Raw genomic sequence first — 449,722 nt, 5'->3', positions numbered from 1 at the left:
AAGCGCAGGCACAGGTTGGTGAGCGAAGCGAACAGATCCACATCGCATGGTGTCATCTGGTTGGCTTTGCCATAGCCGGTCATGGTGTGGAACCGGCCATGGTTGATGGTCTTGCTGTCCGGCTCGTCATATTCCACGTCGCGAACGTAATCGAACGGGTGGCGATTGAAGAACTGCGACCAATAGCTGTGGGTGACGGCGCCTGTCACTCCCCCGGCCTCACGCACCTGGCTGAACACATCCTTATGGCTCAGACGGAAAACGTTGCCGTTGCCGGTACAACCATGCTCTTGCGGTGTCACGCCGGTGTGGATCGACGCATAGCAACTGGCCGAGGTAGAGGGCAGGACGGCGCGCAGCTTCCACACGCGCGCTTCACCGGTGTCGACCCAGCCTTCGAGGTTGCCAAAGAGGCGGCGGAAATTGCGCCATGGGACGCCGTCAAGAATGATCAAAAGCAGTTTGCGATCCATGTTTCAGCCTTCTTTTTGCTCTTTCCAGTGACCCTATTGGATTCGCGATTCCAAGGGCGTCCGTTCGCGCCTCCAATAGCAAAATCCCGACACCTGTCATCGGACAAGATGTCGGGATTATGAGATTTCATGGAACTGTTACGATGTGATCAGTTGCCAGCGCTCTCCATCTTGCGATGTGCGACAACCTCTTCCAGCCAACCCAGATGCATTTCTGGCACCGAGCTGAGCAGAAGGTCGGTATAATCATCGAATGGCGGGCTGAGCACCTGGCTTTTCGAGCCGTAGCGCGCGACGCGTCCTTGGTACATCACCGCAATACTGTCGCTGATCGCACGCACCGTCGCCAGATCGTGGGTGATGAACAGATAGGCCACATCCTCGATCTTCTGCAGGTCCAGCAGCAGTTTCAGGATGCCATCCGCCACCAGTGGATCGAGCGCCGAGGTGACTTCATCGCAGATGATCATCTTCGGTTTGGCCGCCAGCGACCGCGCGATGCAGACACGCTGTTTCTGACCACCCGACAGTTCCGCCGGATACCGGTCGATGAACTTTTCGCCCAGTTCGATTTCATCCAGCAGTTCGATGATCCGCTTGCGTTTCTCGGCACCGCGCATGTTGAAGTAGAACTCCAACGGGCGACCGATGATAGTCCCGACGGTTTGGCGTGGGTTCATCGCGACGTCAGCCATTTGGTAGATCATCTGCAATTCGCGCAGGTCCTCGCGTGAGCGGCCAGCCAGATCAGGGCTGAGCTTGCGCCCTGCAAAGGTGATCTCTCCATCACGCGGCGGCAGCAGGCCAGTAATCACCCGCGCCAGTGTGGACTTACCTGAGCCGGATTCGCCCACGACCGCCAAAGTCTGCCCCGGATGAAGCTCAACATTGACGTTGTGCAGGACGTCGAAATTCAGACCCTTGTAGCGCGCAGTGATACCCTCGACGGTCAGCACAGGTTCTGGCGTGGGTTTCTTTTCTTCGTGCTCGATGGACCGGACCGAGACCAACGCCTGAGTGTATTCCTCCTGCGGGTTGTTGATGATCTGATCGGTTGTGCCGTATTCAACGGTATTACCCATCTTCAGAACCATGATGTCATCGCTTACCTGCGCAACAACAGCAAGGTCGTGGGTGATATAGAGAGCGGCGACACCGGTATCCGCAATGGCCTCTTTGATGGCCATCAGAACGTCGATCTGCGTGGTTACGTCCAGCGCTGTGGTGGGCTCGTCGAACACCACCAGATCCGGTTCCGGACATAGGGCAAGTGCAGTCATGCAGCGTTGCAGCTGGCCGCCCGAGACCTGGTGCGGATAGCGATTGCCGATATTGTCGGGGTCAGGCAGACCCAGCTTGGCAAACAGCTCGCGCGCGCGGGCCTCGGCCTCTTTGCGGGTGAACTTCTTCTGTTCGACCGCGGCCTCGACCACCTGATCCATGATCTTCTTGGCCGGATTGAACGACGCCGCAGCGGATTGGGACACATAGGTGACCTCACCCCCGCGCAGTTTGCGGATATCACGCAAGGATGTCTTGAGGATATCGCGCCCGTTGACCCAAACCTCGCCACCGGTGATTTTCACACCTCCGCGGCCATAGGCCATCGAGGCCAGACCGATGGTAGACTTGCCCGCCCCGGATTCACCGATCAGCCCCAGCACCTTGCCGCGCTCAAGGTCAAAGCTGACCCCGTGCACGATTTCGATGTCATGGGGTTTCTCACCCGGCGGATAGACGGTCGCGCCGATTTTGAGGTCGCGGACCTTGAGAAGGGTATCACTCATCCCCGGCCTCCTTTCAGCGATGTGGTACGGTTCAGAACCCAGTCAGCCACAAGATTGACCGAGATTGCCAACGTCGCGATGGCGACAGCGGGCAGCAGGGCGGCGGGAATGCCGTAGACGATGCCTTCCTTGTTCTCTTTCACGATGCCACCCCAGTCAGCCTCGGGCGGTTGCACGCCGAGACCCAGGAATGACAGAGTCGAGACGAACAGCACGGCGAAGATGAAGCGCAGGCCCATCTCGGCCACCAGCGGTGACAGCGCGTTGGGTAGGATTTCGCGGAAGATGATCCAAGCGATCTTTTCGCCCCGCAGACGCGCGGCTTCGACATAGTCCATGACGGTGATGTCGACGGCAACAGCACGGGCCAGACGATAGACACGGGTCGAATCCAGCAGACCCATGACGACGATCAGGATCGGGACGGTCACCGGCATCACCGAGAGGACCACGAGGGCGAAGATCAGTGTCGGGATCGACATGATCAGATCGACAAAGCGCGACAGCACCTGATCGACCCAGCCGCCCATCACCGCCGCAAAGAAGCCCAGGACCGAACCGGTCACGAAGGACAGTATCGTTGCAGCCGTCGCGATGAAGATGGTGGTACGCCCGCCATAGATCATCCGGCTCAGCAGATCGCGGCCGATATTGTCGGTGCCCAGCCAGAAATTCGACTCGGTGAAACCTTCGGGAGCGATCCCAAGCATGATCTCGATCTTCGAGGGTTCCCACACACCGCCGACAATTTCAGCCATGCCGTAAGGCGCGATGAGCGGCGCGAACAGCGCCACGAGAAAGTAGAGGGCCGTCAGGAACAGCCCGATCAGTGCAGAAATAGGGATGTTCTTCATTTCGGATGCCTCAGACGCGGGTTGGCCAGGATCGAGACGATGTCTGCAATCATGTTGAGGCCGATATAGACGGCGGCGAAGATCAGACCGCAGGCCTGTACCACCGGAACGTCACGTTTCGCCACGTGGTCAACAAGGTACTGTCCCATGCCGGGATAGACGAACACCACCTCGATCACCACGACGCCGACCACCAGATAGGCCAGGTTCAGCATCACCACGTTGACGATCGGAGCGATGGCGTTCGGGAAGGCGTGGCGCGCGATAACCTGAAACCCGGTCAATCCCTTGAGCTCGGCCGTCTCGATATAGGCCGATTGCATCACGTTCAGAATTGCCGCGCGGGTCATGCGCATCATATGTGCCAGTACCACAAGCGTCAGAACCATCACGGGCAATGCAATCGCCTGAAGCTTCTGCAGCAGGCTCATGTGGTCACCGATCATCGCAACGGATGGGAACCAGCCCAGCTTCACCGCGACGAAATACATCAGCAGATAACCGATCAGGAATTCCGGGATCGAGATTGATGCCAGCGTAACGGCCGAGATCAGCTTGTCGGGCCAGCGGTCCTTATAGCGCACCGCGATCAGACCCAGAAGGATTGCCAGAGGTACCGAAATCAGGGCGGCCCAAAAGGCAAGAAACAGAGTGTTGGACATGCGTTGACCGATACTCTCGGCAATGTCACGACCATTGGTCAGCGCAGTACCTAAATCACCCTGCAACGCGGCAAATAGCCAGTCGAAATAGCGGGTGATGGCGGGTTCATTCAATCCCAGCTCTTCGCGCAGGTTGGCGAGGGCTTCGGGCGTAGCGGACTGACCGAGGATGGATTGGGCCACGTCACCGGGCAGGATGAGCGTGCCCACGAAAATCAGCACAGATACAGCTAATAGCAGCAAAAGGCCCAGCGCAATGCGCTGGACCACAAGTTTCATCGCGATTCCCATATCAGGCAGCAACCCACATGGTCATCGGAGCGTAGAAGTTGTTCAGATCGAATCCGTTCTCGGAATCGATCCAGCCATCCACGTCCGAAGTCGTCGCGTCGATGAACTGGTTGAACATCGGACAGATCAGGCCGCCTTCATCACGCAGAATGGTGGACATGTCGGCATACATCTGGATCCGCTTTGTTTCGTCCAGCTCGCCGCGGGCTGCGAACAACAGCTGGTCGAACTGTTCGTTATTGAACCGCGTGTCATTCCAGTCGGCGGTCGACAGATAAGCGGTTGAGAACATGAAATCCTGCGTCGAGCGACCACCCCAGTAGCTGGTGCAGAAAGGCTGTTTGTTCCAGACCTCAGACCAATAGCCGTCATTGGGCTCGCGCTTAATCTCGATATTGATACCGGCAGCGCCACAGGATTGCTGGAACAGAGCTGCTGCGTCTGGCGCACCCGGGAACGAGTTGTCAGATGTGCGTAGCAATACCGCTCCGTCAAAGCCTGACTGCTCCAGATGGAACTTGGCCTTGTCCGGATCGTATTCGCGCTGCTCCAACTCGGTAAACAGCGGGTATGAGCTGTTGATTGGTGTGTCGTTGCCAATCGAGCCAAAGCCGAACAGGATTTTATCGACCATTTCTTGGCGGTTGATGCCGTACTTCAGCGCCATCCGCAGGTCTTTGTTGTCGAAGGGGGCGGTGTTGGCGTGCATGATGAACACATAGTGACCCGGACCAGACGTAGTGCGCAGGTTGATGTTTGGCGCGCGGCCAACCAAGTTTGCCGTGCGCGGCGGAACGCGGTTGATCATATGCACCTGACCCGACTGCAGCGCCGCGACACGCGCGGTGTCGTCGTTGATGACGATCAGTTCGATCGTGTCGGCATGGCCAACATTATCATCCCAATAGTCGGGGTTCTTTTCACCAACGAAGCGCACGCCAGGTTCGACATCGCTCAGGACATAGGGCCCGGTTCCGATTGCCGCGGTTGGATCGTCTTTACCACCATTGGGTTGAATGAGCAGGTGATAGTCGGTCAGCAGATAGGGCAGGTCGGCGTTGGGTTTGTCCAGTTCGACAATGAATTTATCACCCTCGACGCTCATGGCCTTGATGCCGCGTAGCAGTCCAAGCGCACCTGACTGCGATTCTTCGCCGGCGTGGCGCTCCATTGTGGCCAGCACGTCGTCGGCGGTCATGGTCTTACCGTTCGAGAAGTTCACACCCGAGCGAATCTTGAAGGTCCAGACGCGCGCATCGGCGGATGCCTCGAAGCTTTCGGCCAAACGCGGCCACAGACCGCCTTTGGGGTCCAGTTCCAGCAGCGGTTCGCCCCACAGACGCAGCACCTGCGTTGCAGTCGCGTTTGCGGCCAGCGCCGGATCGAGGCTGTCAGAGGAGCCGCCGCCCTGAATACCAACGCGGATGGTACCGCCTTTGACCGGTCCTGCCGCCCGTGCCGCGGTTGCGAATACGCTGCCCGCCATTGCGACGGATACACCCAGAGCAGCTGCCCGGCCCATGAATTCACGGCGCGACATTCTGCCTGCCGCCACGAGTTTAGACATGTGAGTGAGTTGATCGTTCATCCAGAAATCTCCCAATTGGTTGGATGGTCAGCCCGTTTTCGGGCTTTTTATTGACGCATGAGTCAAACTAGGCGCATTTCAGGCCGACGGGCAAGCAATAATCTGTCACTCAATGGGCCTGAAAGTCATATAAGCTTGCGTGGTATGGTATCCTCTAGCTTTTTCGAAAAAACCAAAACCTCGTTTTCATAGGCGTTTATCTGTGCGCGCAGGAAAAAATGCTCGGAATCCGACCACATTTCACACTCGGTTTCGGTTCTGAGTTGGATATCATCCCGTTCCAGCTCTTGCGTCCAGCGGCATTCGCCGCGGGCCGACAGGGGATCGTCTGGATGGATTGACCATTTTTCATATGCAGTGCTGCCGTTGATCAGGCCATGCATCTCGTCGCGGATTTTCCCGAAGTCATCCTCAATGATCATATGCGTTTGACCCGTGTTCATGTCGATCTCAACCCTACGCGCGTTGTGCGATTCGCGCACTGTCGAGACTGGACGGGGGGATTCTGCATCTGGCGGAGCAAAGCCGCACTCGTCCCTGTGACCCGGCTCACGCGTTGGCACGACGATTTCACCGCTGGTCAGGTGCAGCTCTGCCGTTTCGGGTGAGGGCCAAATCAATGGCCAATAGGAACTTGAGATTGAGACCCGCAAGCGATGCCCCTTGGGTATGCGATAGGCAATATGATCAAGGTCCAGTTCGATGTCATAGCTCTCACCAGGGGTCAGAGCGGTTGGCTCGGCGTGGCCTTCGCGATGCGTCAGGTTCAGTACACCATAGGTGATCCGGGTCGAGGCCCCGTCAGGGTGCAGATGGTTCAGCCGAACGGCAATCTGAGCCTGCGGCTTGTCGGCACTCAGGCGCAGCCGGATTTTGGGCGCGCCGACGATCTCGATATCATCGCCCAATGGGGTGCTGTCGAAACAGGCCGACAGCGCATCGTCGCTCCGCTGGTCACCCGGCATGTCGGGACCAAGCCAGATCGCGCAATATTCTCCGCCTTCCATCCCGCATGTGTGCGGTGACCGGATGCGCGCATCCAGCGGGCCATCGCAGCCTAGCCCGTCATCCGCGAGGCGCATCGCAACTGTAGGAAGATGCGAGGTCGCCCCCTCGGTCTCGGCAATCCATCGTCCCGGTCTTTCACTGTACCAGCGCGCCGGTCGGACGCCGTTCATCACATAGGCACGATAATCGGGATCATCGGCAACCCCGGTGTCTTCGCCCTTAAGCCAATGATCCCACCAGCGCAGCGCCTCTTGCAAAAACCCGATGCGAGGCTCGGGGATCGCAAAATGCGGATATTTGTGAACCCAAGGGCCGACGATTCCTTTCGCTGGCGCGTCGAGCGCTTCGACCAGCCATGGCACAGTGTTTTTGTAGGCGTCGCCCCAGCCGCCTACAGCAAGAGTGGCCGCGCGAATTGCGCTGAAATCTTCGCAGACCGAACCATGCTGCCAATAGGCATCGCGCGCCTGATGGCGCAGCCAGACCGATGGCAGGAAAGGTTCAGCTTCAAGCCGTTTCAGCCAGAGATCACGCCAGTCTTCCCGCAGTGCCGGGTCCGGCGCGCGCGACGAATAAGACCACATCGTCGCCCCCCAACCCAGATTTTCGTTCAGCAGACACCCGCCTTTATAATGGATGTCATCGGCATAACGATCCGCTGTCGAGCAGAGCGTGATGATCGCTTTCAAAGCCTCGGGCTGCATCGCGGCAACCTGCAGGGAGTTGAAGCCGCCCCAGCTGATCCCCATCATCCCGACCGAACCGTTGCACCAGGGCTGATCTGCTAGCCACCGGATCACCTCAACGGCGTCATCCAGCTCCTGTTGCGTGTATTCATCCTCCATCAGCCCTTCGCTATCGCCATTGCCGCGCATATCGACCCGGATGCAGGCGTAGCCACGCTTGGCAAACCACGGATGGGTCAGCGCATCGCGCGTCGTCGTTCCGTCACGTTTGCGGTAGGGCAAGTGCTCCAGAATAGCCGGAACAGGATTGTCGAGCGCATCAATGGGCCGCCAGACGCGTGCCGACAGGCGGCAGCCATCGGGCATGACGATACCCATGTCGGCGATGTCTTCGATTTCACGAAGTGTATTGGGGGGCTGAGCCATGGGTCTGATCTCCGGGCCGAAACTGACCCGGCCAAGATGTCAGATCAGTCCCGGATTGCAATCACCAGATCCATGACATTTGTGCCCGTGGGACCCGTAATCAGTAAAGCCCCGGCCTTATCAAGGAAACTGCCGCTGTCTGCACGGTCAAGATAACCCTTGGCCTCGTCCGCCCATGTCTCACCTGTCACGATCGCTCCGGCCGCATCTGTTGGTCCGTCGGTGCCATCGGTGCCCCCCACGATGACCGTCAGCCCAGGTTGTCCAGCGATCTCACGCGCCAGGGCGAGAGCCAGCCCCTGATTGCGTCCTCCGCGCCCCGGGGTGTCGGGCAGGACAACTGTTGGTTCGCCTCCGAACACCATCACACCGTTTGGCATATCGCGCAGCTGCGCGCCGATCCGGGTTGCGACGGTTAAATAATCGTCATGCATCGCTTCTTCATCGGCCAGAACCTGAAACCCGGCCTGTTGCGCGGCCAGCGCCGCCGCATGGCGGGCATGGGCATTGGATGCGATGATCGAGGTTTGTGCCTCAAATTCCGGGGTATCGGGCAACGAACCGATGCCCGATCCGATCACTCCCAGGTCGTCGCCGGGTACATCTGAAATCGCCAAAACCGTTGCGCGCGCGCCGTGAAAATGAGACAGCAAACCACCGCCCTTGATCCGGGACAGTTTGCGCCGTTCTGCATTCATCGTACCGATATCCAGACCATCTGCCAGCAGTTGGCGATTCAACGCTTCGAGATCGTCCAGTGTTTTGCCCGGCACGAGGTCCTCGGCCAGCGACGAAGCGCCGCCCGACACCAGCAACAGCAGATGGCTACTGGCGGGCAGCCCCTCAACGGTTTCGCGCAGGGCGCGCCCTCCGGCCAGGCTGCGGGCATCGGGAACCGGGTGCGAGGCTTCAAGAACCTGGATATGCGCGGGTAGCCCCTCACCATGGCCATCCTTGGTTACTACCAGTACGGGCACATCGCCAAACCGCTCTGCCGCCGCACGCGCCATCGCGCCTGCAGCTTTTCCAACGGCCAGTATCTGGTCGGGGCGGTCCATGCCTTGCGTCGCATCCAGAGTCGACCGATAGCCATCAACGGCTGCGACGCCCGCGTGCCAGAACTCTAGTGCCTGTTGAGAAGTCTGCATCAGCTTTCCATCCAAATCGTGACTGGCCCATCATTGACCAGTTCCACCGCCATGTCGGCCCCGAACGCCCCGGTCTCGACCGGAATGCCCAAAGCTGCCAATTTGCGCGCGAACGCTTCATACAGTTGCTCACCTTCGGCCGCGGGCGCTGCCGCTGAAAAGCCGGGCCGGTTTCCCCGCGAGGTATCCGCTGCAAGTGTGAATTGGCTGACCACCAGCGCCGAGCCCTGAACATCCAGGATCGAGCGGTTCATCTTCCCTGCTTCATCCTTAAATATTCGCAGCTTCGCAATCTTTTCCGCCAGTTGCACGACCTGAGCCTCACCATCCCCTTGCATCGCGCAAACCAGGATCATCAATCCCGGCCCAGATTGACCGATCACGGCGCCATCGACGCGAACCGAAGCTCGGGAAATTCGTTGAAGCAATGCGCGCATGTTCTTGTATTCTCGTTCAGTCAGGTTTCGGGCTCAACCGCGCCACTCGATAATCTGCTCAACCTCGGCGCGTTCTGTCCGAAACGCATTGGCCGGGTGATCAGGGTCGGGATAGCCGAAAGAGATCGCGCAAAGGATGAGGCGATCTTCCGGGATGTCGAAATAGCGATGCAGAAACGGGCCATATGATGCGACCGCTGCTTGCGGAATGGTGGCCACGCCTAAGGCTTGAGCCGCCAGAGCGAACCCTGTTACGAACCCGCCGCAATCCATCGCGCCGTATGCGCCCAGCTCTGCCGGGCTCGACAGGATCGCACAGTGCGGCGCACCGAATAGAGAAAAATTTTCCATCATCTGCCGGGCCGAGGCAGCGCGGTCGCCTTTCTCAACCCCCACGGCGTCATAAAGTGCCCAACCGCAGGCGCGTCGGCGCTCTTGATAGACGCCGGAATATCGAGTGGGGAAGGGCAGGTCAGGGGACGGTGTGCCGCTTGTTGCCTCTTGCAGGAGAGCCGCGCGGAACGCGTCGGTCTCAGGCCCGCCGATGATCGTCAGCTGCCATGGTTGTGCGTTGCACCAGCTGGGCACGCGGCTGGCACTGGCCACGATCTGTTCGATCTGATCGCGGGGCACAGGATCAGCCTTGAACGCGCGGCAGGAATGGCGCGCTTGCAGCAACTGTTTCAATGTTGAAAAGGTCACTTGGCCCTCCGATCCGGTCGGCGCGAAGATGACCTGATGGTGTGCGATGCGCAAGGCCGCTATTGCTGACCGGTGGCCACCAGATAGCCAACTCCTGCCGCTATCAGCAGACCCAGAACGACAGCGATGGTGATCTTGATTGCGGACCATGGCCTCTCACCCTGAACGCGTCCGGTCCGGCCATTGACCACAAAGCGATAAGTCTGGCCGCGATACTTGTACGCGGCCATCCACACCGGCAGGAGGATGTGCTTGAACGTGACATCACGCACGTCCGTGTCGATCGCATGAATGCGCTGCCGGTCCCCACCTATGTCAAACCGGACATCGCGTTCGATCACGCGGGCCATGTGCGCACGCGCCTCGGCATAACCGTCCTGCAATTCAACGGTATAGGCTTCGGCCCGGAACCCGGCCAGATACTCTGGCTGATAGGGCTCAAGCGCGGGCAGGTCCCATGGCTCCAGCGCATCGGTATAGGACTTTGGCAGGGACCGAGAGGCAAGCACCAGAACATCATCAAAGAACCGCGCCACGCGTCCCGATTTCGGCGTCCAGCGCACCTTTGGCACCTGCTGCTGCACACGTTTGCCGTCCCGCATCACGGTGCGGGTTTCGTAGTATACGACCCCGCGTTCGCCCCGATAGCTCGATTTGGTGTCGGCGTCGAAGGTCCAGTAGGGCACATAAATGCCCTGCATTTTTCGCCCTTTGCGCGCATACTCCTTAAGGCCGTTCGGCGCGAACCAAAGCCGCCCCAACCAGTCGCCCATCGCTTTGTGGGCACTGCGTTCATCCAAGGCGAACGGCAACACGCCGCGTGGTTTGATGTGACGGCTCACGCCCGTATCCGTAACCACCGGAGTGGCGCAGAACGGACATTCAGCCGCATGGGTGTTCGGGTCGAACTCGACCTGCGCGGCGCAGTTCGGGCAGGTCAGTACGCGGGTTTCTTCGATCTCGCTGTCTGGTAACCGCTCCGCGATGGCTGCGTCGAAATCCAGTTCGCGCAAGCTGGCACCGCCCCACGGACCCGATCCAATGGGTTCGGAATTGCCACAATGATCACAGGTGAGCGTGCCATCACCCGGGTTGAACCGGTAATCCGCCCCGCACTGATCGCAGGGAAAACGGTGTTCGTCTTTGGCCATTCCAGATTCCGATCTCAGGTTGCCAATGGCCAGATCACGCGCCCGGCGGCGGAGGGGGCAGGATCGTGAACAACTGCGCCAGCTCCTGCACGTCGCCCGCCTTTTTCCACCCGTCCTGACCGGCGGTCCAGACATGGGTGTCGCGCGTCAGTTCTTCTTCAGCGGCCATACGCCCCATCTTGGCCTTCGAAAACGGCCCGCTGGTTTGTCCGTCAACCGCGATATGCCACACATGTTCGACGGGTGGCGGAGGCGGCGGCGCCGCATGCGCCGAGGGTTGCGGGGCAGCGGGGGCGGAACCGCCCCAAGGGCCGCTTGGCTGACCCGCTGCCATATTCGACATCTGCTGCGCCATCGCCATGCCCATTCCCATGCCGAGCCCTGCGCCCATGCCGCCGCCCTGACCGGGGTTGTTGGCCGCCGCCGTCATCGCTTCGGCTGCCGAATATTGTGTGAATTTGCCCAGATCACCGGCAAGACCCATCGAGGTGCGCTTATCGAGCGCAGCCTCAACCGCAGGCGGCAGCGAAATATTCTCGATGTAGAACTCGGGCATCTCCAACCCGTAACCGTCGAGAACGGGCGAGACTTCCGCAGCGATCAACTTGCCCAGATCGGCGGTGTTGGCCGCCATGTCCAGAACCGGGATGCCGGAACCGGCGATAACGCGACTGAATTCCTGCACGATGATGTTGCGGATCTGAAAGCTGATCTCGTCCATGGTGAATTCACCATCGGTACCGACGATCTCGATCAAAAACTTGGCCGCATCTTTCACGCGCACTGTGTAGGTGCCGAACGCCCGAATGCGGGTGGGCCCGAACTCGGGGTCGCGCAGCATGATCGGATTCTTGGTGCCCCATTTCAGGTCATTGAACCGGGTCGTGTTGACGAAATAGATCTCGGACTTGAAGGGCGACTGGAACCCGTGATCCCAATGCTGCAGCGTCGTTAGGATCGGCATATTGTTGGTTTCGAGCATATAGAGACCGGGCGTGAACACATCCGCCAACTGCCCCTCATGCACAAAGACCGCCGCCTGACCTTCGCGCACGGTCAGCTTGGCCCCGTATTTGATCTCGTGCCCCTCACGTTCGAACCGCCAAACCATGGTGTCGCGGGTATCATCGACCCAGTGAATGACGTCGATGAATTCGCCGGTCAGAAAATCAAAAATTCCCATTGGATTACTCCTGTCTTCGGGGTCAGAGCGACTGCCCCATCAATTCGCGTGCAATGATACGGACCACCGGGCGCGCCTCTTCAGCGGTCATGCCAGAGCTCAGGCGTGGGTCGTAGAGGATGGTCAGCAGCTTTTCATCATGGCTGGTGAGCAAGGCAAACTCGTCATCATCATTGAAGATCGACGGTCGGGCCTGAGGGCTATCGTTTGGCAGACCCAGCCCCTGCGCAAGCTCTTCGTGAATGCAGCTGAGGCGCACAAGGTCGGGGTGCTCGGACCGGATCAGGGCGACCGCTCTTGTATAAGTCTGCGGTGATCCGCTCGAGGCTGAGGCAAAGACGAAACAATAGAATGACCGTGGCAGCTTATCAAAAAGATCAAGTTGCGCCTGTCCGATGCCGGGAATCAACTGCCGCAACCGCGCTTGTACATAAGCCGTGTCATCTTCACCCGCCACAAAGACGTGGAAATTTGCGTTGCGGCTTACGGTTGAGACCGGATGGCCCGTCAGCCGGGATAAGCGATCCGCATAGGCATTGATCTGAGCCGCGTCCAGCTGCCGGACCTCAGGCGCGACCGAAGGGCCGAACTCAGGTTTGATGCGAACTGCGGCTGACCAGCGGCTCAACTGCCTGCGTGTCCGGCCTGCGCCGTTTGACACGCCCTGACCGGGATATTCGTTGTAGAAGGCGATCGTCTCGAAATTGCGGGCCAGATCATCCGCGTCGTATGGCGTATCCGGACCCCCTCCATCCGTGCGCAGCAAGCCGCGGGTCAACAGATTGTTCTCTACACTCTGATAATACCGTGCTAGATCGAGGCTTGCGGCAGAGGGTTCAACATAGGCGTTGCTGGGCTCCTGCGGCTGAACCGGGCGCGGCTCGGGTACGACCGAGGTGGTCAGTACCTCGTCACAGCTGGCCAGAGCTAGCAGTGACAGGCCAAGCACAGCAGCGTTGATCCTTGGAAACGGCCACACGCGCGTTGTTCCCCTTACCCGGGAACGGCGGTTCCGGCATTGTCGCCAATGCCATCCTGTCGCGCCTTTGCCGCAGCTAGCGTATCGCGCAGCTCCGCTTCCATCTTCTGCAACTCCTCTTCGGCTGCGGCGCGTTTGGCTTTGCCTTCATCCGCAATCGCAAGGCTTTCGTTGATCGTGCCGATCAGGTCTGCATTGGCCTGCTTGACCGCTTCTATGTCGAACACGCCGCGCTCCATCTCTTCGCGGATCATCTTGTTGGATTCGCGCAAATTAGCCGCGTTTGAGGTCAGCAATTCATTAGTCAGGTCATTGGCATCGCGAACCGCTGCGGCCGCTTCGGCGCTGCGCTGAATGGTGACCGCTTGTGCCAGCTGCGTCTCCCACAGTGGCACGGTGTTGACCAAAGTCGAGTTGATCTTGGTCACCAGCGATTTGTCATTCTCCTGTACCAACCGGATCGAGGGCAGCGACTGCATCGTCACCTGGCGCGTCAGTTTCAGATCATGCACCCGGCGTTCAAGATCATCTCGCGCGGCGCGCAGATCGCGAAGTTCCTGCGCTTTCATCACCTGCTGGTCCTCGGGCGCGGCCTGAACCTCGGCCTCTTTCTCAGGAATGTCGTGGCTGTCCAATTCGGTCAGCTTTTCTTCTCCAGCCGCGATGTAAAGCGCCAGTTCGTCATAGAAATCCAGCGTCTTTTCATAGAGCAGATCAAGGGATTTGATGTCTTTCAGCAGCGTATGCTCATGCCCCAGCAGGTTGTCCGTGATCCGGTCGATCTGGCTCTGAACCTCTTCGTACTTCGCGGTGAATTTAGCGAAGGGTGCGGCCTTGCCCAGCAGTTTTTCCCACCAGCTGCGTTCACGCCGAACGTCCAGCTCGCTGACCGAAAAGCCACGGATCGTTGTGACGATGTTGCGCAGGCTGTCGCCCGCTGGCCCCACATCCTTGTTTCGTACATCGGCCAGCATCGCCTGGCTGATCTCTTGCAATTCTGCCTGAGCAGAGGAGCCGAATGACACGATCGAATTGGTGTCGTCCATGTCGATCTCTCCCATCCGTTTGCGGATCTCGGCGCTCACGGGCTCGTCCGCCTCTTCCAGCGGGATAATGTCGGTCCGCGGTTCGGGCAGCGTTACTGCAGTCACTTCCTGCACCAGCGTTTCCGCTTCGACCGCTTTATTCTTGATATCATCGGACATGGGGATAATCCTCGTTCAAATAGTGGCCGGTCAATCCAACCGGACGCCTTCGCGCTGCAACCGATCGCGCAGCACATCAATTTCAACCGTCAGATCACTACGGTCATCCAATAGCATTTTTCGCGTCCGCGCCGCGAAATTCTGTTCCAGATCGTCCAGAAGTGCCGAGTAATCCTCAAGCGCTTGCACATCGCGGGTGCGGGCGTAGACGTCCGAGAACTTCACGGTCGCATCGCGCGCACCCTGCAAGTAGACCGTCAGATACTTCCTGGCACCCGCCAGATCACGCGGATCTTCCTCGACCGTGCGAAACAGATCGCGGGCGGTGTCCTGAAAGCGTTCGACACGCGCTTCGATACGGCGGTCACCGGCGCGTTTGATTGCATCGGTCATCTCGGTCAGGTGGGTCTCGGCATCTTCAACCACGCGCGCCACGCGGTCTTGCTGGAAGGTATCGATCCCCTCCATCCCTTTGTCTTTCATCGGGTCGAGGCCGAATGCGACCGAATGCAAAACAGTTGCAGAGACGCCAAACAACACTGGGGCCAGCAAGCTCACTTGTGAGGCTGTTTCAGCGCCCAGAAACTCGGTTCGGTACGAGGCCAGAGCAGCGCCCAAGCCAGTCAGAACGCTGGAGAAAATCTTGCGCGGAAAGGCAGGTCTGCGTGCGGTGCGGCGTGCGTTGTACGCGGCCTCGGCCCGCAATCCTTCGCGCAGCAGGAAGGCGGCCGCAGTCAGCAGCCCCGCCGCGACCAAGCCGATGGTCATGCCGATGGCGCCGTCGTTCAGCGACAGGAATACCAGCGGAATGGCGGGAACAAACAGCACATTCGCGCGCGCGCCTGCGGGTTCGACACGGGCGCCATCAAACTGACCGCGTCCAGACTGATCCTGTGCAGAAGCATCGCCTTGCGGGCTGAATTTGCCGCCGTATCGTTTGGCCATATCCCTACAGGCCCCCCAGCAGACCGGTGCAAACGCCGAACAGCAGCACCAACAGGGCCGCATAGGCCAATTTTTGTACTCCGGTGCCGGACATGGTGCCCCCCAACTATGGCTGTCACAGAAAAGTTAGGCGATACGCGGGCTTGGCGCTAGGGGGAAGGTTGAATAACCCGCGTCACTTGCGAGGTTTCTTGCCGACCGCCGGTCTTTTGCGTTGTGGTCGTGCGGGTCGCTTTGCCGGAGCTTTACCGCCATCCTCAGCGCCGAGCCCCAGTTGGTCGCGCATGACACGGCGGCGGATTTCCTCAACCTCGCCGGATTTCAGATCGCCCAGCTGGAATGGGCCGTAAGAAACCCGCAAAAGTCGGTTCACCACATAGCCGATATCTTCGATGGCGCGACGGATCTCGCGGTTCTTGCCTTCGCGCAACCCGATGGTCAGCCAGGCGTTCGCACCTTGCTGACGGTCCAGTGTGACTGTCATGGGTTGAAACCGCTCTCCGTCAATCACCAGACCCTTGCGCAGCGGTGCGAAGTCTTCATCCTTGGGCCGCCCGTTCACCCGCACCCGGTATTTGCGCAGCCATCCGGTCGAGGGCAGTTCCAGCTTGCGCTTGATGCCGCCATCATTGGTCAGCAGCAGCAACCCTTCTGAGTTCAGATCGAGTCGCCCAACGCTCATGACCCGCGGCATATCCTCGGGCAGGTCGTCAAAGATTGTCTTGCGGCCCTTTTCATCGCGCGCTGTGGTCACCAGACCCGGCGGCTTGTGATACAGCCACAGGCGCGAGGGTTCGGGTTCCGATACCGGCCTACCATCGACAGTAATTTTGTCCTTTGAGGTGACGTTAAGGGCAGGGCTGCTAATCGCCTTGCCGTTCACCGTCACACGACCGGCTTCGATCATGCGCTCAGCCTCGCGGCGCGAGGCGACGCCGGCGCGGGCCAGCACTTTGGCGATCCGGTCGCCGGGAGGAGGGGTGTTGGTCATCCCCCGGCCATAGCCTATCCCGGCGGCTTGCGAAAGGCAGGTTTCTGAGGCAGTCAGAGGTATGGAGTTCAGATCGCACATGAAACTGGCGCTAGAGCAGGCGCAAGCTGCAGCGGATCGCGGTGAAGTGCCTGTGGGTGCGGCCATCATTGGGCCAGATGGGCAGGTCGTTGCGGTAGATGGCAACCGAACCCGCGAATTGAACGATCCCACTGCCCATGCCGAGATATTGGCGCTGCGTGCCGCCTGCGCTGCGGCCGAGTCAGAACGGCTGCCAGATCACGATCTATACGTGACGCTGGAACCTTGCGCCATGTGTGCGGCGGCACTGGCTGCGGCGCGTATCCGGCGTGTGTATTACGGTGCATCCGATCCGAAATCGGGCGGCGTCGCCCATGGCGCGCGGGTATTTTCGCATCCGCAGTCACATCATACACCTGAAATCTATGATGGGATCGGTGCCGAAGAGGCTGAGCTATTGCTCAAGGATTTCTTCGCAAGGCGACGTTAGCACGCTACCATCTCAGGCTGTAAACCGTGTGATTACCCGGCAGACCTTTCAGGGAAACCGATCTAGGTGCACCAAAGGTCAGCGCCTCATGCCCGTCCACCAAAAGCTGGGTTGCGTCAGACAAACAGACCTCTCCCGGTGCGGCAGAGGCCGCAACTCGGGCGGCTTTGTTCACCACCGTTCCAAAGAAATCGTCATCGGTCTGGATTACATCCCCCGTATGTACACCTACGCGAATCTGCAGGGGCGGCTCGCCCTTCTCTGTCGCGTTGCGTCGTTGCAGGTCGGCGGCGGCCATCAACGCCGCCCGCGCCGAGGAGAAGCTGGACATAGTTCCATCCCCCAGCGATTTCACCAGCGTTCCACTTTGCGCTTCGATGACTTCACGAGCCAATTCAAAGTGTTTTTGAATTGCGTCGGTCCACACCCGGTCTCCGAGCTTTTCGGCGATAGCAGAGGAATTGACGATGTCAGTGAACATGACCGATGCCATTCCCTCGGGCTGAGCCTGACGAAACCCGTCACGCGCGGCTGCAACCAACGCGTCCAACGCTTTGTGCTCGATACCGAGTTTCTCCATGTTCGGGATCGGGTTTGACACGTGGCAGTGCACCATCTTCCACACACCGTCTTCCAGATGCAGGATAAAGGTAAAGCGGTGCACCATCGCCCTCTGGTTGCTGGCAAAGCGCAACGTGGCCACGCAGTTGGCCCAGCCAACCGGGCCGCATTCAAACGCCTCCAGACTGTGTTCCTGCCAGTCGTAATCCGGAATTTCGGCCACGTGATCGGGAAAGCCTTTGCGAAACAAGGAGCCAGACCAGAACTCGCCGTGAGCTGAGCCCTGATATCTCAGATGTTCTGAAGTCGAAAGCATATTGAACAGTGCCGCACCGTCCTTGTCACGAACCGCTTGGTTCCACCGCCGCACCACCGCGATCAATTCTGGCGAAGGGCGGATTGGCTGGTTCATACCCCTTTCACCACCATTTCGCGTGGGATATCAGCCAGAGGCTGGCCGCCATCGCCTGTCACCACAAAACTCTCGGTAATTGCCAACCCCCAATCCGGGGTCCAGAGGCCGGGCATCAGGTGAAATGTCATGTTTTCCTGAAGTTCTGTCGTATCTCCGGGCCGCAGGCTCATGGTGCGTTCGCCCCAATCGGGTGGATAGCTGAGCCCGATGGGATAGCCGGTTCTGTTGGCTTTGACATATCCGGCGCGGGCGAAGCTATCATAGACGCAGGCCGCCACCTCTTCGCACGTCGTACCCGGGCGGGCAGCGGCCAAGGCATCGTCGATGGCCGCCAGAACCGCAGCTTCGGCCCGGCGGATATCGCTGGGGGGATCGCCGAGATAAAGGCTGCGACTGGCCGGGCAGTGGTACCGGCGATAGCAGCCTGAAATCTCGAAATAGGTTGCCTCTCCGCGCGCCAGAGGCCGGTCGTTCCAGGTAATGTGCGAGGCGGAAGCTTCACGGCCCGAAGGGGCAATCGGCACGATTGCCGGGTAATCCCCCGCAAGACCGGGCAGTCCGGCGATACCGGCGGCCTGCACTTCGGCAACCAGTTGGTTTTTGGGCAGACCTTCCCGAAACGCGTCGCGCAGAACGCCGTGCATATGCGCTGTCAGTTGGCCCGCTTTGCGCATCATCCCGATCTCGGCGTCGCTTTTGACGGCGCGCTGCCAGTTCACGAGGCCGGTGGCGTCAACCAGTGTCCCGAAAGCGGTTTCAAGAATGCGGTGGCTGGCGGCTGAGTAGTAATAGTTGTCCATCTCAACCCCCAACCCTGTGGTCCAACCGCTTTCGCGCAATGCGAGGACAAGAGCATCGACCGGGTGGTGATCAGGGTGCTGCACATGCTCTTCGGGCCAGTCCAGCAGGTCCGATGGTTCCAGCCATGTGGTCTGCGCCGCACCGGCCTTATCCTGCGTCCGGCCCCACCAGAGCGGTGAGCCTTGCGCGGGCAGGATCACCATCTGCGGGACATAGAAACTCCACCCGTCATAGCCTGTGAGCCAGGCCATGTTAGAGGGATCGGTGATCAGCAGGGTCTCAATCCCGCGTTGCGCCATAGCTGTGCGGGTTTTGCTGAGGCGAGTCGCGTATTCCTGCGCGCTGAAATCAGAAGCTGGCATCAGAGTGTGATCGCCTGCATGATTTCAGGTTCGATCACATCGACCCCCGGCAGACCTTCTTTCAAAGCCTCAGCCGACTGCTCAAGGATCGGGAAGGTTTTGTAGTGGCAGGGTATCACCGTCTTGAAGTTGAAATAGCGCTTGGCCGCATAGGCCGTGCCTTTCATGTCCATGGTGAAATGGCCGCCTGCCGACAGAATGCCGATATCGGGTTTATAGTAATCCCCCATCCAGTCCATATCCGCCATGATGTCGGTATCGCCTGAGACATAGACCATGTGACCTTCGGCGGCGATCATGTATCCAACCTCGGTCCCACCTGTGCGCAGTCCGTCGGGTGTAGAAAAGGTCGAGCTGTGAGACGCCGGAACCATCGAGACCTTCACGCCGTTCAGATCCACCGTGCCGCCTTTATTGAAGCCAACGGTCTCGATCCCTTCGGCTTCGGCCCAATAGCCCATCAGATCATATTGCCCGACAACGGGAACTTTCAGGTGCTTTGCAAGCGGCAATACATCAACAACGTGGTCGAAATGAGTATGGGTCAGCAGTATGTGGGTCGCGCCAGCGACCGCCGCGTCATGCTGATCCTCAGACAGCACCGGGTTGCCCGTCAGCCACGGATCGATCAGCAGAACCTGTCCTGCGGTTTCAATGCGAAAGCTGCCATGCCCCAGCCAGATGATATTCATAAAGATTCCTCCCACTTTGTGCTTGGAGCCAGCCTAGCATCGGCTATGTAAAAATCCATGGATTGGACGCAGGAAATCGATGGTTATTGTGAGCGGCTTTCGCCCGCTTATTGGGCCGAGCCAATTAACGCCGTGACCAATGCCGCATTCCTGATCGCGGCGTTCATCATGTGGCGGCGCGTGCATGGGCAGGGGATGCCGTTGGCAATGGCTTTGGTGGCAGTGCTGGCGCTGATCGGAATTGGAAGCTACCTGTTTCACACCCATGCGCAGGTCTGGGCGGCGCTGGCCGATGTCACTCCGATCCTGCTGTACATCCTTGTTTACATATTTGCGGTTAATCGTGATGTCTGGGGAATGCGGACGCTCTATGCGCTTGGGCTAACGGCACTGTTCTTTCCATATGCAGCCCTGACCGTTCCCATCTTTCAGCTGTTGCCCGGGCTTGGGGGCTCGGCGGTCTATGCACCAGTTCCTCTGTTGATTCTCGTCTATGCTTTTCTACTGCGTCAGAGAGAGCCGGAAACCGCACGTGGTCTGGCAATAGGGGCGGTGATCCTGATCGCCTCAATCACGTTCCGAGCGTTGGATGAGCCCATTTGTATACGCCTGCCGATGGGAACGCATTTCATGTGGCACATCCTGAACGCGACGATGCTGGGCTGGATGATCGAAGTCTATCGTAGAGCCGTTATCGCAAAACGCTTTGCGTCAGTCTCGAAACGCGGCGGCTAGCGCGTCAGGCAGATCGAACTCTTCCAAAACCTGCGCGCGGCCTTCGGCAGACATCTTGAGAGCCGTTTTCTCAACGATACGCTGGATTTTCTCGGCTGAATGCTTGGCTGCGAACGGCGCGAAATACCATTTCAGGAACACAAAGCAGATTACGTCCTCAAGAGCCTGAACTTCGGCATCACGCTTGATTCCCTGTTTGCGCAGCATCTTCTCGGCGGCCTCGATCTGATCCGCGCCGTATTCTGCCTGCTCCATCAGGCCGCGCACGACATCGGCGTGGTACACGCCCTGCGCCTTGCGCCAGGCCAGATAGCCCGCGCGGCCTTCGGGATACTCGGTACGCTTCAGCTTCCAGCGCTCGACATGCTGTCCGCGCGCAGCAATCTGCAGGGCATCTGATGAGTCGGGGAATAAGCGATCCAGTTCGGAGCTCATGCGTTGGCCATAAAGCAGCGCTTCGGGCTGGCCATCCTCAAGGTTGGGGTCCTCTGCGTTGGCCGCATCGATTGCGTTCAGAACTGCTTGCTTGCGAGTGCTCATCTTCCGCTCCGTTAGCTTGCCTGCACATCGCCCATCAAGGCGGGAGGCTGGGTTTTCTACACCATGCTAACGGCTTATCGCCGCGTGTACAGCGGACAAATACACATGCGCCGGATCAGGAGGGGGAGGACTGATCCGGCGCTTCAGGCAAGGTTATTTACCCGCCTCGGACTGGCCCTTGGTTACGGGTTCTGACACCGGCTCGGGGAAGCTGAGGTTTCGGGTCAGGTTGTTCATGTCGATCCCCAGCGCCATGGCCGGAGCGCTCAGGACGGATGCAGACAGGACAAGGGCGGTGACGAAGGTTTTCATGGGGTTTCTCCGATTTGCGTTTGTCACATCCCTGAGATGAACCGTTCAGTTCACTTTTTCAAGGCGCAAAATGAACTATTCGGTTTACTTATGTGCATATGGGTCATTCAAAAATGCATGGGGTGAATTACGCCAAGTGGGCCAGCAGCGGTCTTGCGGGTGCTGCGGCAGACAGGTAAACGCCCTCCTTAAGCGTATATGAGGGTTTCCGATGTCGATTGACCAAAGCACAGCCGCCAAGGTGGCCAAACTGGCCAGGATCAAGGTCGAGGATGACGCGCTGCCTGCGCTGGCGTCCGAGTTCAACAATATCCTTGGGTTTATCGAGCAACTGAACGAAGTGGATGTCGAAGGTGTCGAGCCTATGGTTTCAGTTGAGCCAATGCGCCTGAAGCGCCGTCAGGATGTGGTCACTGACGGAAACCAGCAGGACAAGGTCCTGTCCAACGCCCCCGATGCGCGCGAAGGGTTCTTCGCTGTTCCCAAAGTTGTGGAGTAAGTCATGAGCGATCTGAACAAACTGGGCCTGGCCGAGGCCCGCGACGCGCTTCGCAAGGGTGATGTGACCTCGGTTGAGCTGACCGAATCCTGCCTCAAGGCGATTGACGAGGCCGATGCGCTGAACGCGTTTGTCCACAAAACCCCCGAGATCGCTCTGGAGCGCGCTAAAGCAGCGGATGAGCGGATCAAGGCGGGCGATGCGCCGTCGATGTGTGGTCTGCCCATCGGTATCAAGGATCTGTTCTGTACCAAGGGCGTGCCCTCGCAGGCGGCTTCGAAAATTCTCGAAGGCTTCAAGCCCGAATACGAATCCACCGTGTCTCAGCAACTGGCCGATACCGGTGCCGTGATGCTGGGCAAGCTGAACATGGACGAATTCGCCATGGGCTCTTCCAACGAGACCTCGGTCTATGGCAACGTCGTCAGCCCTTGGCGACGCGGCAATGACGATGCTCAGCTGACACCCGGCGGTTCATCGGGCGGCTCGGCCTCGGCAGTGTCCGCCGATTTGTGCCTGGCTGCAACCGGTACCGATACTGGTGGCTCGATCCGTCAGCCTGCTGCGTTCACGGGCATCACCGGCATCAAACCGACTTATGGCCGTTGCTCTCGCTGGGGCATCGTGGCCTTTGCGTCTTCGCTGGATCAGGCTGGGCCGATGACCAAGAACGTGCGCGATGCGGCGATCATGCTGGAAACCATGTGCGGCCACGACCCCAAGGATTCGACCAGTGCTGAACTGGCCGTCCCGAATTTCGAGGCGATGCTGACCGGCGACATCAAGGGCAAGAAGATCGGTATCCCGAAAGAATACCGCATGGACGGAATGCCCGCTGAGATTGAAAAACTGTGGGCCGATGGCGCCGCTATGCTGAAAGACGCAGGTGCCGAGATCGTCGATATCTCGCTGCCGCACACAAAGTACGCTTTGCCTGCCTACTATGTGATCGCCCCGGCCGAGGCGTCCTCGAACCTCGCCCGTTACGACGGTGTCCGCTATGGCCGCCGCGCGCAGCTGGCGCAGGGCGATGGCATCACCGAGATGTACGAAAAGACTCGCGCGGAAGGGTTCGGCCACGAGGTTCAGCGCCGTGTGATGATTGGCACCTACGTGCTCTCGGCAGGTTTCTACGATGCCTACTATAACCGGGCGCGCAAAGTTCGCACCCTGATCAAGAAAGATTTCGAAGATGTCTTTGCCGCAGGCGTCGATGCGATCCTGACCCCGGCGACACCATCGGCGTCGTTCGGACTGGGTGAGATGACTGAGGCGGATCCAGTGCAGATGTACCTGAACGACGTGTTCACCGTGACCGTGAACCTCGCTGGTCTCCCCGGTATTTCGGTGCCTGCAGGTCTGGACAAACAGGGGTTGCCACTGGGTCTTCAGCTGATCGGTCGTCCATGGGACGAGGGCGATCTGCTCAACACCGCCTACGCGCTTGAGAATGCTGCCGGGTTTGTGGCCAAGCCTGGAAAATGGTGGTAATCCTCAAGCCAGATACGGCACTACACAACCGGAGCAGCCAAATGCGCCAATTGCTTCTGATCCCGGCCTTGGGGCTGATTGCGGCTTGTAACACCGTGGCACCGGTCTCGGGTACGGGTTTCAATACGCCGGAATATCAGGCGCAACGCGAGGCTGAATTGGCCGGGCAGGGCCTGGGGGGCAACCCTCTTGCACCGCCCGAGGCGATCTCGGAACAACCGCTTTCGGCGCAGGGGACGGTTGGATCTGATGCCCCGGTGGGTGACGCGTCAGATATTGCAAACCAAACGGCCATTGCCCTGGCGAATACATCCGGTCAGGAAGCGAACGCCGCGCCTCTGACTGCAACAAACAACAACAGTATCTCCGACGAACAGGATTTCGAGGCCGTCTCGAACCGGCGAACCATCGACGATGACGCCGCCCGGATCGAACAGAACCGACAGACCTACGAGGTCGTCGCGCCCACCGTTGTGCCCCAGCGCGGCTCTGACGGTCAGCCCAATATCGTACAATATGCGCTGAGCACCTCAAACCCTGTCGGCACCCAGCTCTACAGCCGTGCCGGATTCAACCTGCAGGCCAAGGCAGAACGCAATTGCGCACAATTCGCTTCGCCCGATCAGGCCCAGATCGAGTTCCTGTCTAACGGCGGTCCTCAGCGTGATCGTAAAGGGCTGGATCCGGACGGTGACGGCTATGCCTGCGGCTGGGATCCCAGCCCGTTCCGCAGTGCTGTCAACAACTGAACTCTCTCCCATCTGGCAGCCATCGCCTAATTTCGGCCCTCGAATGGATGGGCTGAAGCCCACGCTGATCGTACTGCACTATACTGCTATGGAGAGCGCCGCGGCCGCACTCGAACGCCTCTGCGATCCCGGTCCGGAAGTCTCTGCGCACTACCTGATCGGCGGCGATGGCACACTCTGGCAGCTTGTCCGCGAGGAAGATCGCGCCTGGCACGCCGGGGCAGGGGAGTGGCACGGGCAGACAGACATAAACTCCCGCTCTATTGGTATCGAACTGGATAACCGAGGCGACCATCCATTTGCCGATCCCCAAATGCGAGTGCTCGAACAGCTTCTGCCGCAGATTATGCAACGCTGGGCCATTTCCTCAGAGGGCGTGATCGGCCATTCGGACATGGCACCGGGACGCAAAACCGACCCCGGCCCCCGATTTGACTGGCAACGACTGGAGCGCCAGAGCCTGGCCGCCCAACGCGGCAGCACCGCTCCGGAGGGCACCACACTCCGTGCCCTTGCCCAAACCCGTGGTTATACTGCCCCGATCGACGACGCCACGCTCCTCGCCGCCACCCGCTTGCGCTTTCGTCCCTGGGCCACTGGCCCCGCACAACCCGACGATCTCAAGGCTCTCGGCTCATCCCGGGTGATAACCTGATCCGCCCTTCATCTGGCCAAAAATATCCCGGGGATGAATTGGCCGCAGGCCAAGAAGGGGCTGGCCCCTTCTCCTCTTGACGTCCCCGATCCCAAAGCATACCCAACCCACTGCGCGGAGGGCCGGATGGCCGCTGGGGCCGCAAAGCCCGAGAGGAAAGTCCGGACTCCACAAGGCAACGGTGCCGGGTAACGCCCGGGCGGGGAAACCCGACGGAAAGCGCCACAGAAATCAGACCGCCACACACGTGTGGCAAGGGTGAAACGGTGGGGTAAGAGCCCACCGCGCCGCTGGCAACAGCGGCGGCACGGCAAGCCCCACCGGGAGCAATGCCGAATAGGGTCCCCGCGCGGGCCGGTCGGTGCAAACCGATACCGCCGCTAGGCTCGCCTTGGCCGAGAGGGACCGGGTTGGCAGCTCGAGCCGCGTAGCAATGCACGGCCTAGAGGAATGGTCATCGAAGGGGGCAACCCCGGAACAGGATCCGGCTTACAGGCCCTCCGCGCGTATCTTCTCAGCCTGTTGGTGGGGTGTAAGCTCCGGTCAGTGTCGCAGCCTTTTGGGCCACCGCGACAAAATCTTCGGCAGGCCATGCGCGTACGGTTTCGATCCTCGAGACCGCACCGGTGCTGGCAACCGCCATCCCGATTGCAACCGCATCTGTGCCGTCAGGAACTTCACTGATGACAACAACATCGTTGCCGCCTGTGGTGAAGTAGAAGGAGATCAGCCTTCCGCCCGCCTTCTCAAGCAGCGCTCTGACCGGGCCGGTACGATCCTGAGGCTTTGCCACCATCGCCTTGACGGCCTCGGACGAATAGGATGCGTAAGTAATGAAAACAGGCATGGGTCTCTCCTTTGGACTTGAGTTTTGTGGAACCTTTATGCCGACCGGTTCCGTGGCCTCTCGCACGCACCAGCGCGCGAAACCGAACTGGCCCGGTCGAAAAGGCGACCAAGCCAAAGCAATTGCGTGAGTGGTGCGGGTGGTCCGCGCCCCGCTCCGGTGGTTGGGAGCAGATTTGGCGCAGGGTATGGCGCACCCTATCACAAACTCGTGAACACGCCAAACCGGGGCACCAGGTCACCTCTGATGAATTGTTCCCCAAACCCGCCGAATCCGGTTGACTCGGGCGCGCGAGCAGGTAAAAGCGCACGCTCATAAGGATTTCAACCGAAAGGCCCCTGCCTTTTCGGACGCAGGAGATAACCATGGCGAAGCCGACGACAATCAAGATCCGTCTGAACTCGACCGCGGGCACGGGCCACTTCTACGTGACCAAGAAAAACGCGCGCACCATGACCGAGAAAATGACCATTCGTAAGTACGACCCGGTCGCTCGGAAGCATGTCGAGTATAAAGAAGGCAAGATCAAGTAATCTGCCCTCTGACGTGAATTTCTGAAAAGGACCCTGTCTGGCAGGGTCCTTTTTTTGTTGTAGGCGCTCAGAAAGGGCGTTGCAGGGGCGCATCAGCATTTTCAGTGTTCTGATCCGCAGCGGCTTGCTTTTTCGCACTCGCTGCCACTAGGCTTTAGCAACCCTTTCCAAAATGTTGACCGCCATGAAAAAAATCTTGTTGCCCGCCCTTGCCGTTCTGACCCTGTCAGCCTGCGAAGACCCATTCAACCGTGAAGGCGTAGGGTTCACCGGTATTGATGGCGAGCCGCGCACGATCTCTGAGGTCGAAGGCGCGGCGGCTTTTGTGCCTCAAGCGACCAATATCCCCGCGGAACTGGCCGAACTGCCGACCGTTCGCGTGGCCTCGAATGAAACAGACCCGAACAAACTGGCGCGTGTCGCGATCGACAACGGTGGCCGGACTGACACGACCGCAGTTCCGCTTTCGGGTCAAAGCACCAATCTGTTGCTCAGCACCGTCGAAGTGAACAGCACCCTCTATGCCGTATTGCGCACGACCCAAGGCGACACGCGGGTCGACAATTCTATTGGTGCAGCATTCGGCGAACAAACCGAACGCTTTACCGGCTGCTTGCCCGCTGGCGACGTTTTCCGCAAAGGCTCTTCCGAGCGTAGTTCGGGCTTTGCGGTGCCGCTGAATTGCAGCTAAATCAGAAAGACCCCAATCAAGCTAAACCCCCGCCAGTACGGCGGGGGTTTTTCGTTATACACCACTGTTCCGCCATTCAGCAAAGGTCATGACCGTGCGCAAACCTGCGCTGGTCATGAGCGCTGCAAATGCAGTGTTGAAGGTGCTTTAGAGGTGTCCGACGTTAGTCGGCAGAAGACGTTGACGCCTGAGAACGCCAAGCTGAAAGGTTCGAAGCGACCGGCGCCCAAATGGGTAGTGCAACTGTTCGCAATGGGAATGAACTCCATCAGAACCTCTACTCGTTATGAATGAGGGGGCATCAGGGGACAGGCGTCAGTTTAGGTGCCCTTTTTCCGAGGCTAATACAAAACACCTGTGTTTTGTTGTTGCATGCTGAGCGGTCGTTTGTCCTTATTTCTCTGCAACCTGTTCGCACTCAATCTCAGTAGATGAACCCTATTAGTATCATTTAGCGGAATTAGTAGTGTATTGGTGCGATTTGGTTTGTTCCGTTGGGATTCTGTCTGATGGGAAATTGCACAGGTTGATATCCGCACGTTTCGCTATGCCTTCGTATGGTAGGCTTGATTTATTGGAAATTCCATGTTTGACGGCCCCTAAGCACCGAGCGCCAGTGTAGTCGATCAAAATGAACCTGCAGTACGTGGTGTGGAAGCAGTAGACGGGATACGAACAAACTCTTCGAGAGGGTTAGATCGCGCTGATAGGCAGGTACGACGACAGCCACCTGTTCTTGGGGTACGCTTCGGAGTATTAGAAAATGCAACTCAAAATGCTCATGAACTTCGATCCGCCCAAACATGATGGCGATAGACCGGATAGGCAAAATGACACATGGCTGATCACACTTCAAAGTTGATAGCTGGCGAACAACAAGATCCTGCAAATAGAACTGAAAACTATAAAATGAAAACCTTGGATTTACCTGCGCACTATATTGCACTTGATGATTTTGGAGGATTGCAGACCCTATACGCAGGTTTTGCAGAAGCGGTCGCTGCTAGAGGGCATCAAATATGCACCGTCAACAGAGCAAAAACGCGACCCCTTGCTCATTTCGCCACATCGCTGGAGCAGATTGGCGTAGAAGTGCAGTCTCCGCAAACCTATCGCGTTGCTAACATTCTGCCAACCTCGATGCCAAGGACACGTAATCGCGTTCAGCGGACGCTGTTGAATAAACTGATCGGTCGCTCAAATCTCGATCACGTAGTGTGTTGGAACGCCCCGCCCGATCCATATATGAGGTCGAGAAACCGAAAGTTCGCTTTTTATGATCACGGCTTCTCTTCGATAAGAATAGTGAACACATGGCGACAGCAACAGCTGGCTAGAATGAATGGAATCATCAGCGTTTCTGAAGCCAATAAGTATCTACTCGAAAATTTATGGCAGTATGAAGGCAGGATTCATGTGGTTTGTAACCCTGTGCGTCAGGCGATCGCCGATCGCATCCTGAACAAAAAGAAGACGCCAATAAATGATATTCGAATTACATGCGCAGCGCGTCTGGTCTCTTTCAAAGGGTTCGCGAGCTTGGTCCACGCGACGGCCGATCTGTTAGATCAAGGTTATCCTGTTAAACTCACGATCGCTGGTGATGGGCCCGAAACTTCAATACTCAAAAAAACGGCGCAAAGATTGTTGCCAGATGACAAGGTAATATTTCTTGGTCTGGTGAAGGATATGGGCGCATTGCTCGATGAGACCGATATTTTCGTCGCACCGTCGCTCCGTGAGCCTTTTGGCCTTTCTCCTCTTGAGGCGTTGGCCTCGGGCATCCCGACGGTTCTATCGAACATTGATGGTCATCCGGAGATTTTGCCTTTTGACGGTGCGGCAACGCTTGTAGAGCCAACATTGTCGCTCAGTGAATATGCTCAACTCGGATCGACAAACGCGAAAATGCCGAAATACGTCTATTTTCCATCAAGTCGATCAATCGCAGAACCAAAGGCGCTTGCGCCAGATTTACTTGCAGCGGCGTTGGCGCAAGTGATTGAATCGTACCCGGATCACGCCAATACTGCATTCGAAGCAGCACGACAGATACGTCATGACTGCAGCATCGAGAAGTATACGGATAAACTTTTGCGGATTTTTAAAGAGATCTTTTAAGATTTGTATCAAGGTGACACGCTCTATTTGTAAGAGCGCTGAAAACGATTTGCATCACGTTTCCAATCTGTCTCAATGTGCTTCGGAAGATTGTTAGGGGTTAGGGGCAAATTTTCGTTGCAGATGGATATAGTAGCCGCACATTTGATGACAGCAGACGCACGATTGCTCTTCATCTTGTGCGTAACCAGAGAGTGCCAAGTCTATTGAGTCAGCAACTACGGAAGTCTCTTAGGGCCCGAATTCTATCGGTAAAAAAAGGGAGCCCTTGGGGCGCAGCTTGGGGCGTAGGACAACGAGTGGTGACAGGAATTCGTATAGGCCTCTTATCAGACTGGATGAGTATCGCCCGATCTATGAGGAGGTACCGCGGGCATCGGTCTGACTTGCAGGACCCGGTCTAGAATTGTAGAGAGACAGATTGTGAGCTTGCAAATTTCTTTCTAGCAGTTTTTCATTCTAATGCTCCTGAGAAGATTGGCCATTTCTCAGAAAGATGAAATTATTTAGCTCAGGCTTGAAGATATCGAGCCCATCTTCTGGGATTCGTGTGCTCAGCAGAAAGTGTTTCCGGAACGAAAGAGCCTGCCGAGACTGGGTCTCGGCAGGCTCCGCCAGTCCTGAATGGGCGTGAGAGAGCTTTACTCTCTGTTCCCCAAAAGCTGCAGCAGGAACATGAACATGTTGATGAAGTCCAGATACAGGTTCAGCGCTCCCATGATGGCAGCTTTGCCCAGCCATTCCTGATCGCCCGCATGGGCCATCTGCAGGTAGGTGTTCTTGATGTTCTGCGTGTCATAGGCGGTCAGACCGGCGAAGATCAGAACACCCAGGATCGACACGGCAAACATGATGGCCGGCGATTGCAGGAACAGGTTGATGATCATTGCGACCACCAGACCAATCACGCCCATCATCAAGAATGTACCCATGCCGGACAGGTCTTTCTTGGTGACATAGCCGTAGAGTGACAGGCCTGCGAAGGCGATCGAAGTCACCAGGAAGACCTGTGCTATCGAAATGCCGGTGAAGGCAACGAAGATCCAGCTCATCGACAGGCCCATGACGGCCGCGAAAGCGTAGAAGAACAGCTGTGCGCCGGCTGCGGACAGGCGGTTGATGGCAGCGCCAAACGCAAACACCATGCCCAAGGGCGCAAACATCACGATCCAGCCCAGGATGTTCGGGCTCAACGTTACCGGATCGCGGAATACCGACAGCAATTGCGGGCTGGTGCCGACGGCCCAGGCCACTGCAAATGTGATCAGCATGCCTACGGACATGGTGCCGTAGACTTTGTTCATATGGGCGCGCAGGCCCTCATCGATCTCGGCAGCGCGCGCGCCGGACGCCGTCCGGATCGTGTCGAATTGTGCCATAAAGGGTCTCCCTCTGATATTCTGCTCTCAGCCTGCGATTGCAGGCCGGTTTCCCAGCAAATATCGGAGAGTGTGGCCCGCGTTTCAAGGGTTTTAGGCCTAAAACTCAGCAAAACTGTCAGCAAATTTGGCGGCAGTGTTAAAAACGCCGCCAAATACCTGGCATTTCCGTATTAATACAGGTGCTTGTGCCAATTGTCCGGGGCATCCCAGACAGGGCGTTTCGCTTCAACCTCGGCCTGGGACCGGGTGACACCGATATCCTCGAGTGCACGATCATCCAGCTGTGCAAGCGCTCTCCGCTGTCGGGCGAGGCTGAGCAGGCTCAGTATCCGCGTACCAAACGCCGCATTCCGAACGGGGCGACGGGTTGAGATAGCTATATGGGTCATGATCTTTGCCCTTTCGTGGTTGCTTGATGAAACACTGCGCTTCAATCAATTTCCTTGATCTATATGGATCAATCTGACATATTTTGAAAATGAATGTTTATGAACTGTCACATAAGGAATCGTGAAGATGCGAAATCTGGACATCACCACCTTGCGCTCTTTCGTGGCCGTTGCTGACTACGGCGGCGTGACGCGGGCCGCCGGTTTTCTTCATCTGACGCAATCCGCCGTTTCGATGCAGCTCAAGCGTCTGGAAGAGCTGCTGGGATTAGAGCTTCTGGACCGTTCAGGCCGAACCATTGCCCTGACAGCCTCGGGTGAGCAGTTGCTGGCCTATGCCCGACGCATGATCGCATTGAATGATGAGGTGATTGGACGCCTGACGGATCAGGCCTTTGAAGGAGAGGTCACCTTGGGCGTGCCGCATGACGTCGTGCATCCATTCATTCCAAGGGTGCTGCAGCGCTTCAACGCGAGTTTTCCGCGGGTCAGCGTAAATCTCGTCACGTCGAATACGCGCCAATTGAAGGATGAGTTCGCGCGTGGGGCCTTCGATCTGATTGTCACGACCGAATCCGGGGCAGGTGAGGGGGCTGAAACGCTGCACCACATGCCGTTGCGTTGGGTCGGAGCATTGAACGGATCGGCCTGGCGGCAAAAGCCGCTGCGATTGGGGTTCTGCCGGAACTGCATTTTCCGTCCTGTCGCGACCTCGGCACTGGATGATGCCGGGATCAACTGGGATATGAGCATCGACAGCGATTCGGACCGTACGGTTGAGGCCACTGTCAGCGCCGATCTGGCCGTCGGTGTGCTGCTGGAAGGCACGCAACCCAACCATCAGGAACTGATCGACCATGGCGGCGCACTGCCGGACCTGCCGGTACAGTTCATCAACCTCTACGGGGCCGAGCGGGTGCGTGAGGAATATGTGGCCGAGCTTGCCAACCTGCTGCGCCAGAACTTCACACGCCCGAGTGCACATCCACTCAAGGCGGTTAGTTGATCCGGATCACCACTTTTCCAGTGGATTTGCGCGCGCGCAGCAACTCAAGGCCCTGTGCTGCCTCCTGCAGGGGCAGCACATGGCTGATATGAGGTTTGATCCTACCCTCTGAATGCCAGCGGAACAGCGTGTTGAAGCTGTTATGGACAACCTCGGGCCGGAAGGTCAGATACCCTCCGATATAGACACCGATCACGCTGAGGTTCTTGACCAGCAGATGGTTGGCGGGAATTTGCGGAACATCACCCCCGGCAAACCCGATCGGCAGCAGACGACCCTCGGGGTTTGTGGCGCGAAAGGCGGACTTGAACACATCTCCTCCGATCGCGTCGTAGACGACATCCGCGCCGCCAAGCGCCAGAACCCTTTCACGCAAATCTTCACCCGCGTCGATCAGATGGTCTGCTCCAGCCCGCTGTGCCACGGCCAGCTTGTCTGCGCCACGTGCCTGCGCAATCACTGTTGCCCCCATCAGCTTGCCGATCTCGACAGCGGTCAGCCCGACACCGCCCGCAGCGCCCGTCACCAACAGCGTTTCGCCCGGTTGCAGGCGTGCCCGATGATCGAGGGCAATGTGGCTTGTGCCATAAGCGATCTGTATCGCTGCGGCGTCTTCGAAACTCATGGAATCGGGGATGGGGACCGCTCTCGCGGCCTCGAATATACCTGATTCGGCAAGACCGCCCTGGCCGGAATAGACCGCAACGCGATCTCCGGGCTTCAGATTCGTCACATTGTTTCCGATTTCGTCGACAATCCCGGCGATTTCCATGCCAAGCGTAAACGGCGCATCCGGCGTGTCCTGATATGTTCCCTTTTGCATCAGCAGGTCCGCAAAGTTCAACGCGCAAGCACGGATCGAAACGCGAATATGACCCTCGGAGGGTGAGGGCAGTTCGACCTTGCACAACTGTGCAGGGGCTCCCTGGGTCTTGATATGGTATGCCAGCATCAACGCTCTCCGGGTTTTGACCGCTATAGGCGTGGGGTCGGGGCGTTTTGTCAATTCCTATCCGAAAAGCTGCGGAGATCGGAAGGCACTGTTTCTTAATTGGAAACGCATTGATCTCAAAAAACCCTACAACCACAAACCACTGTGTGCATTCCGCGACTCAACCCGCTTGAAAAAATATTCTATTGCGGCAATATTACCCTATGGTGCTGTTCGGGGGGCACGATCCGGATTAGGGAGTTCTTAAGCAGCGACCCGCTAACTTAGCGGAGACGGCTGCTGTCGCGTTTTCCCGGACAGGTGTTTGTGTAAAGGAGACTACCAATGACCCATCACGTCGATGTCCATGTGGGCAAACGCGTCCGGCATCGCCGCTGGCTGATTGGCATGACCCAGCAGCAGTTGGCGCAGCAAGTTGGTATTAAGTTTCAGCAGATCCAAAAATATGAAACAGGTGCCAACCGGATTAGCGCGTCTCGCCTTTGGGATATCGCTGAGGCATTGGATGTACCTGTCGCCTTCTTCTTTGAAGGACTGGAAGAGACTCAAAAATCGGACGCTGACAAGAAATCTGTCCCGGCTGACCTGATGGGCGATAAGGAAGCGCTCGATCTGGTGCGTTCATACTACGCCATTCCGGAAAACCAGCGCCGCCGCCTGTTTGAATTGGCCCGTGTGCTAAGCGACGTCGCCTGACACAATCGACTTGACTTCGGGGGGCTTCGGTCGCACGGGTAAACCATGCAACACACCCTACTGAGTGATCTTGATATTGCAGAAGAAATGGCCGACGCGGCGCGGACGGCCATCCTTCCTTATTTCCGCCAGACAAATCTGGAAACCGACAACAAACTCGCAGACGGGTTTGATCCGGTCACGATCGCCGATCGTGAGGCCGAGAAAGCCATGCGCGCCGTATTGGCGCGGCATTGCCCGGACGACGGTATATTCGGAGAAGAGTTTGGCCAGAGCGCCGGAACAAGCGGGCGCGTCTGGGTTCTGGACCCAATCGACGGCACGCGTGGTTTCATCAGCGGTACACCGACGTGGGGGGTATTGATCGCGCTGAGCACGGATACCGGCCCGGTCATGGGTGTGATTGATCAACCCTATATCGGCGAGCGTTTTGTCGGCGGCAACGGACATGCCTTTGTCAAAGGCCCCCTTGGCCAGACCAAACTTGGCACGCGCCCGACGCGTTCACTGGATCAGGCGATCGTTTTCACCACCTTCCCCGAAGTCGGTACTGAGGCCGAGGGCGCTGGTTTTCACGCAGTCGCCTCGCAGTCAAAACTGACGCGCTATGGCATGGATTGTTATGCTTATGCGCTTCTGGCGGCCGGGCAGATTGATCTGGTGATCGAGGCCGGATTGAACGCCTATGACATTCAGGCACCGATCGCGGTGATCGAGGCGGCAGGAGGTGTCGTCACCGACTGGCAAGGTAATCCGGCCCATGAAGGTGGGCGTGCGCTGGCTGCGGCCACCCCCGAACTCCATGCCGTTGCTCTGGATATCTTGCGCAACCACTGAAACGGGTTGCCGCATGATCGCGGCGACCGTATGCTAAACACGGCTGGTTCTTGCGCCCGTTTTCCACCAGCCCGGCACTTCACGCATGAGACGGGCTTATGCGGGAGTGCAAAAAATGACCGAATTCCTGATCCGAAACGCCGATGTCATCGTGACGATGGATGATACGCGGCAAGAGCTCGCGAACGCCGATCTGTTGGTCCGAGACGGGCAGATTGCCGACATCGGCCATGGGTTGACCACCAGCGGAGAGATCCACGAAGGGTCCGGCTGCGTGGTGACACCCGGCTTGGTGAACACTCACCACCATCTCTATCAAACTCTCACGCGCGCGGTGCCGGGCGGGCAGGATGCGCTGTTGTTCGGCTGGCTGCAAACGCTCTACCCGATCTGGTCTCGGTTTGGCCCGGAAGAGATGTTCGTCTCCACCCAGATCGGCCTCGCAGAGCTCGCGTTGTCGGGCTGCACGCTCAGCTCTGACCACCTCTACCTCTATCCGAACGGCGCGCGGCTTGAAGACACGATTCACGCCGCAGCTGAACTGGGCCTGCGCTTCCACCCGACGCGTGGCGCGATGAGTATCGGTGAAAGCGATGGGGGCCTGCCGCCCGATGCCCTGGTCGAGGCGGAAACAGCCATCCTCGACGACATGACCCGTGTCGTGGATGCCTTTCATGACCCTTCCGAGGGATCAATGTGCCGTGTCGGCCTCGCCCCATGCTCTCCATTCTCAGTCAGTCGCGAACTGATGCGCGATGCGGCTCTGCTGGCCCGAGACAAGGGCGTGATGTTGCACACGCATCTGGCCGAAAACGACGAAGATATTGCCTATTCGCAAGCCCAATTTGGCTGCCGCCCCGGCCAGTATGCCGAAGACCTCGGCTGGACGGGTTCGGACGTGTGGCATGCCCATTGCGTCAAATTGGACAAGGCCGAGATCGATCTCTTCGCCCGCACCAGAACTGGGATCGCTCACTGCCCGTGTTCAAACTGCCGCCTTGGTTCAGGCATTGCCCCGGTTCGTGCTATGCGTGATCGTGGCGTTCCGGTCGGCCTCGGGGTCGATGGATCAGCCAGCAATGACAGCAGTAATCTGGTTTCTGAGGCGCGTCTGGCCATGTTGCTGCAACGGGTCGCGAATGGGGCTGATGCAATGTCTGCGCGCGAAGCGCTTGAGATTGCCACGCGTGGTGGGGCGGATGTGCTGAATCGTACGGATTGCGGTCGCCTTATGCAGGGCAAACGGGCCGATATCGCCATCTGGGATGTCTCCGGCATCGAAAGCGCCGGCAACTGGGATCCTGCTGCCTTGCTGCTTGCAGGACCAACGCGCGTCAAACACCTCTTCGTCGAAGGCCGGCAGATTGTCCGGGACAGTCAGATCATCACCATCGATCTGCCCAAAGCCATTGAAACCCAAAACCGCCTCGCCCGCGCTCTGATCGACTAGCGGATCCGCCCTACATCTGGCCAAAAAATATCCCCGCCGGAGGCATGCGCCACAGGCGCATCCCTCTCACGCTTGCACCTTTGAGCCACCGATCCAGACATCCGCCACCGCCCGATCATCGCCCATCATGATCGTGGGAAACACCGCCTCCCACAGATCATCTGCGTGTGCTTCACGCTGCGCAATCGCCGGGGTCGAGGCAAGGTCGAGGATAACCAGATCCGCCTCCATTCCGGTTGCAACGTTGCCGATACAATCGTCCATATGCAATGTCCGCGCCGACCCCACGGTTCCCAACCACAACAGTTGCGCCGGATGCAGCGGAGCGCCCCGCAGCTGTCCGATCTCGTAGGCGGCTGCCATGGTCCGCAACATCGAAAAGCTGGACCCGCCACCGGTATCCGTGGCCAGTCCCACACGATGTCCTTCACGCATCAGGCCCTCCATATCGAACAGCCCGGAGCCAATAAACGTGTTCGAGGTCGGGCAATGAATTAGCGCCGCTTCCATTTCGTGCAGCCGATCCCGCTCTCGTTGTTCCAGGTGGATGACATGGCCATAAAGGCCATTTTTCCGCAGCAGACCAAACTGCTCATAGGTATCCAGATAATCCCGCGCGTCGGGGAAGAGGGATCGGACCCACTCGATCTCATCTGTCTGTTCACACAAATGGGTCTGCATCAGACAATGCGGATATTCACCCCACAGCGCCCCCATGGCCTCAAGCTGTTCCGGTGTCGACGTGGGTGAAAAGCGCGGCGTGATGGCGTAAGAAAGCCGATCGATCCCGTGCCATTTCTCCAACAAGGCTTGCGACTGATCATAGGCTGTCTGGGCCGTGTCGCGCAGACGCTCGGGGGCATTGCGGTCCATGCAGGTCTTGCCTGCCACAACCCGCTGACCGCGCGCCTGAGCTGCCGTGAAGAACGCATCGACGCTTTCAGGGTGAATCGTGCAGAAGCTGCACATCGTCGTTGTGCCATGCGCGGTTGTCAGGTCCAGATATCGGTTGGCAATCTCCGATGCATAGGCCAGGTCACCAAACTTCATCTCCTCGGGGAAGGTATAGCTGTTCAGCCAATCGATCAGGCGCTTACCCCAACTGGCGATCATCGCGGTCTGAGGGTAATGCACATGCGGATCGACGAATCCTGCCATGATCAGATGGCGGCCATAGTCCTTGATCGCCGCCTCAGGATGCGCTCGCGTCAGGTCCGACGCCGTGCCAAGCGCTGCGATGCGCCCGTCTTCGATCACCAAGGCCTCGTGTATTACCGCCGCCTCGGTAGGCTCGCCTTCGAATGGCGATCCATTGAAGCTGAGTACGCGCCCTTTCAAAAGCGTCTTTTGCGCCATTTTCCCTGTTCTCCGCCCGTTTGGGATCGCTCGGCAGCATAGGGGTGCAAAAGATGTGGGTAAATCCAAGCATTGTCATTGTTTTCCGGTAGCTGCTTCTTCTATCTAGAAGCAATCGCGCGGAATGAGGGGCAGAGCATGACCACAGGCATTGACGAAGCCGGACAAGATCAGCCGCGGGATGAGGATGCCTATGCGCTGGACAGGCGAACTGTCGCGGCCATTCTTTATGCCGTGGATGTCGAGGATCGCGACAAGCTGATCGAGCTGATGGAGCCGCTGCACCCGGCTGACATTGCTGACCTTCTTGAGCAGATCAACCCCTATGACCGGACCCGGCTAATCCGTCTTTATGATAAGGAATTCGACGGCGATATCCTGTCAGAACTGGATGAATCTGTTCGGGAGGAGGTCATTGCCGTTCTAAAGCCGGACGTGCTGGCCGAAGCCGTGCGGGACATGGAAAGCGACGATGTCGTCGATCTGCTGGAGGATCTCGAAGAGCCGCAGCAGGAAACCATTCTGGATGCGCTGGAGGATTCCGAGCGGATCGCGGCCGAGCAGGCACTCTCTTACCCGGAAAACTCGGCGGGCCGCCTCATGCAGCGCGAGGTCGTCATGGCCCCCGAACATTGGACGGTAGGGCAGGCGATCGATTTCATGCGTGCAAACGACGATCTGCCTGAGCAGTTCTATTACGTGATCCTGGTCGACCCGCGCCTCAAACCCGTTGCGCAGGTGTCTCTTGGCAAACTGATGGCAACCCGGCGCGAAATTCCTCTGCATGATATCGCCGACGAGGAACTGCATGCGATCCCTGTCGATCAGGATGAAGAAGATGTCGCCTATGCCTTTAATCAATACCACCTGATCTCGGCCCCGGTGGTGGATGCCGACGGGCGTTTGGTCGGGGTGATCACCATCGATGACGCGATGGTGGTTCTGGATGAGGAATACGAAGAAGACATGTTGCGCCTCGCCGGTGTGTCTGACGAAAGCTCGATCTCGGATAGTGTTGCCGCAACCAGTAGGCGGCGGTTGCCATGGCTGGGTGTCAATCTGGTCACTGCGATCTGCGGATCTCTGGTGATTTCACAGTTCGAGGCGGCGATTGACCAGTTGGTGGCGCTGGCGATTCTGATGCCCATCGTGGCGTCGATGGGCGGGAACGCGGGCACGCAATCGCTGACGGTCGCGGTGCGCGCGCTGGCAACACGCGACCTGACGGGCTCGAACGTGGGCCGGGTTATCCGGAGGGAACTGCTGGTCGGAATGCTGAACGGGCTGTGCTTTGCCATTGTACTGGGCACGGTAGGGATGATGTGGTTCGATTCTCCATTGCTGGGTGTCGTGATCGGGTCGGCCTTGGTCGTGAACATGATCATCGCAGGCTTAGCGGGTACGGTAGTACCGGTGGTGCTGGATCGTCTGGGCGTTGACCCGGCGCTGGCGTCCGGGACCTTTGTGACCACCACAACGGATGTCATGGGGTTCTTCATCTTCCTGGGGCTGGCCAGCATGGTGCTACTGTGACCGAAACGACCGATCTGACCGAAATCAAAGCTGCCGCCCGGAAAGCGGCCTTTGCCCGCCGCAAGGCTGCTTTTAACGCGCGGCCTCCCGGCGCAGCGGGCCGCCTGTCCGAGGTTCTGGCCGGGCACCGTGGCGTTCCCATTTCCGGCTACATGCCCATCCGCACCGAGATTGATCCGCTACCCGCCATGGCCGAAGCCGCTGCTTATGGCCCGGTTGGTGTGCCGGTTATTCAGGCCGCAGGCCAACCGCTGCGTTTTTCGCGCTGGACGCCTGAAGGGGCTTTGAAAGACGGACCGTTCGGCGCCAAGGTGCCCGAGATCGACGATTATTTCGACCCCGAGATCCTGATCGTGCCGCTGGTGGCCTTCGACGCAAAGGGTGGTCGACTGGGCTATGGCGGAGGGTTCTATGATCGTACACTGGAAGGCCTGCGCGCTATACGCCCGACGCTGGCCATCGGGTTCGCCTTCGACGCGCAGGAAGACGACGGTCTGCCGCTGGAGCCGACAGATCAGCCGCTTGACATGGTGATCACGGAAAGTCGTGTGCTGAGCTTTCGCTCTTAGAACCCAAGTTTATAAAGTCGTCCGGCTACTTTCCGGTGAATGACCGGTGGCAGAATATCTTCTAGCAGAGCACGCCGCGCGACTTGCCGGTCTGGCTTGTCGGCGGTGCCGGGGCGCGGCTTGAACAGCGTCGTATGAGACTTGCGAGAACTGTCCCAGGTCGCGGTGTAGTAGTACAGCGCGATGGACTTGCGGGGCTCGCCATCCGGGTGGTTCACGGTTTCAGGGTTGCCGTGCCAGCTGGTCGAACTGGTGTTGAAAATGCACATACGGTTGAACTGCGGCACAAACCCCGCGACTTTCGCTGACATGTCCTCGTTCCAGACCTCGAACGAGCCGCCATATTCCTCGCGCCAATCCTTGTTCAGATAGATCAGCATGTTCACACGGCGCTCAAGGTTCAGTCCGGCATGGTGGTTGAAATCCGCGTGAATATCGAGGTGCCCGCCATTCGACACGACGTGGATACCGCCGCCTGCAAAATAGGGGTCCGGGATCAGCCCTTTGATGCCAGTCAACTCTTCAAGGAACGCAAGAACGGGGCGTGAGTTCAACGCATAGAACAGCTGCCGCGTATAGGGCGGCAAGCGGTTGGGCTGATAGCTGGTTTTCAGTTTCTCCTGCGCGCGGTCAAAGCTGGTTTCGGCCTCGGGCAATTGCTCAAGATCCTCAAGCACACGCTCCAGAATGGCAGGGTCGAGGAAATTGTCGTAACCGCCATAGGGAAACGGCGTCTTCGACTGATAATCTTCAGAGATACTCTGCGCTGCAGCCCGTGCGTCTTTAGTGGGCAGCAGGAGGGTTTCAGGATCAAGGGCAAGGACAGGAGAAGACATAACACGAGACCTAACAATAAATTAAAACACCGCTTTCTCCGCGAATTTTGCCGTCGACACAAGTCGAGTGTCAACCGTTTCAGCTGCGTCGAACTGTTCCAACCAGTGGTCAGCGGATAATAGTGAACAATTCCAGCTTCCAAGGCGCCATTGTTCGCTCGGATTTTGATGGGTGCCGGAACTAAGTGCCTCAGGCTCGGGGTCGTGTGGGAACCGCTTGCGCTTGCAGGATGCCGGACTTAGGACAGTCTGCATGAAGATACTCTTTTTGGGCGACGTGATGGGGCGCGCGGGACGCGCCGCCATACAGCAGCATCTGCCACGTCTGCGAGACGAATGGCGGCTGGATTTCGTTGTGGTCAATGGCGAGAACGCCTCGAACGGGATGGGGCTGACCGGCGATCACGCCAAATTGTTGCTGGATGCGGGGGCAGACTGTATTACGCTGGGCGATCACGCGTTTGATCAGAAAGATATGCTGCAGTTCATCGAGAAAGAATCGCGCATCGTGCGGCCGGTGAATTTTGCCAAAGGTGCACCGGGGCGGGGGCATCGGTTGTATACGGCACCGGGCGGACGCAAGGTGTTGGTGGTTCAGGTGCTGGGTCAGGTTTTCATGAAACGACCCTTTGACGATCCGTTTTCGGGGGTTGAGCCGATCCTGAAGTCGCACCCGCGCGGCGGGCAGGCCGATGCCATCATCGTGGATATGCATTGCGAGGCGACATCCGAGAAGATGGCGATGGGCCATTATTGCGACGGGCGGGTCAGCCTGGTGGTGGGGACGCATACACATGTGCCCACAGCGGACGCTCAGATCCTGCCGGGCGGCACCGCGTATCTCACCGACGCGGGGATGTGTGGGGATTATGACTCGGTGATCGGAATGGACAAGCAAGAACCGATGCGCCGTTTCATCACCGGAATGCCCAAAGCCCGGTTCACGCCTGCGAATGGCGAGGCGACGCTGAGCGGTGTATTTGTCGAAACCGACGATCGCGACGGGCGCGCAAAATCTGTGCAGATGGTCCGCGTGGGCGGGCGGTTGCAGCAGGCGGGCCTCTGAGAACCATGTCAGGCTTGCTCTGACGCACGCAATGCGTGAAACTGGCTGTCAGGCGCGTATGCCAGGCCAGGGTTCGGACAGAATACCAAGAATGCAATTCCTTCAACTGACAGAAACAGGCAGCGCGGTCTTGGCGCTGATAATCGTTGCGGGCATGTTCGTCATGTTCCTGCGCGAGATCTATCCGACCGAAGTCGTCGCTATCGGCGGAGCTGCGTTAATGCTGGCCACCGGCATTCTGCCCTATCAAAGTGCCTTGGCGGTGCTGTCCAACCCTGCGCCGTGGACGATTGCGGCGATGTTCATCATCATGGGTGCCTTGGTGCGTACCGGTGCCCTCGATGCTTTCACTTCGGTCGCCCAGAAGCAGGCACAGGTCAATCCGCGTATCGCCATCGGTTTGCTGATGGGCTTTGTCGTCGTCGCTTCGGCTGTGGTGTCGAACACGCCTGTTGTTGTGGTGATGATTCCGGTCTTCATTCAGATCGCACGGACCTTGGATGTTCCGGCGTCCAAGCTGCTGATCCCGCTCAGCTATGCGGCGATTCTTGGCGGCACACTGACGCTGATCGGTACCTCGACCAATCTACTGGTCGATGGTGTGGCCCGCGCGCAGGGCATGACCGCCTTCACCATCTTCGAGGTGACGCCGCTGGGCATTGCCCTCGTCATCTATGGCATGATCTACCTGCGTTTCATCGCGCCGCGACTGCTGCCCGACCGCGACAGCATGGCCGAGATGCTGAGCGACCGGTCCAAGATGAAGTTCTTCACCGAGGCCGTGATCCCCCCCGAAAGTAACCTGATCGGACGCGAGGTTACCGGGGTGCAATTGTTCAAGCGTCCCGGCGTGCGCCTGATCGACGTGATCCGAGGCGACGAGTCGCTGCGGCGCAACCTCAAGGGGGTTGAGTTGCGGGTGGGCGACCGGGTGGTTCTGCGCACCGAAATGACCGAGCTTCTGAGCTTGCAGACCAATAAGGAACTCAAACGGGTCGATCAGGTTTCGGCGGTTGAAACCAAGACGGTTGAGGTGCTGATCACGCCCGGATGCCGGATGGTCGGGCGCACGCTGGGTGCCATGCGGCTGCGCCGTCGCTATGGCGTTTATGTGCTGGCGGTGCATCGCAGGAACCAGAATATCGGGCGTCAGTTGGATGATCTGACCGTGCGCGTCGGCGATACACTTCTGCTTGAAGGCTCGCCCGCCGATATCCAGAAACTGGCCGCCGATATGGATATGGTCGACGTCACCCAACCGTCGGCGCGCGCGTTCCGGCGCAGTCATGCCCCGATTGCCATCGGAGCACTTGTCGGGATCGTCGCGCTGGCTGGGCTGGGGATTGCGCCGATCCTGGCCTTGTCAATAATCGCGGTTGCCGTTGTTCTGCTGACCCGGTGTATCGATGCCGACGAGGCGTTTTCATTTGTCGAAGGCCGCCTGCTGGCGCTGATCTTTGCGATGCTGGCCATTGGCGCTGCGCTGGATAAGTCGGGCGCGGTATCGCTGATTGTCGAAGCCATCGCCCCGGCCTTGGGCATGCTGCCGCCTTTCCTGATCATCTGGGCGGTGTATTTGCTGACTTCGGTCCTGACCGAGCTGGTGTCGAACAACGCGGTCGCTGTGGTCGTCACTCCCATCGCGATCTCTCTGGCGCAGGCCGTGGGGATCGATCCACGCCCGCTTGTTGTGGCGGTGATGGTCGCGGCTTCGGCCTCGTTTGCGACGCCCATCGGCTACCAGACCAACATGATGGTGTATGGTCCCGGCGGGTACCGGTTTACCGACTTCCTCAAGGTTGGTGTACCACTGAACCTGACGGTGGGCCTGCTGGCTTCGCTGCTGATTCCGTTCATCTGGCCGCTATAAGACCGGCGCGGAATCGCCGACCTGGATGCGCCGGGTCTTGTAAATGACGATCCGGTCACAATCTTTTCGATAACGACCTACGCGAAAGGATGGGATCATGCCTTTTCCAAAACTCGGACAAGCCATCGTGGTTGGTGCAGTCCTATTGGCCCTGCTGGGCAGTCAAAGCCATGCCGGAACGGTGACCGGTTCCGCTACATATCGCGAACGGATCGCCGTGCCGGAAGATGCGACGCTGTATGTGGAGTTGCAGGATATCTCGTTGGCGGATGCGCCGGCGGTCACTCTGGCGGCACAACGTTATGCTTTGACCGGGGTGCCGACCGAGTTTGAGCTGAGTTTCGATGACGCGCTGATCCGGGATGGCATGACCTATGCGGTGAGCGGGTCGATTTATCGGGGCGATGAGTTGTTGTTTATCACCGATACGGTCCACCCGGTGTTGACCAACGGGGCCGGGGACGAGACCGATCTTGTATTGGTGCAGGTCGGCGGTCTGGGCGCGGCGGCTTTGGAAGATACGAGCTGGACCGCAATCGGCATCAACGGTGCCACTATTGATGTCGAGCGCCCGCCGCAGCTGTCATTCGGGCAAGGTGGCTCATTCAGCGGTTTCGGAGGTTGCAATCGATTTACGGGGCAAGCTGAGATATCCGGGGAGCATCTGGAGTTTCCAGACAACATTGCGGCAACCCTGATGGCTTGCCCGCCCGCGCTGGAAGAGGTCGAGGATCAGTTTTTTGCCGCGTTGCAGGGTGTCACGACCTATGCCGTTGCGGGCAACAGCCTTGTCCTGCTCGATGCCGCGGGTGAGCCGGTTTTGAAGTTCTTCCACACACCGTAATCAGGCAACGGCGCGGGATCGTCCTGCATTGCGGCCCGAGAAGATGCAGCCACCAAGGAACGTGCCCTCCAGCGCGTTGTATCCGTGATAGCCTCCGCCGCCGAAGCCTGCGACTTCTCCCGCCGCGAACAGGCCGGGGACAACTTGACCGTCTGCACCGATCATCTGACTGTCTAGGTTGGTCTGCAACCCACCGAGCGTTTTGCGGGTCAGCACGTGCAGTTTGACCGCGATCAATGGGCCGTTTGACGGATCAAGGAATTTATGCGGTTTGGCTGTGCGGATCAGCTTGTCGCCCCGATAGTTCCGCGCCGCGAGGATCGCCATCATCTGAGCGTCCTTCGAGAACGGGTTGTCGACCTGAGAATCCCGCGCCTCGATCTGGGCCCGCAGATGGGTCTCGTCAATCAGACCTCCGCCAAGCTGGTTCATGCCGGTGACCAATTCGGTCAGCGTGTTGGCAACGATGAAATCCTCGCCTTTTTCCTTGAACGCCTCGACCGGAGCTGTGGCCTTTGAACCAGACAGGATGCGCTGACGGATTACCTCTTTCCAGCTGCCCGAAGTGAAATCGGGATTCTGCTCGGACCCTGACAGTGCGAATTCCTTCTTGATGATCTTTTGCGTCAGGATAAACCAGCTGTATTCATAACCAGTTTTCAGGATTTCACGCAGCGTCCCGAGCGTATCGAACCCCGGCAGACAGGGCGGTTGCAGGCGATTGCCGCGCGCGTCGAACCACATGGAGCTTGGGCCAGGCAGGATGCGAATGCCATGCGCGGGCCAGATCGGATCCCAATTGCGCACGCCTTCGGTGTAGTGCCACATCCGGTCGCCGTTGATGACGTGCCCGCCAGCCTTTTCGGTGATCGGGATCATCCGACCATCCACGTGGAACGGAACGCCCGCCACCATATCCTTCGGTGGTTCCCCCAGTCGGTCGCGCGGCCAGTTCTTGCGCACCATCTCAAAGTTACCGCCAATGCCGCCCGAGGTGACGATGACCGAGGGGGCATAGACCTCGAACTCGCCCACCTCATCGCGGTTGGTTTTACCGCCGCGCTGGGCGGAGTCGTTGGCCAGAACTTCTCCGGACACGCCTTTGGCACAGCCGTTCTGCATGATGATGTGGCTGACCTGATGGCGGAATTTCATCTGGATCAGCCCGGCGCTGACATGCTCCTGCACACGACGAATGAAATGCTCCAGCACGCCCGGCCCGGTGCCCCACGTGATGTGAAAGCGCGGAACCGAGTTGCCATGCCCGTCGGCATAAGACCCGCCGCGTTCGGCCCAGCCAACGACAGGAAACCAACGCAAGCCCATCTCATGCAGCCACGGGCGCATCTCTCCGGCGGCAAACTCGACATAGGCCCGCGCCCATTTGCGCGGCCAGGCGTCCTCATCCCGGTCAAATTGCGCGCTGCCCATCCAGTCACGCAGCGCCAGATCGTGGCTGTCGCGGATGCCCATACGGCGTTGTTCAGGGGTGTCGACCATGAACAGGCCACCGAGGCTCCAGAACGCTTGCCCGCCGAGGAAATGTTCGGGCTCCTGATCCACGATGATCACGCGCTTGCCACGATCCCCCAGTTCCGCCGCGGCTGCCAGACCGGCAAGGCCGGCTCCGACCACAATCGCGTCTGCTGTGTTGTTGGTCATCGGATCTCCTTTCAGCGGTTGCGGAACCAGAGGATGAAGGGGGTTACCACCACGTACATGGTGATTCCGTAGACGGCCGCAGGCACGGCCAGAGGGCTGAATCCCGTTGTGGTGCCTGTGATCAGTGCCGCCAAAGTAATCCCCATAGCCGAATTCTGAATGCCTGTTTCGACCGAGATGGTTTTCGCCTCATCCCATGTCAGCTTGGCGATCCGCGCCAGCCCAAGTCCAATAAGCAACAGCGTGATATTCAGCGCGATCAACGCAGTTCCGATAGAGCTGAGGTTCTCAATGAAGAACTGCCAATTCCCGGCCAGCGCAGCCAAAACGATCAGCACGAACAGGATCGAGGCAAGCGTCGAAAGAGGGTTGTCGATCCGAACTGCGAACGCTCTGGCAAAGTGGCGAATGCTGACGCCTATCGCGACAGGCAACGTTGTGATCAGGAACAATGCGGTAGCAAGGGCGCCAATGGATACTTCCGGGGCTGTCTCACCCATGAAGTAATCGATGGACCATGCGGCCAGGATAGGAACTGTCAGGATCGACAACAGACTGATCACAGCTGTCAGGCTGACAGATAGCGCAACGTCGCCTTTGGCAAACTTTGTGAGGATGTTACTGGTTACGCCGCCGGGGCAAAAGCTTAGAAGCATCACGCCCACGGCGATCTCAGCGGGTAGCCCGAACATCGTGACAGTTGTGAAGGCAGCCAGTGGTATCAATACAACCTGACTGATCGCACCGATGGCGAATGGGTATCCGCGGGTGAGAACGCGTCGGAAATCGGCGGCCTCAAGCCCGATCCCCAGCGACAACATGATAATGGCCAGCGAAAGCGGCAGGCCAACATTTATTAGCAAGTCCAAGAACAACTCCTCCCAAAGCCGTTCGGGCCAGCCTATGCGAGGGGGCATGAATCAGGCAACCACGCCGTTAAGTCACCCGTAGCGTTGAGCGAACCGGCGCAGGATTTCACCCGGCTGAGTCACGTCAGCGGCATGGCACATATCGATCAGACCCTGCGCATCTTCAGGCGGGAAATAGCCATGATCTTTGTAGATATGGATGCGCTGTTCAAAATCCCTGGCATCCGCTTCGGGGTGGAACTGGGTGGCATAGACATTCTGACCCCATCGGATCATCTGAATCGGGCAAGGGTCCGAGGCCACAAGATGCACGCAACCGTCCGGCAGGGATTGCACCGCCTCTTTATGACCAACAAATGCTTCGAATTCCGACTGCAGGCCTGCGGTCAGGGGGTCCTGCGCACCATCGTCGGTCAGGCGGCAATCCGATGGTCCGACCGGTTCGCCATATTGCCGTTTGCTGACATCGCCTCCCAGATGCGCAGCGAGGATGCCCAGACCATAACAGCAGCCCATGAACGGATGATCCTGCGTGGTGATCTGCGGCATTAACCCCATGATCGCACCCTCGATCTTTGCATCCAGTGCGGATTTGCTGGCCGGATCGTCGCTGACACAGCCCGGACCACCGCCCACGATAACACCGGCGTAGTCGGTGACATCCAACCCCTCGGGCAGATCTTCGCAATCCAGCCGGATGCGGTGGGTTTGCGCGGGCTGAAGGCCAGTTTTGTCCAGAATCGAGGCATATTCGGCATCCGACGCATCGGTTTCCGGGCGCAGTTGCAGGATCAGAAAGCGTTTCATACGCAGCCTTTAGCCATCAAAGCGGCCAGAACACAAGGATCGCGGGGATTGAAACGGCTATGATCAGAATCTCCAACGGCAGACCCATGCGCCAGTAGTCTCCGAAGTGATAGCCTCCGGGGCCCAAAACCAGCGTGTTGTTCTTGTGCCCGATCGGGGTCAGGAACGCAGCCGAAGCGGCTACGGCGACTGTCATCAGGAACGGATCGGGTGAGACATCAAGCGTGCGCGCCATCTGTATCCCGACAGGCGCCGCGACAATGGCCGTAGCGGTGTTGTTCAGCACATCCGATAAGGTCATCGTAACAACCATCAGCACTGTGAGGATCGCCCAAGCGGGCAGGCCATTGGTTAGCTGGATCAGGGCGTTGGCGATTAACTCGGTCCCGCCCGAGGTTTCCAGCGCGCTGCCCAGCGGGATCATCGAGCCCAGTAGGACAACCACAGGCCATTCGATGTGATTATAGATATCCGCAATCGGCATGATCTTGGTCAGCACATAGGCGACCACGACGAGACCCAGTGCGATGGGCAGATAGATCAACCCGATGCTGGCGGCCAGCACGGCGGCCGCAAACAGGCCAATGGCCAGCCACGCCTTGTCATTGGCTGTCACATTCAGTCCGCGTTCAGCCAATGGGAGACAGCCCAGCCATTCCGTCACATCCGCGCTGCGGTCACGGGGGCACAGCAGCAACAGGATGTCCCCGGCCTCAACCTCGGTCTTGCGCACCTGTTTGGTGATCCGACGCCCTTGACGCGAAATCCCCATCAGCACCGTACTTTGCCGCCACGCCAACCCCAGTGCCTGCGCGGTGCGCCCGGTGATGCGGGCGCTTTCGGGGGCGACGACCTCGATCACTTCCAGCCCGTCACCCTCGGCGGTCAGCACCTCTTGCCGCCGCGTATCCGAGAAATCCAGATTGAGCGCGGCGCGGAATTCGTCGAGCGCTTCGGGCCGTGCCTCAAGCACGAGCGCATCGCCTTCATGCAGCGTGGCATGGGTCGAGCGGCCATAGCGGCGCTTACCGTCCCGGATCAGGCCGATAATGGCCACATCGGATTTCTCGGCGGCCTCATACAGTTCACTGACCCGCTTGCCGATATGCGGCGACTCTGGCGGGATGGTCAGCTCGGCGATGTATTCGGCCAGCGCTTCGGTGCTTTCCTGTTGCACGCCCCGATTTGGGATCAGACGCCAGCCGATCAATGCGACGAAGGCTAGTCCGGCAATTGCGGCAATCCCGCCGACTGGGGCGAAATCGAACATTTGAAACGGCTCACCCAGCGTTTCAGCCCGGATCGAAGCGATGATGATGTTCGGGGGCGTCCCGATCAGCGTGGCCATACCACCGAGGATGGTGGCAAAGCTGAGCGGCATCAGCGACAGACCCACTGGGCGCGCCGCCTTGCGGGCCGTCTGAATGTCGACCGGCATCAACAGTGCCAGCGCTGCGACGTTGTTCATGAAAGCAGACAGAACCGCGCCGATCCCGCCCATCAGGGCGATATGCGCGCCAAGCCCGCGCGAAGCATCGACCAATGTTCGTGTGATCATGAACACAGCACCCGACCGCACCAGACCGGCAGAAACCACGAGCACCAAAGCGACAATGATTGTGGCGGGGTGTCCAAACCCGGCGAAGGCATTGTCGACTGGGACAACTCCCAATGTGACTGCAATCATCAAGGCGGTGAAGGCCACAAGGTCATAGCGGAACCTCCCCCACAGCAGCATTCCGAACACGGCGATGAAAAGGGAAAAAAGAATGATCTGATCTGTCGTCATACCGTCACCATAGCCACAGGCGAGGACGGGGCAAGCCGATCCCTTGATCCTGCCCCCCGCAAACGTCTATATGAGCGCCGAACACGCAATCACGAATAACGAGGACGCACCATGGCAGGCCATTCCAAATGGGCCAACATCCAGCACCGCAAGGGACGTCAGGACGCCGCGCGGTCCAAACTGTTTTCCAAACTGTCGAAAGAGATCACCGTCGCGGCGAAGATGGGCGATCCCGATCCCGACAAGAACCCACGCCTGCGTCTGGCGGTGAAAGAGGCCAAGTCGAACTCGGTCCCCAAGGACGTGATCGACCGCGCGATCAAGAAATCGGTGGCCGGTGAAGGCGACGATTACGAAGAAATCCGGTATGAGGGTTATGGCCCCAATGGCGTGGCCGTGATCGTCGAGACGATGACGGATAACCGCAATCGGACCGCCTCGACCGTGCGTTCGACCTTCTCGAAGAATGGTGGGAACCTGGGCGAAACCGGCTCGGTCGGGTTCATGTTCGACCGCAAGGGTGAGGTGGTCTATCAGGCGGACGCAGGCGACTCGGATACCGTTTTCGAAGCTGCGATTGAGGCCGGCGCCGAGGATGTCGAAAGCTCGGAAGACGGTCACATCATCTGGTGTGCTGATACCGATCTGAACGATGTGTCGAACGCGCTGGAAGAGGCGTTGGGCGAATCCGAATCCACCAAGCTGGTCTGGAAGCCCACCACCACGACCGAGCTGGGTCTGGAAGACATGCAAAAGCTGATGAAGCTGGTGGATGCATTGGAAGATGACGATGACGTTCAGCGCGTGACCACCAATTTCGAAGCAACCGATGAGGTTATGGCGCAGCTTTGATGCATCGCGGCAATCGAACAAAGAACCCGGCCATGTGCCGGGTTTTTGCGTTTTGAGGGGCCTTGGCCCATAAGGCCTGCCCTTATACAGTCATTCCGGAGAAGTAAGAACACCGCGAAAGGCGCGACGTAAGGCAAGCGCAAATGGCAGCAAAAACCACTGATCCGGGGCGGCGAAATCTGCCGGTTCTGGCTGGGCAAAGCATCCTGTCGCAGGTGGCATGGACGCTGGGCAGCCCGTCCGTCGTTCTGCCGTTTCTGGCGGTATCGCTTGAGCTGCCCATGTTTCTGGCCGGAGCTTTGGTGTCGATCCGCATGGCTGGCAACATGATCTCGGACGTATTTTTTGCCCGGCCAATTGCGGCGCAGGCCCGCAAGAAGCGCGGGATTGCCCTGACCGAGATCGGCATCGGCGGTTGCCTTCTTATGGCCTTGTTGATTGCGGCCACGGGCAGCGTCTCTCTGACTGCGATTGCTTTTATTATGGCGTTCTTCCTGATCGGGATGATCGAAGAAAGTCAGTCGCTGATGCTTTCAGATCTGTTGGGGGATCATCTGAAATCGAAATCACGGATGATCATCCATTATTTGCAGCTGGGGGCGGGCGGCCTCGGCGCGATCGGCCTGGCGCTGTTGCTGCATGAGATCACCAAAGAGAACCCGCCATTCTCGCGACACTCTGCCGTGATCATCGCATCAGTGGTGTTCTTTCTGTTTTCAGCGCTGTGCATTCTGGGGATGGCCGAATCTGCGCCTGACGACGAATCTGACCAATCGCCCAAAGGACAACATCAATCGCTGAGCGATATCATCTCTGGCATCGTGCGCATGTTCGAACAGGAATGGTTCCGCCGCTATATGACGATGCGCCTGCCGCTGGTCGTCGTTACGTTGTCTGTTCCGTTCTTCGCTCTGATCGCGGCTGAGGCGCATCATTCGTCGGCCAAAGGTTTGACCGCAATGATCATCTCATCCGCGTCCGGCTATCTGGTCTCTGCCCCTTTGTGGCAGCTGGTGAACATGAAATCGCACCGCGCGGTTATGGTGACCGGAAATCTGATGGTTTCGGTGACCGGAATCGTGCTTCTGGCGTTTCACTATCTGCATATCGATCATGCGGTTCATCTGCATGCGGTCGCGTTGTTCATCGTCTCGATCGCGGCCACGGGGATTGCCAGTGCGCGCAAGCTGTATTTTCTGGACGTGGCCCCGAAGGATCAGCGTGTGCAGGGGGCCGCGGCAATCAAGGCGATCTGTCGGCTGGCTGGCGTGATCCTGTCCTCGGCAATGGCGGGCGTGGCACATATGCATGAGGTCGCCTCGGCGATTGTCTTCATCGTGCTGGTCAGTCTTTGGGCGGCGTTTGCCTGTTACCGTATCGTGCAGCCGCAAAAGGCCGAGGCGCCGCAGGTCTAATTCTGTGGGATCAGTGCCTGAGCCGCCGCGCGCCGGACCGCTTGGGTCAGTGGGGTCAGGGCGGGGGCCAGAACCCGTCCGATCTGCCATGTCAGCGCGATATCCAGCGGGGCGTTGGGCAGGACTTCTACCAGTCGCCCCTCCGATATCGCCGCGCGCACCAGCCCTTCGGGGTTCATGCCCCATCCCAGCCCGGCGATGGCTGCTTCGACGAACCCCTGTGAGGAAGGCAGAAAATGCGATGGCGGTGAAATCCGGCTGCTGGTGTGCGCAGCGAGCCAGGTTTTTTGCAAATTGTCCTTGCGATTGAAGATCAGGCAGGGCGCGCGGGACAAGGATTTGTCCGAAACACCATCGGCAAACCATTTGCGCATGAAGGCCGGGTTTGCGGTCGGCAAATAGCGCAGCGTTCCCAGTGACAGTGCCTCGCATCCCGGAACGTGCTGACCACCCACCGTGATCGCGGCGCTGACCTCACCCCGTCGCAACCAGTCAGCTGAATGATCCTGATCATCAATGACCAGATCGAACAATAGGTCGTTTGCCTGCGCCATCGCTTCAATGAACCAGGTGGCAAGGATATCGGCAGGAACAGCAACCCGCACGCGGGCCGGGCCATCGCGTTGATCCAGCGTGATCTCGCGCGCAAGCTGCGCCTCCAGCAGGCCGATATCTTCGGCATGCCGGGCGATGCGCAAACCCGTCGGCGTTCCGGTGCAAGGTGTGCCGCGATTGATCAAAGCTGCACCCACCCGATCCTCCAGCGCCTTGATCCGCTGCGAGATGGCCGAGGGGGTGACCGCCAGCTCTGCCGCGGCTGCATCAAAGCTACCATGGCGCAGGATCGCCGAGAGGGCGGACAGGTGATGGGGGTCGAGCAGCATTAGCCGAGCTTAATACAGGTAAACATCTTTAATTTGATAGGCGGATGCGTAACCGATAGTCAACGGCTCAGATATTAGGAGGTCGCATGTTTTCAGCCCCAATCGCCGGGTTCGCCCTGGGTTTCAGCCTCATACTCGCCATCGGTGCGCAGAACGCCTTTGTCCTGCGGCAGGGTCTGCGGCGTGAGCATGTCTTTGTGCTGTGCCTGACCTGCGCGGTGTCCGACGCGATTCTGATTGCGGCAGGGGTCGCCGGGTTTGGTTCGCTGGCGCAGGCTGTACCGTGGTTTGAAACCGTGATGCGGTACGGGGGTGCCGCGTTTCTGATCTGGTACGCGCTGCGCAGTTTCCAGTCTGCACTGAAGGGGGGCGCCGCGATCGAATTGGACGAGACGCGACGTTCCAGCCTGCGCGTCACGCTGCTGACCGTCTTGGCCTTCACCTGGCTGAACCCGCATGTGTACCTGGATACGGTCGTGCTGATCGGGTCGATTTCGGCCCAATATGATGATCGTTTGGGATTTGCGCTGGGCGCGATGACCTCGAGCTTCGTGTTCTTCTTCACGCTGGGATATGGTGCGCGCATTCTGACGCCCGTCTTTACCCGCTCACGTGCCTGGCAGGTGCTGGATGTGGGGATCGGCGTGGTCATGATGATGATCGCTCTGAAACTTGTTATCATGTGAAGGGTTGTCCCCGGCGGGATTCCGGTGTTCAACCGTCTGCATGACCTCTCGCCCTGACACCTACCGCCCGCTGATTGGCATGTTCTGGATGCTTGCCGCCGGGTTGTCTTTCGTTGGCATGAATGCGCTGGTGAAAATCCTTGGTACCAGCATGAACCCGATTCAGGCGGCGTTCCTGCGATATGTATTGGGGCTGGTTTTTCTGCTGCCGGCCTTGCGAGCGATCTTTGGCACCCCTTTGACGCGCAGAAATCTGACCTTGTTCGGAGTGCGCGGCGTGGTCCATGCGATTGCGGTCATGTTGTGGTTCTTCGCGATGACCCGCATCCCGCTGGCCGAGGTAACGGCGATGAACTACCTCACGCCGGTTTACGTGACCTTGGGTGCGGCACTGTTCCTTGGGGAAAAGCTGGCCTTCCGTCGCATTGCGGCTATCGCTGTGGCACTGATCGGCGTCGTGATCATCCTGCGGCCCGGATTTCGGGAAGTGCTGCCGGGCCATCTGGCCATGCTGGGCACCACGCTCGCACTCGGAGGGTCTTATCTGCTGGCCAAGCTGCTGGTGCGCGATGTCCGGCCCTCGGTCGTGGTCGCGCATCTGTCGATCTGGGTCACCATTGCCCTGATCCCCTTTGCCTTGGCGGTGTGGGAGACGCCCAGCCTGCGCGATTTGGGGATCTTGTTCGTCATCGCCAGTTTCGCAACCGCCGGGCACTATTTCATGACACTTGCACTGCAAGCCGCGCCCGTTGCGGTCACGCAGCCCGTTACCTTCCTGCAGTTGATTTGGGCGACATTACTGGGCACATTGGTCTTTCATGAGCACATCGATTTTTGGGTTATCGCCGGAGGCACGCTGATCCTGACCGCCGTCAGCTTCATCACCTGGCGCGAAGCCAAGATCGCGCGGAGAGGGTCCACGCCACCAACACCTGCGCAAGGGTCAGAGAACCCGGCGGAAGGCCGAAAAATGGTTATTGATTGACGAGTCAATAAAAACGCCTTAGCCTCCACTCATCAGCAGATGGTGCAGAGGGGCGGAGATGCCGAAACTCGGAATGGAGCCGATCCGGCGGGAAGCGATCGTCAAGGCGACGATTGCCGAGCTTGGCGTCCAGAAATCCCTTGATGTTACGGTTAGTCAAATCGCCAAACGGGCTGGCATGTCCAGCGCGCTCGCCCATCACTATTTCGGCGGTAAAGAACAGATCTTTCTGGCCGCCATGCGCCGTATTCTGTCAGATTTCGGCGCCGAGGCGCGTACCCAGCTTGACACTGCCGCCCCTGATGAGCGCGCACAAGCCATTATTCGCGCCTGCTTTGCACCATCCTGTTTCACCCCCGATGTGATTGCAGCATGGATGACATTCTATGTGCTGGCACAAACCAATGACGATGCGCTGCGTCTTTGGCAAATCTATCAGGCTCGCATCCGGTCGAACCTGATCCACGCGCTGCGCCCGCTGATGCGGGACCCGATTGAAGCAGCGGAAGATATGATCGCGTTGATCGACGGGTTGTATATCCACGCCGCCCTCAATGCACCGCAAAAACCGCAGCTCGCGGTAAATCACGCCCTGCGTGTTCTAGAGACCTTTCTCGAGGCCGAAAAATGACAAAACCAAACATTCTGATCCTGATGGTGGATCAGCTCAACGGAACCCTCTTTCCCGACGGTCCCGCTGACTGGCTTCATGCACCGAACCTGAAGAAACTGGCCGAGCGCTCAACCCGGTTTGCCAATGCATACACTGCGTCGCCTTTGTGCGCGCCCGGGCGGGCCAGCTTCATGTCCGGTCAGTTGCCCTCGCGCACCGGGGTTTATGACAACGCCGCCGAGTTCCGCAGCGATATCCCGACATATGCGCATCACCTGCGCCGCGCGGGTTATTACACCTGTCTGTCAGGCAAGATGCATTTTGTTGGCCCTGATCAGTTGCACGGGTTCGAAGACCGTCTGACCACCGATATCTACCCCGCCGATTTCGGCTGGACGCCCGATTACCGCAAACCCGGTGAGCGGATTGACTGGTGGTATCACAACATGGGCTCGGTCACTGGCGCAGGTGTCGCCGAAATCTCGAACCAGATGGAATATGATGACGAGGTCGCCTACAACGCCACGGCCAAGCTCTATGATCTGGCGCGTGGCAAGGATGACCGTCCGTGGTGCGTGACCGTCAGCTTTACTCATCCACATGATCCCTATGTGGCACGTCGCAAATACTGGGATCTCTATGAGGATTGCGAGCACCTGCTGCCCGAGGTTGCGGATATCGGCTACGACAATCAGGACCCGCATTCCAAACGCATCTTCGACGCCAATGACTGGCGCAGCTTTGACATCACGGAAGAAGACGTTCGGAAATCCCGGCGCGCATATTTCGCCAATATCTCCTATCTCGACGACAAGATCGGAGAGATCCTGGAAGTGCTGGAAACCACACGGCAAGAGGCGATTATCCTCTTTGTTTCCGATCACGGCGACATGCTGGGTGAGCGCGGATTGTGGTTCAAAATGAACTTCTACGAAGGTTCAGCGCGGGTGCCTCTGATGATCTCGGCGCCGGACCTGCCTGCGGGCCGCATTGATGCGCCAGTGTCCACGATTGATGTGACCCCCACGCTCGGGTCATTGGCCGGCGTGGACATGGCCGAGATTGCGCCCTGGACAGATGGTGAGGACCTCGTGCCGTTGGCGCAGGGTGTCGAACGCACCGCGCCGGTGGCGATGGAATACGCGGCTGAGGCGTCATATGCGCCGCTGGTTTCGCTGCGCTATGGCAAGTGGAAATACAACCGTTGCGCGCTGGATCCTGATCAGCTGTTCGACCTTGAGGCTGATCCGCATGAGCTCACCAATCTGGCGGGTAACCCCGAGCATGCGGGTACGCTGCAAACCCTGCGCGCCAAGTCCGAAGCCCGCTGGGATCTGGACCGTTTCGATGCCGATGTTCGCGCCAGCCAGGCCCGACGCTGGGTCGTTTACGAGGCTTTGCGGCAGGGTGGCTATTACCCGTGGGACTACCAGCCGCTGCAGAAAGCGTCCGAACGCTACATGCGCAACCACATGGACCTGAACATTGTCGAGGAAAGCCAGCGTTTCCCGCGTGGCGAATGACCTGACCCCGAAGACCGGAATACCAACAAATGACCTACCCAACCCAACCCACCGCCAGCCACTTCATCGGTGGTGAATATGTTGAAGACACTTCTGGCACAGCGATTGAGGTGATCTATCCGGCGACGGGCGAGGTGATCGCGACCGTGCATTCGGCCACGCCGGCAATTGTCGAACGTGCCATCGAAAGCGCCCGTGCGGCCCAGAAACAATGGGCAGCCACCAGCGGAACCGAGCGTGGCCGTATCCTGCGTCGGGCCGCCGACATGATACGCGAACGCAATCATGACCTGAGCGTGCTGGAAACCTTCGACACCGGTAAACCCTATCAGGAAACCTCGGTCGCCGACGCGACCAGCGGTGCCGATGCGCTGGAGTATTTCGGTGGCATGGCCGCGACACTGACCGGCTCACATATCCCGCTTGCCGATGGTGACTGGGCGTACACACGGCGTGAACCGCTGGGGGTATGTGTCGGGATTGGAGCGTGGAACTACCCCACTCAAATCGCATGCTGGAAGGGCGCCCCTGCGCTGGCCTCCGGCAATGCGATGATCTTCAAGCCGTCCGAGACCACACCGCTTTGCGCGTTGAAGGTGGCGGAAATCCTGCATGAGGCCGGGCTGCCAGCCGGGCTTTACAATGTGGTGCAGGGTTTGGGTGAGGTTGGTGCAGCGCTGGTGAGCGATCCGCGCGTCGATAAGGTGTCGCTGACCGGCTCCGTGCCGACCGGCAAAAAGGTTTATGCGGCTGCGGCCGCCGGGTTGAAGCATGTCACGATGGAGTTGGGTGGCAAATCCCCGATGATCGTGTTCGACGATGCCGATCTGGAAAACGCGGTATCGGGCGCCATTCTGGGGAACTTCTATTCCTCCGGTCAGGTCTGCTCGAACGGGACCCGCGTGTTTGTGCAGAACGGTATCAAAGAGGCGTTTCTGGCACGGCTCAGCGAACGACTGCAGCAGGCGAAAATCGGTGACCCGATGGATACGGACACCAGTTTCGGCCCGATGGTCAGTCAACGGCAAATGGAGATCGTACAGGGCTACATCGCCAAGGGCGTCGAGGAAGGCGCACGTCTGGCCACCGGAGGCGCGCGTCTGGATCGCGACGGCTTCTATCTGCAGCCCACGGTCTTTGCCGATGTCACCGATGAGATGACCATCGCCCGCGAAGAGATTTTTGGCCCCGTCATGGCGGTTCTCGACTTTGTGGAAGAAGACGAGGTTATGGCCCGTGCCAACGATACGGAATTCGGACTGGCTGCGGGCGTGTTCACTCGTGATCTGACCCGTGCCCATCGCGTCGCAGCCGGGTTTGAGGCCGGAACATGCTTTATCAACAGCTACAACGACGCCCCGGTCGAAGTGCCCTTTGGCGGCTCAAAACAGTCGGGTGTCGGGCGCGAGAATTCAGCTGCGGCGATCGAGCACTATTCGCAGCTCAAGTCGGTCTATGTCCGGATGGGCGATCTGGAAGCGCCTTTCTGACGTCAGGGGCGCGTAATACGAATTTCCGGGTGTGCCCAGTGCCGCCCGTTGCAGGGTCAAGGGCCCAGGGGACTTAAATGGAAGCAGATTTTGTCATCGTAGGCGCCGGATCCGCCGGATGCGCAATGGCCTATCGGCTGAGTGAAGCCGGAGCTTCAGTTCTGGTGATCGAACATGGCGGTACCGATGCGGGTCCGTTCATTCAGATGCCGGCGGCACTCAGCTATCCAATGAATATGTCGCGTTATGATTGGGGTTACAGGTCCGAACCCGAGCCGCATCTGAACAACCGCCGCCTGGCATGTCCGCGCGGTAAGGTGATCGGCGGTTCTTCATCGATCAACGGGATGGTCTATGTGCGCGGCCATGCACGCGATTTCGACACCTGGGCTAAGATGGGCGCGGATGGCTGGTCGTACGCTGACGTGCTGCCCTATTACAAACGGATGGAGACGTGGCATGACGGTGGCCATGGTGGAGACGCCACGTGGCGTGGAACCGATGGCCCCCTGCATGTATCGCGCGGCCCTCGTCAGAACCCGTTGTTCAAGGCCTTCGTCGACGCCGGGCAGCAGGCCGGATATGAGGTGACCGGCGACTATAACGGCGAAAAACAGGAAGGCTTCGGCCCAATGGAGCAAACCGTCTGGAAAGGACGGCGCTGGTCGGCGGCCAATGCCTATCTGAGGCCCGCCCTCAAGCGGGACAATTGCGAGGTTGTGCGCGGGTTGGCGTCTCGAATCGTGATGGAAAACGGGCGTGCCACAGGCGTTGAGCTGATCCGTGGCGGCAAGCCTGAGGTCGTCCGTGCGCGGCGCGAGGTGGTGCTGGCGGCCTCGTCGATCAACTCGCCCAAGTTGCTGATGTTATCGGGCATTGGCCCGGCAGCGCATCTGGCTGAACATGGTATCGAGGTGGTCGCGGATCGGCCCGGTGTGGGTGCCAACCTGCAGGACCATCTGGAGCTTTACATCCAGCAGGCCTCATTGCAGCCGATCACGCTCTATAAGCACTGGAATCTGATCAGCAAGGGGGTGATCGGGGCGCAGTGGTTGTTTACCAAAACAGGTCTGGGGGCGTCGAACCAGTTCGAAAGTGCAGCCTTCGTCCGCTCCAAACCTGGCGTCGAATATCCGGATATTCAGTATCACTTCCTGCCCATGGCGGTGCGCTATGATGGTCAGGCTGCTGCCGAAGGGCACGGTTTTCAGGCGCATGTCGGGCCGATGCGATCCCCGTCGCGCGGGGCGGTGACTTTGCGTTCGGCGAAGGCCGAAGATGCGCCGGTGATACGGTTCAACTACATGAGCCATGAGGAAGACTGGGAGGACTTCCGCACCTGCATTCGACTGACCCGCGAGATATTCGGGCAAGACGCGTTCAAGCCCTTTGCCGGAAAAGAAATCCAGCCCGGCGCTGATGTTCAGACCGATGACGAACTGAATGCCTTTATCGCCGAACATGCCGAAAGTGCGTATCACCCCTGCGGCACCTGCCGTATGGGGCGCGCGGATGACAAAAACGCAGTCGTCGATCCGCAGGGTCGCGTGATTGGGGTCGACGGGCTGCGCGTGGCTGATAGTTCGATCTTTCCGCAGATCACCAACGGTAACCTCAATGCGCCCTCGATCATGGTGGGGGAAAAGGTCTCGGACCATCTGCTTGGCAAGGAGGCGCTGCCGAAGGCCAATGACCGGCCGTGGATCCATCCGGAATGGACGATTGCGCAGCGATAAATACCGGTATTCTTTGGCGCGGATTTGATCCGCGTCAAAGCAACACTTGCCGGGTATCTTTAGCCTTGGGACGTAATGCAGATATAGGAGCGCACAGAATGTCCCACACCCCGCATGAACTGGCCGAGGAATTCCCCGAAAAGGTCGAATTGATGAGCCAGCTCAAGCAAACGGACGCGCATTTCGCGCGCCTTGCGGATGAATATCACGAGGTCAATCGCGTCGTGCATCGTGCTGAAACCAATGTCGAGCCGATGGAAGAGCTGGCCGAGGTTAATCTTCGTAAGAAGCGCGCGGCGCTCAAGGACGAAATCTGGGCGATTTTGTCGAAAAGCTGAACGCAAGTCGGGGGCTCTGCCCCCGTCTTATTTGAGTTACTTCCAACACAAGAAAATCAGGTGACCTCGTAGGGCAGCGTGCCGCGGGTATGAGCGTCGATTGTCAGGCGGCGTTCCAACGGTGGGACCGAGCGCTGGTGGCAGGTTTGGCGTTCGCAGATGCGACAGGAAATGCCGATGGGCTCGAACGCGCTGGCGTTGTTGATGTCGAGATTATCGGCATAGACCAGCGCCTCGGCGTGACGGATTTCACAACCCAGAGCAATAGCATAGCGGCGCACCGGCGCACCGAAGGAACCGCCGGATTTCGAGACATCGCGGGCGAGCGAAATATACCGGACGCCATCAGGTGTTTCTGCCAGCTGCTGCAGGAAATGGCCGGGCGTTTCGAAAGCGCGATGGACATTCCACAACGGGCAGGCCCCGCCGAAGCGCGCAAATTGCAGCCGCGTGGCCGAGTGGCGTTTGGTGATCGTTCCGGCCTGATCGACGCGGACAAAGAAGAACGGAATGCCCTTGGCGCCGGGTCGCTGCAAGGTGGATAGGCGATGGGCGACCTGTTCGATGGATGCCCCGAACCGATTGCTCAGCAACTCCAAATCATGCCGGTAATCCTGCGCTGCCGCGAGAAAGGCGCTGTAGGGCATCTGCGAGGCACCGGCGAAATAATTGGCCAGACCAATCTTGGCAATCGCGCGGGCCTCTTCGCTCTGGAAGCGGGCGAAGTCCAGCGTCGCCTCGAGCAGTTTGTCCTGACTGATCAAAGCCACCTGCAGCAACAACTGGAACACCTGCGTCTGAGGGGCCGCGCGTGAGGACAGGCGCAGGGTTTTGTCTTCGGCGCTGTAGCTGCGCAAGGTTTCGGTATCGGTAAATGTGACGTGTATGCCGCGTTCGGACAAGCTGTTCAGGGCGGCTTGTCGAATACCTCCGGCCTCCTCTGCGCGGGCGGCAAACCGTTCAGCTGCGCGATCCACGGCGTCGATATAGTTGTCGCAATAATGGAAGAAGTCGCGGACCTCTTCCCATGGGCTGGCCTGAATGCGGGCGTCTTCGCGTCCCAATGCCTCGTCCAGAGAGGCGAGGCGTTCATGCGTTTGCCGATACGTGCGATGCAGTTCGATAAACGCCCGCGCCAGAGCAGGGGCATTGGATGCGGTCAGTCGCAGGTCGGCCAAAGGCGGCATGGTGTCGGCAAAGACCGGATCGGCCAGCGCTTCGCGCATGTCTGAAACAAGGCGCTCGCTGTCACCGGTGCTGAGTTCGGTGACGTCCATGCCGAACTCCTGCGCCAGAGCCAGAACAACCGTCGTCGAGATCGGGCGGTTGTTGTTCTCCATCTGGTTGAGGTACGGCAGAGAAACGCCCAGTTTTGTAGCGAATTCTTTTTGCGTCAGAGTCAGGCGCGTGCGCATTTCGCGCAGTTTTGCGCCGGCATAGAGTTTCTGGGTGGCCATAGTGGTTCTTTGCAGCTTTCCTGAAACTGCAAGCTAACTTTGCAAACCCTTGCGCGCAAGCGTCTATAGGCCCAATTGCTTCTCACGCCAGATGACGCTGCTGATCGCGAAGATTGCAAGGATCGAAGTTGCCAGCATCAGCCACAGCAAAGGCATGGCACCGGTTTCGCGCGTCAGCAACGCACCTGCCCAGGCGCTGAGGCCAGCGCCGCCGCCCAACATGATCGCCCCGCTGAGGCCCGAGGCGGTAGCGGCCAGATGCGGGCGTACGGACAAGGCCCCTGCGGTGGCATTGGGGATCGACATACCGTTGCCCAAACCGACAAAGGTCATCAGCCCGAAGAAGCTGATTGCGGTGCCCATATCCATCAGGAACAGGGTGGCTGAAATCATGACGCCGGTGGCGTTTAGCCAGCAGCCCCAAAGCACCATACGGTTGACTCCGAAACGCACGGAGTAGCGCCCGCTGATGAAATTCCCGAAGAAATAGCCCAGTGCCGGGGCGCCGAAATACACACCGACCTCAGCCGCAGTCATACCGAAGACTTCGGTTCCGATGAATGGCGCCCCGCCCAAATAGGCGAAGAAGGCCCCAGACGACAGCGCCGAAGACAGCGAATAGCCCCAGAAGCGCGGAGAGGTTAGCAACTCGGGGTATTCGCGGAACTGCTGCACCAATGTTTTACCGCTTGATGCGGCCGTTTCTCCGAAATCCTGAAAGGTCAGCCAAAGGGTGAGGGCGGCCAATCCGAAAGGTAGCCAGAAATTGGCTTTCCACCCGAACGCTTCCTCAAGCAGGCCGCCAACCGCAGGGCCGATCATCGGGACTACGGCCATCCCCATCGTGACATAGCCGAGCATCGATGCGGCCTTGTCCTGAGCATACATGTCCCGTACCGCGGCACGGCTGAGGACGATGCCCACAACGATCACGGCCTGGCTCATCCGAAAGGCCAAGAATATTTCGATCGTCGGTGCGTAGATGCAACCTAGCGTGGCCAGCAGAAACAGCGCGAGCCCCCAAAGCAGAACCGGCCTGCGCCCGGCCTTGTCAGCCAACGGGCCAATCAGGATTTGCAGAACAGCATTGACAAGCAGATAGAGTGCGATCGACAGCTGCATCGTCTTGTAATCGGTCTGGAAATAGGTCGCCATAAAGGGCAGGCTGGGCAGGTACAGATTCATGCTCAGCGCGGACAGGCCTGACAACAAGACGAGCGTTGCAAGCGAAGGTGGCGTACGGCTGACTGAGGGTGAGCTGAACTGCATGGTTCACCTTTAGTGCCTGCGCGTATGAATTACCATCGGCAGTTGTGGCTTGATGTGTTAATTAGCAAATTTGCATTTACTTCACGAGATATTGCTATAGATTTGCAAATTTGCCGAAAATGTCTTTGGGGTTCAGATCAGGCCCGTTATGGTCCCGCAAAATTTCACAGGGGACTACCGTCATGAAAGACATCCTTTCCGAGCTTGAAGATCGCCGCACCAACGCCCGGCTTGGCGGTGGGCAGAAACGGATCGACGCGCAGCATGCGCGCGGCAAGCTGACCGCACGCGAGCGGATCGAATTGCTGGTCGATGAGGGCAGCTTTGAAGAGTTTGACATGTTCGTCAGCCATCGCTGCACCGATTTCGGGATGGAAAAACAAAAACCTGCGGGGGATGGGGTCGTAACCGGGTGGGGCACGATCAATGGCCGTATGGTTTATGTGTTCAGTCAGGATTTCACCGTGTTTGGTGGCTCGCTGTCGGAAACCCACGCACAGAAGATTTGCAAGATCATGGATATGGCGGTGCAGAACGGCGCGCCGGTGATCGGGATCAACGACTCGGGTGGGGCGCGGATTCAGGAAGGTGTCGCTTCGCTTGCCGGTTACGCCGAGGTGTTCCAGCGCAACATCATGGCCTCGGGCGTGGTGCCGCAGATCAGCGTGATCATGGGCCCCTGCGCCGGTGGCGCAGTTTATAGCCCTGCCATGACCGACTTTATCTTCATGGTCAAAGACACATCTTATATGTTCGTCACCGGCCCCGACGTCGTGAAGACGGTCACAAACGAGGTCGTCACCGCCGAAGAGCTGGGCGGGGCCTCGACCCATACCAAGAAATCCTCGGTTGCGGACGGCGCGTTTGAAAACGATGTCGAAGCCTTGGCCGAAGTGCGCCGCTTGGTCGATTTCCTGCCGCTCAACAACCGGGAAAAGCCTCCTGTGCGCCCGTTCTTTGATGAGCCTGACCGGGTCGAAACCTCGCTGGATACATTGATCCCGGACAATCCGAATACGCCCTATGACATGAAAGAGCTCATCACCAAGATCGCGGATGAGGGTGATTTCTACGAGATTCAGGAAGACTACGCCAAGAACATCATCACCGGTTTCATCCGGCTGGAAGGGCAGACCGTTGGCATCGTAGCAAACCAGCCGATGGTTTTGGCAGGCTGTCTGGACATCGACAGTTCGCGCAAGGCGGCGCGGTTTGTACGCTTCTGTGATTGTTTTGAAATCCCGATCCTGACCCTCGTGGATGTACCGGGCTTCCTGCCGGGGACCAGCCAGGAATATGGCGGAGTGATCAAGCACGGCGCCAAGCTGCTGTTTGCTTATGGTGAGGCAACCGTGCCGAAGGTCACCGTCATCACTCGCAAAGCTTACGGCGGGGCTTATGACGTGATGGCCTCGAAACACCTGCGCGGCGATTTCAACTATGCCTGGCCCACCGCTGAGATTGCGGTGATGGGGGCCAAAGGCGCGACCGAGATCATCCATCGCGCCGATCTGGGCGATGCGGAGAAGATCGCGCAGCACACGCAGGACTATGAAGACAGGTTCGCTAATCCCTTCGTCGCCGCCGAGCGGGGCTTCATCGATGAGGTGATCATGCCGCAATCCACCCGCCGCCGCGTGTCGCGCGCGTTTGCAAGCCTGCGCGGCAAGCAGCTGAAGAACCCGTGGAAGAAGCACGACAATATTCCGCTGTAAGTGAACTGAGCAATCCTGAGCCGTTGTTGCATGACACACTTTGCCAGACATAAGACCGCACCGCCCCCCAGGTCAGTGCGGCTGACCCCGGAGGGAGGAGCCCGCCATCGGCGGGTCCGGGGTTTGGTCTTTGCAGCCTTGATGGCGCATCTGGTCAGCCTGGCACATGCGGGTAACACCCTGCCGGTGCCTTCGGGCCAGCCGGTCGAACTCAACAATGTTCTGTTGGATAACAATCCCGGCGAGCTCTGGGTGCGGTTCCGGTTCATTGCGCCCAAGATCGGGTCAACGGCAGGGCACATCACCTATGATATCGCCGTGATCGACATGGAGCACCTGTGTCAGACGCTGGCCGTTCCATATGTCGCCAAACATGGGCTAGAGCCCGCCCGCGTGGTGATCTCATTCTCGGATCGACCTGTTGAATTCGGTACCTCAGAACCGGATGCAACTCAGTTCTTTGAGGCCTACCGGCTGGAGCAATCCAAGTGTATCTGGGAGGGGCTCTGAGCATGATCAGTGACAATCATACACTCAGGGCAGCTCATTCCAATACTGCGGCTTCGGAGGTGCGCATGATCGCTCTATCCCTGCAACAAGGCGGGTTTTCCTGCCTTTTCAAAGTTCTAACCCCGATGGTGTCGACATGTTGAAACATCGTGGATTCCCCGGCCGGCTTACCGGCACAGACTTTCAGTTCACCATTCGGCGTGCCAACCCCAAGGGTGTAACGCCGTTGACCCGACGTGAGCGGTTTCGGGATCGCAAACCCGCCGACAAACGCGCTGATGCAGCTTTCATCGAGGCGCTTTGGGCGCATTTCGGCGATCAGCCGTTTGAGCGCGGAAATCTGGACGCCGGACGCCTCAGCTGGCTGTTCGGACGCGAAGTAGTGGCGGCGGAAGATCCGTTCGACCCAGCCAGCTACGAAGCATTGCTGGTGATCGATCTGGATATCGCACGTCAGTCGTTTCCCGAAATTTTCGATGGGGCAAACTAATCGTGTATGGGGGCGTCGCGCATAACCTGAACTCGGGTCATGACGGTGTGACCCTGCCCGCGAACGGGCAGGGTGCGCTGTTTGGATCAGAAGTTCAACTGCGCGGCAAACTGAACGCGGCTGGCATCGAAGTCGTCGCCAGAAATCGTATCGTTCCGCTCACCATAAATGTACTCGGCGCTGAGCGTCAGGTTGTCAGTTGCCTGATAGAAGGCGTTGACGTGGATAGTTTCGAGTTCGGTGAACGACAATGTCCCAGTCGAAGTCGGCAGGTCATAGTCCTCGTAGCCATACGAGACACCCACATTCCATTTGGGGGTCAACTGCTGTCGGAGTTCGACAGTGAAACCGTCAACATCGTTGGCTTCACCACCAACGATGGGATCACCCAGGCCAATCAACCAGGGGCCAAGGGCTTCACCGGTGACATAGTTGGCCTGGATCAGGCCACCTTCCCAAAGACGCGCCGAGGCGGACAGAGTCAGACCTGTCTGGTCAACCTCAGTGCCGCCATCTTCGGCTTTACCGTAAAGAAGGGCACCGCGGGCAATGTACTTGCCGTCATTATATTCGGCCGAAGCAGTGAAGACCGGATCATCCGAGTTCGAGCCTCCAACATTCTCTTCGATCGAGACGGCGAAGCTGGTGTTTTTCACCGATGTGTTGGTGTAACGCACCTGCGGAACCCGCGCGAAAGCAATACCAACAGGGCCATTGAATTCGACCGAAGTCGGATAAGTGTCCAGTGGCTGGAAGTTGGTCCAATATTGACCGATCAGCCATTGGTCGCCAATCCGGATGTTGGCGTGACGGATCCGGAATTCTGCGGTGCCGCCCGAGCCAAACGCATCAACTTCGATCTGGCCCTGAATGTCACCGATTCCCGAAGGGGTGTTGGTGCGCAGTCCGATCCGCGATTGACGGACCGTGGCACCAAAGGTACCGCTGGTGGCAGCCGAGGGCTCTCCGACCACGTTCACGAACGCGGTGTCGCCCTGATCGAAATCGAAGTCATAGAAGAAGTCGGCCTTGACGTAACCATAGACGTCCAGCGTGGTGTTTCCGATCTGCAGATCGCCGGTGCCCGACCCGGCTTTGCCAGCCTCAAGTGCTTCGACCCGGGCGCGCAGCGCGTCCAGTTCGGCCTGAGTTTGTGCATCTTGCGCCAAGGCTTGCATTCCAGTCATGGAAAGCGCGCTGGCAGCAAGCAGGCTTGCGGTTTTACCCTTAAATATCATGGGGATACTTCCTTGTGTGCGAGTGTGCAACGACACCGTTTCACGCAAGTGTGTGTGAGGGAAATCACCAAATTGAGAGAGAATCAGCGCGAATTCTCAAACAAAAGTGTTAACGAATGTTCATCGTTTCACAGCTCAGTGAGACCAATTTGTAAATCGCTGTTTCTATGGGTGAATTCTACTCACAGCCTGGATATTCGACGTGAATTGCGAGGCGCAGCATTCATCCGCCCGGGTGTGATTTGTAACGGGAACGTGACAACGGCGGCGGGTAAATCGTCTGTGCGCCCCAAACCACGCATAGGCACAAATCTGCGCGGGATTTCGCCGGATGGGCAGATTTCAGCCGGATTTTCCATTGGAAACAATGAGTCTGTTGCGCCCCGGATTGTACAATGCAAGCTGAACGGGCCGTGCGGCTCTACTTTGCCTGCGTCGCACAAGCACCTACTATTCCGTACCCCTTCCTTCCGCGGGCAGGCTTGTGTTCCCCACATGGTCCTGCCCGCGTTTTTCTTTTCTGCGCAAGCACGAAAAGAACGGCAAAAAGCTGCGCATAACGCCGATTTGTCGGCTTTGATATTGCATAACAATGCTGGGTTTCGGCATCTGGCGACAAAGACGTCAAGAAACCTGAAAGGGCAGTATCTATGCGAACCTCACGAATTTTCCTTGTACTCGCGACCTGCGCGGGCCTTGCGGCCTGCGGTGACACAGTGGGCGAACAGGCCATCCTTGGCGGCGGTGCCGGGGCGGTCGGTGCAGCGGTCCTCAGTGCGGACCCGCTGTTCGGCGCTGCGGTCGGTGCCGCGGGCAACGTGCTGTATTGCAAGACGCAGAACAACTGCAACTAACTCTGAATTGATCGGGGCGGTCCAAGTCCCGTCCGTCATCGCGCATCACGCCGTCGTGGGGTTCACGCCCCACGGCGGCGTTTTGCGTTTCCAGAACACCAAGACAAAGGACGTTCCATGTTCAACAAGATCCTGATCGCCAACCGGGGCGAGATCGCCTGCCGGGTCATCAAGACCGCGCGCAAGATGGGAATCGGCACCGTTGCCATTTACTCGGACGCGGACAAGAACGCGCTGCATGTGTCGATGGCGGATGAGTCGGTGCATATCGGCCCGCCGCCTGCCAACCAGTCTTATATCGTGATCGACAAAGTCATGGATGCGATCCGCCAAAGCGGCGCGCAGGCGGTGCATCCCGGTTATGGCTTCCTGTCCGAGAACTCTAAATTCGCTGAGGCGCTGGACGCTGTAGGCGTGGCTTTTGTCGGCCCTCCGGTGGGCGCGATCGAAAGCATGGGGGACAAGATCACATCGAAGAAGATCGCACAGGATGCGGGTGTTTCGACGGTGCCCGGCTATATGGGCCTGATTGAGGATGCGGATGAAGCCGTCAAGATCTCCAACGACATTGGCTATCCGGTCATGATCAAGGCCAGCGCCGGTGGTGGCGGTAAAGGCATGCGGATCGCCTGGAACGATGAGGAAGCGCGCGAAGGATTCCAGTCGTCCAAGAACGAGGCTGCGAACTCGTTCGGTGATGACCGTATTTTCATCGAGAAGTTCGTGACCCAACCGCGCCACATCGAAATTCAGGTTCTGTGCGACAGCCACGGCAACGGCATCTATTTGGGCGAACGCGAATGCTCGATCCAGCGCCGCAACCAGAAAGTGGTGGAAGAGGCACCATCGCCTTTCCTTGACCCTGAGACCCGCAAGGCGATGGGCGAGCAGGCGGTGGCCCTTGCCAAGGCTGTGAACTACGCCAGTGCCGGCACTGTTGAGTTCATCGTAGACGGAGAAAAGAATTTCTACTTCCTCGAAATGAACACCCGCCTGCAGGTGGAACACCCGGTGACCGAACTGATCACCGGCGTGGACTTGGTGGAGCAGATGATCCGCGTGGCCGCCGGCGAGGAACTGTCGATCAACCAGGATGACGTTACGCTGACCGGCTGGGCCATTGAAAACCGCCTTTATGCCGAAGACCCCTATCGCGGCTTCCTGCCCTCGATCGGTCGTCTGACCCGTTATCGCCCGCCACAGGAAACTGCGGCTGGTCCGATGCTGGTGAATGGCAAATGGCAGGGTGATGCCCCCGAAGGGCCGTCAGCTGTGCGCAACGATACCGGCGTCTATGAGGGCGGCGAGATCAGCATGTATTACGACCCGATGATCGCAAAGCTCTGCACATGGGCACCGACTCGTGAGCAGGCGATTGAGGCCATGCGCGTGGCGCTGGATAGTTTTGAGGTTGAAGGCATCGGCCACAACCTGCCGTTCCTGTCGGCGGTGATGGATCATCCGAAATTCATCAGCGGCGACATGACCACGGCCTTTATCGCCGAAGAATATCCGGAAGGTTTCGAGGGCGTAGAACTGCCCGAGGCCGATCTGCGCCGGATCGCAGCCTCTTGTGCTGCAATGCATCGGGTGGCCGAGATTCGCCGCACTCGCGTGTCGGGCAGGATGGACAACCATGAGCGCAAAGTTGGTTCTGATTGGGTTGTCACCCTGCAGGGTCAGGAATTTGCCGTTGCCATCGATGCAGACAAGGATGGCTCGACCGTGACTTTCGCAGATGGCACCACTTCACGTGTTGCATCGGACTGGACGCCTGGCGACCAACTGGCCGTGCTGGACGTGGACGGCAGCCCGCTGGTTCTGAAGGTTGGCAAGGTTTCGGGCGGTTTCCGCATCCGCAATCGCGGCGCGGACCTCAAGGTGCATGTGCGTACTCCGCGTCAGGCCGAACTGGCTCACCTTATGCCCGAAAAGCTGCCGCCAGATACGTCCAAGATGCTGCTCTGCCCGATGCCCGGTCTGATCGTGAAGATCGATGTCGAATTGGGACAGGAAGTACAGGAGGGGCAGGCGCTCTGCACTGTCGAGGCGATGAAGATGGAAAACATCCTGCGCGCCGAGAAGAAGGGTGTGGTTGCCAAGATCAACGCAGGCCCCGGCGACAGCCTGGCCGTCGACGATGTGATCATCGAGTTCGAATGATCATGTTCGCGCTTTCGCAATATCACACCGGGTCTCCGGCGTTCCGCGCCGGGGTCTTCGGGCGTGGCGAAAGCGCTCAGCCGCCCTCGCGCCGTTCGCGGATTTCGCGTTCGCGCAGAGGGGTTTTGTCGATGGACCGACCGATCTCGCGCACGCTCCAGGGGCTGGGCTTGCGCAGCTTGACCACGCCGTCCTTGTCGACAAACACCATCTGGAACCCGCGCGGTCGCAGCTGCGAGCGGATTGGTGACCGCGCCTTTGGATCGGTATCGGTCAATACGATCACGTCGCGATCCCGCATCGCCTCTTCTCCCTCCAGCAGCATGTCGATCTGCTGTTGGAAACGCGGGTCAGCGGGCGTGTCGGCGAAGACGACGATTGGGCGATTGACCCAGAGGAACTCATCCAGCGTGCTATCGCCGGCGGGCCGGACAAAAGCGTCATCCGCAGGTGCGGACCCGTCGGCTGCCATGGCGGCCAGCGGGAATAGTGCCGAGAAAACAAGGGCAAGCGTGCGTGTCATGTGGCCTCCTGTTGTGATGAATATAGCCTCTGCTTGGGCGAATGCGACTGGCGAAATGTCCATAAGCATCAAAAATATGTTCATCAGACGCGGTTCTATCCATCAAGTAGCCACCAGAGGGTACAGAAAACCCGCCATTCCTTCGATCTTTCGGACAGGAGTGTAAGCGGATGGAAATTATACTGCATTGCGGCGCACATCGGTGTGCAAGCACCAGTTTCCAGAACTATCTAAGCCGGAATACTCAGATACTCGCCAATCAAGGATTGGCATATTGGGGGCCGGAACGAACACGTTCCAATGGCCTCAACAGCCTGAACAAGCTAACGCCCGAGGTCTGTGACAGGATACGTCGCGAGTTGGATGCATGTCAGCAAGATGGTGCGATGCAGCTTTTGGTCAGCCAAGAAAACTTTGTGGGCTCGATGTCGCGCAATATTGCCTTCGCGTCACTTTATCCCGGACTGCAGAAGCGCGGGCGTCTCTTGGCGCAGGCCTTTGGTGGCAGAGAGACCAAAATCGCTCTGAATATCCGAGCGTTGGACATGTATTGGTCTTCCGTGGCCGCCTACAAGTTCAAACGTGGCGGTGACCCTATCGAGCCGGCAAAATGGAAACGCATCGTGCAAAGCAAGCGGAGCTGGCGCGATGTCATCACCGACTTAAATCACGCCTTCCCGAACGTCCCATTGCTCGTTCTGCCTTTCGAGGATTTCGCGGGCTGTCAGCAGGCGCAGCTTGCGGCGCTGATGACTGGCCCCGCGCCCGCATTCAGCGACGGCCTTGCGCTGAATGCTGCACCCATGCCCGCGCCCTATGGACTGAGCGCTGAACAGGCGATGAAGCTTTGGGCCGACTACGCCGATGATTTGGAATGGCTGGCCTCAGGTGCTGATGGGCGGGCCGAACTGATCTGCCGGACAGATGAAAATATGTGCGGGGCCACCCCCGCCGAAACCGGAATTGAACAGAGGAAACCGACATGACCGACACGAAAGACTGGCAGGCGCTGGCCGAGAAAGAGCTGCGCGGACGCCCGTTGAACGATCTGACCAAGGAAACATTGGAAGGCATCGACGTCAAACCGCTCTATACGCAGGCAGATACCGCTGATCTGCCGCATATGGATTCTTTGCCCGGTTTTGGTCCGTTTACACGGGGCGTGAAGGCGACGATGTATACGGGCCGCCCGTGGACCATTCGCCAATATGCCGGTTTCTCGACCGCCGAGGAATCGAACGCCTTTTACCGGCGCAATCTGGCCGCGGGTCAGCAAGGTGTTTCCGTCGCCTTCGACCTAGCGACGCACCGCGGCTATGACAGCGACCACCCGCGCGTGGTGGGCGATGTCGGCAAGGCAGGTGTGGCCATCGACAGTGTCGAGGACATGAAAATCCTGTTCGACGGTATCCCGCTGGACAAGGTCTCAGTCTCGATGACGATGAACGGCGCGGTGATCCCGGTTCTGGCCAGCTTCATTGTTGCGGGTGAAGAGCAAGGGCATGACAAATCCGTGCTGTCGGGCACCATTCAGAACGACATTCTGAAAGAGTTCATGGTGCGCAACACCTATATCTATCCGCCTGAGCCGTCGATGAAGATCATCTCGGACATCATCGACTACACCTCGAACGAGATGCCCAAATTCAACTCGATCTCGATCTCGGGCTATCACATGCAGGAAGCCGGGGCGAACCTGGTGCAGGAACTGGCCTATACGCTGGCGGACGGGCGCGAATATGTCCGCGCCGCAACCGAGGCCGGGATGGACGTGGACAAGTTCGCAGGCCGTCTGTCCTTCTTCTTTGCCATCGGCATGAACTTCTTCATGGAGATCGCCAAACTGCGCGCCGCGCGGACCCTGTGGCATCGCGTGATGACCGAGTTTGGTGCGAAATCCGAACGCTCGAAGATGCTGCGCACCCACTGCCAGACTTCGGGCGTGTCGTTGCAGGAACAGGACCCCTATAACAACGTGATCCGTACTGCTTATGAGGCCATGAGCGCGGTTCTGGGCGGCACGCAGTCGCTGCACACCAACGCTCTGGACGAGGCTATTGCGCTGCCCACTGATTTCTCGGCCCGCATCGCGCGGAACACGCAGCTGGTGCTGCAGGAAGAGACCGGCGTGACCGATGTGGTCGATCCTCTGGCGGGTTCCTATTATGTCGAAAGCCTGACCAACGAGCTGGTCGAAAAAGCCTGGGCCCTGATGGAAGAGGTCGAGGAAATGGGCGGTATGACCAAGGCCGTCGCCAGCGGCATGCCCAAGCTGCGGATCGAGGAAAGCGCGGCGCGCCGTCAGGCCATGATCGACCGGGGTGAAGAAGTCATCGTCGGCGTCAACAAATACCGCAAGGAACAGGAAGACCCGATCGACATTCTGGACGTCGACAACGTGGCCGTGCGCGAAGCACAGGTCGCCCGTCTGGAACGCATCCGCGCCACTCGAGACGAGCCCGCCTGCCAAGCGGCGCTGGACGCCCTGACCAACACCGCCAAAGAAGGCGGCAACCTGCTGGCCGCCGCCGTCGAGGCCGCCCGTGCCCGCGCATCCGTAGGAGAGATCAGCATGGCAATGGAAAAGGAATTTGGCCGCCACCGCGCCGAAGTGAAAACCCTGGCCGGTGTCTATGGTGCCGCTTACGAAGGTGACGAAGGTTTTGCCGCGATCCAGAAATCCATTGAAGATTTTGCCGAGGCCGAGGGTCGTCGTCCGCGTCTGCTGGTGGTCAAGATGGGGCAGGATGGTCACGACCGCGGTGCCAAGGTGATCGCGACGGCGTTCGCGGATATCGGGTTTGACGTGGACGTTGGCCCTCTGTTCCAGACCCCTGCAGAAGCGGCACAGGACGCGGTGGACAACGATGTGCACGTGGTTGGGATCTCATCACAGGCTGCCGGGCACAAGACATTGGCGCCACAGCTGGTCGAGGAGCTGAAAAAGGCCGGGGCCGAGGATATCATCGTCATCTGTGGTGGTGTCATCCCGCAGCAGGACTACCAGTTCCTTTATGACCACGGCGTCAAGGCAATCTTCGGTCCCGGAACCAATATCCCCGATGCTGCGCAAGATATCCTGCGTTTGATCGGCGAAGCCAAAACCTGACGCGGGCCAAGATTTTTCGTACGAAAAATCTTGTGATCCTGCGCCTTTGCGGAAAACATGCGACCAGACCCATGCGGTCTGGTCGTTTGTCTTTGGGAGGCGTCTTCATGTTACTGGATCATCTGGCCGTTGCAGGCGAAACGCTGGAAGAGGCCTCTGCCCATATCGAACAGGCGCTGGGCGTGCGGTTGCAGGCGGGCGGCAAGCACGAAAAATTCGGAACGTATAACCGGCTACTGGGTCTTCGCGACGGGCTTTATCTGGAAGCTATTGCAATCGACCCCGAAGCCCCCAACCCTCAAAGGACCCGTTGGTTCGATCTGGATCGGTTCGCCGGATCACCCCGCCTGACAAACTGGATTTGTCGGGTTCCGGATATTGAGGCATCGCTGACCGTCTTTCCCGATGGTGTCGGCCAGCCTATCGATCTGGCCCGGGGGGCTCTACGCTGGCGGATGGCGGTCCCACCAAACGGACGTCTGCCGTTCGACAATCTCTTTCCCGCGCTCATCCAATGGGAGGGTGATCTGCATCCGGCGCAAATGCTGCAAGACAGCGGCTGCCGGTTGCGCCGCCTGATCGTGTGCCACCCGGATGCTCTGGATCTGGCCAAGAGCTTGGGTGCGCTGGATCATGTCGTGTTTGACAGCGGCCCCGCTGCATTGTGCGCCGAAATTGAGACACCCCACGGGCTGCGCGTGCTGGAATGAATATCCGTCAAGCGGTAGCCGAAGACGCACCCGAAATTGCGGCGATTGCGAATGCGATCATCCGTGACACGCTGATAACCTTCACCACCGATGAGCGTAGCGTCGAAAGTGTGGCCGCAGAGATCGAAACCCGAGGCCCTGCCTTTCTGGTGGCCGAGCGCAATGGCGAGGTTCAGGGTTTTGCGACCTACGGGACCTTCCGCGCGGGTCCCGGATACGCGCAATGCTGCGAACATTCGATCCAGTTGGTGCAGCAAGCCAGAGGGCAGGGTATGGGCCGGGCGTTAATGCAGGCATTGGAGGACATCGCAGCCGTAAGCAAAGTACATGTTCTTGTCGCGGGTATTTCATCGGCTAACCCTGCAGCGATCGCCTTCCATTCGGCGATTGGCTTCGAACAGGTGGGCCGTATGCCCGAAGTGGGGTTCAAATGGGGGCAACGGTTGGATCTTGTTCTAATGCAAAAAATACTCGGCCCGCAGTCATCTGTCGCACCTGACAGTCGCGTCAAGTCACGCTAGGGTGCGCCCATGTCAATCTGGAGCAGAATAGCCGACGCGCTGAACGCGCTGGCCCAAGGCGAAAGCCTGACCGCAGTTTTCGAAAAACTGCGCACGCCGCCCGAGCGCTCGGTGGCCTTTGCGATTGCCGTCGTGGCACTTGGGGCCAAGATGGCAAAGGCCGATGGTCAGGTGACACGGGATGAGGTGACGGCATTCCGCGAAGTGTTTCAGATCGCGCCCGAGGATGAAGACGGCGCGGCCAAGGTCTTTGACATGGCCCGAACCGACGTTGCGGGCTACGAGGACTATGCCCGCAAGATTGCCGGCATGTTTGCCGAAGACAGCACGACGCTCTGCGATTTGATGGAGGGGCTGTTTCACATCGCCATGGCGGATGGGTTTTATCACCCCAACGAAAACCAGTTTCTGGAGGATGTCAGCCGCATCTTCGGCCAGACCGACGCGCAGTTTATGGCGTTGCGGGCGCGTTTCGTGCCGGATGCCCCGAAGGACCCTTATACCGTTCTGGGCGTGGCGCGCGATGCTCCACTGTCGGAAATTCGCAAGGTCTGGCGACAGCTCGTGCGGGAAACGCATCCCGATGCAATGATAGCCCGTGGCGTTCCGGAAGAGGCCGTGCGTTTGGCCGAGAAAAAGATGATCGACATCAACCGCGCCTGGGATGAGATCAACGGCGCCCGGGTCTGAGCCGTGCGTCTGGCGACCTACAATATCGAATGGTTCGCCAACCTGTTTGATCGTAAGGATAATCTCGTGGTCGACGACAGCTGGTCGGGTCGCCACGATGTGACCAAGGCCCAGCAGATCGAAGCAATTGCCAAGGTTCTGACGGCGATTGACGCCGATGCCGTGCTGATCGTCGAGGCCCCGAATACAGGTAAAACCCAGAATACGGTGCGCGCCCTGCAGGGTTTTGCTGCGGCCTTCGATCTGCGCACAAACCATGCGATCATGGGATTTGCCAACAACACCCATCAGGAACTGGCATTGCTCTATGACCCGGAAGTGCTGAAGGCCCGTCACGACCCGATGGAGACCGACGATGCCCCACGGTTTGACCAAGAGTTTCGCATCGATCTGGATGTGGATGCGACCGAGGATCAGGTACAGTTCTCGAAACCGCCGATGGAGATGGCGATTGAGACAACCTCGGGGCAGGTGTTCCGTCTGATCGGGGCGCATCTGAAATCCAAAGCCCCGCATGGGGCCGGGTCGCGCGACGAGATGATCCGTATCTCGATTGCCAACCGTCGCAAGCAGCTGGCCCAGGCGGTTTGGCTGGCCCGGCGAGTCAAGCACCATTTGGCAGAGCAGGAACCGGTTATCCTGTTGGGGGATCTGAATGACGGGCCGGGGTTGGACGAGTTTGAACATCTCTTTGGCCGCTCATCGGTCGAGATTCTGCTGCAGGCGGGATTGTACGACCCCCATGCTGCGCAAGCATTGGAACTGCGCCCCGGTCCGGTTCCGGCAACAGCGCGCTTTGCCCGCCCGAAAGAAGGGCGGTATCTCGAAGCACTTCTGGATTACATCATGATCAGCGATGACCTGCGCGCCTATGAGCCGGACTGGCGCATCTGGCATCCGTTTCGTGACGCTGCCTGTTGGGCCAATCCCGAGCTGCGCGAAGCCTTGCTCACCGCGTCAGACCACTTCCCGGTGACGCTGGATATCAAGCTCTGACCTTTCAACCTTCGCTGCAGCTGCTTATATTCACGATATGAGACATCTTATGCTGATCTCTGCGGCATGCACCGCACTGGCTCTGCCTGCTCAGGCGCAGGAAGATTCGGACAAATCTCTTATGGAGCGGGGCGCCGAGTTGTTCCTGGAAGGCCTGCGCCAGGAAATGGAACCCACGCTCGAAGACCTGTGGGGGCTTGCAGATCAGTTCGGCCCGGCCTTGCAGTCTTTCATGCAGGAAATGGGTCCGGCACTGGCTGAACTGGCCGCTCAGGTGCGGGATTGGAGCGCTTATGAAGCGCCCGAGATGCTGCCGAATGGTGATATTATCATCCGCAAGAAATCCGAAGAAAAACCTGAGGAGCGCGCTCCGCAAGAAGAACCTTCGGACGGCTTCACTGATATCTGATCATCCCCGCAGGATCACGCGCGGTTCGGATTTCAGCGCCGATGCCAGAGAGCTAAATCGTGCCTCGGCCACCTCGTTGAACAACGGGCCAGCTGCTTTGGGCAGGCGCAGCTCAAGCACTTGTTTCTTAGGGTAAAAGCGTAGTTTGCCCATGGTCGCGTCACTCTGCATCCACAACATTGCTCCAAAGCGGAGCGCCTTACCCAGAATCTCGGCCTGCTCCTGCCCGCGCTCGTCGAGCAGTTCATAGAGGTCGATGAAGCGGCTACCCTCGCGCTTGTTGCGATATCTGTGTTGTAGTGCCAGCCCGATGAACACCCGCTCGGAGTGCTTGATCCCGCTCATGTTGGCGCGGGTGACGTATTCGAAACAGGCTTCGGCCCGGTAATCCGGGTGGGCACGCCAGCTTACGTCATGCAAAAGACAGGCGGCCTTGATCAGCCGTATCTTTTGATCGGGGGCCGAACGGAACAGAGGCGTGACAAAATCGAACAGGTGTTTCCCAAAGCCGGGCAGGCGCGCATCCTTGGCCTCGGCAAAACGGCAGGCTTCGATCAGCGGATCACGGTCGCGCAGACGTTGAGGCATCTGCTCATACAGCAAACCCTCGCGAATCCCATAGCTTGAGATCGCGATATCCTTGGGTTTGAACGTGCGAATCAACCGTGTCAGCACATCCATCGCATACGGGATCAACGCCATACGTGATCCCGAAACGCCGGCCTGCGCGCGCAGCGTATCCGGGTCGTTATTTTCGATGAACTTTATGGTTTCACGCACTTGACCTTGAGTCATGCGGTATTCGTGCAGAACGTTTAGCGGATAACCCCGGCGCAGCATGTCCAGCCGGGCAAAGGCGCGCCAGCTGCCGCCGACCAGAAACAGACGGTCGCGCTGGGGGCCCATCCGGTCGCGCATCTCTTCCAGAGTTTTCTTGATATAGGCCTTGCGCGCACGTCGTCCGCCCTTGATATCGCGCAGCTTCAGCGGCCCCAGAGGGGATGTCATGCGCCGCCCGACCTTGCCGCCGCCAATCTCGGCCAGCTCGACCGAAGATCCGCCGATATCACAGATAAGCCCATAAGCGCCCGGCCAACCCAACAACACGCCCTGCGCTGACAGCCGGGCCTCTTCCTCGCCATCGACTACGTTGATGATCAGACCGGTTTCAGCTTCGACTTGGGCGCAGAATTCCGGCCCGTCGCTGGCCTCGCGCACCGCGGCCGTCGCAACCGCATGCAGGGCAGGCAAACCCAGATCGTTGGCGAGAAACTGAAATCTCCGCAAGGCGGCCAATGCCCGTTTGCGGCCTGCCGGGTTCAGCCGGCCCGTTTCAGACAGGCCCGCACCAAGTTCGCACATCACCTTTTCGTTGTAGAAATAGGCGGGCGAACGTGCTGCACCGTCAAAGATCACCATCCGGACCGAGTTCGACCCGATATCGACGACCCCGACCCGAGACAGCGCGCGGGCACCCGGGTCTTCGAACAGAGGCTTTCCGAAAAGCCCGTGATCCGGGAAATCAGTCTCGGCGGTCTTGGTCATGGTGTCCCCAGGTCTTTTGCGCGACAGGATGCGAGATCACCCCGCACCGGTCAATTGTCGACATCCGATTGTTCGGCTTCTGTGTTCAATAGACGCACCGCCAGCGTACGGGTGATGTCACGCTTTTCAGTCAGCGCAATGTCATCGAGTTGCTCGACCATCCGCGCGGCGGCTTCAAAACTGCGATCCATGTGTTTGACGAGATAGGCGATCACATCCGGCCCGGGATTGAGCTGTCGGTCGGTAAAAAGCTTGGCCAGCACCGCGCCCAACAGCGCATCGTCGGGCGCCTCAAGCGCGACGTGATGCGCGCCCTCGACCCGGCTTTGCAGATCGGCCAGGGGCAATTGCCAATGCTTCGGGGCGGCGCGTCCGGTCATCAGCAGGGCGTGCCCTTCTGCGAGCACCAGGTTGTGCAGGTGAAACAGGGTTTTCTGTTGCTCTGCATCAGCCGCGATCACCGGAACATCCTCAACCGCAACGGGCGCGCGGGCCAGATCGGGTACGTCGTCATAGCGCAGGGCGGCTGCCTGCACGATCCGCCCGCCGGTCTCGGCTGCCCAGACATGGGCCAGATGGGTTTTGCCAGATCCAGCAGGGCCGCTTAGCACCAGCTTGTTGCCGGGCCAGGACGTGGCCGAGATCATCGCAACCGCCAGCGCATTGGCAGGCGAGACAAAAAAATCCTCGCGGCCCAAGGCGGTCTTGGACGGCAGATCAAAGCTCAGCTGGGTGGCCATTATTCGTCTTCCTGCGGCAGCCCTTCAAGCCCGGTATAGAGGCGGCTGCCCATATATTGCTGGGTTGCGAACCGCGCCAGCACGCCTAGGGCCGCAGCGACTGGCACCGCAACCAGCATGCCCACAAAGCCAAACAGGGCGCCGAAGACAGACAACGCCAGCAGCAACCAGACGGGATGCAGGCCGACCGAACTGCCAACCAATTTCGGGGTCAGAAAGTTGCCTTCGGTCACCTGCCCGATGGCAAAGATACCCGCGACCATGCCGACATGTGCCCAGTCACCCCAGAACTGAAACAACGCCAGACCGATGGCCAGGGTGCCTCCGATCAATGCGCCCAGATAGGGAATGAACGTCACCAGACCGGCGATGAAACCAACGATCAGGCCAAACTGCAGGCCGACCAACATCAGCGCCACCGCATAGTAGGTGCCAAGGATCAGGCAGACGGTTCCCATTCCGCGCACGAACGAGGCCAGAACCGCATCGATTTCACCCGCCAAACGCTTGATCGTGGGCGCGTGATCGCGGGGCAGCAGCTCTCCGATCCGGGCGATCATGCGATCCCAATCCATCAGCAGATAGACGGCCACGACGGGGACGATAACCAGCAGTACAACAACGTTGATCGCGGATCCCAGCGAGGTAAGGACGGTCTGCAGCACATCCCCGGTCTTGGATTTCAACGTCTCTCCGAACGAGACCAGCATCTGGTGCGTGTTAGATTCGCGGTCCAGCAGGGCCGGGAACTGTTTCTCGATAAAGGCGCGCAGCTGTTTGAAAAGACTTGGTAACGTATCGACAAGATCCAGCAACTGGGTGATCAGCGCGGGAACCACCATCAGGATCATCAGGACAAAGCCAAGCACGCCGACAACTGTAATGATGCCTGTCGCGGCCATCCGTGACAGACCCAGCTTTTCCAGCCGGTCGGCCACGGGGTCGAGGAAATAGGCAATTGCTCCGCCGATCACGAAAGGCAGCAGCACGTCACCCAGAAGGTATAGAATCACCACAAAGATCGCGGTGGCGAAGCCCCAGTATCTGAGCTGATCCTTCACCGGCAAGGCCATGGCGCATTCCCTCGTTGCACAGCGTTGCCGTGTTCTTGGCCCATGACGCCCCATGATGCAAGCGGTTCATCGGGCGCGGTTTTCGTGCGTCAGTCGGTCAGAGTGCCCAGTTCCGGAGTATCCCCCGTGGCCGTTTCGTCAGGCCAGTTGGTGCGCCAGATTTCCGCCGACCAATGTCCGCAATGTACCGAAGGCCGGTCAAAGCCTGGCAGGGCGGATAGCAGCGGTGCGACCACCACATCGTGGCGTGGAACAGCGAAATAGGGGAAGGAATAGCGTTCACGCCCGGATCGATTGACGACCCGGTGCGGGGTCGATTTCAACCGCCCGCCTGACCACAGCTCCAGCATGTCGCCGATATTGACCACGAAACCGCCGGGTGGACAGTCTGGCGTAATCCAGCCTCCGGTGCGGGTTTGCACTTCAAGTCCACCGACCGGATCGGGTGCGATGATCGTCAGCGCGTCGGTATCCTTGTGCGGGTGGATGCCATAGCCGCCTTCATCCGGGGCCTGCGGCGGATAATGCAGCAGGGTCATGTTGGTCATCGGATCGCGAAATGCCGCGCGCAGGGTATCTGGCGGTACCGCAAGCCCCACCTCCAACGCGCCCAGCAGCAGATCGGTCACGCCATCCAACTGTCGCCAGTAACTCAGGATCACATCGCAAGCCTGCGGCACTTCGCGAGGCCAGATGTTGGGGCCGTAAAGCGGGCAATCCGCTCGGATCGGAGCATTCTCAGCCGCTTCGAAATGCAGCTTGTATCCTTCGTACTTGTCCGCCGCGCCCGAACCATCATTGGGCGTAAAGAACCCCATCGGGATATACCCGCGATAATTTTCGCGGGTGATGGCCTGATCCCATTTGCTGGTCTCTTCGATATCAAAGATCGATCGCACGCAGTCGCGTACCTGATCAATGCTTTCAGGTTCAATGCCTGTTCCGGTGATCGACAGAAACCCGATGCTTGTGCACGCGTCCATGATCTGCGCGACTGTGGCCTGAAACTGCGGATCAGCAGGATTGGCGAGCGGAGCGATGTCGATGGTTGGGATATGGTCCATCAGGTGATCCTCACGCCTTGTCGCTCCAGTTCTCGATGCACGGGGGTCAGGTTCATATTGTCGAGTTCCTGATTGCTTTTCAAAGAAATAGCCGAGGCAATACCCGCGCCCTGACCCATGACCGCGCAGCAGGCCATATTGCGCGTCGCTGCGTGGGCGACCCGATCCGCTCCATGCGACCGCCCGGCGACCAGAAGGCCCTTGATGCCTTTCGGCAGCATCGAGCGATAAGGGACCTGCATGTAGCGCCCCGTCGTCGGCAGGATCAGAATGCCATAGCCGTCGATGAATTCCGGATAGATACCGATTGTATCCTCGAACCGACCCTGATGGCGAGCATCATCCTCGGTCATGTTGTAAACCGCGTCGATCTTGCGGGTATCGCGAATGCCGATAGTCATTCCGAAATTCCGCAAACGGGCGTTTTCGCAACCGGGCATGAAACGGCGCAGCGCGTCGATGGCCAGCATCGTTTGTCGGCGCCCCTCGATCTCGCCCCGTGTCAGGCTGTCGGGGTCGGTGCCGTCGACCTGATCCAGATGGATCAGGTTCATATAGGTCAGCTCTCCGGTGTCGTGCATCGCGCCCCAGGTGCCCGCGATGGTGTTCAGATGCGCTGGGATCAGACCCTCTTCGATGGCCTGCTGGAAAGGTTTTTTTACAAACGGAGAGAACATGTCGTCCTCTTTGCCCGAGGTTTCGATATTCCACTCACCGCCACCACCCCAATCCTTGTAGGTTTGCGGGTCGGCCTTGATGCCTTCCATAAAGGCGCGTTTGTCCACGCCTGCCAGATGGAACATGACCGATGCGGCCATCATGTCTTCACGCGGGGTCTTATGCGTCGGGGCACCCGCACGATGGGCCACATCGGCATCGCCGGTGGCGTCAATCACGACACGGGCCAAAATCGCTTCGCGCCCGGCCTTGGATTCGGTGATCACGCCGATGATCCGGTCGCCCTCCATAATCGGAGCTACGAACTGCCGATGCAGCATGGGATGCACGCCCGCCTCTTCGATCAAGCGATCTGCGACCAGTTTGAAACCTTCGCTGTCCAACTCATAACTCAGTGACTGGCTCTCGGGCACGGCAGCGCCCATATCCTTGGCGCGGGTCTCGAACTCCATCCCGATACCGCCGGCTTCAACGGTTTGTTCATGGCGATACCAGGCAAACCCCTCGACGCCGACCGCGGTGATGTTGCCGCCCATGCAGCCAAAGCGATCCATGATGGTAACCTCTGCTCCGGCCCGTGCGGCGGCCAGCGCGGCGGCCAACCCGGCAGGGCCTGAGCCGACCACCAGAATGTCGGTTTGGTGGATCACGGGGATTTGGCGGGCGGGTTCCTGGATGGTTTGCATGGGCGCCTCATGAATTTGCGGTCTTGTCAGAATTCAGAACCCTGACTGGCGGGTCAATCAAAAAACCGACTGACCTTGGGTCGCAAAATCGCCAATGCGCGATTGCCCCCGGCGAGGCTTTGGCATAATCACCTTTTGATGTCGAAATTCACCTTTAAAGGTTAAACAATGCGCCTCAGCCGTTACTTTCTGCCCGTTCTCAAGGAAAACCCCTCCGAGGCTCAGATCGTCAGCCACCGGCTGATGCTGCGCGCAGGAATGATCAAGCAGGCTGCGGCCGGGATTTATTCCTGGTTACCGCTGGGCTTCAAAGTCCTGCGCAAGCTGGAAAACATCGTGCACGAGGAACAGGCGCGGGCAGGGCACATTGCGATCCAGATGCCGATCCTGCAATCGGCAGACCTGTGGCGCGAATCCGGTCGTTATGATGATTACGGTCAGGAAATGCTGCGGATGAAAGACCGGCATGACCGCGACATGCTCTATACGCCCACGGCCGAAGAACTGGTGACCGATATCTTCCGCGGTCATGTCAGCAGCTACAAAGATCTGCCGCTGACGCTCTACCAGATCCAGTGGAAGTTCCGCGACGAAATCCGCCCGCGTTTCGGCGTGATGCGGGGGCGCGAGTTCTATATGAAGGACGGCTACAATTTCGACCTGACCAAAGAGGACGCGCTGCACGCCTATAACCGCCATCTGGTCAGCTATCTGCGCACCTATGAACGCATGGGTCTGCAGGCCATCCCGATGCGTGCTGACTCTGGTCCGATCGGCGGAGACGACACCCACGAATTCCTCGTGCTGGCCGATACTGGTGAATCCGAAGTGTTCTATGACAGCGCTGTCACTGACCTGACGTTTGGTGATCGCGAGATCGACTATGACAGCCGCGAGCAGTGTCAGGCGATCCTCGAAGAATTCACCTCGAAATACGCGCGCACCGACGAAACTCATGACGAAGCGCTGTTCAACCAGATCCCGGAAGAGCGTCGCCGCGTGGCGCGCGGGATCGAAGTTGGTCAGATCTTCTATTTCGGCACCAAGTATTCCGAACCTTTGGGCGCAACCGTCCAAGGGCCGGATGGCAAGCCGGTTCCCGTTCACATGGGCAGCCACGGTATCGGCGTCAGCCGCCTGATCGGCGCAATCATCGAGGCCAGCCATGACGACAAGGGCATCATCTGGCCCGAAGGCGTGACTCCGTTCCATTGTGGCATCGTGAACCTGAAGCAAGGTGATGAAGAGGCGGATGCGGCTTGCGAGAAAATCTACGGCGCGCTGACGGCGCTGGGCTTGGAACCGCTTTATGATGATCGGAATGAACGGGCGGGGGGCAAGTTTGCCACCATGGACCTGATCGGTCTGCCGTGGCGGATCACCGTGGGTCCGCGTGGTCTGAAGAATGGTGTGGTTGAACTGACCTGCCGCCGCACGGGTGAAAGCGAAGAACTCAGCCCCGAGGCAGCCGTGACCAAAGTCGCGGAAATCTATCAGGGCATCGCCTGACCAAGGCGATGTAAATCTGATTGCGTGCGTTCAGGGTGCTGGACGCACCGACACGATGTCCCCATCCGCGTCGCTGCCGCGCGCGATGACGATGGGGCGGCCCATGCGTCGGACCAGATCGCGCAATTCGAAACCAAGGAACCGCAGGCCGCAAATGCGATCTCCGGTCTTTCGGTCCGTGATGCACAGACGTCCCTGACGAAATGCCAGATGATATCCCTTGTCTTTGAGAATATCTGCCAGGCTGGACCAGCTTGCTGCGCTGCTGAACAAGGGGCGGATCGCGGCCCTTAACAATGCGGCGCTTTCACAATCCAATTCCGTTGCTGCTGGCCGGGCTATAAACGGGCCCGATCCTTCTATGTGTTCCTGAATACTCATTGAGCGTACCTCCGCTCTTAACTCTTTAAAATGTGTCCCCCAAATATAGGGTACAAAGTTTCTCACAATAATCAATTTGTGAAATAAAATTGCGCGTCCAATGTTGCGATTGTGACTCAGTTGACCCGCTAACGTTTCACATTGACTTCATAGCTGAAACAATAAGCGCTTGTCTGTGAAGGTGTTCACAACCACCGGTATAATTGAAATTCGAACCTTTCCCGCAAGGACAGAGCAGTCAGGCATGATCTCATATCGATTCGGGTTCCGAGCTGCGCCCAGTGAGCCGCAGATTTGCCGACCCGGGTTCACGAGGTGAGAACCGGCTTGACCATTGGACGAAATGCCGAGAGGGTCGCGCCAAACCGATCACCGAGGCAGCATGGCCAAGACACCACCGCCCTTCGCCCCATTCGAATGGAAAATCGCCTGGCGCTATCTGCGTGCCCGCCGCGCCGAGGGCGGCGTCAGCGTGATGACGTGGATTTCGCTGATCGGGATCACGCTGGCGGTGTTTGCGCTGATCGCGACGCTGGCGGTGCGGTCCGGGTTCCGGTCAGAATTCGTGGGCACCATTCTGGGGGCCAACGCGCATGTCACCGTTTTCTCAGCAGGTGAGGTCAATTCACAGGGCCGGCTGGATCGCACCATCACTGATTTCGACGGTATGGCGGATCGGGTCGCACAGGTGCCGGGGGTCGAGCGTGCCGCCCCGCTTGTCAAAGGACAGGTATTGATCACCAACGCCGACCGCAGCGCAGGCGTGCAGGTCTTTGGCATCCGCCCCGACGATCTGGCCGACTTGCCGGGTATCGCCGAAAGCGAACAGGCCTATGGTGACCTGTCCCGGTTCGCCGAAGGTATCGCCATCGGTTCGGGCGTGGCTCGGTCCATCGGGGCAACGGTGGGGGATCGGGTGAAGCTGACCTCGCCCAATGGGGTGAAAACCGCTTTTGGGACGTCTCCACGCGTGAACGCTTATGAGGTGGTCTATGTCTTCTCCGCCGGGCGCTACGACATCGACCGCACCCGGGTCTACATGCCGTTTGCCGAGGCGCAGAGTTTCTTCAACCGAGAAGGTGTGGCGGACGAGATCGAGGTGATGGTCGAACGCCCCGAAGAGCTGACCCCGATCCTGATCCCGATCCTCGAAGCCGCTGGAGAGCGCAGCCAGATCTGGACTTGGCAGGACGCCTCGGGCGGGTTCCTGCGCGCGTTGGAGGTCGAGGACAATGTGATGTTCATCATCCTGTCGATCCTCGTGCTGATCGCGGCGATGAACATCGTGTCGGGCCTGATCATGCTGGTGAAGAACAAGGGCCGCGACATTGGCATCCTGCGCACAATCGGACTCAGCGAAGGCTCGGTGTTGCGGGTGTTCTTCATTTGCGGGGCCTTTACCGGCATCATCGGCACCGCGATGGGGGTTATTCTGGGGTGTCTCTTCGCGATCTATATCGACCCGATTTTCTCGTTCGTGAACTACGTCATGGGCGGCGGCGTCTGGGACCCGTCCATTCGCGGCATCTATGCCTTGCCCGCCGAATTGCATCTGAGCGATGTTCTGAAGGCCATCGGCCTGTCGCTGGGTCTGTCCTTCCTTGTCACTTATTTTCCGGCCCGCCGCGCGGCGCGGCTGAACCCGGTTGAGGCGCTGCGCTATGAATGATGTGACGCTGAGGCTGAACAGCCTGACCAAAACCTATCTTCCGGGAACGCCCGGCGAGGTTCAGGTGCTGCGCGGTGCCGATCTGGAGCTTCACGCGGGTGAGGCCGTGGCGCTGGTTGCGCCATCGGGCGCGGGCAAATCGACCCTGCTGCATATCGCGGGCCTGCTGGACACGCCGGATACCGGCGAGGTCGAGATCGCAGGGCAGGGAGCAACGGGCAAAGGAGACCGCACACGCACAGCGATCCGGCGGCGCGATGTGGGTTTTGTCTACCAGTTCCACCACCTGCTGCCCGAGTTTACGGCGCTGGAGAATATCGTGCTGCCGCAACTGGCCAACGGCGCATCAGAAAAAGCGGCACAGACGCGGGCGATGCAGTTGCTTGACCGTGTTGGCGTCGCGGCGCGGGCTGATCATCGACCAGCGGCCTTGTCGGGCGGGGAACAGCAGCGCGTGGCTTTCTGCCGGGCGCTGGCCAATCAGCCGCGCGTGCTGCTGGCGGATGAGCCAACCGGCAATCTGGACCCCGAAACCTCGGATCAGGTGTTTGCGGCGCTCATGGCGCTGGTACGGGACGAGGGGCTCTCGGCGCTGATCGCCACGCATAACCTCGATCTGGCGGCGCGGATGGACCGCGTGTTGCGGCTGGAGGGGGGCGTGCTCAGGCCAGCTGCGTGATTGCGACACCGATCGCCATGACCGCAATGCCGCCCGCCCGCATCAGGGTCAGCGGTGTGACCTGAGCGCCGAACAGGCCGAAATGGTCAATCGCTGCCGTGCTGATCAACTGGCCCAGCAGCACAAAAAACACCGCATTGCCCACCCCGAAATGCGGAGCGACATGGGTGATCGACAGCACGTAAAACGCGATCAGAACACCGCCCAACAGCAGATGTCGCGGGGCTTGCGCGATCTTGGCGAAGGCTTCACCGCCACCGAGCACCAGCAGCGCCAGGGCCGAGGCCACAAAAGCGATGGCAAACAGGACCACCGCCGCCGCATTGGGTGATCCGATCAGCCTGCCCAAGGCAGCGTTCAGGGCGGCAAGGATGGGAACGCCGATCCCTGCGGCCAGCATGATGGCTGCGTATTGTGTCATTGCCTTTGATCCCTGCTCCGGTTTCGTTGATCTGGATCATTGCGCCCGCAAGGCTGTCGGGCAAGTCTCGATTTGCAAGGCAGAAGGAAGAAAAGCATGATCCGGTCGACACTTGGCGCAGCTTCGCTGGCTGTGCTCTTCACGATACCGCAATCCGCATTGGCGCAGGACGTCGAAGCGGGGGCTGAGCTTTATCAGCACTATTGCGCTACCTGTCACGGGTTGGACGCAACAGGACACGGGCCGATGGCCGGGGTGCTGGTAATCCAGCCAACGAATCTGAAGGTTCTGGCCGATGCGGATGGTGTCTTCCCAACCGCCCGCGTGGTGGCGCGGATCGACGGACGCGATCCTTTGGTCAGCCACGGCAGCCCCATGCCTGTCTACGGCCCCTTTTTTGAAGGCAATGACACCGCGATCAAAACCCCGGCCGGACAGCCCATCCTGACTAGCAAGCCCATCGCCGATCTGGTCGCCTTTCTGAAAACCCTGCAAGAGGGCTGAGCCTCAGCGGCAGATGCCCTCAACCTCTGCCTCCGCCCAAGGCAACTCCACGGCGCTTTCGCGCCTGTTGCCGGGCAAAGTCGAAACATCGAAATGCGCGCTCAGCATATCGTGCAGCCGTTTGGTGCGCGGGGCATCCGGGTCCAGCGCACGGCAGCAGACATATTCCTCGACAATGGCACCCTGCTGTTCGAAGCCGTAGGACAGGAAGTCGGGCGAGGTCTCCAGATCGAACAGGTAGGGGTCGTCGTTGCGCCCGTGCTCAGCCGCGGCGCGCAAGGGGTGATAGCCTGTGACCTCGCGGTTCTGCCATTGCCATACGTGGGTTAACTCATGCGCCAGCAACATCGCGGCGATCAAGTTCACCCGCTCGGGGTATTGCGACATGTAATCGTCCAGATACCAGTCGCGGGTGAAATACACCCGATTGAACAGTGCAACGGCTGCGGGCCTCCCGGTGACGACTTCCTCTTTCACCGGCGGCAGAATCCGCTCGCGACAAGCCAACCGGGGGCGGGCCTTGCGTTTATATGAGATCGCCGCGACCGGAGCGCCCTCGACCAGACGCACCCGATCAAGGTTCAGCGTATCGCCCTGAATGTTCGCGGCAAATGCGCGTTCATGCTCGGTCAGGGGGCGACCGCAGGATGCAAATAGCAACATGATCAAAATCAGCAGGGGGCGGGCCATATTACAAAGCCTAATACGCCCGCCCGTCTCTGCAAGCCGTTTTCACAGGCTCATCGCCAGAACCCGGCTGATTTCGGTCAGTGAGCGCCCGGATTGGTCCATCCAGGTGTTGAATGCTTCCTGAACTGCCGCCATGGCCTTTTTCGATGTGGCAGGTTTATCGATGACCCCTTCGGCGATCAGCCGCGCAGTCACATCGCGGGACAGCATGAAACCGTCCCGTCCGGCAAAGCGCATCGCGAATTGAGCGGTTGTACCGCCCAGTCGAGAGCCGCGTTTGCCCAGCATTGCCAACAGGCCGATGAAATCCGTTGAAGGCCACCCGCCCAGCACCTGCCCAGCACCGCCTTCTTCTCTCAGTTCCAGCAAAAAGGCCGCGTTGTCGCGCACGGCGGCAATCTTGGTTCCGTTGCGCACAATCCGCGTGTCCTGCAGCAAGGCGTCGAATTTCTCGTCATCCATAAAGGCGCAACGCCCGACATCGAATCCGTCGAAGGCGGTCTCAAAGCCCTCCCATTTCGACTCGATGACCTTCCAGTTGAATCCGGCCTGAAACACGGTCTTGGTGATGATGGACAGCCACCGATCCTCAGGCAGTGCTGCAAACTCGGCAGGGGTTTTCGGTTTGCTCAGCTTGGCCTCCAATGCATCGGGCCCGCCATGACGGTTGGCCGCCATATCAAAGATATCGTCAAAATGATGCATTGCCTGATCTCCCTTCGCTCGAAGTTGGTCTTATTTGAGTTCGCGTGACAAGGGTGATTGTGGCGTCGCAGCTGCAGAGTCTTTTTATAATTGACTAGTCAATCAATATCCCTAACCTAGCGACATGAACGGTACCTTGCTTATGCATGAGAAAGCGGTCGGGACTGGATAAGTGGGCTGACTTTGAGCCCGGCGCGGAAACTTGCGGCGGGTTTTACTGTTCCCTTTCCTTTTCCGGTCGAATTTGTGCATGTTGCGTCAGGTGCTATTACCATTGAATTCCCCAGCGTACTTTGGTGCGATGAAGGGCAAGTAGAATAAAACAGGGAGTAAAATCATGAAAAAGCTTAGCGTAAGCCTTTTGGCCCTCGCCGTTGCCGGGTCGGCCCAGGCCGCCGACATGGGCGCGGTGGACGAGCCGATCAAGCTGGCGATCAACGAGTGGACCGGTCAGCATGTCACCACACATGTGGCGGGTGAGATGCTGAAGGCCGCAGGCTACAACGTGGAGTACGTGACCGCCGGTATGATGAATCAGTTCCAGGCGCTGGCGGATGGTGACATCGACGCGACGCTGGAAATCTGGTCCTCCAACGTGTCCGACGAATATGCCAAGAAGATCGACGAGGGCACTGTTGTCGAAATCGGTGATCTGGGCCTGAATGCCAAGGAAGGTATTGCCTATCCCGCACACGTGGCTGAACTGTGCCCGGGCCTGCCCGCCTGGGAAGCGCTGAAAGAGTGTGCTCAGGTCTTTGCAACGGCTGAAACTCTGCCCGGTGGCCGTCTTGTCGACTACCCCGCCGATTGGGGTACACCGGGTGCTGATCGTATGACCGGTCTTGAGCTTCCCTTCAAAGCCGTTCCTGCCGGTTCCGAAGGCGCGCTGATCGCTGAACTGCGTGCGTCGACCGAGCGTAAGTCGCCGCTGCTCATCACCTTCTGGCAGCCGCATTGGGCGATGTCGGCCTACGACGTGCAGTTCGTTGAACTGCCTGCGGGCGAAGAGGCGTGCTTTAACGATCCCGCATGGGGCCCGAACCCCAACGCGGTAAACGATTGCGACTTCTCGCCTTCGCGCATCTTCAAAGCGGGCTGGAGCGGCATGGCAGACAAATGGCCCGCCGCCTATGAGATCCTGACCAACTATCAGCTGTCGGTCGAAGATCAGCAACCGATGATGGGCGCAATTGACGTGGACGGCGGCGCGGTCGAAGAAGTCGTTGCGGCATGGATGGCCGAAAACGAAGACAAGTGGCGTCCGGTCGTTGACGCGGCAACGCAGTGAGCTTGCCTAAGTGACTGACGCTACGACGCCAGCCATCGCCTGCCAGAACCTCTGGCAGGTGTTTGGCACCGGTGCTGACAAAGCCTTGACCGACGCGCTGTCTCGGTCAGGGAATGACGCCGACAAAGCCGCCACCGATCTGCGTGAACAGGGTTTCATACCCGCCGTTCAGGACGCCAATTTCGAAGTCAAAGAGGGCGAGCTTTTCGTCATCATGGGCCTGTCGGGTTCAGGTAAATCGACGCTGATCCGATGCATCTCGCAATTGCTGCCCGGTACGGGTGGTGAAATCCGTGTGGATGGCGAGAACGTCATCGGCGCGTCCAAGAAGGTGCTGACCGATCTGCGGCGCAAGAAGCTGGGCATGGTATTCCAGCATTTCGGCTTGTTCCCGCATATGACCGTGGCTGAAAACGTGGCCTATCCGCTGCGGGTGCAGGGCGTAGGTAAAAAGGAACGTCTGGCCCGCGCGCAGGAAGTGATTTCTCTGGTCGGTCTGGAAGGCCGCGAAGACAGCTTCCCCCGGCAGCTTTCAGGCGGCCAGCGCCAGCGCGTGGGGATCGCGCGCAGCCTTGCGGTGAACCCGGACATCTGGTTCCTGGACGAGCCGTTCTCGGCCCTCGATCCGCTGATCCGCCGCCAACTGCAGGATGAATTCCTGCGCATTCAGGCGACGCTGAAGAAATCCATCGTCTTCATCACCCACGACATTCAAGAGGCGCTGAAGCTGGCCGACCGCATCGCCATTATGCGCGACGGCAAGATCGTTCAGATCGGCACGCCGACGGATATCGTACTGCGTCCGGTGGACGACTATGTGCGCGAATTCTCGAAGGACGTGGCCAAAGGTCAGCACGCCAAGGTTGCCTCGGTTATGCGGGACGAGACCGGCTGCGGCCCCGATGATCCCGGCCTGACCACTTCGATGACGCTGGATGCGGCACTTGCGCATTGCATGGAACTTTATGAGCCCGTGCCCGTGCGTGATGCAGACGGCAATGTTGTCGGCACGGTTCATCCGTCCGACCTCGCCGCCGCGTTGCAGGTGGATGAAGCATGACCGCCGTGACGGACATCCCCGCGCAGCAAGCGCGCCTGACCGCAGGGGCGCAGGCTGCACTGATCACCGTGATCGTTGGCGCGGTTTGTCTCGCGCTGGAGGGCGTGGCCCCGTGGCTGGTCAAATGGCCCGCCGCGTGGGAACTGCCTGCAACTCAATGGGTTGGGGCGTTTCTCGACTGGTTTCTGAACGGCATCAAACCGGCCATGCGGCTGTTTTCGGACCTGATGACCTATCCGATGGATGCTGCCAATTATGTGCTGGGCAACACCCCTTGGCCGATCCTGATCGGTATCGTGACCGCCCTCGGCTGGTATCTGGGTGGTTTGCCGATGGCGGCACTGGGCTTTGTCGGTCTCAGCTTCGTGCTGGCCTCGGGTTATTGGGCCGAGAGCATGAATACGCTCGCCCTCGTCGCCGTGTCCGTGCCCGTGGCGCTGATCATGGGCGGCGCGATCGGTATCCTCGCCAACGAAGTCCCGCGCGTGAAGGTGTTCGTGCAGGCGGTACTGGATATCATGCAAACCGTGCCGACCTTTGCCTACCTGACGCCATTGCTGCTGCTCTTTGGCTTTGGTCCGGTGGTCGGCCTGATCGCCTCGGCCATCTATGCGGCGCCGCCTATGGCGCGTAACGTGATGCTAGGGTTGGAACGGGTCGAATCCGAGATCAAGGAAGCCGCCATCATGTCCGGCGGCACTCGGATCCAACAACTGTTTCAGGTCGAAATACCCGCCGCCACAACACAGATCATGGTCGGCGTAAACCAATGCCTGATGGCCGCCCTGTCGATGGTCATCATTGCCGCCGTCATCGGCGGTTTCAACGACATCGGCTGGGAAGTTCTGCTGACCATGCGCAAGGCGCAGTTCGGCGAATCCCTGATGGCTGGTCTCGTTATCGTCGTCTTCGCTGTTGTTATCGACCGGATGAGCGGCACGCTGGCGACCGAGCGCAAACGCTATGACAGCCGCGTCGTCTGGGCGATGCTGGGCTTTGCTGTGCTGTTCACCGCTGCCTTCTGGGCGTGGCTGCCGAACCCGTCCGATCTTACCGTGCTGGACCCAATGGCCGGGGCTATCGACAGCGGCCTGACCGCGTTCACGCAAGCCAACGGGCCGTGGCTGGATGCGCTCAAGAATAACTCGCTGTTCTATGTGCTCCTGCCGCTGCGGATCGGGCTGGACCAGGCAGTGCTGCCCTTCACCTGGGGCTTCGCATGGACACCCTCGATGAGCTACGGCCTCTTTGCCGTTGGTGCCGCAATCGCACTGCTGATGGCATGGCGTGGGCACCTGACTGGAGGGCTGGTGGTTCTGATCCTGATCGGCATGCTGGAAACCGGCATCGCCAACCTGCCATGGCCCTTTGTTCTGACTGGGGCTGCCGCACTGGGCTGGGTCGCAGGCGGCTGGCGTCTGGCGGCGCTTTCGGTGGGTCTGCTCTGCACCATCCTTGTCTCAGGCCTGTGGGAACGCGCCTTGCTGTCGCTCTACCTCAGCGGCGCTGCGGTGTTCTTCTGTGCCGTGCTTGGCGGTCTGATCGGTCTGGCCAGCGCGGTCTGGTCGCCGGTCTGGACCATCGTGCGCCCGATCTGCGACATGCTACAGACGATCCCGCTGTTCGTGTTCCTGATCCCGGTTCTGATGGTGTTTCAGATCGGAGAGTTCTCGGCTTTCCTCGCCATCTGCGCCTACGCCATCGTCCCGATGATCCGCTACACGCGGCATGGGCTGGTCAACACGCCTGAGGAAATGATGGAGGCCGCCATCTCCAGCGGCGCGACCGAGTGGCAGATCATGCGTGATGTCCGCGCGCCTTATGCTGCGCCGACCATCCTGCTGGGTCTGAACCAGACCATCCTTTACGCCTTTGCGATGCTTGTGATCGCGGCACTGATCGGTACCACCGGTCTGGGTCAGTCGATCTATCTGGCGCTGGGACAGGCGGATGTGGGGCTCGGCATCTCCGCCGGGGCAGCGATGGCCATTCTGGCCCTGATCGCCGATCGCATGGTGCAGGGCTTTGCCGAGGAGCGCCGCAAGGCGCTGGGCCTGTAAAATAGGGCAGGGGCGGGCAACCGCCCCAGGCCTCACTTGATTTTGGATAAAGACCAGCGCGCATCCATCCCCTAAACCGGGCGCGACACGTTCGGAGATGACCATGACCGGTTGGGGCTTTTTCCTCGCAGCGCTTGCCACCTTTCTTCTCAGCCACATGATCCCGGCGCGCCCGGCAGTACGTGGCTGGCTGATAGGCACGCTGGGCCGTACCGGGTATTTCGCGACCTATTCACTGGTCTCGTTGGCTGTTCTGGGCTGGCTGGTCATCGCCGCCGCCAACGCACCTTATGTCGAGGTCATCCCGCCATTCCCGCTTCTCCGCTGGATACCACTGCTGGCCATGCCCATCGTTTGCTGGTTGGCCATTGTAGGGCTGTCGATCCAGAACCCGTTCTCGTTCGGCGGGCTGGGGCATCGCCCGTTCGATCCCGAAAACCCCGGTATCCTGCGGACCACGCGCCACCCGATCCTTGTGGCGCTGATGCTCTGGGCGGTTGCGCACTTGCTGGCCAATGGCAGCCTGTCGCATGTCATCCTGTTTGGCCTGTTCGCCGGATTTGCCGCGATGGGCATGGGGCTGATCGACCGGCGCACCGCCCGCAACATGGGGCCAGACTGGCCTCGCCTGTCCCGCAACACTGCACGCCTGTCCCTGCGCGCGCCCCGGCCATGGCCACGTCTTTGGGTCTGGCTGACAGCCTTCGCGACTTATGCGGCCCTCCTGTATCTGCACGAAGCTGTGATCGGGCTTTCTCCGCTGCCCTGATGCCTTAGAGTGGCCGAACCACCTTATGCGTGCTATCTGATCTGTCACCATCCGAAGTCTTGAGGTCCCAAAATGCATCTGGCCTATGTCACAACCACCGATCGCGGTGCCACCGACCGCCTGCTCAGCGCCTTTGCCGAGGCTTTGACAGATACGGGCACTGCGCTGGCCGGAGTGGTGCAAACCAACACCGAATGCGCCGAAGGTTACAAATGCGATATGGACCTGAAGGTACTGCCCACCGGCGAGATCATCCGCATCTCGCAGTCCTTGGGCAAGAACGCGCGCGGCTGCCGTCTGGACCCGGCCGAACTTGAGCGTGCAGTCGGTCTGGTCACGCAATCGCTGGACAACGCACCGCAGCTTCTGATCATCAACAAATTCGGCAAGCACGAGGCGGACGGTCGCGGATTCCGCCCGCTTATTGCCGACGCGTTGGAACGCGGGATTCCGGTGCTGGTGGGCCTCAATCAGCTCAACATCGAACGGTTTCAGGAATTCGCAGGCGGCATGGCGGATGCGCTTGATCCCGATCTGGGCAGCCTGACCGACTGGCTCGACAATATCACCCAGACCGGCGCGCAGCGGACGGCCTGAACGCACCGATTGTGCAATTCCGCGCTGCGCTTGACTGTCACGGTTACGGAAGCGTGAAAAAACTGGACTTGTGTCCTTGCTTCAGGTCTAGCTTCGGCAAGCGAAGCACCCGGTGACCTGCAAGTTGCAGACGCGCCGGGCAAGTCGGGGCGCGCCATGACCAATTTTCAGTCGGGCTCTTATCATCCGCTATCTGTCGATGGTGGTTTGAAGCCGCGATTATGGGCAACAGATCGCTTCTGGCTCGGGCTTTTCACCAGCTACTTTCTTCTGCACGTTGTCCTGCGGCTTGCCACCGGCGGTGCGCTTGGGTTGGACGAGGCCGAAATCCTGCTGGACGCCCGTCAGCTGGATTGGGGCTACGGCCCGCAACTGCCGCTTTATGCCTGGCTGCAATGGGCGGTGTTTCAGATCACCGGCCCCGGCCTTCTTGGTCTGTCACTGCTGAAAAACGGAATATTGCTGGCCACGGTGGCCACGCTCTACCTGACCATCCGCACCCGGCAAACGCCACCGATCGCGGGGCTGGCTGTGCTGTCATTACTGATGCTCTATCAGGTCAGTTGGGAATCGCAGCGCGCGCTGACACATACCGTTCTGGCCAATCTCTGTTCGGTACTCAGCATTGCGGCGATTTGGCACCTGATCCGCAACCCTTCGACCAAGGGCTACGTTCTGCTGGGCGTGGTGATCGCGGCGGGTGGGTTGTCGAAATACAATTACGCCATCGCGCTGCTGGCCATGCTGCTGGCCGCGCTCAGCCATTCTGAGACACGTAAACCGTTCCTGTCGGTCCGCATACTGCTGTCGTTTGGTATCGCGGGTCTGCTGCTGACACCACCGATGCTGTGGATTCTCAACAACCCGGAGCTTGCTTTTGCAAGTTCGCATAAGCTCGACATGACCAGCACCGGGCCTGTCGCCCTGATCGCGGTGCAAGGCGTGGCCGAGCTTCTGCTGGCCGCGCTGAGCTTTGTGGCGCTTCTTCTGGTCGTCCTTGGCGCGCTTTGGCTGATCTACCGCGAACAGGGTGCGGCGGTTCCCGCGGATGACCTGTTGCGCTTGATGGTGCGAACTCTGGTCTGGGCGCTGGCCCTCATGGCGCTGATTGTGGTGTTCAGCGGCAGTACCAATGTGAAGGACCGCTGGCTGCAACCGTTTCTGATTTTTGCGGGCCCTGCCATCGCACTATGGCTCCTGCCGCGGATCGGAGCACCCGGTACCCGCAAATTCGCTCAGTTGATCGCGTGTCTGGCAGGGCTGATCTGCCTCGCGATTCTGCACTATAACCTGGCCGGAGACGCCAAACGCGCAGCACCCTTTGCTGAGCTGACATCGCAGATACTCGCGCAATCTCCGCCCGATGCGTCCATTGTCGCGCAGAATTGGCTGGCGGGTAACATCGCCTATCTAAACCCCGGGCAAGCGATCTATAGCGAGCGCGGCATGCAGCCGTCGGGCCCGGTCCTGCGGGTGTGGGAGGCGGATAGGAAAGCTCCGGAAGATATCGATCCGGCGCGCGTTGTCACGGTGACGGCCCCATATCGTTTTGACGATGGTGAAGACATGTCGCTGTCTTTCGCGCCGGTCGCGGAATAACCCGGTCCATGGGCCGAAGGTGCGCAAATTTATTGAGGAAGAAGATGGTGGGCGACCCTGGAATCGAACCAGGCGTGCGTCTCCGCGAGGGAGTTACAGTCCCCTGCCACACCTTGCGGCCTGTCGCCCACTGTCAGGCGTTGCACCTGACGTGGAGGCGTGATTACTAGCGCGTCTAAAGGGCGTCAACAGGAAAATACCGCTTTGACGCAGGAAACCGAATTCCCGGCCCGGAGGCCCGTGACATGAAGAAACCAAAGTGGGTCGTTGAGAAGGAACAGGCACGCAAAGCAGCGGCCTCGGAGACCGTCTGGCTGTTCGGCCTGCATGCAGTTCGCGATGCATTGATGAACCCGAAACGGCAAAAACTGCGCCTGATCGTCACCCGGAACGCGCGTGATAAACTGGCGGAAGCCATTGATTTTGCTGGGATCGAGGCCGAAATGGTCGATCCGCGCAAATTTACAGCTCCGATTGATCCCGGTTCGGTCCACCAAGGGGCGGCGCTTGAGGTGAAACCGCTGGATTGGGGCGGGCTTGCGGAAAACTGTATCGGGCGGGAAAACCCGCGCGTGCTGCTTCTGGACCGCGTCACCGATCCGCATAACGTTGGGGCGATTCTGCGCTCGGCCGAGGTGCTGGGCGCCAGCGCCGTAATCGGTACGCGGCACCATTCGGCGCCCGAGACCGGCGCGCTGGCTAAAACCGCCAGCGGCGCGCTGGAACGCCAACCCTATCTGAGGGTGCGTAATCTGGCCGATGCAATCGTGGAGTTGCAGAATATGGGCTTTCTGGTGCTCGGGCTCGACGGCGAGGCGGAGGAAACCATCGAGACCGCTCTGCACAACAAACGCAAGCAGCCGGTCGCGCTGGTTTTGGGGGCCGAGGGACCGGGCCTGCGGCAAAAGACCAAAGAGACGGTGGATCAACTGGTCAAGATTGACGCGGCGGGGGGATTTGGGTCACTCAACGTCTCAAATGCCGCGGCGATTGCCCTATATGCGTCACAGCACAGATGACAGGAGGCCCCAATTTCCACCTCGCATAAAATCGCTACCTGCTGCTATTGCGGCACCCGCGCTGCACTGGTTCTGAGGGGCAAGCAGCAGCATGAGCTGAGCTGCTCGAGCTGTGGTGCGCCGCTGCACAACCTCAAGATGGTGCCCAAGGCCAAGCTGGTTGATCGGCCTGATGGAAAATACAAACCCGTACGTAAATCCCAGAAGTATAAGAAAAAGAAGAAGAAAAGCCTGTTTTCACGCGTGCTGGACGAAGCCTGGGATGTGATCGAGGATGTGTTCGACTAGCGAATGTTCACATCGGCGTCATAGGGGTTTCGAAGCAACCAGGAAATATGCATTTTAGAATCTTCGAAGATCAAGCCCATGAATCACCTGATGTTGTCCCGACGTTCCTTTGTAACCAGTTTGACCTGCCTTGCAGCCGCGCCAATGGCTCTGGCGCAGGAAAAACCTATGTTTTACGTCGACAAAGGCGCGGCGGTCTCGGGTTACGACGCGGTCTCTTACTTTCAGGTCGGATCTCCGGTGCCGGGCGATCCGGATATCGCTCTGATCTGGAAAGGTGCCCGCTGGCAGTTCGCCTCCGAAGACAATCGCGATCGGTTTGAACGAAACCCGCGCGCCTTTGCACCGCAGTTTGGTGGCTACTGTGCCTATGCGATGATCAAGGGTTGGCTCAGCAGTACTGACCCGAAGGCGTGGCAGATTGTTCAGGGCAAGCTCTACCTCACGCATTCCGTAGAGATTGAGCGTATCTGGAAGCAAAACGTATCACAGAATATCAGAAAGGCCGAGGTCCACTGGCCGTCAGCGCTTTACCAGTGACGGGCAGTTTTCCGCATTTCGTGATCTGTCATCACAAAAATGAGCGTGCCCTCTTTTTTTTACCGAACTCGTGCTTAAATGTCACAGTGACCGCGGAATGGAACTGCCGCGGGTCATTTCACTGTCCCTCGTTCCAACAACTGGCGCTCAGGTTCTTACCTGGGCGCTTTTTTCTTTCGGCGCTCCTGCTTATGGTGCGGTCATGGCTGACTATTCCGACGAGTTCCTGACCCATATTCTGAAGCGCACCAAGGTGGTGGCCGTGGTTGGCGTATCGATGAACCCGGTGCGGCCCAGCTATTACGTCGCCCGTTATCTGTCGCTCAAAGGCTACACGGTGATTCCGGTCAATCCGGGTCATGCGGGCAAGCTGCTGTTTGGCCAGACGGTGCGGGCCTCATTGTCCGAGATAACCGAGCCCGTCGATATGGTCGATATCTTCCGCCGCTCCGAGGCCGTGCCGCCCATCGTTGATGAGGCGCTGGCCGCATTTCCCGATTTGTGTACCATCTGGATGCAGATTGGTGTTGAACATGACGAGGCCGCAGCCAAGGCACAGGCGCGCGGGGTTGACGTGGTGATGAACCGCTGCCCCAAGATCGAATATCAGCGCCTGTTTGGGGAACTGCGGATGGGTGGGTTTGCCACCGGGGTGATCTCGTCTAAGCTGTAAGCATCCGGCGGTCCGCGCATCTTTGGCCTGACCGCGGTGCGCGGTCCGATCCGCGAACAAATTCCCCGCAAGCGTAGAAACAAACAGAAAATGAGTGATCACCTATGGCATTTCCCCAACCTCCCTACGAGGGTGCCTGCCTGTGTGGGGCCGTGCAGGTCCGTGTAGCTGCGCTACCCCTTCTGACCGTGGCCTGTCATTGTCGCGACTGTCAGAAGCTCAGCGCAAGTGCATATACCTTGACCACCATGTTCCCGGCCGATGCAGTTTCCTGTACCGGCGCATTGGTTCGGGGCGGGCTCCGCTCTGATGGGCGGGCGCATTATTTCTGCAAGTCCTGCCTGAACATCGTCTATTCCCGGCTCGGCCACGCCCCCGAACGCATCAACCTGCGCACATCGATCCTGAACCAGGCCGCGCTATTCGAGCCGTTTGTCGAGGTCATGACCGATGAAAAGATGCCGTGGGCGCAGGTTCCCGCCGTTCACAGCTATGCGCAGGCCCCTGCAAGCCGCGACGAGTTGCAATCCCTCATGGAGGCGTATTCCGAACGCGGGCGTTAGATTGTGGCTCAGTTCGCTGGCCTCAGCTGCGCCGCCTGTTCCTGACGCCGCTTCTCCAGTACTACCTCACGCGGGACCCAGTCATAGCGCGTGTCTTCGACCAACGGTCCCCAATACAGCACGCCGCCATATCGCCACGGGTCCAGTACGATGCCATCATACATGCTCTCACCCTTGCGGCTGATGATGGCGGTGCTGTGGTCGATGCGGAACGGATTGTCCGCGTTGGCGATGGCGCGGTGCATCTCCAGCGTGCTGAACTGTTCCTGATCCAACCGGCGCTCAATATCCTCGGCCCAATGCCAGCACAGGCCACGCGGGCGCAGGCCCTTGTTGACCTTGGCGTTGTGGATCAAGGGCGGGTCGGTGATTTCGTATTCCTGCACCAGCTGAGCGGTATAGGCATAGGTGATACGGGCGGCTCGGGTGGCCTCTTCCGGGTCAACATCGGAGCCGAGGCTTTGGATTTCCGCAGCCAGGCGCTGCACCTCGTCCCCTGTCGACGGCGGAGGCATGGCGCAGGCGGCGAGGGTGGCAAGCACAGTTGCAAACGCCAATATTCTGATCATTCACGCGCCCTTCGCCTCGCTATACTCCGACGTCAGAGTATAACGGGCTGAGCTTGCGCACGGAACCCGGATGATCAGCTCTGAGGGCGGGCCGCTTTTTCAGCAATGCCGCTGGTGCCCTGTCGACGGGCCAGTTCTGTCAGCACATCGTCCAGCGCCACTTCGCGCGCGGCCAGCATGACCAGCAGGTGATAGAGCACATCTGCCGCTTCGGAGGTTAGCTTCTCCCTGTCCCCCTTGGCCGCTTCGATGATTGCCTCGATCGCTTCTTCGCCGAACTTCTCGGCGCATTTCTCAGGACCCTTGGCCAGCAGCTTGGCGGTCCAGCTGCTGTCAGGGTCTGCCCCTTTGCGGGCCTCGATCGTGGCGGCCAGATCGTGAAGGATACTCATGTCAGCCTCATCGGAATGCCAGCGGCGGCCATGTGCTCCTTGGCCTCGCGGATGGTGTATTCGCCGAAATGGAAGATCGAGGCGGCAAGAACCGCGCTGGCCCCGCCCTTGGTAACGCCTTCGACCAGATGATCCAGATTGCCGACGCCTCCGCTGGCGATCACCGGCACATCCACCGCGTCACTGATCGCGCGGGTCAGGGGCAGGTTGAACCCGGCTTTGGTGCCATCGCGATCCATCGAGGTCAGCAGGATTTCCCCCGCACCTTTGGCAACTACGGTTTTGGCGAACTCAACCGCGTCGATGCCGGTGGGTTTGCGACCGCCATGGGTGAAAATCTCCCACTTGCCGGGGCTGACCGTCTTGGCGTCGATGGCGCAGACGATGCACTGGCTGCCGAACTGGTCTGCCGCCTCGGCGATGACGTCCGGATTCGCGACGGCGGCCGAGTTGAAGCTGACCTTATCGGCCCCCGCCAGCAACAGGGCCCGCACGTCATCTTTGGTGCGCACGCCACCACCTACGGTCAGGGGCACAAAGCACTGCTCTGCCGTGCGTTGGACCACATCGAACATGGTGCCGCGATTCTCATGCGTCGCATGGATGTCCAGAAAACAGATCTCATCCGCTCCGGCAGCGTCATAGGCCTTGGCCGATTCCACCGGGTCGCCCGCATCGCGCAGACCAACGAAATTCACACCTTTGACCACGCGGCCATCGGCGACATCCAGACAGGGAATGATGCGGGTTTTCAGCATGGGGTGTCCTCTATTGCGGGCACCCTTACCGGCAAAGCCCTGCCGATGCCAGACTTGTGATTGTGATCTGACGTGAAGCCATGGAAATTAGAGGTGAAATTCATGAAAAGGATTATCGAGATGCGACATCTTATTCTGGCTTCAATACTCACATTCGGAGGCGCACTTTCCGCCATGGCTGAAGACATCATCAAAGTAGAGACCAACAAATCCGTGGCCGAAGCGCTGGACGCGCTCGAAGCTGCCGTTGGCAACGCGGGCGCGACTGTGTTTGCGCGTGTGGACCATGCCGCAGGGGCGGAAAAGGTCGGCACGCCGATCCCGCCCAATCAGGTGCTGATCTTTGGCAACCCAGCTTTGGGTACCCCCGCCATGCAGATCGACCCGCGCGCGGGGCTTTTCCTGCCGCTGAAGGTGCAGGCCTATGAGGACGCGAACGGGCAAGTCTGGCTGGCCTATGAGGACCCGAAAGAGACAATGGACGAGCTTGATGACGTCGAAAACTCACCCGTTGTCGAGAAAATGCGTGGTGCGCTGGCGAAACTGACCGCCGCTGCCGCCCAGTAACTCAGCTCAGGGCGCGAATGGCCTCTTTCAGGTCAATCGCGCCATCATAAAGCGCGCGGCCCGAGATCGCACCGTTCAACTCGACACCGCAATCGCGCAGGGCGATCAGATCGTCCAGAGAACTGACGCCACCCGAAGCAATCACCGGAATCGACACCGCCTGCGCCAGGGCCGCTGTGGCCTCGATATTCGGGCCTTGCATCGCTCCGTCGCGGTTGATGTCGGTGTAGATGATCGCGGCGACGCCTGCGTCCTCAAAGCTGCGGGCCAGATCGGTGACCTGCACGTCGGTCTCTTCAGCCCAGCCCTTGGTGGCGACCATGCCGTTGCGCGCGTCGATGCCCACGGCAACCTTGCCAGGGAAGGCTTTGGCCGCTTCGCGCACCAGATCGGGGTTCTCGACCGCAACGGTGCCCAGAATCACCCGTGCCAGACCTTTCTCGATCCAGGTTTCGATCGTGGCCATATCGCGGATCCCACCACCCAGCTGCGCGGGCACGTCACAGGCTTTCAGAATGGCCTCAACGGGTGCTGCATTGACGGGCTCCCCAGCAAAAGCGCCGTTCAGGTCCACCAGATGCAGCCATTCACATCCCGCCTCGACAAAGGCGCGGGCCTGCGCCGCTGGGTCTTCGTTAAAGACCGTCGCTTTATCCATTTCACCACGCAGCAGGCGCACGGCATTGCCGTCTTTAAGGTCGATAGCGGGGTAGAGGATCATGTCGGGCGGCCCTATATCTCTGTTACACGCGCGGGATATCGCACAGGCAGGGCAGGGGCGCAACGCGACGCTAAGTCAATCTTGCCCGGTGCCGAACGGCAGGTCAGACTGACCGGAAAGACAGGGAGACAACCATGAAGACATATACTCTTGCGGCGGTATTCACCGCGATGGCGACAAGCGCCTTTGCCGCCGATCCGGTGGACGGCCTCTGGAAGACTGCTCCGGGGGATACGGGTGGCTATCTGCATGTGTCGATTTCCGAATGCGGCAGCGCCATCTGCGGCACCATCGACAGCGCCTTTGATGCTGACGGCAACCAGCAGCTGGAATATGAGAACCTCGGCAAGCAGATCATCTGGGACATGATCCCCGAAGGCGGTGGCAATTATGACGACGGCAAGATCTGGGCCCCGGATCGCGACAAGACCTACAGCTCGAAAATGTCGCTGGACGGCCAAAACAAGCTGACCGTCAAAGGATGCGTCGCCGGTGGTCTGGTGTGCCGCGGGCAGGTTTGGACCCGCGTGCAATAGCGCTTAGGGCGCCCAGGTCAGGAAGTTGCCGATCATGCGCAGGCCGACATCCTGGCTTTTCTCAGGGTGGAACTGCATCCCAACCATCGTGTCGCGGCCAATCACGGCCGTGACCTCTTGCCCATAGTCCACATAAGCCAACCGTTGTGCCGGATCGGTCACCCGGAAATGGTAGGAGTGGACAAAATAGGCGTGATCACCTGATTTCACCCCATCAAAGACCGGGTGATCGCTTTCCAGCACCAGATTGTTCCAGCCCATATGCGGCACCTTGAGGGCGCTGTCCGAGGGCTCGATCCTCACGACGTCACCGGCAACCCAGTCCAGACCGTCGGTCTCGGTATATTCGTGGCCTTTGGACGCCATCAGTTGCATGCCGACGCAGATGCCCAGAAACGGGCGGCCTTTCTGCTCGACGGCTTCAACCATCGCGTCATAGATGCCTTTATGGCCGCGCAATTCGGCGGCACAGGCCGGAAAAGCACCGTCACCGGGCAGCACCAAACGATCCGCCCGCACCACAACATCCGCGTCCGAGGTCACAACAACCTCACCTGCACCCACCTCGCGCGCCATGCGCTGAAACGCCTTCTCTGCCGAGTGCAAGTTGCCGCTCTCGTAGTCGATAATGGCGGTGAGCATTTACAGCGCGCCTTTGGTGGACGGAATCGCATCCGCCTTACGCGGATCGGTCTCGACCGCATCGCGCAATGCGCGAGCGGCGGCCTTGAAGGCAGCCTCGGCAATGTGGTGGCTGTTGAAGCCGTGCAACTGGTCGATATGCAGCGTGATACCGCCATGGGTGCTCAGCGCCTGAAAAAACTCGCGCACCAGCTCGGTGTCGAACGTGCCGATCTTTTGCGTCGGCAAATCTACGTTCCAGATCAGGAACGGGCGGCCCGACAGGTCCAGCGCACAGCGCACCTGCGCGTCATCCATGGGCAGATGGCATTCGCCATAGCGCCGGATGCCCTTCTTGTCGCCCAGAGCCTGTGTCAGCGCCTGACCCAGCGCGATTCCGGTATCCTCGACTGTGTGGTGATCATCGATGTGATAATCGCCCTTGGTCCGGATCGTCATGTCGATCAGCGAATGGCGCGCCAACTGGTCCAGCATATGGTCGAAAAACCCAACGCCGGTCTGATTGTCATACTGGCCGGTGCCGTCCAGATTGACCTGAACCGAGATCTCGGTCTCGGCGGTCTGACGGTTGATCTTAGCGCTGCGCATGGGCGAATTCCTTTTGCTACAGGGGCGCTTATAGACGCGGACGGGCGGCCTATCCAGACCGCTTTGAGCCTTCATCGCAAACTGTTGCAGGGGATTGCACCCGGGCGCGGCCCGTGCCAGCCTGCGGTCAACACGAACCAACAAGGCCCGGCCCATGTCCACCTGCGTCTTCATCCAGATCCGCTGTAAACCCGGCTCCACCTACAAGGTGGCCGAAGAGATCGCCCTGCGTGAAATCCATTCCGAACTGTATTCCACTAGCGGCGAATATGACCTGCTGCTGAAGCTCTACATCCCCGAAACCGAGGATGTAGGCCATTTCATCAATGAAAACCTGCTGGTGATTCCCAATATCGAACGCTCGCTGACCACGATGACGTTCAAGGCGTTCTAACCCAGCTCAAACGTCGTCACGCCGAAGATTCGGCTCAGATCAATATCCGGTTCGTGATCGGAGTACATCCGCGCGGTTTCAAAGACCTTGTCCAGCCCAAGCTCGTCGGCCAGCGCAAAGGCCGAGGGGTTGGGTTGAGGCATGTCGACGAATACCTCATGCGCGTTGTGGTCCTCGGGAATCGTCGAAAGGACAGCGGCCAGCAACGCCCTCGCTATTTCTGTCGTGTCCGCAAACAGGGGGCCGACCTTGTAACCCGTCAGACAGGGGCGCAGCGTAGCATAGCCCCTGATCCTGCCATTCTCGGTATAGAGTTTTGAAACGTGGCTGTAAGCGCTCAGCCAGCTTTCCAGAAACAGGTCGCGAGGTGCGGGGAACAGCGCGCGATCATATGCCTTCAATTCATCTGACGCGCGGTTCAGATCAACAATATGATCGTTCGGCCCGGTTTCTAGCTTGGCCAGTATCAGGTGTTTCGTCCCGGCGAAACGATAGTTGTTATAAGCAAAGGTGAAGCCGGACTTGCGATAATTGTCCTGCTGTTCGACCACGCCGTCCAGCCCCATGTTGCGCCCCGTGCAATGGGCCAACGCGTGCTGCGCGATTTCAAGCCCATGGCCATGGTGCCGGAACTCGGGCTTCACGATATAGAATCCCAAAAAGGAAAACCGGTCGTCGTAATTCACGGCTGAAACGGATGAGATCATCTCATCATCCAGAAACCCGCCCAGAAACCCGTCGGGGTCTGTCGGGCGAAAGCACTTCGCATCGTGCACGCCGGGGTTCCAGCCCTCGCGACCGGCCCAATCCACAGCATGTTCGACTTCATCAGCGGTAAGGGGGCGAATGACATAGTCCGACATAGGCGAATTCCGTGCATGATTGAAATCATGGCCAGAATGGCGCATTGCCTGCCAAAGAACCAGCATGTTCGGAGAGTTTGGTATCTGGAGCGGGCGAGGCGATTCGAACGCCCGACCCTAACCTTGGCAAGGTTATGCTCTACCCCTGAGCTACGCCCGCATCAGATACTTATGTGGTCCGAAGACCTCTCAATGGAGCGGGCGAGGCGATTCGAACGCCCGACCCTAACCTTGGCAAGGTTATGCTCTACCCCTGAGCTACGCCCGCGCCGTTGAGTGAGGAGGGATGTATAAATTCCCACACGAGGCTGCAAGCGGAAAAACACAAAAAACGGCAAAAATCTTTCGACGGAAATCAGAGGCTGGCGTGTTTAAGAACTATGGCAGTGAACGAAACGAGGGGTTGGGCACAGGAAATGACAGATATTGCAGACATAAAAATGGCAGCGCTGGCTGCATTGATTGTTCTGACCACCCTGATCTGCGGTCAAAGCGATGAAACACTGGCAGAGGTGCAGCCCAACCTCCCGCATGCTCCTTTGATCGAGGTGCAGGTTCTGACGGGCTAAATCACGCGCTCAAACAGCCAATACGAGATTCGCGATCGCGGCAATCAGAATTGCGGTGAATGTCAGACCCATGCCGATCTGGCGCAAGATGATGATCTGTGGTGTCTTGCCAAAGCCATAAGCGTGCAGCAACCGCCCCGCCAACAGTGACAGCCCCAGCAGGTTCACAAGCCAGCCGCCAGCACCCTGCAATTCGACCATTGCAATGAGCAGCAAAGCAAAAGGGGCGTATTCGGCGCAGTTCGCGTGGGTTCGCATCGCCTTGATCATGGCCTTGTCGCCATGATCCCCGACCGAGATTTTGCCCGCCCGACGTTGCCGGATGACATTCACGCTGAGCGCGACGTACAGAAATGCGATCAACGCGGCGTAGATCGGGGTGATGGTCAGCATGGGGCCTCCTGATGTTGAAAGGGCCGCCCGGTTCCCCGAACGGCCCTTAACAGTTTAGAAGGCTAAACTGGTTATTCCAGTTCGACCAGCAGGTCCTTTGCGTCAATCTGACCGCCGGGCTGGACGTGGACGGCTTTGACCACCGCGTCGCGTTCGGCGTGGATTCCGGTTTCCATCTTCATTGCCTCGATGGTCAGCAGCAGATCGCCTTCCTTGACGTCCTGGCCCGCGACAGCGGCCACGGTGGCGACGACACCCGGCATCGGTGCGCCAATATGGCCGGGGTTGCCGACCTCGGCTTTCGGGCGTTGTATCGTCGAAGCTTTCACCAGACGGTTCGGTACCCGGATCACGCGGGGCTGGCCGTTGAGTTCGAAGAACACCCGGACCTCGCCATTCTCATCCGTCTCGCCGATCGCCTGACAGCGGATTTCCAGCGTCTTGCCCGGATCGATCTCGGCGGTGATCTCCTCACCCGGCTCCATGCCGTAGAAGAACGTGCGCGTGGGCAGGGTGCGGACCGGACCATAGGTGCGGTGGCGACCCATGTAATCCAGGAACACCTTGGGATACATCAGGTATCCGTTCAGGTCCTCGTCATCGATCTCTTTCCCGTCGAGCTGTTTGGACAGATCGGCGCGGGTGGCCTCCAGATCGACCGCTTCGACATGTTTGCCGGGGCGTTCGGTGTTGGGCGCTTCATCCTTAAGAACCTTCTGGATGATAGTATCCGGGAACCCGCCCGGAGGCTGGCCCAGATTGCCGCGCATCATATCGATGACCGAGTCGGGGAAGGCCACGTCTGTTCCGGGATTTTCCACGTCATCGCGGGTCAGGCCCTGGCTGACCATCATCAGCGCCATGTCACCGACCACTTTCGACGACGGCGTCACCTTGACGATATCGCCGAACATCTGGTTCACATCCGCATACATCTGGGCGACCTCATGCCAGCGCTCCTCCAGGCCGAGGCTACGTGCCTGTGCTTTGAGGTTGGTGAACTGACCGCCCGGCATCTCGTGCAGATAGACCTCGGAGGCCGGAGCCTGCAGGCCCGACTCAAAGGCCGCGTACTGACCGCGCACGGCCTCGAAATAATCGCTGATCTCGCGGATCGCCTTGATGTCCAGCCCGGTGTCACGCTCGGTGTGGCGCAGCGCCTCGACCACAGTGCCCAGCGTCGCCTGAGACGTGTTACCCGAGAACGCATCCATCGCGCAGTCCACCGCATCCACGCCCGCCTCGGACGCGGCCAGAATGGTGGCGCTGGCGATGCCGGCCGTGTCATGGGTGTGGAAGTGGATCGGCAAGCCGACCTCTTCCTTGAGCGCGCGGATCAGGATGCGGGCCGAGGCCGGTTTCAGCAGCCCCGCCATGTCCTTCAAGCCCAGCACATGCGCGCCTGCGTCGCGCAGCTCTTTCGCCATGCCGACATAGTATTTCAGATCATACTTGGCGCGATCCGGGTCCAGAATGTCACCGGTGTAACAAACCGTGCCCTCACAGATCTTGCCATTCTCAACGACTGCATCCATGGCGACCCGCATATTCTCAACCCAGTTCAGCGAGTCGAAGACACGGAACACATCGATATTCGTCGACGCCTGACGCACGAATTCCTGCACCACGTTGTCGGGGTAGTTGGTATAGCCAACCCCGTTTGCCCCGCGTAGCAGCATCTGGGTCATCAGGTTCGGCATCGCCTCGCGCAGGTCGCGCAGACGCTGCCACGGGCATTCCTGCAGGAAGCGATAGGCCACATCAAAGGTCGCACCGCCCCAGCATTCGACACTGAACAGCTGCGGCAGGTTGGCCGCGTAGGTCGGCGCCACCTTGATCATGTCGATCGAACGCATCCGGGTTGCCAGCAGCGACTGATGCCCATCGCGCATGGTGGTGTCGGTGATCAGCAGCTGACGCTGTGCCTTCATCCAGTCGGCAACCGCCTGCGGGCCTTTCTGCTCCAGCAGGTTGCGCGTTCCCATTTGCGGCTCAGCCTTCAGCGCGGGCGCTTTGGCTTCTTTCAGATCGGCACGGGGCTCAGGGCGGTCCTTGGTTTCCGGATGGCCGTTCACGGTGATGTCCGCGATATAGTTCAGAACCTTGGTGCCCCGGTCGCGGCGCTTCTTGAACAGGAACAGGTCCGGCGTCTCGTCAATGAACTTGGTGGTGTATTCATTCGACAAGAAGGTCGGGTGTTTCAGCAGATTCTCGACAAAGGCGATGTTGGTGGAAACACCGCGCACGCGGAACTCCCTCAGCGCGCGATCCATCCGCGCAATCGCCTTCTCGGGCGTCGGTGCCCAGGCGGTGACCTTGGTCAGCAGTGAATCGTAGAACCGCGTGATCACCCCGCCCGCATACGCGGTGCCGCCATCCAGACGAATGCCCATGCCGGTGGCCGAGCGATAGGCGGTGATGCGGCCATAGTCCGGGATGAAGTTGTTCAGCGGGTCTTCGGTGGTCACTCGGGTCTGCAGCGCGTGGCCGTTCAGGCGCACCTCGTCCTGGCTGGCTTTTCCGGTGGCCTCGGCCAGAGTCTTGCCCTCGGCAATCAGGATCTGAGCCTGCACGATGTCGATACCGGTGACTTCCTCGGTGACGGTGTGTTCCACCTGCACGCGCGGGTTGACCTCGATGAAGTAGAACTTGCCCGTGTTCATATCCATCAGGAATTCGACCGTGCCCGCGCATTCATAGTTCACATGGGCACAGATGCGGCGGCCCAGCTCGCAAATCTCGGCGCGCTGCTCTTCGGTCAGATAGGGGGCAGGCGCGCGCTCCACGACCTTCTGATTGCGCCGCTGGACAGAGCAATCGCGTTCATACAGGTGGTAGATCTCACCATGCTTGTCGCCAAGGATCTGCACCTCGACATGGCGGGCGCGGGTGATCATCTTTTCCAGGTAGCCTTCGCCGTTGCCGAAGGCTGCTTCGGCCTCGCGACGGCCTTCCAGCACTTTCTCTTCCAGCTCATCCTCGGACAGGATCGGGCGCATCCCGCGCCCGCCGCCGCCCCAGCTGGCTTTCAGCATCAGCGGATAGCCAATCTCGGCCGCTTCGGCCTTGATGGCCTTCATATCGTCGCCCAGAACCTCGGTCGCCGGGATGACCGGTACGTCTGCCGCGATGGCGACTTTGCGGGCGCTGGCCTTGTCTCCCAACGCACGCATGGTCTCGGCCTTGGGGCCGATGAAGGTAATGCCGTTCTGCACACAGGCATCCACGAAATCCGGGTTCTCGGACAGCAGGCCGTAACCGGGGTGGATGGCATCTGCACCGCTTTCCTTGGCAACGCGGATGATCTCATCAATGCTCAGATAAGCCGCGACCGGACCCAATCCTTCACCAATGCGATAGGCCTCATCCGCCTTGAACCGGTGCAGGCCCAGCTTGTCTTCCTCGGCAAAGACCGCGACGGTGCGTTTGCCCATCTCGTTCGCGGCCCGCATCACGCGGATCGCAATCTCGCCGCGGTTGGCGATCAGGATTTTCTTGAAGTCTGTCATTTCAGGTCCCGGTCATTATAGGTGTGGCCTTGTGATTAGGCGGACAATACGGCCACGTACATCTGTAGTTCTGGGTAGAACCGGCATGTTATCGCTCGCAAACGCCGCCTTTTGGCGCTTTTCTTTTACACATGCTGCGGCGCAGCACCAAATATTGTTTTATTGGCAAAGAAAATGACCAGTTTTCAGCGGTGCTAAGCGCTACCATCCTTCCAGCCGCCCGAAGGAGCGAATACGGCCTGGCCGAATCAAGCGCTACGCAAGTGCAGAGACACGAATCGGCGAGCTTCGGGCTCAAGGCCAGCTCGGGGCCTCGCAATGACGTCGAGCTGACTGCGCAATACGTCCTGCCCGGCCGGGATCAGGCTGCTGGACGCTTGGATGCCCCTTTGGCGGGCCGCGCGGTAGCACCACCCGCCACAGCCGAGGTCTCGGCGATAGCCCCGGATCGCGCGACCTGTACTTGATTGCGACCCTTGTCTTTGGCCGCGTAAAGCGCATCGTCGGCGGCCCGCATCAGATCCTGCGGCATCACGCCATGCATCGGATAATGCGCAACTCCGACCGAGATGGTGATGCGGGGCAGCGATTTCTCTCCATAGCGAACCGAGACCGCCTCGACCGCCTGCCGCACCTGTTCGGCGCGGGTCATGGCGTCATCCGGGGTGTTGTCGGGCAGGATCAGCATGAACTCCTCGCCCCCGATCCGGCAGGCGATCTCATCACGGTCGCATCCCTGTTCGAGCGCCGCGCCAACCGCGCGCAACACCATGTCGCCAGCGTCATGCCCATGGGTGTCGTTGAACTTTTTGAAATGATCGACATCCACCGCGATCATGCTGAGCGGAGCACCCGTCTGCTGGCTACGGCTGATCGACTTGCGCAGGGTTTCAGTCATATGGCGACGATTGAACAGCCCGGTCAAAGGGTCACGCACCGACTGGTCGTGCAACTGATCGCGCATCCGAACATTGGCAATCGCCATGCTGATCTGTTCCGCGCAGAGCTGCGCCAGCTTCTTGCTGTCGTGAAATTCCTCACCGCTGCCCTCGTGCGCGCGCAGATGCAGCAGACCCACCGTCTCGCCATGGGCGAGAATGGGGAAGCAGAAATAAGGCCGCCCGTCATGCGGTTCGGCATGTTCGCAGACGAAATCGATCTCGGAGGCTCCGAATTCATATGTTCGCCCACGCCGCAGCCCCCAACAGCCTTCGGGATGAATATGCGCCTTGTGCGAGCCGCCATTCCAACTGGCGCATCCATCCAGCACGTCGCGTGAATTGGAATAGACATACACGCTGCCTTCAGCCTCGGGCAGGATATGGGTCATGAAGCGTGACACCATTTCAAAAAGCTCGTCCAGAGAACGGCTGGATTGCAGCCACTCATTCAGCTCGCCCAGCAGGCGCACTTCGCGCGCCAGGCGCAGCTGGTCATCCATCAATTCACGCTCCTTAGCGGCGCGCACCCGGAGATCGCGGACCTGCCTGCGATTCGTGCGATAGATCACCAGAATCACTGCCGTCAGCGCCAGAAGGGCCACACTGCAGAGCACGGCCAACGACCAGCGGACGCGGGTGATGAACAGATCGCGCTGCGGCGTGATGTCGGAATAGAATTCAATGGCGCCCAGAAACTGGCCATCTTTGATGACAGGCGTATAGATTTCGGCCACATGACAGGTTTTCTTGCCCGACCCGGCCATCGCTTCATGGTCAAGGGAATTGACCTCGGAGATCGGTTTTTCCTCGTGTTTATAATAGGATCCTCCCGCTGCAACGATTTCCTGAAAGTAGGAATCGGAGTTCACGGCCCCGACATCGCCTGGACGGGTTGACCAGAACACGCGCCCTTCGCTATCGAACAGCTTGAAGCGATAAATGTCCGAGGTTTCGGGCAAAAGCTCCAGAAACTCCTCATCATGTTCATCAAGAACGCCGTCTTGGAACGTTGCCTCGACATCGAACAGGTGCGAGGCGACCTGTTGGTTCAGTTGCGCCGCGCGGTGTCGCAGATCTGATTCCAGCATTCGGTCCACGACCGGGGCCGGAATTGCGTAAATCCCCCAGCCCGCCAGCGCAGTCAGCGCCATCAGCATCAGCGAGATGCCCGCAATTTTCAGGCCCGAGGTTCGGCCTGTCTGATCCATCTGTTTCATAACCCGCGCTCCCACAGCAATGGGGGCAGGATGTTTGGCAAGGTTTGACAAGGGGTTAATGACGTCGGATGTTTGTTTAGAATTGATCGGATCGACTGGCAAATTCCTTGTGAACAAGCCGTGAACAAACCCTTTCCCTTCGCGCCCATCCGGCGTAGTTTGGAGCCATGAGCAGTTTTGACGAAATGGACGCCTTCGAAGGCGCATCGCTGTCGGCGCGGGCGATGCCTGCGGCCTCGGCAGAATACCTCAACGACCTAAATCCGGCGCAGCGCGAAGCGGTTGAGCGGCTGGATGGTCCGGTGCTGATGCTGGCCGGAGCCGGGACGGGCAAGACCAAGGCACTGACGGCGCGGATCACCCATCTGCTCAGAACCCATCGGGTGCGCGAGAATGAGATTCTGGCGGTGACCTTCACCAACAAGGCCGCGCGTGAGATGAAAGAGCGCGTTGGCCGCATGCTGGGCCGACCCGCCGAGGGGATGCCGTGGCTGGGCACCTTCCATGCGATCTGCGTCAAGCTGCTGCGCCGCCATGCGGAATTGGTCGATCTGAAATCGAACTTCACCATTCTGGATACGGACGATCAGAAGCGGCTGCTGAAACAGCTGACGCAGGCGGCCAATATCGATGACAAACGCTGGCCCGCGCGGATGCTGGCCGGGATCATCGATGACTGGAAGAACCGAGCGCTGACGCCCGACAAGGTGCCTGCTGCGGATGCCGGTGCCTATAACCACAAGGGCATCGAACTCTATGCCCAATACCAGACCCGCCTGCGCGAGCTGAACGCAGTGGATTTTGGCGACCTGCTGCTGCACATGGTGACGATCTTTCAGACGCATCCGGATGTGCTGGAGCAATATCAACGCTGGTTCCGCTACATCCTCGTGGACGAGTATCAGGATACCAACGTTGCCCAATATCTCTGGCTGCGCCTGTTGGCTGGGGGGCACAAGAACATCTGCTGTGTCGGTGACGATGATCAGTCGATCTATGGCTGGCGTGGAGCCGAGGTGGGCAACATCCTGCGGTTCGAGAAGGATTTCCCCGGAGCCTTCGTGGTGCGGCTGGAGCAGAACTACCGCTCGACCCCGCATATTCTGGCCGCCGCCTCGAACGTCATTCGCGGCAATGAAAGCCGCCTGGGTAAAGAGCTTTGGACCGACCGCGAAGAGGGCGAAAAGGTCCGCTTGATCGGTCATTGGGACGGCGAGGAAGAAGCGCGCTGGATCGGCGAGGAAATCGATGCGATGCAGGGTGGTACGCGCGGCGTGCGGCCGATGAACCTCGATGAGATTGCCATCCTCGTGCGCGCCTCGCACCAGATGCGCGCGTTTGAAGATCGGTTTCTGACCATTGGGCTGCCTTACAAGGTGATCGGAGGGCCGCGATTCTACGAGCGGATGGAGATTCGCGATGCCATGGCCTATTTCCGGCTGGTGGTCAGCCCCGAGGACGATCTGGCCTTCGAGCGGATCGTGAACACACCCAAACGTGGCCTCGGCGACAAGGCGCAGCAGACGATTCAGGTGGTGGCGCGCGAGAACGGGGTCTCTCTGGTCGAAGGCGCGCGGATTGCGGTCGACAATGGTCTGATCAAGGGCAAGGGAGGCAAAGCGCTGCGCGAGCTGATCGACGGGCTGGCGCGGTGGAATGGGATGACGCGCGGGCCGCGGATCGAGATGGACGATGACACGGTGATCGATGATGGCGTCTCGCCGATCCGTTATGGCGCGCCAGAGCATACGCATATCGAACTGGCGCAGATCGTCTTGGACGAATCCGGCTATACCGCGCATTGGCAGAACGAAAAGACCCCCGAAGCGCCGGGGCGGCTGGAAAACCTCAAGGAACTGGTCAACCAGTTGGATAATTTCGAGAACCTGCAGGGGTTCCTCGAACATGTCAGTCTGGTGATGGACAATGAAAAGGACTCGGACGGGGCCAAGGTCTCGATCATGACCCTGCACGCGGCCAAGGGGCTGGAGTTTCCCGCCGTGTTCCTGCCGGGGTGGGAGGATGGCTTGTTCCCCTCGCAACGCTCGATGGACGAATCCGGGCTCAAGGGCCTCGAGGAAGAACGGCGGCTGGCTTATGTCGGCATTACCCGCGCTGAAGAGGTTTGCACGATTTCCTTCGCGGCCAACCGACGCGTGTTCGGGCAGTGGCAGAACTCCATGCCCTCGCGGTTTATCGACGAACTGCCCGAGGAGCATGTTGAGGTGCTGACGCCGCCGGGGCTCTATGGTGGCGGTCAGACAACGGCTGGGATCGAAACCCGCGCGGCCGAGGCGAATGTCTATAACTCTCCGGGCTGGAAACGTCTGCAGGCGCGGCAAGGACAATATGGCATGTCTCAGCCGAAAGAAAGCCGGAACACGGTGATCGACGCTACTGCGGTGGCAAGCTTCACGTTGGGCGAGCGGGTGTTTCACCAGAAATTCGGTTATGGCGCGGTGATCGGTATCGAGGGCGACAAGGTCGAGGTCGATTTCGACAAGGCGGGGGTGAAGAAAGTGGTCTCGCGCTTTCTGACCGCGAAGGACGACGTGCCGTTCTGACTATTTGCGAGGCTCTGCCTCGCGCTCCGGGATATTTTTAGCCAGGTGAAGCAGGGGGCGTTCGCGCCCCTTTTTTTTGTTGTCGGAAAGAAAAACGGCGGTTCCCAGGGAGGAGGAAGGGGAACCGCCGTTCTTATCAACTCCGAGGCAGGGAGGAGGAGAGCCCCGAAGTATCCGAACCCGGGTCTGATCCCGGTATGAGGAAGACGCGGCGACGTCTGGGAGGAGGGTGACGTCGCCGCGCGCTTTCAACATCGAGGCAGGGAGGAGGAGAGCCCCGATGTATCAGGTTCCGGCGGTCAGGGCCGGTATAAGGTGCGGCAACGTCAGGGAGGAGGAGAGACGTTGCCGCTGATTACAGACCCAAAAGGGAGGAGGATGGGCCTGATCTCAGTATCTGTGTCGCGCTTACTGCGCGGTTTGCTCTTCGGTGGCCTGCTGGGCCAGTCGGCGGATCATCGAACGGTGCAGGCCCAGATCGGCCAGCTCGCGGTCCGACAGTGCCGACAGTTCGTTTACCGTCTGGCGGTACAGGCGGTAGCGCGCAACGCGGGTCTTTACGGTTTCAACCAGTGCTGCGACTCCAAATACCGGAGCGCCTTTCAGACCTGTTTGTGTGCTTGCGACTGCCATCTTCATCATCCGTTCATTCTTGTTGCTGCCGGCATCGTCCGGCGCTTGCTTGAGACTGAAGATAGGCAAATGCTGCGATTGCACAATAGCTCGCGTCGTCAATGCTGCTATGCAGCAAATGCATGGATTGTCGGGATAATCCGGGCTGCCCCAATAATTGCCTTTAAAATATAGGTTTTCGTATGCGGTTGGCTTTTTGCCAGTTCAGGTGCCGTGATTAAAGGTGCTTATCCCTTAAGCAGAATTGGCGTTTGTTTGGGCATGTTATGTCAGATCAAGAGGGGCAGAGCGGTTCGCCTCTGATCCAGCCCGTGGTGTGACGGTCCCATGGGAAAGTTTGGGTCGCCTATGGGAATGGCCCTCTGAGGGATCGCGATTCGTCCTGGTCGGCTGGGTTTCATGGGTGTTTGCATCAGATTTACCTCCATTCAGGAAAATTATTGGGAAATCATGGGAAGAAATTTTTCAACGCCGAGTTGCGCATATGTGGTGTTGATAGGTGTCAGAATCACAATCTATGGTGTAATTAGTCCGGATTTCGATTGCTTTAATCTTATTTTGAAGCCAGAATCGGTTCTCTTCTTACAAAATTCCTGTTGATTTCCATGATTTCCCATGGCATCCCTTGTTTACCCGATGAGGGCGAGGACAGTTAAGGGGCACCAAACGACCCCGAACCAAAAAATACAAAAACAGGTTTCATACAGGCATCTCGCTTTCATCACTTAACAGATCCGGCGCGCGGGCGAGCAGACATCCCCCCAGGTGGCGCGCGCAGCTGGACATCCCGCTCAGCGGGTCAATGCGGCGGGTTGATCAGTGGCAGCAGATCAACCCGCCGTTTTTCATCCGGGGGGGACGTGAATTTTGAGGTGGGGCGCAAGCGAAAGGGACAGTCGTCTTGGCGCGCAGGTTTAGAGGTGAAAGCCACCATAAGGTGGACACGAAGGGCAGGGTCTCGATCCCGGCCTCGTTTCGCCGTGTGCTTGAAGCCTCCGATCCCAACTGGCAGCCCGGTGACAATCCTGAACTGGTGATTGTCTATGGCGACCACCGCCGCAAATACCTTGAATGCTATACGATGGAAGCGATCGACGAGGTGGACGCCAAGATTGATGCGTTACCGCGTGGCTCGATGCAGCGGCGGATGTTGCAGCGCATGTTCCACGGTCAGTCCTTCCCGACCAATGTGGACGAAACCGGCCGTTTAGTGCTGCCCGCCAAGCTGCGCAGCAAGATTGACCTTGAGAATGAGGCGTTCTTTATCGCCGCCGGTGATACCTTCCAGATCTGGAAACCCGAGACATACGAGGCCGAGGAACTGGCCACGACCGAGGAATGGCTGGACGATCTGCCGGATGATTTCGATCCGATGCAGTATCTCGACGGCATCGGGGATGGGTGACGGCATGGCCGGCGCTCAGACCTCATCGGACAAACCTCACATCCCCGTTCTGCTGCGCCCGTTGTTGGCTGCCGTGGCACCGGTATCCGGTGTCTGGCTGGATGGCACATTCGGCGCAGGCGGTTATACCCGTGGTCTGCTCGAGGCCGGGGCCGAGAAAGTCATTGGCGTGGATCGTGATCCGCTGGCCTTTGAAATGGCTGCCAATTGGGCCGGGGAATACGGTGATCGGCTGGTGATGCAGCAGGGCGTGTTCTCTCGCATGGATGAATATGCACAAGGTCTCGACGGTGTGGTGCTGGACCTTGGGGTTTCTTCCATGCAGCTGGATCAGGCCGAACGCGGCTTTTCCTTCATGAAAGACGGCCCGCTGGACATGCGCATGAGCCAGGAGGGCGAAAGCGCAGCCGATCTTGTCAACACGGCGACCGAGGCGCAACTGGCCGATATCCTGTTCCATTTCGGCGAGGAACGCGCCAGCCGCCGCATCGCAAAGGCCATCATTAAGGCGCGCGCTGGCGAACCGATCACCACGACTCTGCGTCTGGCCGAGATCATCGAATCCTGCCTGCCGCGCCCGAAACCCGGCCAGTCGCACCCGGCGACGCGCAGCTTTCAGGGCCTGCGCATCGCGGTAAATGCAGAATATGAAGAGCTGTTTCAGGGCCTCATGGCTGCCGAACGCGCTCTGAAACCCGGCGGGCAACTGGCGGTCGTCACCTTCCATTCCATCGAGGATCGGATGGTGAAGCGGTTCTTCCAATCGCGCGCCGGAAAAACCGGGCGCGCCAACCGCTACGCGCCCGAGATGGCGCAGGATCAGCCGCAATTCACGCTCAAGACTCGCAAGGCTGTGGGGCCGGATGAGCAGGAACTACAGGAAAATCCGCGCGCGCGCTCGGCCAAGCTGCGCGTCGCGGTCCGGACGGACGCTCCGGCGGGGGAAATTGAGGCCCGCGCCATCGGCATGCCGCAACTGGGGGGAAGAGCAAGATGAAGAGCATTCTGTATGTGTTGACGGCCCTTTCCGTGTTCGGGCTGGCGCTCTGGGCCTATCAGGAAAACTACCGCACCCAGCAGGTGGTGAAAGAAACGCAATCGCTGCAGCGCCAGATCGGGATGGCGCAGGCGCGGTTGGCCGTGCTGAACGCTGAATGGGCCTATCTCAACCGTCCTGACCGGCTGCGCGAACTGGCAGACCTGAATTTCGAACGTCTCGGCCTGCTGCCCCTGCGGGCCGAACAGTTTGGCCGTGCGGATCAGATCAGCTATGGCGAGGACCCGGACCTGCCCATCGTCGACCCGCTTGAACTCGAAGACATCACCGATGTCCAGGCGTTGATCGAGGTGCAGATCCCATGACCCGTACACCGCTCCGCCCTCTGGCCCGTATTCTCGACGCCCGTGCCAAGGGTGAAAACCCCAAGGCGATTGAGCGTGAGAACATCCGCAAACGCCACGAAGACATGAAAGACCGCGCCCGCGCGCGCGCCGAAGGCCGCCTGCTGGTGCTAGGCCTGTTCTTCTTCTGCGCCTTCTCGGTCGTGGGCTTCCGCATGGGCGTTCTGGCGACGTCCGAAGCACAGGAACCTCTGGCCAGCGCGCCGGGCGCCTCCATTGCCATGCAGCGCGCCAATATCGTCGACCGCGAGGGGCGCATTCTGGCGACCAATCTGGACACCTATTCGGTCTATGCGCAGCCGCCCCTGATGATCGATCCTATCGCAGCGGCTGATCAGCTGGTTGCGATCTTTCCCGATTTGGAAAAAGAGCGTCTGGTCAAAGACTTCACCGGCAATCGCAAGTTCCTGTGGATCAAGAAACGTATCTCGCCCGAGCAGAAGCAGGCCGTGCATGACATCGGTGATCCCGGCATCCTGTTCGGTCCGCGTGAGATGCGCCTGTACCCGAACGGCAAGCTGGGCGCACATATTCTGGGCGGCTCGGGCTTTGGCCGCGAGGGCGTAAGTGCTGCCGAGGTGATCGGCGTGGCAGGTGTCGAGAAACAGTTCGACGACTACCTGCGTGACCCGGCCAACGGCAACAAACCCCTTCAACTGTCGCTGGACCTGACCGTTCAGGCGGCTGTTGAACAGGTGCTTTATGGCGGCATGAAGATCATGAACGCCAAGGGCGCTTCAGCAGTTCTGATGAACGCCCATACGGGCGAGGTCGTCTCGGCCGCGTCGCTGCCATCCTTCGACCCCAATGATCGCCCACGCCCGCCGACCTCGGGCTTTGACCCCTCGGACAGCCCTCTGTTCAACCGCTATGTGCAGGGCGTGTATGAGCTGGGCTCGGTGTTCAAAATTTTCACCGCTGCGCAAGCGGTGCAGCTAGGTCTGGTCAACTCCAACACGATCATCGACACCTCGGGCCCGATGAAAATCGGCCGTTTCCCGATTGGGGAATTCAACGGCAAGAACTATGGCGAGATCAGCGTCGCCGATGTGATCGTGCACAGCTCGAACCGGGGCACCGGGCGGCTGGCATTGCAGATCGGTGCGCAGCGGCAGCAGGATTTCCTGAACGCTCTGGGTATGTTCGACCCGACCCCGTTTGAGATTGTCGAGGCCAAGGGTGGGCAACCGCTCAAGCCCAAGAAATGGGGTGAGCTGAGCACTGTGACCATCTCCTATGGTCACGGCCTCTCGACCAGCCCGATGCATCTGGCCGCCGGTTACGCAGCGATTGCCAATGGTGGGCACTATGTCAGCCCCACCATCCTGCGCCGCAACGGTCCACAATACGGCCCCCGCGTGATGTCCGAAAATACCGCCAAGCAGGCGCAGAATATGTTGCGCAAAGTCGTGACCGACGGCACCGCCAGCTTTGGCGATGTCAAAGGTTATGACGTGGCAGGCAAGACCGGCACCGCCGACAAACCCAAGCCGCGCGGTGGCTATTATGAGGACAAGGTGATCGCCACCTTTGCCACCATTTTCCCGGCCTACGATCCGAAATATGTGCTGATTGTTACGCTCGATGAGCCGTCTATCGTCGCCTACGGTGAAAAGCGCCGTACCGCTGGCTGGACCGCCGTCCCCGTTGCCGCCGAACTGATCGGACGCGTGGCACCCTTGCTGGGCCTCAGACCCCGGCTTGAGCCTGAGGCGCGCGCTGCTATAACGCTGACCTCAAATTAGGCTGTCCGGCGAAAGGTGGGTCATGGGCAATCAGTCAAAGAAACTCAGCGAACTGGCCCTGACCGCACGGGGCGGGGCCAATCCTGACATCACCGGTCTGGCTGTCGACAGCCGTGAGGTCAAAGACGGTTTCCTCTTCGCAGCCCTTCCCGGCACCCGCGTCCACGGCGGTGAATTCATCCAGTTCGCCCTACGCATGGGCGCTGCCGCCATCCTGACGGATGCCGAAGGGGCGGAGATTGCCGCTGAAGAACTGGCCGCGTCCGACGCTGCCCTGATCATGACCGAAGACCCCCGTCAAGCGTTGGCCGGAGCCGCGGCGCTGTGGTTCGGCGCGCAGCCGAAAACCATCGTTGCTGTCACCGGCACCAATGGTAAAACATCCGTGGCCAGCTTTGTCCGCCAGATCTGGACCGAGCTGGAACTGGCCGCCGTCAACCTCGGCACAACCGGCGTTGAAGGCGCCTGGACCGCACCGCTGGCCCATACCACGCCCGAGCCGATCACGCTGCACCGCTGTCTGGCCGAGGCTGCCGACAATGGTGTGACCCATGCAGCGATGGAGGCCTCGTCCCATGGCCTAGAACAACGCCGTCTGGACGGGGTGCATCTGACCGCCGCCGGGTTCTCGAACTTCACGCAGGACCATCTGGATTACCACGACACGTTCGAGGCCTATTTCGCCGCCAAGGCGGGGCTGTTTGACCGGGTACTGCCAGAAGACGGGGTCGCGGTGATCAACCTTAGCGACCCGAAGGGCGCCGAGATGCGCAAGATTGCCGAGGCGCGGGGTCAGAGCATCATCACCGTGGGGCCTGAAGGTTCCGATCTTTGCCTGCTGAATCAACGCTTTGACGCCACCGGACAGGACTTGCGCTTTTCGTGGAAGGGCAAGGTGTATCAGACCCGCCTGAACCTGATCGGCGGATTTCAGGCTGAAAACGTCCTGCTCGCCTGTGGCCTTGTCATCGCGGCGGGAGAGGACCCCGACCGCGTGTTCGAATCCCTGCCGCACCTGACAACCGTTCGGGGCCGGATGCAGCTGGCCGCCACCCGCGACAACGGCGCGGCGGTGTTTGTCGACTATGCCCACACACCGGACGCCGTGGCCACCGCGCTGAAAGCGATGCGTCCCCATGTCATGGGCCGCCTGATTGCTATCGTCGGTGCAGGCGGTGACCGCGACGCTACCAAACGCCCGTTGATGGGACAGGCGGCAGCGGAAAATGCCGATCTGGTCTTTGTCACCGATGACAACCCGCGCAGCGAAGACCCGGCCACCATCCGCGCGGCCGTCATGCTGGGTGCACCGGAGGCCACCGAAGTCGGTGACCGGGCCGAAGCCATCCTGCGCGGCATCGACGCTCTGCAACCCGGCGACGCGCTGCTGATCGCGGGCAAGGGCCATGAAACCGGCCAGATCGTCGGCGATCAGGTTCTGCCCTTCGATGATGTGGAACAGGCCAGTATCTCGGTCGCAGCATTGGACGGGAGGGTCGCATGACGCTCTGGACCGCAGCCGAAGCCGCCGCAGCCACCAAGGGCCGGGCCACCACCGATTGGCAGGTGAACGGCGTCTCGATTGACACCCGCACCTTGCAACCCGGAGACCTATTTGTCGCGCTCAAAGCTGCCCGCGACGGGCATGATTTCGTAGCGCAAGCGCTGGAAAAAGGCGCAGGCGCGGCGTTGGTGTCGCATATCCCCGAAGGCGTGCCTGAGGATGCGCCGCTGTTGATCGTCGATGACGTACAGACGGGTCTTGAGGCGCTGGGGCAGGCGGCCCGCGCTCGAACCAAGGCGCGCGTTGTGGGGGTGACCGGCAGTGTCGGCAAAACCTCGACCAAGGAAATGCTGGCCAGCATTCTGGAAACGCAAGGAAAAACCCATGCCAGCGTCGCCAGCTACAACAACCATTGGGGGGTGCCGCTGACGCTGGCACGGATGCCACGCGACACCGAATTCGCCGTTATCGAGATCGGCATGAATCATCCGGGCGAAATCGCCCCTCTGGCCCAGCAGGCGCAACCGCATGTGGGGCTGGTGACCACCGTGGCTGCCGTCCATCTGGAAGCCTTCGACTCGGTTGCGGGCATCGCCCATGAGAAGGCCGCGATCTTCGACGGGCTAACCGAGGGCGGAACCGCCATCGTCAATGCCGATATCGAATACGCGGGCATTCTGCGCGACTGCGCCGCTGCGCAAGATGCAAAGATTGTCGAATTCGGCCACAAGGCGCGGGATTTTGTCCTGACCAACGTGCTCCAGGGCCCCGACTCAGTGCAGGGGCACGGACTTGTTGGCGGCGCAGACATTACCTTTGATGTTCAATCCGCGGGAACCCACTTTGCCATGAACGCGCTGGGCGCTCTGGCCGCTTGCGTCGAACTGGGCGTCGATCTGGATCAGGCGATTGCAGGCCTGCGCGGGTGGTCGCCGGTCAAAGGGCGCGGCGTGCGCGACCTCATAAACCTGCCGGACGGCGGCACGATCAAACTGCTGGACGAAAGCTACAACGCCAACCCCACCTCGATGGAGGCGGCGCTGGACGTGTTGGGAGCCCTTCAGGGCGACCGCCGGATTGCCTTTCTGGGCGACATGAAAGAGCTGGGTGCTGAAGAACGCGCCATGCACGCTGCCATGGCTGATGTGCCTGCGATGGCGCATGTCGATCAGGTGCACTGCATCGGCCCGCTGATGCAGGCGCTGCATCAGGCCCTGCCCGAGGGCAAGCGCGGGCTGTGGACGGAAACCAGCGATGAGATGGCCGCCCATCTGCCGGAACTGATCCGCAGCGGCGACGTCGTGATGGCCAAGGGGTCGCTGAGTATGGCATTGGCGCGGATCGTTGACGGTCTGCGGCAAATGGGGCATGGCAGCGCGCCAGAGAGCCGTCATTTTGTGAGAAAGGTTTTGTAATGCTCTATTGGTTAACCGCCCTGTCGGACGGAGGGGATTTCTGGAACCTCTTCCGCTATATCACGTTCCGGGCAGGCGGAGCCTTTCTGACCGCGCTGATCTTTGGCTTCCTGTTCGGCAAGCCCCTGATCAACGTGCTGCGCCGCAAGCAGGGCAAAGGCCAACCGATCCGCGACGACGGCCCCGAGGCGCATCTGTCCAAGGCCGGAACCCCCACCATGGGCGGGCTTCTGATCGTGGGTGCGCTGGTGACCTCGACCCTGATCTGGGCGCGCTGGGACAACCCATATGTCTGGATGTTGCTGTTCGTAACGCTGGCCTATGCGACCATCGGTTTTGCCGACGACTATGCCAAGGTGTCGAAGCAGAACACCAAGGGTGTCTCCAGCAAGATGCGGCTGGCGCTGGGGATTATCATTGCTGTGCTGGCCTCGCTCTGGGCTTCGCTGCATCACCCCGCCGATTTGCAGAACCAGCTGGCGCTGCCGGTGTTCAAGGATACTCTGATCAATCTGGGCCTGTTGTACATCCCGTTCGCGGTGATCGTGATCGTGGGGGCCGCCAATGCGGTGAACCTGACAGACGGTCTGGACGGCCTGGCCATCATGCCCGCGATGATCGCCGCCTCGACCCTCGGCGTGATCGCCTATGCAGTGGGGCGGGTCGACTTCACCGAATATCTCGATGTGCATTATGTGCCCGGTACGGGTGAGATCTTCATCTTCACCTCAGCGCTTTTCGGCGCGGGGCTTGGGTTTCTGTGGTACAACGCCCCTCCGGCGGCGGTGTTCATGGGCGACACCGGATCTCTGGCCCTGGGCGGCGCACTGGGCGCAATTGCCGTGGCCACCAAGCACGAGCTGGTGCTGGCCATCGTAGGCGGGCTGTTCGTGGTCGAGGCGCTGAGCGTGATCATCCAGGTGCTTTACTTCAAACGCACCGGCAAGCGCGTGTTCTTGATGGCCCCGATCCATCATCACTATGAGAAAAAAGGCTGGGCCGAACCCACCATCGTGATCCGCTTCTGGATCATCTCGCTGATCCTGGCGATGATCGGTCTGGCGACGCTGAAAGTGCGGTAACGAGCGGTTCTTTCTATATTTCTTGCGGGATTGCAAAAAAATCCAACCTTCCAAATGAGCCGCCGTTAGCTAAGGTGGCGCAAATGGAAGGTATTTGGATATGTGGGAACAGGCTCAATTTTGGGTTTCAGTTGTCAGCGCAACTGCTGCGGTTATTGCAGCTTTGGCCGCTGTTGGATTTCTTCGCAAAGAAAAGATCGTCAAGGGCGAGCTTTATACCACACAACAAGAGCGTGATGATCTGAGAAAGCGTCTTGCTCAGGCTGATGCTAGATTGATGTTTGTCGACCCCGAACGATTTCTGGATCAGGCCGATGAACTTGCTGCATCAGGGAAATACGCAGAATTGGATACGCTTGCGACGCGGTTCACAGAACGACAGTCCGAAGCTTTTGGACGGGCCGCTGAAATCCTCACTGAACAGCGCATCTTGGATAGTGAATCGGATCCGCTCGCGATTGAGGACGCGCGGCGGTTTGCGCAAATTGGTCTGGCGGCTGATCCACAGAATAAACGTCTGGCGGAAATGCAGGACCTTGCAACCACCAGAGCGCAAGACATTGCCCGGGGCGATCCTATCGAGGCACTGAACTGGGAGGGGATGTCGGATGTCGAGCTAAATTCCCTTTCCTTGGCTTTGGAAAAGGATGGACACTATGTTCTTGCAGAAGTCGCCGCCAGAAGAAGTGTGCCGCTTGCGTTGTTGCGTACCGGAGAAATGTCGCAAAACTATTCGAGAGCGCTTGGTCATCACGCGAATTGCATCAGGGTTCTTGGGCAAAGTGAACTGGCTGAGCAGATGCATCGCGAGGCGCTGAGGATTGACAAGGAAACACTTGGCACGTCGCATCCAGGCTATGCGATGGAACTCAACAACCTCGCCTCTGCAATCAGGGAGCAAGGGCGATACGAAGAAGCCGAACGTTTGTATCGCGAGGCTTTGGAAATAATAGATGCGCAAAATGACAAAATACGGCCAATCCGCGCCACCTACCTTAGCAACCTCGCAGCAGTAATAGAATTGCAACAGCGTTTCGAGGAGGCTGAAAAGCTGTACCGCGAGGCTTTAGCGATTGATGAAGCTACTATAGGTATCGAGCATCCAGACTATGCGGGGCACCTCAACAATCTTGCCTTGCTGCTGAAAGAGCAGGGTAGGCATCAAGAGGCTAGCGATTTGTTTCAATCGGCGCTGAAGATACATCAAGATCAGATGAGGGAGGAGCACCCCACGACCACCATTATCCAGAACAACCTCGATGCGCTGACAGCAAAGCACGAACCCGAACCGGAGGCCTGAAGTGATTGTCTGGTCAATCCGGGCGTGATCCGTTAGCCATGAAATTCGACGAAACGGATTGGAAACTAAAGGGCGGCAGATGATCCCGGTCAAAGGATTTTCAGGACAGAAAGTTGCGGTTCTGGGACTGGGCCGGTCGGGTTTGACCACGGCGCGGGCGTTGCGGGCTGGCGGGGCCGAGCCGATTTGCTGGGATGACAACCCTGCCGCGCGTGAGGCCGCTGAGGGTGAAGGCTTTGCCTGCGCCGATCTGCGCCGTCACGGGGCGTTTGATGACATAGCCTCGCTGATCGTCTCACCGGGCATTCCGCATCTCTACCCCACGCCTAACCCGGTCGTGGCCGCTGCTTTGGACGCCGGTGTGCCGGTCGACAATGATATCGGCCTGTTCTTCCGCTCTTTCGCGGGGTCGGAATGGCATAACTATGACACCCCGCCTCGGGTGATCGCGGTGACGGGCTCGAACGGCAAATCGACGACTGCCGCTTTGATCCACCATATCCTGACAGAGGCCGGGCGCGACTCGCAGTTGGCGGGCAATATCGGGCGCGGTGTGCTGGATATCGATCCGGGCGGCGATGGATCGGTCGTGGTGCTGGAGCTTTCCAGCTATCAGACCGAACTGGCCCGTGCGCTGACCCCGGATGTGGCGGTGTTCACCAATCTTTCACCCGATCATCTGGATCGGCATGGGGGCATGGGCGGTTATTTTGCAGCCAAGCGTCGTCTCTTTGCCGAAGGTGGCCCGGACCGGGCCGTGATCGGGATAGATGAGGCCGAGGGCGCATTTCTCGCGGGCCAACTGGTCGAGGGGCCATCGGATGACCGAGTGATCCGCATCTCAGTTGCCCGCAAGTTGACCGGGCCAGGCTGGCAGGTCTTTGCCCGCAAAGGCTTCCTGTCGGAATACCGCAAGGGCCGCCAGGCCGGATCGATCGACCTGCGAGCGATCAAGGGCCTGCCCGGTGCGCATAATCACCAGAACGCCTGCGCCGCTTATGCCGCCTGCCGCTCTCTGGGCCTTGCCCCGCGCGTGATCGAGGACGCGCTGCACAGCTTCCCGGGCCTGCCGCACCGCAGTCAGATCATCGCTGAGGCGGGTGGGGTAACCTATGTGAACGACTCGAAAGCCACCAATGTGGACAGCGCCCTGAAAGCGCTGAGCGCGTTCAAGAAGATACGTTGGATCTGCGGCGGGCTTGAGAAGGAAGGCGGGCTTGAGGCGCTGAACGGGGCAGGGGATCAGGTGATCAAGGCCTATGTCATCGGGCGCGAGGCGGCGGGCTTTGCCATGCAACTGACCGCCGAGGCGCAGGTTTGCACCACCATGGCCGCTGCCGTCGAACAGGCCATGGCTGACGCGCAATCGGGTGAAGTGGTCCTGCTGGCCCCGGCCGCGGCCAGTTTTGACCAGTATGACAACTTTGAACAGCGCGGCGATGATTTCGTGGCTGAGGTCAAAAAACGCCTCTGAAAGCGGGGCATTTGCAATAGATTGCCGGTTCGGCGAAGCTGTGGCCTATCTGCTTGACGCGCCATGCGCATTGGTTTTTGCCTTCAGGAAATTCAACACGAGGTCATGAATATGCCAAATCGTAAACTTTTTCTGGTCGTTCCCGCTCTGCTGGCTGTAGCGGCCTGCACCAATACTGGCGCCAGCTATCAGCCGGTGATCGACGGTCCGGTGGGCCCGAACTACAACTCTGATCTGGCGCAGTGCCAGCAACTGGCCGCCTCGCAGCCCGGTGTTGACGGATCGACCGCAGGGAACGCGGCCATCGGCGCGGCAGGTGCTGCTGCCGTCACCGGCATCGTTCAGGACAGCAGCGACAATCTGGGTCGCGCAGCCGTTGCCGGTGCTCTGGTCGGGGCTGGTGCCGATGTGATCAACAAGAACCAGAACAAGGAAGTCATCGTGCGCAACTGCATGCGCGGACGTGGCTACAACGTTGTCGGCTAACGACCTGCGATGGCGCTTCCCGCGGCGTGGCCCGAGGACCACGCCCACTGGAAGTTGTAGCCACCCAGCCAGCCGGTGACATCCACCGCTTCACCAATCGCATAGAGGCCGGGGACATCCCTGGCCTCCATCGTTTTCGACGACAGGCCCTCGGTGTCGATCCCGCCCAGAGTCACCTCGGCCGTGCGATAGCCCTCGGTGCCTGACGGCGTAAGCCGCCAGTCGGACAGCGCAGCGATCAGATCGGACAGCGCCGCGTCGGACTGATCCGCAAGATTGCCCTTCATCGGTATATGATGCTTGAGATGGTCCACCAGCCGCGTGGGCAGGTGGCGCGCCAACTCGGTGGTCAGCGCTTTGCGCCCACCGGCCTGCCGCTGATCGCGCAGCAGATCGAACAGCGGCAGATCGGGGATCAGGTTAACCCTGACCTCCTCCCCCTCGTGCCAATAGGAAGACAGTTGCAGCACCGAAGGTCCGCTCAGCCCGCGATGGGTGAACAACAGAGCTTCGTCAAAGCTGGTGCGCGCATTGGACAGACGCGCGGCCAGAGAGACGCCGGACAGGTCCTTGAAACGCCCGTCCGAGAAGGTGAACGGCACCAGCGCCGCCCGCGTTTCGGTCACCTGCAGCCCGAATTGCTGCGCGATGTCATAGGCCAGCCCGGTCGCGCCCATCTTGGGGATCGACTTGCCGCCGGTGGCCAGCACCAGATTGCGGCAGGTCAGGGGGATGCGCTTGCCCTCGCGTTCGACGTCCAGGGCAAAGCCATTCTCGGTCTTGCGCAGATCGCGCAAACTGGTCTGAACCCAAAGCGTGGCCGCGGCGCGCTCCATCTCGTCCAGCAGCATCTGGATGATCTGCTTCGACGACCCGTCGCAGAACAGCTGCCCCAGCGTTTTCTCATGCCATGCAATGCCATGGCGACCGACCAGATCGATGAAATCCCACTGCGTATACCGCGCCAGCGCGGATTTGCAGAAATGCGGATTGTTCGACAGGAAATTGCCCGGCCCCGCATACATATTTGTGAAATTGCATCGTCCACCGCCCGAAATTCGGATCTTTTCACCCGGCGCTTTTGCATGATCAATCACCAGCACCCGCCCGCCGCAATGGACGGCGCACATCATGCCGGCAGCCCCGGCGCCAAGGATGATCGTGTCATAATTCATGCCTCCGCCCTTGGCCTGTAATCGGCGCGAAGGCAAGGGGCTGACGTGCTCAAGCCCCGGCGAATTCGGATCTCTGAACAGCCAGTGTTGGTTCGTGGTCGCCCGGAAGGATGTGCATCGGTCACAAGATCTGACGAATTGGTTAGACTCACTTGACCGGTGTGCAAGCTGTCCTTAGCAAAACCTTAGTGCTTTTGGTTAAGAAACAGAGCGCGTGTTTTTCAGTTCTGGTGGAGTTGCCCCCAATGCCGACAACAATCTTTGGTGCGTTTCGCACCGATTCCACGCTGTCTGCTGCAGATGTCACGTTCGACGCGACGGGCACGACCTTCCAGATTTCGAGCTACAGTCAGATCACGATCGAGGATGGGGCGGACGGGACCATTTTCGACGGCGACGACCAGAGCAACGAAACCCCCAACGATCCGACGCAAACCCTTGCGGGAAATGCCATCTATTGGGACTTCACGATTGAGGTGACGGACGGAACCAACACCTATGAGATCGGCGTCTTCGACTACGACATCAACGGTGATGGAAACTCCCTCACGATCAACGAAGAAGCAGGCTTTTTCCTGGCCTTTATCGGGGGCTCTGTTCCGCCTCTGAACACAACGCTCACGATCAATGGCGTTGTTGATAACGGCCCGAACATCGATGTCGATACGGTTGTGCCATGCTTTGTCACGGGCACCCGGATCGAAACCCCGGATGGGCCTCGCGCGATCGAAACGCTCAAGGCCGGGGATGCGGTGCTGACCCTTGACCATGGCCCACAGATCATTCGCTGGATCGGTTCACGCGATCTGGATCGCGTTGATTTAGCAGCCAAACCCAAGCTGCGCCCGATCCGGATTGCCAAAGGTGCGCTGGGCGAGGGCCTGCCAGCACGCGACCTGCGTGTATCGCCGCAGCATCGCATGCTTGTGCGGTCTCCGATTGCGGTGCGCATGTTCGAGACGGGCGAAGTTCTGATCCCGGCAGGGAAGCTTCTGGATCTGCCAGGCGTATCTGTTGACGAAGACGCAACCTCGATCACTTATGTTCACATGCTGTTCGACCGGCACGAGGTGGTCTTCGCCGAAGGCGCCCCATCCGAGAGCCTGTTCACAGGACCCGAAGCCCTGAAAGGCGTCGGCAAAGACGCTCTGGCCGAAATCGAGGCGCTGTTCCCCGAGGTCGCGACTGGTGTTCATGCACCGCAACTTGCGCGTCTGACACCGGCGCGGGGCGGGCAGGTTCGCTCGCTGATCCGGCGTCATGTGAAGAACCGCAAACCGCTGCTGGCCGGGTAGAACATCCTGAACGTCACCTCATCGCCTTGCCGTGAAAGCACCGTGGCGCCCGCATTTCGCAACGAAAATGGGCCTTTATAAAGCGAAGTTAATCACCGCGTTTGGGTCGGTTTCGACGCTTCGACTGACATCTGCAATCTTCAGCCGGAAAGACGGTCGCCTGTGATTGAAACAGTGCCGCTCAGAAATCGCTCAAACGCCGTCATTCCACTGGCCTGAATGCAAAAATCGCTGTAGACTCTCAATCAGATCCCGAAAACGGGACGTGTACGAGGCAGATAGTGGCGGTATCTCATGACTGAGATGGTGTATGGCGCGGTCCAGGACCAGCGCGGCGAACCGATTCTTCCAAAGTGGTGGCGGACAATTGACCGCTGGACGATGTCCTGCGTTCTGATCCTGTTTGTCATCGGGCTTCTGCTGGGGCTGGCCTCATCGCCGCCGCTCGCGGGGCGCAACGGGTTCGATCCGTTCCACTATGTCGAACGTCAGGCGCTGTTTGGCGGGCTGGCACTGGTTGCGATGCTGCTGACCTCGATGATGTCACCCACGCTGGTGCGACGTCTGGCGATCTTGGGCTTTCTGGCCTCCTTCGTAGCGCTGGCTTTCCTGCCGATCTTCGGCACCGATTTCGGCAAGGGCGCGGTGCGCTGGTATTCGCTGGGCTTCGCCTCGCTGCAGCCATCGGAATTCCTCAAACCCGGTTTCGTCGTCGTCGCCGCATGGCTTCTGGCTGCCTCGCAAGAGATCAACGGCCCGCCGGGGCGGCTCTGGTCGTTCGCGCTGTGTATGTCCATCGTCGCGATGCTGGTGATGCAGCCCGATTTCGGGCAGGCCTGCCTGATTCTTTTTGGCTGGGGCGTGATGTATTTCGTGGCCGGCGCACCGATGTTGCTGCTGCTGGGCATGGCCGGGGCGGTCGTGTTGGGGGGCATGTTCGCCTATTCCAATTCCGAGCACTTCGCCCGCCGCATTGACGGGTTCCTGAACCAAGAGGTCGATCCGACCACCCAGCTGGGCTATGCCACCAACGCCATCCGCGAGGGCGGCTTGTTTGGTGTCGGCGTCGGTGAGGGGCAGGTGAAATGGTCGCTGCCCGATGCGCATACGGATTTCATCATCGCGGTGGCGGCCGAGGAATACGGCCTGATCCTCGTACTGATCATCATCGCGCTTTATTCACTGATCGTGGTGCGCTCGCTGCTGCGGTTGATGCGCGAACGCGACATGTTCATCCGTCTGGCCGGCACCGGTCTGGCCTGCATGTTCGGCGTTCAGGCGATGATCAACATGGGCGTCGCCGTGCGCCTGCTGCCCGCCAAGGGCATGACGCTGCCCTTCGTCAGCTATGGCGGCTCGTCCCTGATCGCAGGCGGCATCGCGGTCGGCATGTTGCTGGCCTTCACCCGAACCCGCCCACAAGGCGAGCTTGGCGACATTCTGCGCGGACGAGGCTGATGGGCAAACCTTACCTTCTGATTGCGGCGGGCGGTACCGGGGGGCACATGTTCCCCGCGCAGGCGTTGGCCGAGGCGATGCTGCTCAAGGACTGGCGCGTGCGCCTGTCCACCGATCCCCGTGGCGCACGTTATACCGGCGCGTTTCCCAAAGGCGTCGAAATCGTCGAGGCCTCCTCCGCCACTTTCGCCCGTGGCGGCCTGGCCGCCAAGGTGATGGTCGGGCCGAAGATTGCTGCGGGCGTGACCGGCATGGCAGCAGGGATGATGCGTGACAAGCCGGACGTGGTGGTGGGCTTTGGCGGCTATCCGTCGATCCCGGCGCTGGGCGCGGCGACGCTGCTGAAAATCCCCCGCATGATCCACGAACAGAACGGAGTGCTGGGACGCGTGAACCAGCTCTTTGCCACCCGCGTGGCACAGGTGGCCTGCGGCGTCTGGCCCACAGACCTGCCCGAAGGCGCGAAGGGTCTGCACACCGGCAACCCGGTACGCGCCGCCGTACTGGAGCGCGCCGCTGCTCCCTATATCCCGCCGGGCGATTATCCGATGTCGGTGCTGGTCATGGGTGGCTCGCAGGGCGCACGCATCCTCAGCGACGTGGTGCCCGACGCGATTGCGGCGCTGCCAGAGTATCTGCGCGGCTTCATCCGGGTTTCGCATCAGGCGCGCGCGGAAGATCAGGCGCGTGTGGCCGCGTTCTATGCCGAACATGGCATCCTTGCCGATGTACAACCCTTCTTCGAAGACGTCCCTCGGCGGATGTCCGAGGCGCAGCTGGTCATCTCGCGCTCGGGCGCGTCCAGCGTTGCTGATATCTCGGTGATTGGGCGACCCTCGATCCTGATCCCCTTCGCCGCAGCCGCCGGAGATCACCAGACCGCCAACGCGCGTGGGCTGGTTCAGGCGGGCGGGGCGATCATGATCCCCGAAAACGCCCTTGACGTTGCCGCGCTGACACAGCAAATGACCACGGTTTTCACCAACCCCGAAGCCGCACAGCAAATGGCCCATGCCGCGCTATCGGTTGGGGCTCCGGACGCGACCGAGCGTCTGGTCGCCCTTGTCGAACAACTGGCGCAGAAGGAGACCTCATGAATCCAGCAACCAAACTGCCGCAGGACGTTGGGCCGATCCACTTTGTGGGCATCGGCGGGATCGGGATGTCGGGTATTGCCGAGGTGCTTCTGAACCTTGGCTACCGGGTTCAGGGGTCGGACCTCAAGGCGTCGAAAATCACCGACCGTCTGGCCTCGCTGGGGGCTGAGATCTTTGTCGGCCAGCGCGCCGAAAACCTGCAGAACGCCGCCGTGGTCGTGGTCTCGACCGCGATCAAGCCGGGCAATCCGGAACTGGACGAGGCGCGCGCGCAAGGTCTTCCGGTGGTCCGCCGTGCCGATATGCTGGCCGAACTGATGCGCTTGCGCTCGAACATCGCAATCGCCGGAACCCACGGCAAGACCACCACGACCACGATGATGGCCGAGCTTATGGTCGCGGGCGATTTCGACCCCACCGTCATCAATGGCGGCATCATCCACGCCTATGGCTCGAACGCGCGGATGGGGCAGGGCGAATGGATGGTGGTCGAGGCGGATGAGAGCGATGGCTCCTTCAACCGCCTACCTGCAACCATCGCCATCGTCACCAATATCGACCCCGAGCATATGGAGCATTGGGGCGATTTCGACCAACTGCGCGACGGTTTCCACGAGTTCGTCTCAAACCTGCCCTTCTACGGTCTGGCCGTCTGCTGCACGGATCATGCCGAGGTGCAGGCTCTGGTCGGGCGCATCACCGACCGCCGTGTGCGCACCTATGGCTTCAACGCGCAGGCCGATGTGCGGGCCGAGAACCTGACCTACAAAGGCGGCGTCGCCCATTTCGACATCCACCTGCAATACGAAGACAAGGTGATCGAGGGCTGTACCCTGCCGATGCCGGGGGACCACAACGTCTCGAACGCTCTATCCGCCGTGGCCGTGGCCCGCCATCTAGGCATGAAGGCCAGCGAAATTCGCGAGGCGCTGGCCAATTTCGGCGGCGTCAACCGCCGCTTTACCAAGGTCGGGGAAATCAACGGCGTCACCATCATCGACGATTACGGCCATCACCCGGTCGAGATTGCAGCCGTTCTCAAGGCTTCACGTCAGGCCACCGAGGGCCGCGTCATCGCCGTCCACCAGCCGCACCGTTATTCGCGCCTCTCCAACCTGTTCGACGATTTCTGCACCTGCTTCAACGACGCCGATGTGGTCGCCATTGCCGAGGTCTTTGCTGCGGGCGAAGACCCGATTGAGGGCGCATCCCGCGACGATCTGGTCGAAGGTCTGATCCGCCACGGCCACCGTCATGCGCGGGCCATATTGGATGAAAGTGACCTCGAACGCCTCGTGCGCGAACAGGCCCGTCCCGGCGATATGGTCGTCTGCCTCGGTGCAGGTACGATCAGCGCCTGGGCCAACGGATTGCCCGACCGGTTGATCGCCAAAGCGAGCTGATACTATGGCGTGGTCGCTCATAATCGCCTGCGGCTGGGTGCTCGCCTCGACCATCGTGGCGATGCTGCCCATGCGCCTGCAATTCCCGCCGGGCCTGGTGCTGTTTGTCAGCGCGCCCGCACTGATCCTGTGGCTGAGCTACGATTATGGCTGGTTCATCGGAGTGCTGGCCATTGCCGGCTTTGCCTCGATGTACCGCAACCCGATCCGCTATTACTGGCGCAAATGGACGGGCAGAGAGGTGTCTGAGTGAACTGGTCAATCGCGCTTGCCGGTCTTTGGGGGCTGACCGCCAATATTCTGGCCATGCTGCCCAGCAAGGACAACCACTGGCGTCGCGCCTATTTCCTGATCGCTGTGGGCGTTCCCATTCTGGGCTATGTCACCTATGAAAACGGCCCATGGGTTGGGTTACTTGTCCTCGCCGCAGGCATGTCCGTGCTGCGCTGGCCGGTGATTTACCTCACCCGTTGGACAAAGGCGAAAATGCAGGGCATGAAGGCGGCCAACAAGTAACCGACCGTTTCAGGAGGTCCCAATGGTCAACGTCGCCACCTTCGCCTATCTGCCACTCATCTGTCTCGTCTTCGGCACCGTTGCGGGCTTTGTCGCCGGGCGCTGGATCGGCACCAAAGGGTTGCTGTGGCTGATCGGGCTGACCTCGGCCGTGGCGTTGGCGCTGATCGTGATGCTTGCGGGCGTCGAAACCGGCGAAGAAGAACAAGCCTTTGGCCCCTTTGTCTGGCTGACGGGCGGTGTTCTGCCCTTCCTGTTCGCAGTGATCATGGGCGGTGTCGGAGGGCGCAGCCTGGCGGCAAGGGCAAACACATGATGAATCTGCCCGATGTTCGGGGCCGCCTGACTCAGGCCCGTCCATTGAATGACCTGACCTGGCTGCGCGTCGGCGGACCAGCCGACTATCTGTTCCAACCCGCAGATATCGAGGACCTGCATGCCTTTCTGCGCGATCTGCCCGCCGATGTGCCGGTCTTTCCGATGGGCGTCGGCTCGAACCTCATTGTCCGTGATGGCGGTCTGCGGGCCGTGGTGATCCGGCTCGGGCGCGGGTTCAACGGCATTTCGGTCGACGGCAACACTGTCACTGCAGGCGCTGCGGCGCTGGATGCGCATGTGGCGCGCAAAGCGGCAGATGCGGGTGTGGACCTGACTTTCCTGCGCACGATCCCCGGCTCTATCGGCGGGGCCGTGCGCATGAACGCGGGCTGTTACGGCAGCTACACCGCGGATGTGCTGCAAAAGGCCACCATCGTCACCCGGACCGGAGAGGTCATGGACCTTACCCCACAGGACCTGAATTTCCGCTACCGCCAGTCCGACCTGCCCGAAGGCGCGGTGCTGGTCTCGGCGACGTTCCAAGGCCCCTCGGGCGATCCTGCTGAGCTACACGCCCGCATGGCAGCGCAGCTGCAAAAGCGCGACGAAACCCAACCCACCAAGGATCGTAGCGCCGGATCGACCTTCCGCAATCCCGCCGGGTTCTCCTCGACCGGGCGCGCGGATGATGTGCATGACCTCAAGGCGTGGAAGGTGATCGACAACGCAGGCATGCGTGGCGCCATCAAAGGTGGCGCGCAGATGAGCCCCAAGCACTCGAATTTCCTGATCAACACCGGCACAGCCACCGCCGCTGACCTCGAAGGTCTGGGCGAAGAGGTGCGAAAAAAGGTTTACGAAACAAGCGGCATCACGCTAGAGTGGGAAATCATGCGGGTCGGTGATCCGCTGAATGAATAAAGCCCCAACCGTCAGACCAAAACAGGCAATTAACGGCGACGGATCAAAGGCATAAACGCAGTACGGACCACCACATAAGGTCCGGGGACATTGAGGCGCACATTGGGTATGTCGAGCAGGACAAACCCCAAAGTGGCGGTATTGATGGGTGGCCCCTCGGCGGAACGCGAGGTGTCTCTCAGCTCTGGGCGCGAATGCGCAGCCGCCCTTGTGGGAGAAGGCTTTGAAGTGGTCGAACTGGACGCAGGTCCCGACCTCTACGCGCGCCTTTCAGAGATCAAGCCGGATGTGGTTTTCAACGCCCTGCATGGCCGCTGGGGCGAGGATGGCTGTGTGCAGGGCCTGCTGGAATGGATGCGCATTCCCTATACGCATTCCGGCGTGCTGGCCTCGGCCCTTGCGATGGACAAGCAGCGCAGCAAAGAGGTCTACGCCGCCGAGGGCCTGCCCGTCGTGCCCAGCGTGATCGTGCCCAAGGTCGAGGTGATCGAGGTCCATGTGATGGAACCTCCCTACGTAGCCAAGCCCAACAACGAGGGCTCCAGCGTCGGCATCTATATCGTGCATGAAAACGCCAACGGCCCGCCTCAGCTGGACGAGGCGATGCCCGATCAGGTGATGGTCGAGAAATATGTCGCAGGCCGGGAACTGACCGTGACCGTGATGGGCGACCGCGCGCTGACAGTGACCGAGATCATGACTGATGGCGGCTGGTACGATTATGACGCCAAGTACAAGCCCGGCGGATCGTGGCATGTGCTGCCCGCCGACATCCCGCAGGACATCTTTGATCGCTGCATGGACTATGCGGTGAAGGCGCATAAAGCGCTGGGATGTCGCGGCGTGTCACGGACCGACTATCGCTGGGATGACAGCATGGGGGTCGACGGGTTGTTCCTGCTCGAAACCAACACCCAGCCCGGTATGACGCCGACCTCGCTGGTGCCTGAACAGGCCGAGTATTGCGGCATGACGTTCGGCCAGCTCTGCGCCTGGATGGTGGAGGACGCCTCATGCGACCGCTGATCGCCACCCGCGCGCCGGTGATCCACCGGACCAAACCGCTGGCCGGGCCGGATGCCGACTTTAATACCGCACCAAGGCCCGAACCCAAGGCGGAGCCCAGGCTGCGCCTGCGTGGAATGCGTCTGTTTGGCCGGTCGGGCCGGTTTGTTGATCCGGCCCCGTCAAAGCTCAGCTACCGGCTGCAGCGCTGGATGCTGACGCCCGGGATTCGCCGGGGCCTGAAGATCGGCCTGCCAATTCTGGCCGTCGTGACAGCCATTGGTCTGTATTTCGCCTCGGAAGATCGCCGCATGGCGCTCGAGACGTATATTGCTGACATCAAGACCTCGATCCAGGAACGCCCCGAATTCATGGTCAACCTGATGGCCATCGATGGGGCAGGGACCACATTGTCCGAGGATATCCGCGAGGTCGTGCCGCTCGACTTTCCGCTCAGCTCCTGGGATCTGGATGTCGAACAGATCCGCGACACGATCACCGGGCTGGACCCGGTGAAATCGGCCACCGTACGCATTCGCCCCGGCGGAATCCTGCAGGTCAACGTGATCGAACGTCAGCCGGTGATCGTCTGGCGCACCCGTGACGGGATCGAGCTATTGGATGAGACCGGTGCCCATGTGGACATGATCGCAGCGCGCGCCGATCACGCGAACCTTCCGCTGATCGCAGGGAAGGGCGCGGATAAACACGTACCGGAAGCGCTGCAAATCCTCTCTACCGCCCGCAGTTTGGGCGAGCGGGTCCGCGGCCTTGTCCGCGTTGGCGAGCGGCGCTGGGATCTGGTGTTGGATCGCAAGCAGCGCATCATGCTGCCGACCGAACGCCCTGCGCGCGCCTTGGAACGCGTGCTGGCGGTGAACGAAGTGCAGGACCTTCTGGAACGTGATGTGGCCGTGGTCGATATGCGCCTCGGTCAGCGGCCAACCATCCGAATGAACGAAACAGCCAGCGCAGACTGGTGGAACACAAAAGTAGATGTGAGTAGCGGGCAGTAACGACCATGATGACCGATCTTTATCAGTCCCAACGCGCCATGCGGCAGATGCGCCGCCAAGCGATGCAACGCGGCGTCGTCGCCATTCTGGATGTGGGCAGCTCCAAAATCGCCTGCCTCGTCCTGCGTTTCGACGGGACCGGGCGGCTGTCCGAGGATAACTCGATCGGCTCCATGGCCGGTCAGACCGGGTTCCGCGTCATCGGTGCTGCGACCACACGCTCGCGCGGGGTGCAATTCGGTGAAGTCACCGCGATGCAGGAAACCGAGCGCGCCATCCGCACCGCGTTGCAGGCGGCGCAGAAGATGGCCGATATCCGCGTCGATCACGTTATCGCGTCGTTTTCGGGGGCCAATCCGCGCTCTTACGGGCTAGACGCGCAGGTTGATCTGGAAGGCCAACTGGTCACCGAAGCCGAGGTCGGTCGTGTCCTGAACGCCTGCGACGTGCCCGATTACGGCGAAGGGCGCGAGGTGCTGCATGCCCAACCGGTGAATTTCGCGCTCGACAACCGCTCGGGCCTGATCGACCCGCGCGGTCAGCTGGGGCAGAGCCTCGCTGTGGATATGCACATGCTTACCGTCGACGCGGTGGCAATCCAGAACATCGTGCGCTGTATCAAGCGCTGCGATCTGGAATTGGCCGGGATTGCGAACTCGGCCTATGTCTCGGGCATCTCTGCGCTTGTTGAGGACGAGCAAGAACTGGGCGCAGCCTGCATCGACATGGGCGGCGGCACCACCAGCGTGTCGATCTTCATGAAGAAACACATGATCTATGCCGATTGCGTCCGCATGGGCGGCGATCACGTGACCAGCGACATCTCGATGGGCCTCGGCGTGCCTGCTGCGGTGGCCGAACGGATCAAGACCTTCAACGGCGGTGTCCACGCAACCGGGGCCGATGACCGCGACCTGATCGATATCGGCGGAGATACTGGCGACTGGGAACATGACCGCCGCACCGTCAGCCGCGCCGAGCTGATCGGCATCATGCGCCCCCGCGTCGAAGAAATCCTCGAAGAGGTCCGCACCCGTCTGGACGCCGCAGGTTTTGACCACCTGCCCAGCCAACAGATCGTTCTGACTGGCGGGGGCAGCCAGATCATGGGGCTCGACGGGCTGGCCAGCCGCATTCTGGGTCAACGTGTTCGTTTGGGTCGCCCGCTGCGCGTGCATGGCCTGCCGCAATCGGCAACCGGGCCTGGGTTCTCGTCAGCGGTGGGCCTCAGCCTGTTTGCGGCGCACCCGCAGGACGAATGGTGGGATTTCGAAATCCCTGTCGACACCTACGCCGCACGCCCCTTCAAACGCGCCGTGCGCTGGTTCCGTGACAATTGGTAAACGTCTGCGCCGGGCAACCCTCAGCGCGGCCTTCTTGCCCGCTGCGGCTGCGGCCCAGACCCTGATCTCGCCCGAGGCGTTTCTGAACGCCGTCGTCGGCAAGACAATCACTTTCCACGAAATCCGCAGCGGCATGCTGGTCGGGGCCGAGGAATTCCTCAGCCCGACTCTCTCAGTCTGGCGGATGGAGGGGCGGGGTTGCGTCTATGGTCAGATCACCACGCCGAACGGCCAGATCTGCTTTCTCTATGACGATGCGCCCGACGGCCTGCCGGTCTGCTGGTGGCCCTTTTTGCATGACGACCGGCTGATGGTCCGTCTGGCGCGCTTCGTTGGCAGTGAAACCCAAGAGGTCCGCAGCATTTCCGAGGACAGCCTGAACTGCCCAAGTGTCCCGATAAGCTAAAGAAATCGGTTGCGGCGACCGCCAATTTCCCGCAAAATACTATCTAAGGCCCGATAGAGGCCCAGCGGTAGGACATTGAGCAGTTTTCCGCGATTAAAACGAGTGATCAATGAGTTTTCGCACCCCCGCAGGGCGGGTGGGGTTTTTCCGTGTGTAGTGGTGCATGAGCCTTTCGCCGCAACATGTCGCGGTAACAGCGAAATGCCGTTGTTCGATGCCTTATTTCCTCCATATTTTGTGGATTCTGGCGATTTTTCTGGTGACGTTTCCGAAATGACACAGTAAAATAATCTGTGGATAGGTCAGAAAAAACCGCATTTTGCGGCAACATATAAACAGGCGGACAGAGCATGACATTGAATCTTTCGATGCCCGGGCACGACGAACTCAAGCCTCGGATTACCGTATTTGGCGTTGGCGGCGCTGGGGGCAACGCTGTCGACAACATGATCGAAAAACAGCTGGATGGCGTTGAATTTGTCGTCGCCAACACCGACGCACAGGCGCTGCAGCAAAGCCGTTCGTCGGCGCGGGTTCAGCTGGGTGTCAAGGTTACCGAAGGGCTGGGCGCAGGCGCGCGTCCGACCGTAGGGGCCGCAGCTGCCGAAGAAAGTATCGAACAGATCGTCGATCATCTGGCGGGCGCGCATATGTGCTTTATCACCGCCGGTATGGGCGGTGGCACCGGCACCGGGGCGGCTCCGATCATCGCGCAGGCGGCGCGGGAACTGGGCGTGCTGACCGTTGGTGTTGTCACCAAGCCTTTCCAGTTTGAAGGCGCCAAGCGCATGCGTCAGGCCGAAGACGGCGTGGATGCCCTGCAAAAGGTCGTCGACACGTTGATCATCATCCCGAACCAGAACCTGTTCCGTCTGGCCAATGAAAAGACCACGTTCACCGAGGCCTTCTCGATGGCCGACGACGTTCTGTATCAGGGCGTCAAGGGCGTGACGGACCTGATGGTGCGTCCGGGCCTGATCAACCTCGACTTCGCGGACGTTCGTGCCGTGATGGACGAGATGGGCAAGGCTATGATGGGCACCGGAGAAGCAACCGGCGAAGACCGCGCCATTCAGGCGGCTGAGAAGGCCATCGCCAACCCGCTGCTGGACGAAATCAGTCTCAAGGGTGCCAAGGGTGTGCTGATCAACATCACCGGTGCACACGACTTGACCCTGTTTGAACTGGACGAAGCCGCCAACCGCATCCGCGAGGAAGTGGACCCCGAGGCGAACATCATCGTCGGCTCGACCCTCGACACTGAGATGGAAGGCGGAATGCGCGTTTCGGTCGTTGCCACCGGTATCGACGCCAGCGAGAAAACCGACGATGTGCCGGTCGCGCGCCGCTCGATGTCGGCACCGCTGACCCGGACGGTATCCGCGGAAGAGCCCGCACAGGAACACGTAGCCGCGGATGAGGCCCCCGCCGCAGAGGATGCAAACATCGCCCCCACGCTGTTTGAATCGATCGAAGATGTTGAGCTGAACGAAGGCTGGCATGAAGAACAACCCGCCGCGCAAGAGGATGACGGCCTGCCGCCGCCAGCCTACCAGCCGCAGGTGGCGCAGTTCGAGCCCCAGCCCGAGCCGGAAGACATCGCAGACTCCTATGCCGCCCCGCGTGCCCAGACCCCCGGCACCCCGTCGCCCGAGGCGATGCAGCGGTTGCAGGCAGCTGTGCAGAAGGTCCCGCAGAACCGTCTGCGGCAGGCCGAAGCACCGCGCGAAGCGGCCCCCGAGCCGCAGCAATCGGCCGAGGAGCGCCCCCGTTTCGGGTTCAATCGTCTGATCGACCGGATGACCGGCCACGCCGCCGATACACCGGCCCAACCCGTACGCCAACAGCCCTCAATGCGGGCAACTGACGCAACGGCACCGGCCCGCGAAGAGGCTGACCCAGAGCAGGATCGCATCGAAATTCCGGCCTTCCTGCGCCGTCAGGCCAACTGATCGCGGTAACAAAATCGTTGGAAAGGGTTGCCATTTGGCGGCCCTTTTCTTTTTAATTACAGGGTTTTGACAAGGGCTAAGCAGGGTTTTGCCGATCTGTCACAATCATGTTTCAATCGGTTGCAAAGAGTGAGTTGAGCCTTAGCGCCCGCTTCCTTAGTTGGGGGATCAACACAGCCGACCCTAGGCTGGACACCACGCGCTGAGGTTCATTTTGCAACATACGCTCAAATCTTCGGTCACGTTTACAGGCGTCGGCCTGCATGGCGGCAAGCCTGCAACGATGGTCCTGAAGCCAGCCGCAGCCGGTCACGGCATCTGGTTCAAGCGCACCGATATCGAATTGGGCAATGCACTGATCCCGGCGATCTATGACGTGGTCGAGCGCACACCGCTCTGCACCCGTCTGGTGAATGACGCAGGCGTATCCGTTTCAACCATCGAACACATCATGGCTGCGCTGGCCGGATGCGGTATCCACAACGCACTGATCGAGATCGATGGCCCCGAAGTTCCGATCATGGATGGCTCGTCCGTTGAATTCGTGCGCGGCATCATGGCCAAAGGCGTGCGCCGTCAGGCCAGCCCGGTTCTGGCTTATGAAGTGCTCAAGCCGATCACCGTTTCGCGCGAAGGCGCAAGCGCGTCGATTGCCCCGGCCGAAGGGCTCGAGATCGAATTCCACATCGATTTCGAAGACGACGCCATTGGCAGCCAGACCAAGGTTCTGGACATGCGCAACGGATCTTTCGCCCGCGAACTCTGCGACAGCCGCACTTTCTGCCGCCGCACCGATGTCGAGGCGATGCGCGAAAACGGGCTGGCATTGGGCGGTACGCTGGAAAACGCTGTGGTCGTGCAGGGCGACGAAGTGCTGACACCCGGTGGCTTCCGCCACGCGGACGAAGCCGTACGCCACAAGATGCTGGACGCTCTGGGCGATCTCTATCTGGCAGGTGGCCCGATTCTGGGACGGTTCACCGGTGAAAAGTCGGGCCATTCCATGACCAACACCCTGCTGCGCAAGCTGTTCGAAACACCCGGCGCGGTGCGTCCGGTGCTGTGCACGCCGGAACAGGCTGCGCGTCTGCCCGGTCAAGGCCTTGTCCGCAGCGAAATTCCTCAGGTGGCGTAAGCCGATCAACTCTGGCGACAATTGCGTCACGAGGGTGCATAAGGCGTTTTGCCCCGGAATTTTATGTGCTAGACCGAGGTCCGATCAGGGACAAATCCCGCTAAGTAAGACGACAAGGATGGGCGGAATGGTTGGCACCAAGGCGGCAGTCAGAATCGCAGGCGCGCTTCTCGTGGCAGCAGTTTTGACCGCGTGCGGCGACAATGGCCTGTTCGGCAGCCGCGGCGCAGACCGTAATCAGAACCTCGAAGGGTATACGCCCGAACAGATTTTCACCCGTGGTGAATACGAACTGTCGCAGAATCGCTCGGATGATGCGGCGTGGTATTTCTCGGAAGTCGAACGCCTGTACCCCTATTCCGACTGGGCCAAGCGCGCGCTGATCATGCAGGCGTTTTCGTTCCACTCCGACAAGAACTATGCCGAAAGCCGTGCCGCCGCGCAGCGGTATATCGATTTCTACCCGACTGACGAAGACGCGGCCTATGCGCAGTATCTTCTGGCGCTCAGCTATTATGACCAGATCGACGAAGTGGGCCGCGACCAGGGCCTGACCTTTCAGGCGCTGCAATCCCTGCGCACGGTGATCGAAGTTTATCCCGACAGCGAATACGCCACCTCGGCGATCCTGAAATTCGACCTGGCCTTCGACCATCTGGCCGGCAAGGAAATGGAGATCGGGCGCTATTATCTGCGTCAGGATCACTTCACCGCCGCGATCAACCGCTTCCGCGTTGTGGTCGAGGATTTCCAGACCACATCCCACACCGCCGAAGCGCTTTATCGCCTGATCGAGGCTTATCTGGCGCTGGGTCTGGTGGATGAGGCGCAATCCGCCGGCGCGATTCTGGGTTACAACTACCAGTCCTCGGAATGGTACGAAGCAGGGTACGCGCTGCTGACCTCGCGTGGGCTTGATCTCAAGAGCCGTGGCAACAACTGGCTCAGCCAGATTTATCGCCAGACCATCAAGGGTGAGTGGTTGTAACGGCCATGGCTACAGGCGTGGGATGCTAAAGACCCGATGCTGCGCGCCCTTGATATCCGCGACATGCTGATCATCGACCGGTTGGAACTGACCTTCCAGCCGGGTCTGAACGCTTTGACCGGTGAAACCGGCGCGGGCAAATCGATCCTGCTGGATTCTCTGGGTTTTGTGCTGGGCTGGCGCGGGCGCGCCGAACTGGTCCGTCAGGGCGCGGCGCAGGGCGAGGTTGTGGCCGAATTTGAACTGCCCGACGATCACCCCGCTCATGCGGTTCTGGCCGAGGCCGGTTTGCCCGGTGGAGAGGAACTGATCCTGCGCCGTGTCAACACTGCCGAGGGTCGCAAGACCGCCTGGGTCAACGATCGCCGCTGCTCGGGCGAGGTGCTGCGTGCCTTATCGGAAACCCTGATCGAGCTGCACGGCCAGCATGATGACCGGGGCCTGCTGAACCCGCGCGGCCACCGCGCGATGCTTGATGCTTATGCCGGGACAGGGGATCGGCTTGCCGCCGTGCGCGCCGCGTGGTCCGAAACGTCTCGTGCCCGCAAGGCACTGGCCCAGACCGAAGCGACGCTGGAAGCCATGCGCGCCGAAGAGGAATTCCTGCGCCATTCCGTGGCTGAGCTGGATCAGCTTGACCCGCAGCCGGGTGAGGATGCCGAGCTCGACGCCCGTCGTCGCATGATGCAGGGGGCGGAACGCATCCGCGATGACGTGGCCCGCGCCTTCGCGCTGCTGGGCGGCGACGGGGCCGAGGGCGCGATGGCCGACGCCGTCCGCTGGCTCGAAGGCGTATCCGACAGTGCAGGCGGTCAGTTGGAAGAGCCTATCGCCGCCCTGGGCCGCGCCCTGATCGAGCTGGGTGAGGCGCAGGACGGCGTGAATACCTGCCTGCAGGCGCTCGACTTTAACCCGGCGGAGCTGGAACAGACCGAAGAACGCCTGTTCGCCATCCGCGCGCTGGCGCGCAAACATGACGTGGCCGCGGATGATCTGGGGACCTTCGCCGACACGTTGCGCGACCGGCTGAACCGGCTCGATGCGGGCGATGCCGACCTCAGCGACAAGCGCGCCGCCGTCGCTGAGGCGCAAGCAGCTTATGACGCTGCCGCCAACGCGCTCAGCGAAGCGCGTAATAAGGCGGCCCAGGCGCTGGACAGCGCCGTAATGGCCGAACTCGCGCCGCTGAAAATGGAACGCGCCGTGTTCCGGACCGAAATCACCGCGACCGATCCCGGCCCCGAAGGCACCGACGCGGTCGCCTTCACCGTGGCTACCAATCCCGGCGCGCCGTCTGGCCCGTTGAACAAGATCGCCTCGGGCGGTGAACTCAGCCGTTTCCTGCTGGCGCTCAAGGTTTGCCTGACCGGAGATGACAGCGCCCGCACCATGATCTTTGACGAGATCGACCGCGGCGTTGGCGGCGCCACAGCCGATGCAGTTGGCCGCCGTCTGGCGTCATTGGCGCAGGGGGGGCAGGTTCTGGTGGTGACGCACTCACCGCAGGTTGCCGCCCGCGCGGCGCATCACTGGCGGGTGCAGAAACAGGTGACAGGGGATCAGACGCTCTCGACCGTGATCCCGCTGGCTGAGCCCGACCGGGTGGATGAAATCGCCCGCATGGTCGCAGGCGACACCATCACGGACGAGGCGCGCGCCGCCGCCCGTGCCCTGTTGGATGCATAACGCGCATTCTGTGAACATCTTGTCGTGAACCGACTTTTCTCAGGCCCCCGAGTGGCTTACTAAGGGTCAGGCGACCACGCTAACCGAGGGCCAATGACCCAATCGACCCGCACCGTGCTGCGCAATCAGCTCAACCAGGCCCTCTCGGCGCTGCGGGATGCATGGCGGGTGATGCGCCACCGTGGCCCCAGCCAGATACAATTCTGGTTCATCGCCCTGATTATCGGCGTCGCCGCAGGCTTCATGGCGCTTGGGTTCCGCATGGCCATCGCCGCGTTGCAGGCCTATCTCTACAACACCGACGATATCCTGTACCTCCACAGCCATGCCGAAAAGCTGCACTGGCTCTGGATCTTCCTTACCCCTGTGGTCGGCGGGTTGGTCGTCGGGATCATCCTGAACAGGTACACCGATGATGGCCGCGTGCGTTCGGTCGCCGATGTGATCGAAGGCTCTGCCATCAGCGATGGCCGGGTCGAGAAAAAGGCCGGTATTGCGTCCTTCATCGCCTCGCTGATCACGCTCAGCTCCGGCGGGTCCACGGGGCGGGAAGGGCCGGTTGTGCACATGGCTGGCGTCATTTCGACCTGGGTTAGCGACCGTATCCACGCCGACGGCATCACCGGGCGTGACCTGCTTGGCTGTGCCGTGGCCGCTGCCGTCTCGGCCAGCTTCAACGCCCCTATCGCCGGTGCCTTGTTCGCGCTTGAGGTCGTGTTGCGCCATTTCGCCGTGCACGCCTTTGCTCCCATCGTAATCGCCTCGGTCGCGGGCACGGTGATCAACCGGCTCGCTTATGGTGATGTCACCGAATTCACGCTCGAAACCCCCGGGTCGCTGCAATTTTATGTCGAACTACCCGCCTTCCTGATCCTTGGCCTGATCTGCGGGTTGGTGTCACTGGTGCTGATGCGCTCGATCTTCTTTGCTGAAGATATTGGTACTCATATCCAGAACCGTCTGTCTCTGCCGGGGTGGCTGCGCCCCGGAGTGTCCGGTGCCATGCTGGGCCTGCTTGCTGTCTGGTTCCCGCATATCATCGGTGTAGGTTACGAGACCACGATCCGCGCCCTGACCGGAGATCTGGTGCTGACCACGGCGATTCTGTTTGCGGTCATGAAAACCGTTGCCGTCGCGATCACCATGGGTGGGCGAATGGGCGGTGGTGTGTTTTCCCCGTCATTAATGATCGGAGCGCTGACCGGGCTGGCTTTTGGCCTGATTGCCACCGGCCTGCTGCCCGACGTTTCTGGCACCCATACGCTCTATGCCTTTGCCGGGATGGGCGCGGTGGCGGCGGCAGTGCTGGGCGCGCCGATCTCGACTACGCTGATCGTTTTTGAACTGACCGGAGACTGGCAGATCGGTCTCGCCGTGATGGTCTCGGTCTCGATGTCCACTGCGTTGGCCTCGCGCCTCGTGGACCGATCGTTCTTCCTGACCCAGCTTGAACGCCGCAACGTGCATCTGGCTGCGGGTCCACAGGCTTACCTGCTTGCCATGCTGCGCGCGGGCGCCGTGATGCGGCCCATCGGCGATCCGCGCTCGATCACCAAAGAAGAGGCGCTGGCGCTGATCGAACAGGGCCTCTGCGTCAAGGCCAGTGCTACGCTTGAAGCCGCGATGCCCTATTTCGACCGCGACGATATTCCCTGTATCCCGGTGGTGATCATCGACAAGGAAGGTTGCGAAGAGCCGGTCGGCGCGCTGTACCACATCGACGCGCTCAAGGCCTATAACCGTGCGCTGGCCGCAACCGCGGCCGAGGAACACTCCTGATCAGCCGTCATAAACGCTGGCTACGTCACCCAGATAATTGTCCCAGGCAAACCAGTAAGAGATATGACCCGCCACCCGCGGCAGCTGTGTGCCATCCGGTGCCACAAGAGCCTCTTCGGCGACGGTCCATTTGTTGCCCGCCTCGTCCAGTAACCCGCCATCGGTGGTCGCGCGGAACTGATGCGCGCCGCGCTCATAGGCGCGCACACTGCGTTTCTTGGGATCACCTATCAGCATCAAAGCGCGCCCGCCAATCGCATCATTGATCACCGGCTTGCCCCTGAACGCATCCAACGGCCAGGCCCGGGCCGCCCCGAACTGACGCACCGCGAACACATAATCCTTCTGCCGATGCTGCCTTTGATCGACCAGCGCCGGGAACATCAAATCGGGTGAGGCGAAATACTCGCGATATACCACGCCTGAGCCATAGTTGCGCCGGTGCCCGGTGCTGAGCGACAGCACCTGCGTATCGGGATGCGAAGCCTTCCAGCTGTCCCAGCGGGTGATCACCACCGGACGCTGCTTCAACTCGATCCCGCTGTTCACCAGCGGTCCGACCACCGGCTTGCCCGTGTATTGGTTCCACAGCGAATGCGTCTCACGGTCGAACATCAGCTTGTTCGAGCGATATAGGAACCCCGACGAGCCAAAGACAAACGGCTTGCGCCGCCCCTCGACTTGCGTTTCGAACAAAATCCCCGATCCGCAGAGTGTGCAATAGGCCAATGCGACCGGAACTCCTCCGATCACCTCGTTGAACATCTCGTGCCAACCCATGATCCGCAGCGGATAAGCGCGCACATCGCCATTGATCGAGACACCAAAGACCAGATCGTCGTCTTTCATGTAGTCCGCCCGCGCCGCCGAGATCAGCTTGGGATTGTCCAGCGACGGGATGCCGTCCTTGACCACACCGCCCCACGTGATTTCTTCCAGCCGGATCTTCATCTTGTCGCGCTGCAGGTATTCAGGCCGCAGGAACAGGTCAAAGTTCTCGTCGATCCCCAGCAGCACTTCGCGCTTGAACGGCGCCAATGAGGCATGCGGTACGATCTGGGGATTCTTCTCCTGCCACAGCATCCACCCGAACCAATCGGTGCCGAGCGTTTCTCCGGTCAGTGCTTCCATCACTTCGGCAATATCGACCTCGCGCCGTCGCCCGAACCGCATCGCGGTCAGCAGGGCGGGCACGACATCCGGATTGCCACGGTCCCTGAGAAAGGCCATCCCAGCCTCAAAATCTGTGCGTCCGGCATAGAGCGTGGACCGCACCGCCTCCAGCACCGGATCTTCCTGCTGCGCCCAGAGCTCCGAGGGCGCGACGGCACCGGCCCCCAACAAAGCGGTGAAACTGCGACGTGTGATCGACATGGCATCCTCCGATTGGCTGCAACCCCAATCTGCCCGCAATCGCGCTCACATACACGAAACACCCGCGTGAGCAGGGTGTAATATCAAATCCTGGTTTCGAAGGATTGCCCCGCGTCAGGCCTTGTCTTTAACCTCGTCCTCCGCGACGGGCTCGATCTCTTCCGACGCTTTCAGCGTCAGCGGCGGGTCCTGCGGCTCTTCCGGGATTGGGGCCGGGGCGGCAGGTGGCGTGGTCAGAACCTCATCAGGGCCGGGAACCGCACGCGGCGTGACGGTGCTGTCCTCAGGCTCAGGCTGCGCCGCGTTTTCAACGGCAACCGCCCGACGAAACACCAGCACATTGCGCCAGTTGGTGGTCGATCCGGTCAGCCCCGAGCGTTCTTCGCTAGGCAGCAACTCGGCGCGCTGATACTCCCAGCCATCCTGTCCCAACTGGTTCAGCAATTGCTCGATCGAGGTGGCAAACCGGCCTTCGGGCGTCTTCACGCCTTTCGCCTTGGTGCCCTTTTGCGGAGCGGGGACAACTTTGTATTCGTAGCGCTGCATCAACTGGTCCTGATTGCCGTGTCGGGGCAAGTTAACATTTTGACAGACGGGTGAAAGCCAAGATCACGCCCAGGTGAAATTTGTGGGCGAATTTCGGCCCGCACTGTGGCTTTAGCCTCGCGCTGCCTTGCCGACCAGCGACAGACACAGTTCGGTCGCGACCGCCATATCCTGAACCGAGATCCACTCCAGCGGGCCGTGAATGCATTGCATTCCGGTGAAGATATTGGGGCAGGGCGTCCCGAATTCGGTTAACCGAGAGCCATCAGTGCCACCCCGGATCGGGACAGAAACCGGCTCGATCCCCTGTTCCCGACACGCCTCACGCGCCAGATCGACCGGGGTCATGTCCTTTTCCAGCCAATAACGCATGTTGCGATACTGGTGAGAGATGTCGCAAGTGATGGTCGCGCGCGGCTCGGTCGCCTGCACGGCGGCGCAGACTTGACGGACCAGATCGCCCTGCGCCTCCAGCGCGTCCATTTCGAAATCGCGCAGGATCAGCTTGATCTCCATCTCGGACGAGCCGCCATTCATGTCGGTGACATGGATGAAGCCCTGACGTCCGTCAGTGACTTCGGGCGTCATCGTCGCCTGCGGCAGCGTCTGCACGATCTTCGCCGCCAGATGCGCCGCATTCACCATCTTGTCTTTGGCCAGACCCGGATGGATCGACACGCCGGTGATCTTGATCACCGCGCGGTCGGCCGAGAAGCTTTCGTATTCGATCTCCCCCAGTTCCTGACCGTCCAGCGTATAGGCGAAATCGGCGTTCATATCCTTCGGCAGTTGTTCGGTAACACCGCGCCCGATCTCTTCATCCGGGGTAAAGGCGATGCGAATCGGACCGTGGGGCACATCCTTGTTCTCCAGCAGATGCCGCGCCAGCGTCATCAGGATCGAGACACCCGCCTTGTCATCCGCACCCAGCAGGGTGGTGCCCGACGCGGTGATAAGATCATGCCCGATCTTCTCGGCCAGATAGGGGTGCTCTTCCGGCGACAACACCAGATCGGGATCATCGGGGAAGGTGATTTCACCGCCATTATACCCCTTGATCACCCGCGGCTTGACGCCGGTCGCGTTGAACTGCGGTGCCGTGTCCACATGCGCCAGAAACCCGATGGTCGGCCCCTCAGCCGTGCCGGGAATCGTCGCCATGACCACGCTGTCGCCAGTCATCTGCACGTCTTGCGCACCGATTTCGGTCAGCTCCTGCTGCAGCAGGTTCAGCATGTCGAACTGGATTTCGGTGCTAGGGGTCGAGGGCGAGGTCTCATCGCTCTGACTGTCGATGGCGGCATAGCGCACCAACCGGGTTTCCAGTTCCTGATCGAAACGATTTTTCATGACTGCTCACCTCTCTGACTTGGCGAGATGAGAATGCGCATTCGGGCGAGGAGTCAAGCCGATGGCTCGCCCCTTTTCAGGTGCCTGAAATTAAGTTTTTGTTATGTACAAGTCGAACAAACCCCTGTCTGGGGTTTGTACAACTCGGAAGATTTATGAACCGAGCTTCTTGCTGACCAATTCGTTAACGGCCTTCGGATTGGCCTTGCCGCCGGTGGCTTTCATCACCTGACCGACGAACCAACCCGCCAGTTTCGGGTTCACCTTGGCCTTCTCAACCTGCGCCGGATTGGCGGCGATGATCTCATCCAAAGCAGCCTCGATGGCACCGGTATCGGTCACCTGTTTCATGCCGCGCTCTTCGACGATCTGCGCCGGGTCACCGCCTTCGGTATAGACGATTTCGAACAGGTCTTTGGCGATCTTGCCCGAGATCGCATCCGACGAAATCAGATCAATGATGCCCGCCAACTGAGCAGGAGAGACCGGAGACTCGGTGATATCGTGATCTTCTTTCTTCAGGCGGCCAAACAGCTCGTTGATGACCCAGTTTGCAGCCAGCTTGCCGCTGCGCCCCTTGGCGACTTCTTCGAAATAGGCTGCTGATTCCACCTCGGCGGTCAGCACCGAAGCGTCATAGTCGGTCAGCCCGAACTCGCTGATAAAACGCGCCTTTTTGTCGTCCGGCAGCTCTGGAAGCTTGGCGGCGATGTCATCGACCCATGCCTGCTCGATCTCCAGCGGCAGCAGATCGGGGTCAGGGAAGTAGCGATAGTCATGCGCCTCTTCTTTAGACCGCATCGAGCGTGTCTCGCCCTTGTCCGGATCATACAGACGGGTTTCCTGATCGACGGTGCCGCCACCTTCAACGATGGCGATCTGACGACGGGCCTCGACCTCAATCGCTTGCTGGATAAAGCGCATCGAGTTCATGTTCTTGATCTCGCAGCGGGTGCCCAGATGCGAAAAGTCCTGTGTTTCCTGATACTTCTCATAGGCACCCGGCAAACAGATCGAGACGTTCACGTCCGCCCGCAGGTTGCCGTTCTGCATGTTGCCGTCGCAGGTGCCCAGATACCGCATGATCTGGCGCAGCTTGGCAATGTATGCAGCGGCCTCTTCAGGCCCGCGAATATCAGGGCGCGAAACGATCTCCATCAGGCAGACACCGGTCCGGTTCAGGTCGACAAAGGACATATGCGGGTCCATGTCGTGGATGGATTTGCCCGCGTCCTGTTCCATGTGGATACGCTCGATCCGAACCATGCGTGCGGTGCCGTCGCCCATCTCGACCAGAACCTCGCCTTCGCCCACAATAGGCTGATAAAGCTGGGAAATCTGGTAGCCTTGCGGCAGGTCAGGGTAGAAATAGTTCTTGCGGTCAAAGGCCGATTTCAGGTTGATATCCGCCTTCAAACCCAGCCCGGTGCGCACGGCTTGCTCAACGCAGTATTCGTTGATCACCGGCAGCATGCCGGGCATCGCCGCATCCACGAAAGCCACGTTCGCGTTCGGCTCGGCCCCGAATTGGGTCGACGCACCCGAGAACAGCTTGGCATTGGATGAGACCTGAGCGTGCACCTCCATCCCGATCACCAGTTCCCAATCGTGCTTGGCCCCGGCAATGGTTTTGGGTTTGGGCATTTCGTATGTCAGGTCGAGCATGGCGCGCCTCATTTCCGCAGAAGTCTAAGCCTGCGTATTAGGCCCGGCGCGCCAAAGGGGCAAGGGGCAATGGCGCTTTAGCTCTCTGAGAATTGCAGACCTGTTGGTGTGAAGGTGACGCTCTGCCCGTTGCGCAACTCGTCCCGCAGCAGATTGGCGATGGCTTTCAGCGCGTCGCGGCGGCCACGGGCGGCAAACCGCTCAGCCGAGTTAACACACAGGCTGTTATTGAACCCGTTCGCCGCATGGGCCCAGATCAGCGGATGCAGCTCGGTCAGGTGATCGCGGATCAGCCAGTTCGCGGCCTCGCAGATCTGTTTGCGGGCGATATCGGCCTGCGGGTTCTGGCCCATGCCTTTCTGCAACGTGATTGAGCAATAAGCGGCCAGCAGGTTGATCGTCTCCTGATCCGGACGGCGCGCAACAATATCGCGCAGACCTTCGAGGAAATACTCGACATCGACACGCGCGCAGGCCTCGTCATCCAGCGCGATTGCATCGAACTGAGCCCAGGTATAGCCGCCTGCGCCCCAAATTTTCTGAGTGCGCGCGGCATTGCGCAGGGCCTGAACCTCAAGCTGCGCATAGCTGCCGAACCAGCGTGGCAGCAGATGATTACCCATCGCGCGCATATGGCGGTGGTTCTGCGGGTCCAGTGTGATCAGCGCTTCATACTTGTCAGCCACACGGGTGCGGGGGTCAATGTGTCCGGCCAGCAGGGCGCAGTCCGCAGCAGCGATTGCCGGGCTGTTGGGCAGAGCCTCGCGGCATTGCGGCAGCAGGGCGGCGGCGCGGTCGAAATGTGCCGCGCAGCGCGATTGGTGCAGCGCCGGCAGGGCCTCGGGGTGCGCCGTCCCGCGCCATGCCCAGGCCAGATCGATATGAGCCAACGCCACGACCAGTGGAATCATTGGATCATCGGGGTGGTTCTGAATTTCACCTTCCAGCTCAGAGATCCCGCCCAACAGATCATAATCCGACAGTGCTTTGCCGTCAGACAAGGCGTGCTCGGCTGCCAACACCACATCCGAGCGCGCACCAAATGCCAGCAGATCCGTGATCGGCTGTCCGCAGGGTGTGGCTTTGCGCTCGGCATCCGCTTCGCGCATCTCTTGCGACAACTCGGCCCACATATCCTGTCGCGCAAGATAGCGGCCACGCTCGATCACCTGATGCGCGATCACATCATTGGCATTCGGTTCTGCGATGGGAATATTCAGTTGCCCCGAGGCGACAAGCCATGCGGTGGCATCGGCGACTGACGCAGGCAAAGGCGTTGGGGTGGGGGTAGAAGAACCTAATATACGGGCGAAAACTGCCCTGACAGACCAAAACATGGCGAAACTCGAACTGGAACAAACATTTAACACTCTCAGTTTTGCCAAAAATTAAGCGCAAATCAAGGAAACAAAGCGGTGATATGGAGATTCGGTAATCAATCCCGGTCGAGGCGGCGGTATCGTTTCAAAATACTCTAAAATGATGACGTTCAACCTTAAAACCAGCACGTTGCAGGACGTCTTCGAACTGTTTGTGCGGGGGCAATGATTCATCCGGCAGGCGCAGACGTTTGTCAGATTTCAGCATTGCTGACACGCGCACCGAGAAATCCCAGCGGGTGTCGAACCGGAAATGGTCGACCTCGGACAGCAGGAGTTCACCCTGCCTCTGGCCTGTGTGCCAGCGCAGGGTGTCATCAGTCAGCTCCATTCCTGCGCTGGTATCATTGATGACATCCCACAGCGCGGGCAGGGTGGTCAGGGCCAGCAACGCCACCAGCCACCAGACCGCGTCCAACAAGATCATCAGGCCAATCAGCACGGCATAGATGCCGATCAGGATCAGAGCCGTGCGATGGTTGCGGTTCTGGCGAGTGAACGTAAATACGGTCATGCGCCAAGGATGCGTGAGACCATTTCGGTCGTGTCCCGCGACAGGTCCGGCGTCTCAGAAATGCGGCTCAGCTGCGCACGCATCAGGGCCTGACGGTCCGTATCGTAGCGTTTCCAGGTCTGGAAGGCGCTGCACATCCGGGCGGTGGTCTGCGGGTTCACCGGATCAAGCCGGATCAGCCAATCCGCGAGCAGTTCATATCCCGCTCCGTCCGGCTGGTGGAAGCCCGCATGGCTGCCGGCCAGCGATCCCATCAACGCGCGGAAGCGGTTGGGGTTTTTCCAATTGAAATCAGCATGTTTGGTCAACCTGCGTGCCATCTCGACGGTTTTGTCTGGCCCGGTCATCGAGACCTGCAGGGCGAACCATTTATCCATGACCAGCCGGTCATGCTGCCACTGTTCATAGAAGGCCGCCAACTCGGCTTCACCTTTGCTGGCGCGCAGCAGGCAGGACAGCGCGGTCAGCTGGAGGGTCATGTTGTCGGCGCGCGCGTATTCCTCTGTCGCCTTGATGCCTCCATCCAGCCGTGAAGTCAGTGCCAGCGCCGCACCACCCAGCGCACGCTTTCCGGATTGCTCGGCGTCTGGTTGGTAGGGCTCATCTACCAGTGTTTCACTGTGCAGCCGTGGTAAAAGGTCTTGAACGTGTTGGGCGGTGGCCCGGCGCAAGGTCTCAACCGCGTTCCAGATCGCCGTCGGATCAGGGGTGATGCCCTTGTCGTGCAACGCTGCAGCCAGTTCCGATTGCGTTGGCAGGCCCAGCATCAACGCCCGATAGGCCGGGTCCAGTGCTTCATCGCGCAACACCGCTAGTAGGCCGTCGAGATAGTCGGCATTCGGTGTTGCCTCATCGGTGATCATGCGCAGCAGAGTGTCTTCGGCCAGCGATCGGCCTGCCTGCCAGCGGTTGAACGGATCGGTGTCATGGGCCAGCAGGAACGCACGCTCGGCATTCGAATGATCATGTTCGAGGATCACAGGGGCCGAAAAATCACGCAGGATCGAAGGCACGGGTTTGGCGGCGAGACCAGTGAAGGTAAAGCTTTGCTCGGCTTCGGTCAGTTCGAGCAACTCGGTCGCGTGCACTTCATCTCCGTTCGGGCCCAGCAGGCCCACGGCGACGGGTATGACCTGAGGCTGCTTGTCTGCCTGACCCGGCGTCGGATCGGTCCGCTGGCTGAGCGTCAGGGTATAGGTGCCCTCGGCCCAGTCCTCAGTAACCGAGACGCGTGGCGTGCCCGATTGGCTGTACCAGCGTTTGAATTGGCTCAGATCACGGCTTGTGGTGTCTTCGAACACTTTCAGCCAGTCCTCAATGGTGCAGGCCTGACCATCATGGCGCTCGAAATAGAGGTCCAGCGCCTGTGCATAGGCCTCATCCCCCACCAGACGTTTCAGCATCCCGATCACCTCGGCGCCTTTCTCATAGACGGTCGAAGTGTAGAAGTTGTTGATTTCCTGAAATCTTTCTGGCCGGACCGGGTGCGACAGCGGCCCGTTATCTTCGGGGAACTGCCGCGCGCGAAGGTCGATGGCGTCATGGATGCGCTTAACGGGGGCCGAGCGCATGTCGGACGTGAACTGTGCGTCACGGAACACGGTCAGCCCCTCTTTCAGGCACAGCTGGAACCAGTCACGGCAGGTGATGCGGTTGCCGGTCCAATTGTGAAAATACTCATGCGCGATGATCGCCTCGATCCGTTCGAAATTCATATCGGTCGAAGTTTCGGGGCTGGCCAGAACGGCGGAGGAGTTGAAGATGTTCAACCCCTTATTCTCCATCGCGCCCATGTTGAAATCGTCCACGGCGACGATGTTGAACACGTCCAGATCGTATTCGCGGCCATAGACGTCTTCGTCCCATTTCATCGACTTTTTCAGGGCCCCCATGCCGAACGCACATTTGCCCTCATCTCCGGGGCGGACCCAGAGGTTCAGTTCGACGTCGCGACCCGACTTAGTGGTGAACTGACCTGGATGGGCGATCAGTTCCCCGGCGACCAAGGCAAACAGATAGGCAGGTTTGGGCCATGGATCGACCCATTCGGCCCAACCATCGCCCTTGCCCGTAGGGTTGCCGTTCGACAGCAGCACGGGAAGGTCTCCGTTGATGCGCACGGTAAAAGTGGACATCACATCGGGGCGGTCGGGGTAATAAGTGATCTTGCGAAAACCTTCGGCCTCACACTGGGTGCAATACATGCCATTGGACATATAAAGCCCTTCGAGCGCGGTGTTGTTGCCCGGATCGATCTCGACCTCGGCTTCCCAGACGAAAGGTGCGTCCGGAACCGTCGCGGTCAGACCTTCGGAGGTCACATCAGGCGTGATCTCGACACCGTCAATCGCGGCACGGATCAGTTTCAGGTCTTCCCCGTGCAGGAAAAAGGTCCGGTCTTTGGCCTCCGGATTCGGGCTGAATGCGATGCGAGAGGTAACGCGCGTCGCATGTTGGGCGAGATCGAAGGTAAAATGCACGCTCTCCACCACATAACCGAACGGCGTGTAGTCTTTTAGGTAGATCGTGGTGGGGGCGGCGTCGCGCATCTGGAGACCTCATCGGCTAGAATTCTGGCGCGACGTTATGGTCTTCACCGCGCGGCTGCAACCGACAGGCCGCTTTCTTTGCTGGCTTGAACCGGCCTATGGCGGAACCCAAAGCCGGTAATGGCGATGCAAAAGTTGCCTATCGGAAACGAACGCCCTAATTGAAGAGCGCATACAACGGCACACAATCTGAGGGGATTCGGAACATGAGCAGTAGAGAGACCCGAAACGGGCTGCAACTCGACCCGGTTTTCGTGGACTTCATCGAACAGAAGGCGCTACCGGGAACACAGGTATCGGCTGAGCAATTCTGGTCGGGGCTTGCGCGTTTGGTTGATGAATTAGGGCCGAAGAACCGCACACTGCTCGAGAAACGCGCCGATATTCAGGGCCGGATTGATGGCTGGCACGCCGCGCGGCGAGGTTTGCCTATCGATGCTGTCGAGTATCAATCTTTTCTGCGTGAGATTGGCTATCTGGTAGATGAGGGCGGCGATTTCGAGATCGAGACCGCCAATGTCGACCCTGAAATCGCCCTGACCCCGGGTCCACAGCTGGTCGTGCCGATCACCAATGCACGCTTTGCGCTGAATGCGGCGAATGCCCGCTGGGGCAGTCTTTATGATGCGCTTTACGGAACGGATGCGTTGGGCGATTTGCCGACGGGTAAAGTCTATGACGCTGGACGCGGTGCCCGGGTCGTCGCGTGGTCCAAGGCGTTTCTGGATCAGGCCGTGCCGCTGGCTTTCGGGTCCTGGGCGGATGTGTCCGGGTTGAGCGTTCAGGACGGGGCATTGATGCCGACCCTGGCCGATGCGTCTCAGTTCGCAGGCTACGGTGGCGCGGCTGACAAGCCGGAATTCGTGCTGCTTCGCAACAACGGGTTGCACATCCAGATCAGGGTTGATGCACATAGCGCAATCGGTGCAACCGATCCTGCGGGCATTGCAGATGTACGTCTGGAATCCGCGCTCTCCACCATCATGGATTGTGAGGACTCAGTTGCCTGTGTCGACGCCTCTGACAAAGTGTTGGCCTATGGAAACTGGCTGGGTCTGATGACCGGTGATCTGACCGAAGAAGTCGCAAAGGGTGGCACAACATTTACCCGCAAGCTTGCAAAGGATTTGGCTTTCACAGCGCCGGATGGCGCTTCGGCCACGCTCAAAGGGCGATCGCTCATGCTGGTGCGCAATGTGGGTCACCTTATGACGAACCCAGCTGTTCTGGACGCTGAAGGTCGTGAGATTGGCGAGGGGCTGATGGATGCGCTCTGCACCACTCTGATCGCCATGCATGACCTTCAGCGCGAGGGCGGAAACTCGGTCGAAGGATCGGTCTATGTCGTCAAACCCAAGATGCACGGACCCGAAGAGGTTGCGTTCTCGGTCGAGATTTTCGACATGGTCGAGGACATATTGGGCCTGCCACGCAACACCGTGAAATTGGGCATCATGGATGAGGAACGTCGCACCTCGGCCAACCTCAAGGAATGTATCCGCGCGGCGAAATCGCGTGTGGCCTTTATCAACACTGGGTTCCTGGATCGCACCGGGGACGAGATACATACCTCGATGGAGGCTGGTCCTATGCTGCCCAAGGGCGACATCAAGGACACGCCGTGGATTGCGTCTTACGAGGATCGGAACGTTGATATCGGATTGGCCTGTGGCCTGAAGGGTAAGGCGCAGATCGGTAAAGGCATGTGGGCGATGCCTGATCGGATGGAGGATATGCTGGCGGCCAAGATCGGCCACCCTCAGGCGGGCGCGACCTGTGCTTGGGTGCCGTCGCCCACCGCCGCAACCCTGCACGCAACGCATTACCACAAGATCGATGTATTGGCGCGTCAGGACGAGTTGGCCGCTGACGGTGCCCGGGGTACGCTGGATGATCTGCTGACCGTGCCGTTGCTGGGCGGGCGTAACCTCAGCGCCAATGAGATCACCCGTGAGATCGAGAACAACGCGCAGGGTATTCTCGGCTATGTGGTGCGCTGGGTTGATCAGGGCGTTGGTTGTTCGAAAGTGCCGGATATCAACGATATCGGCCTGATGGAGGATCGTGCGACCTGCCGGATTTCGTCACAGGCGCTGGCCAACTGGCTGCATCACGATCTGATCAGTCAGGAACAGGTGATGGCGGCGATGCAGAAAATGGCCGCTGTGGTCGATCGACAGAATGAGGGCGACCCGGCTTACCAACCTATGGCACCCGGTTTTGATGGGATCGCCTTTCAGGCGGCCTGCGATCTGGTGTTCCGCGGGCGGGTGCAGCCTTCGGGCTATACGGAACCGGTATTGCATGCGCGTCGGCTGGAACTGAAGGCCAGCCACGGCTAAGACATCTTGCAGCGGCAGAGCCGTCCGGCTCTGCCGCAAATTCATAACAAAGGACACCCTCATGCTGGTAACGTTGCGCAAAGCCCGAACAATCATTCGACGCACCCTGGAAAAAGGGCGCGAGATGGAGTTGAAGCCTCTCTCGGTCGTGGTTCTGGACGCGGGCGGTCATGTTATCGCGTTCGAGCGTGAAGACAGCGCGGCACCCGGCCGTTTTGCCATCGCTCATGGCAAGGCTTATGGCGCGGTGATGTTGGGCATGGCGGGCACTGCGCAGATGGCACGCGCCGAGGGGCAGGCCTATTTCATGGCTGCGGTGAATGGCGTCTATGGCGGGCAAGTCATCCCCGTACCCGGTGGCGTCCTGCTGCGCGACCGCAAGGGCGTGGTGATCGGCGCGGTTGGAGTGACAGGCGACACCTCGGACAACGATGCGCAGGCGGCGCTGGCCGGCATCGAGGCAGCGGGTTTAACTGGCGAGATTTGATCTGAGGCCGGGTATGCCCCGATTGTGCGTCGTTGAACACGCGCTTGCGCTGACATGCAGGTCCTGTGCCGTTGCGCGGGGCCAAACCTGCCGATAGGTTTTTCCGAATACCACTGAAACAAAGGAAAACGCATGGCGCGCCCTGTCGTCGGAATAATCGGCAACTCTTATCTGATGAACGATCAGTATCCGACGCATGCAGGCGGCACGATGAACTCGGACGCCGTGTCCAACGTGTCGGACTGCCTTCCGCTGCTCATCCCTGCAGACCCGCGTTATGTCTCGGTCGAGGAACTGCTTGAGGTTTGCGACGGCTTTCTGCTCACAGGCGGCCGTCCGAACGTTCACCCCGAGGAATATGGCGAGCCCGCAACCGAGGCGCATGGCGAGTTTGATCGCGCGCGCGATGCGATCACGCTTCCTCTGGTACGAGCCTGTGCTGAGCGCGGCCAGCCGTTTTTCGGTATCTGTCGAGGGTTTCAGGAGGTGAACGTTGCCATGGGCGGTACCCTGTATCCTGAAATCCGCGATCTGCCGGGGCGTTTGAACCACCGGATGCCGCCAGATGGCACTTTGGAAGAGAAATTTGCCCTGCGCCATGTGGTGACGCTGACCGAAGGGGGCGTGTTCCACCAGTTGCTGGGGGCCGCTGAGGTAATGACCAACACGCTGCACGGGCAGGGGATCAAGACGCTGGGCGAGAACGTGGTGATCGACGGCCACGCCCCCGATGGCACGCCCGAAGCAATCTATGTGAAGGATGCGCCCGGATTTACCCTGTCGGTCCAATGGCATCCCGAATGGGACGCGGCCAATGATCCGGTTTCGCGCCCCTTGTTCGAAGAATTCGGCCGCGCCGTTCACGGTTGGGCCGCAGGCAAAGACGCCACGCGATTGCAGCGCTCTGCCTGACGGACGCTGGCGAGGGGGTCAGACCAGCAGGTCGAACTGCTTGTTCAGCGGCAGGCTGCGGGCCCGCTCTCCGGTCAGATCAAACAGTGCATTTCCCAAAGCGGGCATGGATGGAGGCGTTCCGGGTTCACCCACCCCGCCCAAATGCTTGTTGGTCTCCAGCACGCGAACCTCGGTCACCGGGGTCGTGTGCATCCGCAGGGCATCGTAGTCGGGGAAGTTGAATTGCTCGACTTCACCGTCAGAGAAGGTGATCTCGCCGTACGCCGCGGCCGAAAGCCCATAGATCATACCGCCGATCATCTGCGCCTCGACTGTCGCCGCATCCAGCGCCAGACCGACATCGCAGGCGATCCACGCCTTGGAGATGCGGATGGTGCCGTCTTCGTCCACCACCTCGATCACCTGTGCAACCGGCGTGCCGAAGCTGTAGGTCAGCGCCACGCCACGCCCCACACCTTCGGGGGTCTTGCCGGCCCAGCCAGACATCTCTTTGACCGCTTCCAGACACCCGGCTGAGGGTGCGTGTTCGTTTCTGGCCAGCTCCAGCCGGAACTCCAGCGGATCGCGGCCTGCGGCGTGGGCCATCTCATCCATGAAGGTTTCATGGAAGAAACCGTTGTGGCTGTTACCGACCGAGCGCCAGAAGCCCACGGGGACAGCGAGATCGGCAATATGTCCGGCCATGCGATAGTTTGGCACGGCGTAGGGCTGATTGAAGAAGCCTTCGACCAGAACCTTATCAGGACCGCCGCCGGGGAAGCCGGTGTAGCGTTCGACCGCCTGTTGCGTCGGAGATTGCGAGGCGACCTTGCCGTCGATCAAAACGGCCTTGCCATCCTTGACCGCTCCACGCATCCGAGCCATCGCGCCGGGGCGGTAATAGTCGTGGCGCATATCCTCTTCGCGGCTCCATGTGGTCTGGACCGGCGTGCCGGGCACGGCCATGGCAACTCTGGTGGCGATTTCTCCGAAATCCAGCTCACCCCGGCGCCCGAAGCCGCCACCCAGATAGGTGGTGTGGATCTCTACCGCTTCGGTATCCAGACCGGCGGTGTTAGCCACACGCATCTGAATCAGCGTCGGAGCCTGATTGCCGCACCACAGGTCCAGCTTACTGCCGGTATAAAGCGCGGTTGCGTTCATCGGCTCCATCGTGGCGTGGGCCAGATAGGGCACGGTGTAGTCCGCCGTGATTTCGGTTGCACCATCGGGCACGGTATCGACATCGCCGTCGTCCCGCATGGTCGAGTTCGGGGCCTCATCAAACGCTTTGGCGATCTGATCGAATATTGCGGCGGTCTCGGGTGGATAAGGGGTTTCACCCCAGTCCACGTCGATGGCCTCGACCGCTTGCATCGCGAGCCATGTGTTGTTGGCGATCACCGCGACGCCGGTGCCTAGATCAACGATCTTTTCAACGCCTAGCATGGCTTCAGCCGCGCTGGCGTCAAAGCCATTCATCGCGCCGCCCAGCTTGGGGTTCATGCGGACCGAGGCGAATTTCAGTCCCTCGGGCCGTGCGTCGATGCCGAAGGTTGCGGTGCCTGTGGACTTGTCCGGAATATCAACCCGGGGCAGGGACTTGCCGATCAGGCGCCACTCGGTGGGGTCGCGCAGGATGACCTCGGGCGGTTCGATCTGGCCTGCGGCCTCGGCCAGTTCGGTATAGGGAATGCGCGTGCCGTCCGGGGCAACCACCGCGCCGCTCTCAGTTTTGAGTTGATCGCGGTTCACACCCAACTGATCCGCCGCAGCCTGCTTCAATGTCTCGCGCGCGGTGGCACCGGCCATCCGCATCCGCTCGAACCCGTCCTTCATCGAGGTCGATCCACCGGTGACCTGCAGACTGAGCGTGCGGCCCAGAACACCCAGAGCCTCACCCAGATTGTGCTGAAAGTCCGAGATGTCATAGCCTTTGTTCGGCAGACCCTCTCCAACCAGCGCATGGTTGTAATAGGCCGCTGCCGCCGGGCCGTGCAGCACGCGGATATCGTCTAGCTCGACATCCAGTTCTTCGGCAATCAGGGCTGCCCACGTAGTCATGACGCCTTGACCCATTTCGGCACGGGGGGCGAACAGGGTGACGCCCTGCTGGTCGATCAGAACAAAGGGGCTGAGCGCGGTTTCTCCGTCTCGCGGTTTCAGCGGGTTCGCAGCAGGGCGGGTGACGTAGTAGGCGCCGAATGCCACACCGCCCACGATAGCGGCTGATCCGATCAGGAAGGTACGGCGCAGGATTTTTCCGATGCGTGCCATGGATCAGGCCTCCTTCAGCTTGGATGCGGCGTCGTGGATGGCGGCGCGGATGCGGGGATAAGTGCCACAGCGGCAGAGGTTGCCTTGCATCGCCTCGTCGATATCCGCGTTGGTAGGGGTGGGGTTTTCGGCCAGAAGGGCTGCGGCCTGCATGATCTGGCCGGACTGGCAATAGCCACATTGCGCAACCTGATGATCGACCCAGGCCTGCTGGATGGTGGCCATGCTGTCGGGCGTGCCAAGACCCTCAATCGTGGTCACATCGCCCCAGACATCGGACAGCGCGACCTGACAGGATCGCACGGCCTCACCATCGATATGGACGGTGCAAGACCCGCAAGCGGCTACGCCGCAACCGAATTTGGTTCCGGTCAAGCCGATCTCATCGCGCAGAACCCACAAAAGGGGAACATCATCGGGAAGGTCGACCTGATGAGTCTGACCATTGATCTTAAGGGCGGTCGCCATGGCGCACCTCATTTGGCTGTGGCTGGTTCCTGACATAATTGCCGGAAAGTGTCAGTGTGTCAATTGACAAAACTTACAAAAAATGTCAAAGCAGATTTATGAAAGACAAACTGGACGATCCCAAGCAACAAGCGATCCTCGCATCGGCGTTGGAGGCCTTTGCAATCTATGGATTTCGCAAGACATCGATGGATGACATCGCCAAAGGTGCGGGCATGTCGCGCCCGGCGGTCTATCTGCATTACAAGAACAAAGAGGCGATCGTTCGCAGCCTGACACAGGCGCATTATGCCGACAAAATCGACAACGTCGCGCGCGCGCTGTCCGGTGATGGCAGCGTTTCCGAAAGGCTGTCGCGTGCGATTGATGGTCAGATCAAGGGGTTGGCCGAGATCCTCACTTCGCCCCACGGCAGGGAGATGCTGGATACCAGCAAATCAACCGCAGCAGACATACTGGCAGAAGGTGAGGCAGAGATGACCGCCCTCTATGCCGATTGGTTGCGGCGCGAAGACAACGCTGGACGCGTCCGTCTGCCCAACGGGCCGGAGGAGACAGCCAAGACCATCACTGCGACCCTGATGGGCGTTAAGATGACGGCCTCCAGCGCCGAAGAATTCGAACAGCGCACCTCACAACTGGCTGAATTGCTGGGTGCTGGGCTTGAGGTCAGGTGACGCGCTGACGGATCATGTATTCCGGTTTGTCCCAGAGCTTGTTGGCGATGATATCCGCCAGAATCTCGACCGCCTGCTCAACGTCGGTTTCATCGATATAGAGCGGCGTGAACCCGAATCGCATAACATCAGGTGCCCGGAAATCTCCGATGACACCCCGCGCAATCAGCGCCTGCATGGCGGCATAGCCTTCTTCAAACCGGAACGAGACTTGACTGCCGCGCTGCTGCGGATCGCGGGGACTGGCCAGTGTCAGGCCGGGGCAAGTGGCCTCGACCCGGGTGATGAACAACTCCGTCAATTCGATGGACTTGGCGCGGACATCCGCCATGTCGGCCATGTCCCAGATATCCATGGCGGCCGACAGCGCTGCCATCTGAATGACCGGAGGGGTTCCGACCCGCATCCTTTCGATACCGGCGCCGGGGCGATAGTCGAGATCGAAGGCAAAAGGGGCCTCGTGCCCTAGCCATCCCGACAGCGCAGGGCGTACCTTGTCCGACAGCCGCGGGGCGACATAGACGAAGGCGGGCGCACCGGGGCCGCCATTGAGGTACTTGTAAGTGCAGCCCACAGCGAAATCGGCATTGCAGCCGGCCAGATCGACGGGGATGGCCCCGGCTGAATGCGCAAGATCCCAAACTGTAACGACACCGTTTGCGTGGGCCAGTTCCGTCAGCGCCCTCATGTCATGCATGCGGCCCGTGCGATAGTCGACCTCGGTCAGCATTAGCACTGCGACCTCTTCGGTGATATGAGCGGCAACGTCTTCGGGGTCGACCACGCGCAACTCATAGTCCGGGCCAAGCGACCGCAGCAGGCCATCCGCCATGTAGAGATCAGACGGAAAGTTGCCGTTGTCAGATAGAACCACCTTGCGGGTCGGGTTTAGCTCTAGCGCTGAGGCGACCGCCTGATAGACCTTGATCGACAAAGTGTCACCCACCACGACACAGCCAGGCTCAGCCCCGATCAGGCGTCCGATCCGATCTCCAAGCGCCGTAGGCATACCCATCCACCCGGCTTTGTTCCAGCCGGTAATCAGCATCTGCCCCCATTCGTTCTGCATCATGCCCTCTACACGGTTGCTGGCCGATTTCGGAAGCGGACCCAGAGAGTTACCGTCTAGATACAAAACGCCTTCAGGCAGGTGGAACATGGATTTGGTCTTGGCAAAGTCAGTCATAACAGGGCTTTGTCCTTCGGAAGCGGTCAGGTCGTAACCGGCCTATCTGATCCCGCCTGCGCTGTCTATTGCTGTGGATTGTGATGCACCTTTGACCGATGCGACACCCTGCGCTTTTGCCATTGAAGTCAGAAAGCGGTAGGACGTCGATCAGAAGCGACATGTGTCACCGTGTGTCGCCGCACTGGGGGACGGCCATGCGCCTGATCGATATACCGCCTGTCTGGCTTGTGGGCTTCGCCGTGCTTGCGTGGGTACAAGCGCGCATGCTCCCTTTGGGATTGTCGTTGGACGGCGCGGTGACCGATCTTTTCAGCGGCATCCTGATCGGCGGCGGTATCATTCTAGCCATCATGGCCGTCATTGAGTTTCGGCGTCACAAGACGACGGTGATTCCGCACGAAACACCCTCGTCCATGGTGCAAACCGGGATTTACAAGCGCAGTCGCAATCCAATCTACCTGGGCGACGTCCTGATCCTGGCTGGGCTGATCCTGCGGTTTGACGCGGTGTTGTCTCTGGTGTTGATCCCGGTCTTCGTCTGGCTGCTTGAACGGCGCTTTATCATACCGGAAGAGAACCGCCTGCGACGCACCTTCCGCACCGATTTTGCGCGATATGAACGTAAAACCAGAAGGTGGATCTGAGGGTGTGGGCCTCATGACACAACGTAATAATTGCTGCGCTTGCGAAACAATCTTGCGCAAGATAAATGTCTGCTTGTCAATCAATGCCGGATACCCACCTGGCCTGAACCAAAAATTAGGGGGAACCGACTGGTGAAAATTGGAACGCCAAAGGAAATATTCAAAGGCGAGAACCGGGTCGCGATGACTCCGGACTCGGCGGCTCAGCTACAGAAGCTGGGGTATGAGTGCCTGATCGAGAAAGGCGCCGGTGCTGCTGCGGGATTCTCGGACGCGGCCTACGAGGCTGCCGGTGTCGAGGTCGTAAAGACCGCTGCCGCGCTGTGGAAAGCGGCAGACATAATCGCCAAGGTGCGCCAGCCGAACGAGACCGAGCTGAAGCGCCTGACTAAGGACAAGACCCTGATTTCGTTCTTCAATCCTGCCGGGAATGAAGAGGGGATGGAGCTGGCCAAATCCAAGGGCGCGACCGTGATCGCGATGGAGATGGTGCCGCGTATTTCGCGGGCGCAGAAGATGGACGCTTTGTCGTCGATGGCCAACATCGCAGGCTACCGCGCGGTGATCGAGGCCGGTAACAACTTCGGCCGGTTCTTCACCGGTCAGGTGACGGCGGCTGGTAAAGTGCCGCCCGCGAAAGTTCTGATTGTTGGCGCTGGCGTCGCTGGTCTGGCAGCTATTGGCACCTCGACCTCGCTGGGGGCGATCACTTATGCGTTCGACGTGCGCCCGGAAGTGGCCGAACAGGTCGAATCCATGGGGGCAGAATTCGTCTATCTGGACTTCGAGGAAGAACAGCAGGACGGCGCGGCCACCGGTGGTTATGCCTCGGTTCAGTCCGAGGAGTTCCGTGAGGCACAGCTTGCCAAGTTCCGCGAACTGGCACCCGAGATGGACATCGTCATCACCACCGCGCTGATCCCCAACCGCCCGGCGCCGAAGCTGTGGCTGGAGGACATGGTCAAGGCGATGAAGCCGGGCTCGGTCATTGTTGACCTTGCTGCGGAACGCGGCGGTAACGTCGAAGGTACAGTGCCGGATGAGAAGGTCGTCACTGACAACGGCGTGACCATCATCGGTTATACCGACTTCCCAAGCCGGATGGCAGCGCAGTCGTCGTCGCTGTACGCGACCAACATCCGTCACATGATGACCGACCTGACGCCCGAGAAGGACGGTCAGGTCAACCATGACATGGAAGATGACGTGATCCGCGGCTCGACCGTGACCCATGAGGGTGAGATCACCTTCCCGCCGCCGCCGCCCAAAGTACAGGCGATCGCGGCGCAGAAGAAGCCCGAGGTCAAGGAACTGACCCCGGAAGAGAAAAAGGTACAGGAGATTGCAGCCTTCAAGGCTCAGACGAAGCAGCAATTCACTTTGCTGGGTATCGGTGGTGCGCTGATGTTGTTGGTGGGGCTGGTCGCTCCGGCCAGCTTCATGCAGCACTTTATCGTCTTTGTGCTGGCGATCTTTGTGGGTTTCCAGGTGATCTGGAACGTCTCGCACAGCCTGCACACTCCGCTGATGGCGATCACCAACGCGATCTCGTCGATCATTATCGTCGGGGCCTTGATGCAGATCGGGTCGGGGTCTTTCCTCGTTATTCTGCTGGCGGCGCTATCCGTCTTCATGGCCGGGATCAACATCTTCGGCGGCTTCCTCGTAACCCGGCGCATGCTTGCCATGTTCCAGAAATCTTAAGGAGGCCGGGTAGATGGATTTTGGCTTCACCACTGCCGCCTACGTCGTTGCGGCTGTCCTTTTCATCCTTTCGCTCGGCGGTCTGTCAAACCAGGAAAGCGCCAAGCGCGCGGTCTGGTATGGCATCGTCGGTATGGCGCTGGCGGTCTTCGCCACGCTAGTTGGTCCGGGTTCGGGCCTGTGGCTGCTGTCGCTGCTGCTGATCGCCGGCGGTGGCCTGATCGGTCAGTACGTGGCGCAGCGCGTGCAGATGACCGAGATGCCGCAGCTTGTGGCCGCGATGCACTCGCTGGTCGGTCTGGCGGCTGTATTTGTGGGCTTCAACGCGCATTTTGAGATCGGCAATGTGGCGCAGGTCATGGCGATTGCCGACAGCGCGTCTCAGGCGGATCTGTCCGATCTGGGCGCGTTTGCCAAGCTGATCGCGAAGAAAACCGCTGCTGAACTGGCGATCCTGCATGTCGAACTGTTCCTGGGTATCTTCATCGGTGCGATCACCTTTACCGGCTCGGTTGTGGCTTATGGCAAGCTGGCGGGCAAAGTGACTTCGGCGGCGACCAAGCTGCCCGGTGGTCATGCGCTGAACGCGGCGGCGGCGGGTCTCTCGCTGATCTGTCTGATCTGGTACACTTCGACCGGTGGTCTGTTCCCGCTGTTCCTGATGACGCTGGCGGCGCTGTTCATTGGCTATCATCTGATCATGGGCATCGGCGGCGCCGACATGCCGGTGGTTGTGTCGATGCTGAACAGCTACTCGGGCTGGGCCGCTGCGGCGATTGGTTTCTCGCTGGGCAACGACCTGCTGATCGTGGTGGGTGCGCTGGTGGGTTCGTCGGGTGCGATCCTGTCCTACATCATGTGTAAGGCCATGAACCGTCACTTTGTCAGCGTGATCCTGGGTGGCTTTGGTGGTCCGCAGGGTGAGCAGATGGCTGTCGAAGGCGAACAGATCGCGATTGAGGCCGACGGCGTGGCCGCTGCGCTGAACGACGCGGATAGCATTGTCATCATCCCCGGCTACGGTATGGCCGTGGCGCAGGCGCAGCAGTCGGTTTCGGAACTGGTTCGTAAGCTGCGCGCCAAGGGCAAAGAGGTGCGCTTTGCGATCCACCCCGTTGCCGGCCGTCTGCCGGGCCACATGAACGTGCTGCTGGCCGAGGCGAAAGTGCCGTATGATATCGTTCTGGAGATGGACGAGATCAACGACGATTTCCCGGATACGGACGTGGCGATCGTGATCGGCTCGAACGACATCGTGAACCCTGCGGCACAGGAAGACCCGAACAGCCCCATCGCGGGAATGCCGGTTCTGGAATGCTGGAAGGCCAAGCAGGTGTTTGTGTCCAAACGCGGTCAGGGGACGGGTTATTCGGGCATCGAAAACCCGCTGTTCTTCAAAGAGAACACACGCATGTTCTATGGCGACGCCAAGCAGTCGCTGGACAAGCTGCTGCCGATGATCGACTGATCCGAGTGCACAATCAAATTGCAAAGGGCGCCTGCGGGCGCCCTTTTCTTGTTTTGTTTGCAGGAGGCTTTGCCTCCTGACCTCCAGGATATTTGTGGCCAGATGAAGCAGGCGGACTGTGCTACACTGGGTCGCGCGAAGGTGCGCAGGAGGTGAACGATGCAGAAAGTGAACGGCATAGGAGGAGTGTTCTTTCGGGCGCGAGATCCGCAAGCCCTGAGCGCGTGGTATGAGACGCATCTGGGCGTCAATCACTATGATCCGGAGCCCTGGAGGCAACAGGAAGGGTATACGGTTTTTGCTCCGTTCGCGCAGGATACGGAGTATTTTGGCCGGGCCGAACAGCAATGGATGATCAATTTTCGCGTCGATGATCTGGCCGCGCTGATTAGCCAGCTTGGAGCTGCCGGAATTGTGGTCGAGACGAACCCGGATTGGGATAGCGAGGTGGGAAAATTTGCACGCATTCACGATCCGGAGGGCAATCCCATAGAGCTGTGGGAGCCAAATCAATGAGATAGCGGGCTTGTATACCGATGTATTCCTGTAAGTATATGAAATAAAAGATAATTGATGTATTTCACGCGTGCCGTATAGTGCGCCGGACGAAGCGGAGCACTGAATGACGCCAATAGACGACCATCCCCTGCGCTATGCGCTGGCCAATGAACTGCATGCACGCCCTTTTCCGGTGGCGACAGTGCCGTGCACGGTGGTCTTTCTGGCGATCAAGAAACCGGAAGCTGCTGCTGCGCGTGATCGTAGCGAGGATATGGCGCATCTGATCAATCTGCTGGACCGCCACGGGGCATCGCATCCGCAGCCCGAGGCCACGCATTACGCGGGTCAGATCGGCCGACATTGGTTGAAATGGGAACAGCATACCGAATTTGTCACTTACACTGCGATCACTCCCAACGTCAGTGACCGCGCCTTCAATCCGGCTGATTTCGAAGTCTTTCCACAAGACTGGCTGATGGCGAGCCCCGGCCAGCGGGTGACGTCGGCGATGATCCGTGTCGTCGAACGTCAGGAGGACGACGTGGTGCAGGCGTCTTTGGCCGACTGGTTCGAACCTGAAAGTCTGGCGGTGGCGCGCGTCCTGGACGATTCCGCCATCTGTGCCTGCGACTTCCGCATCGACCCGGCGGGGCATATGCGGTTCGCGATGTTCGTCGACAAAGGCACCGGGCAACGTCGGACCGGGCGGGTTATTCAACGACTGTGTGAGATCGAGACTTACAAGGCGATGTCCATGTTGGGTTTCGCGCGTGTCAAACAACTTATGCCCCGGATCGGAGAACTGGATGGGCAATTGTCCCGGCTGATGGAGCAAATGACCAACAATTCGGTGCACCCTAATGAGCTGCTTCCCGATCTGCTGTCCACTTCCATTGAACTGGAAACGCTTTCGGCGCGCTGTTCGTTCCGGTTTGGCGCGACGGGTGCTTATGAGGCCATCGTCAACCAGCGCATCGAAGTTTTGCGCGAGGAACGGTTCGACGGCCGTCAGAGCTTTGCTGATTTCATGATGCGTCGGTATGATCCTGCGATCCGCACCGTCAAATCGACCGAGCGTCGGTTGCAGGCCCTGTCCGACAGGGCGATCAGGGCCGGGGAATTGCTGCGGACTCGCGTGGACGTAGAACGCAGCGCGCAGAATCAGGCATTGCTGGAAAGCATGGACCGCCGCGCCGATCTGGCCTTGCGGTTGCAGCACACTGTCGAAGGGCTGTCGGTGGTGGCGATCAGCTATTATGCAGTGTCGTTGGTCAGCTACTTGCTCTATCCGCTAACGCAGGCCGGACTCAGTAAGGGAATGTTGACGGCGGTGGTGACCTTGCCCGTTGTTCTGGCTGTCTGGTTCAGTATCCGCAAAATCCGAAAGCGTCTGGAATAAGCAGCCTTTGCCAATCGACGAATGATCTGTAAAACGGGCAGCGTTTGACTGAATGCGCGAGGGCTGCCTGTGATCGGTATTGTGGCTGCATGGCGGGCTGTCGCCGCCATGTTCATCCTGAACGGTGCGCTATTCGGTATTTGGGCCTCGCGTATCCCGGCTGTTCGGGACAAGCTGGATTTGACGCATGAGGCTTTGGGGCTTGGCTTGCTGTTCATGGCGGCGGGGGCTGTGTGCTCGTTTCCGATCACGGGTCGTCTGACGGATAAGTTCGGAGCGGTGGCGATCACACGGGTCATCGCTGTTCTTTACACGTTTTCGCTCGTTTTGTTGGCCTTTGCGGGGGATTTCTGGTGGCTCGCGGCATTCCTGTTCGTGTTCGGAGCCTTCCATGGCTCGATGGATGTCGCGATGAATGCGTGGGCTGCAGAGGTCGAGCAAGCTTATGACAAGCCGGTCATGTCGTCGTTTCACGCGATGTGGAGCCTTGGGGCTGGGTTGGGGGCGCTTAGCGGATATGCGGCGGTTCAGATGGGCCTGACGGTCCTGCAGCATTTTCTGCTTGCCGGTGGCGTTGTCGTTGCATTTGCTCTCATTTTGTCCTGGGTGCGCTGGACTTCCAAGCGAACGACCTCGAAGCCGGGGTCGGTGTTTGCGTTGCCGTCGGGCGCATTGATCCTTGTGGGGTTCACGGCGCTTTGCGGAGCGCTTGGTGAAGGGGCCGTCGCGGATTGGAGCGCGATATTCCTTCGCGATGTAACAGGCGCGGCTGAAAGCATTGCCGCGCTAGGTTACGCGGTCTTCTCGGTCACAATGGTCGTGTTCCGGTTGGCAGGTGGGGTAGTCATCGCCCGGTTTGGTCCTGTTGCGACCGCACGGTTTGGCGGTGTCAGTGCGGCTTTGGGTGTTTTTGCGGTGGTGTCAGCAGGCGAACCCGTATTGGCGTTGGCAGGCTTTGCCCTGATGGGCGTGGGCTATGCGGTGATCATGCCTTTGGCCTTCAGTCGCGCGGCGACTGATCCGCATGTGCCGCCCGGGCAGGCGATCGCCAGCGTGGCGACTCTGGGTTACGGAGGCTTGTTGATCGGGCCGCCCCTGATCGGTTTTCTCGCTGAGCTGATGACCCTGAGGCTGGCTTTTGCCGTTCTGTTGCCGCTGTCGGTCCTGATCGTCGTGTTGGCCGGCGCGCTGAAGCGCGCCGACTGAATCTGCTTAGCGTCCGCGAATACGCGGATCCAGCGCGTCGCGCAGGCCGTCACCCAGATAGTTGACGCTGAGAACCGTTAGTGAGATCGCCAGTCCGGGCCAGAACACACGCTCAGGGTATTGCTGCAGATAGTCCACACCATCGAACAGCAGGCGACCCCAAGTCGGGAAATCCGGCGGGAACCCGAGACCGAGGAAGGACAGCGCGCTTTCGGTGATGATCGCGGTCGCGATGCCCAGCGTCGCCGACACCATGATCGGGGACAGCACGTTCGGCAGGATGTGCCGCGTGATGATCTGGCTGTTGCTAGTGCCGATGGATCGGGCGGCGAGAACGAATTCACGCTCTTTGATGGCCAACACGTCTCCGCGTACGATCCGAGCTGTGGGCATCCACGAGGTGATGCCGATGGCGCAGACGATCAGGATGAAGATCCCGCGCTCCAGCCCGAAGGCGGCTGACAGAGGTTCGCGGAACAGCAGCATCATAACCAGCAGCAACGGCAGCAGGGGCAGGGCCAGGAACAGGTCGGTCAGGCGCATTAGCGGGCCGTCCAGCCGTTTGAAAAACCCGGCCAGAACGCCGATGAACGAGCCCAGGAACAGGGCCAGCAGCATGGCGGTGATGCCCACCGAGACCGAGGTCTGACCGCCGGACATCATCCGCGCCATGATATCGCGGCCCAGCTGATCGGTGCCGAAGGGATGCGCAAGGCTCGGCCCTTGGTTACGTGACCGGATGTCGATCTGTGTCGGGTCGATGGTCCAAATGTACGGCCCGAGATACACCGCAGCGACGATGAAGATGAAAAGGATGGCTCCGATCATCGCGCCTTTGTGGGTTTTGAACTGATCCCAAACATCGCGCCATTGACTGCGGGGTGGGGTGGTCAGTTCCTCCATCACATCGGCCGTGGGCAATGCGGTCGAAGCAGGCGCAAGACCTTCGTCGGGGATCAGAGTATCGGTACGATCATGATCAGTCATAGCGAATCCTCGGGTCCAGAATGCCGTAGAGCACATCGGCGATCAGGTTGAACAGCACGATCAGCACGGCAAAGATGAAGGTCAGGGTTTGAACCATTGGCAGGTCATTGGCCTGAATGGCGCCGATCAGCAATTGGCCGATACCGTTCACCTTAAAGACCTGCTCGGTAATGATGGCACCACCGAAGATGGCCGGGATACCCAGTGCGATCACGGTGACCACAGGGATCATCGAGTTGCGCAGAACGTGGACCATAACCACGGTATATTCGCTGAGACCCTTGGCGCGGGCAGTGCGGACGTAATCCTGATTGAGGTTGTCCAGCATCGAGGCGCGCATGAAGCGGCTCAGCTGTGCGGTGATCTGCAACGCCAAAACCATGACCGGCATGATCATCTGTTTGAGCTGCACGACAAAGCTGTCCCAGCTGTTGACCGCATGGGTGGTGTCATAGATCGACGGGAACCAGCCCAGCTGGACCGAGAAGATCACGATCACCAATACGCCCGAGAAGAACGGCGGTACCGAGAAGCCGACCATCGACACGAATGTGCCCATTTGGTCGAACCAGGAATACTGGCGATAGGCCGAATAGATGCCGATGGGCAGGGCGATCAGGATGGCGACCACATAAGCGGTGCCGACAACCCACAGGGTCTGCGGGATGCGCTGAACGACGATGTCCATGACGGGTGAGCGGGTCTGCCACGAAATCACGCGCAGGTCACCTTCGGAGAAGGTTGTACCAAAGATCGAGTCGACCAGAACCTGCGGTTCGATCCAGAAGAACTGCACGATCCATTTCCAGAATCGGATATGCATCGGCTGGCCGAGGCCAAGCGCCTCGCGCATCTTCTCTTTGACTTCGGGCGGAACGGTAAGCGGAACCTGCGCCATCGGGTCGCCTGGGGCGAGTTCGAGAAGCAGGAATATGACGAGGCTGATGAACAGCAGCGTGGGTACGGCCAGGATCAGTCGTCTGATGGTAAAGTTGAGCATTAAGAGGCGCCTTTATATGCGTCTTCTTGTTGGAGTGGCGTGCAAATGACCGCGCCCCGATACGGGTCGGGGCGCGGCTTTGCAAGATTAACGCTTAGGAACCGGTTTTGCGGTACCAGTCCGCAATGTTCCACAGCTCGCTGTCCCAAACGTTCAGGACAACACCACCCAGAGTGTTGGCGTGCGCCGACAGACGACCACGGTGTACCAGCGGGATCATACCGCCTTCCTGTACGATGATGTCGTTCAGCTGTTTCGCAATTTCCGCGCGTTGTTCCAGACCGGCCGTTTCGGCAAGTTTTGCGTGCAGCGCGTCAAACTCGTCGCTGCAGAAGCGGCTGATGTTCTCACCCTGCCACTGCGATTCCGGCTTGGGTGCCTTGTCGCACAGACCGTTGCCCAGATAGGACTGCGGGTCGGTGCCGTTGAAGGTGTTCGCATACATTTCAACGTCGGCATAGAACTTCTGGAACGTGTCGGGCGAGCCCGGGTCACCGCCGAAGAAGACCGATGCGTTGATGTTGCGCAGTTCGGTTTCGATACCGATCTGGCTCCACCATTCCTTGATCAGCGCCTGGAAGTCCTGACGGACGGCGTTGGTCGAGGTCTGATAGACGATTTTCAGCGGTACACCGTCTTTTTCACGGACGCCGTCACCATTGGTATCAACGATGCCAGCTTCGTCCAGCAGCGCGTTCGCGCCATCGATATCCTGCGTGTCACAGGTCATCGAGGTCGAGTTGAACGCAGCAGGTGCCGGAACCCAGTTACAGGTCACTTTACCCGCCTGACCATAGCCGATCTCGACCAGCAGCGGGCGGTCGATTGCCATGGACATCGCCTGATAGACAGCCGGATCCTGCAGGAACGGGTGCGGATGCGTGGCTGTCGAACGCTCGCCTTCCGGCAGATCGGGCGATGGGTTGGTCTGGTTCAGCATGATACGCTCGACCAGCGGACCGAAGCCTGCGACTGGAGTACCTTTGCCGCCTTCCTGCATCTGCGCGATGACTTCGGGTGCCAGCTGCAGGTTCCAAGCATAGTCGAACTCGCCAGTTTCCATAACCGCACGACCCGCCGCCGTTGCATCGCCGCCGCCTTTGAAGGTCACGGTGGCAAAGGCCGGTTTCGCTGGATCACGATAGTTTTCGTTCGCAGCGAACGTGATCACGTCGTTCGGTTTGAACTCGGTCACGACAAACGGGCCGGTGCCGATGGGGTTGAAGTTTTGCTCGGTGCACTCGGGGGCTTTTGCGCCCAGGCAATCCGCAAACTGTGCTGCCTGAATGATCGGACTTTCGCCGCCCACGAACGGGCCGTAGGGGAACGGTGTCGGCGCGTCGAATGTGACTTTTACGGTCAAGTCATCCACTGCTTCGACATTGGTGACGCCTTCAAACTTGGTCACCTGCGCACAACCGCCTTCAGGGTCCATGCAGTAGTTCGCAGTGAAAACCACGTCTGCCGATGTGAACGCTGTGCCGTCGGACCAGGTAATGCCGGGCGCGATTTTCCACGTGATCGAGGTCAGATCTTCGCTGACGCCACCATTTTCGACGGTCGGAATCTCAGACGCCAGATAAGGCACCATGTTGCCGTCCTGGTCGTAGCGTGCCAGCGGTTCAATCACCAGCGAGGCAGATTCCACATCCTTGGTGCCACCCGACAGAAACGGGTTCAGGATTGACGGAGCCTGCCAGTAAATAATGCTGACATTGCCGTCCGATCCACGCTCGGCCATGGCCATCGGGGCCATTGCCGTGCTTGCAATCGCACCTAGCAAAAGGGTTTTGATCTTCATCATACACTCCATGTTGGACACTTACGTGTCTCGATTTTCTCCGCGATGCCCGCGGATTGGGCGTTGCCGTTTGGTGAGTTAACGTTTTGATTTAAAACGATAAGAATTTTCACGCGAACGTGTATTCCGTCCTCTCCCAAAAACGGTTACGCGGCGTATCGAAACAGAGTTTTAAAAAATTGCAAGCCTTGGCTTGCGAAATTTGACCAATCGGTTTGACTTTTCCCGTCCTGCCGCCTTAGCGTTTGGCATTCGTTTAGATTTGCCGCGAAGGGGAGTGCACGCGTGCTGGATCAGCCAATTGCCCAGATCAGAAAACTGCGTGTCGAGTTTCAGACCAAGGACGGCCCCGTCGTGGGAGTCGAGGATGTCTCGTTCGAGGTCAACCCGGGCGAAACCGTATGTATCGTTGGGGAATCGGGATCGGGCAAGTCGGTTTCTTCGCTGTCTTTGATGCGGCTGGTGGAGTTCGGCGGCGGTGAGATCGCGGGCGGCCAGTTGCTGTTCGACCGGCGTGACGGGGATGAGTTGAATCTGGCAGGTGCCGACCAGGATCTGATGAAACAGATTCGCGGCAATGAGATCGGGATGATCTTTCAGGAGCCGATGACGGCGCTGAATCCTGTGTTCACCGTTGGTCGTCAACTGACTGAAGGGCTGCGTATTCACAAGAACATGTCCAAGACGCAGGCCGAGGAACGGGCACTGGAGCTGCTGCGCCAGGTTCGAATCCCCGAACCCGAACGCCGCCTGAAGCAATATCCGCACGAACTCTCCGGCGGGATGCGCCAGCGTGTTGTCATCGCAATGGCCATGGCCTGCGAACCGCGCCTGCTGATCGCGGATGAACCCACAACCGCGCTGGACGTGACCATTCAGGCCGAGATCCTGGCTCTGATGGACCGGCTCAAGCGAGAAACCGGCACGGCGGTGATGTTCATCACTCATGACATGGCAGTGGTGGCCCAGATGGCCGACCGCGTTGTGGTCATGTTCCGGGGCAACAAGGTCGAAGAGGGCACGGTCAACGAAATCTTCGAGAACCCGCAGCATGATTATACCAAGGCTCTGCTGGCGGCGGTTCCGAAGCTGGGCGAAATGCGGGGCAAAGCCGCGCCCGAACCGATGAAACTGCTGGGTGTCGAAGGCCAGAACATCGCGCCCATTCCCGGCACCGAAGAGGTCTTGCTGACGGTCAATAATCTGACCACGCGATTCCCCGTCAAAGGTGGTCTGCTGCGGCGGACGATTTCCAACGTTCACGCGGTCGAAGATGTCTCGTTCACCATCAATCGGGGTCAAACGCTCAGCCTCGTAGGGGAGTCAGGCTGCGGAAAGTCCTCAGCCGGGCGGTCAATCCTGCGGCTGGTCGAGCCGATGGCAGGTGAGGTCAATCTGGACGGTGTCGATATCATGGGTCTGGACCCGGCGGGTCTGCGTAAGGCGCGGCTGGACATGCAGATGATCTTTCAGGATCCGTTTGCCTCGCTGAATCCGCAAATGCAGTTGGTTGATCAGGTGGCGGAACCGATGCGCAACTATGGTGTTGCTTCTGGTTCTGAGCTGCAGGATCGGGTCGCGCAACTCTTCGACAAGGTGCAATTGCCGCGCAGCTTCATGCGCCGCTTCCCGCACGAGATGTCGGGTGGTCAGCGTCAACGGATTGCGATTGCCCGCGCGTTGGCGCTGAACCCCAAGCTGATCGTGGCGGACGAGGCGGTCTCGGCCCTGGATGTTTCGGTGCAAGCACAGGTTCTGAACCTGATGATGGAGCTGCAATCGGAACTGAACCTCAGCTACCTGTTCATCAGCCATGACATGGCCGTGGTCGAACGGGTCAGCCACCATGTCGGCGTGATGTATCTGGGTCGGATCGTTGAACTCGGACCGCGCGCACGGGTGTTTGAGAATCCACAGCATCCCTACACGCAGGCTTTGATGAAAGCGGTTCCGATTGCTGACCCGAACCAGAGAAAGTCGGAAAAGGATCTGAACTTCAAGCCGATCCCATCGCCGATTCATCCAATCGGCTATGCGCCGGAACCCTCGAATTACAACGAGGTTGAGCCGGGACATTTCGTCCTGACGACCGACAGCGGATACTGAGCTTTATGTCACATCGTTTGACCCCGCTTGAGATCATGACCAAGCTGATCTCTTTCCCAACGGTAAGTCGTGAAACCAATCTGCCATTGGTTGACTGGGTCGAGGGATATCTGAACAGCCATGGGATCGACTCTCATCGCTGGCCGGATCCGGATCAGCCGCATAAGGCGGCTTTGTTCGCGCATGTCGGCCCGTGGGAAGACGGCGCGGTCGTTTTGTCAGGTCACACGGATGTTGTGCCCGTCGATGGCCAGCCATGGGATACCGACCCGTTCACCGTCACCGAGAAAGACGGCAAGTATTTCGGGCGCGGCACTTGCGATATGAAAGGCTTCGACGCGTTGGCCATCTGGGCACTGGTCGAGGCGCATCACGCCGATGTCAAACGCCCCCTGCAGCTGGCGCTGAGCTTTGACGAAGAGGTTGGATGCACCGGCGCACCACCGATGATCGAGGCGATGCAGGCGACGCTGCCCAAAGGCTCGGCAGTGATCGTGGGGGAACCATCTGTGATGCAGGCGGTCACCGGCCATAAAGGCGGCTTCGGCTTTGACACGCATATGGTTGGATTCGAGGTTCACAGCTCGATCATGCATACGGGCGTCAACGCGATCATGGAGGCCGCACCGCTGATCGACTGGGCCAACGAGCGCAATGTCGAGAGCAGGGCAGCGCAGCCCTCGGACATAGCCGCCGTGTTCGATCCGCCGTGGACAACCTGCCATGTGGGTATGATCGAAGGCGGCACTGCGCATAACATCACGGCTAAAGACTGCCGCTTCATGATGGATTTCCGCACCGTCCCGGATGAGAAAAAAGCGATCTGGCAAAAGGCCTATTTCGATAAGGTCCGAGAGGTCGAGGCACGGATGCAGGCGGTTCATCCTGAAGCGCGGATTGAACTGTCCGAGCATTTTTCGATCCCCGGTCTTGTGCCCGAAGAAGATGGCGAGGCGGAGACACTGGTGCGCTCGCTCACCGGCGACAACGCATCACATGTGGTCAGCTATGGCACTGAGGCTGGGCAATTTCAGGAAGCGGGCTATTCCGCTGTCATCTGTGGCCCCGGCGATATTGCGCAGGCCCATCAGCCAAATGAGTTCATTACGATTTCTCAATTCAACGCAGGCCAAAAATTTATGGAACGTTTGGTAGAACGGCTCTGCGAATAGCACCTCGAAGGGGAGGTTAAAGATGCCCGTCAAGAACCGGCTCGCCGAGATGCATGGCGAGATCACCAAATGGCGACGTCACCTGCATATGCATCCCGAGCTGATGTATGATGTTGAAGCAACAGCAGGGTTTGTGGTCGATCGTCTGAAGGAGTTCGGCGTTGATGAGATCACGCCGGGGATCGGCAAAACCGGAGTGGTTGCCGTCATCAAAGGGCGTCAGGATACGCAGGGCCGGGTGATCGGGCTGCGCGCTGACATGGATGCTCTGCCGATTGAGGAGGCAACGGGGCTGGACTACGCCTCGACCGTTTCTGGCAAGATGCACGCCTGTGGCCATGATGGGCATACCTCGATGTTGCTCGGGGCGGCTCAGTATTTAGCCGAGACTCGGAACTTTGACGGCACCGTTGTGTTAATTTTCCAGCCTGCCGAAGAGGGTGGTGCAGGTGGCTTGGCTATGTGTCAGGACGGGCTGATGGACCGCTGGGGCATTCAGGAAGTCTATGGCATGCACAACATGCCGGGGATGCCGGTTGGTGAGTTTGCCATTCGGCCGGGCGCGTTATTGGCTTCTTCGGATGAGTTCGAAATTGTTGTGACGGGCAAGGGTGGTCATGCCGCCGCCCCGCATGAGGCGGTGGATACAACGCTCGTGGCATCTCATATTGTTGTGGCTTTGCAATCGGTTGTGTCGCGTACTGTGGACCCGATCAAACGGGTGGTGCTGACGGTCGGGACCTTTGAAACCGATAGTGTGGCCTCGAATGTGATTGCCCATACGGTGCGGTTGCGGGGCACCGTTCGCACGCTTGATCCCGAATACCGAAAGATCGCCGAAGATCGCGTGCGCCGGATCGCGGAAGACACGGCCTCGGCCTTCGACGCGTCTGCCGAAATGACGTGGACGCCGGGCTATCCGGTGACGGTAAACTCCGAGGTCGAAACCGGATATGCGGCTGAGGCGGCCGAGGCGGTGTCGGGCAAGGTCAATGACAGCACTGATCCGATCATGCCGTCAGAAGATTTCGCCTACATGCTTGAAGAACGGCCTGGGGCCTACATCTTTATCGGAAACGGGGACACGGCCATGTGCCACCACCCGGAATACAACTTCGACGACGACGCCATTCCCGCCGGGTGCAGCTGGTTTGCTGAACTGGTGGAGCGACGATTGCCCGTCGCCTGATTTGGGAGGATCAGATGCCAATCAAGAACCGACTCGCCGAAATGCACGCAGAGATCACCGGTTGGCGGCGGGACATCCATCAACACCCCGAGATCCTGTATGACACCCACCGCACCAGCGCTTTGGTGGCCGAAAAACTGAAGGAGTTCGGTTGCGATGAGGTCGTGACCGGCATTGGCCGGACCGGTGTTGTTGGCGTGATCAAAGGTAAAACCGACACGCAGGGCCGCGTGATCGGGCTGCGCGCCGATATGGACGCGCTGCCGATGCAGGAGCAGACGGGCCTCGACTATGCCTCAAAAACCGAAGGTGCCATGCATGCCTGTGGCCATGATGGCCATACGGCAATGGTTCTGGGCGCGGCGAAATACCTGTCTGAGACGCGCAATTTTGATGGTACGGCCATTGTGATTTTTCAACCAGCGGAAGAGGGCGGCAACGGGGCCGAGGCGATGTGCAAGGACGGTCTGATGGATCGGTTCGGCATTCAGGAAGTCTATGCCATGCACAATGTGCCCGGTGTGCCGACGGGTCAGTTCGCCATCCGGTCCGGACCACTGCTGGCGGCTGCGGATGAGTTCGATATACATCTGGAAGGTCGAGGCGGTCACGCGGCCAAACCGCATGAAACAATTGATACGACTGTGATGTTGTCGCAACTGATCGTAGCCTTGCAGACCATTGTGTCGCGCAATGCGGACCCGATCTTGCAGGCGGTTTTGTCTGTGACCTCGGTCGAGACCTCGTCCAAGGCGTTCAACGTGATCCCGCAATCGGCGCAGGTGAAGGGCACGGTGCGGACGCATTCGAACGAAATGCGTGACCTGATCGAGGCGCGGCTGACCGAAGTGGCTGAGGGCATCGCCGAGACCTTTGGCGGCACCGTCAAAGTCACCTACACGCGCGGGGTGCCGGTGACGATCAACGCTGAAGAACAGACGGGATATGCCGCCGAGGCCGCCATTTCCGTGGGCGGCAGCTGCGGCGAGGCGCCGATGGTAATGGGGGGCGAGGATTTCTCGTTCATGCTGGAGGAACGCCCCGGGGCCTTCATCGTGCTGGGCAATGGCGACAGCGCCGGGTTGCACCACCCCGAATACAATTTCAACGACGAGATCATCCCGATGGGGTGTTCATGGTTTGCCGAAATGGTCGAGCGCCGGATGCCGGCGGCTTGAATTAGGAGAGAGAAGAGATGCCAGTTAAGAACCGCTTTGCCGAATTGCAGGATGAAATCACCGAATGGCGACGGGATATTCACGAAAATCCTGAGATCCTGTTTGAAACCCATCGCACCAGCGCTTTGGTCGCTGACAAGCTGAAAGAGTTCGGCTGTGACGAGGTTGTTACCGGGATCGGTCGTACTGGCGTTGTTGGTGTGATCAAGGGCAAGTCCGACTCGAAAGGGAATGTCATTGGTCTGAGGGCTGACATGGACGCACTGCCGATCCATGAGGCGACGGGGCTGGATTACGCCTCGAAAACCGATGGGGCGATGCATGCCTGTGGCCATGATGGCCATACCGCGATGCTGCTCGGTGCGGCGAAATACCTGTCGGAAACGCGCAATTTCGACGGCACCGTGGTGGTGATCTTCCAGCCCGCCGAAGAAGGCGGCGGTGGCGGTCGCGAGATGTGCGAAGACGGCATGATGGAGCGTTGGAACATTCAAGAAGTCTACGGCATGCATAACTGGCCGGGACGTCCGGTGGGCAGTTTTGCGATCCGTCCGGGCTCGTTCTTTGCAGCGACCGATCAGTTCGACATTACCTTTGAAGGCCGTGGTGGTCACGCTGCGAAGCCGCAGGAGACCGTAGACACGACCGTGATGACGGCGCAGGCGGTTCTGGCGTTGCAGACGATTGCCTCGCGCAATGCCGACCCGATTGATCAGGTCGTGGTGTCGGTGACCTCGTTTGAGACCTCGTCCAAGGCGTTCAATGTCATTCCGCAAACGGTCCAGATCAAAGGCACCGTGCGTACGATGAGCAAAGAGATGCGCGATCTGGCAGAGAAGCGGATTAACGAGATTTGCGCAGGAGTGGCGGCGACCTTTGGTGGCACAGCGGATGTGACCTATATTCGCGGCTATCCGGTCATGGTGAACAGCGACGAGCAGACGGATTTTGCAGCCGAGGTAGCGAAGTCGGTTTCTGGCAGCTGTGATGAGGCACCTCTGGTCATGGGAGGTGAGGATTTTGCCTTCATGCTGGAGGAACGTCCGGGCGCCTATATCCTGGTCGGCAATGGCGATACGGCTATGGTTCACCACCCTGAGTATAACTTCAACGACGAGGCCATTCCCGCCGGATGCAGCTGGTGGGCCGAGATTGTTGAACAACGGATGCCCGCCGCTTGACGGAGTGAAGCGAGGGGCCAGCCCCTCGTGCTCCCCGAGATATTTTTAGCCAGATGAAGAGGGATCCCGTGCGCTCAGGTTGAGTTGGGTGCACAGGGTTCCGATGACGGAATTCAGGGCGTTGGACTGTGTGTTGACGCAGGATTTTGCTGCATCGCGCGCGCTTTGAAGTGCTTGTGGGTCTGAGAGCCAGTGGGCAACAGCTGCTGAGAGCTCGGACGCGGTTTCGACCTGCACTGCACCGCCGGTTTCGATCAGGGGGGCGAAGGTTTCGGCGAAATTGAAATATCCGGGGCCGGTGAGGACGGCGGCACCGGCTTGGGCAGGTTCAAAGGGGTTGTGGCCTCCGATCTCTTTCAGAGAGCCGCCGAGGAATACGATGGGACAGAGCGCATACCAAGTGCCCAATTCGCCTAGCGTGTCTGCCATATAGACCTGTGTCTGTGCAGCGATCGACTGGTTTGTACTGCGCTGTGCATGGGTGAGCCCCTCAGTACCGATCAGCTTGCTTAGCTCATCTCGACGCTCGGGGTGGCGCGGGATCAGCAGCAGCAACAAGTCGGGCCAACGGCTGAGCAGGGCTTTGTGCGCTGCGAGCACGGTTTCTTCTTCGCCTTGATGTGTAGAACTGGCGATCCAGATTGGGCGGTCGCCGATCTGGTTTTTGATCCAAGACAGGGCCTCAGTATCTATGGGTAGCGGATCGGACATGGCCTTGAGATTGGTGCCGGGTCTTACTTTATCTGGCGACGCGCCCATAGCGATCAGATTGCTGGCGGTCCTGTCGTTCTGGGTCAGGAACAGGTTGAAATGGCTCAGGATGAAGCGCGCAGTTTTGGGTCGTTTGATCCAACCGGCCACAGATTTCTCGGACAATCGGGCGTTCAATAAGGCCAGTGGGGTTCCGCGCTTTGCCGTCTCAACGATCAGGCGGGGCCAAATCTCGCTTTCGACGAAGATTGCCGCATCCGGTTTCCAGTGGTCCAGAAACCGGCGCACCGGGCCTTCGCTGTCGAGCGGCGAATATTGATGACGCGTACGCGGGGGCATGCGTTTGGCGATCAGTTCGGCCGAGGTTGGCGTGCCCGAAGTGATAAGGAATTCGACGTCGGGCAAGCGCTCCGCCAATCGCTTGATCAGGCTAAGGACAGACAAGCTTTCGCCAACGCTGGCGGCGTGAAACCAAATCAGGCGGGTGTTGGGGCAGGGTAGGCTGGCGTGGCCCAGCCGCTCTTGTTGGCGGGTTTCGGGGACGTCGGCAGCCTGCAACTTGGTGCGTACTTTGCGCCAGATCAGTGGTCCGACAAACGAGGTCAGGCCGCAGTACAGGTTGTACAACAGTGTTGGCTGTTCGTCGGGGCCAGGCAAGTCAGCCGCCTGTGTGGCTCATGTGGCGGCTCATCTGGCCATCGACGGCTTGCCGGGAATAGTCGAAATCATGGCCTTTGGGCTTGAGATTGATCGCCGCGCGGATCGCGTCTTCGAGCGGTTTCTCGGTATCGGGGTGGTCGCGTAGCGGCGCGCGCAAGTCAGCCATATCTTCCTGTCCGAGACACATATACAACTCGCCGGTGCAGGTCAGGCGTACGCGGTTACAGCTTTCGCAGAAATTATGGCTCAGCGGCGTGATGAAGCCGATTTTCTGACCCGTTTCCTCAAGCCGGACATAGCGGGCCGGGCCGCCAGTGCGTTCGGCCAGATCGGTGACCGAATAGTGGTTCTCATATTCCTTGCGCACGTCTTTAAGCGACCAATATTGATCCAACCGGTCTTCGTTGCCGATATCCCCCATGGGCATGACTTCGATCCAGGTCAGATCCATGTCACGTTCGGCGCACCATTCGGTGATGCGGGGCAGTTCAGGCTCGTTGAAGCCTTTTAGCGCCACCGCGTTGATCTTGATCCGTAGCCCGGCCTTTTGGGCGGCATCAATGCCGTTCAAAACTTGCTTCAAGCGTCCCCAGCGGGTGACCTTGGCAAACTTGTCATCGTCCAGCGTATCGAGCGAGATGTTCACACGACGTACACCGGCCGCATAAAGATCATCTGCAAAGCGGTGCAGTTGTGAGCCATTGGTGGTCAGTGTCAGTTCTTTCAACGCACCGCTGTCCAGATGCCGCGTCATGCTTTTTAAGAAAGACATAATATTCCGTCGCACCAGCGGTTCCCCCCCGGTGATGCGCAGTTTCTGCACCCCGAGGTTCACGAAGGTCGTGCACATGCGGTCCAGTTCTTCCAGCGTCAGCAGGTCTTTTTTGGGCAGGAACTTCATGTCTTCCGACATGCAGTAGACACAGCGAAAATCACAGCGGTCCGTGACAGAAACGCGGAGATAAGTGATGGCGCGGGCAAACGGATCGATAAGCGGAGCAGTCATGCTGGTATAGGTAAAGCGCGGGTGGCCTACCGGCAAGGGCGATTTGTGTTTTTGGCTGGCACAGATCGGTGCGGCGCTCTAGATGTTTGAGCATGAGATATGCGTTGCTATTGGTTTGTGGCCTTGTCGCGGGCTGTGATGCGGTTCGGTCCACGACCGACCGGGTTTTTGGAGGTGCGCCGACAGAGCCGGAGCCTGCACCCGCCGTTGCTGAACCTGTAGAAGCGGCACCCACCGAGGTGGTTGCCAATGCGGGCTGGGCTGGTGCGAAACGTACCATCGCAGGTTTGGGTGACCCAAACACACCGGGACGCTGGCTGCAGACACCTTTGGTTGAAACCGAGATTAATGGTCGCGTTGTTGTGCCTCGGACAGGTGCGCAGGCCTATGTGACGCTTGTACCCGCGCCCGGGCCTGAGGGGGGCGGCGGACGATTGTCGCTTGAAGCGATGCGCGCCCTGCTGATCCCGTTTGATGAGCTGGTTGAGCTGGACGTTTATTCAGACTGAAGGTATTTCCCGGCCTCTTTGCGGGCGAAAGGTTTCATCGCTGCGCCGTGCTGATCGAGGAAATCTGTCACGCGTTTGGGGTCATGCTTGGAAAGCTCGCGCAGCCACCAGGCTATGGCTTTCTGAATGAACCAGTCCCGGTCAGGCACATATCTCGCGGCCCAGCTCAGCACGCGGTCTCGGCACGCCAGCTCCTCGGGCTTCGGGTGGTTTTGCTTGGTCCAGGGCAAGGTGGCGACCAGCGCCGCGCGCCGGGTCCACATGTGGTCGGACTGGGTCCAGTTTTCAACTTGATCCAGCCGCGAAGGATCGGCAGCGAGCCGCTTTTGCATTGCCATGCAGGCATGGTCCGCTATGGCCCATGCGTCAAAATCGGGTAGCCAGCTTTGTAACAGATCCCATACGACATCATCCGGGCGGATGCGTGCTTGCGTCAGCAGCTTTGCAGCGGCTACGCGGGCCTCGTGTATGTTGGTTTGCCAAAGGGCCGATGCCAGCTCGACCCGTCCGGGCACGTCGAGTTCGCGCCGCCAACCTTTGGTCAGATCATTCAGGATCGGGTTAGCGACGCCAAGATAGGTGCGGTCGGCCTTGTGATAGTCCGCCACCTGTGCCGCCCGCATTGGGTCGCTATGGATTTTGATCTGATCCAGATGAGTCTTTAGCAGAGCGTCGCTCATTCGACAGTCACGGATTTCGCCAGATTGCGCGGCTGATCCACATCCGTCCCCTTGGCGACGGCAGTATGATAAGCGAGCAACTGCGCGGGAACCGAATAGAGGATCGGCGTGAGGCTCGGGTGCACATGCGGCATGCGGATCGTGCTCCAGGCTTCATCTCCGGCTTCGGCGATACCGTCATCGTCGGACACAAGAATGACTTTGCCTTTGCGTGCCATGACCTCTTGCATGTTGGACACGGTTTTGTCGAACACCGTGTCGCGTGGGGCCATGACCACCACCGGCATGTGTTTGTCGATCAGGGCGATGGGTCCATGCTTGAGTTCACCTGACGCATAACCTTCAGCGTGTATGTAACTGATTTCCTTCAATTTCAGCGCACCTTCCATGGCGAGCGGATACATCAGGCCACGCCCCAGAAACAACACATCACGCGCCTCGGACAGGCGTTGGGCTGATTTGCGGATGGCGCTATTTTCGTCCAGTGCGGTATTCAGAACCGAAGGCAGCCCGCGCAGCGCCGCTGCGTGGTCTGCCAGTTCTTCGTCGCTCAGAGTACCACGATCCGCCGCGGCTTTGAGCGCCAGCATCAGCAAAATGCTCAGCTGACAGGTAAAGGCCTTTGTCGAGGCCACGCCGATCTCGACACCGGCGTGAATCGGTAGAGTAATATCGCTTTCCCGCGCAATCGAGCTTTCAGGAACGTTGACGACAGAAACGATCTTGTCTGCCTTGCCTTCGCAATACCGCAACGCGGCGAGCGTATCTGCGGTCTCACCCGACTGGCTGACAAACAGCGCCAATGTGCGGTCGGTGATCGGAGGTTCGCGATACCGAAACTCGCTGGCGATATCGACCTCCACGGGCATTTTGGCCAGTTGTTCGAACCAGTACTTGGCGGTCAGGCAGGCATAGAAAGCGGTGCCACAGGCCACCATGGTCAGGCGGTCGAGCTTGGTGAAGTTCAATTCTTCGGGCAGAACCACCTGGTCGCCGCCAGTTGGCAGATACGACCGGATCGCCTCGGCTACCACAACCGGCTGCTCGGCGATTTCCTTGGCCATATAGTGCTTGTGCCCGGCCTTGTCAGCGCGCGACTGATCCACTTTGATTTGGCGCATCTCGCGATTGGCGATCTCACCAGCTTCGTTGCGGATTTCAAGCGATGTGCGGGTTAGCACCGCCCGGTCGCCTTCTTCCAGATAGGTGATGCGATCAGTCAGCGGCGCCAGGGCAATCGCGTCCGAGCCCACATACATCTCACCATCGCCATGCCCGATGGCCAAAGGCGATCCCTTTCGGGCAGCAACAATCAGGTCGTCCTGTCCGTTGAACAGGAAGGCGAGCGCAAATGCGCCCTCAAGCCGATCAATCGTTTTGTAAGCAGCGTCAACCGGGTTCAAACCTTGTGACATGTAGTGCTCGGTCATCAAGGCGACGGTTTCCGTGTCGGTTTCCGTTTGAAAGCCGATGCTGTGTTCGGCCAATTCTGCGCGCAGTTCGCGATAATTCTCGACAATGCCATTATGCACAACAGCGACAGGTCCGGCCTGATGCGGATGCGCGTTGCTGATCGAAGGCGCACCATGCGTAGCCCAGCGGGTATGACCGATGCCGGATTTGCCGGGTAGGGGATCGTGAACCAAAAGGTCGCTTAGATTGACGAGTTTACCTACAGCTCTGCGCCGTCCAAGCGTTCCATCATTGACCGTTGCAATCCCGGCGCTGTCATAGCCGCGATATTCCAGCCGTTTCAGCGCCTCGACCAGAATGGGGGCTGCTTCGTGACTGCCCAGAACACCAACAATTCCACACATAAATCAGGCTCCTTTGTCGCGGCGCGCTTTCTTCGCCCTCAACATATCAAACAATTTACGGGCATAGCCGGGCTTGTTTTCCTGCTTGGCGCGCGCAACGGCCAGTGCGTCCGGTTCGACATCCTTGGTCACCACGGTTCCCGTTGCGGTCATCGCTCCGTCGCCCAGCGACACCGGAGCGATCAGCATCGTGTTTGAGCCGATGAACACATTCTCGCCAATCGTGGTTTTGTGTTTCATCACGCCGTCATAGTTGCAGGTGATCGTACCGGCCCCGATATTTGTTGCCGCCCCGACCGTGGCATCGCCGATATAGCTGAGGTGATTGACCTTCGCGCCCTCGGCGATCTCGGCATTCTTGATCTCGACGAAATTGCCGATGCGGGTGTTTTCGGCCAACTCGGTTCCCGGGCGCAAGCGCGCATATGGGCCAACAGTGGCACCTCGGCTGACGTGGCAGCCCTCCAGATGCGAAAACGCGCGGATCGTGGCACCGCTTTCGACGGTGACACCTGGGCCGAAGACAACATGTGGTTCAATCACGGCATCGCGCCCGATGACGGTATCTGCGGCAAGATATACGGTCTCGGGGGCCATCAGCGTGACGCCAAGATCCAACAGATCGGCCCGCGCCTGCACCTGAAAGATTGCATCCGCCGCCGCCAGGTCGGCACGAGAGTTCACGCCCAGCGTTTGTGCCTCATCGCAGGCGATTGCGGTCACGCGCAAGCCGCGGTCGCCCGCGATTTCTACCACGTCGGTCAGGTAGTATTCGCTTGAAGCATTATCGTTGCCCACCGCATCGATCAACGAAAACAGCGTTGGCGCATCACACGCCATAAGACCCGAGTTACAAAAGGTTATGGTGCGCTCTTCATCTGTCGCGTCCTTGAACTCGACGATCCGCTCTAGCGTATCGCCCTGCATCACCAAACGACCATACCGTGCGGGATCGGCAGCCTCAAAGCCGAGAATGACCAGATCATTCTCAGCCCTCGCAGCGATCATCCGCTCCAGCGTCTCGGGTTGCAGAAAAGGCGTATCACCGAACAACACGACCGCATCACCCTCGAACCCGTCCAACGCATTGCGCGCCTGCGCCACTGCATGTGCGGTTCCAAGCTGTTCTTCCTGCACAGCGATCTGTGCAGTCTCGTCTTCGGCCTTCGCAACCTTCGAGACAGCCTCGGCCCCGTGGCCCGTGACGATCACGGTGTGTTCGGGCGACAGGACGGCTCCGGCGCGCATGGCGTGGATCAGCATCGGTACCTGTGCAATCGGGTGCAGGACTTTGGGAATGTCAGAGTTCATTCTTGTGCCTTTCCCGGCGGCAAGAATGACAAGGGCGGTGGTCATGAAATCGTTTTCTCTTTGTGTTTTGTTGCGCCCCGTTTTATCCGCTGAGGTCAAAGGCGCAAGCGGTTCAGCCATCAAACAAGATTGCCGTTTGCAACATGGGGCGGCGAAAAACCGCTGAGGCAGGAGGCAACATGCGTACGGTGATCTTCGATCTGGACGGGACTTTGGCGGATACCTCCGGTGATCTGCTAGCAGCGGCCAACCACTGTTTCCGGCAGATGGGGCATGGGGATGTGCTGGTTCACGAGCAGGATGCCGGGGTCGCCCTGCGGGGCGGGCGGATGATGCTGACGCATGGGCTCAGGCGCGTCGGAGCCTATGCCGACGATACAGTTCTGGCTTACTATCCGGTCTTGCTTGAAGCTTATGCTGAAGCGATTGACACGCACACCCGGTTCTATCCTGGTGCTTTGGATGCTGTCGAGCGTCTGTCGCAAGCGGGGTATGGCGTAGGTATCTGCACCAACAAGCCCGAGGGTCTCGCAGATCTCTTGCTGACTCGAATGGGCGTGCGGGACAAATTCGCCTCGCTGGTGGGGGCAGACACACTGCCCGTGCGCAAACCCGATCCCGAGCCGCTGCGCGAAGCGGCACGGCGCGCAGGGGGGCATCCGGACCATTGCGTTCTGATCGGCGATTCAGATACGGACCGAAATACCGCACGCGCTGCAGGTGTGCCCTCGGTGCTGGTCACTTTTGGCCCTTCCGGGGAGGATATGGCCACGCTGGAGCCCGAGGCGCTGCTGCATCATTTTGATGATTTGCCGAAACTGGTTTCCGATTTGATCGGAGCGGCGGCGTGATCTCTTGACCCTTGATCATTTCGGCCTCAGAACCAATCCATGACCGAGATTTTCACTGGCAGTTTCACCCAACAGGAACCTATCCCCGATGAAGCGATCGAGGCCGCATTGGCCGTGATGCGCCATGGGCGCTTGCATCGCTATAACGTCGCGCCTGATGAATTAAGCGAGACGGCATTGCTGGAACAGGAATTTGCCGCTCAGATGGGGGCGAAATATTGTTTGGCCGTCTCATCGGGCGGTTACGCTTTGGCCACCGCGTTGCGGGCCGTGGGGATCGGGCCGGGTGATCCGGTTTTGACAAACGCGTTTACGCTGGCCCCTGTGCCGGGGGCTATTGCGTCGGTCGGGGCGAAACCAATTTTTGTCGGCGTGACTGAGGCACTGACCATTGATCTCGATGATCTTGAGGCCAAGCTGGATCAGGCCAGGGTGCTGATGCTCAGCCATATGCGTGGGCATCTGTGCGATATGGATCGGTTGATGCAGATGTGTAACGCGGCCGGGGTGATTGTGATCGAGGATTGCGCGCATACGATGGGGGCGGCCTGGCAGGGTCAGCTCTCCGGGCGACAAGGGGCAATCGGCTGTTATTCGTGCCAGACCTATAAGCATGTGAACTCGGGCGAGGGCGGATTGTTGGTTACGGATGACCCGGAGCTGGCTGCAAAAGCTACCATGTTGTCCGGGTCATATATGCTCTATGAGCGCCATCTGGCCGTGCCTGGTCCGGAGGTGTTTGAGCAGATCAAATACACCACACCCAACGTTTCGGGCCGTATGGACAATCTGCGTGCTGCAATCCTGCGTCCTCAATTGCGGGTGCTGGATCGCCAGGTTGCACGCTGGAACGAACGGTATGATGAGATCGAGCGTGGGTTGCGCGAAACACCGGGTCTTACGGTTGTCGAGCGTCCTGCCGGGGAAACTTATGTCGGCTCGTCTATCCAGTTTCTGTTGTTGGATTGGACTCCGGAGCGCATTGCCGAAGTCACCCGCCGCTGCGCCGCACGCGGGGTCGAATTGAAGTGGTTTGGCGGGGCAGAACCTTCGGGCTTTACCTCGCGCTATGACAGCTGGCGGTATGCGGACAGTGCGCCGATGCCCAAGAGCGACAGGATTCTGGCCGGGATCATGGATATGCGTGTTCCGTTGACGTTCTCGCTGGAGGATTGTCGCCTGATCGCGCGGATCATTCGGGCCGAGGTGGGCGCGGTTTATCAATCGTAATCCAGCGGAGCGCGCTTTCAGCGCACGCTCGGTTTTTTATGAAAACGCCGCCCTTGCTGGGCGGCGTTTTGCGTTGATCCGCGCGGCGTCGTTGACCGGACGTGGAATCGCTGCTATCTGTTTATTGAACACTTGTTCATTAACGCTGCTAGAGGAGCCCCGCATGTTTATGGCCACTATGCAATTCGATCTGGGTGAGGATGTGAATGCCCTGCGTGAGATGGTCCACCGCTGGGCGCAGGAACGCGTGAAGCCGATGGCGGCTGAGATTGACGCCTCGAACGCCTTTCCGAATGAGCTGTGGAAAGAGATGGGAGAGCTTGGGCTGCTGGGCGTCACTGTGCCCGAAGAGTATGGCGGGGCGGGGATGTCCTATCTGGCGCATACCATCGCGGTGGAAGAAGTGGCGCGGGCCTCGGCCTCGGTGTCTCTGTCTTATGGGGCGCATTCGAACCTCTGCGTGAATCAGATTAAGCTGAATGGGAACGACGAGCAGAAACAGAAATATCTGCCGCGTCTGATCTCGGGCGATCATGTAGGGGCGCTTGCCATGTCTGAGTCCTCAGCCGGGTCGGATGTGGTGTCGATGAAGCTGCGTGCCGAGAAGCGCAACGATCACTACCGACTGAATGGCAACAAATACTGGATCACCAACGGGCCGGATGCGGACACGCTGGTTGTTTATGCCAAGACGGATCCGGAGGCAGGATCCAAGGGGATTACCGCCTTTCTGATCGAGAAAGAGATGAAGGGATTCTCGACCTCGCCCCATTTTGACAAATTGGGGATGCGAGGGTCGAATACGGCAGAGCTGATCTTTGAAGATGTCGAAGTGCCGTTTGAAAACGTGCTGGGCGAAGAAGGCAAAGGTGTCGCGGTTCTGATGTCCGGGCTTGATTACGAGCGCGTCGTTCTGGCCGGGATTGGTACGGGCATAATGGCGGCTTGCCTGGATGAGGTCATGCCTTACCTGGCCGAACGCAAGCAGTTTGGTAAGCCTATCGGATCATTCCAGCTGATGCAGGGTAAGATTGCGGATATGTATACCGCAATGAACTCGGCGCGCGCCTATGTCTACGAGGTCGCCAAGGCTTGCGACCGAGGGGATGTGACCCGTCAGGATGCGGCGGCGTGCTGTCTTTATGCCTCGGAGCAGGCGATGGTGCAGGCGCATCAGGCCGTGCAGGCGCTGGGTGGGGCCGGGTTCCTGTCGGATGCGCCGGTCAGCCGGATTTTCCGCGACGCAAAGCTGATGGAGATTGGCGCAGGTACCAGCGAAATCCGCCGGATGCTGATCGGTCGCGAAATGATGAACGAAATGCTGTGACGGAAAACCCCGCGATTCAATGAGCCGCGGGGCTTTTTACGATTGGATCAGAAGCGATGGACGTAGGAAACGCCGATCAGCCAGGGATCAATTTCTGCGGTGCCGATATCGGCTCCGTCAAGTTTGACGTCCGAGTCGATGTCGAACCAGCGCACGTTCAGGCGAATGGCACCTTTTTCGGTGACCATGTAATCCAGACCGGCCTGCAGCGAGACGCCGAAGGAATTGTCCAGGTCCAGATCGCCCAAGGGCGAATCTTCTTCGAAGAAGATGGTGTAGTTCAGACCGGCGCCGACATAAGGCTTCCACGCGCTGTTGGTCGGGAAGTGATAGTTCAGCGACAGGGTGGGCGGCAGGTGTTTGACGCTGCCCGCATCGACGCTGCCGCCGAGGGTGACGTCATGCTTGTAGGGGGTCGAGGCCAGCAGCTCGATCCCGAGGTTGTCCTGAATGAAATACTCGACAGTGAAGATCGGGCGGGTGTCCGAGTCGACATCGGCGTCAAATCCGGCCAGAGAGCCGTTGTTGGACTTGGGGTCCAGATAGCCGACACCGACACCAACGGTCCAGTCGCCCTGGGATTGGGCGAAGGCCGGGGCAGCCAGCGCAACAAGTGCGGTAGAAAGGGTCAAAGCGGCGAGTTTCTTTGTCATATTCATGCCTTTGGTTCTGTTGATGCACGTGTTGTGATGACTCCGCGGACGCAGAACTCTGATCTGCATCAAGTTTCTGTGATTTATGAGTCGGCCGATGGGGCGCTAAATCGCTGCAAAACAAAGAGAAATATGCATGTGTCCCACTGAGATCATACCGGGCCTGCGCTCTGATCAAAGCTGGGAGCTACCCGACCGGCTGAACATGGCGCGCCAATGCTTGTCCCAGCCCGCTGACCAGGTCGCCATCCTTGATCTGACTGCATCCGAAAGTCGCGCGATCCGTGTCGCCGATCTGCATGAGATGGTCGATGGCATTGCACGGGTGTTACTAGACCGTGTTCAACCGGGCGAACGGGTGGGCGTGCTGCTTAGCCAATCGTCCTGGTGCGCCGCAGCGCATCTTGCGATCTGGAAGATCGGCGCGATTTCGGTGCCGCTGTTCACACTGTTCAAACGCGATGCTTTGGCCTCTCGTGTCGGCGATGCAGGCGTGCGGCTTGTCCTGACGGACGCCGAAGGTGCCGCGTTGCTGGGCGATCTGGCACAGCCGCTGCTGGCCGATCAGATTGGGCAACAGGGCGAGGCAGTTCTCTTCGCTGATACCGGGCCCGAGGATCCGGCGGTGCTGATCTATACGTCCGGTACCACCGGCAGCCCCAAAGGCGCATTGCACGGGCACCGGGTGCTAACGGGCCACCTGCCGGGCGTCTCGATCAGTCACAACCATCTGCGAGACGGTGATTGTCTGTGGACACCCGCTGACTGGGCCTGGATCGGAGGGCTGTTCGACGTGCTGATGCCAGGGCTTGCGCTAGGAGTTCCTGTGGTAGCTGCACGCTTGGACAAATTCACCCCCGAAGCCTGCGCCGAGGTCATCGCACGAGGCGGGGTGCGCAATGTGTTCTTTCCCCCAACCGCGCTGCGCATGCTGAAGGCTGTGGATCAGAGCGTCCCCGGCTTGCGCTCCGTCGCCTCGGGCGGAGAGCCTTTGGGGGCCGAGATGCTGGCTTGGGGGCAGCGGGCGTTTGGCCTGACGATCAACGAGTTTTATGGCCAGACCGAGTGCAATATGGTCGTGTCTTCTTGCGCCGAGGACTTCCCGGTGCAGCCCGGCTGTATCGGCAAGCCGGTGCCGGGGCATGATGTGGCGGTGATCGACTCTAACGGCAATCCGACGACTGAGGAAGGCGATGTTGCCATCCGGCGCGGCTCGGCCTCGATGCTTCTGGAATACTGGAACCGGCCTGAGGCCACCGCAGAAAAGTTTCGCGACGACTGGCTGATCACCGGAGACCGCGGCAAGTGGGAGGGCAACTATCTGCGCTTCGTGGGCCGCGATGACGACGTGATTACTTCGTCGGGCTACCGCATCGGCCCCGCCGAGATCGAGGATTGTCTGCTGACCCACCCGGCTGTGGCTACAGTGGGCGTGGTCGGCAAACCTGACCCGCTGCGAACCGAGATCGTGAAGGCGTATGTGGTGTTGAAGCCGGGCGTCGAGGCTGCGGAGCAGGAGTTGCAGGATTGGGTCAAGGACCGTCTGGCGCAGTATTCCTATCCGCGTGAGGTCGCGTTTTTGGAGGAGCTGCCGATGACAGTGACGGGGAAGGTGATCCGCAAGGACTTGAAGGCGCGGGCTGCTAATGAGGGGGCGCTACGATGAACAGCCTGTACTTCGCAGCTCTGTTCGTCGTTGCCTGCATTGCAACGCCAGTCAAGAGCTTGGCCGACGAAAAGAATCCCTATGCTTGGACAGAACGTTGCCTGGCGAGCGCTGGTGGTAAACTGGATCGGGCTGGAAAAACGCAAGAGTGTATAGCGGTGATCCTCGGCTATTGCCGGTTCTCCATGGACAGTCATTCTTGCTTTAGCAACTTGGCGACAAATTTCTCAGACCGGTCCAAGGCAGTTGTGGAAGGGCTTCCAGAAAATCTGGATGCTCTGTCTCCTCAAAAACACTTCTATGAAAAGCGATTGGAACTTTTGAATGAAACAAGCGTTGCCAGTCGTTGTGAAACACCAAGCTTTGACACGGAATGCGCTGCACTAGTGTCCTTCGGACGATATTTAGGAGCAGTGTCTTTGGCCAATTGGGTAGAACAGAGGGAGGAGAGCCAGTGAAGCTCACTAGTAAGGCAATAACAACCTCTGCGGAGTTCCAGAACAACCGCACCTCCCATCTCGGGGCACTGTCACAAATCTCCGTCGCCGCCGAAGCAGCGCGCATGGGCGGCGGTGAGAAATCCCGCGCGCGGCATGAATCTCGGGGCAAGATGCTGCCTCGGCGTAGGGTGGCGAACCTGCTCGATCCGGGGTCTCCGTTCCTCGAAATCGGCGCGACGGCGGCGCATGGGATGTATGGCGATGCTGCGCCCTCTGCCGGTGTGATTGCCGGGATTGGTCGGGTACAGGGGCGTGAGGTCATGGTGGTGTGTAACGACGCCACCGTGAAGGGCGGCACGTATTACCCGATGACCGTCAAAAAACACCTCCGCGCGCAGGAGATTGCCGAGGAAAACCATCTGCCTTGCATCTATCTGGTCGATAGCGGCGGCGCGAACCTGCCCAATCAGGACGAGGTTTTTCCCGACCGCGACCATTTTGGCCGCATCTTCTACAATCAAGCGCGGATGAGCGCGAAGGGCATCCCTCAGATCGCCGTGGTGATGGGATCCTGTACGGCGGGCGGGGCCTATGTACCCGCGATGTCGGATGTGACGATCATCGTGAAAGAGCAAGGCACGATCTTTCTGGCCGGCCCGCCTCTGGTCAAGGCCGCAACCGGAGAAGTTGTCAGCGCCGAGGATCTGGGCGGAGGTGACGTCCACACCCGCCTGTCCGGGGTGGCGGATTATCTGGCCGAGGATGACGCCCACGCGCTGGCCTTGGCCCGCCGTGCGGTCGGGTCGCTGAACCTGCGCAAGCCACAGACGGTGGATTGGGCCAGCCCCGAGGACCCGGCCTATGACCCCGAGGAAATCCTTGGCGTCGTCCCCGCCGATCTGCGCACGCCCTATGACATCCGTGAAGTGATTGCGCGTCTGGTTGATGGCTCTCGGTTCGATGAATTCAAGCCGCGCTTTGGCGAGACGCTTGTCACGGGCTTTGCCCATGTCAAAGGCTGTCCAGTCGGAATCATCGCCAACAACGGCGTGCTGTTTTCCGAGGCCGCGCAGAAGGGCGCGCATTTTGTTGAGCTGTGCTCGCAGCGTCGCACACCGCTGGTATTCCTGCAAAACATCACCGGCTTTATGGTCGGCCGCAAATACGAAAACGAAGGTATCGCGCGGCATGGGGCCAAGATGGTGACGGCGGTGGCGACGACCTCGGTTCCCAAGATCACGATGCTTGTCGGTGGTTCATTCGGGGCCGGGAATTACGGAATGGCAGGTCGCGCCTATCAGCCGCGGTTCCTGTGGACCTGGCCGAATTCTCGGATATCGGTGATGGGCGGCGAGCAGGCGGCGGGCGTTCTGGCCACCGTCAAACGCGACGGGATCGAGCGGCAGGGCGGTACTTGGTCAGCCGAGGAAGAGGCCGAGTTCAAACGCCCGACGCTGGATATGTTCGAGGAGCAGTCGCATCCGCTCTATGCCTCGGCCCGTCTCTGGGACGATGGCATTATCGACCCCCGTAAATCGCGCGACGTGCTGGCCCTGTCACTCAACGCCGCGCTTAACGCCCCTATCGAGGAGACACGTTTCGGCGTGTTCAGGATGTAAGATGAGCGTTTCATTGAATGATGTCATGGTCCGCTATCCAGGCGCGCAAACCTTCAAGTTTGGAGACAGCGCAACGCTGAGTGCAGAGTTGTTGTCGTTGGTGCGTTCAGGTCGGAAAACGGCAACCTGTGGTGCTTTGCGCGACTACCCAGAGGGCAGCGCTGACACTCCGGTCGTTGGGCGACGGGATATTGCATTGGAATGGGATGATCGTCCGGCTTTGGTGATCGAAACGGTCGAGGTGTCGACCTGTCGATACTGCGATGTGACCGAAGATTTCGCATTGGCGGAGGGTGAAAACGAAACGCTTGAGGGATGGCGCGAAGATCACCGCCGGTATTTTGAGCGCAATGGCGGGTTCGATCCTGAGATGGAATTGCTGTGCGAACGGTTCCGCCTTGTCGAAGATCTGGCGGCTGAGGGGTAAGCTATGTTCAACAAAATCCTGATTGCCAACCGGGGCGAGATTGCTTGTCGTGTGATGGAAACTGCTCAGAAGATGGGCGTATCCTGCGTGGCTGTTTATTCCGATGCGGACGCTTCGGCCAAGCATGTGCAGATGGCGGATGAGGCTGTACATATTGGCGGTGCGGCCCCGGCTGAGAGTTATCTGAAGGGCGATGTGCTCATTCAGGTGGCGCTCGATACGGGGGCACAGGCGATCCATCCGGGCTATGGCTTTCTGTCCGAGAATCCTGACTTTGTGGACGCTGTTGAAGCAGCCGGTCTGACCTTCATCGGGCCATCGGCAGGAGCGATCCGCAAGATGGGCTTGAAGGATGCGGCCAAGGTACTGATGGAGGAAGCGGGGGTACCTGTGGTGCCCGGTTATCATGGCGACAATCAGGACCCCGAACATCTGGCCGGGGCGGCGGATACCATTGGTTATCCCGTCCTGATCAAGGCCGTTGCAGGTGGCGGCGGCAAGGGGATGCGGCTGGTCGAGAAGCCCGAGGATTTCTCGGCTGCTTTGGACAGCGCGCGCGGTGAGGCGAAGACGGCGTTCGGTAATGATGCTGTGTTGGTCGAGAAATTTGTCGCCAAGCCCCGCCATATCGAAGTGCAGGTGTTCGGCGACGGCAGTCATGCAGTGCATTTGTTTGAACGCGATTGTTCGTTGCAACGGCGGCATCAGAAGGTGATCGAAGAGGCCCCGGCCCCCGGCATGACCGTTGAGATGCGCGAGGCGATGGGGCAGGCGGGCGTGCGTGCGGCTGAGGCGATTGGCTATAAGGGCGCGGGCACGGTTGAGTTCATAGTCGATGCCTCGGACGGGCTGCGGCCTGATCGGTTCTGGTTCATGGAGATGAACACGCGCCTGCAGGTGGAACATCCGGTGACTGAGGCGATCACCGGCATTGATCTGGTCGAGTGGCAGTTGCGCGTGGCGGCGGGGGAGAGCCTGCCGAAACAGCAGAATGATCTATCGATCAATGGTCATGCCTTTGAAGCACGGCTTTATGCCGAGGACGTGCCTAAGGGCTTTCTGCCAGCGACGGGTACTCTGACCCATCTGCGCTTCCCGGAAGGCTGCCGCGCCGATAGTGGCGTGCGGGCCGGGGATACGATCAGCCCTTGGTACGATCCGATGATTGCCAAGGTCGTGGTGCATGGCCCGACCCGCGCGGTTGCTTTAGAAAGCCTGCATCGCGTCCTGCGCCGGACCGAGGTTGCCGGGACAGTGACCAACCTTGCATTTCTTGGTGCTCTGACGCGTCACAGTGGGTTTGCATCTGGTGACGTGGATACGGGTCTCATCGGTAGAGACCTTGATGAACTGGTGAAAGAAGCCGGCACGAATAACGTTTCGACAGTAGCTGCCGCGATGACGGCGCTTGGTCTGGTCGAGACGGATCCAGAGACGGGCTTTACCCTGTGGGGGGCACTGCATCGAGCGGTGCAGTTGTTGCGGAATGGAGAGGTCGTTGATCTGGATGTGCAGGTCGAAAGTCAGGACCGGCAGATTTGGCAGGTCGAGGGCGCGCAGCTGATCGCGCAGCGCCGAAACGGCTGGGTCCTTGATGGGACACCCATGCCCAAGGTCGCTATTGCCGGGTCCCAGATCACCGTGTTCGACGATTACGGGCAGGTGTTCGAGATTGTTGACCCTCTGGACCGCGATGCAAGTGCCGCGGGCGATACAAATGTAATCGAAGCGCCGATGCCCGGTTTGGTCAAGGCCGTCTTTGCCTCCGCAGGGCAGGCGGTGAAGGAAGGCGATCGTCTGGCCATTCTGGAGGCCATGAAGATGGAGCATTCTCTGTTGGCTGCTCGAGATGGGGTGGTGGCCGAGGTGCTGGCCGAGGCGGGTGCTCAGGTCGAGGCCGGCGCGGCGCTGGTTCGCTTGGCCGAGGATTGATCTGTTCGGCCCGTGCATTGCGTGGCACAGTCGGGTCATATCCTACTTTGAAACAAGAATAAGCCGGGGAGGGACGCGCTGATGAAGGAACGGGTCGAGATATTCGAGGTCGGGCCGAGGGATGGGCTTCAGAACGAGAAGCGCGAGATCCCGGTGGCCGAGAAGGTGGCTTTGGTCGATTGCCTCAGCCGCGCCGGGTTTAACCGGATTGAAGTCGCAAGCTTTGTCTCACCGAAATGGGTGCCACAGATGGCAGGCAGCGGTGCGGTTCTGGCCGGGATCACGCGGGCCGAGGGCGTACGCTATGCAGCGCTGACGCCGAATATGCGTGGATATGAGGATGCTTTGGCAGCCAAGGCAGATGAGATTGCGGTGTTTGCATCAGCGTCCGAAGGGTTCTCGAAAGCCAACATCAATGCGACCATTGCTGAGTCCATCGAACGCTTCGTCCCGATCCTTGAGGCTGCGCGCCACATCGATCTGCCGGTTCGAGGGTATGTTTCTTGCGTGACCGATTGCCCGTATGACGGCCCAACCCCTCCCGAGAAGGTGGCCGAGGTGGCAGACGCCTTGTTTGCCCACGGCTGCTATGAGATTTCGCTGGGCGATACGATTGGACAGGGAACCCCGGACAAGATCGCGCATATGTTGCTGGCAGTTCGTGAACGGGTGCCGGTGACTCGGCTTGCGGGTCATTTCCACGACACCAACGGGCGTGCGATTGATAATATCGACGCCTCGCTGGCGCTGGGCGTGCGGGTGTTTGACGCCGCCGTGGGCGGGTTGGGGGGGTGCCCCTACGCGCCCGGAGCGGCAGGCAATGTCGCGACCGAAGCGGTGGCTGCGCATCTGGAACGGCTGGGATATGAGACGGGTCTGGATGCGTCTGTTCTGGAACAGGCGGCGGACATGGCGCGGGCAATGCGGACGGAATAAGATATGTTCGAGACTATAACTCTGAAAACAGACGAACGCGGCGTGGCCACTCTGACGCTGGATCGTCCGGAGAAGCATAACGCGTTGTCGGCGCAGATGATTGCAGAACTGACACAGGCCACCGGGCAATTGGCCAGTGATGACTCGGTGCGGGTGGTCGTTCTGGCCGCATCGGGCAAGAGCTTTTGCGCCGGCGGTGATCTTGGCTGGATGCAGGCACAAATGGCGGCCGATCCCGAGACGCGCTTTGTTGAGGCGCGCAAGCTGGCCGAGATGCTGAACGCCCTGAACACGCTGCCCAAACCCCTGATCGGCGCGTTGCAGGGTAATGCGTTTGGTGGCGGCGTGGGGATGGCCTCGGTCTGTGATGTGGCAATTGGAGTGGACGGCCTGAAGATGGGTTTGACCGAGACCCGTCTGGGCCTGATCCCAGCCACGATCGGCCCCTATGTCATTGCCCGCATGGGAGAAGCGCGGGCGCGGCGTGTCTTTATGTCCGCTCGCCTGTTCGACGCCGCAGAAGCAGTGGAACTGGGCCTGCTGGCCCGCGCCGTGCCCGCCGACTCGCTAACAGACGCGGTTGAGGCGGAAATCCAACCTTATTTGTCCTGCGCGCCGGGCGCAGTCGCTTCGGCCAAGCAGATGATCCAGTCGCTTGGGCCGCGCATTGACGATGCTGTGATTGATCACACCATTCAACAGCTTGTCGCGCGCTGGGAAACCGACGAAGCAAAAGAGGGAATCGCGGCCTTCTTCGACAAGCGAAAACCTGTATGGAATAGACAGGTTTAACCGGTCAGGCGGATCGAAGAGCCTTCGTAGCCATAGCCGGTTGAGGAATGGTAATATTGCCTGCCTGCGCGTTTCTGTTCGGTTGACCCTCTGACCCCACAGGGATAGAGAATGTCCAGTCAAATCGCCAATTGACGGCGCACCCTTCCGGGACATGCGCAGGAAAGGAGCTATACGTGGAAGACCTGCTGCGGGAGTACCTCCCGATTCTGGTGTTTCTGGCCGTTGCCGTGGGCCTTGGAATCGTGCTGATTCTGGCTGCTGTGGTCCTGGCTGTCCGCAATCCAGACCCCGAAAAGGTCAGCGCATATGAATGTGGCTTCAACGCCTTCGACGATGCGCGGATGAAATTCGATGTCCGATTCTATCTGGTCTCGATTCTTTTCATCATCTTCGATCTGGAAATCGCCTTCCTGTTTCCCTGGGCCGTTGGCTTCAAGGACATCAGCGATGTTGGGTTCTGGTCGATGATGGTGTTCCTGGCGGTGCTGACCATCGGCTTTGCCTATGAATGGAAGAAGGGGGCCCTGGAATGGGAGTGATGACGGGTGCAAACACCGCAGGCGTCGACAAGGAAGTCGCCACCCAGGCCCTGAATGCTGAGTTGCAGGACAAAGGGTTCCTGCTGACCTCGACCGAGGACATCATCAATTGGGCCCGGACAGGGTCATTGCACTGGATGACCTTTGGTTTGGCCTGCTGCGCGGTTGAGATGATGCACACTTCGATGCCGCGTTACGATGCGGAACGGTTTGGCATCGCGCCGCGCGCCTCCCCACGTCAGTCGGACGTGATGATCGTGGCCGGAACCCTGACCAACAAGATGGCCCCTGCGCTGCGCAAGGTCTACGATCAGATGCCCGAGCCGCGCTATGTGATCTCGATGGGGTCCTGCGCCAATGGCGGTGGCTACTACCACTATTCCTATTCTGTTGTGCGTGGGTGCGACCGCGTTGTGCCCGTCGACATATACGTACCCGGCTGCCCTCCAACCGCTGAGGCGCTGCTTTATGGTCTGATGCAGCTGCAACGCAAAATCCGCCGCACCGGCACCATCGTACGCTGAGGAGAGGGCAGATGAGCGAAGCACTCAAGGAACTCGGCGCGCAGTTGGAACTGAAGCGGGCAGATTGCGTTCTGTCCTGGGACGTGACCTATGACGAGTTGAACGTGGATGTTGCCCCGTCGAATCTGGTGGAATTTGTCGAATTTCTGAAATCCGACCAGAACTGCAAGTTCTCGTCTCTGGTCGATATCACCGGAGTTGATTATCCCGAGCGCGCCAAACGGTTCGACGTGGTCTATCACTTCCTGTCGATGTACCAGAATCAGCGTATCCGCTTGCGGGTCTCGATCCGCGAGGATGACATGGTGCCTTCAATTGTCGACATCCATCCTTCGGCCAACTGGTTCGAGCGTGAGGTGTTCGATATGTTCGGCATCCTGTTCTCGGGCCACCCGGACCTGCGGCGTATCCTTACGGATTATGGCTTCAGGGGTTACCCGCTGCGCAAGGATTTTCCGACCACCGGCTATACCGAGGTTCGCTATGACGAGGCGCAAAAGCGCGTGGTCTATGAGCCTGTCTCGCTGGTGCAGGAATACCGTCAATTCGATTTCATGTCCCCGTGGGAAGGTGCGAACTACATTCTTCCGGGGGATGAGAAGCAGGAGTCGTAAGTCATGGAGTTCCTGATCTGGATTGCCGTCACGGTTGCCACGATTATCCCGATGCTGAAACTGCTACCGCATTTCGGGATCGAGAAATACTGGGTCGTCGCCTGCGTCATACCGATCGGAACGCTGATCCTGATCTGGATCATGGCCATGAAACTACAAGAGATGGAGCGCCGTTGATGGGGCTTGGGGAACTGATCGCGCTTGGGGCGCTGGGTGTTCTGCTGGCCGGTGCCGCTGCCAAGGCGGCTGAAGCGGAAAAGGTCCGGGTTCGGGCCGAAGCGAAAAAGAAACGAGGGCGTTGATGGACGGCTCAAGATATGATGACGGCAGCACGGATGCGCTGAGCGGAGAACAGAAGATCCGCAACTTCAACATCAACTTCGGCCCGCAACACCCTGCGGCGCACGGGGTTTTGCGTTTGGTACTCGAACTGGACGGCGAGATCGTCGAGCGTTGCGACCCGCATATCGGCCTGCTGCACCGTGGCACCGAAAAGCTGATGGAAAGCCGGACGTATCTGCAGAACCTGCCGTATTTCGACCGTCTGGATTATGTGGCGCCGATGAACCAGGAACATGCCTGGTGTCTGGCCATCGAAAAACTGACCGGAGTGGAAGTGCCGCGCCGGGGCTCTCTGATCCGCGTTTTGTATTCCGAGATTGGCCGCATTCTGAACCATCTGCTGAACGTGACGACTCAGGCAATGGATGTGGGCGCGCTGACACCTCCTTTGTGGGGTTTCGAGGAACGCGAAAAGCTGATGGTGTTCTATGAGCGTGCCTGTGGTGCCCGCCTGCACGCCGCCTATTTCCGCCCCGGTGGCGTTCATCAGGACCTGCCGCCGGAACTGCTGGACGATATCGAGGCGTGGAGCCACGAATTCCCCGCCGTTCTGGACGACATCGACGGTCTGCTGACCGAAAACCGCATCTTCAAACAGCGTAACGCCGATATCGGGGTCGTGACCGAGGATGACATTCAGAAATACGGCTTCTCGGGCGTCATGGTGCGTGGGTCAGGCCTGGCATGGGACTTGCGCCGCGCGCAGCCCTATGAATGCTATGACGAGTTCGAATTCCAGATCCCCGTTGGTAAAAACGGCGACTGCTATGATCGCTACCTCGTACGCATGGAAGAGATGCGCCAGTCGCTGCTGATCATCCGTCAGGCCATCACCAAAATCCGCGAATGTCCCGGAGACGTTCTGGCGCGCGGCAAGATCACCCCGCCGAAACGCTCGGACATGAAGACCTCGATGGAAAGCCTGATCCATCACTTCAAGCTCTACACCGAAGGCTTCCACGTCCCCGCAGGCGAGGTCTACGCCGCCGTCGAAGCCCCCAAGGGCGAGTTCGGCGTTTATCTGGTCGCCGACGGAACCAACAAACCCTACCGCGCCAAATTGCGCGCGCCGGGCTTCCTGCACCTGCAAGCCATGGACCACGTCGCCGGAGGGCACCAACTGGCCGACGTCGCCGCCATCATCGGCACCATGGACGTCGTATTTGGAGAGATTGACCGCTAATGCTCCGCCGTCTTCATCCCGAACAACCCGATAGTTTCGCCTTCACCGCTGCAAACCAGCAATGGGCCGAAGCGCAGCTCACCAAATACCCCGAAGGCCGTCAGGCCAGCGCGGTGATCCCGCTGCTGTGGCGCGCGCAGGAGCAGGAGGGCTGGCTGAGCCGTCCGGCGATTGAATCTGTGGCTGATATGCTGGGCATGGCTTACATTCGCGTGCTTGAGGTGGCCTCGTTCTACTTCATGTTCCAGCTACAACCGGTTGGGTCTGTGGCGCATATTCAGGTCTGTGGGACGACCTCCTGCATGATCTGTGGGGCCGAGGATCTGATTGCGGTCTGCAAAGAAAAGATTGCCGCCAAGCCGCATCAACTTTCTGCTGATGGCAAGCTGAGTTGGGAAGAGGTGGAATGCCTTGGATCCTGCACCAATGCGCCTATGGCTCAGATCGGCAAGGATTACTACGAGGACCTGACTGCCGAGAGTTTTGGTAAGGTCATCGATGATCTGGTCGCTGGCAAAGTACCGACCCCGGGTCCGCAAAACGGGCGCTATGCGGCTGAGCCCCTGAAAGGGCTGACCAGTCTGACGAATTATGACAGTGGCAGAACGCAGTATAACGCTAGTGTTCAACTCGCTTCCGATCTGGGCGATACGGTCAAGCGCATCGACGGCACCGAGGTACCAATCCTGACACCTTGGCTGGGCAAAGACGGCAAGGCGGCGTCAACCAAAGCTGCACCGAAACCGCCTAAGGCTCCGGCCCCGGCGAAACCTGCGGTGAAACAGGCCGCCGAGGCGAAGGCGGCTAAGGAAGATCAGCCCGAGACCCTGACCGATGCGCGCGATGGTAAGCCGGATGATCTGAAGATGCTGAAAGGCGTTGGGCCGAAACTGGAAGAAACGCTGAACGGCTTGGGCTTTTTCCACTACGATCAGATCGCTAAATGGACGCCCGAGCAGGTGGCCTGGGTTGATGCTCGGCTGAAATTCAAAGGCCGGATCGAACGCGACGGTTGGATCGAACAAGCGGCCAAGCTGGCAGCGGGTGAAGAGACAGAATTTGCCAAACGTGCCAAGGAAGATGGCACATACGACGACTAGAACAGGTGCCCCTTTAGGGCATCGGGATGAGATGGATAAGGACAAGGAACAGGCCATAGCCCGCAAGGGCCGCCATATCGGCATCGTCATCGCGGTGACGATGATCCTTTGGCTTGCCATGTCCTTTGTCGGTCCGCAACTGGGATTGCCGGGCCGCTATGCGCTGCTTTTTGATTTTGCCGCTCTGGCAGGGTTCATTTATGCGGGCGTCAACATTTTTCAACTCTGGCGCATGCGTCAGGACAGCTGAAGGTAACACGCGATGCTGAAGGATCAGGACCGGATCTTTACCAACATCTACGGGATGCATGAGCGCACGCTGAAAGGCGCGCAGGCCCGCGGGCATTGGGACGGCACCGCTGGCCTGATCGGCAACGGGCGGGACTGGATCATCCAGACGATGAAGGATTCAGGTCTGCGTGGCCGCGGCGGTGCGGGCTTCCCGACTGGTCTGAAATGGTCGTTCATGCCCAAGGAAAGTGACGGACGTCCGGCCTATCTGGTTGTGAATGCGGATGAATCCGAGCCCGGCACCTGCAAAGACCGCGAGATCATGCGCCATGATCCGCATACGCTGATCGAAGGGTGCCTGATTGCGTCCTTCGCGATGAATGCGCACACTTGCTACATCTACCTGCGCGGTGAATACATCCGCGAGCGCGAAGCGCTGCAGGCCGCAATTGACGAAGCTTATGACGCTGGTTTGCTGGGCAAGAATGCGGCTGGCTCTGGATGGGATTTCGACCTGTTTCTGCATCACGGGGCTGGGGCCTATATCTGCGGCGAAGAAACCGCCCTGATCGAAAGCCTTGAGGGCAAGAAGGGGATGCCGAGGATGAAGCCGCCGTTCCCGGCAGGGGCAGGTCTTTATGGCTGCCCGACCACCGTGAACAATGTGGAATCCATTGCCGTTGTTCCTACCATCTTGCGCCGTGGCGCGGACTGGTTTGCGGGTTTTGGCCGTCAGAACAACGCAGGCACCAAGCTGTTTGCGATCTCAGGTCATGTGAACAACCCGTGCGTCGTCGAAGAGGCGATGTCGATATCCTTCGAAGAACTGATCGAAACCCATTGTGGCGGTATTCGCGGCGGTTGGGATAATCTGCTGGCCGTGATCCCGGGCGGTTCGTCCGTGCCGTGTGTGCGTGGAGAAAACATGCGCGACGCGATCATGGATTTCGACTATTTGCGCGGTGAGCTGGGCTCGGGTCTTGGCACGGCTGCGGTCATCGTGATGGACAAATCCACCGATATCATCAAAGCGATCTGGCGACTGTCCAAGTTCTACAAGCACGAAAGCTGCGGTCAGTGTACACCGTGCCGCGAAGGCACCGGCTGGATGATGCGTGTGATGGACCGATTGGTGCGCGGCGAGGCCGAACTCGAAGAGATCGACATGCTGTTCGACGTAACCAAACAGGTCGAAGGGCATACGATCTGTGCGCTGGGTGACGCGGCGGCGTGGCCGATCCAGGGCCTGATCCGCAACTTCCGGGAAGAGATCGAAGATCGCATCAAAGCCCAGAAGTCGGGCCGTATGGGCGCGATGGCGGCGGAGTGATCATAATGGGGCAGGCTGTCGAATACTTGCACGCTGTCACGTTTGTGATGACGTATTGATGGGGGAAAAGATGCGCGTGAAACGATCCCTGATCTTTTTTTTGGCTGCAGCGACGGTTGTGTCGGCTTGCGGTGAGGCTCCTTCTCGGGCCAATCGAGTGGCCTTTGACGGACAGTTCTTTAACGCCAAGGCCAAGCCGGTCAACAAACGCGTGTCTCCGACCGATTTCACGGTCACGGTGAATGGCGTCTCTGCTTCTGTGGACGGCGCGCGCGAGGCTGGGCGATTTGAGGGCACCAAATACTGCGTGCAGAATTTCGGGTCGTCGCGCATCGACTGGGCGGTAGGCCCGGATACAGAGCCGCAGAAGCTGCGGATCGAGAAGGACAAGCTGACTTTTGCAGGAACGTGTCAGCGTCCATGATTCGTGTTATCGGATATCACGACGCGGGTCGCGTGGCGTTATTGACTAGCGCATCAGACGGGGTGCGTCTTGGGAAACCCAAGACGAAAGGAAAATCCATGTCTGTTCTGAAGAAGCTTGCGCTGGCCACAGCACTGGTTGTCCCTATTGCCGCCGAGGCGAAGCCGCCTTTGCGCGAAGTCAAAGAGATCGACAACGAACTCTACTACATCGCAATCGCAAACGAGATTTCCGAATATTGCTCGTCGATCAGCGGGCGCCGGATGAAGGCGATCGGGGTGATGTGGGGCTTGAGGTCCAAAGCAAACAAACTGGGATATTCGGACGGTGAAATCCGCGCCTACGTGGATTCGGATGCCGAAAAGGACCGGATGCGCGCCAAGGGCGAAGCGTATCTGGCGCAGAACGGCGTATCCTATGAAAATCCCAATTCTTTCTGCACGTTGGGCAAGAAAGAAATCGAAAGAAACAGCGCCATTGGCGTGTATTTGAGGGCGAACTAGACCATGTCTGACCTCCGCAAGATCAATATCGACGGGCAAGAAATTGAAGTCGATGGGGCGATGACCCTGATCCAGGCTTGTGAACAGGCCGGGGTCGAGGTGCCGCGCTTCTGCTATCATGAGCGTTTGTCGATTGCCGGGAACTGCCGGATGTGTCTGGTGGAGGTCGTTGGTGGCCCGCCGAAACCGGCGGCCTCTTGCGCGATGCAGGTGCGTGATCTGCGCCCAGGGCCTGAGGGCCAACCTCCGGTGGTCAAGACGAACTCTCCCATGGTCAAGAAGGCCCGCGAAGGGGTGATGGAATTTCTGTTGATCAACCACCCGCTGGACTGCCCGATCTGCGATCAGGGCGGTGAATGCGACCTGCAGGATCAGGCGATGGCCTATGGCCTGTCCGGCACGCGCTTCAAGGAAGCCAAGCGCGCGGTCGATGATCTGGATCTGGGGCCGTTGGTCGGTACTGCGATGACCCGTTGTATCTCCTGCACCCGCTGCGTGCGGTTTACCACCGAGGTGGCCGGGATCACCCAAATGGGTCAGACCGGTCGTGGTGAGGATGCTGAGATCACGTCGTATCTGAACCAGACGCTCGATTCGAACCTGCAAGGCAACATTATCGACTTGTGTCCGGTTGGGGCGCTGACGTCCAAGCCCTACGCCTTTACCGCCCGTCCATGGGAGCTGACCAAGACTGAGTCCATCGATGTGATGGACGCATTGGGCTCGAACATCCGCGTGGATACCAAGGGGCGTGAAGTTATGCGCTTTTTGCCGCGTAACCATGACGGTGTGAACGAGGAATGGATCAGCGACAAGACCCGCTTTGTCTGGGATGGGCTGCGTCGTCAGCGACTGGATCGGCCCTACGTCCGCGAGAACGGCAAGTTGCGGCCCGCGACTTGGCCTGAGGCGCTGACCAAAGCCGCGGAGGCGCTGAAAGGTGCCGAGAAACTCGCCGGTATCGTGGGTGACCTGGCTCCGGTTGAGGCTGCCTTTGCGCTGAAACAGATGATCGAAGGGCAGGGCGGTGTTGTTGAATGCCGGACTGATGGTGCCAAGCTGCCTGCTGGTAATCGCGGGGCCTATGCCGGGACTGCTGCTATCGAGGACATTGATAGCGCCGAGCGTATTCTGCTGATCGGCACCAACCCGCGTGATGAGGCTCCGGTTCTGAACGCGCGTATCCGTAAGGCATGGGCGCATGGGGCCGAAGTGGCTTTGGTTGGGCCTCCCGTCGATTTGACCTATGCGTATCATCATATGGGTGACGATCGCGCTGCGCTGCAAAAAGTCGTCGACATGGGGGGCGATGATGAGATCAAAGGCAAGTCGTCGTTGGTCATCGTTGGTCAGGGCGCGCTGCAAGAGGCCGATGGCGCTGCGGTTCTGGCCGCCGCGCAAACCATCGCAACGAATACAGATAGTGGTCTGATCATCCTGCACACTGCCGCTTCGCGTGTCGGTGCGATGGAGGTAGATGCGACAAACGAAGGCGGTATGGACGCCGTGAGTGCGGCTGATGTGATCTACAACCTTGGTGCGGATGAGGTTGAGATCGGCGAGAGTGCCTTCGTGATCTATCAAGGCAGCCACGGTGATCGGGGTGCCCACCGCGCTGACGTGATCCTGCCGGGCGCCGCCTATACCGAGGAAAACGGCCTGTTCGTGAACACCGAAGGTCGTCCGCAACTGGCCATGCGTGCAGGCTTCGCACCGGGTGAAGCCAAGGAAAACTGGGCGATCCTGCGGGCCTTGTCTGCTGAATTGGGCGCGACGCTGCCCTATGACTCACTGGCACAACTGCGCACGGCTCTGATTGAGGCGGTTCCGCACCTGGCCCAGATTGATGAAGTGATCGAGAACGAAGTTCAGGCGCTGGAGGCTGGCCCGTTGGGCAAGGCCACTTTCCGCTATGCGATTAAGGATTTCTACCTGACCAATCCGATCGCGCGCGCCTCGCAACTGATGGCCGAGCTTTCGGCGCAGGCGCAGTCCCGCAAATCCGAGAAGATTGCGGCAGAATGAACCCAACCTGTTTCATATCACAGACAAACGCGGCGGCTGGGTGGCAGTTCGCCGCGCCTGATTTGTGTGTGAAACCCAAGATTAAGGGTGGCGCAATGGCGGCAGATGCTGTTTACACCAACGCGCCGACCCAGCCGCAGATTGCGCAGGCATCTGGCCTTTGCATCGCACGCGGAAAACGGAATACCCACGGTGTGAGGACCAATGGCAGATTTCTTTAACACCCCAGGCGGAATAGCCATCATCATTCTGGCGCAAGTGCTTGCTGTTGTGGCCTTCGTTATGATCTCGCTGTTGTTCCTCGTGTACGGAGACCGCAAGATCTGGGCCGCTGTCCAGATGCGCCGCGGCCCCAATGTGGTGGGCGTCTACGGTCTGCTGCAATCGGTGGCGGACGCGCTGAAATATGTGGTGAAAGAGGTCGTTATCCCTGCTGGTGCGGATCGGACAGTTTTCATCCTCGCGCCGCTGACGTCCTTTGTTCTGGCGATGATCGCTTGGGCGGTGATCCCCTTCAACGACGGTTGGGTTCTGTCGGATATCAACGTCGCAATTCTCTATGTCTTCGCCGTATCCTCGCTGGAAGTTTATGGAGTGATTATGGGCGGTTGGGCGTCGAACTCAAAGTATCCGTTTCTGGGTTCGTTGCGCTCGGCCGCGCAGATGATTTCCTATGAGGTTTCCATTGGTTTGATCATCATCGGTGTGATCATCTCGACGGGTTCGATGAATTTTGGCCACATTGTCGAGGCTCAGGACGGTCGTTTCGGCTTCTTCAGCTGGTACTGGCTACCGCATTTTCCGATGGTTTTCCTGTTCTTCATCTCGGCTTTGGCGGAAACGAACCGCCCGCCGTTTGATCTGCCCGAGGCGGAATCGGAACTGGTCGCAGGCTATCAGGTCGAATACTCGGCCACACCCTTCCTGCTGTTCATGGCCGGTGAATACATCGCCATCTTCCTGATGTGCGCGCTGACCACGCTGCTGTTCTTCGGCGGCTGGCTGTCGCCAATCCCCGGTCTGCCCGATGGCGTGCTGTGGATGGTCGCCAAGATGGCGTTCTTCTTCTTCCTCTTCGCGATGGTCAAGGCGATCACGCCCCGCTACCGCTATGACCAACTGATGCGGCTGGGTTGGAAAGTGTTCCTGCCGTTCTCGCTGGTATGGGTGGTGTTCGTGGCCTTTGCGGCGAAATTCGACTGGTTCTGGGGCGCGTTCGCCCGTTGGAGCGTAGGAGGCTGATTATGACCCAAATCGACTACACCCGCGCCGCCAAATACTTCCTACTGCAGGACTTCTGGGTCGGTATGAAACTGGGGCTTAAGTATTTCTTCGCCCCCAAAGCCACCGTGAACTACCCACACGAAAAGGGGCCCCTGTCTCCGCGCTTTCGTGGCGAACATGCCCTGCGCCGGTATCCCAATGGCGAAGAACGCTGCATCGCTTGTAAACTGTGCGAAGCGATCTGCCCGGCCCAAGCGATCACCATCGACGCCGAACCGCGCGAAGACGGCAGTCGCCGCACTACGCGCTATGACATCGACATGACCAAGTGCATCTATTGCGGTTTCTGCCAAGAGGCCTGTCCGGTCGATGCGATTGTCGAAGGCCCGAACTTCGAATTCGCGACTGAGACCCGCGAAGAGCTGTTCTACGACAAGCAAAAACTTCTGGATAACGGCGAACGCTGGGAAGCAGAGATCGCCCGCAATCTGGAAATGGACGCGCCGTACAGATGAGTGACAGCCCGACAAATCCGTTCGAGCTGATGATGAAGCAGGCTCAGGACATGGCCAAGGCGATGAACCCGGCGATGGAGAATTTCTCGCCCAAGGGGTTCGAGGCGCTGTGGCCGACCATGCCCAAAGAGGTCATGGAGATGATGTTTGGCAATACCGTCAACAAAGATGGTCTGGATGCCAAAACGCGCCTGCTACTGACGCTGGCTGGGTTGACCTGTCAGGGCGCGCAGGCCGATAGCGCCGTGCGCCAGACGGTGCGCCATGCGCTGGAAGCAGGTGCGAAGAAACAAGAGATCGTGGAAACGATCGGTCAGATGTCGGTCTTTGCCGGCATCCCGGCCATGACCCGCGCGCTGGATCTGGCGCAAGAGGTCATGGGCGATAACGAGGATGAGGATCAATGACCGTCTTTGCCTTCTACCTGTTTGCCATCAGCGCCATCACCGGCGGGCTGTTTACGGTGATCAGCCGCCAACCGGTGCACTCGGTGCTATGGCTGATCCTGTCGTTTCTGTCTTCGGCGGGGCTGTTCGTTCTGCTGGGGGCCGAGTTTGTGGCGATGTTGCTGATCATCGTCTATGTCGGCGCGGTCGCGGTCCTGTTCCTGTTTGTTGTTATGATGCTGGACGTGGACTTTGCCGAGCTCAAGGCCGAGATGGCGCGCTATATGCCGCTTGCCCTGCTGATCGGTCTGGTGATCCTGATGCAGTTTGTCATGGCCTTCGGGGCCTGGGACAGCGCGCAAGGAGCCGCGGCCAATCTGGCCCAGCCGGTCCCGACGGACCGTCATAACACCGAGGCGCTCGGCGTTATCCTTTACGATCAATACTTCCTTCTGTTCCAGCTGGCAGGCCTGATCCTGCTGGTGGCCATGATTGGCGCCATCGTGCTGACTTTGCGCCACCGTCAGGACATCAAGCGTCAGGACATCATCGGCCAGATGATGCGCGACCCGGCCAAAGCGATGGAGTTGAAGGACGTGAAACCGGGGCAGGGGCTATAAGACGATGATCGGACTTGAACACTATCTTACGGTCGCGGCGACGCTGTTTGTCATCGGCATCTTCGGTCTCTTCCTGAACCGCAAGAACGTCATCATCCTGCTGATGAGCATCGAACTGATGCTGCTGGCGGTGAATATCAACCTCGTGGCATTCTCCAGTTTCCTCGGCGATCTGGTCGGGCAGGTGTTTACGCTGTTCGTGCTGACCGTTGCGGCGGCTGAGGCGGCGATTGGTCTGGCCATTCTGGTCTGCTTCTTCCGCAACCGCGGCTCCATCGCGGTTGAAGACGTCAATATGATGAAGGGCTAAGAGAACTATGGAAACCACCATCCTCTTTGCCCCGCTTGTGGGCGCGCTGCTCTGCGGATTTGGCTGGCGCTTTATTGGCGAGAAGGCGGCCATGTGGACTGCGACGGGCCTGCTGTTTCTGGCCTGTCTGCTGTCATGGATCGTGTTCTTCACTTTTGACGGCCACACCCAGCAGATTGAAATCATGCGCTGGATCGAGAGCGGATCGCTGTCGACAAGCTGGGCCATTCGTCTGGACCGTCTGACGACGATCATGCTGATCGTGGTGACGACCGTTTCGGCGCTCGTGCACCTTTACTCCTTCGGATACATGGATCACGACCCGCAATGGCGTGAGGGCGAAAGCTATAAGCCGCGTTTCTTTGCGTATCTGTCCTTCTTTACTTTCGCCATGCTGATGCTGGTGACTGCGGACAATCTGGTTCAGATGTTCTTTGGCTGGGAAGGCGTGGGTGTCGCATCCTACCTGCTGATCGGGTTCTACTATCGCAAGCCAAGCGCCAATGCCGCGGCGATGAAAGCGTTCATCGTAAACCGCGTGGGTGACTTCGGCTTCGCGTTGGGGATCTTCGCGCTGTTCTTCCTGACTGACAGCATCAATTTCTCGGATATTTTCGCGTCGGCTCCGGCATTGGCGGAAGAAAAGCTACACTTCCTCTGGGGTGAGTGGACCGCAATCGAAGTGATCTGTGTTCTGCTGTTCATCGGCGCCATGGGCAAATCGGCTCAGCTGATCCTGCACACCTGGCTACCGGACGCGATGGAAGGTCCGACCCCGGTGTCGGCGTTGATCCACGCCGCAACCATGGTGACCGCAGGTGTGTTCCTCGTCTGCCGCATGTCGCCGCTGATGGAGTTCGCACCGGGTGCGACCGGGTTCATCGCCTTCCTTGGGGCCTCGACTGCGTTCTTCGCGGCTACTGTGGGTCTGGTGCAGACCGATATCAAACGCGTGATTGCCTATTCGACCTGTTCTCAGCTGGGCTACATGTTCGTGGCGGCTGGTGTCGGCATGTATTCGGCGGCGATGTTCCATCTGCTGACGCACGCGTTCTTCAAGGCGCTGTTGTTCCTTGGTGCCGGTTCGGTGATCCATGCGATGCATCATGAGCAGGAGATGACCGAATACGGCGGCCTGCGGAAGAAAATCCCCTATACCTTCTGGGCGATGATGATCGGGACGTTGGCCATCACCGGTGTGGGTATCCCGTTGACCACGTTCGGCTTTGCCGGGTTCCTGTCCAAGGACGCAATCATCGAAAGCGCTTTTGTGGGCGGCACGGGCTATACCTTCTGGATGCTGGTGATCGCGGCGATGTTCACCTCGTTCTATAGCTGGCGTCTGATCTTCTTGACCTTCTACGGCGAGCCGCGTGGCGACAAGCATACGCATGAGCACGCGCATGAAAGCCCGATGAGCATGCTGATCCCGCTGGGTGTGCTGTCACTGGGCGCGGTGTTCTCGGGGATGCTGTGGTACAACCAGTTCTTCGGCTATACCGATAAAGTGGCCAAGTTCTATGGCATTCCGCTGGCGGAGGAGACCGGCGGTCATGGTGAGGTCGCCGCGGACGCAGGCCATGGCGAGGCCAAGACAGATGACGGCCACGGTGAACCCAAAGCCGACAAAGGCGAGGGCGACTACAAGGCCGACAAAAAGCACGCCAGCTTCGGTGGTGAACCGGGTGATGGTGCGCTGTACATGGCACCCGACAACAACGTGCTCAACGATGCGCACGAGGCTCCGAAATGGGTCAAAGTATCGCCCTTCGTCGCGATGCTGCTTGGGTTCATCGTGGCCTATTGGTTCTACATCGTGAACACCTCGCTGCCCGCACGTCTGGCGGCGAACCAGCGACCGCTGTACCTGTTCCTCAAGAACAAGTGGTACTTTGACGAGATATACGATGCGATCTTTGTTAAACCTACCGTTGCACTCGGTCGGTTCCTGTGGAAGCGCGGTGACGGCAACACGATTGATGGCTTCCTGAACGGGGTTTCGATGGGCGTGGTGCCGTTCTTCACTCGGCTCGCAGGCAAAGCTCAAACGGGTTACATCTTTACTTACGCCTTCTGGATGGTTTTGGGCATCGCCGCTCTTGTCACCTGGATGTCGATCGGCGGAGGCGCACACTAATGGACAATATCCTATCTATTGTCACCTTCATCCCCGCCATCGCCGCAGGCATTCTGGCCCTGTTCCTGCATGGTGAGGACGTAGCCGCGCAGCGCAATGCGAAATGGGTCGCGCTGGTTGCAACAACTGTAACCTTCCTTGTCTCGATCGGCATCTACACAGGGTTTGACCCGTCCAATACCGGCTTCCAGATGGTGGAAGAGGGTGAGTGGCTGCTTGGTCTGAAATACAAGATGGGTGTCGACGGCATCAGCGTTCTGTTCGTACTGCTGACCACCTTCATCATGCCGCTGACCATTCTTGCCAGCTGGAACGTGACGGACCGCGTCAAGGAATACATGATCGCCTTCCTGCTGCTGGAAACGCTGATGCTGGGCGTGTTCATGGCGCTGGATCTGGTGCTGTTCTACCTGTTCTTCGAGGCCGGTCTGATCCCGATGTTCCTGATCATCGGTATATGGGGCGGGGCGAACCGGATTTACGCGAGCTTCAAGTTCTTCCTGTATACCTTCCTCGGCTCGGTTCTGATGCTGGTGGCGATGGTGGCAATGTACGCCGACGCGGGCACCACGGATATCGAGGCGCTGATGAGCCATCAGTTCTCGTCGGATGGGTTCAGCGTGCTGGGCATCTATATCGTCGGCGGCATGCAGACGCTAATGTTTCTGGCCTTCTTCGCGTCCTTCGCGGTGAAGATGCCGATGTGGCCGGTCCACACTTGGTTGCCGGATGCGCACGTTCAGGCTCCGACGGCGGGCTCGGTCGTTTTGGCAGCGATCCTGTTGAAGATGGGCGGCTATGGCTTCCTGCGGTTCAGCTTGCCGATGTTCCCTGTGGGCTCAGCCGTAATGACCGATCTGGTGCTGTGGATGTCGGCGATTGCGGTGGTCTACACCTCGCTGGTAGCGCTGGTGCAGGAGGATATGAAGAAGCTGATCGCTTACTCCTCGGTCGCGCATATGGGCTTTGTGACCATGGGGATATTCGCGGCAAACCAGCAGGGCATTGATGGGGCAATTTTCCAGATGCTCAGCCACGGGTTCATCTCGGCGGCGCTCTTCCTCTGCGTCGGCGTGATCTACGACCGGATGCACACCCGTGATATCGAGGCCTATGGTGGCTTGGTCATCCGGATGCCGGCTTATGCGTTGGTCTTCATGCTGTTCACCATGGCCAATGTGGGCCTGCCGGGTACGTCCGGTTTCATCGGAGAATTCCTGACCCTGATGGGTGCCTTCCAGGTTAACACTTGGGTTACGGCGGTGGCCGCGACCGGTGTGATCTTCTCGGCAGGTTATGCGCTGTGGCTGTATCGCCGCGTGGTATTCGGTGACCTGATCAAGGAAAGCCTGAAAGCCATCACCGACATGAGCTCGCGCGAGCGGCTGATCTTCGCGCCGCTGATCGTGATGACCATTCTGCTTGGGGTTTATCCCTCGCTGGTGACCGACGTGATCGGGCAATCCACCGCTGCGCTAATCTCGAACTATGACACGGCTCTGGCCGCGGCTGAGGCCGCGACCCAGACGGCCGCCTCGCATTAAGGGAGCTTTGGAGACATGATCCAGGCTGATCTGACAATCATCCTGCCGGAAATCGTTCTGGCAATCTATGCGATGGCGGCGCTGATTGGGGCTGTCTACACCACCAAGGACGCGCTGGCGCCGGTTCTGGTCTGGGCCACTTCGGGGCTGATGGCGGTCCTGGCGATCTGGATTGCGATGAATGGCGACGGGACCAACGTGGCCTTTAATGGCATGTTCGTGGATGACGGCTTTGCCCGGTTCGCGAAAGTGGCAATCCTGCTGTCTGCTGCAGCCGTATTGCTGATGAGCCAGGAATACATGGCGCGCCGTGATCTGCTGCGCTTTGAATATCCGCTGCTCGTCGCGCTTGCAGCTGTGGGCATGATGATGATGGTCAGCGCGGGCGATCTGATGTCGCTTTATATGGGGCTCGAACTGCAATCGCTGTCACTTTACGTTGTGGCCGCCCTGCGGCGCGATAGCGCCAAATCCACCGAGGCCGGTCTGAAATACTTCGTGCTGGGCGCGCTGAGTTCGGGTCTTCTGCTTTACGGTGCGTCGCTGGTTTACGGCTTTACGGGAACCACTTTGTTCTCTGGCATCATTCAGACCGTACAACACGGGGAAATATCGGTTGGCCTGCTGTTTGGTCTGGTCTTCATGATCTCTGGTCTGGCCTTCAAGGTCTCGGCTGTGCCGTTCCATATGTGGACGCCGGACGTGTACGAGGGCTCTCCGACCCCGATCACGGCGTTCTTTGCTACGGCGCCGAAAGTGGCAGCTATGGCCCTGTTCGCGCGCTTGATGCATGACGCGTTCGGAGGCGTGATCAAGGATTGGCAGCAAGTGATCGTGCTGCTCTCGGTCCTGTCGATGTTGCTGGGTGCGGTCGCGGCCATTGGGCAGCGCGACATCAAACGGCTGATGGCGTTTTCCTCAATTGCCCATATGGGCTATGCGCTGATTGGTCTGGCCGCCGGTACCGAGATGGGTATCAAGGCGATGCTGATGTATCTGGCCATCTATGTGACGATGAATATCGGCACCTTCGCCTTCATCCTGATGATGGAGCGTGACGGCAAACCGGTAACAGATATCGACGCACTACGGCAGTTCTCGAAACGGGATCCGGGCAAGGCGCTGGCTGTCCTGATCCTGATGTTCAGCCTTGCGGGTGTACCGCCGATGCTGGGTTTCTTTGCCAAGTTCGGCGTTTGGCAGGCGGGTATTGACGCTGACCTGTTCGGGCTGGTGATCGTGTCGGCTATCGCTTCGGTCATCGGTGCATTCTATTATCTGCGGATCGTGTTCTACATGTATTTCGGCGCCGAGAATGAAGACCCGATTGAAACCCGTTCGACACCTGTTCTTTGGGCGGCGCTGATGGGATCTGCGGCCCTGATGCTGATCGGCGTGTTCTACCAATTCGGCGTGGAAGGTGCAGCAGCAGCTGCGGCGGCGACGCTTGTCAACTGATCTTGTCGCACCCCAATCACCTGAGGCTCGGTCGCTTGACCGGGCCTTTTTGACATGAGCGACTGGCCGCAGGGATATGGCCTGCACGTTCTGCAAGAGGTCGACAGCACGCTGAATGAGGCGGCGCGACTGGCACCGACTGCGACAGGCCCCGTCTGGATCATGGCACATCACCAGACCGCAGCACGCGGACGACGTGGCAGAGTTTGGGCCAATCCGAAAGGAAATCTGGCGGCGACGCTTCTGATGCGACCAGATGGAAACCCTGAACAAGCGGCGCTGCGCAGCTTCGTGGCTGCGTTGGCGTTGTTTGATGCCTGTGTGGCGGTGACCGGGCGTGCGCAGGGGTTGTCTCTGAAGTGGCCGAACGATGTTTTGCTGAATGGCGGCAAACTCGCAGGTATATTGCTGGAAAGCACCGGGCAAGGCAGGGGTGTCGCGCATCTGTCTATCGGCATCGGTGTCAACCTGTCCGAAGCACCCACGGCGGATAAGGTCGAACCGGGTGCGGTGCGCCCAGTTTCATTGATGTCCGAGACCGGCGCTCAGGTCACGCCCGAGGATTTCCTGACCGAACTGGCCGCATCTTATGCGCGGTATGAGGCGCAGTTCACCACCTATGGGTTTGAGCCCATTCGCACCGCCTGGTTGTCCCGCGCCGCCAAGTTGGGAGAGGTCATAACCGCCCGTACCGCAACGTCGGAAACGGTCGGAACCTTTGAAACGGTGGACGCGGCCGGCAACCTTGTCCTAAACACCGCCAAAGGTCGCGTCAGCATACCTGCCGCGGATGTCTATTTCTGAAGGGGGCGCCTATGCTTCTGGCTATTGATTGCGGCAACACGAACACCGTTTTCTCGATCTGGGATGGCGAGAGATTTCTGTGCACCCTTCGTACTTCGACCCACCATGCGCGCACAGCGGATGCGTATTTCACATGGTACTCGACTTTGGTGAAACACTACGGGATCGAGGCTGACATCTCGGATGTGATCATTGCCTCGACCGTGCCGCGTGTGGTGTTCAACTTGCGGGTTTTTGCAGACCGGTTTTTCGGATGTAGGCCACTTGTTGTCGGCAAACCCGATTGCCTACTGCCCGTGAACCCGCGCGTGGATGAAGGAACCGTGCCCGGCCCGGACCGTCTGGCCAACGCGGCGGCTGCGTTTGATCGCCATGGCGGAAACGTGGTGGTGGTTGATTTTGGTACGGCAACAAATTTCGACGTGGTCGCGGCGGATGGTGCCTATGTCGGTGGTATCATTGCTCCCGGCGTGAACTTGAGCCTTGAGGCATTGCATCAGGGTGCAGCGGCGCTGCCGCATATCGACATTACAAGACCCGAAAAAGTGATCGGAACAAACACGGTTGGCTGTATCCAGTCTGGCGTGTATTGGGGATATTCCGGTCTGATCGAAGGGCTGATCTCGCGCGTGAAGGCCGAATACGGAATGGCGATGAAGGTCGTCGGCACCGGGGGGCTGGCGCCTCTGTTCGATCAGGCAGATGTGGGCTTTGACGCTATCGAGGATGATCTGACGATGCACGGGCTGACCGTGATCCATCGCTATAACAAGGAAAATGGCTCAACATGAGCAGTGAACGACTGATCTATCTGCCGCTGGGCGGTGCAGGCGAAATCGGTATGAATGCCTATGTCTACGGCTATGGCGCGCCGGGAAAAGAACGACTGATCCTCGTCGATCTGGGCGTGGCGTTTCCGGACATGGATACCTCGCCCGGCGTCGATCTGATCTTTGCCGATATCAGCTGGTTGAAAGAGCGTGCCGACCAGCTTGAGGCCGTCTTTGTCACCCACGCGCATGAGGATCACATCGGAGCCGTGGCCCACTGTTATGAAGCATTGGGCGCACCGATTTATGCCCGTGCCTTCACAGCCAATATTGCGCGGCGCAAGATGGATGAACATGGCCACCCGACCGAGGCGGTGCGGACGGCTTCGGCCTGGCCCGAACAGATCAAGGCGGGTCCGTTTACGGTAGGTTTCCTGCCCGTGTCACACTCGATCCCCGAAAGTGCAGGGCTGGTGATCGATACGCCTGAAGGCCGTGTTGTGCATTCTGGAGACTTCAAGCTGGATGCAGACCCGGTTGTGGGCGAGCCCTTTGACCCTGATCTGTGGGCTGAGGTTGCCAAGCCGGGCGTCAAGGCGTTGGTCTGTGACAGCACCAACGTGTTCTCGTCTCATCCCGGACGTTCGGAATCCGAAGTGGGTCCCGAGATCACGCGTCTTGTGCAGGGCGCAAGCGGTATGGTGATCGCGACGACCTTTGCATCGAATGTGGCGCGCGTAAAAACACTGGCCGAGGCCGGGCAGAAAGCCGGACGCTCGGTTGTCTTGCTGGGTCGCGCGATGCGGCGGATGATCGAGGCTGCGACTGAGACCGGTATCCTGACCGATTTCCCCAAGGTTATCAGCGCTGAAGAGGCCGTCGATGTGCCGCGCCAGAACCTGATGCTGATCGTCACCGGCAGCCAAGGCGAACGCCGTGCAGCCAGCGCCCAACTCGCGCGCGGCAAATATCGTGGGCTTGAGGCGAAAGAGGGCGATCTGTTCCTGTTCTCGTCCAAAACCATCCCCGGAAACGAGCGTGGGGTGATCCGTATCATCAACCAGTTGAGCGAGAAGGGCGTCGATGTGGTCGATGACAGCTCGGGGCTTTACCATGTCTCGGGTCATGCCAACCGGCCTGATCTGGAACGTGTTCACGCGTTGGTCGATCCCCAGATGGTTATTCCGATGCATGGCGAACATCGTCACCTGCGGGAGCATGCCAAGCTGGCCGAAGCGGGCGGGCGCACCGGGGTTCTGGCAGTGAACGGCACCATGCTGGATCTGACTGGCAATGCGCCCAAGGTGGCAGATTATGTCGAAACGGGTCGGACCTATCTGGATGGTTCCGTGAAAGTGGGTGCATTGGATGGTGTTGTGCGCGACCGTATCCGTATGGCGCTGAACGGCCATGTTACGATCACGGTCATTCTGGATGAAGAGGACGAACCTTTGGGCGAACCCTGGTGCGACACCATGGGGCTGCCCGAGATGGGCTCGTCCCGTGCGGGGCTGGTCGAGGTGTTCGAAGAAGACCTCAATCAGTTTCTGATGCGTGCTGGAGCCAAGACCCTGCGTGATGATGACAAGCTTGAGGAAGGCTTGCGCCGGATCGCGCGCCAGACTGCGCAGGCCGAGATCGGAAAGAAACCAGAAGTGACCGTGGTGGTCAGCCGGATGCGCTAATCCGCGTAGGGCATCGGATAGCCCCGAAGCTGCAGGAAAAGGCTGGCCTCTTCGTTGTTGAGAAAGAAGGGCACGGTTTCAGGCGGGTTCGGGTCCGCCGCGCGGGCGGCGATTTCGGCCAGAACGACCTCGGTGATGAAGGGCAGATCGTATTCACGGGCTTGCCGGACTTTCACCCATTGCAGATGCGACAGCTCGTCCGACGCGTGGGTGAAGTCATCCAGATCACCTTGTATTGCATCGGCATCAACCAGAAAGAACCGGGCATCGAACCGGCGTGGTCGTCCGGGTGGTGTCACCGCGCGGAACACAAATTGCAGAGCTGAGGCGGAGGGGAGGAAACCCATCTGAGCAAAGCTCTGCCAATCCGGGGGCACGGCACCTTTCCAGACGCCCGGTTGCCCAAGGATCAACCCGGTTTCTTCCCACAATTCGCGGATCGCAGCGGCAGCGAGAGCACCTTGCAGCCCGGCCTCGGACTGCTGCGACAGACGCTCGTTGCACAGATCGGGTAGGGCGGACACCAGGGGTACATCTGCATCCGCCGGGTCAACCGCTCCGCCGGGGAAGACAAATTTGTTTGGCATGAACGCGGCTTTTGCCCCGCGTTGCCCCATCAGAATCGAGGGATCGCCAAGCCTGTCACGCAGAACGATGACAGTTGCAGCGTTGCGAATGGCGGTCTTGTCCGCACTCATGCGGATCTGCCGAACCCATGCATGCGGCGTGCCCATTGATAGGCGACGACTGCCCCCTTAAGTCTTGGCAATAGATACAGCGACAAGGCGACACAAGCGATCGAAAACCCGATTGCCATGGTCCAGGGGCCGGGCCGCCAATGCACGTAAGAGACATGCAATGCTGGTGCCAGAAGATGCCCAACGATCAGAATTGTCAGATAGGCCGGTCCGTCATCGGCGCGATGATGAAACAGCTCCTGCCCGCAATTCGAGCAGCTATCGTTCACCTTGAGGTAGCTGTGCAGCAACTTGCCTTCGCCACAATTCGGGCATTTGCCCCGAAATCCCCGGATCAATGCGGGTTTGGTCGGGCGTTCTTCCTCGATCGTCGTTTCAACAGTCTGATCAGTCATATGAATCTCGCGCGTTTATCCTGAGGTCATATAGGCTTGGCCAGGCCATGCAGGAAAGGGGGGTGCGTCGCTTTGCGGCGGCGAAGCCGAACCTAGCAGGAAATGCCCCGCATTCAAACCGGGTGGAAAAAAGTTGATCAGGCGGCGACGGAAACCCGCACATGCAGCGTTTGAATTGGTATCAGCAGCGGCAAGGGGCCGCGCATATCAGGGGAATAAGTTATGAACAGAAAAATCTTCATCTCCGTCGTCGTTGGGGCCGCACTGGTCATCACCGCAACTTCGGCATTCGCCAAAGGACCGCGGGCGACGTTTGAAGAGCTGGACATTGATGGCGACGGTCAGGTGACGCTGACCGAGATCACCGAGCATCGCATGAAGAACTACACTTCTGCCGATACCGATGGGGACGGGCAACTGAGCGTCGAGGAAATGCAGGCCGCCGCTCAGGCCAAGGCTGCGGATCGTGTAAAGGGGATGTTCGAAAAATATGATGCCAACGCGGACGGGTTTCTGAGCGAAGATGAATTGCCCAAACCGCGCCGGGCCTCCAAGATGTTCGAGCGTATCGATGCTGATGGTAACGGGTCGATCTCGGAACAGGAATATGCGGATGCAAAGGATCGGATGGGTCGCAAGCACAAGCGACATCACAAGTCGGATTCTAACGACAACTGATGCAGGATGGAGGATCTGACCTCTTATCCGGACATGGTGCATGGCGGTTCATCCGCCATGCCCGAGCCCAGCAACGAAGCGTTGTTGGACCTGTTCGCTGATGGCGATGCCAATGCCGCTCGTCTGCTGACAGACAGGTTGGGGCCGCGCTGCTATTCGGTAGCATTGCGAATGCTGGGCAATCGGGCCGAGGCCGAAGACGTCACACAGGAGGCGATGATGCGCCTGTGGAAGATGGCCCCGGACTGGGTATACGGGCAGGCGCAGATATCGACCTGGCTTTATCGTGTGACGTTGAATCTGTGCGTGGATCTGCGGCGCCAAAAGCGGCCTGATACGTTGGAGAATGCGCCCGAACCCGAAGACGGCTCTGCCAGTGTGGTCGACAAGATGCAGGAGGTCGCGCGACGGGACGCGTTGCAGAATGCCTTGGATCAGTTGCCGGACCGGCAAAGACAGGCCGTCGTTTTGCGGCATATCGAGGAATTGTCCAATCCCGAGATCGCAGGGATCATGGAGATTTCTGTTGAAGCGGTTGAAAGTCTGACCGCGCGGGGCAAACGGGCTTTGACGGCGATACTGGCTGGGCGCAAGGATGAACTGGGGTATGAACATGGCTGATCATGGCAAGGAACTGGAAGGTCTGTTTGCGCAGGCGCGCGCCACGCGTGACGAGTTTCCTGACGATCTGGCAGTTCGGATCGAAACTGACGCCGAAGCGCTGCGATTGGCGCGTGTTGCACAGGCGGCGCGACCGACATGGCGTTGGCGCATGGGGTCGATCGGCGGCTGGCAAGGGTTGGGCGGACTTGTGGCTGCCAGCGCCGCGGGCGTTTGGATTGGATTTTCTGCACCATCTTTCCTGCCGGACCCGGCAGAGTATTTTGTGTCATCAGAGACGACTTTTCTGATCGCCGACCTGAGCTTGGATGATAACTTTCTGGAGGATGCGGAATGACAGATGCGCCTGCACCCAAACGTCGATGGATGCCGATTCTGCTGGTTGTTTCGCTGGCTCTGAACTTGATGGTGGCCGGGGTCGCCCTTGGGACAGTCCTGAGATTCAAAGGCCAGGACCGCGTCGCTGCCCCTCCTGGTTTCGGGCCGTCGCTTTATCATGCACTCCCGAAATCAGAACGCAAAGCGCTGCGGGGTGAGTTGTCAGCTCTGCGTGGCAAAGGTTCGCACCGGCGCCAGCAGGATTTCAGCACGCTCAGTCAAGCGCTGAGGGTTGTGCCATTTGAACCCGCTGCGGTTCAGGCGCTGCTGGAACAACAGGCGCAGGCAACTGCGGATCTTCAAGAAGCGCTTCATCAACAATGGCTGGCGCAGATCTCGGCCATGAATGACGAAGAGCGTACAGCCTATGCCGATCGGCTGGAGGAAGTGGTCAAGCACGGGGCACGCAAACACAAAAAACGGGACTGACCTGTCAGGCCGCAGATAGCCGGATATGTACTTGATTCCGGCCTGCTTTTTTGGCCGCATAAAGCGCCTTGTCAGCAGATCGGATAAGTTGATTGACCGGATCAGCTGTGCTGGGCTGGCTCAGATCTCTGGGGGCACACAAGTTGAGGCCGACGCTGATCGTAACCGGGATCAACGTGGGGTGATCGGGCAATTGGAAGGGTGTGCTGCAAATGCTTTTGCAGACGCTGTCAGCCTGCTGCAAGGCTTGCTTGGTCGAGGTTTCGGGCAGGCCAATCATGAACTCTTCTCCGCCAATGCGGGCGACGAATCCAGTAGGACCCATTGCGGTCCGAATCCTGCGCGCGGCCTCGCACAGCACACAATCGCCTGCGGCATGACCAAAACGGTCGTTTATGGATTTGAAATGATCAAGGTCGGCCAGCATGACGGCAAAACCACGCCCGGTGCGCAGTGAATCATGCGCAATCTGGTCGAGCGCGCGCAAGGCATAGCGTCGATTGTGCAGACCCGTCAGAGGGTCAGTCAACGCCTCCGTCAGACCCTGTCGCAATGTGTCGCGCAGCCTGTCATCGCGGGTTTTACGGGCAATCTGCGTCTCAAGTCGCAGGGATATTTCGTCGGCGTTGAAGCCTCCAATGCAAACGGCGTCCGCACCTCGGTCAAGCGCTTCGGCGGCAAGGTTTGCGTCATTGTCCTTCAGTACCGCGATCAATACCGTGTGCCGCGTGCCACTGCGCGAGCGTAAATCGGCAAGCAACTTGGATGCAGAGCTGTCCGCTCCAAGTTCGACGACGATGGCATCCGGAGGCGCTTCGCCGAGGACACCCTGCAGGTTCGGCAAGGTATGGATGCTCAACCGATGTCGGGTTTGAGCACACAGTGCTTTACTCCACAGCGCTCCGGTACGGGGCGTATGTGTCAGAACCGCGATGTGAGCCGCAGGGTGAGGTGCGATCAACGTGGCAGCGGGTTCGGCAAACCCGATCGACTGCGATGCGTCTTTGACACTGAGATCTTGTCTATCAGCGCGCGCGCGCAAAAGGCTGCGGACACGGGCCAGCAAAAGCGTATCTTTCAGAGGATAGCCAAGCACATCGTCCAACCCGTCTGAAAGCGCGCGAAGCCGTGCTGCCTTGTCATTTTGTGGAGCGATGGCCACGATCGGCACGTCCGCCAAAGCAGGGTCCGACTGCATCAACCTTTTGACATCTGCTGCTGATCCATCCGGCAGAGTTTGAGCAGTCAGAACAAGATCAGGCCGCGTACGCCGCAGCAAAGCGGACAGGCCCGCCACTTTCTCGCCCTGTACGACGTGATACCAAGCCGCTGTCAGCTGCACCTTGAGCATGATGCGATTGGTCGAAACGCCATCGAGGACGAGTATGGTGCCTTGCTCGGACATGGCCGTTCACCGTTTGATTGCATGCATTGCCAAAGTGTTTATGAGTCTGGTTAACAAACCCTTTCCAAGAGACGATCCGGGACCAGATAATGCCGATATCTGCCGATGCCGCCGAAACCCTGGCCTTGAAAGTTCTGAGCTGGCTGGTTGGAAATGATGAGCTGTTGCCCGTTTTTCTGGGAGCCAGTGGGGCATCCACCGAAGACCTGCGCGCGCGTGCGGGTGAGGCGGAGTTTCTGACCTCGGTTCTCGATTTCCTGATGCTTGACGATTCGTGGGTGATCGCCTTTTGTGACGCCAATTCCGTCCCTTATGATCAGCCGGGTCAGGCCCGTGCGATGCTGTCGGGACCATCGGAAATGCACTGGACTTAATTTGTAGGAGCCTCTTTGAATGCCTATCGATGCCTTATTGTTCGACAAGGACGGAACACTTTTTGACTTTGCCGCCACATGGGGTGCTTTCGGGCGCGTCGCACTGGAGCGCTTGTCGGTAGGCGACACGCAGCTTGCATCCGAAATGGGTAAAGCCATCGGATTTGATTATACTGAAGAAACCTATGAGGCGGACAGCATCGTAATCGCCGGAACGGTCGATGAAGTCGCCGAGGTTTTAAAGCCTCATCTGCCCGAGACACCTAGGTCAGAGCTTGTTGACACCCTAAACCGAGCCTCGGCAGAGGCGCGGCAGATTCCATCTGTGCCACTGGCGCCGTTTCTTGAAGGTTTGAGGCAGGCTGGATTGAAGCTAGGCGTTGCCACAAATGATGGAGAGATGCCGGCGCTGCAGCATCTCGACTCGGTTGGTGTGCGGGATCACTTCGATTTCGTCGCCGGATATGACAGTGGCCATGGGTTCAAGCCGGGGCCGGGGCAGTTGCTGGCCTTTGCCAAACATATCGACATCGACCCGTCGCGAATTGCCATGGTGGGTGACAGCCTGCATGACCTCGAGGCCGGGCGTGCAGCGGGCATGGTGACGATTGGTGTTTTGACGGGAATGGCCCCGGCGCAGATGCTGGAGCCGTTGGCGGATGTTGTGCTGCCCGATATCGGGCATATCCCCGGCTGGTTAGCTAATTGCTGAACAACTGAGTTGAAAATCGCCATGATATAGGGTGAAACCGACATCTATTGTCGCAGACAGAGCGGCCATTACTCGGTGTTCGGGGCTTGCTTGAAGAAAGCAGCGTCCGGAGGATAGCCATGGCCGACAGCAGAACTCGCAAACGACGCAGTGGCGGTCGCGCTGGCGCTGCCGCACGTCGCGGCAGTGCCATTATCGATCAGATGCCTTGGAACCCGCCGATAAACATAGATCGACCGACCGAGCCTTTGGGACCCGACGGGGTTGAGGCGATTCATGAAGGTGCGATGCGTATCCTCGAAGAGATCGGGATCGAGTTCTACAACAAGGAAGCGCTTGATATCCTACGGGAGGCTGGTTGCACCATCAACGGCGACAATGTTCGGATGGGCCGCGATTTCGTCATGGAAATGGTGCGCAAGGCCCCGAGCAAATTCACGATCACCCCGCGCAACCCTGATCACAAGATCGAGGTAGGTGGTCGTACACTGCTGTTCGGAAACGTGTCATCTCCGCCGAATTATTGGGATATGGAGATCGGCAAGAAGGTCCCGGGTACCAGGCGGATGTGTCAGGACCTGCTAAAACTGACGCAATATTTTAACTGCATTCATTTTGCGGGCGGTTACCCGGTTGAGCCGGTCGATATCCATGCCAGCATTCGTCATCTGGATGTGCTCTATGATAAACTGACGCTGACCGATAAGGCCATGCACGCCTATTCTCTGGGCAAAGAGCGCGTTGAAGATGTGATGGAGATGGTGCGTATCGCCGGCGGTCTCAGCCACGAGGAGTTCGAAGCCGCGCCGCGGATGTACACCAACATCAATTCGACCTCGCCGCTGAAACACGACCACCCAATGATCGACGGCTGTCTGAGGTTGGCGCGGCGCGGGCAGGCGATCGTGGTGACACCTTTTACGCTTGCCGGGGCCATGGCACCTGTGACCATGGCGGGCGCGGTGGCGCAATCTCTGGCTGAGGCGCTCTGCGCAATTGCGTTGTTCCAATACGTCCGGCCCGGCATTCCCTGTGTGATTGGGACTTTTACCTCGAATGTGGACATGAAATCCGGCGCGCCTGCGTTCGGGACGCCGGAATATATGCGCTCGACTCAGATGACGGGACAGATGGCGCGGTTTTATGGGCTGCCTATGCGTTCATCCGGAGTATGCGCGGCCAATGTGCCTGACGGTCAGGCGATCTGGGAGACGTCGAATTCGCTCTGGGCGGCAGTGCAGTCGGGGACCAACATGGTCTATCACGCAGCGGGATGGCTAGAGGGCGGATTGATTGCCAGCCCTGAGAAATTTATCATGGATTGCGAAATATTACAGCAAATTCAGCGATATATGCAGCCAGAGATAAACGCGACCGGCCCGGATGAGATCGCGCTGGATGCCATACGTGCCGTCGGCAACGATGGGCATTTCTTTGGCATCCAACACACGCAAGATCGTTACTCCACCGCGTTTTATCAGCCCTTCCTGAGTGACTGGAAGAACTTCGAGGCCTGGGAAGCGGCTGGCGGTGTATGGACTGCAGAACGCGCGCATCACATGTTCAAGGAGATCGTGAACACCTTCGAGCCCCCCGCGCTGGACGAAGCGATCCGCGACGAATTGGCCGATTTTGTCGCCCGCCGAAAGTCGGAAGGGGGCGCACCGACCGACTTCTGATGCCCTTTGGTTTCAAGCTGAGATTACAACGCATTGTCTCAATCCAGTCATGGATTTTGGGCTTTTGTTAAGCTTTCTGGGGTCATCTAGACCGGATTTCTGATCCGGGGCTTTTCATGCATGGGCTGATCAACAGGGCGATCCAATCCTTTGTTTGCGCCACCTATGGCCGTCACTGCTGGCTGCGTGCGATGCAGGCCGCGGGGTTGGATTTCGACGAATTCGAAGCGATGTTAATTTACGGGGCAGATGTCTCGGTACGTGTTCTGGATGTGTTGTGTGCGGATCTGGAACGTTCGAAGCCAGAATTTCTCGAGGATCTGGGCACCTATCTCGTTTCGCACCCGAATATGGAAGGGTTGCGCAGGCTTTTACGCTTTGGCGGCGTGACCTATGTCGAGTTCCTGCATTCGCTGGATGATCTGTCGGATCGGGTTCGGCTTGCCGTCTCAGATCTTGTTCTGCCCGCGCTGGAGTTGCGGGAACACTCACCAACTGAATATCGTTTGCACTGCTTTCCCGGCCTTCCGGGTTATTCAAGTGTCATGACGGGGGTCCTGCGGGCCATGGCAGATGATTATGGTGCATTGGTAATTCTCACCCATGACGGAAAACAAAACGGTGCCGAGGTCATTTCGATCACCTTGGTAGAGAGTGCGTTTGCAAAAGGCCGTCATTTCGATCTGGGGGCACGGAGCGGATGAAGTGTACGCGCGATCTGGCCTCGTTGCTGGAAACTCTTTGTCCGATGTTCGTGCTGGTGGACGATACGGGACGGATCATTCAGGCTGGGCCAACACTTCAGAAGTTGCGACCTGAACGTCAAATGGCGGGCGAGAGTTTTCTGGATATCTTTGAGCTCTTGCGGCCCAGATCGTTTACCAACATCGCGGATTTGATAGCGACGCCGGGAACCAGGTTGCATCTCAGGTTCAAGGACACGCCTCTAACTGCGTTGAAAGGTCTGATCGCGCCGATGCCAAATGGCGGAGGGACCGTCGTCAATTTGTCGTTTGGCATTTCCATTCTGGATGCGGTTCGGGACTATGCTCTGACAAGCGCGGATTTCTCGGGCACCGATCTTGCGATTGAGCTTTTGTATCTGGTCGAGGCGAAGTCTGCGGCGATGGAGGCTTCGAGGTCGCTGAATTTGCGGTTGCAGGGGGCCATGCTCGCGGCGGAAGAACAGGCATATACCGATACGCTGACCGGATTGAAGAACCGTCGAGCAATGGATCATCTACTGGGCCATTTGATCTCGATGAAGGCGACCTTTGCGCTGATGCAATTGGATCTGGACTACTTCAAGTCTATCAACGACCGTTTGGGCCACGCCGCCGGGGATTATGTATTGCAGCAGGCTGCCCGTATCATGCTTGCCGAAACGCGCGGTGAGGACACGGTTGCCCGGGTTGGCGGGGATGAGTTTGTGTTGATTTTCAAAGGTATGACAGATCGCGATAAGCTTGGCAGGGTCGCTGGTCGGATGATTTCGAGCTTATGCGAGCCGATGCAATTCGACGGGACAGAGTGTCGGATCTCCTGCAGTATCGGAACCGCCTTATCAACTCAGTTCGAGGCGCCCAAAGCAGTCGATATCCTGCATGCTGCCGATCTGGCGCTTTATGCCGCAAAGCGAGATGGTCGATCTTGTCACCGTTTCTATTCGGAACTGTCGGGCGCGCATAAACCCGGTTGAACGCAAAGCTGCACGGTTGGGTTCAGAGCTGACCCAGAACTCTGGCGATGTGGCGCTGGACTTGTGGCAACTCGGATATTACCGGCATGACATGGCCGGTAAAGGCGGCGTGCTTCAGTTCTTGCGGAACATCCTCCAATACGTGCCCGCCGGTACAGGCGAAGAATGGCAGGCAGATTGCTAGCCCTTCAAAACCGGTCGCCGCATCCGCAATGGAAGGCGATTGCTCCACAAAGCCCGTATGGACGGATTTGAACGGAATATGCTGAACCAATGCGTGGGCGAAATCCTGTGCAACACGGGCCGGATTGGGGCTGCGACCAGATCCATGAGCTGCAATGACAAGATCGGTGTCCTCAGGTCTCCAGCCTTTGTCGATCATCACGTCGCTTAGCGACTCGGCTACCAGCAGGGGCAGTTCCGGATCAGTGCCCAAAGGGTCGAGAATTCTGACCGGTCGATCTCCGATCTGTTTGGGGAGCGCACTGGTTACAAACCAGCCACGCGCCATGAAGAGTGGATAAACAGCGGTATTCGTAGGCAGGCCATCAAGGCAGGCTTCCAACGCGCCCGGAGCTGCCAGAGTTGCCGAACAAACTGAAACGTGTTCACACAGAGCGTCGACTTGCGCAGCCAACGTTGCCAGCGCCGCCTCGGCGGGGGCTGGGTCAGAAGGTTGACCGTGGGCAACAATGACTGCGTTTGGCATATACGGGCTCCAGTTTGGTCCTGCGATAGGTGTCTCGATGGTGGGCAAAGTCAATGCTTTCGGTCAGCTCAGAAGGGTCAGCCATAGCCAGACCGTCAAAATCGAAACTCCGGTTCCGATCAGAACCGACGAGGCGGCGACCCGATTTGCCCGGCCATACATGTTAGCGAAGATATAAGCGTTGAAGCCCGGTGCCATCGCGGCGGTCAGGACGCCTGAACGAAACAGGTCCTGCGGCAGAGAAAGCGATGCGCCGAACAGCCACACGAGGCTGGGATGCAGGATCAGCGAAACGCCGCAGACAAACATGATTGCGCGCAGGTCACCTTCGGGGCGGTATTTTACCAAGACGCCGCCCAAAGCGAACAGGGCCCCCGGCAGCGCAGCACTTGTGATCAGGTTCAGCGCGTCATCTACCACCGTGGGGATGCCGACACCTGACAGATTGACGATGAAACCCAGGCCAATGCCCAGGATCAATGCGTTCTTGAACATCGCGGTCAGCACCGATCTGATCATCCTTGCGCCACCGTGGCCGCGGTTCCGGAAGACCTCCATCACCGTGATGCCGACGCAATAGCAAAAGGGGGAATGAAAGGCGATGATCGCGAAGTTGCCGGTCAGATTCTCGGGGCCATAAGCGCGCTCGGTGATCGGCAGGCCCAGCAGAACTGAGTTTGAGAACAAACAGCAAAAGCCGATTGCGACGCTATCTTCCCACTCACGACCGAAGATCAGGCGTGCACCGAGCATACCGGCCAGAAAACACAATCCTGCGGCAGTATAGAAGCTGCCTAGCAGGCGAGGATCGAAACTGGCGCTCAGGTCCAGATTGGCAATTGCCAGAAATAGCAGGCATGGGATCGCAAAGCCCTGCGTGAATTTCATCAGCCCGTCGATATGAACTTCGCGAAAATATCCCAATCGGGTCGACAGATACCCGGCTCCGATCACCAGAAAGACTGGTAGGACAACATCGATCAGGCTTTGAAACATGGCGAGGCCATAGCGGAGGGGATGGGGGCAGGCAGCGGCCCGGCTCTCAGAGCGCTTGCCGGATCACCATCCCGTCAAACGCGGGCGTGATGTGGTCCGGGGTTTCGGCCTCGACCGTGGCATAGTCCATATCGATATGCATGTTGGTCAGAATGGCGCGTTTCGGTTCCAGTTGCTTGATCCAGCCCAATGTCTTTTCCAGATGTGCATGGGTTGGGTGGGGCGTGCGGCGCAGAGCGTCAATGATCAGGCAATCGAGCCCTTCCATTGCCCGCCAGGCCTCGTCATAAATCTCGGCAACATCGGGAAGGTACGCGAGGTTTCCCATCTTGAAGCCCAGTGAGTCAATTCTGCCGTGATTCACTACAAACGGCTCTAGCGGGATCGCACCGCCGGGCCCGTCGATTTCAAACGGTCCGTCAATTGTGCGCAGATCGAGAATAGGCGGATAGGGCGAGTCCTCGGGCTGCACGAACGCATAGCCGAAGCGGTTGAGAAGGTCGTTTTGCGTATCGCCATCCGCCCAGACCTGAACGCGCGCCTTCATGTTGAAGAAGATCATCCGCAAGTCGTCCAGACCGTTGGTGTGATCGGCATGGGAGTGGGTGTAAACTACCCCATCCAGACGGCCTGTGCCGCTGCTCAGCAACTGGCTGCGCATGTCGGGTGAGGTGTCGATCAGAACAGAGGTCGTGCCATCCGGCCCGTCCCGTTCAACCAGCATTGAGCATCGGCGGCGCGAGTTCTTTGGATTGTCGGGGTCACAAGCCCCCCAATGACCGCCCAGCCGGGGAACACCGCCGGATGATCCGCAGCCCAGAATAGTGCAGCGCAGTTCAGTCATGCGGCGGCCTTGTATGTCGCGGCCTTGGTGAACAGCCGGTCGAAATTTTCCTGCGTCTGGGCGGCGAACTCGGCGTAGTCCATCCCGAATACTTCGGCCCCCTTGCGAGCGGTGTGGGCGGTATAGGCGGGCTCATTGCGTTTGCCACGATGTGGCGGTGGGGCCAGATAAGGCGCGTCGGTTTCCACTAGAATGCGGTCGACAGGGGCAGCGGCGAAGATATCGCGCAACTCCTGACTTTTGGGGAAGGCGGCGATGCCCGACATGGACAGGTAAAAGCCCAGATCCAGCGCGGCCCGGGCCAGCTCCGCCGAAGACGAGAAGCAATGCATCACGCAGGAATAGGGTGCATTGCGATGTTCTTCGGTCAGAATGCGGGCCATGTCGTCATCGGCTGCACGCGCATGGATGATCAATGGCAGGCCAGTTTGCTGCGCCGCCTGGATATGAACGCGCAGCGATTGTTTTTGAATCTCAGCTGAGTCGGCGGTGTAGTGGTAATCCAAACCGCTTTCGCCGATGCCAACAAATTTCGGATGACGCGCCAGTGTGACCAGTTCGTCAACCGTAGCCATGGGTTCGTCCACTGCGCTCATCGGGTGCGTGCCAGCGGCGTAGAAGACCGAAGCGTGAGCTTCGGCGATGGCGCGTACGCTGGGTTCGTTGCGAAGGCGGGTACAAATCGTCACCATCCGCGTCACGCCTGCTTCGGCGGCACGGGCTACGATCTCGTCCAACTGGCCTTCGAAATCCGGGAAGTCCAGATGGCAATGGCTGTCGGTAATTTCAGGGGTGGGGCTCATCACTAATGACCGGCGGTTTCCTGTATCTTGAACACCGTATCTAGGACAAGCGAGGCAGGGTCAAGGTTCACCGCCTGCCCATGCCGCGCGCGTGACGTGATCAGGGCGGCAGCCTCGGCCCATTGGCGGGCCTTGTGCGGTGAACCGGAGAGGCGCGCCAGCGTTTCGGCCTCGTTCGGAGCGGCTTCGGGCATCGGGGCCGCGCCTGTTGCGCCGGTCAGGGCGAGGCGGGACAGGGCTATGTCGATCAGGGACAAAAGCAGGTCGAACCGTTCAGCCGCACCGCGCTGTGCGGCTGTTTCTGCCAACTTCAGCGCACGTTGCCGGTCGAGCCGGGGCAGGGTGCCCACAATGGCGATCAGCTCGGCGTAAAGCTCCAACCCACCCAGATTGATCAGGCGCACGGCATCGCCGACCGAGCCTGCTGCCAGAGCGGCCAGATGGTCCGCTTGTGCAGGCAGTTCCGCCCCGGTTTGCGCAAGTGCCGCCTGCATATCTTCGACCCCCAAAGGCGATAGGCGCAGAGTTCGGCAACGAGACCGGATGGTGGGCAATAAGCGCGAGGGTTGATGTGAGATCAGCAATAGCGTCGTGCGCGCCGGAGGCTCCTCGAGCATTTTCAACAGCGCGTTGGCAGCGCTGGTGTTCATCTCATCTGCCGAGTCGACAATGACAACCCGCCGACCGCCATCCGCCGAGGACAGACCAAAGAAGCGCCCTAGCTTGCGGATGTCGTCAACCACGATTTCATTGCGCAGACGCCCCTGATCGTTCACGGATCGGGTGATCGCGGCTAGTCCGGGCTCGGCTCCTGCCAGAATGCGATGCGAGACGGGGTGATCCGTGTCGATGTCTAATGTGTCGGGCGGAGGGGGGGCACCGAACAACCCACCGTCATCTGTCGGAGGTGTCGCGAGCAAAAACCGGGCAATGCGCCATGCCAAAGTTGCTTTGCCAACCCCGCGGGGGCCGGTCAGCAACCAGCCGTGATGCAGCCGGTCCGAGTTATAGGCGGTCAGGAAGGCTTGTTCGGCGTTGTCCTGCCCGAACAGCCGCTCCGTTTCGCGGGGGTGCGGGGCGCCGGGGGCCTGATCCGGGTTTGGAGTATCGTTGCTCATGTCTCGTCTATCGCAGGGCTGTTGAGACGAAATCTGTCACATCCTGCGCGACGCTGTCCATGTCTCGGTTGCCATCGACGACGCGGAAACGGTCCGGAAACTCATCTGCGAGCGCCAGAAACCCGGCGCGCATTTTTTGTTGCAGGTCGACGCCGAAATCCTCGAATCGCTCCTCGGTGCCCTGACGTCCTTTGGCGCGGGACAGGCCCGTTTCGGGGTCCATATCGATCAGCAGTGTCAGGTCCGGTTCGCGTTTGATCATCAGCGCATGTAACTGGTCGACCAACCCGCGCAGATCTCCGCGCGACAGGCCTTGATACATGCGAGTGCTGTCGGCGAACCGATCACAGATAACAACCTTACCCGCAGCCAGAGCCGGCTCAATCGTACGCTCCAGATGATCGCGACGGGCGGCGGTGAACAACAGAATCTCGGTCTCGGCAGACCAGCGATCCGGATCGCCCTGCAGGACCAGACTGCGGATTTCCTCGGCCCCGGCTGAGCCTCCGGGCTCGCGGGTCAGAACCACATCTCGGCCTGCGTTGTGCAAATGTTCGGCCAGCAGGCGCGCCTGCGTGGATTTGCCCGATCCGTCAATGCCTTCAAAAGTCAGGAACATTCCGCGCGGCGTCACATTTGTTCCAGCGGGATATTGATGACGTCTTTCAGAACGATGCCGCCAACGGTCATCATTCGCACAACAAACCCGCCCTGTGCGACGTCCCTGTCAGCCACGAGAGGGCGGCGAATTTCCGGCAGGCCTTCCGGCTGAATCACCAGTTCGGCAAGCTGCTGACCCTTCGATACCGGAGCATTGATCGGGCCGTCATAGACCACCTCGGCTTTGATTTCCTTGCCGCCCAAGACCGGAAACAGCAGTGTCAGGTCCTCTTCAGGCACCAGTCCAACTGTCTTTTCAGCCCCCATCCAAAGCTTTGCCTGGGCTACCGGTTCTTCCGCTTTGGCAACTGTCCTCTCGACAAAATTTCGAAACGACCAGTTAACCACGGCCTCAGCCTCCTCTGCACGGGCGCGGGTGCTGTCGAGACCCGTGAGGACAAAGACGACCCGACGATCACCCTGTTTGGCCGATCCGACCAGACCATACCCGGCCTCTTGCGTGTGGCCGGTCTTGAGCCCATCCGCCCCAATCCCCAGCTTCAACAGCGGATTGCGGTTGCGTGAGTTTGATGGCGCGCGACCATCGAACTCGAACACCTCTTCGGCGAACAGCGGGTAGTATTCCGGAAAATCGGTGATCAGACGATCGGCCAGAATGGCCAGATCATGCACCGACATCATGTGCCCCGCAGCAGGCCAACCGTTGGAATTGGCGAAGTTCGAGTTGTTCATGCCCATTTGCTGCGCGCGCTGGGTCATGAAACGAGCAAAGCCTGCTTCGGTTCCATCGGGGCTGAGCGCTTCGGCGATCACCACACAGGCATCATTGCCCGACAGCACAATAATGCCACGCAGAAGATCCTCGACCGTCACGCGGTCCTGCGTGTTCAGGAACATGGTCGAGCCACCATAGCTCATCGCGTGTTCCGAGACGGGCAGTGTTTCCTGCAAGGTCAATCGCCCGTCACGCAGCGCCTCGAACGCCACGTACAGAGTCATGAGCTTTGACATCGAGGCCGGAGGAAGCGGCTGATCGGCGTCTTTCGATAGCAACACCGTTCCGGTTCCCTGGTCCATCACATAAGCCGCCCGCGCCGTTGTATCAAAGGCGTAAGAGGGCAGGGCCAGCACAGTCAGGCCGATGGCCAGGCATGTGGATCTGAATGCAGACAGCATTTTGGGCTTCCTCATCTCAATTCTTGGCCGTGAAGGCATCGGCAAAACCGAGGTCTTTGACATCGTTCAGCAAGGCGCGACGCTCGGCCCGAGTCGAAGCCGGGCCGACGAGCACGCGCCAAACTGTATTCTCGTCGCCTTTCAACTCTGCCACCTCAGCGGACATTCCGTTGCGATGGATCTTCTCGGCGGCGCTTTTGGCGTTTGCTTCGACACTGAAGGTGCCGGCCTGAACAAACGGCTTTGCCAACCCGCCAGTTGTCTCGGGGGTGGCGGCGGCAGCTGCGGCTGCGGTGGTCGGCTCGCTTGCCTCAATGGCTGCGGCTGCACCCGCGATCGGGTCCAGCGGCGTCTCGGTGATGGCGTTGGGGTCTTTCTTCTGCCACCATTTCCGTTTGGCGGGTTTCTCGGCCGGAGGTGTGATCTCTGGGTCCGACAAGGCTGCAGTCTGGGCACCGGCCAATGCGGCCTCGGTCCCGGTCTCGGCAAGCGGAGCGGTCGCCACTTCGGCTGCTGCGGCGTCTACCTCTTCAGGTGTCTTCTTTTGCCACCACTTGCGTTTCGCAGGCTGTTCAGGCTCGACGGCCTCAGTGGCTGCGTCAGCCGTCTGAACGGCGGTCTCAGCAACATCATCCCCGGTCGAGGCGACAACCGCGCCCGCGGCAGCCCCGGCAGCTACAGCTGCACCGGCGGCGTTTGTCTCGTCAGCAGGTTTCTTTTGCCACCATTTCCGCTTTGCGGGTTTCTCGGGTGCATCTGCTTCGGTCGTGTCTACGGCTGCAATCTCAGTGCTGGTCTCGGCTGTCTCTTCCTCAACGGGTTCTTCCGCAATCGGCGGTGGAGCAGGCGCGATCTCTTCTCGTCGCAGCGCAACCACCTCAATCCGGGTCGGAGCACCGGCCAGCATTCCCAGCTGCGATGCTGCCGACGATGACACTTGCAGCGCGGGCCCCGGCAGGTTCCGCTCGCGACGGAACAACGCGCCGGTGACGGTTTTGTTGTTGGTGGTATTTTTGATCAGTACCCGCTCGGGTTGTGAGACATCAGGGTGCGCCACCCAGACGCCGCCCAGCGACGGACGCCCGTCCCAAAGACCCGCCTCGGTCACCTGAAACACCTCGGGTGCCTCGACATCGCGCTGGTTGCTGGCACTGGCTTCGGGGAACAGCTCAAACCTGTTGGTGTTGTCCGCATCCTCACTTGCCGTTTCTTCGGTCGAGGGTTCCTGCAGATTGAACCCTTCTTCGCAGCCCGCCAAGGCCACCATACTCACGGCCAGAAACGCCAGCCGCTGCGGCCCAAAGCGTGTGCCAGTCGCTCGCTTCATTGTCTCATCCCTTGCCTGACAGGCCATATCGGCCGCGCCCCACCGCATGCGTGCTGGTTCTTTTTGCCAGTCTCCAGCGGTTTCTTGAGCGGATCATAGCGCGGGCACCGGGCCATGGAAAGACTGCTGCTTTCGCTTCGGCAAGATTTCCCGCTTTATGGCTTGCCTCTGCCAACAACTCGCCTTAGACCCTGCCCCACGCGGGGAGGTGGCAGAGTGGTCGAATGCGGCGGTCTTGAAAACCGTTGAACGTGAGAGCGTTCCCAGGGTTCGAATCCCTGTCTCCCCGCCATATAAATAAGGCGATTTCGATCACTCTCTAAGTGCCCGTTGAACCCGCTGTTTTTTCGGTTTCCCACAAAGTTTCCCGTGTTCATGTTCGGTTCTTGTTCTGGTCCCGCTTGGCTTGCGCCTGCTTTGCGAGTCGCTTTTGGCTGGCCCCTTTGGAATATTTCTGAACCATCGACAGGCTTTTGTGACCGGTGATGGCCGCAATCTGGTGGTCGGTGCATCCGGCCTCGGCCAACTCGCTGGCGGCGCTATATCGGAGGCCGTGCAGGCTGTAGGCATCAAGCCCGAGCCTCTTGCGCTCGGCAATCGTGGCTTTCTGAATCTGGTCATAGTTCAGTTTGCGACCATGATCATCGCACAGAATGTAACGCAGGCTGCGGCGCGTGGTCGATGCCAGAACATTGCGTAAGCGATCAGTGAACGGAATCCAAAGCCTGGCATCGGTTTTGCCTTGTGTTACCCAAATTCCGTCATCCTCGATGTGCCCCCATTCCATGAGAGTAAGATCCGTTGCGCGTTGACCGGTCCCGATAGCGAGCTCGAAAACCAGCAGCGGTAAACCGGATACCTTATTACGGTAGGTGTTGATCGCAGAGGTGGGCCAAGGCTTGTGGCCATCGCCTGTTTTCAGCTTCTCGATACCCTTTGCCGGGTTGTCTCGCTGCCAGTCCAAATCAATGGCGTGTTCAAACAAGATCGACAGCATATGCGGGATATAGTTCGCGAATCTAGCACGGTGGCGGTTTGCCATTTGCGCCTCGATGATAGTGGAACGCCGCATTTTGGTTGGGTCTTTTTTGCCCACCGTATCGGAAAGATATTCCAGCACTTTCGAATAATCCGATTTGGTCCGTGGCGCGAGTTTCTGCCACTTAGGGCTTTGTTTGTAGCTGGCGATCAACTTCTCAAATGTGAAACGATTGGCCAACTCGCTGCCGCCACGCATCAGTCGCCAGTATTCGCGATCATATTCTTCGCTGTTGGGATCATCCGGCAAGCGAACATAGCGACCATCCTTGCGGAAATACTGGTAGGTCCGACCCTTGATGACCTTCGCTGTCGTGAACTTCTTCCTCACCATTTTACGTCCTCATAGCCGTCGATCATCTGGCCTCGCAAAATGGCGCGCAGTTCGTCCGCGTCCCAGCGCTCATGCGGTCCGATCTTACGAGGCTTGGGTAAAATGCCATCGGTTACCAGATCCCGGAAACTACCAACCGGCATGTCGAGCATCTTGGCGGCGTTCTTTTCGCTGACGGCGATTGGTGTGATCTGGCCCATGGCGTTTGCTACAGTGTTTTTGCGCAGCGCGGGCTTAAGCCCAATTTGGCCGCGTCTTTGTAGACAATACTGTAGGATACCCCGAGGCGCTGGGCGATCACCGTGGCTGTGCCCCCGTCTTGCCCAAGGGAGGAACGGGCAGACGAGGGCCGGGCGGTGCCGTGAGTGGCATCAGGTGTTTGCATTCTGGATGACCTCGTAATTGCCGGGCTGCAACCGGTGGATAACGGTGTCTGTGTCTTCGACCTCAACAATCCCGCTGCCGAACTGGCGACCGCGCACAATGCCGGTTTCCGGGTGGTGGGTCGGGGAACGCTGGAACCGCACGGTTGTGCCAAGCGCGGGTGGCGCGGTGGATTTAGGGGCCGTGGCCTCGGCCTCTTCCGCAAGCAGGATGTTGCAGGCCGCATGGACCCAGTTTTTGGGCAGTTCTTCCACTTCCTCGGCCATCGCGTAGACGCCAAACAGCTCGACCGACTTGATTATCGGGTCATAGACGCCCGACCGCTCGCTCGGCAGATCCCAGCGGCCACCGTTCTGAAAAGCTAGATCTTTTAGAACAGTTAGTTTGCGCGCCGGAACCGTCTGTTCCAGTTGCTCGACCGCCACTACGATACCCTTAAGGTCTAAACGCTCTGTCATGGCCACACCGTCATTGTCAGCTTGGGCAGCGACCAGACGATCACCGCGAATGAGATTGCACTCACCGCCTGCGGCCAGTCGTCTTTTGCGAACAGGGCAGCGGTGCCCGATCCAACCAAGGCAACAGACCAGAGCGACAACAGGATGATTTGCAGGGTCAAGTCGGTCATGCGATCACCTGCAGAGTGAGGGCGCAGATGGCCAAAACGCCGCCGACCACAGAGATAGGGCCCATTGCATCGCGCGCCTTCGGGCTTCCATTAGCGGAGACACCCATCAGCCATGCGAATAACAGAGCAACCAGCCAAAGAACGGCGGCGAGAATGTGCAATCCGATGGTCATAAACCCATCCTTTTGAAAGGGGCCGGGGGCGGCTGTGATTGACCCCCGGCCTAGTTTTCGCGCGCGCAGTACGAGTTACGCGCAACGAGGCAGATCAGGCGATTGCGTCGGGCAAAATGAGAGGATCGGGGCTGATGTGGCCGCGCTGGCGGGCGAGGTCGCGGGTTTTGGTCCGGATGCGCTGGGCGCGCTCAGCGCCCTCGATCGCCTTGCGGCTTACCGTGTCGACCTTAACGCCGAGGCAGTCAAGCTGCTGGTCGCTGATCGGCTGGCCATGCAGCGCCTTGATCTTGCACCACGAGGCAACCGCCAAAGCGGGGTGATAAAACTGTTGGGGATTTGCGATGCTGGCCGCGATAGTGCGGAATTGGTCGTGCGTTTGCATGGTCTGCCTCCATCGGGATGATGTGAGGCAGTGTTACGAAAAAATCGTAAATGGTCAACTCAAAATACGGAAAAATCGTAATTCACGAAAATGCGACTATTTAAAGTGCGCAACCGATGGTAGAACAAACGCAGAACATTTATTGAGGGGCTTTTAGTGATTTTGAGATTGGTTGCGCGATTTTGTATGTGGGCCGGTTGGGATGTGACTAGGGTGTTGTTCCCTAGGTATTGGTTTCGGGGTCGTCCAGATGCTCAAGAAGGGCTTCCAGAGTGTCGGGCAAGATTCGAGCGAAATCGCCGCCGAGTATAAAATTGGGATCAATCTGGAATGCTTTCCAATAAAAATCCAACATTTTAAGGGATGGAGAACCTGAGCTCTCCTGAGATTTGAACGTTGTATATTTGATGCCAGCACTCAAGGCGAGTTCGCGCGCGGTGTGGCCAGTTGAATTCCGCGCTGCGATGAGCCTTTTGTGAATCGCTTCGGGGGTGATGACTGTGGTGCGGCAGCGCCGCTCTCGCTCAAGATAATCCATATCTCTTGATCGCTCAGTTACGAAAATTTCGCATTTTTATTCTCTCGTCAGCTTGAAATTACGAAAAAACCGTAATATCGAGTTGCTATGCAGACCGATGTTCGTACTTTCGTTGATCAACTCGGGGGCTATCGCAAGGTAGCCGACCGGCTCAAAAAGAAGCCCACGACTGTTCATACCCATATGCAATCGGGTGTTCTGCCTGCCGCCTGGTATGACGCGTTGTGCCTGATGTCGCGAGAGTTGGACATGACGGAACCGAACAAGGAGTTGTTCTCGTTCCTCAAGTTGAACGAAAGGGCAAGGTGATGTCGCTGTCATCGCTTCCTCGGGTTTTGTCATCTGGAGTCAAGTTTCTCCTGAATGGGCGCGAAAAGTCTTTCGTAGTGAACCGGATCGAGGCGCGCGAATTGGCGAGGTCTCGTTTTGCCGACGCGCTGCGGCAGGCATTCCCCGGGTCATCCGACAATGAGGTCGCCCGATTGGCCGCGCCTGTTTTGCGCCGCTCGGAGAGGCAAATTCAGAACTGGCTATCGGAGACGAGCAGCCCGGTGATCGAGGATGTTTACACGGTCTGCGCCATTCTTGGTGTTTGGAAGACCATGGAAATCCTCACCTCTGACCGGACCCGCAACGATATTCTAGGGCAGATCGGTCAAAGATGAGCAGGCTAAGCACAGAGTTCAGCAGCTTGTTGCACAGCGATTTGTCCTGTGCAGGCGCCGAGGCCGTCTCGGGGTTGATCGTCTGGTTTATGACCGTCAGCCTTGCGCATTTCGGGATAGGTATAGCGGTCAGCTCGGTCGTTCTGTTTCGCGGCCTTTCACATGCCTGGCTTTGGGTCGGGATTGCCGGAATTCTTATGAAAGAAGTTGCGGGCGATATCCCCAACAGCGGATTTTCGGCCATCGTAATCGCCGACAGTCTGTGGGATGTCGCCTGCTACCTCATAGGTTTTTTCGTTTTGTGGGGCCTGATGATTTCCGAGAAGCGGGGCGAGGAATGAGCGCCGCGCCCCTGTTTCTCCATTCAAAGCTCCGTGGTGTCACGGTTAGCAATCACGATCGCGCGCAGCTGTTTGGGCCGATTGACACGCTAGAAGACGCAGACCGGCTCCTTTCGACATCAATCGAGGATGCAATCTCGCTGTGTGAGGCTAATTATCGGAATACCTTGTTACTACCAAGTTGCGCCCGTCAGAGCAGAGTCGGGGTGGGTCTCGAAGAGAAATATACCATGCCCGGGTTTTGCTCTGCATTCCTTGTCGTATTGATCGCCCTGCAAAATCGTTTTTACCCCCTCATCCTTGCAGCTAGGGCAGAGGTAATGCACGGGCGTTACTTCGCTGGCCGACCGATAGACAATGTTCCTAAGACTTGTTTCCCAAAGTTCATAACCAGCGAATTTATCTTCGCGGTTTTCAAGGTCCAAGATTCTGCGTTCCAAAGCAATAATCGCTTTGCGAAGCGTTATGTTTTCTTCTTCAGACAAGAGTATTTGAGAGTTCAATTCCTCAAGAGCATTTGTAACCTTGGTAATTGGTGGCGTCTCGCTAGAGCTAAACAGAGACTTCAGAGATTTGTACGCATTTACAGTGGCTTCGAATGCAGATGCGCCGCCTTTGACGAATTCAAGAGCACTCTTCGCGTCCTCCAGATCGACCGACATGTTACGATCCTCCTAAGTTCAATATCTACTGTAGAACTGCCTGTTCGGTTCGGAAAGAGTGCGGTGCTGCAATGACCGGCAACCGCATAACTGATCGCGTCTCAGAACTTGCCATGCATCGCTCGCGCGACCTGCTTCTTGGCTTTCTTGAGGGTGGCCTGTGCCGAGACAACCATCTGTTCGCTTTCTCGCAATTCTTCGATGGCGTTGCCAAGGCGCGTACCTTTGATGATGGCGGCGACCTCGGACGCAGGGTGGGTAGCTTTGATGGCCTTGCTGTCGTCGCCCTCAAGGATCGCCAGTCTGTGTTTACAGTGCTGCCCGTTGGAGCCTGCGGGGCAGGTGCAGAAGATCAAAACATCCTCTGGGGTCTCTTCGACAGAGACGGTGTATTCCTCATCTCTGGAACTGCTCTTGAACGTGAATTTCACAATACTTCTCCGGGTATATCGCTGAATAGAAACATATATCTCGCACAAGTTGCGTCAGCGTTCAGAGATTCGCAAGGTGGTTACCCCTGTGATCAAGGGGGTGACGAATGAGTGCCGCGCCTCATTTCCCTCGAGCGAAGCTGCGCGGTGTCACTGGTGACAATCATAACCGCGACCGCTTGGTGGTGTCATTCGACATGCCTGATGGCACTGTCACGCGCCTTTCGATTTCGATCGAGGATCTGAAAGCGCAGGGCGAAATGGTCGAATGGGCCATTCCCAGATTTGCCGAGCTTTGGCGCAAGCGCGATGAGGCTCAGCGGTGACGAATTCGGACCCTTTCCCAGTCAGAAAGATCGTCGGGCAGCTCGCATTGCTCGGGGTCAAGCCCATTGGGAAGGGAAAAGCAATAGCCGCGGATGAGGTCCTCATGGGCACCAGCAAGGTTGCTATATCTGCCAAGCGGTTCGTCGCCGTATGCAATTTCCCAACGATCACCGATCGGGGCGATAGTCCAAACGCCGTATCGGTTTACGTGTCGATAGAAGAAAACAGAATTCATTCCGCTACTTTCCGTGCTTGGGGGCGGGGTGGATACGCGCGGCGGGGCTGCTACCCTGCCGCGCACCCTGCGCGATTTAAGATGGGCATATGCTTGGTGGATTCGCAACGCGGTTCCTCTGGCGATTTCCCATCAATCCGCGCTGGGCGCACTAACAACAAAATTCGCCAGGGGCATTCCTCGCTGAACATCACGGGACAGCGAGCCCGAAAGGGTCCCAACCAAGAACACGCTGAACGACGGGCCCGGCGCCCTAGGGATAGGTTCATAGACCCGTCAAGCGTGATCACCGGGGCGCAGGCAGGCGCCAGAGGCGGGGTGGGGCAACGTCCCTGTGCCCGTCGCTGCCAACCTTTCCAAAGAGCAGTCAATCGAGGCAGAGCGCATGAGCAACGAAGTTCACACGCTGGTTAAGCGGCGCATTGTCGGTTCGCCGACCATGAAATCAGTATTGCTCTATATGGCCGATGCTGCGTCGGACGATGGCTCGGGCATCTGGGTTAGTAAGTCCAATATGGCGCTTGATCTCGAGTTCAAGAGCAAGCGAACCGTTCAAACAGCCATCGGCGAAATGGTCGGTATGGGGCTTGTTCAAGAGGTTGGTCACCGCAAGCATTTTCACGGCTACACGATCGAATATCAGATCGATTTGAACGCCATTCGCGCCTTGCCTGAGACCCGTCCGCGTAATTCTGGCTCAAAACAGACGGGTGCAGGAAATGCACGGGTTGCCCAAGATGTAGGGGGTGCAGGAAATGCACCCGTGCAGGAGATGCACCCGACGGGTGCAGGAAATGCACCCGTGCAGGAGATGCACCCGACGGGTGCAGGAGATGCACCCCATGGGGTGCAGGAGATGCACCCAAACCATCCTATAACCATCCAAGAACCTTGTGTGTCGCAAGATGCGCCACACACACAAGATTTGGATAATCATGATTTGAAAAAGCCGCGTCTCAAATCTGGACACGGGAACGCGACAACCGCCAGCCATGCAGGCGAGACATCCGATGGCCGTGTCTCAAATTCAGACACGGATTTCGTTTTTGAAGATTTGTTTAACCAGTTCGTCGACGTGTATCCGCGCATCGGTAATCTGCTGGAAACCGAGGCTGCGCTGCAACTCGCGATCGTAGACGGGGCAGACCCCACAGCGATCCTTGCTGGTGCCCGTGCTTTCGCCGTCGAGCAGAAGGGCAACAACAAACAATACATCGCCTATTCTCAGAACTGGGTGCGCGACAAGCGGTGGACGCAGCACACGCCGACCACCTCGGCGACGGTCGATCGTGAAAAGCTGCTGGAAACCCACGCCAAGACCATTCGCGAGGGCAAAGCGCACCTGTGTTCGCCGATTTCCAACGAAACAGCTTGGGAATGCGTGCAGGCCCAGCTCGTGACCATCCAAGAATGCCGCGCCGTGGGGAAACTGCTGTGACGTCGCCGCATGCCGATCATATCGCCAACGGCCAGCGCTTTGGCGACGTCATCGTGACCGTCGACCTGGTTGCCGGTGACTGCGTAGTTCACGCGCCGCGCCCGGGGCCGTTCAAAAAGGTTATGCGCAAGATGCGTCTGCACAGCCTTGAAGAGATCCGAGGGGCCTATCAGGCCCAGAACAGTTTGGCCGCAACTGATCCGGTGGCGAAAGACATCGCCGCCGCCCTGAAATTCGCTGGTCAGAAACTCAAAGCTCAGCAAAGGGAATGTGATCCAGTGGAACGGATGACCGCCGCCCAGCTTCGCGCCATGCAGAACGCCGATGTACCGAAAGAGGACAAGCGCCGCGTGCGCAACGCCCAGCGCATCGAGGTCGACGGTATGACCTTCGACAGCAAGTCCGAATACGCCCGCTGGTGCGAGTTGGAGCTGCTACAACGCGCGGGCAAAATCTCGGGCCTGCGCCGCCAGGTCAAAATCGGCCTTGAGGGTCGAGACGGCCCGATCATGACAGACAGCGGAAAGCAGCAACGTACTTGGACCGCTGATTTCGTCTATGTCGACCACGCGCTGGGCGTGCAGGTGATCGAAGACCGCAAGGGCCACGCCACTGACGTGTTCAATCTGAAAAAAGCCATTTTGGGCGCCATGGGCGTCGAGGTGTTGGTGACCTGATGGTGCAGTCGGCGAAATCCCTCTTTCTAGCAACCAAGCCCAAAGCGCCTACTGCGCAGGGTGTGCTTGCCGATTTCCCAAAGGCGGTTGCACCGAGTGTTCGGGATCCGTTGGACTATGACCCGACACCCGCCGAAGCTACCGAAGCCATATTGGCCGAAGAAAAGGCCCATATGCGGGCGCACAGCAATCACGTATGGGAAACGGCTGTTGGCGGCGGCCATATCGCGGCTGTATTGGAACGGCAGGGGTTCAAGGTCTCTGGCAACGACGTCGTTGATCGCGGCTGGCCACGTGTCGAGGTGAAATCATTCTATGACTTCACCAAGCCAGTTAGCCCAGTGCAATTCACCAATCCCCAATATTGCGAGATCAACGCCCGCGATGGTTTTGGACGCTGGCTCTGGCATTCTTTCGAATTGGGCATCCCATACATTGCGCTGTTGCTTAACGCCGACTGGCCGGCGGCGCGGATCAACGGGATGGATCGAGTGTTTCGCGAACATCCGCCATCGGTTGAATACCTGTGTTGCTGGAAAATCGACTTCCGAGGCGGCGGGTCACCGCCGCAACGCAACTCATGGTTTGTCTGGGACGTAAACCGCCCTGCGCTGGGCGCTGATACGTGGGTTCGGAAACGCCTGTTCAAAGATGTTCCAGATGAGCGGCAGGGGGATTTGCTGTGACTGACCTATTGCCCCCGCTGCCCGATAGCGTTGCCGAGATTGCCGAGGTGATTGGACGGGACCAGGCATTGCACCTAGTCGGGTCGCTTCCTCAGTCGGGATCACGTGCCTGGCGGGTGTGCGTCTACATCCCCAAGAGCCTGCCGTCGGTCGATCACCAGCTAGTGCGCATTCTCGGATGGAACGACGCCAACAAGATGGTGCGGGCGTTCTCCGGGATGATCCTTCAGCCCGCCAATTGCCGCTCGATCGTGCGCGCAGCCCGCAACCGTCGAATCCGCGAAATGCACGCCGAAGGCTTCACCGTGGCCGAGATCGCCCATGGCATCGACCTGTCTGTGTATCGCGTGCGCGAAATTCTAGCCAGTAGATCTGACCTCGTTAGTTAGTTCAGACTCTGTAGATATGGTCATTCCACGGTGTTTGTCGATGCAGTTACTGATCCTTGGTACACTGGCTTCCAATTTGGGTTGTCTTCCCAAGGCGGCGTTTTGTCTAGAGGCCAAGGCGTGCCAGACTTTTGAGGCACGGTACCAGATGGGCAAAGGAATTGAGCGCGAAGCGCACTTTCCGGTGTGAGTTTATCCGAGGTCTCGACCAGCGTATTCCACGACTCTGGTTCAGTTACCCAACACGATGGGATGAAAAGGGGTTTTCCCGTGTCAGGGTTTGGCTGATCAGGTAGCAATGTATACCAATTTCCAATTAAAGACATAAGCTGATCTTGAGTTAATCCAATGCTTCCTCTGAGATCACTGTGATGGGCAGGAGCCCAAATTTTCTTATCTGACCATTCCACAGATGTCATATTTGCTCTACTCAGAACAGTCGTACCGATTTTCGCTCGACTTAAGTCCACGTCTTTCAAATTAGCCCCTAGAAAAACCGCCCCTTCCAGTTTTGCTCCGTCCAGGACAACTCCCTCCATCTGAGCATCTACCAATATCGCCTTTTCCAGTTGCGCAAAGCTCAAGTTTGCCTTCGTCAATTTTGCCTGGCTCAGATTGGCGCCTTCCAATTTTGCCCCTCTAAGAACTGCGTCTTCCATCTTAGCATCAATCAAGTTCGCCTTTTGCATCTGAGCGTAGAACATGTCCGCGCCCCTCAACCATGCCCGCCTTAAGTCAACGCCCTCCATCTTGGCATAGCTAAAGTCCGCCCCTTCCATATTTGCACCTCTTAGGTACGCCCCTTCCAATTGTGCGCTTCGTAAATCCGCTCCAGCAAGTTGGGCAGCCCACATATCGGCATTGCGGAAATCTAAGTTTCGTGGCGACCAATTTTCCAATGCACTTATTTTTGATTGCCGCTCATATTTCCAAGCTTCGTCAAATTTCTTTTCGAGGCTTAGAAAGAAATCTGAGCACTTTGATATCGACCCATACCCATTGTCATTGCACCATTTTGTTCTAGCGGTTGAGTGATATGTTTCCAGATCTCCACCACTCTTAGATGGACCGCAAGATTTCAGATCAAGTCCTTGTCGCTCACACCACTGAACGCGAAATTGTTGTCGATGGGCATCGTAAAACAACCAGTCTGCAGGAAGTGTAACGAACTCAACTTCTCTCAGGTCCGCAGATGCGATTTTAAGCGCGTATGGATCTGAGCCGGTGTTATTACCATACTGTTCATCAACTACTCCGATCCAAACCAAAGCTCGATAGGCCTTCGAATAAGAAATTTCGACCGAAGTACGTAGTATACCCAAGCGTTCGGGACCATCGGTTTTTGCTACAGTAAGCGTAATTGCAGGTAACGAAATAATCAGAACAGTTACCAATGCTATCAAGTGGCGTGTGCCACTTTGGTTTTTCCAGCCGTAACGCAAACGGGTAACGGCCGTGAACAGACTCACAACCATTGTCATTGTTGCCAGCACAAATAGAAGGGCATTGAAGATTGAAAAACCCATCTCATGCGCGGGCCAATAGCGCACCCAAAAGTAGCCTACCACAAATGGACCTACGGCAAAGACCAGCAGGAAGGTTACAATATGTGAGAGCCAATCCAGCGGACGTCGGAGCACTGCTCCGTCTCCACGAAGCGCAAGCCCAAGATCATTGATTAGCCATGGGGTGACTTGTTGCGACAATGCCTCGCCTTTGGATCGCGGAGGAGGGACTGCCAGAGCATCCCACAACTTCAACAGATAGAGGTGTAGGTAGACGAACAACGCCGTGCCAAGAAACGGGCCGAAAATAAAGAAATCTCGTGTTGGTATCTCAACGCTAACCAGCGGAAGCGTCGTTTGACGGCCTTCGATAAAGAAATCGGCGTCCTGAACTCCCAACAGAGTCACGCCAGCAAAGGCCAGATAGGCCAGTAGACTAAACCAATTTGTACGCGAAATTCTAGACAACTCGTTGATCCGGTCGATTCCAGAGGTGTCTGGGTTTCTAGGGCGGTTAATGTAAACTCGGCGACGCATGAATTATCTCTAAATGACAGTAATTTAGCATGATGTTTTTAGTGCGGTAATTCAACAGTGTATCTGAGTATTTTAGGATGATGAGGGTCTGACGGGAGTTAGGGGGAACCGCCAGAGGCTCAGAGTAAATCGTTCACTTAGGCTCGACTTCAGGCATGAAACGCTTGAGAGAACTATGAGCAGAAAAAACTTTGATGCCTGCCTAAAGCATATCCAGAAATGGGAAGGCGGCTATGTCGACCACCCTAAAGACCCGGGCGGTACGACAAACCATGGGATCACGCACGAGACTCTGGCCAGTTTCCGGGGCAACCGTCGTCACGGATCGCTTCGCATCGTATCGGGCCGCTCTCAGAGAACTGGGTGCACTCGAAAAACAGCAGACGGGCAGGTGGCTCAATAACCGCGTCGAGAATTCACACCTGCCGTTTCGACGACGTGAACGCGCGATGCAGCGTTTCAGGCGCATGCGAAGTTTGCAGAAATTCGCCTTCGTCCACTCCTCCATCTACAACCACTTCAACCAGGAAAGGTCGCTCACCAGCAGGGACACTTTCAAGCTGACGCGCACCGCCGCTCTTAGCGAGTGGCGTCAACTTTGTTCTGGTTAGGATCGCGGTTTCCGCGGCACACTGAGACTGGTCGAATTTGTCTGACAGCGCCGCCACTTGAACAGCCCAACCGCACATAGGATTGCTTGATTGTATGAGTGTTCAATGCTCATCAAATATCTAAATTGTCTTTGCGTTAAGAGATATCTGTCCGCAGCCTAGATTTTCCACCGACTTTGCGACACTATACCAATTATTGCTGCAGCATGCTGGGAGTTGGGCTGCCTGTTGCAGTTTGATGTGGGGATTTCGCACGTTTCGACAATGGCTTTCTGCCTTGAAGCCTTCAGATCTTTGCCCTCGGGTTGACGAGGCCATTGCACTGAAACAGTCGGCGTGAACTGCGAGTTTGGGGGTTATGGAAGGCAATAGGGCGCAACCGACAGACTCTTCGGGCAGGGCGGTCGTATCAGAACAGTCCAGCACGATCTATTGGAGCCAGGCACACGAACTCGCGCGGGAGCGGTTGAATTTCGCGGTGGCCAGCCGCGTGCCGATGACCCTGTTTGTCGGTCGTCCCGGGACCGGGCGGACCCTGCTGGTGCGCGACAGGATTTCGACCAACACCACGGCCTTTGTCATCCGGATGCTCAAGGGCCTGGATAATCTGTCGGGCGAAGTGTTCTGGGATGTGCTGACCGTATTCAATCCAAAACAGAACCCCACTGCGAGTGCCGAGCAGAGCCGTGAAAAACTGATCTCGCTGCTGCAGTCACTGCATACTGCGCAGCGGTTTCCGGTGCTTGTGGTCGATGATGCAGATGACCTGTCGAATCTGTATCTTGGTGCGTTGTGCGATTTGTGTGACCAGTTGGTTGACCAGCGACCGTTGCTTAAGCTCGTCTTTGTCGGCCAAACGGGAATGGCTGATATTCTGTCCGGCGTGAGGCCGGATCTTGTTGGTCCGGCCTTTACGCTGGATTGCATGAACGAGAAGGACGTCGGTGGCTACGTTCGCATGCGTCTGAGCAAGATGGGTCTGGAAAAACACTCATTCGACAAAGGCGCGACCCGAGAACTGTTCGTGATTTCAAACGGTATTCCGGCCAAGTTGGACGCCTTTTGCGAGGCATTGAAGCAGCATGGTAGCAGTGCTGATCCCGCGGAACTCGACAAGGCAGAGGTCCGCCGGATTGCCTCTTTGATCAGAACGCCCGATGCGGATGATAGAACCAGCGGAGATCAAGAAGGCCTGCGCCATGTGCCAACCGATGCAGAGCTTTTGGCGCGCGCCAATCATGTAGCAGGTATTCTGCAGAGCGTATCAGACACCGATAACGAAGAGCATGTTTCGACTGAACCGGCCAAAAGCAAGTTTGGTCGCAAAACGGGGCTCGCATTAGGTGCAATTGCTCTGATTGGGGCTGGGACTGCGGCTTATTTGCTTGGGGTAGGTGGGCTCTCAGGAGAACGAAAAGAGGCGACGACACGTGAAGCTGTCGCAAGCTCGGTCAACGCGGGTGGAGGGACTTCGGTACTTAGGCGGCTATTACCGGGCACAGCAGCTGCAGCGGAAGCGCGGGTCGAGCGGATCTCGGGCGCTCTGGCCGGGGCTGAGCCCTCTGCAAACGGTCAGTATCTGGCGGCGCTGGAACTGGCAGATACCGCTCCGGACGCTGCTGCAGTCGGATATGCGCTTGCGGCGCTTTCGGGGCACGAACGCTCGGCCTACTATCTTGGGCAGATCTATGAGACCGGAGAGGGCGTGCCTGTAGATCTTACGCTCGCACGCATCTGGTATAACCGGGCTGCCTCGGGAATCGAGGGCGCTGCCGCGCGTCTGGAAGACATGCAATCCACCACTGAGAGCGGGCCGGTCTCGGTGCCTACGCCGCTGTTTTCGAAGAAGATGCCCGATGGGTCGCTGCAACTGGTCTGGACCAGTGGCGAGGGGGCTGACCCTTCGGCTTATCGCATCGAATTGTCATCGACCTTCAGTGATACGGCGCTCTATTCGGCTGAAGTTTCAACATCTGCGCTACGGCTGAGGCCGCCTCAGGCGGCGCGGACGTGGCGGGTTATTGCGCTCGATCAGAACGGGCGGGAAGTGGCCTCACCCTGGATGGAAATCAGGCTGAAGTAAATCTCCAGCCCGATCCTTGTTTAGCATCCGATGACCGCGCAAATGCGGGCGCGATAGGCGGAGTTGGCCTCGCTTTCGATAGTTGTCTGTGCGGGCACTTCGGTTGGACCGCAATCGAGCTGATAATTCTCGCTCAGACCCAAATTCACGCATTGTGCGATGTTCCAGCCTGGCGGAATGTCGTTGAGATCGACGTCATTCCACTTGGGATGACCTGATTGCTGAAGCGTCTGGAATTCTTTCGCGATCAGATGCGCCACATCAGCGACAGAGTTGCAGCTGGCCCGGTGATAACCGTTCCGCTCTGGCGTATACTCATAGGTCATAAGCACCGCTTTTACCGCTACCACGTCGATGGTCTCCTGCTGGAAGGGATAGGTGCCGGCCTCGATCTGGGACGGCGTATAAACGGCAGAGAGAGTCGGATCGGTCACAGAGAGCAGATGCAGCTTTTCCGGGTCGATCTGGTCGGTCTGGAACAGCTTTGTCGGCGCGCCCGCAACGTAGAAAAATGCATCAATGCTGCCATCAAGCAGCATCTGCAGCGATGTATCGGCGTTGATGGTCAGACGCTCAGCCGGGGTGACACCAGCCAGATCCAAAACCAGAGAGGAGGTCAGAAAGGTGCCGCTGTCTTCAACGCCCACCGCAACCTTGCGACCATTCAGGTCCGAAAGAGTGTTGATGTCGCGCTTGGCAAGAATATGCACCTCTTCATTATAGAGCGGAAATGCGATGCGGACGCCGAAAATGGCGCGCGCGATCTCGGGGTCTTCGCTGGAATAGGTTTTGAGATATTCGAGCACGTCGCTTTGCACGATGCCCAACTGAGTGTGGCGACGTTGACGGACGCCCAGAAAATTCTCGAGCGATCCGGCGCTTTCGCGGACATTCAACTCAATCCCGCAGGATGCGGCCAAACCGCTCAGATCCCCACCGATCTGAATATAGGTGCCTGTCGGCCCTCCGGTCAGGATATTGCGCTCGAATGCCGAAGCAGTCGCGGGCAGCACAAGGCTCAGGCCCGCCAATAGGACGGTTCTGGTCAGCAGCTTCCCCAGCCTGAACAAATTCATGTCTTACCTCCCTCTAAATCACCAATAGAAACTAACAGAACTCTCCTGAGCGCACCAAATGCAGCAGCATCTGGCGATTGACTGTTCCGGTAGCGGCCTGAAGAGCGTCGACTGCACAGGTTCCGCTTGCCAGTTCCGCTGCCAGCGCGTCGACGACACCACGTGGAAGGCCGCCGAGGCCGGGTGCGCCGCTCAGGACCGTGCGTACAACGTCAATGGATATCTGCGGACCAGAGGCCCGGCTGATTTCGGCAGCCGGCGGTTCGGGCTCCGGCGTTTCCACAGCGATTTCTTCATCAGGCGCGACTGCAACCGGTGCAGGCTGCGTTGTTTCAGCAATGGCCGGTGCCTCCAACGCCTGCAGACTTGCGGCAAGGTTCGACAGTTGGCCTCGATACAACGACGCTTGTTCGCGAAGCGCCTCCAGTTCAGCCCGTGTGTCGGCCACCTGCGCTTCGGCTTGCAGCAATGCGGTCTGTTGCTCCTCAAGCGCGGCCTGCGAGGCTTGTGCTGCTTGGGCCTTGATCTCAGCCAGTTCCGCAATCTCGGACGCCGCGGTCTCGCGTTCAGATATCAGTTCGGCAGTTTCGGTGTTGGCGCGGTCCAACTCATCCCGCGCAATGGCGATTTCATCGAGAACCGCATTCAATTCCGTTTCAGCCGTTGCAGCTTGTTGAACCAGTTCCGCCGCGCGGTCGCGCGCCTCGGCAGCGGCTTCCGTCTCAGCGAGCAATGCATCGCGTTGGGCTGTAAGTTCTGAAATCTGCGCGCTGACTGAATCGCGCTCGCTGGTCGCGTCTGTAAGACTTGCGGTTACCGATTCCGACTCGGCGCGAAGGTTTGCCAAAGCAGCTTCAAGATCGGCTGCCTCCTGTGATCGCGTATCTTTTGCTGCCTGTAACTGCGTAAGCTCCTCTTGCGCCGCGGCAAGCTCATTAGCCTTTTGCTCTCGTTCGGTGCGCAGATCATTAAGTGAAGCATAGAGATCTACCTTGCTTTGCTCTCCCGAGCTCACTTCGTCTGACAGGGTTTGCAAGGCCGTGTTCAACTCGGCCAATTCTGCCTCTTGCCGGGTCAAATTATCCTGGGCCGAGGCAGTTTGGGCCTGTATCGCTTCAAGCCCTTCAGTCGCGGTTGCCCGCTGGGCTTCTGCTTCGCCGATTTCCCCGCGGATGGCCTCAAGCGACTGCCGCGCTTGAGCCAGTTCGCTTTCAATCGCGGACTTGTCCGTGACCAACTGCTGCGTCTCGGTTTCCTGTTCCTGCAATACAGCAAGTTGGTTCTGAATTTCGGACAACTGGTTTTCTGCAGAGGTCCGTTCTTCCTGAGCGGTTGCTACGGCAGCCTCGGCACTCGATCGAGCGTCCTCTAAAGACGCCATTTCGACCGACATTGCTTCGCGGTTTTCGGCCAGTTCAGTCTGGGCCTGATCAAGCTCGCTTCGCGCCGTCTCAAGCTCTTCCTGTATCGCGGCCAACTCTGTTTCTGCCGATGATCGGCTACCAAGCGCTGCTTCCAATGCGGCTTCGGTCTCACTCATATTAGTGCGCAGGCCTTCCAGCTGTTCCGTACTGCGCGCCAGTTCTGCATCCACCGAGGCTTTCTGTTCGGAAAGCGCCTGCAGAGCTTGTTCCGCAGAAGCGATTTCCGCGGCATTCTGCGACTGCGCGTTGCTTTCCGAGGTCAGCGACTCAATCTCGTCACGTAATGCTGTCTCTTGTTGTTGAAGCGTATTGAGCGAAGCGTTGAGTTCCGTTTCGCGCGCTGTTGCCGTCGCGATTGCAGTTGTCAGCGCCTCTTCCTCGGCGCGCCGGGTGTCAACCGCGTTCTGAAGACCCTGTAGATCCTCTGTCGCGCTGGCAATGCTCTCGCGAAGGTCGGACAGGCTTGCCTGCCCCTGCGCCATCTCAGCTTGCTGTTCACCTAGCGTAGTAGCGATCTGCGCAAGTTCGTTTTGTTTTTCAGCGAGGTCCGAGGTTACACCTTCAAGGCTCGACCTGTTTTGTGCCAGTGTTTCCTTCAGCGCATCAAGCTCGGTATTCGCCTCTAACTGGCTGCGGGTCAGATTCTCTACATCGGCTGCAAGCTCACCGGCCAACATCCGGTCGGCTTCCATCTTGGTCAGAAGATCGCGCATCTCGAGCTTTACTTGCTCCAGATTGCCAACCTCGGCCGCTGCTGTCTCAATCTGCACATTGAGGTCGGCAAGCCGAACTTCAGCGGCCTGTGTTGAAGCCTCAAGTTGGCCCAGTTCCTGCCGCCGCTCGGCAACTGCGTTCTGGCTGGCCTCGCTTTCCTGTTCCAGCAGGCCGCGTGCTTCTTCAAGTTCAGCCAGTCGCGAGGCATTGTCACGTCGTTCAGAATCCACCGACGTGATCTGCGCCTGTAGCTCGGAAAGTTCGGCTTCGGCTTTGGCGATATCTTCGATCAATCCGGATTTGGTAGATTGAGCACGGGTGATTTCTTCTTCCAACAGAGCCAGAATCTTTCGCAACGTCGCCGCAGTTTGCGGAGGCTCTTCAGTATCGGCTGACGGGTTTTCGGTATCTTGCGCCAAAGCAACTGGCGTCCAAGCTCCCATGACCAGAACGAATACAATTAAACCAAACAACCGAAACGGGACCATATATCCACTCTCCACACCAAAAAGCGGCTCGTTAAATCTCTCACACATCTGTGAAAAAGTCTAACCCCAGCCTTGCCGAAGGTCAGAAGATATAACCACAAAATCCATCTTTTTTTGCAGTTTGAGTATCCAGTGGGCGGTTTCGCCGGTCCGCCGGGCGCTCGCCAACGGCGATAGCTCAATCAGAACCGGCAGGTCGTCCCAGTCAGCGGGGCAGACTGAACGAACTTGCAGCCGTTGCAATCGATGTCCTGCGCGAACGGGATGTATCGGCCGATATATCTGACGCCCTTGGTCACGCGCCGGACATACCCCGCGTGACCGTGTGGCGTGTGTTAACTCGCCAACCCAAACATGCTCAGAACAGCAGGTTGAGCATGACGAGTGAAACGATGAGAAAGAGGAACGTCATCACTCCGCCCGAGCGGACGAAATCGGTCACTTTGTAACCGGCAGGCCCCATGATCAGCGCGTTCACCTGATGGGTGGGGATTATGAAACTGTTCGATGTCGAAATCGCCACGGTCAGCGCGAAAAGCGCCGGGCTGGCGCCCGCTGCGACAGCGATCGATACCGCCAGAGGAACCAGCAGAACCGTCGCCCCGACATTCGACATCACGAGCGAGAATGCGGTGGCCAGAATGGCTACGCCGGTCTGTAGCGACCAAATTGGCCAACCGTCCAAAATGGTCATGATCTGTTGGGCTATCCACGCCGCCGTTCCAGTATTCTGAACGGCCTGACCCAAGGGGATGAGACAAGCCAGCAGAAAGACCGTATTCCATCCCACAGCGCGATACGCCTCATCAACACTCAGCACTTTTGAAAGCATCATCCCGGCTGCTCCGGTCAGCAGGCAAAGAGAGAGGCGGATATCGGTGAACAGGATCATCGATAGCGAAATCGCAAAGAAAGCAAGCGCCCAACCCACCTTTTGCGGGCGCAGTTCGTCCTGCGGAAAATCCGAAGTCACAACAACGAAATCAGGATCCCGTTTGATCCGCATCAGGTTGTCCCAACGGGTATGGGCCACCAACATGTCGCCCGCGTGAAACTTCTCAAGCCCGATCTGCGTGGATTCGTGATCCTCGGTCTCAACATGGCTGAGCGTTTCTTCACCGCGATGGATTGCCAGAAGGGACATCCCATAGGTCTTGCGAAACAACAGCTCGCGCGGGCACTTTCCGATCAGTTTGCTGTCCGGGGTTACCACGACTTCGGCGATGCCTGCGTTGGTGGGGGCGAACTCTTCGACAAACACATCCAGATCCGGAAGAACTGTCAGCCCGTATTTCTCGGCGAATTTCTCAACCACCCATCGGCGCCCCACAATGGCCAGCCGACACGGGGCGGCAATCTCGGCTGTCAACACCTGCACCATCGAGGTTTTACCGCGATAGAAAGTCGAAATGATATAGAGATGGTTTTCGTAATTTATATCCGCCAGAATCTGCCCCACGAGCGGGCTGTCTGCCGGGACAACCACTTCGAATACATCCGCTTTCAGCCCGTAAACGCGCTGTAGATATTCCTGTGTCCCCTGACTGGTTCCGGTGCTGTCCGAACCTGCGTCGCCCGGCAAAACCCAGCGCCCCAGCAATAGAAAATAAGCGATACCGGTAAGGATCAGCGCAGCGCCAATGGGAGTGACGGAGAACAATCCAAAGGGTTGCATCTTTTGATCGTCCGGCAGTCCGTCGTTCGCGGTCTGGATCAGATCATTCAGCAGGATCAGCGGTGACGACCCCACCATGGTCATCGTACCGCCGAGGATGGCGCAAAACCCCATCGGCATCAGCAGACGCGACAAAGGGATCCCGGATCGTGATGATATTCGGCTGACAACCGGTAGAAACAGCGCTGCCGCGCCCACATTCTGCATGAAGGACGAGATAACACCTACGGTCCCCGAAATGATCGGCAGCACCCGGTTCTCGGCCGTTCCGCCATACTTCAGGATGACTGCGGCGACCTTGTTCATGATGCCGGTTTTGTCCAGACCGGCACCAACGATCATAACTGCGATGATCGAAATCACCGCGTTTGAAGCAAATCCATCAAACAGGTGCGGGACGTCCGCCAGATTGCCCAGACCAGGCAAATAGCTCAGAAGGCCAATCAGAACGAGGACCAGAATGGCCGAGAGGTCAATTCGGACGATTTCCGAAACAAAGAGGAATACAGTAAAAGCCAGCAGCGCGCAGACGACGCCCATTTCGTAGGTGAATGTCAATTGTTCCACGCGGTCACCAGGGTCCTTTCGTCGAGAGCGTAACTCGTATTTCTAGGTGATGCCCGGCAAGTTGTCATGGTTTTTTGGAAGTAAGCTCAATCACAAGCAACCTGATGTCTCGCGGTCCACTCTGGCGAAACCAGCGTTTTGGAGGTGGAAGATATCAAGTCACCAGTCCGAACCACGCAGGCCTGTGCTATGAATTTGAGAGTATTTGGAGGCGAGTACCGGAATCGAACCGGTGTACACGGATTTGCAATCCAGAAAGAGATAAAGCAAAAACAACGACTTAGGGGTGCAAAATGCCCCCTGACAAAAAGTGAACAAAAAGCGAAAGTTTCAAAGCCAAGTTCGCCGGTTCAAAACGAAAAAGGCCCCGTCACAGCGGCAACTGTGAACCGGGGCCAAATAGAAAAAGCCTGTCAGCTTTCGAAAGACATTAGCACGGGCCACTACCGCTCCGCAAACGCTCAGTCGGCTTTTTCCTGGCCTCTGACCGGTGAGGTGATCCAATGAGCTGGCGCATAGCGAATGAATGCGCCGAGCGCCGCTTTGGCAGCGCCGCCCGCAAGCAGATTATCATGTTCCTGGCCGACAAAGCGAGCGATGACGGCTCCGGCATCTGGTGTTCCAAGGGGACGATCCAGCGCCACACAGAGCTTAGCGAGAGCACGGTCAAGCGCACCATTATCGATTTCCTGCGAGAAGGCATTCTGATTGAGACGGGGCGGCGGCACTGCAAGAATGGCTACACCGTCATTTACCGCATCGTTCTGGAGCGCGTGGCCGCGCTCGAACCCACGGCTGAACCCGATATTGAGACGGGGGTCACTGTGAACCCCGTCCAGCCTGAACCCGGTACGGGGTCCACCGTGAACGGGGTACGGGGTTCACGGTGGACCCCAAACCATCCTAAAACCATCCATAAACCACCTACGCGCAGGCGCGAGGCGGCGGAGGAGGTTGAAGATCTTGAAGCTGAGAAGATCTTGGCGGCCTATCCCGAAGACAGGATCCGAGACCGGCGAACCAGTCTGCGCCTGATCGCAGCGGCTGTGAAAGCCGGGGTAGAGCCCGATGATCTGAAGCAAGCGATCAAAGCCTATGCCAAGGAAAGCGAGGGATACACGCGCAGCAAGGTCTGTTTTTCGGACAATTGGTTCAAGATGCGCCGATGGGAGAAGGGGCTTGCCCAGTTGCAAGCCGACCGCGAGAAGGCGCGAGAGGCCGAAGCCAAAGGTCGCGCCAGCCTCGCCGAGTGGATCCACGAGCGCCATCCCCTGTGCCGCCACATCACAAACCGGCAGATCGAGGATTTGGTTGCAACGAAGCTGGTGACGCCTGAGCAGGTTCGAGCTGCGGGGCTGCAGGCATGAGTGCGGCTCGATTGTTACGCTATGGCGTAAAAATTGAATATTTACGTTGCAGCGTAATTTATTTTGATTTACGCTGTGCCGTAAAAGGAGCCACGTCATGGACCTCACAGCACGAACGGCCGAGCAGATCGGCGAGGCACTCCGCCGGACGCGCAAAGCGCGCGGCTGGACCCAAAGCGATATCAGCGCGCGTACGAATTTGCGCGTCGCGACAATTTCGTCGCTCGAGAATGGCGACACGGGAGCGAAGCTCGCCACAGTGCTCGCTGTCATGGCGGCACTTGGGCTTGAGTTCCGATTGGTGGAGCGCGGTGGCTCGCTTGAGATTGAGGATATCTTCTGATGGCCAAACACGGGCGTAGCGGAACGATGCAAGTGCTTCTGAACGGGCGGTCGGTGGGGGCTTTGCGTCTCGCTGGTTCAGGCGCGATCAGCTTTACCTATGACCCGGAATGGTTGGCATGGGAACATGCCATGCCCATCTCGCTTTCGCTGCCTTTGCGTGAAGAGGCACACCAGGGCGGCCCTGTTATCGCCTACTTGGAAAACCTGCTGCCGGACAATCAGGCGATACGAGAGCGCGTTGCTGCACGGGTGCGTGCGGGCGGCACGGACGCGTGGCACATGCTGGAGAAAATCGGGCGCGATTGCGTGGGGGCCCTGCAATTCGTCTCAGGTGAGATTCCAGAGTTTGCCGCGCTCGAGGGAGAGCCCGTATCTGAGGCACAGATTGCGGATATGTTACGCAACCTCACAAGCGCTCCGCTAGGCTTGGATGAGGAAGACTACTTCCGCATTTCCATCGCCGGGGCGCAGGAGAAAACGGCTCTGCTACGCCACGAGGGCTCGTGGATCCGTCCATCGGGGCTCACCCCTACAACCCATATCCTCAAGACCCAGCTTGGTGTTCTGCCCGCAGGGATAGATTTGTCGGACAGCGTCGAGAACGAATTTTTCTGCATGAGCTTTTGCCGCGCCATGGGCATGGACGTGGCGGAGGTCGAAATTGCCGACTTCGAAGATGTGCGGAGCCTTGTTGTGACACGGTTTGATCGGCGCTGGACCAAGGATGGTCGGTTGATCCGACTCCCCCAGGAAGACTTTTGTCAGGTGCTCTCAGTGCCCCCAAGTCAAAAATACCAAATGGATGGCGGGCCAGGTATCACCGAAGGGATCGGGTTGCTGAATGGTAGTGATGACCCTGAAACAGATCAGCGCGCGTTCTTCCGTGCGCAGGTGCTGTTTTGGCTCTTGGGCGCGACAGACGGGCACGCTAAGAATTTCAGCATCGCATTGCGCCCTGGCGGGTTCCGCATGACCCCGCTCTACGATGTGCTGAGCGCTCAGAAAGCCGTGGATGACAGTCAAATCCGCCAGAACCGGATGCGCCTCGCGATGGCCGTCGACGGACACTACCGGATCAACGAGGTGGTGCCGCGTCATTTCCTGCAGGCTGCGAAGGCGGCAGGTTTTGGTGTGGCGCTAGCGGAAGAGATCTTGTCGGGCGTCGCGTCTGAGCTTGAACCCGCCTTGGACAAGACACTAGCAGACCTGCCGGATGGGTTTCCACAGCCTTTGGCGGAAGCCATCGCTGCTGGCATACGGCGTCGGGCGGCAGCCTTTCATGCCGTATGATCCGCAGATCATATTTCCGTTTTATGGTCGGTAGATCATATTTACTGCGCGCAATCTGCAGGCCCAGCACAGTAGTTGCAGCGTTTCAGGCCAGCTTTGACGGGCCAGCCCAGAGAATGATGGCCAAACTCAGATCCTCAACGCCGTGTTTCTGATTGCTGAACATAAGCGGGCAGCCGTGTCAGACGCGGGACAAACCCCACTTCAACAAGAAAATTCCCCTGCGCCAGCGCATTCCTCGCGAAGCAAGTTTCTCGCTGACAGCCCCTTGGTGCCAGCCTTGGTCATGTTCATCGAAACACTCAAAGTGAGGATCAAAAAATGGCTACTCAAACTCTGAAACTGAACGTCAAATCCGGCGAAAAAGACGGCAAGAACTTCTGGGCCCGCTGCGGCATCCTCTTCGTCAACACCGACGACCGCGGCAACATCACGTCGATCAACGTCAAACACAGCATGTTCCCCGACGTCGAAATGGTCGCCTTCCCGCGCCGCGATGACGACCCAGTCACCGAATGACTGCGGTGCCGGGGCGGGTAGCCCGCCCCGGGTGACCCCGAAGTTAGGTGTGGATCGCTGTCAATTGGACTTCCACAAGCACCCGATGTCGCTTCAGTGCAACTCTTCGGACCGGACTTTCGCTGCAAGTGCAGAACCGGCAGTTGGGGGAACTGGTGCTAAGCGGGACTTTTCCGCCGTTGCCCTTCCGGGTGTTTGCTGACGCAGCATATAATCGCAGGCGCGGCGCGCTCATCGCTGCGTTGCAGCCGATCTCGCAAAAGCAGTCATTGAAAGCCACTCTGAGGGTCGGGTGGCCAAAGGTCCGCTACGGTATCAGGTTTCTTGTGAAATATAGATCACTGATTTTTAATCAAAGGTCAATTATCTTTGAATGATGGAAGACTTTGCGTAATAATGGAAAGCATCTTAGGGAAACAAAAATGAAAACATCTTTGAACGCCGTCAAACCCGTGCAATGCAAGACGCTTCAGAAGGAAGTGGAACAATAGCTTTGCCAACTAACTTTGGGGTCAAGCTGGCAAAAGGTGAAGAGATCACAGCCGCCACTATCACCCAGACCTTCGGTGTTTACCCAATGCCCTTGTGCGAGGTGATTGCCCGCCTGATAGCAACTGGCAACTGCAAAAGTTAGGTAGATTTCCACGCCGAGTTTATGCGATTAGGTGAAACATGCTTAAGAACGCCAAACCGATTCAGAAAGATAAGTTACACGACCAGGTGTATGACCAGCTGTGCACGCTTCTACGCGAAGGTGAGTTCACACCAGGCCAGGCGGTTCATGTTGCGCGTGTTGCCGAAGCCTTCGGCGTGAGCGCTATGCCTGTGCGTGAAGCGCTGACGCGGCTCCAAGCGATAGGGGTCGTGGCGAATGTTTCGGGCCGCTCACTCGGGGTGCCGAGCCTAGGATACGAAGAACTGACGGACCTGCGCAATGTGCGTCTGGAAGTAGAGGCGCTGGCTGTCAAATGGGCTGTGGTGAATCGGGATGACGCTTTTGTCGCGGACCTCGAGAAGCTGCTGAAGCGTCTGGAAACGACCGAGCTATCCGGCGATGTGCAGGGCTATATCAAAGCCAACTATGAGTTTCATCTGCGGATCTACCAGCAGTCGAACTCTCCGGTTCTGATCGATATCATCAACACGCTATGGCTGCGTGTCAGTCCGCACCTGTATCAGCTGGAACGGGAAAATCAGTACAAGGTTTCCAACATTCATCACCGGAAAATAGTACGAGCTGTCCGGGAAGGCGACGAAGCAACTGCCAAACAGGAGCTTGTTCTGGATATTTCCGAGGCCTACAGCGTTCTTGTTAGAACCTTGTTTTCGAACAACCCTTCTCGCTGAAAGTAACAGCAAGCGAATACCCGGCCGAGACCGTATTCTAATATGTCCGAATACCGGGCTGGCTGTATTCCAGTCCTTTGAACGTCCCTCAACGCCGTGAAATCTGAGATTTCTTGGCTGATTCGGATTCTCCCAAGCTATCAAAACTCACGCAACCAACTGAAATTTATCGAAAAATGGAGAACAAAAAAGCCTATTGATTTTTGATCAATTATCAACTCTTATTGAACTTGCCCCACAAACCGACCGCTATGGTCGTTCGTGACGGGCACAGTCACGGGAGGAATACAGTGAAATATTCGAAAATTGCCGCGACCTTGGTTGCTGGTTCTCTAGCCTTTGGTGCGTCTTCTGCTTCGGCCGATATCCTGGATGTCCACATGAGCATCCCCAAGGATCTGACTTTTTTGGCGGACAGTGCAAAATTGATGGATGAGTCCCTGCGGAACATGAGCGGCGGCGACATTGGCCTTCAACTCTATGGTTCCGGAGAGTTGGTCCCTGCAGGTGAAATCCTGGAAAATGTAAGCTCTGGTGCCATTCCGGCTGGGTGGAGTTTTCTTGGACAGTGGGGCGGCAAAGTACCCGTTGCCCAGATCGGTGCAACGCCATTCGGTGCGGGACCTGAAGCCCTGGCAGCTTGGTTGCACGTCGGTGGCGGACTTGAAATTGTTCAGCGTGGTTTTGACGACTTGAATGTCAAAGTTCTTGCTTGCCACATTACTGCGCCAGAACCTGGTGGTTGGTTCAACAAGGAAATCACTTCGATTGAAGATTTCAACGGTCTCAAGATGCGCATGGCCGGTGTCGGCGCGCGCGTGCTGAACGAATTCGGCGCCTCGGCGCAGTACTTGCCTGCAAGCGAAATCTACCTCGCCCTGGAACGAGGCCGTATCGATGCAACTGAGTTTTCGTTGCCAATCATCGACAAAGACTTTGGTTTCAACCAGATCGCAAAATTCCAGTACTATCCGGGTTGGCACCAGCCTGGCAGCGTCGATGTATTGATGATCAATATGGACGTTTGGAATGGCATGGATACAGGCGAACAGGCCATGTATGAGGCGGCGTGTCAGACCAGCCTGGCCTGGACACTGCAATACGCTCCGGCAGCTCAAACACCACAGATCGAAGTATTCGAAGAGGGCGGCACAATCGTCAAATCTTTCCCAGATGAAGTTCTGGCAGAATTGCGGGTTGCGACGGAACGTGTTCTGAATGCTGAAGCCGAGAAAGATGCGCTTTATGGGGAAGCGTACCACTCGATGAAGGCTTTCGTGGCATCGTCAGGACGTTGGACCAATCTTCAAACTCTCCCTGCCGAGTAAGCCAACATGGTACACGATATGGACACTCCGCCGAGTGATCCAAATCGTGGCACCGGCCCTGTCCATACGGTTCTTCGCGGGATCGTATGGATAGGCCAGGCCGCGGCTTGGCTCATCGTTCCCATCCTCGTTCTTGTAATGATCGGTGTCACGCTGTCAGCCGCCAAGATTGGCACGATCGTTCGGTGGGAAAACGACGTTTTCTTATTTGGATCGAAGCTGACTCTTGCAAGCATTGGCGATCTGCAATGGCATCTGTTTGGGATCATGCTAATGCTCACAATGCCCGCAGCGATCGTTAAAGACAGGCATGTGCGTGTCGATTTTCTGCGACAGCGCTTTCGTGAAAAGACAAAAAATATCATTGAAATCATTGGTTTTTTTGTTCTGCTGGCGCCCCTTTGCTACATTGTCGTTCTCCATGGTTACGACTTCACCATGCGATCATTCACTATGGGCGAAGGGTCGGACTACGACGGAATGTATGACCGGTTTGTCCTGAAAGCATTCGTTCCAATTGGGTTTGGTCTGATGCTGATCGCTGGCCTCGGTCTGACAATCCAAAAACTTCGTATTTTGTTCGGGAAGCAGAAAACCCATGATTGAACACATCATTCCCCTATCGATGGTCGTTTGCCTGCTCTTAGGTATTTTCAGCGGCTACCCGGTTGCTTTTGTTCTTGGCGGCATCGGCATTGCGTTTGCCTTCATCGGTGGATTGCCTTTTGCATTCCTCAAAATCGGCGTCTCGCGGATTTACGCTGGCGTTATCGAGAACTGGCTTCTGCTCGCGGTGCCCTTGTTCGTCTTTATGGGCGCCATGCTTGATAAATCCGGTTTGGCGCAGAATTTGCTTTATTCGCTTGAGCGCGCCTTAGGACGCAGGCGCGGTGGACTGGCCATTTCCGTTGCATTGCTGGGCATCGTCATGGCGGCCAGCACAGGTATCGTTGGCGCATCGGTGGTTATGCTGAGTACTTTGGCTCTGCCCATCATGCTGCGCGAAAAATACAAACCAGAGCTGGCAGTTGGTACAATCGCTGCTTCGGGTACACTAGGTATTTTGATCCCGCCTTCGATTATGCTCGTGCTCGTTGGCGACATTCTGCAGATCTCTGTTGGCGAATTGTTTGTTGGGGCGATGATCCCCGGCCTGCTTCTGGGTGGTCTATATATTGCCTACATCGTCTTCGTCGCGCTAACGAAACCAGGTGATGCCCCTGTTTCGACCCAAGTGCCGGCAGAAGGGTCGCTGGCACTGGCGCTCGTGCGTGATCTCTTTGCTCCGCTTGTTCTTATTCTGACTGTACTTGGTTCCATTGCGACAGGCACGGCAACACCAACTGAGGCGGCAGGACTAGGTGCGATCTGCGCCATGATCTTGGCGGCGATCAACCGCAAATTGACCATGAAGACTATGTCCAGCTGTGTTCGTGAAACTGGCTATACCTCCGCTATGATCTTGGGTGTTTTGGTTGGTGCTACGGTCTTTGGAATGGTGTTCAAGGGTCTCAAGGGCGACAAGATGATCGAGAACGCCATCCTGTTCTTCGATCTGGGCGCTTACGGTACGCTGGGCATCTTGCTACTGCTGATTTTCATCATGGGCTTCTTCCTGGAGTGGGTCGAGATCAGCTTTATCGTTTTGCCACTCTTTGCACCTATCGTTGCAGGATTGGACTTCGGACTTGGGATTTCGCGTGAACAGCAACTGCTGTGGTTTGCCATGCTTGTGGCGGTTAACTTGCAGACCAGTTTTCTAACGCCACCTTTTGGATATTCCCTGTTCTACGTCAAAGGTGTGGCTCCACCCGAAATATCGATCCGAACCATTTATCGCGGGATCATTCCGTTTGTCGCGCTGCAACTGCTTGGTCTTGCATTGCTGATCGTCTGGCCGAGCCTCGTGCTTTGGGCTCCGTCCGCCGTGTTCGGAAACTAGTGGGGGAAATATGACGGACCTATCTCCCAAAATGCCCTCACCGCTGGCTGGATTTAATTTGCCAGGTCTTAAAGGCAAAAAAGTTGTGATTACTGCCGGCGCAAGCGGGATTGGATTAAGTATTGCCCGCTTGCTGCACGCACAAGGTGTTCAGATCGCGATCTGCGACGTCGATGCAGACGCCTTGCGCAGGGCCTGCGTTGAGCTTGAAGGCTGTGTCGCCGTCGAGGCTGATGTGTCTGACGAAACAGCGGTGGATACATTCTTTGACACGGTGCAGGACACCTTTGGAGGGTTGGATGCTCTGGTAAACAACGCAGGGATTGCTGGGCCAACCGGCAATCTCGAAGACCTATCTCCCGATGACTGGCGGCGGTGTATCGACATTTGCCTGACAGGGCAGTTTCTGTCGGCACGTCGGGCCATACCGATGATTAAGGCGGGCGGCGGCGGCGCTGTGGTTAATATGTCCTCGTCAGCTGGCAAACATGGATACGCCTATCGCACTCCCTACTCGGCGGCCAAATTCGGCGTAATCGGACTGACACAAAGCCTCGCCAAGGAGCTGGGTCCTAACAATATCCGGGTCAATGCCGTTCTGCCCGGAATTGTTGAAGGACCCAGAATGGAAAAGGTGATCCGCGATCGTGCAGACACCGCCGGTACTAGCTACGCCGAAATGAAGAACGACTACCTCAAGAATATTTCCATGCGTCGGATGGTGACCCCTGAAGACGTCGCTGCGACCGTTGCATTCCTGATCTCGGATGCTGGCGCCAATTTGTCGGGGCAATCCCTTGCCGTCGATGGAAACGTGGAAACGCTTTGAACTCAATTGGAAAATTAAGATGAGTAAAGACAACAACAATGCAGGCAAGGTGATCATCACCTGCGCGGTAACCGGCGCCATTCACACGCCTTCGATGTCGCCACACCTACCGGTAACACCGGAAGAGATCATCAGCGATTCCCTTGCAGCCGCCGAGGCGGGTGCAGCGATCCTTCACCTGCACGCCCGCCATCCTGACGGCCGGCCGGACCAAAGTCCTGAAGGGTTTGCTGCGTTTTTGCCGCAGATCAAGCAGAGCACAAATGCCGTGGTCAACATTACCACGGGCGGTAGCCCTTACATGAGTGTTGAAGAACGCGCGGCGCCAGCGGCGACCTATCAGCCGGAACTTGCCTCGCTCAACATGGGGTCAATGAATTTCGGACTCTACCCGATGCTCAACCGGTTCAAGGAATTCAAGCATGACTGGGAGCGGGAGCACCTCGAAGGGTCCAAAGATCTTGTCTTCCGCAATTCGTTTAAAGACATCGAGTATGTGCTGGAGACGTGTTACGGCAACGGGACGCGGTTTGAGTTTGAGTGCTACGACACATCACATCTCTACAATCTGGCGCATTTTGCCGATCGCGGCTTGGTAAAGGCCCCATTCTTCGTACAATCGGTTTTCGGCCTGCTCGGCGGCATTGGACCGCACCCCGAAGACGTGTTGCACATGAAGCGCACGGCGGACCGGCTGTTCGGTGACGATTTCCGTTGGTCCGTCCTTGGTGCGGGATCCAACCAGTTTCGGATTGCGGCGCAGGCGGCGGCGCTCGGTGGAAACGTGCGGGTCGGGCTGGAAGACAGCCTTTGGGCCGGTCGCGGTGAACTGGCAAAATCCAGCGCCGTTCAAGTCAAGAAGGTGCGCGCTATTGTCGAAAACCTGGGCATGCAGATCGCGACCCCGGATGATGCCCGCGACATTCTCGGCCTCAAGGGCGGCGATCAGGTGGCTTTCTGAGAATGCGCTGCGACATCGATCATAATGGGCTAGTTTCGGCATGTGCGGACGGTCGGGCCTGCACCTATGAGGCCGCCGCATGAAAAAAGCGCTCTCACCCAAGGCCGTCGCTGATCTCGTGCCGGATGGCGCGCGCATCATGATCGGTGGGTTCATGGGGGTTGGCACTCCTGCCAAGATCATTGATGCGCTTGTTGCCGCCGGGAAAAAGGACCTGACGCTGATCGCCAATGATACGGCACTTCCGGGGCGTGGCATCGGAAAGCTTGTCGCGGCCGGCGCCCTCAGGCGCGTTGTCGTGTCTCACATCGGCCTGAACCCGGAAACCCAGCGCCAAATGAATGCTGGCATCCTTGAAGTGGAGCTTGTTCCGCAGGGCACGCTGATTGAGTGCATTCGTGCCGGAGGCGTGGGGCTTGGCGCGGTTGTCACACCGACCGGTCTTGGAACTCCTGTTGAGGAGGGAAAGCAAGTTCTGGAAATCAAGGGGAAAAAATTCCTTGTTGAGGAACCCATCCGCGCCGATTTTGCCTTCATCGCGGCGCGGCAGTCCGACTACCTCGGCAACCTGGAATATTCGCTGACCGCGCAGAACTTCAACCCGACCATGGCGATGGCCGCCGACACTGTCGTCGCGGAACCGGAGCATATCGTGCCCGTGGGCGTGATCCCCCCGGACGCAGTGCGCACCCCAGCCAGTCTGGTCGACCACCTGATCGAAAGGTCGACATAAATGCAGCGCAAAGAACGCATCGCCCGCCGCGTCGCCCGCGAGATCGCGCCCGGAACGCTGGTCAATCTTGGGATCGGGTTGCCCAGTCTCGTGGCGGGTTTCGTCCCTTCGGATGCGGGCGTTTTCTTTCAATCTGAAAACGGTGTGATCGGTCTCGGTGCGCGTCCACCCGAAGGCATGGAAGAGCCCGACTTGACCGATGCCGGCGGCGGTTTCGTGACCGCCGTTCCCGGCGCGGCAGCCATCGATAGTTCGATGAGTTTTGGCCTGATCCGGGGCGGACATATTGATGTGACGGTGCTGGGTGGCCTGCAGGTCGACGAACGCGGGTTTCTGGCAAATTGGATGATCCCCGGCGCCATGGTGCCGGGCATGGGCGGGGCGATGGACCTCGCCACCGGAGCCCGCAGGGTCATCGTGGCGATGCAGCACATGGCGGGCGGAAAAAGCAAGATCGTCCGCACATGCGATCTGCCGCTGACATCCTCGCGTGCGATTGACCTGCTGGTTACGGACCTTGCGGTTTTCAAAGTTGCCGGGTCCGGCCTGATGTTGACGGAAATTGCGCCTGAGGTAACCGTTGAGGAGGTCCAGGCCTCGACCGAGGCACGGTTTGAGATTTGCGGTGACCTTAAGCGCATGGACGAAACCCGACCCGCCAAGGCAAGGGCCCGATGAAGCAACATGCCGTGAATGTTGCGTCGATAAATCCATCCAGAGTCGACGAGTTTTATTTTGGCCGCCGGATTTACTGAGCCGATTTCCGGACAAAGAGAGATGAAAAACATGGAAAAGATTGCCGTAATTGGCTGCGGACTAATTGGACAGGGCTGGGTGGCGGTATTCGCCCAGGCCGGTTTTGAGGTTGCGATGTACGACATCTCGGCAGAGGCCGCACAGCGCGGGTTGAAAGCCATGGAGAAACGGATTTCCGATCTCACCGAGTTCAATCTGGTCGCTCCGTCCGATGCACCCCAGATCCTGCAGCGCATCAAGTTAGCGGCCAGCCTCGAAGAGGCGCTGGACACAGCCATATATGTTCAGGAAAACGGTCCGGAAGACGTTGAAATAAAGAAACAAATCACTGAAACGCTGGATGCAATCGCGGCCAGCGACGTGCCTATCGGAAGCTCTACATCAGGCATTTCTGCATCGCGCTACTGCAAGGATATTGAGGGACGCCATCGGTGCCTTGTGGTGCATCCCATAAACCCGCCCCATCTTCATCCCGCGGTCGAAATCGTTCCATCGCCATGGACGGATCATAGCATTGTCTCAAAGGTGAATGAGGTGATGATCAAATGCGGGCGCGAAACCATCGTGTTGAGCGAAGAGATCGACGGGTTTGTTGTGAACCGTCTGCAAGGCGCGCTTCTGGAAGAGGCATTCAAGCTTGTGGGCAGCGGCATCGTGTCGGCCGAAGATCTGGACAAGGCTATTTGTGATGGCCTCGGGTTGCGCTGGTCCATTATGGGCCCGATGCAAACCATTCATCTGAACGCTCCCGGAGGCGTGACTGACTACGTTGCGCGATACGGAAAAATGTATCGGGATTTTGGTCTTGGCTCTTACGAGGGCATCGACTGGGCCAGTGTTGCAAAGGAAAAAATCGCACCCGAAATGGCCGAAAGAATGCCCGTCGCCAAAATTCCTGAAGCGCAGATCGAGCGGGACAGAAAACTGATGGCTCTGTTACGTCACAAAGCTCAGTCCCAATCAGGCACCTAGACGAATTGAAGCTGTTAGATCTGACACGCAGGCCTGCCTCAACAATCGGCCAAAAAGGACGGTAACATAATGACTTCTCGAAAAATTCTCTCGCTCAGTGACGATGACAACATAGCAGTGGCGCTGCAGCGGATCGAACCGGGCGCAGAGCTGTCTCAATCCGACCTGATTGCCCGGGACCTGACCCCGTCAGGCCACAAGATCGCCGTGAGCCCCATCGCTTCCGGTCAGAAAGTCATCAAATACGGCCGCGTCATCGGTGTCGCCACGCAAGACATTGGGCGCGGTGAGCATGTTCACGTCCACAATGTCGCAATGACGAGTTTTCGACGTGATGAGAACTACGGGCAGAGCGCCCAGGATACCAACATTTTGGCCCTGTCTGAACGGGCGACATTTCAGGGATACCGTCGGGCAAACGGCGAAATCGGAACTCGCAACTATGTGGGTATTGTTACCTCTGTGAATTGCTCGGCTTCGGCGGCAAAGCTACTAGCGCGAGAAGCCGAGCGCGCGGGTTTGTTGGAAAAATACCCCGGCGTTGACGGGATTGTGCCAATTGTTCACGGCGCGGGGTGCTGCATCGGGACCGATGATGAAGCCTTCCGCAAGCTTCAGCGGGCGATCTGGGGCTATGCCACGCATCCGAATTTCGCGTCGGTGTTGATGCTTGGTCTGGGCTGCGAAGCCAACCAGATCCCGCTGATGCTGGAAGCCTATGGCCGTCCTCAAGACGAAAGCTTCCAATACTACACGCTGCAAGATGCGGGCGGGACGCGCAAATCGATTGAAAAAGGCTTGCAGTGGCTTGAAACGGCACTGGAAGCGGCTTCAAAAGCGAAGCGGGAAACTGTGGATGCGTCTCATCTGAGTGTCGCGTTGCAGTGCGGCGGCTCGGACGGATATTCCGGGATCACGGCCAATCCCGCGCTCGGCTATGCCGTGGATCTTCTGGTCAAAAACGGCGGGACGGCGGCGCTGGCGGAAACCCCCGAGATCTATGGCGCAGAGCACCTTTTGACAGATCGCGCGGCGTCACCCGAAGTCGGTCAGAAGCTGGTGGATTTGCTGGAGTGGTGGGAAGACTACGCCGCCAAGCATGGCTCGGAAATGAACAACAATCCGACGCCGGGCAACAAGGCAGGCGGCCTGACTACGATCCTCGAAAAATCCCTCGGCGCGGTGGCCAAGGCGGGCAGCACGAATTTGAACGGGGTCTATAGGTATGGCGAGAAGATCACCGAGAAGGGCTTGGTCTTCGTTGACAGCCCCGGTTACGATCCGGTTTCTCTCACCGGAGAGGTCGCCTCGGGTTGCAACATGATCTGCTTCACCACCGGGCGCGGCTCCTGCTATGGCAACAAACCGGTTCCGTCGATCAAAATCGCCTCGAACAGCGCGATGTTCGATCGGATGCAGGGCGACATGGATATCAACTGCGGCACGATTGCAGACGGCAGCGAAACTGTGGCCGAAGCCGGGGAGCGGATATTCAACGCAATCCTGAAGTCAGCCTCGGGGCATAAAACGCTGTCCGAAGAGCTGGATATCGGCGACGCGGAGTTCGCGCCCTGGCAGACCTACGCTCAGATGTAGACTAGGAATTCACAGCAGCGCCCGGGCGGAAAACCGGGCGCGAACAGAACCACCAGAAAATTGAGAAGGAAATCCAGTGATTTACAGTTTGGGATCGATCACGCCGAAAATCGCCAAAGACGTGTTCATCGCCCCAGGATCATTTGTTGTCGGGAATGTTGAGATCGCATCCGGTGCAAGTGTCTGGTTCGGGGTCGTAATTCGCGGAGACAATGAACCAATGATTATCGGAGAGGGCAGCAATATTCAGGACAATTGCGTTCTCCATTCCGATCCCGGGTTTCCACTGTCGATCGGGCGCAATTGCACAATCGGGCACAGCGCGATTGTTCATGGGTGTACGATCGGAGACGGGTCGCTGATTGGCATGGGCGCCACTGTATTGAACGGAGCAGTTATTGGCCAAAACTGCCTGATCGGAGCCGGCGCGCTGGTCACTGAGAATACGAATATTCCCGATAATTCTCTGGTTGTTGGGTCTCCTGCGCGTGTCAAACGGGAATTAGGCAAGGAGCAGATCGAGGGTCTTCACCAAAGCGCACTGCAATATCAAGCTAATTCAAAGCGGTTTGCCCAAGAGCTTTCCAGCTAGATTGTCCACGTTGGAATTCGACATGACCATTGCCCACAGAAATACACTTTTGAACCTTTTCCGCGCAGCGGTTTCTTCAGTGAAGGGTGACATCAGCGTGCGCAATTGGGTGTCGCACCACGATGTCAAACCTCCAACGCATATTGTTGCCGTCGGAAAAGCCGCCACCGCCATGTTCGAGGGCCTGCCAGACGACTGGCGCAACACGATACCCACCTATCTTGTCACAAAGACTGACCATCTGGGCAACGGGGAGTTCGGCAGCAACGTCGAGGCATTCGAAACCAGCCACCCGATACCGGATCAGTCTTCGTTGAAGGCGGGTAAAGGCCTGCTAGACTTTGTGGCCGGATGCCCGACTGGCAGTCGTTTGATGATGCTTGTTTCAGGAGGCGCATCGTCGCTTGTCGAGCATCTGAAACCAGGTGTCAGCAGCGCTGATCTTGTGGCTCTGACGAAAGCCGCTCTGGCCGAAGGTGCGGATATCGGAGAAATTAACAAGCGTCGACAAGCCGTCTCCGCAGTCAAGGGAGGCGGGCTGTTGGCGTCGTTCAAAGGCCAACAAGTCGATGTCCTTGCCATTTCGGACGTAGCGGGAGACAGCATCTCGGTCATCGGTTCCGGGATTGGCGCGGCGCCCGAGAGTGCCGGTCTTGGCTACAACTGCAGCGTTGTCGCCTCAAACGCTGTTGCGCGGGAAGCCGTCGTGCGAAGCGCAAAATCGATTGGGATCAAGACCATCACCAACCAAGAGAGCATGTATGCGGATGTGAATGAGATTGCCGCTCAGATCGCGCATGAGATCACGGAAGGCCCCGACGGCTTATATGTCTATGGCGGAGAGCCAACGGTTGTTCTTCCCGAAAACCCCGGCAAAGGCGGTCGCAACCAAGCCCTTGCACTGGAAATTGCAAGGCACGTTCAAAACCGATCCGAAATAACCGGCCTCGTCGCAGGGACGGACGGCACCGATGGTCCGACGAATGCAGCGGGTGCGTTCTTGGATGGCGATGCCTTTTCTTCGGAACCTGGTGCAGAAGATGCGCTACGCAGCGCTGATTCTGCCTCTTTTCTGGCCCGCACGGGCAATCAGATTATCACCGGGCCAACCGGCACGAATGTGATGGACCTCGCGATTTTTCTCAAACAAAGCAGAAGGCGCACATCATGACCACTCATAATCAACTGCCCCGGCAAACGAAGATCGTAGCCACGTTGGGCCCCGCGTCCAATTCATACGACAAGATCAAGGCACTCGCCGAGGCGGGCGCGAACGTCTTTCGAATGAATTTCAGCCACGGAACCCACGAAGACCATGCTAGGGTTCATGCAGCCATTCGCAAAACAGAGAGTGACCTCGGTCGATCCATCGCCATTCTCGCGGATCTGCAGGGGCCGAAGCTTCGCATCGGTGTGGTGCCAGGCGGGGAAAGACCGCTAGCCATCGGCGACCGTATCCGGTTGGTCTGTGATCCCGCCCGGGAAAACGACGTACCTCTGCCTCATCCTGAGATTTTCGGCACTGTTGGGGTTGGCCATATGATTCTCATCGACGATGGCCGCATCAGGTTGCGCGTTGTTGAGAGCCATGACGACGCTATCACTGCCGAAGTTCTCAACAAAGCGACCTTGCGAGACCGAAAGGGGATCAACTTTCCGGACACCACGCTGAAGCTGGACCCGATCACGCCAAAAGACCGGAACGACTTGCGGTTTGCGCTCGAACTGGGGGTTGATTGGGTGGCAATGTCCTTTGTGCAGACCGCAGAGGACATTAAGGGGCTTCGCCGGTTGACCGGAGGCTTGGCAAAGATCGTTGCCAAGATCGAGAAACCCGTTGCTGTTCAAGATATCGACGCAATTCTCCACGCCACTGACGCTATAATGGTTGCGCGTGGAGACTTAGGCGTTGAGTGCGATTGGCACGTTTTGCCGGCCATCCAGGCATCACTGGTGGCAACGGCCCGGTCACACGGCAAACCAGTTATTGTGGCCACCCAGATGCTTGAAAGCATGATCTCAGCACCTCTGCCCACTCGGGCGGAAACATCGGATGTTGCCAATGCGGTGTCCCAGTCCGCAGACGCGGTCATGTTGTCAGCAGAAAGCGCAGCGGGGGAATATCCGGTTGAAGCCGTTACGGCGATGGCCGAAATTGCCCAAGCGACCGAATCTGCCTCTCGTTCATTGAATTCGAACGTCAACACCGCTCTGATTGATGCCCCGGACGATTCAAGCTCAATCGCAAGTGCGGCCAGCACCCTTGCAGATTTGAGGAATGCGAGCTGCATTGCCACGTTTACGACAACCGGGGCCACGACGCTGCGGGTGTCGAAGAATCGTAGCGCCATCCCAATTCTTGCAATCTGTCACTCGGAGAAAGTCGCGCGAAGCCTTTGCCTTGTCTGGGGGGTAACGCCTATCGTCAGTACCAGCGTGGAAGAGTTCTCTTCCAGCCGCGAAGGCCGTATCCCGTCGCATCTTGCCCCCGAATACCTGGTTCGGCCTGGTCGCCCGGTTATTGTGACATCCGGATCGGTGCATGGCCAAGCTGGCGGCACAGACTCGCTAAAGATCGCCTATCTCGGCAGATAAGGATACACCAATGAGCACCATTATCGACATCCACGCCCGCGAAATTCTCGACAGCCGCGGCAACCCGACCGTCGAAGTCGACGTGATCCTTGAAGACGGCACCATGGGCCGCGCTGCCGTACCTTCGGGCGCGTCGACCGGTGCCCACGAGGCGGTGGAAAAGCGCGACGGTGACAAGGACCGTTACCTGGGCAAAGGCGTTCTGGAAGCCTGTGCCGCCGTCAACGGCGAGATTGCCGAAGCGCTGGTCGGCATGGACGTGACCGAGCAGGTAGCGATTGACGCTGCTATGATCGAACTTGACGGCACCCCGAACAAAGGCCGCCTCGGCGCCAACGCCATCCTTGGCGTGTCGCTCGCCGTTGCCAAGGCTGCAGCCGACTTCACCGCTCAGCCCCTGTTTCGCTACGTGGGCGGCACCTCGGCCCGCGTGTTGCCGGTGCCGATGATGAACATCATCAACGGCGGTGAACACTCAGACAACCCGATCGACATCCAGGAATTCATGATCATGCCGGTGTCAGCCGCGAACATCCGCGAAGCCGTGCGCATGGGCGCCGAAGTCTTCCACACCCTGAAAAAGGAGCTTTCCGCAGCGGGCCTCTCGACCGGCATCGGTGACGAAGGCGGCTTTGCCCCCAACATCGGCTCGACCCGCGACGCACTGGACTTCATCAAGAACGCCGTCGAGAAAGCCGGCTACAAGCTGGGTGACGATATCTACCTCGCCCTCGATTGCGCCTCGTCGGAATACTACAAGGACGGCAAATACGAGCTGAAAGGCGAAGGCAAATCGCTGACCTCGGAAGAGAATGCTCAGTATCTGGCCGACCTTTGCGCCGACTATCCGATCATCTCGATCGAAGACGGCATGGACGAAGACGACTGGGAAGGCTGGAAGCTCCTGACCGACAAGATCGGCGACAAGGTTCAGCTGGTCGGTGACGACCTCTTCGTGACCAACCCCGCCCGTCTGGCCGATGGCATCGCCCAGGGCGTTGCCAACTCGATGCTGGTCAAAGTGAACCAGATCGGCTCGCTCACCGAGACCCTGAAAGCCGTCGATATGGCCCACCGCGCGCGCTACACGAACGTGATGTCGCACCGCTCGGGCGAGACCGAAGACGCCACCATCGCCGACCTGGCTGTGGCCACCAACTGCGGCCAGATCAAAACCGGATCGCTGGCACGCTCGGACCGGCTAGCAAAATACAACCAGCTGATCCGCATCGAGGAAATGCTGGGCGCATCGGCTGAGTTCGCCGGTCGCTCTGTCCTGCGCGGCTGATCAGCCCACGGTTTGAAAACGCGCAGGGCGGAAGGGGTCCAGCAACTCTGCCGCCTTGCCCTCCAGTATCTCGGCGGCCAGCGCCTCTGCAATGCCTGCGGCAAGCGTTACACCGGAATGCATGACCGCCAGGTAGAGCCCTTCGGGCCCGGCAGCCCAACGCATGGCAGACCGTCGGCCGACACGGGGCGCGATGCAAGGGCGACCATGCTCCAGCGCAATTCCGGGCGCCCCACGAGCCTGCCAAGGCAGCTCGCCGTCTCGCGTCGAGGTCTTCGCCGGACTGGTCGACCTGCTCGGATCGGTATAACCTGCTACGCCAGCGAAAGTTCCACACCACATGAGCAAATGCGTTCTGCGGGAGCATCAGTTACGTAAGAAACGGTCCTGCAAGTCCGCTTCTTGCCAGTGCAATCTCGGCGCAACGAATAACGGTAAAGGATTCGGCAGGTCGGTGGTGCCGGCCAATGACCGGTCTGGGGAAGTTCGCCATGCCGGCGAACTCGCATTGCTGCAATCGCGAAGGTCGGTGGCAAGTTTCTCGCGGTCGCACTGGCCGCACTTGCAAGCGTCCAGAAAGTCCGCGATCTGTGAATTGATCCCCCTCGGCTTGCTGCAACTTGCATGAACGACGCCTTTTCACATCGCGGCGCAGCACGGTTAATCACGCAGTTGCAGCAAAAATCGTGCCGCGTGCGCTCGCAGCGAGAATTTCAAATTCACAAGATGGGCTCCAAGCGGACATGCGGCAGCGCAACGAAATATTCGATTTCGAAGAAGTTTCAATGTCGGCTTCAGGTGGTTCAGCATGAAAGGCTCCCACCTGCCGAGTTTCATTCTTTCCGACGGTCTGAAAAAATCATCTACCCGAGTTTGGAAACGAGCCTGCGCTTTGGTGCGCGGGCGAAATAATCCCATAGACTAGATTGCGGCTCAACGGGCTAGGGCCCGCTCACCCCAATCCAGGCATCTTTCTATTTGTTTGGTCCGCCCAACATCCCTGACCGTGGCGGTCAACCTTAGTCCATCCCCAAAATCAGCCACCAATTTCCCCTGTCTCGCGGGCGAGCCATTCCTCGCGCGGCAAATTGGTGTCTGATTTTGGCGCAGACATTTTCTTCGCAAATGTGGCCGATTGACAGCCCCGCTCAGGGCCGTGGGTCGGGCTTTGCCCTCTCCCACTCTGTTCCGCCGAATACATGCGTATTCGGTCAGATCAGGTGGCCGAGGCGCAGCCCATCGGCGGAAGGGGGCACGAGGCCTCACCCGCGTCACTTTGATCGAGGAGGCCACAAATGGCACCGAAGTTTGATGTTTATGCCCATGTCACCGACACCATTATTGCCGAGATCGAGGCAGGCACGCCGCCATGGCGCAAGCCATGGACCGGGAGTGCGTCCGGCATTGCCCTGCCGAACCGACACAGCGGCGAGGAGTATCGCGGGATTAATGTCCTGATGCTCTGGGTCATGGCGGCCAAGCATGGCTATGTTTCGAGCCGCTGGATGACCTACAAGCAGGCGCAGGAACTGGGCGGCCAAGTCCGCAAAGGCGAAACGTCGTCGACCGTGGTCAAATACGGGACGTTCACCCGAGAGAACGAATTGGGCGTTGAGGAAGAGCTGCCCTATGCGCGCGCATACCGCGTCTTCAACGCGGATCAGATCGAAGGTTTGCCGGAGGAGTACTACATCCGTCCCGAGGCCCCGCGCGATCTTGGCACTGAAGCTGATCCCGAGCTTGAGGCGTTTTTTGCTCGCACGGGTGCGGAGATCGTGACCACCGATGAGCCGCGAGCCTACTACAGCCCGTCCAAGGATCACATCCATATGCCGCCCGTGGCGACCTTCCTTAGTGCGAAAGGGTATTTTGCGACCCTTGCTCATGAATCAATTCACTGGACCGGTAGCGAAAAGCGGCTTGAGCGGATCAAGAAATTTGCGAACCGTGAAGCCTATGCCTTTGAAGAGTTGGTGGCGGAAATCGGTGCTTGTTTCCTCGGTGCTCAGATTGGGGTCACGCCGGAATTCGACCAAAGCGCCGCCTATGTTGAAGAGTGGTTAAAAGCGCTCAAGGAGGACAAACGTGCGATTTTCCGCGCGGCGTCCGAGGCGCAGAAGGCAGCCGATTTTGTCCTTGCAGCGGCAGGTCAGAGCAAGGAGGTGGCAGCATGATCCCCGACTATCACAGCGATGATTTTTCGACGGCACGTCTGGAAGATACCGTCAGTTTGCGAAGCGCCGCCCGTGAGGCGCGCGCCACGCTTTACGCGGTGTTGAACCGGCTGGAGCTGAACGATCTGGAAGGCGAAGAACAGCCCTACATCGACGATTGTCTTGGGGCTCTCGCAATCCTTGAGGAGGCGTTGCGATGACCGTGGAAGACATCAAAGCAGCAGTGGCCGCGGGTAACCGCGTTCATTGGGTCAACAGGGGGTATGTCGTTACGCGTGATGACCTCGGGCAATACCTCATCACATTCACGCGGAACGGTTCGGCTATCGGTTTGACCAGTTGGGATGGCACCCGTCTGAACGGCGAGCCTGACGAATTTTTCATCGAGGAAAGTGCAGAGGTTCGCCATGAAGTATTCTGACATCAGGCAGGCGGCCCGAGAGGGCCGCGCCAGCGTGCATCTGCATGGGTTCTGCAATCTGCCCGATGGCGGGCAGGAGTATTGTGATGATCCAGCACTGATCGATGGCTGGGCGATCTATGTCCGAGTTGAGACCCCGGACGACCCGCAACAGCCCTTTGATTTGCACGAGCTGCCCGATCATCAAACCTATACCAGCGCCCAAGGCGCGGCCCGCGCAATAGCGCTGCAATTGCTTGGCGATGCTGAGGCATGGAACCACGATTAGTGGTGCCATGCCTTGCGCATGTGGCCGGGGCTTTGCCCGGCGGTCGCAGCCTATGGCTGCTCCAAACGGAATACAGGCAGTTGATGCAATATTATAATATTGCATCAATTATGGCGAAGTACCATAACAGGGCTGCCTGTATGATGCTGGCAAGAAATAGGGGTGATTACTTCACATGGGCCGACCGCGCGCACCACGGCACAAGCGACTGACGCAGAACCAGCGTTTTGCCATCGTGCGCAAGCGTGCCGAAGGTGTGCCAATCGAGGATCTGGCCCATGAATTCGGCGTCACGACCCGCAGCATCTTCTACACGTTGAAGGCCGATCAAAGCCGCAAGTTGGATGCACGCGTGCGTTCAGAACTGGTGAATGTCCGTCTCACGCCAAGAGAGCTTGCGAGCTTTGATGCGGTGCTGACGCGGCATGATATCAACAGCCGCGCCGACGGGTTGCGGCGGCTGATCTATGCGTCGAACGATCTCTTCGTTCCTGAAGATGAGCTGGCCAACCAGATGCAGGGGTTATCGGCTTCGCTCAATCGCACCGGCAACAATATCAACCAGATCGCGCAGCGCCTGAACGAGGCAAAGCGCCAGGGAAAAATGCCGCCCTATGGCAACTCTGCCCATGGCCAGGTTCGTGCTTTGGCAGGGCTGATTTTCGACATCGCGGACCAGGTTCAGGACATGGCGCAGCGCCGCCGAAGCGCGCTGTCCGGCGAGGTTGCTCGCGTACTGGGAGGCTTTGCCGATGGCCCGGAATAGTGCCGTTGCCGCCGCGCAAGAGGCCTTCTTCGATCGCGACTGGAGCCGCATTCGCGGAAGCGTGCCGCGTACCCGTGCCAAGCAAATGGCCCGCGCCGCCATGGGGCATTCCCCAGCGATCTTCAAAGCCATTCGCGACGGCGGCACTCACAACAAAGCGCAGCTGCGCAACCAGTTGGAATACCTGACCACCAAGTCGAGCTTCATTATCGACAGCCGTGGCACCTATGACGGCCAAAGCGTTCTGTCAGCTAAAGAGATCGAGCAGGTCGCACGCCGGTTTTCAGCGCAGTGGAATGAAGGGTTCCATCCCAAGCTGGGGCATACTTCGCACCTCTTGATGGCCTTCCCAATTGGCACGCGCGGCGAGGATGTTGCCGAGATCACGCGCGAGATTTGCGAGAGGTTCTTTCAGGGCGAAGGCAGCCATTTTGATTACATCGCAGCCGTGCATGAGGACCGGGATCACCCGCACGCGCATATCGTTTTGAACCGACGCAGCAAGGATGGTGAGTTCTTCTTTCTGAAAGAAGGGCACCACTTTAACTACGACAGTTTTCGCGAGGCGATGGTGGAGGTGTCGGACCACTATGGGCTGCGGCTTGAGGCGACGCGAAAGCTCGAACGTGGTGTGACGACAAAGACGCCAAACGATGTAGATGAGCGCCGCGCGGAAGCCACGGGCCAGAAGCTGACCGAGCGTGAGCGCGCAGGGCCAGAGCTCGAACGCGCATTGGCTGAAGTCGCCCTGAACGCGCGGCTCTATCGCGGCCTTGCGGCCGAAGCCTCGCGCGAGAACCAGCATGACATCGCGGCGGCCTTGGACAAGGCGGCGACGCTTTTGCGGCAGGGCAAACCAATTGAAGCAGATGGAAAGGTATATGGTGTGGCCGAAGAACAGCATTCGTTTGATGAGGTCGTGGATGCCTTTCACGACAAGATCAACCAAGCCGAACGCATTGTGGCAGGCGCTCCGGTTGAACGGCGGGCGGCGCTCGAGCATGAGCTGAACGACATCTATCGCTCTCTGTCGCATCTCAGCCCAATGGGAACGCAGTCCCACACATTGCTCGAGGATGCGTCCAAGAGTGGGATTTATTCTGCCGCAAATATCCAGGCCGAAGCTCAAGAAGCGTTACAGGATCCAGCTCTGGCAGAACGTCTTCAGCATGCTTTGAAAGGTACAGGAATTGACGCGCAAGAGGTGACGCGCCGCGTTGAAATCGGTGCGGGCAATGCCGCGCTCGAGCGGCAGTGGCTTGGACAGGATTTGAAGGCGATTGCCGAGAAGGACGGTTTTGACCTGTCACGCGCCGATGAGCTTGAGAAAGCGATTGACCGCCTTGACCAGGTGCATGGTGATCTGGGCCGTGTGTTGGCAGATGCTGAGGTGCTCAAAGACAGTGGGGCGGTGGAAACCGACCGGCAGGAAGCCTTGGTCGACAGGCTGCCGCCGACCACTTCTGATATCCTGAGCCGTATGCGGGACGACCCAACCGCAGATCCTTTCCGCAGCGATCTGGAACGCGAGACCTTGCGTGCCGAGCTGGAGGAACTGGTCGGTGAGGAGCAGGCCCCCGACTTGGCAATCGGCGATGAAACCGCGCTCGAGGAACACGTGAGCGATCGGCTGGACCGGCTCCATGCGGCCAAGGCCTATCTGCAGAGCGATGCCGCTCAGGCGAACAGCGTGGCGATGGAGCATGTCCTCGACGAGATCGCCAATGAGGAAATAGACCTCCAACGCGAGCGGCATGTCGATGCCGACGGCGAAAAGGGCGTGACGCATGGGTAAGGCGCGGATCGCACTTGGCGTCATGAGTTTTGCTCTTCTCGGCGCGGTGCTGGGGTATGTTCTGGTGTCGGCCTTTCTGACGTTCCGCTGGTTCGGGGTCGGGGCGGATATCGATTTCTTGATGCTGGCACGTAGCTATGGGGGGCTCCGCACGACCCATCCGGCCGATGTGCAGATTGTTCACTTGATCGTGGGGATCAGCACTGGTGCCGGTGTTTTGCTCAGTGCGGTCTTGATGAACGATGCGCTGACCAAATTTGGGGAAACCCATTGGCAGCAAATGTCCGAGATGAAGCGCAACGGTTTCTTCGGCAAGCCTGGCCACGGCTTTGTCCTCGGCAAAATGGGTAAGCCCAGGAGCCGCAAACCATTCGTGATGTCTAAGGTATTCCCCCATGCCCTGATCGTCGCCCCGACTGGACGTGGCAAGACCACGGGCTTCGTCATCCCGAACCTTCTGACCTATCAGGGCAGTGCGGTGGTGCTTGACGTGAAGGGCGAGAATTTTGAGGCGACGGCGCGCCACCGGGCGGCGCAGGGCGACAAGGTGTTCCGGTTCGCGCCCACCGATTGGAAGGACGGCCGATCGCACCGATACAATCCATTGCTGCGCATCTCGGCGCTGGAAAACGTCGACCGCCAGCAGATGGAGCTGCAACTCCTGGCTTCGCTGTTCCTGCAAGCTGATAATGATCGGGTTCAGGGGCTTCTTGATGGCGGCATTGACTTATTCGTGGCGGCAGGACTTTTGGCGTTCGAGCGCAAGCGGCCGACCCTGGGCGAGATCTACCGCATCACTGCGTCTGGCGGGGACAAGCAGAAGGAATATCGCCGCCGCGCCGATGAAGTGTTCAATCCAGCCGCCAAGCTGATTTTCATGCGCATGGCCTCGACCAACAACGACACGCTGACCTCCTACCTGTCACTGTTGATGACATCTGGCCTCAAACAATGGTCGAACCCTGCCATCGATCGCGCAACCGCGACCTCAGACTTCGATTTCCGCGATATCCGCAAGACTCCGTTTTCGGTCTATCTTGTGGTTGAACCGCTCATGGTGAAACCTCTCGCGCCCTTGATCCGTCTGTTCTTCTCGGATTTGCTGGCATCTCTGCAAGACCATGAACCCGGCAAGGACGAGCCTTGGCCGGTGATGATTATGCTCGATGAGTTTAACCGCTTGGGCAAAATGCCCATCGTTCTGGACAGCATTGAAACACTGCGATCTTACCGGGCGAACCTCGCGATCGTCACACAGACGATCCCGGCGCTGGACGAAATCTACGGTGAAAACGCCCGCCGCGCCTTGCAGGGCAACGCGGGTATCAAGCTCTATCTGACGCCCTCGGATGAGAAGACCATCGAAGAGCTTAGCAAAGCCGTCGGCAAAACAACCAAGCGCGTCGTGACCCGTTCGCGGCCGATCGGCCGCAACCCATTTGCCGGGCGCAGCATGTCTGAACGAACCGAAGAAACCGCGTTGTTACCTGAGGACGAGGCGCGGCGCATGGATCTTGATGACATCGTACTGGTGGTCGACGCGCAAATGCCTGTGCGAGCCAAGCGGATCAAATACTATGAGGATCGGTTTTTTAAACAGATCTTCGACAAGCAGACCGGCAATCTGCCATATCCCTCAGCCGGTGACCAGATGCGTGGCCTGCAAGGGCAAATCAAGGCGTTGGAGGCGAAGATCGGGGCGCTTGAGATGCCGAAGGTGGTGCCCTTTGAGGGATCTGAAAGTAGCGGGAAGCGACGTGAAGAGATTGATGACTTGGCCAGCGAAGAGCGAGAATTGACGTCAGAAAACAAGCCTAGTTGGGGCGAATATCAGGCCGGAACAGATCGGGTGGAGAGATTTTTGGAGGAGGCAGCTCGGGGATGAGATGGGGCGAGCAAACACTCTCCCGCGGCCGCACGAAAAAAGAAGGGCGTGAGAAAGGAAACCGGGAATAACGGCTTCAATTCGATAGGCCGCCCTTCAATTTTCAGCCACTTCCGGCTCCAGCGCTTCCGCGTGCTCTTCTGCGACTCCAACAAGATGCTTCTCGTAAGTCTTCTTGAGGTATTTTAAGGCACTGTCCGTATCGACGTTGGCGTTCAGTTTATCCTGCACAAACTTCATTCGCGATTTGCATGCATCCAGAACCTCCGCCCAGCTTTTCACCCACACTTCCACCATGCCATCATCCGATGCATAGATGCGACCGGGTGGACAGTTTAGCTGACGGGTCTTCCTCTTGGCGCTGGCGTCCAGTTCATTGGAAACTACCCAGAAGCTCCATCGCGTATTCAAATGCCGAAAACGCTCATCCTCGATCACAGCGAACGCATAGTCTTCGATCTGGTTGATCTCTGCTGAACCAATTTTGCAACTAGGTCTTTTTAGTTCCACAATGAGATGCTCACATTCGCCTTCCCGACGCTGTGGAAGCGCTCTGGATAACATCAAGTCGACGATGCCCACCTTTCCATCCACCCGAGTAACGGGGCGATCGATGACGGTATCCTTTCCGATTATCTTTTGGTGCTTCCGTAGCACCTCAGTCAGCGACTGGTCATCGACAGTCAGGTTGAACTCTTCTCCGAATATCCATGTGTTGTTTTCGGCGATTAAGCGGTGCAGTTGGCTGCGCTCTTTAAGGTGTTTTTTCGTATCAGGGTGAAATATCAGTGCTTCCAACCCAGTAGCGAACCTGAGCCGATCAGATACCAACCTCGCGGCGCTGATAACGTTGGCTAGATCAGCTTCTTCAAGCAGCTTGGACATTTCCTTCTGGGTTTTTGGCGGAAGCTCCAGGACTTCAGTCAAAATATGCTGTAGCTCGTCGGGGCCTTTCTCGATGGCCTGTCTGAGCATACGCATCTGGAACGCCCTACTCTTGGAACTTTGAACCTTGAAATCCGGAAGGTGTTTGTTGACGTTCAGCGCCACAATATCGAAGACCTTGCGCTCAGCCACTTCGACGGGGGATTGCGGCTCGAGCCTATAGGGGTAGACCTCTTCTTCTTTCCACTGCTGAATCTCTGTTTGCGCCGCCTCCGCGTCCTTGTTTTCAAAGTGCCTTTTAATAACTTCGGCGGCGGCATCCTGCGCTTCTGATAGTGCCGGTGCGATCATCTCGGCTAGTTCCAGTTCACCGCGTTCCTGAAGCTCATCGATAAAGCTGGATTTTAAGTAAGCTGAAAACTGGTGTCCTGGCGCGTGGAAGCGTGGCTTGACACGTTGAAACGGAAAACCGTGCTGCCCACAAAGGAAGAACCAGCGTTCGGTCGCTGCCTTCCACTCAATAAGATCAAGGGAAACTGGGTAGGCCTTGGCGTTGTCGCCTTCACCGTCGATGATAGGATCTAGGTCGATGTTGACCTTCTCTTTGATGGCCTTGTTCGGGTCCAGCTTGTCTGTCTCGACATAGATCGACACATCCTTATAGTCCGTCAAATAAAGTGCAAAGACCTCGGACAGCGACTGTACCGATCTTTCCGGTTCGAGGGACCGATAGTTCTTATCGAGCTCTGCCACTTTGACTTCCACACCGGTGCCAAGGGCAGGATCGGCTTCCTCCGGTTCAGTCACACGAACATCGACAAGATCATCCCTTAGAAGGGAAACCTTGTATCCGAGCAGTTTGCCTTTGCCGCCTTCGTCCCTGTAGCGCACAATCCACTCAGCCGATCGCCCGAGCGCCAAAGCCTTCAAGCGACCTTTACCTTCCTTGCCATGCAGGATTCGCTTCTTACCCCTAGAGCGGCTTCCGTGGCGCTTCCAAGACCCGCCGATGCTACCGAAGAGTTGTTTGATTTCCTCGTGTGGAATGCCGTGGCCGTTGTCCCGGACAGTGATTGAGCGCATGCTGATATCATCATTCTCAATTTCAATGTCCACGCGAGAGGCGTCAGCATCGACTGAGTTCCATATCAATTCCGACAAAGCCTTGACGGCGTCTGCGCTTGCCAGCTTTTTAAGGTGGTCCTTTTCGACCTGCACTCTGAAATGGGCGTCCGCCATGAAATTATCTGGCCTCATAGTTCTTTCTTAAATCTCGATTATCCTAACCTGTCCTTTGCGGATAGCACAACTTTTCAAGCAACCCCGAGTTGAAGCTAAGACCAGATATCACCTCCACGGATTTCGAGGCTGCTTTCATGGGCTGCAGTTGCAAAGGTTGTCTGCTTCGAAAGGCCGTGTTGAGGTCTCCGACCTTCTCGACGCAAAGTGGTTTTGGGCCAATTTTTTACTCCAACCGCTTCGCTCGTTCTGCCACCCGCTGAACCATAGAAACAGTCGCACCGCCTGCCTGCCGTATTCCAGCACCTGCGATCTCAGCATTTGACCTGGTCCCAAACCGCGCCCGCGCTCGTGACCCCTTGGTGCCGATTAAGCCTTTGGCGAAACCGCCGGGACCCGGAATGCTTGGCGGTCCGGCCATCATGAAATTGCCCGAGATGGAGCGCACGATCAGCGGGGTGGCGATGATCATGCCGCCTGCGAGGAACATCATCATAAAGAAGGGCACAAGTGCACCGATGTTGCTTGCTCCGGACGGATCTCCGAGTTCGGTCATCAGCGAGCGCGACATCCCGACGACGGTGGAAAACACCCCGGCGATCACGAGGGGATAGAGCGCATAGGATACCGTGCTGGACAGCCAGCGGTGGAAATAGTCCTTGCTGACATCAAACAGGGAAAGCGCGATCATGATTGGGGCGATGCCAATCATGAAGGCCAGCATGATCTTCGCGAAGATCAAGACAAGGCCGCAGAGCGCGCCGATGACACCCAGAAGGAATGCACCAATCGCGCCGATCAGGGCTCCGGCCATCCAATGCATGTTGTCACCGGCCGCGTTCAGGTAGTCGCCAAATTCCTCGATGAGATCGTCGAAGGCCTCAGCAAAGTAAGATGCGCCTGCACCGCCACCGCCAAGCCCCGCCACCATGCCGCCCGCGAGTTGGTCGAGCCCGTCTATGAGAGCGCTGGCTACTGCGTTGAATTGGACCCAATTCATTGCAAAGAGGGAGATCAGCATGAGCTTGAGGGCGAACCAGAAGGCGGTCCGCCCATCCATGGATTTGTACTGAAACACTATGTTGAGGAAGATGCCGATCACCGCGAGCGTCGAGGCCACAGCGATGACACCCCCGAGCTGCCCGGCGACGTTGCCAAAAGTGGTTTGGGCCGCGTCGTCCAAAAAGTTGTCGGTTGTCTCAACCATCCAGGTGACAACGCCCATCAGTTCCTCCTCGGTTGGATTTAGGCGCTGTCACCAGTGCGACGTTTCAGGAATGCCTTCAAGATGTGCTCGCCGTCGAAATCCGGCACGACTGAGACCAGCTCCCAGCCGTCTTGGCCAAGAGCGGTCAGCTGCGCTTCGATCTTCGGTGGCTTTGTCTTGGCGGTGTTGATCTGTTCAATTTTGTATTCAAACATGGGTTGTTTCCTTTGAATGGGCCGGATTAACCGGCAGGTAGAATTCGGTGATGCCGCGCGCGCCTTCATGACGACCGGCCTGGATGATCACATCGATCGAGCGGGTGATGTAATCGTTAATGTCCTGGTAAGTCATGGGCACATCGGTTTTTAGGGCGGCGATGGCGAGACGCTGAACCGCCAGCTGAGGTGTTTCGGCGTGCAGGGTGGTGAGTGAGCCACCATGGCCGGTGTTGATAGCCTCAAGGAAGGTCATGGCCTCTTTGCCGCGCACTTCGCCCAGGACGATACGGTCCGGTCGCATGCGGAGCGTAGAGGTTAGCAAGACATCAGCGCTGCGCGTGGCCTCATCGCGGTCAGACATCAACGTGACGACATTGGGCTGCATCGGACGCAACTCGGCGGCCTCTTCGATGGTAATGATGCGCTCGTCGGCGGGCACGAAGGAGAGAATCTTGCGCGCCGTAACGGTCTTGCCGGTCGAAGTCCCGCCAGACACGATCATGTTGAGCTTGTGCGTGACGCAAAACTTGATTGCGGCATCGATGTCACCGGTGGTCACGACATCCCGCAGCTCGGCATTGCGCTTGCGTCTTGCACCTTCGTTGCTGCGCTCTTTGCCGAAGAGAAAGGACAGCTTGATCCGCTCCAATGGCAGGTCGGCGAAGAACCGCAGGGAAATCGCGTAACCGCCATCAACGGCGGGGGGCTGGATGACTTGCGCCCGGATTGGGCGGTCTCGGTAGGTAATGCTGACCGAGACGATGGGCTTCGTTCGGCTGAGCGTGGTGTTCGCGGCGGAGGCAATCTGATTGCCCAAGTCTTTGATCTCATTGGGCGAGAGTCGTCGATTGACGCGCCGCATGAAGTGATCCCCTTGAAACTCAGCCCACAGCGAGCCGTCGGGGTTGATGCAAAGCTCGATCAGCTTTGCATCACGCGCCTCGGCAATCTTGTCCATTGAACTTTGTAGATAGCTGGCCGCCATGATCAGAAGATCTCCAGATCGCGGTCGACCATCACTGTGACGCGGGCTCCTTGGTCGACATAGATCACAGGCGAGACGGAGAGGTATTCGCCAATCACGCTTTGCGCGCTGTCCTGAAGGTCTTCGCCAATGCCTTCCAGAACATCAGAAGTGATCTCATCTTCGGTGTTCTGGGCTGCCACGGCGGGCAATGCTCCGATCAGAGATATCAGGGCGGCTGACCCAAACCGCGTGCCAAAGCGGCTGTCGACAAAGCCGGTCGTGCCAGACCGCCCCAGTTCATCACCACCGAAAGCGCTGATTTCAACGGTCTGGTTGCTGGGCAGAATGATCCGGTCCCAAGCGATGGTCACGCGTTGCTGCGCAATATCGAGGCCAGAATGATACCTCCCGATCAGACGCGCGCCGCGTGGGATAAGGATCCTTGAGCCGTCATAAGCGTGGACATCTTCCGATACCATCGCACGGACCTGACCGGCGAGCGAGCTGTCGATTGCGGTCTCAAGCACGGCCTGGATCATCGTGCCCTGAACAACTGTGTTTGACGGGTTCACGATCAACTGGGCCTGCGTCACCTCAGCGGGTTCAGCGCCATTGCGGACAAAGTCTGTGTCGCCATCAAGCCGCCGCTGCTGGGCGGCGGTCTCTGCATTGCCGGTGCCCGAACCGCCAAAGGCGATAATTGGGCTAGCAATACGGGCTTGCAGTTCCTCAAGTTCGGCTTGCCGCCGCCGCTCGAGCTCCTGAAGACGCAGTTTATCGGCCGTGGGGCCGGTTGGTGCGGGCGTGCGCGGGGTTTCCAGGCGTGCAAGCTCTAGATCGTTCTGTAGCCGCTGGATTTGCCGTGCGCGTTCCTCCAACTCCTCGCGCAACGCGGCTTGCGTTGCGGCTGCCTCGCTGCGCAGAGCGTCAATCTCTGCGCCCAAGTTATTCAGCGCTTCAGTGTCGATGGTTGGGGCTTCAGGTGCTGGTGCGTTGCGTAGGGCTTCAAGCTCGGACCGCATGGCGTCCATTTGCGCGCGCAACTCTACTGTTTCGCTGTCTGGTTCCGGCTCCGGGGGTGGGGATGTGTCGTTCGGTGCTGGCGTGGGATCTAGCGCGCCAAAACCCGGTCCAGCCGCCTGAAATTCATCTGGTGAGGCGGTCTCGAGGCTGTCGGGTTCAGCGCCGCCAGAGAACAAAATCAAGAGGCCGCCAAGGGCCACGATCGCCCCAATGCCAAGGGCAATAGTGACAGCGGACGGCCACGATTTTCGGTTTTGTGGTTTTCCTTCAAGCGCTTCGAGGCGTTTCTTAAGCTCAGCTGTTTCACTCATTGTGATCTGCCTCGCTCATCTCTTGGACGCAGATCTCGATCTCACCAAGTCTTAAAACCCATCGATCGCTGACACCTGACACGCGGATCACGCCGTCCGGCCGCGCGAGCGCATTCACGCTGCGCTCATTGCCGCCGGACCAGCGAAAGATTGCGGGCAACGGCGCGTTCGCAGCAAAGCGGAAGTAGGTGAAGGTTCCGTCGTCCCAGATTTCGCGCGGGGTGATCTCGGATCGTGCGCTGACGCCGTAGGCATGGTTTGCTGGCGCAGTGGCAGCCACACGCGTTTGCCGAGGAGCCGCTTCGGGATAGGTGAAGCGGATGACATAGAACGTCGGTGAACTCGCCTCAGTGACATTGAAGTAGTAGCTGCGTCGGTTGGTATAGACGGTGATGTTGGTATGTGCGCCGCGTGTAACGGGCTTGATTGCAAAGGCCTGGCCTCCGGGCACGCCGTCGAGAAGGAACCCTTCTGTGTCACCTGCAATGATTGAGCGGATTGTTTCGCCTTGGCCAAATTCGATGCTGGTGACATGGGTCAGGCTGGTGCGGATGCGATAGACCTGCCCATCCTGATAGGTAGCCAGCCTGACGCGGGCATCATAGGGGCCTTGGCGAGGCTGGATTTCTGCATAGGCGGTGCCAGCAAGTGAAATTAGGAAGGCGAGGGTCAGGAACAGGCGGCGCATTGGCTACTCCAATCGATCCGAGCGGATCGCATATTCAGTGACAGTGAAGCCGAAAGGATTCTGCCAGACATCGTCGATCGACCGGCTGTTCTCAGGCCGAAACTCAAACATCAGGGTTGCGGTGAAGAGCCCGTTTTGACTGCCGCGCGGTGAATTTAGCCGCTTACGCAGACGCACCTGGGCACGGTTGGCGCTGATATGAGTGATCGACAGAACCTCAACATCAAGCCGCGCATCTGTGCCGTAGCTGTCCGGTGGATAGGCCTCATGGCCGCTGGTCCAAAGAGCGCGCAGCCCTGCAACGGCCGCGCCGTCCGACTGGTCCAGGACCCGCCGCACGCGTACGTCATTGTCGAGCTGATTGTATGTCTCTCGATCGATGACATAGCGGTAGACCTGCGCCTCGATGATAGCGGGGCGTTCCGTGAGTGAGACCGCTTCAACCACGGCATTGGGGAGGGCCATGCCGGTTTCGCTATCAAAGGGCACGATCATGGGCGGCGGGTCCACGTCGAGCAGGGCGACAAGAGCAGCGGAGAGGCAACCTGCCATGCCAAACGCCATGCCTGTCAGCCCCAGCTTCTGCCACAAGAGCTCGCGTCTTCGGGCGCCGTAGACGAGCTCTTCTTCGATGATTTCTGCCTCGCTGCTCATGGATCAGTCCGCGCGCAGATCTGGCAGGGTGAAGTCCATATAGCGCCGCTCTTCGGCCAGGGTGGCGGCATCCACCACCCCGGATTGTCCCGCGCCAACGGTCTGTATGGCTTCAAGTTCCCACATGCGGGTCATGGCGATGGCCAGCTCAGCGGTGACGCGGGTGTTGTGGTCGACCGCTTCCTTGAGCGTTTCCATGTCGGGGATCAGTGAGACCAGTTGCTCGACCCGTTCAAGGGATTGCGCGGCCTCGTCATAGCTGTTCTCAGCGGCTGCGGACATCACTGCCCCGGTGCCCGCCTGGCTGGCAATGCGTTCCGCGCCCGGATTGCCGCTGCTGGCCATGTCAGACAGGCTGTCTTGGTCAAAGCCTGCGTCTTCCAGGGCTTGCGTCATGCGGCCTTCCATCTGAGGGGCCGCGTTGCCGATGAGGCCGCTGAAATCGCCGCTCTGGATTTGCCGTATGGTGCCAAGAAGATCGCCGAATTCTTGGTCTAAGAGACCATCCAGATCACCGCCCATGGCCATCTCGATGATATCCGTCGCGCCGGTCAGGGCTGCGTAGGTCTCGTTAAGCGTGTCGAGTTGCTGCTGCACCAGATCGAGCTGCTCGAGAAGCGTGTCGAGCTGGTCGGTCTGGATCCCGAAATCCTCCAGCATCTGCTGCAGTTGACGAATTTCCTGCGCGATGTTGCGCGTGTCGACCGTGGGGACACCTTGGGCAAATAGGGGTGAGGCAACCAGCAACGCGCAGGTGGCTACGGCAGAAAGAAAGCGGATCATCGGAGTACCTCCAGATCGAATTGCATGAAGTCTTGTTCGCGGGCCTGCGCGGCCGCCATGGCCAGCCCTGCTGCGCTGAGCGGGCGGGTGTGGGCGGCCTTGAGGCGCGTGCGGATGGCGATCAGGCGGGCGAGTTCGGCCCGCGCGTAGGTGTTGAGCGACATCGCCGCGTGAATGTCATCTGTCTCGCCAATGCGCCTGATGATGTCCTGCACGCGCAACGCGGCCGCTTGCACGGAGACCAAGGAGTAATCGCCATAGACCCCTGCGCCGAATGAGGTCAGGTTCATTGTGGAGTTGGCGAGCAAAACTGGATCAATGGTGCCAAGCGCGTCGACGCCGCCCACGCGGGCAAGGTAGAGATTAAAACGCTCGGGGATCACCTGAACGTAGTGTTGGGTTTCAGCGAAGGGCGGAACACCGCCGTAGCGCTGCACATTGCCGGGACCGGCATTGTAGGCGGCCAGCCCGTGAATGATGTTGCCATCAAACATGGCCAGCATCTGCGCCAGATAGCGCGCGCCGCCGGTGACCTGGATGTACGGGTTTTCGTAGTAGGCCGGGTAAATCCCGAGATCCTGCGCCGTACCGGGCATGATCTGGGTCAGGCCAAATGCACCAACAGGCGAGCGCGCGCCGATGGTGAAGCGGCTTTCTTGCCAGATCAGCGCCTGCAACAGACAGCGCCATTGCTTGGGCGACAGACCGGCAGCGCGCACGCCGGACATATGGTGCGTTTCTTGGGCGGCACGAATGATCAGCTGCTCAATCGAACCGGAGGCATCGCCGAACATCTGGGCTGCGCCGGGGTTCGGATCGACCGAACCATAGAGCGTGCCTGCGGCGCTTTCAGGTGTTGAACCAGCTTCTAGGCTTGCGACCAGTGCGCCTGAGTTCCCGCTGGCCAACGTCGTGGCATCAAGGATGTCTTCCAGCACCTGGAGTTGTTCCTGCTCGAGCTCTTCAAGCTCTTCCTCTTTGGTCAAACGATCCCGCTGCAGTGCCAGATCTTGTTCGCCCTGCTGCAACACGCGCTCGCGCTGAAAGAACATGCCTGCATCAAAGGTGGGCACACCTTGGGCACAGGCCATTGGCGCGTTGAGCCACACCAAACCCGCAAGGATATGCGGGCGGAGGCTATTCATGCAGCGAACCAATCGGCCCGAGCAACTCGAAATTGCAGTTACTGCGGCTGACCTCGGCAAAGGAGTTGAAGCATTCAGCTTCTGACGGCCGGTATTCCGCGCAGGCTGTCAGGGTCAAAAGGGTGAGGGTTAGAACGCACAGTCTACGCATCAATCTGTCTCCAAAAATCGGGGTTTTGGCGGTAATCCGCGCCGACCAGCGCTTCGCCTTTTTCCATGCCGCCAAGGATCGTGAGGTAGGGGCCAAGGGCGCTGAGATCAGCGTCGATCACCACCGAGCCCAGGTCATCGCGCACCAGAGCCAAGCGTGAGTTGCTGCCCGTGCCAAGCAAAACGCTGAGCTCTTTCTCAGAAAGTCCCAGCATGGTGTAATCGCTGGCCGAGGCCCGAATGTTGGGTAGCAGAAGCTGCGTCGGCACAGCCTCGACGATCGTTTTGCCGGTGCGGGTTTTCTCAAGCTGGCTTGCGTATTGGGTCATCATCACGACGACGGCATTCTGTTTCCGTGCCGTGACCAGCCAGTTGCTCAGCCGGTCGGCAAAATACGGGTTGTCGAGCGCTTTCCAGGCTTCATCAATGATGATCAGTGTCGGCTTGCGGTCCTCGATCACTCGTTCGACCCGCCGAAACAGGTAAGAGAGGACCGCCATGCGTTCCTTCTCGCTTTCGCTGTCGAGAATGCCGGTCAGGTCGAACCCCACGACATCTCCGTCGAGCGAGAAGGTATCCTCAGCGCTTTGACCGAAGATCCAGCCATAGCGACCATCTGCGGTCCATTCCTGTATCCGCTCGAACAGATCCCCTTCGTCAGCTCCCGCTACAAATAGCGACGCCAAATCCTGCCAGTTACGAAGGGCGGCATCGCTCGCCCCGGCGTTCTGGCGCACTACCTCTTGGACGCGGTTGATCTGAACCGGGCTCAAGGGCTTGTCGGCGCGATGCATCAGCGTGGCGAGCCAATCGGACAGCCAGGCTTGCCCGCGCCCGTCGATTTCAGTGCGCAGTGGGTTGAGGCCGGTCGCTTCACCCGCCTTGATGGCGCTGTAGCGCCCGCCATTGGCCCGCACGGCCATTTCCATGCCCGCGCGATAGTCAAAGACAAAGACGCGTGCGTCGCAGCGACGGGCTTGGGTCATGAGGAAGGCCGACAGCACTGACTTGCCTGAGCCAGGACGGCCGAGGATCAAGGTGTGCCCGCCCGTCGGCTCTTTGTCTGGCTGACCCATCTCATGGTAGTTGAACAGGAAGCCCGAGCGTTCAGGTGTTGGAAACAGGGTAATCGGCTTACCCCAAGGCACTCTATCACCCGGCTTGCCCAGTTGACCGCGATGTAGTGCCGCGAGGTCGGCAAAGTTCGTGTTGGTGATGGCGGCCTTACGGCTTCGCATCTGCCCATTGCCCGGATGCTGCGCGAAATAATGCGTCCGAGCCGCAAAGCTCTCATTCACCAGATTGACGCCTTCACTGGCCGCGATGTTGCGCACCTCGGCTGCAATGGCTTCCAGTTTTTCCTCGGTCTCGGCGAAAACCGTCACTGTCATGTGATGATCGCCAAAGCTGAGGCGCCTGGATTCCAAGTCGTCCAGCGCGTCGACCAGTTCTTCGGCGAGGGAAATCGCGCCGTCATCGCTGGCCTTCATTAGGCGCTGTTGGCGCTTGATCCGGCTGGCCATGATGTTGCTGTTGATAGGTGTGAAAGAATGCGAAACCACCATGTCGACAGGCAGGTTCAGCTCATCGAACATCGTGCAGCTGGTTTTGGCCGGGTAGGTCTTGATGGCAAAGCTGGTGCCGAACCGCTTACCTGCCGTCCCATCGTCCAACGTGAAGCCTCGCCCCTGAAACGTGACGCGGGTGTTGGCCACATCCTCAGCGATGATGCCAAAGCGGGATTTTGCGAAGAGCGGTCGTTCCTGGCCAATATTGAGCGCCCCAAGGAACCCGAGTAGCTCGCCGCTTTCGGCCCCAAGCAGATGCGGGTTCATTTCTGCAAAAGACGACAGCAGAAACCCGACGACCTCCTCGAGCTTACGCATCTGCTTGGCTGTCCGGTCTTTAATTTGTGTGATTGAGTCTGATCGCTTCAGGCGCAGCCGTGCACCGAGGGGAGGACGTTTCAGCACCGTGAGCGTGAGGGTCTTGTCCCGCAGACCCGCCCGCGCCATCGCCGTTTGCCAGCGGGTATCCAGCGCTTGCGCAAACCCTTCCTCGCGAACCGGTGGCAAGGCGGTCTCGATCGCTTTTGAGACCTTGTGAATGTAGAAACTGTACTCTGGTCCGATCTGCGCGATGATCGCCGCGAAAAGCGCGCGGATCTTCTCCAGATGCGCGTCATCGCTGGTCATGCTGTTGACCCCATCGAGGCGGAGGCATTGGAACAAAGCATTGCCGCGCGTGCGGATCGTCACGTCATTCACCAGGCTGACATAGGGCAGCATGCTGGCCATCGGGCGCTCTTTGCGCGCCCAGTCTGGCAGCGTTGCAAGATCATCCGAAGGATCACGGAGCATAGCTGTCCCCCGAATGGATCTTTCGATTTGGCGTCGGGGGCGTTTCTTGCAGGGCAGTGACCATCACCTCAAGAAAGGCCGGATCCCAATCCGCCGCTTTCCAAAGCGCGGGATAGGCCAGAGCGGCGATGATGATCACCGGCCAGCTCTGAACCCAAAGAAACAGCAACACAAACCCGAAGAGCCAAACCATGGCATACATGATCGGCAAGCCGATGAGCTTTGGCGGCCGGATCAGGCCCAGGAAGAGGCGGGTTTGCGTTGCCATGTCAGATTTACGCGCCCCAGATCGCGGTCACGATGGTCGGTGCAGCCGCGATCCCCGCAATGGCGACCAGCACCCAAAGAGCCTGGCGGAAATCCAGAATGCCGAAGAGCCAGGAGAGGAACACACCGATCAGGGCCAAGGTGCCGATGACTATGCCCAAGGGGCCGGTGATCGTGTCGACAATGCCTTGCAGCAGGTTTTGCACCGGGGAGAGGTCGATGCTTTGCGCAAAGGCGGGGTTGGCAAACATCAAGCTGACCAGAGCCAGCGACAGGATCGTGCGGAATTGAATGTGCATCAGGAGGCTCCAGTCAGTCGGTCACGCACAGCCATGACCCGGCGCACGTGGTTTTGGGTTTCTCGGTAAGGAGGGATGCCGCCATAGCGCGCGACCGCGTCTGGTCCGGCGTTATAGGCAGCGAGCGCGAGTTCGGGCGTGCCGAACTGCGCCAGCATCATCAGAAGGTAACGGGCGGAGCCATCCAGATTGGCCTGCCAGTCATGCGGATCGACGCCGAGCTGCGCGGCCGTCGCTGGCATCAGCTGTCCGAGGCCGATAGCACCTGCGGAGCTGCGCGCATTCGGGCGATAGGCGCTTTCAATCTCAATATTGGCTTGGAAGAGCACCTGCCACTCCGTCACGGACAGGCCAGCGCGGCGTAGTGCGGGGTGTCCGCCATAGCGTTGCGCGGTGCTTTCAAGGGCTGTGAGGATCTCGGGGCGGGGAACCGCGCGGGTGGATGCAGGAGGCGGATCTTCAGGCTGAGGCGCTGCGAACACGATCAGCTCTGATGGGTTTGCTCCAATCCCGTCGACATAGCTTTGCGCAAAACCTGATTGGGGGGATTTGGTCTCCAGCTGGCCATCGGCTCGCATGGAAAGCACGAAGCCTTCGGAATAGGCCGGGGCAGCTAGGAATGCTGCGAAGACGGCAAGTGGCTTAGCCCGCGTCGTCCAACTTGTGAGAGGCGATCTTGCCTTCGAACATGGGGATCGAGACGATCGAAACACCAAGCCCGGCGAGGAAGCTGGATAAGCCGTTGATTGTCTTAAACTCTCGGGCCGCCATGTTGTTACGCGCGGTGACGAGCAGGCGACGCGTCTCGCCATCTGGCGAGACGCAATGCACGGTCCAAACTCCGGACCACTGAGCACCTGTACGTTTGGGCGTAACCCGGCACACAACATCCGCCGAATGACCCTCGGCAAGTAGTGTGCGCAGCCCGTCTTCACTGACAACATTAGGGGCGTCTTGCATCAAATTCATAGGATCGAGCCTTGCAGAATTGTGCATTAGCCCGGCAGTCCCTCATGGACTACCGAACCGATACAATATTATAATCTTGCAATCAATAGGTGCAATTTGAGTTATTGCGCCCTTCATGCGTTGAAACAAATTTACTGCAACGGAGTGGCTTAGCCAAGATAATATGGGGCTTTTGAAACAAACATGGGCGGTTATGGCCGTTCTGAGCTGGGGGTCTGCCGCGATCGCGGGCAGTTGCCTGCCGCCTGCGCCGCCCTGGATGCCGACCAATGCCGATCATGTTAGGGCCTTTGCGGACCTTTTGAGGCGGGATGCGGAGACGTATTTCACCGATGTTGAGCAGTACTTCCGATGCCTAGATCAGCAGCGGCGTGAGGTCTTCGAACAAGCGCGCGAGGTCAGTGGAGACTATGCGCGCGTTCTGGAGTTCCTGGACGACCTGAGGAAATGATACCCGTCCTCACGTAGAGAAAGCTGCCGTTCAATAAGGCTGCCGCGAAGGTCGCCAACGCGGACTTTGCCGACATTCCGTTTTCGGCCTTCGCTGTTGCAGCATTGCTTCGCGCATGCGACGTACACGTCGCTGCGATGCAGCCCGTTTCACCAAAGCAGCCGCTCAATCTCGTCTTGAGACGCCAAATCAAGAAAAACCCCTTCGCAGCACGGAGCCGGAATCAGCGAGGCGTGGACAAACTAGATTTTCGTTGCTGTCTTTGCGATGGCTGTTTTTGCGGAATCCAATCGAGGGCTTCTTTGGTGGTTAGTTCCGATATCTGGTGCATGGGATTAGGATGAAATGTTGCAAACAATCGCCCATTTCATAAGTCCGTAAAGGCGAGAAGATTTGCCACGCAGAGGACACCTGTCAGCAAGATCAAACCCCATGGGCTCTGATTATTAAACCCATAGGCTGGATGACGCCGAAGAAGTTCATTCAGACCGACATGGACGATGGAGAAGATTGCCAACCCGAACCGGATCGCATTTTCCTGGTTGTCGTCTCCGCCCCGAGGCGAACGGCAAAGGCCGTTCGCCGATTGGTTTGATGTCAATCTTCTCCGCGATGCTAAGGGCATCTTCGTGCTCGACGCCCAAGTATAGAACTGTGCTGTCGACCCTCGTATGACCAAGCAAAAGCTGGACTGCGCGGAGGTTCCCCGTTTTGCGGTAGATCTCCGCAGCTTTTTGTACGGCGCATCGAATGTGTGCCGTAGAGGTCGCAAATTTCAGCGACTGCGTCGAACATCACGGTGAAGGTCCGCGCCCCGATCCTACGCAGGTGTGCTTTGAGCTTTGAGAAGGCCATCTAGATCGGGTTCACGGCCAAGGACACCCGCATCTTTGCCCGCCAGCTAGGGTTGAAGCCCTGCTTCACGCCGGTGGCCAGTCCGCAGTCCAACGGCTTGTGAAGACGCTCAAGCGCGACTACGTCCGTGTGAACCCTTGCCTGATGCAGAAACCACTTAGAAATTGATAGGAGACTGGATCGAAGACTATAACGAAAACCATCCACACAGCGGCCTGAAATGGAAATCGCCTCACGAGTTCTTCAGGGCCAAAACCGAAACCGCTTAGGTGTTCGGTGAAACGGGGGCAGGCTCATCCCGCACCCGCGCGGCCATGAACGGGATGAGCACGCTCAGAACCAGCAGTCGGCCCACATGGCAGGCTGCGACAAAGCCCGGGTTGGCGCCAAGCACCGCCCCCATGACTATCATGGTCTCGAGCCCCCCGGGTGCAAAAGCGACCAAAACATGGGGCAAGGGCATATTCAAAAACATCGACACTGGGACCGCGAACCCGACAGAAAGCGCCGTGGTCAACACCGTGATCGCCACCCCGCCGCCCGCATATCGAAACAGCATCACAGGTCTTGTGCCGCCAAAGCGGCAGCCAATTAGTGTGCCCATCAGCACCAAACAAGCCATAGTAATTCTTGGCTCAAGAATACCGGGAGAGAGATCTGACAAATGCCCCACAGAGGAAACTAGCATTGCGCCGATGAGGAGCGGCGCAGGGACGCGGAATCGCTCCAGCACCCAACCTGCGATTAGAGACAGAACGACCAACGCCGCGATATAGCCTGCGCTCAGAGTATCCCCATCCGGGGTCATGCCCTGAGACAGGTCCAACCCCATCAGCGCTGCGAGCGCCGGAACTGCTAGTGTTAGCAGCAGTACCCGTACTGATTGTACAACAGTTACCTGCGTCAGATTTACGCCGTGAGTCTCGCCCAAGGCTATCACGAAACTTAGGTGGCCCGGTGCAGACGCCAAAACCGCACTGCGCTGATCAAATCCGAATCCATTCACCAACAAGGTGCGGCACAAGATCATGGCCAGAACCAGCATGATTGCCAATGCCACAAAGGCAAGCGGCCAACTCAGCATCGCAGCTGCCGCCTCTGCATTCACGCCGGCCCCAATACCAATTCCTATAAACAGGAATGCGATGTCGCGCAGCAGCGGCGCAATACCAAGGCGCATCCCGAACAGCGACAGGACCGAGACCAGCACCGCTGGTCCCGTCAGCATATAGAGCGGGAGATTAACCAAGTAGCCAACCAAAGCTCCGGCAGCACCAACCGCAAGCGATAGAACCGAGAGCCCGAGGGCTGGCAATGTTGGCAGTGTTAGCATGGCGTGTCCCTATCTATTTTTCCACTTCTTTTGGAAAGTGGAAAGCCTGCCAGCTGCGTCGGCGCATGTCGGGTTTGAAGTAGGTCCAAGGGTCCCCGTGGGCAACGGGCCTTTGTTCCGACTGCCTTGCTGGGTCTTCTCCCAGGCGTGTACCAGGATGCCCACTGACCGAGACTGGCAGAACAGCCCACGCGCGAGTTGGGCTTTAAAGCCAAGCTCGGCGTAAATTGCGGCGGTCGCGCCATCGATGTTCATAGCGATTACGCGACCTTTGATACCTGACAGGTGCCCCTCGATCTGCGGTGCGCAGCCTGGCACAGGCCACAACTTCAACCGCGTCATATTTTGCCAGTGTTTTAAAATAGATGTCGCTGATCCGACCGCAAACGATAACTGCGGTCTTCAGAGGTTTCATCGGTTTAGCTCTCCGATTTGACACCAATGTATTCCGGCAGATACCGCGGGGGCATTGGCCCTTTGTTCCGGCCGCCCTGCTGCATTTGTTCCCAGCCATGAGACAAGACGCCTACCGAGCGGGAGAGACAGAACAGACCGCGGGAGAGCGGGGGTGGAAAGCCCAGCTCGCAAAAGATAACAGCCGTGGCCCCATCTATATTCATTGCGATCTCAGTACCGCGCTTGCGTCCGATTTCCGCCTGAACCGCCTCACCGATGTCGGCAAACCGCCCATCCACCGTACCAGACTTCGCGGCCTCGCGTACCAGCTCCATCAACCTTGGTGCGCGGGGATCGACGGGTTTGTGGAACCGGTGGCCAAAGCCCGAGACAATTTTGCCATTTTCCTCACGCCAGACGGCGATACCGTCGCGGACGGCAGCGTCCTGTTCGGCGCCGTCATCGATCCGTTTGGCGACGTCGAGATAAAGTTCGGCGCATTGTTCACCAGCGCCGCCATGCACGTCACCCAACATGTTGACCCCGGTGGCCATGACGTTGTTGAGCCCAAGCCCGCAGGTCGCTGCCATGCGGGCGGCAGCTATCGAAGGCGCTTGCGGACCGTGATCCACGCCCGCCACCAGCGCACATTCAAAAAGTGCCGCCTGTTCTGACGTGGGCATATCGCCCCGCACCATGAGCCAGATCATCTGAGCAAAGCTGACATTTCCTATAAGGTCCTGGATCGGGTGGCCGCGAAAGGCGATCCGCCCTGGCGCCATGTCGATAATTGCGGTGCGCCACCAGTGGCGCATGTCATCGGCATCTTTGCGTCCTGCGGTGTCCGTCATATCGCGCCTTCCTTTGCCAGTTTTTCAATGTCTTCCGGTGAAAGCCCTAACTCACTCCAGATTTCAGTGTTGTGCTGCCCCAACGTGGGCGGTGGCGCATCGACGGTGGGCGCGCTGCCGTCCAGTTTGATGCCGGTCGTGGCGACCTGAATGTCTCGTCCGACGCCGGGTACATTTTCAAACTGGCCAAGAAATCCGCGGTCTGCAACCTGCGGCATTTCCAGTACCTCCGGCACTGTCAAAACCGCTCCCGAGGGCACGCCGATACTATTGAGCTCCTTGGCCCAGTCGCGCGGTGGTCGGGTCTTTAGCACGGCCTCAAGCTCCGTTTTCAGAGCCAGCCTGTGGCGTTTGCGATCCTCACGCGTGGCATATTCAGGACGTTCGCGCAACGCGGCCAAACCCAGGTGGTCAGTCAGAAGCTCCCATTGCTGGTCCTTGTTGGCGGCGATGTTGATCAACCCGCCCTTTGCCTCAAACGCGCCGGAAGGCGCCGAAGTGGGATTCTCATTGCCGTTGGCGGTCGGATTGACGCCTGCGATCAGATAGTTCGACACCACCCAGCCCATTGTCGCCAGCACCGATTCCAGCATCGAAACATCAATGAACGTACCGCGCGGATTGGCGTTTAGAGCAGATGAAATCGCGAATGCTGCGGTGATACCGCCCACCGTGTCTGCCACCGGATACCCAACGCGCAATGGCGCGCTTTCGCCACCGCCGGTGATCGACATCACACCCGAGGTGCCCTGGATGATCTGATCATAGGCCGGGCGGCGGATCCACGGGCCCTCCTGGCCAAAGCCCGAGATGGCACAGTAGACCAGCGTCGGATTGACCTCTTTTAGGGTCTCGTAGCCCACGCCAAGGCGCTTCATGACACCGGGCCGGAAGTTTTCCACCACAACATCTGCCGTTTCGACGAGTTTTAGAAAAATCTCTCGGCCCCGTGCGTTCTTCAGGTTGACTGTGACCGATTTCTTACCCGCGTTCTGGGCCAGAAAAGACACACCCATGTTGGCCTTGTTCAGCTCTGGGTCAGCCCCCAGTTGGCGGGCGAGATCGCCCCGCCCAGCGGCCTCAACCTTGATAACTTCGGCCCCCAAGTGCGCCAAGTGGTGGCAGCAGAACGGACCGGCCAGCACATTGGTCAGATCAAGAATGCGAATGCCCTTCAAAGGTGCCTGCGTCATTATCCGCGCCCTTCGTGTACAACTTTGGCTGCCGTGAAAAACTCGCGGCAATAGCTGCCTTTTTCCGGCGCGCCATAGGATGATCCTTTTCGGCCGGTAAATGGCGCGTGAAAATCCATGCCTGCTGTGGGCAGATTAACTTGTATCATGCCTGCCTCGGCGTTCTGTGTGAAATGTTCGATCTTGGCCGCATCCCGCGTGACGATGCCCGCTGACAAACCAAATTCGCAGTCGTTGGAGGTAGCAAGGGCAGCATCATAGTCCGACACGCGCAATACAGCGGCGATGGGTCCAAAGATTTCGTCCCGCGCCACGGCTGCCTGTGGTGACACACCCGTAAACAAGGCCGGAGCAAAGTAATGTCCGGGGGTTTTGGATCTGACTTCGCCGCCACCTGCGGCAAGCGTTGCGCCTTCATCCATGGCTTGAGAAACGTATCGTTTGTCGATAGCCAGCTGCGCCTCGCTGGCCACCGGGCCAATCTGGGTTTCTGGCCCGCGCGCATCACCGATCCTGAGATCTTTCATGGCCGCACAAAGACGGTCGACAAATGCGTCGTGAATTCCCTCAGTGACGATCAGGCGGGACGACGCCGTGCATCGTTGCCCGGTCGAGAAAAAGCTACCCTGTAAAGCGCAGTGAACCGCCAGGTCCAGATCCGCATCATTGAGGACAACCAGCGGGTTCTTGCCCCCCATTTCAAGCTGCATTTTGGCCCCGCGGGCGAACAGCGCAGCCCCCATATTGCGACCGACAGGTGTGGAGCCGGTGAACGTGACCCCAGAAACTTTGGGGTGTGAAACGATCGCCTCCCCGACCTCACGGCCTTTGCCCATTACAAGGTTGAACACACCCTCGGGCAGGCCCGCACGGGCAATGATGTCGGACAACATCCACGCAGAACCGGGCACCAGTTCGGCAGGTTTGAACACGACCGTATTGCCATAGGCCAGAGCGGGCGCAATTTTCCATGCCGGGATCGCCAGTGGGAAATTCCAGGGCGTAATCACGCCGACGACGCCGATCGGCTCGCGTACAACCTTAAGCGACACACCTTCGCGCAGAGATTGGTAAGCGTCGCCCGTAGCACGATACGCCTCAGACGCGAAATATTTGAACAAATGCCCGGCACGATGCGCTTCGGCCTTGGCCTCGGACAGGGTTTTGCCCTCTTCGCGGGCCAGCATGTCGCCCAGTTCGTCCACACGGGCAAGGATTTCCGACCCAATCCGGTCCAGTGCTTCGAACCGGACCAGAGGCGATGTCGCGCGCCATTTCGGAAAGGCGGCAGCCGCGGCTTCGATCGCTTCAACCGTCTGGTTGGCACTTGCCTGCGCGTAATTGCCAATCGTGTCATTCAGGTCAGATGGGTTGATGTTTGGAACAGCATCGCTGCCAGCGGCCCATGTTCCGGCGATATAGTTGGGAAAGGGGTCTACAGTCATTGCACTTCCTCAAGAACTGGTCGCCAACCGATATCTTCATGCCGGTGGTCTACAGTGTTCACATAAAAATAGGTCGGGCCGTGATAGCCCCGGCATACCCGCCCATCGGCACGGTTGGCGACAGGTTCGGCGGTCCAGCTGACCGCCCCGAACCAATTCCACAAACGGTTATGAGGTGAGGTCAGGTGATCCGGGCGAAGCGGGGCTGCACCATTGGCTGGGTCCGGTTGGGGCGCGTTTGACACGGCGGCACCGCCCACCAACGCATCCCATTCATTGGGCCCAGTCGCACCCTGATAGGGGTCATTTCGGGGCGTATCACCACCGGTCAGCAACCGGCATCGAAACGTAGTGCCATCGATGGACACCTCTGTGCCATAGACATACCCGGCATCGTCCAGATCCTGCCAGCTAACGCGGCTCATTAGCATCCGGTCGGCCACCAGATACCGGGTGCCTCCCTGTTGAAACACATGCCAGTTCAGGCGTTTGGTCGGGTCTTTTGGACTGTCAGTGAGCGCCCAGTTGTCCCAATCCGGGTCATGTTCAAATTCCGGGAGGTTACCGGGTTGCAGACCCTCGTAGGGGCAAAGCGCTGCAAGATCCGTGATCCAGGGTCGGGTTGCCGGGGCAAGGATTTGCCCTACATGTGATAGCCCACCCAGTTGACGGGTTCCGATATAGTCCATCATTGCTCTGTCACCAGCCCTTTCAAAGGTCGAGTGCGGAAGCGGCGCAGAACCCGGAACAGCATTTCCGCCGAAAGGAATTCCGTGCGCTGTGAGGGATCAAGCGGGGGTGAGACCTCGACAATGTCCAACCCGCCCAAGGGGGCCTCGGCCAGTCCATCCAGCAGATCGTAATACTGACGCGGTGTAATGCCGCTATGCACGATGGAGCCTGTGCCGGGAAGGTAGCCCGCGTCCATCGCGTCGATGTCGATGGACAGATAAAGCTCGTCACAGCCCTGCATGGCATGCGCAAAGGCCTGGCGCATCACCTCGGGCGCTCCGAGTTTTTGCACATCGCCAGCTGAAAACACCCGACCGCCCTGTTCTTCGATGAGCGCGAGATCACCGCCATCGACCCAGCCCGTGATGCCGATCCAGACCATATTGGACACATCAATGTTGGGCAGTTCAGAAATCCGGCGTGCATTGGTTGCGTGGTTGTGGCTGCCCCACGCGCCCAGCCGGTCGGAGAAATCCAGATGACCGTCGATCTGGATATAGCCAAAACGCGCGTTTGGTGCACGTTTAGCCAGCCCGCGGGAATAGCCCAGACAGGCCGGGAAGCTATTGTAGTGATCACCACCCAATGCCAGAGGGATCGCCCCTGCAACGGTCAGCGTTTCAGTCATTGTGGCGATGGCTTCGGTCGTTGCATCAACGTCTTGCGCTGTGATCTCTGCGTCGCCGCAATCGATCAGCCAGTCGGTCGCAGGCACGGTGCGGCGGCTTGTGTCTGGATCAAAGCTGGCTCCCTGCGGACGCAAAGATTGCAGAAGACTTGTCGCCCTGCGCAATGCTTCGGGGCCGAACCTTGTGCCAAGGCGGCTGGAATGTGTCCAGTCGCTCGGCATGCCCACCACGCCGATCTGATCCGCATTGACGTCGGTCACGTCACGCAAAGGCCCATCAAACAGCCGATATCCCGGTTGAGCCAGGGGCGGGTGGAATGTTGTATTAGCTGCAGTCATGTCAGTACATTTTCCTTGGAAGTTAGGCGACCCGGATGCTCAATCCCAAATCCGAGGCGCGCATAGATAAATGCCAGAAGAGCCGTAACCATCAGTCGTTGGCCAACCTTCACCACACCCATTCCGGGCCTGTTCGGGTTCAGACCGGTCAACATGATGGCACTGACCTCGTGCTGACCCAGAGCGCTGAGCCATTGCACCACCGTATCCAGATCAAGCCCCCCCAAACGGGGCCGATCACACAGCGCGCTGATCGACGTTTCAAACACCGAGAGATCAAACCGCACAAACAGCGGCTTTGATATATCCCGCCACCTTGAATACGCTGCAAGCTCCGCAGCAGTATCCAAGCTGCAGGTCATACCCGCCCCATTTGGCAAGGGTGCCACATGAAAGTCGCGCGCATTATCTGGCGTACCGCCAAGCTGCGCTGTCTGACAATGAGGCAGCGCGCTCTGCACTGTCTCGGACATGCGATCCGACCCACCCAGTATTATGGCGCAGGCACCATTGCGGCTGATCTGACGCGTTGCTGCTCTCAATGCCGCGTGGATCGCGTCCTCAGACCCTGCTGCTATATCTCCGAGGTCACAGAGCCGCTCGTGCAGACCGTCGGTACTGATGTCCTGACGTGCATCGACATCTACCGGGTGACTGAATTGTGGGTTTGCATGCCAACCGAAATAGACCGAGGTTTCGCGCAACGCACGCGGCGCCAGGGACTGCCCGGCATGCGGCGCGCTGGTGTCTTCAAACGGGACGCCCAGCACTGCCAGATCGCCGGGCCTGACTTCTCCGATTGCTTTGGTTTGTGCGCGCATGAACGACAGTTGCCCTGCCATGCGCGGCAATGGGGCCGATCGTAAAGGCATCAGCCAGCTCCTTTCTCAAGACGCTCTGTCACCGCCTGTAAGATCGCCAGCGCGGCGCAGGTTTCAGTTCTGCCACGATCGTCCAACGCCGGGGCAAGTCCGAAAACTGCTGCGGCGGTGACATTGCCTGGGGTAGTGTCAATTTGCGCGATCATCTGTGCAGGTGACATCCCGGTCAGGCGACGTGGGTGCGACACCCATTTGCCCGCAAGCTCTTGTAAATCCACAGAAAGGATGACCGGTTGAGCGTGAGACAATTGCCCCGCAACGCCCCCTGTGACCGGAATAACAGGAACATCCGCACCTGTGACTTTTTGTGTCGCGATGCTAAGCGCCTTCAGTCCGCTGGAATCTCCGCCAACCAGCACCATCCGCGCACCGGTTTCCAGAACCGCCTCGCATTGCGAGACAATTGCGGAAAAATGCTTATCCGGCTCAAGCGGAAATACATTCACGTCCCCCAGGTCAATGGCATTCGCGGGGGCCTTTCCGGGCCGGGAGGCGTATCGTAATTGCCTCGCGAGGTAGCGTTGCTCTGCCGCTGGTCGGTCGAGATTGTCACAAAAATATCCTGCTACCGCGACTTGCCCAGGCACGAGGTCTTCCAGATCGCCAACAGGCATGCCCAGAAAACTGGGGATCCCGTCAAACTGTATTTGCGCCGCATCACCCATGACGCAAAGCCGCGTTCAGGGTTTCAATGGCCGCCAATTCCGACATGCCACGCGTGTCGCGGGCAGGCGCAAGGCCAGTGATCACAATCGCCTGCCAGCGGCAGGACATTGCCCCAATGACGGAAACCAAGGTTTCGGGTTTCATTCCGCCGGGGTTAAGGCCGATAGCACCGGCTGCATGCCCCAGATCAACGACCGATATGTCGATCCAGAGAACAGTGCGCTCGGGCGTGTCAGAAAAGTCTGCGTGCCCTTCATCCAACCGCCGGGCGGTACGCCAATCCATCGTGCGCTGAGCGATCTGATCCCAAACATCGGCAGGTTGCCCGCCATTCAAACCCACCCAAATCGTGTTTGCTGGTCGTTCTGTAAGATCACGCCGAGCCAGTGGCATGGCCGCGACAACCGGCAGATCAGGCAAGGCCCCCAGTACAGCAGAGGCGACATCAGACGCGCCACCCAGAACGACGGGCACAATGCCGCGATCCACCATTTGCGCCACAAGCTGTTTCAATACGCCGGACCAATCGCCCGACAGGTCCAGATTACCCAGATCCCGGCCGTTTACAGGCAGGCTAGTTCCAAGCTGTCCGGTCATCTTGCGCAGCGCATCCGGTGCCAAGGAGGCGCCGGAACGTGGCCCGCTATCGACTTCGCTTGGAACACCCAAAAGCCCGACAGATCCTGCATCGCATTGCGAAATCTCGCCAAATGGCAGGCCAGCATAACCAGTTGTTATCATTTGTTTCTGCGCGCTATTCATTGCCAGATGCCTTCATTATTTGCGATTTCCAATTGCGTTCAAACCAGCTATAAAAAGTGACGGATTTGCGTCGAAAGGTCTGCCCATGCCCGACAAGCCCCGAACCCCCGACACGAATGGTGGTGTCGAAGCGGTCGAACGCGCATTGCGTGTGCTGGACAGCTTTGAGCCCGGCGATGCGGGGCTGTCTCTGAAAGAAGTTGCGGACCGTAGTGGCGTCAATAAAGCAACAATCTTGCGGCTGAGCGTCTCTCTTGAAAAGTTTGGCCATATCACGCGAGACGGCGAAGGCCTGTTTCACCTCGGCCCGTCTTTGTGGCGTCTTGGATCCGTATTTCGCCAGAACCTCCGCATGGGGCCTATTGTGCGCCCTGTGCTGGCGAACCTGGTGAATGCAACGGGGGAAAGCGCGTCGTTTTATGTGCAACGCGGCAACTCCGGCGTTTGCCTCTACAGAGTCAACTCGCCTAGGCTTGCGCGGGATCATATTCAGGAGGGCGAGGTCATTCCGCTGGGCATTGGCTCGTCGGGCCGAGTGCTGGATGCCTATTCTATCAGGCAAGGCAAACAGGCCGCCAACATTCGGAAGGCCGGCTATTATCTCAGCCTTGGTGAACGTGATCCGGACGTTGCTGGATTGTCGGTTCCGGTTCTTGGGCTTGAGGGCGAGCTGCTGGGTGCAGTCAGCCTGTCGGGCCTGCGCGTTCGCTTCGACGAAACCACTGTCGAAGGCTATCGCGCCGCGGTGCTCGATGCCGCCCGCCAGATCCGGGCCGAGATTGGTCAGATATAAAGAGCCCATCATTTGTCAGCATTCTTGCTGCGGCCAATCAACTGCACGCCGATGAGCGCCGAGATTGACACGATAATCAGGCAGGTCGAGATCGCTGCAATGGTCGGATCTAGCTGATCGCGCAGCGAATTGAACATGCGACGAGTGATTGTGGCCTTTTCGCCACCCGAGACCAGCATCGAAATCACCACCTCGTCCAGCGATGTGATGAAGGCCAGAAAGGCCCCGGTCTGGATCGAGAATTTGACCTGCGGCACAGTCACCGTCCACAACGCGTAGGCTCGGGATGCACCCAGGCTGCGCGCCGCCAGTTCCTGATTGAAATCGTAGTTCTGCAAACCCGACATCACGGTCACGATCACAAAGGGAAGCGCCAGCGCGGTATGGGCGATCACGATTCCGGTCAGCGTGTAGTTGAGGCCCAGCTTGGCATAAAGACTGAACACGCCGACGGCGATCAGGATCACCGGTACGACGATGGGCATGATCACGAGGATCTGCGCAGCGCTCCTGATCCGTGGGGCAGAGCAATGCAGGCCATATGCACAAAGTGAGCCCAAAGGTGTTGCGATCGCCGTGGTCAATACAGCCGCGATCAGTGAGGTCTTTGTGGCGCTCATCCATTCTGCGGAGGTGAAATAGGCCGTGTACCAGCGAAACGAAAATGACGTTGGTGGGAACTCCAGATATGAGGCCCCCGAAAACGACATCGGGATCACAATTAGCGTTGGCAGGATCAGAAAGAACAGTACCGCGATGCCGACCACAGTCAGCCACAGACCGTCGATTTTACGTTGTCCGACTTGTTCCATTTTCAGTTCCTCAGCGCATAAAGAGTTTGTCGAGCCCGAAGACACGGTTCATCAGCCAGATCATCGCCAGAGCCAGCAGCAGCAGGACAACGCCCAATGCGGATGCTGCACCCCAATTGGAATAGACCGTGATTGTGCTTTCGATGCGTTGCGCCAGCATCTGCACGCGGCCACCGCCCAGCAAAGCAGGTGTGACGAAGAACCCAAGTGACAGGATGAAGACCAGCACGATGCCGGCAAAAAGGCCCGGCAGGGACATCGGGAAAAACACCCGCCAGAATGCCCCGCGCGGGCTGGAGCCAAGCCCCACAGCGGCCCGAACCAGGTCGGTGTCAATGTTGCGCATGGTGGCGTAGAGCGGCAAAACCAGAAACGGCAGCATGATATGTACCATGCCAATGATTGATCCCGTGAGGTTGTGCGCCAGTTGCAGCGGTTCCTCGACGATGCCAAGCGACATCAGCGACGAATTGATGATGCCATTCCGCTGCAACAGCACCAGCCAGGCATATGTCCGCACCAGAACCGACGTCCAGAACGGGACCAGCACGAAAACCATCAAAATGGCAGCCGTTCTGTTCGGCATCCTGGTCAGCCAGTAACACAGCGGATATCCCAGAAGGACACAAATCACCGTCACAGCGATGCTGATCTGAAAGGTGACAACAAAGGTCCGACGGTACAAAGCGCTTTCAAAGATGCGCGCGTAGTTTTCCATGCTCAACTCGCCCGCCGCATTGTAAAACGAGAGCGAAGACAACCAGAAAATTGGCAGAAACACGACAACAAGAATCGTCACAACCGCGGGCATCGAAAGCCCAAAAAACGTCAATCTTTCGCGGCGTTCTTCAGTTTTGAGCGTGCTGGCGTTCTGAAGCGTCCCTGCACCTTCATAGACCTCGGCGATACTCATGCCACATGCTCCGGTACGATGATCGTGTCTTCGGGATGCAGGGCAAGGCCAATTTGCTCTCCTTTGGAAGGCAGCCCGGTTTGGCCAGCGCGATTGGCAGGGACACGCAAGTTGATCTCGCCTGCGCTGTCGTGCTGAACGATAACCAGCACACTGTCGCCTTGATAAATGATGTCTTTGACCCGGCCGGACAGATCATTGGCAGTTTCAGGTACTGCACCCGCGGTGACCTCCAGCAATTCGGGCCGGATCACCAGGCGGTGGCCACCCCGTCCCTGGGCGATGGGTGAATTGGATTTCAGCAAACGCCCACCAAGCTGCGCCGCATCATTGGCTACCTTCACCGGCGCCGAAATGGATTCGCCGATAAAATCCGCCACAAAGAAACTGTGTGGCTGGCGATACAGCCGCTCGGGTGTATCGATCTGCTCGATCCGACCGTGATTGACCACCGCAATCCTGTCTGACATCGTCAGCGCTTCGCGCTGGTCATGGGTTACGTAGACAACGGTCGCATCCAATTTTTCATGGAGCGCCTTCAGTTCAATCTGCATATGTTCGCGCAGCTTTTTGTCGAGCGCGGACAGGGGTTCATCCATGAGGATGATCTGCGGCTCGAAAACCATGGCGCGGGCAAGAGCCACACGCTGTCGCTGGCCGCCAGACAATTGAGTGATACGCCGATCTCCATAGCCGCCAAGCTGTACCGTATCCAGCGCACGTTCGGCTTGGGTCTTTTGATCGCTTTTGGAAACCCCGCGGATTTTCAGCGGATAGGCCACGTTTTCAGCCACCGTCATGAATGGGAACAACGCATAGCTTTGGAAAACCATGCCGAGGCCGCGCTTATGGGGCGGCGTCGCAATCATTTCCTGACCGCCAAAACGGAGCGATCCGCCATCTGGGCGTACAAAACCGGCCAGTGCCATCAAAAGCGTCGTTTTGCCCGAGCCCGATGGCCCAAGCAGTGTCAGGAATTCACCTGCAGAAATATTCAGCGATACGTCATCGAGCGCTTTGACCGCACCGTAGGCCTTGCAAAGGTTGGAAATGTCGATGGGAAGGGATTGGGCAGCAGGTGACATAGGGGCTCCTAACCTGACGAAAAAGGCGCAGCACGAGATGCACTGCGCCAAATTGGATTATTGCTGGATCAGCGTGTCGAACTCTTCGGTCAACTCACCCAACTGGCCGATATAGAAGTTCGGATCGACCAGAAGTTGCTTGCCGTAGTTGTCGGGATGGGTGTTGACCTTGACCGCCATCTCTTCCGAGATAATCCCGGCATCGAATGCACCCGTGTTGACCGGGCCCAGCGGCATTGTCACGGCCAGCCGCGCCTGCGCTTCGGCACTCAGCAATTCATTGATCAGGCGCATCGCATTTTCGACGTTCGGCGCGCCTTTGGGCACCAGCAAGCAATCGACATCCATCGTGCCACCATCGAATGCATATGCAACGTCAATGCCTGATGCGATCACACTTTCCACGCGGTTATGGCCCATGTGAATCACGTCTACTTCACCATCACGCAGCAATTGTGCGGATTGTGATCCGCCACGATACCAAACGGTAACTTCGGGTGCGATCTCACCCAACTTGGCCCAGGCGCGCTCCATGCCCTCGTCCGTGGCCAAAATGTCGTAGATTTCTGCCATAGGCACACCATCGGCCATAAGGGCGGCCTCAAGATTGTAGTTCACCTTGCCGTGCATGCCGCGCTTGCCGGGGAAGTTTTCCAGATCCCAGAACTCTGCCCAGTTGGACGGACCATTGTCGCCAAAGGCATCCTTGCGATAGGCAATCACCTTGGTGAAGTTGATGAAGCCGATGTAGTTTTCGTGGATCAGCTCCTCCGGGATACCCGTCGTGTCGACAACCGAATAATCAATCGGCTCAAGAGCACCTTCACGGCTGAGCGTCTCGCACGAGGGCAAGTCCTGCTCGGTCACATCCCAGGCGACGGCACCCGCTGTGATCTGTGCGCGCACGTCCTGGATGCCGTTTGTCGTATCTTCCTTGACCGTGACATTCAATGCGCTGGCTGCGGGTTCCAGCATGGCGGAACGCAAGGCATCCTGAAAGGAGCCTCCCCAGGATGAAAACACCACCTCGCCTTCGGCGAAGGCAGGCGCAGCCATTGCCAGACTGCTAACCACGAGACCCGCAGTAAGCGTCAATTTTCGGTTATCTTTAATCATGTCAGGCTCCTCCCTAACTGTTGGTTGGCTTGCGGGTCCGCGATATGAGCGACTCCGCATTTTATCCCTCAGCGTTTCACTCTTCAAAACGCTATTTCATTTTTACTAGAGCTGATGTTGGAATTGGTCAAGGATTCTTTTGACTCCGTAGGATTACCCCTCTCGTTTCCGGAGCCTCAGAGCCGAACAAAACGTCATATTTCGCGCTTATGAGCTGTGTTTATCTCGTTTCGATCTTGCGAAGATGGCATCGGAAACGATCTTTACCTGCCCCCAAGTTCATTGCCGCCGAGTGAAGCTTTGGGGGATTGAGCGGAACGCAATCTCTCACTTGCATACCGTTGATCCGCAAATGTGAATGGCAGCTTCTATAACAGTTAGCGCCACTTGAACCTTGCCGCAGCATTCGGCGCTTTGGGCTCTGAGCCGCCATGAAATCCCGCAGCGATCCGCGATGCCGTCGCATGCTGAGACCGGCCTTTCGCCAGGTCTCGGCGTTTTCCGGCGAAACATCGGCAAATGCACGGGTTTCCCGAATAGTCATGATGATCGTGGGACGTTCGCGATCTGGCGCCAGGCATCCCGGCAAGCAGCGGCGAATGCTGAGAAAGAGCTCATTACTGTATTCCATTTTCCTTGCTAAGAGTATTCAGCCTTGGCTTTTAACATTTTAGTTTATTTCAGAAAATTGGTGATAACTGCCGTTCCCGGAGGCGTAGGCCCCTTCATTGCGCGCAATTCCGTGCTTGCCTCTGAGAGCGCGATTTCTCTTGCGACCATTGGGCTGAGATCGACGCTCCCGCGTTCGATCATGCTAAGGAGGTTTGGATACTTCCATGATGGCATGCCGCGTGTCCCAAAAAGGGACAGCTGCTTAGAGTAGATCGACCGAACACTAATTTGCATTAGGCCATCGCCTGATGGCGCGCCGATTTGAACGTGCCGGCCTAACATCGCAAGGCATTCCAAAGATGCGTTTGTTGTGGCTTCAATTCCGAGGGCTTCGATTGAGACCTGCGCGCCGCCGCCCGTGATTTCCCGAATTGCCTCTGCGGCGTCGTTTTTGGCTGCGTTCACCACCGCGTCGGCACCGTGTTGCTTGGCAAATTTTAGTTTTTCTTCAACGATATCAACGACGACAACCTGCGCACCCAGCATTTTTGCCAGAAGCAAAGCCGAGAGGCCGATCCCGCCCGCTCCGTGGACCGCGACCCAGTCACCCGCCTGAACACCGGCGCGATCGGTCAACGCATGCCACGCGGTCGTGATGCGGCATCCCAATCCTGCGGCCAACGCGGGGGGTAAACTGTCCGGCAGGTAAACCAAATTGTGGTCAAGCGGCACAGCGACATATTCGGCATAGGCTCCCGGCGTCCCAAATCCGGGTACGATCTGATTTGCGCATGTGTTGGAAACGCCGGTGTTGCAGGCCAGGCATTTGCCACACCCAAGAATGAACGGTGCGATTAGCCGGTCGCCAACTTTGTATTGTGCCTGCGGGCCAGCCTCTACAACGGTTCCGCAGTATTCGTGTCCCAAGATAGATCCGTTCTGCACCTTGGGATGTCCGCCTGACCAACCGCGGTAATCTGATCGACAAACCCCGCAAGCCGCAACTTTCAGAATGACCCCGTTGTCTGGGCAGGCCGGGTCGTCAACCTTTTCGATAGAGAGATCTTCATTGAAATCTCGAACAACAGCTGCTCGCATTATCGTATCCTTGTTTCAAAGCCAAAGCAGATAGCTCTGTGGCCGCTGTTTCAAACCGGCCGTTCGCTTTTGACTGCGAGGGATCGTCAGGTTCCCAACAACCTGACGATGCCCGGTGATGTGATCCTCAGTCGGTGATCGCCTGCGGCTTTCGCAGAATGTTGCGCAGGAACATTGGCGCGATGAAGCCAGCAACCGCCGCCGCCCACAGCCCGATCGCAATCGGGGACGAGAACAGATAGGCCACGTCGCCGTCTGACAGGGTCATAGCGCGGCGCAAGGCGTCCTCCATATGGCCGCCCAGCAGGATGCCAAGGATCACGGGCACCGTTGGGATATCCAGTTTTCGCAGGATGTAGCCCAGCATCCCGAAGCCGACCAGCATCAGCAGATCAAAGTAGCTGCCAGTGAGTGCGAAGATCCCTGTGGTCGAGATCATTGTGACACCCGGCAGCAGGATCCACGCAGGCACTGAGAGGACCTTTACGAAGATTTTCACCATCGGCACGTTCATGATCAGCAACACAACGTTTGCGATCAACAGCGATGCGATCAGGCCCCAGACAACATCTGGGTTGTCACGAAACAACGTCGGTCCCGGTGTGATGTTCAATGTCATGAGCAACGCCAGCAGAACGGCCGTTGTGCCAGAGCCTGGTACGCCAAGCGTCAACATAGGCACCAGCGCTCCGCCCGCGGCCGAGTTGTTGCCTGCCTCGGGGGCGGCAATGCCCTTGGGCGCCCCGGTGCCAAAGCCGCCCTTTTCGCCGGCGATGGATTTTTCTGTCATGTAGGCCAGGAACGATCCCAATGAAGCACCGGCACCGGGCAAAACACCTGCGATGAAACCGACGCCAGATGAGCGCAGCATCGTCCATTTCGTGTCTCGGATGTATTTCCAAGGGATCGAGACTTTGTCCAAAACCACACCGATGGATGATCCTTTGCCATGGCTTTCGACAAAGAAAAACAACTCGGCAATGGCAAAAAGTCCGACGATGGCCACCAAGAAATCAACGCCGTCATAAAGGTGCAAGTTGCCGCCTGTCAGGCGCGGCAGGCCAGACGAGGAATCTACCCCGATCACCGCGATACCAAGGCCAATGCAAGCGGCGATGGCTGACTTTGCTTGGTTGTTCGAGGCCATACCACCCAGCGTGCAGAAGGCCAGCATATAAAGAGCAAAATATTCGGCCGGTCCGAACAGAAACGCTACTCGCGCCAGCACGGGGGCCAGGAGTATCAGGCCGACAGTGGCCAGAAATGCACCAACGAAAGAGGCCGCACCAGACAGAACCAGCGCGTTGCCAGCTTCGCCTCGCTTGGCCATCGGGTAGCCGTCCAGCGTTGTCATCAAAGCAGGTTCATCACCTGGAATATTCAGCAGAATGGAACTGATCCGCCCGCCATACATTGCGCCGTAGTAAACGGCGGTCATTAAGACCAAAGCTGCGGTCGCATCAAGACCAAGTGCAAAGGAAATCGGGATCAGAATGGCGACGCCATTCGATGGGCCCAGACCAGGCAGGGCGCCGATGATGGTACCAATAAAGCAACCGATCACGGCCAGCATCAAAGTGTAAGGCGACAGTGCCACCGAAAAGCCAAGGGCGAGATTTGCGAGGGTTTCCATGGATCAGTGCCCCACGAATGGAATAAGAATTGAGATTGCTTCCCATAGCTTTGCAGGCGTTGGGATGCGGTATGCGACGATGTTTCCCAGCATCAGAATGAACTTGAAGACAACGAACAGACCGAGCGACAGACCGATCCCAGCAAGGATGGCTTTCTTGCGGTTCGGTGAAATTTGGTAACTTAGGATTGTGGCCGCTACTGCTGTGGGCAGGATGAAACCAAGTGGTGACATCAGCACCGAATAGAAAGCCAACACAATCACTGCGACCAACAGGTTGCCCCATGTTCGGCCGTCGGGCCATTCGGGGTCTGGATCGGGTTTGAAGACCAAAACCAAAGAGGCAATTGCTGCGACACCGCCAATCAAGAGCGGGAACAGCTTGGGTAAAAACTCGCCCGAGAATGGGTTGGTCTGGATCTGAGTGGCAGCCGCGATATACGCGACCGCCGTGATCAGAGCGATCAGACCAAAAATCCGATCAGAGGCCATTACTGGATAACCCCCAGTTCTTTCGACATCTGGCGAATGTCGACGATCAGGTTATCGACATAGCCCTGGAAATCATCTCCAACCATGGTAAACGGTGCCAGGCCGTTAGCAGCCATGGCTTCGGCCCAATCAGGACTGTCAGCAACCTGCTGCAGCTTGCCAGCCCACATCTGGAACGTGTCGTCAGAAACACCGCGCGGAATGTAAAGCCCACGCCAGTTACCAGCAACGACGTCGTAGCCCTGTTCCTTGGCGGTCAGGATGTCCTCAAACCCCGGCACGCGCTCTTCGGTCAGCACCGCGATCACGCGGAGATCGCCATTGGCCAGGAAACCCACAACTTCGGACAAATCGCCGGTCATCACCTGCGTAAATCCGCCCACGGTCTGTGTGATGGCATCGGCGCCGCCGTCCATCCCGATATATTTCACCTTGGTGATGTCGGTAAAGCCGCCCTCCTTCAGGACCATCAGCGGTTTCATGTGGTCGAACCCGCCTGTGGATGAACCGCCGGCAAACGCGACCGAGCCTGGATCGGCTTTGACCGCCTCGACCAGATCACCCAGCGATTGGTACGGGCTGTCGGCGGCCACGGCCAGTATGCCCGGATCAATCCCGATAGCGCCGACAAATCGCACCTGATCGGCAGTCATGCCAGCATAGGCGTTCTGCGCCAGACGGGTGCTGGTCGCCGACGACGCTGCCACGATCAGGTCGGCATCATCGTTGCGGTCGGTGACCACATGGGTAAAGGCCAGGCCGCCGCCGCCACCGGGCATGTTGGTAACCTGTACAGGTTTATCGACCGCGCCGATGTCGTACAGGATCTTGCCGATCTGACGGCAGGTGAAATCCCAGCCGCCGCCGGGGTTGGCCCCTGCGACGCATTCCGTGGCCTGCGCCGGAACCGCGAAAGTCATCACGGCCGCGGTCGCCAGTGCAGCCTTTGCTGCGAATAGTTTGCTTAATTTCACTTCAGTTCCTCCCTAAAAGATGAGCCGGAGGGTAGACAAGTTGTTGCGATGCTGGCAACATTATATAAACGTAGTTGCGCAGAGTGGAACAAATGAAGCAGGCCCGCGTCGAGTCCGTCGAAAAGGCGTTGTCAATTCTCGAAGCTTTCTCGACAGAACGACAAATGTTGACGTTGACGGAAATCGCTTCGGAAACAGGGCTTCACAAAAGTAACATCAGCCGCCTTGCGGCGTCTCTGGAACGATATGGCTATCTGAAACGCGGTCCAGACAGGCGTTTTCGTCTTGGGCCAGCATTGTGGCGGCTTGGCGGATTGTACCGCCTGAATTTCGAACTCGGCGAATCCGTGCGCCCCGCCTTGCGCAAACTTGTTGGCGAAACCGGCGAGACGGCTTCGTTCCATGTTCCCGATCAAGATGAGCGGGTATGCCTGTATCGTGAGAATTCACCCGATCCGGTACGGCACCACCTTGAAGAGGGCACGCGCCTGACCATGCGTTCAGGAGCGTCAGCTCATATTTTGGCTGCCTACTATCTGGGCAACAGTGCCGCAAAAGCGCGTCTCGCGGCGGACGGAAGCTGTATTTCGCAAGGCGAGCGGAATCCCCATGTCTCGGCTGTCGCTGCTCCGGTCATAGACGCGACCGGACAGTTTTACGGGGCTCTCGCGGTGTCTGGGCCGCGCGAAAGGTTTGACTATGAAGCACTTACCAAGGCACGTGCCGCCGTTGTGTCGACTGCGAGAGCCTTGGGCCAAGCCCTGGCTTGAACAAGCCCCGATTTAGGGTGGCCTGAAAGGCAATTCAGCCATTTCCGTTGACGAATTCACCGTCAGAGGTGCGAGTGACCGTTATTCCTGCTGCAGCACAGCAAGGATCTTCGCTGTAATTTTATGACGAAAGTTCTGCGAGCGCGCACAGCGAGAGAACCGAATTCACAGGATGGCTCTTTCCGGGCGTTAGCTGCGTTTTGCACCAAGGTCCGGTTCAGCGGGGTGATCTGAGCGGTGTGGTGTTTTAGGATGGCCGCCATCGTATAACGCTGCCTGCGTCTCGCCGTTATCCCACTGATACAGCAGACCGATTTCTTCGCCAGTCTTGATACACGTAATGCGACCGATGGCTTCGGCCGTCGTGCGAACACTCTCAAGTTCGGGCAAAACTAGCCCCTCTCGTTAAACAGTTCCTTGGGAGCGATGTCGAGAGCATGGGCAATCCGCTCCAGAACATCGATCGATGCTGAGAATTTCGCGAGTTCGATCTCGCTGATGTAGCTACGATCCAGGTCGGCAGCTAATGCTAATTGTTCTTGGCTCAACCCTCTGGAATTTCTTAGATTCCGGATATTTAACCCTACTTGTTCCCGTAATTTCATGGCCTGTATTCGGCCAGATCACAAGAACCGCTCTACGGAATATATTCCACAAAACGCGCGCGAACATCATAAACCCTATGCTCGCATATGGTGTGAAGGTTGAGGTTGGAGCTAGTGTATCAATAATGCAGTAATGTAGTCAGAAGGCATTTATTGATATGTGGTGCAGACTTATCAGAAATTTGAGCGCCGGAGCTGTCGTGGCTCTTCTTTCAACCGTGGCCCCGCAGGCGGCAAAGGCCTATCAGGTCGATTGCGCCATTCTGCTTTGCCTGGCCGGTGGTTGGCCCGCGTCAGCAGAATGTGCCCACGCCCGAGCAGTGTTTATCCGCCGGATCACGCCCTGGCCGATTGAGCCGCCGTTGCAAATCTGGCGCTGCCCGATGGGGGTTTCTGAGCGCGCGCCGTTGCAAAGTATTGCCCCTAAAGTCTGGGAGGCCAGCAACCAATCAAGTCAGACGCTTGGCCAAGTCATCCTGGCTCAGGTGGTCGAAGACGGTGCCGATATCGACATCAGTGGTCTGGAATTCGATTTTGTGCGCTCGATCCGTGTTTGGGATGTTCGGCACTACAGCCATCGCGAACGTGGCCGCGACGATGATTGTTCTGAGAGTTATAACATGCGCCTCGGGACCTACGGCACACAAGGCGAATTTGGCTGGCAACGCACGACACCAACGGCCGCCCCGCAATGGGTTCTGCCGTCACGGCGCTGTTCGTCGTCAAGCTGGCGTCGCGGGGTCGGTGTCGAATGGGAAGATCACGAAGGCAACCATGGATATGAGTGGGTGGCCTACTAAGGCTATTCGCCGATGTCCTTCATACGTTCCGCGATATCGCCCGCAATGCGCTCATACAGGGCGGCTTGCTTATCTCTGGGAGTTCCGGGCTTCGGGTTCCTTCTGCGGATGCGTTTGGCGAGCCAAAACAACAGTCGCGCGGCGGGGTCGTCCAGTTTTTCCGGCACTGGGGCCGGATAGTTTTCTTCGAGTAGGGCAACGACCTCAGCATTCATACTGCGATGGTTGGCCTCGGCTGCGAGGCGTATTCGATCGCGCAGGCCGTCTGGCAGCCGCACGATGAATTTATCCTGATTTTGAGAGCTTTGTTCTGGCATGGTGGCACTGTGCCATAAAAAGCGATTGACGCAATAGTGGCTAAATGCCACTAGTTGAATATGGTTTCAACCTGGAGGCGTTTCATGAACAGTCGTAAACCAATGCAGCTTCGGCTTCCGCAAGAGCTCAAGGAGTGGATCAAAGCGGAGTCCGATCGCAATGGAAACTCCCAAAATTCAGAAGTGATCCGCGCCATTCGCGCGGCGAAAGACAGACGTTCTACGCGCGGAGCAATCGGAAATATCAATATGGATCAGGGTGATAATGCGCGTTGTTAACGAGGTGAGAGAGGTGTCGATAAGATGACCAAAGCTAGTGCACAGACAAAGGCGAAGCAGGCAGCCTCGGCCTTCATCCGTGAGGCGCGGGAGGCAGGCTGGCAGCGCGCGAAGTTCGAGATTAAGCCTGACGGCAGCGTCATCGTCGATGCCAACATGGTCGCGCCAGAGGCAGCCGACGACTTTCTCAATAGTGACTTGAGAATGGGCGAATGACCCGAAAGAGCCTGCCAAAATACGTCTATAATGACAGGGGCTACCTACGGTTCATGCGGCGTTCACGCGGTATCTCGGTCATGATGCACGAGGAAGCGGGCACGCCGGAATTTTGGGATCATTACAATCGCCTGCTGAAGGGAAAACCAGCGCCAGCGCCGGTGAAACGCAATTTTGAGGCGTTGATTCTTAGCTACTACGAGAGCGACGCCTACAAGAAGCTGAAGCCCCGTACGAGATCCGACTATCGGCGCTATATCAGCCACATTCGTGAGATCTGGGCCGACAAAGACCCGGCTAGGATCGAAACCCACCACATTTATGAACTGCACCGGGCAAATGCGGATCACTGGCGGCAAGCCAACTATCTTGTCCAGGTCATGGTCGTCTTGATGAATCACGCCCGGTTGATCGGCTTCATCAAGAAAGAGCACGGCAATCCGGCGAAGGGCATTCCGCTCTTCAAACAGCAGAGTGATGGCTGGGAACCTTGGCCAGATGATGTTCGTGAAGAGTTCGAAGTGCTGGCTTCAAAGCGGGCGCGGCTGGTCTATGAGCTTTGCGTTGGTACAGGCCAGCGTATCGGCGATGTAGTGAAAATGAAGTGGGCACACTTTTCCGACGCAGGGTTCGATTTCACTCAGGGTAAAACCGACAAGCCGCTGTGGATCCCGCTTACCGACCGGCTGAAGGCCCATCTCGACGGAATTGCGCGAACAGACGGCACTGTTGTGACCGACGCGAAGGGTCGACCAGTGAGCTACCGTATAGTCGCCGAGGAAATGCGTGCCATCAAAAAGAAGATGAAGCACGAGAAGGCGAGCTACTACAAAACGCACGGGCTCAGAAAAAACGCAACGATCGAGCTTTATCTGGCTGGATGCGATGACGAGATGGTCAAAGCTGTCACCGGTCATTCAGGCGTTGAGATGCTGAAAAAATATGGCGGGCCGATCCGGCAAAGAGAGCTGGCGAAGCGCGCCCAAGAGGCAAGAAATCAAATGGAACGAAGCAAGACCGAAACGTGAAAGTTTCAACGCTTGTTTCAAAAATGGCAGTGAAGGAGAAGGGGAATGACGCAAGTCATTGATTTTATTGGAGGCGAGTACCGGAATCGAACCGGTGTACACGGATTTGCAATCCGCTGCGTCACCACTCCGCCAACTCGCCTTTCCCAGTGAAATCAATCACTTGCCGTGGTGTGGGTGGGGTTCTAACAGCTTTCTAAATGAAGGTCCAGAGCCTAACATGCAATTCTGGGGTCCCGGTCTGCGAATTCGACGCCGTGTCGGCAGGTCTTTTTTGCCGCGGACGGATTTGCGCTCTGGCCCGTTGCCGCAGGGGGTCGGATGTGGCACAAGCCCGATAACTGAGCGAAAAAGAATGAGCGATCACATGACAGATTTCGCAGCACGACGCCTTACTATGGTCGATACGCAGGTCCGGCCTTCGGACGTGACCAAATTTCCGATCATTGATGCCATGCTGACCGTTAAGCGCGAAAACTTCGTGCCAGATGCGCAGCGTGAGGCCGCCTATGTCGGCGATCTGATCGAATTGGGTGCCGGACGTTGCTTGTTGGAACCCCGGACGCTGGCCAAGATGCTTGATGCTTTGAATATCGCCAACGACGAAGTGGTGTTGGATATCGCTCCGGCACTTGGATATTCGACCGCGGTAGCCGCGCGCATGGCAGAACTGGTGGTTGCCGTTGAATCGGATGAGGATCTGGCCGCTGAGGCACAATCTTTGCTGATGGAAGCGGATGCCGACAATGCGATCGTGCACACAGGCCCGTTAGAGCAGGGTGCAGCCGAGCACGGACCTTATGATGTGATCATGATCCAGGGTGGGGTGGAACAGGTGCCCGACACTCTGCTGGATCAGCTCAAAGATCGTGGTCGGATTGTCTGTCTGTTTATGGAAGGCGATTTGGGCACAGTAAAAATCGGTCACAAATCCTCGGGCCGAGTATCCTGGCGCTTTGCCTTTAATGCCAGCGCCCCGGTTTTACCCGCTTTTTGCGCTGAGTGTGCATTTTCGCTATAGTTAATAAATAGAAGTTTTTTGACGCCTTGATTACTTGAAAACATCGGCGCAAACTGCCTTGGTGGTTGCGTAATTTCGATTTGAGAGGATTTGGTGATGCGCGGGACGGCAACAGGGAAGCTGGTCAAAGGATTGGCTTTGGCAGCTGGTATTGCATTGAGTGCAGTGCCCGAAAGACCGGTTTGGGCGGATAATCTGACCGATGCGTTTATCGGTGCATATAACACCAGCGGCCTACTTGAACAGAACCGCGCTTTGTTGCGGGCAGCGGATGAAGACGTTGCAATTGCCCTCTCTGCGCTGCGCCCGATCATCAGCTGGACGGTACAGGTGAGCCGGGATTACACACGATCGCGCACCGGTGGAATTGTCACCACGAATGAGCCATCGAACTTTTTCAGTGGTCTTACTTTGGGTCAATTGATCTATGATGGTGGGGCATCTGTTCTGGGAAAACAGTCGGCGCAGGAAACCGTGCTGTCCACCCGCCAATCCTTGATCGATATCGAACAACAAATCCTGATCCGCGCGGCGAATGCTTATCTGGGCGTGCTGTTGCAGGAAGAAACCGTGGCGATTCGCGTGAACAACGTCGAAGTGTCTGCGGAAGAATTGCGTGCCTCTCAGGACCGTTTCGAAGTTGGTGAGGTCACCCGTACAGACGTGGCGCTGTCGGAAGCGCAGCTTGCCAGCTCGCAGGCGGATCTGGCGGTCGCCCGCGGTAACCTGAGCATCGCGCAGGCCGAATATGTAAACGCGGTCGGCAAGGCGCCGGGACGCACGGCAGGTCAGCCGAGATTGCCCAATCTCCCGCGATCAGAGGGCGATGCGATCAATCTGGCGCAGCGAAACCACCCTGCCATCCTTTCAGCGCAGCATCAGGTTCGCGCTTTGGACCTGATCGTGCAGCAACAACGCGCAAATCTGGGTCCGAATGTCAGCTTGAACGCGGATGCGGGCATTACGGAAAGCTACGACAACGACAACTATGTCAACGACGCGACGATCTCGCTGAACTTCAATCAGCCGATCTATTCCGGCGGTGGGCTGGCCGCGGCTGTGCGTCGCGCAATGGCGACACGAGATGCGTCGCGCGCAAATCTGCTGAATGTGCAGAAAGATATCACGCAGGGAGTCACGGATCGTTATGCGGCATTTCAGGCTGCCTCAGCCAGCTTGCGGGCCTCGACCGAACGGGTTCGCGCCTCGCAGGTCGCATTCGACGGTATCCGTGAAGAGGCAACTCTGGGCGCACGGACCACATTGGATGTTCTGAACGCGCAGCAGGATTTGCTGGATGCGCAACTGGCCGAGGTGGCGTCACGCACGGAACGGTCCCGCGCTGCGTATGAGTTGCTGCAGGCTCAGGGGTTGCTGACTGCTGAGCGCCTGGGATTGGCCGTTCAGATCTATGATCCGACGCTGTATTACAACCTGGTTAAGAAGGCCCCGTCGCAGATCAGCAAGCAAAGCCGTGATCTGGATCGAGTGCTCAAGGCGTTGCGCCGCGACTAAGTGGCATCACTACCGGTTGTGGTGAGGGTCCGGATTGGCTACAATCGGACTTAGGCTTAGAGCGGTAGTGAATTATGTCAGATAGTGTTGTAAATACCGGTTCTCAGGACGTTCTTTCGTCGGTCAAACGCTTGGTCAACGAAGATACGCATGAGGAATCAGAATTTATCTTTATCCCAACCGCTCCGGCACCCAAGCCGGGTCGGCTCGTTTTGACCGATGCGCTGCGCGTAAGCGACGAACCGCTGATGCCCGAGAAGCTTGCGCCGCTCAAATTAACACCGCGGCACAGCGCCCCAGAGAGTGCGCCTGCGGAGGCTGCGAATGCGCCTCAATCCCCTGCCGAACCGATGCGCTTGCAACCCAGTGATGTCGTGCGCGAGGGCGACGCGAAGACAAAGGTCGCTCAAGAAGAGGCCCCCAAACGCGATCTGGCTGGCAGTCTGAGCGCCAAGATCGAGGCCCTGGAAGCCGCTATCGCACGGACCGAGGATCAGTGGGAACCCGATGGCGAAAGCGATGACGACTATTCGGGAACCAGGACCAAGGCTGTTGAATGGCCGGTTGAAAATGGTTTCGCTCAAGCCAAAACCACCGAACCCGAGGCAGAACAGGCCGCGACCTTCGTGCGCGCCCCAGCTGTTGCCGGAGATAAGGCCACCAAGCCTTCTGTGTTGAACCTGAGCGAAGAGGAACTGCGCGAAATCGTGACTCAGATCGTCAGGGAAGAGCTGCAGGGCGCGCTCGGGGAACGGATCACACGCAACCTGCGCAAAATGGTCCGGCGCGAGATTGCCCGGGCTATTGCGGGGCAAAGCGCCAAATAATCGCTAACCGCGCCGAGGTTCTTGCGCAAGCGCCAGCAAAAGATCCAGATTCATATGCTTCTCCAGATGGTCGGCAAGATCGTCCAGAACCTGCTCGACCCCATCCTCATATGCGTTTTCTGCGCTCACACCCAATTGCGCCAGATAGCTGGCGCGAAACGCGTCCGAGGTGAAGATTCCATGCAGATAGCTGCCGCGTATCCGACCATCGGCGCTTGCGGCCCCTTCGGGCCGTCCTTCGATTTGTAGCCATGCGCGGGTGCAGTCCGGTCCATCTGTGCGGCCCATATGGATTTCGTAACCACTTACCGGTTCGCCATTGGGTAAGGCGGTCGCGTTGCGGAGTGTGACTTGCTTCTGCCCCACCATCGTAGTGCTGACATCCAGCAGGCCCAGCCCATCGACCGTGCCGGGGCGGCCATCCACGCCATCGGGGTCAGAGATAGTCTTGCCCAACATCTGATACCCGCCGCAGAGCCCCAGAACATGCCCACCCCGGCGCACATGCGCATAGAGGTCGATATCCCAGCCCTGTGCGCGGAAATAAGTCAGATCGCCGATGGTTGACTTGCTGCCCGGCAGCAGAACCAGATCCGCGTCGCCGGGCAGGGGATGGCCGGCTGGAATAATCTCGACCGACAAACCCGGCTCAGCCGAGAGCGGGTCGAGATCGTCGAAATTCGCCATCCGCTCCAGCTGAGGCACTACGATTTTGCAGTCTCCACCCGTGTGCGAGCGGATATCCATCATATCCTCAGCGGGAAGTTTCCACGCGTCATGGAACCACGGTACCACGCCTAGACAGGGCCAACCGGTGCGGACGGCGATATCGTCACGCCCTTCATCAAAAAGCGACACATCGCCTTTAAACCGGTTCACGGCGAAGCCCCGGATCATCTGCACATCTTTGGCGTCCAAAACCGCCTGCGTTCCTACGATCTGGGCGATCACACCTCCACGATGAATATCGCCGACCAGCACCACCGGAACGTCGGCGGCGCAGGCAAAGCCCATATTGGCAATATCCCCCTTGCGCAGGTTTGTTTCGGCGGGGCTGCCTGCACCTTCGATCAGAACCAGATCGGCATCATCGCACAAACGATCAAAGCTCTCCATCGCCGCGTTCAGCAGTTTGGATTTATCTTTGCGATAATCACCCGCCTGCATTGTGCCTGCACGCTGGCCTTGAACGATAATCTGAGCGCCAGTATCGGTTTCGGGCTTGAGCAGGATCGGGTTCATATCCGTGTGGGTTGGCCGTTTCGCAGCCCGCGCCTGTAGCGCCTGAGCACGCCCGATCTCACCCCCGTTTTCGGTGACGGCAGCGTTGTTCGACATATTCTGCGGCTTGAAGGGCGCCACCCTCAACCCGCGCCGCGTGTAGGCGCGTGCCAGCCCGGCCACCAAAACCGATTTTCCGACATTGCTGCCAGTGCCCTGAATCATGATGGACCGCGCCATGGACCCTCTCCTATGTTGATGCGCAGATGACCTGATTTGGTGGCAAAGGAAAAGCCTAGATGAACACACCTGCGCATCTTTTGATTGGCGCTGCCGCCTTTGCCCGCCCGGCCCGAGGGCCCGTCTTGTGGGCGGTGGTAGGGGGATCCCTGTTGCCTGATCTGTCCTTGTATCTGATGGCAGGGGTGTCGCTGTTCCTGCTCAATATCCCAGAACAGGTCGTGTTTGGGCAGCTCTACTTCTCTCCGGGTTGGCAGACGGTTTTTGCCGTCGACAACTCCTTTTTCTTGTGGGGGATGGCTCTGGCCTTGGGGCTTTGGCGTGGATGGCATCTGTTGACGGTCGGCGCGTCGGCAGGCCTTCTGCATCTGGCACTGGATTTCCTGCTGCATGCGGGTGACGGGCGACCGCACTTTTGGCCGTTTAGCAATTGGGTATTTCACAGTCCGTTCAGTTATTGGGACAGCGCGCACCATGCGCTGTGGATCGCACCGATTTCCATTGCGATGTGCATCGGGTCCTACGGAATTCTGTGGCGCCGAGGGCTATCAACATCAGCCAAGCTGGTATTTGCATTGATGCTCGCCGCTGAGCTTTGGGTCGCGCGGCAATGGCTGCTGTTTTTCTGAACTTACTTGGTCGACAACGAAAAAGCGCGCCCCGCTGAGAGGGCGCGCTTTTTGCACGAAATACAGAACGTGATCAGGCGGCTTCTGCCTGTTGTGCTGCATTCCGGCGTTCGCTTTCCTCGCGCGACAGCGCAACCGAGGTCCGCACACCGCGGCCTACGAATTCCATCAGGCCATCGACAACCCGCTCGTTCGGGTCGATACCAGCGCAGGACAGCACTTCGCGCCCATCGCGCGAACGGGCCCAACGGGCGATTTGTTCAGGACCATTACCGTATTTCTTGTCATCGGCGATGGCGTCGTCCAGAGCAGCCAGTACAACGGCCGCGAAAAGTTTGCGTGCACGATTGCCTTGCTCGTTGTTAAAGGCAGTGCCGTCAACGAAATCTCTCATCTCGTTTTCCTTGTTGTTCTTGCTCTTGCATTTTCGGCGTGACGGTCCTTATGACCTATTAGGTGCGATTCGGATACACCTAAAATGCATAGTTGCGTTGCGTCATTTGCATGGCTTGCTGCGGTTGCAGCACTAGGTCTCGTTGTCTTGTCAGGTGTGGTCACGCCAGATATAGGGACGGCAACTGACGCATCAACCGTTTATGAAGGATTTAAGTCATGCCCAAGATAAATGGGAACGAAATTCGCCCCGGCAATGTGCTTGAGCATAACGACGGGCTGTGGGCGGCGGTCAAAGTAGATCACGTAAAGCCCGGTAAAGGCGGCGCTTTTGCGCAGGTCGAATTGCGCAATTTGCGCAATGGATCGAAGCTGAACGAACGTTTCCGGTCAGCGGATAAAGTTGAACGTGTACGCCTGGAGCAGAAGGATCAGCAGTTTCTGTACGAATCTGACGGCATGTTGGTGTTCATGGACTCTGAAACCTATGAGCAAATCGAGCTGCCTTCGGACCTGCTGGGCGAGCGTCGTCCGTTTCTGCAGGACGGCATGACCATCGTGGTTGAGTTCTATGAATCCGAGGCACTGAACGCCACGTTGCCCCAGAAAGTAACCTGCAAGATCGTTGAGACCGAACCGGTGGTCAAAGGTCAGACCGCAGCGAACTCATTCAAACCGGCGATATTGGACAACGGCGTCAAGGTCATGGTCCCGCCTTTCATTGGCCAGGATGAGATGATCGTAGTGAACACCGAGACCATGGATTATTCCGAGCGCGCCTGACATTGCGCCGGAAGGTTACCAAAGGGGCTGCCTCGCGGCCCCTTTTTTATGCGTTGGTGCGACGGTACCGTTCGGGATGGTCGCCGAACAGCTCAAGCACAAGCTCGTATTTGATGCGATTGGCGCTTACCTGCCGGTAGAAAGCGATCAGGAACGCAGTTGGCCCCTGAATACGGCTGAGCCCGCTGGTGGCAGCCATGACGGTGCCGACATCCGTCCGGCCCTGCAGCACCAGCCAGCCCCCCAGCATCAGAACGCCAACCGTGCCTGCGCCATTGATGACGCTTAGCAGGAATTTCGCGGATAGCTTCCACAGGAACATCTTGCGACGCGTCTCGTAGATGTCGTCGAACAGCTGTTCGATGTCCTGTGCGGCCGCGTCAATATCCTGTTGAGTCAGACGGTCGGTCGAGTCCCGCAGGATTCGCACGCGCTCGGCCACGAAGACGTTCACCTTGCGCTGTGAGATCAGAACGATGACGATCTGCGGCACGATCATGGAAAAGGCGATCAGACCCAGCCCGGGTTGCGTCGATGAGATATAGCCGATGACACTGATCAACGTGCCGATCTGCACCACAGGGTCTGAAAACGCGCCGCCGGCGAATTTGCCCAGTTCTTCGGCCTCGGCGGAAACGGCGGTTGTCATCGTGCCGGTGCGCAGGTCTTCTCCGGCCTGGTCGATATCCACAGCGCGAACCAGCAACCGCCCCCGGATCAGGCGTATGAGGTCTTCACCCAAGGTTCCGGCCCGATAGCCCAGCACCCATTTCAATGCGAGGCTCAGCAGGATGATCGCCATCATACCCGCGCACAGCAGGACCAGATGATTGACGTCGATATTGTCCGAGGTGAGGTGATTGACGATGTCGCGCTGAAACTCCAGCGGGGCGGCGGCCAGCGCGGCGATCGCTAATGAGAGCAGGATGAGGATGATCTGACGACCGGCGCTGACGCGCCAGATAGCGGAGTAAAGACGTAACATGCGGATATCCCGATACCTGAGTAACCCCAGTGATACCGCGTGCAGGGCAGGGGTCAAACATACATGACGGGTTGCTTCCGCCGCGTGCCGCGAGGGCAACAAGTATCAGCCGGGAAAACGCAAGTTTGCTTCGCCCGCCTGCATGTCATCGCCCGCACGATCAAGCCGGAGATAGGCAATGGCCTTGCCGCCCGATTGCGTAAACAGAACGCCTGCTGGTTTGCCTCCGGACTGAATTTCCGTACCGACCGGGGCTGATCCAGAAATCTCGACAACCCGCAGACCTTTCCGCAACTCGGTCTTGTGCTTCATCCGTGCGGTGACCTCTTGACCCACATAACAGCCTTTCTTGAAGTCCAGACCGTTGAGAGCCTCGAACCCGGATTCCAGGATATAGCTGTCGGGGTGCAGTTCGACGCCGCTTTCGGGGATGCAATGCCGCACGCGGATGGAGTCCCAATCGGTGTTGTCTTCGTTTTCGGGGCTTGTTGAATATATGCGCCAGCCAAGATCCGGGTGGCGCGGGTCGGGCAGGGCACCTTCAGGCGCGGGACCGGTTCCACGTTGCAGGTTCAGATCGGTGACCTCGATCTGCACGTCAGCGCGCAGCTTGTACATGTTCAGGCGTTTCTGAATCCCATCGGCCAACGCTTCGGCTATGTCCAGAAGGATCGAATCCCCGTCCCGCTTCAAGAAAAAGTCGGCCAGATATTTACCCTGTGGCGTCAGCAGCGCGGCATAGACTAGCCCATCATCCAACCGCCGGACGTCGTTGGTGATCAGCCCCTGCAGAAAACTGTCTGTGTCCTTGCCGGACAGGCGCAGAATGCGGCGATTGGGCATGGTTTGATCCTCGTCATCTGGTCTGGCCCCGTGATATAGGAGTTCGCGCCGCCATGACCAGAGGGTTTCAGACGTGCCCGCTCCGATCTCTATCGTGATCCCTACCTTGAATGCCGAGCAGGTCCTGCCCGCAACGTTGCAGGCGTTGATGGAGGGACTACATACCGGGCTGATTTGCGAGCTGATCGTGACTGATGGCGGTTCGGAAGATGCAACGCTTGAGATGGTCGACGAGGCAGGGGCCGAGATCATCACGGGTCCGCCATCGCGCGGGGGGCAGTTGCGGCGTGGTTGCGCAGCAGCAAAGGGCGCATGGCTGCTGATCCTGCACGCCGATACCGAATTGCAGACCGGGTGGAGCAGCGTTGTCGCCGACCATTTGCCTTCGGGACGACCGGCGGCCTTTCGGCTTCGCTTTCGCGCTAGCGGTTTTGGTGCGCGTTGGGTGGCGGGCTGGGCCAATATGCGCAGCCGTGTCTTTGGACTGACCTATGGCGATCAGGGGTTGCTAGTCCGTCGTGCAGACTATGATGCGGCGGGTGGCTTCCCCGACCAACCGCTCATGGAAGATGTGGCCCTGATCGGGGCTTTGTCGTCGGTTACGCTGTTGAAGGCCGACGCGTTTACGAGTGGGGAACGCTATATCCGTCAGGGCTGGTTTCGTCGCGGCGCGCGGAATCTCTGGACTCTGATGCGCTATTTTCTTGGGGCTGATCCAGAGCAGCTGGCGCAGACGTATCGGCGTTGAACGCCGTGCGTAGTTCGACAATGGATTTACCCAGTCGGAAGGGTGCGGCGAAGCTGACCAGACACAGGGCGATGATCTGAAGCACCAGGATATGCGCGTTCGCCTGCAGATATTCCCACTCATCCTTGAGCTTGCTGACCTGCTCGATCAGATCATCATAGCTCTGGGCAAGGATCAGATAGTCGCCCGCAATCGCAGGCACCTTGCGTCGCATGTTGTCGATTGCGGCCTGTGTTTCTTCGTCGAGCGACGTGAAGACAAGAAACTGATCGATGCTGAACGCATCTGCTTTTGCCGCCATTTCGCGCGCTTCGTCCATGTCGTCTTTCGCGCTGCCGCCGAACAGGAAATGTAATCCCTGCAGTGGCGCGACCTCGTTGGTCACGGCGATAAACAGCGGCAGTTCAGAGTTGCTGGCGGTGGAGGCAGACAGGAATTCGACCTTTTCACACAAGACGGCTGTATCGGGGTCATAGGCGGGATCACAGAACCGCAGCCGGAACCGCGCTGCATCGCGGTCAAAGGCCAGCGTGGCGGCATACGCGACATCGATCTGGCGATCCAGACGGGAACTGTCCGTGGTATAAAGCCCCGCAAGCACGGCCACCAGCGCACCAATTCCGCCCAGCACGACCCAGACCAGATCGGCAAGCTTCCATGCCCGGTGTCCGGCAGGTTTGCGAAACAGAAAGCCCGTGCCGACCAACCCGATCAGGAAGAACAGGATCAGCAGCGGTAGTTGGTTTTCAGCAACAAAAGTCATGGCTCAGAGTGTACGGTCTGCATGCGAACTGGCAACAGTCCTCACGCGCAGTTGTAACGCATGCGATTGTGTTACGATCCCGAGCTCTGGCCGAATTTGCGAAACAGTTTTGTGCGATCGAACGCCTGCTCCAGCTCATCCGTGCGCTGTTTGACGCTATCCCAGAGGCGTTCCTGCATCTCGGCAATCACGCATTCCAGCAGCACCATCAGTGATGCCATCGAATCCCATGCGGACGGCACTGCGATCCGGGCCGCGAATGTGTGTTTTGCCAGCCGGTGGATAGGAGATCTCCACTGATCCGTCAGCAGAACAACGTCGGCTCCACGCTCGTGGCAGAGCTGGCCGATCAGAAGGGTCGTGTTTTCATACCGGCGCACATCAAGCGCCACCAACACATCACCCTCGCGGACTTCCAGCAGATCATGCGTCCATGAGGCAGCGTCTGATAGCAGCTTTACATCCGGGCGGATCATTTGCAGATGCAGGTAGAGGTATAGCGCAAGCGTGCCGGTGATGCGGCCCCCGGTGATGAAAACACGCCGATTGGGATCACAAAGCAGGCGGCAGAAGCTGTCAAACTCTTCTGGATCGACCTCATCGATCGAACGCCTTTGATTATCCAATGCCTGACGTGAATAGCGGTTAAGGATGTGTTCCTCAGGTAGGTCATTCTGCCAGACATCCCGCTTGGCGACAGGCCCCGAGATCATTTCTTTTACTTCGCCGCGGATTGCGGCCTGAAACTGAGGGTAACCGTCGAACCCTGTTTTTTGCAGCATCCGCGCAACCGTGGTCGTCGAGACCGAAGCAACGCTGGCCAGTTCCGTTATGCTGCCAAGACCGGCCATCGGATAATCATCCAGCAGCACATTCACCAACTGCCGCTCGGATGGCGTCATCGTTTCGCGATGCGCAAGGAGCCTTTCTGTCACTCGCACGGCTAGTTCCTCGGTTCGTTGGTGATCGCTTTGATGTAGAAAATTTGACAAAGCGATCTCGTGTGGGGAGATTTGTACAGGAAAATAATTGACAGGTGAAGAATAGCTGTAGAAATCTTTCCACATGGAATCACACAAGACCTCTCCTTCTGCCGTGCATCCGGATTTCGGCCCTGTCGTTCACATCGATGAGGCGCCGAGCGATCCTCGGGTCATCGTGGTCTGTGAACACGCCTCACGCCGTATCCCGGACTGGTTGGGGGATATGGGGTTGAGTGCCGCAGAGCTGAGCAGCCATATCGCTTGGGATCCGGGCGCGCTGCCGGTCGCGCAGGCGCTTGCCCGGCAGCTAAAGGGTGCTTTTGTTCATGGCGAAGTTTCACGGCTGGTCTATGACTGCAATCGACCACCCGAAGCCCATGATGCGATGCCAGAGCGGAGCGAGGATACAACGATCCCCGCCAATGTTGCTCTGAGTGCGCAGGCTCGGCAGGAGCGGGTCGATGGAATCTACACGCCGTTCTGCCATGGGTTGGCAGACGTACTGACCCGTCATGCTTCCACTTTGGAGCTGATGGTGACAGTCCACAGTTTTACCCCGATTTACCGAGGCAAGCGGCGGGAGGTTGAGCTGGGCTTGCTGCATGGCAAGGATGCCCGGTTCGCAAAAGAGATGCTTGCCAACGCACCTTCTGAGCTGCCCCTGATCACGCGTTTGAACGAACCCTATTCGGCGGCGGACGGCGTGGCGCACACTCTGGATCACCATGCTTTGCCCAATGGACTGCTGAACGTCATGATCGAGATACGGAACGATCTGATCCAGACATCCGAGCAGCAACAAGCAATCGCCGATTGCCTGGCCCCCTGGATCGGACAAACACTGACGGCTTTGCGAGGCAGTGAAATCGCATGATCAAAGCGATGGCGGCATATGTTCGGGTTGTCGATGCGGTGAACTACCGGATCGGGCGCGTCATGATGTGGGGCCTGTTTGTGATGATGGGCATCCTGCTTTGGTCGTCGATCTCGAAGACCTTCTTCCTGCCATCCCTTTGGACACTGGAAATGGCGCAATTTGCGATGGTGACCTATTACATCGTGGGCGGGCCATACTCGATCCAGCTGGGTTCAAACGTCCGGATGGATCTGTTCTATCATAACTGGAGCCCGCATCGGAAAGCTTGGTTCGATGCCTTCACGGTTCTCTTGCTGATCCTCTATCTGGGTGTGCTGTTCTACGGTGGGCTTGGGTCCACTGCTTACAGCCTCGGCTATTGGGGCGATGAGCCTATTGCCTATTTCACCGGCCTTCTGACCGGAAGCGAAGAGATTGGCCGGCTGGAGCGATCCTCGACCGCGTGGCGACCCTATATCTGGCCGGTGAAGGCGATCATGGTCTTCGGCTTCTTCCTGATGCTGCTGCAGGCGATATCAGAATTTTTCAAAGACATTGCGCGGATCAACGGGCAAGAGATCGGGGCAGCGCGGGCATGAGCCAGGAATTTATCGCAATCTTCATGTTTGCCTCGATGATGCTGATGTTGTTCACGGGGCAACGCGTCTTTGGTGCCATCGGCGCGGTCGCGGCCATTGCGGCGCTGGCGCTATGGGGCACAGGCGGGCAGGATATCCCGTTCTCAGCCGCGATGAAGCTGATGAAATGGTACCCGCTGCTGACGCTGCCGATGTTCATCTTCATGGGCTATGTCCTCAGCGAAAGCCGTCTGGCCGACGACCTCTACCGCATGTTCCACGTCTGGATGGGGCCGGTGAATGGGGGGCTTGCCATCGGTACCATCGGGTTGATGGTGCTGGTCTCGGCCATGAACGGGCTCAGCGTGGCTGGTATGGCCATCGGGGCGACGATTGCTCTGCCCGAGTTGCTCCGGCGCGGATATGACAAGACCATGGTGACCGGGGTCATTCAGGCCGGGTCGAGCCTTGGTATCCTCGTGCCGCCGTCGGTGGTTCTGGTGCTCTACGCCATGATCGCGCGGCAACCCGTGGGCCAGTTGTGGCTGGCTGGCATTGTGCCGGGGCTGCTGATGGCGTCGATGTTCATCCTCTATATCTGGATTCGATGCAGGCTGCAGCCGCATCTGGGCCCGGCGATGGAAGACGCGCATGAGGTGCCACGGGCCGAGAAGCTGCGGCTTCTTGGGGCAGGGGCTCTGCCGCTGATCATCTTTGCTGCGATGATGCTTCCGTTCGTGAACGGCTGGACTTCGCTGGTGGAAAGCTCGGCCATCGGGGCGCTGGCGGCACTGGTGGCGTCTATTCTCAAACGTCGGATGACGTGGAAGATTTTCGAAGACTGCACCAAGCAGACGCTGGCGATTTCGTGCATGTTCATGTGGATCATCCTCGCCGCGCTGGGCTTCGGGGCGGTGTTCGACGGACTGGGCGCAGTCAAGGCCATCGAGAACCTGTTCACCGAGCAATTGGGTTTGTCGCCCTGGCTGATCCTGATCCTGATGCAGCTCAGCTTTATCGTCATGGGCACGTTTCTCGACGACACGGCGATGTTGGTGATCGTGGCCCCGCTCTATGTGCCGCTGGTCGGTGCGCTTGGGTTCGATCTGATCTGGTATGGTGTGCTTTACACCATCACCACCCAGATCGCGTATATGACGCCGCCTTTCGGCTATAACCTGTTTCTGATGCGGGCGATGGCACCGCCCGAGATCAGCCTGAAAGACATCTATCGCTCAATCGTGCCCTTTGTCGGGGTGATGGTCCTGGCACTGGCGATCATCATGACATTCCCCGAGATCGCCCTTTGGCTGCCCGGGTATGTTTACGGAAATTAACCAGAAGGCCCGGCAAACGGGCACCCAAACTTAATCGGAGAGGAAATTGACATGACGACAAGACGTAAGTTTCTGAAGACTGCAGGGGTTGGGGTTGCAGCTGCACCTCTGGCCACGCCAGCACTGGCGCAGAGCACGATCACATGGCGGATGCAGACCTATGCTGGCCCCGCACTGGCGGCGCATGTGATCGATCCCGCGATCGAGATGTTCAACAAGATTGCTGGTGACCGGATGCAGATCGAGCTGTTCTACGCTGATCAGCTTGTCCCCACCGGAGAGCTGTTCCGCGCCATGCAGAAGGGTACCATCGATGCGGTGCAGTCCGACGATGACTCGATGGCCTCGCCCACCGAAGTCACGGTGTTTGGCGGCTATTTCCCCTTTGCCTCGCGCTATTCGCTGGACGTTCCGGTTCTGTTCAACCAGTGGGGGCTGAATGAGATCTGGGACGAGGAATATTCCAAGGTCGGTGTCAAACACATCAGCGCCGGTGCCTGGGATCCCTGCCACTTTGCAACCAAAGACCCGATCAACAGCCTCGCAGATCTGCAGGGCAAACGCGTCTTCACCTTCCCGACTGCGGGCCGGTTCCTGAGCCAGTTCGGCGTCGTACCGGTCACACTGCCATGGGAAGACATCGAGGTTGCGGTCCAGACCGGCGAGCTGGACGGTATCGCATGGTCGGGCATCACCGAGGACTACACCGTTGGTTGGGCAGATGTGACCAACTACTTCCTGACCAACAATATCTCGGGTGCCTGGGCGGGTCATTTCTTTGCGAACATGGATCGCTGGAATGAGCTGCCCGAAGATCTGCAGACGCTGTTCAAAGTGTGCTGCGACCAATCACACTACTACCGTCAGTGGTGGTATTGGGGCGGCGAGGCCAATTTGCGCGTCAACGGCACCAAGATGCAGCTGACGAGTATTCCGGATGAAGAATGGGCAACCGTCGAAGAAGCTGCCGTGAAATTCTGGGACGAAATTGCCGCAGAATCCGAGACCAAAGCAAAGGTCGTGGATATCTTCAAACGCTACAACGCCGAAATGCTCAAGGCCGGTCGGCCTTACCGCTACGGCTGATAAAACTGGACCGGCCCGTTCGAATGCGGGCCGGTCGCAACGGAGATCAAGAATTTTCGACGAAAATTCTAGCGCATCGCAGGGGTAGTTTATGCTGACATTCGAGCATCTTAAGGCGCAGGTTTCTGCCGGTGAAATTGACACCGTGTTAGTGTGCATGGTCGACATGCAGGGGCGTTTGATGGGCAAAAGGTTCCATGCGGGCCACTTTGTGGCCGGCGCATGGGAGGAAACCCATTGCTGTAACTACCTGTTGGCCACGGATCTTGAGATGGCGACGCCCGATGGTTATGCCGCCACTAGTTGGGAGCGGGGCTACGGCGACTATGTCATGAAGCCGGATTTGAGCACTCTGCGCCCGGTGCCGTGGCTGGAAGGCACAGCTATGGTGATGTGCGACGTGCTGGACCACCACACGCATGAAGAAGTACCTCATGCGCCTCGTTCGATCCTGAAACGTCAGGTCGAGCGGCTGAAGGCCATGGGCTATGACGCCATGTGCGCGACTGAGCTGGAGTTCTTCCTGTTCGAAAAGAGTTTCGACCAGATCCGCAAAGAGGGTTTTCGCGATCTGGAACCGATCTCGGGATACAACGAGGACTATCATATCCTACAGACCACCAAGGAAGAGCATGTGATGCGCCCGATCCGCAATCATCTGTGGAATGCGGGGATACCGGTTGAGAATACGAAGGGTGAAGCCGAGACCGGGCAGGAAGAGCTGAACATCAAATACGCGCCGGCGATGGACACGGCCGAGTATCACTCGATCGCAAAAAACGCGGTGAAAGAGATTGCATGGCAGCACGGTCATGCAGCGACTTTCCTGCCGAAATGGCATCATGAGAAAGTCGGCAGTTCTTCACACGTGCATCAGTCGCTTTGGGCGGATGGGGTGCCGATCTTTTTCGACGAAAAAGATCCGCTTGGAATGTCGACGATCATGAAAAGCTATATGGCGGGTCTGCTGAAATACGCCGCCGATTATACCTATTTCATGGCACCTTACATCAACAGCTATAAGCGGTTCATGAAGGGTACTTTTGCACCAACGCGCATTATCTGGTCGGTGGATAACCGGACTGCGGGTTTCCGTTTGTGCGGAGACGGTACCAAAGCAGTTCGGGTGGAGTGCCGTATCCCGGGCTCGGACATGAACCCATATCTGGCGATGGCGGGGATGCTGGCTGCGGGGATCGCTGGCATAGAAGAAGGGCTGGAGTTGCAGCCCCCCACCACGGGCGATGTTTATCAGGGTGAGACCGGGATGATCCCGGGCAATCTGCAAGCGGCGCGGGAAGCACTGCATGGCTCGGCCATGTTGCGCACAGCGATGGGGGATGAGGTTGTCGATCACTATGCCCGCGCGGCGGAAGTGGAGATCGAGGAGTTCGAGCGCGTGGTGACCGATTGGGAAATTGCCCGCGGGTTTGAGCGGGCTTGAGAGGGTGGAAGCGAGGGGCCAGCCCCTCGCGCTCCCCGGGATATTTATGGCCAGATGAAGCAGGGATCCTGTTTCTTTCGGAAATGGAGTGAATATGGGACAGATGTTGAAATGTGTCTCGCCGATTGACGGGTCGGTTTTTGCCGAACGCGAGGTGTTGTCACAGGACGCCGCCTTTGAGGTTGCTGCGCGTGCACGCGCGGCTCAGGCAGCGTGGGCGGCGCGACCATTGCAGGAGAGGGTTGATCTTGTCATGGCGGGCGTGGCCGCAGTTGGTGCGATGAATGATGAGATCGTGCCAGAGCTTGCGCACATGATGGGACGTCCTGTGCGCTATGGCGGTGAGTTTGGCGGGTTCAACGAACGTGCCAGCCATATGGCCGGGATCGCCGAGGCGTCTCTGGCCGATATCGCCGTGGGCGAAGATGGGACCTTCAAGCGCTACATAAAGCGCATCCCGCATGGGGTGGTATTCGTGGTGGCACCTTGGAATTACCCATACATGACAGCGATCAATACGGTGGCTCCGGCGCTGATCGCTGGTAATACGGTGGTGTTGAAACATGCCACACAGACGCTGCTGGTGGGCGAGCGTATGGCGCGGGCCTTTCATGCGGCGGGTGTGCCGGAAGACGTGTTCCAGAATGTCTTTCTGAGCCATGACGTGACCAATGATCTGATCGCAGGCAAGGCGTTTGATTTTGTGAACTTCACCGGCTCGGTCGGTGGTGGCCAGGCGATGGAGCACGCCGCGGCGGGGACCTTCACCGGCGTCGGCACCGAACTGGGCGGCAAGGATCCGGGCTATGTGATGGAGGATGCCGATCTGGATGCGGCGGTGGATACTCTGATTGATGGCGCCATGTTTAACGCGGGTCAGTGCTGTTGCGGGATCGAACGAATTTACGTGCATGAAAGCCTTTACGATCAATTCGTCGCCAAAGCGGTGGAAATCGTGAAGGGGTATAAGCTGGGCGATCCGCTGGATGCGGAGACAACGATGGGCCCGATGGCCAATGTGCGCTTTGCCGATGAGGTACGGGCGCAGATTGCCGAGGCGATCGAGGCTGGCGCGGTGGCCCATATCGACACTTTCCCCGAGGATGATGGTGGCGCATATCTGACACCTCAGATTCTGACCAATGTCACCCATGACATGCGCGTTATGCGGGATGAGAGTTTTGGGCCCGTCGTGGGCATCATGAAAGTGTCCTCGGACGAAGAAGCCATCGCGCTGATGAATGACAGTGAGTTCGGCCTGACTGCGAGCCTCTGGACACGAGATCTGGACCGGGCGGCGCGTGTCGGTGATCAGGTCGAAACCGGTACGGTTTTCATGAACCGGGCGGATTACCTCGACCCCGGTCTTTGCTGGACCGGATGCAAGAACACCGGGCGCGGTGGCGGCTTGTCTGTCATCGGTTACCACAACTTGACACGTCCCAAGTCTTACCACCTGAAAAAAGTAACGAGCTAAGGACGATCTGCTTGCCCCGGATTAACCCCCTCGCCGGGGCAGGCCCCTAAAACAAAGGAAATCTGACATGACACTTGTTGGAAACTGGTCCTATCCGACCGCAATCAAATTCGGGGCGGGGCGGATCAAGGAATTGCCCGAAGCCTGTGCTGCAGCCGGGATGAAACGCCCGCTTTTGGTCACGGACAAAGGGCTCGCCGACTTGCCGATCACCACGGCGACGTTGGATATCATGGAAGCCGCAGGGCTGGGTCGCGGATTGTTCAGCGATGTGGACCCGAACCCCAATGAAAAGAACCTTGAGGCCGGTGTAGCGGCCTATAACGCGGGCGGCCATGATGGGGTGATCGCGTTCGGTGGAGGCTCGGGGCTGGATCTGGGCAAGATGGTTGCCTTCATGTGCGGTCAGTCGCGCCCTGTCTGGGATTTTGAGGACATCGGCGACTGGTGGACCCGCGCAGTTGCCGACGTGATTGCCCCGATCATCGCGGTGCCGACCACAGCCGGGACGGGGTCGGAGGTCGGACGTGCCAGCGTCATCACTAATTCCGAGACGCATGCCAAGAAGATCATCTTCCACCCCAAGGTCCTGCCAACGGTCGTTATCTGCGATCCTGAGCTCACGGTAGGCATGCCCAAGTTCATCACCGCCGGTACTGGTCTCGACGCTTTTGCCCATTGCGTTGAGGCGTATAGCAGCCCGCATTATCATCCCATGTCTCAGGGCATAGCGCTGGAAGGCATGCGGCTGGTTAAGGATTATCTACCGCGTGCCTATGCCGATGGCACCGATATCGAAGCCCGTGCCCAGATGATGAGTGCTGCAGCGATGGGGGCGACAGCTTTCCAGAAGGGTCTTGGTGCGATCCATGCGATGAGTCACCCGATTGGAGCGGTGTTCAACACCCACCACGGCACGACCAACGCGGTCTGCATGCCGACCGTGCTGGATTTCAACGCGCCCGCCATTGCGGATCGTTTCCAACAGGCAGCGGCTTATCTGGGCATCGATGGCGGCTTCGACGGCTTCCGCGCCTTTGTGCAGGAGTTCAACAACTCGCTCGGCATTCCGCGTAAACTGTCCGACCTGGACGTGACCGAAGCGTCGATCCCCGAACTGGTCAAAGGCGCGATCATCGACCCGTCCTGTGGCGGCAACCCGATCGAGCTGACCGAGGACAATCTGACCACGCTGTTCAAAGCCGCGCTTTAACAGGCTTGCAGATATCATCCCTCACCTCTCATACTGATCAGAGGTGAGGGAGATTTTCATGACAAAAGAGATTGTTCTGATCCACGGGGCCTTTGCCGGGCCATGGTGCATGCAGGATTACGCCGCGTTCTTCCACGCACGCGGCTGGACAGTGCATACACCCGCGCTGCGCTTTCATGGCGGAGATCCCAAAGCGGATCCCGATCCCGGCCTGACTGATACCAGCGTCATGGATTACGCCGATGACATTGCCGATTTCGTGCAGGGGTTGGACGGCAAACCGGTTCTGCTCGGGCACGCTATCGCAGGGGTGGTGGCGCAGCAGGTGGCGTCTCGGGGCTTGGCCAGTGCTATCGTCCTGATCAACCCGAACGCGGCCTGGGGCACCTTGCCCGAAACCGATGACGAACGCGTCGTGCCGCGCGCGCTGATGGAGGGCGGGGCATTCTGGAAACAGCCCATGCGCGTCGATTTTGATCTGATGGCCCCGTTTGCGCTGAACAAGATGCCCGAGGCGCAGCAGCATCAAGTGTTCGACCAACTCGGCCCCGAAAGCGGTCGGGTGATGTTCGAGATGTTCTTTTGGATGTTCGACGACCACCACGCGATGAAGGTCGACATCGACAAGGTCGATTGCCCGGTTCTGATCGTCTCGGGTGCCGAGGACCGGGCTGTGAATCCAAGTACCTGCCGCGCGTTGGCGAAGCTCTACGGAGACCGCGCGACATTCCTGTCCGTCGAGAACCACGCGCATTTTCTGTTCATGGAACCGGGGTGGGAAGAACCTGCCGGGCAGATTGCCTATTGGCTGGATCAAAAGCTAGGTTAGCGCGCGCGCCTACTTGCCAAACTGAAACGTGATCTGCTTTACAAGCTGAGCGAGCCATCGTCATTGCGATGACCTCGCAGCAGCCGTTCCTCGCGCGCGCTGCCGGTTGAGGTGACAAACGAAAACGTCATTCAACTGCCAAAACCGTGGCTTGATGAGTGACCAAGCGGGGCAATCCTTGATGGTCCAATTTGAGAAAAATGCCGGTTTCTGGTACCCTGCAAGGGCTGATGCAGGTCAGCTCTTTTTCGATTTCAATACTTTGTTGCGAGGATTTCATGGCCAAGTCTGAGAACTATTCCGACCCGAATCTTAAATTCCGCGACCGCGACGATGCGGCCAGGATCACCAAGGACGACATTCATATCTATCACAACCACGCGGTTTGTGAGACTGACAGCAAGGGCCACAAGACACCCGACAACCGCTCGCCCGAGGAACTGGTGGTGGATGCCTCCGAAGGGTTCATCCCGCTCTGGGCCGAGGGCACCACACTGCGCTGGCGGTTTCAGGAACAGTCGATGGCGATATTCGTTGATCCCGAAGGGGCCAAGGCCGCGATCCGCCAATTGTTCGCCGAAGCACTGCTGGCCTGGGGTGACGCGGTGCCGGTGCAGTTCACTGAACGCCACGATGCCTGGGATTTCGAGATCGCAGTCAGCCCGCAGGAAAATTGCTCGATCAACGGATGTACGCTGGCACGGGCGTTTTTCCCCGATGCCGGGCGGCATGATCTTTTGCTGTATCCCACTATGTTCACCCAGTCCCGCGCCGAGATGGTCGAGACCATGGCGCATGAGTTGGGCCACGTCTTTGGCCTGCGCCATTTCTTCGCCGATGTATCTGAAACCGCGTGGCCGGTTGAGATTTTTGGTGAGCACGAGAAGTTCTCGATCATGAATTACGGGCCGGAGAGCATGCTCACCGACAATGACCGGGAGGACCTTACGACGCTGTATGAAATGGTCTGGAATGGTTCGCTGTCGGACATCAACGGCACTCCGATCGTCCAGATGCGCCCGTTCAGTTTCTTCCGGCTGGCGGACGCGGGGGACAATCCATTTTTGATCATATGATCAGAAAAGACCGCGCCACCGAAAAGGGCTGAGGTCTTTTCCGCCTCATCCCCGCGGCGGATATCCCGTCGGTTTATTTGCCCAACCGAAACGTGCTTTGCGGTTTCCAGATGAGCGAGCCATCGTCATCGCGATGACACGGCAGCAGCCGTTCTTCTGGCGTGTAGACGGTGTTGTCGCCGGTCAGCATGATGAATGCACCCGGTGAGTAGGTCATGACGTAGTAGTAAAACTGCGTCTCGGTCCCGTTTCGAATGGAAGATGCGGTGCTGAGCATCGGCTGCGCGGACGCTTGTGAGACCAGCAGGGCCAGCCTGACGGTCAGTGCGACGGGGGTCAACGGGTAGGGTGATGGTGATGTTTCTGAGGCCGGGCGGAAGCCCGGCCTGGGGCTGCCGCAATGTGGTGCCCTACATTTGTTGAGGGATGGGCGTTGTCACCCATCCGTCATTTATTGTGTGAAATTACCTGCGATCCAGCGAATGGTGTCGTTGTATTTCGGCTCAGGGTATTCGGTCTGCAATTGCGAGATGAACTACTGCTTGCTGATGTCACCTTTGTACAGGGCATGGCTCAGATCACGGAACTGATCGGTCTGTGCCTCGGTGTCGATCGGCAGCCTCACTTAATTCGGGTTGCTCTGAATGGCCCGGTCCCCTCTATCCAGCGCTGCGAGATATCCGGCATCTTCATACGCGGGATGCGGGGCACCACAAGCGGCCAGCGCCGTTGTCAGGGCCAGCGCAGATGCGATCAGGGTTTTGCGGGAAAAAGTGAAACTCATATTCTAAAGTCCTTATAAGTCGTTCGCCCGGCAGCAGAGCTTGCCGGCTACTCGTATACGGCTGGTAGGTCGGGAAGAGGGCAGCTTCAAGCTTGACTCTGGGTTGTCACAGTCACGATTGCGCCAAGAGATGTTTCAAGGTGGGAGGGGCTGAGTGCAGCCATTCGGAGGAGCGTGAGGATTGGTAAGGAAGAAGGCGTGGTTGCACCGTCCAGCGGTAGTCAAGCGATGGGTGAGAGCACCCACCCTACGTTTGCCCGCCTAGTTTGCAGGCTGAGACCGAGGGTGAATAAATCTATCACGCTTGCTCGGTCGCAATCTGATGATTAGTCAATCTAGAGCTTGGACGCTTGGAACCTCAAATGTCGCTCTTAGAAGACGGATTGAGAGTAAGCGTGAACGGGATCAATGGGTTAGGCAAGTGGCAGGCTTAAGTCGTTTGTGGTGATATCGCTTGATCTGGTTCATTGTGCTCTAGGTGTCTTGCAACACGAACCGGGACGTTGATGGCGACTAGCGCGCTAAATTGTTTATTGTAAGTAATGCGTTATGCAGTGCGGAAAATGCGCTGTTCGGGTTTTGGGGCGATCCGTTGAACAAAATGACAACGGTCTCACCATCAGAAAACCGAAAAACTGTGGTGAAAATCCCCCGAAGGTTGCCCCAATGAGTCAGATGCTGACCGTTCTCCCCTATCCAAACATGCCAGCCAGAGGCGTAATAATCGACGCTCTGCTCGCCTGGTGCTGGGTTTTCAAACAAAGGTTTGGGAGCTGAAGCAAATGACCAGATTGCCTGGGCGTTGCCTAAAGCTCCACCAGCAATACCCAGGTTCGAAATCCAAATATGTTCTGTTTCAGCGCTCTGCACGCGCCTCCAACTGTTGCCGTGCGACTCCCAATTGGAACCGACCATGCCATAGAGGCGAACCTCGGCTGTCTCGTACATTATGTCGTCAAGGGTTTCATGCTGCTCAGGCGCAAGCAAGTCGTTTAAGAGGCAAAACCCAACATTTGAATACGCCGTTTTACTACCTGGATCATGATCGAGCAGCATGGTCTCCCACGTTGCGCGGGCGATTTCGGCGCAGCTTGCTGAATTGTCGAGACCAACCCGTTCAGGGGCAAAGATAGGGTCGAAACTGATATTTCTATCAAATCCTCCTCGGTGTGCCAGAAGGTCTCGCGGAGTGATCTGAGCGGCACGCGGATCGCGGGGTCGTGGGAGATCGATCAGATCGACGATTGGACTGTCCAAGTCGATCTGATCGTTGCTTGCTTTTTTGATCAGTGCAGTTGCTGCAATCGGTTTAGTGATCGAAGCCAGATAAAATGATTGTTCCGGTGACATGGCCGTATCGTTCAGTGGGTCCGATACGCCAAACGCTACAATTTTAGGCTGTGTCGATGACGAGCCGTATGCCAAAACCGCACCTGGAATTCTATGAGCTTCAAGAAAAGATGCAACAATATCTTCTGTGTCGGTGGACGGATGGGTTCGATCAGTCAACGCCATTATTACAAGGGCAATAACAACGAAGATAGCAGCCCACCTCAACCTCGCCCTACGGGTGTTGATCATTTGGTTCCTGTGTTACTGGGCGATCAATCTTGTGCCGTCCGCAATATTTGGACTCAGATATCAGCACGCTGATCCAAACTAGTTCAAACATCCAACTCCTCAACAAACCGCGCGTTTTCCTGAATGTACTGGAATCGCAGTTCGGGTTTCTTACCCATCAGGCGCTCGACCAGGTCGCCGGTCTCGCCGGGTTCGTCCTCATCAATCGTGACGCGGATCAGTTTGCGGGAGGCCGGGTCCATCGTGGTTTCTTTTAGGTCCTTGGCGTCCATTTCGCCCAGACCCTTGAAGCGGGACACGTCGATCTTGCCCTTGCCGCCCAGGCCTTTTTCCAGCCATTCGTCGCGCTCGGCCTCGTCCAGACAATAGACGCGCTTGGCGCCTTGGGTCAGACGATAGAGGGGCGGGCAGGCGAGATAGAGGTGACCCGCGTCGATCATCGGGCGCATCTGGGTGAAGAAGAACGTCATCAGCAGTGAGGCGATATGCGCCCCGTCCACGTCCGCGTCGGTCATGATGATGATCTTGTCGTAACGCAGGTCGTCGACGTTGAACTTGGTGCCAAGGCCGACACCGAGCGCCTGTGTCAGGTCATTGATCTCGGCATTGGTGCCCAACTTGGAACTGGCCGCACCCAGCACGTTCAGGATTTTACCGCGCAGGGGCAGCAGGGCCTGCGTTTTGCGGTCTCGGCCCATTTTGGCGGACCCGCCCGCCGAGTCGCCCTCGACGATGAATAATTCCGTGCCGTCCCGTGTTGAACTACTACAGTCTACCAACTTGCCGGGGAGACGAAGTTTCTTAGTGGCGGACTTACGTTGTGTTTCCTTCTCGGCCCGTCGGCGCAGACGTTCCTCAGCCCTCAGAATGAGGAAGTCCAAGATAGCGCCGGCGGATTTCGTATCTGCGGCCAGCCAGTTGTCGAAATGGTCGCGGACGGAGTTTTCGACCAGCCGCTGGGCCTCGACCGTGGCGAGGCGATCCTTGGTCTGGCCGACGAATTCCGGTTCGGAGATGAAGCAGGACACCAGCGCACAGCCGCCGGTGATCAGGTCGTCTCGGGTGATCTGACCGGCCTTTTTGTTGTTGATCAGCTCGCCGTAGGCTTTGATCCCCTTCAGGACCGCAGCCCAGAACCCCGCCACGTGCGTTCCGCCTTCGGGCGTGGGGACGGTGTTACAGTAGGATTGGATGAACCCGTCGCGCGAAGGCGTCCAGTTGATTGCCCACTCAACCTTGCCCGGGGTGCCGAACTTTTCCTGAAAATCCACGGTTCCGGCGAATGGTTGCTCGGCATAGGTGGACGATCCGTTCATGGTCTCTTTGAGGTAATCGGACAGACCGCCGGGGAAGTGGAACGTGGCCTCGGTTGGCGTTTCGCCGTCATCGATGGCAGATTTCCAGCGGATTTCGACGCCCGAAAACAGGTAGGCCTTGGAGCGGATGGACTTGAACAGGCGTGCGGGTTTGAACTTGTGGTGGCCAAAGATGTCAGCGTCGGCGTGGAAGGTCACAGTGGTACCGCGCCGGTTCGGGGCCGCACCGATCTTTTCAACCGGTCCCAACGGAATACCGCGCGAGAAACGCTGTTCGAACAGCTGTTTGTCGCGGGCAACCTGCACGACCATCGAATCCGATAGCGCGTTGACCACCGATGCGCCCACGCCGTGCAGACCGCCCGAGGTCTGATAGGCCTTACCCGAAAACTTACCGCCTGCGTGCAGGGTACACAAGATCACTTCCAGCGCTGACTTGTCGGGAAACTTGGGGTGTGGGTCGATCGGAATGCCGCGCCCGTTGTCGCGCACTGTCAGGGCGTAATCGGCATGCAGCTCCACCTCAATCCGGTTGGCGTGGCCCGCGACCGCTTCGTCCATCGAGTTGTCGAGGATTTCGGCCACCATATGGTGCAGAGCGCGCTCATCGGTGCCGCCGATATACATGCCGGGTCGTTTGCGGACCGGTTCCAGACCTTCCAACACCTCGATGGACGAGGCGTCGTAAGCGGTCGTTGTTTCTGGCGTCAACAGATCGTCGGGCATGGGTGCTGCTCTTGTTTTTGAGTTTCCCCTATTATGGCAGGTGATGTGGTCCGGGGGAAGAGGGACGCGAGGTGTTGTGGGTGTTTTGAACTGCGATTGGTCTGAGCAGCTTTTGCGGCATTGAATCAACCGCTTGTTGCGTTACGCGAGAACGGGACTTTGTAAGCACGCTTAGCCTCCGCTTTAAACGCTCTTGAACGTTTGCTTTTAGGCGATTTCCGGACGGGCTTTCAGAACACTTAAGAAACTAGATTCGATGGACTGAGGAGTTCACTCTTTCTCTTCAATCAATAGCTCTTCAATCAGAATACACAAAAGTTGCGTTCTCGATTTAACATTGGCCTTTCTGTAGATGGAGTTGTTCTGCGACTTAATTGTGCCCTCACTGGTCTCACGCAATTTAGCTATCTCTGCGACAGACAAACCCTTCACAGTGAGTAGCGCAACATCTCGCTCCGCAGCGCTCAGATTCCAGCGGTCGAATTGCAGCTTCAGCATCCGGAAAAACTCACCCTGAGCCATCTGCAGATTGTGCTTGATCTCCTGATGCCGCCGCAAAAAAAGTTTGTGGCTCTGCCAGATCAACACCCCCCCAATAACAAAGCCGAACAGGGTGATAAGCGCGGTGATTTCGTGCACCACCCAGCTGACAGACAAAAGATAATATCCGGTGATTTCGCCAACCAATTCAGCCGCAAACGCAAATGCGGAGATCGCATATATGGCGATCCCCACTTTGAACATGGCGTCCTTGTTAAACCATTTGTTCAAACCTGGGACTCACTTGCGGGCAAGCGGAAATATACCTTAGTCATCATCTCCCTCACCATCGTCACCTTCGCCGTCACTTTCACCACCGTCGTCGCCTTCGCCGTCACTTTCGCCACCGTCGTCGCCTTCGCCGTCACTTTCACCACCGTCGTCGCCTTCGCCATCGCTTTCGCCGCCGTCGTCACCTTCGCCGTCGCTTTCACCATCGTCGTCACGCTCGCCATCATCGCTTTCGCCATCATCGCCTTCTTCGTCGTCACGTTCGCTGTCATCACCTTCGTCGTCATCTTCTTCGTCATCAAATCCTTCATCATCATCTTCATCGTCAAAATCTCTGTCGTCGTCTTCTTCGTCATCGTACTCATCGTCACGCTCAGATCGATCGCGGACGATGGTTCCATCTTTTCCCAATACCACTTCTCTCTCGATCCCAGGTCCAGTTGCCTCAAAGCGGAGATTCCCAAAAAGCGTGTTCGTTATTTCAATTCTCTGGAAACCTTGTTCCGTAAGCTCGTCGATGACGTCTTGTTTGGTGGTTTGCGAGAGTGCTGTTGTAGCCATCAAAACAAAGGTTGTCGTAAGACCCATAGTTTTCTTGTTCATGTTCCTATCCTCAACGATTTTGCTGATTAAATTAGACCACTCGCCGCTGAAGCTGGGAATATAACTTTGGATGGTTTCGCCATACTTGAACCAAAGATCTATTTCCTCAACGATAGGGATAACGCACGTAAAGTATTAAGGTGTGGGTTTGGAGAGCCCTAGGAGGTCTGGCAGGGAAGACCCTTGCAGGTGCGCTCGGGGTGATCTGAATATTTTGACCAACAGTTTAGTTGAAGGTAACGCCAAGGACATGCCCGAAGCCAAGAAGTTCGAGAAGCTTTTCTCCACTCCAATGATGCGATTTGAAGTGCCCAACAGTGCAGCCTTAAATGCGGCGCTGTTGTTTGAAGCCGAAAAGATGCGTGAGGAAGATGAAGGCGTCTCAAAGTCCAATCGAGGGGGGTGGCACTCACGGGGGAATCTCTTTGAACGCGATGCGCCCGCCATTCAGACTTTGCGCGACGCAGCAAAAGATGCGGTGTTCCAGATGACACGAAAGGTCTCGGACAAGGTTAAACTGGACGAACTTCGTCTGAAACTGTTCGGCTGGATGAACGCCAATCCCTCCGGCGGTTACAATGCACCACATACGCACCCCGGAGCGCATTGGTCAGGTGTTTACTATGTCTCTCAACCCGAGTTCGAAGGAGGTTCCTCTGGAATGATCGAATTTCTCGACCCTCGGAATGAGTTGCCTCATTGGCGGATACTTGAGGCGAGTGCATTTCGGAACAAAAAGAAGCTGCGCCCATCTCCGGGTGAAATGATCCTTTTTCCATCCTATCTGACCCATTGGGTCCACCCAAATCAAAGCGAGGAGAGCCGTGTAACTGTTGCGTTCAACGCAACTTTTCGTCGTCCTAAGCCAGGCACGCTGAAAACGTCAGGAAGCAAGTAGTATTTCATTCTGCGCAAACGATATCTAACGGATACTTGTCGAATTCGTCTCGCTTCGTGCTCAAAGCACTCCTAGTCTGCGGACATCAATCAGTCACGACAACAGGAACCCAAATGAGCTGGATCAAGACCATACCCTATGCCGAGGCGACGGGCAGGCTGCGCAAACTCTATGACCGGGTCACCGGCCCGGACAACAATGTGGACAACATCATGATGGCGCACAGCCTGCGCCCGCACTCGATGGAAGGCCATATGGCGATGTACAAGGCGGTGCTGCACCATTCAGGCAACGCGATCCCGAAATGGTTTCTTGAGGTGCTGGGCGTGTGGGTCAGCTCTCTGAACCGATGCGGGTATTGTGTCGAGCATCATTTCGCGGGTCTGCAGCGGTTGTTGCAGGATGAAGCGCGAGGGAACGCGATCCGGGCGGCGATTGAGGCAGGCGAGCCGGGGCAGGCGCCTTTGGACGCGGTGCAGGTTGCTGCGATGGATTATGCACGCCTGCTGACCGAAGCTCCGGCGGATTTGACCGAGGCCGATGTTGAGCGTTTGCGCTCCGCTGGTTGGGGTGATGGGGAAATTCTGGAGATCAATCAGGTCTGTGCTTACTTTTCTTATGCCAATCGCACGGTTCTGGGGTTGGGGTGTTCGACAAAAGGGGATGTCTTGGGTCTATCGCCTAACAACTCGGATAATCCCGAAGACTGGGGACATCGGTGAGGTCGGAGCGAGGGGCCAGCCCCTCGCGCTCCCCGGGATATTTCGGGCCAGATGAAGAGGCGGATCAGGCTTTTTGTGCCCAGCGTAGGATTGACTGGGCAAGTGGCTCAGGTTGCTGGTGATGCAGCCAGTGATCGGTGCCAGGGATCGTGATGCGGGTCAGATTGGGGGCGAAGCGTTCGAGGCCGTCGGTGGATTCGGGCAGAAGGGCGTGGTCTTCGGGGCCCCAGAGTAGCAGGTGAGGGCAGGTGACCTGCAAACGGTCGAGGGGAAGGTTGGGGAGGTCTGTGCGTGGTTTGTCGGGCTCTGCCACGATAAGCGGCGAGGCGCGGTACCAGTTCAGCATCGCATTCAAGCGACCGGGGCGGGCCCATTCGCGGCGGTAATCCTCCATACGTGTATCTGACAACCAATCGAGCCCCGTACCGTGCCTAAAAAAGCGCTCGAGTCTGGCGAAATTGTTGGCTGAGAAATGCTCTGCGGATGCGGGCGCGCGGAGTTGGTTGATATATTGCGACGCCTTAGATTGTGCGCCGCCAGCCGCCATTGCACGCTGGAAAGGAGCCGGATGAACGCCGTTTGCGATGATCAGGTGACTGACCAGATCCGGGTGAAACATCGCCAGTCCATAAGCGACTGACGCCCCCCAATCGTGACCAAGGACATGGACGGGGTGGCCAATGCGTTCAATCAACGCCGCCATGTCGGAAGTCAGCTGCGAGAGCTTGTAGTTCTCAACCCCTTCAGGCGTCCAGCTTTGACCATAGCCGCGTTGATCCGGGGCGATGCAGTGGAAATCATGAGCCAGATGCGGGGCTAGGTCCGCCCATGCACCGCCGTATTCCGGGAAACCGTGCAGCATCAACAGCGGCGGTAGGTTGGCTTCGCCCCAGTGGCGGAGAAAGAATGGCTGACCGTTGAGCATCACGTGTTCGGTTCGCATGGAGTGCCCCCTGAATGCGCCTAAAAGGTAACTCAATTTGACACCAATCAAAGCGAAAACCAGCAGTTTCTGATAGCACTTGGCCAGACAGTGAAGCCAAGGAGAACATGCATGGATTCAGCGCCCCAGACCCCCCAGAACGCGTCTCAAATAAAGGTTGTTCCTTCTAAGCAGCCAGAAGCGAATGCGCCGAGCCCCGAGAAGATCCGCCAGGCTTTTGAAAGTGGGAAATACCCCTATGTCCGTAAGCTGGCACGCAGAACCTATGAGGCACAGAAGGCCGAGCTTCAGGCTGAGCTGCTGAAAGTTCAGCTGTGGGCTCAGGAGACCGGTCAGCGCTTTGTGTTGTTGTTCGAGGGTCGCGATGCGGCTGGTAAGGGCGGCACCATCAAGCGTTTCATGGAACACCTGAACCCGCGCCAGGCGCGTGTAGTTGCCCTGAACAAGCCGACTTGGGAAGAGAAGGGCCAATGGTATTATCAGCGCTATGTGCAGCAACTGCCGACCGTGGGGGAAATGGTGTTCTACGACCGCTCCTGGTACAATCGCGCGGGTGTTGAGCGGGTGATGGGGTTCTGCTCGCCCAACGAATATCTGGAATTTATGCGCCAGACGCCCGAGCTTGAACGGATGCTCGTGCGTTCGGGCATACAGCTCTATAAATACTGGTTCTCGGTTACGCAGGAAGAGCAACAGCGCCGCTTTAGAAGCCGGGAAACCGATCCCCTGAAACAGTGGAAACTATCGCCGATCGACAAGGCCAGCTTGAGCAAATGGGACGACTATACCGAGGCGAAAGAGGCGATGTTCTTCTATACCGACACCGCAGATGCGCCTTGGACCATCGTCAAGTCGAACGACAAGAAACGTGCGCGTCTGAATTGTATGCGGCACTTCCTGTCGACGCTGGATTATCCGGACAAGGACCGCAAGATCGTGGGTGAGCCCGATCCGTTGATCGTCGGTCAAGCGCATCATGTAATACATCGCTCGGATCATATCCTTGGCACCGCGCTGCATCCGGATGCCAAGGTCGGCTGACCTTTCCAGACTAAGTCGATCAAAGCCATCGCCCGCAGGGCGGTGGCTTTTTGTTGCTGATCGGTAAAGTCTCACTGTGAAATAAACATGATCCGCTCTTGTCTATGCCAAAGGGCAAGCCTAAGGCTGGCAGCATGAAGAAGGTAATGACATATCCTGAACATTACCGCGCTATTGCGGTTTTGGGTCTGCCACTGATCGGCGGGCATCTGGCGCAGTTCGCTATCGGCCTGACCGATACCATCATGCTGGGGTGGTACGGGGTTGAAGCCCTGGCTGCGGTGACGCTGGCCAGCAGCTATTACTTTGTTCTGTTTCTGTTTGGCGCGGGGTTCGGTTGGGCGGTTATGCCCATGGTTGCGACCGCTGCGGCAGAGGAGAATGAGACCAGCATTCGTCGTTCGACCCGAATGGGACTGTGGCTGTCGTTGATCTATGCGGCGGTAATGATGCCTCTATTGTGGTGGTCCTATCCGATGCTGATTGCGTTGAAGCAAGAGCCGCAAGTTGCTGAAACGGCTTCGGAATACCTGCGTGTTGCCGGCTGGGGTTTGTTCCCGGCGTTGCTTGTTATGGTCCTGAAATCCTATCTGGCCGCGCTTGAACGGACGCAGATCGTGCTCTGGATTACTGTCGTTGCCGCTTTGGTCAATGGCGTTACGAACTATGCACTGATCTTTGGTAATTGGGGCGCGCCGGAATTGGGAGTGATCGGTGCCGCCATCGCCTCGGTCGTGACGCAGATCGTATCGCTGGTCGCGGTGGTGATCTATGCGGTGCGGGCGCTTCCGGAACACAGCCTGTTTCAACGTTTCTGGCGTCCGGATTGGGAGATGTTCTATAGCGTGCTGCGTCTGGGTGTGCCGATTGGTCTGACCACGCTGGCAGAAGTGTCCTTGTTTGCCACTTCCGCCATTATGATGGGCTGGTTGGGGCAGGTCCCGCTGGCGGCGCACGGGATTGCACTCAACCTCGCCTCGGCAACATTCATGGTGCATCTGGGCCTTTCGAACGTGGCGACAATCCGGGCGGGCAATGCCTTGGGTCGTCGGGATCGCGCCCATCTTGAGAAGGGTGCGATTGCAGTGACCGGTATGTCGCTGGTGATGTCGGTCCTGACGGTCATATTGTTCCTGACCTGCGCCGAGCCGTTGATTTCGCTGTTCATGGAGGCGGATGATCCGCAACGTCCGCAAATTTTGGCAATCGGCGTCGGATTGCTGGCGATGGCGGCCCTGTTCCAGCTGGTCGACGGTGCGCAGGTGATTGCGCTGGGTCTGTTGCGCGGGTTGCAGGACGCCAAGATTCCGATGGTGATGGCCGCGCTCAGCTATTGGGTTGTGGGTATCCCGGCGTCGTATTTCTTTGGCTTTGTTCAGGGGCTGGACGGGATCGGCGTCTGGCTGGGTCTGGTGCTGGGTCTGGCCTGTGCCGGAGTGCTGCTGATGGCGCGGTTTTGGTTGCGCTCGGTGCGCGAAGTAGGGCCGGTGGCCGCTTAGAATTCAGCCCTTCGCAATACGATCCGATTTTTTGCGCACCAATACCGAGCGCAGATCGTGCATTGCCATCAGGAGCGCATCCGTAATCGCTTCCAGTTGCTCATCACTGGCTTTGGACTGAGCCCATTGCGTGGTCAGATTCAGGTGATCAATCGCGCGATGGATATCATCGATATCGCGCCGGGCTAAGAGGGCCTTGCGCTCCTCCATCCAACGGGTGATCGCAGCCTTGTCGGCTTCGCTCAGCGCGCGTTGCCCGTGTGGTTTGACCTCGCCATTGCGAATATTGATGACGGCGATCTGATCCATCTCGATCCGGCGCTGACGGTTTTCCGTGTCGATCCGGAACACCGCTGCACCGTTTTCTCGAACGCGAAAGTAATATTCGGGCAGGGCGGTGGACATCGGAACCTCAGCTGAGCGATGCGCAGAAGCGCTGGATGCGGGTGCAGGCCTCGGTCAGCGCCTCGTCAGAGGTTGCATAGCTGATGCGGAAGTTCGGCGACAAGCCAAAGGCCGCTCCAAAGACGACAGCGACATCGGCCTCTTCCAGCAGCGCGGTTGCGAAAGCCTCATCCGTATCAATCATCGTACCTGCAGGCGTCGTCTTGCCGATCAGGCCCGCGATTGATGGATAGACATAGAAAGCGCCTTCAGGCGTCGGGCAGGTGATGCCGTCGATCTGGCTGAGCATATCGACCACCAGATCACGGCGGCGTTTGAATATCTCGTTGTTGGGCGCAAGGAACGCCTGAGTACCGTTCAGCGCCTCTACCGCGGCCCATTGGCTGACTGAGCACGGGTTCGATGTCGATTGAGACTGCACCTTGCGCATGGCTGCAATCAGTTCGACCGGACCCGCAGCATAACCAATGCGCCAGCCGGTCATGGCATAGGCCTTGGACACGCCGTTGCAGGTCAGGGTGCGTTCGTAAAGCCCCGGCTCGACTTGCGCCGGTGTGCAGAATTTGAACCCATCATAGGCCAGATGCTCATACATATCATCGGTCATCACCCAGACTTGTGGATGCCGCATCAACACTTCGGTAAGCGCCTTCAACTCATCCCAGCTATAGCCCGCACCGGTGGGGTTCGAGGGTGAGTTGAAGATGAACCATTTGGTGTTCGGAGTAATAGCGGCTTCAAGCTGATCGGGCGTCAGCTTGAAACTGTTCTCAAGGCTGGTTTCCACCACTACCGGAGTCCCGCCTGCCAGTAACACCATATCCGGGTAGCTGACCCAGTAGGGCGCGGGAATGACGACCTCATCCCCCTCGTTCAGCGTGGCCATCAGCGCGTTATACAGCGTCTGTTTACCCCCGGTTCCAACCGAAATCTGGGCCGGTGCATAGTCCAGTCCATGATCCCGCTTCATCTTGGCGCAGACGGCCTGTTTGAGCTCAGGGATGCCGTCTGGCGCGGTGTATTTTGTCTTGCCTGCAGCGATGGCTGCAACGGCGGCGTCCTTGATGTTCTGCGGCGTATCGAAATCCGGCTCTCCGGCACTCAACCCGATGACATCGCGCCCGGCGGCTTTCAGTTCAGCCGCTTTGGCCGTCATCGCGATGGTGGGCGAGGGTTTGACGCGCGACAATGTCGCAGACAAGAAACTCATTGCAGGCCTCGGTTTGTATGTTGGCTTTGACTGTCATAGGGTGCGCCCGAATAACGATCAAGCCATATGGCAGTCGAGGATTGGAGACAGTGATGACCGACGAAACGGACTGGTTCGGCCCAGATACGGCAACCTTCGGGGACCGGGTCGCAGGTGCACGTGAGATCGCTGGAATGACTCAGGTGCAGCTGGCCCGCAGGCTTGGTGTGAAAAAAGCCACTATCGCCGCGTGGGAGGATGACTTGTCCGAACCCCGCGCCAACAAGTTGTCGATGATGGCCGGGCTGTTGAACGTCTCGATCATGTGGCTGCTGACAGGCGAAGGCGACGGCATGGACGCGACCAGCCTGGATGGGAATGCGGATTCGGAGCTGAGCGATCTGGTGGCCGAGTTGCGCTCTATCCGTGGCGAAATGCGTGCCAGCTCTGAACGTCTGGCCCGCGTCGAAAAAGCGCTGCGGCTGAAACTGGAACGTGATCAATGAGCGAGACACGCGAAAATCGGATCAAGCGCATGAAGATGCGCTCGATGCGCCGGGGCATCAAAGAGATGGACCTGATCCTGACTGCTTATGCAGATCGCAATCTGGCTGCGATGGATGAGGCGCAACTGGATCTCTATGATGCGATGCTGCATGAAAACGATCAGGATCTCTATCAATGGGTGACCGGCCAGGCATCTGCGCCCGCGCACTTAGCTGATTTGATCGCCGATATCTCTCAGACCTTTCAAAAATAAGGATTATTCCAACTTAACCGATTTTTTGGGAATTCGCGTCATCTTGCAAGAAACAGCGCGATTGAATCGGAGGATCGGATGAGTTTGGAAATGCAGGTCTCCGCGCCCGGAACCAAGGGGTTCATGACCAGTTATCTTGAGGCGCTTGCGCTGGTCGAGCGTCTGCACCGGCTGCTTCTGGATGTCATCAAGGATGAATTTGAACGGGTGGGCGTGTTAGAGATCAACGCGGTTCAGGCGCTGCTTTTGTTCAATATCGGCGATCATGAGGTAACCGCAGGCGAATTGAAAAGCCGTGGATATTATCAGGGCAGCAATGTCAGCTATAACCTCAAGAAACTGGTTGAGATGGGCTATATGCACCACCAGCGCTGCGAGATTGATCGCAGGTCCGTCCGCGTGCGATTGACACCGCGCGGTCGCGAAATTCGGGATATCGTGGCTGAGCTGTTCTCCCGCCACGCCACGGGGCTGCAGACAAGAGGTGTGATCGGGGCCGAAGGCATCGAAGATATCACGGATTCATTGCGCCGGGTTGAACGGTACTGGACGGATCAGATCCGTTATATCTACTGACCGGCTCGGCGAATTCTGCAGCAGGTAGATTGGGTGGAGCTTGGATTGATCCGTTTCAGCTCACCCTTTGTCCGAAATTCGGCGCTATAGGTTGATGAATACACGCCAGGCGGTCGGATCATTCTGATTGGTGCCGTCCAAGATCGCTGAGTTCCAACCCCTTGAGCTCTCTCTCCAATTTACGACGCATCGCGCGCTCGAAATCCTCGAAGCCAGCAGCGATTTCAAGAAAGGCACCGGGCCCGTGCAGGACATTGTCTTGGAAAAAGGGGATCAGGTCGATCTCACCTTCGAAATCCGCTGCGTTGATAACAAGACCATTGACGGTCATGTTCCTAAACGGAAAGTGCTTATAGGCAGTCAGCGGCCCGTAGCCGTCGTTGTTTTTGCCGTCGCCCGAGATGTCGATGGTCTGAAACAGGCACCGCGGCGCGCGTTGCATTAAGGTTGCCCCATAGGCCAAAGCATGCCCCATCGCGGTTGGGAATTCGTTTTCGGATCGATCTGAACGACCAATCCGCTCTGCAGCGGCAAGCAGATCCGAGGGTGTCTGAATCAATGTCCAATCAAGCAGCAAAGTCTGATTGAACCGGCCTGACCATTCATACGCTGCCAATGCAACGGGTTGTGGAGAAAGGAAGAAGGCCTCTTGCACCTCGGGTGCGATCAAAGCATTGGCCAGCCCCTTGCGCTGCAGCGCGTCTTCAGACGCATCGACCGAGGTTGAAATGTCCATTGCCAGCGCCAGCGCGAGGCGGCAGTTCTCGGCCCAAAGGGGGCTGCCCGTGATAGCCAACCCCAGTGTTCCCAGCCAACGGATCACCAGTGGCCGGTGCTTTCCATGCTGGCCCAGGGTTCCGCCGGTTCCAGCGCTTCGCCGTTCTGCAGCAGCTCTACCGAGATATTGTCGGGCGACCGCACAAATGCCATGCGCCCATCGCGCGGAGGGCGATTGATCACGACACCGTTGTCTTGCAGGTGCTGGCAGGTCTCGTAAATATTGTCGACACCATAGGCGAGGTGCCCGAAATGACGGCTGTCACTGGGCAATGCATCATCGCCGTCCCAGTTATAAGTCAACTCGATCGGGGCGTCCTCCTGTCCCGGCGGGGCGAGGAAGACCAAGGTGAACCGTGCCGCTTCGCTTTCATAGCGGCGTGTTTCTTTCAGCCCCAGAAGCTCATAAAACGCTATGGATTTTTCAAGATCCTTCACGCGGACCATAGTATGGAGGTATGTCAGCCCCATCGCGACTTTCCTTACATTGATAGTGATCTTCAGCACCTTAGCGCGCCTTCACCTCATGTCGAGGGGCAGCCTGGACACATTTCCGAATTTGCGCGCTGTGCCGCACATATCGCGGTTCCGGTGAAGTGTTGGCCGATATATAGTGGTAGGCGACTCATTGCTGGAAAGGATAATTTCATGCCTCTGTCTGCCGACCAACTGGCCGAGATCGAAGCTCAACGCGCACAGTCGAGCCCGACCCGCCGCGTCGTAGCCGAAGGTATGGAAGACCACTTGTACACGGCGCATCAGGTTCTGGATCACGGATTTGTCCGCGTCATCGACTACATGGGCGATGATGCCGCGATTTGTCAGGCCGCGCGCGTGTCCTACGGCAAGGGGACCAAATCGGTTCAGAACGACGAAGGCCTGATCCGGTACCTCATGCGCCACTGGCATTCGACGCCGTTTGAAATGTGCGAGATCAAGCTCCACGTCAAACTGCCGGTCTTTGTTGCCCGCCAGTGGATCCGCCATCGGACGGCGAATGTGAATGAATATTCAGCCCGTTATTCGATCTTGGATCGGGAGTTCTATATTCCGGCACCCGAACACGTGGCTGCCCAGTCCGAAGTCAACAATCAGGGCCGGGGTGATACGTTGCAGGGCGAAGAAGCCGCACGCGTGCTGGAAATCCTCAAGGCCGACAGCGCCCGCTGTTATGACAACTACGAGGCAATGATTGGTCAGGACGGTCAGCAGGGATTGGCGCGTGAATTGGCGCGAATGAATCTGCCTGCGAATATCTATACGCAGTGGTACTGGAAGGTGGATTTGCACAATCTGTTCCACTTCCTGCGCCTGCGCGCCGATCCGCACGCGCAATACGAGATTCGGGTCTATGCAGAAACCATGTGCAAGGTCGTGGCTGACTGGGTGCCGTTCGCCTATCGAGCGTTCGAGGATTACCGCCTGGGCGCGGTTAATCTGTCGGCCCAGATGGTCACCTGCTTGCGCCGGATGTTGGCGGGTGAGGCGGTTACGCAGGAAAACTCGGGTATGACTGCGCGCGAATGGCGCGAGTTTGAAGCCGTTATTCGCGAGGGCTGATTCCCGAGAAATAACAAAAAACTCGCGTCCCAGTGCGGGCGCGTGTTTTTGGGGTTTAACGGTTAACGGCCGGAAGTTTAACGGTTAACGGCCGGAAATTGGCCGCCAACCTTCTTATCCTTCCCGCCTTGGCGGGCCTTGCCTTATAGCGGCTTCAAATCAGCAGCCATCTGGCGGCCGTCACGTCCGTCCTGCAACTCGTACGAGACTTTCTGATTGTCAGCGAGTCCGGTCAGACCGGATCGTTCTACGGCCGAGATATGAACAAACACATCTTTGCCACCCTCATCAGGCGCAATAAAACCATAGCCTTTGGTCGTATTAAACCATTTCACGGTGCCGGTTGGCATTTCCCGTGTCTCCTTCTACTTTCACGTTGTCCCACAAATTGGTGGGGGCAGTGCTCCGACAATACCACAACACATCACTGTTCGCCCAAACGATACAGCCCGGATTGCGTGTTTCGTCTTTTTCAACATTGCACGGTGAAGTAAAAAATCAAGAATAACCGAGGCAGGCCAAGTGGTTTGCCCGAATTTGCAGCAAATACAGGATCAGCCAAAATATGCGCCTATATGGGTTAAAGAACTGTGACACTTGCCGTAAGGCATTGAAAAGCCTTCAAGATGCGGATTTTGTTGATGTGCGGGAACAGGGCGTGCCGGAAAATGTAATGTCACAGGCGTTCGAGATTTTCGGCAAAGCTTTGCTCAATACCCGCTCCACAACCTGGCGTGGACTGGATGAGGACACGCGCAATCGCCCGGTGCTGGAACTTCTGGCGGATTATCCGACGCTGATGAAGCGTCCGCTGATCGAGAATGACGGCCAGATGTACCTGGGTTGGACACCTGAAACCCGTAAAGGGCTTGGTGTTGCCTGAACAACTGCCTATGTGACACGGGGCAACAGACGGAGACCTGTTTATGCGCAATGCAGCCATGATACTGGGCGTGATCGCCGGGCTGATCGGAATGATTGTTGGATTTTTCGGCTACGGCTTTGTGGCTTTCGTCGATTGGTTCGGTGAAATCGAGGGCATCGCCGAGCAGGTGGACAACCCCGGCCTGATTCAAACCGCGTCGATTGTAGCGCCTTTGCTGGCGATTGTCGGCGGAGCGATGGCACACGCCCGTGCCCTTGTCGGGGGCATATTGTTGATATTCTCGGCGGCGGGGATGTACTACGCCTTTGGTTTTGGCGTCTTCACGATGTTCCCGATCGCATTTGCGGGCGTCGCGGGTGTGCTTGGGCTCGCCGCGGGAAAGCCGGACGAGCCCAAGGTGCATTTCTGAGTTATTTCAGGCGTAGGACCCGGTCCAGCGACAAGGGACCTGCGCCGTTGATCACGATTACCAGCATCAGGAAGCTCCACATCACCCGCTGATCCATCAAGGTGATTGCGTTGTCGAACAATCCGCCCAGTTTGACGCCATGGCCAACCACGTCGGTGAAGGTCTGCACCCAGATGAAGCCGATCATCGCCAGGGCCGCAACACGGGTCAGCAGGCCGACCAGCAGCAGAACGGGCAAAACAAACTCCGCTACCGTGCCGAAGAAGATCACGATACGCTGGAAGAATGTCATTTGGGTGACGTCATACAGAACGGCTTCGGCAGCTTTGGGGAAAATCTGACCGAAAGCGCCAGCCGAAGGCGAAAAGATCGAGCCGTCGATCTTAAGTGTCGCTGAATTCCAGTAATAGACAAACAGAACCGCGACGAAGATCACCCGTGCCAGAGTCGGTGTCAGCCAGCCCGAGGAGTGGTCCACCTTTTCCATCGCGGTGTTGTAGGTTGATATCAGGGCAGTCATGTGTCCAGCCTTTCGATAGTCACAGAAGTTATTGCACCGCCCTGTAAAAGCAGTGCCAGAGTGGTTCCTAGATCGAACTCGGGCGTCTCCGCCACGGTTGCTTCGAATGCGTTGCCGATGGTCTGACCCGTTTGAATGCGCGCGATCCAGGCAGCGCCACCTGCGGGCAGCAGATGGGGCGCAGGGTCATATTCAGGGCGCGTGATCAGAACATCCTGTGCTTCGGCCTGCGGTTTTGGCGCGCCGTCCTGCGTGTTGAACTGCCATATCGCGTGCACTGGCCAATCCGAGCGCAGGACATGTACAGCGGGAGCCAGAACCAGCTTGGCCAGCATCAGATCTTCGGGTGGAATTGTCAGAGCTTCCGGCGCAATCGCCTCGCCGTCAGCAGCGTGATAGGATCGGCGCAAGGCCAGCTCCAGCCGGGCAACATCGGGCAGATACCCCAGATGCGACAGCTGCGGCATACTTTCCAGAAACGCGGGAAACTCTTCGCCATAAAACATCATCAATGGCGAGGCAGGCGGATGTTGGCGCAGGAAAATCCCGGCAAGCCCATCCATGTTCTGTGTACCCAGCAGTTTGGTGATCACCGGGAAAGCCTGGTGCATCGCTTCGGTCAACGAAACAGCGACATTGTTGCGATAAACGCTGAATCGGCGTCCGGCTGGTTGCGCTTCGGCGTCGAGCAATCCCTCAGGGATCGGCTGGTTGGCGTCCAGTAGGGCGCTGTGGAATGTTGTCTGGGACACACTCATGCGGGCACACGATCCAGGGCCTTTTGCGCGCGCTCGGCTTCTGCCCGCAGGATAGGCCAGTCGGGAACATCAGTGTCCCATTCGATAAGCAGAGGTTTAGGGCCAGACTGATCCAGAACATAGTCCAGCAGGGCCCAGACCGGATCGACCACCTCGCGCCCGTGGCTGTCGATAAGCAGGGGGCGACCATGGTCGTCCTCGTCCTCGTCATGACCGCCCAGATGGATTTCGCCGACCCGATCCAGCGGGTAGGCATCGATATAGCCTTGCGGCGAGAAATCCAGATTGGTGGCCGAGACAAAGACGTTATTCACATCCAAAAGCAGTCCGCAGCCAGTACGGCGCGCGATCTCGCGCAGGAAGTCGGGCTCGGACCAGGTGCTTTCCTCAAAAGCGAGATAGCTGGAGGGATTTTCCAGTAGCATTTGCCGTCCCACCACCTCTTGCACCTGATCGATATGATCACAGACACGCGTCAGAGTAGCGTCGGTATAAGGCAGGGGCAGCAGATCGTTCAGGAAATGGCTGTCGTGGGTCGACCAGGCCAGGTGTTCCGAAAAGCTGGCAGGGTTCAGCCAACCGACAAGATGTTTCAGACGAGCCAGATGATCGGGGTCCAACGGGCCTTCGCCACCGATGGAAAGGCCGACACCATGGACGGAAATAGGAAATTGTTCTGACAGGTGGCGCAGTTGCGCCAGAGGGCGTCCGCCGTCTCCCATATAGTTTTCGGCATGGATTTCCAGCCAAGCCACAGGCTTGGCCTGCTCAAGGATCTGCGAAAAATGCTGCGGTTTGTAGCCAACGCCGGGCGCCGCAGGCAACCGGTTCGATCTCAAAGCGTCATCCAACATCTGCAAATCCTCTGTTCGTAACGAAGGGGCGGGCGAACCTGCCCGCCCCTCGTAATTCATACGGACAGTCTTATGCCGGCAGGTCGCGTTCCAGCGGCTCGAGCGAGCCTTTGCGCGCGGTGCCGTTGGCTTCGGCCGGCAGTTCGATGTCGGCGCAGGTGCCTGCGTCAACCAGGGTCCATGCGTTGCCCTGATAATCGACGGTCGAGGTGCCCGCGCAGGTGGTGCCGGGGCCTGCGGCGCAGTCGTTCTGACCGGCCAGCGATACGCCATAGCATTTCTCTTTCGCTTGTGCGGTTGCGGTTGTGGCTACGCCCGATACGGCGGCTGCAACGGCGCTTGCGATAACCAGGGTTTTTGCGGTGTTCGACATCTCGAGTAATCCTCTTGCTGACTGTGTTTGTCTGCTTGTGACACCATTCAAGTTAGTGGCTTGATGGCCGTGTTTGAATTCACGAGCCCGTGTCTCACAAGCGCGTCAAAGATAGTCATGGCATCTTGCGTGTTAACAAACTGTTTTTGAAGGGGAAAAGTTGAAATATTTCAATCCGGCCCCGGGGGCGGGGCCGGAATCCCGGCAATATGATGCCGAATGTTACAGCAGATCAGGCGGAGTTGCCGCTTGGGAAAGCTCGTTTGTTACAGACTCAAGCGGTTGAACCTGCGTCTGTTTTTCGCCCAGACGGCGAACGCTGACGGTACGATCCTCGACCTCGCGGTGCCCGACGGCCAGAATTACCGGCACTTTGCCGACTGAATGCTCGCGAACCTTATAGTTGATCTTCTCGTTGCGAATATCCGCTTCTGCACGCACACCGGCGGCTTTGAGCGTCTCAACCACTTCGGCCACATAGTCATCGGCCTCGGAAGTGATCGAGGCGACGACGACCTGACGCGGGGCCAGCCAGAACGGCAGTTTGCCGGCGTGTTCCTCGATCAGGATGCCGATGAAACGTTCGAACGAACCAAGACAGGCGCGATGTAGCATGACGGGGCGGTGCTTGCCTCCGTCGGCTCCGACATAGGTGGCGTCGAGACGTTCCGGCAGCACGAAATCCACCTGGAAAGTGCCGCACTGCCAGTCACGACCGATGGCATCGGTCAGGACGAACTCCAGCTTGGGACCATAGAAAGCCCCTTCACCGGGATTCAGCTCGGGCTCGACACCCGCGGCGCGGGTGGCGGTCAGCAGCGCCTCTTCGGCTTTGTCCCAGACCTCATCGGAACCGGCGCGGGTATCGGGGCGGTCCGAGAATTTGACCTTGAAGCTTTCGAAGCCGAGGTCTTTGTAGACATCAGTCAGGAAACCGATGAAACGCGCGCATTCCTCTCCGATCTGGTCTTCGGTCGAGAAGATATGCGCATCGTCCTGCGCAAAGCCACGCACACGCATGATCCCGTGCAATGCGCCTGACGGCTCATAACGGGCACACGAGCCGAACTCGGCCATGCGCAGCGGCAGATCGCGATAGGATTTCAGGCCCTGCTTGAAGATTTCGACATGACAGGGGCAGTTCATTGGCTTTAGAGCGTTGACGGCCTTTTCGCGGGCGTGTTCCTCGTCGACTTCGACGATGAACATATTCTCCTGGTACTTCTCCCAATGACCGGAGCGTTCCCACAGCTTGCGGTCGACGACCTGAGGGGTGTTGACCTCGACATAACCACCGTCGCGTTGCTTGCGGCGCATGTAGTCCTGCAACTGCGTGTAGATGGTCCAGCCGTTCGGGTGCCAGAAGATTTGACCCGGGGCCTCTTCCTGCATGTGGAACAGGTCCATTTCGCGGCCGAGTTTGCGGTGGTCGCGCTTGGCGGCCTCTTCCAGCATATGCAGATGCGCTTTCAGCTTTTCCTTGCCGGTGAAGGCCACGCCGTAGATGCGTTGCAGCATGGCGCGATCGCTGTCGCCGCGCCAGTAGGCCCCCGCGATGGACATCAGTTTGAAAGCGTCGCCGGGCAGTTGACCGGTGTGCTGCAAATGCGGGCCGCGGCACAGATCCTGCCAATGACCGTGCCAGTACATACGCAGGGGTTCATCCCCCGGAATGGCCTCGATCAGCTCGACCTTGTAGGGCTCGTTATTGGCCTTGTAGAACTCGATCGCACGGTCACGGTCCCAAACCTCGGTTGTGACGGGATCGCGTTTGTTGATGATCTCTTTCATCTTTTTCTCGATGAGGCCGAGATCTTCGGGCGTAAACGGTTCCTCGCGGTCGAAGTCATAATACCAGCCGTTTTCAATGACGGGGCCGATGGTGACTTTGGTGGCGGGCCAGATTTCCTGCACGGCACGGGCCATGACATGGGCCAGATCGTGGCGGATCAGCTCGTTGGCCTGATCTTCATCCTTCATGGTATGGATGGCGATGTCGGCATCGGCTTCGATGGGCCATTGCAGGTCCCAGTGTTTGCCGTTGACGGTGGCCGATATGGCCTTTTTGGCCAAAGAGGTCGAGATGTCGGCTGCGACCTCGGCGGGCGTGACGCCTGCGTCATAGGATCGTGCGTTGCCATCAGGGAAGGTGAGTGAGACGGATTTTGAATCCAGGGCCATGGTCTGGCTCTCCTCGTCGGTTTGGCGCCCACTGAACGCCCGGTTGCGGGTTATGTGTGTTCGGCTGCTTTGGCAGGTGGTTGCGCTTGTGTCAAGGGTGGGTGCGAGGGACCAGCCCCGCGCGCTCTCCGAGGTATTTTGGGTCAGATGAAGAGGGGTCGGGGAATTGCGGAGAGTGCAGGGACGTGCATGATGCGTGGGAATAGTAGCGAGGGTTTCATGGCAGAGACAGAATTCCTGGAGACGGCGCAGGGGCGGCGGTTGGCGTACCACAAGAGCGCGGCGGCAGGGCCGACCATCGTTTTCTTAGGCGGGCTGAAGTCGGATATGGAAGGCACCAAGGCGGTGCATCTTGAGGCCTGGGCACAGGCGCGGGGGCAATCCTTCCTGCGGTTCGACTATTCGGGGCATGGTGAGAGTTCCGGTGCGTTCACCGAGGGCTGCATCGGGGATTGGCACGAGGATACGCTGGCGGCCGTCTCGCGTTTGACCGAGGGGCCTTTGATTGTTGTGGGATCGTCGATGGGCGGTTGGCAGGCGTTGTTGTTGGCCCGTGTGATGCCAGAGCGTGTGGCCGGGATGGTGACCATAGCCGCAGCGCCGGATTTTACCGAAGACGGATATTGGGAATCCTTCTCGGACGACCAGAAAGCGGCTTTGGAAAACGAAGGCCAGGTCGAGCTGCCTTCGGATTACATGGAGCCGTACATTATCACTAAGCGGATGATCGAGGATGGGCGTCAGCGTTTGGTGCTCCGGTCGCCGCTGGAACTACCGTTTCCGGTGCGATTTTTGCAAGGAACGGCGGATACATCTGTTTCGACGCAGACAGCAGTACGATTGCTTGAACATGCGACAGGCACCGATATGCGGTTGCTTTTGGTAAAGGATGCCGATCACCGGTTTTCGGATGGTGTGTGTCTGGAGTTGATTGAGCGTGCCGTTCTGGATGTGATGGATGAGGCCTAATGCGGCGCTTTGGATGGGTCTTGGGGCGTGTGTTGCTGTGGCTCGTGCTCGTCGGTGGGCTGGTTTACGCCTTCGGGCCACGCGAGCAGATCGACCTGCATCCGCGTTTTGATCCGCGCAAGTTCGGCGAAGGGGTGCAGGTGTATTTCGAAAGCACCGAGGCCACCTATGATGACATTGTTCCCGGTACCGAAAAGCGGGTTGTCTGGCGGGACGGATTCTATGAACGCCGCACGCCCTATGCTGTCCTGTATCTGCACGGGTTTTCGGCCTCTTCTGAAGAGATTCGGCCCGTACCTGACCTCGTCGCGGACGCTCTGGGTGCCAATCTGGTCTATACCCGATTGCGGGGCCACGGACGCGATGGAGCGGCGTTGGGCAAGGCAACTGCTACGGATTGGATGCAAGACACAGCCGAAGGGTTGGCTGCGGCTCGGGCGGTGGGAGATCAGGTCATCGTGATGTCGACTTCGACCGGCGGCACTTTGGCTGCCGCTGCGGCTCTGGACCCGGTGTTGAGCGAAGACGTTGCGGCGATGATATTTGTTTCACCAAATTTTGGTGTGAACATGGTAGGGGCCTGGATCCCGACATTGCCTTGGGCGCGTAATTGGCTGCCCTTGCTGATGGGCGCCGAACGGGATGTGTCGGGACCTGACCCTGAAAAGAACCGATACTGGACAGTTGTTTATCCGTGGGAAGCGGTGGTGCCGATGTCAGTTTTAACGAAGGCGGTTTATGCACTGGATTTCTCGTCGACTCAGGTCCCCGCCTTATTCTGGTTCTCGGATGACGATCAGGTGGTTCGACCAGATCTGACGCACAAGGTGGCTGAGGCGTGGAGCGGGCCATCGATGGTTCAACTGGTGGAAATGGGGCCGGGGGATGATCCGGCTTCACATGTGATTGCCGGGCGGCTGATGTCTCCGGGGCAGACAGATGCTGCGGTTTCGGGGATGCTTGGATGGCTTGCAGATCAGGGTATTGAGTGATGCGTAAACCCGGGAGCATGTGGAGTCTTGAGACCTTGGGCCGGGTGCGTCTGTCCAAGCATTTCTTTATGCGTGACTTCCTATATTCCGAGATCGGGAATTTTCACCAAAAACAGAACATCCCCGAAAACCCTGATCTCGCCATCGAGACGGGTCGGGCGTTCTGCGAGGCGCTGATGGACCCGCTGGAAGAGACCTTTGGGCGGGTTGCTGTGCGGTCGGGTTATCGCTCTCCGTCCCTGAACCGGTTCGGGAATGAAAACCGCCTGAACTGTGCCCGCAATGACAATCCGCTGGAGTGCCATATCTGGGATTGGGGGCAGGGTGATGCGCGGGTTGCAGGGGCTTCGGTGGTGATCCCATGGTTTGCGGATCGCTATGCCGAAGGCCGTGACTGGCGCGATCTGGCCTGGTGGATGCACGACCATCTTGATTACTCCGAAATCTGGTTCTTTCCCAAGCTTTGTGCGTTCAATTTGGTCTGGCGACCCAAGCCGCAACGTCGGATCGACAGCTATATAGCGCCGCGCGGGTGCCTGCTGCGCGCGGGCGAAGAGCCGGATGAAACGCCGGAGCAGCGGCAGGCCCGGTATGCTGATTTCCCAACATTTCGCGGCATTCAGTATCCCTGAATTTTGCGCTTGCCGCACACGCTCAAAACTCTCATCCTGAAGCAAAGCAAGAACGACTGACCCGTCAAAAGAGGGAGGACCCGCGTGATCGAGCCGCTGGTTTTGCTGCCCGGACTGATGAGTGACGCAAGGCTGTTTCGACCGCAGATCGAACTTCTGTCGCGAGATAGGGCCTTAACGGTTGCGCCGATCTCGGGCGGGGAGCGAATCGAGGAGATCGCCTCGGGTTTACTTGACCAACTGCCACAAAGGTTCGCGCTTGCCGGGCACGGCATGGGCGGAATGATCGCGCTGGAGCTGATCCGCCGCGCTCCGGATCGGGTGAGGAGGCTTTGCCTGATATCGACGGATGCGCAAGCCGATACCCCGCATATCGCAGCAGGGCGCGAAGAGTTGATGATTGGGGCGCAGGCCGGACGACTGGACGAGGTGATGCACAAGGTCATCGGTTCGGACACTCTGGCACCGGGGCCGCGGCGAATACCCATTCTGCAGGATACGATCCAGATGGCGCTTGAGCTGGGGTCTGACCTATTCGCGCGGCAAATGCGGACTTTGCAGCGCCGACCGGATCAGCAGGCCACGCTGCGCTTGATCGGGGTGCCAACGTTGGTTCTGTGCGGTGCTTACGACACGGTGACTCCGGTTCGAAAACACCAGTTCATGGCAGATATGATCCCTGAAACCGAGTTGTTGGTATTGGATGACGCGGGTCATTTGCCAACGCTGGAAGCCCCGGAGGCCGTCAACAGCGCTTTGGTCGAGTGGTTGCAGGTGCCGCTGCGATTGCTTTAGTCGTAGAACGCATAACGCTGTTCTTTGGTCAGGATGGTCGGGGTGACGACGGGCGCGGCGGTTTCTGCGGCAAAGAACTGCGATGTCTTCCAACGACCAGACAGGCGCGATCCGATTACGCGTCTGATCAATCCAAACGCCGCATATTGCACCTTTTCGTGCTTCTGCTTGCCATTTGGCGCAGGCACGAACCCGCGTGTAGTAATCGGGCCGAGTCTGGATGGATCGGGAATACGTTTCACGACAAAGCCCGCGAATGGAAATTTACCAGTTTGCGGTGTGGTCGCCAGAGGCGCATCACAGCAGCTCGCATACCACCGCAACATTCCCTTCGGGCTAAGCTGCATGGCTGCAAGATGCTCTAGACCCTTATCGATGCGGATATCTTCTGGCGTGGTCTGCAGGATTTCGACCGGGCCGGGGGCGGGGTCGGGTTGTTTAAAATACAGCTGAGCGGCGCGGCAATCGTGACAATAGCAGTCAACATGGGTGCCGCACCTGACACCTCTGGGTGTCAGATGCCCGTACAATGCACCGCAGGTGCATGAAAAGGGAAGTGCATCTGCGGTTGGTTCACTCATGCAACCTTGTTGCTATTGGCCGCCCGGCGATTGGGCTTCTTGCGGCTGTTTTCATTCATGAAATCAATCACAAGCGGGCGGATATTATCGCGCCAGCTGCGCCCGGCGAAGATACCATAGTGGCCCGCGCCGGGCTCAACATGGCTTGCCTTCTTGCTGTCGGGCAGACCGGTGCACAGGTCCAGCGCCGCAATACACTGACCGGGGGCCGAGATATCGTCATTCGCGCCCTCAACCGATTTCACCGCGACATCGGTGATCTTGCCGATATCGACCTTATGTCCGGCGACTACGAATTCATTGCGCGCGATCTCGCGGTTCTTGAACACACGCTCAACCGTCGACAGATAGAATTCGGCCGTCATATCCATCACGGCCAGATACTCATCGTAGAAACGATTGTGGGCATCGTGGTCCGAGGCTTCATCGCGGATAACGCGCTGAATTTGGTCCGAGAAGGCCTTGCTGTGGCGCTCGGCATTCATCGACATGAATGAGGCCAGCTGCAGCAGGCCGGGATAAACCATCCGACCCACACCTTTGTATTTAAAACCAACGCGTTGGATCATGGTTTCTTCCAACTGACCCATAGTGACGCGGCGGCCGAAATCCGTGACCTCGGTTGGGGTCGCGTCAGGGTCGACCGGACCGCCGATCAGGGTCAGGGTGCTGGGCTGTGCCTTGGGCTCGACCTCGGCCAGATAGGCGGTTGCAGCCAGAGTCAGAGGCGCGGGCTGGCAAACAGCAACAACATGCGTGTCGGGGCCCAGCTCTTTCATAAAATCGACAAGGTAGAGCGTGTAATCCTCGACATCGAACTTGCCTTCGGACACAGGGATATCGCGCGCGTTATGCCAGTCGGTGATGTAAACCTCACAATTGACCAGCAGGCTTTTGACGGTCGACCGCAACAGCGTTGCATAGTGACCCGACATCGGCGCAACCAGCAAAACCTTGCGCGGCTGTTCTTCACGCCCATTGACGCGGAAGTGGATCAGGTCACCGAATGGGCGCTCCAGAACCGTGGTTATGTCAACCAGATGATCTTTGCCGTCTTCGCAGGTAAAGGTGCGGATGCCCCAGTCGGGCTTGACCACCATGCGCTGAAAAGTACGCTCCGTCACCTCACCCCAGGCTGCCATCCAGTTGAAGGCCGGGTTAGGTGTCATCGAAAACAACGGGTAGGACGCCATCGCACTGGCAGTTGCACCAAGCCACTGGTTGGTGTTACGCATTGTTTCCATCAGGTCGTAGGTCATCATGTAGCGCATCGAATGTGCCTCCTGGGTATCAGCCTGAAAGTTTGGACCATTCGCCGCTTTGCTCCCCGATGGCTACGACGTTATTCTGCATAGCAGCGAGGTTAGGGGGGAATTGTTAAAATGACAACTGCTGACGGCCAAACGCCGAAGTTGACCGAAGAAACCATTGATCGACTTAAAGAAAATATGGGCAAAGTCGAAGAATTGTCCAAGCGACTTGTCGAGGTCATGGCCGGCAAAACGCCGCATACCCCCGCGCTCGATGGTCCGAATCAAGAGCTTTTTGCAAAAGCAGCAACGGCCTATTGGACCGAAGCCTTTCAGAACCCGACCAAGCTGCTTGAACATCAGATCGAATATTGGGGAAAGTCTGTCCTGAACTTTGCCGAGGCTCAACAGGCCTTTGCAAGCGGCGAAAACGAAGCGCCTGAATCTTTGTCCAAGGACAAGCGATTCTCGAATCCGATGTGGGAAACCAACCCGTATTTCCGTCTTATTCGCCAGCAGTACCAGACCAACGCGGAGGCCATCTCGCAGGCTGTTGCGTCGGTTGAGGATCTTGAGGCCAAGGACAAGCAGCGGCTTCAGTACTTTTCGCAACAGATCATCGACATGATGGCACCAACGAATTTTCTGGCCACTAATCCAGATGCGCTGGAAAAGGCGGTCGAGACCGAGGGTCAGTCGTTGATCCAGGGGTTGGAAAATCTTGTCTCGGACCTTGAGGCCAATGATGGCGAGATGGTCGTCAGGCTGGCCGACGAAAGCGCCTTCGAGATTGGTGGCAATATCGCGACCACACCCGGCGATGTCGTCTATCGCAATCGTTTGATGGAGTTGATCCAGTACAAACCGGTCACCGAGACAGTGCATGAAACGCCGATCGTGCTGTTCCCGCCCTGGATCAACAAATTCTATATCCTCGATCTCAAGGCGCAGAACAGTCTGATCAAATGGGTGACCGAACAGGGCTATACGCTGTTTGTTGTCAGCTGGGTCAATGCCGACAGCTCTCATGCCGATATCGGGTTGGAGGATTATGTTCAGGACGGTTTCCTGACTGCCATCGACGAGGTCAAGAAGATCTGCAAGGTCAAGCAGGTCAACGCGGTGGGGTATTGCATCGCGGGTACGACGTTGAACCTTACGCTCTCGCTGATGAAACAGCAGGGTGACAAATCGGTGAAGTCAGCGACCTTCTTCACGACCCTTACGGATTTCGGTGATCAGGGCGAGTTTACGCCCTTCCTGCAGAACGATTTCGTCGACGGTATCGAGGATCAGGTCACGAAGGACGGGATTCTCAAGGCTTGGATTATCGGGCGAACCATGTCATTCCTGCGGTCGAGGGATCTGATCTACACCCCGGCGATCCGGAACTACATGATGGGTGAAACACCGCCCGCCTTCGATTTGCTGTTCTGGAACGGAGACGGGGCCAACCTGCCCGGGAAAATGGCGATCCAGTATCTGCGCGGGCTGTGCCAGAGCAATGATTTCGTCACAGACGGGTTCGAGCTTTTGGGTCACAAGCTGCACATCAAGGATGTCGACGTGCCTCTGATGGCGATCACCTGCGAGACGGATCACATCGCTGCGTGGAAGGATTGCTATCGCGGCGTGCAGCAGATGGGGGCGAAGTCCAAAACCTTTGTGGTCTCGGAATCGGGTCACATCGCGGGTATCGTAAACCCGCCCAGCAAGAAGAAATACGGCCACTACACCAACCCGGATATGAAGGCGGGTGCCGAAACCTGGCTGAAAGACGCTGACTTTCACGAGGGCTCCTGGTGGCCGATGTGGGAAGCATGGTTGAAAAAGCGCTCTGGCAAGCAGGTTCCAGCCCGCGACACCGGCGATTCGGATCATCCGCGGCTGTGCCCGGCCCCTGGAACCTATGTTTTGGTCAAGGCAAACCGCTGATATCATTTTGAAACTCAACTTTTTCTGCATTGCAGCAATAAAAAACTTGCAATGCTGCGATGCAGCAATCATATTGTCCTCAAGCTGATGAAACCCGGGGTGGGCCCGGACAGGCTAAAAGGATTAGGACAATGGCAAAGACCCAAGACTTTACCGCGACCCTGAAAGACATGATGGGTGCATTCCCGGTTGACACAAGCGCTCTGGAAGACGCGTTCAAATCGACCGCATCGCTGAACGAAAAGCTGTCGGGCGTTGCCCTGGACGCAGCTGAGAAGTCGGCTGAAATCTCGAACAAATGGACCAAGGAAACCCTGGCCAAGCTGACCGAGATGTCGAAAGCAAAGGCAGAGCCTGCTGACTACGCAAAAGCCGCAACCGACTTCGCAAGCGCGTCGGCTGAAGTTGCCGCAGAAAACATGGCTGCTTTCGCTGAAATCGCGAAAAAAGTTCAGACCGAAACCGTTGAGCTGCTGATGGCGGCTGGCAAAGACGCTGCAGAAGACGCAACCGCAGCCGTCAAAAAAGCCACCAACGAGGTGACCGCTGCCGCTAAGAAAGCAGCAACCACCAAGTAAGGCAAGTCTGCGAACTAGCACCCATTCCTCCCAAGCGGTGCATCGCAAGAGGGCAGGTCGTTTGACCTGCCCTTTCTTTTTGTTCTGCAGTCGCATAACCTCTGCTGCAACGCATCATCCTTGGGGAGGGTAAACGGTGTCGGAACAAGAAAAACCGTTGTTGATCAAGCGCTATGCCAGCCGTCGGCTATATAACACTGAGACCAGTGATTACGTGACGCTTGAAGATATCGCGGGCTTCATCCGCGACGGACGTGAAGTTCAGATTATCGATCTGAAAACCGGGGATGATCTGACCCGTCAGTATCTGCTTCAAATCATTGCCGAACATGAAAGCCGCGGCGAAAATGTTCTGCCAGTCAACGTTCTGAACGATCTGGTCCGCAGCTACATGGTGCCGGGTGGGGGCATGATGCCGCAGTTCCTACAAAGCTCGTTTGAGATGCTGCGCGAGAGCCAGTCCAAGATGATGGAAAACATGAACGCCATGAACCCGATGTCGCAGATGCCGGGGTTCGAGGCGATGCAAGCGCAGCAACAGGCATTTCTGAAAGCCATGACCGGGGGCCTGTCGGGCAAATGGTCCGGTTCGGATGACGAGCAAGAGGCGTCGTCGGAACCCAAAGAAGATCTGGACGACATCAAAAAGCAACTCGCGGAACTGCAGCAGAAATTGTCCAAGCTTAGCTGATCGGGCTGATGCGTCGACTGCTTGCGATTGCGGTACTGCTCTGGGCGCAGACGGCGCTGGCGCAAGGTAAATTCTCGAACGTGTGGGAGCCGATCTGCACAATGGGGCAGGACACTTCGGCTGGCTGCGCGGATATCCGGGATCGCGAAATCCTGAACGCCTTCGAGGAGCCTTGGCGGGCTATTGGGCGCGTCAATTTTGCCAGCCGCAGCCAGCGGTCTCACTGTACAGGTGTTCTGGTGTCGGAGCAGTTGGTGCTTACGGCGGCGCATTGCCTTTACAATTCTGCCCGCCAGCGATGGATACCGCCTTCAAGCATCCGGTTTGCCGCAGGATATCAGCGCGGTGAGGCTGTCGCGGTCTCTGCCGTCAATGCCTACCGGCTGTCCGCATCGCAAGGTGTGGATGGAGCTTTCAACAATCGCGCCGACTTGGATTGGGCCGTGCTGGAACTGACCGATCCGATCGGAGCAGAGCTTGGGTTCTTGGCGCTCGCCGACGACACAAGCGAAGGGTTTGTGTCGGGGTATCCCGGCTTGCGCTCCCATGTCTTGAGCCGTACCGGAGCTTGCGTGCCTCAACCTGCTGGTCAGCACCTCCTGCACGCAATATGTTCTGTCATGATGGGAGATTCCGGCGCGCCACTACTGGTTCAGACGGAGGAAGGTCCGGCAGTCGCTGGAATATTGTCGCGCATCGCGCCGACCCCGGATGGGATCGACGCGTTGTTTTTGTCCGTTCAAGCGTTTGATCTTGGTGAGAGCTGATCAGGTACCGTAGACCGGCATCGGGCCGACCACTTCACCTATTGAGGCCAGCAGAATATCCGCGATCACGTCAAGTTCTTCGCGCGTCAGGCGGACGGGCAGGCGCACGTCACAGGCGCTCATCAGCATGGCGCGGGTTTGTGGCAGATCGACCTGTTCGGGCAGGAATTGCCAGTTCCAGAAGGCGCGCGCGTTGTCCTGGCTCAGGCCGAAGACCTGCACCTTAACACCCCGTGCCTCGGCAGCTGCCGCGAAGGCTTTGATTTCATCGTCATCAAGGTCCACCAGATTGAACTGGATCGAATCCGGCGCGCGGCGTTCAGGTGCCAGCGGCGCGGGCACGTCGATATGGGGCGACGCGTTCAGGCGATCCGCGACATAGTCATGATTTTCCAGTCCGTCACGAACCCGACGCGCCAGTTCCGGAATCTGTGGACGGATCACGGCGGCGCTGAGGTTGCTCATCCGCAGGTTATATAGCGGCAACTGGTTCTGCCAGCGGGCAAAGGCCAGCTCAAGTTCGGGCGCGCCTGAGTGTTTTTTCCAGTTATGTTCATATGCGCCTGACATGATGACGGTGCGGGCTACCAGATCAGCGTCATCTGTAAGCAGGATTCCGCCTTCGCCCGCGTTGATCATCTTGTAGGACTGGAACGAGAAACAGCCGATCTTGCCGATCGTACCGATATTGCGCCCATTCCAGGTGGTGCCAAGCGAATGTGCGGCGTCCTCAATCACAGGTATATCGCGCGCGTCACACAGCTCCATTATGGCATCCATGTCCGAGGTATGGCCGCGCATATGGCTGATGATCACTGCCTGAACGCTATCCAGCTTGGCCGCGAAATCCTCCATGTCGATGCGATAATTGCTGCCAACTTCGCAAAGAACCGGAATGCAATCCGCGTGAACGACCGAGGACGGTACGGCGGCAAAGGTAAATCCTGGGATCAAAACCCGCGCATCCCGCGGCAGATCCAATGCCTTGAGCGACAGGAACAGCGCAGCAGAGCAGGACGACACGGCCAGAGCGTATTTGCTGCCCAGCAGCGCGGCAAACTCGGCCTCAAGCAGCGAAACCGGTGCATCCTGTGGCGCGGTATAGCGGAACAGGTCGCCAGATTGCATCAGGGCGTCAATTGCGTCTCTTGCGGCTGCGGGGATGGGTTCGGCGTCATGAACGTTGGGTACAAGCGTCATATTTGGATTTCCCGAATTTTATCTTTGGGAAAGATAAAGTCATATAGCGCTCAAGCCAAGGCTTGTTTCGCCCTATTGGCGAAATTTCACCAATCTGTCGTAAACTCAGGGATCACAGTGTCAGTCGCAGGTTCGCCGTGCCAGAGCTGGTGGCCAATTGTGCCCGAGCAACTGATGCATATAGTGTCTTTCCATGTTGATCTTTCTTACCATTCTGTTCCTCGTCGTCGCTGGCCTTTGCTATTATTTCTGGTCGAAACGGCAGGCCCGCGCCGAGTTGCTTGCCACGCCGCTGAGCGCCCGTCAGCGCGATATCATTGATCGTCAGGTGCCAATCATCCGGCGGCTTCCGCAGCCGCTGCGCCAGCATCTGGATGGCAAGGTGAACTTGTTGCTGGATCAGGTGAGTTACTACGGTTGCGATGGGCTGGATGTGACGGAAGAGATGGAACTTTCGATTGCGGCACAGGCTTGTCTGCTCGTGATCAACAGTGACCTTTGGTACGATAATCTGACGACGATCCTGATTTATCCCAACGCCTTCAAGTCAAAGCAGCAGCGGCGCTCGGGTTATGTCGTGTCTGAGAAAGAAATCGTGCGCACCGGTGAAAGCTGGGATCGCGGGCCGGTCATTCTGTCCTGGGCGCATAGCCAGCAAGGGGCGCTGGATGATCGGGATGGCCAGAACGTGGTGCTGCATGAATTTGCGCATCAGATTGACGACCTTTCCGGCGGTACGAACGGCGTGCCAATTCTAAGCGCAGGTCAGAGCTTTGCCGAATGGGAAAAGGTATTTCTGACCGCCTATGACGCGCATGTGCGCGCTGTCGAAAGCGGTCGGCGCACGGTGATTGACCCCTATGGTGCGACTGGGCACGAGGAGTTTTTTGCCGTCTCGGTCGAAGTATTTTTTGAACGCCCCCGCGCGTTACAGCGCGAGGTGCCTGAGGTGTACGAGCAACTCTCGAAACTGTTCCGTTTGAACCCGGTCGAGTGGGATTAGCGTGCCAGATTCAGACGGAACCGCATCTTGGCCTTTCGCTCGGCGGGCAGGTGCCGGTTCAGACGTTTGTTGACCATGCCGAAACACCAGACGATGACCAGTGTCAGTAAGATGAAGTAGAACGCCAGAATCGGGTAAGGAATGAACGGGTTGAACGTCTTGTCGGCGAAGTAGCTCGCGTAATACAGCGCGTCTCCGCGTTGCTGCCAGGCCGGGAACGCCGAGAAGAAAACCAGCGTGGTGGATTGGAACACAAAGATGGCTTCGTTCGTATAAGCGGGCCACGCCAGCCGCAGCATGGTGGGCCAGATGATACGGCGGAACCGGGACCAGCCAGACATGCCATATGCGTCTGCGGCTTCGGTATCCCCTTTGGGGATCGAGCGCAGCGCACCATAGAAGATCTCACCCGAATAGGCGGATGTGTTCAGGAACAGCACGATCAGCGCCCCCAGCCAGGCCGAGGTGAAGGCGTCGAACATCGGATAGGGTTTCTTCAGCGACAGGAAGAAGAAATAGGCGAAGAAGAACTGGATAAAGAGCGGTGAGCCGCGGAACAGGAAGATGAACCACTCGGACGGTTTGCGCAGCCATTTGTTCGATGAGGCTTTGCCGACGGCCAACGCGGTGGCGAGGAAGAACCCTGTGACCATCGCCATGATCCCGAAATAGATATTCCAGATCATGCCCGAGCCGATCAGCGTGAAATGCTCGCACAGAGTGAAATCGGTTTTGGGCAGCAGGCGCTCGCCGAAGCCCAGTGACCGGAGGCCATAATCCTGAATGGTCTGGAGGCAGCTCATGCGGTGGTCTCCTTGCGCAGAAGCTCTCCGCCCGATGTGGCCTGACCGTGGGACAGGCGGCGCATCAGTTTCTCAAGCCCGACTTCCGAGACGCGGGTCATGCCGAGATAGAAGATCAGCAGGGCGAGGAAGTACCACATACGCCAGTCGCCGTGGGGGTAGTCGGTAAAGCGCGAGGTTTTGGTGCCGCCCAGTTCACGTGCCCAATAGACGATATCTTCGATGCCCAGCAGGAACAGCAGCGGCGTGGCCTTGATCAGCACCATCCAGAGGTTCGACAGGCCGGGCAGGGCGTAGACCCACATCTGTGGCACGAGGATGCGCCAGAAGGTCTGGCGGCGGGTCATGCCATAGGCCTCGGCGGTTTCCAGTTGGGCGTGGGGCACGGCACGCATGCCGCCGAACAGGACGTTGGCGGCGAAGGCGCCGAAAACGATGGAAAAGGTGATGACTGCGAGGAAAAACCCATAAGTTTCGTGCACCCATTCAGGCGCGGTGCCCAGCGGCAGCTTGGCGGCTTGGCAGACGAGGAAGTCATTGCCTTGCCGAACTGGTTCGGTCCAGTCGGGGCAGATAACTTTGTGCCGGATCCACTCGAAACCCTGATCCAATGCGATCACGAAAAACAGGAAAAAGGCGATGTCTGGCACGCCGCGCACAATGGCAATGTAAGCTTTGCCCAGCCAGCTTAGCGGTGGGAAATGCGACCGCGCCGCCATGGCACCGGCAAAGCCGAAGCTGAGCGCGACTGGGGCAGTGACGGCTAACAAGCCCAACACTTTGAGAAAGGATAGGTAGAATGACCAGTGGACGCCATTGGTTAGATAGCACGAGAACCAGTGGAACGTGCCGAGCGTGTCAGGATCAGCGCAGTAGGAGAACATATGGCGTCTTTCGAACGTCTTTACCGGCAAAGCCGATGCCGCGGCCCGGCGCTGAGGCGCCGGACCGGGATACGATAGGTATTAGTTGGTGACGACTGAACCGTCAGCACCGTATGTGGCGATTCCTTCACCGAACCACTTGATCAGCATTTCGTTCAGTGTGCCGTCGGCCTTCATAGAAGTGATGGCCTCGTCAAACTTACCACGCAGCTCACCGTCGCTTTCACGCAAGCCCATGCCGACACCACCGCCCAGCGGAACCGGATCTCCAACAAAGACCAGTTCACCGCCCGATTCTTCTACCAAAGGAACCAGATAATCGCGGTCTGCCAGAACGGCATCGGCTTCGCCGTTACGAACGGCTGCGATGGTTTCTTCCGGGGTTGCGAATTCGACAAGGGTCGCGCCGGATTCGGCAACGTGGCCAGCCTGGATGGTGGCGGTTTGTGCTGCAACAATACCGCCAGTCACATCTGCCGCGTCAGAGGTCGCAACGTATGCTGAAGCAGTCGGCGGATAGTAGTCTTGAGTGAAGTCGATGACCTCATCACGTTCGTCGGTGATCGACATGCCCGCGATGATGGTGTCGTAGTTGCCCGAGACCAGATTCGGAATGATCGAATCCCAGTCGTTCTTGACCCACTCGCACTCCAGATTGGCGCGCTTGCACAGTTCATCACCTACGTCACGCTCAAAGCCGTCGATCTCACCAGCGTCGTTGATGAAGTTATACGGAGGGTAGGCGCCCTCGGTGCCCATGCGCACGGTTTCGGCCATGGCCACACCGGCGGTCAGAGCCAGTGCTGCGGTGGTCAGAATCAGGTTTTTCATTGTTACTCCCCTTATTGGTTCTGTCCGTTGATTATGCCGCCTGAGTGGCGGAGAGAAAGCCCTGAAGCCGTTGGGATTCAGGGGTAGTGAAAATATCTTCGGGTGTGCCCTCTTCTTCGATCAGGCCTTGATGCAGGAACACAACATGGCTGGAGATGTCCGCTGCCATCTTCATGTCATGGGTCACGATGATCATGGTGCGGCCTTCGGCGGCCAGATCCTTGATCACCTTTATCACTTCCTGTTCCAACTCAGGGTCGAGCGCCGAAGTGGGTTCGTCAAACAGGAGCGCCTCAGGCTCCATGCAAAGCCCACGCGCGATGGCGGCACGCTGTTGCTGGCCGCCAGACAGCTGTGCCGGATAGACGTCGCATTTGTCGCCAATGCCCACCTTTTCCAGATATTTGCGGGCGCTGTCCTCGACCTCGGCCTTATCACGGCCCAGAACGGTGACCGGGGCCTCCATCACGTTTTGAAGGATGGTCATGTGGGCCCAGAGGTTGAATTGCTGGAACACCATCGATAGGTTGGTGCGGATACGCAGCACCTGTTTGGCGTCGGCCGGGCGGCGGTTATGCCCTTCACCGGACCAGCTCACCGGTTCACCTTTGAACAGAATCTCGCCCTGCTGGCTGTCTTCCAGCAGATTGCAGCAGCGTAGAAGAGTAGATTTGCCTGACCCGGAAGAACCAATCAGCGAGACAACGTCGCCACGATGGGCGGTAATGTCCACTCCCTTGAGCACCTCGAGATTTCCGAAGCTTTTGTGCAGGTTCTTGATCTCGATGACGGGCGCGTTTTCTGTCACGGGCAGTCCAGTTATTGTGAATGGTGTTGGTGCGGTACTAGGGCTGAAAAATTGAACCAATGCAATGCGCAAATGACAAGTTCACGTGGCGAAATCGCCAAAATGACCAGTCGCTTTAATCAAAATCGTCAGTTTAACGTCCGCTCTGCCCGCCAAGCAGGCGGGCCAGGGTTAATGAGACTCACGGTGTTTCCAGCCGCGCCGACGCGACGAGGTGCTGGCTGTGATGGCGGGATGGGCTTTGGGGGAGGCATCGAAGGTGATCGAATCAGCCGCCTATCAGACTTTCGCAGCCCGTTGACGGGCCATGGCTGAATCTACGTCGCTGACACCCAGCAAGCTGACAACGAGGCGCAGTAGCGAATCCTCCTCGCCAGTGCGTTGCCCGTCGGCCAGTGCGACGGACCACATCGCCTGTACCACCGCCAGACGGTCGTCATAGGCGACGGCCACTTTGATGGCTCGGGTGAAGCGGACAGTGTCGGGTGCCTCGGCCTCAAGATCTTCGGCGCGGGCACGCAGGGCTGCGGCCTCGAACGGCGAAAGGCCATAACGCTCGGCCGAGATACGGTCGATCCGGGCCATTTCGGTATCGGCATAGTCATTGTCGGAACGTGCGATGCGCACCAGTAGGGCGGTCAGAGCCAGGCGAGCATCGTCTTCGACAAGCGGGTCGGGCTGTGGCTGTGTGAGCCGAGACAGGAAATCACTGAACATAGTCAGATATATAGTGCGCAATCCGAAAGGTGGAAACCGGTATTAGGGGCAAATTGTGCGTCAAAGAAAGCCCCGGCCTAGGTCGCCTCCAAGCGGCTTTGCACCCGTTCGCGGGCAGCTTTGCTGTCGTTGAAGCTGAGGCCCATGGCAATACGGGCCTCTTCAACGATTTTGATCTCACCTTCGTCCGAGTTGCCATCGGCCAGCACGACCTCCCACAAGGCGTCCAAAGCGGCCAGGCGCTCCTGCAAATCAGTAGTTTCACGGATCAGCTTGCCAAAAGTATCGGTTTCCGGCGCGGCAGCATGCAGCTTTTCACAGGTAGCGCGCACTTTTGCGGCCTCAATGGCGTTGTGCTGGTAGAGGCGGGCGAGGATGCGGTCGATCAGGCTGATCTCTTCCAGTTTGTAATCACGATCTGCCTGCGCCACGCGCACCATCAATGCACCGAGGGCCAGTTCGGCATCCGGGTCTGGAAGGTTGTCGTGTTGCGGCGGACGGAACGCCTGAAAGAACTTCTTCAACATAGGGTTAGGATATTCCTAAATTTCGGACGCGCCAAGCGGTGCTAACCTTCATAGCCCTGAATGATCACAAGATCGCCGGTGGACACCGGATCGCGCAGGGCCTTAGCCGCTTGATAGCCTTCGCTTTCATAACAGGCCAGCGCCTGTTCGTAGCTGGGGAATTCGATCACTACGGTGCGGGCGCGGGCCTGGCCTTCGACCTCGGTCCGATCACCGCCTCGCACGAGGAATTTGGCACCATATTCGGCAAAAGGCGCGGCGTTTGCGGCTATATAGTTCTTGTAGGTATCGAAATCATCGACATCGACATGGGCAACCCAGTATCCTTTGGCCATGGGGCTTCCTCCTGTGCTTTCACGCGCAAGGTGCGGAGGAATGTCTGGGAATGCAATCCCCTAAAAGTGGATCACCCGCCCGATTGCAGCGCCTCGCGGGCTTTGTCCTGCAGCCAGGCAATCATCTGCCGGTAGGGCACAGGGCCATAGCTGATCCGGGCTACGCCAAGTTTCGCCAGTGTCGGCGTGTCAGGTGTGCCGGGAAGGGCGATGATATTGACAGGTAAGTCGGTTGCTTCACACAGGCGACCGATCATCGTTTCATCTTTCAGGCCCGGTGCAAAGAAGCCGCTGGCCCCGGCCTCAGCATAGGCTTTGGCGCGGGCCATGGCATCGTCCAGCATCGCCTGATCATGGCTGTCGGGTGCCGCCTTGAGGAAGATATCGGTACGGGCATTGATGAACGCGGGAATTCCGGCAACATCACAGCTCTCACGCATGGCCGCGACGCGCGCAGCCTGCGTTTCGATGTCATAAAGCTCTTTCGTTCCAACGATCTGGTCTTCAAAGTTGAAGCCGATCACGCCGGTTTCGAGGGCCCGTTTAACATTGGCCGAGATGCCGAACGTATCTTCGGCATAGGCGCCTTCCAGATCCATGGTGACCGGGATGTCAACGGCCTCCACAATGCGTCGCGCGTTCTCCAGCGCCGCCTCGAAGGGGATGTTCTGCCCATCTGTAAAGCCTTGCGCCATTGCGACCGGTGCACTGCCAGTCGCCAGAGCCTTGGCCCCGGCATCGCGTACAGCTGCGGCGCTGCCTGCGTCCCAGATGTTATAGAGGATGACCGGATTGCCCTTCTTGTGCAGGGCGGCAAAGGTTTCTGCTTGGGTTATCTGATCTGTCATGGCCGGTCTCCTGTCGGTTTCTTCCGACAGTTAACTGCGACAACGGCCGCTGCGTACAGTTTTTTTCGCAGCAGCCCTCACTTTGCAGTGACCTAGACGAGGCGCGATGTGTCCTTGGCCGCGCGCACGAAGTCGCGGAACAGGGGATGCGGGTCGAAGGGTTTGGACTTCAGCTCCGGGTGATACTGAACTCCGATGAACCATGGGTGATCCGACCATTCAACAATCTCGGGCAAGCGGCCATCGGGCGACATGCCCGAGAAGTTCAAACCAGCCTTTTCCAGCTTGTCGCGATACTTGATGTCGACCTCATAGCGGTGGCGGTGGCGTTCCTCGATCTGAGTGCCGCCATAGACATCAGCGACTTTTGATCCCTCGGCCAGAACTGCATTATAGGCGCCAAGACGCATGGTTCCGCCCTTGTCGTCTCCGACTTTACGTTCGACTTTGTGATTGCCCTGCACCCATTCTTTCAGGTGGTAAACAACCGGTTCGAAACGCTTTTTCCCGGCTTCGTGGTCGAATTCTTCCGAACCCGCCTCGGCGATGCCCGCCGCATTCCGCGCTGCCTCGATCACTGCCATCTGCATGCCGAGACAGATGCCCAGGTAGGGCACTTTGTGCTCGCGCGCGTATTGAGCCGCTTTGATCTTGCCTTCGGTTCCACGTTCGCCAAACCCTCCGGGGACAAGGATCGCGTGGAAGCCTTCCAGATGCGGTGCCACATCTTCATTGTCGAATACCTCGGCATCAACCCACTCGACCTTGACCTTCACGCGGTTGGCCATGCCGCCATGGGTCAGCGCCTCGGCAATCGACTTATAGGCGTCTTCCAACTGAGTGTATTTGCCCACAATAGCGACCTTCACCTCGCCTTCGGCGTTGTGGATGCGGTCGCTGACATCTTCCCATTTCGCCAGATCGGGCTTGGGGGCAGGGCTGATCTGGAAGGCATCCAGAACCGCCTGATCCAGACCTTCGCGGTGATAGGCCAGCGGGGCGTCATAGATGGTCGACAGATCCTGCGCCGCAATCACGCTGTCGGGGCGGACATTACAGAATAGGGCCAGCTTCTCGCGTTCTTTGGTCGGGATCGGGCCTTCGGAGCGGCACACCAGAATGTCGGGGGCCAGACCGATCGAGCGCAGCTCTTTCACCGAGTGCTGGGTCGGCTTGGTTTTCAGCTCACCGGACGCCTTGATATAAGGCAGCAGGGTCAGGTGCATGAACAGGCACTGACCACGCGGTTTGTCCTGACTGAATTGACGGATGGCCTCAAAGAAGGGCAGGCCTTCAATATCGCCCACGGTGCCGCCGATTTCGCAAAGCATGAAATCAACCTCATCCTCGCCAATTGCGATGAAATCCTTGATCTCGTTAGTGACGTGGGGGATCACCTGAATGGTTTTGCCGAGGTAATCGCCGCGGCGCTCTTTCTCAAGCACGTTGGAATAAATCCGGCCCGAGCTGACCGAGTCGGTCTTACGCGCGGCCACGCCGGTGAAACGTTCGTAATGGCCAAGGTCCAGATCGGTCTCGGCCCCGTCATCGGTGACGAACACTTCGCCATGTTCAAACGGCGACATCGTACCCGGATCGACGTTCAAATAAGGGTCGAGCTTGCGCAGGCGTACCGAGTATCCTCGGGCCTGCAGCAGCGCGCCCAAAGCCGCCGAAGCCAGTCCTTTTCCCAAGGACGAAACCACACCACCAGTGATGAAAATAAATCGCGCCATGTTGTTCGGCTTGCTCCCGTGAGACGTCAAAATCAGCTGCCCGACGGTTTACGAAAAACCGCTGCATCACGGGACTTCATATATAAAGGATTCGCGCCCATAGCGCAAGAGAACCGCAAGATGCTGTTGCAGTCCTCTTTCCGGTTTCTAGGTTTTGTGTATCAGTCGGCCTGCGGGATCAGCGGCGCATTGTCGCCCTGTGTCGGAGGCAGAAGATCATCAGCCGACGGTACAGCCGGGGTGCTTTCCTCGGTCGGGGCCGGGGTCGGAACGCCCAAACGGTCGATAACCGAGCTGCCCGAGGATTTCTGTGCGGCCAGAATGGTCAGCGTGATCGAGGTGACGATAAAGCACGCCGCCAGGATCCAGGTCACTTTGCCCAACGCAGTCGCAGCTGCGCGTCCGGTCATGGCTCCGCCACCGCCGCCACCCATGCCAAGGCCGCCACCTTCGGACCGCTGCATCAGCACAACGGCGATCAGGCCCAGAGCCAGAAGAAGATGGATGATGAGAACGACGTTTTCCATGGTGGTCCTGTACAGCGTGGCGTGTATCGCGTGGTACTTATGCAAGTTTGGTTCTGGGGGCAAGGGAGGAGTTGCCATCACGGTTGGTGATGTGATGGATCACGCCAAAGGGACTGGACAGGCGGGCAAGGCGTGGCGCAGGCTGCGGCTCATGCCACATGATGACCACGACCACCCGCACGCCCTGTTGCCGCCCGAACCCGCGCTCCGTGTCAAAGCGCTGGAGACGATTCTGACCCGTAAGGGGCTGATCGACCCGGCGGCGCTGGATGAGATCATCGATACCTATCAGAACAAGATCGGCCCGCAGAACGGGGCCCGTGTCGTTGCCAAGGCATGGAGCGATCCTGACTTCAAGGCGGCTCTGCTTGCAGATGCAACACCAGTCGTTACCGATCTCGGATATTATGGTCGTCAGGGAGAGCATATGGTGGTGGTCGAGAACACCCCTGCGCAGCACAACATGGTCGTTTGTACATTGTGCAGCTGTTATCCATGGCCTCTGTTGGGTATCCCGCCAGGCTGGTATAAATCCGATGCCTATCGCGCCCGCGCCGTGCGCGAACCGCGCAAGGTATTGGCCGAGTTCGGTGTAAGCCTGTCTGACACGACGTCCGTTCGGGTGTGGGATTCAACGGCTGAGATTCGCTATCTGGTTTTGCCCATGCGCCCTGCAGGCTCTGAAGGGTTGAGCGAAGACGATCTGGCCGCTTTGGTCACCCGCGACAGCATGATTGGCACGGGCTTGCCCAAGGTGACCGCATGACCCGCGTTCACGACATGGGAGGGCGGTTCGGTGACGGGGCTATTGATCCAGAAGCGGAAGACGCTCCTGTTTTTGCCGAAGACTGGCACGCGCGTGCTTTGGCGGTAACTCTTGCGTCGGGGTTTCTGGGGCAGTGGAATATCGATGTATCGCGCCACGCCCGCGAGCGCCTGTCCCCTAAGGATTATGCGCAGTTTACCTATTATGAAAAATGGATTTCAGGACTCGCAAATCTGCTGGTCGAAAACGGCGTGTTGACGTTGGATGATTTGCGCGGCGCCGAAGAAGACGCCGAACATCCTTTGGCCACGCGTGTTCTAAGGGCTGATGCCGTTGCCGCTGCCCTTGCCAAGGGTGGTCCGGCGGACCGCCCATCGAACGTCGCGATTCAGTTTGAGGTTGGGCAATCGGTGCGCACCGCGCGTCCAACGGCAAACCGGTTGGTCGATGGCGGTCATACGCGGCTGCCGATCTACGCGGCTGGCGCCCGAGGGCGGGTGCTGCGATTGCATGGAACGCATGTGTTGCCTGATTCTAATGCGCATGGATTGGGTGAAGCTCCCGAACCACTTTATGCTGTAGTCTTCCCAGCATCGGAACTCTGGGCCAATCCCGAACATTCAGAGGATGAGGTCGTGCTGGATCTGTGGCAATCCTACCTCGAACCCGCATGAGTGATTGCGTCGCCCATACCGCCCCCGAGCCGGTCTTTGCCGAACCTTGGCACGCGCAGATATTTGCTGTCACGGTGGCCCTGAACGAGGCGGGTCGTTTTGATTGGCCGGATTGGGCCTCTCGGTTCTCTGCAACGCTGAAGCGTCATGGTCTGGACCGTGAGTTGGATGGCGGTGACGACTATTTCCATGCATGGTTGGAGACGCTGGAAGTGTTGTTGACGGAACAGGGTGACACATCGCTCGCCGATATCTCGGCCTTGCGCAATGCGTGGGAAGAGGCCTACTTGACCACACCCCATGGCCAACCTGTACGCTTGTCGCAGGGGTAGAGGGGGCTCTGCCCCCGCCGCGGCCAGCCGCGACTCCCCCGAGATATTTATAGCCAGATGAAGCAGTGGATCCGGTCTTCATCTGGCTATAAATATCTCCGCCGGAGGCACCGCGCGAGATGCGATTTCCCGATGCGGCGAAATATCGGTTTCCCTGCCGACTGAGCCTCGCTATATCAGCCGGGTTTGATATCTCAGCGCAAAAGGACCGGATATGGCCAATGTGGTTGTTGTCGGCGCCCAGTGGGGTGACGAAGGAAAAGGCAAGATCGTCGACTGGCTCAGCGAGCGGGCAGATGTGATCGCGCGTTTTCAGGGCGGGCATAATGCCGGGCATACGCTGGTTATCGATGGTGAGGTTTACAAGCTGCATGCATTGCCCTCGGGCGTGGTGCGCGGCGGCAAGCTGAGCGTGATCGGCAATGGGGTTGTACTGGACCCATGGCACCTGATGAAAGAGATCGGCACGATCCGGGAACAGGGTGTTGATATTACGCCCGAGACGCTGATGATCGCTGAGAACACACCGCTGATCCTGCCATTCCATGGCGAACTGGATCGGGCACGCGAGAATCAGAACTCGGTGGCCAAGATTGGCACAACCGGTCGCGGAATCGGACCATGTTATGAGGACAAGGTAGGGCGGCGCGTGATCCGGGTGGCTGATCTGGCGGATGATGCAACGCTGGCGCTGCGGGTGGACCGGGCTTTGGTACACCACAACGCTTTGCGCAACGGCTTGGGGCTTGAGCCAATTGACCGGGACGGGTTGATTGCGCAGCTGAAAGAGATTGCGCCGCAGATTCTGCCCTTTGCGGCACCTGTTTGGAAGGTGCTGAACGAAAAGCGCAAAGCGGGCAAGCGCATCCTGTTCGAAGGAGCGCAGGGCGCGTTGTTGGATATCGATTTCGGGACCTATCCATTTGTGACATCATCGAATGTAATCGCAGGGCAGGCTTCGACCGGTGTAGGCATTGGCCCCGGATCGATCGACTTCGTTCTGGGGATTGTCAAAGCCTATACCACGCGCGTGGGCGAGGGGCCGTTCCCGACTGAGTTGGACGATGCCGATGGGCAGCGCCTGGGTGAGCGGGGGCATGAATTCGGTACAACAACGGGTCGCAAACGGCGTTGTGGCTGGTTCGATGCCTGTTTGGTGCGTCAGACCTGTGCGACCAGCGGTGTCAACGGTATTTCGCTGACCAAATTGGATGTTCTGGATGGGTTCGAGACGCTGAAGATCTGTGTCGGATATGAACTGGATGGCGAACGCCTCGACTATCTGCCCACCGCCGCCGACCAGCAGGCGCGCTGCACGCCCATCTACGAAGAGATGCCGGGCTGGAGTGAATCCACTGAAGGCGCGCGCAGTTGGGCAGATTTGCCTGCGAACGCAATCAAATATGTGCGTCGGGTCGAGGAATTGATCGAATGCCCGGTCGCCTTGTTGTCTACCAGCCCGGAGCGGGAGGACACCATTCTGGTAACTGACCCGTTTGCGGACTGATGAGCGGGAACGAAAAGCCCGGTCTCAGCTATAAGGCGCGGCGGCGTTGGTCGTTGCTGCTGCTGCTGGTCGGGCTGCCTGCTTATATTGTTGCAGTCGTGACGATTGTGAACTGGCTGGATCGCCCGCCGATCTGGCTTGAGCTCCTGGTCTATGTCGCGCTGGGCATTGTCTGGGTCTTGCCGTTCAAATTTGTCTTTCGTGGCGTGGGCAAGGAAGACCCGGATCAGGACAAAAACTAGTCCGGCCAGCTGAATACTGCACGGGCAAATGCATGATATTCCCCGGCAATTTCCTCTGCCATGCTGAATGGCGTGGGCCAGGGCGGTGTGAGAGTTGCTGCAACTTCCCCGGTCATCAAGTTGAGATCAGCGCTGTGTTTGCTGGCCAGGTGGCGCATCCTCTGATTGGTCGCGAGGCAGATCATATGTACCTCACGTATCCCGCGGTTGCGCGCGCTCGCGATAAGACGCGAGAGAAGAGCGTCACCGATACCACGATCCTGCCATGGGGCTTCGACGGTGAAGGCTGCCTCGGCAGTGCGGGGAAGGCTATCCCGCACCGGGCGGAGTTCGGCCATTCCACGTAGGCAGCTGTCGGGGAAGGCCCCAAAGACCAAGGATGCATCGTCGAACAGGGCCGAGGCATAACGATCCAGAAAGACGTTAGGCACAACAGCGCCAAAACGTGATCGCAAAGCCTCGGGTTCGAGGTTTTGTAGATGGGCTGTTACAAGGGGTTTGTCGAAGATGCGCAAACGTCGGATTGCAAGATCGTACATACGAGATACCTCAGGTCGGAAACTTGGGCACTTAAGATCACAGAGTCGGGTTCAGTCGATGCGGTGATCGTAGCAAATTTCTGCGCCGCAGCATAACCAACAGCGCCTAGTATGCCAAAAATGAGCGGATTTGCCGCTGAGGAGCTTGATCGCGCCCATAAGGAGAGGGCCAGAGTTGCCTCCGGCCCTGTCGAGTTTCGAGGGGGTAATTTGATGCGCCGGGTTTAGCCCGCGGCGCGTTCGTCATCATCCGGGCGGAACCCGATCTGGGTCGAGGCAGCGAAACGCCCGCCACCGGCCTTTTCGATCTTGCCGTCCCGCAGAAGTTGCCCGAAGGAGCGCAGGCTTTCTTCACGATTGAATGCTTCCTGCTTCAGCGAACGCACCTTGTTCATCAGTTGCGGACGCGAGAACTGTTCCTGGCCTTCGATGAACGAGAGGTAAGCAGCCGCAGCCTCCAGCAGATCAGGAAGCGATTGTGCGCCCTGTTCCTGTGCAAAAGTGGCGAACCCGCCTTCCTCATCCGCGGCACTGTCATCCACCGAGGTCACGCGGCGCGGCATGACAGGGCCGGTGTCGGCCTCATCGGTATCAATGCGCTGTTCTGCGACCAGTTTCAGCGGTGCTGCGATTTCCGCGGCGGGGCGTTCGCTGGTCACTTCGACCTCGGGGCGGCGGGGGCTGACGACAGACGCCAGATCACCGCGATAATCGTCCTCGCGTTCGCCAGCGGAGTCTTTGCCTTCGGCGCGCTCGGCCTCGGTTGCGGCGACGGCGGTGCGCAAGTGCGAATAAGTTTCACGCTGATCATTGGTGGATGGATCATCCAACTGTTCGTCAGCCTTGTCCATCAGGCGTGAGACGTCTTCGTCCAGCCCGGACATTTCCGCCCGTTCAGGTGAGATCTTTGTTTCCAGCTCGGATTCGACAAGCGCGATCTCGTCCAGCAGCAGTGCCTCATCCTCGGCCGAAATTACATCGCCGGAAATTTCGGCCAGTGCTTCGGTCGCGTCGCGATCATCGTCTTCGGCAACTGGTTCGTTCAGAATGTTGGATTGATCCTCGGTCTCAGACGCTTCATCAAGGTCCGAGAACAGAACGTCACTGTCTGTGACCTCATCCTGCTGCGCAACTTCTTCTTCGTCCTCGGCGGGGACCAGATCGGTCGCGTCGGTTTCGTCCTGTTCATCGGCGTTTGACATGGTGTCAGCCAACTCGTCAACGAGGTCCTCAACATCATCCGTCGATGCGACGGGTTCCGGAAGGTCTTCGGTCTGATCTTCCACTGGCATGGGGGCGGGCGCCGGTTCTTCGATCGGGTCTTCCAGGTCTGAAGGGCTGAGCGCGCCTGCTGCGAAGGCTGCCGAGATTGCGTCGACCTTGGGCTTCGTCGGCTGGAGATAGCTCGTATCCTCATCCTCGGAATATGTGGTGGGGGTTTGGTCGGAATGCGAAACCACCGCCCGAATGCGCTGCAATTTGGCCGCGATGCTGTCTTCTGCAGGCTCATCGGATTGTGCCTGAGGCGTTGAGGGGACGGCGCTGGACAAAGGCTGAACGGGCTCGGGTGCAGGTGTAAGCGTAGGTGCGATCGCAGCGGGGGTCGGTGCCGCGGGGGCTGATGTCTCGGTCGCCCGCAGGAGCAGACCGGTGTCATTCTGACTGGCTTCTACTTTACGTGCGACATCGCGCTGAGCGATGCGGGTCAGCATCTCGGCGTCCGGCTGAGGCGGTTCCGATCCAAAATAGCGGTCGTCCGCTGCAAGATCCCGGAAATATTCGGCAATGGCTTTCATCGTTTCGAATGAATCGTCGAAGCCTTCCAAAGTGCACGAGAAGGTTCCGTAAGAAACGGTTAACACCTTGTTGTTCTGTACCATCAGACGCACGTCCTCTACAAACTACCAGGTCACATTGCCAAACACATACCTCGGCAATCGACTTCAAACTGTAGCCATGAGTCTATCATTTTGTGGTCTCATTATGTCCAAAACCGGGAAATATGGTCAATCTTGCGAAAAATGAGTCAATTGTTCGGTCTGAAGGGCCAATTGGGCTGTTTGGAGGGGGTGAAATCGGCCCCGGTGACGTGAATCTGGTGCTGAATCGCGTTGATTCTGCGGTTGCGGCGGATGGCGGGGCCGCTGCGCTGATTGATTCGGGGCGCATACCCGATGCGGTGATCGGTGATTTTGACTCGCTTGAAGCCGCCTATCGCGCCCGGATTCCTGAGGATCGGTTGTTTCCGATTCGAGAACAGGACAGCACGGATTTCGACAAGGCACTGCGCAGTGTTCAGGCACCACTGGTGTTGGCGGCAGGGTTCCTTGGCGGGCGCGTGGATCATCAGTTAGCAGTGTTCAACAGCCTTGTGCGCTGGCCCGATCGTGCCTGTCTTCTGCTGGGTGCGCATGAGATCGTGTTTCATGTGCCTCCACGGATCACGCTAGACCTTGTCGCAGGCTCAACTGTGTCATTGTTTCCATTTCGGCGTGTAATCGGGCGGAGCCAAGGATTGGAATGGCCGATTGGCGATATTGTGCTGGAACCGGACGGACGGATCGGGACGTCAAACCGCGCTGTTGGAGAATTGACGCTTGAACTGGATCAGCCTGGGTTGCTGATGATGGTGCCGCGCGAGGCGCTGGATCAGGTCATGCGGGCGTTTCTGTCGGGCCAGACCGGGCGTTGGCCCGCTCGTGCAGAATGACGTAAAGCCCTGCGGCAATCGTGATCAGGATGCCGATGGCGGCTATGCCGTTGGGAAGATCATGGAAGATCATCCAGCCGATCACAGTTGCGACCGGGATTTCGAGATATTGCATGGGTGCCAGAGTTGCCGACGGCGCATAGCGTAGCGACCATGTCATCAACAGATGCGCAACGGTGCCAAGCGCTCCGATCGCGAAGAGCAGCCAGAGTGTTTCTCTGTCTGGCATAACGAATGATAGCTGATCGATGCCAGCGCTTGATCCGAGCAGCAGGGTCGGTAGCAGGATTACTGTCGCCATTGCGCCTGACACCGCTTGCAGCGAGACCGGATCGGTCTCTTTTGCGATCTGTCGTGTCACCAACATGAACAGTGCGAATACTACCGCGACGATCAGAGGGAGAAGGGCGGGGGCACCGACCTCGGCAAAGCTGGGCTGGATCACCAGCAACGTGCCGATGAACCCGACGACACAGGCGATCAGACGTCGGGGTCCAACCTGTTCGCCCAGAACGAACCTGCCGAGCAACAGCATTATGAAGGGCATGACAAACGCGATGGCCACCGCGTCGGCCAGCGGCAGGTACAGCAATGCGCTGAACATGGCCGAGATACCGGCGATATGCAGCAGGGTCCGGATTACGGTCAGCCGCAGAACCCGCCCGTGCATCCGCCATGAGCGGTTGGTTGCGGCAATCAGCGAGGCCAGAATCATGACCTGAACCGCGAAGCGCACCAGAACCAACAGGCCGATTGGCGTGATTTCTCCCAGCACTTTCGCCATGGCATCGCCCAGCGGGGCGAGCACGCAAAAACCGAGCATCAAAACGATGCCGAATACGGGGCGATCCTGAGTCATGGCGCGACGCTAGCGGTTTCGCTCCGCGCTGGGAAGCTCTGTCATCACGCCTTGGCCAGCGGCTGGGCTTTGGTGTAGTCCGGGCCGATGCAGGTGGGCAGTCCGTCGCCCAGGTGCAGCCACCGCAGCTTCTCCTCATGCGCAACATGCAGAGTGGGTTCCAAGGTTTCAGGATTCTCGAGCGTCGCAACATAGAGATGCAGTACATCCGACATCTTTGTTGACCGAAACGAGATCGGAGTGCCGCAATGGGGGCAGAAGCTACGCTCGACCCCAGGGGAGGAATGGAAGCGCTTAGGCTCCTCACCAGTCCAGCGCCACTGGCCGGCGCGCACCCCGAAATAGGTGGTCATCGGGGCGGCACACTGACGCCGGCAACTGTCGCAGTGGCAGGTGACGCAGGACAGAACCGGAGGATCGACTTCGAAACCGATCCTGCCACATAAGCAGTGTCCGCGCATCTTGATCGCCTCCTGTATCGGTTCAGCAGTTCGGCACGTTGACGGCGAGCCCTCCTAGTGAGGTCTCTTTGTATTTGGCGTGCATGTCATGTCCGGTTTGGCGCATGGTTTCGATCGCGGCATCCAGCGGCATGAAATGCTTGCCGTCGCCGCGCAGTGCAAGCGAGGCCGCTGAGACCGCCTTGATCGCACCCAGCCCGTTGCGCTCGATACATGGCACCTGCACCAGACCGGCAACAGGGTCGCAGGTCATGCCCAGATGATGTTCCAGCGCAATCTCGGCGGCATTTTCCACCTGTTCAGGCGTGCCACCCATGACAGCACAAAGACCTGCCGCCGCCATTGCCGATGCACTTCCAACCTCTGCCTGGCAGCCCGCTTCAGCACCCGAGATCGAGGCATTGTATTTTACCAACCCGCCAATGGCGGCGGCAGTCAGAAGGAAATCTTCGATATGGCTTTCCGAGGCACCCGGAACGTGATCAAGGTAGTAGCGCAACACCGAAGGCAACACACCGGCCGCGCCGTTGGTGGGCGCAGTGACGACCTGACCGCCGGCGGCGTTTTCCTCGTTCACGGCCATGGCGTAAACGCTCATCCAGTCATTGATTGTGTGCGGAGCATTCAGGTTCATGCCGCGTTCAGCCACCAGCGCATCGTGGATGCCCTTGGCGCGCCGACGCACATTCAGACCACCGGGCAGGATACCATCCGTGGTCAGTCCACGCTCGATACAGTCATTCATCACCTGCCACAGCCGGGCAGAGCCCTTGGCAAAGCTTTCGGGGCAACCACGCGCGATTTCGTTTTCGCGTTTCATCTGAGCAACCGATTTGCCGGTGTCCTTTGCCATCTGCAACATTTCAGCGGCGCTTTTGAACGGGAAGGGAACGGGCGCGCCTTCTTCGGTATCCTTGCCTTCAGCCAGTTCTTCTTCGGTCAGGACGAAACCGCCGCCCACCGAGTAATAAACCTGCCGCAAGATAACGTCATCCTGCGCATCGGTGGCCATCAGGATCATGCCGTTGGCATGGCCGGGAAGATTGTGTTCGAAATCGAAGACCAGATCGGTCTTGGGGTTGAACTTGAGTGTCGGCAGCCCTTCGGGCGCGACAGTGTGGGTCTCATTGATCTGGGCCAGTGCGGCCTCGGCCTTGTCGTTGTCATACGTGTCGAGCACGAATCCTGCCAAGCCGAGAATCGTGGCGCGATCAGTCGCATGGCCGACGCCGGTAAACGCCAGTGATCCATGCAGCGACCCGCGCAGGCCCGAGAATTCAAACGGAGATGCGCGCATCAGGTCCAGAAACCGTGCGGCGGCGACCATCGGTCCCATGGTGTGTGAAGAGGACGGGCCGATGCCCACTTTGAACATATCGAAGACAGAAAGAAACATATCAGATAGCTGAGCCTTCTGGCGGGTTGGCATAGATAGGTGAGGTGAAGGGCGTAGCTCCCAGCCCCTCGGCGGTGTTGGCTGCGCGTGTAGCTGGTCGCAACTCCAACTGCATCAGGATTTTTTGCAGATAAGGTGTATCGGCCAGCTGATACCAGCTGCGATCGGCCTGTGTGGGATAAAGTGCCATCCAGCGCATCATGCAAGCCACATAATAGCTGAGAACCGAGGGGTGGTCGGCGCGAAACCATTGGGGCGCGTTCTGGGCGAGCGTATCCAGTAGCTTCAGGTGTTGAAGCAGCCTGGGGCGGATGCCCTCACGCAGTGTGTTGGCATGCGCGGCAGCAATGTACTTTTCGGCGTAGAACAGGATGCGCAGGTCGGCATGCACCGTGTTGGAGGCGAAGAACAGCCATTTCAGAAAGGCCGCGCGCTCCGGGCTGTTTGGTCCTGGTGCCATTTTGCCATGGGTGTCAGCCAGCCACAGCAGAATTGCTGCGGTCTCAAAGATCGGTCCTTGTGGCGTGTTCAGTACCGGTATCAGCCCGTTTGGGTTCAGCGCGCGATAGGCCGCGCTATCCTGTTCGTTCTGGGTGCGGTCGACCAGAACGGTGTGATAGGGCAACCCCATCTCTTCCAGCGTCAGCCGGATCACCAGCGAAGCATTGTCAGGGGCGTAATGCAGACGGTACGGCGTTTCCATGGCATCTATCTATGTCGCAAGTCGATCCTACACAGACCTGATTGCGACCTTTCCTATTAGAAAGGCGTATTTCAGCGGCATGTTAGCACAGTTGCAGGGCGATTTGCCTCTCGCAGTCGATAGGGGCATTCCGTATAAGGCGAACAGAAGGCTTAGGGGATGAAGTTATGAGCAAGGATTTGTCGCCGATCGACAAAGCTAAATATGTTGCGGCCTATCGTGCGGCAGATCTGGTTGAAGACGGTATGCGCGTGGGGCTCGGCACCGGATCGACAGCTGCCTGGTTGGTCCGTCGCCTGGGTGAACGCGTACGAGACGAAGGGCTTAAGATCAAGGGGGTTCCCACATCAACCGCAACGGCACAGTTGGCGCTTGAGGTGGGGATCGAAGTCGTCTCGCTGGATCAGGCCGGGTGGCTGGATCTGACCATCGATGGCGCGGATGAGTTCGATAATGAGTTCAACCTGATCAAGGGCGGCGGTGCCGCGCTGTTACAGGAAAAGATCGTGGCGACGGCCAGCGATCAGATGGTGGTGATCGCCGACGCGGGCAAAGAGGTCGAAACGCTGGGTGCGTTCCCCTTGCCGGTCGAGGTGATCCCGTTTGGCTGGCAGACCACCCGCACCCTGATCGAAGAGGCGCTGGACACGATGGATGTGCTGGGCACGTCGGTTACCCTGCGCATGAATGGCGAAGCACCGAAGATCACGGATGAGGGCAACCACATTCTGGACTTGCATTTGAAACGCATCGGCAATGCGCGGCAACTGGCGCTTGTACTGAACCAGATCCCCGGCGTGGTTGAGAATGGCTTGTTCATTGATATCTGCGACAAGGTCGTAGTCGGTTACGGTGATGGCCGCGTCGAGATGCGTGATATCAACGCAGGCACTGTTCAGACTGACATGCTGGGTGAGAATGGGGATAATCTGTTCTCGGATCTGGCGGATTGAGTGCTGGATGTCGATTTGGTGGACACTGAAATAAAACCAGAGTTTCAGCTGCCAAGGGGTTGGCAGCCCGGAATTCAGGCCCAGATAACCAATGCATTTTGGCCAAGCGGAATAAAAAAGGAACGCACCCATGAGCTTTGACTATGATCTGTTCGTCATCGGAGGCGGCTCGGGCGGGGTTCGCGCGGCGCGTGTGGCGGCGGGTGAAAACGGGGCCAAGGTGGCGCTGGCGGAAGAGGATCGGTATGGCGGGACCTGCGTTATCCGGGGCTGTGTACCCAAGAAGCTGATGGTGTTTGCCAGCGAGTATTCCGGGATGGTCGGCGATGCGCAGGAATACGGTTGGGATATTCAGTCAGGCGCGTTCAACTGGGACACGTTCCACGGCAAACTGGTTGCCGAACTGGACCGGCTGGAAGGCATCTATCGTAACATCCTGAAAAACAACGGCGTCGAAAGCTTCGACCAGCGCGCGCGCGTGGTTGATCCCCATACGGTCGAACTGGCCGATGGAACCCGCAAGACGGCCAAACATATTCTGATCGCTACAGGTGGTCGCCCAGTTGTGCCCGAGTTTCCCGGATCGGAACTGGCCATCACGTCGAACGAGATTTTCCACCTGGAGAAATTGCCCGAGAGCATTCTCATCGTTGGCGGAGGCTATATCGCCAGTGAATTTGCCGGGATCATGAATGGGCTTGGGGTCAAGACGACTCAGTTCTATCGCGGCGCGCAGATTTTGCGCGGCTTTGATGAGGAGGCGCGCGGCCTGATCTGCGAAGAGATGCGGCAGAATGGTATCGACGTTCGCCTGGGCACCAACGTGCTTGAGATGGCCAAGGATGGTGACAAGATCCGTGTCAAAGCAACCGATGGTACTCAGGACCAATTCGACGTGGTGATGTATGCCACGGGTCGTGCACCGAATGCGGATGATCTGGGGCTGGAAGCGCTGGGCGTCGAACGTGGCCGCAAAGGTGAGATCATCGTGGATGAGTACAGCCAGACCGGCGTGCCTTCGATCTACGCCATCGGCGATGTCACGGATCGGGTCAACCTGACTCCGGTAGCGATCCGCGAAGGTATGGCGTTTGTGGAAACGGTGTTCAAAGGCAATCCAACCCCGGTTGATCACGAGCTAATACCCACTGCCATCTTCACACAGCCTGAATTCGGCACCGTGGGCTTGAGCGAGGAAGAGGCAGCGTCGCAAGAGCCGGTTGAGATTTACGCCACCTCGTTCAAGCCGATGCAAAAGGCGTTTGCCGGCGGTACACAGCGGGTTCTGATGAAGCTGATCGTGTCTCAGGCAACGCGTAAGGTGCTGGGATGCCACATTGTTGCGCCCGGTGCGGGCGAGATGATCCAGCTGGCAGGTATTGCCGTAAAGATGGGCGCAACCAAGGAAGATTTCGACCGTACGGTCGCCGTTCACCCGGTCATGGCCGAGGAATTGGTGACAATGCGGCAACCTGTGCGCACGGCTTGATTTGCAACCGGGCGCACACAAGTTACAAGGGAACCCGTGATCACACGGTCCTACACGGTCTAAACAAGGGAAAAGACACATATGGCGGGCAACAGCGGTGGCCCCTGGGGGGGCGGAGGCTCTTCCGGAGGCGGAGGAAATCGGGGTAACAACGGGGACGGGCGCAAGCCCCCCGAAGGCGACGGCCCGCAGATCCCCGAGATCGATGAGCTGATGAAGAAGGGTCAAGAGCAGCTGCGCGTCCTGATGGGCGGTCGTGGCGGCGGTGGCCGTGGCACGAACGGCTCGGGCGGCGGTGGTGGTCCGGCGTTTACCAAGGGAACTGTTGCGATTGGTCTTGTGGCCGCTGCGGTCTTGTGGGGGCTGGCCAGCTTCTACACCGTCAAGCCCGAAGAACAGTCGGTTGAACTGTTCCTGGGTGAGTTCTCGGCCGTTGGTAATCCCGGTCTGAACTTTGCCCCGTGGCCGTTTGTGACTGCCGAGGTTATCCCGGTCACCCGCGAACAGAACGAAGATATGGGCGGCGCGCGCGGCAGCGACGATGGTCTGATGCTGACGGGTGACGAAAATGTGGTCGATATCGACTATCAGGTCGTCTGGAACATCAACGACCCGGCCAAGTATCTGTTCAATCTGCGCGACCCGCGTCAGACGATCCGCGCCGTGTCGGAATCGGCCATGCGTGAGATCATCGCGCAAAGCGAACTGGCCCCGATCCTGAACCGGGACCGCGGTATCATCGCCGAACGTCTGCAGGAGCTGATTCAGCAGACGATGGACAGCTACGACTCGGGCGTGAATATCGTCCGTGTGAACTTTGACAAGGCTGACCCGCCGCAGGACGTGATCGCCGCCTTCCGAGACGTTCAGGCCGCTGCGCAGGAGCGTGACCGGCTGCAAAACGTCGCTGACGCCTATGCCAACCGTGTGTTGGCCGAAGCGCGTGGTGAAGCGGCGCAGGTTCTGGAAGAGGCTGAAGCCTATCGCGCCCAGCAGATCAACAGCGCGCAGGGTGAGGCCAGCCGTTTCAGCGCGGTTCTCGAGGAATATTCCAAAGCGCCGGATGTGACCCGCAAACGTCTGTATCTGGAGCGGATGGAGCAGGTTCTGGGTGATGTGGACAAGATCATTCTGGATGAAAACTCGACCGGATCAGGGCAGGGCGTCGTGCCATATCTGCCGCTGAACGAACTGCGCCGTAGCCAGACCGAAGGGAACAACTGATGCGTAAAGCGACATTTATACTGCCCGTCGTCTTCATCGCGATTGTAGCTGTTCTGTCCTCGATCTTCATCGTGGATGAACGCGAACGCGCGCTGGTTCTGCAATTTGGTCGCGTTGTAGCGGTCAAGGAAGAACCCGGTCTGGCGTTCAAGATCCCGCTGATTCAGGAAGTTGTTCGCTATGATGACCGCATCCTGTCCATTGATGTTCAACCGCTGGAAGTGACGCCTCTGGACGATCGTCGTCTGGTGGTTGATGCCTTCGCGCGCTACCGGATTTCCGATCTGGAACAGTTCCGTCAGGCCGTTGGTGTCGGCGGTATCCCGGTGGCCGAGGATCGTCTGGACCGCATTCTGCGCGCTGAAACGCGTGAGGTTCTGGGTTCGGTGTCTTCACGTGACATCCTGAGCTCCGACCGTGCCGCGCTGATGCTGCGCATCCGCAACAGCGCGATTGCCGAGGCGCGGGCGCTGGGGGTCAGCGTGATCGACGTGCGTCTGAAGGCGACCGATCTGCCGCAGGCCAACCTTGAGGCGACCTTTGACCGGATGAAGGCCGAGCGGGAACGTGAAGCAACCGACGAACGTGCCCGCGGTAACGAGGCTGCTCAGCGTGTCCGTGCGCAGGCCGACCGGACCGTGGTCGAACTGGTATCGGACGCCAACCGCGAGGCCGAGATCATTCGCGGTGAGGCTGACGCCGAACGCAACGCGATCTTTGCCGAAGCCTATGGGGCAGACCCGGAGTTCTTTGAATTTTACCGCTCGCTGACCGCCTATGAGAATGCTCTGCAAGGGAGCAACAGCTCATTGATCCTGAGCCCGGATTCCGAGTTCTTCAACTACCTTGCCTCGCCGACTGGTCGGCGGGCGCCAGCGGCTGCGGCTTCTGAGTAATGGGTATGATCCTTCTGGCCTTCGGGCTGGTGTTAATTGTCGAGGGGCTGGCCTATGCGCTGGCCCCTTCGCTTATTGAACGCATGTTAGAGGCATTGCGAGCACTGCCAGAACAGGCGCGGCGCTTGATGGGGCTGCTGTGCGTAGTCAGTGGCGTTATCCTGCTCTGGGGAGCCTATCAGATCGGCTTTTGATACAAGGTTCTCACTTGCCGGTGATTTCCCCGCGATCCCGAGTTGCGGGCTTGGCCAAACTGACTACATTGGTTGCTAAGAGGGGACCTCAAGCTAGGTCCCGCTGAAGAACGATCGACAAGGAGAACCCCAAGTGCAGGCGAAAGCGCGCAGTGTGTCCGTCCGGCGGGACGATGTTGGTGTGATGGTACGGCTGATGTGGCTGGCCTTCATGGGGATGGTGCTGGTTCTGGCGCAGACATTGGCCGCGCAGGCCCGTGACAGCCTTGCGCCGCTGGCCGAAAAGATCAGCCCGGCGGTGGTGAATATCACTACCTCGACCCTGATCGAAGGGCAGACTGGCCCGCAGGGGATCGTGCCCGAAGGCTCTCCGTTCGAAGATTTCTTCCGTGAATTCCAGGACCGCAATGGCGGCAACAGCGAAAACCGCCCGCGCCGCAGCAATGCGCTGGGGTCGGGATTTGTGATCTCGGAAGACGGTTTTATCGTCACCAACAACCACGTCATTGCCGAAGCGGATGAAATTCTGATCGAATTCTTCCCTGGCGACGGGCAGCCGGTAAAGGAACTGCCTGCTAAAGTGATCGGCACTGACGAGAAAACTGATATCGCGCTGCTGAAGGTCGAAGCCGAGGGGCCGCTGCAATACGTTCAGTTCGGCAATAGCGACACCATGCGCGTCGGTGATTGGGTTATCGCGATGGGCAATCCGCTGGGACAGGGTTTTTCGGTTTCAGCGGGGATTGTATCGGCCCGGAATCGGGCGCTGAGCGGGTCTTATGACGACTACATCCAGACGGATGCGGCGATTAACCGGGGAAATTCGGGCGGACCGTTGTTCAACATGGATGGCGAGGTGATCGGTGTGAATACCGCGATCCTGTCGCCCAATGGTGGCTCGATTGGGATCGGGTTCTCGATGGCTTCGAACGTGGTGATCAAGGTTGTCGATCAGCTGCGCGAATTCGGTGAGACGCGCCGCGGCTGGCTGGGTGTGCGCATTCAGGATGTGACCGAAGATATGGCCGAGGCAATGGGTCTTGATAAACCCGGCGGCGCGCTGATCAGTGACGTGCCCGAGGGCCCGGCGAAAGAAGCTGGTCTGCTGGCCGGAGATGTAATCATCAGCTTTGATGGCGTCGAAGTTGAAGATACGCGTGGGCTGGTGCGTCAGGTCGGTGAGACGACCGTGGGCAAATCCGTGCGCGTGGTTGTGCATCGCGACGGCGGCACGCAAACCGTTCTGGTGACCTTGGGCCGTCGTGAGGATGCTGAGCGCACAGATGAGGGTGGAGAACCTGAGGCTGAGGCACCGACCGAAGAGGACAAGGATATTCTGGGTCTGACCATCGCACCTTTGGGTGACAGCCAGCGTGAAGAGCTGGGATTGGATGCCGACGCCGAAGGGTTGCTGGTGACCAATGTCGATGATTCTTCCGAAGCTTTTGAGAAGGGGCTGCGCGCTGGTGATCTGATCACTGAAGCTGGCCAGCAGAAGGTGGTTTCGATCGCCGATCTTGAGGCGCGGATGGATGAGGCACGTGAGGCTGGTCGCAAGTCGCTGTTGCTGTTGGTGCGCCGTGGTGGAGAACCCAGATTCGTGGCGCTGAGCCTAGAACAGTAATCTCACGACTAGTCTGGAAAATGACAGGCCGGGGTCAAGACCCCGGCCTTTTTTAATACTTTGTTAAGAAAGAAGCCATATGCCGGGGAAGGCATATGGCTCTGGTACAGGGAGAGGTCGGTGGACAGATATCGGGGATGATAAAACCGACCTCCTACAGTAACAGGGTTGACCTTAGGGCAATCTTCAAGCCGCGTATGTGAAGCGGATCACATCTGTGCCAAAAAGTTAGATTAAATCGGATTCGGCCAGTTGCCGCAGCGCATCGAGATCATGAATCTGCAATCCTCCGCGTGAGGCTTCGACCACGTTGTCCCGTTTCCATGTCGAAATGGTTTTCGATACCGCCTCACGCGTGGCTCCGACAAATTCGGCCAGTTCACTTTGCGACAGGGTGATGCGCGCGGTCGGTGTGTCCTGCTGGCCGGCCAAATGCAGCAGCTTGCGCGCCAGCCGGATCGGCATTGGCAGAAAGACCTGTTCGTTCAACTGGTCACCCATCCAGCGCATGCGCACACCGGCCAAACGGATCAGGTCAACCGCCAGATCAGGGTTCTTTCGGATCTGATCCATCACATCCTTATGCCGAACCCGCAGAACTTTGGCAGGATCGGCTGCTGTAACCGTGGCGGTGCGGGGGCCGCTGTCAAAAAGCGCTATCTCGCCAAACACCTCACCCGGGCGCATCAGCCTGAGCGATAGCTTGCGCCCGCTCATGGCCAGAAAAGACACTTCGAGCGTGCCTGTGAGGATCGCATAAAGCGCCTCTCCCGGATCGCCCTGTTCGAACAGGACGTCGCCGCTGTCGAGAGTAACTTCGGAGGCCAGTGAGGCCAGCATCTTGCGCAGCTCTTCAGAAGCTTCAGAAAGAAATCCACTGTTGGGAAATGCCATCATACGGGCGCAGGTCTCCGGTGGTGAGTGGTGCGAGTTCGATCAACTTTCCACAGCTTTGCGCCTAAGCCAAGGTTTTTGTCGGCTTTTCCTTGGGTCAGGCCGCGCTCTATTGTTTGTCCGGATCGTCCATATAGTGCTGCAGCATGCTGAATTGCAGCATCAGGAACGCCATGAGCGCGATCGGAAATCCAAAGGTTTCGATCTTGACCCAGAGATCTGTCGACAGCGTGCGCCAGATCAGTTCATTGGCCACTGCGAGCACCGCAAAACAGGCGCACAGGCGGCGAGTCAGGATCATCCAGCCTTCCTGACGCATGGGCAGCATCTCGTCTAGAACATAAGCCAGATAGGACTTTCCCTGCAAAAGGCCGATCCCGAGGATGACGGAAAAGAAGCCGTAGACCAGCGTGGTTTTCATCTTGAAGAAGCGCTCGTCGTTGAACCACGCAGTGAGGCCACCGAAGAAAATCACCATGAAGGCGGTGAAAATTTGCATCCGGCCGAGCTTGCCCGTCAGGTACCAAAGGATGCCCATGGCGGCCAGCATCAGGGGAACGAAGAGGATGGTGGCGACAATAAAACCCGAATACTCGATGCCGCCGATCACGAAATTGTCATCACGCAGGCGCAAGTAAATGAAGAAGAAGGCAAGCGGGGGCCCGAGTTCGAGCACCTGTTTGAGGAATGGGTTGATGTCTTTTTTCTCTGCCATGATTCCGACCTGCTGCTTATCCGCCCATTTCAACTATTACGGCGCCGAGTGCAATCAATGCCATCAATGTGATCCGTCTGGGTCCCACAGTTTCTTTCAGAACCAGCCAGCCGATGAGCGCGGCAAAGACGGTGGAGGTTTCGCGTAGAACCGCAGCTTCTCCTACCTTGTCGAGCCGTGTGGCGAGCATGATGGCACCGAAAGACATGGGGGCAATTATGCCGCCCGCAAGGCCACGTAGCATCAGAGGCCCGAGCGCCGGACGATGGATCATGGCGCGGTATCTGAGAGCTGCATAGATCGGCATGGCAGCCCCGTCGATCATGAAAAACCACGCTAGAAAGGTGAACGGGTCGGCTGTGGCACGGATTCCGTAGGCGTCATAGGTGGTATAGAGAGCGACGAAGAGACCGGTGGCGATCGCCAGCGCCAGGGCGATCCCCAGAGTTTCACGATTGGTTTCGAGATAGCGCAGGTTATACGCTGCCAGTCCGAAGATGCCTGCCATCAGAGTGCCCACGCCGAGCCATTGGATGGTCGAGAACGTCTCACCGAATAGCAGATTAGCCCCAATCACTGTGAATAGTGGGCCGGTCCCCCGCACCACAGGATAGACGACGGTATAGGAGCCTTTGGTGTACGCCATCGCTTGCAGGATCTTGTAGCCGATATGGATCAGCCAAACGACGGCAAAAATGGGCCACATATAGGGTTCGGGCCATGGAACGACGAAGAAGGCGAAAGGCATGGCCATCAGGCAATAACAGGCGTCAATCGCCCCGCGTGACATCCAGGGGTCGTGGCGGCCCTTTTGCAAGGCACCAAAGACTGCATGCAGGAACGCCGCCATTAGCGCGAGGCCGAGGGCGAGGTGGTGGCCGGATTCGGTGCCTTCAAGGGAGATCAGCCAGTCGCTCAAATCAGGGCTTTCGCTTGGATGGAGAAGGTGGGGGGCGGTCTGCCCCCCACACCCCCCGAGGATATTTTTTGCCAGATGAAGGGGCGGATCAGGTTTGCAAGCCGATGAGGGCGGCGGCGAATTCTTCGGGATCGAAGGGTGCGAGGTCGTCGATTTGTTCGCCGACGCCGATGGCGTGAATAGGAAGTCCGAACTTATCGGCCAGTGCGACGAGTACGCCGCCTTTGGCGGTGCCGTCGAGCTTGGTCATTACGAGGCCTGAGACATCGGCGAGGTTGCGGAAGGTTTCGACCTGGCTGAGGGCGTTCTGGCCGGTGGTGGCGTCCAGTACCAGCAGGGTGTTGTGCGGTGCAGTTTCATCGACCTTGCGGATGACGCGAACAATTTTGGCCAGTTCTTCCATCAGGTCTGCGCGGTTTTGCAGGCGGCCTGCGGTGTCGATCATCAGCAGGTCGGCACCTTCGTTTTGCGCCTTGGTCAACGCGTCGAAGGCCAGAGAGGCGGGATCGGAGCCTTCGGGGGCGGTCAGCACCGGCACACCGGCGCGGTCGCCCCAGACCTGCAGCTGTTCGACCGCGGCGGCGCGAAAGGTGTCTCCGGCGGCGATAACCACCTTTTTGCCTGCAGCTTTGAACTGGCTGGCCAGTTTCCCGATGGTGGTGGTTTTGCCGGAGCCGTTGACGCCCACGACCAGAACCACCTGCGGTCGCTTTGGATAAAGCGGCATGGGTTTGGCCACGGGCTCCATCACGCGGGCCACCTCTTGCGCCAGCAGTTGCTTGATTTCCTGGGTCGAAAGTTTGCGGCCAAAGCGTCCCTCGGCCATGTTCGACGTGACGCGCAGGGCGGTGTCGACGCCCATGTCGGAGGCGATCAGCAGCTCTTCGAGCTGTTCCAGCATGTCGTCATCCAGCGTACGACGGACAACGGTTTGGGTATCGCTGCGACTGAACAGACGGCCCAGCAGGCCTTTGGATTCGGGAGGCGGTGGGGCCGGTGCGGGGTCTGCAGGTGCGGGAGAGGGCGGCTCGGAGGGCTGGGGCGTGGGTGCCGGTGAGGGCACCTCGGGGACCGGTTGCGGTTCCGGTTCGGGTTTCGGAATCACCGGATCGGGTGCAGTTTCCTCGCCGCCATCCTCGACAATCGCGTCCAGCCCCTCTTCGAGGCGTGAGGAGGATTTGAACAGCTTGTCCTTGAGCTTTGAGAAAAACGCCATTTCTAGGTCTCCGCAGGTGTTCCCCTCACCTAATGCGGATTGGCGGCAGTTGCAAAGGGTCAGGTGAAGGCGATCAGGAACCCGGCCTGCGCACCCCAGTAGAGTGGCCAGATCATGTAAGGCGTCAGCTTTAGGGCAGGGTGGTCGGCAGGCAACAGGAACTTCTCGGTCGCAAGGATCAGGTCAGACGCGATGAACGCCATTGCAGCGGGCAAGGCCCAGCGCAATGCACCCGCGTCCGGCAGGAACAGAACGGCGATACCCATGCCTAGGATGATCGGAATATAGGCGAGAACCGGCCCCTTGAGGTCTCCGGCGCGCGGGGCAAGCAGGGTGGACATGACGATGCCCAGAACCAGCAATGACCAGAAGATAACGGGTTGCGTCAGGATCAGGCTTGGATCGCTGACCGGATGTGTCAGGAACAGCGCGATGTAGGCGAGATGTCCGGCGGCGAAAGCTGCGATCCCGGCCATGAAGGTGGCCTCGGTTTCGCGCGACAACAGGGCATCGCCGATGGCACATAGGGCCAGAGCGAGGACGAGCAACCAGGGGGCAGCCGTGAGCCATGCAATGAGCGCCAACAACGCGACGGATGCGGTCTTCAACTGGGTGCGTAGAATACCAGCGGGGCGGGCCGTGAGCGGTAGGTAGGCCAGTGTGCAAGCCGCCGCCGCCCAGAAAAGAAGTGTCGGCATTGTTCCTCCCCAAGAGTGTTACGTTCATGTCGTCATGATTGAGTGAGGTCATCAAGATGTGACGTGAGGGTAGTCTGCGCTGTGGAAAGGTTGATTGGTGCAAGTGGGCGGCATCTGACAAGATGCTGCTATGTACAGACTGTCTATGATTCTGCTGGCGCTTCTTGCGCAATCCGCTGCGGCGCAATCGCCGTTATCGGGGACCGAGTTTGACGCCTATACCCGTGGAAAGACCTTGTTCTATGGCTTTGACGGTCAGGCCTATGGGGTTGAGCGATATTTACCCAATCGGCGCGTGATCTGGTCATTTCTGGATGGGGACTGCAAGGAAGGTGTCTGGTATGAGCGCGAAGACCAGATATGTTTTCTGTACGAAGACAGGTTGGACCCGCAATGCTGGGTTTTCACCGAGTTTGGGGGCAGGCTGATTGCGCAGTTCGAAGGTGATCCGACAGCGACAGAGCTCTATGAGGCCGAGGATGTCGGCGAAGAGATGATCTGTTACGGACCCGAAATCGGGGTTTGATGTCAGTGATCTGAGACCTCTAATTCCTTATAACTGATCATGACGTGATGCTGGTACGCGGGCCTCTGGGTCAATGTTTCGTAGTAGCGGCGGAGATTGAGGAATGACGCACGTTTGATATCGATATCGTAGTATCGGTACAGGATGTGTCCCAGTTGTATATCGGCCAGTGTCAAACTCGGACTCGTCAGATACTCCGTTTGCGACAGTTGCGCATCAGCTATGGCCAGTCTGGATTCCAAATGAGAAACAGCTTGTGTGATCATAGTATCGTCACGATACGCGGGTGCTGTTCTTGTCACACGCCAGAAGACGGGCACTGTGAATGCCATGGCTATGTTGATTTTGGCCCACTCAGCCCATTTGTCGATCTCCGCGCGCCGCACGGGATCTGAAGGCCAAAATCCATCATCGCCATATCGGGATGAGAGGTATCGCAGGATAGCTCCGGTCTCCCACAGCGGGGTATTATCTCCATCTTGAAGAACCGGGATGGTTCGGTTCGGGTTTAGTTCGGCGAATTCGGGGCTGTCCAGACCGCCGAACCTGTGCCCGACCTCGTGACGCTGATGTTTCAGACCTAGTTCGCCAATGCACCACATCAGCGCCTGTACGTTCGAAGATGTTTTTCGGCCCCAGATTTTAAGCATAGTTAAAAAAGTGACCCCTGATCGGGAGTCGGCGGTTTGGGCGTGCGTTTGGGTTTGATCGTGTCGCTTTGGCCGGTGCTGAGCTTGCCATCTGCGAATTCGATCTCCAGGCTGGTGTGCTTCTCGGCTTCGGCTTTACGGGTCAGAACCTGATCTCCGGCGCGGACAACGGCATAGCCGCGCTCCAGCGTTGCTTTGTAGCTGAGGGTTTCGCGCAGGCGGTCGGTGGCGTCTAGTTGTTGGCGCATGCGATCCAGACGTGTGGTTTGCGCGATGTTCAGACGCTCTGACAGGCGATCCAGTGTCTCACGTCGGGTTTGCAGTTCTCGCTGAATCGGGCGCAGGGACAAGCGCGACGACAGGTTGCGCCAGCGGTCGCGGCGGGTTTCGACCAGGTTGCGCAGGGTCGAGGGGCGCAGGTGAGCCGAGGTATCAAGCAGTTTGACACGTCGATTTTGTACGCCCCGGATCAATGCGCTGGGCAGGCGATCGACCACCTGATCGAGCCGTTGGCGTGGGCTGTCCAGCAGCGTCTCGGGGCGCGGCAGGGCGCGGGACAGGTCGCGCAGGCGTTGGCTTCGGCGTTGCACGGCGTCGGTGGCGGCGCGGGACAGGCGGGCGCCTTGTTCTCCGGTCCAGGCCAGTAGTTCCATGCGAACGGGTACGGCGAGTTCGGCAGCGGCCGTCGGGGTCGGCGCGCGGCGGTCCGAGACATAGTCGATCAGTGTGGTGTCCGTTTCATGACCCACGGCGGAAACCAGCGGAATGTCTGAAGCCGCTGCGGCTCGGGCGACGCTTTCTTCGTTGAAACCCCAGAGGTCTTCGATTGAACCGCCTCCGCGCGCGACGATGATCAGGTCGGGGCGGGGCAACGCGCCGCCTGGTGTGAGCGCATTGAAACCTTCGATGGCGCGGGTCACCTCAGGGGCGCAGTTCGCGCCCTGGACGGCCACGGGCCAGATCAGGACCTTGCGTGGAAATCGGTCGCGCAAGCGGTGCAAGATATCACGGATAACCGCGCCCGAAGGTGAGGTAACGACGCCAATGATTTCCGGCAGATAGGGCAGGGGTTTCTTGCGCTCAGGCGCAAACAGACCTTCGGATTCGAGCTGCTTTTTTCGCTTCTCCAACAGCGCCATCAGAGCGCCTTGTCCGGCGACTGCGACTTCATCGACGTTCAGGTTATACTTTGACTGGGCACCGAAGGCCGTCAAGCGACCGGTGACGACTACTTCGAGTCCTTCTTCAGGCACAACCGACAGGCCAGATATCTGGCCCTTCCACGTGGTACAGGCCAATACGTTCCGATCATCCTTGATGTCGTAATACAGATGCCCCGAGCGGGCCTTGAACACGCGCCCGACCTCGCCGCGTACCCGGATTCGCCCAAACGTGCCTTCGAGCGTGCGCTTCACCTCTCCGGAAATGTCCGAGACGGTGTATTCAGGGGTATTTTGGCCGGGAATGGGGTCGTCAAGCAGGTCGGACATTTCAGCGCCTTGTGTCAAATGCTCGCCCAGCTTAGAACGCGCGGCAAGCGAGGCCAAGCAGATCGGAGAGCAGTCATGAATATCCTCATTCTCGGGAGCGGTGGGCGCGAACACAGCCTGGCCTGGGCAGTGATGCAGAACCCCAAATGCGACCGTCTGATCGTGGCACCGGGCAATGCCGGAATTGCTCAGATCGCCGATTGCGCTGCATTGGACATCGAGAATGGCGGAGCCGTTGTCAGTTTTGCCGAGGAAAACGCAATCGATTTTGTGATCGTTGGCCCCGAGGCCCCGCTGGCGGCGGGTGTTGCGGATCGTTTGCGCGAAGCAGGCGTGTTGGTCTTTGGCCCCTCGGCCGCAGCGGCGCAGCTGGAAGCTTCCAAGAGCTTCACCAAAGAGATTTGCGACGCGGCGAAGGCACCGACAGCAGCTTACGCGCGATTTACCGAAGCGGATCCCGCGAAGGCATATATCCGTGAACAGGGTGCGCCCATCGTGGTCAAGGCTGACGGTCTCGCTGCAGGCAAGGGCGTGATCGTGGCGATGGACGAGCAGACCGCACTGGACGCCATTGATGATATGTTTGGTGGTGCCTTTGGCGGTGCCGGTGCTGAGGTGGTCATCGAAGAGTTCATGGAGGGTGAGGAAGCCTCGCTGTTCGTACTCTGTGACGGGGATGAAATTCTGTCGATTGGCACCGCTCAGGATCATAAACGTGTCGGAGAGGGGGATACCGGCCTGAATACCGGTGGTATGGGGGCCTATTCTCCGGCGCCTGTTCTGAGCCCAGAGGTTGAGGCACGTGCGATGGACGACATCATTCGCCCAACCATGGCCGAAATGAAACGGCGGGGGATGCCGTTTCAAGGGGTTTTGTATGCTGGCCTTATGATCAAGGACGGTCAGCCCAGGCTGGTAGAATACAACGTGCGGTTTGGCGATCCGGAATGCCAGGTTCTGATGATGCGTCTGGGGGCGCAAACCATGGACCTGATGCACGCCGCTGCCGAAGGGCGATTGGGTGAGACACGGGTTAACTGGGCTGACGATCACGCCATGACCATTGTCATGGCAGCGAAAGGGTATCCGGGAGCTTACGAGAAAGGTTCGGCGATTTCTGGTTTGGGCGAGTTGCCGGAGGACAGCAGCAACATGGTGTTTCACGCTGGCACCAAAGCAGTCGACGGGCAGGTCGTGGCGTCCGGTGGCCGCGTGCTGAATGTGACGGCACGCGGCGAAACACTGCAGGAGGCGCGGGACCGGGCCTATGCGATGGTGGACGGCGTTGACTGGCCCGAAGGGTTCTATCGCCGCGATATCGGCTGGCGGGCTCTCTGATCTGATTGCCGGGCTTCGCCCGTCTTTATTGTTTTGAGTCAGAGGGCATTGTTTGGGGCAGAGGGCTTTGCTCCCTCGGCCTTGCGACCTCACCCCCAAGGTACTTGTTGGTCAGATTAAGGGCGGATCAGCAGTCCAGGGCCGCAGCCAGGTCTTCGCGGGTTTTGAGCGGGCCGAGGTCGGTGGTTTGCCAGCCATTTCTATATGAGACGCTGATAATGCGGGACCAGTCGGCGCTGGCAACGATCAGTTCAGGTGCGCCGTCGCATTGGCGTAGGCCGCCGGAGATGAAGTCCTCTCCGATCTGGTGGTTGGTCAGGCCGGGGATCGTCGCGATTTCGGTCAGATCGCCATCCTTATAGCGCCATATGCGCAGGGTTTTGGCCAGATGGGGACGGTCGATATAAGCGATTTCGACATTGCCGTCGTCATCAAGATCGACTGCACCGATTGGGGCGAGCCAGCGATTGCGGGTACCGATATGTGGTGTGGCGGCAACTTTCGTGCCTCGCGCGTTATAGATCGCCAATTGTGCGCCGGTCTTAGCCTGGGATTCGACGACGATAACTTCGGGTGCTCCATCGCCATCCACATCTGCCAACCGAGGCATGAGATCTTCGAACACGCGATCCGATGAGAGGCGAATGGTAAGAGTGGATTGGTCCGAGCCTATACCATCAAGGACCAGATCGAGCGCGCCATACTCAATAGCGTCACCGAGTACACCATGTGCATAGCGTTTGGTGGGTTCGGAAAAATGTGCGGATGCGATCCTGTCTGCCGAAAGCGCGGGGAGCGTTCCAGTCAGCCACACGAGTGATGTCAACAACGCGCCGCGCGACCGAGATTGCCATAGGCGAACCGGGGGACGCGGCGCTTTGGAGAACATCAGATCTGCTTTTCGGGCATCTGCACAACAAGGCCGTCCAACGCGTCGGTGACCTTGATCTGGCAAGTCAGGCGCGAGCGGGCAGGATCGGGATCGTAAGCGAAGTCAAGCATGTCTTCTTCCATGTCGTCCTTGGCCGGGATTTTCTCGACCCAGTCGGGGTGGATATAGACATGGCAGGTCGAGCAGGCGCAGGCGCCGCCGCAATCGGCCTCGATGCCGGGAATATTGTTGTCACGGGCCCCTTCCATGACCGTCAGTCCGTTGGCGACCTCGACTGTGTGTTCGGTACCGCCATGCTCGACATAGGTGATCTTTGCCATTGCGTGCGTCTTCCTTCTTCGATTGTCGAATTCTTCCTTAGTGAAGGGAGTTAAGTGTTTCTAGTGGGAATTGCGACCTTGGATGCCGCGAACGGATATTTGCGGCCTTGGTGAAGCCTGATGTTCTTTTCGGGCGACACAGTCACAACGCGGCAAAGGAGGGGAATTTAGGCAAAGCGTTTGTCCGATGGATGCTACCAACGCCCGGATGCTCCACCACCACCAGATCGACCGCCGCCGAAACTACCTCCGCCGGAGCTATTGGAAATCTGAGGTATGTAATAGTTTGTTTCTTCAACATAATCGCATTTAAGGCATTCAATTCGGCGAACGCCTGAACCAGCCGTGGTTGTGCTTGCGGCAAGTGTGATGCGGCGCCTCTGCCGCAGACTGCGGTTGCCACATCTTGGGCAGGTTCGAAATCGCACCAAGCTATCGCTTATGAAATTGCGGCCCTTGAGCATCATAATCATCATTGCAAAGAGACCAAACATCCAGAGACCCGGATCATCATTTGTTTTCTTGGCGGGTGCGGCCTTTCCAGTGCGGAAAGGTTGTACGATCTGATCTATGACAGCTGTGGTACCGACCTTGATTCCAATTGCATAATTGTTTGTTTTGAAGGCCGGGAGGAATTTATCGTCAATAATGCGTTGCGTGGCCTGATCCCAATTTCGCCCATAAGCGGCGCCAAGCTCGATTCGCATGGCCCTGTCGTCTCGCAAGACCATCACAAGCACACCATCGTTTCGCGAAGCGTCGCCGATCCCCCAGTGGTTGAACAGTCCGGTTGCAAATTGTTCGAGCGTCAGATTGTGGGCATAGTCGCTTTGAGTGCGCAGCGTCAGGACGGTCAATTCAACCCCTGTCTCGCGTCTGAGCTTACCTAGTTGTTTGGAAAGTGCCTTCTCCTCCTACGGGCTGAGCAAATTGGCAAAGTCATTGACGGTTGTACTTTGATAATCGGGATAGGTTTGTCCAAGCGCAGCGCTGGCCCAAACTACAAATAAGACGAATACAATTCTCATGGCTACTCGCGGATTTTTGCTGAAGCATATCATAAGGTTATGCCGCGGCAATCAGGATTTGATCAGAACCTGAGAGATTTATTCGCCGTATTCCATTAGCGGTTTTGACCGTGATCAGCGCCTGAACAAGACCCCCTGAGCCTGTTTGTCCCTATGATCCCCGCGCAATTCCGCATGTAGCGCGCGGCCTGCTTGCACTGCGGGGCGGGCGCTCATCATGTTGAGCCAGCGGGTGAAGTGCGGTTTGTCCTCCAGTACCTGCTGCTGCCCTTCCCAAAGGCTTGCCCAACCCCAGATCGACATGTCGGCGATGGAGTAGAAATCGCCTGCGACATACTCGTTTTCGGCCAGTCTGCGGTCGAGAACACCATATAGGCGGGCGACTTCGGAACGGTAGCGGTCCTTGGGATAGGGAAGGTCTTGCGGTGGGTCCAGCTGCGGGGCGTATTTCAGGAAGTGATGCGCCTGGCCAGCCATTGGGCCAACGCCGCCCATCTGCCACATGAGCCATTCCTCGACCGCGATCCGTTCACGCTCGGTTTTGCCGTAGAATCGTCCTGTTTTACGCGCCAGATACATCAGGATCGCACCGCTTTCAAAAACCGAAACGGGTGCGCCGTCAGGGCCATCCGGGTCGACGATGGCGGGCATGCGGTTGTTGGGAGAGATCTTCAGAAATCCGGGGTCGAACTGGTCGCCCTTACCGATATTGATCAGATGGGTCGAATAGGGCAACTCCATCTCTTCCAGAGCGATGGAAACCTTCCAGCCGTTCGGCGTGGGCCAGAAATACAGATCGATCATGATAACTCCTCAGCTTATCGCGATCATGAGGGTTTAGGCGCGCGCGGCAAGGGGCAGCGTTGCTGTGTTACGAAAGCGTGACCGGTATCCGACCGGTCTTGACCATCGGCGGGACGCGGCGTAAACGCATGCCCAATACGTGGCGATTTGTTACCGGATTGCGGGCCACGCTAAACAACACCGCTAAAAGGTCAGGATGAAAGACCCCTTTCGCTTGGCCGCGTCTGGGGTTTTTTGTTTGCCCCCTCGAGGGCTGAAAGGAATGACATGAGCGAGAGCTGGAACAAACGCACCCAAGCCGTCCATGGCGGCATTCGTCGTAGTCAGTATAACGAAGTCTCCGAGGCGATCTTTCTGACGCAAGGGTTTGTCTATGAGAATGCCGAGCAGGCCGAGGCCCGGTTCATTGAGACCGGCCCGGATGAGTTCATCTATGCCCGCTACGGAAACCCGACCGTTTCGATGTTCGAACAACGCATTGCCGCGCTGGAAGGGGGCGAGGACGCGTTTGCTGCCGCCTCAGGCATGGCTGCTGTGAATGGTGCGCTGACTTCGATGCTGAAGTCGGGCGATCACGTGGTTTCGGCCAAGGCGCTGTTCGGGTCCTGCCTGTACATCCTCGAAAACATCCTGACCCGCTACGGTGTCGAGGTGACAATTGTGGATGGCACCGATCTGGATGCTTGGGCGGCTGCAATCCGGCCTGAGACCAAGGCGGTGTTCTTCGAATCCATGTCAAACCCGACGCTTGAAGTGATCGATATTGCTGCGGTGTCGAAACTGGCTCATGCAGTTGGTGCAACTGTGATCGTCGACAACGTGTTCTCGACCCCGGTCTTCTCGCGCGCGATCGAACAGGGCGCAGATGTGGTCGTCTATTCGGCGACCAAGCATATTGACGGGCAGGGGCGTGCGTTGGGCGGTGTGATCATCGGTACAAAAGAGTTTATCCGCGGTACGGTCGAGCCTTACATGAAACACACTGGCGGTGCGCTCAGCCCTTTTAGCGCGTGGATCATGGTCAAAGGTATTGAAACCATGGCATTGCGCGTGAATGCGCAGGCCGACAGCGCGCAGAAGATTGCCGAAGCTCTTGAGGGGCATCCAGCGTTGGAGCGGACGCTGTATCCCGGTCTGAAGACGCATGCACAGAACGCATTGGTGCAGGAACAGTTGGGCGGCAAAGGCGGTACGGTTCTGTCGTTGGACATCAAGGGTGGCAAAGCAGGTGCTTTTGCGTTCCTGAATGCGCTGACGATCCCAGTAATCTCGAACAACCTTGGCGATGCCAAGTCGATTGCAACCCATCCAGCCACCACTACGCACCAGCGTCTGAGTGAAGAGCAGCGGGATGAATTGGGTATTACGCCGGGCCTGATCCGCCTGTCAGTGGGGCTTGAGGATACGGGCGATCTGCTGGCGGATATTGAGCGGGCTTTGGCTGCATCTCAGGGTTAGCGCCTGCTGGTAATTCTTGGTCAGGCGGGTTTAACCCGCCTGATTGGCCGCTTTTGGTTGAAAAGTGACGGTTTTTCTCATTTAATTTCGATCCGGGATGCTATCCCGCGCGTATCGTTCCGGACTGGTAATTAAACCTCGGTCGTATATAACCGACGGCCTAGCAAGGGACCCGTGCAAATGAACATTCATCCGCGCGATATCAACGAGACGCCTGATCACGATCAGGCCGCAGCAGCGCTTAAGCTGTTGCGCGACTGGGCGAAATCTGCCTCGGCTGCCGAGATCAGTCAGCTTGATCCAGCGGTTGCGCAACTTGTTCCGGGTCTTGTGTCGACGAATTACCCGGCCCTATCGCGCGAGTATCCCGAGGATTTCGAGTCGAACGCGGCTTACAAGGTCACCTTGCCCGACCTGCAAAATGGTCCCTCCAGCCTGATCCGGGGGTCGAAACAGCAAATCCAGCACGTTGGCATTTCGAATTTTCGACTGCCCATCCGATTTCACCGCAAGAATGGTGCAGAACTGACGCTTGATACTTCAGTGACCGGCTCGGTCAGTCTTGAGGCTGAGAAGAAGGGCATCAACATGTCCCGGATCATGCGGTCTTTCTACAAGCACGCCGAACGCACCTTCAGTTTTGAGGTGATGGAAGCGGCCTTGAGCGATTATCTATCTGATCTGGACAGCCTGGATGCGCGCATTCAGATGCGCTTTTCCTATCCGGATCAGATCAAGAGCCTGCGCTCGGGCTTGTCCGGTTACCAATACTACGACATCGCGCTGGAACTGGTCGAGCGGGGTGGTGAGCGTCTGAAGATCATGCATCTGGACTATGTCTATTCGTCGACATGCCCGTGTTCACTTGAGCTAAGCGAACACGCGCGCGCCACGCGTGGACAGTTGGCAACACCGCATTCGCAGCGCTCGGTGGCCCGGATTTCCGTTGTTGTCGATTGCAACGCCGACTGCCTGTGGTTCGAGGATCTGATCGCGCTCTGCCGTCGTGCGGTTCCGACCGAAACGCAAGTGATGGTCAAGCGCGAGGATGAACAGGCCTTTGCCGAGCTGAACGCCGCGAATCCGATCTTCGTCGAGGATGCCGCGCGTCTGTTCTGCGCCGAGCTGCAGGCCGATCATCATGTCGGCGATTTTCGGGTGATCGCGAGTCATCAGGAAAGCCTGCACAGCCACGATGCCGTATCGATTCTGACCGAGGGTCCAACCTTCGAATCTGCCAGCCTGGACCCGCGTTTGTTCACCACGTTGTTCCATGTTGGTTGATTGACCCGACGGAAGCTGCTGGAAAAACGATCAAAATTCCCGCATGGGCGCCTTTTTGCCGCAATGCAGCAGGAAATGCTGCATCTGCGCCCTGACTTGCGTTAAACTGGGCCCGAGTGCAGCTGCTGCACGCCCGCGCAAGCTGGGTCGTGCAGCCCGAAAGGAAGCCGGGACGTGCGACGCCTTGGACCGCGAACCTGCAAATCCGCCCGGACGATTGGGGCGGACGAGGTCCTTTACTCTTCTTCCGGCTGCCTCGGTTTTACCAGGAGAGACATGCAATGAATCCGATTTCTCAACCGCTTGAGTTTCAAGCAGCGGCCATTCGTGTGGCCGGCTATGCGATGGTCAGCCAGATGGAGATCATGCAGATCATGACCCGTGCAGCCTTTGAACTGCCTATGGCGCCCTTGCAAGGGCTGAAAACGATCGAAACACCGGCACCTGCGGCGCGCAAGGTGGCACCGGCAAAACCGGCGACGCCGAAAGCGAAACCCGCAGCTAAACCGAAAGTAGTGGCAGCAACGCCCAAAGCGGCAGCGAAACCCAAGGTCGCCCCTAAAGCAATGGCCGCACCCAAGACGAAACCTGCGGCGGTTAAGCCCGCTCCTGCGGCCAAGCCCGCACTTGCGGCCAAGTCGGCTCCTGTGGCCAAGCCCGCACCGAAAGCGGCCCCTGCCAAAGCTGCTGCGAAACCCGTGTCGACCGAAGCGAAAGCTGTTGCGGCGTTTAAATCAGCAGCCGCGGCAAAGGCGAGGGAAGCCAGAAACGCTCCTAAACCTGCGGTGACCCCAAAGCCAGCCGCTAAGGCTGCACAGCCCGCCCCGGCCAAGCCAGCGGTGACCAAGGCGGCACCTGCGAAAATCACAGCAGCGAAGCCTGTTCCGAGCAAAGCCACGGCTGCGAAACCCGCCCCGGCCAAACCCGCAGCGACAAAGCCAGCACCTGCGAAAACCGCTGCAGTGAAGCCCGCTCCGGTCAAAGCTACAGCTGCGAAGACTGCCCCGGCCAAGCCAGCGCCTGAAAAGCCCATCGCCGCGGTGCATGCAGAGCAGGCCAAATCCGCCGTTCGTCGCACGCGGGCACCATCGAAACCGCCCGCAATGCCGACCGCATCTGCGAAATCCGACACTTAACGCGGATCATCTGCTTGACACCGTCGGGCTAGCGCGCCAACGCTGCCCGTCATGATGGATCTTCGCCCGGTCGGATACGTGATTGGCCTGTTGGTCGCCATTCTAGGGGTGACCATGCTGTTGCCGATGCTTGCCGACCTGATCGAAGGGCGGGATGAGTGGCACGTTTTCTTTGAAAGCGCGGTCATCACGCTCTTGACTGGCAGTGTTCTTGCGATGAGTTGCTCGAATGGGGTTGGCGAGGGTCTCACCATCCGTCAGACCTTTTTGCTGACCTCGGGGGTCTGGGTGGCGCTGCCGATTTTTGGCGCCATCCCGTTTCTGTTCGGCGAGACGGAACTGCGTTTCGTCGATGCGTATTTTGAGGCGATGTCGGGTCTGACAACCACCGGCTCGACCGTGATATCCGGGCTCGATGATTTACCACAGGGTCTGCTGCTGTGGCGCGGCGTGCTGCAATGGTTGGGCGGTATCGGCATTATCGTCGTCGCCATGGTATTCCTGCCCGAGCTACGAGTGGGTGGCATGCAGATCTTCCGCTCGGAAGGGTTTGAAACAATGGGGAAAATCCTGCCGCGCGCGCAGGAGATCGCGGGGCAGATTTCGCTGATCTATGTTTTCCTCACCGTCGTTTGCGCTCTGGTTTATGCGGGCTTCGGCATGAGCTTCTTCGACGCTGTTGTGCATTCCATGACCACCATAGCAACGGGTGGTTTTTCGAATTATGACAGCTCATTTGCACGCTTCTCCGGGCCGATGGAATATGCCGCTGCCGTCTTCATGATCCTCGCGGCGCTACCCTTCGTGCGCTATGTGCAGTTGGCCAATGGTTACACAAGCTCATTGTGGAAAGACAGTCAGATCAGGGCGTTTCTGGGGACAATCGCGGTGCTGGTCGTGATCATGTCTGTGTTCCTGACTTCGGTCTTCCCGCACCACTGGGAGCAGGCGTTCCGCGAGTCGCTGTTCAACATCACGTCGATCATTTCGGGTACCGGCTATGCGAGTGTCGATTATATGGGCTGGGGCAGTTTCCCTGTCATGTTGTTCTTTCTGATCGGCCTGATCGGAGGCTGCGCAGGATCGACCGCCTGTTCGATCAAGGTGTTCCGTTATCAGTTGCTCTTTGCTTCGATCAAAACGCAAATTCGCCGCATCCGTTCACCTCACGGAGTGTTTGTGCCGCGCTATGACGGGCGGGCAATTGGCAGGGATGTTCTGACATCGGTCATGAGCTTCTTCATGTTCTTCGTGCTCTCGATGGGGGTTCTGTCCTGGGCGCTCGCGTTGACAGGGCTGGATTTTATCACGTCTGTCTCGGGGGCGGCGACGGCGCTGGCTAATGTCGGGCCGGGGCTGGGGGACCAGATCGGGCCTGCGGGCAACTTTGCGGGTTTGAATGATAGTGCGAAATGGCTGCTGACCATCGGCATGTTGGTCGGCCGCCTGGAATTGCTGGCCGTCTACGCAATCTTCACGGTTCAGTTCTGGAGGGGATAATGAAGCGACCGCTGGGCGCGCAAATCTCGCATATGTTGAAGGATCGCGGCGTCGATGTGATTTTCGGCATTCCTGGCGTGCATAATCAAGAGATGTATCGCGGCATCGAAGAGGCCGGGATCACCCATGTTTTGGCTCGGCATGAGCAAGGGGCCGGATTCATGGCCGATGGCTATGCCCGCGCAACCGGCAAGCCGGGTGTGGCCTATGTCATCACTGGACCGGGGCTGTGCAATATCATGACGCCGATGGGGCAGGCATACTCAGATTCGGTGCCGATGCTGGTGCTGTCTTCATGCCTGGACGAGATTGAGGCGCAGCGCGGTCAATTGCATCAGATGAAAGACCAGCGCGCCGCCGCCGAGACGGTGGCGGACTGGTCTTGTCAGGCAAACGATGCGCAGGCGGCATATGGATTGATCGAACGTGCATTTGAAGAGTTTGAACTCTCACGCCAGCGCCCCAAGCATATTCAGGTGCCAATTGCGCAACTGCAGGCCGAGGCCAACGCCGCGCCGATCCCGAATCCCGCTGCGCTAGATAAAAACGCCCTGCCTCCAGATGTGTCGTCGGTTCTAACCTTGCTCAATGACGCGCAGCGGCCATTGTTTATTCTGGGCGGTGGCTGCCGGTCGAACCTATGGCGGCAGATATTAACACAGCTGGGGGCGGCTTGTTTCACGACCTATGCCGGGCGCGGCTTGGTTGGGGCCGATTATCCGTTGGATTTTGGATCAATGCTGCCCCGTCCGGGCAGCGTCGAAGTGATCAGCTCGGCGGATTTGATCGTGGTTGTCGGTGCCGAATTAGGCGAGGTTGACCTTTGGCGGCAAGATCTGGGTCACTCCGCGACCATGGTGCGTGTCGATCTGGACCCCGAGGTTTTATCGGATCGACACCGCGCTGCTGTAAAGTTTCAGGCAGATGGCGAGAGTTTTGCACAAGCGCTCTGGGAAGCTATCCAGCAGACTAAGCCAGCTACCGGATGGTCCGAGGAAGAGGTGCGCGAAGCCCGCGCCCGCTGGCGGACCGAAGTAGATGCAGAACGTCCGGGGATTGTCCCGGTGGCCGATGCGCTCAGGGCGGCGATGCCAGCGGATACGATGATCTATTCGGATATGACTCAGTTTGCCTACGCCTCGAAAGAGGTCTGGGACATGGCTGTCCCCCATCACTGGCACCACCCGACCGGGTTTGGCACGCTGGGTTACGCCGTGCCTGCAGGGATTGGTGGCGCAGTGGCGCGGCGGGGAAAGCCCACTGCGGTGATCGTAGGTGATTATGGCTTTCACTATACGATGCAAGAGATTGGGGTTGCCGTGGAACTTGGCCTGTCGTTGCCCATTATCCTATGGGACAATGGCAAGCTGAAAGAGATTGAAGACAGCATGATACGCGGGCAGATCGCGCCTAATGCGGTCGTCGCACGCAACCCCGATTTCTGTAAGCTGGCCGAAGCCTTCGGGGCGCGGTCTGCCGCGCCGCAAACTCTGGACGAGATGCAAACTGCCGTGCGCGACGCTTTTGATGCAGGGAAGCCGACGCTGATCCGGGTTACGCCGGACATCTTGTGAGCTAAAAAAGGCGCCGCACCTAAGTGCTGCGCCTTTTCCCTGATCTTAATGAATTAATCCCAGCAGTGCACCAGAACGGTCATCCCGTTGGCCCTACGGCTCAGCTCATTTGGGGAAATCTGGGTCGAGCCCTGCGCCGGTTGACCCGAGATACCCGCCTTGGTCAGAACCTCGGTCAGACGTTCGACATTTGCTGCAAGGCTCACCGAATCCGGCAGGGCGCGCCCGTCGGATGGTGTAGGCAGCAGCATGCCAACCACACTGCCGCTGTCATCGAAGACCGGCCCACCTGCGTCTCCGGGCTGTGCGGCCAGTGCAAGACGTTTGACACCGTTTTCGCCGTTGAGGCCGCGAATATCAGCGATTTCACCAAAGGTCAGGGTCGGAGCCCCCAACGCGCCTTCGTAAGAAAAGCCAGACACAGTAACCTGAGACTGGATTCGTGGTTGTTCGGCGCGGAACTCGGCGACGCTGATCGGGGCGAGTGTCCGGTTTGGGCGCAGAACAGCAACGCCCAGAGTGGTATCTTGCCATGCCACCTGAACCTCTTGATCGCCATCCAACGTGATGCGCGTGCAGTTGTCTGCGGCCTCGGTGACAGTCAGTACAGTTCCGTCGGCGTCGGCAAAGAAGCCCGACCGGGACAACCTCGGTTTGCGGATTTGCAGGCCTGAGAGCAGATCGATACGTTGTTCGGCGTCCGCGCCTGCGCCAGCATCCAGCACAGCGTCATTGGTAGCAAAGCTGGCGCGCATCGCAGCCAAAACGCGCGCACGACGCGCCTCATCCCCTTCAGGCCAGACCAGGGTAAACCCTTTGATCTTGCCGTCTTTCAACGCCGCTTGAGTGAATGAGACACTGCCGTTGCCGCGCCCTTCGATAGTAAAGCTGTTGCCGCGCAAGGCGCGTTCACCTTCCAACGGGATGATCTCAAGCGATTGCATCACTTCATACAGCGCGCGTAGCGTGGCCGGGGAGCCTTCCTGAGAGATCAACAGCGCCTTGGCGCTCAGGTCGGAGTTGGGTTTGAAATGGGCAAATGGGGCCTCATAACGATCAAAACCCAGCACACCCAGCGGCATATCCAAATCAATCCCGGCTTGCGGGTCGGAATACCGATCCATCCCGACGCTGATCAGCGGTGCGTTGTAGTCATCTATCAGCGACTTGCGCTGCAGGGTGGTCAGAACACCGGTCGCCTCGAAGCCGTTGAACCGCTGCCAATCCGCCATCGAGCGGCGGGTGCCCTGACCAAAGGCGCCGTCGATGGTCGAGTTGTAGAAACCGGCGGCTTGCAATGCAGTTTGCAGGACCTTGCGTTCCTGCGCGGTCAACAGGCGTTCGCCCTGCAATGCCTCAGCGCGCGTTTCGTCTGCGTCTTGCGGGGTCAGACCGGCTTGTGGTTGTTCCTGCGGCTCGGGCTGGACCGGGGCTGTAATCACCCCGCGGTTTAGGATGTTGGCACCGATAGGCCAGAACTGCTGCCTCAGTGCGCTGGAGAAAGCGATGAAGCTGTCAGACGGGATCTGGCGTTCAGCGCGATAGACACGCAGAACCTGCTCGGCATCATCGCGCAAATAGGGCCCGATAACAATGGCATACCAGCCAGAGTTCAGTTGGAACCCGTTTACGTCAGGCAGGGCGTTGGCATAGGCCTGCGCCCGTTCCTGCGCCTCACGCAGCGACGGCTGCGCTTCGATCTGAACCCAGACGCCCGCGTCCTGTTGGGCAAAAGCGGCGCGCAGGCCGAAGAGGAAAAAGAATGTAATAACCGTAAATACGCGTGTCATTGTCTGCCCGTTTTATGCAGTGTTTTCACTTTGGCGCAGATTACGCGGAATCGCAGCCTGATGACCATGCCCGGATTACGGGGAATTCTGTGTGTGGCCGCGCAGTGACAGAGTGGCTCATTGGCCCGTTGACGCCCTTTGGTGGCTTGCATAGGAAGGGCCGAACCCACCGGAACCGGGCGCCTGGGCGTCCAAGGGATATGTCATGACCGAACCCAAAAGCGCACCACGTTCATTTCAGGAGATCATCCTGCGGCTTCAGACCTATTGGGCGACGAAAGGCTGCGCGATCCTGCAACCTTATGACATGGAAGTCGGCGCGGGCACGTTCCACCCGGCGACCACCTTGCGCGCGTTGGGGTCCAAGGCGTGGGCTGCGGCTTATGTGCAGCCTTCGCGTCGACCGACAGACGGGCGGTATGGCGAGAATCCCAACCGGTTGCAGCATTACTACCAGTACCAAGTGCTGATCAAACCCAGCCCACCGGATCTACAGGACCTGTATCTCGGCTCGCTCGAAGCCATCGGCATCGATATGGACCTGCACGACATCCGCTTTGTTGAGGATGACTGGGAAAGCCCGACGCTCGGCGCATGGGGGCTAGGTTGGGAGGTTTGGTGTGATGGCATGGAAGTCAGCCAGTTCACTTATTTCCAACAGGTTGGCGGCCACGACTGTGCACCGGTCTCGGGCGAGTTGACCTATGGGCTTGAGCGGCTGGCCATGTATGTGCTGGGCATCGATCACGTGATGGACATGCCGTTCAACGATCCTCAGTCGCCCAGCCCGCTGACCTATGGCGATATCTTCAAGCAGACCGAAGAGGAATACGCGCGCTGGAACTTTGACGTGGCCAATACCGAGGTCTTGCTGCGTCACTTCGAAGAGGCCGAAGCGGAATGTGCGACCATTCTGGCGCAGGAGCATGACGACCCGAAGACCGGCAAACGCATCATCATGGCGCATCCAGCTTATGACCAGTGCATCAAGGCCAGCCATATCTTCAACCTGCTGGATGCGCGGGGCGTGATCTCGGTGACCGAGCGGCAGGCCTATATCGGCCGCGTCCGGGCGCTGGCCAAGCAATGCGCAGATGCGTTTGTGCAGACCGAGGCTGCCGGGTTCGAAGCTTGATGGCGGGCTTAGGCCAGACCGGGCAGCAACGCCTTCAGGCCGTCTGCGATCATGCTGATCGCTATGGCAGACAGGATCATGCCCATAAAGCGACTCATGATCACGCGGGCATTGTCAGACAACCGTTCAGCCAGCCAGGCGGCATTCCAGAATGTCACCAAAAGCAGGCCGACCACGACCAGAAAAACACCTGCATAAGCAATAGCTTCGATCGGAGTTTTGATGTGATGTGCATACAGGATCAGCGTGGTGATCGTACCGGGGCCAACCAGAATGGGAAAGGCCAGCGGGTAGAACGCGACCGTCTCGGGCGCGGGATAGGATTGCTTCTCTCCATCGGTGCCGTGATGCGAGCTGCTTTCGTTGCCGTTCAGCATGTTCAGCCCGATCATCAGAACAACCAGTCCACCGGCAACGCGCAAATGGTCAACGCTGATGCCAAAAAGGCCCAGGGCCTGACTTCCGGCCGAGGCAAAGGCGCCTCCCAGTATCAGGCAGTACAGCGCCGTTTTCAGCGCCACCTTGCGCTGATCAGCAGCAGGCAGATCTTGGGTGACGCTCAGAAACACTGGCAGATTCGTGATCGGGTTCATGATCGCGAACAATGCACCGAAGAATCCAACGGCAAGGGTGGTTTCCATCTCTGTCGCCTTACATCTGCCTGTAATGGTTTGAAACCTGACCTATTTCCCCAGAATATGAAAGAGGCCGCATAAACGATGACCGGGAAGCTTCTGGCGCTGATCCTTCTGTTTTCGGCCGCTCTGGCGGGTGGGAGCATGTATTACCTGCAGGTTTACGGCTTCTATTATGATGTCACGCCGAAGCCAGGCCAGGATGTTACTCTGATGGTCGCAGGAGCCGAGGTGCCGGAACCGATCAGCTACAGTGCGTTTCAGGCGATAGATGCCGACAGCTCTCCGATCCGGTATCGGGCCTGTTTCGAAACCGATCTGACGCCTGATCAACTGGCCGGGTTTGTTGCCGTAGAAGACGCCGAACCTTTGACCGCGCCGGGATGGTTTGAATGTTACAATGCAGTCGCTTTGGCCGATGCGCTGAAATCGGGGCAGGCGCAGGCTTTCTTGGGCGCGAAGAACATCCATTACGGGGTCGACCGCATCGTTGCTATCTCGCGGGACGGCAAGGGCTATGTCTGGCACGCGCTGAACAATTGCGGTGAGAAAGCCTATGACGGCACCGTGGTGGGTGAAGATTGCCCGCCCAGACCGCAGGAGTGACACGTGGAGTTGGTCGTTGAGATCCCGGATTTCTTGACCGCGACGCTGGGTTTCGCGGTCTACTTGCTTGGGGCTGAGATCAATGCCCGCATCGCAACGCTCCGCAGCTTCAACATCCCCGAGCCGGTGACCGGGGGCCTGTTGGCCTCGCTCGTGGTACTGACTCTGTATCTGTTATTTGGCGTTGAGCTGTCCTTTGGTCTGACCACACGGGATTTCCTGTTGGTGTTGTTCTTTGCCGGTATTGGATTGAATGCACGGCTTTCGGATTTAATCGCAGGCGGCAAGCCATTGCTCCTGCTTCTGATTTTGACGCTGCTGACTATCGTTGCACAGAACGTGATCGGGGCGGCGGGGGCGGCTCTGTTCGGCTATCCAGCGCAGGCGGGCGTTTTGTTTGGCTCGGCGGCATTGATCGGCGGCCACGGCACTGCGATCGCCTGGGCGCCAGAAGTCGCACAAGCCACCGGGCTCGAAGGCGCGACCGAGTTGGGTGTTGCCGTTGCCACCTTGGGCCTTGTATTGGCCGCTCTGGTCGGGGGTCCAATTGCGCGGCTGTTGGTCGAAGGGCGCAAGCTCAACCCCAGTCGTCCCGAGGAAGAGCACACAGTTGGTTTGCCCAATGAGGTCGATCAGAAATCCGCAATCGACCATCAGACGGTTATGCGGGTTCTGTTATATCTCAACCTTGCCATCATTTCAGGCGTGATCCTGAGCGAAGCCATCAGCGCTGCGGGGCTGAAACTGCCTTTGTTCGTGCCCTGCCTGATCATGGGGATTATCATTGCCAATCTGCGCGCGCTGCTTGCGCCCAACGCCCCACCCGTGGCGCGGACGCCATCGCTGGCGCTGATCTCGGAATTCGCATTGGGGGCGTTCCTGGCGATGTCCCTGATGAGCCTGCAACTGTGGACTATAGCTGAGCTTGGCCTTGCGATAGCGTTGATCATGACCGCCCAGACGCTCTTTGCAGTGGTGTTCGTGATCTGGGTCCTGTTCCCGCTGATGGGCTCGAATTATCGCGCTGCTGTATTGGCCGCCGGCTTTGGCGGCTTCGCTTTGGGCGCAACCCCAACCGCGATTGCAAATATGACCGCCGTGACCAAGCGATATGGCCCGTCGCCTATTGCCTTTATCGTACTGCCCCTTGTATCCGCCTTCTTTGTGGATATCGCCAATGCAATCGTCATCCAGACGATTGTGAGTTTCTAAGGACCGACTATGCCCGACCTGCTGATCGAATTGTTTTCCGAAGAGATCCCCGCGCGGATGCAAACCCGTGCTGGTGAAGACCTGAAAAAGCGGATCACGGACGGCTTGGTCGAGGGTGGACTGACCTATGCCTCGGCTGCGGCCTTGACCACGCCGCGCCGCCTGACACTGGCGGTCGAAGGGTTGTTGGCCGGAAGCCCCACCATCCGGGAAGAGCGTAAAGGCCCTAAGGTCGGAGCGCCCGACAAAGCCATCGAAGGGTTCCTGCGGGGGGCGGGACTGACCCGCGACCAACTCGAAGAGCGTGATACGCCCAAAGGTGCGGTCTATTTCGCGACCATCGAGAAAGCCGGTCGTCCGGCGGCTGAGATTGTGGCTGAAGTGCTGGAAACGACGATCCGCAACTTCCCCTGGCCAAAATCGATGCGCTGGGGCGCGGGTTCGATGCGCTGGGTGCGACCGCTGCACTCGATCCTGTGTGTCCTCAGCGATGAAGCGGGCGCGCAGGTTGTACCGCTTGAGATCGAAGGGATCACCTCTGGTGATACCACCGAAGGCCATCGCTTCATGGCCCCGAACCGGTTTTCCGTTTTTTCGTTCGAGGACTATGCGGCCAAGCTGAAACGCGCCTTTGTGGTGCTTTCGCCCGAGGAGCGCGCCGAGCATATCTGGAACGATGCCCAGAACATGGCTTTCGCCGCGGGTCTGGAAGTTGTTGATGACAAGGGTCTTCTGGCCGAAGTGGCCGGTCTGGTTGAATGGCCTGTCGTGCTGATGGGGCAGATCGACGAGGAGTTTCTGGAGCTGCCGCCCGAGGTGCTGCAGACCTCGATGAAAGAGCATCAGAAGTTCTTTTCCGTGAAGAATCCCAAGACGGGGCGGATCGAGCGCTTCATAACGGTTGCCAACCGTGAGACCGCCGATAATGGCGCGACCATTCTGGCGGGGAACCAAAAGGTGCTGTCGGCGCGTTTGGCGGATGCCAAGTTCTTCTGGGAGAATGACCTGCGCATCGCCAAGTTGGACATGACCGTCTGGAGCAACGATCTGCAGAACGTGACCTTCCACAACAAGCTGGGTACGCAGGCCGAGCGGATTGAGCGTATCGCTGCCTTGGCCGGTGAATTGGCCGACGTCATGGGTGTTGATGCGCGTCAGGCCAAAGATGCAGCGCATCTGGCCAAGGCCGACTTGAGCTCGCAGATGGTCTATGAATTCCCAGAACTGCAGGGCTTGATGGGCCGCTATTATATCGCGGCTGCGGGTATGCGCCCCGAATTGGCCTCCGTAGCACAGGAACACTATTCGCCGTTGGGACCGTCTGATGACGTGCCGACTGCGCCGCTGTCGGTGACAGTGGCACTGGCCGATAAGCTGGACACGCTGACCGGGTTCTGGGCGATTGACGAGAAACCCACCGGGTCGAAAGACCCGTTTGCCCTGCGCCGTGCTGCGCTTGGGGTAATCCGCCTGATCCTGACCAACGATCTGCGCCTGCCGCTGGACCAGACTTTTGCAGTTGCACTAGGTAATCTGTTGAAACTGCCGGAATGGCAGGCAGCTCTGCTAGAGGCCAAAGCGCGCCAAACGCAGGCGTCTGACGACGAGGCAGAGGCCGCCGCCAAGCGCGTGCATGATCTGGCGCATCAGGTCGAGGCTGCGAACGCAATCGTTGCTGCGGCCCCGTCGGACTTGTTGTCTTTCTTCCACGACCGCCTCAAGGTCTTCCTGCGTGAAGAGGGCATCCGTCCCGATATCATCGACGCCTGCATCGCGATGGACGGCAATGACGACCTCAACCTGCTGGTCAAACGCGCCCGTGCGCTGAACGCGGTGATTGCGACCGAGGATGGAGAGAACCTCGTGCAGGGGTTCAGGCGGGCCAATAACATCCTGTCTCAGGCGGAAGAGAAGGATGGGGTGGAATACTCCTATGGTGCGGATGTGAAATTTGCCGAGACTGACAGCGAGAAGGCGCTGTTCGCCGCGCTTGATACGGCAGAGGCCAAAATCGATCCCGCTCTGAAGGCCGAGGATTTCCCGACCGCTATGGCGGCGATGGCTGTGCTGCGGGCACCCGTGGATGCTTTCTTTGAGGATGTGCAGGTCAACACCGACAATGACATCCTGCGCCGCAACCGTCTGAACCTGCTGAGCCAGATCCGCAAGGTCTGCTCCAGCGTTGCCGATCTGACCCTGATCGAGGGATAACGCCCTTGCGCCAAGGGCGCAGGGGCTTATGCTGCGGTGAAACCAAAAGGTGCCGCAGTGCAGAATAATCCGCAGACCACGCTTATTACCTCGAAAGCGCCCGTTGCCGCCAATACCCATGGCGGGCGGGCGAAATGCTTGCAACGCCTGGTTCGGCTTAAGATGCCGGTGCCGCGCACCGTAGCGCTCTCTTTTGACGCGGTGCAGCGAATTGCCGAAGGGCATGTACCTGACATCGCGGCCATCATGGAACAGTTCGACGCCGAAGCGCTGTTGTGTGTGCGCCCCAGTTCCGAAGACCCCGATTGGGGCGGTCCGGGCGCGGTCCTGAATATCGGCATGAACGATGCCCGCTATCTGGACTTGTCGGCGGGTATGGGACGGGATGCGGCGGCTGCACTCTATTTGCGGTTTGTGCAGAGCTATGCGATCCACGTGGCCCGGCTGGACCCGGATGTATTTGATGACATCGAGGCGGATGGACGTGAAGGGTTGAGCTTGTCTTTGCGCGCCTACGAAGATGAAACCGACGAAGCGTTCCCGCAGGACCGGGGCGAGCAACTGATCGGCGTGCTGCGGTCGATGGCGCGGGCGTGGGACGGAACTTCGGCCCGTTTGCTACGGCAGGCCAAGGGCGCGCCAGCGGATGCCGGGCTGGGGCTGGTCGTTCAAGAGATGATCCCGGGTGTCGGGCAGGGCGAGTGCGGCTCGGGCGTGTTGCAGTTGATCGACCCGACGACGGGCATGCCGCAGATCACCGGTCGTTATCTGAGCCAGAGCCAGGGGCGCGATGCGTTGGGCGAAGGCGTCTCGGCGTTGTATCTGGAAAGGGATGAGCGCGGACAATCGCTGGAAGACGTCGCGCCCGAGGCTTTTGCCGATCTCAAGACCCACGCGGCGCTAATGCGTGAAAAACTGCGTGAAGAGATGCAGGTTGAGTTCGTCGTGCAGAATGGCGACGTGCATATTCTGGATGGGGTCCGGGTTCAGCGTGGCTCGCGCGCGGCAATGCGGATTGCCGTCCGTCTGGCCGAAGACGGTATTATCCCGCCGCAAGAGGCGGTGATGCGGATCGACCCGCATTCGCTGAATGAATTGCTACACCGTCAGGTCCACCCCGAGGCAGCGCGTGACGTGCTGACCACCGGTATTGCCGCCAGCCCCGGTGCCGCGACTGGCCGCATCGTTTTCACGGCTGCAGAGGCACAGGCCAGCGCCGCGCGTGGCGAGCCTTGTGTTCTGGTGCGTCGTGAAACTTCGCCCGAGGATGTGCGGGGGATGCATGCAGCCGTGGCGGTGCTGACCGAAAAGGGCGGGATCACCAGCCACGCTGCCGTGATTGGCCGGGGGCTGGGTCTGCCCTGTATCGTAGGCGCGTCCGAGATGCGGTTCCAGACCAAGAAAAAGATGCTGACTGCGCCGGACGGGCGCGTGTTCAAAACTGGCGATGTCCTGACCATCGATGGCACCTCAGGTCAAGTTCTGGCCGGACAACCCGAGATGCTTGAGGCGGCACTGGACGATTGCTTTCAAACGCTGATGGGTTGGGCGGACGCCGAGCGTGACATCGAAATTCGCGCCAATGCGGATACGCCTGCCGACGCGCAAACAGCGCGTAACTTTCAGGCGCAGGGCATTGGCCTGTGCAGGACCGAGCACATGTTCTTTGATCCGGGCCGCCTGACCGTGATGCGTGAAATGATCTTTGCCCAGACGCCTTCGGGACGATCTGCGGTGCTGGAACGTCTGCTGCCGATGCAGCGGCAGGATTTCGTGCAGCTGTTCAGAATCATGGAGGGGCAGCCGGTGTGCATCCGGCTATTCGACCCGCCTTTGCACGAGTTTCTACCCACCACGCGCACGGGTCAGAGAGAACTGGCCGAGGCGCTTGATCTTCCGGTTTCGGATGTCGAACGCAGGGTCGAGGCGATGCGCGAATACAATCCTATGCTGGGTTTGCGCGGCGTGCGTCTGGGGGTGACCGTGCCCGAGATCTATGACATGCAAGCGCGCGCTATATTCGAAGCGACGCTTGAGGCCAGTAAAGAGGGGGCGCCCGTGGTTCCCGAGGTGATGATCCCATTGGTCTCGGCCAAGCGCGAGGTTGAACTGGTGAAAGCGCGCATCGATGCGGTGGCTGCCGAGGTGGCCTCGGAGCGTGGACAAGAGCTCGACTATAGGCTGGGTGTCATGGTGGAAACGCCACGTGCCTGTCTGCGAGCGGATGAAATCGCGCCGAATACATCTTTCCTGAGTTTCGGGACCAATGACCTGACCCAAATGACCTATGGTTTGTCCCGGGATGACGCTGGTCGGTTCATGTCGGCATATGTCCGCCTAGGCGTGTTTGGCGAAGATCCGTTTCACGTTCTGGATGCAGACGGGGTGGGTGAGTTACTCAAGCTAGGGGCGGAGCGCGGGCGTCAAGCTCAACCAGACGTTACACTTTCTGTCTGTGGCGAACATGGTGGCAACCCCGAATCAATCGCTATCTGCCGGGCGCTCGGGTTCGACTATGTGTCCTGTTCTCCGTTCCGGGTTCCCGTCGCTCGGCTGTCAGCCGCTCAACTGGCAATTTCGTCCAAACTTGGGGGTTGACTAACTGTCTCCTACCTAGAAATAGTGGCTCAGGAAACGTTCCGCTGTCGACAAAAATCGGCGGCGTGAGCGGTTTTTCTCTTGGCTTTTTCAGAAAACTGGACGTCTGCCCTCAAGTAGGGTATCAGCCTCGTCGCGCCCGCCGGGGGAGGGTTTGGCGCGGAAGTGCCTGTGCGAGGTTATCTGATGAGACGCTACATATTGGCTGTTGCCGTGGGGGCTGCAGCCTTGCTGCCAAGTTTGTCGTTTGCCGAAAGGCAGAACGAAGGTAAATCTGTTGAGTTGGTTGCCCGTAACGAGTTGCCAGCACAGAATTTCCGTGACTATCTGAAGCTGTTCAAGCCGCGTCAGACGCCGGAAAAGATCGAGATTTCTTACACCAAGGATTGGCTGGATCAGCAGCCCAAAGCGACCGGGGACGAGGGTTTCCGTTGTCTGGCTGAGGCGCTGTATTTCGAAGCGCGCGGCGAAAGCGTGCGCGGCCAGTTCGCAGTTGCCGAAGTGATCCTGAACCGTGTCGACAGCGCCCGCTTCCCGGATTCGCTGTGTGGTGTGATTAAGCAGGGCACCGGCAAACGCTATCAGTGCCAGTTCACCTACACTTGCGATGGTCAAAAAGAAGTCATCCACGAAAAGCGGGCGTATGAGCGTGTATCCAAGGTGGCGCGTGCCGCGATTGACGGTGTGGCAGAAGAGATGACCGCCGGGGCGACGCATTACCATACCAAGGCGGTTCGCCCGTCATGGTCGCGGGTTTACAAGGAAACCGCGCGGATCGGTGTGCATATTTTCTATCGCCACAATTATCGGACAGCGAGCAACTGATTGACGCACCAGCGCTGGAAGGGTGCTGGCGCAGTCCGATTTTGCCTCTATGTTGCGAGCCGGGAGGCTCGCGATGATCACTACGCGCAGACAGTTCATGCAATCGGCTCTGGCAATGTCGATGTTGCCGCGTGCAGCATTGGCGTCAGATATCGAATTGATCGCCCAACAATCTACGCAACAGATTGCGCCCGACGGTTATCCGCAGACGTCGGTATGGAGTTATGGTGCGGGCGTTCCGGGGGCCGAAATTCGGATCGGTCAAGGCAAACGGGTTCAGCGTACGCTGGTGAACGATCTGCCTCAGGCAACCGCGGTGCATTGGCATGGCATCCGGATCGACAATGCGATGGACGGTGTGCCCGGCTTGACGCAGGATGCGGTGCCCACGGGGGCCCGCTTTAACTATGATTTCGTTGTGCCGGATGCGGGAACCTTTTGGTATCACGCACATAATCGCTCGGTCGAACAGGTGGCGCGCGGGCTCTATGGTCCGTTGATCGTGGAAGAGGCCGTCGCTCCGGATGTCGATCAGGATCTTACCCTGATGCTGGACGATTGGCGGTTGGATCCCGAGACCGGTCAGATCACCGATGACTTCGACAATGGCCATGACCTGAGCCACGCTGGGCGGTTAGGCAATCTTATGTCTGTTAACGGACGGTTTGACCCATCCTACCCGGTGAAATCCGCCGAACGTTTGCGTCTGAGGTTGATTAACGCCGCAAATGCCAGGATTTTCGATGTTTCGCTCGACGGTTTGACAGGTTGGATCGTGGCGCTTGATGGGATGCCGCTTGAGACACCTCTCGCCATTGAAGAAAGCTTTCCGCTTGCACCGGCACAGCGGGCCGACCTGATTGTCGATGTCTCGGCAGAGGCAGGGCAGACCGCAAGTGTCGTTAGTATAGAGCGTGACGGCGCGTTTGGGTTGGTTAGGTTCGATGTGACAGGCGCTACGGCACGTTCCGTTCGTTCCGGGGTGAAGCCGTTACCCGCAAATCCGTTACCTGAGGTAGCACTGGAGGGTGCGCCGCTGCATCGCATGGCGATACAAGGTGGCGCGATGCGCTGGTTGGATCGCGCTATATTGGGGGATACTGAACTTTCGGGCCAGGAACTAGCGCAACTGGGACGGTTCTGGGCGCTCAACGGCTATGCTGAGCGGCCCTCCGATCCGTTTCTGGATACGAAGCTGGGCAACGTCCACCGTATAGAGTTTGTCAATGAGACGGCATTTCCGCATGCGATGCATCTGCACGGCCACCATTTCAGGCTGATCCTGCCGGATGGCAGTCTGGGCCCGTGGCGTGACACAGTGTTGGTCGAGCGGGGACAGACCCGGCAGATCGCGTTGCTGGCCGATAATCCCGGCAATTGGCTTCTGCATTGCCACATGCTGGGTCATGCCGCCTCGGGTATGATGAGTTGGTACCGGGTCGTCTGACGCCGGATTCGATGGCTGGAAAGGCGTTTGCTGCAGTGTTATATGCCCGCACATCGCTTAATGTGGGCTGATTAGCCCTCCACGTCTGAAAAGGTCCATCAGATGAGCTCTGAAATCCGCCTTGCCTTCGCGCATCCGTCTGAACGGTCCGAAGCAACCGCCACGCGCGGTCCGCTGGATCGAATCTCTCTGCGGGATCATATCGTGGAAGTTGAAATCGGGGCCTTTCAGGCCGAGCGCGGCACCACACAGCGCATCTGTTTCAACATCGTGGTCGAAGTACGCCCGCTGGCTGATCCGATCGACGATGATGTGGATCGTATCCTGTCCTATGATCGCGTAACCGAAGCGATTGCGTTTGAGCTCGCCGCTGAGCGCCTAAACCTTCTGGAAACTTTGGCCGACCGCTTGGCTGAACGAATCTTGCTTGAGCCTCAGGCTGTAAGAGCTTTCGTACGCATCGAAAAACTGGATCGCGGGCCCGGTGCTCTGGGGGTCGAGATCGTGCGCGGCAAAGATGCGGTACATCATGATGTGGCCGAAGAAGAACGACCGCATCCCCGACTGGTCTTTCTGTCGAACGAGGCGATAGCGTCGAGCAATCTGGCTGGTTGGATCGACCAGCTACAGAACCGGCAACGCCCTCTGATCCTCTGTGTCGGCGCATCCGATCTTGCGGTCCCGCAGACCGGGCATGCGATGACCCAGCGCAGGATCGACCTGTTGGCGATCGAGCAGAACGCCTGGGTTTTGGCTGCTCGCGACCATCGATGCGTGGTCGTTTCGACCCGGACCGAGTTGGATTGGGCGATGAAAAACGACCAGATCTGTGTTTGGGCACCGTCCAAAATCGTATTGGACGCCGTGGATGGCCCCTCTGCGGCGCCGTCAGATGCGGTTGCGCTGGCAGCATGGTTTGCCGCGACCTTCGAGGCCAGCGAGATGATGGTGATCGGTGGTGAACTGCCAGACGCGCCAAAGACGCCGCTGCGTGCAATTTCCGTGGATCAGGCGCGGTTGTGACAGTCTATTACCGACCGCTTGTTCAGCACGGGCCTCTGCGCCCGTCGGGCGCTGTGCCGCTGGCGGGTCAGCAATTGTGGTTCACGCAAGCTGAAAAGCTGCAGCGAGGCAAAACCTCAGAGATTGTAGAAATCGGTGATATTCCAGATGCATACATGGAGTATCTCACCTATCCACGCGCGACCATAGCCGGACTGGATATGGCGCAGCCGCAGATCATGGGTATTCTGAATGCAACGCCCGACAGTTTCTCGGATGGGGGCGTGCATAATTCGGTCGACGCGGCCCGCGCAGCCGCTGTCGGGATGGTCGGTCACGGGGCCAGCATTCTGGACATCGGCGGAGAATCCACCCGCCCTGGCGCCGATTTCGTACCCGCCGAGGAAGAGATCGCCCGCACGGAACCATTGATCGCAGCAATCCGGGCCGAGACCGATGCGCTGATTTCGATCGATACGCGTAAGGCCCGCGTCGCTGAGGCGGCGCATGCGGCTGGGGCAGGGCTGATCAATGATGTGTCGGGTTTTACCTTCGACCCACAGCTTGCTCCATTTTGTGCCCGGATTGGTGCGCCTGTCTGTGTGATGCACATGCAGGGCGATCCGACGACGATGCAGGATGATCCGCAATATGATGACGTTTTGCTGGATGTATATGACTTTCTCGCGGCGCAGATCGCGCATCTTGAGAGCCTTGGCCTGAGCCGCGATCTGATCATCGTCGACCCAGGCATTGGATTTGGCAAGACCACGGAGCACAACCTGATCCTGCTACGCAATCTCAGCTTGTTCCACGGGCTTGGCTGCCCGATCCTGTTGGGCGTGTCCCGCAAGGGGATTATCGGCCAGATCGGCAAAGAGCCGCGCAAGGATGCCCGTGCACCGGGGTCAATTGCAGTTGCTCTGGCGGGATTGTCACAGGGTGTGCAGATTATACGTGTCCATGACGTGGCCGAGACTGCTCAAGCCTTGCGTCTTTGGTCCGCCGTCCGGTAATCCGGGCACAAAGGAATTTCAGGAGTTAAGACTTATGCGCAAGCTGTTCGGAACCGACGGGGTGCGGGGGACCGCCAACACCTATCCGATGACGGCTGATATGGCCTTGCGCATAGGGGCGGCAGTGGGTCGATATTTCCGCCGTGACGCTTCGGGCGTTCACCGGGTTGTCATAGGTAAGGACACACGACTGTCGGGCTATATGCTGGAAAACGCGCTGACGGCGGGTCTGACCTCGACCGGGATGAACGTGTTGCTGCTGGGACCGGTGCCGACGCCTGCAGTTGGTCTGATGACCCGCTCGATGCGGGCGGACCTTGGCGTTATGATTTCGGCCAGCCACAACCCGGCCGAGGATAACGGGATCAAATTCTTTGGACCGGACGGATTCAAGTTGTCCGATCAGGCCGAGCTTGAGATTGAGCGGCTGATTGAAGAAGGCGTGAAGCCGGCTCAGGCGCAGAATATTGGTCGTGCACGCCGCGTGGATGATGCGCGCTTCCGTTATGGCGAACGCGTGAAATCCTCGTTGCCCCGAGACGTGAAGCTGGACGGATTAAAGGTCGTGATCGATTGCGCGAACGGCGCTGCACATCGCACCGCGCCCGAGGTGCTTTGGGAGCTTGGCGCCGATGTGATCCCTGTCGGTATCGCGCCGGATGGCAAGAACATCAATTTGGGATGTGGCTCGACGCAACCGCAGACCGCTGCCGAAACCGTTGTGGCGCATGGGGCCGACGTGGGTATCTGCCTTGATGGTGATGCTGACCGGGTTGTGGTGATTGACGAAACCGGTGCAGTTGCCGATGGCGATCAACTGATGGCACTGCTCGCCTCTGCCTGGTCAAAAGCGGAGCGGCTGAAAGGCGATGCGCTGGTTGCCACCGTGATGTCGAACCTCGGTTTGGAACGGCATCTGGCCGGGCAGGGACTGCGGTTGGAGCGTACTTCGGTCGGGGATCGCTATGTGGTCGAACGGATGCGTTCAGGTGGGTTTAACCTGGGGGGTGAGCAATCGGGCCATATCGTGATGAGTGATTATGCCACCACCGGAGACGGTTTGATGGCGGGCCTGCATTTCCTGGCCGAGATGGTGCTGTCCGAAAGGAAAGCTTCAGAGCTGTCGCGCCAGTTCGAAACGGTTCCGCAATTGCTCAAGAATGTACGGTTCACCGCTGGGCAAGCTCCGTTGGAGGCGGCCAATGTCAAAACCGCCATTTCTGAAGCTGAGGCGCGACTGAACGGGCAGGGTCGTCTGCTGATCCGCAAATCGGGCACGGAACCTTTGATCCGGGTGATGGCCGAATGCGAGGACGCTGCTCTGCTAACTCAGGTGGTTGACGGTATCGTGGCCGAGGTTGAAGCGGTCGCGGGTTAGCGCCCGATCAGCATTTTGCGCAGGCTGAACCATTGGCTGATGGCCATGCCGGTCAGGATCAGCAGAAGTGCAACGAAGAAGCGCAGCGGCAGCGCCTCGGACAAGATCCAGGCGCCGAAGATCATCGACCAGACAGGCACCTGATAGTTTACCAGCGTCAGAAAGACCGAACCAGCACTGCGCGTGATCGAAACCCGCAGCAGGGTGGCAAAAGCCGTGGGCAATAAGCCCAGCACGATAAGCGCCAGGGTCGGGCGGGTGCCTTGCCAGGCCGGTAGTCCTTCGGTCAGCAGCATGGTAGGTACCAATACGATGGCCCCTACAACCAACGTCAGGGCCGCAAGGACCAGCGGATCAATTGGGGGGCAGCGACGCGTCATGATCGACGAACTGGCATAGCACAGCGCAGCAAGGATGCAGGCCAGCTGCGCAAGAGGCTCGGCCCCTTGGCCCAACTGCGCAAGGCCGGGCCCGATCAACACCAAAGCGCCGGTGAAGCCGAGGCAAACCCCGACCAGACGGCGCAGGTTCAGCGGCTCGTCCGAGAAGAAATGGGCCAGAGGTAAAACCATCAGCGGGATCGCTGCCATGGATAGCCCGGCAAATGCGGAAGGGACGAATTGCTGCCCCCAGCTCAGCAGCATGAAGGGTATCGCTGTTGACAGCAGACCGATCAGCGTGATCGACATGATCAGTTCAGCTGTCAGGGTTGGAATGCGGCGGCCCGTGATCCGCATCAGAATCAACAGTGTCACCGCGCCCAGCGTGGTGCGCGAGGTGGCGACCGTGATGGGGCCGTACCCCTCAAGCGCCATGGCGACGACCATGAATGTGGCACCCCAGATGAGGCCCAGAATGAAGACGCCGCTCCAATCACGTTTTGAGGGTTGTTCAACCATTCCATCCCCTTATCCCTCTATGTTGAACATGTCACGAGATGAAATTGACATACCGTTAGTTATAACTTACCGTAAGCAATGACTTACGAAAAGGCGTTATCAGCATTAGGGGACACCACCCGTAGGCAAGTGTTTGAAGCGGTTGCGTGCACGCCCAGATCAGTGGGGGACATCGCCGCCGAATTGCCGGTGAGCCGCCCCGCTGTTTCGCAACATCTTAAAGTGCTGTCTGACGCAGGGCTGGTGATGTGTCGAGCGGAAGGCACGCGGCGGATCTATGCGGTGTGCCCGGATGGGCTGGATGCGCTTCGGTCGTGGCTCGACAAATACTGGACAGATGTCATGAGCAGTTTTGCAGATGAGGTGAATTCAGGGAGGGAAGGTTCGTGACAGATCCAATTGTGAAAACCGTTGTGGTTAATGCAGAAGCTGCGCGTGCCTTTGACATCTTCGTCAACAGAATTGCCAAATGGTGGCCGCTGGATGGGCACGCGGTATCTGCCTCCCAAGGTAATCCGGCCCTTGCGGTCGTCATCGAACCTCGTGCCGGCGGCGCGATTTATGAGACTATGTTTGACGGCGCACGTGCGGACTGGGGTGAAGTCTTGGTTTTCGAAGAGGGTAAGCGGCTGGCCTTCACATGGCATCCCGGTACGAACGCAGATTTCTCCACCCGGGTAGAGGTACAGTTTGATGCACATGGGGACGGTCAAACCAAAGTGACTTTGACCCATTCCGGTTGGGAAGTCTGGGCGGCTGAGGCGAAATACAAGCGTACGAATTATGACAAAGGCTGGGACTTTGTTCTTGGCGAATGCTATGCGAACGCGGTTGCCAAATAAAAAAGGGCGGCCACCGGGGCCGCCCTGTTTCTAGCTGACGCCAGACTTAGTTCTTTTCTTTGTCAACCATCTTACCGGCCGAGATCCAGGGCATCATGGCGCGCAGTTTGGCGCCGGTTTCCTCGATCATGTGCTCATCATTGGCACGGCGCGACGCTTTGATGGTCGGCTGGCCAACGGCGTTTTCCAGCATGAAGTCGCGAACGAATTTACCCTGCTGGATGTCGTCCAGAACGGCTTTCATACGCGCTTTGGTCTCGTCGTATTTCAGGATACGCGGGCCGGTGACGTATTGGCCGTACTCGGCAGTGTTCGAGATCGAGTAATCCATGTTGGCGATACCGCCTTCGTAGATCAGGTCAACGATCAGCTTCACTTCGTGCAGGCATTCGAAGTAGGCCATTTCGGGCGCGTAGCCTGCTTCGACCAGAGTTTCAAAGCCGCAGCGGATCAGCTCAACCAGACCACCGCACAGAACGGCTTGCTCACCGAACAGATCGGTTTCACATTCTTCGCGGAAGTTGGTTTCGATGATGCCCGAGCGGCCGCCACCAATTGCCGAGCAGTAGGACAGGCCGATTTCCAGCGCTTTTCCGGTTGCGTCGTTGTCTACAGCAACAAGGCAGGGCACACCGCCGCCTTTGGTGTATTCGCCGCGAACAGTGTGGCCGGGGCCTTTGGGGGCCATCATGATGACGTCGACGCCTTCTTTCGGCTCGATCAGGCCGAAATGCACGTTCAGGCCGTGGGCGAACGCGATGGCCGCACCCGGCTTGATGTTGTCGTGGACGTATTTCTTGTAGGTCTCGGCCTGCAATTCGTCGGGCATGGTGAACATGATGACGTCGCACCAGGCTGCCGCTTCGGCGATTCCCATCACCTGCAGACCTTCACCTTCGGCTTTCTTGGCCGAGGGCGAGCCTTCGCGCAGGGCGATGACCAGGTTCTTGGCGCCCGAGTCGCGCAGGTTCAGCGCATGAGCGTGGCCTTGGCTACCATAGCCCAGAATCGCCACTTTCTTGTCTTTGATCAGGTTGATGTCGCAATCGCGATCGTAATAGACGCGCATTTCGCCGGTCCTTTCAGTTTCGATTGCTGTGCTTCTATCCTGCGCGTTTGCTATTGGCGATAGGGTTGGGATTGAGTATTTGATAAAAAGGTGAAGAATAATTCTTCAATCTAGAGAAACATGAAAAAATCATGCTTGATGATGTTGATCGACGTATACTGCGCCACTTTCAGGCCGAACCAAGCCTGACAACGGCAGAGTTGGCTGAGCGCTGCCGCATCAGTTCGGGCGTCTGCTGGCGGCGGATTGAAAAGATGCAGGCCACAGGGGTGATCGAGGGGCAGGAAGCGGTGATCGACTGGGCCGCCTTGGGCTATGCGGTCGAGGTCTCGTTGCGGATCACTCTGGACAAGACACAGGCGCGGGCGTTTGACGAATTCACCGCCGCGGCGCGCGATGTGGCCGAAGTGATCGAGATCCAGACCTTTCTGGGCCGCGTCGATGTACGACTGTCGGTGCTTGCGCGCGACATGAGCCATTATCAGCAAGTCTATCGCGACCGCATTCTGACCCTGCCGCATATCGCCGATATCGAGGCATTAATGCATATCGCCCGGGTCAAGCGGGATGAGGTGTTGCCGGTATGATCGAACTGGACGAGATCGACCGCAAAATCCTGCGCGCGCTGGTTCAGGATGCCACGCAAAGTGCCGGTGCGCTGGGGCGTCGCCTTGGCCTGTCGCAGCCAGCGACCTGGAGACGGATACGGCGGCTGGAAGAGGCGGGCGTGATCAAGGGGCGGCGGCTGCGCCTGAATGCCGAGGCTCTGGGCTTTGGCGTGACCGTGTTTCTGGGGGTGAAGCTCGCACGTAAAGGGCAAGTCAGTCTTGAGGATTTCGAACGCGCCGTCAGTGCCATTCCAGAGGTGCAGACGGTTGAGCACGTGCTTGGGCTCTATGATTACCGTCTGCGTGTTGTGGCGCGTGACCTCGCTGATTTCGAACGGGTTCTGCGCCGAAGGGTGATGACGTTACCAGGGGCCGGAGAGGTCGAGGCCAACGTGCTGCTGAGCGAGGAGCGTCTGCCGGGACCGATTGGTTAGTATTTCGTGCGGATGCGAAAGCCTGGATGATGCGTCATGCGGGCAAATGTCATCGGCTGCCCGTCTTTCCACGTCGTCCGCTCCAGCTGGATCATCGAGGTGCCGGTGGTCGTGCCCATGAAATCCGCCAGGCGGCTGTCGGCTGAAATTGCACAAAAGGCGATCTCGGCCTCGGTAAATGGTGCAGCGCTCAGTAGCCATTCATGCGGGCCGCTTTTGTTGAGGTCGGCGTGTTCGACATCGGGCACGGCCTCGATATTGATCCAGCGTTCCTCAAGCTGGAAGGGGCGGTTATCGGCGTAGTGCATGCAGATTACATGCAGCACGCGCGCATCCGGCTCGACATTCAGTTGCGAGGTCAGCCAACCGGGGCTGTAAACCACGTTTCGCTCGACCAGTGAATAGCGATAGGCCGAGTTTTGATTCTCAACCGCCTGACGGGCCAGAGAGATTTCCAGTTTGGCCTGCTTGCGCGGCTCTTTCTTGACCCGGGTTCCACTTTTGCGCTTACGCTCGACGAAACCCTGTTCTGCCAGTTCCCTGAGTGCCCGGTTCACCGTGGCACGGGCACAATTGAACTCTTCCGCGAGTTGGGTTTCTGTGGGCAGAAGTGAGCCCTGAGGCCAGATGCGGGATTCAATCCGCCGTTTAACTTCGTCCCGGACGACCTGAAAACTAATCCGCTTTTGCGCAGTCACGAGTTAACTTATCCGTTCTTGTTCAAAGTGAGTGTATCTGTTCAGAAACACGTCAGGGTGTAAAGAGAGGCTGACTCTAATTGGCGTCACTTCCTCTAATTGTTGCACGTAAAGTTTCAAAGTAAAACTTATGGTTGTAGATTACTTTGGGTCAACTGATGCCCGACGCATGACGCTTTACGCAAGGCGCGAGACAGGGCAGAAACAGATAGCGCAAAAGAAAAGGATGCCAGATGCCTGCATTGCTGGATACTGTTGACCCCGATGGCCTCGAAGAATTCTCGGTGGTCTTCACGGATCGTTCCCTTAACCATATGTCCGCCAGCTTCCAGCAAGTGATGCGCGATATCTCGGGTATGCTGCGTGAGGTTTATAATGCTGACGGTGTGGCCGTCATTCCCGGAGGTGGCACCTACGGTATGGAAGCTGTCGCACGGCAGTTTGCGCGCGATGCCAATGTATTGGTGGTTCGGAACGGGTGGTTCTCATATCGTTGGAGCCAGATTATCGAATCTGGCGCGCTGACCGCTCAGACGACAGTTCTGAAAGCACGCGAAACCGGCAATGCCAGCCCGTCGCCCTTTGCCCCGGCTCCGATTGATGAGGTTGTGGCAACAATCCGGGATAATCGGCCGGATATCGTCTTTGCCCCGCATGTCGAAACATCGGCCGGAGTGATTCTGCCCGATGACTATGTGACTGCAATGGCTGCCGCGGCCCATGAGGTCGGCGCCTTGATGGTGCTTGATTGCATCGCTTCGGGTTGCGCGTGGATCGATATGAAGGTGACTGGCGTGGATGTCCTGATCTCTGCTCCGCAAAAGGGCTGGAGCGCGACGCCCTGCGCCGGTCTGGTCATGTTGTCCGAACGGGCCGAGGCGCGGCTGGAGCAGACCAGCTCGGACAGTTTTGCCATTGATCTGAAGAAATGGCGTCAGATCATGCAGGCTTATGAGAATGGCGGTCACGCTTATCACGCGACGATGCCCACGGATTCGCTGCGTGCATTCCGGGATACCATGGCAGAGACGCGGGATTATGGGTTCGAGAAACTGCGGGCGGCGCAATGGGCGCTGGGTGATGGCGTACGGGCTTATCTGAAGGGCAAAGGCGTCATCTCTGTCGCCGCTGACGGGTTCGGAGCACCTGGCGTGGTCGTCAGCTATACCGCCGATCCAGACGTACAGAACGGCAAGAAATTTGCCGCTTTGGGCATGCAGATCGCAGCAGGAGTACCGCTGCAATGTGACGAGCCTGAAGGGTTCAGCACCTTCCGATTGGGCTTGTTCGGCTTAGACAAACTTTATGATGTCGATGGCACGATCGCACGCCTGAAACGGGTTCTGGATCAGGTTCTGTAAGCGCAGGGCCTCAGCGCACGCCGAGGCCCATCTGCATCAGCGTCTTGCGCACGGGCGGCAAGGAATAGAGTGCATTTAAACCCATCGCCCGAGCATCGCGCAGAAGGCGCGCCTCGATCATCGAGGCGCGATTCAGCAGGTCGATGCCTTTGACGCGCAGTTCGATTTCGGTATGGCGCGCCTTGTGATAAGCCTCCAGCATCTGCGCATCGCCCAGATCTTCGGGGCGGGCCTGCGCCAGTTCCAGCAGGCTGCGCAGATCGCCTAGTGACATGTTCAGCCCTTGCGCGCCGATGGGGGGTACCACATGCGCGGCCTCGGCCATCAGCGCGAGGCGTTCTCCCGAGAGCCGCTCCGCCGATTGGCTGATGATTGGCCAGATCGTCCGGCGCGAAGCCAGTTTCAGAGGCCCGAACAATCCGCATGAGCGTTCCGTCATCGCAGCTTCAAACGCCTCGGCTTCTAGGTTCAGCAGTTCGACGGCGCGCGGCCCGCGTTCCATCCAGACAATCGCCGACGATGGCTGACCTTGCCAATCGGGTAGGGGGACCAACGTGAACGGACCACCCGAGCGGTGAATTTCGGTTGAGACGTTTTCGTGCGGGATGGGGTGCGTAACCGCAAAAGCCAGCGCTTTCTGGCCATAGCGTGTGGTGTGCACATGGATACCGGCGGCCTCGCGCATCGGAGAATTGCGCCCATCAGCAGCGATTACCAGTTTGCAGCGGATACGGGTTCCGTCGCTCAGGCCCACACGTGCCTCATTGGTGCGTGTAAACAGGCTAACGGTACCGGTGCCGGGCCGAAAATCGACATTTGGCAGCTCGCCCAACCGTGCCACCATTTCGCGCCGCAGCAGCCAGTTGGGCAGGTTCCATCCGAATGGTTGATCCGAGATATCGGCGGCGTTGAAATCTCGCACCACGCGCGGTTTGGGCACATCGCCGCCCGCATCCACGATGCGCATGACCTGCAACGGGGCGGCATGGGCATCCAGTTTGGCCCAAAGTCCGCATTGCTCCAGCAACCCACGGGCGGGCTGCAGGAATGCCGTGGTCCGTAAGTCTGAACCGTCTACGTCCCGCTCAGTGATCGGGGGGGTTGGGTCGACGCAGATTACATCGAACCCGGCTGCGCCGAAGGCGGCGGCGGCAGTCAATCCGGCAATTCCACCACCGGAAATCAGGATGTCACAGCTGTCGGTCATTGGTTTGTCATGGGGGCAAGTCTCCGTTGCCGCAGACACTAGTGCCGTTGACCGGCAGGTGCCAAGTGACATCCTGTCTCGTATCTTCCTAACCCCGAGAGATCAGCAGAAGAACAAGGAACATCATCGGAACCATCATCAGGGCCGGGATGTAAAGGCCGGGCAGGCCAAACAGCAGGATAGAACAGCCCCACATGCTAATGAGGGCTGCGGCGGTGTAGTACAGGTCTTCAGCCTCGGCGTTGACCGCGTCGCGGGCCATCCAGCCAAACAGGGGAACTGCAAACAAAAGGCGCTGCCACAGGGGCAGACGCTGCGGCATCTCAAGCGCGGTCATTGGGGTCTCCGATTCTGTTCGTCGCTGAGGTGCATATGGGCGCTATGCTGCGACTGCGAAACGCACAGATCGTCGCAGTGTGACAGCCTATCGCAGGCGGCCCAGAAACCCGGTCAGATCATCTGTGTGATGGTGAATGTGGTCGGCTTCATGCGGGTCGGGTGCAACATGAACAGTGCGCATTCCCATTTCATGCGGGGCAGCCAGATTGCGTGGATCATCTTCGAACATTGCGGCTTTTGCGGCGTCGATACCATCCTGTGCAAAGATCGCCTCGAACGCGGCCTTTTGCGGTTTGGGACGATAGCCTGCATGTTCAATGCCGTAGATTGCATCGAACAGCCCATCCAAACCGCGCGCGGTCAGTACCCGTTCGGCATAAGGCGCGCTGCCATTTGTGTAGACAATGCGCCGCCCGGGCAGGGCGCGGATGTGGTCCGCCAGCGCGATGTCGGCCTCCATATGGCTCATATCCACCTGATGGACCGCGTGCAGATAGGGATCGGGGTCCAGATCATGCTCGGCCATCAGACCAGCGAGCGTGGTACCATATTCCCGCCAATAGTGAGAGCGGAGCCGGTCGGCTTCGGGCCGGTCGACACCGATGGCTTGCACCACGTAATCCGTCATCAACACCTCGATCTGATCGAACAGGCGCATATGTGGCGGATAGAGCGTATTGTCGAGGTCGAACACCCATTGGGTGACGTGAGCAAAAGCAGGTTTGACCATGCTTTGGGTTTAGGGCGGTAGGCTGAGGTTTTCAATGCCGCTCTTGATTGCCAGGGCGTGTGGCGGATAGACAGGTCCGAACGAGGAGACACTACAGCCGATGCCCCAATCCAAACAGTCCAACACGGACGCCTACAGCCTTATTCTCGAAGCGATCGATGTGGGCATCTACAAGCCCGGCGACCGTCTGGTGGAAAGCGAGCTGGCCGAGCGTTTCGGCGTCTCACGCACCCCGATCCGGGAAGCCCTGCAGCGGCTGGAAACACAATCCCTGCTAGAACGGGACGGACGGTCACTTATTGTGGCGTCGCTCAATCACAACCAGATGGCCGAACTCTATATCGTGCGGCGTGAACTGGAAGGTCTGGCTGCGAGGCTGGCGGCCAAACACGCTACCGAAGAGGAGATCCGCGTGTTGCAGGAGATGGTGATTGCCGACAATGAATTGATCGGGGATCCTTCGGCGCTGTCGCGGGCCAATCGTCGCTTTCATGAGCAGATCCACCTCGCCTCACACAACCGCTATCTGGTGCAGCAGCTTGATCTTGTTCACCGAACCATGGCGCTGATGGCGACAACATCGCTGGCAGCGGAAGGGCGTGGCGAGATTGCGCAGAGCGAGCATGAAGGCATCGTTCAGGCCATTGCCGCGCGGGATGAGGAGGCGGCAGCCAAGGCGCTGCAGGACCATATCTCGGTCGCGTTCATGACCCGGCTGAAGCAGGATGCGATCCGGCGCGAGAAATAGCGGTTTCGCATTCCTCGATTGCGTGACCGTGCTGGGTCTTGTCCCAAAAGAACGGGTTAACCGCCAGTTCCCACAGACCTTTGTAAGCGGCCAGAACGCCCAGCGGGTAGTAGAGCGCCATTGTTGGCACCCATGGCAGCAGGAACCTCCGGTTTCCTGCTATGACGCCCAGCATTCCGACCAGAAGGTTGGCGGCCTCGGCAACAAGGAAAACATAGACGCAGGCGGTCAGGAAGCCCGGCGTCATGATCGGTTGGAACGGGTTGGGCAGGTCAAGGAAGATCAGCCAAAACACCCACAGAACCGGGGCCAGAAGAAACTGACCCAGTGTTCCCAGAAAAAACGCCTGCAGGCCCATAAACCGCAGAACCCCAAGATCATGCAGTAGTTTTCGTGGTTCGCGCATGTGTACCAGGTAGGTGACCATGAATCCTTTTAGCCAGCGTGAGCGTTGCTTAACCCAAGGCCAGGCGCGAAAGTTGGCCTCTTCATAAGTGGCGGTATCCACAATCTCGGTCCGGTATCCAGCGCGGCTGAGGCGGACGCCCAGATCGGCATCTTCGGTGACATTGTGGGCATCCCAACCGCCCAGTTCCAGCAGCTTGTCGCGGCGGAAGAAGAAAGTTGTGCCACCCAGAGGAACGACCAGGCCCAAACGGGCGATGCCCTTCAGGATCACGCGGAACCAGCCGCTGTATTCAATTGTGAAGCAGCGCGACCGCCAGTTGGTACGCGGGTTGTAATAGTCCAGCACGCCTTGCAGGCAGACGACGTCTTCAGGAGCTGTCGCGAAATGGCGAACGACGGTTTCGATCTGATCCGGAACCGGAGCGTCCTCCGCATCCCAGACGCCCAGAATGTCGCCGCGACAGAAATCCAGCGCATAGTTCATAGCGCGGGGTTTCGTGGTCAGTTCACCGCGCTGAGGCACGGTGATGGCGCGCATCCAGCTTGGTAGGTTGATCTGTTCCAAAGCTGCTTTGGTCACATCGTCCTGTTCTTCCAGCACCAGAATGACGTCCAGCAGTGCTTTAGGGTAGGTGAGGCGGCTTAGCCGCGCGATCAGGACATCTGCAATCTCTCGTTCTTTATAGAGCGGGACCAGGATTGAGACGCAGGGCAGGCGGAGAGGATCATCGGTGTCAGGCTCTGGCGGTGTCTTTCCGGGCCACAGATAGGCGGCGAGCCCCGACAGCCTGAGGATCAGGAACAGGCCCAGCGTCAGCAAGGTAACGCCCAAAAGAAGGCTGAGGCCGGCCATTGGAATGAGGACGAAGAGGATGGCCAGCAGCAGAAATCCGATGATGGGGCCGCTCCGCGCTTTGGCCGACCAATTGCGGCAGCTCTGTCTGGCCATAACGCGGGTTTCTGCGGCCTGTGCCAGCGGCATGGCGTAATGACGGGCGATTGCGGCGTCGATCTGCTCAGGTCCGGCCAGAACCGGAACGATGGTATAACCGTCGTCCTTCAAAGTTTCCTCGACCGCTGGGAATGCGTCGGGGCGCGCTGTAGCGATCAAAAGGATTGGCCCAACGCGCACCCAGGGCAGCACATTGTGATCCAACCAGAACTCGACCGGTTTCAGCGCACAGATGTCTGCAGGAGGTGGGACCTGCTCAAGATCGGCGATCTGCAGGCCAGTTTGATCAGATAGCGCTGAGAGAACCTGTGCACGCGTGGCCCAACCTTCCCCGACCAGTATTTCCCCCAGTGGGGCGTTCTGCTGTGCTTGCATCCGCAAAGCACGCGACAGCTGGTCGGACGTAATGATGCCTTGATCAAGCAGACAGGTGCCAAGTGGTTTGCGCGAATGTGGTCCGGGCACCGGTTGCGCCAGTGTCTGACGCTGAAGATTCAATTCGACCATAAGAAAACCCTGCCGCAAGTCACGCTGGGCAGGGTTGCTTGATCAGGGTTAACGTGCGGTTAACGCTGTTGAATTCGGCATTAAGCCTGTGTTTTTTGGTCTGCCATGGCTGCGGCAAAGCGTTCGAACAGGTAAAAACTGTCTTGCGGGCCCGGCGAGGCTTCGGGGTGATGCTGTACCGAATAAACCGGGCGACCTGTCATGCGGATGCCGCAGTTCGAGCCGTCAAACAGCGAGCGATGTGTCTCGACTACGCCATCGGGCAGCGTTTCGGCATCGACCGCGAAGCCGTGGTTCATTGAAGTGATCTCGACCTTGCCGGTTTCCATATCCTTGACCGGATGGTTAGCGCCATGGTGCCCGTGGTTCATCTTGATCGTCTGCCCACCAAGCGCCAGCGCCAACATCTGATGGCCAAGGCAGATGCCAAAAACGGGAAGATCGGTTGTGTCCAGCACTTCCTTGATCATCGGAACCGCGTATTCACCGGTGGCTGCCGGGTCGCCAGGTCCGTTTGACAGGAACACTCCATCGGGCTTGTGCGCCAGCACCTCGGCAGCCGTTGCAGTCGCGGGCAATACGGTTACGTCGCAGCCAGCCGAGGCTAGGCAACGCAAGATGTTGCGCTTGGCACCATAGTCGATCGCGACCACCTTGTGCACCGGAGCTTCCTGTCGCTGATAGCCATCGGGCCACGCCCAACGCATCTCATCCCAGCGATAGCTTTGGGCGCAGGTGACTTCCTTGGCCAGATCCATTCCTTCGAGACCTGCAAAACCACGCGCTGCGGCGATCAGGGCTTCGATATCGAAGTTTCCCTCCGGGTCATGTGCCAGCGCCACATGTGGCGCGCCCTGTTGACGGATGGCGCGGGTCAGGCGGCGGGTATCGACGCCACCAATAGCGATGCGACCACGGCGGGCTAGCCAGGCTTTCAGTTCTTCGGCTGAGCGCCAGTTCGACGGCTCGGTTGGGTCCCATTTGACGACCATTCCAGCAGCCACCGGATCGCCGGTCTCATCATCTTCGGGATTCACGCCGACATTGCCGATATGCGGGAACGTAAAGGTCACGATCTGGCCCGCATATGAGGGATCGGTCATGATCTCCTGATAGCCGGTCATGGCGGTGTTGAAGCACAGCTCAGCCTCGGTTTGGCCGGTTGCGCCAAAGCCAACTCCGTAGAACAGCGTTCCATCGGCCAATGCCAGACATGCGGTGGGCTTGGACGGGGCGTTCTGTGCCATGGCGCGACTCTCCTGCAAGGTAAACGGGCGCATACCTAAGGGGGATAGAGCGCCGGGTCAAGCCTGTTCAAATTTTGGGCTATTGTTGAAAATCAATAACTTAACCATATCCATCGCCCATTGTGCCTGCCTTTTTGTTTCGATATGGTCGGGGTTCCTTTTCCATGGGGATGGACAGATCATATGGATATGCGATCACGGGTGAATGCCGCCCTGAAGCAAGCTATGAAAGACAAAGCCGCCGAGCGTCTGTCGACGCTGCGCCTGATCAATGCCGCGATTAAGGATCGTGACATCGCTTCGCGCGCGTCTGATAATGAAGAGGCCAAGGGCTGCGGCGATGCCGAGGTACTTGAAATTCTTGGGAAAATGACCAAGCAGCGCAAGGAAAGCGCACGTGCTTACGAGGAGGGTGGCCGCCTGGATCTGGCTGAGCGCGAATTGCGCGAAGTTGAGGTGATCGAGGAATTCCTGCCCAAACAGCTGGATGACGATGAGGTCAGCAAGGCCATTCAGACCGCCATCACTGCGACGGGTGCGGGTTCAATCCGCGATATGGGCAAGGTGATGGGCGAGTTGAAAACGCGCTATACCGGTCAGATGGATTTCGGCAAGGTCGGACCGATGGTCAAAGACCACCTGTGTGCCGCGTCGAATGGCGGTTAATCACGCCGGATCACTTAGTTTCCGGTTCAGATCATCGTAGAGCGCGATCCGTTCGTCCTCGGACAAGAACGCACCGATCTCAACTTCGCGCCCATCACCAATCAGTGTCACGTAATGGGGCACCGGCCCGCCGCTTGCGTGCATCTCGGGGCGGGCCCAATAGCGGTTGCAGATCCATTCCTGATCACCCTTGCGCGGGTGGTGGTGCACAAGGCGCGCTTGCGTCTTGTCTAGCGTCAACACCTCGAACACGCTGCGCGCGTGATAGTTTGTATGGATCGCCAGCCAGAGGCCCAACACCGTCAACAGCAGGAAAGGCAGCAGCCCCCACAGGACGACCGAGCCTAACATCGCCAGAAGCGGGATCAACCCGAACAGGAACACCGATAGGATGACAATCATGGCGCCACGCGGAGGAAGAGAGTTATGCGGCCAAAGGCGTAACTCATGTTCGGTGTCCGAATTTTCTGTCCATCGATAGGGCATGGCCGGAACCTAGCGCAGCCTATAACAAAGTCGAAGCCTAAACTGTCAGATCACGTGTCCAACACGTGCCCATGACAACGCGTCATCCAGTCGGTCATCTCCCCAGAACACCTCATCGCGCACGACGAAGCTGGGCGCGCCGAAGACTCCCAGCCGGATCGCGGTTTTGGTCTCGGTCTCCAGTGCTGAGACAATGTCCGGGCTGCGTGCCCGCGCGAGGGTTAGTCGCGGGTCTTGCTGGGCGCGGTGCAGAGCTTCGGTGATGGCAGACTCAGATCCCGCCTCGATGCCCTCTTCGAACCAGATACTATAGAGCGCTTGGGTGTAGGTCACGCCCCAGCCCTCGACCATCCCTAGCAGGGCGACCTGATTGGTCAGCGCAAGATCCGAGATCGGGTAGGGTGCAGGCAGGTTGGCGTGGATATGGTACTTGGCCGCACGACGTTCGATATCGCGCCACATATAGGCGGTTTTGATTGGTTTACCGGCGAAGGGGATGTTCTGTTGTTCGGACATGATGGTGCGCACGTTGAACGGGCGCCAGTTCACCGTGGCATCATGGTCAGTGCACCAATCGTCCAGACGTTTGATCGTCAGGAAGCTGTAGGTGCTGCCGATAGAATACCAGAAGTCGATCTCGGGCATCATGAACCCTCCGGTTGGCCGGATATAACGCCCGGACCAGAATAGCCTATTTTTGCTGTTCTGGCGACTGCTCAGCCAATCAGAGCCGGGCCTGAACGAAAAACCCCGCCTCAAAGGGCGGGGTTTTCCTGTCATTCAGGCCGGGATCAGTGCGCGTGGCCTTTGTCCCAGTCTTCCTGCTTTGGCAGCTGCTCGAACGTGTGTTCGGGCGGCGGCGAGGGCAGGGTCCATTCCAGCGTATCCGCGTATTCGTTCCAATAGTTGTTCTGGGTCACACGTGCGCCACGGAACAGGGCGTAGAACACGATGCCGAAGAACAGCAGGAACGAGGCGAAAGACACGAAGGCACCAATCGATGAAACAAAGTTCCACTGCGCGAACGCTTCGGGATAGTCGATATAACGGCGCGGCATGCCCTGACGGCCCAGGAAGTGCTGAGGGAAGAAGGTCAGGTTGGCGCCGATGAAGAACAGCCAGAAGTGAACTTTGCCCCAGAACTCCGAGTACTGACGGCCAGTCATCTTGCCGAAGTAGAAGTACACACCGGCAAAGATTGCAAAGACCGCACCCAAGCTCATCACATAGTGGAAGTGCGCGACGACGTAGTATGTGTCGTGGTAGGCACGGTCCACACCAGCCTGCGACAGCACAACGCCGGTCACACCGCCAACGGTGAACAGGAACAGGAAGCCGAAGGCGAACAGCATCGGCGTCTTGAACTCGATGGAACCGCCCCACATTGTGGCGATCCACGAGAAGACCTTAACGCCGGTCGGAACCGCGATGACCATCGTGGCCAGCATGAAGTACGCCTGCTGACGCAGCGACATTCCAACGGTGTACATGTGGTGCGCCCATACGACGAAGCCCAGAACACCGATTGCGATGATCGCCCAGACCATCGGCAGGTAACCGAAGATCGGCTTGCGCGAGAAGGTCGCGATCACGTGGCTGATGATGCCGAAACCGGGCAGGATCACGATATACACTTCCGGGTGGCCGAAGAACCACAGGATGTGCTGATAGAGGATCGGATCGCCACCGCCGGCCGGATCAAAGAAGGTGAAACCGAAGTTGCGGTCCATCAGCAGCATGGTGATTGCGCCCGCCAGAACCGGCAGCGATAGCAGAATCAGCCACGAGGTGACGAAGATCGACCAGCTGAACAGCGGCACCTTGAACAGGGTCATGCCTGGGGCACGCATGTTCAGGAAGGTGGTGATCATGTTGATCGCGCCGAGGATCGAGGAGGCGCCCGATACGTGTACGGCGAAGATCGCAAGGTCCATGGACATGCCGCCTTCGGTCGTCGACAGCGGTGGGTAGAGAACCCAGCCCACGCCTGAACCCAGTTGGTCGTTACCACCGGGGCTCAGCAGCGAAGCGACACCCAACGAGGTACCGGCGACATACAGCCAGAAGGACAGGTTGTTCATCCGCGGGAACGCCATATCCGGCGCGCCGATCTGCAACGGCATGAAATAGTTGCCAAATCCGCCGAACAAGGCGGGAATGACCACGAAGAACATCATCAGAACACCGTGATAGGTGATCATCACGTTCCACAGGTGTCCATTAGGTGTACAAGGATCGGCCATGAAGCCTTCAAGGCACATGTACTGCACACCGGGGTGCATCAGTTCGAGCCGCATATAGACGGTCATCGCCACCGAGATGAACCCGGCAATCGCCGAGAAAATCAGGTAGAGAATCCCGATATCCTTGTGGTTGGTCGACATGAACCAGCGCGTAAAAAAGCTGCGCTGGTCTTCATGGTCGTGACCATGAATGGCTGCGTCTGCCATTAGGTGCCTCCTGTTGCAACTACACCGCGCAGTCGGACCTCTCCAACGCGCGGGATTCCTGCTGGTTTTAGAATGCGAAGGGGCGACCTTCAATGGTCGAGTTTGATCTGGATCAAGATTAATTGTCGCGGGCAGGCTGTGCTGCGCGACGATCCGGCCTCAGATGCGAAGGATTTGGGAATTCCGTCCGTCATTTCAAGTGGTGATCGGGGAAACCTGCTTGACCCGCATCGAGCTGCGGCTCAGAACAGCACAGAAGTGCAATATCGGAGGCCCGAGATGACCGCATATGATCCCGAAAACGTCTTTGCCAAGATCCTGCGCGGGGAAATCCCGTCGAACCGCGTCTACGAAGATGATCAAACTTTGGCTCTGATGGATATCATGCCCCGAGCAGACGGGCACCTGCTGGTCATCCCCAAAACCGCGTGCCGTAACATGCTTGACGCTACACCCGAGCAACTGATGGCGGTGATGACAACGGTGCAGAAAATGGCGCGTGCCGTGAAAGACGCCTTTGATGCGGATGGCGTTACCATTCAGCAATTCAACGAGGCCGCGGGCGGGCAGGAGGTTTTTCATCTGCATGTCCATGTTTTGCCGCGACACGAGGACGTATCAATGCGTCCACCGGGCAAGATGGGTGATTTCGACCTGATCGCTGAACATGCCGATAAGATCCGTGCGGCATTGGCCTGAGCTGGCAGACAAGCTTAGCGATTGAGTTCGGGGTTGACGCGCGAGCTTGTCCCGTTTCGGACGTTCTGGAAAACAGGCTCCTAAAACGAGAATTGCCGTTCCGATATGGGGTCGGAACGGCAGACTCGTAACCAAACACTTCTCGGATTTCGCTGGGCAGCCCTGCGATCACCGGTTAACACACCACTCACTCATGAACGGCCATTACATACTATGTGGTTAGATGGCGTTTGTAAGGAGGGGATGTGAAGAATCCCTGAATTTAAGGCG

Annotated in this window: 457 protein-coding genes, 5 tRNA genes, 1 other RNA gene, 7 pseudogenes and 1 riboswitch (1 of these 471 running past the window's edge); of the genes and pseudogenes, 262 read left to right on the top strand and 208 right to left on the bottom strand. The window is 58.5% G+C overall.

What is annotated here, in order from left to right:
* The 15 genes from ACR3EM_RS09605 to ACR3EM_RS09535 form a co-directional block, all read right to left on the bottom strand.
* Nucleotides 1–473, bottom strand: partial view of an alkaline phosphatase family protein gene (locus ACR3EM_RS09605; protein ID WP_480470488.1) — the 5' portion only. The gene continues 364 nt to the left of window position 1, outside the view; 473 of the gene's 837 nt are visible here — the first part of the coding sequence; its start codon is at nt 471–473; its stop codon lies beyond the left edge, outside the window.
* A gap of 149 nt (nt 474–622) precedes the next feature.
* Nucleotides 623–2,260 carry an ABC transporter ATP-binding protein gene (locus ACR3EM_RS09600; RefSeq protein ID WP_480470487.1) on the bottom strand — a complete coding sequence of 546 codons (1,638 nt, stop codon included), beginning with the start codon at nt 2,258–2,260 and terminating at the stop codon, nt 623–625.
* On the bottom strand, nt 2,257–3,114 hold the full coding sequence (locus ACR3EM_RS09595; protein ID WP_480470486.1) for an ABC transporter permease: 858 nt from the start codon (nt 3,112–3,114) through the stop codon (nt 2,257–2,259). The genes ACR3EM_RS09600 and ACR3EM_RS09595 overlap by 4 nt, the downstream gene beginning before the upstream one ends.
* On the bottom strand, nt 3,111–4,067 hold the full coding sequence (locus ACR3EM_RS09590) for an ABC transporter permease (protein ID WP_480470485.1): 957 nt from the start codon (nt 4,065–4,067) through the stop codon (nt 3,111–3,113). The genes ACR3EM_RS09595 and ACR3EM_RS09590 overlap by 4 nt, the downstream gene beginning before the upstream one ends.
* A gap of 1 nt (nt 4,068) precedes the next feature.
* Nucleotides 4,069–5,655: an ABC transporter substrate-binding protein gene (locus ACR3EM_RS09585; protein ID WP_480470484.1), complete on the bottom strand. Its 1,587-nt coding sequence runs from the start codon at nt 5,653–5,655 to the stop codon at nt 4,069–4,071.
* Between the two features lie 125 nt (nt 5,656–5,780).
* Nucleotides 5,781–7,775, bottom strand: a complete 1,995-nt coding sequence (locus ACR3EM_RS09580; protein ID WP_480470483.1) for a CocE/NonD family hydrolase — start codon at nt 7,773–7,775, stop codon at nt 5,781–5,783.
* Between the two features lie 44 nt (nt 7,776–7,819).
* Complete coding sequence (locus tag ACR3EM_RS09575) at nt 7,820–8,923, bottom strand: glycerate kinase type-2 family protein (protein WP_480470482.1); 1,104 nt, start codon at nt 8,921–8,923, stop codon at nt 7,820–7,822.
* Entirely contained in the window at nt 8,923–9,360 is a 438-nt protein-coding gene (gene dtd / locus ACR3EM_RS09570) for a D-aminoacyl-tRNA deacylase (RefSeq protein ID WP_480470481.1), read from the bottom strand. Before dtd ends, ACR3EM_RS09575 begins: the two co-directional genes overlap by 1 nt.
* A gap of 33 nt (nt 9,361–9,393) precedes the next feature.
* Nucleotides 9,394–10,062 (bottom strand): nitroreductase, encoded by a 669-nt coding sequence (locus tag ACR3EM_RS09565; RefSeq protein WP_480470480.1) that lies wholly within the window; start codon nt 10,060–10,062, stop codon nt 9,394–9,396.
* Between the two features lie 59 nt (nt 10,063–10,121).
* On the bottom strand, nt 10,122–11,213 hold the full coding sequence (locus ACR3EM_RS09560) for a TFIIB-type zinc finger domain-containing protein (protein ID WP_480470479.1): 1,092 nt from the start codon (nt 11,211–11,213) through the stop codon (nt 10,122–10,124).
* Nucleotides 11,214–11,247: 34 nt separating this feature from the next.
* Nucleotides 11,248–12,396 (bottom strand): SPFH domain-containing protein, encoded by a 1,149-nt coding sequence (locus tag ACR3EM_RS09555; RefSeq protein WP_480470478.1) that lies wholly within the window; start codon nt 12,394–12,396, stop codon nt 11,248–11,250.
* 22 nt (nt 12,397–12,418) lie between these two features.
* Complete coding sequence (locus ACR3EM_RS09550) at nt 12,419–13,375, bottom strand: DUF2927 domain-containing protein (RefSeq protein ID WP_480470477.1); 957 nt, start codon at nt 13,373–13,375, stop codon at nt 12,419–12,421.
* Between the two features lie 14 nt (nt 13,376–13,389).
* Complete coding sequence (locus ACR3EM_RS09545) at nt 13,390–14,580, bottom strand: toxic anion resistance protein (protein ID WP_480470476.1); 1,191 nt, start codon at nt 14,578–14,580, stop codon at nt 13,390–13,392.
* Between the two features lie 30 nt (nt 14,581–14,610).
* A complete protein-coding gene (locus ACR3EM_RS09540; RefSeq protein ID WP_480470475.1) occupies nt 14,611–15,525 on the bottom strand; it encodes a 5-bromo-4-chloroindolyl phosphate hydrolysis family protein in 915 nt (304 codons plus the stop codon).
* A 175-nt stretch (nt 15,526–15,700) separates the two neighbouring features.
* Entirely contained in the window at nt 15,701–16,597 is an 897-nt protein-coding gene (locus tag ACR3EM_RS09535) for a pseudouridine synthase (RefSeq protein ID WP_480470474.1), read from the bottom strand.
* Between ACR3EM_RS09535 and ACR3EM_RS09530 the strand changes: the two genes are divergently transcribed.
* Nucleotides 16,578–17,027 carry a nucleoside deaminase gene (locus ACR3EM_RS09530; protein WP_480470473.1) on the top strand — a complete coding sequence of 150 codons (450 nt, stop codon included), beginning with the start codon at nt 16,578–16,580 and terminating at the stop codon, nt 17,025–17,027. The two genes, ACR3EM_RS09535 and ACR3EM_RS09530, sit on opposite strands and share 20 nt — an antisense overlap.
* A 4-nt stretch (nt 17,028–17,031) precedes the next feature.
* Here the strand turns inward: ACR3EM_RS09530 and ACR3EM_RS09525 are convergent, their stop codons facing one another.
* From ACR3EM_RS09525 to ACR3EM_RS09515, 3 genes are read right to left on the bottom strand one after another with little or no spacing between them, the layout of a single operon-like run.
* Nucleotides 17,032–18,000 (bottom strand): adenylate/guanylate cyclase domain-containing protein, encoded by a 969-nt coding sequence (locus ACR3EM_RS09525; protein ID WP_480470472.1) that lies wholly within the window; start codon nt 17,998–18,000, stop codon nt 17,032–17,034.
* Complete coding sequence (locus ACR3EM_RS09520; RefSeq protein WP_480470471.1) at nt 17,997–19,166, bottom strand: M24 family metallopeptidase; 1,170 nt, start codon at nt 19,164–19,166, stop codon at nt 17,997–17,999. Before ACR3EM_RS09520 ends, ACR3EM_RS09525 begins: the two co-directional genes overlap by 4 nt.
* Nucleotides 19,166–19,858 (bottom strand): metal-dependent hydrolase, encoded by a 693-nt coding sequence (locus ACR3EM_RS09515; RefSeq protein ID WP_480470470.1) that lies wholly within the window; start codon nt 19,856–19,858, stop codon nt 19,166–19,168. The genes ACR3EM_RS09520 and ACR3EM_RS09515 overlap by 1 nt, the downstream gene beginning before the upstream one ends.
* Nucleotides 19,859–19,915: 57 nt before the next feature.
* Here ACR3EM_RS09515 and ACR3EM_RS09510 point away from each other — a divergent pair, with 57 nt between their 5' ends.
* Nucleotides 19,916–20,593 (top strand): ceramidase domain-containing protein, encoded by a 678-nt coding sequence (locus ACR3EM_RS09510; protein ID WP_480470469.1) that lies wholly within the window; start codon nt 19,916–19,918, stop codon nt 20,591–20,593.
* On the opposite strand, the gene ACR3EM_RS09505 is transcribed toward ACR3EM_RS09510, so the two are convergent.
* Both ACR3EM_RS09505 and ACR3EM_RS09500 read right to left on the bottom strand, forming a co-directional pair.
* Nucleotides 20,570–21,133, bottom strand: a complete 564-nt coding sequence (locus ACR3EM_RS09505; RefSeq protein WP_480470468.1) for a DUF4202 domain-containing protein — start codon at nt 21,131–21,133, stop codon at nt 20,570–20,572. The two genes, ACR3EM_RS09510 and ACR3EM_RS09505, sit on opposite strands and share 24 nt — an antisense overlap.
* Nucleotides 21,134–21,286: 153 nt before the next feature.
* Entirely contained in the window at nt 21,287–21,445 is a 159-nt protein-coding gene (locus ACR3EM_RS09500; RefSeq protein ID WP_480470467.1) for a hypothetical protein, read from the bottom strand.
* A 211-nt stretch (nt 21,446–21,656) separates the two neighbouring features.
* Between ACR3EM_RS09500 and gatC the strand changes: the two genes are divergently transcribed.
* From gatC to rnpB, 5 genes are all read left to right on the top strand, one after another.
* Nucleotides 21,657–21,944 carry an Asp-tRNA(Asn)/Glu-tRNA(Gln) amidotransferase subunit GatC gene (gene gatC / locus ACR3EM_RS09495; protein WP_170392224.1) on the top strand — a complete coding sequence of 96 codons (288 nt, stop codon included), beginning with the start codon at nt 21,657–21,659 and terminating at the stop codon, nt 21,942–21,944.
* A 3-nt stretch (nt 21,945–21,947) separates the two neighbouring features.
* A complete protein-coding gene (gene gatA / locus ACR3EM_RS09490; protein ID WP_480470466.1) occupies nt 21,948–23,435 on the top strand; it encodes an Asp-tRNA(Asn)/Glu-tRNA(Gln) amidotransferase subunit GatA in 1,488 nt (495 codons plus the stop codon).
* 41 nt (nt 23,436–23,476) lie between these two features.
* On the top strand, nt 23,477–24,184 hold the full coding sequence (locus ACR3EM_RS09485; protein ID WP_480470465.1) for a hypothetical protein: 708 nt from the start codon (nt 23,477–23,479) through the stop codon (nt 24,182–24,184).
* A 43-nt stretch (nt 24,185–24,227) separates the two neighbouring features.
* Nucleotides 24,228–24,839 carry an N-acetylmuramoyl-L-alanine amidase gene (locus tag ACR3EM_RS09480; protein WP_480470464.1) on the top strand — a complete coding sequence of 204 codons (612 nt, stop codon included), beginning with the start codon at nt 24,228–24,230 and terminating at the stop codon, nt 24,837–24,839.
* Between the two features lie 114 nt (nt 24,840–24,953).
* Nucleotides 24,954–25,347: RNase P RNA component class A (rnpB, locus tag ACR3EM_RS09475), an RNA gene on the top strand.
* A gap of 6 nt (nt 25,348–25,353) precedes the next feature.
* Here rnpB and ACR3EM_RS09470 read toward each other — a convergent pair.
* Nucleotides 25,354–25,686 (bottom strand): GYD domain-containing protein, encoded by a 333-nt coding sequence (locus tag ACR3EM_RS09470; protein ID WP_480470463.1) that lies wholly within the window; start codon nt 25,684–25,686, stop codon nt 25,354–25,356.
* A gap of 365 nt (nt 25,687–26,051) precedes the next feature.
* On the opposite strand from ACR3EM_RS09470, the gene rpmG reads away from it, so the two are divergent.
* The 3 genes from rpmG (at nt 26,052) to ACR3EM_RS09455 (ending at nt 29,031) form a co-directional block, all read left to right on the top strand.
* Entirely contained in the window at nt 26,052–26,219 is a 168-nt protein-coding gene (gene rpmG / locus ACR3EM_RS09465; protein WP_010441901.1) for a 50S ribosomal protein L33, read from the top strand.
* Nucleotides 26,220–26,403: 184 nt separating this feature from the next.
* Nucleotides 26,404–26,910 carry a membrane lipoprotein lipid attachment site-containing protein gene (locus ACR3EM_RS09460; RefSeq protein WP_480470462.1) on the top strand — a complete coding sequence of 169 codons (507 nt, stop codon included), beginning with the start codon at nt 26,404–26,406 and terminating at the stop codon, nt 26,908–26,910.
* An 837-nt stretch (nt 26,911–27,747) separates the two neighbouring features.
* Nucleotides 27,748–29,031 (top strand): glycosyltransferase family 4 protein, encoded by a 1,284-nt coding sequence (locus tag ACR3EM_RS09455; protein WP_480470461.1) that lies wholly within the window; start codon nt 27,748–27,750, stop codon nt 29,029–29,031.
* 641 nt (nt 29,032–29,672) lie between these two features.
* Here the strand turns inward: ACR3EM_RS09455 and ACR3EM_RS09450 are convergent.
* A complete protein-coding gene (locus ACR3EM_RS09450) occupies nt 29,673–30,410 on the bottom strand; it encodes a Bax inhibitor-1/YccA family protein (RefSeq protein ID WP_480470460.1) in 738 nt (245 codons plus the stop codon).
* 173 nt (nt 30,411–30,583) lie between these two features.
* Nucleotides 30,584–30,802 carry a DUF1127 domain-containing protein gene (locus ACR3EM_RS09445; protein WP_480470459.1) on the bottom strand — a complete coding sequence of 73 codons (219 nt, stop codon included), beginning with the start codon at nt 30,800–30,802 and terminating at the stop codon, nt 30,584–30,586.
* Between the two features lie 127 nt (nt 30,803–30,929).
* On the opposite strand from ACR3EM_RS09445, the gene ACR3EM_RS09440 reads away from it, so the two are divergent.
* Nucleotides 30,930–31,808, top strand: a complete 879-nt coding sequence (locus ACR3EM_RS09440; RefSeq protein ID WP_480470458.1) for a LysR family transcriptional regulator — start codon at nt 30,930–30,932, stop codon at nt 31,806–31,808.
* Here ACR3EM_RS09440 and ACR3EM_RS09435 read toward each other — a convergent pair.
* Entirely contained in the window at nt 31,801–32,760 is a 960-nt protein-coding gene (locus ACR3EM_RS09435; RefSeq protein WP_480470457.1) for an NADPH:quinone oxidoreductase family protein, read from the bottom strand. The two genes, ACR3EM_RS09440 and ACR3EM_RS09435, sit on opposite strands and share 8 nt — an antisense overlap.
* 324 nt (nt 32,761–33,084) lie before the next feature.
* Here ACR3EM_RS09435 and ACR3EM_RS09430 point away from each other — a divergent pair, with 324 nt between their 5' ends.
* From ACR3EM_RS09430 to ACR3EM_RS09420, 3 genes are all read left to right on the top strand, one after another.
* Complete coding sequence (locus ACR3EM_RS09430) at nt 33,085–33,456, top strand: helix-turn-helix domain-containing protein (RefSeq protein ID WP_480470456.1); 372 nt, start codon at nt 33,085–33,087, stop codon at nt 33,454–33,456.
* Nucleotides 33,457–33,501: 45 nt separating this feature from the next.
* Nucleotides 33,502–34,293 (top strand): histidinol-phosphatase, encoded by a 792-nt coding sequence (gene hisN, locus ACR3EM_RS09425; RefSeq protein WP_480470455.1) that lies wholly within the window; start codon nt 33,502–33,504, stop codon nt 34,291–34,293.
* Nucleotides 34,294–34,408: 115 nt separating this feature from the next.
* Nucleotides 34,409–35,743 (top strand): 8-oxoguanine deaminase, encoded by a 1,335-nt coding sequence (locus ACR3EM_RS09420; protein WP_480470454.1) that lies wholly within the window; start codon nt 34,409–34,411, stop codon nt 35,741–35,743.
* A gap of 66 nt (nt 35,744–35,809) precedes the next feature.
* On the opposite strand, the gene guaD is transcribed toward ACR3EM_RS09420, so the two are convergent.
* Nucleotides 35,810–37,099 carry a guanine deaminase gene (gene guaD / locus ACR3EM_RS09415; RefSeq protein WP_480470453.1) on the bottom strand — a complete coding sequence of 430 codons (1,290 nt, stop codon included), beginning with the start codon at nt 37,097–37,099 and terminating at the stop codon, nt 35,810–35,812.
* 138 nt (nt 37,100–37,237) lie between these two features.
* On the opposite strand from guaD, the gene mgtE reads away from it, so the two are divergent.
* Complete coding sequence (gene mgtE / locus ACR3EM_RS09410) at nt 37,238–38,632, top strand: magnesium transporter (protein ID WP_480470452.1); 1,395 nt, start codon at nt 37,238–37,240, stop codon at nt 38,630–38,632.
* The gene (locus ACR3EM_RS09405) at nt 38,629–39,201 is read left to right on the top strand and encodes a 5-formyltetrahydrofolate cyclo-ligase (RefSeq protein ID WP_480470451.1); all 573 of its coding nucleotides are present in this window, start codon (nt 38,629–38,631) and stop codon (nt 39,199–39,201) included. Before mgtE ends, ACR3EM_RS09405 begins: the two co-directional genes overlap by 4 nt.
* Here the strand turns inward: ACR3EM_RS09405 and ACR3EM_RS09400 are convergent.
* Nucleotides 39,198–40,037: a 2OG-Fe(II) oxygenase gene (locus ACR3EM_RS09400; RefSeq protein ID WP_480470450.1), complete on the bottom strand. Its 840-nt coding sequence runs from the start codon at nt 40,035–40,037 to the stop codon at nt 39,198–39,200. The two genes, ACR3EM_RS09405 and ACR3EM_RS09400, sit on opposite strands and share 4 nt — an antisense overlap.
* A 253-nt stretch (nt 40,038–40,290) precedes the next feature.
* Between ACR3EM_RS09400 and ACR3EM_RS09395 the strand changes: the two genes are divergently transcribed.
* The 3 genes from ACR3EM_RS09395 to ACR3EM_RS09385 all read left to right on the top strand — a co-directional run bounded on the left by ACR3EM_RS09395 (nt 40,291) and on the right by ACR3EM_RS09385 (nt 43,817).
* Entirely contained in the window at nt 40,291–41,103 is an 813-nt protein-coding gene (locus ACR3EM_RS09395) for a TIGR00282 family metallophosphoesterase (protein WP_480470449.1), read from the top strand.
* A 91-nt stretch (nt 41,104–41,194) separates the two neighbouring features.
* On the top strand, nt 41,195–42,973 hold the full coding sequence (locus ACR3EM_RS09390) for an SLC13 family permease (RefSeq protein ID WP_480470448.1): 1,779 nt from the start codon (nt 41,195–41,197) through the stop codon (nt 42,971–42,973).
* Nucleotides 42,974–43,070: 97 nt separating this feature from the next.
* Entirely contained in the window at nt 43,071–43,817 is a 747-nt protein-coding gene (locus ACR3EM_RS09385) for a YbaY family lipoprotein (protein ID WP_480470447.1), read from the top strand.
* On the opposite strand, the gene ACR3EM_RS09380 is transcribed toward ACR3EM_RS09385, so the two are convergent.
* Genes ACR3EM_RS09380 through ACR3EM_RS09365 form a run of 4 tightly spaced genes read right to left on the bottom strand, consistent with a single transcriptional unit; the run spans nt 43,818 to nt 48,944 of the window.
* Nucleotides 43,818–45,479 (bottom strand): FAD-binding dehydrogenase, encoded by a 1,662-nt coding sequence (locus ACR3EM_RS09380; RefSeq protein ID WP_480470446.1) that lies wholly within the window; start codon nt 45,477–45,479, stop codon nt 43,818–43,820.
* A gap of 11 nt (nt 45,480–45,490) precedes the next feature.
* Nucleotides 45,491–46,396, bottom strand: coding sequence for a bile acid:sodium symporter family protein (locus ACR3EM_RS09375; protein ID WP_480470445.1), 906 nt, complete (start codon nt 46,394–46,396; stop codon nt 45,491–45,493).
* Nucleotides 46,397–46,420: 24 nt separating this feature from the next.
* A complete protein-coding gene (locus ACR3EM_RS09370) occupies nt 46,421–47,155 on the bottom strand; it encodes a glutamine amidotransferase (protein WP_480470444.1) in 735 nt (244 codons plus the stop codon).
* Between the two features lie 16 nt (nt 47,156–47,171).
* Nucleotides 47,172–48,944 (bottom strand): SLC13 family permease, encoded by a 1,773-nt coding sequence (locus ACR3EM_RS09365; protein WP_480470443.1) that lies wholly within the window; start codon nt 48,942–48,944, stop codon nt 47,172–47,174.
* A 111-nt stretch (nt 48,945–49,055) separates the two neighbouring features.
* Between ACR3EM_RS09365 and ACR3EM_RS09360 the strand changes: the two genes are divergently transcribed.
* On the top strand, nt 49,056–49,796 hold the full coding sequence (locus tag ACR3EM_RS09360) for a YebC/PmpR family DNA-binding transcriptional regulator (RefSeq protein ID WP_480470442.1): 741 nt from the start codon (nt 49,056–49,058) through the stop codon (nt 49,794–49,796).
* Nucleotides 49,797–49,939: 143 nt separating this feature from the next.
* The gene (locus ACR3EM_RS09355; RefSeq protein WP_480470441.1) at nt 49,940–51,211 is read left to right on the top strand and encodes a permease; all 1,272 of its coding nucleotides are present in this window, start codon (nt 49,940–49,942) and stop codon (nt 51,209–51,211) included.
* Here the strand turns inward: ACR3EM_RS09355 and ACR3EM_RS09350 are convergent.
* Nucleotides 51,208–52,095 (bottom strand): LysR family transcriptional regulator ArgP, encoded by an 888-nt coding sequence (locus ACR3EM_RS09350; RefSeq protein WP_480470440.1) that lies wholly within the window; start codon nt 52,093–52,095, stop codon nt 51,208–51,210. The two genes, ACR3EM_RS09355 and ACR3EM_RS09350, sit on opposite strands and share 4 nt — an antisense overlap.
* Nucleotides 52,096–52,181: 86 nt before the next feature.
* Here ACR3EM_RS09350 and ACR3EM_RS09345 point away from each other — a divergent pair, with 86 nt between their 5' ends.
* From ACR3EM_RS09345 to ACR3EM_RS09315, 7 genes are all read left to right on the top strand, one after another.
* Complete coding sequence (locus ACR3EM_RS09345) at nt 52,182–52,781, top strand: LysE/ArgO family amino acid transporter (RefSeq protein WP_480470439.1); 600 nt, start codon at nt 52,182–52,184, stop codon at nt 52,779–52,781.
* A 40-nt stretch (nt 52,782–52,821) separates the two neighbouring features.
* Nucleotides 52,822–53,766, top strand: a complete 945-nt coding sequence (locus ACR3EM_RS09340) for a DMT family transporter (protein WP_480470438.1) — start codon at nt 52,822–52,824, stop codon at nt 53,764–53,766.
* Between the two features lie 58 nt (nt 53,767–53,824).
* Nucleotides 53,825–54,397, top strand: a complete 573-nt coding sequence (gene betI, locus ACR3EM_RS09335) for a choline-binding transcriptional repressor BetI (protein ID WP_480470437.1) — start codon at nt 53,825–53,827, stop codon at nt 54,395–54,397.
* Nucleotides 54,394–55,902, top strand: a complete 1,509-nt coding sequence (gene betC / locus ACR3EM_RS09330; protein WP_480470436.1) for a choline-sulfatase — start codon at nt 54,394–54,396, stop codon at nt 55,900–55,902. The genes betI and betC overlap by 4 nt, the downstream gene beginning before the upstream one ends.
* A 29-nt stretch (nt 55,903–55,931) precedes the next feature.
* Nucleotides 55,932–57,392 (top strand): betaine-aldehyde dehydrogenase, encoded by a 1,461-nt coding sequence (gene betB / locus ACR3EM_RS09325; RefSeq protein ID WP_480470435.1) that lies wholly within the window; start codon nt 55,932–55,934, stop codon nt 57,390–57,392.
* A gap of 77 nt (nt 57,393–57,469) precedes the next feature.
* A complete protein-coding gene (gene betA / locus ACR3EM_RS09320) occupies nt 57,470–59,128 on the top strand; it encodes a choline dehydrogenase (protein WP_480470434.1) in 1,659 nt (552 codons plus the stop codon).
* 98 nt (nt 59,129–59,226) lie between these two features.
* Entirely contained in the window at nt 59,227–59,466 is a 240-nt protein-coding gene (locus ACR3EM_RS09315; RefSeq protein ID WP_480470433.1) for an HP1242/YdcH family protein, read from the top strand.
* 56 nt (nt 59,467–59,522) lie between these two features.
* Here ACR3EM_RS09315 and ACR3EM_RS09310 read toward each other — a convergent pair whose 3' ends face one another.
* Together ACR3EM_RS09310 and ACR3EM_RS09305 are read right to left on the bottom strand one after the other, a co-directional pair.
* On the bottom strand, nt 59,523–60,923 hold the full coding sequence (locus tag ACR3EM_RS09310) for a helix-turn-helix domain-containing protein (protein ID WP_480470432.1): 1,401 nt from the start codon (nt 60,921–60,923) through the stop codon (nt 59,523–59,525).
* Between the two features lie 63 nt (nt 60,924–60,986).
* Nucleotides 60,987–62,192, bottom strand: coding sequence for a multidrug effflux MFS transporter (locus ACR3EM_RS09305; RefSeq protein WP_480470431.1), 1,206 nt, complete (start codon nt 62,190–62,192; stop codon nt 60,987–60,989).
* A gap of 182 nt (nt 62,193–62,374) precedes the next feature.
* Here ACR3EM_RS09305 and ACR3EM_RS09300 point away from each other — a divergent pair, with 182 nt between their 5' ends.
* The 3 genes from ACR3EM_RS09300 (at nt 62,375) to ACR3EM_RS09290 (ending at nt 64,907) form a co-directional block, all read left to right on the top strand.
* The gene (locus ACR3EM_RS09300; RefSeq protein ID WP_480470430.1) at nt 62,375–63,907 is read left to right on the top strand and encodes an acyl-CoA carboxylase subunit beta; all 1,533 of its coding nucleotides are present in this window, start codon (nt 62,375–62,377) and stop codon (nt 63,905–63,907) included.
* Nucleotides 63,908–63,982: 75 nt separating this feature from the next.
* Entirely contained in the window at nt 63,983–64,417 is a 435-nt protein-coding gene (locus ACR3EM_RS09295) for a DUF6497 family protein (RefSeq protein WP_480470429.1), read from the top strand.
* Nucleotides 64,418–64,553: 136 nt separating this feature from the next.
* On the top strand, nt 64,554–64,907 hold the full coding sequence (locus ACR3EM_RS09290; RefSeq protein ID WP_480470428.1) for a hypothetical protein: 354 nt from the start codon (nt 64,554–64,556) through the stop codon (nt 64,905–64,907).
* Nucleotides 64,908–64,993: 86 nt separating this feature from the next.
* Here the strand turns inward: ACR3EM_RS09290 and ACR3EM_RS09285 are convergent, their stop codons facing one another.
* A complete protein-coding gene (locus ACR3EM_RS09285) occupies nt 64,994–66,145 on the bottom strand; it encodes a DcaP family trimeric outer membrane transporter (protein WP_480470427.1) in 1,152 nt (383 codons plus the stop codon).
* A gap of 650 nt (nt 66,146–66,795) precedes the next feature.
* On the opposite strand from ACR3EM_RS09285, the gene ACR3EM_RS09280 reads away from it, so the two are divergent.
* Both ACR3EM_RS09280 and ACR3EM_RS09275 read left to right on the top strand, forming a co-directional pair.
* Entirely contained in the window at nt 66,796–66,999 is a 204-nt protein-coding gene (locus ACR3EM_RS09280; protein ID WP_480470426.1) for a hypothetical protein, read from the top strand.
* A gap of 117 nt (nt 67,000–67,116) precedes the next feature.
* Complete coding sequence (locus tag ACR3EM_RS09275) at nt 67,117–69,162, top strand: acetyl-CoA carboxylase biotin carboxylase subunit (RefSeq protein WP_480470425.1); 2,046 nt, start codon at nt 67,117–67,119, stop codon at nt 69,160–69,162.
* A 76-nt stretch (nt 69,163–69,238) separates the two neighbouring features.
* Here the strand turns inward: ACR3EM_RS09275 and ACR3EM_RS09270 are convergent, their stop codons facing one another.
* Nucleotides 69,239–69,685, bottom strand: a complete 447-nt coding sequence (locus ACR3EM_RS09270) for a DUF4174 domain-containing protein (RefSeq protein ID WP_480470424.1) — start codon at nt 69,683–69,685, stop codon at nt 69,239–69,241.
* Between the two features lie 170 nt (nt 69,686–69,855).
* Between ACR3EM_RS09270 and ACR3EM_RS09265 the strand changes: the two genes are divergently transcribed.
* From ACR3EM_RS09265 to ACR3EM_RS09235, 7 genes are all read left to right on the top strand, one after another.
* On the top strand, nt 69,856–70,671 hold the full coding sequence (locus ACR3EM_RS09265) for a hypothetical protein (RefSeq protein ID WP_480470423.1): 816 nt from the start codon (nt 69,856–69,858) through the stop codon (nt 70,669–70,671).
* Nucleotides 70,668–72,794, top strand: a complete 2,127-nt coding sequence (gene scpA / locus ACR3EM_RS09260; protein WP_480470422.1) for a methylmalonyl-CoA mutase — start codon at nt 70,668–70,670, stop codon at nt 72,792–72,794. Before ACR3EM_RS09265 ends, scpA begins: the two co-directional genes overlap by 4 nt.
* A 107-nt stretch (nt 72,795–72,901) precedes the next feature.
* Nucleotides 72,902–73,504, top strand: a complete 603-nt coding sequence (locus tag ACR3EM_RS09255) for a VOC family protein (RefSeq protein WP_480470421.1) — start codon at nt 72,902–72,904, stop codon at nt 73,502–73,504.
* Nucleotides 73,501–74,025, top strand: a complete 525-nt coding sequence (locus ACR3EM_RS09250; protein ID WP_480470420.1) for an N-acetyltransferase family protein — start codon at nt 73,501–73,503, stop codon at nt 74,023–74,025. Before ACR3EM_RS09255 ends, ACR3EM_RS09250 begins: the two co-directional genes overlap by 4 nt.
* A gap of 9 nt (nt 74,026–74,034) precedes the next feature.
* Nucleotides 74,035–74,715 carry a TerB family tellurite resistance protein gene (locus ACR3EM_RS09245; RefSeq protein ID WP_480470419.1) on the top strand — a complete coding sequence of 227 codons (681 nt, stop codon included), beginning with the start codon at nt 74,035–74,037 and terminating at the stop codon, nt 74,713–74,715.
* Between the two features lie 3 nt (nt 74,716–74,718).
* Nucleotides 74,719–75,711 carry an endonuclease/exonuclease/phosphatase family protein gene (locus tag ACR3EM_RS09240; RefSeq protein ID WP_480470418.1) on the top strand — a complete coding sequence of 331 codons (993 nt, stop codon included), beginning with the start codon at nt 74,719–74,721 and terminating at the stop codon, nt 75,709–75,711.
* A 37-nt stretch (nt 75,712–75,748) separates the two neighbouring features.
* Nucleotides 75,749–76,120 (top strand): hypothetical protein, encoded by a 372-nt coding sequence (locus tag ACR3EM_RS09235; RefSeq protein ID WP_480470417.1) that lies wholly within the window; start codon nt 75,749–75,751, stop codon nt 76,118–76,120.
* Here the strand turns inward: ACR3EM_RS09235 and ACR3EM_RS09230 are convergent, their stop codons facing one another.
* From ACR3EM_RS09230 to ACR3EM_RS09210, 5 genes are all read right to left on the bottom strand, one after another.
* A complete protein-coding gene (locus ACR3EM_RS09230; RefSeq protein WP_480470416.1) occupies nt 76,121–77,665 on the bottom strand; it encodes a Ppx/GppA family phosphatase in 1,545 nt (514 codons plus the stop codon).
* A gap of 50 nt (nt 77,666–77,715) precedes the next feature.
* Nucleotides 77,716–78,405, bottom strand: a complete 690-nt coding sequence (locus ACR3EM_RS09225) for a P-loop NTPase family protein (protein ID WP_480470415.1) — start codon at nt 78,403–78,405, stop codon at nt 77,716–77,718.
* Complete coding sequence (locus ACR3EM_RS09220; protein ID WP_480470414.1) at nt 78,405–79,478, bottom strand: AI-2E family transporter; 1,074 nt, start codon at nt 79,476–79,478, stop codon at nt 78,405–78,407. The genes ACR3EM_RS09225 and ACR3EM_RS09220 overlap by 1 nt, the downstream gene beginning before the upstream one ends.
* Before the next feature lie 89 nt (nt 79,479–79,567).
* Nucleotides 79,568–80,542 carry an isopenicillin N synthase family dioxygenase gene (locus ACR3EM_RS09215; protein WP_480470413.1) on the bottom strand — a complete coding sequence of 325 codons (975 nt, stop codon included), beginning with the start codon at nt 80,540–80,542 and terminating at the stop codon, nt 79,568–79,570.
* A complete protein-coding gene (locus ACR3EM_RS09210; protein ID WP_480470412.1) occupies nt 80,542–81,906 on the bottom strand; it encodes an FAD-dependent oxidoreductase in 1,365 nt (454 codons plus the stop codon). The genes ACR3EM_RS09215 and ACR3EM_RS09210 overlap by 1 nt, the downstream gene beginning before the upstream one ends.
* Nucleotides 81,907–82,074: 168 nt before the next feature.
* Here ACR3EM_RS09210 and proS point away from each other — a divergent pair, with 168 nt between their 5' ends.
* Complete coding sequence (gene proS, locus ACR3EM_RS09205; protein ID WP_480470411.1) at nt 82,075–83,415, top strand: proline--tRNA ligase; 1,341 nt, start codon at nt 82,075–82,077, stop codon at nt 83,413–83,415.
* 30 nt (nt 83,416–83,445) lie between these two features.
* On the opposite strand, the gene ACR3EM_RS09200 is transcribed toward proS, so the two are convergent.
* Nucleotides 83,446–83,796 (bottom strand): hypothetical protein, encoded by a 351-nt coding sequence (locus ACR3EM_RS09200; RefSeq protein WP_480470410.1) that lies wholly within the window; start codon nt 83,794–83,796, stop codon nt 83,446–83,448.
* 382 nt (nt 83,797–84,178) lie between these two features.
* Between ACR3EM_RS09200 and ACR3EM_RS09195 the strand changes: the two genes are divergently transcribed.
* A complete protein-coding gene (locus ACR3EM_RS09195) occupies nt 84,179–85,465 on the top strand; it encodes a lipoprotein-releasing ABC transporter permease subunit (RefSeq protein ID WP_480470409.1) in 1,287 nt (428 codons plus the stop codon).
* Complete coding sequence (locus ACR3EM_RS09190; RefSeq protein ID WP_480470408.1) at nt 85,458–86,144, top strand: ABC transporter ATP-binding protein; 687 nt, start codon at nt 85,458–85,460, stop codon at nt 86,142–86,144. The genes ACR3EM_RS09195 and ACR3EM_RS09190 overlap by 8 nt, the downstream gene beginning before the upstream one ends.
* On the opposite strand, the gene ACR3EM_RS09185 is transcribed toward ACR3EM_RS09190, so the two are convergent.
* On the bottom strand, nt 86,128–86,565 hold the full coding sequence (locus ACR3EM_RS09185; RefSeq protein ID WP_480470407.1) for a DMT family transporter: 438 nt from the start codon (nt 86,563–86,565) through the stop codon (nt 86,128–86,130). The two genes, ACR3EM_RS09190 and ACR3EM_RS09185, sit on opposite strands and share 17 nt — an antisense overlap.
* A 96-nt stretch (nt 86,566–86,661) precedes the next feature.
* Here ACR3EM_RS09185 and ACR3EM_RS09180 point away from each other — a divergent pair, with 96 nt between their 5' ends.
* Nucleotides 86,662–87,069, top strand: coding sequence for a c-type cytochrome (locus ACR3EM_RS09180; RefSeq protein WP_480470406.1), 408 nt, complete (start codon nt 86,662–86,664; stop codon nt 87,067–87,069).
* A gap of 3 nt (nt 87,070–87,072) precedes the next feature.
* Here the strand turns inward: ACR3EM_RS09180 and ACR3EM_RS09175 are convergent, their stop codons facing one another.
* Nucleotides 87,073–87,759 (bottom strand): hypothetical protein, encoded by a 687-nt coding sequence (locus ACR3EM_RS09175; RefSeq protein WP_480470405.1) that lies wholly within the window; start codon nt 87,757–87,759, stop codon nt 87,073–87,075.
* A gap of 42 nt (nt 87,760–87,801) precedes the next feature.
* Nucleotides 87,802–88,464 (bottom strand): DNA-3-methyladenine glycosylase I, encoded by a 663-nt coding sequence (locus ACR3EM_RS09170; RefSeq protein WP_480470404.1) that lies wholly within the window; start codon nt 88,462–88,464, stop codon nt 87,802–87,804.
* A 337-nt stretch (nt 88,465–88,801) separates the two neighbouring features.
* On the opposite strand from ACR3EM_RS09170, the gene ACR3EM_RS09165 reads away from it, so the two are divergent.
* The 6 genes from ACR3EM_RS09165 to ACR3EM_RS09140 all read left to right on the top strand — a co-directional run bounded on the left by ACR3EM_RS09165 (nt 88,802) and on the right by ACR3EM_RS09140 (nt 95,837).
* Nucleotides 88,802–89,752 (top strand): ABC transporter substrate-binding protein, encoded by a 951-nt coding sequence (locus ACR3EM_RS09165; RefSeq protein WP_480470403.1) that lies wholly within the window; start codon nt 88,802–88,804, stop codon nt 89,750–89,752.
* Between the two features lie 10 nt (nt 89,753–89,762).
* Entirely contained in the window at nt 89,763–90,812 is a 1,050-nt protein-coding gene (locus tag ACR3EM_RS09160; protein WP_480470402.1) for a quaternary amine ABC transporter ATP-binding protein, read from the top strand.
* On the top strand, nt 90,809–92,872 hold the full coding sequence (locus ACR3EM_RS09155) for an ABC transporter permease (RefSeq protein WP_480470401.1): 2,064 nt from the start codon (nt 90,809–90,811) through the stop codon (nt 92,870–92,872). Before ACR3EM_RS09160 ends, ACR3EM_RS09155 begins: the two co-directional genes overlap by 4 nt.
* 103 nt (nt 92,873–92,975) lie before the next feature.
* Nucleotides 92,976–93,641, top strand: coding sequence for an NnrU family protein (locus tag ACR3EM_RS09150; protein ID WP_480470400.1), 666 nt, complete (start codon nt 92,976–92,978; stop codon nt 93,639–93,641).
* A 72-nt stretch (nt 93,642–93,713) separates the two neighbouring features.
* Nucleotides 93,714–94,238, top strand: coding sequence for a DUF2478 domain-containing protein (locus ACR3EM_RS09145; protein ID WP_480470399.1), 525 nt, complete (start codon nt 93,714–93,716; stop codon nt 94,236–94,238).
* Between the two features lie 156 nt (nt 94,239–94,394).
* Nucleotides 94,395–95,837, top strand: coding sequence for an ArnT family glycosyltransferase (locus ACR3EM_RS09140; RefSeq protein ID WP_480470398.1), 1,443 nt, complete (start codon nt 94,395–94,397; stop codon nt 95,835–95,837).
* Between the two features lie 45 nt (nt 95,838–95,882).
* Here the strand turns inward: ACR3EM_RS09140 and ACR3EM_RS09135 are convergent.
* Nucleotides 95,883–95,966: transfer RNA gene (locus ACR3EM_RS09135), tRNA-Tyr, on the bottom strand.
* 116 nt (nt 95,967–96,082) lie between these two features.
* Between ACR3EM_RS09135 and rlmB the strand changes: the two genes are divergently transcribed.
* The 5 genes from rlmB to ACR3EM_RS09110 all read left to right on the top strand — a co-directional run bounded on the left by rlmB (nt 96,083) and on the right by ACR3EM_RS09110 (nt 98,920).
* Nucleotides 96,083–96,856 carry a 23S rRNA (guanosine(2251)-2'-O)-methyltransferase RlmB gene (gene rlmB / locus ACR3EM_RS09130; RefSeq protein ID WP_480470397.1) on the top strand — a complete coding sequence of 258 codons (774 nt, stop codon included), beginning with the start codon at nt 96,083–96,085 and terminating at the stop codon, nt 96,854–96,856.
* A 138-nt stretch (nt 96,857–96,994) separates the two neighbouring features.
* A complete protein-coding gene (locus ACR3EM_RS09125) occupies nt 96,995–97,144 on the top strand; it encodes a hypothetical protein (RefSeq protein ID WP_480470396.1) in 150 nt (49 codons plus the stop codon).
* A gap of 168 nt (nt 97,145–97,312) precedes the next feature.
* Nucleotides 97,313–97,684 carry a YHS domain-containing (seleno)protein gene (locus tag ACR3EM_RS09120; RefSeq protein WP_480470395.1) on the top strand — a complete coding sequence of 124 codons (372 nt, stop codon included), beginning with the start codon at nt 97,313–97,315 and terminating at the stop codon, nt 97,682–97,684.
* A gap of 202 nt (nt 97,685–97,886) precedes the next feature.
* Nucleotides 97,887–98,357, top strand: a complete 471-nt coding sequence (locus tag ACR3EM_RS09115) for a CoA-binding protein (RefSeq protein ID WP_480470394.1) — start codon at nt 97,887–97,889, stop codon at nt 98,355–98,357.
* Between the two features lie 104 nt (nt 98,358–98,461).
* Nucleotides 98,462–98,920, top strand: coding sequence for a GFA family protein (locus ACR3EM_RS09110; RefSeq protein ID WP_480470393.1), 459 nt, complete (start codon nt 98,462–98,464; stop codon nt 98,918–98,920).
* An 8-nt stretch (nt 98,921–98,928) separates the two neighbouring features.
* On the opposite strand, the gene ACR3EM_RS09105 is transcribed toward ACR3EM_RS09110, so the two are convergent.
* The 3 genes from ACR3EM_RS09105 to hisF form a co-directional block, all read right to left on the bottom strand.
* The gene (locus tag ACR3EM_RS09105; RefSeq protein WP_480470392.1) at nt 98,929–99,489 is read right to left on the bottom strand and encodes a hypothetical protein; all 561 of its coding nucleotides are present in this window, start codon (nt 99,487–99,489) and stop codon (nt 98,929–98,931) included.
* Nucleotides 99,490–99,563: 74 nt separating this feature from the next.
* Nucleotides 99,564–99,881, bottom strand: a complete 318-nt coding sequence (locus ACR3EM_RS09100; RefSeq protein WP_480470391.1) for a phosphoribosyl-ATP diphosphatase — start codon at nt 99,879–99,881, stop codon at nt 99,564–99,566.
* Nucleotides 99,878–100,639, bottom strand: a complete 762-nt coding sequence (gene hisF, locus ACR3EM_RS09095) for an imidazole glycerol phosphate synthase subunit HisF (RefSeq protein WP_170466287.1) — start codon at nt 100,637–100,639, stop codon at nt 99,878–99,880. Before hisF ends, ACR3EM_RS09100 begins: the two co-directional genes overlap by 4 nt.
* A 174-nt stretch (nt 100,640–100,813) precedes the next feature.
* On the opposite strand from hisF, the gene ACR3EM_RS09090 reads away from it, so the two are divergent.
* The gene (locus ACR3EM_RS09090) at nt 100,814–101,206 is read left to right on the top strand and encodes a DUF302 domain-containing protein (protein ID WP_480471914.1); all 393 of its coding nucleotides are present in this window, start codon (nt 100,814–100,816) and stop codon (nt 101,204–101,206) included.
* 1 nt (nt 101,207) lies between these two features.
* Here the strand turns inward: ACR3EM_RS09090 and hisA are convergent, their stop codons facing one another.
* Complete coding sequence (gene hisA / locus ACR3EM_RS09085) at nt 101,208–101,927, bottom strand: 1-(5-phosphoribosyl)-5-[(5-phosphoribosylamino)methylideneamino]imidazole-4-carboxamide isomerase (RefSeq protein ID WP_480470390.1); 720 nt, start codon at nt 101,925–101,927, stop codon at nt 101,208–101,210.
* A gap of 134 nt (nt 101,928–102,061) precedes the next feature.
* Here hisA and ACR3EM_RS09080 point away from each other — a divergent pair, with 134 nt between their 5' ends.
* Nucleotides 102,062–102,463: a DUF2147 domain-containing protein gene (locus ACR3EM_RS09080; RefSeq protein WP_480470389.1), complete on the top strand. Its 402-nt coding sequence runs from the start codon at nt 102,062–102,064 to the stop codon at nt 102,461–102,463.
* 3 nt (nt 102,464–102,466) lie between these two features.
* Here ACR3EM_RS09080 and hisH read toward each other — a convergent pair whose 3' ends face one another.
* Nucleotides 102,467–103,105 carry an imidazole glycerol phosphate synthase subunit HisH gene (hisH, locus tag ACR3EM_RS09075; protein WP_480470388.1) on the bottom strand — a complete coding sequence of 213 codons (639 nt, stop codon included), beginning with the start codon at nt 103,103–103,105 and terminating at the stop codon, nt 102,467–102,469.
* On the bottom strand, nt 103,106–103,693 hold the full coding sequence (hisB, locus tag ACR3EM_RS09070) for an imidazoleglycerol-phosphate dehydratase HisB (RefSeq protein ID WP_480470387.1): 588 nt from the start codon (nt 103,691–103,693) through the stop codon (nt 103,106–103,108). It lies immediately after the preceding gene.
* Between the two features lie 154 nt (nt 103,694–103,847).
* Here hisB and ACR3EM_RS09065 point away from each other — a divergent pair, with 154 nt between their 5' ends.
* Entirely contained in the window at nt 103,848–104,087 is a 240-nt protein-coding gene (locus ACR3EM_RS09065; protein ID WP_170615187.1) for an Lrp/AsnC ligand binding domain-containing protein, read from the top strand.
* Here the strand turns inward: ACR3EM_RS09065 and ACR3EM_RS09060 are convergent.
* From ACR3EM_RS09060 to ACR3EM_RS09050, 3 genes are all read right to left on the bottom strand, one after another.
* A complete protein-coding gene (locus ACR3EM_RS09060; RefSeq protein WP_480470386.1) occupies nt 104,084–104,950 on the bottom strand; it encodes a GNAT family N-acetyltransferase in 867 nt (288 codons plus the stop codon). The two genes, ACR3EM_RS09065 and ACR3EM_RS09060, sit on opposite strands and share 4 nt — an antisense overlap.
* Before the next feature lie 85 nt (nt 104,951–105,035).
* Nucleotides 105,036–105,110, bottom strand: a tRNA-Gly gene (locus ACR3EM_RS09055).
* 33 nt (nt 105,111–105,143) lie between these two features.
* A tRNA-Gly gene (locus ACR3EM_RS09050) sits at nt 105,144–105,218 on the bottom strand.
* A 148-nt stretch (nt 105,219–105,366) separates the two neighbouring features.
* Here ACR3EM_RS09050 and ACR3EM_RS09045 point away from each other — a divergent pair.
* The gene (locus ACR3EM_RS09045; RefSeq protein WP_480470385.1) at nt 105,367–105,519 is read left to right on the top strand and encodes a hypothetical protein; all 153 of its coding nucleotides are present in this window, start codon (nt 105,367–105,369) and stop codon (nt 105,517–105,519) included.
* Between the two features lie 9 nt (nt 105,520–105,528).
* Here the strand turns inward: ACR3EM_RS09045 and ACR3EM_RS09040 are convergent, their stop codons facing one another.
* From ACR3EM_RS09040 to ACR3EM_RS09030, 3 genes are all read right to left on the bottom strand, one after another.
* On the bottom strand, nt 105,529–105,912 hold the full coding sequence (locus ACR3EM_RS09040; RefSeq protein WP_480470384.1) for an MAPEG family protein: 384 nt from the start codon (nt 105,910–105,912) through the stop codon (nt 105,529–105,531).
* A gap of 71 nt (nt 105,913–105,983) precedes the next feature.
* Nucleotides 105,984–109,421 (bottom strand): pyruvate carboxylase, encoded by a 3,438-nt coding sequence (locus ACR3EM_RS09035; protein WP_480470383.1) that lies wholly within the window; start codon nt 109,419–109,421, stop codon nt 105,984–105,986.
* Nucleotides 109,422–109,782: 361 nt separating this feature from the next.
* Nucleotides 109,783–111,570: a sensor domain-containing diguanylate cyclase gene (locus ACR3EM_RS09030; protein WP_480471913.1), complete on the bottom strand. Its 1,788-nt coding sequence runs from the start codon at nt 111,568–111,570 to the stop codon at nt 109,783–109,785.
* A 176-nt stretch (nt 111,571–111,746) separates the two neighbouring features.
* Here ACR3EM_RS09030 and ACR3EM_RS09025 point away from each other — a divergent pair, with 176 nt between their 5' ends.
* Nucleotides 111,747–114,143 carry an ATP-dependent helicase gene (locus tag ACR3EM_RS09025; RefSeq protein ID WP_480470382.1) on the top strand — a complete coding sequence of 799 codons (2,397 nt, stop codon included), beginning with the start codon at nt 111,747–111,749 and terminating at the stop codon, nt 114,141–114,143.
* Between the two features lie 408 nt (nt 114,144–114,551).
* On the opposite strand, the gene ACR3EM_RS09020 is transcribed toward ACR3EM_RS09025, so the two are convergent.
* Entirely contained in the window at nt 114,552–114,776 is a 225-nt protein-coding gene (locus ACR3EM_RS09020) for a DUF1127 domain-containing protein (RefSeq protein ID WP_480470381.1), read from the bottom strand.
* 937 nt (nt 114,777–115,713) lie between these two features.
* Between ACR3EM_RS09020 and mraZ the strand changes: the two genes are divergently transcribed.
* The 10 genes from mraZ (at nt 115,714) to ACR3EM_RS08970 (ending at nt 126,588) form a co-directional block, all read left to right on the top strand.
* A complete protein-coding gene (mraZ, locus tag ACR3EM_RS09015) occupies nt 115,714–116,181 on the top strand; it encodes a division/cell wall cluster transcriptional repressor MraZ (protein ID WP_480470380.1) in 468 nt (155 codons plus the stop codon).
* A 4-nt stretch (nt 116,182–116,185) separates the two neighbouring features.
* Nucleotides 116,186–117,178 carry a 16S rRNA (cytosine(1402)-N(4))-methyltransferase RsmH gene (gene rsmH / locus ACR3EM_RS09010; protein WP_480471912.1) on the top strand — a complete coding sequence of 331 codons (993 nt, stop codon included), beginning with the start codon at nt 116,186–116,188 and terminating at the stop codon, nt 117,176–117,178.
* A complete protein-coding gene (ftsL, locus tag ACR3EM_RS09005) occupies nt 117,175–117,543 on the top strand; it encodes a cell division protein FtsL (RefSeq protein WP_480470379.1) in 369 nt (122 codons plus the stop codon). The genes rsmH and ftsL overlap by 4 nt, the downstream gene beginning before the upstream one ends.
* A complete protein-coding gene (locus ACR3EM_RS09000; RefSeq protein ID WP_480470378.1) occupies nt 117,540–119,327 on the top strand; it encodes a peptidoglycan D,D-transpeptidase FtsI family protein in 1,788 nt (595 codons plus the stop codon). The genes ftsL and ACR3EM_RS09000 overlap by 4 nt, the downstream gene beginning before the upstream one ends.
* Before the next feature lie 22 nt (nt 119,328–119,349).
* The gene (locus ACR3EM_RS08995) at nt 119,350–120,831 is read left to right on the top strand and encodes a UDP-N-acetylmuramoyl-L-alanyl-D-glutamate--2,6-diaminopimelate ligase (RefSeq protein ID WP_480470377.1); all 1,482 of its coding nucleotides are present in this window, start codon (nt 119,350–119,352) and stop codon (nt 120,829–120,831) included.
* Complete coding sequence (locus ACR3EM_RS08990; protein WP_480470376.1) at nt 120,828–122,246, top strand: UDP-N-acetylmuramoyl-tripeptide--D-alanyl-D-alanine ligase; 1,419 nt, start codon at nt 120,828–120,830, stop codon at nt 122,244–122,246. The genes ACR3EM_RS08995 and ACR3EM_RS08990 overlap by 4 nt, the downstream gene beginning before the upstream one ends.
* Nucleotides 122,246–123,328 carry a phospho-N-acetylmuramoyl-pentapeptide-transferase gene (gene mraY / locus ACR3EM_RS08985; protein WP_480470375.1) on the top strand — a complete coding sequence of 361 codons (1,083 nt, stop codon included), beginning with the start codon at nt 122,246–122,248 and terminating at the stop codon, nt 123,326–123,328. Before ACR3EM_RS08990 ends, mraY begins: the two co-directional genes overlap by 1 nt.
* Nucleotides 123,329–123,428: 100 nt before the next feature.
* Nucleotides 123,429–124,628: a tetratricopeptide repeat protein gene (locus tag ACR3EM_RS08980; RefSeq protein WP_480470374.1), complete on the top strand. Its 1,200-nt coding sequence runs from the start codon at nt 123,429–123,431 to the stop codon at nt 124,626–124,628.
* Between the two features lie 79 nt (nt 124,629–124,707).
* Nucleotides 124,708–126,102, top strand: a complete 1,395-nt coding sequence (murD, locus tag ACR3EM_RS08975) for a UDP-N-acetylmuramoyl-L-alanine--D-glutamate ligase (protein ID WP_480470373.1) — start codon at nt 124,708–124,710, stop codon at nt 126,100–126,102.
* A gap of 111 nt (nt 126,103–126,213) precedes the next feature.
* Nucleotides 126,214–126,588: a glycine zipper family protein gene (locus ACR3EM_RS08970; protein WP_480470372.1), complete on the top strand. Its 375-nt coding sequence runs from the start codon at nt 126,214–126,216 to the stop codon at nt 126,586–126,588.
* Here ACR3EM_RS08970 and ACR3EM_RS08965 read toward each other — a convergent pair.
* Nucleotides 126,585–127,763, bottom strand: a complete 1,179-nt coding sequence (locus tag ACR3EM_RS08965; RefSeq protein ID WP_480470371.1) for a BaiN/RdsA family NAD(P)/FAD-dependent oxidoreductase — start codon at nt 127,761–127,763, stop codon at nt 126,585–126,587. The genes ACR3EM_RS08970 and ACR3EM_RS08965 overlap by 4 nt on opposite strands.
* A gap of 245 nt (nt 127,764–128,008) precedes the next feature.
* Between ACR3EM_RS08965 and ACR3EM_RS08960 the strand changes: the two genes are divergently transcribed.
* The 17 genes from ACR3EM_RS08960 (at nt 128,009) to ACR3EM_RS08880 (ending at nt 146,081) form a co-directional block, all read left to right on the top strand.
* Nucleotides 128,009–129,058 carry a Hint domain-containing protein gene (locus tag ACR3EM_RS08960; protein WP_480470370.1) on the top strand — a complete coding sequence of 350 codons (1,050 nt, stop codon included), beginning with the start codon at nt 128,009–128,011 and terminating at the stop codon, nt 129,056–129,058.
* A gap of 294 nt (nt 129,059–129,352) precedes the next feature.
* On the top strand, nt 129,353–130,516 hold the full coding sequence (gene ftsW / locus ACR3EM_RS08955; protein ID WP_480470369.1) for a putative lipid II flippase FtsW: 1,164 nt from the start codon (nt 129,353–129,355) through the stop codon (nt 130,514–130,516).
* The gene (locus ACR3EM_RS08950) at nt 130,516–131,613 is read left to right on the top strand and encodes a UDP-N-acetylglucosamine--N-acetylmuramyl-(pentapeptide) pyrophosphoryl-undecaprenol N-acetylglucosamine transferase (protein WP_480470368.1); all 1,098 of its coding nucleotides are present in this window, start codon (nt 130,516–130,518) and stop codon (nt 131,611–131,613) included. Before ftsW ends, ACR3EM_RS08950 begins: the two co-directional genes overlap by 1 nt.
* Complete coding sequence (gene murC / locus ACR3EM_RS08945; protein WP_480470367.1) at nt 131,610–133,016, top strand: UDP-N-acetylmuramate--L-alanine ligase; 1,407 nt, start codon at nt 131,610–131,612, stop codon at nt 133,014–133,016. The genes ACR3EM_RS08950 and murC overlap by 4 nt, the downstream gene beginning before the upstream one ends.
* A gap of 4 nt (nt 133,017–133,020) precedes the next feature.
* On the top strand, nt 133,021–133,269 hold the full coding sequence (locus ACR3EM_RS08940) for a DUF2484 family protein (RefSeq protein ID WP_480470366.1): 249 nt from the start codon (nt 133,021–133,023) through the stop codon (nt 133,267–133,269).
* The gene (locus ACR3EM_RS08935) at nt 133,266–133,532 is read left to right on the top strand and encodes a DUF2484 family protein (protein WP_480470365.1); all 267 of its coding nucleotides are present in this window, start codon (nt 133,266–133,268) and stop codon (nt 133,530–133,532) included. The genes ACR3EM_RS08940 and ACR3EM_RS08935 overlap by 4 nt, the downstream gene beginning before the upstream one ends.
* 22 nt (nt 133,533–133,554) lie before the next feature.
* Nucleotides 133,555–133,848, top strand: a complete 294-nt coding sequence (locus tag ACR3EM_RS08930) for a hypothetical protein (RefSeq protein WP_480470364.1) — start codon at nt 133,555–133,557, stop codon at nt 133,846–133,848.
* The gene (gene murB, locus ACR3EM_RS08925; RefSeq protein WP_480470363.1) at nt 133,845–134,771 is read left to right on the top strand and encodes a UDP-N-acetylmuramate dehydrogenase; all 927 of its coding nucleotides are present in this window, start codon (nt 133,845–133,847) and stop codon (nt 134,769–134,771) included. Before ACR3EM_RS08930 ends, murB begins: the two co-directional genes overlap by 4 nt.
* A 108-nt stretch (nt 134,772–134,879) precedes the next feature.
* Nucleotides 134,880–135,797, top strand: coding sequence for a D-alanine--D-alanine ligase (locus tag ACR3EM_RS08920; protein WP_480470362.1), 918 nt, complete (start codon nt 134,880–134,882; stop codon nt 135,795–135,797).
* Entirely contained in the window at nt 135,785–136,792 is a 1,008-nt protein-coding gene (locus ACR3EM_RS08915; RefSeq protein WP_480470361.1) for a cell division protein FtsQ/DivIB, read from the top strand. The genes ACR3EM_RS08920 and ACR3EM_RS08915 overlap by 13 nt, the downstream gene beginning before the upstream one ends.
* Nucleotides 136,793–136,800: 8 nt before the next feature.
* On the top strand, nt 136,801–138,135 hold the full coding sequence (gene ftsA / locus ACR3EM_RS08910; protein WP_480470360.1) for a cell division protein FtsA: 1,335 nt from the start codon (nt 136,801–136,803) through the stop codon (nt 138,133–138,135).
* Nucleotides 138,122–138,541, top strand: coding sequence for a hypothetical protein (locus ACR3EM_RS08905; RefSeq protein ID WP_480470359.1), 420 nt, complete (start codon nt 138,122–138,124; stop codon nt 138,539–138,541). The genes ftsA and ACR3EM_RS08905 overlap by 14 nt, the downstream gene beginning before the upstream one ends.
* A gap of 350 nt (nt 138,542–138,891) precedes the next feature.
* On the top strand, nt 138,892–140,493 hold the full coding sequence (ftsZ, locus tag ACR3EM_RS08900; RefSeq protein ID WP_480470358.1) for a cell division protein FtsZ: 1,602 nt from the start codon (nt 138,892–138,894) through the stop codon (nt 140,491–140,493).
* Nucleotides 140,494–140,707: 214 nt separating this feature from the next.
* A complete protein-coding gene (gene lpxC, locus ACR3EM_RS08895) occupies nt 140,708–141,628 on the top strand; it encodes a UDP-3-O-acyl-N-acetylglucosamine deacetylase (RefSeq protein WP_480470357.1) in 921 nt (306 codons plus the stop codon).
* Between the two features lie 127 nt (nt 141,629–141,755).
* Complete coding sequence (locus tag ACR3EM_RS08890; RefSeq protein ID WP_480470356.1) at nt 141,756–142,616, top strand: outer membrane protein assembly factor BamD; 861 nt, start codon at nt 141,756–141,758, stop codon at nt 142,614–142,616.
* Between the two features lie 36 nt (nt 142,617–142,652).
* Nucleotides 142,653–144,302, top strand: a complete 1,650-nt coding sequence (gene recN, locus ACR3EM_RS08885; RefSeq protein ID WP_480470355.1) for a DNA repair protein RecN — start codon at nt 142,653–142,655, stop codon at nt 144,300–144,302.
* Between the two features lie 93 nt (nt 144,303–144,395).
* Nucleotides 144,396–146,081 carry a chloride channel protein gene (locus ACR3EM_RS08880; protein ID WP_480470354.1) on the top strand — a complete coding sequence of 562 codons (1,686 nt, stop codon included), beginning with the start codon at nt 144,396–144,398 and terminating at the stop codon, nt 146,079–146,081.
* Here the strand turns inward: ACR3EM_RS08880 and ACR3EM_RS08875 are convergent, their stop codons facing one another.
* The 7 genes from ACR3EM_RS08875 to pepN all read right to left on the bottom strand — a co-directional run bounded on the left by ACR3EM_RS08875 (nt 146,082) and on the right by pepN (nt 155,458).
* Nucleotides 146,082–147,455 carry a DUF3179 domain-containing protein gene (locus ACR3EM_RS08875; RefSeq protein WP_480470353.1) on the bottom strand — a complete coding sequence of 458 codons (1,374 nt, stop codon included), beginning with the start codon at nt 147,453–147,455 and terminating at the stop codon, nt 146,082–146,084.
* Nucleotides 147,456–147,569: 114 nt separating this feature from the next.
* Complete coding sequence (locus tag ACR3EM_RS08870) at nt 147,570–148,001, bottom strand: DUF4177 domain-containing protein (RefSeq protein ID WP_480470352.1); 432 nt, start codon at nt 147,999–148,001, stop codon at nt 147,570–147,572.
* Between the two features lie 111 nt (nt 148,002–148,112).
* Complete coding sequence (gene pepT / locus ACR3EM_RS08865) at nt 148,113–149,351, bottom strand: peptidase T (RefSeq protein WP_480470351.1); 1,239 nt, start codon at nt 149,349–149,351, stop codon at nt 148,113–148,115.
* Between the two features lie 153 nt (nt 149,352–149,504).
* The gene (gene gatB / locus ACR3EM_RS08860; protein WP_480470350.1) at nt 149,505–151,016 is read right to left on the bottom strand and encodes an Asp-tRNA(Asn)/Glu-tRNA(Gln) amidotransferase subunit GatB; all 1,512 of its coding nucleotides are present in this window, start codon (nt 151,014–151,016) and stop codon (nt 149,505–149,507) included.
* 77 nt (nt 151,017–151,093) lie between these two features.
* Nucleotides 151,094–152,287, bottom strand: a complete 1,194-nt coding sequence (locus ACR3EM_RS08855; protein ID WP_480470349.1) for a hypothetical protein — start codon at nt 152,285–152,287, stop codon at nt 151,094–151,096.
* Nucleotides 152,288–152,480: 193 nt separating this feature from the next.
* A complete protein-coding gene (locus ACR3EM_RS08850) occupies nt 152,481–152,909 on the bottom strand; it encodes a hypothetical protein (protein ID WP_480470348.1) in 429 nt (142 codons plus the stop codon).
* Nucleotides 152,906–155,458 carry an aminopeptidase N gene (gene pepN / locus ACR3EM_RS08845; protein ID WP_480470347.1) on the bottom strand — a complete coding sequence of 851 codons (2,553 nt, stop codon included), beginning with the start codon at nt 155,456–155,458 and terminating at the stop codon, nt 152,906–152,908. The genes ACR3EM_RS08850 and pepN overlap by 4 nt, the downstream gene beginning before the upstream one ends.
* Nucleotides 155,459–155,664: 206 nt before the next feature.
* Between pepN and ACR3EM_RS08840 the strand changes: the two genes are divergently transcribed.
* From ACR3EM_RS08840 to ACR3EM_RS08830, 3 genes are all read left to right on the top strand, one after another.
* Complete coding sequence (locus ACR3EM_RS08840; protein WP_480470346.1) at nt 155,665–157,800, top strand: malate synthase G; 2,136 nt, start codon at nt 155,665–155,667, stop codon at nt 157,798–157,800.
* A gap of 61 nt (nt 157,801–157,861) precedes the next feature.
* The gene (locus ACR3EM_RS08835) at nt 157,862–158,287 is read left to right on the top strand and encodes a GlcG/HbpS family heme-binding protein (RefSeq protein ID WP_480470345.1); all 426 of its coding nucleotides are present in this window, start codon (nt 157,862–157,864) and stop codon (nt 158,285–158,287) included.
* Between the two features lie 132 nt (nt 158,288–158,419).
* The gene (locus ACR3EM_RS08830; protein ID WP_480470344.1) at nt 158,420–159,199 is read left to right on the top strand and encodes a gamma-glutamyl-gamma-aminobutyrate hydrolase family protein; all 780 of its coding nucleotides are present in this window, start codon (nt 158,420–158,422) and stop codon (nt 159,197–159,199) included.
* An 18-nt stretch (nt 159,200–159,217) separates the two neighbouring features.
* Here the strand turns inward: ACR3EM_RS08830 and ACR3EM_RS08825 are convergent, their stop codons facing one another.
* Both ACR3EM_RS08825 and ACR3EM_RS08820 read right to left on the bottom strand, forming a co-directional pair.
* Nucleotides 159,218–161,458 carry a xanthine dehydrogenase family protein molybdopterin-binding subunit gene (locus ACR3EM_RS08825; protein ID WP_480470343.1) on the bottom strand — a complete coding sequence of 747 codons (2,241 nt, stop codon included), beginning with the start codon at nt 161,456–161,458 and terminating at the stop codon, nt 159,218–159,220.
* A gap of 3 nt (nt 161,459–161,461) precedes the next feature.
* Nucleotides 161,462–161,926, bottom strand: a complete 465-nt coding sequence (locus ACR3EM_RS08820; protein WP_480470342.1) for a (2Fe-2S)-binding protein — start codon at nt 161,924–161,926, stop codon at nt 161,462–161,464.
* A 98-nt stretch (nt 161,927–162,024) separates the two neighbouring features.
* On the opposite strand from ACR3EM_RS08820, the gene ACR3EM_RS08815 reads away from it, so the two are divergent.
* Entirely contained in the window at nt 162,025–162,603 is a 579-nt protein-coding gene (locus ACR3EM_RS08815; protein WP_480470341.1) for a TetR/AcrR family transcriptional regulator, read from the top strand.
* Here the strand turns inward: ACR3EM_RS08815 and kynU are convergent.
* Nucleotides 162,596–163,789 carry a kynureninase gene (kynU, locus tag ACR3EM_RS08810; protein WP_480470340.1) on the bottom strand — a complete coding sequence of 398 codons (1,194 nt, stop codon included), beginning with the start codon at nt 163,787–163,789 and terminating at the stop codon, nt 162,596–162,598. The genes ACR3EM_RS08815 and kynU overlap by 8 nt on opposite strands.
* 197 nt (nt 163,790–163,986) lie before the next feature.
* Between kynU and ACR3EM_RS08805 the strand changes: the two genes are divergently transcribed.
* From ACR3EM_RS08805 to ACR3EM_RS08780, 6 genes are all read left to right on the top strand, one after another.
* Nucleotides 163,987–164,436 (top strand): methyltransferase family protein, encoded by a 450-nt coding sequence (locus tag ACR3EM_RS08805; RefSeq protein WP_480470339.1) that lies wholly within the window; start codon nt 163,987–163,989, stop codon nt 164,434–164,436.
* A gap of 132 nt (nt 164,437–164,568) precedes the next feature.
* Nucleotides 164,569–166,140 (top strand): Re/Si-specific NAD(P)(+) transhydrogenase subunit alpha, encoded by a 1,572-nt coding sequence (locus ACR3EM_RS08800; protein ID WP_480470338.1) that lies wholly within the window; start codon nt 164,569–164,571, stop codon nt 166,138–166,140.
* Between the two features lie 13 nt (nt 166,141–166,153).
* Nucleotides 166,154–167,608, top strand: a complete 1,455-nt coding sequence (locus tag ACR3EM_RS08795; protein WP_480470337.1) for an NAD(P)(+) transhydrogenase (Re/Si-specific) subunit beta — start codon at nt 166,154–166,156, stop codon at nt 167,606–167,608.
* A 159-nt stretch (nt 167,609–167,767) separates the two neighbouring features.
* Nucleotides 167,768–168,124 carry a VOC family protein gene (locus ACR3EM_RS08790; RefSeq protein ID WP_480470336.1) on the top strand — a complete coding sequence of 119 codons (357 nt, stop codon included), beginning with the start codon at nt 167,768–167,770 and terminating at the stop codon, nt 168,122–168,124.
* A gap of 106 nt (nt 168,125–168,230) precedes the next feature.
* Entirely contained in the window at nt 168,231–169,508 is a 1,278-nt protein-coding gene (locus ACR3EM_RS08785) for a DUF3422 family protein (protein WP_480470335.1), read from the top strand.
* A gap of 69 nt (nt 169,509–169,577) precedes the next feature.
* Nucleotides 169,578–170,714, top strand: a complete 1,137-nt coding sequence (locus ACR3EM_RS08780; RefSeq protein WP_480470334.1) for an MFS transporter — start codon at nt 169,578–169,580, stop codon at nt 170,712–170,714.
* Nucleotides 170,715–170,720: 6 nt separating this feature from the next.
* Here the strand turns inward: ACR3EM_RS08780 and ACR3EM_RS08775 are convergent, their stop codons facing one another.
* From ACR3EM_RS08775 to ACR3EM_RS08765, 3 genes are all read right to left on the bottom strand, one after another.
* Nucleotides 170,721–171,701 carry an ABC transporter permease gene (locus tag ACR3EM_RS08775; protein WP_480470333.1) on the bottom strand — a complete coding sequence of 327 codons (981 nt, stop codon included), beginning with the start codon at nt 171,699–171,701 and terminating at the stop codon, nt 170,721–170,723.
* A complete protein-coding gene (locus ACR3EM_RS08770) occupies nt 171,694–172,701 on the bottom strand; it encodes an ABC transporter permease (protein WP_480470332.1) in 1,008 nt (335 codons plus the stop codon). Before ACR3EM_RS08770 ends, ACR3EM_RS08775 begins: the two co-directional genes overlap by 8 nt.
* 94 nt (nt 172,702–172,795) lie before the next feature.
* Nucleotides 172,796–174,502: a peptide ABC transporter substrate-binding protein gene (locus ACR3EM_RS08765; RefSeq protein ID WP_480470331.1), complete on the bottom strand. Its 1,707-nt coding sequence runs from the start codon at nt 174,500–174,502 to the stop codon at nt 172,796–172,798.
* A 285-nt stretch (nt 174,503–174,787) separates the two neighbouring features.
* Here ACR3EM_RS08765 and ACR3EM_RS08760 point away from each other — a divergent pair, with 285 nt between their 5' ends.
* From ACR3EM_RS08760 to ACR3EM_RS08740, 5 genes are read left to right on the top strand one after another with little or no spacing between them, the layout of a single operon-like run.
* Nucleotides 174,788–176,608, top strand: a complete 1,821-nt coding sequence (locus ACR3EM_RS08760) for an ABC transporter ATP-binding protein (protein WP_480470330.1) — start codon at nt 174,788–174,790, stop codon at nt 176,606–176,608.
* A 5-nt stretch (nt 176,609–176,613) separates the two neighbouring features.
* Nucleotides 176,614–177,780 carry an acetylornithine deacetylase gene (gene argE, locus ACR3EM_RS08755; RefSeq protein ID WP_480470329.1) on the top strand — a complete coding sequence of 389 codons (1,167 nt, stop codon included), beginning with the start codon at nt 176,614–176,616 and terminating at the stop codon, nt 177,778–177,780.
* A gap of 22 nt (nt 177,781–177,802) precedes the next feature.
* On the top strand, nt 177,803–178,969 hold the full coding sequence (locus ACR3EM_RS08750) for a M20 aminoacylase family protein (RefSeq protein WP_480470328.1): 1,167 nt from the start codon (nt 177,803–177,805) through the stop codon (nt 178,967–178,969).
* A gap of 14 nt (nt 178,970–178,983) precedes the next feature.
* Entirely contained in the window at nt 178,984–180,147 is a 1,164-nt protein-coding gene (locus ACR3EM_RS08745; protein ID WP_480470327.1) for a M20 aminoacylase family protein, read from the top strand.
* Nucleotides 180,148–180,164: 17 nt separating this feature from the next.
* Nucleotides 180,165–181,328 carry a M20 aminoacylase family protein gene (locus ACR3EM_RS08740; protein ID WP_480470326.1) on the top strand — a complete coding sequence of 388 codons (1,164 nt, stop codon included), beginning with the start codon at nt 180,165–180,167 and terminating at the stop codon, nt 181,326–181,328.
* A 45-nt stretch (nt 181,329–181,373) separates the two neighbouring features.
* Here the strand turns inward: ACR3EM_RS08740 and ACR3EM_RS08735 are convergent, their stop codons facing one another.
* Nucleotides 181,374–182,696 carry a 3-deoxy-D-manno-octulosonic acid transferase gene (locus tag ACR3EM_RS08735; RefSeq protein WP_480470325.1) on the bottom strand — a complete coding sequence of 441 codons (1,323 nt, stop codon included), beginning with the start codon at nt 182,694–182,696 and terminating at the stop codon, nt 181,374–181,376.
* Nucleotide 182,697: 1 nt separating this feature from the next.
* Nucleotides 182,698–183,705, bottom strand: coding sequence for a GTP 3',8-cyclase MoaA (gene moaA / locus ACR3EM_RS08730; protein ID WP_480470324.1), 1,008 nt, complete (start codon nt 183,703–183,705; stop codon nt 182,698–182,700).
* Between the two features lie 92 nt (nt 183,706–183,797).
* Here moaA and ACR3EM_RS08725 point away from each other — a divergent pair, with 92 nt between their 5' ends.
* Nucleotides 183,798–184,214 (top strand): hypothetical protein, encoded by a 417-nt coding sequence (locus ACR3EM_RS08725; protein ID WP_480470323.1) that lies wholly within the window; start codon nt 183,798–183,800, stop codon nt 184,212–184,214.
* Here ACR3EM_RS08725 and ACR3EM_RS08720 read toward each other — a convergent pair.
* The 3 genes from ACR3EM_RS08720 to glmU are packed head-to-tail and all read right to left on the bottom strand — an operon-like array spanning nt 184,202 to nt 188,067.
* On the bottom strand, nt 184,202–184,894 hold the full coding sequence (locus ACR3EM_RS08720; protein WP_480470322.1) for a DNA alkylation repair protein: 693 nt from the start codon (nt 184,892–184,894) through the stop codon (nt 184,202–184,204). The two genes, ACR3EM_RS08725 and ACR3EM_RS08720, sit on opposite strands and share 13 nt — an antisense overlap.
* Nucleotides 184,891–186,711, bottom strand: a complete 1,821-nt coding sequence (glmS, locus tag ACR3EM_RS08715) for a glutamine--fructose-6-phosphate transaminase (isomerizing) (protein WP_480470321.1) — start codon at nt 186,709–186,711, stop codon at nt 184,891–184,893. The genes ACR3EM_RS08720 and glmS overlap by 4 nt, the downstream gene beginning before the upstream one ends.
* Before the next feature lie 3 nt (nt 186,712–186,714).
* A complete protein-coding gene (glmU, locus tag ACR3EM_RS08710) occupies nt 186,715–188,067 on the bottom strand; it encodes a bifunctional UDP-N-acetylglucosamine diphosphorylase/glucosamine-1-phosphate N-acetyltransferase GlmU (RefSeq protein ID WP_480470320.1) in 1,353 nt (450 codons plus the stop codon).
* Nucleotides 188,068–188,201: 134 nt separating this feature from the next.
* Here glmU and ACR3EM_RS08705 point away from each other — a divergent pair, with 134 nt between their 5' ends.
* The 3 genes from ACR3EM_RS08705 to ACR3EM_RS08695 all read left to right on the top strand — a co-directional run bounded on the left by ACR3EM_RS08705 (nt 188,202) and on the right by ACR3EM_RS08695 (nt 191,430).
* A complete protein-coding gene (locus ACR3EM_RS08705; protein ID WP_480470319.1) occupies nt 188,202–188,873 on the top strand; it encodes an HAD-IA family hydrolase in 672 nt (223 codons plus the stop codon).
* Nucleotides 188,874–188,912: 39 nt separating this feature from the next.
* A complete protein-coding gene (locus ACR3EM_RS08700) occupies nt 188,913–190,103 on the top strand; it encodes a DegT/DnrJ/EryC1/StrS family aminotransferase (protein ID WP_480470318.1) in 1,191 nt (396 codons plus the stop codon).
* Between the two features lie 163 nt (nt 190,104–190,266).
* Complete coding sequence (locus tag ACR3EM_RS08695; protein WP_480470317.1) at nt 190,267–191,430, top strand: isovaleryl-CoA dehydrogenase; 1,164 nt, start codon at nt 190,267–190,269, stop codon at nt 191,428–191,430.
* Between the two features lie 47 nt (nt 191,431–191,477).
* On the opposite strand, the gene ACR3EM_RS08690 is transcribed toward ACR3EM_RS08695, so the two are convergent.
* The gene (locus ACR3EM_RS08690) at nt 191,478–192,083 is read right to left on the bottom strand and encodes an OmpW/AlkL family protein (RefSeq protein ID WP_480470316.1); all 606 of its coding nucleotides are present in this window, start codon (nt 192,081–192,083) and stop codon (nt 191,478–191,480) included.
* A 136-nt stretch (nt 192,084–192,219) separates the two neighbouring features.
* Here ACR3EM_RS08690 and ACR3EM_RS08685 point away from each other — a divergent pair, with 136 nt between their 5' ends.
* The 30 genes from ACR3EM_RS08685 to ACR3EM_RS08540 all read left to right on the top strand — a co-directional run bounded on the left by ACR3EM_RS08685 (nt 192,220) and on the right by ACR3EM_RS08540 (nt 220,166).
* Nucleotides 192,220–193,749 (top strand): AMP-binding protein, encoded by a 1,530-nt coding sequence (locus tag ACR3EM_RS08685; protein WP_480470315.1) that lies wholly within the window; start codon nt 192,220–192,222, stop codon nt 193,747–193,749.
* Entirely contained in the window at nt 193,746–194,207 is a 462-nt protein-coding gene (locus ACR3EM_RS08680; protein WP_480470314.1) for a hypothetical protein, read from the top strand. Before ACR3EM_RS08685 ends, ACR3EM_RS08680 begins: the two co-directional genes overlap by 4 nt.
* Nucleotides 194,204–195,808 (top strand): carboxyl transferase domain-containing protein, encoded by a 1,605-nt coding sequence (locus ACR3EM_RS08675; RefSeq protein ID WP_480470313.1) that lies wholly within the window; start codon nt 194,204–194,206, stop codon nt 195,806–195,808. The genes ACR3EM_RS08680 and ACR3EM_RS08675 overlap by 4 nt, the downstream gene beginning before the upstream one ends.
* A gap of 1 nt (nt 195,809) precedes the next feature.
* Entirely contained in the window at nt 195,810–196,235 is a 426-nt protein-coding gene (locus ACR3EM_RS08670; RefSeq protein WP_480470312.1) for an ASCH domain-containing protein, read from the top strand.
* A gap of 3 nt (nt 196,236–196,238) precedes the next feature.
* Nucleotides 196,239–198,167: an acetyl/propionyl/methylcrotonyl-CoA carboxylase subunit alpha gene (locus ACR3EM_RS08665; RefSeq protein WP_480470311.1), complete on the top strand. Its 1,929-nt coding sequence runs from the start codon at nt 196,239–196,241 to the stop codon at nt 198,165–198,167.
* A gap of 81 nt (nt 198,168–198,248) precedes the next feature.
* Complete coding sequence (locus tag ACR3EM_RS08660) at nt 198,249–199,103, top strand: hydroxymethylglutaryl-CoA lyase (protein ID WP_480470310.1); 855 nt, start codon at nt 198,249–198,251, stop codon at nt 199,101–199,103.
* A gap of 3 nt (nt 199,104–199,106) precedes the next feature.
* Nucleotides 199,107–199,895: a crotonase/enoyl-CoA hydratase family protein gene (locus ACR3EM_RS08655; RefSeq protein ID WP_480470309.1), complete on the top strand. Its 789-nt coding sequence runs from the start codon at nt 199,107–199,109 to the stop codon at nt 199,893–199,895.
* Nucleotides 199,896–200,071: 176 nt separating this feature from the next.
* Nucleotides 200,072–200,437, top strand: coding sequence for an NADH-quinone oxidoreductase subunit A (locus tag ACR3EM_RS08650; RefSeq protein ID WP_170325678.1), 366 nt, complete (start codon nt 200,072–200,074; stop codon nt 200,435–200,437).
* Complete coding sequence (locus ACR3EM_RS08645) at nt 200,428–200,961, top strand: NuoB/complex I 20 kDa subunit family protein (protein ID WP_010442777.1); 534 nt, start codon at nt 200,428–200,430, stop codon at nt 200,959–200,961. Before ACR3EM_RS08650 ends, ACR3EM_RS08645 begins: the two co-directional genes overlap by 10 nt.
* Before the next feature lie 11 nt (nt 200,962–200,972).
* Entirely contained in the window at nt 200,973–201,575 is a 603-nt protein-coding gene (locus ACR3EM_RS08640) for an NADH-quinone oxidoreductase subunit C (RefSeq protein ID WP_480470308.1), read from the top strand.
* 3 nt (nt 201,576–201,578) lie between these two features.
* Nucleotides 201,579–201,752, top strand: a complete 174-nt coding sequence (locus ACR3EM_RS08635; protein ID WP_170397057.1) for a hypothetical protein — start codon at nt 201,579–201,581, stop codon at nt 201,750–201,752.
* A complete protein-coding gene (locus tag ACR3EM_RS08630; RefSeq protein ID WP_010442774.1) occupies nt 201,752–201,877 on the top strand; it encodes a hypothetical protein in 126 nt (41 codons plus the stop codon). Before ACR3EM_RS08635 ends, ACR3EM_RS08630 begins: the two co-directional genes overlap by 1 nt.
* Nucleotides 201,877–203,100 carry an NADH-quinone oxidoreductase subunit D gene (locus tag ACR3EM_RS08625; RefSeq protein WP_480470307.1) on the top strand — a complete coding sequence of 408 codons (1,224 nt, stop codon included), beginning with the start codon at nt 201,877–201,879 and terminating at the stop codon, nt 203,098–203,100. Before ACR3EM_RS08630 ends, ACR3EM_RS08625 begins: the two co-directional genes overlap by 1 nt.
* Complete coding sequence (gene nuoE / locus ACR3EM_RS08620) at nt 203,100–204,200, top strand: NADH-quinone oxidoreductase subunit NuoE (protein WP_480470306.1); 1,101 nt, start codon at nt 203,100–203,102, stop codon at nt 204,198–204,200. The genes ACR3EM_RS08625 and nuoE overlap by 1 nt, the downstream gene beginning before the upstream one ends.
* Before the next feature lie 31 nt (nt 204,201–204,231).
* The gene (locus ACR3EM_RS08615; protein ID WP_480471911.1) at nt 204,232–204,450 is read left to right on the top strand and encodes a DUF5337 domain-containing protein; all 219 of its coding nucleotides are present in this window, start codon (nt 204,232–204,234) and stop codon (nt 204,448–204,450) included.
* Nucleotides 204,451–204,462: 12 nt separating this feature from the next.
* Entirely contained in the window at nt 204,463–205,761 is a 1,299-nt protein-coding gene (nuoF, locus tag ACR3EM_RS08610) for an NADH-quinone oxidoreductase subunit NuoF (protein ID WP_480470305.1), read from the top strand.
* A 70-nt stretch (nt 205,762–205,831) separates the two neighbouring features.
* Nucleotides 205,832–206,185: a hypothetical protein gene (locus ACR3EM_RS08605; RefSeq protein WP_480470304.1), complete on the top strand. Its 354-nt coding sequence runs from the start codon at nt 205,832–205,834 to the stop codon at nt 206,183–206,185.
* Between the two features lie 98 nt (nt 206,186–206,283).
* Nucleotides 206,284–206,688 (top strand): DUF5333 domain-containing protein, encoded by a 405-nt coding sequence (locus ACR3EM_RS08600; protein ID WP_480470303.1) that lies wholly within the window; start codon nt 206,284–206,286, stop codon nt 206,686–206,688.
* Nucleotides 206,689–206,691: 3 nt separating this feature from the next.
* Nucleotides 206,692–208,713: an NADH-quinone oxidoreductase subunit NuoG gene (gene nuoG, locus ACR3EM_RS08595; protein ID WP_480470302.1), complete on the top strand. Its 2,022-nt coding sequence runs from the start codon at nt 206,692–206,694 to the stop codon at nt 208,711–208,713.
* A 204-nt stretch (nt 208,714–208,917) separates the two neighbouring features.
* Nucleotides 208,918–209,955 carry an NADH-quinone oxidoreductase subunit NuoH gene (gene nuoH, locus ACR3EM_RS08590; RefSeq protein WP_480470301.1) on the top strand — a complete coding sequence of 346 codons (1,038 nt, stop codon included), beginning with the start codon at nt 208,918–208,920 and terminating at the stop codon, nt 209,953–209,955.
* A gap of 2 nt (nt 209,956–209,957) precedes the next feature.
* Nucleotides 209,958–210,452: an NADH-quinone oxidoreductase subunit NuoI gene (gene nuoI, locus ACR3EM_RS08585; protein WP_170397042.1), complete on the top strand. Its 495-nt coding sequence runs from the start codon at nt 209,958–209,960 to the stop codon at nt 210,450–210,452.
* Nucleotides 210,449–210,859, top strand: a complete 411-nt coding sequence (locus ACR3EM_RS08580; protein WP_010442761.1) for a carboxymuconolactone decarboxylase family protein — start codon at nt 210,449–210,451, stop codon at nt 210,857–210,859. Before nuoI ends, ACR3EM_RS08580 begins: the two co-directional genes overlap by 4 nt.
* A complete protein-coding gene (locus tag ACR3EM_RS08575) occupies nt 210,856–211,458 on the top strand; it encodes an NADH-quinone oxidoreductase subunit J (protein WP_008755476.1) in 603 nt (200 codons plus the stop codon). Before ACR3EM_RS08580 ends, ACR3EM_RS08575 begins: the two co-directional genes overlap by 4 nt.
* 4 nt (nt 211,459–211,462) lie before the next feature.
* Complete coding sequence (nuoK, locus tag ACR3EM_RS08570) at nt 211,463–211,768, top strand: NADH-quinone oxidoreductase subunit NuoK (protein ID WP_050602759.1); 306 nt, start codon at nt 211,463–211,465, stop codon at nt 211,766–211,768.
* A gap of 7 nt (nt 211,769–211,775) precedes the next feature.
* Nucleotides 211,776–213,905 carry an NADH-quinone oxidoreductase subunit L gene (nuoL, locus tag ACR3EM_RS08565; protein ID WP_480470300.1) on the top strand — a complete coding sequence of 710 codons (2,130 nt, stop codon included), beginning with the start codon at nt 211,776–211,778 and terminating at the stop codon, nt 213,903–213,905.
* Nucleotides 213,905–215,449: an NADH-quinone oxidoreductase subunit M gene (locus ACR3EM_RS08560; protein WP_480470299.1), complete on the top strand. Its 1,545-nt coding sequence runs from the start codon at nt 213,905–213,907 to the stop codon at nt 215,447–215,449. Before nuoL ends, ACR3EM_RS08560 begins: the two co-directional genes overlap by 1 nt.
* 15 nt (nt 215,450–215,464) lie before the next feature.
* Nucleotides 215,465–216,907, top strand: coding sequence for an NADH-quinone oxidoreductase subunit NuoN (gene nuoN / locus ACR3EM_RS08555; RefSeq protein WP_480470298.1), 1,443 nt, complete (start codon nt 215,465–215,467; stop codon nt 216,905–216,907).
* Nucleotides 216,908–216,961: 54 nt separating this feature from the next.
* Nucleotides 216,962–217,711, top strand: coding sequence for a biotin--[acetyl-CoA-carboxylase] ligase (locus ACR3EM_RS08550; RefSeq protein ID WP_480470297.1), 750 nt, complete (start codon nt 216,962–216,964; stop codon nt 217,709–217,711).
* Between the two features lie 11 nt (nt 217,712–217,722).
* A complete protein-coding gene (locus ACR3EM_RS08545; RefSeq protein ID WP_480470296.1) occupies nt 217,723–218,502 on the top strand; it encodes a type III pantothenate kinase in 780 nt (259 codons plus the stop codon).
* Nucleotides 218,499–220,166 carry a ribonuclease J gene (locus ACR3EM_RS08540; protein ID WP_480470295.1) on the top strand — a complete coding sequence of 556 codons (1,668 nt, stop codon included), beginning with the start codon at nt 218,499–218,501 and terminating at the stop codon, nt 220,164–220,166. The genes ACR3EM_RS08545 and ACR3EM_RS08540 overlap by 4 nt, the downstream gene beginning before the upstream one ends.
* Here ACR3EM_RS08540 and ACR3EM_RS08535 read toward each other — a convergent pair.
* Complete coding sequence (locus ACR3EM_RS08535) at nt 220,163–220,864, bottom strand: NUDIX hydrolase (protein ID WP_480470294.1); 702 nt, start codon at nt 220,862–220,864, stop codon at nt 220,163–220,165. The genes ACR3EM_RS08540 and ACR3EM_RS08535 overlap by 4 nt on opposite strands.
* On the bottom strand, nt 220,861–221,259 hold the full coding sequence (locus ACR3EM_RS08530; RefSeq protein WP_480470293.1) for a DUF983 domain-containing protein: 399 nt from the start codon (nt 221,257–221,259) through the stop codon (nt 220,861–220,863). Before ACR3EM_RS08530 ends, ACR3EM_RS08535 begins: the two co-directional genes overlap by 4 nt.
* Before the next feature lie 222 nt (nt 221,260–221,481).
* Between ACR3EM_RS08530 and ACR3EM_RS08525 the strand changes: the two genes are divergently transcribed.
* The 4 genes from ACR3EM_RS08525 to ACR3EM_RS08510 are packed head-to-tail and all read left to right on the top strand — an operon-like array spanning nt 221,482 to nt 223,365.
* Nucleotides 221,482–221,937, top strand: a complete 456-nt coding sequence (locus ACR3EM_RS08525; protein ID WP_480470292.1) for an EF-hand domain-containing protein — start codon at nt 221,482–221,484, stop codon at nt 221,935–221,937.
* A 6-nt stretch (nt 221,938–221,943) separates the two neighbouring features.
* Complete coding sequence (locus ACR3EM_RS08520) at nt 221,944–222,558, top strand: RNA polymerase sigma factor (RefSeq protein ID WP_480470291.1); 615 nt, start codon at nt 221,944–221,946, stop codon at nt 222,556–222,558.
* Nucleotides 222,551–222,895 carry a hypothetical protein gene (locus ACR3EM_RS08515; RefSeq protein ID WP_480470290.1) on the top strand — a complete coding sequence of 115 codons (345 nt, stop codon included), beginning with the start codon at nt 222,551–222,553 and terminating at the stop codon, nt 222,893–222,895. The genes ACR3EM_RS08520 and ACR3EM_RS08515 overlap by 8 nt, the downstream gene beginning before the upstream one ends.
* A complete protein-coding gene (locus ACR3EM_RS08510) occupies nt 222,892–223,365 on the top strand; it encodes a periplasmic heavy metal sensor (protein ID WP_480470289.1) in 474 nt (157 codons plus the stop codon). The genes ACR3EM_RS08515 and ACR3EM_RS08510 overlap by 4 nt, the downstream gene beginning before the upstream one ends.
* Nucleotides 223,366–223,369: 4 nt before the next feature.
* On the opposite strand, the gene ACR3EM_RS08505 is transcribed toward ACR3EM_RS08510, so the two are convergent.
* Entirely contained in the window at nt 223,370–224,770 is a 1,401-nt protein-coding gene (locus tag ACR3EM_RS08505; protein WP_480470288.1) for a diguanylate cyclase, read from the bottom strand.
* An 89-nt stretch (nt 224,771–224,859) separates the two neighbouring features.
* Between ACR3EM_RS08505 and ACR3EM_RS08500 the strand changes: the two genes are divergently transcribed.
* From ACR3EM_RS08500 to ACR3EM_RS08480, 5 genes are all read left to right on the top strand, one after another.
* Nucleotides 224,860–225,144, top strand: a complete 285-nt coding sequence (locus ACR3EM_RS08500) for a DUF3572 domain-containing protein (protein ID WP_480470287.1) — start codon at nt 224,860–224,862, stop codon at nt 225,142–225,144.
* Between the two features lie 19 nt (nt 225,145–225,163).
* Nucleotides 225,164–225,856, top strand: coding sequence for an HAD family hydrolase (locus tag ACR3EM_RS08495; RefSeq protein WP_480470286.1), 693 nt, complete (start codon nt 225,164–225,166; stop codon nt 225,854–225,856).
* Nucleotides 225,857–225,975: 119 nt separating this feature from the next.
* Nucleotides 225,976–227,535, top strand: a complete 1,560-nt coding sequence (locus tag ACR3EM_RS08490; RefSeq protein ID WP_480470285.1) for a trimethylamine methyltransferase family protein — start codon at nt 225,976–225,978, stop codon at nt 227,533–227,535.
* A 116-nt stretch (nt 227,536–227,651) separates the two neighbouring features.
* Nucleotides 227,652–228,239 carry a heme NO-binding domain-containing protein gene (locus ACR3EM_RS08485; protein WP_480470284.1) on the top strand — a complete coding sequence of 196 codons (588 nt, stop codon included), beginning with the start codon at nt 227,652–227,654 and terminating at the stop codon, nt 228,237–228,239.
* Complete coding sequence (locus tag ACR3EM_RS08480; protein ID WP_480470283.1) at nt 228,236–229,234, top strand: diguanylate cyclase domain-containing protein; 999 nt, start codon at nt 228,236–228,238, stop codon at nt 229,232–229,234. Before ACR3EM_RS08485 ends, ACR3EM_RS08480 begins: the two co-directional genes overlap by 4 nt.
* A gap of 22 nt (nt 229,235–229,256) precedes the next feature.
* On the opposite strand, the gene ACR3EM_RS08475 is transcribed toward ACR3EM_RS08480, so the two are convergent.
* The 8 genes from ACR3EM_RS08475 to ACR3EM_RS08440 all read right to left on the bottom strand — a co-directional run bounded on the left by ACR3EM_RS08475 (nt 229,257) and on the right by ACR3EM_RS08440 (nt 236,828).
* Entirely contained in the window at nt 229,257–229,943 is a 687-nt protein-coding gene (locus ACR3EM_RS08475; RefSeq protein WP_480470282.1) for a CbiX/SirB N-terminal domain-containing protein, read from the bottom strand.
* A 63-nt stretch (nt 229,944–230,006) separates the two neighbouring features.
* Complete coding sequence (locus tag ACR3EM_RS08470) at nt 230,007–230,939, bottom strand: AEC family transporter (RefSeq protein ID WP_480470281.1); 933 nt, start codon at nt 230,937–230,939, stop codon at nt 230,007–230,009.
* A gap of 46 nt (nt 230,940–230,985) precedes the next feature.
* On the bottom strand, nt 230,986–231,783 hold the full coding sequence (locus tag ACR3EM_RS08465) for an MBL fold metallo-hydrolase (RefSeq protein WP_480470280.1): 798 nt from the start codon (nt 231,781–231,783) through the stop codon (nt 230,986–230,988).
* Nucleotides 231,780–232,586 carry a TatD family hydrolase gene (locus ACR3EM_RS08460; RefSeq protein WP_480470279.1) on the bottom strand — a complete coding sequence of 269 codons (807 nt, stop codon included), beginning with the start codon at nt 232,584–232,586 and terminating at the stop codon, nt 231,780–231,782. Before ACR3EM_RS08460 ends, ACR3EM_RS08465 begins: the two co-directional genes overlap by 4 nt.
* A gap of 2 nt (nt 232,587–232,588) precedes the next feature.
* On the bottom strand, nt 232,589–233,704 hold the full coding sequence (locus tag ACR3EM_RS08455; protein ID WP_480470278.1) for a DNA polymerase III subunit delta': 1,116 nt from the start codon (nt 233,702–233,704) through the stop codon (nt 232,589–232,591).
* Nucleotides 233,705–233,711: 7 nt separating this feature from the next.
* Entirely contained in the window at nt 233,712–234,323 is a 612-nt protein-coding gene (gene tmk, locus ACR3EM_RS08450) for a dTMP kinase (RefSeq protein WP_480470277.1), read from the bottom strand.
* Nucleotides 234,324–234,334: 11 nt separating this feature from the next.
* Nucleotides 234,335–235,501, bottom strand: a complete 1,167-nt coding sequence (locus ACR3EM_RS08445; protein WP_480471910.1) for a D-alanyl-D-alanine carboxypeptidase family protein — start codon at nt 235,499–235,501, stop codon at nt 234,335–234,337.
* Nucleotides 235,502–235,517: 16 nt separating this feature from the next.
* Nucleotides 235,518–236,828, bottom strand: coding sequence for an SPOR domain-containing protein (locus ACR3EM_RS08440; protein WP_480470276.1), 1,311 nt, complete (start codon nt 236,826–236,828; stop codon nt 235,518–235,520).
* A 202-nt stretch (nt 236,829–237,030) separates the two neighbouring features.
* On the opposite strand from ACR3EM_RS08440, the gene ACR3EM_RS08435 reads away from it, so the two are divergent.
* Nucleotides 237,031–237,120 (top strand) — tRNA-Ser (locus tag ACR3EM_RS08435).
* An 81-nt stretch (nt 237,121–237,201) separates the two neighbouring features.
* Here ACR3EM_RS08435 and ACR3EM_RS08430 read toward each other — a convergent pair.
* From ACR3EM_RS08430 to ACR3EM_RS08400, 7 genes are all read right to left on the bottom strand, one after another.
* Complete coding sequence (locus tag ACR3EM_RS08430; RefSeq protein ID WP_480470275.1) at nt 237,202–238,200, bottom strand: tyrosine-type recombinase/integrase; 999 nt, start codon at nt 238,198–238,200, stop codon at nt 237,202–237,204.
* Nucleotides 238,194–238,400: a helix-turn-helix transcriptional regulator gene (locus tag ACR3EM_RS08425; protein ID WP_480470274.1), complete on the bottom strand. Its 207-nt coding sequence runs from the start codon at nt 238,398–238,400 to the stop codon at nt 238,194–238,196. The genes ACR3EM_RS08430 and ACR3EM_RS08425 overlap by 7 nt, the downstream gene beginning before the upstream one ends.
* 171 nt (nt 238,401–238,571) lie before the next feature.
* The gene (locus ACR3EM_RS08420; protein ID WP_480470273.1) at nt 238,572–239,042 is read right to left on the bottom strand and encodes a hypothetical protein; all 471 of its coding nucleotides are present in this window, start codon (nt 239,040–239,042) and stop codon (nt 238,572–238,574) included.
* Nucleotides 239,039–239,212 carry a hypothetical protein gene (locus ACR3EM_RS08415; protein ID WP_480470272.1) on the bottom strand — a complete coding sequence of 58 codons (174 nt, stop codon included), beginning with the start codon at nt 239,210–239,212 and terminating at the stop codon, nt 239,039–239,041. Before ACR3EM_RS08415 ends, ACR3EM_RS08420 begins: the two co-directional genes overlap by 4 nt.
* Entirely contained in the window at nt 239,209–239,385 is a 177-nt protein-coding gene (locus tag ACR3EM_RS08410) for a hypothetical protein (protein ID WP_480470271.1), read from the bottom strand. Before ACR3EM_RS08410 ends, ACR3EM_RS08415 begins: the two co-directional genes overlap by 4 nt.
* Before the next feature lie 94 nt (nt 239,386–239,479).
* Nucleotides 239,480–239,770 carry a hypothetical protein gene (locus ACR3EM_RS08405; RefSeq protein WP_480470270.1) on the bottom strand — a complete coding sequence of 97 codons (291 nt, stop codon included), beginning with the start codon at nt 239,768–239,770 and terminating at the stop codon, nt 239,480–239,482.
* A 223-nt stretch (nt 239,771–239,993) separates the two neighbouring features.
* Nucleotides 239,994–240,308 (bottom strand): hypothetical protein, encoded by a 315-nt coding sequence (locus ACR3EM_RS08400; protein WP_480470269.1) that lies wholly within the window; start codon nt 240,306–240,308, stop codon nt 239,994–239,996.
* Nucleotides 240,309–240,395: 87 nt separating this feature from the next.
* Here ACR3EM_RS08400 and ACR3EM_RS08395 point away from each other — a divergent pair, with 87 nt between their 5' ends.
* From ACR3EM_RS08395 to ACR3EM_RS08385, 3 genes are read left to right on the top strand one after another with little or no spacing between them, the layout of a single operon-like run.
* Nucleotides 240,396–240,617 (top strand): hypothetical protein, encoded by a 222-nt coding sequence (locus tag ACR3EM_RS08395; protein WP_480470268.1) that lies wholly within the window; start codon nt 240,396–240,398, stop codon nt 240,615–240,617.
* The gene (locus ACR3EM_RS08390; protein WP_480470267.1) at nt 240,617–240,973 is read left to right on the top strand and encodes a hypothetical protein; all 357 of its coding nucleotides are present in this window, start codon (nt 240,617–240,619) and stop codon (nt 240,971–240,973) included. Before ACR3EM_RS08395 ends, ACR3EM_RS08390 begins: the two co-directional genes overlap by 1 nt.
* Entirely contained in the window at nt 240,970–241,314 is a 345-nt protein-coding gene (locus ACR3EM_RS08385) for a hypothetical protein (protein ID WP_480470266.1), read from the top strand. The genes ACR3EM_RS08390 and ACR3EM_RS08385 overlap by 4 nt, the downstream gene beginning before the upstream one ends.
* Nucleotides 241,315–241,487: 173 nt before the next feature.
* Here ACR3EM_RS08385 and ACR3EM_RS08380 read toward each other — a convergent pair whose 3' ends face one another.
* Nucleotides 241,488–241,976, bottom strand: coding sequence for a hypothetical protein (locus ACR3EM_RS08380; RefSeq protein ID WP_480470265.1), 489 nt, complete (start codon nt 241,974–241,976; stop codon nt 241,488–241,490).
* Nucleotides 241,977–242,077: 101 nt separating this feature from the next.
* On the bottom strand, nt 242,078–242,407 hold the full coding sequence (locus tag ACR3EM_RS08375) for an SWIM zinc finger family protein (RefSeq protein WP_480470264.1): 330 nt from the start codon (nt 242,405–242,407) through the stop codon (nt 242,078–242,080).
* 107 nt (nt 242,408–242,514) lie between these two features.
* On the opposite strand from ACR3EM_RS08375, the gene ACR3EM_RS08370 reads away from it, so the two are divergent.
* The 5 genes from ACR3EM_RS08370 to ACR3EM_RS08350 all read left to right on the top strand — a co-directional run bounded on the left by ACR3EM_RS08370 (nt 242,515) and on the right by ACR3EM_RS08350 (nt 246,159).
* Nucleotides 242,515–242,733, top strand: a complete 219-nt coding sequence (locus ACR3EM_RS08370; protein WP_480470263.1) for a hypothetical protein — start codon at nt 242,515–242,517, stop codon at nt 242,731–242,733.
* 621 nt (nt 242,734–243,354) lie between these two features.
* A complete protein-coding gene (locus ACR3EM_RS08365) occupies nt 243,355–244,407 on the top strand; it encodes a hypothetical protein (protein ID WP_480470262.1) in 1,053 nt (350 codons plus the stop codon).
* Complete coding sequence (locus ACR3EM_RS08360; protein ID WP_480470261.1) at nt 244,404–245,084, top strand: DUF1064 domain-containing protein; 681 nt, start codon at nt 244,404–244,406, stop codon at nt 245,082–245,084. Before ACR3EM_RS08365 ends, ACR3EM_RS08360 begins: the two co-directional genes overlap by 4 nt.
* A complete protein-coding gene (locus ACR3EM_RS08355) occupies nt 245,084–245,770 on the top strand; it encodes a hypothetical protein (protein ID WP_480470260.1) in 687 nt (228 codons plus the stop codon). The genes ACR3EM_RS08360 and ACR3EM_RS08355 overlap by 1 nt, the downstream gene beginning before the upstream one ends.
* A complete protein-coding gene (locus ACR3EM_RS08350) occupies nt 245,767–246,159 on the top strand; it encodes a hypothetical protein (RefSeq protein WP_480470259.1) in 393 nt (130 codons plus the stop codon). The genes ACR3EM_RS08355 and ACR3EM_RS08350 overlap by 4 nt, the downstream gene beginning before the upstream one ends.
* A 20-nt stretch (nt 246,160–246,179) precedes the next feature.
* Here the strand turns inward: ACR3EM_RS08350 and ACR3EM_RS08345 are convergent, their stop codons facing one another.
* Complete coding sequence (locus ACR3EM_RS08345; protein WP_480470258.1) at nt 246,180–248,132, bottom strand: pentapeptide repeat-containing protein; 1,953 nt, start codon at nt 248,130–248,132, stop codon at nt 246,180–246,182.
* 244 nt (nt 248,133–248,376) lie between these two features.
* Between ACR3EM_RS08345 and ACR3EM_RS08340 the strand changes: the two genes are divergently transcribed.
* From ACR3EM_RS08340 to ACR3EM_RS08330, 3 genes and pseudogenes are all read left to right on the top strand, one after another.
* Nucleotides 248,377–248,604, top strand: coding sequence for a glycosyl hydrolase 108 family protein (locus ACR3EM_RS08340; protein WP_480470257.1), 228 nt, complete (start codon nt 248,377–248,379; stop codon nt 248,602–248,604).
* Nucleotides 248,516–248,812 (top strand): annotated as a pseudogene (locus ACR3EM_RS08335) (DDE-type integrase/transposase/recombinase); the annotation flags it as partial. The gene ACR3EM_RS08340 and the pseudogene ACR3EM_RS08335, both read left to right, overlap by 89 nt.
* A 358-nt stretch (nt 248,813–249,170) precedes the next feature.
* On the top strand, nt 249,171–250,895 hold the full coding sequence (locus ACR3EM_RS08330) for an AAA family ATPase (RefSeq protein ID WP_480470256.1): 1,725 nt from the start codon (nt 249,171–249,173) through the stop codon (nt 250,893–250,895).
* Nucleotides 250,896–250,915: 20 nt separating this feature from the next.
* On the opposite strand, the gene ACR3EM_RS08325 is transcribed toward ACR3EM_RS08330, so the two are convergent.
* The 3 genes from ACR3EM_RS08325 to ACR3EM_RS08315 all read right to left on the bottom strand — a co-directional run bounded on the left by ACR3EM_RS08325 (nt 250,916) and on the right by ACR3EM_RS08315 (nt 256,812).
* Nucleotides 250,916–251,971: a TAXI family TRAP transporter solute-binding subunit gene (locus ACR3EM_RS08325; protein ID WP_480470255.1), complete on the bottom strand. Its 1,056-nt coding sequence runs from the start codon at nt 251,969–251,971 to the stop codon at nt 250,916–250,918.
* 31 nt (nt 251,972–252,002) lie between these two features.
* Complete coding sequence (locus tag ACR3EM_RS08320; protein WP_480470254.1) at nt 252,003–254,597, bottom strand: coiled-coil domain-containing protein; 2,595 nt, start codon at nt 254,595–254,597, stop codon at nt 252,003–252,005.
* 358 nt (nt 254,598–254,955) lie between these two features.
* On the bottom strand, nt 254,956–256,812 hold the full coding sequence (locus ACR3EM_RS08315; protein ID WP_480471909.1) for an SLC13 family permease: 1,857 nt from the start codon (nt 256,810–256,812) through the stop codon (nt 254,956–254,958).
* Between the two features lie 530 nt (nt 256,813–257,342).
* Between ACR3EM_RS08315 and ACR3EM_RS08310 the strand changes: the two genes are divergently transcribed.
* From ACR3EM_RS08310 to eno, 19 genes are all read left to right on the top strand, one after another.
* Nucleotides 257,343–258,206: a hypothetical protein gene (locus ACR3EM_RS08310; RefSeq protein ID WP_170449437.1), complete on the top strand. Its 864-nt coding sequence runs from the start codon at nt 257,343–257,345 to the stop codon at nt 258,204–258,206.
* A 97-nt stretch (nt 258,207–258,303) separates the two neighbouring features.
* On the top strand, nt 258,304–258,549 hold the full coding sequence (locus tag ACR3EM_RS08305; RefSeq protein WP_170449439.1) for a helix-turn-helix domain-containing protein: 246 nt from the start codon (nt 258,304–258,306) through the stop codon (nt 258,547–258,549).
* Nucleotides 258,549–259,841 (top strand): type II toxin-antitoxin system HipA family toxin, encoded by a 1,293-nt coding sequence (locus tag ACR3EM_RS08300; RefSeq protein WP_170449441.1) that lies wholly within the window; start codon nt 258,549–258,551, stop codon nt 259,839–259,841. The genes ACR3EM_RS08305 and ACR3EM_RS08300 overlap by 1 nt, the downstream gene beginning before the upstream one ends.
* A gap of 321 nt (nt 259,842–260,162) precedes the next feature.
* Nucleotides 260,163–260,360, top strand: a complete 198-nt coding sequence (locus ACR3EM_RS08295; protein WP_170449443.1) for a hypothetical protein — start codon at nt 260,163–260,165, stop codon at nt 260,358–260,360.
* A 457-nt stretch (nt 260,361–260,817) separates the two neighbouring features.
* Entirely contained in the window at nt 260,818–260,994 is a 177-nt protein-coding gene (locus ACR3EM_RS08290) for a hypothetical protein (protein ID WP_170449445.1), read from the top strand.
* A 38-nt stretch (nt 260,995–261,032) separates the two neighbouring features.
* Complete coding sequence (locus ACR3EM_RS08285) at nt 261,033–261,707, top strand: GntR family transcriptional regulator (RefSeq protein WP_170449447.1); 675 nt, start codon at nt 261,033–261,035, stop codon at nt 261,705–261,707.
* Nucleotides 261,708–261,997: 290 nt separating this feature from the next.
* Nucleotides 261,998–263,035 carry a TRAP transporter substrate-binding protein gene (locus ACR3EM_RS08280; protein WP_170449449.1) on the top strand — a complete coding sequence of 346 codons (1,038 nt, stop codon included), beginning with the start codon at nt 261,998–262,000 and terminating at the stop codon, nt 263,033–263,035.
* A gap of 18 nt (nt 263,036–263,053) precedes the next feature.
* Complete coding sequence (locus tag ACR3EM_RS08275; protein WP_480470253.1) at nt 263,054–263,641, top strand: TRAP transporter small permease subunit; 588 nt, start codon at nt 263,054–263,056, stop codon at nt 263,639–263,641.
* The gene (locus ACR3EM_RS08270) at nt 263,634–264,977 is read left to right on the top strand and encodes a TRAP transporter large permease subunit (protein WP_170449453.1); all 1,344 of its coding nucleotides are present in this window, start codon (nt 263,634–263,636) and stop codon (nt 264,975–264,977) included. Before ACR3EM_RS08275 ends, ACR3EM_RS08270 begins: the two co-directional genes overlap by 8 nt.
* A gap of 10 nt (nt 264,978–264,987) precedes the next feature.
* Nucleotides 264,988–265,806, top strand: a complete 819-nt coding sequence (locus tag ACR3EM_RS08265) for an SDR family oxidoreductase (protein ID WP_480470252.1) — start codon at nt 264,988–264,990, stop codon at nt 265,804–265,806.
* Nucleotides 265,807–265,825: 19 nt separating this feature from the next.
* Nucleotides 265,826–266,767, top strand: a complete 942-nt coding sequence (gene kce / locus ACR3EM_RS08260; protein ID WP_170452987.1) for a 3,5-dioxohexanoate:acetyl-CoA acetone transferase — start codon at nt 265,826–265,828, stop codon at nt 266,765–266,767.
* Between the two features lie 79 nt (nt 266,768–266,846).
* Nucleotides 266,847–267,500, top strand: a complete 654-nt coding sequence (locus ACR3EM_RS08255; RefSeq protein WP_170449455.1) for a 3-oxoacid CoA-transferase subunit A — start codon at nt 266,847–266,849, stop codon at nt 267,498–267,500.
* On the top strand, nt 267,501–268,178 hold the full coding sequence (locus ACR3EM_RS08250; protein ID WP_170449457.1) for a 3-oxoacid CoA-transferase subunit B: 678 nt from the start codon (nt 267,501–267,503) through the stop codon (nt 268,176–268,178).
* Nucleotides 268,179–268,286: 108 nt separating this feature from the next.
* Nucleotides 268,287–269,228: a 3-hydroxyacyl-CoA dehydrogenase gene (locus tag ACR3EM_RS08245; RefSeq protein WP_170449459.1), complete on the top strand. Its 942-nt coding sequence runs from the start codon at nt 268,287–268,289 to the stop codon at nt 269,226–269,228.
* Nucleotides 269,229–269,297: 69 nt separating this feature from the next.
* Nucleotides 269,298–270,824 carry an altronate dehydratase family protein gene (locus tag ACR3EM_RS08240; protein WP_170449461.1) on the top strand — a complete coding sequence of 509 codons (1,527 nt, stop codon included), beginning with the start codon at nt 269,298–269,300 and terminating at the stop codon, nt 270,822–270,824.
* Between the two features lie 76 nt (nt 270,825–270,900).
* Nucleotides 270,901–271,416, top strand: coding sequence for a gamma carbonic anhydrase family protein (locus ACR3EM_RS08235; protein WP_170449463.1), 516 nt, complete (start codon nt 270,901–270,903; stop codon nt 271,414–271,416).
* Between the two features lie 22 nt (nt 271,417–271,438).
* Complete coding sequence (locus ACR3EM_RS08230) at nt 271,439–272,587, top strand: DUF4147 domain-containing protein (RefSeq protein ID WP_170756581.1); 1,149 nt, start codon at nt 271,439–271,441, stop codon at nt 272,585–272,587.
* Entirely contained in the window at nt 272,584–274,011 is a 1,428-nt protein-coding gene (pyk, locus tag ACR3EM_RS08225; RefSeq protein WP_170449468.1) for a pyruvate kinase, read from the top strand. Before ACR3EM_RS08230 ends, pyk begins: the two co-directional genes overlap by 4 nt.
* A 10-nt stretch (nt 274,012–274,021) precedes the next feature.
* Nucleotides 274,022–275,299, top strand: a complete 1,278-nt coding sequence (gene eno, locus ACR3EM_RS08220) for a phosphopyruvate hydratase (protein WP_170449470.1) — start codon at nt 274,022–274,024, stop codon at nt 275,297–275,299.
* Here the strand turns inward: eno and ACR3EM_RS08215 are convergent, their stop codons facing one another.
* Nucleotides 275,300–275,464: a hypothetical protein gene (locus tag ACR3EM_RS08215; RefSeq protein ID WP_170449472.1), complete on the bottom strand. Its 165-nt coding sequence runs from the start codon at nt 275,462–275,464 to the stop codon at nt 275,300–275,302. It abuts the gene before it with no gap.
* 459 nt (nt 275,465–275,923) lie between these two features.
* Here ACR3EM_RS08215 and ACR3EM_RS08210 point away from each other — a divergent pair, with 459 nt between their 5' ends.
* The 8 genes from ACR3EM_RS08210 to ACR3EM_RS08175 all read left to right on the top strand — a co-directional run bounded on the left by ACR3EM_RS08210 (nt 275,924) and on the right by ACR3EM_RS08175 (nt 282,608).
* Complete coding sequence (locus tag ACR3EM_RS08210) at nt 275,924–276,211, top strand: hypothetical protein (RefSeq protein ID WP_170449474.1); 288 nt, start codon at nt 275,924–275,926, stop codon at nt 276,209–276,211.
* A gap of 383 nt (nt 276,212–276,594) precedes the next feature.
* Nucleotides 276,595–277,473, top strand: a complete 879-nt coding sequence (locus ACR3EM_RS08205) for a zincin-like metallopeptidase domain-containing protein (RefSeq protein WP_170449475.1) — start codon at nt 276,595–276,597, stop codon at nt 277,471–277,473.
* Entirely contained in the window at nt 277,470–277,673 is a 204-nt protein-coding gene (locus tag ACR3EM_RS08200) for a hypothetical protein (protein ID WP_050673793.1), read from the top strand. Before ACR3EM_RS08205 ends, ACR3EM_RS08200 begins: the two co-directional genes overlap by 4 nt.
* On the top strand, nt 277,670–277,894 hold the full coding sequence (locus ACR3EM_RS08195; protein WP_170449477.1) for a hypothetical protein: 225 nt from the start codon (nt 277,670–277,672) through the stop codon (nt 277,892–277,894). Before ACR3EM_RS08200 ends, ACR3EM_RS08195 begins: the two co-directional genes overlap by 4 nt.
* Nucleotides 277,881–278,162, top strand: coding sequence for a hypothetical protein (locus ACR3EM_RS08190; protein WP_170449479.1), 282 nt, complete (start codon nt 277,881–277,883; stop codon nt 278,160–278,162). Before ACR3EM_RS08195 ends, ACR3EM_RS08190 begins: the two co-directional genes overlap by 14 nt.
* Before the next feature lie 175 nt (nt 278,163–278,337).
* A complete protein-coding gene (locus ACR3EM_RS08185) occupies nt 278,338–278,928 on the top strand; it encodes a hypothetical protein (protein WP_170449481.1) in 591 nt (196 codons plus the stop codon).
* The gene (locus tag ACR3EM_RS08180; protein WP_170449483.1) at nt 278,915–280,723 is read left to right on the top strand and encodes a relaxase/mobilization nuclease domain-containing protein; all 1,809 of its coding nucleotides are present in this window, start codon (nt 278,915–278,917) and stop codon (nt 280,721–280,723) included. The genes ACR3EM_RS08185 and ACR3EM_RS08180 overlap by 14 nt, the downstream gene beginning before the upstream one ends.
* Nucleotides 280,716–282,608, top strand: coding sequence for a type IV secretory system conjugative DNA transfer family protein (locus tag ACR3EM_RS08175; RefSeq protein WP_170449484.1), 1,893 nt, complete (start codon nt 280,716–280,718; stop codon nt 282,606–282,608). Before ACR3EM_RS08180 ends, ACR3EM_RS08175 begins: the two co-directional genes overlap by 8 nt.
* A 96-nt stretch (nt 282,609–282,704) precedes the next feature.
* On the opposite strand, the gene ACR3EM_RS08170 is transcribed toward ACR3EM_RS08175, so the two are convergent.
* From ACR3EM_RS08170 to ACR3EM_RS08105, 14 genes are all read right to left on the bottom strand, one after another.
* Nucleotides 282,705–284,732: an ATP-binding protein gene (locus ACR3EM_RS08170; RefSeq protein ID WP_170449486.1), complete on the bottom strand. Its 2,028-nt coding sequence runs from the start codon at nt 284,730–284,732 to the stop codon at nt 282,705–282,707.
* A gap of 226 nt (nt 284,733–284,958) precedes the next feature.
* Entirely contained in the window at nt 284,959–285,957 is a 999-nt protein-coding gene (locus ACR3EM_RS08165; RefSeq protein WP_170449488.1) for a TrbL/VirB6 family protein, read from the bottom strand.
* Nucleotides 285,958–285,977: 20 nt separating this feature from the next.
* Nucleotides 285,978–286,154 (bottom strand): DUF4177 domain-containing protein, encoded by a 177-nt coding sequence (locus ACR3EM_RS08160; protein ID WP_170449489.1) that lies wholly within the window; start codon nt 286,152–286,154, stop codon nt 285,978–285,980.
* Nucleotides 286,147–287,142 carry an ATPase, T2SS/T4P/T4SS family gene (locus ACR3EM_RS08155; RefSeq protein WP_170449491.1) on the bottom strand — a complete coding sequence of 332 codons (996 nt, stop codon included), beginning with the start codon at nt 287,140–287,142 and terminating at the stop codon, nt 286,147–286,149. The genes ACR3EM_RS08160 and ACR3EM_RS08155 overlap by 8 nt, the downstream gene beginning before the upstream one ends.
* A 2-nt stretch (nt 287,143–287,144) precedes the next feature.
* Entirely contained in the window at nt 287,145–288,458 is a 1,314-nt protein-coding gene (locus tag ACR3EM_RS08150) for a TrbI/VirB10 family protein (RefSeq protein WP_170449493.1), read from the bottom strand.
* Entirely contained in the window at nt 288,451–289,146 is a 696-nt protein-coding gene (locus ACR3EM_RS08145) for a TrbG/VirB9 family P-type conjugative transfer protein (RefSeq protein WP_170449495.1), read from the bottom strand. The genes ACR3EM_RS08150 and ACR3EM_RS08145 overlap by 8 nt, the downstream gene beginning before the upstream one ends.
* A 3-nt stretch (nt 289,147–289,149) precedes the next feature.
* On the bottom strand, nt 289,150–289,800 hold the full coding sequence (locus ACR3EM_RS08140; RefSeq protein ID WP_170449497.1) for a VirB8 family type IV secretion system protein: 651 nt from the start codon (nt 289,798–289,800) through the stop codon (nt 289,150–289,152).
* Nucleotides 289,801–289,803: 3 nt separating this feature from the next.
* Nucleotides 289,804–290,583 carry a type IV secretion system protein gene (locus ACR3EM_RS08135; RefSeq protein WP_170449499.1) on the bottom strand — a complete coding sequence of 260 codons (780 nt, stop codon included), beginning with the start codon at nt 290,581–290,583 and terminating at the stop codon, nt 289,804–289,806.
* Nucleotides 290,580–291,728: a lytic transglycosylase domain-containing protein gene (locus ACR3EM_RS08130; protein ID WP_170449501.1), complete on the bottom strand. Its 1,149-nt coding sequence runs from the start codon at nt 291,726–291,728 to the stop codon at nt 290,580–290,582. Before ACR3EM_RS08130 ends, ACR3EM_RS08135 begins: the two co-directional genes overlap by 4 nt.
* Nucleotides 291,729–291,871: 143 nt before the next feature.
* The gene (locus ACR3EM_RS08125) at nt 291,872–294,238 is read right to left on the bottom strand and encodes a VirB4 family type IV secretion/conjugal transfer ATPase (RefSeq protein WP_170449503.1); all 2,367 of its coding nucleotides are present in this window, start codon (nt 294,236–294,238) and stop codon (nt 291,872–291,874) included.
* The gene (locus tag ACR3EM_RS08120) at nt 294,228–294,506 is read right to left on the bottom strand and encodes a VirB3 family type IV secretion system protein (protein WP_024096577.1); all 279 of its coding nucleotides are present in this window, start codon (nt 294,504–294,506) and stop codon (nt 294,228–294,230) included. The genes ACR3EM_RS08125 and ACR3EM_RS08120 overlap by 11 nt, the downstream gene beginning before the upstream one ends.
* A gap of 7 nt (nt 294,507–294,513) precedes the next feature.
* Nucleotides 294,514–294,804: a TrbC/VirB2 family type IV secretion system protein gene (locus tag ACR3EM_RS08115; RefSeq protein ID WP_170449505.1), complete on the bottom strand. Its 291-nt coding sequence runs from the start codon at nt 294,802–294,804 to the stop codon at nt 294,514–294,516.
* Entirely contained in the window at nt 294,804–295,382 is a 579-nt protein-coding gene (locus tag ACR3EM_RS08110) for a lytic transglycosylase domain-containing protein (RefSeq protein ID WP_170449507.1), read from the bottom strand. The genes ACR3EM_RS08115 and ACR3EM_RS08110 overlap by 1 nt, the downstream gene beginning before the upstream one ends.
* 64 nt (nt 295,383–295,446) lie before the next feature.
* Nucleotides 295,447–295,764, bottom strand: coding sequence for a hypothetical protein (locus ACR3EM_RS08105; RefSeq protein ID WP_226892621.1), 318 nt, complete (start codon nt 295,762–295,764; stop codon nt 295,447–295,449).
* 202 nt (nt 295,765–295,966) lie between these two features.
* Here ACR3EM_RS08105 and ACR3EM_RS08100 point away from each other — a divergent pair, with 202 nt between their 5' ends.
* On the top strand, nt 295,967–296,224 hold the full coding sequence (locus ACR3EM_RS08100; protein WP_170449509.1) for a hypothetical protein: 258 nt from the start codon (nt 295,967–295,969) through the stop codon (nt 296,222–296,224).
* A gap of 759 nt (nt 296,225–296,983) precedes the next feature.
* Here ACR3EM_RS08100 and ACR3EM_RS08095 read toward each other — a convergent pair.
* Nucleotides 296,984–297,079 (bottom strand): annotated as a pseudogene (locus tag ACR3EM_RS08095) (IS630-like element ISSpo6 family transposase); the annotation flags it as partial.
* Nucleotides 297,080–297,089: 10 nt separating this feature from the next.
* On the opposite strand from ACR3EM_RS08095, the pseudogene ACR3EM_RS08090 reads away from it, so the two are divergent.
* Nucleotides 297,090–297,348, top strand: a pseudogene (locus tag ACR3EM_RS08090) (integrase core domain-containing protein); the annotation flags it as partial.
* On the opposite strand, the gene ACR3EM_RS08085 reads toward ACR3EM_RS08090, so the two are convergent.
* The 10 genes and pseudogenes from ACR3EM_RS08085 to ACR3EM_RS08040 form a co-directional block, all read right to left on the bottom strand.
* The gene (locus tag ACR3EM_RS08085; RefSeq protein WP_170449511.1) at nt 297,345–298,412 is read right to left on the bottom strand and encodes an AbrB family transcriptional regulator; all 1,068 of its coding nucleotides are present in this window, start codon (nt 298,410–298,412) and stop codon (nt 297,345–297,347) included. The pseudogene ACR3EM_RS08090 and the gene ACR3EM_RS08085 sit on opposite strands and share 4 nt — an antisense overlap.
* A gap of 9 nt (nt 298,413–298,421) precedes the next feature.
* Nucleotides 298,422–298,682, bottom strand: a pseudogene (locus ACR3EM_RS08080) (hypothetical protein); the annotation flags it as partial.
* Between the two features lie 149 nt (nt 298,683–298,831).
* Nucleotides 298,832–299,659: a citryl-CoA lyase gene (locus tag ACR3EM_RS08075; RefSeq protein ID WP_170449515.1), complete on the bottom strand. Its 828-nt coding sequence runs from the start codon at nt 299,657–299,659 to the stop codon at nt 298,832–298,834.
* Nucleotides 299,656–300,852: a CoA transferase gene (locus tag ACR3EM_RS08070; RefSeq protein ID WP_170449517.1), complete on the bottom strand. Its 1,197-nt coding sequence runs from the start codon at nt 300,850–300,852 to the stop codon at nt 299,656–299,658. The genes ACR3EM_RS08075 and ACR3EM_RS08070 overlap by 4 nt, the downstream gene beginning before the upstream one ends.
* On the bottom strand, nt 300,852–302,297 hold the full coding sequence (locus tag ACR3EM_RS08065) for an aldehyde dehydrogenase family protein (RefSeq protein ID WP_170449520.1): 1,446 nt from the start codon (nt 302,295–302,297) through the stop codon (nt 300,852–300,854). Before ACR3EM_RS08065 ends, ACR3EM_RS08070 begins: the two co-directional genes overlap by 1 nt.
* Nucleotides 302,294–302,986: a hypothetical protein gene (locus ACR3EM_RS08060; RefSeq protein WP_170756582.1), complete on the bottom strand. Its 693-nt coding sequence runs from the start codon at nt 302,984–302,986 to the stop codon at nt 302,294–302,296. Before ACR3EM_RS08060 ends, ACR3EM_RS08065 begins: the two co-directional genes overlap by 4 nt.
* Nucleotides 302,986–303,996: an agmatinase family protein gene (locus ACR3EM_RS08055; protein WP_170449524.1), complete on the bottom strand. Its 1,011-nt coding sequence runs from the start codon at nt 303,994–303,996 to the stop codon at nt 302,986–302,988. The genes ACR3EM_RS08060 and ACR3EM_RS08055 overlap by 1 nt, the downstream gene beginning before the upstream one ends.
* Complete coding sequence (locus ACR3EM_RS08050) at nt 303,993–304,868, bottom strand: arginase family protein (protein WP_170449527.1); 876 nt, start codon at nt 304,866–304,868, stop codon at nt 303,993–303,995. The genes ACR3EM_RS08055 and ACR3EM_RS08050 overlap by 4 nt, the downstream gene beginning before the upstream one ends.
* Complete coding sequence (locus tag ACR3EM_RS08045; protein ID WP_170449529.1) at nt 304,868–305,542, bottom strand: arginase family protein; 675 nt, start codon at nt 305,540–305,542, stop codon at nt 304,868–304,870. The genes ACR3EM_RS08050 and ACR3EM_RS08045 overlap by 1 nt, the downstream gene beginning before the upstream one ends.
* Nucleotides 305,535–306,284 (bottom strand): arginase family protein, encoded by a 750-nt coding sequence (locus ACR3EM_RS08040; RefSeq protein WP_170449531.1) that lies wholly within the window; start codon nt 306,282–306,284, stop codon nt 305,535–305,537. The genes ACR3EM_RS08045 and ACR3EM_RS08040 overlap by 8 nt, the downstream gene beginning before the upstream one ends.
* A 106-nt stretch (nt 306,285–306,390) precedes the next feature.
* On the opposite strand from ACR3EM_RS08040, the gene ACR3EM_RS08035 reads away from it, so the two are divergent.
* A complete protein-coding gene (locus tag ACR3EM_RS08035; protein WP_170449533.1) occupies nt 306,391–307,098 on the top strand; it encodes an IclR family transcriptional regulator in 708 nt (235 codons plus the stop codon).
* A gap of 8 nt (nt 307,099–307,106) precedes the next feature.
* Here the strand turns inward: ACR3EM_RS08035 and ACR3EM_RS08030 are convergent, their stop codons facing one another.
* The 9 genes and pseudogenes from ACR3EM_RS08030 to ACR3EM_RS07990 all read right to left on the bottom strand — a co-directional run bounded on the left by ACR3EM_RS08030 (nt 307,107) and on the right by ACR3EM_RS07990 (nt 315,833).
* Nucleotides 307,107–307,910 (bottom strand): ABC transporter permease, encoded by an 804-nt coding sequence (locus tag ACR3EM_RS08030; protein ID WP_170449536.1) that lies wholly within the window; start codon nt 307,908–307,910, stop codon nt 307,107–307,109.
* 10 nt (nt 307,911–307,920) lie between these two features.
* Nucleotides 307,921–308,823: an ABC transporter permease gene (locus tag ACR3EM_RS08025; protein ID WP_170449538.1), complete on the bottom strand. Its 903-nt coding sequence runs from the start codon at nt 308,821–308,823 to the stop codon at nt 307,921–307,923.
* Nucleotides 308,820–309,908, bottom strand: a complete 1,089-nt coding sequence (locus tag ACR3EM_RS08020; RefSeq protein WP_170449540.1) for an ABC transporter ATP-binding protein — start codon at nt 309,906–309,908, stop codon at nt 308,820–308,822. Before ACR3EM_RS08020 ends, ACR3EM_RS08025 begins: the two co-directional genes overlap by 4 nt.
* 57 nt (nt 309,909–309,965) lie before the next feature.
* Nucleotides 309,966–311,024, bottom strand: a complete 1,059-nt coding sequence (locus ACR3EM_RS08015) for an ABC transporter substrate-binding protein (RefSeq protein WP_170449542.1) — start codon at nt 311,022–311,024, stop codon at nt 309,966–309,968.
* A gap of 675 nt (nt 311,025–311,699) precedes the next feature.
* Nucleotides 311,700–312,272: a zinc-binding dehydrogenase gene (locus ACR3EM_RS08010; protein WP_480471908.1), complete on the bottom strand. Its 573-nt coding sequence runs from the start codon at nt 312,270–312,272 to the stop codon at nt 311,700–311,702.
* Between the two features lie 72 nt (nt 312,273–312,344).
* Nucleotides 312,345–312,734 (bottom strand): annotated as a pseudogene (locus ACR3EM_RS08005) (alcohol dehydrogenase catalytic domain-containing protein); the annotation flags it as partial.
* A gap of 127 nt (nt 312,735–312,861) precedes the next feature.
* The gene (locus ACR3EM_RS08000) at nt 312,862–314,367 is read right to left on the bottom strand and encodes a tripartite tricarboxylate transporter permease (RefSeq protein WP_170449546.1); all 1,506 of its coding nucleotides are present in this window, start codon (nt 314,365–314,367) and stop codon (nt 312,862–312,864) included.
* 3 nt (nt 314,368–314,370) lie between these two features.
* Nucleotides 314,371–314,859, bottom strand: a complete 489-nt coding sequence (locus tag ACR3EM_RS07995) for a tripartite tricarboxylate transporter TctB family protein (protein ID WP_170449549.1) — start codon at nt 314,857–314,859, stop codon at nt 314,371–314,373.
* Nucleotides 314,859–315,833, bottom strand: a complete 975-nt coding sequence (locus ACR3EM_RS07990; protein ID WP_480470251.1) for a Bug family tripartite tricarboxylate transporter substrate binding protein — start codon at nt 315,831–315,833, stop codon at nt 314,859–314,861. The genes ACR3EM_RS07995 and ACR3EM_RS07990 overlap by 1 nt, the downstream gene beginning before the upstream one ends.
* Before the next feature lie 92 nt (nt 315,834–315,925).
* Here ACR3EM_RS07990 and ACR3EM_RS07985 point away from each other — a divergent pair, with 92 nt between their 5' ends.
* Nucleotides 315,926–316,603, top strand: a complete 678-nt coding sequence (locus ACR3EM_RS07985) for an IclR family transcriptional regulator (RefSeq protein ID WP_170449553.1) — start codon at nt 315,926–315,928, stop codon at nt 316,601–316,603.
* Nucleotides 316,604–316,792: 189 nt separating this feature from the next.
* Here the strand turns inward: ACR3EM_RS07985 and ACR3EM_RS07980 are convergent, their stop codons facing one another.
* Nucleotides 316,793–316,993: a hypothetical protein gene (locus ACR3EM_RS07980; RefSeq protein WP_170449555.1), complete on the bottom strand. Its 201-nt coding sequence runs from the start codon at nt 316,991–316,993 to the stop codon at nt 316,793–316,795.
* 2 nt (nt 316,994–316,995) lie between these two features.
* Nucleotides 316,996–317,208: a helix-turn-helix domain-containing protein gene (locus ACR3EM_RS07975; RefSeq protein ID WP_040103945.1), complete on the bottom strand. Its 213-nt coding sequence runs from the start codon at nt 317,206–317,208 to the stop codon at nt 316,996–316,998.
* 158 nt (nt 317,209–317,366) lie between these two features.
* Here ACR3EM_RS07975 and ACR3EM_RS07970 point away from each other — a divergent pair, with 158 nt between their 5' ends.
* Entirely contained in the window at nt 317,367–318,008 is a 642-nt protein-coding gene (locus ACR3EM_RS07970) for a hypothetical protein (RefSeq protein ID WP_170574424.1), read from the top strand.
* Between the two features lie 2 nt (nt 318,009–318,010).
* On the opposite strand, the gene ACR3EM_RS07965 is transcribed toward ACR3EM_RS07970, so the two are convergent.
* Nucleotides 318,011–318,376, bottom strand: coding sequence for an Arc family DNA-binding protein (locus tag ACR3EM_RS07965; protein ID WP_170574427.1), 366 nt, complete (start codon nt 318,374–318,376; stop codon nt 318,011–318,013).
* 33 nt (nt 318,377–318,409) lie between these two features.
* On the opposite strand from ACR3EM_RS07965, the gene ACR3EM_RS07960 reads away from it, so the two are divergent.
* The 3 genes from ACR3EM_RS07960 (at nt 318,410) to ACR3EM_RS07950 (ending at nt 319,848) form a co-directional block, all read left to right on the top strand.
* Nucleotides 318,410–318,604, top strand: coding sequence for an Arc family DNA-binding protein (locus ACR3EM_RS07960; protein ID WP_024096636.1), 195 nt, complete (start codon nt 318,410–318,412; stop codon nt 318,602–318,604).
* 24 nt (nt 318,605–318,628) lie between these two features.
* Entirely contained in the window at nt 318,629–318,820 is a 192-nt protein-coding gene (locus ACR3EM_RS07955) for a hypothetical protein (RefSeq protein WP_024096637.1), read from the top strand.
* 83 nt (nt 318,821–318,903) lie between these two features.
* Nucleotides 318,904–319,848: a site-specific integrase gene (locus ACR3EM_RS07950; protein WP_480470250.1), complete on the top strand. Its 945-nt coding sequence runs from the start codon at nt 318,904–318,906 to the stop codon at nt 319,846–319,848.
* 68 nt (nt 319,849–319,916) lie between these two features.
* On the opposite strand, the gene ACR3EM_RS07945 is transcribed toward ACR3EM_RS07950, so the two are convergent.
* Nucleotides 319,917–319,990 (bottom strand) — tRNA-Cys (locus ACR3EM_RS07945).
* 225 nt (nt 319,991–320,215) lie between these two features.
* Here ACR3EM_RS07945 and ACR3EM_RS07940 point away from each other — a divergent pair.
* The 3 genes from ACR3EM_RS07940 to ACR3EM_RS07930 all read left to right on the top strand — a co-directional run bounded on the left by ACR3EM_RS07940 (nt 320,216) and on the right by ACR3EM_RS07930 (nt 323,211).
* Nucleotides 320,216–320,869, top strand: coding sequence for a protein-L-isoaspartate O-methyltransferase family protein (locus ACR3EM_RS07940; RefSeq protein ID WP_480470249.1), 654 nt, complete (start codon nt 320,216–320,218; stop codon nt 320,867–320,869).
* Between the two features lie 96 nt (nt 320,870–320,965).
* Nucleotides 320,966–322,384: a TolC family outer membrane protein gene (locus tag ACR3EM_RS07935; protein WP_480470248.1), complete on the top strand. Its 1,419-nt coding sequence runs from the start codon at nt 320,966–320,968 to the stop codon at nt 322,382–322,384.
* Nucleotides 322,385–322,458: 74 nt separating this feature from the next.
* The gene (locus tag ACR3EM_RS07930) at nt 322,459–323,211 is read left to right on the top strand and encodes a hypothetical protein (protein WP_480470247.1); all 753 of its coding nucleotides are present in this window, start codon (nt 322,459–322,461) and stop codon (nt 323,209–323,211) included.
* Nucleotides 323,212–323,214: 3 nt separating this feature from the next.
* Here the strand turns inward: ACR3EM_RS07930 and ACR3EM_RS07925 are convergent, their stop codons facing one another.
* A complete protein-coding gene (locus tag ACR3EM_RS07925) occupies nt 323,215–324,672 on the bottom strand; it encodes a cobyric acid synthase (RefSeq protein ID WP_480470246.1) in 1,458 nt (485 codons plus the stop codon).
* A gap of 59 nt (nt 324,673–324,731) precedes the next feature.
* On the opposite strand from ACR3EM_RS07925, the gene ACR3EM_RS07920 reads away from it, so the two are divergent.
* Entirely contained in the window at nt 324,732–325,301 is a 570-nt protein-coding gene (locus tag ACR3EM_RS07920; RefSeq protein WP_480470245.1) for a cobalamin biosynthesis protein CobQ, read from the top strand.
* A 73-nt stretch (nt 325,302–325,374) separates the two neighbouring features.
* Here the strand turns inward: ACR3EM_RS07920 and ACR3EM_RS07915 are convergent, their stop codons facing one another.
* A complete protein-coding gene (locus ACR3EM_RS07915) occupies nt 325,375–325,695 on the bottom strand; it encodes a DUF6280 family protein (RefSeq protein ID WP_170572372.1) in 321 nt (106 codons plus the stop codon).
* Nucleotides 325,696–325,913: 218 nt separating this feature from the next.
* On the opposite strand from ACR3EM_RS07915, the gene efp reads away from it, so the two are divergent.
* Nucleotides 325,914–326,477 (top strand): elongation factor P, encoded by a 564-nt coding sequence (gene efp / locus ACR3EM_RS07910; protein ID WP_420586640.1) that lies wholly within the window; start codon nt 325,914–325,916, stop codon nt 326,475–326,477.
* 46 nt (nt 326,478–326,523) lie between these two features.
* On the opposite strand, the gene ACR3EM_RS07905 is transcribed toward efp, so the two are convergent.
* Both ACR3EM_RS07905 and ygfZ read right to left on the bottom strand, forming a co-directional pair.
* Nucleotides 326,524–327,462, bottom strand: a complete 939-nt coding sequence (locus ACR3EM_RS07905) for an ABC transporter transmembrane domain-containing protein (RefSeq protein WP_480470244.1) — start codon at nt 327,460–327,462, stop codon at nt 326,524–326,526.
* Between the two features lie 105 nt (nt 327,463–327,567).
* Nucleotides 327,568–328,305, bottom strand: coding sequence for a CAF17-like 4Fe-4S cluster assembly/insertion protein YgfZ (ygfZ, locus tag ACR3EM_RS07900; RefSeq protein ID WP_480470243.1), 738 nt, complete (start codon nt 328,303–328,305; stop codon nt 327,568–327,570).
* A gap of 73 nt (nt 328,306–328,378) precedes the next feature.
* Between ygfZ and ACR3EM_RS07895 the strand changes: the two genes are divergently transcribed.
* Nucleotides 328,379–329,053 carry a TIGR04283 family arsenosugar biosynthesis glycosyltransferase gene (locus ACR3EM_RS07895; protein ID WP_480470242.1) on the top strand — a complete coding sequence of 225 codons (675 nt, stop codon included), beginning with the start codon at nt 328,379–328,381 and terminating at the stop codon, nt 329,051–329,053.
* A 7-nt stretch (nt 329,054–329,060) separates the two neighbouring features.
* Here the strand turns inward: ACR3EM_RS07895 and ACR3EM_RS07890 are convergent.
* Together ACR3EM_RS07890 and ACR3EM_RS07885 are read right to left on the bottom strand one after the other, a co-directional pair.
* A pseudogene (locus tag ACR3EM_RS07890) lies at nt 329,061–329,816 on the bottom strand (hypothetical protein); the annotation flags it as partial.
* A gap of 71 nt (nt 329,817–329,887) precedes the next feature.
* Entirely contained in the window at nt 329,888–330,751 is an 864-nt protein-coding gene (locus tag ACR3EM_RS07885) for a MurR/RpiR family transcriptional regulator (RefSeq protein WP_480470241.1), read from the bottom strand.
* 130 nt (nt 330,752–330,881) lie between these two features.
* Here ACR3EM_RS07885 and ACR3EM_RS07880 point away from each other — a divergent pair, with 130 nt between their 5' ends.
* The 9 genes from ACR3EM_RS07880 to ACR3EM_RS07840 all read left to right on the top strand — a co-directional run bounded on the left by ACR3EM_RS07880 (nt 330,882) and on the right by ACR3EM_RS07840 (nt 340,695).
* On the top strand, nt 330,882–331,673 hold the full coding sequence (locus ACR3EM_RS07880) for an N-formylglutamate amidohydrolase (RefSeq protein ID WP_480470240.1): 792 nt from the start codon (nt 330,882–330,884) through the stop codon (nt 331,671–331,673).
* Entirely contained in the window at nt 331,670–332,254 is a 585-nt protein-coding gene (locus ACR3EM_RS07875; RefSeq protein WP_480470239.1) for a TRAP transporter small permease subunit, read from the top strand. The genes ACR3EM_RS07880 and ACR3EM_RS07875 overlap by 4 nt, the downstream gene beginning before the upstream one ends.
* Entirely contained in the window at nt 332,251–333,570 is a 1,320-nt protein-coding gene (locus ACR3EM_RS07870; RefSeq protein WP_480470238.1) for a TRAP transporter large permease, read from the top strand. Before ACR3EM_RS07875 ends, ACR3EM_RS07870 begins: the two co-directional genes overlap by 4 nt.
* A 51-nt stretch (nt 333,571–333,621) precedes the next feature.
* Nucleotides 333,622–334,656, top strand: a complete 1,035-nt coding sequence (locus ACR3EM_RS07865) for a TRAP transporter substrate-binding protein (protein WP_480470237.1) — start codon at nt 333,622–333,624, stop codon at nt 334,654–334,656.
* Nucleotides 334,657–334,747: 91 nt separating this feature from the next.
* Entirely contained in the window at nt 334,748–336,100 is a 1,353-nt protein-coding gene (locus ACR3EM_RS07860) for a glutamine synthetase family protein (protein ID WP_480470236.1), read from the top strand.
* Between the two features lie 94 nt (nt 336,101–336,194).
* A complete protein-coding gene (locus ACR3EM_RS07855) occupies nt 336,195–337,577 on the top strand; it encodes an aldehyde dehydrogenase family protein (RefSeq protein ID WP_480470235.1) in 1,383 nt (460 codons plus the stop codon).
* Nucleotides 337,578–337,644: 67 nt separating this feature from the next.
* A complete protein-coding gene (locus tag ACR3EM_RS07850; RefSeq protein ID WP_480470234.1) occupies nt 337,645–338,790 on the top strand; it encodes an iron-containing alcohol dehydrogenase in 1,146 nt (381 codons plus the stop codon).
* Nucleotides 338,791–338,848: 58 nt separating this feature from the next.
* On the top strand, nt 338,849–339,619 hold the full coding sequence (locus tag ACR3EM_RS07845; protein ID WP_480470233.1) for an alpha/beta hydrolase: 771 nt from the start codon (nt 338,849–338,851) through the stop codon (nt 339,617–339,619).
* Nucleotides 339,620–339,897: 278 nt separating this feature from the next.
* On the top strand, nt 339,898–340,695 hold the full coding sequence (locus tag ACR3EM_RS07840; protein ID WP_480470232.1) for a matrixin family metalloprotease: 798 nt from the start codon (nt 339,898–339,900) through the stop codon (nt 340,693–340,695).
* A 73-nt stretch (nt 340,696–340,768) separates the two neighbouring features.
* On the opposite strand, the gene ACR3EM_RS07835 is transcribed toward ACR3EM_RS07840, so the two are convergent.
* The 6 genes from ACR3EM_RS07835 to ACR3EM_RS07810 form a co-directional block, all read right to left on the bottom strand.
* Nucleotides 340,769–341,035 (bottom strand): hypothetical protein, encoded by a 267-nt coding sequence (locus tag ACR3EM_RS07835; protein ID WP_480470231.1) that lies wholly within the window; start codon nt 341,033–341,035, stop codon nt 340,769–340,771.
* Between the two features lie 285 nt (nt 341,036–341,320).
* Nucleotides 341,321–341,479 carry a hypothetical protein gene (locus ACR3EM_RS07830; RefSeq protein WP_480470230.1) on the bottom strand — a complete coding sequence of 53 codons (159 nt, stop codon included), beginning with the start codon at nt 341,477–341,479 and terminating at the stop codon, nt 341,321–341,323.
* A gap of 513 nt (nt 341,480–341,992) precedes the next feature.
* The gene (locus tag ACR3EM_RS07825) at nt 341,993–342,994 is read right to left on the bottom strand and encodes a serine hydrolase domain-containing protein (protein WP_480470229.1); all 1,002 of its coding nucleotides are present in this window, start codon (nt 342,992–342,994) and stop codon (nt 341,993–341,995) included.
* A gap of 149 nt (nt 342,995–343,143) precedes the next feature.
* Complete coding sequence (gene parE, locus ACR3EM_RS07820; protein WP_480470228.1) at nt 343,144–345,102, bottom strand: DNA topoisomerase IV subunit B; 1,959 nt, start codon at nt 345,100–345,102, stop codon at nt 343,144–343,146.
* A gap of 270 nt (nt 345,103–345,372) precedes the next feature.
* A complete protein-coding gene (locus ACR3EM_RS07815) occupies nt 345,373–345,873 on the bottom strand; it encodes a helix-turn-helix transcriptional regulator (RefSeq protein ID WP_480470227.1) in 501 nt (166 codons plus the stop codon).
* A gap of 36 nt (nt 345,874–345,909) precedes the next feature.
* A complete protein-coding gene (locus ACR3EM_RS07810; protein ID WP_480470226.1) occupies nt 345,910–346,476 on the bottom strand; it encodes a hypothetical protein in 567 nt (188 codons plus the stop codon).
* Between the two features lie 250 nt (nt 346,477–346,726).
* On the opposite strand from ACR3EM_RS07810, the gene ACR3EM_RS07805 reads away from it, so the two are divergent.
* Nucleotides 346,727–347,374 carry a TIGR02466 family protein gene (locus tag ACR3EM_RS07805; protein ID WP_480470225.1) on the top strand — a complete coding sequence of 216 codons (648 nt, stop codon included), beginning with the start codon at nt 346,727–346,729 and terminating at the stop codon, nt 347,372–347,374.
* 113 nt (nt 347,375–347,487) lie between these two features.
* Complete coding sequence (locus ACR3EM_RS07800) at nt 347,488–348,096, top strand: carboxymuconolactone decarboxylase family protein (protein ID WP_480470224.1); 609 nt, start codon at nt 347,488–347,490, stop codon at nt 348,094–348,096.
* Between the two features lie 64 nt (nt 348,097–348,160).
* Here ACR3EM_RS07800 and ACR3EM_RS07795 read toward each other — a convergent pair whose 3' ends face one another.
* Entirely contained in the window at nt 348,161–349,039 is an 879-nt protein-coding gene (locus ACR3EM_RS07795) for an alpha/beta fold hydrolase (RefSeq protein ID WP_480470223.1), read from the bottom strand.
* A gap of 111 nt (nt 349,040–349,150) precedes the next feature.
* Between ACR3EM_RS07795 and ppk2 the strand changes: the two genes are divergently transcribed.
* Both ppk2 and ACR3EM_RS07785 read left to right on the top strand, forming a co-directional pair.
* Nucleotides 349,151–350,080 carry a polyphosphate kinase 2 gene (gene ppk2 / locus ACR3EM_RS07790; RefSeq protein WP_480470222.1) on the top strand — a complete coding sequence of 310 codons (930 nt, stop codon included), beginning with the start codon at nt 349,151–349,153 and terminating at the stop codon, nt 350,078–350,080.
* Between the two features lie 134 nt (nt 350,081–350,214).
* The gene (locus ACR3EM_RS07785; protein ID WP_480470221.1) at nt 350,215–351,579 is read left to right on the top strand and encodes an MATE family efflux transporter; all 1,365 of its coding nucleotides are present in this window, start codon (nt 350,215–350,217) and stop codon (nt 351,577–351,579) included.
* A gap of 3 nt (nt 351,580–351,582) precedes the next feature.
* Here the strand turns inward: ACR3EM_RS07785 and ACR3EM_RS07780 are convergent, their stop codons facing one another.
* Together ACR3EM_RS07780 and ACR3EM_RS07775 are read right to left on the bottom strand one after the other, a co-directional pair.
* Nucleotides 351,583–351,984 (bottom strand): hypothetical protein, encoded by a 402-nt coding sequence (locus ACR3EM_RS07780; protein WP_480470220.1) that lies wholly within the window; start codon nt 351,982–351,984, stop codon nt 351,583–351,585.
* A gap of 7 nt (nt 351,985–351,991) precedes the next feature.
* Nucleotides 351,992–353,194 (bottom strand): pyridoxal phosphate-dependent aminotransferase, encoded by a 1,203-nt coding sequence (locus ACR3EM_RS07775; protein WP_480470219.1) that lies wholly within the window; start codon nt 353,192–353,194, stop codon nt 351,992–351,994.
* A gap of 92 nt (nt 353,195–353,286) precedes the next feature.
* Here ACR3EM_RS07775 and ACR3EM_RS07770 point away from each other — a divergent pair, with 92 nt between their 5' ends.
* The 3 genes from ACR3EM_RS07770 (at nt 353,287) to ACR3EM_RS07760 (ending at nt 354,509) form a co-directional block, all read left to right on the top strand.
* Entirely contained in the window at nt 353,287–353,679 is a 393-nt protein-coding gene (locus ACR3EM_RS07770) for a helix-turn-helix domain-containing protein (protein WP_480470218.1), read from the top strand.
* Nucleotides 353,676–353,933: a succinate dehydrogenase assembly factor 2 gene (locus ACR3EM_RS07765; RefSeq protein WP_480470217.1), complete on the top strand. Its 258-nt coding sequence runs from the start codon at nt 353,676–353,678 to the stop codon at nt 353,931–353,933. Before ACR3EM_RS07770 ends, ACR3EM_RS07765 begins: the two co-directional genes overlap by 4 nt.
* A 78-nt stretch (nt 353,934–354,011) precedes the next feature.
* Nucleotides 354,012–354,509: a MarR family winged helix-turn-helix transcriptional regulator gene (locus tag ACR3EM_RS07760; protein ID WP_480470216.1), complete on the top strand. Its 498-nt coding sequence runs from the start codon at nt 354,012–354,014 to the stop codon at nt 354,507–354,509.
* Nucleotides 354,510–354,627: 118 nt separating this feature from the next.
* On the opposite strand, the gene ACR3EM_RS07755 is transcribed toward ACR3EM_RS07760, so the two are convergent.
* Together ACR3EM_RS07755 and ACR3EM_RS07750 are read right to left on the bottom strand one after the other, a co-directional pair.
* A complete protein-coding gene (locus ACR3EM_RS07755; protein ID WP_480470215.1) occupies nt 354,628–355,332 on the bottom strand; it encodes a DUF1194 domain-containing protein in 705 nt (234 codons plus the stop codon).
* Nucleotides 355,329–355,757, bottom strand: a complete 429-nt coding sequence (locus ACR3EM_RS07750) for a VOC family protein (RefSeq protein ID WP_480471907.1) — start codon at nt 355,755–355,757, stop codon at nt 355,329–355,331. Before ACR3EM_RS07750 ends, ACR3EM_RS07755 begins: the two co-directional genes overlap by 4 nt.
* Nucleotides 355,758–355,934: 177 nt before the next feature.
* Here ACR3EM_RS07750 and thyX point away from each other — a divergent pair, with 177 nt between their 5' ends.
* Nucleotides 355,935–356,846 (top strand): FAD-dependent thymidylate synthase, encoded by a 912-nt coding sequence (thyX, locus tag ACR3EM_RS07745; RefSeq protein ID WP_480470214.1) that lies wholly within the window; start codon nt 355,935–355,937, stop codon nt 356,844–356,846.
* 143 nt (nt 356,847–356,989) lie between these two features.
* On the opposite strand, the gene ACR3EM_RS07740 is transcribed toward thyX, so the two are convergent.
* Nucleotides 356,990–357,196, bottom strand: coding sequence for a cold-shock protein (locus tag ACR3EM_RS07740; protein ID WP_008758035.1), 207 nt, complete (start codon nt 357,194–357,196; stop codon nt 356,990–356,992).
* A 215-nt stretch (nt 357,197–357,411) separates the two neighbouring features.
* Here ACR3EM_RS07740 and ACR3EM_RS07735 point away from each other — a divergent pair, with 215 nt between their 5' ends.
* Both ACR3EM_RS07735 and ACR3EM_RS07730 read left to right on the top strand, forming a co-directional pair.
* A complete protein-coding gene (locus ACR3EM_RS07735) occupies nt 357,412–357,729 on the top strand; it encodes an ArsC/Spx/MgsR family protein (protein WP_480470213.1) in 318 nt (105 codons plus the stop codon).
* A 43-nt stretch (nt 357,730–357,772) separates the two neighbouring features.
* Nucleotides 357,773–358,141 (top strand): hypothetical protein, encoded by a 369-nt coding sequence (locus tag ACR3EM_RS07730; protein WP_480470212.1) that lies wholly within the window; start codon nt 357,773–357,775, stop codon nt 358,139–358,141.
* Nucleotide 358,142: 1 nt separating this feature from the next.
* Here the strand turns inward: ACR3EM_RS07730 and ACR3EM_RS07725 are convergent, their stop codons facing one another.
* The 5 genes from ACR3EM_RS07725 to thrS form a co-directional block, all read right to left on the bottom strand.
* Nucleotides 358,143–358,661 carry a hypothetical protein gene (locus ACR3EM_RS07725; protein WP_480470211.1) on the bottom strand — a complete coding sequence of 173 codons (519 nt, stop codon included), beginning with the start codon at nt 358,659–358,661 and terminating at the stop codon, nt 358,143–358,145.
* Nucleotides 358,658–359,419: an HvfC/BufC family peptide modification chaperone gene (locus tag ACR3EM_RS07720; RefSeq protein ID WP_480470210.1), complete on the bottom strand. Its 762-nt coding sequence runs from the start codon at nt 359,417–359,419 to the stop codon at nt 358,658–358,660. The genes ACR3EM_RS07725 and ACR3EM_RS07720 overlap by 4 nt, the downstream gene beginning before the upstream one ends.
* Entirely contained in the window at nt 359,416–360,273 is an 858-nt protein-coding gene (gene bufB / locus ACR3EM_RS07715; protein ID WP_480470209.1) for an MNIO family bufferin maturase, read from the bottom strand. The genes ACR3EM_RS07720 and bufB overlap by 4 nt, the downstream gene beginning before the upstream one ends.
* A 70-nt stretch (nt 360,274–360,343) precedes the next feature.
* Complete coding sequence (locus ACR3EM_RS07710; protein WP_480470208.1) at nt 360,344–360,646, bottom strand: BufA1 family periplasmic bufferin-type metallophore; 303 nt, start codon at nt 360,644–360,646, stop codon at nt 360,344–360,346.
* A gap of 222 nt (nt 360,647–360,868) precedes the next feature.
* A complete protein-coding gene (thrS, locus tag ACR3EM_RS07705) occupies nt 360,869–362,827 on the bottom strand; it encodes a threonine--tRNA ligase (protein ID WP_480470207.1) in 1,959 nt (652 codons plus the stop codon).
* Nucleotides 362,828–363,046: 219 nt separating this feature from the next.
* On the opposite strand from thrS, the gene ACR3EM_RS07700 reads away from it, so the two are divergent.
* The 4 genes from ACR3EM_RS07700 (at nt 363,047) to ACR3EM_RS07685 (ending at nt 366,215) form a co-directional block, all read left to right on the top strand.
* A complete protein-coding gene (locus ACR3EM_RS07700) occupies nt 363,047–363,796 on the top strand; it encodes an alpha/beta fold hydrolase (protein WP_480470206.1) in 750 nt (249 codons plus the stop codon).
* The gene (locus ACR3EM_RS07695; protein WP_480470205.1) at nt 363,796–364,788 is read left to right on the top strand and encodes an alpha/beta hydrolase; all 993 of its coding nucleotides are present in this window, start codon (nt 363,796–363,798) and stop codon (nt 364,786–364,788) included. The genes ACR3EM_RS07700 and ACR3EM_RS07695 overlap by 1 nt, the downstream gene beginning before the upstream one ends.
* Nucleotides 364,789–364,805: 17 nt before the next feature.
* Nucleotides 364,806–365,420 carry a hypothetical protein gene (locus tag ACR3EM_RS07690; protein WP_480471906.1) on the top strand — a complete coding sequence of 205 codons (615 nt, stop codon included), beginning with the start codon at nt 364,806–364,808 and terminating at the stop codon, nt 365,418–365,420.
* Nucleotides 365,421–365,504: 84 nt separating this feature from the next.
* Nucleotides 365,505–366,215 (top strand): alpha/beta fold hydrolase, encoded by a 711-nt coding sequence (locus ACR3EM_RS07685; protein ID WP_480470204.1) that lies wholly within the window; start codon nt 365,505–365,507, stop codon nt 366,213–366,215.
* On the opposite strand, the gene ACR3EM_RS07680 is transcribed toward ACR3EM_RS07685, so the two are convergent.
* Nucleotides 366,212–366,796, bottom strand: a complete 585-nt coding sequence (locus tag ACR3EM_RS07680; RefSeq protein ID WP_480470203.1) for a DUF6151 family protein — start codon at nt 366,794–366,796, stop codon at nt 366,212–366,214. The genes ACR3EM_RS07685 and ACR3EM_RS07680 overlap by 4 nt on opposite strands.
* Nucleotides 366,793–368,067 (bottom strand): polyhydroxyalkanoate depolymerase, encoded by a 1,275-nt coding sequence (phaZ, locus tag ACR3EM_RS07675; protein WP_480470202.1) that lies wholly within the window; start codon nt 368,065–368,067, stop codon nt 366,793–366,795. Before phaZ ends, ACR3EM_RS07680 begins: the two co-directional genes overlap by 4 nt.
* Before the next feature lie 111 nt (nt 368,068–368,178).
* Here phaZ and ACR3EM_RS07670 point away from each other — a divergent pair, with 111 nt between their 5' ends.
* The 4 genes from ACR3EM_RS07670 to ACR3EM_RS07655 all read left to right on the top strand — a co-directional run bounded on the left by ACR3EM_RS07670 (nt 368,179) and on the right by ACR3EM_RS07655 (nt 372,017).
* Complete coding sequence (locus ACR3EM_RS07670; protein ID WP_480470201.1) at nt 368,179–369,981, top strand: PHA/PHB synthase family protein; 1,803 nt, start codon at nt 368,179–368,181, stop codon at nt 369,979–369,981.
* Nucleotides 369,982–370,112: 131 nt separating this feature from the next.
* Entirely contained in the window at nt 370,113–370,559 is a 447-nt protein-coding gene (locus tag ACR3EM_RS07665; RefSeq protein ID WP_480470200.1) for a phasin family protein, read from the top strand.
* A 136-nt stretch (nt 370,560–370,695) separates the two neighbouring features.
* Nucleotides 370,696–371,250, top strand: coding sequence for a polyhydroxyalkanoate synthesis repressor PhaR (phaR, locus tag ACR3EM_RS07660; RefSeq protein ID WP_480470199.1), 555 nt, complete (start codon nt 370,696–370,698; stop codon nt 371,248–371,250).
* A gap of 8 nt (nt 371,251–371,258) precedes the next feature.
* Nucleotides 371,259–372,017 carry a trypsin-like serine peptidase gene (locus ACR3EM_RS07655; protein ID WP_480470198.1) on the top strand — a complete coding sequence of 253 codons (759 nt, stop codon included), beginning with the start codon at nt 371,259–371,261 and terminating at the stop codon, nt 372,015–372,017.
* Here the strand turns inward: ACR3EM_RS07655 and ACR3EM_RS07650 are convergent, their stop codons facing one another.
* The gene (locus ACR3EM_RS07650) at nt 372,018–373,217 is read right to left on the bottom strand and encodes a DegT/DnrJ/EryC1/StrS family aminotransferase (protein ID WP_480470197.1); all 1,200 of its coding nucleotides are present in this window, start codon (nt 373,215–373,217) and stop codon (nt 372,018–372,020) included.
* Between the two features lie 193 nt (nt 373,218–373,410).
* On the opposite strand from ACR3EM_RS07650, the gene ACR3EM_RS07645 reads away from it, so the two are divergent.
* Complete coding sequence (locus tag ACR3EM_RS07645; RefSeq protein WP_480470196.1) at nt 373,411–374,220, top strand: M90 family metallopeptidase; 810 nt, start codon at nt 373,411–373,413, stop codon at nt 374,218–374,220.
* Here ACR3EM_RS07645 and ACR3EM_RS07640 read toward each other — a convergent pair.
* From ACR3EM_RS07640 to secG, 10 genes are all read right to left on the bottom strand, one after another.
* Entirely contained in the window at nt 374,217–375,023 is an 807-nt protein-coding gene (locus tag ACR3EM_RS07640) for an ABC transporter permease (protein WP_480470195.1), read from the bottom strand. The genes ACR3EM_RS07645 and ACR3EM_RS07640 overlap by 4 nt on opposite strands.
* Nucleotides 375,020–375,907 (bottom strand): ABC transporter permease, encoded by an 888-nt coding sequence (locus ACR3EM_RS07635; RefSeq protein WP_480470194.1) that lies wholly within the window; start codon nt 375,905–375,907, stop codon nt 375,020–375,022. Before ACR3EM_RS07635 ends, ACR3EM_RS07640 begins: the two co-directional genes overlap by 4 nt.
* Nucleotides 375,908–375,988: 81 nt before the next feature.
* Complete coding sequence (locus ACR3EM_RS07630) at nt 375,989–376,738, bottom strand: transporter substrate-binding domain-containing protein (protein WP_480470193.1); 750 nt, start codon at nt 376,736–376,738, stop codon at nt 375,989–375,991.
* 31 nt (nt 376,739–376,769) lie between these two features.
* Nucleotides 376,770–377,546, bottom strand: coding sequence for an ABC transporter ATP-binding protein (locus ACR3EM_RS07625; protein ID WP_480470192.1), 777 nt, complete (start codon nt 377,544–377,546; stop codon nt 376,770–376,772).
* Nucleotides 377,547–377,825: 279 nt separating this feature from the next.
* A complete protein-coding gene (locus tag ACR3EM_RS07620) occupies nt 377,826–378,263 on the bottom strand; it encodes a tellurite resistance TerB family protein (protein ID WP_480470191.1) in 438 nt (145 codons plus the stop codon).
* Nucleotides 378,264–378,340: 77 nt separating this feature from the next.
* On the bottom strand, nt 378,341–378,790 hold the full coding sequence (locus tag ACR3EM_RS07615) for a tellurite resistance TerB family protein (protein WP_480470190.1): 450 nt from the start codon (nt 378,788–378,790) through the stop codon (nt 378,341–378,343).
* 41 nt (nt 378,791–378,831) lie between these two features.
* Entirely contained in the window at nt 378,832–379,125 is a 294-nt protein-coding gene (locus ACR3EM_RS07610) for a DUF1330 domain-containing protein (RefSeq protein WP_480470189.1), read from the bottom strand.
* Nucleotides 379,126–379,196: 71 nt separating this feature from the next.
* Nucleotides 379,197–379,973, bottom strand: coding sequence for an isocitrate lyase/PEP mutase family protein (locus ACR3EM_RS07605; protein WP_480470188.1), 777 nt, complete (start codon nt 379,971–379,973; stop codon nt 379,197–379,199).
* A 92-nt stretch (nt 379,974–380,065) separates the two neighbouring features.
* Nucleotides 380,066–381,709 carry a CTP synthase gene (locus ACR3EM_RS07600; RefSeq protein WP_480470187.1) on the bottom strand — a complete coding sequence of 548 codons (1,644 nt, stop codon included), beginning with the start codon at nt 381,707–381,709 and terminating at the stop codon, nt 380,066–380,068.
* Between the two features lie 161 nt (nt 381,710–381,870).
* Nucleotides 381,871–382,236 (bottom strand): preprotein translocase subunit SecG, encoded by a 366-nt coding sequence (secG, locus tag ACR3EM_RS07595; protein ID WP_480470186.1) that lies wholly within the window; start codon nt 382,234–382,236, stop codon nt 381,871–381,873.
* A 151-nt stretch (nt 382,237–382,387) separates the two neighbouring features.
* Between secG and nthA the strand changes: the two genes are divergently transcribed.
* From nthA to ACR3EM_RS07570, 5 genes are all read left to right on the top strand, one after another.
* On the top strand, nt 382,388–383,002 hold the full coding sequence (gene nthA, locus ACR3EM_RS07590; protein ID WP_480471905.1) for a nitrile hydratase subunit alpha: 615 nt from the start codon (nt 382,388–382,390) through the stop codon (nt 383,000–383,002).
* Nucleotides 382,999–383,676, top strand: coding sequence for a nitrile hydratase subunit beta (nthB, locus tag ACR3EM_RS07585; protein ID WP_480470185.1), 678 nt, complete (start codon nt 382,999–383,001; stop codon nt 383,674–383,676). The genes nthA and nthB overlap by 4 nt, the downstream gene beginning before the upstream one ends.
* On the top strand, nt 383,673–384,008 hold the full coding sequence (locus tag ACR3EM_RS07580) for a nitrile hydratase accessory protein (protein WP_480470184.1): 336 nt from the start codon (nt 383,673–383,675) through the stop codon (nt 384,006–384,008). The genes nthB and ACR3EM_RS07580 overlap by 4 nt, the downstream gene beginning before the upstream one ends.
* A 214-nt stretch (nt 384,009–384,222) precedes the next feature.
* A complete protein-coding gene (locus ACR3EM_RS07575) occupies nt 384,223–385,515 on the top strand; it encodes an adenylosuccinate synthase (RefSeq protein ID WP_480470183.1) in 1,293 nt (430 codons plus the stop codon).
* Entirely contained in the window at nt 385,515–385,757 is a 243-nt protein-coding gene (locus ACR3EM_RS07570) for a DUF2842 domain-containing protein (RefSeq protein WP_480470182.1), read from the top strand. The genes ACR3EM_RS07575 and ACR3EM_RS07570 overlap by 1 nt, the downstream gene beginning before the upstream one ends.
* Here ACR3EM_RS07570 and ACR3EM_RS07565 read toward each other — a convergent pair.
* Together ACR3EM_RS07565 and ACR3EM_RS07560 are read right to left on the bottom strand one after the other, a co-directional pair.
* A complete protein-coding gene (locus ACR3EM_RS07565; protein ID WP_480470181.1) occupies nt 385,754–386,296 on the bottom strand; it encodes a GNAT family N-acetyltransferase in 543 nt (180 codons plus the stop codon). The two genes, ACR3EM_RS07570 and ACR3EM_RS07565, sit on opposite strands and share 4 nt — an antisense overlap.
* Before the next feature lie 224 nt (nt 386,297–386,520).
* Nucleotides 386,521–388,176: a hypothetical protein gene (locus ACR3EM_RS07560; protein WP_480470180.1), complete on the bottom strand. Its 1,656-nt coding sequence runs from the start codon at nt 388,174–388,176 to the stop codon at nt 386,521–386,523.
* Nucleotides 388,177–388,394: 218 nt separating this feature from the next.
* Between ACR3EM_RS07560 and ACR3EM_RS07555 the strand changes: the two genes are divergently transcribed.
* Nucleotides 388,395–389,006 carry a thiamine diphosphokinase gene (locus ACR3EM_RS07555; RefSeq protein WP_480470179.1) on the top strand — a complete coding sequence of 204 codons (612 nt, stop codon included), beginning with the start codon at nt 388,395–388,397 and terminating at the stop codon, nt 389,004–389,006.
* Here the strand turns inward: ACR3EM_RS07555 and ACR3EM_RS07550 are convergent.
* Genes ACR3EM_RS07550 through ACR3EM_RS07535 form a run of 4 tightly spaced genes read right to left on the bottom strand, consistent with a single transcriptional unit; the run spans nt 388,951 to nt 392,425 of the window.
* Nucleotides 388,951–389,865, bottom strand: a complete 915-nt coding sequence (locus ACR3EM_RS07550; RefSeq protein ID WP_480470178.1) for a DMT family transporter — start codon at nt 389,863–389,865, stop codon at nt 388,951–388,953. The genes ACR3EM_RS07555 and ACR3EM_RS07550 overlap by 56 nt on opposite strands.
* Before the next feature lie 44 nt (nt 389,866–389,909).
* Complete coding sequence (locus ACR3EM_RS07545) at nt 389,910–390,326, bottom strand: GFA family protein (protein WP_480470177.1); 417 nt, start codon at nt 390,324–390,326, stop codon at nt 389,910–389,912.
* 22 nt (nt 390,327–390,348) lie between these two features.
* Nucleotides 390,349–391,722, bottom strand: coding sequence for an L-serine ammonia-lyase (locus ACR3EM_RS07540; protein ID WP_480470176.1), 1,374 nt, complete (start codon nt 391,720–391,722; stop codon nt 390,349–390,351).
* A gap of 1 nt (nt 391,723) precedes the next feature.
* Nucleotides 391,724–392,425, bottom strand: coding sequence for a glutathione S-transferase family protein (locus ACR3EM_RS07535; RefSeq protein WP_480470175.1), 702 nt, complete (start codon nt 392,423–392,425; stop codon nt 391,724–391,726).
* Nucleotides 392,426–392,592: 167 nt separating this feature from the next.
* On the opposite strand from ACR3EM_RS07535, the gene rpiA reads away from it, so the two are divergent.
* The 6 genes from rpiA (at nt 392,593) to ACR3EM_RS07505 (ending at nt 398,805) form a co-directional block, all read left to right on the top strand.
* Nucleotides 392,593–393,378 carry a ribose-5-phosphate isomerase RpiA gene (rpiA, locus tag ACR3EM_RS07530; RefSeq protein ID WP_480470174.1) on the top strand — a complete coding sequence of 262 codons (786 nt, stop codon included), beginning with the start codon at nt 392,593–392,595 and terminating at the stop codon, nt 393,376–393,378.
* Between the two features lie 130 nt (nt 393,379–393,508).
* The gene (gene gor / locus ACR3EM_RS07525; protein ID WP_480470173.1) at nt 393,509–394,867 is read left to right on the top strand and encodes a glutathione-disulfide reductase; all 1,359 of its coding nucleotides are present in this window, start codon (nt 393,509–393,511) and stop codon (nt 394,865–394,867) included.
* Nucleotides 394,868–394,948: 81 nt separating this feature from the next.
* Nucleotides 394,949–396,091, top strand: coding sequence for an FtsH protease activity modulator HflK (gene hflK / locus ACR3EM_RS07520; RefSeq protein ID WP_480470172.1), 1,143 nt, complete (start codon nt 394,949–394,951; stop codon nt 396,089–396,091).
* Nucleotides 396,091–396,987: a protease modulator HflC gene (gene hflC / locus ACR3EM_RS07515; protein ID WP_480470171.1), complete on the top strand. Its 897-nt coding sequence runs from the start codon at nt 396,091–396,093 to the stop codon at nt 396,985–396,987. Before hflK ends, hflC begins: the two co-directional genes overlap by 1 nt.
* Entirely contained in the window at nt 396,987–397,181 is a 195-nt protein-coding gene (locus tag ACR3EM_RS07510; RefSeq protein ID WP_480470170.1) for a DUF2065 domain-containing protein, read from the top strand. The genes hflC and ACR3EM_RS07510 overlap by 1 nt, the downstream gene beginning before the upstream one ends.
* A gap of 184 nt (nt 397,182–397,365) precedes the next feature.
* Nucleotides 397,366–398,805: a Do family serine endopeptidase gene (locus tag ACR3EM_RS07505; protein ID WP_480471904.1), complete on the top strand. Its 1,440-nt coding sequence runs from the start codon at nt 397,366–397,368 to the stop codon at nt 398,803–398,805.
* Between the two features lie 228 nt (nt 398,806–399,033).
* On the opposite strand, the gene ACR3EM_RS07500 is transcribed toward ACR3EM_RS07505, so the two are convergent.
* The 5 genes from ACR3EM_RS07500 to ACR3EM_RS07480 all read right to left on the bottom strand — a co-directional run bounded on the left by ACR3EM_RS07500 (nt 399,034) and on the right by ACR3EM_RS07480 (nt 403,247).
* Nucleotides 399,034–399,702, bottom strand: coding sequence for a Crp/Fnr family transcriptional regulator (locus tag ACR3EM_RS07500; RefSeq protein ID WP_480470169.1), 669 nt, complete (start codon nt 399,700–399,702; stop codon nt 399,034–399,036).
* Nucleotides 399,703–399,808: 106 nt separating this feature from the next.
* Entirely contained in the window at nt 399,809–400,414 is a 606-nt protein-coding gene (locus ACR3EM_RS07495; protein ID WP_480470168.1) for an inner membrane-spanning protein YciB, read from the bottom strand.
* 16 nt (nt 400,415–400,430) lie between these two features.
* Nucleotides 400,431–401,333 carry an EamA family transporter gene (locus ACR3EM_RS07490; protein ID WP_480470167.1) on the bottom strand — a complete coding sequence of 301 codons (903 nt, stop codon included), beginning with the start codon at nt 401,331–401,333 and terminating at the stop codon, nt 400,431–400,433.
* A gap of 88 nt (nt 401,334–401,421) precedes the next feature.
* A complete protein-coding gene (gene ftsY, locus ACR3EM_RS07485; protein WP_480470166.1) occupies nt 401,422–402,549 on the bottom strand; it encodes a signal recognition particle-docking protein FtsY in 1,128 nt (375 codons plus the stop codon).
* A 59-nt stretch (nt 402,550–402,608) separates the two neighbouring features.
* The gene (locus ACR3EM_RS07480) at nt 402,609–403,247 is read right to left on the bottom strand and encodes a lysoplasmalogenase (RefSeq protein WP_480470165.1); all 639 of its coding nucleotides are present in this window, start codon (nt 403,245–403,247) and stop codon (nt 402,609–402,611) included.
* 130 nt (nt 403,248–403,377) lie between these two features.
* Here ACR3EM_RS07480 and ACR3EM_RS07475 point away from each other — a divergent pair, with 130 nt between their 5' ends.
* Complete coding sequence (locus ACR3EM_RS07475; RefSeq protein ID WP_480470164.1) at nt 403,378–403,773, top strand: hypothetical protein; 396 nt, start codon at nt 403,378–403,380, stop codon at nt 403,771–403,773.
* Between the two features lie 2 nt (nt 403,774–403,775).
* On the opposite strand, the gene ACR3EM_RS07470 is transcribed toward ACR3EM_RS07475, so the two are convergent.
* Together ACR3EM_RS07470 and xseA are read right to left on the bottom strand one after the other, a co-directional pair.
* Nucleotides 403,776–404,423, bottom strand: coding sequence for a glutathione S-transferase family protein (locus ACR3EM_RS07470; RefSeq protein ID WP_480470163.1), 648 nt, complete (start codon nt 404,421–404,423; stop codon nt 403,776–403,778).
* A gap of 2 nt (nt 404,424–404,425) precedes the next feature.
* Nucleotides 404,426–405,913 (bottom strand): exodeoxyribonuclease VII large subunit, encoded by a 1,488-nt coding sequence (gene xseA, locus ACR3EM_RS07465; protein WP_480470162.1) that lies wholly within the window; start codon nt 405,911–405,913, stop codon nt 404,426–404,428.
* A 75-nt stretch (nt 405,914–405,988) separates the two neighbouring features.
* Here xseA and purD point away from each other — a divergent pair, with 75 nt between their 5' ends.
* On the top strand, nt 405,989–407,251 hold the full coding sequence (gene purD / locus ACR3EM_RS07460) for a phosphoribosylamine--glycine ligase (RefSeq protein ID WP_480470161.1): 1,263 nt from the start codon (nt 405,989–405,991) through the stop codon (nt 407,249–407,251).
* Nucleotides 407,252–407,378: 127 nt separating this feature from the next.
* On the opposite strand, the gene ACR3EM_RS07455 is transcribed toward purD, so the two are convergent.
* From ACR3EM_RS07455 to ACR3EM_RS07440, 4 genes and pseudogenes are all read right to left on the bottom strand, one after another.
* Nucleotides 407,379–408,077 (bottom strand): FG-GAP repeat domain-containing protein, encoded by a 699-nt coding sequence (locus ACR3EM_RS07455; RefSeq protein WP_480470160.1) that lies wholly within the window; start codon nt 408,075–408,077, stop codon nt 407,379–407,381.
* A 62-nt stretch (nt 408,078–408,139) separates the two neighbouring features.
* The gene (locus ACR3EM_RS07450) at nt 408,140–408,463 is read right to left on the bottom strand and encodes a 2Fe-2S iron-sulfur cluster-binding protein (protein WP_480470159.1); all 324 of its coding nucleotides are present in this window, start codon (nt 408,461–408,463) and stop codon (nt 408,140–408,142) included.
* A 194-nt stretch (nt 408,464–408,657) separates the two neighbouring features.
* Nucleotides 408,658–409,365, bottom strand: a pseudogene (locus ACR3EM_RS07445) (TPM domain-containing protein); the annotation flags it as partial.
* A gap of 240 nt (nt 409,366–409,605) precedes the next feature.
* Nucleotides 409,606–410,295: a glutathione S-transferase N-terminal domain-containing protein gene (locus ACR3EM_RS07440; protein ID WP_480470158.1), complete on the bottom strand. Its 690-nt coding sequence runs from the start codon at nt 410,293–410,295 to the stop codon at nt 409,606–409,608.
* A 129-nt stretch (nt 410,296–410,424) separates the two neighbouring features.
* A riboswitch (SAM riboswitch) is annotated at nt 410,425–410,502 on the top strand.
* Nucleotides 410,503–410,562: 60 nt separating this feature from the next.
* On the opposite strand from ACR3EM_RS07440, the gene metZ reads away from it, so the two are divergent.
* Both metZ and folE2 read left to right on the top strand, forming a co-directional pair.
* On the top strand, nt 410,563–411,753 hold the full coding sequence (metZ, locus tag ACR3EM_RS07435; protein ID WP_480470157.1) for an O-succinylhomoserine sulfhydrylase: 1,191 nt from the start codon (nt 410,563–410,565) through the stop codon (nt 411,751–411,753).
* Between the two features lie 180 nt (nt 411,754–411,933).
* Complete coding sequence (folE2, locus tag ACR3EM_RS07430; protein ID WP_480470156.1) at nt 411,934–413,037, top strand: GTP cyclohydrolase FolE2; 1,104 nt, start codon at nt 411,934–411,936, stop codon at nt 413,035–413,037.
* A gap of 337 nt (nt 413,038–413,374) precedes the next feature.
* Here folE2 and ACR3EM_RS07425 read toward each other — a convergent pair whose 3' ends face one another.
* The gene (locus tag ACR3EM_RS07425; RefSeq protein WP_480470155.1) at nt 413,375–414,169 is read right to left on the bottom strand and encodes a hypothetical protein; all 795 of its coding nucleotides are present in this window, start codon (nt 414,167–414,169) and stop codon (nt 413,375–413,377) included.
* A 55-nt stretch (nt 414,170–414,224) separates the two neighbouring features.
* Between ACR3EM_RS07425 and ACR3EM_RS07420 the strand changes: the two genes are divergently transcribed.
* Nucleotides 414,225–415,673 carry a TrkH family potassium uptake protein gene (locus ACR3EM_RS07420; protein ID WP_480470154.1) on the top strand — a complete coding sequence of 483 codons (1,449 nt, stop codon included), beginning with the start codon at nt 414,225–414,227 and terminating at the stop codon, nt 415,671–415,673.
* Complete coding sequence (locus ACR3EM_RS07415; protein ID WP_480470153.1) at nt 415,673–417,247, top strand: thiamine pyrophosphate-binding protein; 1,575 nt, start codon at nt 415,673–415,675, stop codon at nt 417,245–417,247. The genes ACR3EM_RS07420 and ACR3EM_RS07415 overlap by 1 nt, the downstream gene beginning before the upstream one ends.
* A 53-nt stretch (nt 417,248–417,300) precedes the next feature.
* On the opposite strand, the gene ACR3EM_RS07410 is transcribed toward ACR3EM_RS07415, so the two are convergent.
* Entirely contained in the window at nt 417,301–419,037 is a 1,737-nt protein-coding gene (locus tag ACR3EM_RS07410) for a serine protease (RefSeq protein WP_480470152.1), read from the bottom strand.
* A 205-nt stretch (nt 419,038–419,242) separates the two neighbouring features.
* Here ACR3EM_RS07410 and ACR3EM_RS07405 point away from each other — a divergent pair, with 205 nt between their 5' ends.
* Nucleotides 419,243–420,172 carry a glycine--tRNA ligase subunit alpha gene (locus tag ACR3EM_RS07405; protein WP_480470151.1) on the top strand — a complete coding sequence of 310 codons (930 nt, stop codon included), beginning with the start codon at nt 419,243–419,245 and terminating at the stop codon, nt 420,170–420,172.
* 8 nt (nt 420,173–420,180) lie between these two features.
* On the opposite strand, the gene ACR3EM_RS07400 is transcribed toward ACR3EM_RS07405, so the two are convergent.
* On the bottom strand, nt 420,181–420,813 hold the full coding sequence (locus tag ACR3EM_RS07400; protein WP_480470150.1) for a MarC family protein: 633 nt from the start codon (nt 420,811–420,813) through the stop codon (nt 420,181–420,183).
* Between the two features lie 78 nt (nt 420,814–420,891).
* On the opposite strand from ACR3EM_RS07400, the gene ACR3EM_RS07395 reads away from it, so the two are divergent.
* The 9 genes from ACR3EM_RS07395 (at nt 420,892) to glmM (ending at nt 433,102) form a co-directional block, all read left to right on the top strand.
* Nucleotides 420,892–421,413: a DUF6446 family protein gene (locus ACR3EM_RS07395; RefSeq protein WP_480470149.1), complete on the top strand. Its 522-nt coding sequence runs from the start codon at nt 420,892–420,894 to the stop codon at nt 421,411–421,413.
* A 3-nt stretch (nt 421,414–421,416) separates the two neighbouring features.
* A complete protein-coding gene (gltS, locus tag ACR3EM_RS07390) occupies nt 421,417–422,625 on the top strand; it encodes a sodium/glutamate symporter (protein WP_480470148.1) in 1,209 nt (402 codons plus the stop codon).
* Nucleotides 422,626–422,634: 9 nt separating this feature from the next.
* Entirely contained in the window at nt 422,635–424,836 is a 2,202-nt protein-coding gene (gene glyS, locus ACR3EM_RS07385) for a glycine--tRNA ligase subunit beta (RefSeq protein WP_480470147.1), read from the top strand.
* A gap of 36 nt (nt 424,837–424,872) precedes the next feature.
* On the top strand, nt 424,873–427,434 hold the full coding sequence (locus ACR3EM_RS07380; protein ID WP_480470146.1) for a putative PEP-binding protein: 2,562 nt from the start codon (nt 424,873–424,875) through the stop codon (nt 427,432–427,434).
* Nucleotides 427,435–427,620: 186 nt separating this feature from the next.
* A complete protein-coding gene (locus ACR3EM_RS07375) occupies nt 427,621–428,259 on the top strand; it encodes a cell wall hydrolase (RefSeq protein WP_480470145.1) in 639 nt (212 codons plus the stop codon).
* Nucleotides 428,260–428,332: 73 nt separating this feature from the next.
* Complete coding sequence (locus tag ACR3EM_RS07370) at nt 428,333–429,706, top strand: multicopper oxidase family protein (protein WP_480470144.1); 1,374 nt, start codon at nt 428,333–428,335, stop codon at nt 429,704–429,706.
* Nucleotides 429,707–429,808: 102 nt separating this feature from the next.
* Nucleotides 429,809–430,729 (top strand): dihydroneopterin aldolase, encoded by a 921-nt coding sequence (locus ACR3EM_RS07365; protein ID WP_480470143.1) that lies wholly within the window; start codon nt 429,809–429,811, stop codon nt 430,727–430,729.
* Nucleotides 430,726–431,724, top strand: coding sequence for a dihydropteroate synthase (gene folP, locus ACR3EM_RS07360; protein ID WP_480470142.1), 999 nt, complete (start codon nt 430,726–430,728; stop codon nt 431,722–431,724). Before ACR3EM_RS07365 ends, folP begins: the two co-directional genes overlap by 4 nt.
* Nucleotides 431,725–431,758: 34 nt before the next feature.
* Complete coding sequence (glmM, locus tag ACR3EM_RS07355; protein ID WP_480470141.1) at nt 431,759–433,102, top strand: phosphoglucosamine mutase; 1,344 nt, start codon at nt 431,759–431,761, stop codon at nt 433,100–433,102.
* Here the strand turns inward: glmM and ACR3EM_RS07350 are convergent.
* The gene (locus tag ACR3EM_RS07350) at nt 433,099–434,001 is read right to left on the bottom strand and encodes a DMT family transporter (RefSeq protein ID WP_480470140.1); all 903 of its coding nucleotides are present in this window, start codon (nt 433,999–434,001) and stop codon (nt 433,099–433,101) included. The genes glmM and ACR3EM_RS07350 overlap by 4 nt on opposite strands.
* Before the next feature lie 78 nt (nt 434,002–434,079).
* On the opposite strand from ACR3EM_RS07350, the gene ACR3EM_RS07345 reads away from it, so the two are divergent.
* Nucleotides 434,080–434,391, top strand: coding sequence for an ArsR/SmtB family transcription factor (locus ACR3EM_RS07345; RefSeq protein ID WP_480470139.1), 312 nt, complete (start codon nt 434,080–434,082; stop codon nt 434,389–434,391).
* Nucleotides 434,388–434,843, top strand: a complete 456-nt coding sequence (locus ACR3EM_RS07340; protein WP_480470138.1) for an SRPBCC family protein — start codon at nt 434,388–434,390, stop codon at nt 434,841–434,843. The genes ACR3EM_RS07345 and ACR3EM_RS07340 overlap by 4 nt, the downstream gene beginning before the upstream one ends.
* A gap of 46 nt (nt 434,844–434,889) precedes the next feature.
* On the opposite strand, the gene ilvC is transcribed toward ACR3EM_RS07340, so the two are convergent.
* A complete protein-coding gene (ilvC, locus tag ACR3EM_RS07335; RefSeq protein WP_170689671.1) occupies nt 434,890–435,912 on the bottom strand; it encodes a ketol-acid reductoisomerase in 1,023 nt (340 codons plus the stop codon).
* Nucleotides 435,913–436,043: 131 nt separating this feature from the next.
* On the opposite strand from ilvC, the gene ACR3EM_RS07330 reads away from it, so the two are divergent.
* Both ACR3EM_RS07330 and ACR3EM_RS07325 read left to right on the top strand, forming a co-directional pair.
* Nucleotides 436,044–436,499, top strand: a complete 456-nt coding sequence (locus tag ACR3EM_RS07330; RefSeq protein WP_480470137.1) for an Lrp/AsnC family transcriptional regulator — start codon at nt 436,044–436,046, stop codon at nt 436,497–436,499.
* Nucleotides 436,496–436,954 (top strand): Lrp/AsnC family transcriptional regulator, encoded by a 459-nt coding sequence (locus ACR3EM_RS07325; RefSeq protein ID WP_480470136.1) that lies wholly within the window; start codon nt 436,496–436,498, stop codon nt 436,952–436,954. Before ACR3EM_RS07330 ends, ACR3EM_RS07325 begins: the two co-directional genes overlap by 4 nt.
* Here ACR3EM_RS07325 and ACR3EM_RS07320 read toward each other — a convergent pair.
* Nucleotides 436,951–437,652, bottom strand: a complete 702-nt coding sequence (locus ACR3EM_RS07320) for a GntR family transcriptional regulator (protein WP_480470135.1) — start codon at nt 437,650–437,652, stop codon at nt 436,951–436,953. The genes ACR3EM_RS07325 and ACR3EM_RS07320 overlap by 4 nt on opposite strands.
* 233 nt (nt 437,653–437,885) lie before the next feature.
* Here ACR3EM_RS07320 and ACR3EM_RS07315 point away from each other — a divergent pair, with 233 nt between their 5' ends.
* Complete coding sequence (locus ACR3EM_RS07315; protein ID WP_480470134.1) at nt 437,886–439,013, top strand: aminotransferase class V-fold PLP-dependent enzyme; 1,128 nt, start codon at nt 437,886–437,888, stop codon at nt 439,011–439,013.
* 10 nt (nt 439,014–439,023) lie between these two features.
* Here ACR3EM_RS07315 and ACR3EM_RS07310 read toward each other — a convergent pair whose 3' ends face one another.
* From ACR3EM_RS07310 to ACR3EM_RS07300, 3 genes are all read right to left on the bottom strand, one after another.
* Complete coding sequence (locus tag ACR3EM_RS07310; protein WP_480470133.1) at nt 439,024–440,220, bottom strand: UbiH/UbiF family hydroxylase; 1,197 nt, start codon at nt 440,218–440,220, stop codon at nt 439,024–439,026.
* An 88-nt stretch (nt 440,221–440,308) separates the two neighbouring features.
* Nucleotides 440,309–440,557, bottom strand: a complete 249-nt coding sequence (locus ACR3EM_RS07305; RefSeq protein WP_480470132.1) for a hypothetical protein — start codon at nt 440,555–440,557, stop codon at nt 440,309–440,311.
* An 87-nt stretch (nt 440,558–440,644) separates the two neighbouring features.
* Nucleotides 440,645–441,289 (bottom strand): pyrimidine 5'-nucleotidase, encoded by a 645-nt coding sequence (locus ACR3EM_RS07300; RefSeq protein WP_480470131.1) that lies wholly within the window; start codon nt 441,287–441,289, stop codon nt 440,645–440,647.
* Between the two features lie 100 nt (nt 441,290–441,389).
* On the opposite strand from ACR3EM_RS07300, the gene ACR3EM_RS07295 reads away from it, so the two are divergent.
* Nucleotides 441,390–442,037 carry a GntR family transcriptional regulator gene (locus tag ACR3EM_RS07295; protein WP_480470130.1) on the top strand — a complete coding sequence of 216 codons (648 nt, stop codon included), beginning with the start codon at nt 441,390–441,392 and terminating at the stop codon, nt 442,035–442,037.
* On the opposite strand, the gene ACR3EM_RS07290 is transcribed toward ACR3EM_RS07295, so the two are convergent.
* Together ACR3EM_RS07290 and carA are read right to left on the bottom strand one after the other, a co-directional pair.
* Nucleotides 441,994–443,904, bottom strand: coding sequence for a glycosyltransferase (locus ACR3EM_RS07290; protein ID WP_480470129.1), 1,911 nt, complete (start codon nt 443,902–443,904; stop codon nt 441,994–441,996). The genes ACR3EM_RS07295 and ACR3EM_RS07290 overlap by 44 nt on opposite strands.
* Before the next feature lie 80 nt (nt 443,905–443,984).
* A complete protein-coding gene (gene carA, locus ACR3EM_RS07285) occupies nt 443,985–445,151 on the bottom strand; it encodes a glutamine-hydrolyzing carbamoyl-phosphate synthase small subunit (RefSeq protein ID WP_480470128.1) in 1,167 nt (388 codons plus the stop codon).
* Between the two features lie 183 nt (nt 445,152–445,334).
* Here carA and ACR3EM_RS07280 point away from each other — a divergent pair, with 183 nt between their 5' ends.
* Entirely contained in the window at nt 445,335–445,817 is a 483-nt protein-coding gene (locus tag ACR3EM_RS07280) for a GatB/YqeY domain-containing protein (protein WP_480470127.1), read from the top strand.
* On the opposite strand, the gene ACR3EM_RS07275 is transcribed toward ACR3EM_RS07280, so the two are convergent.
* The 3 genes from ACR3EM_RS07275 to ctaD form a co-directional block, all read right to left on the bottom strand.
* Nucleotides 445,818–446,303 (bottom strand): DUF2244 domain-containing protein, encoded by a 486-nt coding sequence (locus tag ACR3EM_RS07275; RefSeq protein ID WP_480470126.1) that lies wholly within the window; start codon nt 446,301–446,303, stop codon nt 445,818–445,820.
* 45 nt (nt 446,304–446,348) lie between these two features.
* Nucleotides 446,349–446,948: a DsbA family protein gene (locus ACR3EM_RS07270; protein ID WP_480470125.1), complete on the bottom strand. Its 600-nt coding sequence runs from the start codon at nt 446,946–446,948 to the stop codon at nt 446,349–446,351.
* A gap of 146 nt (nt 446,949–447,094) precedes the next feature.
* On the bottom strand, nt 447,095–448,753 hold the full coding sequence (gene ctaD, locus ACR3EM_RS07265; RefSeq protein WP_480470124.1) for a cytochrome c oxidase subunit I: 1,659 nt from the start codon (nt 448,751–448,753) through the stop codon (nt 447,095–447,097).
* A 279-nt stretch (nt 448,754–449,032) separates the two neighbouring features.
* Here ctaD and ACR3EM_RS07260 point away from each other — a divergent pair, with 279 nt between their 5' ends.
* Complete coding sequence (locus tag ACR3EM_RS07260; RefSeq protein WP_480470123.1) at nt 449,033–449,452, top strand: HIT family protein; 420 nt, start codon at nt 449,033–449,035, stop codon at nt 449,450–449,452.
* The last annotated feature ends 270 nt before the right edge of the window (nt 449,453–449,722 follow it).

Source organism: Ruegeria sp. AH3, assembly GCF_056536265.1.
This window is presented reverse-complemented; position numbering and strand designations above follow the sequence as displayed.

Coding starts and splice junctions, on each gene's coding strand:
- ACR3EM_RS08870 (WP_480470352.1), bottom strand. CDS start 148,001: ATGCAGCGCTACGAATACAAAGTTGTCCCCGCTCCGCAAAAGGGCACC.
- ACR3EM_RS08380 (WP_480470265.1), bottom strand. CDS start 241,976: ATGTCGGTCGATCTGGAGGACGCGAAGAGTGCTCTTGAATTCGTCAAA.
- ACR3EM_RS07730 (WP_480470212.1), top strand. CDS start 357,773: ATGCGCAATGCAGCCATGATACTGGGCGTGATCGCCGGGCTGATCGGA.
- ACR3EM_RS08605 (WP_480470304.1), top strand. CDS start 205,832: ATGCGCGTGAAACGATCCCTGATCTTTTTTTTGGCTGCAGCGACGGTT.
- nuoI (WP_170397042.1), top strand. CDS start 209,958: ATGACCCAAATCGACTACACCCGCGCCGCCAAATACTTCCTACTGCAG.
- ACR3EM_RS08965 (WP_480470371.1), bottom strand. CDS start 127,763: ATGAATTATGACACGATCATCCTTGGCGCCGGGGCTGCCGGCATGATG.
- ACR3EM_RS07750 (WP_480471907.1), bottom strand. CDS start 355,757: ATGGGGCTGACATACCTCCATACTATGGTCCGCGTGAAGGATCTTGAA.
- ACR3EM_RS08170 (WP_170449486.1), bottom strand. CDS start 284,732: ATGGCGGACGCCCATTTCAGAGTGCAGGTCGAAAAGGACCACCTTAAA.
- ACR3EM_RS09520 (WP_480470471.1), bottom strand. CDS start 19,166: ATGCCAGCTTCTGATTTCAGCGCGCAGGAATACGCGACTCGCCTCAGC.
- ACR3EM_RS09375 (WP_480470445.1), bottom strand. CDS start 46,396: ATGCCCCCTCGCATAGGCTGGCCCGAACGGCTTTGGGAGGAGTTGTTC.
- ACR3EM_RS09155 (WP_480470401.1), top strand. CDS start 90,809: ATGACCGCCGTGACGGACATCCCCGCGCAGCAAGCGCGCCTGACCGCA.
- nthA (WP_480471905.1), top strand. CDS start 382,388: ATGCCACATGATGACCACGACCACCCGCACGCCCTGTTGCCGCCCGAA.
- ACR3EM_RS09300 (WP_480470430.1), top strand. CDS start 62,375: ATGAAAGACATCCTTTCCGAGCTTGAAGATCGCCGCACCAACGCCCGG.
- ACR3EM_RS09590 (WP_480470485.1), bottom strand. CDS start 4,067: ATGGGAATCGCGATGAAACTTGTGGTCCAGCGCATTGCGCTGGGCCTT.
- ACR3EM_RS08265 (WP_480470252.1), top strand. CDS start 264,988: ATGACGGACCTATCTCCCAAAATGCCCTCACCGCTGGCTGGATTTAAT.
- ACR3EM_RS07960 (WP_024096636.1), top strand. CDS start 318,410: ATGAACAGTCGTAAACCAATGCAGCTTCGGCTTCCGCAAGAGCTCAAG.
- gor (WP_480470173.1), top strand. CDS start 393,509: ATGAGCTTTGACTATGATCTGTTCGTCATCGGAGGCGGCTCGGGCGGG.
- ACR3EM_RS09065 (WP_170615187.1), top strand. CDS start 103,848: ATGTCCACCTGCGTCTTCATCCAGATCCGCTGTAAACCCGGCTCCACC.
- ACR3EM_RS07650 (WP_480470197.1), bottom strand. CDS start 373,217: ATGACGCTTGTACCCAACGTTCATGACGCCGAACCCATCCCCGCAGCC.
- ACR3EM_RS09515 (WP_480470470.1), bottom strand. CDS start 19,858: ATGAATATCATCTGGCTGGGGCATGGCAGCTTTCGCATTGAAACCGCA.
- ACR3EM_RS07785 (WP_480470221.1), top strand. CDS start 350,215: ATGAAGAAGGTAATGACATATCCTGAACATTACCGCGCTATTGCGGTT.
- ACR3EM_RS09105 (WP_480470392.1), bottom strand. CDS start 99,489: ATGATCAGAATATTGGCGTTTGCAACTGTGCTTGCCACCCTCGCCGCC.
- ACR3EM_RS08825 (WP_480470343.1), bottom strand. CDS start 161,458: ATGGCACGCATCGGAAAAATCCTGCGCCGTACCTTCCTGATCGGATCA.
- murD (WP_480470373.1), top strand. CDS start 124,708: ATGATCCCGGTCAAAGGATTTTCAGGACAGAAAGTTGCGGTTCTGGGA.
- ACR3EM_RS09120 (WP_480470395.1), top strand. CDS start 97,313: ATGTTTTACGTCGACAAAGGCGCGGCGGTCTCGGGTTACGACGCGGTC.
- ACR3EM_RS07570 (WP_480470182.1), top strand. CDS start 385,515: ATGAGCGGGAACGAAAAGCCCGGTCTCAGCTATAAGGCGCGGCGGCGT.
- ACR3EM_RS09200 (WP_480470410.1), bottom strand. CDS start 83,796: ATGAGTATTCAGGAACACATAGAAGGATCGGGCCCGTTTATAGCCCGG.
- ACR3EM_RS08275 (WP_480470253.1), top strand. CDS start 263,054: ATGGACACTCCGCCGAGTGATCCAAATCGTGGCACCGGCCCTGTCCAT.
- ACR3EM_RS07795 (WP_480470223.1), bottom strand. CDS start 349,039: ATGCGAACCGAACACGTGATGCTCAACGGTCAGCCATTCTTTCTCCGC.
- ACR3EM_RS09090 (WP_480471914.1), top strand. CDS start 100,814: ATGGCTGAAGACATCATCAAAGTAGAGACCAACAAATCCGTGGCCGAA.
- ACR3EM_RS08075 (WP_170449515.1), bottom strand. CDS start 299,659: ATGACGGACACCGCAGGACGCAAAGATGCCGATGACATGCGCCACTGG.
- ACR3EM_RS08065 (WP_170449520.1), bottom strand. CDS start 302,297: ATGACTGTAGACCCCTTTCCCAACTATATCGCCGGAACATGGGCCGCT.
- ACR3EM_RS08015 (WP_170449542.1), bottom strand. CDS start 311,024: ATGATTAAAGATAACCGAAAATTGACGCTTACTGCGGGTCTCGTGGTT.
- ACR3EM_RS07440 (WP_480470158.1), bottom strand. CDS start 410,295: ATGATCGATCTGTATTTCTGGCCCACGCCGAACGGCTGGAAGGTTTCC.
- ACR3EM_RS08245 (WP_170449459.1), top strand. CDS start 268,287: ATGGAAAAGATTGCCGTAATTGGCTGCGGACTAATTGGACAGGGCTGG.
- ACR3EM_RS07930 (WP_480470247.1), top strand. CDS start 322,459: ATGTCAGATAGTGTTGTAAATACCGGTTCTCAGGACGTTCTTTCGTCG.
- ACR3EM_RS08970 (WP_480470372.1), top strand. CDS start 126,214: ATGCCAAATCGTAAACTTTTTCTGGTCGTTCCCGCTCTGCTGGCTGTA.
- ACR3EM_RS08575 (WP_008755476.1), top strand. CDS start 210,856: ATGACCGTCTTTGCCTTCTACCTGTTTGCCATCAGCGCCATCACCGGC.
- ACR3EM_RS09560 (WP_480470479.1), bottom strand. CDS start 11,213: ATGGCCAAAGACGAACACCGTTTTCCCTGCGATCAGTGCGGGGCGGAT.
- ACR3EM_RS08705 (WP_480470319.1), top strand. CDS start 188,202: ATGCGTACGGTGATCTTCGATCTGGACGGGACTTTGGCGGATACCTCC.
- ACR3EM_RS08390 (WP_480470267.1), top strand. CDS start 240,617: ATGTCGCTGTCATCGCTTCCTCGGGTTTTGTCATCTGGAGTCAAGTTT.
- ACR3EM_RS08295 (WP_170449443.1), top strand. CDS start 260,163: ATGGCTACTCAAACTCTGAAACTGAACGTCAAATCCGGCGAAAAAGAC.
- nuoF (WP_480470305.1), top strand. CDS start 204,463: ATGCTGAAGGATCAGGACCGGATCTTTACCAACATCTACGGGATGCAT.
- ACR3EM_RS07905 (WP_480470244.1), bottom strand. CDS start 327,462: ATGTTACGTCTTTACTCCGCTATCTGGCGCGTCAGCGCCGGTCGTCAG.
- ACR3EM_RS07915 (WP_170572372.1), bottom strand. CDS start 325,695: ATGAGAGATTTCGTTGACGGCACTGCCTTTAACAACGAGCAAGGCAAT.
- ACR3EM_RS07740 (WP_008758035.1), bottom strand. CDS start 357,196: ATGCCAACCGGCACCGTGAAATGGTTTAATACGACCAAAGGCTATGGT.
- ACR3EM_RS08430 (WP_480470275.1), bottom strand. CDS start 238,200: ATGGTGAGGAAGAAGTTCACGACAGCGAAGGTCATCAAGGGTCGGACC.
- purD (WP_480470161.1), top strand. CDS start 405,989: ATGAATATCCTCATTCTCGGGAGCGGTGGGCGCGAACACAGCCTGGCC.
- ACR3EM_RS07645 (WP_480470196.1), top strand. CDS start 373,411: ATGTTGATCTTTCTTACCATTCTGTTCCTCGTCGTCGCTGGCCTTTGC.
- ACR3EM_RS07955 (WP_024096637.1), top strand. CDS start 318,629: ATGACCAAAGCTAGTGCACAGACAAAGGCGAAGCAGGCAGCCTCGGCC.
- ACR3EM_RS08030 (WP_170449536.1), bottom strand. CDS start 307,910: ATGGAACAAGTCGGACAACGTAAAATCGACGGTCTGTGGCTGACTGTG.
- ACR3EM_RS09500 (WP_480470467.1), bottom strand. CDS start 21,445: ATGAAAACCTTCGTCACCGCCCTTGTCCTGTCTGCATCCGTCCTGAGC.
- ACR3EM_RS08020 (WP_170449540.1), bottom strand. CDS start 309,908: ATGTCACCTGCTGCCCAATCCCTTCCCATCGACATTTCCAACCTTTGC.
- ACR3EM_RS09530 (WP_480470473.1), top strand. CDS start 16,578: ATGGAGTTCAGATCGCACATGAAACTGGCGCTAGAGCAGGCGCAAGCT.
- ACR3EM_RS08045 (WP_170449529.1), bottom strand. CDS start 305,542: ATGGGTGATGCGGCGCAAATACAGTTTGACGGGATCCCCAGTTTTCTG.
- ACR3EM_RS08520 (WP_480470291.1), top strand. CDS start 221,944: ATGGAGGATCTGACCTCTTATCCGGACATGGTGCATGGCGGTTCATCC.
- hisA (WP_480470390.1), bottom strand. CDS start 101,927: ATGATCCTCTACCCCGCTATCGACCTTAAAGACGGCAATGCCGTGCGC.
- ACR3EM_RS08480 (WP_480470283.1), top strand. CDS start 228,236: ATGAAGTGTACGCGCGATCTGGCCTCGTTGCTGGAAACTCTTTGTCCG.
- ACR3EM_RS08215 (WP_170449472.1), bottom strand. CDS start 275,464: ATGCGTTGGGCTGCCGGGCCCGAAGGGCTCTACCTGGCGGTCATGCAT.
- ACR3EM_RS09380 (WP_480470446.1), bottom strand. CDS start 45,479: ATGACCAACAACACAGCAGACGCGATTGTGGTCGGAGCCGGCCTTGCC.
- ACR3EM_RS08510 (WP_480470289.1), top strand. CDS start 222,892: ATGACAGATGCGCCTGCACCCAAACGTCGATGGATGCCGATTCTGCTG.
- ACR3EM_RS08990 (WP_480470376.1), top strand. CDS start 120,828: ATGACGCTCTGGACCGCAGCCGAAGCCGCCGCAGCCACCAAGGGCCGG.
- ACR3EM_RS09510 (WP_480470469.1), top strand. CDS start 19,916: ATGGATTGGACGCAGGAAATCGATGGTTATTGTGAGCGGCTTTCGCCC.
- ACR3EM_RS07605 (WP_480470188.1), bottom strand. CDS start 379,973: ATGACAGATCAGATAACCCAAGCAGAAACCTTTGCCGCCCTGCACAAG.
- ACR3EM_RS08455 (WP_480470278.1), bottom strand. CDS start 233,704: ATGAGCAACGATACTCCAAACCCGGATCAGGCCCCCGGCGCCCCGCAC.
- ACR3EM_RS08550 (WP_480470297.1), top strand. CDS start 216,962: ATGAGCGACTGGCCGCAGGGATATGGCCTGCACGTTCTGCAAGAGGTC.
- ACR3EM_RS08560 (WP_480470299.1), top strand. CDS start 213,905: ATGGACAATATCCTATCTATTGTCACCTTCATCCCCGCCATCGCCGCA.
- ACR3EM_RS08370 (WP_480470263.1), top strand. CDS start 242,515: ATGAGTGCCGCGCCTCATTTCCCTCGAGCGAAGCTGCGCGGTGTCACT.
- ACR3EM_RS09395 (WP_480470449.1), top strand. CDS start 40,291: ATGAAGATACTCTTTTTGGGCGACGTGATGGGGCGCGCGGGACGCGCC.
- ACR3EM_RS08535 (WP_480470294.1), bottom strand. CDS start 220,864: ATGAGTGCGGACAAGACCGCCATTCGCAACGCTGCAACTGTCATCGTT.
- ACR3EM_RS09470 (WP_480470463.1), bottom strand. CDS start 25,686: ATGCCTGTTTTCATTACTTACGCATCCTATTCGTCCGAGGCCGTCAAG.
- ACR3EM_RS08425 (WP_480470274.1), bottom strand. CDS start 238,400: ATGGGCCAGATCACACCAATCGCCGTCAGCGAAAAGAACGCCGCCAAG.
- ACR3EM_RS08740 (WP_480470326.1), top strand. CDS start 180,165: ATGCCAGTTAAGAACCGCTTTGCCGAATTGCAGGATGAAATCACCGAA.
- ACR3EM_RS08025 (WP_170449538.1), bottom strand. CDS start 308,823: ATGAGTATCGCCGAGGTCTATGAAGGTGCAGGGACGCTTCAGAACGCC.
- ACR3EM_RS07260 (WP_480470123.1), top strand. CDS start 449,033: ATGACCGCATATGATCCCGAAAACGTCTTTGCCAAGATCCTGCGCGGG.
- rsmH (WP_480471912.1), top strand. CDS start 116,186: ATGGCCGGCGCTCAGACCTCATCGGACAAACCTCACATCCCCGTTCTG.
- hisN (WP_480470455.1), top strand. CDS start 33,502: ATGCAACACACCCTACTGAGTGATCTTGATATTGCAGAAGAAATGGCC.
- ACR3EM_RS07500 (WP_480470169.1), bottom strand. CDS start 399,702: ATGATGGCATTTCCCAACAGTGGATTTCTTTCTGAAGCTTCTGAAGAG.
- ACR3EM_RS09285 (WP_480470427.1), bottom strand. CDS start 66,145: ATGATATTTAAGGGTAAAACCGCAAGCCTGCTTGCTGCCAGCGCGCTT.
- ACR3EM_RS07875 (WP_480470239.1), top strand. CDS start 331,670: ATGATCAAAGCGATGGCGGCATATGTTCGGGTTGTCGATGCGGTGAAC.
- folE2 (WP_480470156.1), top strand. CDS start 411,934: ATGAACATTCATCCGCGCGATATCAACGAGACGCCTGATCACGATCAG.
- ACR3EM_RS09170 (WP_480470404.1), bottom strand. CDS start 88,464: ATGCATCATTTTGACGATATCTTTGATATGGCGGCCAACCGTCATGGC.
- ACR3EM_RS08540 (WP_480470295.1), top strand. CDS start 218,499: ATGAGCAGTGAACGACTGATCTATCTGCCGCTGGGCGGTGCAGGCGAA.
- ACR3EM_RS08805 (WP_480470339.1), top strand. CDS start 163,987: ATGCGCCTGATCGATATACCGCCTGTCTGGCTTGTGGGCTTCGCCGTG.
- ACR3EM_RS07580 (WP_480470184.1), top strand. CDS start 383,673: ATGAGTGATTGCGTCGCCCATACCGCCCCCGAGCCGGTCTTTGCCGAA.
- ftsY (WP_480470166.1), bottom strand. CDS start 402,549: ATGGCGTTTTTCTCAAAGCTCAAGGACAAGCTGTTCAAATCCTCCTCA.
- ACR3EM_RS08770 (WP_480470332.1), bottom strand. CDS start 172,701: ATGCTCAACTTTACCATCAGACGACTGATCCTGGCCGTACCCACGCTG.
- ACR3EM_RS08320 (WP_480470254.1), bottom strand. CDS start 254,597: ATGGTCCCGTTTCGGTTGTTTGGTTTAATTGTATTCGTTCTGGTCATG.
- ACR3EM_RS07270 (WP_480470125.1), bottom strand. CDS start 446,948: ATGCCCGAGATCGACTTCTGGTATTCTATCGGCAGCACCTACAGCTTC.
- ftsL (WP_480470379.1), top strand. CDS start 117,175: ATGAAGAGCATTCTGTATGTGTTGACGGCCCTTTCCGTGTTCGGGCTG.
- ACR3EM_RS09480 (WP_480470464.1), top strand. CDS start 24,228: ATGGATGGGCTGAAGCCCACGCTGATCGTACTGCACTATACTGCTATG.
- ACR3EM_RS08340 (WP_480470257.1), top strand. CDS start 248,377: ATGAGCAGAAAAAACTTTGATGCCTGCCTAAAGCATATCCAGAAATGG.
- ACR3EM_RS08355 (WP_480470260.1), top strand. CDS start 245,084: ATGGTGCAGTCGGCGAAATCCCTCTTTCTAGCAACCAAGCCCAAAGCG.
- ACR3EM_RS08305 (WP_170449439.1), top strand. CDS start 258,304: ATGGACCTCACAGCACGAACGGCCGAGCAGATCGGCGAGGCACTCCGC.
- ACR3EM_RS09310 (WP_480470432.1), bottom strand. CDS start 60,923: ATGGCCACCCAGAAACTCTATGCCGGCGCAAAACTGCGCGAAATGCGC.
- ACR3EM_RS08580 (WP_010442761.1), top strand. CDS start 210,449: ATGAGTGACAGCCCGACAAATCCGTTCGAGCTGATGATGAAGCAGGCT.
- betC (WP_480470436.1), top strand. CDS start 54,394: ATGACAAAACCAAACATTCTGATCCTGATGGTGGATCAGCTCAACGGA.
- ACR3EM_RS07920 (WP_480470245.1), top strand. CDS start 324,732: ATGAACACACCTGCGCATCTTTTGATTGGCGCTGCCGCCTTTGCCCGC.
- xseA (WP_480470162.1), bottom strand. CDS start 405,913: ATGTCCGACCTGCTTGACGACCCCATTCCCGGCCAAAATACCCCTGAA.
- hflC (WP_480470171.1), top strand. CDS start 396,091: ATGCGTAAAGCGACATTTATACTGCCCGTCGTCTTCATCGCGATTGTA.
- pepT (WP_480470351.1), bottom strand. CDS start 149,351: ATGAAAAATCGTTTCGATCAGGAACTGGAAACCCGGTTGGTGCGCTAT.
- ACR3EM_RS08700 (WP_480470318.1), top strand. CDS start 188,913: ATGACCGAGATTTTCACTGGCAGTTTCACCCAACAGGAACCTATCCCC.
- glmS (WP_480470321.1), bottom strand. CDS start 186,711: ATGTGTGGAATTGTTGGTGTTCTGGGCAGTCACGAAGCAGCCCCCATT.
- ACR3EM_RS09195 (WP_480470409.1), top strand. CDS start 84,179: ATGGCCAAGACACCACCGCCCTTCGCCCCATTCGAATGGAAAATCGCC.
- ACR3EM_RS08630 (WP_010442774.1), top strand. CDS start 201,752: ATGGGGCTTGGGGAACTGATCGCGCTTGGGGCGCTGGGTGTTCTGCTG.
- ACR3EM_RS09230 (WP_480470416.1), bottom strand. CDS start 77,665: ATGACCAAGACCGCCGAGACTGATTTCCCGGATCACGGGCTTTTCGGA.
- ACR3EM_RS09350 (WP_480470440.1), bottom strand. CDS start 52,095: ATGCTGCTCGACCCCCATCACCTGTCCGCCCTCTCGGCGATCCTGCGC.
- ACR3EM_RS07845 (WP_480470233.1), top strand. CDS start 338,849: ATGACAAAAGAGATTGTTCTGATCCACGGGGCCTTTGCCGGGCCATGG.
- nuoL (WP_480470300.1), top strand. CDS start 211,776: ATGGAAACCACCATCCTCTTTGCCCCGCTTGTGGGCGCGCTGCTCTGC.
- ACR3EM_RS09385 (WP_480470447.1), top strand. CDS start 43,071: ATGCCTTTTCCAAAACTCGGACAAGCCATCGTGGTTGGTGCAGTCCTA.
- ACR3EM_RS07840 (WP_480470232.1), top strand. CDS start 339,898: ATGGCCAAGTCTGAGAACTATTCCGACCCGAATCTTAAATTCCGCGAC.
- ACR3EM_RS07560 (WP_480470180.1), bottom strand. CDS start 388,176: ATGGTACAGAACAACAAGGTGTTAACCGTTTCTTACGGAACCTTCTCG.
- ACR3EM_RS07330 (WP_480470137.1), top strand. CDS start 436,044: ATGCTTGATGATGTTGATCGACGTATACTGCGCCACTTTCAGGCCGAA.
- ygfZ (WP_480470243.1), bottom strand. CDS start 328,305: ATGCCCAATCGCCGCATTCTGCGCCTGTCCGGCAAGGACACAGACAGT.
- ACR3EM_RS07665 (WP_480470200.1), top strand. CDS start 370,113: ATGGCAAAGACCCAAGACTTTACCGCGACCCTGAAAGACATGATGGGT.
- ACR3EM_RS08055 (WP_170449524.1), bottom strand. CDS start 303,996: ATGACTGCAGCTAATACAACATTCCACCCGCCCCTGGCTCAACCGGGA.
- ACR3EM_RS07300 (WP_480470131.1), bottom strand. CDS start 441,289: ATGGTCAAACCTGCTTTTGCTCACGTCACCCAATGGGTGTTCGACCTC.
- ACR3EM_RS08130 (WP_170449501.1), bottom strand. CDS start 291,728: ATGAATAGCCTCCGCCCGCATATCCTTGCGGGTTTGGTGTGGCTCAAC.
- ACR3EM_RS09000 (WP_480470378.1), top strand. CDS start 117,540: ATGACCCGTACACCGCTCCGCCCTCTGGCCCGTATTCTCGACGCCCGT.
- ACR3EM_RS07970 (WP_170574424.1), top strand. CDS start 317,367: ATGTGGTGCAGACTTATCAGAAATTTGAGCGCCGGAGCTGTCGTGGCT.
- rlmB (WP_480470397.1), top strand. CDS start 96,083: ATGAAGAAACCAAAGTGGGTCGTTGAGAAGGAACAGGCACGCAAAGCA.
- ACR3EM_RS08950 (WP_480470368.1), top strand. CDS start 130,516: ATGGGCAAACCTTACCTTCTGATTGCGGCGGGCGGTACCGGGGGGCAC.
- ACR3EM_RS08495 (WP_480470286.1), top strand. CDS start 225,164: ATGCCTATCGATGCCTTATTGTTCGACAAGGACGGAACACTTTTTGAC.
- ACR3EM_RS08695 (WP_480470317.1), top strand. CDS start 190,267: ATGTTTATGGCCACTATGCAATTCGATCTGGGTGAGGATGTGAATGCC.
- ACR3EM_RS08405 (WP_480470270.1), bottom strand. CDS start 239,770: ATGCAAACGCACGACCAATTCCGCACTATCGCGGCCAGCATCGCAAAT.
- ACR3EM_RS07700 (WP_480470206.1), top strand. CDS start 363,047: ATGGCAGAGACAGAATTCCTGGAGACGGCGCAGGGGCGGCGGTTGGCG.
- ACR3EM_RS09535 (WP_480470474.1), bottom strand. CDS start 16,597: ATGTGCGATCTGAACTCCATACCTCTGACTGCCTCAGAAACCTGCCTT.
- ACR3EM_RS08210 (WP_170449474.1), top strand. CDS start 275,924: ATGAACGACGCCTTTTCACATCGCGGCGCAGCACGGTTAATCACGCAG.
- ACR3EM_RS07690 (WP_480471906.1), top strand. CDS start 364,806: ATGTGGAGTCTTGAGACCTTGGGCCGGGTGCGTCTGTCCAAGCATTTC.
- ACR3EM_RS09460 (WP_480470462.1), top strand. CDS start 26,404: ATGAAAAAAATCTTGTTGCCCGCCCTTGCCGTTCTGACCCTGTCAGCC.
- ACR3EM_RS08765 (WP_480470331.1), bottom strand. CDS start 174,502: ATGAAGATCAAAACCCTTTTGCTAGGTGCGATTGCAAGCACGGCAATG.
- ACR3EM_RS09185 (WP_480470407.1), bottom strand. CDS start 86,565: ATGACACAATACGCAGCCATCATGCTGGCCGCAGGGATCGGCGTTCCC.
- ACR3EM_RS09210 (WP_480470412.1), bottom strand. CDS start 81,906: ATGCAAACCATCCAGGAACCCGCCCGCCAAATCCCCGTGATCCACCAA.
- ftsW (WP_480470369.1), top strand. CDS start 129,353: ATGACTGAGATGGTGTATGGCGCGGTCCAGGACCAGCGCGGCGAACCG.
- ACR3EM_RS09390 (WP_480470448.1), top strand. CDS start 41,195: ATGCAATTCCTTCAACTGACAGAAACAGGCAGCGCGGTCTTGGCGCTG.
- ACR3EM_RS08400 (WP_480470269.1), bottom strand. CDS start 240,308: ATGGATTATCTTGAGCGAGAGCGGCGCTGCCGCACCACAGTCATCACC.
- ACR3EM_RS07925 (WP_480470246.1), bottom strand. CDS start 324,672: ATGGCGCGGTCCATCATGATTCAGGGCACTGGCAGCAATGTCGGAAAA.
- glmU (WP_480470320.1), bottom strand. CDS start 188,067: ATGACCACCGCCCTTGTCATTCTTGCCGCCGGGAAAGGCACAAGAATG.
- ACR3EM_RS08690 (WP_480470316.1), bottom strand. CDS start 192,083: ATGACAAAGAAACTCGCCGCTTTGACCCTTTCTACCGCACTTGTTGCG.
- ACR3EM_RS08600 (WP_480470303.1), top strand. CDS start 206,284: ATGTCTGTTCTGAAGAAGCTTGCGCTGGCCACAGCACTGGTTGTCCCT.
- ACR3EM_RS07695 (WP_480470205.1), top strand. CDS start 363,796: ATGCGGCGCTTTGGATGGGTCTTGGGGCGTGTGTTGCTGTGGCTCGTG.
- ACR3EM_RS07855 (WP_480470235.1), top strand. CDS start 336,195: ATGGGACAGATGTTGAAATGTGTCTCGCCGATTGACGGGTCGGTTTTT.
- ACR3EM_RS07540 (WP_480470176.1), bottom strand. CDS start 391,722: ATGTTTCTTTCTGTCTTCGATATGTTCAAAGTGGGCATCGGCCCGTCC.
- ACR3EM_RS08850 (WP_480470348.1), bottom strand. CDS start 152,909: ATGACCGTATTTACGTTCACTCGCCAGAACCGCAACCATCGCACGGCT.
- ACR3EM_RS08680 (WP_480470314.1), top strand. CDS start 193,746: ATGAACAGCCTGTACTTCGCAGCTCTGTTCGTCGTTGCCTGCATTGCA.
- ACR3EM_RS08070 (WP_170449517.1), bottom strand. CDS start 300,852: ATGACGCAGGCACCTTTGAAGGGCATTCGCATTCTTGATCTGACCAAT.
- ACR3EM_RS08915 (WP_480470361.1), top strand. CDS start 135,785: ATGCGACCGCTGATCGCCACCCGCGCGCCGGTGATCCACCGGACCAAA.
- ACR3EM_RS07450 (WP_480470159.1), bottom strand. CDS start 408,463: ATGGCAAAGATCACCTATGTCGAGCATGGCGGTACCGAACACACAGTC.
- ACR3EM_RS08635 (WP_170397057.1), top strand. CDS start 201,579: ATGGAGTTCCTGATCTGGATTGCCGTCACGGTTGCCACGATTATCCCG.
- ACR3EM_RS09305 (WP_480470431.1), bottom strand. CDS start 62,192: ATGCAGTTCAGCTCACCCTCAGTCAGCCGTACGCCACCTTCGCTTGCA.
- ACR3EM_RS08175 (WP_170449484.1), top strand. CDS start 280,716: ATGGGTAAGGCGCGGATCGCACTTGGCGTCATGAGTTTTGCTCTTCTC.
- ACR3EM_RS08330 (WP_480470256.1), top strand. CDS start 249,171: ATGGAAGGCAATAGGGCGCAACCGACAGACTCTTCGGGCAGGGCGGTC.
- ACR3EM_RS08835 (WP_480470345.1), top strand. CDS start 157,862: ATGCTGGTAACGTTGCGCAAAGCCCGAACAATCATTCGACGCACCCTG.
- ACR3EM_RS07470 (WP_480470163.1), bottom strand. CDS start 404,423: ATGCTTAAAATCTGGGGCCGAAAAACATCTTCGAACGTACAGGCGCTG.
- ACR3EM_RS08270 (WP_170449453.1), top strand. CDS start 263,634: ATGATTGAACACATCATTCCCCTATCGATGGTCGTTTGCCTGCTCTTA.
- ACR3EM_RS09580 (WP_480470483.1), bottom strand. CDS start 7,775: ATGGCTCAGCCCCCCAATACACTTCGTGAAATCGAAGACATCGCCGAC.
- betI (WP_480470437.1), top strand. CDS start 53,825: ATGCCGAAACTCGGAATGGAGCCGATCCGGCGGGAAGCGATCGTCAAG.
- ACR3EM_RS08625 (WP_480470307.1), top strand. CDS start 201,877: ATGGACGGCTCAAGATATGATGACGGCAGCACGGATGCGCTGAGCGGA.
- ACR3EM_RS07345 (WP_480470139.1), top strand. CDS start 434,080: ATGACTTACGAAAAGGCGTTATCAGCATTAGGGGACACCACCCGTAGG.
- murB (WP_480470363.1), top strand. CDS start 133,845: ATGATGAATCTGCCCGATGTTCGGGGCCGCCTGACTCAGGCCCGTCCA.
- ACR3EM_RS07410 (WP_480470152.1), bottom strand. CDS start 419,037: ATGACACGCGTATTTACGGTTATTACATTCTTTTTCCTCTTCGGCCTG.
- argE (WP_480470329.1), top strand. CDS start 176,614: ATGTCACATCGTTTGACCCCGCTTGAGATCATGACCAAGCTGATCTCT.
- ACR3EM_RS09280 (WP_480470426.1), top strand. CDS start 66,796: ATGCGAACCTCACGAATTTTCCTTGTACTCGCGACCTGCGCGGGCCTT.
- ACR3EM_RS09555 (WP_480470478.1), bottom strand. CDS start 12,396: ATGGGAATTTTTGATTTTCTGACCGGCGAATTCATCGACGTCATTCAC.
- ACR3EM_RS09585 (WP_480470484.1), bottom strand. CDS start 5,655: ATGAACGATCAACTCACTCACATGTCTAAACTCGTGGCGGCAGGCAGA.
- ACR3EM_RS07670 (WP_480470201.1), top strand. CDS start 368,179: ATGACAACTGCTGACGGCCAAACGCCGAAGTTGACCGAAGAAACCATT.
- ACR3EM_RS07780 (WP_480470220.1), bottom strand. CDS start 351,984: ATGTCCACCGCCCTGCCCGAATATTACTTTCGCGTTCGAGAAAACGGT.
- ACR3EM_RS09265 (WP_480470423.1), top strand. CDS start 69,856: ATGGAAATTATACTGCATTGCGGCGCACATCGGTGTGCAAGCACCAGT.
- ACR3EM_RS07630 (WP_480470193.1), bottom strand. CDS start 376,738: ATGAAAAACCTGATTCTGACCACCGCAGCACTGGCTCTGACCGCCGGT.
- thyX (WP_480470214.1), top strand. CDS start 355,935: ATGCCTCTGTCTGCCGACCAACTGGCCGAGATCGAAGCTCAACGCGCA.
- carA (WP_480470128.1), bottom strand. CDS start 445,151: ATGGCACAGAACGCCCCGTCCAAGCCCACCGCATGTCTGGCATTGGCC.
- ACR3EM_RS07880 (WP_480470240.1), top strand. CDS start 330,882: ATGGAATCACACAAGACCTCTCCTTCTGCCGTGCATCCGGATTTCGGC.
- nuoE (WP_480470306.1), top strand. CDS start 203,100: ATGCTCCGCCGTCTTCATCCCGAACAACCCGATAGTTTCGCCTTCACC.
- ACR3EM_RS08615 (WP_480471911.1), top strand. CDS start 204,232: ATGGATAAGGACAAGGAACAGGCCATAGCCCGCAAGGGCCGCCATATC.
- ACR3EM_RS08310 (WP_170449437.1), top strand. CDS start 257,343: ATGAGCTGGCGCATAGCGAATGAATGCGCCGAGCGCCGCTTTGGCAGC.
- ACR3EM_RS09345 (WP_480470439.1), top strand. CDS start 52,182: ATGTTTTCAGCCCCAATCGCCGGGTTCGCCCTGGGTTTCAGCCTCATA.
- ACR3EM_RS08230 (WP_170756581.1), top strand. CDS start 271,439: ATGACCATTGCCCACAGAAATACACTTTTGAACCTTTTCCGCGCAGCG.
- ACR3EM_RS08960 (WP_480470370.1), top strand. CDS start 128,009: ATGCCGACAACAATCTTTGGTGCGTTTCGCACCGATTCCACGCTGTCT.
- ACR3EM_RS09315 (WP_480470433.1), top strand. CDS start 59,227: ATGTCCCACACCCCGCATGAACTGGCCGAGGAATTCCCCGAAAAGGTC.
- ACR3EM_RS08165 (WP_170449488.1), bottom strand. CDS start 285,957: ATGGGCGTTGTCACCTGGATGGTTGAGACAACCGACAACTTTTTGGAC.
- ACR3EM_RS07375 (WP_480470145.1), top strand. CDS start 427,621: ATGAGACGCTACATATTGGCTGTTGCCGTGGGGGCTGCAGCCTTGCTG.
- ACR3EM_RS09115 (WP_480470394.1), top strand. CDS start 97,887: ATGGCTGACTATTCCGACGAGTTCCTGACCCATATTCTGAAGCGCACC.
- ACR3EM_RS07550 (WP_480470178.1), bottom strand. CDS start 389,865: ATGACTCAGGATCGCCCCGTATTCGGCATCGTTTTGATGCTCGGTTTT.
- ACR3EM_RS07415 (WP_480470153.1), top strand. CDS start 415,673: ATGAAGCGACCGCTGGGCGCGCAAATCTCGCATATGTTGAAGGATCGC.
- ACR3EM_RS07495 (WP_480470168.1), bottom strand. CDS start 400,414: ATGGCAGAGAAAAAAGACATCAACCCATTCCTCAAACAGGTGCTCGAA.
- ACR3EM_RS08460 (WP_480470279.1), bottom strand. CDS start 232,586: ATGAGCCCCACCCCTGAAATTACCGACAGCCATTGCCATCTGGACTTC.
- ACR3EM_RS07720 (WP_480470210.1), bottom strand. CDS start 359,419: ATGAGTGTGTCCCAGACAACATTCCACAGCGCCCTACTGGACGCCAAC.
- ACR3EM_RS08445 (WP_480471910.1), bottom strand. CDS start 235,501: ATGCTGTCTGCATTCAGATCCACATGCCTGGCCATCGGCCTGACTGTG.
- ACR3EM_RS08180 (WP_170449483.1), top strand. CDS start 278,915: ATGGCCCGGAATAGTGCCGTTGCCGCCGCGCAAGAGGCCTTCTTCGAT.
- ACR3EM_RS07760 (WP_480470216.1), top strand. CDS start 354,012: ATGAGTTTGGAAATGCAGGTCTCCGCGCCCGGAACCAAGGGGTTCATG.
- betB (WP_480470435.1), top strand. CDS start 55,932: ATGACCTACCCAACCCAACCCACCGCCAGCCACTTCATCGGTGGTGAA.
- ACR3EM_RS07310 (WP_480470133.1), bottom strand. CDS start 440,220: ATGACCGACAGCTGTGACATCCTGATTTCCGGTGGTGGAATTGCCGGA.
- ACR3EM_RS08500 (WP_480470287.1), top strand. CDS start 224,860: ATGCCGATATCTGCCGATGCCGCCGAAACCCTGGCCTTGAAAGTTCTG.
- hisB (WP_480470387.1), bottom strand. CDS start 103,693: ATGCGCAGCGCTAAGATCAACCGTCAGACCGCCGAGACCGAGATCTCG.
- ACR3EM_RS09540 (WP_480470475.1), bottom strand. CDS start 15,525: ATGGCCAAACGATACGGCGGCAAATTCAGCCCGCAAGGCGATGCTTCT.
- ACR3EM_RS07575 (WP_480470183.1), top strand. CDS start 384,223: ATGGCCAATGTGGTTGTTGTCGGCGCCCAGTGGGGTGACGAAGGAAAA.
- ACR3EM_RS08920 (WP_480470362.1), top strand. CDS start 134,880: ATGTCGAGCAGGACAAACCCCAAAGTGGCGGTATTGATGGGTGGCCCC.
- ctaD (WP_480470124.1), bottom strand. CDS start 448,753: ATGGCAGACGCAGCCATTCATGGTCACGACCATGAAGACCAGCGCAGC.
- ACR3EM_RS07725 (WP_480470211.1), bottom strand. CDS start 358,661: ATGACTGCCCTGATATCAACCTACAACACCGCGATGGAAAAGGTGGAC.
- ACR3EM_RS08160 (WP_170449489.1), bottom strand. CDS start 286,154: ATGTTTGAATACAAAATTGAACAGATCAACACCGCCAAGACAAAGCCA.
- ACR3EM_RS07765 (WP_480470217.1), top strand. CDS start 353,676: ATGAGCGAGACACGCGAAAATCGGATCAAGCGCATGAAGATGCGCTCG.
- glmM (WP_480470141.1), top strand. CDS start 431,759: ATGCGCAAGCTGTTCGGAACCGACGGGGTGCGGGGGACCGCCAACACC.
- ACR3EM_RS09140 (WP_480470398.1), top strand. CDS start 94,395: ATGACCAATTTTCAGTCGGGCTCTTATCATCCGCTATCTGTCGATGGT.
- ACR3EM_RS09400 (WP_480470450.1), bottom strand. CDS start 40,037: ATGTCTTCTCCTGTCCTTGCCCTTGATCCTGAAACCCTCCTGCTGCCC.
- ACR3EM_RS08645 (WP_010442777.1), top strand. CDS start 200,428: ATGGGAGTGATGACGGGTGCAAACACCGCAGGCGTCGACAAGGAAGTC.
- ACR3EM_RS08785 (WP_480470335.1), top strand. CDS start 168,231: ATGACGCCAATAGACGACCATCCCCTGCGCTATGCGCTGGCCAATGAA.
- ACR3EM_RS08745 (WP_480470327.1), top strand. CDS start 178,984: ATGCCAATCAAGAACCGACTCGCCGAAATGCACGCAGAGATCACCGGT.
- secG (WP_480470186.1), bottom strand. CDS start 382,236: ATGGAAAACGTCGTTCTCATCATCCATCTTCTTCTGGCTCTGGGCCTG.
- ACR3EM_RS08315 (WP_480471909.1), bottom strand. CDS start 256,812: ATGGGCGTCGTCTGCGCGCTGCTGGCTTTTACTGTATTCCTCTTTGTT.
- ACR3EM_RS09450 (WP_480470460.1), bottom strand. CDS start 30,410: ATGGCACAATTCGACACGATCCGGACGGCGTCCGGCGCGCGCGCTGCC.
- ACR3EM_RS09125 (WP_480470396.1), top strand. CDS start 96,995: ATGGTGCCCAAGGCCAAGCTGGTTGATCGGCCTGATGGAAAATACAAA.
- ACR3EM_RS08465 (WP_480470280.1), bottom strand. CDS start 231,783: ATGACTGAACTGCGCTGCACTATTCTGGGCTGCGGATCATCCGGCGGT.
- ACR3EM_RS09255 (WP_480470421.1), top strand. CDS start 72,902: ATGTTACTGGATCATCTGGCCGTTGCAGGCGAAACGCTGGAAGAGGCC.
- ACR3EM_RS08205 (WP_170449475.1), top strand. CDS start 276,595: ATGGCACCGAAGTTTGATGTTTATGCCCATGTCACCGACACCATTATT.
- recN (WP_480470355.1), top strand. CDS start 142,653: ATGCTGCGCGCCCTTGATATCCGCGACATGCTGATCATCGACCGGTTG.
- ACR3EM_RS08085 (WP_170449511.1), bottom strand. CDS start 298,412: ATGCTAACACTGCCAACATTGCCAGCCCTCGGGCTCTCGGTTCTATCG.
- hisF (WP_170466287.1), bottom strand. CDS start 100,639: ATGCTGAAAACCCGCATCATTCCCTGTCTGGATGTCGCCGATGGCCGC.
- ACR3EM_RS07290 (WP_480470129.1), bottom strand. CDS start 443,904: ATGGTCGAATTGAATCTTCAGCGTCAGACACTGGCGCAACCGGTGCCC.
- metZ (WP_480470157.1), top strand. CDS start 410,563: ATGAGCGAGAGCTGGAACAAACGCACCCAAGCCGTCCATGGCGGCATT.
- ACR3EM_RS07810 (WP_480470226.1), bottom strand. CDS start 346,476: ATGAACAAGAAAACTATGGGTCTTACGACAACCTTTGTTTTGATGGCT.
- ACR3EM_RS08290 (WP_170449445.1), top strand. CDS start 260,818: ATGCAAGACGCTTCAGAAGGAAGTGGAACAATAGCTTTGCCAACTAAC.
- dtd (WP_480470481.1), bottom strand. CDS start 9,360: ATGCGCGCATTGCTTCAACGAATTTCCCGAGCTTCGGTTCGCGTCGAT.
- ftsA (WP_480470360.1), top strand. CDS start 136,801: ATGACCGATCTTTATCAGTCCCAACGCGCCATGCGGCAGATGCGCCGC.
- ACR3EM_RS07635 (WP_480470194.1), bottom strand. CDS start 375,907: ATGTTCTCCTACTGCGCTGATCCTGACACGCTCGGCACGTTCCACTGG.
- ACR3EM_RS09455 (WP_480470461.1), top strand. CDS start 27,748: ATGGCTGATCACACTTCAAAGTTGATAGCTGGCGAACAACAAGATCCT.
- ACR3EM_RS08250 (WP_170449457.1), top strand. CDS start 267,501: ATGCAGCGCAAAGAACGCATCGCCCGCCGCGTCGCCCGCGAGATCGCG.
- ACR3EM_RS08105 (WP_226892621.1), bottom strand. CDS start 295,764: ATGCAAGACGCCCCTAATGTTGTCAGTGAAGACGGGCTGCGCACACTA.
- ACR3EM_RS09575 (WP_480470482.1), bottom strand. CDS start 8,923: ATGCAGACTTCTCAACAGGCACTAGAGTTCTGGCACGCGGGCGTCGCA.
- ppk2 (WP_480470222.1), top strand. CDS start 349,151: ATGGATTCAGCGCCCCAGACCCCCCAGAACGCGTCTCAAATAAAGGTT.
- ACR3EM_RS07770 (WP_480470218.1), top strand. CDS start 353,287: ATGACCGACGAAACGGACTGGTTCGGCCCAGATACGGCAACCTTCGGG.
- ACR3EM_RS09100 (WP_480470391.1), bottom strand. CDS start 99,881: ATGAGTATCCTTCACGATCTGGCCGCCACGATCGAGGCCCGCAAAGGG.
- bufB (WP_480470209.1), bottom strand. CDS start 360,273: ATGTTGGATGACGCTTTGAGATCGAACCGGTTGCCTGCGGCGCCCGGC.
- ACR3EM_RS07420 (WP_480470154.1), top strand. CDS start 414,225: ATGATGGATCTTCGCCCGGTCGGATACGTGATTGGCCTGTTGGTCGCC.
- mraY (WP_480470375.1), top strand. CDS start 122,246: ATGCTCTATTGGTTAACCGCCCTGTCGGACGGAGGGGATTTCTGGAAC.
- ACR3EM_RS07565 (WP_480470181.1), bottom strand. CDS start 386,296: ATGTACGATCTTGCAATCCGACGTTTGCGCATCTTCGACAAACCCCTT.
- ACR3EM_RS08255 (WP_170449455.1), top strand. CDS start 266,847: ATGAAAAAAGCGCTCTCACCCAAGGCCGTCGCTGATCTCGTGCCGGAT.
- rpmG (WP_010441901.1), top strand. CDS start 26,052: ATGGCGAAGCCGACGACAATCAAGATCCGTCTGAACTCGACCGCGGGC.
- ACR3EM_RS09485 (WP_480470465.1), top strand. CDS start 23,477: ATGCGCCAATTGCTTCTGATCCCGGCCTTGGGGCTGATTGCGGCTTGT.
- ACR3EM_RS09225 (WP_480470415.1), bottom strand. CDS start 78,405: ATGGCCACCCAGCTGAGCTTTGATCTGCCGTCCAAGACCGCCTTGGGC.
- ACR3EM_RS09175 (WP_480470405.1), bottom strand. CDS start 87,759: ATGGCCCGCCCCCTGCTGATTTTGATCATGTTGCTATTTGCATCCTGC.
- pyk (WP_170449468.1), top strand. CDS start 272,584: ATGACCACTCATAATCAACTGCCCCGGCAAACGAAGATCGTAGCCACG.
- ACR3EM_RS07735 (WP_480470213.1), top strand. CDS start 357,412: ATGCGCCTATATGGGTTAAAGAACTGTGACACTTGCCGTAAGGCATTG.
- ACR3EM_RS07535 (WP_480470175.1), bottom strand. CDS start 392,425: ATGGAAACGCCGTACCGTCTGCATTACGCCCCTGACAATGCTTCGCTG.
- ACR3EM_RS09370 (WP_480470444.1), bottom strand. CDS start 47,155: ATGAAACGCTTTCTGATCCTGCAACTGCGCCCGGAAACCGATGCGTCG.
- ACR3EM_RS07935 (WP_480470248.1), top strand. CDS start 320,966: ATGCGCGGGACGGCAACAGGGAAGCTGGTCAAAGGATTGGCTTTGGCA.
- ACR3EM_RS07860 (WP_480470236.1), top strand. CDS start 334,748: ATGCTGACATTCGAGCATCTTAAGGCGCAGGTTTCTGCCGGTGAAATT.
- ACR3EM_RS08485 (WP_480470284.1), top strand. CDS start 227,652: ATGCATGGGCTGATCAACAGGGCGATCCAATCCTTTGTTTGCGCCACC.
- ACR3EM_RS09290 (WP_480470428.1), top strand. CDS start 64,554: ATGTTGAAACATCGTGGATTCCCCGGCCGGCTTACCGGCACAGACTTT.
- ACR3EM_RS09250 (WP_480470420.1), top strand. CDS start 73,501: ATGAATATCCGTCAAGCGGTAGCCGAAGACGCACCCGAAATTGCGGCG.
- guaD (WP_480470453.1), bottom strand. CDS start 37,099: ATGGCGCAAAAGACGCTTTTGAAAGGGCGCGTACTCAGCTTCAATGGA.
- gatB (WP_480470350.1), bottom strand. CDS start 151,016: ATGCTCGACCTGACATACGAAATGCCCAAACCCAAAACCATTGCCGGG.
- ACR3EM_RS09355 (WP_480470441.1), top strand. CDS start 49,940: ATGGCAGCAAAAACCACTGATCCGGGGCGGCGAAATCTGCCGGTTCTG.
- proS (WP_480470411.1), top strand. CDS start 82,075: ATGCGCCTCAGCCGTTACTTTCTGCCCGTTCTCAAGGAAAACCCCTCC.
- ACR3EM_RS08475 (WP_480470282.1), bottom strand. CDS start 229,943: ATGCCAAACGCAGTCATTGTTGCCCACGGTCAACCTTCTGACCCAGCC.
- ACR3EM_RS09235 (WP_480470417.1), top strand. CDS start 75,749: ATGAGACATCTTATGCTGATCTCTGCGGCATGCACCGCACTGGCTCTG.
- ACR3EM_RS09270 (WP_480470424.1), bottom strand. CDS start 69,685: ATGACACGCACGCTTGCCCTTGTTTTCTCGGCACTATTCCCGCTGGCC.
- rpiA (WP_480470174.1), top strand. CDS start 392,593: ATGAGCAAGGATTTGTCGCCGATCGACAAAGCTAAATATGTTGCGGCC.
- ACR3EM_RS08240 (WP_170449461.1), top strand. CDS start 269,298: ATGACTTCTCGAAAAATTCTCTCGCTCAGTGACGATGACAACATAGCA.
- ACR3EM_RS07975 (WP_040103945.1), bottom strand. CDS start 317,208: ATGAAATTACGGGAACAAGTAGGGTTAAATATCCGGAATCTAAGAAAT.
- nuoK (WP_050602759.1), top strand. CDS start 211,463: ATGATCGGACTTGAACACTATCTTACGGTCGCGGCGACGCTGTTTGTC.
- ACR3EM_RS08285 (WP_170449447.1), top strand. CDS start 261,033: ATGCTTAAGAACGCCAAACCGATTCAGAAAGATAAGTTACACGACCAG.
- ACR3EM_RS08795 (WP_480470337.1), top strand. CDS start 166,154: ATGGATTTTGGCTTCACCACTGCCGCCTACGTCGTTGCGGCTGTCCTT.
- hisH (WP_480470388.1), bottom strand. CDS start 103,105: ATGCTCACCGCCATTATCGACTACGAGAGCGGCAACTTGCACTCGGCA.
- nuoH (WP_480470301.1), top strand. CDS start 208,918: ATGGCAGATTTCTTTAACACCCCAGGCGGAATAGCCATCATCATTCTG.
- ACR3EM_RS08995 (WP_480470377.1), top strand. CDS start 119,350: ATGGGCAATCAGTCAAAGAAACTCAGCGAACTGGCCCTGACCGCACGG.
- ACR3EM_RS09110 (WP_480470393.1), top strand. CDS start 98,462: ATGGCATTTCCCCAACCTCCCTACGAGGGTGCCTGCCTGTGTGGGGCC.
- ACR3EM_RS09440 (WP_480470458.1), top strand. CDS start 30,930: ATGCGAAATCTGGACATCACCACCTTGCGCTCTTTCGTGGCCGTTGCT.
- ACR3EM_RS08365 (WP_480470262.1), top strand. CDS start 243,355: ATGAGCAACGAAGTTCACACGCTGGTTAAGCGGCGCATTGTCGGTTCG.
- ACR3EM_RS08200 (WP_050673793.1), top strand. CDS start 277,470: ATGATCCCCGACTATCACAGCGATGATTTTTCGACGGCACGTCTGGAA.
- ACR3EM_RS07710 (WP_480470208.1), bottom strand. CDS start 360,646: ATGTCGAACACCGCAAAAACCCTGGTTATCGCAAGCGCCGTTGCAGCC.
- betA (WP_480470434.1), top strand. CDS start 57,470: ATGGAAGCAGATTTTGTCATCGTAGGCGCCGGATCCGCCGGATGCGCA.
- ACR3EM_RS09365 (WP_480470443.1), bottom strand. CDS start 48,944: ATGACGACAGATCAGATCATTCTTTTTTCCCTTTTCATCGCCGTGTTC.
- ACR3EM_RS09020 (WP_480470381.1), bottom strand. CDS start 114,776: ATGGCAGTCGCAAGCACACAAACAGGTCTGAAAGGCGCTCCGGTATTT.
- ACR3EM_RS07325 (WP_480470136.1), top strand. CDS start 436,496: ATGATCGAACTGGACGAGATCGACCGCAAAATCCTGCGCGCGCTGGTT.
- ACR3EM_RS08420 (WP_480470273.1), bottom strand. CDS start 239,042: ATGACAGAGCGTTTAGACCTTAAGGGTATCGTAGTGGCGGTCGAGCAA.
- ACR3EM_RS08040 (WP_170449531.1), bottom strand. CDS start 306,284: ATGATAACAACTGGTTATGCTGGCCTGCCATTTGGCGAGATTTCGCAA.
- ACR3EM_RS07405 (WP_480470151.1), top strand. CDS start 419,243: ATGACCGAACCCAAAAGCGCACCACGTTCATTTCAGGAGATCATCCTG.
- ACR3EM_RS08195 (WP_170449477.1), top strand. CDS start 277,670: ATGACCGTGGAAGACATCAAAGCAGCAGTGGCCGCGGGTAACCGCGTT.
- ACR3EM_RS09525 (WP_480470472.1), bottom strand. CDS start 18,000: ATGAACCAGCCAATCCGCCCTTCGCCAGAATTGATCGCGGTGGTGCGG.
- ACR3EM_RS07480 (WP_480470165.1), bottom strand. CDS start 403,247: ATGCCGACACTTCTTTTCTGGGCGGCGGCGGCTTGCACACTGGCCTAC.
- ACR3EM_RS07615 (WP_480470190.1), bottom strand. CDS start 378,790: ATGTTGAAGAAGTTCTTTCAGGCGTTCCGTCCGCCGCAACACGACAAC.
- ACR3EM_RS08035 (WP_170449533.1), top strand. CDS start 306,391: ATGCCCGACAAGCCCCGAACCCCCGACACGAATGGTGGTGTCGAAGCG.
- ACR3EM_RS08830 (WP_480470344.1), top strand. CDS start 158,420: ATGGCGCGCCCTGTCGTCGGAATAATCGGCAACTCTTATCTGATGAAC.
- ACR3EM_RS09505 (WP_480470468.1), bottom strand. CDS start 21,133: ATGAGCACTCGCAAGCAAGCAGTTCTGAACGCAATCGATGCGGCCAAC.
- ACR3EM_RS08930 (WP_480470364.1), top strand. CDS start 133,555: ATGGTCAACGTCGCCACCTTCGCCTATCTGCCACTCATCTGTCTCGTC.
- ACR3EM_RS09150 (WP_480470400.1), top strand. CDS start 92,976: ATGACCGGTTGGGGCTTTTTCCTCGCAGCGCTTGCCACCTTTCTTCTC.
- ACR3EM_RS07510 (WP_480470170.1), top strand. CDS start 396,987: ATGGGTATGATCCTTCTGGCCTTCGGGCTGGTGTTAATTGTCGAGGGG.
- ACR3EM_RS08505 (WP_480470288.1), bottom strand. CDS start 224,770: ATGTCCGAGCAAGGCACCATACTCGTCCTCGATGGCGTTTCGACCAAT.
- ACR3EM_RS07620 (WP_480470191.1), bottom strand. CDS start 378,263: ATGTTCAGTGATTTCCTGTCTCGGCTCACACAGCCACAGCCCGACCCG.
- ACR3EM_RS08685 (WP_480470315.1), top strand. CDS start 192,220: ATGTGTCCCACTGAGATCATACCGGGCCTGCGCTCTGATCAAAGCTGG.
- eno (WP_170449470.1), top strand. CDS start 274,022: ATGAGCACCATTATCGACATCCACGCCCGCGAAATTCTCGACAGCCGC.
- ACR3EM_RS08530 (WP_480470293.1), bottom strand. CDS start 221,259: ATGACTGATCAGACTGTTGAAACGACGATCGAGGAAGAACGCCCGACC.
- ACR3EM_RS08140 (WP_170449497.1), bottom strand. CDS start 289,800: ATGAGCAGCGAGGCAGAAATCATCGAAGAAGAGCTCGTCTACGGCGCC.
- ACR3EM_RS07950 (WP_480470250.1), top strand. CDS start 318,904: ATGCACGAGGAAGCGGGCACGCCGGAATTTTGGGATCATTACAATCGC.
- ACR3EM_RS08470 (WP_480470281.1), bottom strand. CDS start 230,939: ATGTTTCAAAGCCTGATCGATGTTGTCCTACCAGTCTTTCTGGTGATC.
- ACR3EM_RS08940 (WP_480470366.1), top strand. CDS start 133,021: ATGGCGTGGTCGCTCATAATCGCCTGCGGCTGGGTGCTCGCCTCGACC.
- ACR3EM_RS08190 (WP_170449479.1), top strand. CDS start 277,881: ATGAAGTATTCTGACATCAGGCAGGCGGCCCGAGAGGGCCGCGCCAGC.
- ACR3EM_RS07545 (WP_480470177.1), bottom strand. CDS start 390,326: ATGCGCGGACACTGCTTATGTGGCAGGATCGGTTTCGAAGTCGATCCT.
- ACR3EM_RS08790 (WP_480470336.1), top strand. CDS start 167,768: ATGCAGAAAGTGAACGGCATAGGAGGAGTGTTCTTTCGGGCGCGAGAT.
- tmk (WP_480470277.1), bottom strand. CDS start 234,323: ATGTTCCTGACTTTTGAAGGCATTGACGGATCGGGCAAATCCACGCAG.
- ACR3EM_RS07370 (WP_480470144.1), top strand. CDS start 428,333: ATGATCACTACGCGCAGACAGTTCATGCAATCGGCTCTGGCAATGTCG.
- ACR3EM_RS09275 (WP_480470425.1), top strand. CDS start 67,117: ATGTTCAACAAGATCCTGATCGCCAACCGGGGCGAGATCGCCTGCCGG.
- thrS (WP_480470207.1), bottom strand. CDS start 362,827: ATGGCCCTGGATTCAAAATCCGTCTCACTCACCTTCCCTGATGGCAAC.
- ACR3EM_RS08660 (WP_480470310.1), top strand. CDS start 198,249: ATGAAGGAACGGGTCGAGATATTCGAGGTCGGGCCGAGGGATGGGCTT.
- ACR3EM_RS08155 (WP_170449491.1), bottom strand. CDS start 287,142: ATGGCGGCCAGCTATCTACAAAGTTCAATGGACAAGATTGCCGAGGCG.
- ACR3EM_RS08545 (WP_480470296.1), top strand. CDS start 217,723: ATGCTTCTGGCTATTGATTGCGGCAACACGAACACCGTTTTCTCGATC.
- ACR3EM_RS09035 (WP_480470383.1), bottom strand. CDS start 109,421: ATGACAGACTTCAAGAAAATCCTGATCGCCAACCGCGGCGAGATTGCG.
- ACR3EM_RS08110 (WP_170449507.1), bottom strand. CDS start 295,382: ATGCGAGCCGATGGCCAGCTGGAGACCAAATCCCCCCAATCAGGTTTT.
- ACR3EM_RS09145 (WP_480470399.1), top strand. CDS start 93,714: ATGCATCTGGCCTATGTCACAACCACCGATCGCGGTGCCACCGACCGC.
- ACR3EM_RS09180 (WP_480470406.1), top strand. CDS start 86,662: ATGATCCGGTCGACACTTGGCGCAGCTTCGCTGGCTGTGCTCTTCACG.
- ACR3EM_RS08150 (WP_170449493.1), bottom strand. CDS start 288,458: ATGAGTGAAACAGCTGAGCTTAAGAAACGCCTCGAAGCGCTTGAAGGA.
- ACR3EM_RS08145 (WP_170449495.1), bottom strand. CDS start 289,146: ATGCGCCGCCTGTTCCTGACCCTCGCCTTCCTAATTTCACTTGCTGGC.
- gatC (WP_170392224.1), top strand. CDS start 21,657: ATGTCGATTGACCAAAGCACAGCCGCCAAGGTGGCCAAACTGGCCAGG.
- ACR3EM_RS08120 (WP_024096577.1), bottom strand. CDS start 294,506: ATGGCAACGCAAACCCGCCTCTTCCTGGGCCTGATCCGGCCGCCAAAG.
- ACR3EM_RS09060 (WP_480470386.1), bottom strand. CDS start 104,950: ATGTCGGACTATGTCATTCGCCCCCTTACCGCTGATGAAGTCGAACAT.
- ACR3EM_RS08750 (WP_480470328.1), top strand. CDS start 177,803: ATGCCCGTCAAGAACCGGCTCGCCGAGATGCATGGCGAGATCACCAAA.
- ACR3EM_RS08525 (WP_480470292.1), top strand. CDS start 221,482: ATGAACAGAAAAATCTTCATCTCCGTCGTCGTTGGGGCCGCACTGGTC.
- hflK (WP_480470172.1), top strand. CDS start 394,949: ATGGCGGGCAACAGCGGTGGCCCCTGGGGGGGCGGAGGCTCTTCCGGA.
- ACR3EM_RS09080 (WP_480470389.1), top strand. CDS start 102,062: ATGAAGACATATACTCTTGCGGCGGTATTCACCGCGATGGCGACAAGC.
- ACR3EM_RS07865 (WP_480470237.1), top strand. CDS start 333,622: ATGACGACAAGACGTAAGTTTCTGAAGACTGCAGGGGTTGGGGTTGCA.
- ACR3EM_RS08115 (WP_170449505.1), bottom strand. CDS start 294,804: ATGCACATTCAATTCCGCACGATCCTGTCGCTGGCTCTGGTCAGCTTG.
- ACR3EM_RS08880 (WP_480470354.1), top strand. CDS start 144,396: ATGACCCAATCGACCCGCACCGTGCTGCGCAATCAGCTCAACCAGGCC.
- ACR3EM_RS08100 (WP_170449509.1), top strand. CDS start 295,967: ATGGCCGTTCTGAGCTGGGGGTCTGCCGCGATCGCGGGCAGTTGCCTG.
- ACR3EM_RS09360 (WP_480470442.1), top strand. CDS start 49,056: ATGGCAGGCCATTCCAAATGGGCCAACATCCAGCACCGCAAGGGACGT.
- ACR3EM_RS08670 (WP_480470312.1), top strand. CDS start 195,810: ATGAGCGTTTCATTGAATGATGTCATGGTCCGCTATCCAGGCGCGCAA.
- moaA (WP_480470324.1), bottom strand. CDS start 183,705: ATGACTGCTCCGCTTATCGATCCGTTTGCCCGCGCCATCACTTATCTC.
- ACR3EM_RS09040 (WP_480470384.1), bottom strand. CDS start 105,912: ATGCTGACCATCACCCCGATCTACGCCGCGTTGATCGCATTTCTGTAC.
- ACR3EM_RS07830 (WP_480470230.1), bottom strand. CDS start 341,479: ATGAGTTTCACTTTTTCCCGCAAAACCCTGATCGCATCTGCGCTGGCC.
- ACR3EM_RS07475 (WP_480470164.1), top strand. CDS start 403,378: ATGTACAGACTGTCTATGATTCTGCTGGCGCTTCTTGCGCAATCCGCT.
- ACR3EM_RS09245 (WP_480470419.1), top strand. CDS start 74,035: ATGTCAATCTGGAGCAGAATAGCCGACGCGCTGAACGCGCTGGCCCAA.
- ACR3EM_RS07395 (WP_480470149.1), top strand. CDS start 420,892: ATGACCGGGAAGCTTCTGGCGCTGATCCTTCTGTTTTCGGCCGCTCTG.
- ACR3EM_RS08640 (WP_480470308.1), top strand. CDS start 200,973: ATGAGCGAAGCACTCAAGGAACTCGGCGCGCAGTTGGAACTGAAGCGG.
- ACR3EM_RS08490 (WP_480470285.1), top strand. CDS start 225,976: ATGGCCGACAGCAGAACTCGCAAACGACGCAGTGGCGGTCGCGCTGGC.
- ACR3EM_RS07850 (WP_480470234.1), top strand. CDS start 337,645: ATGACACTTGTTGGAAACTGGTCCTATCCGACCGCAATCAAATTCGGG.
- parE (WP_480470228.1), bottom strand. CDS start 345,102: ATGCCCGACGATCTGTTGACGCCAGAAACAACGACCGCTTACGACGCC.
- ACR3EM_RS07275 (WP_480470126.1), bottom strand. CDS start 446,303: ATGCCCTATCGATGGACAGAAAATTCGGACACCGAACATGAGTTACGC.
- ACR3EM_RS09600 (WP_480470487.1), bottom strand. CDS start 2,260: ATGAGTGATACCCTTCTCAAGGTCCGCGACCTCAAAATCGGCGCGACC.
- ACR3EM_RS08440 (WP_480470276.1), bottom strand. CDS start 236,828: ATGAAGCGAGCGACTGGCACACGCTTTGGGCCGCAGCGGCTGGCGTTT.
- ACR3EM_RS08875 (WP_480470353.1), bottom strand. CDS start 147,455: ATGTCGATCACACGTCGCAGTTTCACCGCTTTGTTGGGGGCCGGTGCC.
- ACR3EM_RS08125 (WP_170449503.1), bottom strand. CDS start 294,238: ATGCTCCGTGATCCTTCGGATGATCTTGCAACGCTGCCAGACTGGGCG.
- ACR3EM_RS08890 (WP_480470356.1), top strand. CDS start 141,756: ATGGTTGGCACCAAGGCGGCAGTCAGAATCGCAGGCGCGCTTCTCGTG.
- pepN (WP_480470347.1), bottom strand. CDS start 155,458: ATGCGCGACGCCGCCCCCACCACGATCTACCTAAAAGACTACACGCCG.
- ACR3EM_RS07610 (WP_480470189.1), bottom strand. CDS start 379,125: ATGGCCAAAGGATACTGGGTTGCCCATGTCGATGTCGATGATTTCGAT.
- ACR3EM_RS09430 (WP_480470456.1), top strand. CDS start 33,085: ATGACCCATCACGTCGATGTCCATGTGGGCAAACGCGTCCGGCATCGC.
- ACR3EM_RS09340 (WP_480470438.1), top strand. CDS start 52,822: ATGACCTCTCGCCCTGACACCTACCGCCCGCTGATTGGCATGTTCTGG.
- ACR3EM_RS07505 (WP_480471904.1), top strand. CDS start 397,366: ATGGTACGGCTGATGTGGCTGGCCTTCATGGGGATGGTGCTGGTTCTG.
- ACR3EM_RS08050 (WP_170449527.1), bottom strand. CDS start 304,868: ATGCCTTTACGATCGGCCCCATTGCCGCGCATGGCAGGGCAACTGTCG.
- ACR3EM_RS08840 (WP_480470346.1), top strand. CDS start 155,665: ATGAGCAGTAGAGAGACCCGAAACGGGCTGCAACTCGACCCGGTTTTC.
- ACR3EM_RS07640 (WP_480470195.1), bottom strand. CDS start 375,023: ATGAGCTGCCTCCAGACCATTCAGGATTATGGCCTCCGGTCACTGGGC.
- kynU (WP_480470340.1), bottom strand. CDS start 163,789: ATGACTGACTTTGCCAAGACCAAATCCATGTTCCACCTGCCTGAAGGC.
- ACR3EM_RS08000 (WP_170449546.1), bottom strand. CDS start 314,367: ATGGAAACCCTCGCAAATCTCGCCCTTGGCTTTTCGGTGGCACTGTCG.
- scpA (WP_480470422.1), top strand. CDS start 70,668: ATGACCGACACGAAAGACTGGCAGGCGCTGGCCGAGAAAGAGCTGCGC.
- ACR3EM_RS08655 (WP_480470309.1), top strand. CDS start 199,107: ATGTTCGAGACTATAACTCTGAAAACAGACGAACGCGGCGTGGCCACT.
- ACR3EM_RS08325 (WP_480470255.1), bottom strand. CDS start 251,971: ATGAATTTGTTCAGGCTGGGGAAGCTGCTGACCAGAACCGTCCTATTG.
- ACR3EM_RS09025 (WP_480470382.1), top strand. CDS start 111,747: ATGAGCAGTTTTGACGAAATGGACGCCTTCGAAGGCGCATCGCTGTCG.
- ACR3EM_RS08980 (WP_480470374.1), top strand. CDS start 123,429: ATGTGGGAACAGGCTCAATTTTGGGTTTCAGTTGTCAGCGCAACTGCT.
- ACR3EM_RS08385 (WP_480470266.1), top strand. CDS start 240,970: ATGAGCAGGCTAAGCACAGAGTTCAGCAGCTTGTTGCACAGCGATTTG.
- ftsZ (WP_480470358.1), top strand. CDS start 138,892: ATGACATTGAATCTTTCGATGCCCGGGCACGACGAACTCAAGCCTCGG.
- ACR3EM_RS08185 (WP_170449481.1), top strand. CDS start 278,338: ATGGGCCGACCGCGCGCACCACGGCACAAGCGACTGACGCAGAACCAG.
- ACR3EM_RS08135 (WP_170449499.1), bottom strand. CDS start 290,583: ATGATCCGCTTTCTTTCTGCCGTAGCCACCTGCGCGTTGCTGGTTGCC.
- ACR3EM_RS09190 (WP_480470408.1), top strand. CDS start 85,458: ATGAATGATGTGACGCTGAGGCTGAACAGCCTGACCAAAACCTATCTT.
- ACR3EM_RS07870 (WP_480470238.1), top strand. CDS start 332,251: ATGAGCCAGGAATTTATCGCAATCTTCATGTTTGCCTCGATGATGCTG.
- ilvC (WP_170689671.1), bottom strand. CDS start 435,912: ATGCGCGTCTATTACGATCGCGATTGCGACATCAACCTGATCAAAGAC.
- ACR3EM_RS07805 (WP_480470225.1), top strand. CDS start 346,727: ATGCCCGAAGCCAAGAAGTTCGAGAAGCTTTTCTCCACTCCAATGATG.
- ACR3EM_RS09445 (WP_480470459.1), bottom strand. CDS start 30,802: ATGACCCATATAGCTATCTCAACCCGTCGCCCCGTTCGGAATGCGGCG.
- mgtE (WP_480470452.1), top strand. CDS start 37,238: ATGACCACAGGCATTGACGAAGCCGGACAAGATCAGCCGCGGGATGAG.
- ACR3EM_RS07365 (WP_480470143.1), top strand. CDS start 429,809: ATGAGCTCTGAAATCCGCCTTGCCTTCGCGCATCCGTCTGAACGGTCC.
- efp (WP_420586640.1), top strand. CDS start 325,914: ATGCCCAAGATAAATGGGAACGAAATTCGCCCCGGCAATGTGCTTGAG.
- ACR3EM_RS08815 (WP_480470341.1), top strand. CDS start 162,025: ATGAAAGACAAACTGGACGATCCCAAGCAACAAGCGATCCTCGCATCG.
- ACR3EM_RS09545 (WP_480470476.1), bottom strand. CDS start 14,580: ATGTCCGATGATATCAAGAATAAAGCGGTCGAAGCGGAAACGCTGGTG.
- ACR3EM_RS08395 (WP_480470268.1), top strand. CDS start 240,396: ATGCAGACCGATGTTCGTACTTTCGTTGATCAACTCGGGGGCTATCGC.
- ACR3EM_RS07295 (WP_480470130.1), top strand. CDS start 441,390: ATGCCCCAATCCAAACAGTCCAACACGGACGCCTACAGCCTTATTCTC.
- ACR3EM_RS08300 (WP_170449441.1), top strand. CDS start 258,549: ATGGCCAAACACGGGCGTAGCGGAACGATGCAAGTGCTTCTGAACGGG.
- phaZ (WP_480470202.1), bottom strand. CDS start 368,067: ATGCGCTACATGATGACCTACGACCTGATGGAAACAATGCGTAACACC.
- ACR3EM_RS07315 (WP_480470134.1), top strand. CDS start 437,886: ATGCCTGCATTGCTGGATACTGTTGACCCCGATGGCCTCGAAGAATTC.
- ACR3EM_RS07800 (WP_480470224.1), top strand. CDS start 347,488: ATGAGCTGGATCAAGACCATACCCTATGCCGAGGCGACGGGCAGGCTG.
- ACR3EM_RS09420 (WP_480470454.1), top strand. CDS start 34,409: ATGACCGAATTCCTGATCCGAAACGCCGATGTCATCGTGACGATGGAT.
- ACR3EM_RS07305 (WP_480470132.1), bottom strand. CDS start 440,557: ATGACCGCGCTTGAGATGCCGCAGCGTCTGCCCCTGTGGCAGCGCCTT.
- ACR3EM_RS07655 (WP_480470198.1), top strand. CDS start 371,259: ATGCGTCGACTGCTTGCGATTGCGGTACTGCTCTGGGCGCAGACGGCG.
- ACR3EM_RS07600 (WP_480470187.1), bottom strand. CDS start 381,709: ATGGCGCGATTTATTTTCATCACTGGTGGTGTGGTTTCGTCCTTGGGA.
- ACR3EM_RS07940 (WP_480470249.1), top strand. CDS start 320,216: ATGACAGATTTCGCAGCACGACGCCTTACTATGGTCGATACGCAGGTC.
- ACR3EM_RS08820 (WP_480470342.1), bottom strand. CDS start 161,926: ATGGCGACCGCCCTTAAGATCAATGGTCAGACTCATCAGGTCGACCTT.
- ACR3EM_RS08775 (WP_480470333.1), bottom strand. CDS start 171,701: ATGACTGATCATGATCGTACCGATACTCTGATCCCCGACGAAGGTCTT.
- ACR3EM_RS07280 (WP_480470127.1), top strand. CDS start 445,335: ATGGATATGCGATCACGGGTGAATGCCGCCCTGAAGCAAGCTATGAAA.
- ACR3EM_RS08725 (WP_480470323.1), top strand. CDS start 183,798: ATGAGATATGCGTTGCTATTGGTTTGTGGCCTTGTCGCGGGCTGTGAT.
- glyS (WP_480470147.1), top strand. CDS start 422,635: ATGCCCGACCTGCTGATCGAATTGTTTTCCGAAGAGATCCCCGCGCGG.
- ACR3EM_RS07995 (WP_170449549.1), bottom strand. CDS start 314,859: ATGGCCTCTGATCGGATTTTTGGTCTGATCGCTCTGATCACGGCGGTC.
- ACR3EM_RS08720 (WP_480470322.1), bottom strand. CDS start 184,894: ATGAGCGACGCTCTGCTAAAGACTCATCTGGATCAGATCAAAATCCAT.
- kce (WP_170452987.1), top strand. CDS start 265,826: ATGAGTAAAGACAACAACAATGCAGGCAAGGTGATCATCACCTGCGCG.
- ACR3EM_RS08515 (WP_480470290.1), top strand. CDS start 222,551: ATGGCTGATCATGGCAAGGAACTGGAAGGTCTGTTTGCGCAGGCGCGC.
- nuoN (WP_480470298.1), top strand. CDS start 215,465: ATGATCCAGGCTGATCTGACAATCATCCTGCCGGAAATCGTTCTGGCA.
- ACR3EM_RS09030 (WP_480471913.1), bottom strand. CDS start 111,570: ATGGATCAGACAGGCCGAACCTCGGGCCTGAAAATTGCGGGCATCTCG.
- ACR3EM_RS07680 (WP_480470203.1), bottom strand. CDS start 366,796: ATGAGTGAACCAACCGCAGATGCACTTCCCTTTTCATGCACCTGCGGT.
- ACR3EM_RS07400 (WP_480470150.1), bottom strand. CDS start 420,813: ATGGAAACCACCCTTGCCGTTGGATTCTTCGGTGCATTGTTCGCGATC.
- ACR3EM_RS08410 (WP_480470271.1), bottom strand. CDS start 239,385: ATGACCATCGGATTGCACATTCTCGCCGCCGTTCTTTGGCTGGTTGCT.
- ACR3EM_RS07350 (WP_480470140.1), bottom strand. CDS start 434,001: ATGGTTGAACAACCCTCAAAACGTGATTGGAGCGGCGTCTTCATTCTG.
- ACR3EM_RS07825 (WP_480470229.1), bottom strand. CDS start 342,994: ATGGCGTTGACTGATCGAACCCATCCGTCCACCGACACAGAAGATATT.
- ACR3EM_RS08060 (WP_170756582.1), bottom strand. CDS start 302,986: ATGGACTATATCGGAACCCGTCAACTGGGTGGGCTATCACATGTAGGG.
- ACR3EM_RS08665 (WP_480470311.1), top strand. CDS start 196,239: ATGTTCAACAAAATCCTGATTGCCAACCGGGGCGAGATTGCTTGTCGT.
- ACR3EM_RS09165 (WP_480470403.1), top strand. CDS start 88,802: ATGAAAAAGCTTAGCGTAAGCCTTTTGGCCCTCGCCGTTGCCGGGTCG.
- gatA (WP_480470466.1), top strand. CDS start 21,948: ATGAGCGATCTGAACAAACTGGGCCTGGCCGAGGCCCGCGACGCGCTT.
- ACR3EM_RS07775 (WP_480470219.1), bottom strand. CDS start 353,194: ATGAGTTTCTTGTCTGCGACATTGTCGCGCGTCAAACCCTCGCCCACC.
- nuoG (WP_480470302.1), top strand. CDS start 206,692: ATGTCTGACCTCCGCAAGATCAATATCGACGGGCAAGAAATTGAAGTC.
- ACR3EM_RS09435 (WP_480470457.1), bottom strand. CDS start 32,760: ATGCTGGCATACCATATCAAGACCCAGGGAGCCCCTGCACAGTTGTGC.
- ACR3EM_RS09595 (WP_480470486.1), bottom strand. CDS start 3,114: ATGAAGAACATCCCTATTTCTGCACTGATCGGGCTGTTCCTGACGGCC.
- ACR3EM_RS09045 (WP_480470385.1), top strand. CDS start 105,367: ATGACAGATATTGCAGACATAAAAATGGCAGCGCTGGCTGCATTGATT.
- ACR3EM_RS07985 (WP_170449553.1), top strand. CDS start 315,926: ATGAAGCAGGCCCGCGTCGAGTCCGTCGAAAAGGCGTTGTCAATTCTC.
- nthB (WP_480470185.1), top strand. CDS start 382,999: ATGACCCGCGTTCACGACATGGGAGGGCGGTTCGGTGACGGGGCTATT.
- ACR3EM_RS08415 (WP_480470272.1), bottom strand. CDS start 239,212: ATGACCGACTTGACCCTGCAAATCATCCTGTTGTCGCTCTGGTCTGTT.
- murC (WP_480470367.1), top strand. CDS start 131,610: ATGAATCCAGCAACCAAACTGCCGCAGGACGTTGGGCCGATCCACTTT.
- ACR3EM_RS09215 (WP_480470413.1), bottom strand. CDS start 80,542: ATGGACCATATCCCAACCATCGACATCGCTCCGCTCGCCAATCCTGCT.
- ACR3EM_RS09220 (WP_480470414.1), bottom strand. CDS start 79,478: ATGGCCTTGCCGGTGAAGGATCAGCTCAGATACTGGGGCTTCGCCACC.